Raw genomic sequence first — 450597 nt, 5'->3', positions numbered from 1 at the left:
CCTTCCTGCCCGGCTATGCCGAGGTCGGCGCGGCATCGGCGTTCCTGCTCGCGGCGTTCCGCATCGGCCAGGGGCTGGCGCTGGGCGGCGCGTGGGACGGCCTGGCGTCGCTGCTGGCGCTCAACGCCCCCCCCGAGAAGCGCGGCTGGTATGCGATGGTGCCGCAGCTGGGCGCACCGCTGGGCCTCATCGTGGCAAGCGCGCTTTTCGCCTTCTTCCTCGCCAACATGGACATGGTCGATTTCCTGTCCTGGGGCTGGCGCTATCCCTTTTTCGTCGCCTTCGCGCTGAACGTCGTCGCGCTGTTCGCACGGCTGCGCATCGTGGTGACGCCCGAATATACCGAGCTGTTCAAGAGCCGCGAACTGACCCCGTCACGCGTCACCGCGACGGTCAAGGCGCAGTGGCGCAACATCATCATCGGCGCGTTCGCACCGCTGGCGAGCTTTGCCCTGTTCCACATGATGACGGTGTTCCCGCTGTCGTGGATCGCGCTGTTCACCCGCGAGGACATCGCGCGTTTCCTGGGGATCGAGATCATCGGCGCCTTCTTCGGCTTGGGCGCGGTGGTGATTTCGGGGCTGCTCGCCGACCGGATCGGCCGGCGATCGGTGCTGGGCTATACCGCCGCGGCGATCGCGGTGTTCAGCGGCTTTGCGCCGCAGCTGCTCGCCGGTGGCGATGCGGGTGAACTGGCGTTCATGATCGGCGGCTTCGTGCTGCTGGGGCTTGCGTTCGGCCAGTCGTCCGGCGCGGTGACCAACAACTTCCCGAAGCGGGCGCGGTATACCGGCGCGGCGCTGACGTCGGATCTCGCATGGCTGTTCGGCGCCGGCTTTGCGCCGCTCGCCGCGCTGGTGCTGGCTAGCCAGTTCGGCCTGGTCGCCGCGGGCGGCTATCTGTTGTCGGGCGCGCTGGCGACGCTCGCCGCGCTGGGGCTGAACAAGGAACTGGCGCGCCGGCTGGATTGAGGGCGACGTCGTTCGGCTGGTAGCCGTTCCCCGGCGGAGGCCGGGTCCGGTTGGGAAGGCTTCGGTGGTAGAGCCGGTGCCTCCCCCGACCGGGTTCCGTTCTCCGCAGGGGACGCGTTACTTTGGTGGGTCAGTCGTTGCCCATCCCGCCCATGTTGCCGCCGCCGAAGCCGCCGCCACGGCCATGACCGCCGTGGCCGCCGCCGCGGCCGCGTCCCGGGCCGCCGTGCCGCTTGTCCGGACCCGCGGCGCGGGCGGCGACGTGGGGGAGTTCGTCCCAGGTAAGCTTGCCGTCCTTCCTGGTGTCGAGCGATGCAAAGCGCTTGTCTGCGGCATCGGCAAATTCCCGAGCATCGACGCCGCGATTGAAGTTGCGGTCCGCCGCGGTGATCGGTTCGGGCAGATCGAAATAGCTGAATCGCGCCGCACCCAGCTTGCCGGCGTCATAGGCGGGCGCTTTCGCGGCACCGTCGCCCGAATCGGAACTGCTCGCCATGATCCCCGGACCGCCGTCGCCCGACCGGACTTCCGGTGCGATCGTGTTTTCGTAATAGTCGATGTCGTCGGGATCGATCTCTCCGTCATGCTTGCGATCGAGCGTCGCGAAGAAACGGCTGGCGTCCGCATGGAATTCGGCGAGCGTGACGATGCCGTCGTGGTTCGCGTCGACGGCGGCGAACCAGGCGCGTTCGGGATCGGGCTCCGCCTCCGTCGCGTGATACGGTTCGCCCATCGGGCTGATGAACGTGCGACGATGCCCCTGCGCCGTGACGGCGGCAGCGCTGCCGGCGAGCAGCAGGACGGCGACGAAGGCGACGGTGCGTGGCATGGCGTTTCCCCGAGGTTCCGCACCGATCAACCAGCGATATGTTTCCGGCGGATGTCTGAGTGCAGCTGCCTCTTGCATCCGGCGGATATCCTGCGGAAACAAATGCGCGGCAAGAAAGGCCGATGATGAGCCAACACCAGACGACCAGCGCTCAGGACGATGAACCGGCCGCGATCCTGGTCGTCGACGACGACCGCGAGATCCGCACGCTGCTGACCCAGAGCCTGGGCGCGCGCGGCTATCGCGTCAGCGCCGCCGCCAACACGCGCGAGATGGATGCGGTCCTGGATCGTGAGCGGATCGATGCGGTCCTGCTTGACGTGATGATGCCGGGCGAGGACGGCATCTCCGCCTGTCGCCGGATCACCCGCGACGGCGGACCGGCCGTCATCATGCTGAGCGCGCTGGGCGAGGAACGCGACCGGATCGTCGGGCTGGAGATCGGTGCGAGCCATTACCTGCCCAAGCCGTGCAGCGCGCGCGAAGTGGTCGCCACCGTCCGCGCCGCCCTGCGCAGCCGCCAGCGGGCGGAACCCCGCGATCGGTCGCGGCTGACGTTCGATGGCTGGACGATGGACCTGCTGGCGCATGAGCTGTTCGATGCGCAGGGCGTGCTGGTCGGGCTGACCGACGGCGAATTCGCCCTGCTGCGCGTCTTTGCGGAGCGACCGCGACGGGTGCTGTCGCGCGAATGGTTGCTGGAGGCGGCGCGCGGCCCCAATTCGGATGCGTTCGACCGCGCGATCGACGTGCAGATCAGCCGGTTGCGGCGCAAGCTGCGCAGTGGCGGCGACGAGATCATCCGCACCATCCGCAACGAAGGTTATCTGTTCGTGCCGGCGGTCGGGCGGGCATGACCCAGCCGGACCGGCCCCGGCGCGGGCCATGGGGTTGGGCGCGGCAATCGCTGTTCTGGCGGGTATTCCTCGTCATGCTGTTGAGCGTCGCCGCGGTGCAGGCGCTCAACGTCGCACTGGTCGTGTCGATCACCCCGCCGACGCCGCGGATCTATTCGGTGCCGCAGGTCGTCGCCGCGCTGCGCAGCGGCCGGGACGCAAGCGGCGAGCTGCTGTTGTCGCGTGGGGGCGAGGACCCGGAACCGTTCGACGAGCGTGGCAACCATCTGGCCGGCGTGATCGCGGGACAATTGGGCATCGCGGCGGAGCGGGTCCACGTCCATTTCGGTGGCGGGCCGCCGCCGATGGTGTTCGGCCCGCTGCGCCGCGCCGAAGGCTTCCCCGACCGGCCGCGTTCGCCGGACGCGCGCAACCAGATCATGTTCGGGCATTTCACCGTGTCGGTCCAGCAGCGGGACGGCAGCTGGGTGAGTGCGCGGGGCGCCCGCACGGGGTTCGAAAGCTGGCGGTGGCGGGCGTTGCTGTGGCTGCTCGCGGCGCTGCTGGCGGTCGCACCGTTCGCCTGGCTGCTCGCGCGCCGGCTGACCAAGCCGATTGCCGCATTCGGGGCGGCGGCGGAGCGGCTGGGGCGCGACCCGCGGGCGGCACCGGTGCCGCTCGGCGGCCCCGCCGAGATCGCCGATGCCGCCGCCGCGTTCAATCGGATGCAGGCGCGGCTGAACCGCTATGTCGAGGATCGCACGACGATGATCGCGGCGATCGCGCACGATCTGCGCACGCCGCTGATGCGGCTGGGACTGCGACTGGAGGGGGCGCCGGAGCCGCTGCGCACGACCAGCGAATCGGACATTCGCGACATGCAGGCGATGATCCAGGCGGCGCTCGCCTTCTTCCGCGACGAAAACCAGATCGGCGAGCGGCGCCGGCTCGACCTGCGGTCTTTGGTCGAGAGCGTCACCGACGACCTTGCCGACCGCGGCGAGCCGGTGACGCTGCACGATGGCGATCCGCTGGTCGTCGAGGGCGATACCGCCGGGCTGAAGGCGCTGGTCGCCAACCTGGTCGGCAACGCGCTGAAATATGCAGGCGATGCGGAGGTGACGCTGACCCAGGCGGATGGCCATGCCCTGATCGCGGTGCGCGACCATGGTCCGGGGATCGATCCGGACGATCTCGACCATCTGTTCGAGCCGTTCTTTCGGGGCGAACGGTCGCGCAATCGCGATACGGGTGGGATCGGGCTGGGCCTCAGCAGCGTGCGCGGCGTCGCGCGGGCGCATGGTGGTGATGCGACGATCGCCAACCACCCCGACGGCGGGGCGATCGCGCGGGTGATGCTGCCGCTCTGAGCGGTGGGGAGGGGCGGCGCGATCAGCCGAGCTGGTCGGCGATGATCCAGCGCCGGCTGATGGCCGTGCGCATCAGCCCCAGCCCGCAGTCCAGGCAGCGGGCGCGGCGTACGCCCCCGGCGCTGGTCTGCGATCGGCTGGGGCGGTGATGGCTGCCGCAGTCGGGAACGGCGGCGATCGGCTGTAGGGCGGGCGTGCACGGGCTCCTTCGCCGGCCGGCATGGCGACAGCGGATTGCGCGGCGATGTCCCGGCGGAAATATCGCGGACACATCGGCGCGCTACACCAGCGGTGTCGGCGGCGTTCTCTCCCACTAATGGCCCGCCGGCACTCGGGCGCTCCCCGGTGCCCGACGGTCGAGCTAGGGGACCAGCGATGGTCGCCTAGCTCGGCTCAACGGCGTCGATCGGTTCGACCGCCACCACCTCGATCGCATCGTCGCGCCCGCCGAACGGCAGGATATCGCCCGGCTCCGCGCCGATCAGGGCACGGGCGAGCGGCGCGCCGAATGCCAGGCGGTCGGCCCGCGGATCGGCCTCGTCGTCGCCGACGATGGCGATCGCCCGCTCCCTGCCGCCGATCGTCACTTGCACGCGGGTTCCAAAGCCGGCGCTGCCATCCGCGGGTGCGGCGGTCGGCACCGCGGTCGTGCGCCGCGTCTGCCAATAGCGCAGGTCGCGGCGGATGGCGTCCACCGCCTCCGCCCCGGCCTGCGCCAGCGCCTGCTCCAGCGCCTGCTTCAGCGCGGCGATACGCGTCTCGATCAGCGCCTTGCCGGCCCGTGTCACCAGATTGGGGCCGGTGGGGATCGGTAGCTCGAACTTTGGCTCCAGATGCTCCTCGTCACTTTCGCGACGGAACGCGACACTCATCGTTCGGCCTCTTTCATACTGTCCCATCCGCGGACAGGTCCGGTTTAACCACCTTTGCGGCTGGTCCTAAACGTAAACGCGGCGTTAACGTGTTCATGATGACCAGACGCCTTGTCCTGACCAACGAATCCGCCCGGCACCCGTTTCGGCAGACGCTGCCGCCGCCGGTAACCCCCGATGTGCGCAAGCGCGACGATGAGGACTGGAAGCTGTTCCTGCTCAGCTTCGCCGCCTTCTTTACCTGTTTCTACACGTTGATCTTCTGACCGGAGCGTTCCGGCCGCCCGCCTAATCGCAGGCGGCGTGCAGCTTTTGTGCGATCCATGCCGACACCAGGCACATCGCGGCAACCACGAACAGCATGTCGACCGGTTTCACGCCCAGCATGTTGATGCCGAGGACCGCGATCGACCCGACCGTCATCGCGCCCGAGTTGACCACGTTGTTCGCCGCCACCGTACGCGCGGTCTGGTCCTTTTCCACCGTCGTGGTGAGGAATGCATAGAGTGGCACCACGAACATGCCACCGGTCGTGGCGATCGCGAGCAGGCACAGCATGATCGGGATGGCGCGCGGCTGTGCGACGAATTGGCTCCAGTCGTAGAACGTGCCGGGCGCGGCCGGCACCCAGTTGCGGCACAGGAACGAGAAGATCACGACGAATACGCCCATCGCGACCACTGATACCGGCGAATAGCGTGCGCTGATCCGCCCCTTCAGCATCGTGTTGATGACCACCGAGCCGATCGCCACGCCAACCGAGAAGACGGCGATGGCGCCGCTGGCGACGCGTTCGTCGGCGGTCAGCACGTTCTTCACCAGCGGCGGAAAGACGATGATGAGCACCGAGCCGATCGTCCAGAAGAAGCTGATCGCGCAGATCGCCAGGAACAGCCGCGGGATGTGCATCGTCGTGCGGATCAGCCGCCACGATGCGGTGAACGGATTGTAGTTGAGCTTAAGCCGCGGCCCCTCGCGCGGGGCGGGCGGCACCTGCCGCGCGGTGATCCAGCCGATCAGCGCGACGACGATGACGAGGATCGCGGCACCCTCGATCGGCACATAGCCCGCCATGATCGTGCCGAGCAGGATCGCCAGATACGTCCCCGCCTCGACCAGGCCGGTGCCGCCGAGCACGTCGCACGGTTTCAGGTGCTGGGGCAGGATCGCGTATTTGATCGGGCCGAAGAACGTGGAGTGGACGCCGAGAAACAGTACGGCGCCCAGCATGAGGCCGATGCCCAGCGTCGGATAACCGGCGCGCGCGACCATCAGTCCCGCAGCGCCGAGCAGCATGATGCCGATCTCCGCCGTCTTGACGATACGGATGATTCGCGCCTTGTCATGACTGTCGGCGAGCTGGCCGGCAAGCGCGGACAGCAGGAAGAACGGCAGGATGGCGATACCGGTCGCCAACGCATTGAAATTCGCTTCCATGTGCGGATCGTTGAAGATCGCATAGGTCGCGAACAGCACCATCGACGTCTTGAACAGATTGTCGTTGAAGGCGCCCAGGAACTGTGTGGTGAAAAGGGGCAGGAAGCGGCGCTGCTTCAGCAACCCCATGGCATTCAGCATGCGAAACACGGCCTTCGATCGTGGCGATATTGCGGCAGGCATAGCCCAGCGCGCAGGGCGCGCCAACGGTTAGGTGGCGGACGGGCGCCACGCAACGGTCGCGGGGATTGGGCCAGGGGAGTAGAGTAAGGCGTGGCGGGCGGGGGTTACGTCCGCCCGCATGGCGCGGTAGGAGGGGCGTACGATGCTGACCTTGCCCAACCTCCTGACGCTGTCGCGCATCGTCGCGGTGCCGCTGCTCGTCGCCTTTCTGTGGTGGCCGCGGTGGGAGGCGGGCTTCGGCATCGCCTTTGCCCTGTATTGCCTGATGGGCGTTACCGACTATTTCGATGGCTATCTGGCGCGTGCGCAGGGTGCGGTGTCGAAACTGGGCGCTTTCCTCGACCCGATTGCGGACAAGATCATGGTCGCGGCGGTGATCCTGATGCTGGTTGGCACGCGCCACGACGACATGGCGCTGATCACCGGCGTCCACCTGATCGCGGCGCTCATCATCCTGCTGCGCGAAATCGCGGTGTCGGGATTGCGCGAATTTCTGGCGGGGTTGCAGGTATCGCTGCCGGTGTCGAAGCTCGCCAAGTGGAAGACGACGCTGCAACTCGTCGCGTTCGGTGCGCTGATCCTGGCAGGGGCGCTGCCGGCACAGGCGTGGATCAAGGTGGCCGGGCTCGGTTGCCTATGGGCGGCGGCGGCGCTGACATTGGTGACGGGCTGGGATTACCTGCGCGTCGGCATCCGGCACATGGATTGAGCCATGGCGATCGAAATGCTGTATTTCGCCTGGGTGCGCGAACGGATGGGCGTTGCGCAGGAATCGATCGATCCACCCGCCGCCGTGACCAGCGTCGCCGCGTTGGTCGACTGGCTGGCGGGGCGTGACGACACGAGCGCTGCGGCATTAGAGGATCGCGTCCGGCTGCGGGCGGCGGTCGACCAGAATTTCGTGGCGATGGACGCGAGTATCGTCGGGGCGCGTGAAATCGCGCTGTTTCCACCGGTGACCGGCGGATGATCCGCATCCACGTCTCGCCCGCCGCAATCGATATCGGGGCGGAGATGGCGCTGGTCGAACAGACCGGCGGCGCGGGCGCGGTGGCGACCTTCACCGGGCTGGTGCGTGCCGACGACGACGTGGGAACGCTGGAATTGGAACATTATCCGGGCGCGACCGAATCGGCTCTGCGCCTTGTGGCCGAGGGTGCGACGACCCGCTGGGCGCTGGCTGCGGCAACGATCGTCCACCGCGTTGGGCCGATGGTGCCGGGCGAGCGGATCGTGTTCGTCGCCGCATCGGCACCGCATCGGGCGGCGGCGCTGGAGGCGTGCACCTATCTGATCGACCGGTTGAAGACGGATGCGCCGTTCTGGAAGCGCGAGACGCGCGGCACGGAAGCGACATGGGTCGAGGCGCGCGATACGGACACGGCGGCGGCGGAGCGTTGGAAGGAGGACTGATCCAGCGCATGCGGTGAGGGCGGATCGCCGATCGCTGCGTCCGGCCGGATACCGCCGGCGTCTGCCAAGCCATCGCGCAGAACCCGGATTTTCGCGCCGCGCCGGGGGTGGCGATATGTGGTCGACGTGGACGATGGCGATCGATCCCAGCCAGCCTCGCCTTTAGCGTCTGAAGCGTTACCCTCTTCCGACAAGACGCGCAGCAGCCCGGCGGGATAGGGGAGTTGCGGAGCCCGGACGGCAAGGCCGATATGTCGGCGATCCCTTATGGCAAATTGGGTACCAGCACGCCGTTCACCACATGAATCACACCATTGACCTGCGCGACGTCGGCTGCCTCGACATAGCTGCGGTTGCCGGTGACGCTGGTCAGCGTGATGACATCGCCGGTCATCGTCGCCGTGATCGGCTGGCCGCCGATCGTCGTCAGCACGGCACGACCGCCGCCGGCGCGGATACGGTCGGTCAGCTGTTCGGTGGTCATCGTCCCGGCAACGACATGGTAGCGGAGAATCGCGACCAGCGCGTTCCGGTTTTCCGGTGCGAGCAGATCGCGGGCGATGCCGGGCGCGAGGCGGGTGAAGGCGGCATCGGTCGGTGCGAACAGCGTGTATGGCCCGTCGCCGCCGAGCAACTGGTCGAGTTCGGCGGTGCGCAATTCGGTCGCCACCGTATGCAGGCCCGGCGTCGCGGCGATCGACGCGGCGATCGTCGCCTCCGATTCCATGTGCGACGGGTCGACCGGCACCGGCGCGCTCGCGACCGCCGGCGGTGCGGTGACGGGGGCGGTCGCCGGCGGGACGCAGCCGGCGAGCAGCGCGGCGATGGCAGGCACGGCCAGGTGCCGCGCATGGATCAGGATGGATTGGGTCACTGCGATCCTCTACGTCCCAAGCGTGCCGGAGGTTGCATCAGCGCGCCTGCGCCAGCGCTTCGGCGAGCAGCTGGAAGTCCTTTTCGCGCGGCGAGGCGCGCCGCCAGACGAGGGCGATGTGCCGAACGGCATTTTCGGCCTCCAGCGGTTTGGCGATGATGCCCGTGTGGTCGAGAATACCCGCCTTCAGCGCCATTTCGGGCAGCATCGTCATCCCGAGGCCATTGTCGACCATCTGCACGATCGTGTGCAGCGAAGTGCCCAGCATCGTCGCTTCCGCGCGCAATTCCGGGCGGTTGCATGCCGACAGCGCGTGGTCCTTCAGGCAATGCCCGTCCTCGAGCAGCAGCAGCCGCGTTTCGTCGATCAACGCGGCGGGGATCGTCGGCGGGTCGCTCGGCATGTCCTGCGGCTGGTAGGCGACGAACAGGCGGTCGTCGAACAGCGGGTGGGAGGCAACATCGCCGCAGGCGAAGGGGAGGGCGAGCAGCACGCAGTCGGTGCGGCCGTTGTGCAGTCCTTCGCATGCCGCCCCCGACGGCTCCTCGCGAAGGAACAGCTTCAGATCGGGATAGTCGCGGCGCAGGCGTGGCAGGATGTGAGGCAGCATGAAGGGCGCGATGGTCGGGATGACGCTCATCCGCATCTCGCCCGACAGCGGACGGCCGGCGGCGCGGGCGATATCGCCCAGCTCCTCCGCCTCGCGCAGCACGCGACGGGCCTTATCGGCGATCCGGTCGCCCAGCGGCGTGAAGCGGACGACGCGGCGGGTGCGCTCGACCAGGGTGACGCCGATGAGGGTTTCGAGTTCGCGCAGGCCGGCGGAGAGGGTGGACTGGGTGACGAAACACGCCTCGGCGGCGCGGCCGAAATGGCCGGCATCCTTCAACGCCACAAGATATTGCAGCTGTTTGAGCGTGGGAAGGTAGGTCGCTGCCATGCTGGCCGGATAGAGGGGCGGCGCGGTGGAGGCCAGCCTCTTCACGCCCTCCCCCGCATTTGCGGGGGAGGGGAAGGGGCGTGGGAGCGGTTATTCCGCGGCTTCTTCCCAGTCATGCGTTTCTTCCGCGGGCAGGCGGATGAGGTGGTCGAAGGCGGCCAGCGCCGCCGTCGACCCCTCGCCCATCGCGATGACGATCTGCTTGAATGGCACCGTCGTCACGTCGCCGGCAGCGAACACGCCGGGCTGCGAGGTGTGGCCGCGATCATCGACCTCGATCTCGCCGCGCGGCGACAGCGCGATCGCGCCGGCGAGCCATTCGGTGTTCGGCACGAGGCCGATCTGGACGAAGATGCCCTCCAGATCGACGCGGTGCATCGCATCGGTGTTGCGATCGCGATAAGACAGCGCGTTCACCTTCTCGCCATCGCCGTGCACCTCGGTGGTCGAGGCCGAGGTGATGATGCGAACGTTGGGCAGGCTGGCGAGCTTGCGCTGCAGGACGGCGTCGGCGCGCAGGGTGGAGTCATATTCGATCAGGGTGACGTGCGCGACGATATTGGCCAGATCGATCGCCGCCTCGACCCCCGAATTGCCGCCGCCGATCACCGCGACGCGCTTGCCCTTGTAGAGCGGGCCGTCGCAATGCGGGCAATAGGCCACGCCCTTGTTCCGGTACGCATCCTCGCCCGGCACGTTCATCTGACGCCAGCGCGCGCCGGTCGACAGGATCACGGTACGGGCCTTCAGCGCGGCACCATTCTCCAGCACAACCTCGTGCAGGCCGCCTTCCGCCGTCGCCGCGACCAGCCGTGCGGCGCGCTGCAGGTTCATGATGTCGACGTCATATTCGCGGACGTGGCGATCGAGGTCGGCGACGAGCTTCGGCCCGTCGGTATGCGGCACCGACACGAGGTTCTCGATCGCCATCGTATCGGCGACCTGCCCGCCGAACCGCTCGGCGAGGATGCCGGTACGGATGCCCTTGCGCGCGGTGTAGATCGCCGCCGCCGCGCCGGCCGGGCCGCCGCCGATCACCAGCACGTCGAACGGGTCCTTGGCGGCGATCGTTTCCGCGACGCGGGCGGAGGCGCCGGTGTCGAGCTTTCCGACGATCTGCTCCAGCTCCATGCGTCCCTGGCCGAACACCTCGCCGTTGAGGAACACCGTCGGCACCGCCATCACCTTGCGCGCGGCGACTTCGTCCTGGAACAGCGCGCCGTCGATCGCGGTGTGCGTGACGCGCGGGTTGAGCACTGCCATCAGGTTCAGCGCCTGCACCACGTCGGGGCAGTTGGCGCAGGACAGCGAGAAGAAGGTTTCGAAGTGGAAGTCGCCGTCGAGCGCCTCCACCTGCCGGATCAGGTCCTGCGCCGCCTTCGACGGATGGCCGCCGACCTGGAGGAGGGCGAGCACGAGCGAGGTGAATTCATGGCCCATCGGCAAGCCGGCGAAGCGCACGCCGATATCGGTGCCGACGCGCCGGATCATGAAGCTGGGCTTGCGGCGGTCGTCGGCGGTGACGACCGCGATGCTGTCGGACAGCGCGGCGATCTCGTCGAGCAGTTCGCCCATCTGGCGCGACTTGGCATCATCGCCCAGGCTCGCGACCAACTCGATGGGTTGGCGGATGTTGACCAGATAGGCCTTCAACTGCTGCGTCAGATTGGCGTCGAGCATGGCGGAAACTCCTGGGAAATTCGGATCGTCACAAACAAGCGGCCCGGGGTGGAGGGAGGTCCACCCCGGGCCGCGATCACCCTGACCCTCGGGGAAGGGCGGGGATGGTATCGGCACCGCCGCGTTCCTGCGGGCGCAGGAACGCTGGGGGCCTTAGATCTTGCCGACGAGGTCGAGGCTGGGGGCAAGCGTCTCTTCGCCCTCTTCCCACTTCGCGGGGCAGACTTCGCCCGGATGCGCGGCGATGTACTGCGCGGCCTTGATCTTGCGGAGCAGTTCGGCGGCGTTGCGGCCGACGCCTTCCGACGTCACTTCGATCAACTGGATCACGCCTTCGGGGTCGATCACGAACGTGCCGCGATCGGCCAGGCCCTGGCCTTCGCGCAGGATCTCGAAATTGGTGCTGATCGCGTGGTTCTGGTCGCCCAGCATGTAATAGTTGATCTTGCCGATCGCCGGCGAACTGTCATGCCACGCCTTGTGGCTGAAGTGGGTGTCGGTCGACACGCTGTACACCTCGACGCCCATCTTCTGGAGCGTGGGATATACGTCGGCGAGGTCTTCGAGCTCGGTCGGGCAGACGAACGTGAAGTCCGCCGGGTAGAAGAAGAAGACCGCCCACTTGCCCAGCACGTCTGCGTCGCTGACGCTGACAAACTTGCCTTCCTTGTAGGCCTGGGTGGTGAACGGCTTCAGCTTGCTGCCGATGAGGGCCATGTTGGTCTCCGGTTGAATGGTGTGAACCGGATATAGGGGCTTATACCGCAGTGCAAAATTAATCTGTTTGCGTTGCGTGATCGGATAAGGCGATCAGCAGCGTTTCTGGGCGCTTGCGCGTTCGCCTGCGCAAAAAATTTACTTCGCTAATGCGGCGTAGACCGACCAGGCGCTGGTCAGCGTCAGCAATACGCCGACCAGCGCCATCAGACCGCGGGTCGGCACCCGCTTGGCCAGCAGGCCGCCCAGCGGCGCCGCGATCAGGCCGCCGATCAGGATGCCGAGCGTGTGCAGCGTGAATGCCGACCAGCCGAGTGCGATGAAAAAGGTCACCGATGCGGTCGCGGTCAGGAAGAATTCGGCGGTGTTAACCGTGCCGATCGTATGGCGCGGTGTCGCGCCCTGGATCAGCAGGTTGCTGGTGACGACCGGCCCCCAGCCGCCACCGCCCGCCGCATCAAGAAAACCGCCGACCAGGCCGAGCGGCGCGATGACGCGCGGTTTGCGCGGTTCGATCGTGCCCTTCACCGCGCGGAACAGCAGGTAGAGGCCGATGCAGGCGAGGTAGAGCATCACGAACGGCTTGGCGACGGAGGCATCGATGTTGCTGAGCAAGGTCGCGCCGAGCGCCGCGCCGATGACGCCGGGTATCACCAGCCGGCGAAACAGTTTCCAGTCGACGTTCTTGTGGACGATGTGGCTGACGCCGGAGGCGGCGGTGGTGAAGGTTTCGACCGCATGCACGCTGGCGGACGCGACCGCGGGCGGCACGCCCATGACCGTCACCAGCAGCGTCGAATTGATGACCCCGAACGCCATGCCGAGCGCGCCGTCCACCACCTGGGCGGCGAAACCGATCGCAATGAACGGCAACACCTGGTTCCAGTCGATGGTGGTGAGGAAATCGGGCATCGGCGGCGGTCACTCCGAAGGGAAAGGGTTCGACGGTTACAGGGTTCGACGGGTACGGGCTTCGACGGGTACGGGCAGTGTCTATCTGCCGCATCGTGCACGGCACATGCAATTCCTACAACAAAGCTGGAGTTTGCGTCGGCATAGTTGCGCCGGGGCGGGCATGGAAATCGGTTGGTGGAAGGATTACATGCCCGGTTCCACAAGGGGAACGTGACGGATGTTCGGACGGTTGGCCGCCTATCTCGATTCGATCCGGGCGCGCGATCCGGCACCGCATTCGCGTGCCGAAATCCTGCTGTATCCGGGTGTCTGGGCATTGGGCCTGCACCGGGTCGCGCACGCATTGTACCGGCGGCGGCTGTTTTTCCTGGCACGGCTGGTCAATCACGTCGCCCGCGCCTGGACGGCGATCGACATCCATCCCGGCGCGAAGATCGGTCGCAATTTCTTCATCGATCACGGCTTCGTCGTGATCGGCGAGACGGCGGAGATCGGCGACGACGTCACCATCTACCAATGCGTGACGCTGGGCGGGACCAGTCCCGACAATGGTGTTGCGGGCAAGCGCCACCCGACGCTGGCGGATGGCGTCATCATCGGATCGGGCGCGCAGGTGCTGGGACCGATCCTGGTCGACCGCCGTGCGCGCGTCGGTGCGAATGCGGTAGTGACGCGGGACGTGCCGGCGGGTGCGGTGATGGTCGGCATTCCGGCACGCGCGACGATGGTCGAGGGCGGTGCGGCGGCGACGCCGTCGCGCTTCGTTCCCTATGGCACGCCGTGCAGCGATATGTTCGATCCTGCCACACAGAAGATTGAGATCATGCGCTGCGAACTGGAATCGATGCGCAAGCGGCTGGATGCGCTGCTGGCCGAACAGGCGCCCGAAGCGGAGCGTGACCGCGCCTGATGGGAATCGTCACGCCGTTTCCGCAACCGGGCAAGCCGTCGCAAGTCGGCTTCGAGCGCCTTGAACTGAACCGCATCCTCGACCTGTACGGCCGCATGGTCGCCGCCGGGCATTGGAAGGATTATGCGATGGACCTGGGCAAGGACGCCGCGGTGTTCGCCGCGTTCCGCCGTGCCGCCGAACGACCCGAGTTCCGCATCGAGAAACGCCCGGCATTGCGCGGTAAGCAGGGGATGTGGGCGCTGTTCGGCGAACAGGGCGTGGTGCTGAAGCGGGGCCACGAGCTTGGGCCCGTGCTGGCGCCGGTCGAACGGCGGCTGATGAAGCTGGTGGACTGACCGGGCGCGACCGTGCCTCATGCCTCAGGTACGGCCCGTCAGGCGGGGCGGGCCGCCAGGCGTTCGAGCGTCGGCACCAGTTCGCCATAGCCGTCGATGATCGCGTCGGCGCCGAGCTCCGCGACCGGCTGCATCAGGAACCCGAAGGAACAGGCGATCGTCGGCAATCCCGCGGCCCGTCCGGCGCGAATGTCGAAGATCGAATCGCCGACGAAGGCGGCGGTGCCGCCGCCGCAGCGGGCCAGCATCTCGTAGATCGGCTTGGGACTGGGCTTGGCATTGCCCGGTCCCATCGTGTCGCCGCCGATGATGCAATCGAATCGCGCGGTCAGGTCGAGCGCGCCGAGCAGCTTGCGCGCGAGCCCTTCCAGCTTGTTCGTCACGACCGCCAGTCGCGCGCCGCGGGCAGCGAGGTCGTCGAGCGCGGCGAGGACATGGGGGTAGGGCCGGGTCAATATCGCGATATGTGATTCGTAATAGTCCAGCAGCAGGCGGTGCAGCCGGTCGAGCGTGGCATCGTCGCAGCCGCCCGTCGCCGCCATGCCCTGCGCGAGCATGTGGCGCGCGCCGCCACCGATCATCGGCTTCACCTGATCCACGGTCAGCGCCGGGCGTCCGGCGGATGCCAGCGCATGATTGACTGCCGCCGCCAGATCGCCGCTGGTATCGAGCAGCGTGCCGTCGAGATCGAAGCCGACGATGTCGAATGGCGAAGGTCGCGATGAAATCTGCGTCATGTCTGCGCGCGGTGACGGCTCGCTCTGGAAATGGCAAGACTTCCATGGCAGGCGATGCGGCCATGACCACTCCCCTTGCCGTCATCATCCTTGCCGCAGGCAAGGGCACGCGGATGAAATCCGATCTGCACAAGGTCCTGCACCCGATCGCCGGACGATCGATGCTGCTGCATCTGATCGACAGCCTGAACCAGGCCGGCGCGACGCGGCGGGTGGTCGTCGTCGGGGCGTCGGGCGAGCAGGTCGAGCAGGCGGTGGCATCGACCGGGGTTGAGATCGCCTGGCAGCGCGAGCAGCTCGGCACCGCGCATGCGGCGTTGCAGGCGAAGGCGGCGCTGGCCGATTTCGACGGCGTCGCGATCGTGTGTTTCGGCGATACGCCCCTGCTCGCGACCGATACCGTCGCGCGCCTCGCGGCACGGTTGGAGGCAGAGGATACGCCGACGGTCGCGGTCCTGGGGTTCCGTCCCGCCGATGCCCGCGCTTACGGCCGCATCATCGCCGATGCCGACGGCACGATCCGCAAGATGGTCGAATACAAGGACGCCAGCGCCGACGAACGCGCGGTCGACCTGTGCAATTCGGGCGTCACCGCGGTCCGCACCCGTGACCTGTGGCGGCTGCTGGAATCGGTCGGCAACGACAATGCCGCGGGTGAATATTACCTGCCCGACGTGGTGACGCTGGCGATCGCCGGCGGCGGCCGCGCGGTGTGTATCGAGACCGGCGAGGACGAGGTCGCGGGGATCAACAGCCGCGGCGAACTGGCGGCGGTGGAGGCCGGGTGGCAGGCGGCGCGGCGCGAGCAGGCGATGGCGGATGGTGCGACACTGATCGCGCCGGAGACCGTCTGGTTCAGCCACGACACCAGGATCGGCCGCGACGTGGTGGTCGGACCGAACGTCGTCTTCGGCCCCGGCGTCACCATCGACGACGGCGCGACGATCCATGCGTTCAGCCACATCGAGGGCGCGAACGTCGGTGCGGAGGCGGAGGTCGGCCCCTATGCCCGGCTGCGCCCTGGCGCGGTGCTGGGCACGGGTGCGAAGGTCGGCAATTTCGTCGAGGTGAAGAAGGCGACGCTGGGCGCGGGCGCCAAGGTCAACCACCTGTCCTATATCGGCGATGCCGAGGTGGGGGCGAAGGCCAATGTCGGCGCCGGCACGATCACCTGCAATTACGATGGCTTCTTCAAATACCGGACGACGATCGGTGCCGGCGCGTTCATCGGATCCAATTCGGCACTGGTCGCGCCGGTGTCGGTCGGCGAGGGCGCGATCGTCGCGGCGGGGTCTGTGTTGACGCAGGACATCGAGGCGGGCGCGCTGGCCCTCGTCCGCCCGCCGCAGGTCGCCAAGCCGGGATGGGCGACGCGGTTTCGCGAGCGGATGGCGGCGCGGAAGGCTGGAAAGTGATATCGCGCCATGATATCATGCTCGCATGCGCACGCTGATCGACCTTCCCGAAGACGATATGAAGTGGCTCGACCGTCGCGCCGCCGAGCAGGGCAAGTCGCGTGCGGCGCTGGTGCGCGAGGCGGTGTCGCAATATCGCGCCGAAACCCCTGCCGCGGACGACATGAGCTGGTTGGACAATGCGTTCGGGCTGTGGGCGCGCAACGGCATTGCCAGCGATCCCAAGGACTACGACCGGCAGCAACGTGCCGAATGGACCCGGCCATGGGATGACGATTACGAAGAGGTGCGCGCCGGGTCGCCCGAGTGCTTCACGTCCGAGGACGACAAGGAGCGCGCCCATTATCTCGCGCTGATGGCCAGGGCGGCGGAGCGGAACCCCGCGTCCAGGGCATGAGCGGCTATAGCATCGACACGAACATCCTCATCGACTCGCTGTTGGGTCACGAGCCGGCGCATGTCGAACTCGCCCGGATCGGCAACAGCGGCGCGCGCCTCTGGGTGAGCCGGATGGCGTGGATCGAGGTGCTGTCGAAGGGCAGCGACGCCGTCGTGCGCGAGGCGTTGCGGTTCCTCGGCCGGTTCGCCGTCGACGAGATCGACGAGGCGATCGCGCTGCGCGCGGCGGCGTTGCGGCGCCAGCGGGCCGGGCTGACGTCGCCCGACGCCGTCATCCTGGCGACGGCGCAGATGCGCGGGCGTGTTCTGATTACGCGTAATACGAGGGATTTTCCGACAGATATGCCGGGTATCCATGTTCCCTACACCATTTGAAGGCAGGTTCGGTATGTGTGGCATCGTCGGCATCATCGGCAAGGAGGACGTGGCGGATCGCCTGCTCGACGGCCTGAAGCGCCTCGAATATCGCGGGTACGATTCGGCGGGCATCGCCACCGACCATGACGGGCGAATCGAGCGGCGGCGGGCATCGGGCAAGCTGGTGAACCTCGCCAAGGAGCTCGCCGCCGCGCCGCTGCCCGGGACGACCGGCATCGCGCATACGCGCTGGGCGACGCATGGCGGGCCGACCACCAACAACGCCCATCCACATGCGACCGACGAGGTCGCGGTGGTCCACAACGGCATCATCGAAAACTTCAAACCGCTGCGCGACGAACTGATCGCGCGCGGCCGCGTGTTCACCAGCGAGACGGATACCGAGGTCGTCGCCCACCTCATCAGCGAGAAGGTCGAGGCGGGCCTAGACCCGGTCGGGGCGGTCCGCGAGGCACTGCCGCGACTGCACGGCGCGTTCGCGCTCGCGATCCTGTTCCGCAAGCATCCCGATATGCTCATCGGCGCGCGGCTGGGGTCGCCGCTGGTCGTGGGCCACGGCGAGGGCGAGACGTATCTCGGCTCCGACGCGCTGGCGCTGGCGCCGCTGACGCAGCGCATCGCCTATCTCGACGAAGGCGACTGGGTCGTCTGCACGACCGAGGGCGCGCAGGTCTATGACCGCGACAACAATCCGGTCGAGCGGGCGATCACCATCTCGGGCGTCATCGGCGATCTCGTCAGCAAGGGCAATCATCGCCACTACATGTTGAAGGAGATCTACGAGCAGCCGATCGTCGTCGCGCAGACGCTGCGCTCGTACCTGCAGCGGATGGAAGAGCGGGTGACGCTGCCGATCCCCGAATTCGACCTGGCGGCGATCAAGCGCGTCACCATCGTCGCCTGCGGCACCAGCTATTATGCCGGCATGGTCGCCAAATACTGGTTCGAACAATTCGCGCGCGTGCCGGTCGACATCGATGTCGCGTCCGAATTCCGCTACCGCGCGCCGGTGATGGAGCCGGGCGGGCTGATGATCGTCATCAGCCAGTCGGGCGAGACCGCGGACACGCTCGCCGCCCTGCGCCATGCCAAGTCGGAAGGGCAGACGATCGCGGCGGTGGTCAACGTTCCGACCAGCAGCATGGCGCGCGAGGCGGACCTGTTGCTGCCGACGCATGCCGGGCCGGAGATCGGCGTCGCATCGACGAAGGCGTTCACCTGCCAGCTGGCGGTGCTCGCCGCGCTCGCCGCCAATCTTGCGCGGGCCAAGGGCAAGCTGTCGACCGCGGACGAGCGCGCATTGGTGAAGCATCTGGCCGAGGCGCCGGCGGCGCTGAACGGCGCGCTCGCCTATGACGAGGCGATCGAGGCGATGGCGGGCGTCGTCGCGGTCGCGCGCGACGTGCTGTACCTCGGCCGCGGCACCGATTATCCGCTGGCGCTGGAAGGCGCGCTGAAGCTGAAGGAGATCAGCTACATCCATGCCGAAGGCTATGCCGCCGGCGAGATGAAGCATGGCCCGATCGCGCTGATCGACGAAAACGTGCCGGTCATCGTCATCGCACCGTCCGGGCCGCTGTTCGACAAGACGGTCAGCAACATGCAGGAGGTGCAGGCCCGCGGCGGCAAGGTGGTGCTCATCAGCGACTATGACGGCATCCAGGCGGCGGGCGAGGGGTGTATCGCGACGATCACCATGCCCAAAGTGCATCCGCTGATCGCGCCGCTGGTCTATGCGGTGCCGGTGCAGCTGCTCGCCTATCACGTCGCGGTGATGAAGGGGACGGACGTCGACCAGCCCCGCAACCTCGCCAAATCGGTGACGGTGGAATAATCCGCCCGCTGAACATCGCGGTCGCGGGCTGCGGCCCGGCGGGGCTGGCGGCGGCGTTGCTGCTGGCGCGGGACGGGCATCGCGTCGCCATCTTCGAACGGTTCGACGCGCCGGCACCGATCGGTTCGGGTCTGATGATCCAACCGACCGGGCTCGCCGTGCTCCGCGCGCTGGGCCTCGACGACCCGCTGGTCGGTCGCAGCGCACGGATCGACCGATTGTTCGGAACCGCGAGCGGGCGCGTCGTGCTCGATGTCGGTTACGCCACGCTGGCACAGCGTGGGCTGTGCGGGTTCGGCGTCCACCGCGCCACCTTGTTCGCGGTGTTGCACGATGCGGTCATGGCGGCCGCAATCGCGCTGGAGACCGGGCGCGCGATCGCGGGCAGCGACGAAGCGTCCGGCAATCGCCGGTGCCTGGTGTTCGCGGACGGCACGCGATCCAGCCCATTCGACCTCGTCGTCGATGCCCTGGGCACGCGTACGCCGCTGGCACCGCCCTGTGGCCGCGGGCTCGGCTATGGGGCGCTGTGGGCGAGCCTCGATCGCGTCGACGGTTTCGCGCCTGATGCGCTCGAACAACGCTATCGGCGCGCGAGTACGATGGCGGGCGTGCTGCCGATTGGCCGGCCGCCCGGCGTTGCGGGCGAACAGGCGGCGTTCTTCTGGTCGATCCGTGCCGACCGGGTCGATGCGTGGCGTGCCGCGGGCCTGGATGCGTGGAAAGACGATGTGCGCGCGTTATGGCCGGCGACCGCGCCGTTGCTCGACCAGATCGACGATCCCGACCGGCTGGTCTTCGCCCGCTATGCGCACCGCACGTTGCCGCGCCCCGTCGAAACCGGGATGATCCACATCGGCGATGCGTGGCATTCGGCCAGCCCGCAGCTGGGGCAGGGGGCCAACATGGCCTTGCTCGACGCCTTCGCGCTGGCGCGTGGGCTGCGGATGGGGGCCGACGTCGCTTCCGGCTTAGTCGCGGCGGTGGCGATGCGGCGGCGCCACGTGGGACTCTACCAGGCGCTCACGGCGCTGTTTACGCCGGTCTATCAGTCGGACAGCCGCATTCTGCCGTTCGTCCGCGATCGGCTCGTCGGTCCGTTGTCGGGCTTGTGGCCGGCGAACCGGATCCAGGCCGCGATGGTAAGCGGGCTGATCGGCGGACCGCTGCCGCCGCTCGGCCTGACCGCCTGAATCATGGCGGTGTTAGCGCTCTCGCCTAAGCGTCCGTTGTCGTCTAATCACCGCCGCCGAAGGAGAACATGATCGTGGTGAGCGTCCCCCCATTGGTAGCCGGCATCGAATTGGGCGGGACGAAGATCGTCTGTCTGCTGGCGCGGGGCCCGGACGCCATCGAGGATCGCGTGCAATTGCCGACGACGCGGCCCGACGAGACGCTGGCGGGTATCGAGCGGGTGCTGGACGGCTGGGGTTCGTTCGATGCGCTGGGGATCGCGAGCTTCGGCCCGATCTCGATCGACCGCGACGCTGCCGATTACGGCCACATCACCTCGACCCCCAAACCGCATTGGGCCGGCACCGACGTCGCCAGGCGGCTGGCCGCGCGCTACGACGTGCCGACCGGCTTTCATACCGACGTGGTCGGCGCGGCATTGGCCGAAGCGCGGTGGGGCGCCGCGATGGGACTGAAGGACATCGCCTATGCGACCGTCGGGACCGGCATCGGCGTGGGGCTGATCGCCGGCGGCCTGCCGGTCGATGGCCTGACCCACAGCGAGTTCGGCCATATCCGTCCCGATCGCCTGCCGGGCGACGACTGGATCGGCGTCTGCCCGTTCCACGGCGGCTGTCTGGAGGGGCTCGCCGCCGGTCCCGCGATCGGCGCGCGCGCCGGCAGGAAGGGCGAGGATATCGCCGCCGACGATCCCGTCTGGGACCCGGTCGCCCACGTCCTCGGTCAATTGTGCCATACGCTGGTACTGACCGGCGTACCGCGCCGCATCGTCATGGGCGGCGGGGTGATGGTCGGCAACGACCACCTGTTCCCGCGGGTTCGCGCCGCGATGGTCAAAAGCCTGGCCGGCTATATCGCGCTGCCCGAGATCGCCGAGCCCGGTTTCGTCGTGCCGCCGGCGCTGGGCGGCAATGCCGGACCGCTGGGTGCGATCGTCCTGGGCGCGCAGGCGCTGGAAGGCCAGCTGAAGACGTTTACGACCCTTTAACCGCATCCGCTTACCTCCTCGTCAACCATACGAGGGAAGTTCGCACCCATGACCGCCGTTGCACCGAAGCGCCTGCTCATCGTCGACGACGAACCGGCGATGCACGACAGCTACGCCCGCAGCTTCGCGGTGCAGCGCGGCGCGGAGGAGGATGCGCTGGGTGCGATGGCCGCCGAATTGTTCGGTGACGACGCGCCCGATGCGGTCGACGAGGCGGAGGCGTTCGCGCTGACGCATTGCCACCAGGGTCTGGATGCGGTCGCCGCGGTCGAGGCGGCGCTGGCCGCCGGCACGCCTTTTGCGGTGGCCTTCATCGACGTGCGCATGCCGCCCGGCATCGACGGGCGCGAGACGGCGCGGCGCATCCGTGCGCTCGATCCCGAGATCAACCTGTGCATCGTCACCGGCTTCAGCGACTTCTCGCCGATCGAGATCAGCAAGGTCGCAGGCCCCGCCGACAAGATCTTCTACATCGCCAAGCCGTTCGAGGTCGCAGAGGTCGTCCAGACGGCAACCGCACTGGCACACCGGTGGGAGGTCGATCGTGCCCTTGCCGACGCGCGCGCGCAGCTGGCGGCGCAGATCGTCCAGCTCGAGGAACAGGGTGCCGAGCTTGCCGCGAACGAGAGCCGCGCGATCCACATGGCGACGCATGATTCGCTGACCGATGCGCCCAACCGACTCGCATTCTTGCGCGCGCTTGGCGAGCGCGCCAAGCGATCCGGCCTGTTCGCCACCGCGATGTTCGACCTCGATCGGTTCAAGACCGTCAACGACACGCTCGGCCACCTTGCCGGCGACGCGCTGATCCGCGAGGTCTGCGGTATCCTGCACGCCCATGCCCCCGAGGGCGCGGTGGTCGCGCGGCTGGGCGGCGACGAATTCGGCATCCTGTTCGACACGGCGGGCGAGGATGCGGCGGTGATGGCGTGCGACCGGATCGTCGCCGCATGCGCCGGTACGCATCAGGTGTTCGGCAATTCGGTGCAGAGCGGCGCCTCTGCCGGTGTCGTCGTCGTCGAAGGCACCGGTTGCGATCCGATCGACGCGCTGCGCCGCGCCGATCTGGCGCTCAACGACGCCAAGCGCGCCGGCCGCGGCGTCACCCGGCTGTTCGACGAAGGCATGGATGAGGGCATCCGCTTCCGCCGCCGGGTGGAACAAGGGCTGGCGGAGGCGATCGACAAGGGCGAACTCAGCCTCGTCTACCAGCCGATCGTCAGCCGCGGCGAACTGGAGGTCATCGGGTTTGAGGCGCTGGTCCGGTGGAACACCGAGGAATACGGGCCGATCAGCCCGGCGACCTTCATCCCGATCGCCGAGGAATCGAACGTCATCCACGAACTGGGCGACTGGATCCTCGATTCGGCGCTGGCGATGGTGCAGCGATTCCCCGACCAATATGTCTCGGTCAACTTTTCGCCGCGCCAGTTCCGCCGCAGCAATTTTGTCGGCCACATCATGGAAAGCGTGCAGCGCGCCGGTGTGCTGCCGTCGCGCGTGCAGATCGAGATCACCGAAACCGCCATCTTCGATGATGCAGAGCGCGCCGCCGAGACGCTGTACAAGCTGCGCCAGATGGGTTTCCGCATCGCGCTCGACGATTTCGGCACCGGCTATTCCTCGCTCTACAACATTCGCAAGTTCGCGCTCGACAGCCTGAAGATCGACCGCAGCTTCATCGACGGCATGGGCCGCGAGCGCGAAAGCGCCGCGATCGTGCATTCGATTATCCATCTCGGTCGCGCGCTGGGGCTGGAGGTGATCGCAGAGGGGGTGGAGACCGCCGCGCAGGTGCAGGCGCTACGCCTCGCCGGGGCCAGCCACATGCAGGGCTATTTCTTCTCGCGTCCGGTGACGCCCGAGCTGGCGATCGAGCTGGCCGTGCAGCGTTTCCTGGGGGTGACCTGAACGAAGAGCAGGCGGGCACCGGGACGCACGGCTGATGCGCCGGTCGCGGTTCGGCATGTGGTTCGGGGGCGCCAGACCGAGGGGGCCGGCCTCGCTGGGTGCGAAGCTGGTGCTCATCCTCACCGCGGTCGGGGTGGCCGGGGCGCTCGGCATCACCTTGCTGCTCGCCAGCGTCATCACGCCCAGCTTCAGCGCGCTGGAGACCAAGGCGATCGCCGGCCATGTCGAGCGCACCCGCGCGGCGCTGGCCGAATATGCCGCCAAGGTCGAGAACGCCGTTCGCGACTATGGCGACTGGACGCAGAGCTATGCCTATATGGGGGCGCCTTCCTCCGCCCAGTCGGCGGCGTTCGAGCGCGACAGCTTCTCGCCGCTCGCGATGACCAATCTGGGCGTGCAGGGCATGGCGTATATCCGTCAGGACGGTCGCATCCAGATCGCCCGCTGGCTCGATGCGAAGACGGGCCGCGAACGGGCTGACCTGCGTGCCGCGCTGGTCCGCATCGCCGCGCATGGCGATTTCGCGCGGATCGTCGGCACGAGCAATTCCGGCCATTTCTATGCGCGGCTCGGCACCATCGTTGCGGCGGTCGGCGTGGCACAGGTGCGCCGCTCGGACGGTACCGGCGATCCGCGCGGTTATGTGCTGATGGCGCGGCAGATCACCTCCAGCCAGATTTCCGCGCTGCTGCAGCTCGACGCGCGCATCGATCTGGCGGCGACCGGTGACCGCGAGAGCGTCGTGCCCGGTCGCAACACCATGGCGATCGCGGTGCCGATTCCGGGTGTCGACGGCCATGCGATCGCCGCTGCCCGCTTCCACATCGTCCGCGACGTATCGCTGCTCGGCCGCCGCATGCTGTTGCTCGCCGTGGCGGGATCGACGCTGCTGCTGCTGATCGTGCTCGTCGTCCTTCGCCGGGTGATCGCCCGCCTGGTGCTCGCCCCGCTGCAACGCGTCGAGCGGCATATGCAGCGGGTCCGCGCGTCGGGGTCGATGGCGCTGTTCGACGATGACGGGCGCCGCGACGAATTCGGTTCGCTCGGCCGCAGTCTCAACGCGATGCTGTCCCAGCTGAAGGACCTGCGCGAACAGATCGAGGTGCAGAGCTTTGCGCTCGGGCGCAGCGAAAGTGCCGTCGCGGTCATGCACAACGTCCGCAACGCGCTGAACCCGATCAGCACCATCCTGAGCCAGGGCATCGCGCAGCCGCCGCCGATCGATCGCAGCACCGTCGAGCGGGCGCTCGCCGAACTGGGTCGGGACGACATTCCTGCCGCTCGCCGGGCCAAGCTCTCCACCTTCGTCACCGCCGCGCTCGCCGCCGAGATACAAGGCCGCGAAACCATGCGCGGCGAATTGCAGATCGGTCGCGAAGCGATGGCGCATGTGCTGGAGATCATCGGCCAGCAGCAGAAGCAGGCGCACGAACGCCCGACGCTGGAGGTGTGCGACCTCAGTGCGATCGTCGCCCGCAACGCCGCCATCGCGCGCTATTCGGACGCCGCCTCGATCGCGTTCAGCTTTCCGGCGGGCACCCATTTCGCACTGGCGAACCGGGTGATCCTCAGCCAGGTCATCGGCAACCTGCTCGGCAATGCGGCCGAAGCCATTGCGGCGACCGGCCGCGACAGCGGCTCGATCGGCGTCACGATCCACGAATCCGGCGACAGCGTCATCGTCCACATCCGCGACGATGGCGAAGGCTTCGATGCATCGGCGACCGCGACCCTGTTCCAGCGCGGCTTTTCGACGCGCGAGCACAAATCGGGCGGTCTCGGACTGCATTGGTGCGCGAATTCGATGAACGCGATGGAGGGGAGCCTGCGGCTGGAAAGCGAAGGCCGGGGCAGGGGCGCCGTCGCCGTGCTGACGCTGAAGACGCCCGAGGCCGATCGCCTGGCAAAGGCCGCCTGACACGAGGTTACCGTCGTCGATGGATGCGGCAGTCATCGAACCCGTGGTGGCTGGCGGTGCCGCAGCATTCTTGGCCGGCAATCGACCCGGCGAACGGCGAGAAGCGGCCTCTGGCATGCTTGCCGCGGGCGTTCAGGTGGCCGGGGCCGCATACAGCAAAAAGGCCGCGGCGTTGCCGCCCCGGCCTTTTTTGCGTCGGCATGGCCGATGATTACTTGGAGCGCTCGACCTGCTCGAAATCGAGTTCGACCGGCGTGGCGCGCCCGAAGATCGATACCGACACCTTGACCTTCGACTTGTCGAAATCGAGTTCCTCGACGATGCCGTTGAAGCTTGCGAACGGACCCTCAAGCACCTTGACCGCATCGCCGATCTCATAGTCGACCTTGACCTTGGCCTTGGGAGCGGCTGCCGCCTCTTCCTTGCTGTTGAGCATGCGCGCGGCTTCGGTTTCGCTGATCGCCTGCGGCTTGCCCATGCTGCCGAGGAAGCCCGTCACCTTGGGGGTGTTCTTCACCAGGTGATAGACGTCGTCGTTCATGTTGAGCTTGGCGAGGACGTAGCCGGGCATGAACTTGCGTTCGACCGCGATCTTCTTGCCGCGGCGAGCCTCGGTCACCGTCTCGGTCGGCACCTCGATCTGCTCGACCAGCTGGTCGAGGCCGAGGCGGGTCGCTTCGGACATGATCGCATCGCGGACCTTGCCCTCGAAACCGGAATAGGCGTGAATGATGTACCAGCGCGCCATTATGTACCCTTACTTCGCGAGCTTGAGCAGCGCCTGGACGACCGCGTTGAAGAACGTGTCGACGCCCAGGAAGAACAGCGCGAGGATCGTGGTCATGATGACCACCATGACGCCCGTCATGATCGTTTCGCGCCGGGTCGGCCAGACGACCTTCTTGGTCTCGGCCTGCACCTGGCGGATGAATTCGATGGGGGTCGTCTTCGCCACTGTTTTTTCTCAAAACCCGCTGGAATCACGAAAACCGAATCATCGAGGCATAAGACCGCTGCCGCTTCCCCTGCGTGTGGGGAACCGGCGCTGCCCGTCCTCGCTGTCGGATGGCCTGCGCAGATAGCCGCGTGAGGGCGCAAACGCAAGGCCGCTGGCCGGCGGGGTTCAGTGACCGTAGCGTTTGATCCCGCGACGACGCAGCTTCTCACGCTTGCGCCGCCGGAGATAGACGATCAGCGACGGGATGCCGCACAGCAGCAACACTCCGATAATCGTATAAACAAGGGTCAGTCGGGTTGCCTCATCCATGAACCGCCTATAGCAGTCCGAACGCCCGCGTCATCGCCAGAATGACAAAAAATTCATGTGATCGTGTGGTACCTCCGGCGCCACGCGCAGCGGACGATACTGGCAGGAGTGCACGGACTCGAACCGTGGGCCCTCGGTTTTGGAGACCGATGCTCTACCAACTGAGCTACACTCCTGCAGCGCCGCGCCCTCTACCTGTGCCGGGGCGAAAGGGCAAGACGGTCTTCGACGTCCATGACGAAACATGTCCGCATGGATGACGTACACCCGCGACGCCATTAATGCGGGCAGGGCGTACACGGCGATGGAGAACAGGCAGAGTGAGGAAAACCATGTTGCGAGCGGGGCTTGGGCTTGCGACCCTGACGCTCGTCGCCGCGGCCGATCCGGTCGTCGCGCCGGATTTCGGGCCGAACCTGGAACGGTTCACCTATCCATGGCCAGTCCAGACGATGACGTTCGACGTGGTCGGACAGCCGGCATCGATGAGCTTCATGGATATCGCTCCTGCGCGTCCCAATGGCCGCAGCGTGGTGCTGCTGCACGGCAAGAACTTCTGCGGTGCCACGTGGGAGAGCAGCGCCCGTGCGCTGTCCGATGCGGGATACCGCGTGCTGATCCCCGACCAGATCGGTTTCTGCAAATCCGCGAAGCCGCGGGGGGCGCAATATAGTTTCGAAATGCTGGCGTCGTTCACCCGGCGGTTGATGGAATCGCGCGGGATGTCGCGGGCGACCGTCGTGGGCCATTCGATGGGCGGCATGCTCGCGATGCGGTTCGCGATCATGTACCCCGATGCCGTCGAGCGGCTGGTGCTCGTCAATCCGCTCGGCCTGAAGGACCGGTCGGAGGAGGGGCTGCCCTATGTCGACGTCGATACGCTTTGGGCGGGGGAGAAGAAGACGAGTTACGCCAGTATCAAGGCCTATCAGCAGCAGAACTATTATCACGGTACCTGGAAGCCGGCCTATGACCGTTGGGTATGGATGCTCGCGGGCATGTATCAGGGCGCGGGGCGCGACTCCGTCGCGCTGGCGCAGGCGAAGACCAGCGAGATGATCAAGACACAGCCCGTCGCGCACGAACTCTACCGTATCAAGCCGCCGACGACGTTGCTGATCGGCACGCTCGACCGGACCGCCTTTGGCCGGGCGCAGACGCCGGCCGACCTGCGCCGATTCCTGGAGGCGATCCCGGTCGCTGCGCAGGCGGCGGTGACCCGGATGCCGAACGCGACGCTCGTCAAGCTGGACGGGCTGGGCCATTCCCCGCAGGTCGAGGACGCGCCCCGCTTCGAGAAGGCGCTGCTCGCGATCCTCGCGACGCGGCGCTAGGCCGCCAGCCGCACGGTCCGGCGCAGCACCCTGTTGTCGTTGGCCGCCTGCAGCCGTGGCCGGGCGGGCAGGGGCAATGCCGCCAGCACCACGACGATGCCCAGCACGCCCAACGGTAGTGGCAGCACGCAGGCGAGCAGGACGACCCCCAGTCGCGCCTCGGCGAGCAACGCGCCGGGCATCGGCGTCGATGCGCGCGCACCCAGCCACGCGGCCATGCCGATGCCGATCGCGGCGACGAGGGCCAGCGCATCGGGGCGGACGAGCGCCCATGCGGCGAGGTTCGGCAGGGTGGGGGCGAGCGTCGGCCAGGGCAGCAGCCGGCTGACGACGATCGCGACCGACGCCCCGATCGGCAGGGTGCGGGCGGCGCCCCGGCGGATCGCGATGCCGACGCACAGGGGGGCGAGCAGCAGTCCCGCCGGCGCCAGTCCGACGGCAAGCCCGGTAGCCAGGATCATGTCCTGCGTCCGCCGCTCCTGCGCGGCGCAGAGGGCGGCCACCGATGCGAACAGCGCCAGCGCGTCGCTGCACCGTCCGCCCGGCATCGCCACGGCGAGCGCCGCGGCCGCCACCAGCGCGACAATGGCGGTGACGGGCAGGGCGACGGCAGCGTAGCGTGGGACAGGCGACATGATCGCGTCATGCGCATGCGCCGGTTGCGAGCGGGTTAAAGGCGCGACCGTTGACCGGACGGGCGACTCTGCGTATAGGCCCGCTCCGTTCGCCGGAGTCATCCGGTGGGCAAGCTTGAACATTGCTGGATGCAAAGTTGTGGGGCCGGGGTGGTGCGTGTCGCTGCCTACGTCCCTTTTTGTATTCCGAAGTGCTGTGATGGCTCCAGCAAAGTAACCCACTTACGAGGTGAAGGCTTCATGCCGACGATCAACCAGCTGGTCCGCAAGGGCCGCGACCCGCAGAAGGCCAAGTCCAAGGTCCCTGCGATGGAGCAGAACCCGCAGAAGCGCGGCGTCTGCACCCGCGTCTACACGACGACCCCGAAGAAGCCGAACTCGGCGCTGCGCAAGGTGGCCAAGGTCCGCCTGACCAACAGCCGCGAAGTCATCAGCTACATCCCGGGTGAAGGCCACAACCTGCAGGAGCACTCGGTGGTCCTGATCCGCGGTGGCCGCGTTCGCGATCTTCCCGGCGTTCGCTACCACGTCCTGCGCGGCGTGCTCGATACGCAGGGCGTCAAGGATCGTCGCCAGTCCCGCTCCAAGTACGGCGCCAAGCGTCCGAAGTAAGCCGGTTGGCCCCTGTCGCGGGGGCTCGACCAACAGGCTGAAGTTAGAAAGGTTTATGAAATGGCACGTCGTCGTCGCCCGGAAAAGCGTATCATCCTCCCCGATCCCAAGTTTGGTGATGAGGTTCTCTCGAAGTTCATGAATTCGGTCATGCTCGATGGCAAGAAGTCCGTCGCGGAACTGATCGTCTACGGTGCCCTGGAAACCGTCGAGCAGCGCGCCAAGCGCGAGCCGATCGGCGTGTTCCATGACGCGCTCAACAACATCAAGCCCGGCATCGAAGTGCGTTCGCGCCGAGTCGGCGGCGCGACCTATCAGGTCCCCGTCGAGGTTCGCCCGGAGCGCGCGCAGGCGCTGGCCATTCGCTGGCTCATCGCCGCCGCCCGTGCGCGCAGCGAGAACACGATGGCCGCCCGCCTGTCGGGCGAGCTGATGGACGCCGCCAACAACCGCGGCAACGCGGTGAAGAAGCGCGAAGATACGCACCGGATGGCCGAAGCCAACCGCGCGTTCTCGCACTACCGCTGGTAACCGGTCGCCGGTGACTTTTCACCGGTAGCCTACACACCTATATATTGGGGAGTGGGCCATAGGGCTCGCTCCCCATATCGCTAAGGAAGCACGATCATGGCCCGCAGCCATCCGCTCGACCGTTACCGCAACATCGGCATCATGGCGCACATCGATGCCGGCAAGACGACGACGACCGAGCGCATTCTCTATTACACCGGCAAGTCCTACAAGATCGGCGAAGTGCATGAAGGCACCGCGACGATGGACTGGATGGAGCAGGAGCAGGAGCGCGGGATCACGATCACGTCGGCTGCCACGACCTGTTTCTGGTCGGCCGAAGAGGGCAAGGGCCCCGAGCACCGCATCAACATCATCGACACGCCCGGCCACGTCGATTTCACCATCGAAGTCGAGCGTTCACTGCGCGTCCTCGACGGTGCGGTCGCCTGCTTCGACGGCGTTGCCGGCGTCGAGCCGCAGTCTGAAACCGTGTGGCGCCAGGCCGACAAGTACGGCGTGCCGCGCATGTGCTTCGTCAACAAGCTCGACCGTACTGGCGCCGACTTCTATTTCTGCGTCGATTCGATCATCGAGCGTCTCGGCGCGCGTCCGGCGGTGCTGTATCTGCCGATCGGCATCGAGGGCGGCTTCAAGGGCCTCGTCGACCTGGTCAACAACCGCGCGATCATCTGGCTCGAAGAGTCGCTGGGCGCGAAGTTCGAATATCAGGACATCCCTGCCGACATGGCCGAGAAGGCCGCGAAGTATCGCAGCGAGCTGATCGAAATGGCGGTCGAGCAGGACGATGCGCTGATGGAGGCGTATCTCGAGGGCAACGAGCCGTCGGTCGCCGACCTCAAGAAGCTGATCCGCAAGGGCACGCTCGAAATGGCGTTCGTGCCGATCGTCTGCGGTTCGGCGTTCAAGAACAAGGGCGTCCAGCCGCTGCTCGACGCCGTCGTCGACTATCTGCCGAGCCCGCTCGACGTGCCCGCGATCCAGGGTCTGAAGCTGGACGGCGTGACGCCGGACGAGCGTCCGTCCTCGGACGAGGTGCCGTTCTCGGCGCTCGCGTTCAAGATCATGAACGATCCCTTCGTCGGTACGCTGACCTTCGCCCGCATCTATTCGGGCAAGCTGGAGACCGCATCGCAGGTCACCAACTCGGTCAAGGACAAGAAGGAAAAGGTCGGTCGCATGCTGTTGATGCATGCGAACAGCCGTGAGGACATCCAGGAGGCTTTCGCAGGCGACATCGTCGCTCTCGCCGGCCTGAAGGATACCACGACCGGTGACACGCTCTGCGCGCAGAACGCCCCGATCATCCTCGAGCGGATGGAATTCCCCGAGCCGGTGATCGAGCTGTCGGTGGAGCCGAAGACCAAGGCCGACCAGGAGAAGATGGGCGTCGCGCTCAATCGTCTGGCCCGCGAGGATCCGTCGTTCCGGGTGTCGTCGGACGCCGAATCGGGCCAGACCATCATCAAGGGGATGGGCGAGCTCCACCTCGAAATCCTGGTCGACCGCATGAAGCGCGAGTTCAAGGTCGAGGCGAACGTCGGTGCGCCGCAGGTGGCGTATCGCGAATACCTGAAGAAGCCGGTCGACATCGACTATACGCACAAGAAGCAGTCGGGCGGCACCGGCCAGTTCGGCCGCGTCAAGGTCAAGCTGACGCCGGGCGAGCGCGGTTCGGGCTTCGTCTTCAAGGACGAGATCAAGGGCGGTAACATTCCGAAGGAATATATCCCCGCGATCGAGAAGGGCTTCCGTGAAACCGCGGAAACCGGCTCGCTGGTCGGCTTCCCGATCATCGACTTCGAAGTCCTCGTCTACGACGGCGCGTACCACGACGTCGACTCGTCGGCGCTGGCGTTCGAAATCTGTGCCCGCGGCGCCATGCGCGAAGCGGCCCAGAAGTCGGGCATCACGCTGCTCGAGCCGGTCATGAAGGTCGAGGTCGTCACGCCCGAGGATTATCTGGGCGACGTCATCGGCGACATGAACAGCCGTCGTGGCCAGATCCAGGGCACCGACAGCCGCGGCAATGCGCAGACGGTCGAGGCGATGGTGCCGCTGGCCAACATGTTCGGCTACGTCAACGCGCTGCGTTCGTTCACGCAGGGCCGCGCGCAGTACAGCATGCAGTTCTCGCACTATGACGAAGTGCCGCAGAACGTTGCGGACGAGGTTAAGGCGAAGCTCGCCTGAGGTGCACGGGGCTAAGGCGACTTAGCCCCGAGACACCGAAGGCCGGACGAGGGGCCCCTGCAAAGTAGTACTTTGCGGGGAACCCCGGCGGGGCGACATCGTCGAACCCGTCCGACGACGGATTTACTGCGTCGTCGGCCCCGCCGCACAGGGGCTGGCATTACCCACGAACTACCGCTACAGGGCCGCGTTCGCGTAGCCCGGGCGGCACCGAATTCGAATCAGAAGGTAGGAAAATGGCTAAGGCAAAATTCGAGCGGAACAAGCCGCACCTCAACATCGGCACCATCGGTCACGTCGACCATGGCAAGACGTCGCTGACCGCGGCGATCACCAAGGTGCTGGCAGAGACGACCGGCGGCACCGCGGTCGATTTCGCCAACATCGACAAGGCTCCCGAAGAGCGCGAGCGCGGCATCACCATCTCGACCGCACACGTCGAGTATGAGACGACGAACCGCCACTATGCGCACGTCGATTGCCCCGGCCACGCCGACTATGTGAAGAACATGATCACCGGCGCTGCCCAGATGGACGGCGCGATCCTGGTCGTGTCGGCCACCGACGGCCCGATGCCGCAGACCCGCGAGCACATCCTGCTCGCCCGTCAGGTCGGCGTGCCGGCGATGGTCGTGTTCATGAACAAGGTCGATCTGGTCGACGACGAGGAAATCCTCGAGCTGGTCGAGCTGGAAATCCGCGAGCTGCTCAGCTCGTACGAATTCCCGGGCGACGACATCCCCATCATCAAGGGATCGGCGACCTGCGCGCTGTCGGGTTCGAACGACAAGTTCGGCAAGGATGCCGTCACCGAGCTGATGCAGGCGGTTGACGACTACATCCCGCAGCCCGAGCGTCCGCTCGACAAGCCGTTCATGATGCCGATCGAGGACGTGTTCTCGATCTCGGGTCGCGGTACGGTCGTCACCGGCCGCGTCGAGACCGGCATCGTCAAGGTCGGCGAGGAAGTCGAGATCGTCGGTATCCACCCGACCGTCCGCAAGACCACCGTCACCGGCGTCGAGATGTTCCGCAAGCTGCTCGACCAGGGCCAGGCCGGCGACAACGTCGGCGCGCTGATCCGCGGCGTCGCCCGTGACGAGGTCGAGCGTGGCCAGGTGCTCTGCAAGCCGGGTTCGATCAAGCCGCACACCGACTTCCAGTCGGAAGTGTACGTGCTGTCGAAGGAAGAGGGTGGCCGTCACACGCCGTTTTTCGCCAACTACCGTCCGCAGTTCTACTTCCGCACCACGGACGTGACCGGCACCGTCGAGCTGCCCGAGGGCACCGAGATGGTCATGCCTGGTGACAACATCGCGCTCGGCATCAAGCTGATCGCACCGATCGCCATGGACGTCGGCCAGCGCTTCACCATCCGTGAGGGCGGTCGTACCGTCGGCGCGGGCGTCGTGAGCGGCATCGACAAGTAAGCGACGGATTCGGCGCACCCGCGCCGGTCCAGACGACAGCGGCCCGGCTCTCCAAAAAAGGAGAGTCGGGCCGTTGCCTTTTTATGAAGGCTCCTCTAGGGCGCGCCTTCGAAGTTTTACTGAGTTACGGCTCTTTCTCGTCGCCCCCGCTTCAGCGGGGGTCTCATCCCGCCGGTCCAGCACCAGCGGCACGAGTCCTTCGCTTTAATGCGCAGGAGACGGCCGGGGTCGTGCTCCATCGCATCGGTAGGGATCATGGACAGCAACATCCGCATTCGCCTCAAGGCGTTCGATCATCGCGTGCTCGACCAGGCGACCGGCGACATCGCCGACACCGCGCGTCGTACCGGCGCGCTCATCCGCGGTCCGATTCCGTTGCCCACGCGCATCGAGAAGTTCACCGTCAACCGCGGTCCGCACATCGACAAGAAGTCCCGCGAGCAGTTCGAGGTGCGCACCTACAAGCGCATGCTCGACATCGTGCAGCCGACCCCGCAGACGGTCGACGCGCTGATGAAGCTCGACCTCGCCGCGGGCGTTGACGTCGAGATCAAGCTGGCCTGATGCAGGCCAGCGCGCCTTTAGCCCCGGCGAAGGCCGGGGTCCCTGTTGACGCAGTCAACAGGTTGGCGTAATGCGCCGGCTCCCGCGGTCGACGTCGAGTCCCGCGGGTTTGCCGTATCCGCCTCGGCGGAACGGCCGGTTTGGGAACTCCGCCCTGCGGAGCACCTGACAGGCACGAGATACCGCCGGCCTTTCGGGGCCGGGCCAGCGTCTCCCGTCATGTTCCCGGCAACGGGGGCGCCAGCCCGGGGCGGGGCGACGTACTGAAATTCGGGATGGATGGCCTCTTTCGAGGGGCCGCAAGCACGTTCGGGAATGGTCCCGGGCGTGCCTCTGTAAAAGGAGTGCAGGATCATGCGTACTGGCGTGATCGCGAAGAAAATGGGTATGACCCGCCTGTTCCAGGATGATGGCCGCCACGTGCCGGTCACCGTCCTGCAACTCGAAGGCCTCCAGGTCATTGCCCGTCGCGAACAAGATCGTGATGGCTACACCGCCGTCCAGCTCGGTGCTGGCGTCGCCAAGGCCAAGAATGTCGCCAAGCCGCAGCGCGGCCACTTCGGCAAGGCCGAGGTCGAGCCCAAGGCAGTCGTCGCGGAATTCCGCGTCACCGAGGACAACCTCCTCGACGTCGGCGCAGAGATTTCGGCAGAGCATTTCGTTGCTGGCCAGCTGGTCGATATCCAGGGTCGTACCCAGGGTAAGGGCTTTGCCGGCGGCATGAAGCGCTGGAACTTCGGCGGTCTGCGCGCGACGCACGGCGTCTCGGTCTCGCACCGTTCGCTCGGTTCGACCGGCCAGCGCCAGGATCCGGGTCGCGTCTTCAAGAACAAGAAGATGGCCGGCCACATGGGTGACAAGTATCGCACGCAGCAGAACCTTGAGGTCGTCGGAACCGACGCCGAGCGTGGTCTGATCTTCGTGAAGGGTTCGGTCCCCGGTTCGAAGGGTGGCTGGCTGTTCGTGAAGGACGCGGTCAAGGTCAAGGCGCATGCCGACTCCCCCTATCCCGCCAGCCTGAAGCAGGCTGCCAACAGCAACACCGCAGCCGACACGCCCGTTGAGACGAGCGCGCCGGAAGCTGCCGACGGCCAGGAGGGCTGAACGTGAAGGTCAAGGTTCAATCCTTCGCCGGTACCGCTGGCGCGGACGTCGAGCTCAACGACGAGGTCTTCGGCCTCGATCCGCGCGCCGACATCCTGCACCGCGTGGTCACCTGGCAGCTCGAGAAGCGTCGCGAGACGGCTCGTGGTACCCGCGAGCGTGCAGACGTCGCCCGCACCGGCAAGAAGTTCGGTCGCCAGAAGGGCGGCGGTACGGCACGTCACGGCGATCGCCGTGCTCCCGTCTTCATCGGCGGTGGTAAGGCTCACGGCGCCCGCGTCCGCGACTTCAACCCCGGCCTGAACAAGAAGGTTCGCGCGCTCGGTCTCAAGATGGCCCTGTCGAGCCATGCCAAGGCCGGCTCGCTGATCGTCATGGACAGCATCGCGGTCGAGAACAACAAGACCAAGACGCTGGTCGGCGATCTCGCCAAGCTCGGCTTCGGCAAGACCGCGCTGGTCATCGATGGCGATGCCGTCGAGACGAGCTTCGCGCTGGCTGCCGGCAACCTGCACGGCATCAACGTGCTGCCGTCGGCCGGTGCCAACGTCTATGACATCCTGAAGGCTGACACGCTGGTCCTGACCCGCGCGGCGGTCGAGAAGCTGGAGGCTCGCTTCAATGGCTAAGCAGCAGAAGGCCGTCGACAACCGTCACTATGACGTGATCGTCGCGCCGCACATCACCGAGAAGGCGACGTTGCTCTCCGAGCACAACGCCGTCGTGTTCAAGGTCGCGAACGATGCGACCAAGCCGCAGATCAAGGCTGCCATCGAAGCGATCTTCGATGTCAACGTGACCGGCGTGAACACGATCGTCCAGAAGGGCAAGACCAAGAAGTGGAAGGGCGCTCCCTACCAGCGCTCCGACATGAAGAAGGCCATTGTCACCCTGAAGGACGGCCAGTCGATCGACGTAACCGAGGGGGCCAAGTAAGATGGCACTCAAGCATTATAATCCGACGACCCCCGCACAGCGTGGTCTCGTCCTCGTCGACAAGTCGTCGCTCTGGAAGGGCAAGCCCGTCAAGGCGCTGACCGAGGGCAAGCGCAAGTCGGGCGGCCGCAACAACAAGGGCCATGTGACCAGCCGCGGCATCGCGGGCGGTCACAAGCAGAAGTACCGCTACGTCGACTTCAAGCGTCGCAAGTGGGACGTCGAGGGCACCGTAGAGCGGCTGGAATACGATCCCAACCGCACCGCGTTCATCGCGCTGGTGAAGTATGCCGACGAAGAGCTGGCCTACATCATCGCGCCGCAGCGGCTGGCGCCGGGCGACAAGGTCCTCGCGGCCAAGAAGACCGATACCAAGCCGGGCAACGCGATGGAGATCGGCCAGGTCCCCGTCGGCACCATCGTCCACAACGTGGAGATGAAGCCGGGCAAGGGTGGCCAGATCGCCCGTTCGGCCGGCACCTATGTGCAGGTCGTCGGTCGTGATCGCGGCATGGTCATCGTCCGCCTCAACTCGGGCGAGCAGCGCTACATCCGTGGCGAGTGCATGGCGACGGTCGGTGCGGTGTCGAACCCGGACAACCAGAACCAGAACCTCGGCAAGGCCGGGCGTTCGCGCTGGATGGGCAAGCGTCCGCTGACCCGCGGCGTCGCCAAGAACCCGGTCGACCATCCGCACGGCGGTGGTGAAGGCCGGACCTCGGGCGGCCGTCATCCGGTCACCCCGTGGGGCAAGCCGACGAAGGGTGCGCGCACCCGTCACAATAAGTCGACCGACAAGATGATTATCCGGTCGCGTCATTCGACTAAGAGGAAGGGCTAACCATGGCTCGTTCAGTCTGGAAGGGCCCGTTCGTCGAACTGAGCCTTCTGAAGAAGGCGGAAACCGCGCAGGACGCCGGTGGCCGCGCGCCGATCAAGACCTGGTCGCGTCGTTCCACCATCCTGCCGTCGTTCGTCGGCCTCACGTTCAACGTCTACAACGGCCGCAAGTTCGTGCCGGTGTCGGTCAATGAAGACATGGTCGGCATGAAGCTGGGTGAATTCGCGCCGACGCGCTATTTTCCCGGCCACGCCGCCGACAAGAAGGGCAAGCGCTGATGAGCAAGCCAGTCTCCCCCCGCAAGGTCGGCGAAAAGGAAGCCCTTTCCGTCGGCACGCAGATCCGGGGTTCGGCCCAGAAGCTGAACCTGGTCGCGGCCCTCATCCGCAACAAGCCGGTCGGTGATGCGATGAACATCCTCGCCTTCTCGACGAAGGCGATGGCGGTCGACGCGCGCAAGGTGCTGGCCTCGGCCATCGCCAATGCCGAGAACAACCACAACCTCGACGTCGACGCGCTCGTCGTCGCCGAGGCGTCGGTCGGCAAGTCGATCACCATGAAGCGCTTCGCGACCCGCGGCCGTGGCAAGTCCACCCGCATCCTGAAGCCGTTCAGCCGTCTGCGCATCGTCGTGCGCGAGCAGGAAGAAGCATAATGGGTCACAAGAGCAACCCCATCGGCATGCGGCTCCAGATCAACCGGACCTGGGACAGCCGCTGGTTCGCCGAGGGCCATGATTATGGTCAGCTGCTGCTGGAGGATTTGAAGATCCGCGCCTTCATCATGAAGACGTTGCCGCAGGCCGCCATCTCCAAGGTCGTCATCGAGCGTCCGGCCAAGCTGTGCCGCATCTCGATCTTCGCTGCCCGTCCCGGTGTCATCATCGGCAAGAAGGGCTCGGACATCGAGAAGCTGCGCAAGACGATCGGCGCGATGACCAAGTCCGACGTGTCGCTGAACATCGTCGAGATCCGCAAGCCGGAAATCGATGCCAAGCTCGTCGCGCAGGGCATCGCCGACCAGCTTGAGCGTCGTATCGCCTTCCGCCGCGCCATGAAGCGTGCGGTGCAGTCGGCGATGCGCCTGGGTGCCGACGGCATCCGCGTCGCCTGCGGCGGCCGCCTCGGCGGCGCCGAGATCGCACGTTCGGAAAGCTATCGCGAAGGTCGGGTTCCGCTGCACACGCTGCGCGCGAACATCGACTATGCCGAGGCCCAGGCCCACACGTCCTATGGCGTGTGCGGCGTGAAGGTCTGGGTCTTCAAGGGCGAGATCCTCGGCCATGACCCGATGGCGCAGGACCGGTTGATGATGGAAGCACAGACTTCCGGCGTCCGTCCGGCCCGCGACGACCGTCGTTAAGGGGCAACAGACATGCTGCAACCGAAAAAGACCAAGTTCCGCAAGGCCTTCAAGGGCCGCATCCATGGTGACGCCAAGGGTGGCACCAGCCTCAACTTCGGCTCGTACGGCCTGAAGGCGATGGAGCCGGAGCGGATCACCGCACGGCAGATCGAGGCGGCCCGCCGCGCGATCACGCGTCACATCAAGCGCCAGGGGCGTTTGTGGATCCGCATCTTCCCGGACGTGCCCGTCTCGTCGAAGCCGGCCGAAGTCCGCATGGGCTCGGGCAAGGGTTCGCCGGAATTCTGGGCCGCCCGCGTCAAGCCGGGCCGGATCCTGTTCGAGCTCGACGGCGTCGAAGGCAAGATCGCTGCTGAGGCGTTCGAGCGTGCCGCGATGAAGCTGCCGATCAAGGTCAAGGTCGTTGCCCGCCTTGGCGACACCAGCCACCTCGGAGGCGAATAACATCATGGCAAAGACCGATTTCGTCAGCCAGAGCGACGATCAGCTGTCCGAGAACCTCGGCCAGCTGAAGCGCGAGCAGTTCAACCTCCGCTTCCAGGCGGCGACGAACCAGCTCGAGAAGCCGAGCCGCGTCAAGGAAGTCCGTCGCGACATCGCGCGGATCAAGACCCTCCAGGCGCAGCGCACCAGCGCCGCGGCTGCCAAGTAAGGATAGTAGCACATGCCTAAGCGCGTGCTGACCGGGCTGATCGTCTCCGACAAGGGCGACAAGACGGTGGTTGTGAATGTCGAGCGTAAGGTGAAGCACCCGCTCTACGGCAAGATCATCCGTCGTTCGAAGAAGTACCACGCCCATGACGAGGCGAACGAGTACAAGCAGGGCGAGACCGTGCGCATCGAAGAGACTGCGCCGATCTCGAAGCTGAAGACCTGGAAGGTCGTCGATCGGGTGAATACCCATGCGACGCCCGAACGGGTCGACGTCGACGCATAATCCGTCGCCGGTGGTCTGCCGGCGGAGGAAGAGGGCAGGGCTTGCGTCCTGCCAGCGGAGTGGTTACAGGGCCGCTCCCCCGGTGCAGTCCGCTGCGCCGGGGTCATTATTTTAGGCGGGGTTGGGTCGGTATCCACCCCATAGACGAGAAGGAAATGGATCGATGATCCAGATGCAATCCAATCTCGACGTCGCAGACAACAGCGGCGCGAAGCGGGTGCAGTGCATCAAGGTGCTGGGCGGCTCGAAGCGTCGCACGGCATCGGTCGGCGACATCATCGTCGTCAGCATCAAGGAAGCACAGCCCCGCGGCAAGGTGAAGAAGGGTGACGTGCACCGCGCCGTCATCGTCCGCACCGCCAAGGACATCCACCGTGCCGATGGCTCGACCATCCGCTTCGACGGCAACGCCGCCGTCCTGGTCAACAAGAACGAGGAGCCGATCGGCACCCGTATCTTCGGCCCGGTCGTGCGCGAGCTGCGTGGCAAGAAGCACATGAAGATCATCTCTCTCGCGCCCGAGGTGCTGTAATGGCCGCCGCGAAGATCAAAAAGGGTGACCGCGTCGTCGTTCTGTCCGGCAAGGACAAGGGCAAGACCGGCACCGTGACGCTGGCGATGCCGAAGGACGGCAAGGTCGTGGTCGAGGGCGTGAACATCGCCACCCGCCACAAGAAGCCGACGCAGGCGAACCCGCAGGGCGGCCTCGAGAAGGTCGAGGCGCCGATGCACATCTCGAAGGTTGCGCACGTGACCGCCGACGGCAAGCCCACCCGCGTCCGTTTCGAGACGCAGGACGGCAAGAAGGTCCGCGTGGCCGTCAAGACCGGAGACAAGATCGATGGCTGATGCAGTCTACAAGCCCCGCATGAAGGGCATCTACGAAGAGATCATCATCAAGGCGATGGTCGAGAAGTTCGGCTACAAGAACGTCAACGAGATCCCGCGCATCGACAAGATCGTCCTGAACATGGGCGTCGGCGAGGCGACCCAGGACAAGAAGCGCGTCGACCAGGCTGCTTCCGAAATGGAACTGATCGCGGGCCAGAAGCCGGTGATCACCAAGGCGAAGAAGTCGATCGCGCAGTTCAAGCTGCGCGAGGGTATGCCGATCGGCGTGAAGGTCACCCTTCGCCGCGAGCGCATGTACGAATTCCTCGACCGTTTCATCACGATCGCGCTTCCCCGCGTCCGCGATTTCCGCGGGCTCAACCCGAAGAGCTTCGACGGCCGTGGCAACTATGCCTGCGGCATCAAGGAGCAGATCGTGTTTCCCGAGATCAACTATGACCGCATCGACAAGGTGCGCGGCATGGACGTGATCGTCACCACCACCGCGAAGACCGACGACGAGGCGCGCGAGCTGCTCCGTCTGTTCGGCTTCCCGTTCCCGCAGCCCGAGGCTGACGAGCAGAAGCAGGCTGCGTGAGCAGCCTCGCTTGTCCGAAGTAAGGAAGAGAGCTTAAGTCCATGGCGAAACTGAGTTCGATCAACAAGAATGAGCGTCGCAAGAAGCTTGTGAAGCAATATGCTCCCAAGCTGGCGAAGCTGAAGGCGATGGCCAACGACCAGAGCCTCGACGAGAGCGAGCGTCTGATCGCGCGCCTCAAGATGGCGGAACTGCCGCGCAACTCGAACCCGACCCGTATCCGCAACCGTTGCGAGATCACCGGTCGTCCGCGCGCTTACTACCGCAAGTTCCGTCTCGCTCGCGTGATGCTTCGTGATCTGGCCAACAAGGGCATGATCCCGGGCCTGACGAAGTCGAGCTGGTAAGGATCAGAAGATGGCATTGACCGATCCCCTGGGTGATTTGCTCACCCGCATCCGCAACGGCCAGCGTGCGAAGAAGGACTCCGTCCTCTCGCCGTCGTCGAAGCTCCGCATCCGCGTCCTCGACGTGCTCCAGCGCGAAGGCTACATCCGTGGCTACAGCGACGAGCAGATGGGTCCGGCAGCGGGCGTCCGCATCGAGCTGAAGTATTTCGAGGGCCAGCCGGCGATCAAGCACGTCGCTCGCGTCTCGAAGCCCGGCCGCCGCGTCTATTCCGGTTCGCAGGAACTGCCGCGCGTCCGCAACGGCCTCGGCATCACCATCGTCTCGACGCCTCGCGGTGTTCTGTCCGACGCGGAAGCGCGCGAACAGAACGTCGGCGGCGAAGTCCTTGCGGAGGTCTTCTGATGAGCCGCATCGGTAAGAAGCCGGTTCCCGTACCGGCCGGCGTGACGCCGTCGATCGACAAGGGCATCATCAGCGTGAAGGGTCCCAAGGGCACCCTCACGATGCCGATGCGCGACGAGATCAGCTACACGATCGAGGACGGCGGCATTTCGGTGCAGCCGGCCAACGACACCAAGCGCGCCCGTGCCTTCTGGGGCATGCAGCGTACGATGGTGCAGAACCTGGTGACGGGCGTCACCGACGGCTTCACCAAGAAGCTGCTCATCACCGGCGTCGGCTATCGCGCCGCGGCACAGGGCAAGACGCTCAAGCTGCAGCTCGGCTACAGCCACGACGTCAACATCGCGGTGCCGGAAGGCATCGAGGTGAAGACGCCGGACGCCACGACCGTCGAGATCAGCGGTTCCGACAAGCAGAAGGTCGGCCAGCTGGCCGCCGAGATTCGTCAGTGGCGCAAGCCCGAGCCGTACAAGGGCAAGGGCATCAAGTACGACGGCGAGTTCATCTTCCGCAAGGAAGGGAAGAAGAAGTAATGACCAAGGGTCTCTCTCTTTTCGCGAAGCGCCGTCGGCGCAATCGTACCGCGCTGAAGGCGCGGGCCGGCACCCGTCCGCGGTTGTCGATCCATCGTTCGGGCAAGCACATCTATGCCCAGGTCATCGACGACGTCGCCGGCAAGACCGTCGCGTCGGCATCGACGCTGGAAAAGGACGTGCGCGACCAGTCGGGCGCCAACATCGCGGCAGCGACCGCGGTCGGTACCCGCGTGGCGGAAAAGGCCAAGGAAGCGGGCGTGACGCAGGTCGTGTTCGATCGTGGCGGCTTCCTCTATCACGGTCGTGTCAAGGCGCTGGCCGAGGCCGCGCGTGAAGCCGGATTGGAGTTCTAATAATGGCTGACGAGAACAACGTGCAGCCGGCAGCGGCTGAAGGCGCTCCCCAGGAAGCGCAGACGCAGGCGCCCCAGGGTGGCCAGCAGGGCGGCTACGGCGCACCGGGTGGTGGTCGTGGCGGTCCCCGCGGCGGTCGTGGTGGCGGCGGTGGCGGTCGCGGTCCGGGTGGCCCCGGCGGCAATCGCGGCGGTCGCGATGGCGGTCGCGGTCGTGACGGCCGTGGCGGTCGTCCCGGTCAGGACGACGGCGGCGAAGAGCTGATCGAAAAGCTGGTCCACATCAACCGCGTGTCGAAGACGGTGAAGGGCGGCAAGCGCTTCGGCTTCGCGGCGCTGGTCGTCGTGGGCGACGGCAAGGGTCGCGTCGGCTTCGGCCACGGCAAGGCGCGCGAAGTGCCGGAAGCCATCTCCAAGGCCACTGCGGCTGCGAAGAAGGCGATGGTCCGCGTGCCGCTGAAGGACGGTCGCACGCTGCATCATGACGGCAACGGCCATTTCGGTGCCGGTCGCGTGACGCTCCGTTCGGCGCCGCAGGGCACCGGCATCATCGCGGGTGGCCCGATGCGCGCCATCTTCGAATCGCTCGGCGTGGCCGACGTGGTGACGAAGTCGATCGGCACGTCCAATCCCTACAACATGATCCGCGCCACGTTCGAGGCACTGGGTGAGCAGACTTCGCCGAAGTCGGTCGCACAGCGTCGTGGCAAGAAGATCGCCGACCTGATCGGCCGCGGTGGTTCGCAGACCGCCGAGGCGGATGCTGCGGCCGTCGTGGAGTAATCGACATGGCGACTATCAAGATCAAGCAGACCGGTTCGCCGATCCGCCGGACCAAGGACCAGCGCGCGACGCTGATCGGTCTCGGCCTCAACAAGATGCACAAGGTCTCGGAGCTGGAAGACAGCCCCGAGGTCCGCGGGATGATCCGCAAGGTGCAGCACATGGTCGAGGTGCAGGGCTAACCCCTTCGCGTTCACCTAGTGACAAATACGGGGAAGGGGGCTAACGGGCCCCCTTCCTTTTTCCATATTCTTTAGTCCGCGCGACAAAAGCGAAAGCGAGTGCATATCATGAAGCTCAACGAACTCCGCGACAACCAGGGCGCCCGCAAGTCCAAGATCCGCGTCGGACGCGGTATCGGTTCGGGCAAGGGCAAGACCGGCGGCCGCGGCCAGAAGGGTCAGAAGAGCCGCGAGGGCGTCAGCATCGCCGGCTTCGAGGGCGGTCAGATGCCGCTCCACATGCGTCTGCCGAAGCGTGGCTTTAACAACATCTTCGCCAAGGATTATGCCGAGGTGAACACCGGCGCGATCCAGAAGGCGATCGATGCGGGCAAGCTGTCGGCCGAGGGCACGATCGATCAGGCGGCGCTGAAGGCGGCCGGCCTGGTCCGTGGCGGCAAGGACGGTGTCCGTCTGCTCGCCAAGGGCGAACTGACCACCAGGCTGTCCTTCCACGTTGCCGGCGCGTCGGCCGGTGCGAAGGCGCAGGTCGAGAAGACCGGCGGTTCGCTCGATATCCCGGTCGTCGTTCCTGCCGCGGAAAAGGCCGCCGCCAAGAAGGGCGTGCAGTATAAGGCCCGCCAGGAAAAGAAGGCGTCGTTCAAGGCGTAGGCCTGCTCTCCTCATCTCTCCGTCATGCCGGACTCGTTCCGGCATCCACCGAGCCGCAAGCGCCTTAGCCGGCAGGTACGCGGCTCGGTGGACCCCGGAACAAGTCCGGGGTGACGAAGGAATTGGAAAAGGTCGTCCTCGCACAAAGGACGACCGAACTGCCGGACCGATTAGACAAGGCGCGATCAGCGCCTATATGAGCGGCGGGGCGGTTCAAACGCATCCCGCCGTTTTTGTTTCCAGGATACACGCATGGCATCCGCAGCCGACCAGATGGCGCAAAGCATCAGTCTCGCGAAATTCGCGCAGGCGACCGACCTCAAGAAGCGGCTGTGGTTCACGATCGGCGCGCTGATCGTCTTCCGCCTGCTCAGCTATGTGCCGCTGCCGGGCATCGACCCGACCGCACTCAACCTGTTGAGCGAGCGTACCACGGGCGGCGTGCTCGATTTCTTCAACACCTTCTCGGGCGGTTCGCTCAGCCGCATGTCGCTGATCGCATTGGGCGTGATGCCGTACATCACCGCCTCGATCGTCGTGCAACTCGCCACCTCGCTGTCGCCGCAGCTCGCCGCGATCAAGAAGGAAGGCGAATCGGGCCGCAAGAAGCTCAACCAGTACACGCGTTACGGCACCGTCGCGCTGACCGCGATCCAGGGCTATTTCATCGCCGTCGGACTGGAGGCGCTCAGCGCCACCAACGGCGTCGCCGCGGTGATCGAGCCGGGCATGACCTTTCGCGTCGCGGCGGTCATCAGCCTGATCGGCGGCACGATGTTCCTGATGTGGCTGGGCGAGCAGATCACCAGCCGCGGCATCGGCAACGGCGTCAGCCTCATCATCATGGCCGGCATCGTCGCGCATCTGCCGACGACGCTCGTCAACCTGCTGGAAGGCGGCCGTTCGGGATCGATCGACGCGGTCCGCCTGATCGGCATCGTCATCGCGGTGGTCGCGCTGATCCTGTTCATCTGTTTCATGGAGCGCGCCCAGCGCCGCATCCTGATCCAATATCCCAAGCGTCAGACGCAGCGCGGCATGCAGGCGGATCGCAGCCATCTGCCGCTCAAGATCAACACTGCGGGCGTGATCCCGCCGATCTTCGCCTCGTCGCTGCTGCTGATGCCGCTCACCATCTCGCAGTTCGCCGGCCAGCGCGTCGCGGGCGAATCGAAGTGGGGCGATTTCATCATCACCCTCAACCAGTATCTTGCGCACGGGCAGCCGGTGTACATGGCGCTCTATGCCGCCGGCATCATCTTCTTCTCGTTCTTCTACACCGCCGTGGTGTTCAATCCGGAAGAGACCGCCGACAATCTGAAGCGCTACGGCGGCTTCATTCCCGGCATCCGCCCGGGCAAGAATACCGAGACGTATTTCGATTACGTGCTGACCCGCATCACGGTCATCGGTGCCGCCTATCTGACGATCATCTGCCTGTTGCCGGAATATCTGGTGTCGGCGCTGTCGATACCCTTCTACCTTGGCGGCACTAGCCTGTTGATCGTCGTCAACGTAACGATGGACACCGTGACGCAGATTCAGAGCCACCTGCTGGCGCACCAATATGGTGACCTCATCAAGAAGGCGAAGCTGAAGGGCGGCCGTCTCCGCTGAGGCGGGATGGATTGTGCGGGAACAGGGGAGTGCGGCTGTGAACATCATCCTTCTCGGGCCACCGGGGGCCGGCAAAGGCACCCAGGCGCAGCGGCTGATGGCCGAACGCGGGATGGTACAGCTGTCCACCGGGGACATGTTGCGCGCGGCGGTCAAGGCGGGCTCGCCCGTCGGCCTGCAGGCAAAGGCGGTCATGGAGGCCGGCGAGTTGGTCTCGGACGCTATCGTGTCTGCGCTGATCGGCGAGCGGCTGGACCAGGGCATCGCCGGCGGTGCGATCTTCGACGGCTATCCGCGCACCGCCGCACAGGCCGAGGCGCTCGATGCCTTGCTCGAGGAGCGCGGCCTGACGCTCGACCACGTCATCGAGCTCGAGGTCGACGAAGCCGCGCTGATCGAGCGGGTCGAGGGTCGCTATACCTGCGCCAAATGCGGCGAGGGCTATCACGATCGTTTCAAGCTGCCCAAGGTCGCCGGCGTCTGCGACGTCTGCGGCTCGACCGAGTTCAAGCGCCGGCCGGACGACAATGCGGAGACGGTCCACACGCGGATGACCGAATATCGGGCCAAGACCGCACCGATCTTGCCGATCTATCAGGCGCGCGGATTGGTCGAGCGCGTGAACGGCATGGCCGACATCGATCACGTGTCGCAGGCGATCGCCGGCATCCTCGACGGGTGACCGCATCGCCGGCCTGAGTCTGTGCCGGCGGTCACTACGCCGGCACGATGCTCGCGGCGCATGTCCGCGCGACCGCAATGCATCCATCGCCATCCATCGGAACCCGCCCGTGCCGGCAATCATGACGCTGGCGCGGTGATAACAGACAATCACCATGACGTATTTGTCATGTCCGGGTCATCGCCCCGCTAGGTCCCCCCGCGTAGAAGCGGATCACGGTCGCTAAGGCGGCCGGCAGCTTTGACGAGATCGGTACCCGACACTCCCGGGGGTGCCGTAGGGGCCGGCGGAAGGGATGCTTTCCGCCGGCCTTTCCTGTAGAGGAATGGCGTGAGGAAGCATCCGTGAGCCGCAAGATCCTGATCGTCGAGGATGACAGCTCGACCGCCGCCTACCTCGCCAAGGGCTTGTCCGAAGCCGGTTATTCCGTCGAATCGGCGCGCGACGGCCGCGACGGCCTGTTCCTTGCCAGCGAAGGGATCTTCGACCTCGTCATCGCCGATCGCATGCTGCCGGGCCTCGATGGCCTGTCGATGGTCAGCGCGATCCGGGCCGCGGGCATCGCGACGCCGGTTCTGGTCCTGTCCGCGCTCGCGGCGGTCGACGACCGCGTCGACGGGCTGAAGGCAGGCGCCGACGACTATCTGTGCAAGCCCTTTTCGTTCGCCGAACTGTCCGCCCGGATCGAGGCGCTCGTGCGCCGTTCCGATCGCGCCGCAACCGAGCCGACCAAGACCCGGCTGGCGGTCGGCGATCTGGAAATCGACCTGCTCGCCCGCCACGTTACCCGTGCGGGCCGCAGCATCCCGCTCGGCGCGCGCGAATTCAACCTGCTGGAATTTCTCGCGCGCCACGCTGGACAGGTCGTCACCCGCACGATGATGCTGGAGAAGATCTGGAACTATCATTTCGATCCGGGCAGCAACGTCGTCGACGTTCATATCGGCCGGTTGCGGCGCAAGCTGGAGGACGGCTTCCCCTCGCCGATCCTCCATACCGTGCGCGGTGCCGGATACCGGCTCGCGGCGGATCCAGCGTGACCCTGGGCGGGTCGATCCCGATTCGCGTTCGCCAGTGAAGCGGCTAAGGCAGGCCATGCGCCTGTCCGTCACCGCCCGCATCGCCCTGCTGTCGATCGGGTTGGCGCTCGTGTCGAACCTGGTGCTGGTCGGCTTCGTGTGGAAGCGGACCGACGCGGTGGTCATCGGCACCGTGCGGCGCGAGACGATCGAGCAATCCGATGCGATGCGGTCGATCTTCCACGTCGGCGGCCTGCCGGCGGTGGTCGAGGCGATCGGCCATGCCCGCGCGGCGGGTGACACCTCGCTCCTGATCGCGGTGCTGGATCGTCACGGCGCGCGGATCGCCGGCACGATCCCGGGCGGCCTGGACCTGCCGCTGACCCCCAGCCTGTTCCGCATCGCCGATCTCGATTCGCATCGTGCGACCGGCGACATCGGCTACACCCTGCGACCGATCGGGCATTATTGGCTGCTCACCGGCCGCCGGCTCGATCTGGTCGAGGCGGAACGGCGCGCGATCGAGGGCGCGCTGGTGGTGGCAGTGCTGCTGTCGCTGGTGCTCGGTATCGGCGCGGGCCTCGTGCTCGCCCGCTACGTCGGCATCCGCCTCAACCGCATCGCGGCGGTGATCGAGGCGGCGGGGGAGGGCGACCTGTCGCGCCGCGTCCCGGTTGCGCCGGCGCGCCGCGATGCGTTCGACCGTCTCGCCAACCAGCTCAACCTGATGCTCGGCAAGCTCGAACGGCTGATGGTCGAACTGCGCCTCGTCACCGACAGCCTGGCGCATGACCTGCGCTCGCCGCTGACCCGGCTGCGGACGAAGACCGAACAGGCGGTGCTGATCGCCGATCCCGCCACGCGCGAAGCGGCATTGGGCGGGCTGCTCGCGGAAACCGACCTCGTCATGCGGATGCTGACGATGTTGATCGAGATCAGCCGCTCCGAATCGGTGTCGCGCGACCGCTTCATCCTGGTCGAGCCTGCCGAACTGGTCGAGGAGATCGCCGAGCTCTACGAACCCGTCGCCGAAGAGGCCGGCTTCGTCTTCACCGTCGCCATCGACGCGTCGGCACCGGCGATGCTGCTGCACCGCGAATTGCTCAGCCAGGCGATTACCAACCTGATCGACAATGCGCTGAAGCACGCGTCGAACGGCGGGCGATTGACCCTCCGTCTGGTCGCCTCGCCGCACGAGATCGCGATCCAGGTCGAGGATCGCGGCATCGGCATCGCGGAGGGGGACCGGGCACAGGCGCTCAAGCGGTTCGGCCGCCTCGATGCCGCGCGGACCACGCCGGGGGCAGGGCTGGGCATGGCGCTGATCGAGGCGGTGGCGCGGCTGCACAACGGTCGCTTCGAACTGGCGGACAATGCGCCGGGACTGATCGCGCGGATCGTGCTGCCGGCCTGACGCCGCGACTTCGTCGTATTTCCGCCCCGGTTCCGCGCCGAGGCAGGGTTAACCGCTTGCTAGCCGGCGTCCGATAGTGTGTCGGACGGATGCGGCCGGGGGGCCGCTTTCCATGTGAGGGGCTTTGCGCCGGGTTCGGCAAGAAGGAGCGTTATGCTTGGGGCGATCGTGTTCACCTACGGCATGCTGATGAGCTTCGTGTTGCAGGGGGCATCCCGCAACGCCAGGCTGAAGCGGCCGAATCCGCCGATGCTGCAATATGTCGGCTATGTCCTGTGCGGCCTGTCCGCCGGCTTGTCGGGTATGCTGCTGTTGATGGCGTTCACCGCACGGGCACCGTTCCCGCTGGTGTAGCGGGCGGTGCGGCGCGGCGCGGCGCTTACGATGCGCGCCGGGTGCCCAGCGCCGCGTCGATCCTGGCGACCAGGTCGCTCAGCGCGGGCGGCGACCAGGGCGTGCCGGCGGATGGCGATGGGATCTGCACCTTCTTGGCGATCCGGCTATAGGCGTGCTGCGACAGTGCCACGTTCGTTCCTCAGACTGCGAATCCGTCATGGTCGAAGAGCGCTGCCAAATGGTTAAGGCTGCGGCAGGCGGGTGGCCAAGGCGCCGTAACGCTTGCATCGCCGCACGCGCGGCCCGAACAGGATGACCATGGACCCGCTCAGCCTGTTCGGCCTCTTCGCCATCCTGTTCATGCTGCTCTGCTATCTGATGGAGGAGCGATCGCCATGGTGGACGCTCGGATTCGCCTTCGGGTGCCTGCTCAGTTCCACATATGGCTTCCTGCAGGGGGCATGGCCGTTCGGCTGGGTGGAATTGCTGTGGACCGGTATCGCCGTGCGACGCTGGTGGCTGGCGCTGGCGAAACGACGGCGTGAGGGCCGGGGCACGGAACCGGTCGCTTGACACGGCGTTTGCGCGCGCCTACCTGCCTTTCCCTCCGAAATACCGGTTGCTCCGGCGGCGCTCGTTTGCGCTCGCCGCGTTTTGCGTAGTTGCAAACAGGGGCGGCGGTATTGCTCGGAAGATGCGACGAGATGGGGGTCGTGCGGCCATGCCGAACCCCGTGGAGCTAGGAGAAACATTTCATGGCACGTATCGCGGGTGTCAATATCCCGACCAACAAGCGCGTGGTGATCGCGCTGACCTACATCCACGGCATTGGTCTGACCAAGTCGAAGGAAATCACGGCCAAGCTGAACATCGCTCCCGAGCGTCGCGTTCAGGACCTGACCGACCAGGAAGTCCTGCAGATCCGTGAGACGATCGACGCCGACCACACGGTCGAGGGCGATCTGCGTCGCGAAACCGCGATGAACATCAAGCGCCTGATGGATCTGGCCTGCTATCGCGGCCTGCGTCATCGCAAGGGCCTGCCGGTCCGCGGCCAGCGCACGCATACCAATGCGCGCACCCGCAAGGGCAAGGCGAAGCCGATCGCAGGGAAGAAGAAGTAAGGACGATCTGGAGGATCGTCTTTCCGTCTTCTCCGTCGGAGACAGGGTCGAGGCTGACCGCCTCCCGTTCTCCGTACCACGACCTAGAGTCAGGAATTTCAGTCAATGGCACGTGAACCGCAGCGTATTCGCCGTCGCGAACGCAAGAACATCACCTCTGGCGTCGCGCATGTGAACGCCAGCTTCAACAACACCATGATCACCATCACCGACGCGCAGGGCAATGCCATTTCGTGGTCGTCCGCCGGTGCGATGGGGTTCAAGGGTAGCCGAAAGTCGACCCCGTACGCCGCTCAGGTGGCCGCGGAAGACGCCGGCAAGAAGGCCGCCGAGCACGGCGTCCGCACCATCGAAGTCGAAGTGAAGGGTCCGGGTTCGGGTCGCGAATCGGCGCTGCGCGCGCTGCAGGCGGTCGGTTTCCAGATCACCTCGATCCGTGACGTCACCTCGATCCCGCACAATGGCGTGCGTCCGTCGAAGCGTCGTCGCGTCTGATCTTTCACGTGCCGGCTGACGAGTCGGCGCGTCTTTCTCCCGGCTGGAGCTGCCCCCTGTTCCGGCCCAAATTAGGGGACACCTGTGTCTGTCAATGCAAAGAACTGGCAGGAACTGAAGAAGCCCAACGGCCTTGAGAAGAAGGGCGGCGATGGCAAGCGCAAGGCTACCTTCGTGGCCGAGCCGCTGGAGCGTGGTTTTGGTCTGACGCTCGGCAACGCGCTGCGCCGCGTGCTGCTCTCGTCGCTGCAGGGTGCTGCCGTCACCTCGATCAAGATCGAGAACGTGCTGCATGAATTCTCGTCGCTCGCCGGCGTTCGCGAGGATGTCACGGACATCGTCCTGAACGTCAAGCAGATCGCGATCCGCATGCAGGGCGAGGGGCCGAAGCGCCTCCAGCTCTCGGCGACCGGTCCTGGCGAAGTGAAGGCCGGCGATATCGCCGTGTCGGGCGACATCGAGGTGATGAACCCCGAGCTGGTGCTGTGCCACCTCGACGAAGGCGCGACGCTCAACATGGAGCTGACCGCCGACATCGGTAAGGGCTACGTTCCCGCGACCGCCAACCGTCCGGCCGATGCGCCGATCGGTCTGATTCCGGTCGATGCGCTCTACTCGCCGGTACGTCAGGTATCCTACAAGGTCGACCCGACCCGCGTCGGTCAGGACCTGGATTACGACAAGCTGACGCTGACGATCGAGACCGACGGCACGGTGACCCCGGAAGACGCGGTAGCCTATGCCGGCCGCATCCTCCAGGACCAGCTCGCACTGTTTGTGCACTTCGACGATTCGGCGATCACGCGTTCGTCCGCTCCGATCGGTCAGGCAGCTGCCCCGGCGGCTGGCGGCGAGACGGCGGGCGATACCCAGCAGATCAATCGTTACCTTCTCAAGAAGGTCGACGAGCTCGAACTGTCGGTGCGTTCGGCGAACTGCCTCAAGAACGACAACATCATCTACATCGGTGACCTGGTCGGCAAGACCGAGGCCGAGATGCTCCGGACCCCGAACTTCGGCCGCAAGTCGTTGAACGAGATCAAGGAAGTCCTCTCGTCCATGGGCCTGCGTCTCGGCATGGAAATCCCGGGCTGGCCGCCTGAGAACATCGAAGAGATGGCGAAGAAGCTTGAGCAGGAGATCATGGGCTAAGCCGCACGCGGATAGCCACGCTATCCGCGAGACGGCGAAAGCCCGGCCGACGGGCGGGGAGGCGACGAAGACCCTGACCCGTTCGACGTGACCGGTGCGGCTTCGCCGCACCGGTCACGCGGCCCCCGAAGCCGCACCCTCACAAGTGCGACTTTCGTGACTATCGACGGGTTGAGGGCGGTGGCCCGTTATCGCACCGCCTGGTCTGGGGTTTCCGTCAAACGGCCCCTTAACGAACGAAGGAATTACTCATGCGTCATCGCGTTGGCGGTCGTAAGCTGCAGCGTACCTCGGCCCATCGTACGGCCCTGTTCCGCAACATGTCGGCCGCGCTCATCAAGCATGAGCAGATCACCACGACCCTCGCCAAGGCGAAGGAACTGCGTCCCTACGTCGAAAAGCTCATCACGCTGGCGAAGAAGGGTGGCCTGTCCAACCGTCGTCTGGCGCATGCGCGCCTGCTCGACGATGCGCAGCTGGTGAAGCTGTTCGACGTCCTCGCGTCGCGCTATGCCGACCGTAACGGCGGCTACACCCGCGTCATCAAGGCTGGCATCCGTGCGTCGGACGCCTCGCCGATGGCGATCATCGAATTCGTCGACCGCGACGTTTCGGCCAAGGGTCAGGATTCGGGCCCGGTCCAGACGGACGAGGATTTCGACGAGGCGGCATAAGAGCCAGCGAAGCTGGATCGAGGCTCAGGCCTAATCGGGCCGGCGTCGCTACGTTGACGTCCGCCGACACGGCTTTGCCGGGTCGCTGACACAGAAAGAGGCCGCACCATCGCTGGTGCGGCCTTTTTCGTGCGATTCACATGAGAGACCCGCCGCGGCACAGCCGCGTCGGGGAACGGGTGCTTCGCGCCGCCGGCCGGGCTTGGCCTGCGCGGACATGGCCGCTAAGGCCTGCGCCCATGCAGCACACCGACAGCATCCTCATCGTCGATTTCGGCAGCCAGGTGACGCAGCTCATCGCGCGCCGCGTCCGCGAGGCGGGGGTCTATAGCGAGATCGCCCCCTTCCAGTCCGCCGAAGAGGCGTTCGACCGGATGCAGCCTGCCGGCATCATCCTGTCGGGCGGCCCGGCCTCGGTGACGCTGGCGACGTCACCCCGCGCGCCGCAGCGCTTCTTCGAGGCGGGAATCCCGATCCTCGGCATCTGCTACGGCCAGCAGCTCATGAGCGCGCAGCTCGGCGGTAACGTCGTCATCTCGGGCGATGGCGGCGAATTCGGCAAGGCGTTCGTCGACGTGAAGTCCGACTGTGGCCTGTTCCACGGCCTGTGGGCGGAGGGCGAGCGGCACCAGGTGTGGATGAGCCACGGCGACAAGGTCGACGCGCTGCCGCCCGGCTTCGTACCCGTCGCCACGTCGGAAGGTGCACCGTTTGCCATCGTCGCCGACGAGGCACGCCGCTTCTACGGCGTCCAGTTCCACCCGGAGGTCGTCCACACCCCCGACGGCGGCAAACTGATCGCCAACTTCGCCCGCCACGTCTGCGGCCTCGCCGGTGACTGGACGATGGCTGAGTTTCGCGAGGCGAAGATCGCCGAGATCCGCGCGCAGGTCGGCAAGGGCAAGGTCATCTGCGGCCTGTCGGGCGGCGTGGATTCGTCCGTGGCGGCGCTGCTGATCCACGAGGCGATCGGCGATCAGCTGGCCTGCGTCTTCGTAGATGGCGGCATCCTGCGCGCTGGGGAGGCCGAGCAGGTCGTCGGCCTGTTCCGCGGCCATTACAACATCCCGCTCGTCCATGTGCAGGCACAGACGCTGTTCATGAACGGCCTTGCCGGCGTCACCGATCCCGAGGCCAAGCGCAAGTTCATCGGCAAGACCTTCATCGACGTGTTCGAGGCGGAGGCGAAGAAGATCGGCGGTGCGGAATTCCTGGCGCAGGGGACGCTCTATCCCGACGTCATCGAAAGCGTCAGCTTCACCGGTGGCCCGTCGGTGACGATCAAGAGCCACCACAATGTGGGCGGCCTGCCCGAACGCATGAACATGAAGCTGGTCGAGCCGCTGCGCGAACTGTTCAAGGACGAGGTCCGCGCGCTGGGTCGCGAGTTGGGGCTGCCCGACGTGTTCGTCGGCCGCCACCCGTTCCCCGGGCCCGGTCTGGCCATCCGCATCCCCGGCGAGGTGACGAAGGAACGGTGCGATATCCTGCGCAAGGCGGATGCGGTGTATCTAGAGGAAATCCGCAACGCCGGCCTCTACGATGCGATCTGGCAGGCCTTCGCGGTGCTGCTGCCGGTCCGCACCGTCGGCGTGATGGGCGACGGCCGCACCTACGACCACGTCCTCGCCTTGCGCGCCGTCACCTCGACCGACGGCATGACCGCGGAGGTGTTCGATTTCCCGAGCGACTTCCTGCCGCGCGTCGCCACCCGGATCGTCAACGAGGTGAAGGGCGTCAACCGCGTCGTATACGACTATACGTCGAAGCCGCCCGGCACGATCGAGTGGGAATGACCGCGTCGTCGCGGGATTGATCCAGCGGTCTTGACCTAACCCTCCTGTTGTCTGACAAGACGGTGGTGAGGGGGGTGGGGCAACCATACCGGGACGTCGGGGGAACGCCCGGCGGGCCGGATCGCAACTCCCCACGAACGATCGCGCACGCTCGCCGTGCGCCGTGGAACGGAGACGAAGCGATGAAGACGTGGCTGACCGCGCTGGCCCTGATCCTTGCCGCGCCTGCGGTGGCGCAGGATGCGAGCGCCCCGGCCGAGACGGTCACCGTGCATGGCGACCGGCCCGCCCCCAAATTCGACAAGCGTATTTTCGGTCAGTTCGCCGAACATCTCGGCACCGGCATCTATGGCGGCATCTGGGTCGGCAAGGGCAGCCGCATTCCCAACGTCGACGGCTATCGCCGCGACGTGCTGGAGGCGTTGAAGGCGATCCGGGTTCCCGTCGTGCGCTGGCCGGGTGGATGCTTCGCCGACGAATATCACTGGCGCGAGGGCATTGGCGCCCCGTCGAAGCGCAAGGTCAAGATCAACACCAACTGGGGCGGCGTGACCGAGGACAATGCGGTCGGCACCCACGAGTTCATGAACTATTCCGAGATGCTGGGCGCCGAACCCTATGTTTCGGGCAACGTCGGCAACGGCACGCCGAGCGAGATGGCGGAATGGGTCGAGTACATGACCTCCCCGAGTGGGTCGAGCTTGGCGCGGGAACGTGCCGCCAACGGTCGCAAGACGCCCTGGGCCTTGCCGATGTTCGGCATCGGCAACGAACTGTGGGGCTGCGGCGGCAACATGCGGCCCGAATATGCTGCGGACGTCACCCGTCGCTACAGCACCTTCATCAAGATGCCGGAGGGCCAGAAGGTGATGAAGATCGCCAGCGGCGCCAATTCCGAGGATTATACCTGGACGGACGTGATGATGCGCGAGGCGGCGCGGGCGTTCGAGGGTATCGGCGTGCATTATTACACCATTCCCTATGACTGGAAGCACAAGGGGGCCGCGACCGGGTTCGACGAGGACCAGTGGGCGCGGACGCTGGTCAAGACGACCAAGATGGAAGAGCTGATCGCCCGGCACGCCGCGATCATGGACAAATACGATCCCGGCAAGCGCGTGGCGTTGCTGGTCGACGAATGGGGGACCTGGTACGATCAGGAACCGGGCAGCCATCCTGGCTTCCTGTACCAGCAGAACTCACTGCGCGACGCGCTGGTGGCCAGCCTGAACTTCGACATCTTCGCCCGCCACACCGATCGCCTGCGCGGCGCCAACGTCGCCCAGATGGTCAACGTATTGCAGGCGATGCTGCTGACCGACGGCAACCGCATGGTCAGGACGCCGACCTATTGGGTGTTCGACCTGTACAAGGATTATCAGGACGGCATCGTGCTGCCCGTCGAGGTACAGTCGCGCTGGTATGCCAAGAATCAGTGGGTGTTGAAGGCGGTCAGCGCCAGCGCGGTGCGCGGCACCGATGGCGTCGTCCACATGGGGTTGACCAACGTCGATCCAAACCAGCCCGCGACCGTCTCGGTAAAGCTGGAGGGCGTCACTGGTGGGGCGGTCGGCGGCCGTATCCTGACCGCCGCAGCGATGGATGCGCACAACACGTTCGACACGCCGAACGCGGTGGTGCCCGTCGCCTTCACCGGCGCGGCGCTGGCGGGAGGGACGCTGCGGGTGACGTTGCCACCAAAGTCGGTGGTGATGCTGGATATCCTCTGATCCGGCGGCAAGGGGCGCGGCAATGCCGACGATCAGCCGTCGCCCGCTGGCGGCGGCTGGCCCGTTCGTGGCCCTGACACAGGGGACTGGCGCGCCCGGCAGGATTCGAACCTGCAACTCCAAGCTTAGAAGGCTCGTGCTCTATCCAGTTGAACTACGGGCGCGCGCGTGAGTGCCGGTTAGCGTGGTTTGCGCCGGACTGGAACCGCCATATACACGATCCATGAGCAATGGTGACGGGCGCGCGGTGGATGCCGGCGCGATGGGCGGGCAGTCGTTCCGCTATTACGATTTCGTCATGGCGGCGTTCGTCGCGATCCTGCTGCTGTCGAACGTGATCGGGGCGGGCAAGGTCGCGCAGATCGTGCTGCCGGGCATCGGGCCATGGCCCTTTGGGGCGGGCATCCTGTTCTTTCCGATCAGCTACGTCATCGGCGACGTGCTGACCGAAGTCTATGGCTACGCCCGCGCGCGGCGGGTGATCTGGGCGGGGACCGCCGCGGTGGTGTTCATGGCGTTCATGGCTTATGTCGTCGTCGCGCTGCCGCCGGCGCCGACGTGGACCAACCAGGCGGCCTATGCGACCATCTTCGGGCAGGTGCCGCGGATCGTGCTGGCGAGCGTGTGCGCGTTCTGGGCGGGCGAGTTCGTCAATTCCTACGTCATGGCACGGATGAAATTGTGGAGCGAGGGCAGGCACCTGTGGGCGCGGACCATCGGATCGACGGTGCTGGGCGAGGGGGTGGACAGCCTGATCTTCTATCCGCTCGCCTTCCTGGGTGCGGCGGGCTTCACCCCGGCCCTGGTCGTGACGGTGATGCTGACGCAATGGGCGCTCAAGGTGGCGTGGGAGGTTGTGCTGACCCCGGTCACCTATGTCGTCGTGGCCGCGCTGAAGCGGGCGGAGGGCGTCGACGTGTTCGATCGGGAGACCGATTTTACCCCGTTCGCCACGCGGGTCTGAGCCTGCAAAGCTGAACAACATAAACAAGTGGGGCACTCGTACGGAAACTTACGGAGGTTATCGTTTCCGTTTTGGCGATGATCGGATGCTGAGAAGGCGCGTGCCGGCAGGGATTGCCGCGGGCGACGGCGTAAGGCGGCGCATGGGTGTAGGGCAGCGGCTCGTGATCCGGCTTTCGGATCAGCGGCTTGCGGTCGGGGGCGTCCAACACGGCGGGCGCGGGACGGCGAAGCGGCGCGCCGGCGCCCGATTCGTCGTCCCGTCCGGCATCCCCAAGGAGTTGATGACTGCTGCGCGGCGGGGGCGAAGGAGGGGCGTCCCGGTTGCCCTTACCCTTCCGCCGCTGCGCGGCTCCCTCCCTCTCCCGATGGGAGAGGGATTTATCAGGCGGCAATCGTTTCCAGCACGCCTTCGAACAGGCGGCGGCCGTCGGTGCCGCCGTGGGCGACCTCGATCTTGCGTTCGGGATGGGGCATCATACCGAGCACGTTGCCGCCGGCATTGAGGATACCGGCGATGTTGCGGGCCGAGCCGTTGACCTGCTCGCCATAGCGGAAGGCGACGCGGCCTTCGCCTTCGAGGCGGTCGAGGGTGGCGTCGTCGGCGAAGTAGTTTCCGTCGTGGTGGGCGACCGGCACGCGGATGGTCTCACCCGCGGCATATCGGGCGGTAAAGGCCGAGGCGGCGTTGTCGATCGTCAGCGCGACGTCGCGGCAGACGAAATTGAGACCGGCATTGCGCATCAGCGCACCCGGCAGCAGGCCGGCTTCGGTCAGCACCTGGAAACCGTTGCAGACGCCGAGGACGGGAAGGCCCTTGCCCGCCCGTTCGACGACCGCCTGCATGATCGGCGACCGCGCCGCGATCGCGCCCGAGCGCAGGTAATCGCCATAGGAGAAACCGCCGGGCACGGCGACGAGGCCGATGCCGTCGGGCAGCTCGGTGTCGCCGTGCCAGACCATGGTCGGCGCGACGCCGGTCACCGCTTCGAGCGCGACGGCGAGGTCGCGGTCGCAATTGGAGCCGGGGAAGACGATGACCGCGGTGTTCATGTCAGATCCGCTCCACGCGATAATTCTCGATCACGGTGTTGGCCAGCAGCTGGCGGCACATGCCATCGATCGCATCGTCGGTGGTCGTATCGGCCACTTCCAGTTCGAACACCTTGCCGGCGCGGACGTCGTCGACGCCCGCGAAACCGAGCGATCCCAGCGCGTGATGGATGGCGCGCCCCTGCGGGTCGAGCACGCCGGGCTTGAGGGTCACGAAGATACGCAGCTTCATCCTACTTCCCCCGGCGCTTGCGGTGGCTGTCGAGGTCGAGCACGGCGCTATCCTCGCCCTCCGGCATCAGGCCGAGGCGGCGCGCGACCTCCTGATAGGCCTCCGCCTCGCCGCCCAGGTCGCGGCGGAAGCGGTCCTTGTCCATCTTTTCGTTGGTATCCATGTCCCACAGGCGGCAGCCGTCGGGGCTGATCTCGTCCGCCAGGATGATGCGGCCGTAGTCGTTGTCCCAGATGCGGCCGAATTCCAGCTTGAAGTCGACCAGCTTGATGCCGACGCCGGCGAACAGCCCGGTGAGGAAGTCGTTCACGCGGATCGCGAGGTCGGCGATGTCGTGCATCTCCTCCTGGCTCGCCCAGCCGAACGCGGCGATATGTTCGTCGGAGATCATCGGATCGCCGAGCGCATCGTCCTTGTAATAATATTCGATGATCGTGCGGGGCAGCTTCACGCCCTCTTCGATCCCGAGCCGCTTCGACAGCGAGCCGGCGGCGACGTTGCGCACCACGACCTCGATCGGCACGATCTCGACCTGGCGGATCAGCTGTTCGCGCATGTTGAGGCGGCGGATGAAGTGGGTCGGCACGCCGATGGCGTCGAGCAGCGTGAAGATGTGCTCGGAAATCCGGTTGTTGAGCACGCCCTTGCCGTTGATCGTACCCTTTTTCTGGGCGTTGAACGCGGTGGCGTCGTCCTTGAAATACTGGATCAGCGTGCCGGGTTCGGGACCCTCGTACAGGATCTTGGCCTTGCCTTCGTAGATCTGCCGGCGGCGAGCCATGCGCGGTTCCCCTGAAAAGAGCAGCCCCGGCGGCGCGAGCGATCGCGGGCCGGGGCCGGAATGGCCGGGGCTATAAGGGAAGGGGGGCGGGGGTGCAATCGGTGTGGATCATGCGGGGTCGTAGGGTGTGCCATCGCCGCGTGCAGTGATCGCGAGCAGGCGCCGCCACAGCGGACGAGCGAAGTAGATCCAGAGCAGGATGACCACCAGCAGCGCAAGGAAGGGCGGGCCGAGTGCGGCGACCAGCCAGATCGCAGCGCCGAACGTGGCGGCAGCGGAATTGAGCGCGGTGTCGCCCGAATCGCGCAACTGGTTGGCGAAGCCCGAGCCGCGTCCGGTGGCATAGTTGAAGCTGACCGGGGCGGTGACGATGCTGTCCCGCGCGCCCGATCGCGCGGCGGCGGCGGTGCGCTGGTCGGCGAGGCGGCCGGCACGCTGCGCCTGAAGCTCGGTTCGTTCCGCCGCGGGCAGGTCCGACCGGGCGAGTTCGCGATCGATCCGGGCGAGGTCGGTCTGCGCATCGACCGACTGACCGGCGGCGGCGCTTTCCTCCAGCGCGGCCTCCGTCCCGCCGATATGCGCGCCGGTCAGCGTCGCGCCGGCGCGTTCGGCTGCGGTCACCGCATCGCGGCCGAAGCGACGGGCGAGCGGCGCGGCGACGTTGGCGGACAGGCTGGCAGAGACATCCCCTGCGCGGTCGACATCGTAGGTGATGCCGGTGATCCGGCAGCGCTGAGGACCCAGCGCCTCGCAAGCGGCGGCGTGCGCTTCCTGTAATTCGTCGATCGCGCGGGCGGGGAGCGTCAGATTGTAAGCGTAGGTGAAGGCGAGGCCGGCGGTGCTGGCGTTGCCAAGTGTCGGGCCGGGATCGGCCTCTTCGGGGGCCTTGCTGCACCCGGCCAGCGTCAGGGTTGCGATGCCGACCGAGGTGACGAACGTGCGCATGCTGTTCCCTCCCGAAGTGTTCATACACTATCGATCGAGTAGGATATGCAGTCAAGGCGTGTATTTCGAGCGATCGGCGGTGACATTTGGATTGTCGCGGCGTACCTGATGCGCGTGTTCGGCCGTGCTAACCTTTATTCCGTTCTTTCCAATGCCGTGCGTCTGTACGGTTTGGGTTTTGCCTGTTGGTCCATGCCGGCACGCGCGCAGCAGGAAGACGCGCAGCTGTGGACGCAGATCAACACCAATGTGCCGTTGACCGACGACGTGCGGGTAACGCTGGAGCAGATCGCGCGGTTCAGCGATCGGCAGGACGGGCTGTACCAGACCGAATTCGGTGCGTTGCTGGGCGTGAAGGCGGCCAGGGGGATCGAGCTGGGCTTCGGGTATCGCAAGGTCGGTGCGCACAACGGCAACACCGGCGCGGACGAGGACCGGTTCCGCCAGCAAATGGTCGGCACGTTCGGGCCGGTGACGACGCGGTTCCGGGTGGACGAGCGCTTCAACCCCCGCGGCGACGAGGTCGGCTTTCGCATCCGGCCGCTGGTCCGCTACAATCACCGGCTGGGGAGGGGGAAGACGGCGCTGTTCGTCAGCCACGAAAGCTTTTTCCTGCCCAATTCGACACGCTGGGGACAGCGCAGCGGCTATGAGCGGATGCGCAACATCGTCGGGCTGATGCTGCCGGTCGGACCGCGGATGATGGCGGATATCGGCTATCTCAACCAATTCCGTCCGGGGCGGACGGGCGCGCGGGCGCAGATGGACCATGCGCTGAACCTGCAACTGACGATCAACATCAAGGGCATGCTGTTCCCGCATCTGCACGATTGACCCGCGCGTTTTCGAGCAGCGCGGCCGTCATCGGCGGGACTATCGTGCGGCCGGCAGGCGCGGCATAGGCCGGCGATGGTCGGCCCGGTCCTCTACAGCTTTCGTCGGTGTCCCTATGCGATGCGCGCGCGGCTGGCGCTGGCGGTCGGCGGGGTGGAGCATCAGCTGCGTGAGGTCAGGCTGTCGGACAAGCCGGCGGCGATGATGGCGGCATCCCCCAAGGGCACCGTGCCGGTCCTGCAGATGGCGGACGGATCGGTGATCGACGAAAGCCTGGAGATCATGCGCTGGGCGCTGGACGCGCGGGACCCGGAGGGGTGGCTGGCCCGCGACGATCCGGCGCTGGTCGCCCGCAACGACGGCATGTTCAAGCATCACCTCGACCGCTACAAATATCCCGAGCGGCATGACGCCGAACCGGAGCGTCACCGCGGCGAGGGGCTGGGCTTCCTGCGCATCCTGGACGATCGACTCGCCGCCGCCGGCCAGCTTTGCGGGGCGACGCGTGGGCTGGCGGATGCGGCGATCATGCCGTTCGTCCGGCAGTTCGCGGCGGTCGACCGATCGTGGTTCGACGCGCAACCGCTGCCGCATTTGCAGCGCTGGCTGGCGCAGCACCTGGCATCCGACCTGTTCGCCGGCATCATGCAGCGGGTCGCGCCCTGGTCGCCGGCGGATGGCGCCGCCGGTCAGCCGGCGGCGGCGAGTTCGTCGACGAACTGACGGTCGGACACGATCCTGATGGCGAGGCCCGCGCGGCGAAGCTCCTCCGCCTTGCGGAACCCGGCATCGTAGCGGACGTAGCCGAACGGTTCGTCACCGACGACGACGAGGATCGTGGTCGTGCTGCCCACGCCCGACATGACGCGGCCGCCGGCGGCCGCGATCCGGTGCGCGAGGGGGCCGTCGCGGGGCTGGCCGAGGATCGCGATCCGCTGTCCTTGCAACGGTCCGCCGCCCGCGGGCGGCGGGGCGGGCGCGCGTTGCCGCGACGGCGGCGGCGCCGACCATTCCGCCAGGGTGATGCCGGTGTGTTCGATCGCCCGGACGACGATCATGCCCGCGGCCCGGGCGTCGCTGAGGGCATCGTGGTGCCTCAGCGGGATGCCGAGATGGCGGGACACGACGTTGAGCTTGTGGCTCGGCAATTCGGGCCACGCCCGCTTTGCCACCCGCACGCTGTCAAGCCAGGTCGTGTCGATCGCCGCCCGATCGTGCACGCGGCAGGCGGCGGCCAGCGCGCCCTTGTCGAAATAGGAATGGGCGACGGTGAGACGTCCGGCGAGATGGCGGTCGACGACGGCGTGGACGTCGGCGAATGAGGGCTGGCCGATGACATGCTCTGCGGCGATGCCGTGGATGCGGGTGTTGAAGCTGCTGAAACGATCGCGCGGATCGATCAGGCTTTCATATTCGAACGCGATCCGACCATCGCGAAAGCCGACGATGCCGATCTGGCAGATGCTGCTGACCCGTGAACAGGCGGTTTCGACATCGATCACGACGAAGTCGGGGATCGTATCGGCATCGCGGGTATCGTCGGCGTACTGCGGCGGTTCGGACCGGAACATAGCGGGCCCATACCGGTATGGCCGGCGATTGTCCAAACGGGTCGCCGGGCCTGACGGTGTGGCCCGGCGACCCCGACGCCGCCGTCAGCGCGCGGTGGTGGATTGCGAGAACGGGCGGCTGCCCCTGGCTTTGCCCCAGGCCGGATCGGGGCGCGGCCCCATCGTGACGTGCAATTCGCCACCCTGCCGGATCTCGTCATCGCGCAGGTAGCTGCGCGTGAGCGGTTTGCCGTTGAGGGTGATCGCCTGGATATAGGGATTGGCATCGGAGAGGTTGTCGGTGCGGATGGCGAAGCGCTTGCCGCCCGGCAGCGCGATCGTCGCGCGCGACAGGAAGGGGCGGCCGATGACATATTCGTTCGACCCCGGCGCGACCGGGTAGAAGCCGAGCGCGGTGAACACCAGCCAGGCGGACATCTGGCCGAGATCGTCGTTGCCGCTGAGGCCCGCGGGCGTCGCGCCATATTGGCTGGCGACGATCTGCCGCAAGCGTTCCTGCGTCCGCCATGGCGCCCCGGCGTAGGAATAGAGATAGGCGACGTGGTGGCTGGGTTCGTTGCCGTGGATATACTGGCCGATCAGCCCGGCGATATCCTCTGCGTGGCTGTAGTCGAGCTTGGAATTGTCGTAGTTGAACATCGCGTCGAGCTTCGCGATCGCTTTGGCGTCGCCGCCGAGCAGGCGGAACAGGCCGGCCTGGTCCTGCGGCACGAACCAGCTGTACTGCCAGGCATTGCCCTCGGTATAATCCGATCCGTAGTTGATCGCGGTCGGATCGAACGGGGTGCGGAATGCGCCGTTCGAAAGCCGTGCGCGCAGCCATCCGGATTTCGCATCGAAGCTGTTGCGCCAGTTGCCGGCGCGCTTTTCGAAACGGGCGGCAATATCTGTCTTGCCCAGGCGGCGGGCCATCTGCGCGATCGCCCAGTCGTCATAGGCATATTCGACCGTCTTCGATGCCGCCTCCGGCTCCTTGTCGATCGGCACGTAGCCGCGGCGCATATATTCGCCGAGGCCGCCATAGGCGGCGTGATCGGCGCTTGCGACCATCGCCTGTAACGCCGCCTCGGCATCGAAGCCGCCAATGCCCTTCATGTAGGCGTCGGCGATAACCGGGACGGCATGATAGCCGATCATCGTCCACGTCTCTCGCCCGGCGAACTGCCACACCGGCAGGATGCCGTCGGGGCTATGCTGCTGGCTGGCGACCAGCGAGCGGACGATGTCGGTGGTCGTCCGTTCGGGCTGGATCAGCGTCAGCAGCGGATGTTCGGCGCGGAAGGTGTCCCAGAGCGAAAAGGTCGAGCGCATGGTGAAGCCGCTCGCCTGGTGTACCTGGTCGTCGGGGCCGCGATAGCGCCCGTCGTCGTCGCTCCACACGCTGGGCGCAATCAGGCTGTGATAGAGGGCGGTGGCGAAGATGCGGCGCATCGGCCCCTCCGCCTCGAAGTCGATCGCGCCCAGTGCCGTATTCCAGCCGGCCTGCGTGCGCTGCATCACCGCATCGAAGTTGCCCGGCTCTGCGTCGAGGTTGGCGAGCGCGCCGGCCTCATCGACGCCCGACAGGCCGACCTTCACTTCCAGCGGGGCGTCGAGCGTGCCGAAGTCGAGCCGTGCCTCCATCGCGCGGCCGAGCTTTTCGGCCAGCGCATCGCTGCCGCGGCCGGGGCCCTGGAAGCCCTTGTACGGCACGTCGGTTTCCCGGTTGACCAGGGCATGGCCGACCAGCGGTGCGGAAAAGCGCATGGCGAAGAACAGCTTGCGGCCGGGCGCCCAGCCGCGGGTCTCACGGAAGCCGGTGAGGACGCCATCGGCGCGCAGGTGCAGCCCCGACCAGAGGATCTTGCCGGGGTAATTGTAGAGGGACGATCGCAGGTCGACGACCAGATGCGCCGCCTTGCCCCTGGGGAAACGATAGCGGTGGACGCCGATCCGGGTGCCGGCGGTCATTTCGGCGCGCACCTGCGGCCCGTCGAGCGTCACGGCGTAATAGCCGGGCCTCGCAACCTCCGTCGCGTGGCGGAAGCGCGAGCGATAGCCCGGAGCGGCAGGGGTGCCGGGGTCCATCGCCACGGTATCGCCGGCGACCGGCATGACGAGGACGTCGCCGAGATCGGAATGGCCTGCGCCCGAAAAATGGGTGTGGCTGAACCCCTCGATCGTCGGATCGTCGTAGCGATAGCCGGCGGCGTGGCCGTAGCAGGTGCGGATGACGCACGAGGTGTCGGTGTCCGGCGACAATTGCACCATGCCGAACGGCGCCACCGCACCGGGAAAGGTGTGGCCTTCACCGCCGGTGCCGATGAAGGGATCGACCGCGTCGCCGGGTGTCGATGATGCCGGCGCGACCTGCCCGGCGGCGGCACCGCCGGTCAGGATGGTGCCGAGGAGGGCGGCGGCGAGGCCGGAGCGCAGGAACGACATCGGGATCATCCGTTCTGGTGCAGGAGGATTGGTGCGTCGGTGCGCGCCGTATCGGGCGCGTCGGCCACCGCCCACGCCGTCTCGGCGAGTGCGATCGAACCGAGCGGCCCGGTCAATTGCCCCAGCGCAGGCGCGGTGACGAACGGGCGATCGGTGGGAATGTCGATATAGCCGGCCAGGCTGGCGATCAGCGCGGCCTGCACCCGGGCATGCAGATGCGGCTGGCGTTCGAACACGCCGCCGCCGATCGCGATCCGCCACGGCCCCGTGGTGGCGACGAGCGCATGGCACATTGCGGCAAGGGCGGCGATCATCGGGTCCCAGACCGGATCGTCGGCGGACAGGCCGGCGGCATCGCGCCCGCCGAGCCGCACGACCAGCGCGCTGCCCGATGCCAGCCCCTCGACGCAATCGTCATGGTAGCGGCACGCGCTGGCGACGTGGTCGCCGGGCAGGCGTGGCACGCGGATGTGGCCGATCTCGCTATGGCCGATGCCGCGGGTGGGCTGGCCGTGGACGATCAGGCCGACGCCGATCCCGGTGCCGACGGTGACATAGGCGAAATCGCGCAGGCCCCGGCCCGAGCCCCAGCGGATTTCCGCCAGCGCGGCGGCGTTGACGTCGGTGTCGAAGCCGACGGGCACGCCGAATTCCGTCGCCACCCCGATGACGTCGGTATCGCGCCAGCCCGGTTTGTTGGTGGCAAGGATGCTGCCGTAGCGTGGATCGGCAGGGTCGAGGCAGACCGGACCGAAGGATGCGATGCCGATGCCGCGCAGACCGTGGTCGCCATGCCACTGGCGCAAGACCGCGCGGATGGCATCGCGCGTCTCGTCCGGCCCGGTGGTGTGAATCGTGCACTGGTCGACGATGCGATCGGGTCCGTAGGCCAACGTGCAGACGCATTTGGTGCCGCCCAGCTCGACCCCGGCGAACGGCGGCGGCGCTGCATCCGATGTTTGATGACCCACGATGCGCACGCTCCTCTTGCCTGTTCCGTCAGGGTCTCCGGCCGATTGGACGCCAGCTCTTGCAAGACCGCGGAAGCGGATTAGAACATCAAATTGCATAATTCAAACAGGCAGATGGGAGAGGGCGGAGTGGGGACAGGCGGCATGGCCATCTTGCGTGCGTCCGGTCCGTTCGACCATGCTGCCGGCCCGACCCCGTTTCGCGCCGGCCCGGACATTCCGGATTGCGACCATGCGGGGTGGACGAGGATGCCCCGATATGCCGCCTGAACAGCCGACCATGACCCCGCAGCGCCTGTTGCGCCTGCCGCGCACCGCCCGTGATTGCCGCAGCGCATGACGCGCAGCACGCCGCCCCGGCTGTCGGGGACCAATCTGGAACGGGTCGCCGACCACAACCAGCGCGTGACGCTGCACGCCATCCGCCTCGGCGGTTCGCTGACCCGGGTCGACCTGGCACGGATCACCGGGCTGACCGGCCCCGCCATCGCCAACATCACCCGCCGGCTGTTGCAGGAGGGCATGATCGAGGAGGCGGGCCAGCGGCGCGGCGGCCGCGGCCAGCCGCCGACCAACCTCGTCGTGCGGCGCGATGCCTGCTATTCGATCGGCGTCAACATCGACCGCGACCACATCACGATCGTGCTGGTCGATTTTTCCGCGCAGATCATGGCGCGAAAATCGATCGAGATCGATTTCGCGCTGCCCGACGATGTCCGCACGCTGTACCGCCGCTCGATCCGGACGTTGCTGCAAAGCGCCAAGGTCGACCCCGCCAAGCTGGTGGGCATCGGCGTCGCGCGCCCGGACGACCTCGGCCGGGTGGCGCTGCCGGGGCGTCCGGCGGCCTATGCCGCCTGGGACGGCATCGACATGGCCACGCTGTTCGACGAGCCGTTGCGCCTGCCGGTCTTCGTCGAGAACGACGCCGCCGCCGCCGCCACCGGCGAGATGCAGCTGGGGCTGGGGCAAAGCTACAACAGCTTCTTCTATATCCTGGTGTCGTCGGGGCTGGGCGGCGGCTTCGTCGCCGATGGCGCCTATGTCCGCGGCGTGCATGGCCGCAGCGGCGAACTGGGATTCATGACCGTCGGCGGGGCGTCCGGTGGTCGCGAGACGGTGCAGACGCTGGTGTCGCTGTCCGGGCTGGCAGCGCACCTGTCGCGCGGCGGCTTCGGCATCGACCGGGTGCTGCACCAGGCGGACTGGGACCCGGCGGTCGATGCCTGCGTGGAGGCCTGGGTCGAGCAGGCGGCGGTGACGCTGTGCACGCCGCTGGATGCGATCAACTGCCTGATCGACCCGGCGGTCGTGCTGATCGGCGGGCGACTGCCCAGCCGGCTGGTGGAGCGACTGGCGGACCGGGTGAATACGCTGATCGGCGGCGCCACCGATGCGCCGCAGACCGCGCCGGTGCGGCGGGCGGCGCTGTCGGAAGACGCGCCGGCGGTGGGTGCGGCGGTGCTGCCGTTCAGCCATTTCCTGCTGCCCAAGGCCGGCGCGCTCTGGAAGGATTCGGACGAGGGAGCGGGGGTGCGGACGGACTGACACCGCTGCCGCCCCGTTCCCGTCGCGATTTTACGGGAGAGAATGCATGCAGACAGTGGCCCGGAAAACGGGGACCCGGCAGACAGGGACCCGGCAGGCGGTCATCGGACGGATCGTATGCCTGTGGCTGGCGATCGCGTCGACCGCGGCCGTCGCGCAAACCACGCCGCCGGCGCAGGTCTACAGCAATCTCGTCACGCGGTGGGGGCGCGAGGTCACCGCGGACAATGCCTGGCGCAGCTATCCCCGGCCGCAGTTGAAGCGGGCCGCATGGCAGAACCTCAACGGGCTGTGGCGCTATGCCATCACCCCGGCCGCCGCCCCGCAACCGGCCAGGATGGACGGCACGATCCTGGTCCCGTTCCCGGTCGAATCGCGCCTGTCGGGTGTCATGCGCAAGGTCGGTCCGGACGACCGCATCTGGTATCGGCGCAGCTTCACCGTCCCGGCCGACTGGGCCGGGCAGAACGTCATCCTTCATTTCGGCGCGGTCGATTTCGAGGCGACGGTGTGGGTGAACGGCGCGCCCGTCGGCGCGCACCGCGGTGGATCCGATGCGTTCGGATTCGACATCACCCGGCAATTGCGCGCGGGCGAGAACGAATTGGTGGTACAGGTCGCCGACCCGACCTCCGCCGGTAGCCAGCCGCGCGGCAAGCAGTCGCTCGACCCCAACGGCATCTGGTACACCGCGTCGAGCGGCATCTGGCAGACCGTCTGGCTGGAGCCGGTCCCCAAGCTGCACGTCGCCGACGTCCGCGCCACGCCCGACATCGACCGCGGCGTCGTGGATGTCGATGTCGCGCTGAGCGGCTGGGCGGAGGATCGCGATGCCGTGCGGCTGACGGTCGCGGCGGGTGGCAAGCCGATCGCATCGACGGTGATCCGCGCCAACCGGCGTACAAGCCTGACCATCCCGAGCCCGCATCTGTGGTCGCCGGGCGATCCATTCCTGTACGACCTGACCGCGGAACTGGTCACGGTGCGCGATCCCTATGCGGGAATGACCGAGCGCGACCGGCAGGCCTATGACGCGCGTTTCACCCGCGCCGAGGAACGCCGTTACGCCGCGGCAGCGGTCGAGGGGCCTGCACGCGACCGGGTCGACAGCTATTTCGGCATGCGCAAGATTTCGGTGGGGCAGGGTGCCGTCGCCGGGCAACCGGTGCTGCTGCTCAACAACCGGCCGCTGTTCCAGCACGGAACGCTCGACCAGGGCTGGTGGCCGGACGGACTGCTGACGCCGCCGTCCGAGGAGGCGATGCGCAGCGACCTCGTCTTCCTGAAGCAGGCAGGGTTCAACATGGTGCGCAAGCACATCAAGGTGGAGCCGGCACGCTATTATTACGATGCGGATCGATTGGGCATGCTCGTCTGGCAGGACATGCCGTCGGGCGGCGGCGAAGACCAGTTCGTCACCGGATCGAGCCAGAGCCAGGCGGTGCTGTCGGGCGAGGTGATGGCGCAGAACCAGCTGGAGCTGACCCGCATGGTCGGCCAGCTGCGCGCCTTTCCCTCGATCGTCATGTGGGTGGTGAACAACGAGGGCTGGGGCCAGTATGATTCGGCGACGCTCGCCCGCCTGGTGAAGGGCATGGACCCGGGGCGGCTGGTCAATGCCGACAGCGGCTGGCTGGATGTCGCCCCCGGCGCATCCGACGTCTTCGACATCCACACCTATGAAGACGTGCCGAACGTGCCGACCCGGCAGGCGACGCGCGCGATCGTCATCGGCGAATATGGCGGCATCGGCCTGCCCGTGGCGGGGCGCGTATGGCGTCCCGGCAAGCGCAACTGGGGCTATCAGACGGCGGCGGGCGAGCAGGACTATCTGGCCCGGTTCAAGCGCAAGATGGACGAGGTGATCCGCCAGGCGGCGACCCGCGGGCTCAGCGCATCGGTCTATACGCAGACGACGGACGTCGAGGACGAAATCAACGGATTGCTGACCTATGACCGGGCGCAAGCCAAGGCGCCGGCGGCGGCGCTCGCGCGCATGGCGGCGCCGTTATGGGGCCAGACAGCCGCGCCCTGACGCCAGACATCGGAAAACGCGGGAATATCCTCGGTCCACCGGCAGTGCGGCGAGCATGTGAGCATTGCTGTCACAATCTATTTGACAATTTGCTTTTACAATTGGCAGATAGCGGCATCGAGACTGTGCGCCGCCACGATCCGGTCAAACGGACGTTCCCATCGAACGGGAGCCGGCGCGCTATTCGCAGGGGCAAGTGAGGAATGCCGACGGCATCCTCGCGAGGAAGAGGATAGTCTGATGACCGTAAGCAACGCCGCGCATCCGTTCATGTCGCAACGCCGCCGTGCGCTGCCATTGCTGCTGGCGACCGTCAGCCTGACCGCGGCGCTGGCCGGGACCGCGCAGGCGCAGCAGGCGCCCGCCGCCGGCGTTCCCGCACAGCCGACCGCGAACGATCCGGTGACGCCGGCATCGACGCCGACCGCCGAATCGGGTCAGGTGGACGCCACCGCCCCGGCCGCCGGGCAGAGCGACGAGGCCGGGCAGGACATCGTCGTCACCGGCTATCGCCGTTCGATCGAGCAGAGCCTCAACCAGAAGCGCGAAGCCAACGCCTTCGTCGACGTCATCACCGCCGAGGACATCGGCAAGTTCCCCGACAAGAACGTCGCGGACGCGTTGCAGCGCGTGCCGGGCGTCGTCATCACCCGCGATGGCGGCGAGGGTAGCCGGGTCAGCATCCGCGGCCTGCAGCCGGGCCTGACGCTGACGCTGCTGAACGGCAACTTCCTCGCCGGTGCCGACAGCGGCGATCCCCAGCGCTCGTTCAACTACGTGCTGCTGCCATCCAACTTCATCGCGAGCACCGAGGTGTACAAGTCGCCCGAGGCGCGGCTGGAAGAGGGCGGCGTCGGCGGTACGATCATCCTCAACACCCGCCGCCCGTTCGACGTCCCCGCCTGGTCGGGCTTCGTCTCGGCGGAAGGGACCTATGCCGACACCACCGAGAAGTTCGAGCCGCAGCTGGGCGGCCAGCTGTCGTGGAAGAACAAGGAAGAGACGTTCGGCCTGCTGCTCGGCGGCGTCTGGCAGAAGCGGACCAACCGCGAATTGCGCAGTTCGACCGAGAGCTGGCGCTGGTGGAGCGATCGCGATGCCAGGGGCAACATCATCACGCCCGCGACCGATGTGAACGGCAAGCCGCTCGCCAACGACGATGCCGTATCCTATTGGCCGGGCCAGGGCGTCACTGCGCAGGACGGCAAGCATTATTCGGGTTATTGGGCGCCGCAATCGGTCAACGCCGAGGTGTTCAACCAGGAGCGCGAACGCTACGGCATCCAGGCGACGGCACAGTTCCGGCCGTTCGACAACGTCACCGTGACGTCGAACTATTTCCGCTTCGGCTATACCAGCAACTTCACCTCGAACGTGCTGAAGATCCCCGAATGGGGCTATGACAATTTCTTCACCGGCGCGACGTTCGACAAGAGCGGCACGATCTTCCAGTCCGCCGGGTTCGCGGTGCCGCGCGCCGGCACCGGTTGCCTGACGCGTTCGCCGCCGTGCACGATGGAAACGCCGCAGATCGCGGGCACCTACAGCCGGGAAAAGCAGACCTCGAACACCTTCGAGACCGAGGTGCGCTATAGCCAGGACCGGTTCGACGCGGTCCTGAAGCTCGGCAAGACCAAGGCGAGCGGCGGTCCGTCGGTGCGCTTCGGCGTCGCCGCCAAGCCGCGCCTGACCGTCACCGGCCAGGAGAAGAACGGCAATTTCATCAGCAACTGGGATATCTCGAACGGCGGCGCGAGCTTCGAATTCTCGCCCGAAGTGCAGCAGAACATCCGCAGCGGCATCGCCCAGATCGACGTCGGGTCGACCGGATCGAGCTTCGTCAACAGCGACATCGGCCAGCGTTACGTCCAGCTGGACCTGACGCGGCGGTTCGACGGCTTCCTGAAATCGGTGCAGGTCGGTGGCAAGTGGCGCGACCTCAGCATCCATCGCGAGACCGGGCGCAACGACTGGTATGCCGATCCGGCGACGCAGCTGCGCTATCAGGATACCGCGGCGGGCGCCGTCGCGCGGCCGGAATTCTTCTATGAGAACCCGATCGGCAACATCAACGGCGGCTTCAACGCCAACGTCGTGCCGGGCATCGATTTCCAGCGTTATCTCAGCTACCTGAACACCACCTATGGTCCGGCGGTGCGGGTGTACGAGCCCGACTTCGTCTATGACCTGGGCGAGCGGGTGTTCGCGGGCTATGCCCAGCTCAACTTCGAGACCGGCGGCTTCCGCGGCAACGTCGGCCTGCGCATGGCCAACACCAAACAGTCGGGCAACACCTCCGACCGGCTGCAATATCTGAACGATTATTGCGTCAACGGCCCCAACGGCCCGGCCGATCCCAACCGGCCGCTCGGCCCCGACGGCAATTGCCAGGTGCTGCCGCTCAGCGTGCGCGAGACGATCGTCAATACGCGCGCGGACCAGTCCAAGACGTACACCGACTGGCTGCCGAGCTTCAACGCCTCGTACGAGGTGACGCCGAACCTGCTGGTGCGCGGCGCGGTGGCGAAGGTCATCGCAAGGCCATCCTTCGCCGACCTCGGCTCGCAGCGGTCGCTGACGTTCCGGTCGGACGCCTATGCCTTCGATCGCGGCCAGTTCGGTGAATTCGCCGGTTGGTCGGGCAGCGGCGGCAACGCCGAGCTTAACCCGTTCTCCGCCTGGCAATACGACTTGGGCATCGAATGGTATTTCAAGCGCGGTTCGGTGATCGGCGCGACGCTGTTCCGCAAGGACGTGTCGGACTTCGTCGTGCCGCTGGTGCTCGACGTGACGCGCGAGGTCGCGGGGCAGCAGGTGCTGATCCAGCCCTATTCCACCGTCGCGAACGGTTCCAACGCGCGTTCGCAGGGCGTCGAATTGTACGCGCAGCACACGTTGCCGTTCGGCCTCGGCGCGCAGGTGAACTTCACCTATAACGACACCTCCGTCGCCGATGTGTCGCTGGACGGGCAGACGGTGGGGTCGTCGGCACTGGTCGGCAGCGCCAAGACGCAGGTCAACGCCTCGGTCTTCTACGAACATGGTCCGATCCTGCTGCGGGCTTCGTACAACCGTCGCGGCGAAGTGGTCGGCGGGCTGCAATCGGGCCTGAACGAATATACCGATCCGTACGAACAGGTCGACCTGAACGCCGCCTTCGCGCTGACCGACCGGCTCAATCTCACCGCGTCGGTCATCAACCTGACCAAGTCGGAAGAGAGCCGTCACCTCGGCAACGATACCAAGGATCGCTTCACCTACCGCAACTATTTCGGACGCCGCGCCTATGTGGGCGTCTCGTTCAACTTCTGATGGCCCGGCACACACCGTTCCTCCCCCTGGTGGCTCCTTCGCGGAGCCACCATTTTTCCACCCACCTGATGCGCCGGATGCGGCGCGGGGCGATGCTCGCCGCGGCGCTGATGACCTGCGGCCTGGCGAGCGCGTCCAACCCGATCGTGCCGGGCTGGTATGCCGACCCCGAGATCCGCGTCTTCGCGGGGCGATACTGGATTTATCCGACCTATTCCGACCATGCCGGCAAGCCCGATGTGACGCCGCGCTTCTCGGCCGCACAGAAGAAGGCACGCCAGCGCAAGACGGTGCGGCCATCCTATGGCATGCAGACGTTCTTCAACGCCTTTTCCTCGCCCGACCTGGTGCACTGGACCAAGCACGAACACGTGTTCGACGTACGTAACGCCGACTGGGCGGCCTATGCGATCTGGGCGCCATCCGTGATCGCGGCGAACGGGCGCTATTACATGTTCTTCAGCGCCAACGACATTCAGAGCGACGCGGAACTCGGCGGGATCGGGCTGGCGGTCAGCGACCGGCCCGGCGGCCCGTTCAAGGATGCGATCGGCAGGCCGCTGATCGATGCGTTCCACAATGGCGCGCAACCGATCGACCCGTTCGCCTTTCGCGATCGCGATGGTCAGGTGTACCTGTTCTACGGCGGCTGGAAGCATTGCAACGTCGTCCGGCTCAGCGCCGACCTGAAGCGGATCGTGCCGTTTGCCGACGGGACGACGTACAAGGAGGTGACGCCGCCCGGCTACGTCGAGGGTTCGTTCATGATCGAACGCGGCGGTACCTATTACCTCATGTGGTCCGAGGGTGGCTGGACCGGCCCGGACTATAGCGTCGCCTATGCGACCGCGCCGAGCCCGATCGGGCCGTTCAAGCCGATGGGCAAGATCCTGTCGCAGGATTTGCGCATCGCGCGCGGGGCGGGGCATCATTCCGTGGTCAACGTGCCGGGGACCGATGATTGGTATATCGCCTATCACCGCCGCCCGCTGGACACCGATCGCGGCGAACACCGCCAGATCGCGATCGACCGGATGCGGTTTGCCGCCGACGGCAGCATCGAACCGGTGGTGATGACCAACGAAGGTGTGACGCCGCGGCCGATCGGCGCCGCGACGCCACGCAGACGATGACCGCCGGCATGCGGCGGACGCAACGGGCAGGGGAAACGATGTGAGAAGGAAGTGGGTCGCCGCGCTGCGCGGAACGGTGGCGATGGCCACGTCGATCGCGCTGGTGGCACCGGCGCCGCTGCTCGCCCAGTCGGCGTCGGCGCGGGACCAGGCGACGCCGTCGGTCGACCTGGTCAATCCGCTGATGGGGACCGATTCCGACTACACCCTGTCCTATGGCAACACTTATCCCGCGGTGGCGGTGCCGTGGGGCATGAACTTCTGGACGCCGGTGACGGGCAAGGCGGGCAGTGGCTGGGGCTACACCTACGACGCCAACAAGATCAACGGCATCAAGCAGACGCACCAGCCGAGCCCCTGGATGAACGATTACGCCGCCTTTTCGCTGATGGCGACGACCGGCGCGCTGAAGGTGAAGGAGGACGAGCGCGCATCGTGGTACAGCCACAAGGCCGAGGAGAGCCGGCCATACAGCTACAAGGTGTATCTGGCCGACTATGACGTGACTGCGGAGGTCGCGCCGACCGAGCGCGCCGCGCAGTTCCGCTTCACGTTCCCCGAGAGCGACGATGCGCACATCATCCTCGACGGCTATGCCGGGGGATCGATGGTCTCGATCGATCCCGTGCGGCGGCGGATCACCGGCTATGTCCGCAACAACCACGGCGGCGTGCCCGACAATTTCCACAATTTCTTCGTCGCGGAATTCGACCACGACTTTACGGTCAGCCGCACCTGGGACGACAATGGCCAACTCGCCGCGACGCCGGTGCGCGAGGGCGATCACGTCGGCGCGGTGGTCAGCTTCCGCACCCGGAAGGGCGAGCAGGTCGGCGTGAAGGTCGCCTCGTCGTTCATCAGCCTCGACCAGGCGGAGCGCAACCTGCGCAGCGAGATCGGCGGCGACGGTTTCGATGCGACGCGGGCGAAGGCGAAGGCGGTCTGGCAGCGCGAGTTCGACCGCGTGCAGGTGAGCGACCCCGACGTCGACAACCGGCGCATCTTCTATTCGGCGCTGTATCGCATGCTGCAGTTTCCGCGCATGTTCCACGAGGTGGATGCGCAGCGGCAGACGGTCCATTACAGCCCGTATGACGGCAAGGTCCACCCGGGCGTCCTCTATACCGACAACGGCTTCTGGGACACGTGGCGCGCGGTCTTCCCCTTCTTCGCGCTGATGTATCCGGAGCGCGACGGCGAGATCATGCAGGGGCTGGTCAACACCTATAAGGAATCGGGCTGGCTGCCCGAATGGGCCAGCCCGGGCCATCGCAACGTGATGATCGGGTCCAATTCGGCGAACCTCATCGCCGATGCCTATCTGAACGGCGTGCGCGGGTTCGACGTCGAAACGCTGTACGAGGCGATGGTCAAGAACGCGACCACCTCGCAAGGACGCCCCGTCGACAAGAAGGGCAATGTGGTCAACGCCGTAGGGCGCGAGGGCGTCGAATTCTACAACCGCCTGGGCTATGTGCCCTACGACGTCGGCATCAACGAAAACGCCGCCCGAACGCTGGAATATGCGACCGCCGATTTTTCCCTGTCGCGGCTGGCGGCGGCGTTGGGCAAGACCGAGGATGCGAAGCTGTACGCGACGCGCGCGCAGAATTATCGCAAGCTATACGATGCCCAGAGCGGCTGGATGCGGGGCCGCAACAAGGATGGCAGCTGGTCGACGCCGTTCAATCCGTACAAATGGGGCGATGCCTTCACCGAAGGCAATGCGCTGCATTACAGCTGGTCGGTGATGCAGGACGTGCAGGGCCTCGCCGACCTGATGGGCGGGGATGCTGCATTCGTGAAGCGGCTCGATTCGATCTTCACGACGCCGCCGATCTTCGACGACAGCTATTATGGTCAGACCATCCACGAGATCCGCGAGATGCAGATCGTCGACATGGGGCAATATGCGCACGGCAACCAGCCGATCCAGCACATGACCTATCTGTACGATTGGGCGGGAGCGCCGTGGAAAACGCAATATCACGTCCGCGACGTGATGAAGAAGCTCTACTCGCCCGCTCCCGACGGCTATCCGGGCGACGAGGACAATGGACAGACGTCGGCGTGGTACGTGTTTTCGGCGCTGGGCTTCTATCCGGTGACGCCGGCGGTCGGGCAATATGCCATCGGCAGCCCGCTGTTTCGCAACGTCCGCCTGACGATGCCGGGCGGCAAGGTGCTGCAGATCGAAGCGGCGAACAACGGCCCCGGCAATGTCTACATCCAGTCGGCGACGTTCAACGGCAAGGCCTATGACAAGCCGTGGCTGTCGCGCGCGGCGTTGCAGCAGGGCGGGACGCTTCGCTTCGTGATGGGCGCGACGCCCAACCGCAGCTGGGGGACGGCGAAAGCGAACGCACCGTTTTCGATGAGCGCGCCGACGGCAGCGCGTTGAGCATGGAGCATGACACGATGAATCTCGGCCGACGCGACGTGATGGTGGGCGCCGCCGCGCTGGCCCTGGCCACCACCCTGCCGCATGCCGCCGGCGCAGCGCGCGCGGTGCGGCCGAGCAAGCGCCCCGCGCCGGGCGCGCGGCGCTTCACCAGCCCCGCGGTCGAGGCGGAGATCAAGCGCGTGAAGGCGAAGATGGGCGATCCCGAACTCGCCTGGCTGTTCGAGAATTGTTACCCGAACACGCTCGATACGACGGTCAAGGTCGGGATCGTCGACGGCAAGCCCGACGCGTTCGTCATCACCGGCGATATCGAGGCCCTGTGGCTGCGCGACAGTTCGGCGCAGTTACAGACCTATGTCCATCTCGCCCCAAAGGACCCGGCGTTGCGCCGGCTGTTTGCCGGGCTGATCGCGCGACAGGCGCGGTGCATCCTGATCGACCCTTATGCCAACGCGTTCATGGAAGAGCCGACGGCGTTGTCGAACCTGGGCGCGAGAACCGACCAGACCGAGATGAAGCCCGGCGTCGCGGAGCGGAAGTGGGAGATCGATTCGCTTTGCTATCCGATGCGGCTGGCGCACGGATACTGGACGGCGACCCGCGACAAGACGCCCTTCGACGCGCTGTGGGCGAAGGCCATGGCGCGCGCCGTCGCGACGTTCCGCGAGCAGCAGCGCAAGACGGACAAGGGGCCGTATCACTTCCAGCGGCTCAACGTCTCGCCGACTGAGACGCTGATGTTCGAAGGCTATGGCGCCCCGACGCGCAAGGTCGGGCTGATCCATTCGATGTTCCGGCCGTCCGACGATGCCTGCCTCTACCCGTTCCTGATCCCGTCGAACCTGTTCGCGGTCGCGGCGCTGCGGATGCTGGCCACGGTGCAGCGCGAGGCGCGGGGCGACACCGCCGCGGCCGCCGACAGCGAGGCGCTGGCGGCGGAGGTCGAGGCGGCGCTGAACGCTCACGGCCGGATGGCGGACGGGCAGGGCAATACGGTCTGGGCCTATGAGGTCGACGGGTTCGGCAACGCCATTTTCATGGACGACGCCAACGTGCCGAGCCTGTCCGGCCTGCCGCTGCTGGGCGCCGCCGACCGCCGCGACCCGATGTTCCGGCGCACCGCCGCGCTGGCGTGGAGCGAACGCAACCCGTATTTCTTCAGCGGCCAGGCAGCGCGCGGCATCGGTGGCCCGCACATCGGGCTGGACATGATCTGGCCGATGTCGATCATCACGCATGCGATGAACAGCGATGACGATGCCGAGATCCGGCAGTGCCTGGCATGGCTGAAGGCCACGCATGGCGGCACTGGCTTCATGCACGAATCCTTCCACAAGGACGATCCGGCGAAATTCACGCGCAGCTGGTTCGCCTGGGCCAACGGCCTGTTCGGCGAACTGATCCTCGACCTCGAACGGCGCAAACCGGCGCTGCTCGCGGCGCGGATCTGAGCGGCGACAACGGGAGATACGACATGACCACCGCCAACCGCCGTCAGGTGCTCGCCGGCACCGGGCTAGCCGGGCTTTCCGCCGCGTTGCCAGCCGCGACGTCTGCGCAGGGGCCGGTCGCGGGCAAGCCCGACCTGTTCGTCGGCACCGGTGGCCACGGTCATACCTACCCTGGCCCGACGCTGCCGTTCGGCATGGTCCAGCTTGGCCCCGACACCGACAACAGCCGCTGGGATGCCTGTTCGGGGTATCACCAGGATGACGGGTCGATCATGGGCTTCAGCCACACCCATCTGTCCGGCACCGGCATCGGCGACATGCTCGACGTGCTGGTCGTGCCGACACGCGGTCCGCTGCAGCTGACGCCGGGTGCGCTGGGGAAACCGGACGAGGGCTATCGCCAGCGGTTTTCCGACGAGCTGGCCGAGCCGGGCTATTATCGCGTGCGGCTGGAATCGGGCGTGCTCGCCGAACTGACGGTGACCGAGCGGACCGGCCACCATCGCTACACCTTTCCGCAAGGGCCGGGGCATATCCTGGTCGACTTCGCCCACATGATCCTCGACGTCTGGGACAAGGGGACGCTGATCGACGAGGCCTCGCTGGCGTTGGCGCCGGACGGGACGCTGACAGGCAGCCGCCGCGTGCATCGCTGGGCGAAGGGGCGGCGTATCCACTTCGCCATGCAGCTGTCGCGCCGTCCCGATCGGGTCCAGTTCTTCGGCGACGACGATGCTCCCGCTGCGGCGGGGGCGACCGGGGTCACCGGCAATCGTCTGAAGGTCGCGTTCTTCTTCGACAAGGCGGGGGGAAGCCCGATCCTCATCAAGACCGGCATATCGGCGGTCGATGTCGAGGGGGCCAAGGCGGCGTTGGCGAGCGAGGCCAGGGGCTGGCAGTTCGATACGGTCCGCCGGTCGGCGGCGCGCACCTGGACGAACGAGCTGGACCGTATCCGCGTTACCGGCGGGACGGCCGACCAGCGCACGATCATGGCGAGCGCGCTCTACCACGCCTTCCTGTCGCCGACGCTGTTCACCGATCGCGACGGCCGCTACGTCGGGCTCGATCGCAAGGTCCACACCGTGCCGGCCGGCGAGACCGCGTTCAGCACCTATTCGCTGTGGGATACCTATCGCGCGCTGCATCCGCTGCTGAACCTAGTCCAGCCCGAAAAGGCGGCGCTGCTCACCCGCGACCTGGTACGGCAAACGGTGGAAAGCCCGGCGGGGCCGCCGGTCTGGCCGCTGCAAGGGGTGGAAACCGCCTGCATGATCGGTTGGCACGGCGTGTCCGTGCTGGCCGAAGCGTGCGTGAAGGGCGTCAAGGCGGACTATGCCGCCGCATGGCCGCAGATCCGCCGCCGCGCGTTCGATCGCGACTTCCTCGACATGGACAGCACGCTCGGCCGGGGTTTCTACTACGACCTCGGCTTCGTACCGGCCGACAAGACCTGGGAGTCGGTCAGCCGGACGCAGGAATATGCGTACGACGACTGGGCGATGGCGGTGCTGGCCGATGCGGCGGGCGCGCGCGACGATGCGGCCGCATTGCGCAAGCGCAGCCTCAATTATCGCAACGTCATCGATCCCGCGATCGGCTTTGCCCGTCCCCGGTTCGCCGACGGCAGCTGGTGGAAGGATTACGACCCGATCCAGCTGGGCCACGCCCCCGAAAAGCAGCGCGACTATACCGAGGCGAACGGCTGGCAGGCGACGTTCCTGAACCAGCACGACGTCTATGGCCTGATCGCGCTGTTCGGCGGGGACGCCGGATTCGTGCGGAAGCTGGACGCCCTGTTCACCGCGCCGTCGACCCTGCCCAAGAATGCGCCGCCGGACATTTCCGGGCTGGTCGGGCAATATGCGCATGGCAACGAACCCGATCAGCATGCCGCCTATCTGTATGCCTATGCGGGTGCGCCGTGGAAGACACAGGCGATGGTACGACGGTTGCTGACCGAGATGTACAAGGCCGATCCCGACGGGGTGATCGGCAACGACGATTGCGGGCAGATGAGCGCGTGGTTCATCCTGTCGGCGCTGGGTTTCTATCCCGTCGATCCGGTCAGCGCCGTCTACGTCTTCGGATCGCCGTTGTTCGACGCTGCCGAAGTGGACCTGGGGCGCGGACGGAAACTGCGCGTCGTGGCGAAGGGCAACGCACCGGCCAGCCCCTATGTCCAGTCGGTGCGATGGAACGGGAAGCCTTGGACAAGGAACTGGATCGCCCATGCGGACCTGATCCGCGGCGGCGAGGTGGAATTCACGATGGGGCCGAACCCGTCGACGTTCGGCAGCGCCAAGGCGGATCGTCCCCCGTCCTACGGACGGACGGCCTGAACCGCCCGCTTGCTCAGTGCGCGGGCGGGGACATGGCGGGCGGTGCGTCGGCGGGCGCACTTCCCCAGGCGACGTTAGGCTTCGGCCCCATGGTCAGCTCGAGTCGCGCCCCGTCCTTGATATCGGCATGGCTGAACCACGGCTTCGTCCACGGCCTGCCGTTCAGTCGTGCCGACTGGATATAGACGTTGGTCGGCGAGTTGCCGCGCGCGACGATCTCAAGCGTGCGGCCGTTGCCGAGCTGCAGCGCCATCCGGTCGAACACCGGACTGCCGATCACGTAGACGTCGCTCGACGGATCGACCGGATAGAAACCCATCGCCGTCAGCGCGTACCACGACGAGGTCGCGCCCTGATCGTCCATGCCCGGATAACCATAGCCCGACGCGTCGCTGCCGTAGAGGGTGTCGAGGATGCGCCGGGTCAACGCCTGCGTCTTCCACGGCTGGCCGCTCCACGCGTACAAGTAAGGGGCGTGCTGGTCGGGCTGGTTGCCTTGCACATATTGCCCGATCATGCCCGTGCAGTCGCGGCAGATGCCGGTCGGGTGATAGGGCGTGGCGAAGAACCGGTCGAGCTTGGCGTTGAACCGGGCGCGGCCGCCCAATGCGGTCGCCAGGCCCTGCACGTCCTGCGGCACCAGCCACAGGGTCGACCAGCCCGACGCTTCCTTCATCATGAAGTTGTAATAGGGCTCCTGCGGGTCGAACGGCGCGATCCATTTGCCGTCGGCGGTGCGGCCGCGGACGAACCCGGTCGACGGGTCGAAGACGTTGCGCCAATTGGCGGCACGGGTGCGGAACAGCCGGGCATCGTCCGGCTTGCCGAGCCGTTCGGCGAGGTCGGCCATGGCGTGGTCGTCCCAGGCATATTCGAGGGTCGTCGCAGCACCCGCCTTGCCGCCGGCGTAGGGCGGGCTGGGATTGCCGGACGGAATCTCGTCGGCGATCCAGCCGTTGCGCTGGTATTCCGCCAAATAGCCGCGCGGTCCCTTGGAATCGGTCGCGTTCCTGCGCAGATAGTCATAGGCGGCGGCGTAGTCGAAGGGGATGCCGCGCTTCATCGCGCCGAGGTACAGGAACACGGCATTGTCGCCGTGGAACGAGGTGTTCATGTAGCCCCGCTCGCGCGCCATATCGAGTTCGGACTGCATGACGTTGCGGATCAGTTCCGGCTCCATCAATTCCAGCAGCACGATCTGGTTGCGGCCGGTATCCCAGAACGGCACCGGACCGTAGCGGTCGTAGGTCGCAGTCCGGATCGTGCCATTGGTATCGGTAAACCGTTCGCCCTTGCGGGCGAGGAGGCGTGGACTGGCGAAGGACTGGAACAGCGTCGAATAGAACAGCTTGCGCTGTTTGGCCGTGCCGCCCGACACCTGCACCCGATCCAGCAGCGCGGCCCAGGTGTCGCGCGCTGCGTTGCGCACGCCATCGAAGTCCCAGCGCGGCTGTTCGGCGCGCAGCCGCTGTTCCGCCTCCGCAAAGCTCTGCCCGTGCGCCATCCTGACCAGCACCGGTTCATCCTGCCGGGTGGTGAGATCCAGATAGGCGCCGGCGAAGCTGCCGCTCATCCGCCGCGCATCCGGCGCCACGTCCTTGTCGCCGATGCCATAGCCGCGGGCGTCGCCGGGCGATTTGCGGAACGTCCCATACGCGCGGAACGGCCGGGAGAATTCGGCGACGAAATAGCGGCCGTCGCGTGCGTCGTCCCGCCCGCGCTCGGCGGCAATCCCGCGCACCACCCGGTCGCCGACGACCTCCACCTCGCCGCCCCGGCCGGGCAGGTTGACGAGGACGTGCGAGCGATCGCCGGTGGGAAAGGTGAACCGCATCAGGCTGGTCCATTGCGTTGCCGTCAGTTCCACCCGCGTCGAAAACGTGTCGAGATAGACCGAGTAATAGCCCGGCCGCGCTACTTCCTTCGCCTTGTCGTAATAGGCCTGCGTGTAGACCGGCGGCACCGTCCAGTCGCCGACGACCGGCATGATGACGGGTTGCGCGCGGGCACCATAAGCGGGGCCGCCGCCGCCGGTGAAACCGATCATCGTCGGGCTGGGATAGTGATAGGGCGTCGCGACCCCGGTCGGGTAGGTCAGCTCGACATTGACGTTGACCGGTGCCGCCTCGACCGAGCTGTTGGGCAGCCGTGCGCCGGGCGAGGTGATGCCGGAATAGGTCGGTTCCCCGGGAGGCGGTGCATTGCCGATCAGCTCGGGGCGATCGAGCGGCGCGGTACCGACAAGCGGGTCGGCTTCCTCGACCGGCGGTTTGACCGCGGCGGGCGACCGCTGCGCGCTGATCGGGGCGAGGGGGATCAACGCCATCATCGCCGCCATCGCGCCAAGGGCGGTGACGGACGGAGCGGGGCGGCGGCGGTGTATCGGCATGGACGATCCTCTTCCGCAGCCGGCCCTATCGCTGGGCTATGCTGCAAGCGGATGATTTATTAAACTAATTTGATTGTCAATGAACCAAGCGTCGATCATGATGGCGGGTAAGCACGATAAGAGAGAGGCTGCGACGATGCGGAAGGTGACCGGGCCGATGGACGGGATGACGCGCCGCGACTGGCTCGGCGGCGCGGCGATCGGTGCCGGCATGCTGGCGATGCCCGGTTCCGCCGTGGCCCGGCGGATCGGTCGCGGCGACCGCGTCAATGTCGCGGTCATCGGCGCGGGCGGCATGGGCGCGCAGAATATGGCGAAGCTCACCGACCAGAATATCGTCGCCGCCGCGGACGTCGATTTCGATCACGTCGCCAAATCGCTGACCGATGCGAAGGGTGCCGTCAGGGCCGATCGTCTGGCACTGAAATCCGCTTATGACCGTGCCGCCCGTTTTGCCGATTATCGCCGGATGTTCGACAGCCGCAAGGACATCGATGCGGTCGTGATCGCGACGCCGGATCACCATCACGCGATCGCCGCCAAGACCGCGATGGAGCGTGGACTGCACGTCTATGTCCAGAAGCCGCTGACCTACACGGTGCGTGAAGGGCGCACGCTGCTGGACCTCGCGCGCCGTAACCCCAAGCTCGTCACCCAGATGGGCAACCAGGGTCATTCCGGGGACGATGGGCGGCGCGTGGTCGAATTGATCCGCGGCGGCGCGATCGGCAGGGTGCGCGAGGTGCATGCCTGGACCAACCGACCGTTGTGGCCGCAAGGCGAGCCGCGGCCGGCGGCGGTGACCAAGCCCGCCGGTCTGGATTGGGAGCTATGGCTCGGGCCGGCGGCGGTCGACTGGGGCTACAACCCCGATTATGCGCATTTCAACTGGCGTGGCTGGGTGCCGTTCGGCGTCGGATCGCTGGGCGACATGGGCGCGCACCTGATCGATTTTCCGGTCTGGGCGCTCGATCCCGGCCTGCCGACGCGGGTGGAGACCCGGCATAGCCGCTGGGGCGGCGACGACGACATCTGGGACGGCAAGCCGCCGGCCGACCTCGGCAGCTATCCGCTGGCCAACGTCACCACCTATCGCTTCGGCAACGCCAAGGGCGGGCCGGTGACGATGACCTGGTACGACGGCGGCCTGATGCCGCCGACGCCGGATGCGATGCTGGCGGATGCGCGGATGAACCCCGATGGCGGCGTCCTGTACGTCGGCGATCGCGGCATGCTGATGCACGACACCTATGGCGAAAAGCCGGTGCTGGTCGGCGACGGCGTTGCGGCGCGCGCGGCGGCGGTGCCGGTGTCGTTGTCGCGTATCCGGGGCGGGCGTGAGGGCCATGAGATGAACTGGATCCGCGCGATCCGCGGCGAGGAGGCGATCTCGTCGCCGTTCTCGGTCGCGGTGCCGCTCAACGAAACGATGATCCTCGGCATGGTGGCGCTTCGCGCGGATCAGCCGATCGAGTATGACGGGGTGTCCGGCCGGATCACCAACGTCGCCGACGCCAACCGCTTCCTTGACCGGGAGTATCGCAAAGGATGGTCGCTATGATCGCCGCATATATCGTCAGTCCCGCCCTCGCCCTCGCGGCCGTGCAGCCCCAGGCGGGTGCGAAACCCGAGGATACGGAGGTCTGGCAACCGGTGCCACCGGTCGTCGCCGTTCCCGCAGCGCCCCCGGCCGCAGCGCCATCGGACGCGATCGTGCTGTTCGACGGCGGTTCGCTGGACCAATGGACCAGCACGAAAGACAAGGGGCCGGCCCGCTGGACGGTGAAGGACGGCATGCTGACGGTGCGCAAGGGTACCGGCAACATCCAGACCAAGCGAGCCTTCCGCAATTATCAGCTGCATCTCGAATGGCGCATTCCGGCGGGGATCGTCGGCGAAGGTCAGGCGCGGGGCAACAGCGGGCTGTTCCTGGCATCCACCGGCGACGGCGATGCCGGATACGAGTTGCAGATCCTCGATAGCTATCGGAACAAGACCTACGTCAACGGTCAGGCGGGCAGCATCTACAAACAGTCCGCGCCGCTCGCCAATCCGACCCGGGCGCCGGGAGAATGGCAGAGTTACGACGTGATCTGGACCGCGCCGGTCTTCGCCGCCGATGGTAGGCTGACCAGCCCGGCCTATGTGACGGTGCTGTTCAACGGTGTGTTGGTCCAGGATCATTACGCGCTGAAGGGCGAGACCGCCTATATCGGCGCGCCGCGCTATAGCGCGCATGGCGCCGCCCCGATCAAGTTGCAGGATCATGGCGATCCGAGCGCGCCGATCAGCTTTCGTTCGATCTGGGTGCGCGAGTTGAAATGATCGCGCGGTCTGGTAGGCGGCATGCGCAATAGCCACGCGAACCGGCAATACAGCGTTCGCCGACCGGAGCGAGAGACAGCATGACAGCCACCGCCTTCATCACCGGCGCGACGTCGGGCATCGGCGCCGCCGCGGTCGAGGAATTCGTCGGTGCCGGATGGCGCGTGATCGCGACGGGTCGCCGCGCGGACCGGCTGGCGGCGTTGCAGCAGCGGCTGGGCGCGGATGCGGTCCACACGCTCGCGTTCGATGTCGCCGACGAAGCGGCGGTCGACGCCGCGCTGGCCGGGCTGCCGACGCAATGGCAGGATATCGACCTGCTCATCAACAACGCCGGCCTGGCCCTCGGCACCAAGCCGGCGCAGGAGGCAAGCCTGGACGATTGGCGGACGATGATCGCGACCAACGTCACGGCGCTGGTGGCGCTGACCCACCGCCTGTTGCCGGGGTTGGTCGCGCGCCGCGGGGCGATCATCAACCTGTCGTCGGTCGCGGCGACCTATCCGTACACGGGCGGCAACGTCTATGGCGGCACCAAGGCGTTCGTCGAGCAATTCTCGCTCGGCCTGCGGTCCGACCTGCACGGCAAGGGCGTCCGCGTCACCTCGATCGAGCCGGGCATGGTCGAGACGGAGTTCACCAAGGTGCGCACCGGTGGCAGCCAGGAGGCGTCCGACGCGCTCTACAAGGGCGCAGATCCGATGACGGCGGAGGATATCGCGGCGACGATGTTGTGGGTGGCGACGCTGCCGCCGCACCTCAACATCAACCGTCTGGAACTGATGCCGGTCAGCCAGTCGTTCGCCGGGTTTCAGGTGGCGCGCGACGGTCAGGCCTGAACGACGACCGGATGGCCGGCGCAGGGGTCGCGCAGGGTCGCCGACAGGAAGGCGATCAGCGCCTCGACCCGCGCCGGGCGTAACGCGCTCGGCGGGGTCAGGATATGGAGGCCGATCGGGGCTGGCGCCCATGCCTCCAGAATCGGGACCACCGCACCGCTCACCAGGTGCGGGCCGATGATGAATCCGGGCAGACGGGCGATGCCCAATCCCGCGATCAGCGCAGGCAGCAGCGCCTCGCCGCTGTTGGCGCTCAACGGCCCCTCCGGCTTGATCGAGACCTCGCTGCCATCGGGATGCTGGAAGCGCCATGGCCCCAGCACGTTCGAATAACCGAGCACGCGATGGCGCGAGAGATCGGATGGATGCTGCGGCGTGCCGTGCTCGGCCAGGTAGGCGGGGGCGGCGACGAGGTGCGTGGCGATGTCGCCCAAGCGGCGCGCGCGCAGGCTGCTGTCGGGCAGGTCGCCGATCCTGAGCGCGACGTCGAACCCCTCCGCGACAATGTCGACGCGGGCGTCCGAACAATGCAGGTCGATCTCCACGCCGGGATGCGCCGACAGGAACGTGGCGAGCAGGGGCGCGACGTTGCTGATCCCGAAGCTCATCGGTGCCGCCAGGCGGACCCGGCCGGTCGGGGCGCTGGCGGCGTCCCGCGCCGCTTCCTCCGCCGCGCGCGCCTGTGCCAGGATGCGCGCGGCGTGCTCCGCCAGCGGCTTGCCGGCTTCGGTCAGTGCCAGACGGCGCGAGGTGCGGTTGAACAGCGACTGGCCGATATGCGCCTCAAGCCGGGTGATCGCCTTCGACACGGTCGCCTTGCTGAGCCCGATCGAATCCGCCGCGCCGCTGAACGAACGCTGTTCGACCACGGCGGCGAAGATCGCCCAGGCTTCCAGGTCGGGTAGTCGCATCGTCGTCCTCCACGCTCGCGGCGGGAACCTAGCGCAGAAACGATCGGTTTCCATCGTTTCCGTTTACGCGATGATCGGCCACGCCCATCTTGCCCGCAACACGATCTGGAGACGTTCGCATGACCAAGGTTCTGGTGCTGTATTATTCCTCGTACGGCCACATCGAGAAAATGGCGGACGCCGTCGCCGAGGGCGCGCGCGCCGGCGGTGCCGAGGTCGACATCCGCCGTGTCGCCGAAACCGCGCCGGACGAGGTAGTCAAGGCGGCGCACTTCAAGACCGACACCGCGCACCCGCTGATCGAGGGGCCGGACGCCCTGGCCGGTTACGATGCGATCGTCGTCGGCGCGCCGACCCGATACGGCCGCATGCCTGCCCAGATGGCGAGCTTCTGGGACACCACCGGCGGTCTGTGGATGCGCGGCGGTCTGGTCGGCAAGGTCGGCGGTGCCTTCACCTCCACCGCCAGCCAGCATGGCGGCCAGGAAACGACCCTGTTCTCGATCATCACCAACCTGCTGCACCATGGCATGACGATCGTCGGTCTGGACTACGGTTTTCAGGGCCAGATGGGCGTCGAGGAGGTCCGCGGCGGTTCGCCGTATGGCGCGACGACGATCGCGGGCGGGGATGGTTCGCGCCAGCCGCATGACGAGGAACTGGCGGGCGCCCGCTATCAGGGCAAGCGCATCGCAGAGACGGCGGCGAAGCTGAAGTAGGCTTTCCTGCCCTCGGTCTCCGGCGGAGGCAGGGGTCCAGTAGGGCCGGTGATCGTAACGAAGCGTAACGACATCGGCCTGCCGGACCCGGCTCTTCGCCGGGGAATCGTATGGCTTCGCGGGAAACGTACCTGCGTCTCGCGCTCCCCGGCGATCGCGCCTACAGTCCGTGGCGATGGCCAGTACCACACCCCGCCTGCCGCCGCCCGCACCCGAAGATGCCGCGGCGCGCAACATGCGCCAGCTGGTGCTGCTGCGCTGGCTGGCGGTCGGTGGCCAGCTGGCGACGATCCTGACCGTCCATTACGGGTTCGGCATCCACCTGCCGATCGCGCCAATGGGGGTGGTGCTGGCGGCGCTGGTCATGCTCAACGTCATGACCTGGCTGGGGCATCCGCATTGGCCGGTCACCAATTTCCAGCTGTTCGGCGCGCTCGCCTGCGATGTCGTCGCGCTGACGGTGCAGCTGCACCTGAGCGGCGGGGCGGCCAATCCGTTCGTCTCGCTCTACCTGTTGCAGGTGGTGATGGGTGCGGTGCTGCTGCATGCCTGGTCGAGCTGGGCGCTGGTCGGGTTGACCGCCACCGCCTTTGCCCTGGTCGCGCTGATCAGTCCGCCGCTCAATCTGCCGGCATGGCTCGCGACCAGCCTGTCGCCCGCCTATGTGCTGGGCCTGTGGTGCAATTTCGTGCTGGCGGCGGTGCTGATCGTGCTGTTCGTCACGCGCATCGCCGCCAATTTGCGCAGCCGCGATGCGCACCTCGCCGGGATGCGCCAGCGCGCCGCGGAGGAGGATCATATCGTCCGCATGGGGTTGCTGGCGAGCGGGGCTGCACACGAACTGGGGACGCCGCTGTCGTCGATCTCGGTCCTGCTCGGCGACTGGAAGGGCGAACCGGCAATCCGGCGCGAACCGCGGCTGGCGGCGGAGGTGGACGAGATGCAGGCCGAGGTGATGCGCTGCAAGGCGATCGTGTCCGGCATCCTGTTCGCGGCGGGCGAAGTGACGGGCGAGGCGCCGGAGCGGACGACGCTGCGCCGGTTCCTGGCGGGTATTGTCGCGGCGTGGCCGGGCAGCCTGACGTTCGCGGATCGGCTGGGCGAGGATCGACCGATCGTGGCGGATCGGGCGTTGGGGCAGGCGCTGACCAACCTGCTCGACAATGCGGCGGAGGCGGGGGCTTCCGCTATCGTGCTGACCGCCGAGATTGCGGAGGCGACGCTGGTGCTGACGGTGCGGGACGATGGCAGCGGGTTTCCGGCCGAGGTGCTCGCCGCGCTGGGGCGGCCCTATAACAGCAGCAAGGACCGGCGCGGTGCCGGGTTGGGGCTGTTCCTGGCCACCAACGTGCTGCGGACGCTGGGCGGGACATTGCAGGCGCGCAATCCGGCATCGGGCGGGGCGGAGACGATGCTGCGGCTGCCGCTTGCCAGCCTGGCGCTGGGGGAGCGGGCATGAGCACGCCGCGACGACTGTTGATCATCGAGGACGATGCCAGTTTCGCCCGCACGCTGGGCCGTTCGTTCGAGCGGCGCGGCTATGCGGTGACGACGCTGTCGGGACCCGATGGGCTGGAGGCGCGGGTGGCGGCCTTTCGTCCGGACCATGCGGTCGTCGACCTGCGGCTGGGCGGCGCATCGGGCCTGACCTGCGTCGCGGCATTGCACGGGCTGGACGCGGCAATGAAGATCGTCGTGCTGACGGGGTTCGCCAGCATCGCCACTGCGGTCGAGGCGATCAAGCTGGGTGCGACCAACTATCTGACCAAGCCCGCCAACACCGACGATATCGAGGCGGCCTTCGCACGGGTCGACGGCGATGCCGGCGCGACGATCGTGCCGGCGCCGCCGACATCGATAAAGACGCTGGAATGGGAGCATATCCACCAGACGCTGGCGGACGTCGACTTCAACATCTCGGAGGCCGCGCGGCGGCTGGGCATGCACCGGCGGACGCTCGCGCGGAAACTCGACAAACGCCATATGGGGTGATCGGGCGGACACCGTGACCATGCCCCCTGCAGGCCGAAAGTCACAAAAGTCCTACTTACCCCAACCCCCTGCTAAAAGCCATAATGCCGTTATTTCAACAGCTTGGGCGCCTCCTGCTGGATCACGTCGCGGATCTTGCCGGCGAACAGGCCGAGGAAGCCGGGGAGGTCGACGATCGCATGGACGTTGGTGTCCGATACCGTCGCACGGCAACCGATCGACTGACCCATCGCCTGCACGGTGAAATGCATCGTGTCCGCGTCCCAGCGATGATCGACCTGCGCGCCGCCGGGGATCATCCGGCCGATCTTGCCGATGCCGCCATCGAGGCGGTCGCGCACGGCCTGCTTGCCGAGCTGGTGGGGAATGTTGATTTCGATCGGGGCGCTCATGCGGGGTCCTTTGTCGTCGCAAACAGCATGGCATCGTCGGCGAATGCCTTGAATTCCAGCGCGTTGCCCGAGGGGTCGTAGAAAAACATCGTCGCCTGTTCGCCGGCCTGACCCTGAAACCGGATGTGCGGCGCGATGCCGAAGCGGACGCCTGCGGCCGCCACACGTCCGCTGAGGGCCTGCCAGTCGGCCATGGTGAGGACGACGCCGAAATGCGGCACGGGTACGTCATGGCCATCCACCGCATTCTCCACCGCGACCACGCGGGCGGCGGGATCGAGGTGCGCGACGATCTGATGGCCGAACAGGTCGAAATCGATCCAGTGATCGCTCGACCGGCCTTCGCGGCAGCCCAGCGTGCCGCCGTAGAACGCGCGCGCCGCGGCGAGGTCATGGACCGGGAAGGCAAGGTGGAAGGGGCGAAGCGTCATGGCCGCAGAGATAGGATGGGGGAGCGGCGCGCGCCAGTCATCCGGGGCACACGCCGCGCGGCGTTGCCGGGAGGACATTCGCGGCGAAGCGCAGTAAGGCCGGCAGCGATGCCTGCTATCCTTTCCCGTCGTCCCGCGCTGATCGCGCTGCTGCTCGGTGCGCTGGCCGCGACCGGTTTCGCGCCGTTGCAATTCTGGCCGCTGACCCTCGTGGGGCTCGCCGGCCTCGCCGCGCTGGTCCATGCCGCCCCGACCGGACGCCGTGCCGCATGGATCGGCTGGAGCTGGGGCGTCGGCCATTTCACGGTCAACAACAACTGGTTCCAGCACGCCTTCGACTTCCAGGACAAGATGCCGCCGGTCCTCGGCTATTTCGCCGCGATCGGACTGGCGTTGTACCTGGCGGTGTTCCCGATGCTGGCGGCGGGGATCGGATGGCGGTTCGGACGGACCCGGCGGCCCGACCCTGGCTTTGCGCTGATCTTTGCAGCGGCGTGGATCGGCAGCGAATACCTGCGCGCGACCGTGTTCACCGGTTATGCCTGGGACCCGATCGGCGTCGTCTGGCTGCCGGTGATCGGCATCGCACGACTGTCGGCATGGATCGGCACCTATGCGCTGTCCGGCGTGACCGTGCTGATGGCGGCATCGTCGCTGATGCTGCTCCAGCGGCGCTGGCGGATGCCCGCGGCGCTTGCCGCGCTGCTGGTGGCGGCGGCCGTGTCCGCGCTGTGGACGCACGCGCCCGCCGCCGCCCCGGATGCGCCGCTGGTACGCGTGGTGCAGCCGAACATCGGGCAGGATGCCCGCGGCCTGGACGATCAGGAGCGGATGCTCGCGGCGCTGGCGCGCTGGTCCGGCACGCCGGGGCCGCGCCCGCGACTGGTGCTGTGGCCCGAGGGGGTGATGCGCGATTATTTGGAGAGCGGGTATCCGCGCTGGATCTACGACGGGCAGAGCCCGCTGTTCAACCGGTGGCGGCTGGCGCAACGGCTTGGCCCGCGCGACATCCTGCTGACCGGGCATACGCCGCTGCGCTTCGATGCCGCCGGCGATGTCGTCGGCGCCTCCAATTCCGTCTTCGCGATCGACGCGCGGGCGCGGATCGTCGGTCGTTACGACAAGGCCCATCTGGTCCCCTATGGCGAATATCTGCCGATGCCGTGGCTGATGAAGCCGCTGGGCCTTGCGCGGCTGGTGCCGGGGGACATCGACTTCGACGACGGTCCCGGCCCGCGGACGCTGGCGATCCCCGGGTTCGGCGCGATCGGTTTCCAGACCTGCTACGAGATCATCTTTTCGGGGCAGGTGGTGGACGAGGCGCATCGGCCGCAGATGATCTTCAACCCGTCGACCGATGCCTGGTTCGGGCGCTGGGGGCCGCCGCAGCACCTGGCGCAGGCACGGATGCGCGCGATCGAGGAGGGGTTGCCGATCGTCCGTTCGACGCCGACCGGCATTTCCGCGGTCATCACCGCCGACGGTACCCTGCTCGCCACGGTCCCGCACGAAACGGCGGGCGCGATCGAGATGGCCATGCCGCCCGCCCTGCCGCCGACGCTGTTCAGCCGGCTGGGCAACCGGGCGGCACTGATCGTCGCAATCGCCTTCATGGCCGCTGCGATTGCCATCCGCCGTCGTGCGCGTTAGGGCCGATATAAAGGCATCTTTATATCGTTATGAGGCAGTGATGCGCAGCAGCTACATCTTCACGTCCGAGTCCGTTTCCGAAGGTCATCCCGATAAGGTCGCCGACCAGATCAGCGACACCATCGTCGACCTGTTCCTGTCGAAAGACCCCGAGGCGCGAATCGCGTGCGAAACCATGACGACCACTAACCTGGTCGTCCTGGCGGGCGAGATCCGCTGCAAGGGCGTGTACGAGAACGGCGCCTGGGCCGATGGCGCGCTCGCCGAGATCGAGGCCGCGGTGCGCGCGACGGTGAAGCGCATCGGCTACGAACAGTCGGGCTTCCACTGGGAAACCTTCACCTTCGAAAACAATCTGCACGGCCAGTCGGCGGAAATCGCGATGGGCGTCGACGAAGGCTCGAACAAGGACGAGGGCGCGGGCGACCAGGGCATCATGTTCGGTTACGCGACCGACGAGACGCCCGGCCTGATGCCGGCGACGCTCTATTACAGCCACAAGATCCTCGAGACGATGGCGGCCGACCGTCATTCGGGCAAGGCGCCGTTCCTGGAGCCGGATGCCAAGAGCCAGGTGACGCTGCATTACGAAAATGGCGTGCCGACCCGGGCGGTCGCGCTGGTCGTATCGACCCAGCACAAGGCGGGGTACTGCCTGCAGGGCGAGAATGCCGATCCCGCCAAGTATGACGTGCTGAAGGATTACGTCACCGGCGTGCTGAAGAGCGTCCTGCCCGAGGGCTTCGTCACCGACCAGACCAAGCTGTACATCAATCCCACCGGCGCGTTCGAGATCGGCGGCCCCGACGGGGACGCCGGCCTGACCGGCCGCAAGATCATCGTCGACACCTACGGCGGCGCAGCCCCGCACGGCGGCGGCGCGTTCAGCGGCAAGGATCCGACCAAGGTCGATCGTTCCGCCGCCTATGTCGCGCGCTATCTCGCCAAGAACGTCGTTGCAGCCGGCCTGGCCAAGCGGTGCACGATCCAGCTGAGCTATGCGATCGGTATCGCCGAGCCGCTGTCGGTCTATGTCGATACGCATGGCACCGGCACCGTCGACGAGGCGAAGCTGGAGCAGGTGCTGCCCCAGCTCGTCCGCCTGACGCCCAAGGGCATTCGCCAGCACCTGAAGCTGAATGCGCCGATCTATGTGAAGTCCGCCGCCTACGGCCATTTCGGCCGCGAGCCTGAGGGCGACCTGTTCACCTGGGAACGGACCGATCTGGTCGACGAACTGAAGGCGGCGATCGCCTGACCCATGGCGGGCCGCATCGCGGCGACGTGATTTGATATCGCACCCTCCTCCGCATCCTGGCGGGGGAGGGTGTTTTCGTATCAGCGACGATAGGCGTCGTTGATCTCTGCGATCCATCCCGCCTTTGGCCTGACCCCGACCCCGCGCGGCTTGCGTGCTTCATCCAGATCGATCGGCGCGGCGAAGCGCAGCCCGGCGAGGCGGCCCGTCACCCACATCACCTGCGCGGACAGGTCGCTGAGCGATCCCATCTGGAGGTGGACGATGGCCCCGACCTGCAATTCGCCGTCATGTTCGACGCAGGCGCCCGATGGCGACAGATTGCGCACGCGGCGTTCCACCGGCGTTGCCCCGGGGAACGACACGGCGGCGCGGACGATGACGCTGTTGCGCTTCTCGCGATCGGGATCGGGATCGGGATCGGGTGTATCTGGCATCGGTATCTCTACCTCGATCATTGCCACAGGTTGTTAAGCCATTGGTAAACGAACGCCGATCGCCACCGGAAACATCGCTGGACATCATTTTTCCATGAGATGCGGGACGTGTTCCAGCATGGCATCGACGATCGCTTCCGCGATCCAGCCGATCGCGCCGCCGACGATGACGTCGGACAGGTAATGGTTGCCCGCCACCGGCTGGATCGCCGCGATGGCACCGGCGCCGAGCGCGGCGGGCACGGCGGCGCTGTCGATCTCGCGCGCCGCCGCCCGGGCCACCGCCACCACGCCGGCGGTATGGCCGGACGGGAATGAATTCAGCTGGTGATCGTCACTGTCGCCCCGTTCGAAGCGGGTATGCCCGTCGCTCAGCGCCTTGCCCGGGCGCGATCGGTCGAACCGATGCTTGATTGCGGACTTCGCCGCCGTGGCGAGCAGGTGCGCGGCGAGCATCCGCGCGCCGCCGCGGACGAGGTCGCGGCGGCGGCCGATCAGGCCGGCCGCGATGGTCGCCGCGGATATCGCGATCAGCTGCGGCTGGTCGGCGATCTCGGCCAGCAAGCCGGCGGCCTTGACCGGCGTGGCGTCGCGGTGGCGGGCGGCGTCGTGGGTCGCCTTGCGGTCGGCCGCGGCCACCGTCTTCGCCGCCTTCTTTGCCTTGCTCAACTGTCGTCTCCCTGCGGCATCTCGCCGCGGACCTGCGCGTGGGCGAGGAGTGCGAACACACCGGCACCGCCCACCAGATTGCCGGATACCGCCGGCGCGATCAGTCCGGCGAGCGTCTGCCACACGCCGGTATGGCCGGTGAACATGAGCAGGAACGCCTCGCCCGAGCCGACGATCGAATGACTGAAGCCGGCGATAGCGAGGACATAGGTGAAGATGACGATGACCAGCACGCTCTGGTCGCGGGCATTGGGCAGCGCCCAGGCGAGGATGGCGATCATGAAGCCGGCGGGGATCGCGTTGACGAACGTGCGGCCGGCGGACAATTCGGTAATCCCGACCGATATGCTCACCGCCGCCTCCCGGATCGCGTCGCTGCCCAGTGCGCCGCTCGCCAGCGCGAGTGCGGCTATCGCGGTCCCCGTCAGGTTCGCAGTCAGCACGATCCCCCACAGCCGCAGCGTCCTGGCCAGCGCCCATCCGGAAGGCCGGGTCACCAGCGGCAGCATCGCGGTAATGGTGCTTTCGGTGAACAGCTGCATCCGCCCGAGGATGACGACCAGGAACCCGACCGGATAGCCGAGCCCGACGACCAGTTCCCGCCATGGCGTTTCGGGAAGGGCGGCATGCAGCGCCGCTTCGGTCACCAGCGACACGGTGATCGCGATGCCGGCGGCGATGCCGGACCAGAACAGCGACATGGCGGGCCGGCGCAGTTCCTCCTCGCCCTCCTCGCGCACCGTGCGGTGCAGATCCTTGGCGTCGGCCGCCTTCAGATCGTCATCGTCGTCGTGATCGTCGGGCGAAGCGGAATTGGAGGTGACCATTACGCCCATGCAACGGACGCGGGGGCGCTTTGCTCCGCCGGTCATCCGCGATTGTGGCGTTTCCCTGTCAGGCCAAGTGTTCTAGGGCGCGCCACCATGAACGATCCCGCCACCATCCGTCGCCTGTACGGCCGTCGCCAGGGCCATAAGCTGCGCATCGGCCAAGCCGCGCTGGTCGAGGAGACGCTGGCCGCGCTGAGCGTGCCCGAGAGCGGCCCGCTGGACGCCGGCATCCTGTTCGGGGATCCCGAGGGGCAGGAGCGTCCGCTGGAGCTAGAGATCGGCTTTGGCGCCGGCGAGCATCTGGCGGGGCAGGCGGCAATGCGGCCCGACACCGGCTTCATCGGCTGCGAGCCGTTCCTCAACGGCGTCGTCGGCGCGTTGGGTCACATCCGCGACGGCGGCCTGACCAACGTGCGCCTGCATATGGGCGATGCACTGGAGGTGGTGGAGCGGCTGCCCGACGCCAGCCTTTCGCGCGTCTACCTGCTGCATCCCGATCCTTGGCCCAAGGCGCGCCACGCCAAGCGCCGGATGATGAACCACGGGCCGCTCGATGCGATCGCCGCCAAGCTGAAACCGGGCGCGGAATTCCGGCTGGGGACCGACGATCCGACCTATTGCCGCTGGTCGATGATGATCATGGACCAGCGCCGCGATTTCGTGTGGACGGCCCGCGAGCCCGCCGATTTCCTGACCCGCCCCGCCGACTGGCCGGAAACCCGGTATGAACGCAAGGCGCGCCGGCACGGGCATGAGGTCTGGTATTTCCGGTATATCCGACAGTAATCAGCGGAAGAGCGCGGGGATCGCCTGGAACAGCGTCGCTCCGGCGAGCGGGCCGCAGACCAGCATGACGAGGTTGAAGATCGCGATCGTCCCGACGACGTTGCGCTGGCGGGCGGTCAGCGGCGGGCGGCGGCGCTTCGGTTCCCAGCGCGGCGGCGGCGGCTGATCGCGGAAATCGACGAACATCGTGCGTCTCCCTGTTAGCGGCGGCGCTTTTTGGGCGGCTTGGGGGCCACCCATGGCGGCACCGTCACATAGGTTATAGGCGTGATTGAGGGAATCGTCACGACGCGATCCACGGCGGGATCGGCGGGGAACTGGTCGCGCGCCTTGGCGAAGAGGAAGCGGGCGCGGGCAGCGCCGGGCGCCGCGGCGCTCGTACCGACCCAGCGCCAGTGCCACGGTTCCCACTTCACGTTCTGGCGGTTGCCGCCGGGGAACGACAGCTCGAACCCGAAACGCGGCGCGTTCGCCACCAGCCAGCGGGCGGCGGGGGTGGCGGCCATGCACGCCTCCGCATCGGGGCAGCCGTTCGCCGGTCGCACGGCGAAGTCGATCGCATAGCCGGTGGAATGTTCGCTGTGACCGGGCGGTGCGACCGAGATCGCGCGCGTCGCATCGGGATCGGCGCTGGCATCGGGATGGTCGCGACAGAACACGCTGGCCTGCCGGATGATCGAGCGGTGGCAGGACAGGCCGCGGAGTTGGCCCATGACCGCAGGATCGCCCTGCGCGGCGGCGAGCAGGCGTTCCAGATCGGGGATCATGTCGCGCCGGACGAGGCAGGCGTTGAGGGCGAACCCGGCCGGTGCGGGCACCAGTTCGGACGGGGCGGCATCGCCATAGGGCAGATGGCCGTAGACCCGGCCGTCGCTCGCCATGCTTGCCGCCGCACCGGCGCACACCTGCGCCTGGGCGGGAACCGCGATGGAGGCGGCGATGAACAGGGTGACGCGGCGCATGGCGGCAGGCTCTGGCGCGAAGGGGCAGGGAGTGGCAAGGCGTTTCACATGCATGGCGACCGCGTATTGTTCATCGACGGCGAGGCTCTGGTCATCGACAAGCCCGCCGGCTTGCCGGTCGACAAGCCGCGCGACGGCTCCCTCAGCCTGGAGAATCATCTCGATTCGCTGAAGTTCGGGTTCCAGCGCTGGCCGACCGCGGTCCATCGGCTGGATCGGGACACCAGTGGCTGCCTGCTGCTGTCGAGGAATCCCAAGGCGCATGCGCGGTTCCAGCAGGCATTCGAACGCGGCGAGGTGGAGAAGCGCTATCTCGCGATCCTCGCCGGCATTCCGGCCGAGGCGGAGGGGGTGATCGACCTGGCGCTGGGCAAGGTCAGCACGCGCGAGGAGGGCTGGCGGATCGTCGCCGACGCGCAGGGCAAGTCGGCGAGCACCGCATGGCGGGTGGTCGCCACGCGCGACGGCCGGGCGCTGGTCGAGTTCCGGCCGGCGACGGGGCGGACGCACCAGATCCGCGTCCATGCCGCCACCGGGCTGGGGCTGCCGGTGCTCGGCGATCCGCACTACGGGGCGGGGGAACCGGGCGGCATGATGCTGCACGCCGCGGCGCTGACCGTGCCGCGTGCCGGCAAGGACCCGATCGTCGCGGAAGCGCCGCTGCCGGAACGGTTCGGCGTGTGGCCCGGGATCGCATCGGCGCCCGAGCCGGCGTGAGCGAGGCGGCGCACGCATGCCGCTGATCCAGGTGACGCGATCGATCGCGATCGACGATCGCGAAATCGAGGAGAGTTTCACCCGCGCCTCCGGGCCGGGCGGGCAGCACGTCAACACCACCGACAGCGCGGTCATGCTGCGCTTCGACGTGTGGGGATCGCCCAACCTGCCCGACATGGTGAAGCAGCGGATGTCGGTGCTGGCCGGATCGCGGTTGAGCAAGGAAGGTGTGCTGACTCTGCGCGGCGACGGGTCGCGGTCGCAAGAGATGAACCGGCGCGAGGTGCGCGAGCGGCTGGTCGCGCTGATCCAGGAATCGACGATCGTCCCCAAGAAGCGGCGCCCGACCAAGCCGAGCCGATCGGCCAAGGCGCGCCGCGTCGACGAGAAGAAGGGGCGCAGCACCGTGAAGGCCGGACGCGGCAAGGTGCGGCTGGACTGAGGGCGCGGGCCGGCCCGGTCCGTTTCGTCGGCGCGTCGACAGTGCACCGCGGACCCGGTTCAGGGTGACACGGTGGTGACGCGGCGGTTCTTCGCCCCTACATCCCGCGCCATGTACCAGTTCGATATCTCCGCCGGCTCGAAGGCCGACCTGTACCGCGACCTGCTGTCCGCGCTCGATGCGCTGACCGCGGACGAGCCCGATGCCATCGCCAATATGGCGAATGCCTCGGCATTGATCTGGCAATATCTGCCCGACCTCAACTGGGCGGGTTTCTACCGCCTGGTCGGCGGCGAGTTGGTGCTGGGGCCGTTTCAGGGGAAGGCGGCGTGCATCCGCATCCCGATCGGTAAGGGGGTGTGCGGCGCGGCGGCGGCCACCCGCGAGACGCAACTGGTCGACGACGTCCATGCCTTTCCCGGGCACATCGCCTGCGATGCCGCCAGTCGATCGGAACTGGTCGTGCCGATCGTGCGCGACGGGGTGGTGACAGGGGTGCTCGACCTCGACAGTCCCGCACCGGCGCGCTTCGATGCGGAGGATGCGACGGGGTGCGAGGCGCTGGCGGCGCTGCTTGCCACGCGGCTCGGCTGATCCAAAAGGGGACAGCGTCAAAAGGGGACAGGCGCTCGGCTGGCGAGTCCCGGAACCAAGTGTTAAATCGATCGTCAACGTGATGTTAATCGATGACGCTAGGGGGCGCCGTCGGAACAGGGAGACGACATGCGTATCTGGTTGATCGCCACTGCGGGGATGGCTCTTGTGGCCGCCGGCGGCGCCGATGCGCAGCAGCGCGTCGTCGCGCACGGGCCAGGCGGCATGCGCCCCGGCGCCAGCTTCCCCGTCCCGAACCAGGGCATGGCGCCGGCACCCGCGATTCAGCCGCGGGGCCAGTGGCGGGCGCAGAACTGGCGGCGCGGCGGATATCCGGGCCAACGTCCGACGATGGCGCCGGGCCAGCTGCCCGTGCAGCCCCACATGCAGCCGGGTCAGCCGCACATCCAGCCGGGGCGTCCGGCGGGCTGGAACGGCGCGGGTCGTCCGCCAATGGTCCATGCCGGTCAGCCGCGCTGGGGCAGCAAGGTCGGCGGCCGCTGGTGGGGCGGTGCAAACGCCCCCGGCGGCTGGGCCGCCTATCGCCGTCCCTATCGTGGCTATGCCCTGCCGAGCTATTGGGTCGCCCCGCGCTTCTATATCGGCGACTGGCAGGCCTATGGCCTGACCCAGCCGACCTACGGCTATAACTGGGTGCGCTATTACGACGATGCCGTGCTCGTCGATGGCCGCGGTTCGGTCTACGACACGCGCGCCGGGATCGACTGGGACCGCTATGATGCGGGTTATGGCGACGAAGACCGCGTCTATGCCGGTGGCTATGACGATCGTGGGCACGACGATCGCGGGTACGACGACCGGGGCTATGATGATCGTGGCTATGATGGTCGTGGTTATGCGCGTCGCGACGATGGTGTCGGCGGCGCGGTGGCCGGTGCCGCGATCGGCGGCGTCGCGGGGAATCTGATCGCAGGGCGCGGCAATCGCCTGGGCGGTACATTGATCGGTGCCGGTGTCGGCGCCGCTGCCGGCTATGCGATCGACAAGGCGGAGGATCGTCGCAATCCGCCGCCGCCGCCGGTCTATGGCCGCGGCTATGCACCGCCGGTCGCGCCGGATCGCGCGCCGCCACCGCCGCCACCCGTCGGTTATGGGGCAGGCGGCCCGAACTGGCGCTCCGCGGACGGCACGACGACGGTGACCACCACCAGCGGCGCGGGCGGTTATTACCAAGGCGGCTATTATTATCCCGGCGCGTCGACCACGACGGTCGTGGTCCAGACCGCACCGGTCATCACCACGACGACGACCGAAGTCTATGAAGATGCGGTGACCTATACGCGCAAGCCGGCGGTCCGGCGGACCAAGACGAAGCGGGTCTGGCGCCCGGCGCCGACCTGCCGCTGCGGCTGATGGAGATCAGGCCCTGACGGCCTCAGCAGGGGCCGTCAGGGCCGGGTCGGTTCACGGCGTCCGGGGCCGATGGCGCGGTGCTATTCGGTTGCCTGATCCGGCGCCGGGTCGTTGCGAGCGCTGCGAAAGGCGAACGGTTGCCGCATGCCTCGCCGCAACCACAGGCGTGGCGCACTCGGGATTTCCTGCTTCGCGGCGTTTGATCGATGGCAGGCCTTGCGGGGTCGGATAGCCGTGGGACTGACTCGTCAGCGCGGCTGAGTTCCGGGGGCACTTTTCCGCCGGAACCTGCCCGCATTCATGTCCATGTCTGCGTGGCACGATGAATCCTGGTCCGGATGCGAGATCACGGGGATGTTCAAGTGACTTCCACCCGTGCCTCGTGTGTCCGGCCATACGGCTGCGCGCGCCGCTTAGCAGGATTCAGCCGATCCCCAAGTCCGCCGGGCCAAACGCGTGTGGCAAGAGCTCCGACAGGCGGTAGCGCGCGACCGCATCGCCCTCGGCCGCGCCGCAATAGACCGCAAGGTCGCGTCCACCGAGCTGCGCGGCCTCGTTCAGCACCTGACGACAGCGTCCGCACGGGCTTACCGGGGTATCGCCGGTGGCACGACCGTCCGCATCCATCGCGCCGCCGATCACCCCGACCGCGACGACATCGCGCAGCCGGCCCGCGGCGCTGGCGGTCGCAATCGCCACAGTTTCGGCGCAGAGCGACAGGCCGTAGCTGGCATTTTCGACATTGGCGCCGGTGATGAGGCTGCCGTCGGTCATCAGCAACGCTGCGCCGACCGCAAAGCGCGAATAGGGCGCGTGGGCCCGTGTCGCCGCTTCCCGCGCGGCGTGGATCAGGCGGATGCTGTCATCGGTCATGGTGCTACGACGTTCCAGTTCACGGGGCCTTCGATGCCGTCGATGCGGCGGATGTCGCTGGCGCGCCATATCCGCCACGGCCGCGCGGCATAACTTGGGGGAAACACATTGCTGATCGCCCAGACCGGGCGGTCGATGGCGGCGGACAGCTGATAATCCTTGTCCACCGCCTTGCTCAGTCGCAGCAGCACGGGCTTGCGGGTATGCGCCTCGACCATCGCGATGAACGTTCGCATTTCGCCGACCAGCACATCCTGATCGGGACGCGCGGTGCAATCGTCCCGATAGCCGACGTCGACCGCGACCGGCAGCGCGTCCGCGGTGCGGGGGACGAAGGCGTTGAAGGCGTTGGCCTGGTCCGCCGCCAGCTGGCAGAGCGAGAACAGGTGGACCGCGCCGCGACGCAGGCCGGCATCGGGCAGGGCGGCCCAATTCGCCTCGAACCCCGGATCGCGGCGATCGGCGCCCGACGTCGCGACCAGATAGGCGAAATCCGCCCCCCGCGCCCGCACCGTACCCCATTCGATCGCACCGGGGTTCTCGCCCAGGTCGACCCCCTGCAACGGATACTGGCCCTGCGCCGGGTGCCAGCCGGTCGCGAAGCTCCACCCGCCGATGCCGAGCAGGCCGGCCGCAATGAGCGCTCCCGCCGCCTTGAACACCCCGTATGCCATCAGCCGCGCAAATGCAGGACGCAGATCAGCGTGAACAGCCGGCGCGCGGTGTCGAAATCGACATCGATCTTGCCCGCCAGGCGTTCGCGCAGCAATTCGGCGGCATCATTGTGGACGGCACGGCGTGCCATATCGACGGTCTCGATCTGTTGCGGAGTAGAGGCGCGTATCGCCTGATAATAGCTGTCGCAAATCGCGAAATAGTCCTTGATCGACCGGCGGAAGCGGCCGAGCGCCAGGACCAGCGTCTCCAGGTGATTGTCGTCCTCGCGGTGGATGTGGATGCCGAGCCGCCCCTCCGCCGATTCGAGCTTGATGCGGTATGGCCCGGCATAGCCGTCGGCGTGGACGCGCTGCGGCGCGAAGTGATTACCCTCCAGCAGGTCGAAGATCGCGATCCGCCGTTCCTGCTCGACGTCCGCCGAGCGCCAGCCGATGCTGTGCTCGTCCAGGGTGATGTCGATGATCCGCGGGTCGGCCATCGTCGTCCGATATAGGGCTAACCCGTCCACGACAATTCCGAGTTTGTTCGACGGGGGCTGGAGCGGTATAGCGATGGTCATGGCCACTCTCGCATTCCCGACTCCGGCGGTCCCCGCCGAACCCATGCAATTGCCACGCAACGTCGAGGCCGAAGCGGCGATGCTCGGCGCGATGATGATCGACAACCGACTGGCCGACGATCTGGTCGACCGGCTGGAGCCGGCGCATTTCTACGAACCGGTCCATGCCCGCATCTTTGCCGCGATCAAGACGCTGCGCGCCAACGACATGTTGGCGACGCCGGTGACGCTGCGGCCGATGTTCGATGCGGACGAAGGCATGCGCGAACTGGGCGGACCATCGTACCTCGCCAGCCTGACCGGATCGGGCGCCGGCCTGATCGGTGCGCGCCAGTTCGCGACGCAGATCTACGACCTTGCCATGCTGCGCGCGCTGGTCAGCGTCGGTCGGACGCTGGTCGAACGCGCGATGGACACGTCGGAAGAGGTCAATCCGCGTGCGCAGATCGAGGCGGCGGAAGAGGAATTGTACAAGGTCGCCGGCGATGGCGGCGCCGAGAATGCCACCAAGAGCTTCGCGCAGGCGACGACGATGGCGGTCAAGATGGCCGAGCGCGCGCTGAATTCCGGCGGCAACCTGTCGGGCGTCACCACCGGTCTCGACAGCGTCAACGCCAAGATCGGCGGCATGCACCACAGCGATCTCATGATCCTCGCCGGCCGTCCCGGCATGGGCAAGACGTCGCTCGCCACCAACATCGCCTTCAACGCGGCGCGGCGCTGGATGCGCGACATGGCCGACGGCATTCCGCCCAGCGAATCGGTGGGGGCAAAGGTCGTGTTCTTCAGCCTGGAAATGAGCGCCGACCAGCTGGCGACGCGCATCCTGGCCGAGCAATCGCAGATCAGTTCGGAATCGCTGCGCATGGGCAAGATCAGCAAGGCCGAATTCGGCCAGTTGGCCGCTGCCGCGGCGGAACTGGAGAACCTGCCGCTGTTCATCGACGATACCGGCGGCCTCAGCATCAGTGCGCTGCACACCCGCGTCCGTCGCCTGCAACGCCGCCACAACAACCAGATCGGGCTGGTCGTGGTCGATTACCTCCAGCTGCTGACCAGCGGCGGCAAGGGCGGCAAGGAAAATCGCGTGCAGGAAATCTCGGAAATCTCGCGCGGGTTGAAGACGCTGGCCAAGGATATGAACGTGCCGGTGCTGGCGCTGTCGCAGCTGAGCCGTGCGGTCGAAAGCCGCGAGGACAAGCGGCCGATGCTGTCCGACCTGCGCGAATCGGGATCGATCGAGCAGGACGCGGACATGGTCTGGTTCGTGTTCCGCGAGGATTATTACACCGCCCAGCGCGAACCGAAGCGACCGATGGAGGGCGATGAGGCCAAGGTGTTCGAAGACCACGCGAAATGGGCAAGCGACATGGAGCGGGTCTATGGCCTTGCCGAGATGATCGTGGCGAAGCAGCGCCACGGCGCGACCGGCAAGGTGGTGCTGAAGTTCGATCCGACCATCACCAAGTTCAGCGACTATGCAGGGTATTGAGGCGGTTCGATCGTCCCCGCATCGATTGTCCTGAGGCACGTTGCGACCGATCGCTGCCGTGGTCGCGGCATCGGCCGGGACGACGATGGGCAGGCACGGGCAAAACCCAAATTTTCCGGTCATAATCAGTAGTCAGCACCCGCCCGTTCAGCCTAGAGCGAGGTGCATGGTGCGATGGCCCGGCGCTTCGAGCGGGGCCGCCCAGGGGAATGGCATGACACGATTTACAGCGACCGCGGCGATGGCTGCCATGCTTCTGCCGGTGCTGCCGGCGTCGGCGCAGGTGGTATCGGTGCCGGTGCCACCATCGGCGCAGGTTGCACCGATAGTGGCGGTGCCGACGATCCCGTTGCCGCAGCTGACCGACGCGCAGGCGATGCAGCTTGCCGCGCTGTTGTTGCGCGACACGCTGGCGCAGGGGCTCAGCCTCGCGGTGCCGCAACCGATGGACGCCGCCGCGCGCGATCAGCTGGTGCGCGATGCACTCGACCACGCCCGCGCGGTGCACGCCGGGCGGCTGGCCGAGGCGGACTTTCAACGCGACTGGGGCCTGCGCCCGCCGGTATTCGACCCGCTGCCCGGCTTTGCCGATGCGGTGCGCCGCGACCGGATCGCCGCCTGGTTCGCGGCGCTGCCGCCGCCCTATTCGGGCTATGACGGGCTGAAGGCGGGGTTGCAGCGGTATCGCGGAATCGTCGCCGCAGGCGGCTGGTCGGCGCTTCCCGCCGGTCCGGACCTGGGCATGGGGGCGACGGGGCCGCGCGTGTTCGCGCTGCGCAACCGGTTGGCGGTCGAGGACACCGACGTTGCCGCAACCGGCGCGTTCGATGCGAAGCTGGTCGAGGCGGTGCGCCGGGCGCAGCGCCGCTACGGCCTCAACCCGACCGGCATCGTCTCGACACAGACGCTGGCGGCGCTGAACGTCCCCGCGACGGCGCGGGTGCGGCAGATCATGGCGAACATGGAACGGTGGCGCTGGCTGCCGCAGGACCTGCCGCGCGATCGCATCCAGGTGAATATCGCGGCTGCGGTGCTGACCGTGTTCGACGGCGACCAGCCCGTCATGTCGATGCGGGCCGTCACCGGCCGGCCGGGGGACGAGACGCCGATGCTGTCGTCGACGATCCACAGCGTCGTCCTTAACCCGCCGTGGAACGTGCCGACCTCGATCGCGACCAAGGAGCTGTGGCCGAAGGAAAAGAAGAGCCCCGGCTATTTCAAGCGCAACGGCTTTCGCGTGATCGACGGCACCCGCCTGCAGCAGAAGGCCGGCGACCAGAGTGCGCTGGGGCGGTACAAGTTCGACTTCGACAACGCATTCTCGGTGTATCTGCACGATACCCCGTCGCGCGCGAAGTTCGCCAGCTTCAGCCGGCTGGCCAGCCATGGCTGCGTGCGGCTGGAAAAGCCCGCCGATCTCGCACAGCTGTTGCTGAAGGGCGATCCGGCGTGGACGCCGGAGGCGATCGCCGCGACCATCGACAAGGGCGAGACCGTGCGGGCGCGGCTGGCGAAGCCGGTATCGGTCTATCTGCTGTACTGGACGGCGTTCGCCAGCGGTAACGGCCAGATGAACTTTCGTGACGACCCCTATGGCTGGGATGCGACGCTGGCGGCGAAGATCGAAGCGCGCTCGGCGAGCCAGCTGGTCGCGGCACGGTGAAGGGACAGGTAATGCGTAATCGAACCATGAAGACCGGCGTGGCACTGGCCGCGGGTTTGCTGATGCTGTCGGCATGCTCGCGCTCGGAACCCGAGCAGCCGCTCGAGGAGAACATGACCGAGCAGGCGCCGGTGGAGGAATCGACGCCCGACGCGACGCCGACCGCCGAACCATCGGCAACGCCGACCGCCGCCGTCGAAACCAACGCCATGGCGATCGACACGCCGCCGGAAGCGCCCGTCGCTTCCGATGCGCAGATGATCGACGACGCCGATGCGACCGGCATGACCGCGCGCGTGTCGCGGGACGAAGCGCCGGCCGGAAACGATCAGGCGAATCCGTAACCGGACGTATCGGTCATGACGATACTGACGCGCCGCGCCCTCAGCGCCCTGTGCGGCCGACTATTGCTCACCGGATTGCTGGCGGGATCGGTCACGGGGCTGGCCGGGCCGGTCGCGCCGGCGGCTGCGGTGACGCGGCCGGTGTCGGCGATTCTGATGGACGCGCGCGACGGCCGCATCCTGTATGCCGAGAATGCCGGTATCGTCCGCCGGCCGGCGTCGCTGACCAAGATGATGACGCTGTTCCTGACCTTCGACGCGCTCGACGAGGGGACGTTGCGGCTTGGCGATCCGGTGCGCATCTCCCGCTACGCGTCCAGCCAGAAGCCGTCGCGCGTCGGCCTGCGACCGGGTGCGACGATGACGGTCGACCAGGCGATCCGCGCGGTCGCGGTCGTGTCCGCCAATGACGTCGCGGTCGCGCTGGCGGAAACCGTGGGCGGCACGGAGGACCGGTTCGCCCGGATGATGACGGCGAAGGCGCGCGCGCTCGGTTTGGAGGACACGTCGTTCACCAACTCTACCGGCCTGCCGGGCGCGAACCTGACGACGGCGCAGGACATGGCGCGATTGTCGCTGGCGCTCCTGCGCGATCACCCGCGCCGCTATGCGGTGTTCGCGACGCGATCGTTCAGCTGGGGCGGGCGGACGGTGCAGAACCACAACCACCTGCTAGGTGCCTATCCCGGCGCCGACGGCCTCAAGACCGGCTATACCGCAGAGGCAGGCTTCGCGCTGGCAGCATCGGCGAAGCGCGGCAATCGTCGGCTGATCGCGGTGGTGATCGGCGAACGTTCGATCCAGTTGCGCGACCGCCGCGTCGCCCGGATGTTGACAGAAGGATTTGCGCAAGGCGGCGCGCCGACGAAGGCGATCCCCGATACGCTGGAGGAATGGTTGGGCAGCCCGGTTACGGCAGAATCCGACGACTGATCGTGCGCGCTGGCCAAGGCAGGGCCGGCGTAGATGGTGACGGACTGATGCGGGGCGAGGTGACATCCCGTCGCCCCGACATCGTTAGCGGATCGTAACGCCGTGCAGGGCCTCCGGATCCGGCTATTCCCCAATCCCCACGCAAATGCCGCGACGACGGTCGAATGCCACGGTGGCACACGGCCTCTCCGCGTCGATCGCCTGTCTGTTGGTCCGCCGGAGGCGCGGCCCGCTCACCGCCGCGGGGCGCGTCCTCCAAAGGTCGGCAGGCTCTCGCTGCCGTCCGCCGCCAGCGCGGCGACGGCGATGAAATTGTCGTCCACCGGCACCTGCTGCAATGTCGCATCGCTACCCTGCACGTCGCGCGATTTCGTCCAGGTCGCGGTGTCGTTGGCGCGCCAGCGGATGCGATAGCCGGCGGCCCCCGGCACCGGTGTCCAGCTGACCTTGGTATCGCGCGACAGGTCGCCGACCAGCACCACGGTTGCCGGTGCGGCCGGAGCCGCCGCCAGCCGGGCGATCGTCGCGGCGTTGATCGCCGTCACCCTGGCGAGATAGGCGAAGTCCATGCCCTCGATCGTGTCGCCATAGACGGTGCCGTTTTCCGTGCGCAGGTCCTGATGCTGGCGATCCCAATTCTCCGCACCGACCGAGAAGCGCACGGCGGGATAGCCACGTTTCAGGAACGGTTCGTGGTCGCCGCCGCGGCCGAACCGGTCGGGGCGCCGATCGATCACGACGTCGAAGCCGCCGGGAATCGCATCGGCGATGCCGTCGATGGTCTTGGCGAGCGCGCGGCTGGGGCCATCGTCCTCGCCGCCCTCGCCGCGGCGGCGCTGCTGTTGCGGCAGGTCCTCCACCGCGCGGATGCCTTCGGAAAAGACGCGGACGCGACCGGCATCGCGCACACCGCCCTGGCCGATCGAATTGCCGACGATGTCGTTGTTGAGCATCGCGGTAACGTTCCATCCGCGGGTCGCGGCGGTATCGGCGAGCAATTCGGCGCCCCAGAGCCCCTGTTCCTCGGCGGAAAAGGCGACGTACACGATGGTCGCATCGAACGTCCGCTTCGACAGCAGCCGTGCCGTTTCCAGCACCAGCGCCACGCCGGAGGCATCGTCGTTTGCGCCCGGCGCATCGCTGGTGGCGTCCATCACATCGGTGACGCGGCTGTCGATGTGGCCGCCGATGATGACGACCCGATTCGGATCGCGGCCGCGCTGGATGCCCAGCACGTCCTCGACCACGACGCCGTTCGGCGCGCGCGGGCCGGTGAAGCTGCGACTGATCCGTTCGACCTTGATGCACCCGCCACAGTCGCGCCCGATCGCCTCGAACTGCTTCGCCGCCCAGTTGCGCGCGGCCCCGATGCCGCGCTTGGGATCGGTGGTCGAGGACAGCGTGTGGCGCGTACCGAAACCGACGAGGGCCGTGACGCTGGCCTTCAGCCGCGCGGGATCGGGGGAGGGGGCGGCGACCTGAGCAGCGGCGGCGAGGAGTGGGAGGATCAGCATGATACGCGGGTGTGGCCTGCCCGGTCCGTCCGCTCAAGCCCTTGTTTCACCGGCCGATGTCTGTCCGGTCGATGTCTGTCCGGTCGATGTCTGTCCGGTCGATGTCTCGCTGCCCGATCAGTGCATGCAGCGGCTCTGTTCGGTGATCCGCGCTGCGACGAGGTCGATGACGCCGCTCAATTGTGCGGCAGCGACGCCTTCGTCGAGATCGTCCAGAGTGCCGAGCGCACGCATCAACAGGTCAAGAGCCCGCACATAGGGGGCCGACACTAGGAAATCCGCGCGCATGATTTGTTATACGATATGCGCCGGTGCTCCACAAACGTTTTCATAGGCGTGCACATCCCGCATCAGCTCAGCCGGTCGATCGCCTCGCGCGTGAGCGATCCCGGAATGATCATTACCGGCACGGGCAGGCCCCCGGCGTCCGAACCGGCGAAATGGCTGACGAGCTGGCCCGGCGATCCGGACGGCGCCGCGCCCAATACGAGGGCGGCGATATCCGGGTTGCTGGCGATGATTTCGCGGATGATCCTGGGGCCATCGCCCTGGCGCACGGTGATCGACGGCTTCAGGCCCGATTCGTCCACCAGCGTGCCGGCGGCGGCGGTGACCAGGCCTTCGGCATGGAGCAATGCCTCTTCCTCGATGGTCGCCTGCACGCCGCCGAACGCAATGAATTCCTGCGGCGGGATCAACGTCAGAATCTCGACCCCGCCGCCGGTCTTGACGGCGCGGCGCGCGGCGAAACGCAACGCGATCTCCGCTTCCGGGCTCTCGTCGACCACCACCAGATAGATGCGCATGTTTTGCCCCTTTTCCGTTACGTGGCCTGCGGCTTCTCCCCGTGCAAGGGTTGACCCCCCGCGTCAGGAGCGCGAAGGGAGCGGCCTGCTCCCCAGGCAAGAGGACCTGCATGTCGATCGAGATCAAGATGCCCGCGCTGTCGCCGACGATGGAAGAGGGTACGCTCGCCAAATGGCTCGTCAAGGAAGGCGACACCGTCAAGAGCGGTGACATCATGGCCGAAATCGAGACCGACAAGGCGACGATGGAATTCGAGGCGGTGGATGAAGGCGTGATCGCCAAGATCCTGATCGCCGAGGGCACGGACAATGTAAAGGTCGGCGCGGTGATCGCGATCCTGGCCGAAGACGGCGAGGACGCCGCATCGGTGAGCGCTCCATCGAAGAGCGACACCCCCGCCCCCGCAGCGAAGGAATCGGAAGCCAAGCCCGACGCCGCCGATCCCAACAAGACCGGCAGCGAGGCGCAGCCCGCCGACCGCACCGTCACCCAGGCTGAGGATCACGGCAAGCCGGCCGATGCCGGCGCGGCGCCGTCCGCCGCGGCTGCACCGTCGGGCACGTCGTCGGGCGGGCGCGTGAAGGCGAGCCCGCTGGCACGCCGTATCGCCGCCGAAAAGGGCATCGAACTGGCCGGTGTCAGCGGCTCCGGCCCCAACGGGCGGATCGTCAAGGCCGACGTCGACAACGCCAAGCCGGCCGCCGCCTCGGCCGCCGCAAAGGGCGATCCGGCGCCTGCCGCCGCGGCCGCTCCTGCACCAGCCGCCAAGCCCGCCGCCGTGCCGGACATCCCGCATGAGGCGGTAAAGCTCAGCAACATGCGCAAGACGATCGCGCGTCGCCTGACCGAATCGAAGCAGACGGTGCCGCACATCTACCTGACGGTGGATATCCAGCTGGACGCGCTGCTCAAGCTGCGCGGCGAGCTGAACGCGAGCCTCGAGAGCCGCGGCGTCAAGCTGTCGGTCAACGACATGCTGGTAAAGGCGCTGGGCGTCGCGCTGATCGCGGTGCCGAAGTGCAACGTGATGTTCACGCCCGACCAGCTCATCAGCTTCAAGCGCGCCGACGTGTCGGTCGCGGTGTCGACGCCGTCGGGCCTCATCACGCCGATCGTGGTGGGCGCAGACACCAAGAGCCTGTCGGCGATTTCGACCGAGGTGAAGGACCTCGCCGCGCGGGCAAAGGACAATAAGCTGAAGCCGGAGGAATTCCAGGGCGGCACCGCGTCGATCAGCAACATGGGCATGTTCGGCATCAAGCAGTTCGAGGCGGTCATCAATCCGCCGCAGGGCATGATCATGGCGATCGGCGCGGGTGAGAAGCGGCCCTATATCGTCGATGGCGAGCTGGCTGTCGCGACGGTGATGACCGCCACCGGCAGCTTCGATCATCGCGCGATCGACGGCGCGGACGGCGCCCAGCTGATGAAGGCGTTCAAGGAGCTGGTCGAGCGTCCGCTCGGCATGCTCGCCTGAGCGGACCGTGGCTCGCACGACCGTGGAAATGCTGCACATCGCCGCCGGGCTGGTCGCGGCAACGGCGATGACCTGGGCCGCCGCCTGGGCCTATCCGCTCGGCTATGAGGTGATCTGGTGGTGCGGCGCTGCGGCGATGGTCGCGACGGTGCTGATGGGCGTCGGGCCGCTGCGCCGCGCCCGCGCCATCGACCGGAGGCGCGGATGAGCGGTCTGCCCGAAGGCGCGCCGACGATCCGCGTCACCGCCATGCCCGCCGATGCCAACCCCTATGGCGACATTTTCGGTGGCTGGCTGATGGGCCAGATGGATCTTGCCGCCGGCTCGGTCGCTTCCCGCCACGCCCGTGGCCGGGCGGTGACGATCGCCTGCGACGCGATGAAGTTCCACGCGCCCGTGCTCGTCGGTGACGAAGTGTCGGTCTATGCACGGCTGACCGCGGTCGGCAACACGTCGATGACGATCGAGGTCGAGGCGTGGCGCCGCGCCCGCCACGTCGATGACGCCTGCAAGGTGACGCAGGCCCGCTTCATCTTCGTCGCCACCGACGAAAACCGCGCACCCCGGCGGGTCGCGCCGCTCGCCTGATCCCGTCTTCTTTCTTCCCCGGTAAGGATTGCACACGTGGCTGATACCTTCGACCTCCTCATCCTCGGTTCGGGACCCGGCGGCTATGTCGCGGCAATCCGCGCGAGCCAGCTCGGCCTGAAGGTCGGCATCGTCGAGCGCGAGCGGCTGGGCGGCATCTGCCTCAACTGGGGCTGTATCCCGACCAAGGCGCTGCTGCGCACGTCGGAGGTCTATCATTACATGACCCACGCCGACAGCTACGGGCTGAAGGCGGACAACGTATCGTTCGACCTCGGCAAGATCGTCGATCGCAGCCGCAAGGTGGCGGGACAGCTGAACGCCGGCGTCAAGGGCCTGATGAAGAAGAACAAGGTCCAGGTGTTCGAGGGAGTCGGCACGCTGACGGGGAAGGGCAAGCTGTCCGTCAAGCAGGGCGACAAGACGGTCGATCTCGAAGCCAAGCACATCATGGTCGCGACCGGCGCGCGCGCGCGCGACCTGCCGTTCGCCAAGGCCGACGGCAAGACGATCTGGACCTATCGCCACGCGATGGTCCCCGAGGTGATGCCGACCAAGCTGCTGGTCATCGGATCGGGCGCGATCGGCGTCGAATTCGCCAGCTTCTACAACGACATGGGCGCCGACGTGACGATCGTCGAGATGCTCGACCGGATCCTGCCCGTCGAGGATGCCGAGGTCAGCGAGTTCATGACCAAGGCGCTGACCAAGCAGGGGATCAACATCCTCACCAAGTCCGGCCTCGAGAAGCTGGAACCTGGCGCGAACGGCGTCACCGCGGCGATCAAGGGCGCGGACGGCAAGGCCACGAGCACCGAGTTCAGCCATGCCATCGTCGCGATCGGCATCGTGCCCAACACCGAGAATATCGGGCTGGAAGCGCTGGGCGTCGAGACCGAGCGCGGCCACATCAAGGTCGATGGCTACGGCCGCACCAACGTCGAGGGCATCTACGCGATCGGTGACGTTACCGGTGCGCCCTGGCTGGCGCACAAGGCAAGCCACGAGGGCATCGTCTGCGTCGAGAAGATCGCCGGCGGCTCGCCGCATCCGTTCGAGACGTGGAACATCCCGGGCTGCACCTACAGCCGTCCGCAAGTGGCGTCGGTCGGCTTCACCGAGGCCAAGGCGAAAGAGGCCGGCTATGAGGTGAAGGCGGGCAAATTCCCCTTCATCGGCAATGGCAAGGCGATCGCGCTGGGCGAGGCGGAAGGCTTCGTGAAGACGGTGTTCGACGCCAAGACCGGCGAATTGCTCGGCGCCCACATGGTCGGGGCGGAAGTCACCGAACTGATCCAGGGCTATGTCATTGCGCGTCAGCTCGAAACGACGGAAGCCGAACTGATGGAGACCGTGTTCGCGCATCCGACGCTGAGCGAAATGATGCACGAGAGCACGCTCAGTGCGTACGGACGCGCCATTCACTTCTAGGGTTGCTCCGAATCGGTTGCATTGCGGTGCAACCGGTTCAATCGGTCGATTGTCAACGCCGACATCGTGGCCCACCCTCGGTTCGACTGCAGCGGGTCGAGGGGCGGGGGCTCTATGTCGGGAAATGTCAGCAGACCGGGACCGAGGCTGATGCCCCTGGCGGCAGGCCTGCTGCCGTTGCTTGCCGGTTGTGCCTCCTTCGCCGGAACGCCGGAACCGGTGATCGCCACCGATCAGGTGGTCGCCATCGCCCGCGAGGCGCCGTATCGCATTCAGGATGCCGCGGCGCTCATCGCAGCGTCCGGCAACACGACGCTCGGCTATCGCAACGCCTTCATCGCCGTGCAGCTCGCCGCGATCGACGCGCGCTATCTCCAGTTTCGTCGTAAGCTGGCGATCCAGTCCAAAAGCGCCAATTTCGGGTTGGAGATCGGAACGCTCGCCCTGACCGGGGGTGGCGCGGTCGCCGGCGAACGGCTCGCCAATATTCTGTCCGCCGGCGGCGCCGGATTGACCGGGACGAAGGCGGCGCTGAGCAAGGAGGTGTATTTCGAAAAGGCGCTGCCGGCGTTGATCGCCAGCATGGAGGCCCAGCGGCTGGCGGCGCGGGCGCCGTTGATCGCGGGCTTGCGACAGACGATCATCGCATATCCGACCGCGCAGGCGATCGCCGACCTGTTCGCCCTGCAGAACAGCGCCAGCCTGGATGCCGCGATCGGCAGCCTGACGGCGGCGGCAACGCAGCAGCAAGGCGAAGCGGAGGCGCGTTATACGCAGGTCGTCGCCACCTGTGCCCAGCCTGAGGACGGCGTCGACGCCGATTGGCGGCGGTTGCGGCAGGGATTAAGGACCCTCGATGCGGCGGCTGACGAGGCGACGCTCGATATCGTCAGCGGCCTGATCGGCTCCGATACCGCACCGCCATATGCGGAACAGAAGCGATTGGTCGTCGCCAAGGTGGCGAGCGCCTATTGCACGCGCGTCGCCGTGCAGGATCTGATGCGGCGGATTACCGCCAGCGCCGGAGTGCCCTTCCCATGAAGCAGGCATTGAGCTTTCGTGCCGAACTGTCGTTGTCGACCCTCGCCAAGGCACTCGGCCAATTCGAGGGACTATGCGGTGCGCTGGTCGGGCTCGACAATCAGGATGGGGTGACGATCGGCGAATATGACGACGATCGGGAAGGGGACGGCGTCCTGCAATTGCGGGTCGGCGCGCCCATGCCCGCACCCCCCGGCCTGTTCATCGCCACCGGCACGGTGTTCGTCCTCGGGCAGCGGCAGGTCGTGACGGCGTATCGCGGTGACGCCGGATAATACGGCACCGGCAGCGCTCTGCCACGTTGAACCTCCCGGCAATGGAGAGCGCATGATGGCCGACAAGGATCACGACGAGATTTACAAGGAATTCAATGAGGCGGTGAATATGGCACCGGCCGAACTCGAACGCTTCCTCGACACCGACGACAGCAAGCGTGTCGGATGGAAAGGCGAGGATGGCGAGGGATCAGGCGAAAGCGTCGGTCACAAATCCGGCAAGCGGATCGTGGAGATCAAGCGCAGCAAGAAGGCCGACCTGACCGACGACGATTATGCGCATATGAAGAAGGTGAACAGCTACATTTCTCGCCATCTGGCGCAAGGCGGCCCCGCCAAGGACAAGAAGCATAGCGACTGGCGCTATTCCCTGATGAACTGGGGCCACGATCCGGAGAAATAACGACAGGCGCCGGTCCAGCCGGCACGGTCCGCCGCCCCGTCACCCCAAGATATTCCGGGTCGGCGGGGCGACCCGGACGGAACGTCACCCCAGGACGGCGTTACGGCCGGCGGCCCGAGCGGGACCGATTCCGTTCGGACGTCAGGCCACGGCGCTGTTGCCCCACTGGCGTATCGCCAGCGACCGCGCCTCCTCGACCGGCAGCGGTCGCCCGAAATAATAGCCCTGCACCTTGGTACAGCCCAGGTCCTGCACCATCCGGTGCTCCGCTTCCGTCTCGACGCCTTCCGCCGTGGTCGCCATACCCAGGCTCTGCGCCAGCGCGACGACGGCGCGGATGATCGCAATGGCTTCTTTCACCCCCTTCGAGGCGCCCTGAACGAAGCTGCGGTCGATCTTGATCGAGGAAAAACGGGTGCGCGACAGATAGCCGAGCGACGAATAGCCGGTGCCGAAGTCGTCGAGGCTCAGCCGGACGCCGAGATCGAGAATACGCTCCAGCACCTTGGTCGCGCCCAGGCCCTCGTGCATGAAGACGCTTTCGGTAACTTCCAACTCAAGCCGCTCTGCCGACAAACCGGAATTGGCGAGGGCCGAGGTCACGATCGTGACGAAGGCCGGGTTCTGCAACTGATCGGGAGAGACGTTGACCGCGACCCGCACGTCGGACGGCCAGCCTGCCGCCTCGTTGCAGGCGGTGCGCAACACCCACTCGCCGATCGGCTGGATCAGCCGTGCTTCCTCGGCCAGCGGTATGAACTTGGCGGGCGACACGTTGCCGAACTGCGGGCTCGACCAGCGCAGCAACGCCTCGAAGCCCTTGAGGGTGCCGGACCCTGCATCGACGACGGGCTGGTAATGCAGGTGCATCTCGCCCTTTTCCAAGGCTTGGCGCAGCGCCATCTCCAGCACGCGACGCTCTTCGGCCTGGACGTGCAATTCGGGCTCATAGGCGTGGTAGACGCCCCGGCCGGCATCCTTGGCGCGGTACAGCGCCAGATCGGCCGAGCGGATCAGCATCTCCGCCGTCCGCCCGTCGCGGGGGCCGATCGCCAGACCCACCGAGGCGCCGATGTAGAGCGTGTGAGCGTCGACCTCATACGGGCGCGACAGCGTGTCGATGATCCGCTGCGCCAGCGCCTCCACCGCGGCGGTGTTGGTGGCATCGCGCACCACCACCGCGAATTCGTCACCGCCCAGTCGCCCGCATGTGGCGTGATCGCCCATCAACTGGCCCAACCGTTCGGCCACGCGGCTGAGCAGGCGGTCGCCGATCGGATGGCCCAGCGTGTCATTGACCGCCTTGAACCGGTCCAGGTCGATCATCATGAACGCGCAGCGGCCGCTCCACGATTCGGCGTCGGCCATGGCCAGGGCCAGCGTTTCGTTGATCATCAGTCGATTGGGCAGGCCGGTCAGCGTGTCGAACCGTGCCATCCGATTGATCTTGTCTGCCGAGGCACGTTGTTCGGTGACATCGGATCCGACGCCGCGAAATCCGCAGAACGTCCCCGATTCGTCGAACCGGGGGCTGGCGGCGAGTTCCCACCAGCGTTCCTGCCCGTCGACCTCGACCGGCAGCCGCAGGTCGCGAAAGCTCTCGCGTGTCTTCAATTTGTCGGCGAGATTGCGCAACCCGTTGGAAAACTTGCCGGTGTCCCACGACGGACCCGCCAGCACCTGCAGGAACGGCCGCCCCTCGATGCTCACCGGGTCCAGCCCACAGGCATAGGCGAAGCGCGGCGACACCTTGACGATCCGCCGTGCCGCATCGGTTTCCCATAGCCAGTCGGCGTTGCTCGCTTCGAATTCGCGCAGCAACAGGCTGACCGTCTCGTCGCGTTCGCCGAGCGCCATCTGGCTGGCCCGTATCACCACCAGCGACCGGGCGCGGTTGAGACAGATGAACACGAGCATCACGGTGAACAGCGACGTGGCGACAGCGGCGGTATAGCTGCCGATCACGAGCAGCTTGACCGTGACGCTCAACCCCAGGCCGCCCAGAAACGCGATCGTCGCCAAGGCCAGCGGTGCCATCGCCACCGCGCCCGCGGTCATCAGCACCGACAGGATCATCCACAGGACATACGCGGTGTTGGAACCGGGATGCGGTTCGAAGATCAGGCAGGGAACCGACCAGGCGATCGCGAGCGCCAGCCCTTCGAACGCGGTCGCGCGCAGATCGGCCTGCGTCGCATAGCCCCCGTCGCGATGCCGGGTCGAAAGCCGCCGTACCGCCACCCCGACCGAGACAATGCCGACCAGCGCCGCCCAGCCCGCGAGCACCGCATGCGGTACCTGCACGGCGAACAGCGACACGGTCGCCGCGGCGCCGATCAGATTGGCGCTGAGCAGGAACAACGCCAGCTGCCGCCCGGCATCCAGCTGCGTCGACCGGATCCGTGCCCATTGCGCTGCATCCTTACCGTCGCGCAGGCCGAGCAATTGCGAAAAACGAATCGCCTGTGGATCCGATGCGGGCGCTGTCGTCTGGGTCACGCAGCCGACGTAGCGGCGCTAGGTTGATGGATGGTTAGCCGTCGGGCCTGAAAGTCCGATCGGGTCGGCGCGGCCGATCGGCCGCGCCGACCCGGCTCAGGCGGCGATGGCGTACGGCTTGATATCGCCGTTGAGGTACAGGTTGCGCGCCTTGGCCCGGCTCAACTTGCCCGAACTGGTGCGCGGCAGCGTCCGCGGCGGGATCAGTTCGATCACGCAGTTCATGCCCGTCACCGACCGCACGCGCTCGCGGATTTCCTCGCGCAGCCGTTGGCGCTCGGCATCGTCGCTGCTGCGGCACTGGACCAGCACCGCCGGCGTTTCCTCGCCGCCCGGCGTCGTGATCGCAAAGGCGGCGATGTCGCCCGCCTTGAACCCGGGCAGCTGTTCCACCGCCCATTCGATGTCCTGCGGCCAATGATTCTTGCCGTTGACGATGATCATGTCCTTGGCACGGCCGACGATATAGATGTAGCCGTCCGACATGTACGCCATGTCGCCGGTGTCGAGCCAGCCGTCGGTCATGCACGCTTCGGTCGCCGCGGGATCGCGGAAATATCCGACCATCACGCTTGGCCCCTTGCACCACAATTTGCCGATCGCGCCGTCGGGCAGGGGGGTGCCATCCTCCTCGCGGATCTCCACCGCCATGTCGCGCACGGGTTTGCCGCAATTGACGATGGCGCGGAACCGTTGCGGGCGGGGGCCGTCGTTGGCGGCGAGCGAATCGCCACCGCCCGACAGCTGCGTCTCCTCGACCAGCTCCACGCGGATTCCCTCGCCGGGCGGCATCAGCGACACTGCCAGCGTCGCCTCGGCCAGGCCATAACTGGGCAGGAATGCGCTGGCCTTGAAACCCGCATCGGCGAAGGCATCGACGAATGCCTGCATCACATCGGGGCGGATCATATCGGCACCGTTGCCCGCGACCCGCCAGCGCGACAGGTCGAACCGGTCGCTCGCCCGCGTCTGCGACGACATGCGGCGCGCGCAGATGTCATAGCCGAAGGTCGGCGAATAGCTGAGCGTCGTGCCGTCGTGCCGGCTGATGAGGTCGAGCCACGCCAGCGGGCGCCGCGCGAAATCCTCGGTCTTCAGGTAATCCGTCGAAACCTGGTTCGCGATCGGCGACAGGAAGCAGCCGACGAGACCCATGTCGTGATACCACGGCAGCCAGCTGATGCAGCGGTCGGTGCCGTCGATCTCCATGCCGTGGCTGTGCGCGGCCAGGTTGTTGAGCAGCGCATGGTGCGTGATCGCGACGCCGTGCGGAAAGCGGGTCGATCCGCTGGAATATTGCAGATAGGCGATCGCCTGCCCGTCCGTCTGCGGCAGGACCGAAACCGGGGAGGCACGGGTCGCGAATTCCGACCAGTCGATCCCCTCGGTACCGGCAAGACGCGCCGCCTCCGCCGCCATCGCCGCGAGTTCCGGCGGGAAGATCAGCATCTTGGGGTCGCAGCTCGCCAGCTGGACGCGCAATTGCTCGATGTACGAATCGCGCCCGCCGAACGACGTGGGCAGCGGCAGCGGCACCGGCCACGCGCCGGCGTAGATGGTGCCGAAGAACAGCGCCGCGAATTCGGGCCCGGTTTCGGCGACCAGCGCTATGCGATCCTCAGGATTCACTCCCGCGGCGATCAGCCGATGCGCCATCGCGATCGCATCGGTACGCAATTCGGCGAAGGGATAGGCGCGGGCAAGCGTGCCACGCGCATCGTGGAAATTGAGGCCGCGCACACCGCTGGCCGCGTAATCCAGCGCCTCGCCGAGCGTCGCGAAATCGGCGAACCGACGCGGCAGGTCGTCCAGCGTTGGCGTAGGCGTCGGCGAAGTCGCGGACTGCTCGGTCATCGGTTGATCCTGTTCACTCGCCGCAGACCCGCGGCTATCGTAATCCTCACGCTATAACGCGCGATAATCGTTCTCAATCCGTCGCCACTGTGGCAACAACATGGCCATGAGGCAGGAACGCCGCCCGCCACCACCGCTGGATGCCGCCGCACTCGATCGGCTGGCGCTGCGCTACGTCGAGCGGTTCGCGACCACGCGTGGCAAACTGGCGGATTATCTCGGGCGCAAGATCCGCGAACGCGGATGGAATGGCGATGCCGCCGACCCGCATGCGCTGGCGCAGCGGATGGCCGATCTGGGCTATGTCGACGATCGCCTGTATGCCGAGAGCAAGGCCGCGGCGCTGGGCCGAAAGGGACTGGGCGCGCGGCGGGTGACGATGGCGCTGCGCCAGGCGCGAGTCTCCGAATCCGATACCGAAGCGCTCGTCCCTGCGATCGCCGAGCGCGCCGGTGATGCCGCGCTGGCGTTCGCCCGCCGCAAACGGATCGGGCCATTCGGCATGCCGACGGAGGATCGCGCGGTTCGCGACAAGCAACTTGCCGCGATGTTGCGTGCCGGCCATAGTTTCGAGCTGTCACGGCGCATCGTGATGGCACGCGATGAAGAAGAACTGGACGTTTCGGAGTAAACTGTCCTTTCGCAATTGCAGCAGCGACGAACCGTGCTAGCGTAGCGCTAACAGGGGTAGAGTCATGCGTAGCGAGCCGCAACGGGAGGGCGACGAGCGGAACGACGGGGTGATGCCCGGCGAGGGTGTCGTCACGCAGGCGCCGGCTGGCGATGCGCAAGATACGATCGCGGTCGCGGGCGTGATCAAATGGTTCGACGTGACGCGTGGTTTCGGCTTTGCGGTGGCGGACGATGCCGCGCTGGGCGACGTGCTCATCCATTTTTCCGTGCTCCAGCCACATGGCCGCCGCAGCCTGCCCGAGGGCGCGCGGGTCGAAACCCTCTCCGTGCAGCGGGGGCGCGGCTATCAGGCGCGCGAAGTGACCGGGATCGACCTCAGCAACGCGGTCGAGGAGCCGGTGCGACCGCCACGCAACGCCGACCGTATCGATCCGGTGACGCTGATCGACGCCGCGGGAGATTACGAAGAGGTTGCGGTCAAGTGGTTCAACCGCTTGAAAGGCTATGGCTTTCTGGTCCGATCCAGCGACGGCAGCGACGTGTTCGTGCATATGGAGACATTGCGCCGCGCCGGGATCGCCGCCATCGAACCCGAACAGCGGATGCGCGCCCGCATCGTGGACGGGCGCAAAGGTCCGCTCGCGGTGAGTGTCGAACAGGATTGATCGGGTGACGGCGGTGCGAGTGAGGCGTGTGGCGCGGGTGTCGACGACGGTGTTCGCGATGGCGATGACGGCGGCGCTGCTGCTGGCGACCGGCGCCTGTTCGGGCGGGACCACCGGCAACGATGCCACCTCGACCGCGAATGCCACCACCCGCCTGCCGGTGACGATCACCAGCGCCGATGGTCGCCATGTCTTTCTGGTCGAACGCGCGGTGACGCCCGCGCAGCAGGCGGAGGGCCTGATGTACCGCACCGACCTGAAGCCGGACGGTGGCATGCTGTTCCATCCCTATCCCGCGGAAGGCGGCGCCCCGCGCGAGGCGAGCTTCTGGATGAAGAACACGCCGACCCCGCTCGACATCCTCTTCATCCGTGCCGATGGCACCATCGCGACGATCGCGGAAAACACCGTCCCCTATTCCACCGCGGAGGTGAAATCCCGCGAACCCGTTGCCGCCGTCCTGGAACTGGTCGGCGGTCGAACCGCCGAACTTGGCATCGCCGAGGGCGACAAGGTGACGTGGCGCTGACCGGCAGGCCACACGGTTCGATCAGGCCGCGGTAGGGGCAGGCGCGCCCTGGATCGGTGAGGTTAAGGCCCATCGTCCATCGCGTGAACCACGTTTCGGCGGAAGTCAGGCCGAGTGGTTGCGCCGGCGATCCCGCACCACGACGGCGTTCATGCCGGTCGTTCCGTTACGCGCTCGCCGGTATGGCGCATCGCCTCGGCATTGAGCCGCGCACCGAGCAGCAATGCCCAGGCTGACACCATCAGCCACAGCATCAGCACGACCACCGCCGACAGCGAACCATAGGTGTCATCGAACCGCGCGAACCGGGCGACATAGGCGCGAAACACTGCCGTCGCCGCCAGCCACATCAACACTGCGGCGATCGTGCCCGGTATCGCACAGCGCCAGGCGATCGGTTCCGCAGCCGGGGCGTAGCGATAGACGAGGATCAGCCCGCCGCCGGCGCCGAGCGTCAGCGACCCGAACAGGATGACCACCGACACCAGCCGCGCGCCGGGCAGCCCGTCGGGAACATAGCTTTGCAGGAACGCCAGCACCGACAGCGACACCAATGCCGTCAACACCAGCGCGGCGCAGCTCATGACCAGTACGGTCGACACCACCTGGCGCCGCAACCCGCGCCGTTCGTGCTCGATGCGATAGGCGAGATTGATACCGTGGAGCAGCGATCGCCCCGCCCGCCGCGCGCTGAACACGGCGATGCCGAGTGACACGATGAGGGTGACGCTGCCGGTCTGGTACACGGCGCGGTTGTGATCGAGGCCATCGACGACGATCCGCTGTGCATCAGGCGGCAGGATCGCGACCACCTTGCCCAGATTGTCGGCCACGACCGCCGGCGGGACGACCATGCCATAGGCGCCGGCGACGAGCGCGATCAGCGGGATCAGCGCCAGAAACGCGGCAAATGCGATCGAGCTTGCGGCAATGCCGAAATCATCGCGCAGGGCGCTGCGGATCGTACGGGCAAACAAGAGGATCCAGAGCAGTACCGGACGCGAGATCGATGCCCATGTCATCGCAAGGCCACCAGCCCCGTCGACCGGCAACCGGTACAGGCCCCGCATCGCGCCGTTTGCGCCCGGCGGGGCGTCCGACCATCGCATCTGCCGAACCGCTGGCGCATCCGCCGTCATCCCAGCACGATGCGGGCGCCGAGCGCGGCGGCCAGCGCCAGCGGCATCGCCACCGCGCCGATCTTCAGGAACCGCCAGAAGCCGACATCCTCGCCCTCGCGCCGGATCGCCTGCAGCCAGAGGATCGTCGCCAGGCTGCCGGTGATCGACAGATTGGGGCCGAGGTCGACGCCGATCAGCAAGCCATCGACCACCAGTTGCGGCGGCTGGGCCTGCGTGACGGCGGTGCTGGCGACGAGGCCGGCGGGCAGGTTGTTCATCAGGTTGGATGCGAACGCCAGGACGGTACCCGCCACCGCCGACGCCTGCGCAGGATCGGCGGAGGCGGTGCGGATGGCGTCGGCGACGTGGCCGATGACCCCGGTCAGGTTCAGCGCCTCGACCAGCACGAACAGGCCGGCGACGAGCGGCAGCACGCTCCAAGAGATATCCTTGAGGAGCGCGACCGGCGACGATCGGGCGATGGCGCAGACGATCAGTGTCGTGGCGATGCCAGCGATGGCGGTCGGCAGCCCCAATTCGATGTCCAGCGCCGACACGACCAGCAACACGCCGGCGGTGGCGACGATGCCGGCGAACGCCGCCTTGCCGCCCTTGGTCAGGGGCGGCCGTTCGACCGTACTGACGCAAGTGCCCGCCAGCCGCTTGCGCTCCAGCCAGCGCAGCACGAGGAAGGTGACGACGATCGACGCCAGCGACGGCAGCGCGAACGAGGCAAACCATTGGCCGAGCGGCGGCATCTTGCCGCCGTAGAGCACGAGATTGGCCGGGTTGGAGATCGGCAGAACGAAGCTTGCCGCATTGGCGATCAGCGCGCAGGCGAACAGCAAGGGCAACGGATCGGCCTTCGCCTTCTTCGCCGCGGCATAGACGGCGGGCGTCAGCACCACCGCGGTGGCGTCGTTCGACAGGAAGGTGGTGGTGACGATGCCGGTGACGTAGACGAGCGCGAACAGCCGCGCCGTCGATCCCCGTGCATGGATCGCCGCCGTCGCCGCGATCCAGTCGAACAGCCCCTCTGCCCGCGCCACCTCGCTTAGCAGCATCATGCCGATGAGGAACAGATAGACGTCGAGCCCCTTGGCCACCGCGCCCACCGCGCTGGGCAGGGGCATCAGCCCGAACAGCAGCAGCAGTACGGCGCCGGTGACCGCCCAGATCGCCTCCGGCAATCTGAACGGCCGGCCGATCACCGCCGCGGTTGAGGCGGCGCAGATGCCCCAGGTCGCACCCGTCGCGAGGATCACCAATGCCGCCCGTTCTTGTTGGGGCCAAGCTGCGTGCCGTGGATGCCGTGTTCGGGCCAGGCGCCGATGCTGTGGATGTCGCGGCCCGGTGCGATCGGCATGCCGCGCCGCGGGATGTCCCGCTCGCCGCGCACGAGCATGTCGATGGTGTCGCGGTCGCTGCCGACCCCGACGACGATCCGGTGCAGGCCGGCATCGAGTGTGACGGCGGCGGTCCACAGGGCGGTGCCGGCGGTGGGCGTCATCTGCCGCGCGGGGCCGCCGTCTACCGACAGCGTGACGGGGTCGGCGGTGCGGCCGAACAGCTTGGCGACGATCGCGATCTCGCCGGGGCGCGGGACCTGCGCCGGATCGGCGGGGCGCGTCACCAGGCGCACGTCTGCGGGTGCGACGATCTGGGCGAAGGGCCAATCGCCGCCGGTCTCCTTGAACCGCCAGCTGGCAACGCGGTCGTGGATGGTGACAAGCGAGAATCCGGGCCGGCCATCGCCTTCTTCGATCTCTCCGGTCGAGCGCGTGGCGCCGTAGACGACCCGGCCATCGTTGAGCAGTTCGTTATAATGGGTGTGGCCGGTGTCGACGAAGGCGACCCGGGCGTCGGCCAGGATGCGGGCGATGTCCTCGCCATCGGCGACGAGGTCGCCGGGATAGGCGTGCATGAACACGACCGGTGGCTGGCCCTCCGCCTCGGCTCGGGCCAGTTCTTCCAGCAGGCGGTTGCGGTGATGCATCGTCAGTCGGAAATCGGGACCGCCCGCACCCGCCGACACGACGTCGAGGAAGATGCAGCGGTGGCCGGCGATCACCTCCACCTCCGGCCGGTGCGCGGCGGGGAAGGCCGCATCGTACTGCGCCAGGTCGCCGAGTTCGAAATCATGGTCGCCGGGGATGACCCGATAGGGCAGGCGCAACGGCGCGAGCGTATCGGTGATGACGCGATATTGTTCGACCGTCGCATGATTGGCGTTGTCGCCGGGCAGGTAGACGAAATCGGCCGCGTCGCCGACATGGTCGTTGACCTCCGCGACGATCGCGGCGAGCCGATCGCGGCTCTGCCAGCCGTTCGCCTCGTCCATGTGGAGGTCGCCGACATGGACCCAGGTCAGGGTATTGCGGGCGCTCACTTGTGAGTCTCCGGCATGGCGGTGAGATAAAGGACGAAACCGGCGACGGCGATGCCCGCAAGGGTCAGGAACCCGGCGCTGTACCCGGCCCACACGATGATCGACCCGGCCAGCGTCGCGGAGAGCGCGGCGCCCAGCCCGAACACGCTCGACACCACGCCCTGACTGACGTTGAACCGCCCCGAACCCTTGGTAAGGTCCGCGACGATCACCGGGAACAGCGCGCCGAAGATGCCGGCACCGATGCCGTCGAGCGCCTGCACGCCAACCAGCCACCACGGATCGGTGGACATGGTGTAAAGCGCGCCACGCGCGGCGAGGAACCCGAATGCGACCAGGAACATCGGCTTGGTCCCCCAGCGTTCCGTATTGCGCCCGACGACGATCGCGACGGGTACCATCACCAGCTGCGCCGCGACGATGCAGGCCGCGGTCAGCTACGTCGCCTTGTCGGTGCCGACGGTCCGGCCGAGCAGCTGGCTGACCGAGGTGAGCATGGCGGCATTGGCCAGGTGGAAGGTGAAGGCGGCGGCGGCGAAGATCATCAGCGGGCGGTTCGCGACCAAAGTCTTCCACCCGCTCGGTTCCTCGCACCCATCGTCCGGTTCGCAGTCGAGGCCGCGTGCCACCGCATTGTCGATGTCGTCGTTGTTCAACCGGGCGGAGACGATGACGCTGGCGACGGTGAGCGCGGCCATCAGCCAGAACACGACGACCGGGCCGAACGACCAGGCAAGGACGCCGGCGAGCGCGGCCGACACGGCGTTCCCCGCATGGTTGAACGCTTCGTTACGGCCGACGCGCTTGGCGAACAGCTTCGGCCCGACCAGCCCCAGCGTGATTGCGGAGATGGCGGGGGCGAAGATGGCGCCGGCGGCGGCGGCGATCGACTGGGTGATCGTCACCATGGTGAAGCCCGATACTACCGGCAGCGACAGGCTGCTGAGCGTCACCAGCAGCGCCGCGCCGATGACGATCCGCGGCTTGTTCTTCGCCCGGTCGATCAGCCCGCCCGCCGGCGTCTGCGACAGCAGACCGACGATGCCGGCGATGGTCAGCACCAGCCCGACGGTCGCCTCGTTCCAGCCGTGCGAGGGGCCGCGCACCACGAGCAGGTAGATGGCGAGGTACGGACCCAAGCCGTCGCGGACGTCGGCCAGGAAGAAATTGAGCGCGTCCAGCGTCCCGGTGGGCGCGCGCCTGCCATGTTTCTTGCCGTGCGACGGCCGGGTCGTATCGGGCGGAAGCGCCGCAGATGCCATCACGTCTCTCCAGGTCGAAAGGCTGCACGATCAGGTGCTCGGCCGGCGGTAGGGGAAGCCGGGCGAGGCAGGCTGAACGGGGTCGTTCAGGTTCGGTTTACAATCGAAATACGGTCGCGTTGGATGCCGGCATTATCGCGCAATGCCACGCATCAGTTCCGAAACGGACCGGAAATAAAATCGATTGCTTTGACGGACGGACATCCGGGCGTGCACCGCGGCCGTGCGACGGCATCAGTCGTCCCGCCGACCTGGTATCGATGCGATCGGCAGATCCGGTGCAAACGATGGCGTCGATGCCCGGTTGAAGGGGGCGGCAGACACGGGTAAGCGCAGGACCATCATGGGCATCAACCTCAATCCCTTCACCTGGTGGAACGGCGCATCGTGGGGCACCATGCTCTATGGCCTGCGCGGCATGAAGCAGATGGGCACCGACGACCTCGGCAACGTCTATTACGAAGGCGGCAAGGACGGCAGTGGCCGGGTGCGCCGCTGGGTGATCTACGAGGGTGCGAACGATGCCAGCCGCGTGCCGCCGGTCTGGTTCAGCTGGCTGCACCATCATATCGACGACATCCCCGACCGCGCGCTGCCGCCGGTCCGGGCCTGGCAAAAGCCGGCGGTGCCGAACATGACCGGTACCCCGCTCGCCTATCGCCCCTCGGGCTCGCTGGAAAAGGGCGGCAAGCGTGCCGCCGCGACCGGCGATTACGAGGCGTGGACGCCCGAAGGGTGACGAGACGCTGGCTTGCCGCCGGCGTGCTGCTGGTGGCGCTGGTGGCGCTGGTGGTGGCGGGGGTGCTCGGCTACCGCGCGCTGCACCGTGCCGACACGATCGGGCAAGGCGTGGTCGCGCAGGATCTGGCACCCGGTGTCGGCGCCGCCGCCGACACCATCGAGACGGTGGCAGCCAGCGACGTGGCGCTGCCGACCGGCGGCACGCCGATGGCGGAGCGGGTCGCGGTCGTCGGCCTGCTCAACAAGCGCAACGGTGTCAGTCGCGATGTGACGCTGAAACCGGGTCAGGCAGTGCGGGTCGGCGATGCGATCATCCGTCTGCGGGCCTGCGAACATACCGCACCATGGGAACAGGACCAGCTGACCGGCGCCTTCGTGCAGCTCGACGTGCGCGGCAGCGACCGGCATTGGCGACGCGCGTTCTCGGGCTGGCTGTTCAAGGAGCGGCCGGGCCTCAACGTCGTCCAGCACCCGGTCTACGACGTCTGGACCAAGAGCTGCACGATGTCCTGGCCCGCGACGGGGCCCGACACCACCTCGCTCGGCGGGGGTGAGGGAACGAGCCGTTCGAGCGCGAAGAAGTCGCCGGCGGCGGTCGACGACGCAGCCAGCGACGATACGGACGAGCCGGTTCCGCCGTCGAGCGCCCCGGCCAGCAACGCGCAATAATCCGCCCGGTCGATCTCCACCGCGCCCAGCGAGGCGAGGTGGGGCGTCTGGAACTGGCAATCGAGCAGCTCGAACCCGCCCGCCTTCAACCGCGCGACCAGCCAGGCGAGTGCGACCTTTGACGCATCGGTGCGACGGCTGACCATCGATTCCCCAAAGAACGCCCGGCCGAGCGCCAGGCCGTACAGCCCGCCGACCAGCTCCTCGCCTTCCCAGCATTCGATCGAATGCGCGAATCCCAGCCGGTGAAGTGTGGTGAACACCCGCTCGATATCGCTGTTGATCCAGGTTTCGGGCCGGTCCTCGGCGCTTTCCGCGCACAGCTGGATCATCCGCTCGAACGCGGTATCGGCGGTGACGCGGAAGCGGTCGCGGGTGATCGTCTTGCGCAACGATTTCGACAGCCGAAAGCCGTCGATCGGCAGGATCGCGCGGGTGCGCGGTTCCACCCAATAGACGCTGCCCGCGTCGCGGTGGTCGGCCATCGGGAACACGCCCACCGCATAGGCCCCAAGCACGAGTTGCGGGTCGAGCATCGCCATCGTCCGGTGAACGTGGCGTCGCCATGCGATATTGGCAAGCGCAGCGGACCGCGCATGCCGTCGCTTGACGGCGGACGGCCAGCGAATCGGGTGATGTAGGGAGTCTCCGCCGGGGACCTTCAGGCGACCCGTCGCTCGATCGCCCTCCACAGGTCCGCGAACGCACCCGCTGCGGCCGATCGCGGCGCGAAGGTAGCTACCGGCGCGCGATGATCGGCCATCGATTCGACAGTGCTCGCCATCGGGATCGTCGGCCAATCGGGTCGCGCGGCCACCGCATCGGCGTGCAGGCGGCGACGACGGTCGACCATCGTGTACACCGGCAGCACCGGCACCTTGCCGCCCAGGTGGCGCAGCACCTCGTCCGCCGCGCGCTGTGCCAGCGGCGACGGGATCACGGGCAGGACGATGAGGTCGGCGGCGCGGATCACCTGTTCGCTGGTCTCGGTCAGGCCGGGGGGGCAGTCGAGCAGGACATGGTCGTAATCGCCGATCCGCTCGATCAGCCGGCCGAGCCGGCGGCGCTTGCCGATGTCGTGCAGCAGCAGGTCGAGGTCGCGCAGCGAGGTATCGGCGGGGATCAGGTCGAGACCCGCGACGGTGGTCGGCTGCGCATGTGCCGATACCTTGCTGTCCTTGGTGAACATCGCGCGGGCCTGGTCGCCCGCCGGCGTCCGGCCCAGCATCCAGCTGCTCGCCGCCTGCGGGTCGAGGTCCCACAAGGCGGTGCGCCGCCGCGACAGCGTGGCCGCGCACCAGGCCAGGTTGACCGCCAGCGTCGTCTTGCCGACGCCGCCCTTCGAACTGTAGATCGCGATCGTTGCCATGCGCGCGATCGTACCGGTCCGGTCGCGATGCGGCAATGCGGCGGCGGGCCGACTAGGCCTGGTCAGCAAAAAGGCCGGCGGATCGCTCCACCGGCCATCGTCATGCTGGGAAAGTATCCGTTACGACTTGCAGGTCTGCGACGGCTTGCCGGGCTGGGTGACGGTGATGTTCGACGCGTTGCCGGTCAGCTTCCAGCCTTCCGCGGTGAGCGGGTCGCCGGCCTTTTCGGCGGTCAGGCGGTTGACGGTGCCGGTCGGGCTGGTCTTCACGAACGCCTGCTTGTCGCCGTTGAACAGCGTGACGTAGAGCAGGCTATTGTCCTTGCAGCGGAACGTCTTGTCGGCCTTGATCGACGGCGGCAGTTCGACCGGCGCGCGATTGGCAAGCTCGGTCGCCATCGGATCTGGGTTCGAATCCAGAACGTCGGGCTGTGCCGGTTTGGAGTTGCAGGCAGCCAGCGCGAACAGCGCGGCGGTGGCGGAGAGGAGGAAGGGGCTCTTCATAGCGGCGCGACGCTTCGCGCATGCGGCACGGAGCGTCAAGGCGAATGGCCCATTGATTTGAGACTGCGTCGCAAAATGCGGTGAATGGCGATGCGAACTTTGCCGCCACGAAGCGCAGCTTCGCTTGCCGCTGGCGGTAGCGCGCGCCATCTAGCGCTTATGCATACGATTCCCGACACGCTGGCCCTCATCGGCAACACGCCCCTCGTCCGCCTCAAGGGGCCGAGCGAGGCGACCGGATGCGACATCTTCGGCAAATGCGAATTCGCCAATCCCGGTGCCTCTGTAAAGGACCGGGCGGCGCTGTCGATCGTCGAGGATGCGGAGGCGCGGGGCGTGCTCCATCCCGGCGGCACGATCGTCGAGGGCACGGCGGGCAACACCGGCATCGGCCTGGCGCTGGTCGCCAACGCCAAGGGGTACCGGACGATCATCGTCATGCCGGAAACGCAGAGCCGGGAAAAGATGGACACGCTGCGCGCGCTCGGCGCCGAACTGGTGCTGGTGCCGGCCGCGCCTTATGCCAGCCCCTGCCACTTCGTGCACACCAGCCGCCGCATCGCCGAAGAGCGCGACAACGCGATCTGGGCAAACCAGTTCGACAACGTCGCCAATCGCCGTGCGCATATCGTCGGCACCGCCGAGGAGATCTGGCAGCAGATGGACGGGCGGATCGACGGTTTCACCTGCGCGGCCGGCACCGGCGGCACGATCGCGGGTGTCGGGCTGGGGCTGAAGGCCAAGGACGAGGGCGTGTGCATCGCGCTCAGCGATCCGCACGGCGCCGCCCTCTACGAATATTACGCTCATGGTGAATTGCGGTCCGAGGGCTCGTCGGTAGCGGAGGGCATCGGGCAGGGGCGCATCACCGCCAATCTGGAAGGGGCGCCGATCGATACCCAGTTCCGCATCTCGGATCAGGAGGGGTATCGATGGGTGCGACGACTGCTCGACGAAGAGGGGCTGTGCCTGGGCCTGTCGTCCGGCATCAACGTCGCCGGCGCGGTGCAGCTGGCGCGGCACCTGGGGCCGAGGAAGCGGATCGCGACGATCCTGTGCGATACCGGCTTCCGCTATCTCTCGTCGCTGTACGATCCCGAGTGGCGGGCGGCGAAGGGACTGTCCTGATTCGTTCTGTTGGGGTGCATTCGACAAACGGATGACGAAGCGTTACAGCCGTGCGGCAAGATGAGAGCCGTGCGAGACACTCACCAGACGATGCAACGGATCAAGGTCGGCGTGATCGGCCTAGTCGCCGTCGTGCTGCTGATCGCGGTCGCCAGCGCCATCCTCGGATCCGCTACCCGTGAACGACCGATCGCCACCGCCGGATCGGCCAAGGCGGACGTCGTCGCCGACATCGCAATGACCAACGCCAGCGCGGCGGCCGCGTCCGACAGTTCGGGCGAGCCGCTCGCCGAACTGGGCGTCGCGCCCTCCACCAGCAATACGCAGGCAGCGAAATGAGTCCCGTCCGGGGAAATCCGGGGATCGCCTCGTACGCGGGCTGCGAAACCGCGCATCGCCGCCGTCTTGCCGATGGCGCATCACTTCCGAAACAAGGACAATCTCCGCCCGGTTAGCCTGACTTTGGGTGTGATTTCCCCGGCTGTCCCCAAATATCCCGTTGCGTCCCTAAGTCGCTGTTGATACCAAAGGGTAACAACGGGGCAGGCATCACCGTTTGCGTTTTGCAAAGGGCCGGAAGGGTGGCGAAAAGCCGCTTTTTCGAACGGTGGGCCGTGCGCGTCAGGGTGCGAGACGGGCGTGTCGGAAAGGGGCGATTATCAGGGAAGCGGACTTGCTCTTGTCGATGACAAGGGGCGGGTCGCCATCCCCAACGCGTTGCGCCACACGCTTGCCGAGAATGCGCCGCGTGCCGACGGCAAGGACGGCGGCACCGTCATCATCGCCGCGCACGAGGACCAGCCCTGCCTTATCGCCTATGACCCTGCCTATATCGCCGAACTGAAGCGTGAATTGAACGAGCGGGTCGCGCTGTCGCGTGGCGCCGACGGCAAGGTCGATCACAACATCAAGCGGGGCGGCGCCAATGGCGAAGCGGTGCCGTTCGATGGCTCCGGCCGCTTCATCATGCCTGGCTTTCCGCGCTTCTACGCCAATATCGGCGCGCACGCCTTCTTCTGGGGCACGCTCGACTATATCGAGATCTGGGACCCCGCGACGCTGCTCGCCACGCCCGGCATCGCGCCGCAGATGGTCGCTGCCTGCCGCTATTATTGCCAGGACAAGGGTATCGCGCTGTGACCGGTAGCGGCGCCGCGGCACCTCATATCCCCGTGCTGCTCGACGAGGTGATCGCCGCGCTCGCCCCCGCCCCGGGCGAGCGGATCGTCGATGCGACCTTCGGCGCCGGCGGCTACACGCGTGCGATCCTCGCGACCGGTGCGCAGGTGATCGCGTTCGATCGCGATCCCGATGCGATCCGGGCCGGCCGCGATGCGCACATCGCCGGCCTGACGCTGGTGCACAGCGACTTTTCGGCATTGGAGGCGGCGCTCGATGGTCCTGTCGACGGGCTGACGATGGATATCGGCGTCTCCTCGATGCAACTCGACCAGGCGGAGCGCGGCTTTTCGTTCCAGTTCGATGGTCCGCTCGACATGCGAATGGCGCAGGAAGGGCCGAGCGCCGCCGACTTCGTCAACGAAGCGGATGAGGAGGCGATCGCCGACGTCCTCTATCATTATGGTGACGAGCCCAAGTCGCGCCGCGTCGCGCGCGCGATCGTCGCCGCACGCCCACTGACCCGCACGGCGGAACTGGCGCATGTCGTTCGCAAGGCTCTTGGCCACCGCCCGCACGACAAGAAGGACCCGGCGACGCGGACCTTCCAGGCGATCCGCATCCACGTGAATCGCGAACTTGGCGAACTGGCCGACGGCCTGGCCGCGGCCGAACGTGCGCTGAAGCCCGGCGGCCGTCTTGCCATCGTCACCTTCCACAGTCTCGAAGACCGGCTGGTCAAGCGCTTCCTGCGCGACCGGTCGGGCAACGCCCCGGGCGGTTCGCGGCACGTGCCGCAGGCGGGGGTGGGGCGTCCACCGAGTTTCCAGAAGGTCGGTCGCGGCGTGCGCGCCGGCGAGGCCGAGGTGGCGCGCAACCCGCGTGCCCGATCGGCGACCCTGCGAACGGCAGTGAGAACGGCGGCCCCCGCTTGGGGCGACAACGACTTGGCGGAGGTGACATCATGACGGCGGCGTATCGGTTGAAGGGGATCGGGTGGTTCGGTGGCTGCGTCGCCATCGTCCTCGGTTTCTACCTGGTTTCGCTGCAGGTCGCTGCCGAGCGCAAGAAGCTGGAGGGCATGGATCGCAAGATCGATGCCGCCCAGCGCGATATCCGCGCGCTGGAGACGGAGTTCGAGACGCGCGCCAACCTCGCCCAGCTCGAAAAGTGGAACGGCGAGACGCTGGCGCTGGCGGCGCCGGTCGCCGGCCAGTTCGTCACCGACGAAACCGCGCTCGCCAGCCTCGACGTGACGCAGGTCGGGATCGGGCAACCGGGCGTGCAGACCGCCGCGCTGGTCGTGCCGTCGCTGGCCACGGCGGCAATTCCGGCGCCCACCGCCGCGCCGGCGGCGACGCCCGCCGTGGTCCAGGTCGCGGCCGCCATGCCCACCGCCAAGCGCGCCGTCATCAAGGTCGCCGCGATCGAGAAGAGCGCGCCGATGCTCGCCAAGCTGAACGAGGCGGCGCGCGCGACCGCCGCGGTCGCCAAGGTCCGCCCGCAGGCGGTGGCGATGCTCGACAGGAAGCTCCTGTCTGACACCACGCTCGGCGACATCCTCAGCAGCGCGCGCGCGGAGGCCCGCAAGCGTTGACCGTCATCGTCGCCCGTCCGGTTCCGCAGCGGCGCAACGCCACCCAGCGGCATGCGCTGGTGGCGACGTCGCATATGCGCCTGATGATGCTGATGCTGCTGTTCGCGGCGGCGGTGACGTTGGTGATCGGCCGGCTGGCGATGCTGGGTGTCATGTCGGGCGGCGAGGCGGAAGCGCGCGTGGCGGCGCTCGCCGCGCGCGGCGATATCGTCGATCGCAACGGCGCGCCGCTCGCGCGGACGATCGATGCCTGGACGATCGCGGTTCACCCCCGCAAAATCATCGGTGACAAGATGGAGATCGCCAGCCGCCTCGCCGCGCTGATGCCCGACCGCGGCGACCAGGCGTGGTTCTACGGGCAGCTGACGCGCAACGTCAGCTTCGTCTACCTGCAGCGTCGCGCGAGCCCCGCGCTGGTTGAGCAGGTCAATGCGATCGGTGAACCCGCGCTCGTCTTCGCCCGCGAAACGCAGCGCCTGTACCCGCAATCGACGATGGCGAGCCACGCGCTCGGCTTTCTGTCGACCGACGGCCACGGCATGAGCGGTATGGAGCGCGTGCTCGACGAGCGGCTGCTCGATCCGACCAAGGCGGGACAACCGGTCGCCCTGTCGCTCGACACCCGCGTGCAGGCGGCGCTGGAGAGCGAACTCGGCCGTGCGATGGGAACGTTTTCCGCGCGCGGTGCGGGCGGGATCGTGCTCGACGTCGATACCGGCGAGGTGATCGCGATGGTCTCGCTGCCGACGTTCAACCCCAATCGCGTCGGCATGGCGGGCAGCGAGGAACTGCGCAACATCACCACGCAGAGCGTGTTCGAACTGGGTTCGACGTTCAAGCCGATCACGATGGCGACCGCGATGGACACCGGCGTGGTGACGTCGATGGCGCGCCGGTTCGATGCGACGCATCCGCTGAAGGTCGGCGGCTATACCATCCATGACGAACGCGGCGATCCCAAGCGCTGGCTCAACATGGCCGAAACGCTGATCTATTCGTCCAACATCGCGACCGCGCGCGTCGCCGACGAAATCGGACCGCAGCGCATGCAGGCGATGTTCCGCAAGCTCGGCTTCGATACCAAGCCCGACATCGAACTGCGCGAGAAGGGGCGGCCGCTGATGCCGACCTATTGGGCGCGGACGACGACGATGACGACCGCCTACGGCCACGGCATCGCGGTGACGCCGCTGCATCTCGCCAGCGCCTATGCCGCATTGGTCAACGGCGGCGTCTGGCGGCCGGCGACGCTGCTGAAGGTTGCGCCCGGTCACGCGCCCGTTGGCCGGCGGGTCATCCGCGAGGAGACGAGCGCGCGGATGCGTCAGATGCTGCGGCTGATCGTGATGCGCGGCACCGGGCGCAAGGGCGACGCGCCGGGCTATCGCGTCGGCGGCAAGACGGGTACGGCAGAGGCTGCGGTGGCGGGCGGGTACGATCGGTCGCGCAACGTCGCCACCTTCGCCGCGGCCTTCCCGATGGACCGGCCGCGTTATGTCGTGCTGGCGATGCTCGATTCGCCGCTGGGAACGAAGGAGACTGGCGGGTGGAAAACCGCTGCGTGGAACGCCGCACCGGTCGTTGGGCGGACGATCAGCCGGGTCGGTGCGATGCTGGGCGTCGTGCCCGACGCGACGCGCGACATCGACGTGTCCGACATCCTGCCGACCCTGTGGCAGGACCCGAGCCGTACGCAGCCGACCGGTCAGTGAGCGTGGCGCCATGAAGCTGGGGACGTTGACCGGCGGCGGCGAAGACGCCGGCGTCACCGGGTTCGCGATCGATCATCGCAAGGTCGCGCCGGGAACGGTGTTCGGCGCCTTTCAGGGCGTGCGCGTGAACGGCGAGGATTATATTGCCGAGGCGGTGCGGTCCGGCGCGGTGGCCGTCGTGGTCCGGCCCGGTATCGCGGTGGACGGCGCGGTGGCGATCCATGCCGAAAACCCGCGCGAACGGTTCGCGCAGCTGGCGGCACGGTTCTTCGCGCCATTTCCGGCGACGGCGGTGGCGGTGACCGGCACCAACGGCAAGACCTCCACCGTCGAGATGACGCGGCAATTGTGGCGGATGGCGGGCCAGCATGCCGCATCGATCGGCACGCTGGGCGTCACCACCGCCGATGAACGCGTGACGACCGGCCTGACCACGCCCGATGTCGTCACCTTCCTGTCCAACGTCGCCGGCCTCGCACGCGAAGGGGTCACCCACCTCGCGTTCGAAGCGTCGAGCCACGGCCTGGTCCAATACCGGACGGAGGGGCTGAACGTGGTCGCCGCGGCGTTCACCAACCTGTCACGCGACCATCTCGACTATCATGGCGACATGGGCGCCTATCTGACCGCCAAGCTGCGCCTGTTTTCCGAGGTGCTGAGCCCGGAGGGGACCGCCGTCGTCTGGGCGGACGATGTCGAAAGCGCACGCGTGATCGACCTTGCGCAGGCGCGGGGCAACCGGCTGGTGACGGTCGGCGAACGGGGACAGACGTTGCGTCTGGTGGGGCGCGACCCCACCCTGCTCGGTCAGGGTCTGACGATCAAGGCCGACGGGCAGACGCATCGTGTGACGCTGCCGTTGATCGGCGGCTATCAGGCGGCGAACGCGCTGGTCGCGGCGGGGCTGGTCATCGCCACGGGCGGCGATGTCGGCCGGACGATCGCCGATCTTGCCAGGCTGCAACCGGTGCGCGGGCGGCTGGAACGTGCGGCGATCACCGCTTCGGGGGCGCCGGTCTACGTCGATTACGCGCATACGCCCGACGCGCTGGAGGCGGCCATCGCCGCCCTGAAGCCGCATGCCGGCGGCCGGCTGATCGTTGTCTTCGGCGCCGGCGGCGACCGCGATGTCGGCAAGCGTGAGACCATGGGGCAGGTCGCGCAGATGCAGGCCGACCTCGCCATCGTCACCGACGACAATCCCCGCACCGAAGATCCCGCGACGATCCGCGCCGCCATCCTGAAGGGCGCACCCCATGCCCGCGAGATCGGCGATCGCCGCGAAGCGATCGGCGTCGCGGTGCGCGAAGCGGGGCCGCAGGATATCGTCCTCATCGCCGGCAAGGGCCACGAACAGGGCCAGATCGTGGGCGACATGGAACTGCCGTTCGATGACGTGAGCGTCGCGCGGGAATGCGCGGCATGAGCCCCGGTCGGCAATTCTCCCTTGTGCCGGGGAGGCATTGATGCCGCTCTGGACCGCTGCGGAGATCGCCGCGGCCACCAACGGTACCGCCTCGGCGGATTTCGCCGTCGACGGCGTCGCGTTCGACAGCCGCGAAGTCGGCGCGAGCGACCTTTTCATCGCGCTGACCGGCGACAGCACCGATGGCCATCGCTTCCTGCCGCAGGCGTTCGAACAGGGCGCGGCCGGCGCCATCGTCTCCGCCGACACGCCGCACCCGCACGTCGGTGTCGCCGACACGTTCGCCGCTCTCAACGACCTTGGCCGGGCGGCGCGTGCGCGTATGGCGGGCACCGTCATCGGTGTCACCGGCTCGGTCGGCAAGACCAGCGCCAAGGAAGCGCTGTTCGCCGCGCTCGATCGTTCGCTGCCCGATCGGGTGCATCGCTCGGTCAAGAGCTACAACAACCATACCGGCGTGCCGCTCAGCCTTGCCCGCATGCCGCGGGATACGACGATCGGCGTGTTCGAAATGGGGATGAACCATGCCGGCGAGCTCAGCGAACTGACCCGGCTCGTCCGCCCGCACATTGCGATCGTCACCGCGATCGCCCCCGCCCATACTGCGTTCTTCCCCGACGAAAGCGCCATCGCCGATGCCAAGGGCGAAATCTTCCGCGGCTTGGAACCCGGCGGCACGGCCATCGTCCCCTATGACAGCCCGCACCGTGACCGCCTGATCGCCGCCGCCGCGCCTCATGCGGCGCGCACCGTCACCTTCGGCCTCGACAAGAACGCCGACGTCCGTGCGATCGAGGCGATGCGCCTGCCCTCGGGGGCGTCGTTCGTCACCGCAAAGCTCGGTGACCGCGAATTGTCCTTCACGCTGTCGCAGCCTGGCATGCACTGGGTGTCGAACGCCCTCGCCGTGCTCGCCGCAGTCGATGCTGCGGGTGCGGACCTCGTCCGCGCCGGCCTTGCACTTGCCGAAATGGGTGGGCTCGCGGGGCGGGGCGCACGCTTCGTCGCGACCGCCGGCGGCGGTGACATGCTGGTCATCGACGAAAGCTATAATGCCAACCCCGCATCGATGCGGGCGACGCTGGCGGTGCTGGCCGAGGAGCCGGGCCGCCATGTCGCCGTGTTGGGCGAAATGCGCGAACTCGGCGATGCCTCCGCGGATTATCACGCCGGCCTTGCCGGCCCCATCCTCGCCGCGCGCGTCGAAACGGCGCTGCTGGTCGGTGAAGCGATGGCGCCGCTGGTGCAGGCCCTTGAGGGGCGGGTCGAAGTCATGCATGTGGCCGACGCTGCGACCGCGCTCGGCCGGCTGAAGGATCTGGCGCGCGCCGGTGACGCGGTACTTGTCAAAGGATCCAACGGAGTCGGGTTGTCGCGGGTTGTCGCGGGACTTGTCGATTCCAGTGCTGGCGATCGCTGATCGCATGGGGGGCGAAACGTAATGCTGTATTGGATCGCCGAGCACCTGGGCTTCACCGGGTTGCTGAACCTCATCCGCTACCAGTCGTTCCGGACCGGTGCGGCGGTGGCGACCGCGCTGCTCATCGGCCTCATCATCGGTCCGCGCTTCATCGGCTGGTTGCGTGTCCGTCAGGGCAAGGGACAGCCGATCCGCGCCGATGGACCGCAGACCCATCTCGCCAAGCGCGGCACGCCGACCATGGGCGGACTGATGATCCTGACCAGCATGGCGCTGGCGATTCTGATCTGGATGGACCTGTCGAACCCCTATGTGTGGTCGTGCCTGTTTGTGACTCTGGGCTTCGGTGCGATCGGCTTCATGGATGATTACGACAAGGTGCGCAAAGCGAGCACCGCCGGCGTCTCCGGCCGGACCCGGCTGCTGCTGGAATTCGCCATCGCCGGCATCGCATCGTGGATCATCATGGGGCAGAACGGGCCGCATCTGTATCTGCCGTTCACCGACCGCATGTACCTCGATCTCGGCTATTTCTTCCCGATCTTCGCGGCGTTCACGATCGTCGCGTTCGGCAATGCGGTGAACCTGACCGATGGCCTCGACGGCCTTGCGACGATGCCGGTCATCATCGCCAGCGTCGCGTTCATGCTGATCGTGTATCTCGCCGGCAACGTGAAGTTTGCGACCTATCTCGGCATCCCCCATGTGCCCGGTGCGGGCGAACTGGCGATCTTCTGCGGTGCCGTCGTCGGTGCCGGCCTCGCCTTCCTGTGGTTCAACGCGCCCCCGGCCGCCGTGTTCATGGGCGACACCGGCAGCCTCGCGCTGGGCGGTGCGCTCGGCACGATCGCGGTCGTGGCGCATCACGAGATCGTGCTCGGCATCGTCGGCGGCCTGTTCGTTGCCGAGGCGATGTCGGTTATTATTCAGGTGTTCTTCTACAAGCGCACCGGCAAGCGCGTGTTCCGCATGGCGCCGATCCACCATCATTTCGAACAATTGGGCTGGAGCGAGCCGACCGTCGTCATCCGTTTCTGGATCATCAGCCTCGTGCTGGCGCTCGCCGGCCTGTCGACGTTGAAGTTGCGGTGATCGGCTCGACCGCCTTTGCGGGCCGGCGCTATGCGGTCCTCGGCCTCGCCCGCTCCGGCCTCGCGACGGTGCGTGCCTTGGCGAAGAGCGGGGCGCACGTCGTGGCATGGGACAGCGATCCGGCTGCGCGCGCGCGGGCGGCAGGCATCGACGGCGTCATCGTTCATGACATCGCCAAACTGAACCTGGATGGGGCCGCGGCGCTGGTCGTGTCTCCCGGCGTGCCGCTCAACACGCATCCGCTGGTCGCACGGGCGCGGACTGCGGGCATCGCGATCATCGGCGATATCGAACTGTTCGCCCAGGCACGCTCCGAACTGCCGCCGCACAAGGTCGTGGGCATCACCGGTACCAACGGCAAGTCGACCACAACCGCACTCGTCCATCACATCCTGAGGACTGCGGGCGTCCCGACGCTGATGGGGGGCAACATCGGCCTGCCGATCCTGGAACAGGCCCCGCTCGCGGCGGGCGGCGTCTATGTCCTCGAACTGTCCAGTTACCAGCTCGATCTGACCCGGACCCTCGATTGCGAGGTTGCTGTGTTGCTTAACCTCACCCCCGACCATCTCGATCGCTATGACGGGTTCGAAGGTTATGCCGCGTCCAAGGCGCGGCTGTTTGCAATGCAGTCGCCCACCCACGACGCCGTCGTCGGTATCGGCGATACACCGTCCGCGCAGATCGCCCGCAGCCTGTCGGCCCGCGGCGAACACCTGACCAAGATCGCGCCCGGCGTGTGCATGGACCAGTCGCGCTGGCCGGCGCTGCAAGGCCCGCACAACGCCCAGAACGCGCTCGCCGCCATCGCCGCGGTAAAGGCGCTGGGCGTGTCGGAGGCCGATATCGACCGCGGCCTCGCCAGCTTCACCGGCCTGCCGCACCGGATGGAGACGGTTGCCGTCCGCAACGGCGTCACCTTCGTCGACGACAGCAAGGCGACCAATCCCGAAAGCGCCGCGCCCGCACTCGGTGCGTTCGACCGGGTCCACTGGATCGTCGGCGGCAAACGCAAGGGCGACGACCTCGACGCCTGTGCGCCCTATTTCGGGTCCGTGGTCGCCGCCTATACGATCGGCGAGGCGGGTCCGCTGTTCCGCGACCTGCTAACCGGCCGCGTCCCTGTCGTGCAGGAAGCGGGCGACCTCGTCACCGCGCTCGCCCATGCCGCCGCCGCGGCGCGCGACGGAGATGTGGTGCTGTTGTCGCCGGCCTGTGCTAGCTTCGACCAGTTCCGCGATTACGAGGATCGCGGAGCCGCATTCCGGGCTGCGGTGGAGGCCCTGCCATGACGGGCGCGAGCATGACCGATACCCCGCGCGATACGCTGACCGCCGCCCAGCGCGATACGCTGATCGCGAAGGTGAAGCGGCGCGGCGGACGCGGCGACAGCTCGCCGCTCGGCACGTGGTTCTGGGACATCGACCGGATGCTCCTGCTGCTCACGCTGTTCCTTATCGCGATCGGTCTGATCGCGGTGGCGGCGGCGAGTCCGGCGACGGCGGTCCGCTATTCGGGCGAGCATCACAAATTCACCGCGCTCTATTATTTCTGGCGCCAGCTGATCTGGGTTGGGGTGTCGCTGCCGGTGTTGTTTGGCGTCTCAATGCTGCCGGTGCCGCTCGCGCGGCGGCTGGCGCTGGTGGGCGCGGGCGTGCTGATCGTCTGCCTCGCGCTGACGCCGTTCGTAGGCAACAGCATCAACGGCGCGCGGCGCTGGATCGGCTATGGCTTCGCCTCGTTCCAGCCGTCCGAGTTCCTGAAGCCGCTGTTCATCGTCACCGTCGCCTGGCTGCTGTCGCTGAAGGCAAAGGACCCGGAACTGCCGACGGTGCTCATTACCGGCGCGATGACCGGGATGATCGCGGTGCTGCTGATGCTCCAGCCGGACTTCGGCCAGACCGTTATCTTCTGCACCGTATGGATGGCGCTGCTGATGATCGCTGGTACGCCGATGCGCGTGCTCGGTGCGATCGTCGGCATGGTCCCGGTCGGCCTCGTCGCGGCGTACATGTTCTACGGCACCGCTCGCAACCGCATCGACGCCTTCCTGTTCCCGGGCGTGGAGGGAGAGGGGGCCAGCGACCATTTCCAGACCAACGCGGCGCATGCGACGATCACCAGCGGCGGCTGGACCGGCACCGGCCCCGGCGGCGGCACCGCCAAGTTCGGCCTGCCCGAGGCGCATACCGACTATATCTATTCGGTGATCGGCGAGGAATTCGGCCTGATCGCCTGTGCCATCATCGCACTGGTGTTCCTCGCGATCGTCGTGCGCGTGTTCGTCAAGCTGCTGGACGAACAGGATGAATTCAAGCTGCTCGCCGCCTCTGGCCTGGCGGTGCAGTTCGGCGCGCAGGCCTTGGTGTCGATGGCGGTCAACACCGGCCTTGCACCGTCCAAGGGGATGACGCTGCCGTTCATCAGCTATGGCGGATCGTCGATGATCGCGCTGTCGATCGGGATGGGATTGCTGCTGGCGTTCACGCGCCGCAACCCGTTCCTGACGCGCAGTCCGTATGTCGTGAGATGGGGTTCGAATTGAGCAAGCATTACGTCCTCGCCGCCGGCGGCACGGGCGGACACATGGTGCCCGCGGCGGCGCTGGCGGAGGAGCTGACCCGGCGCGGCCATCGCGTCGCGCTGGTCAGCGACGCTCGCGGCGTGCGTTTCCCCGGCCTGTTCGCTGAAGGGCCGGGCGGCATCCAGACCCACGTGTTGCCCGCCGGCCGCTTCCAGGTGAAAAAGCCGCTGGGATGGGCCTCGGCGGTGCGCGAGATGGTGCGCGGCCGCGCGATGGCGCGCGAATTGTACCGCACGTTCAAGCCCGCCGCGGTCATCGGCTTCGGCGGCTATCCGGCGATGCCGGCGCTGCTCGCGGCCTTCGCCGACAAGATCCCGACCGCGGTGCACGAACAGAATGCCGTCCTCGGCCGGGTGAACCGACTGGTCGCCGGCCGCGTCGGCGCGATCGCCACCTCGTACAAGGCCACCGAACGGCTGGCCGCGAAGCATGAAGGCAAGGTCCACCTCGTCGGCAATCCGGTGCGCGATGCGGTGCTCGCCCTGCGCGCGAAGCCCTATCCGCTGCTGGAGGAGGACGGCATCTTCCGCGTCCTCGTCACCGGCGGTAGCCAGGGCGCGAGCATCCTCAGCCAGGTCGTCCCCGACGGCCTCGCCATGCTGCCCGTCACCTTCCGCCGCCGGCTGCAGGTGACGCACCAGGCACGGATCGAGGATATCGACGCGGTCCGCGCCAAATATGCGGAACATCAGATCCCGGCCGAACTCGCCACCTATCTGCCCGACATGCCCGAACAGCTCGCCTGGGCGCATCTGGTGATCGCCCGCGCCGGCGCCTCGACCATCGCCGAACTGACCGCCGCGGGCCGCCCCGCGATCCTCGTGCCGCTGCCCGGCGCGACCGACGATCACCAGACCGTCAACGCGCGCGAGATCACCAAAGCGGGCGGCGCACGCACGATCCCGCAGCCCGAATTCACCGCCGTGGAGCTGGCCAAGCAGATGCAGAAACTGGGCCTCGACCCTGCCGCCCTCGAAAATGCCGCCAGCCGCGCCATGAGCGTCGGCCGCCCGAATGCGGTCAGCGATCTTGCCGACCTGGTCGAAAGCCTCGATTCTCCGGTATCGCGCCTGCCGGTCGGCAAGTCGGTGCAGAAGGCGGCCTACGCATGAGGGCGCCGACATCCCTACGTTCCGTATCGTGGAGCGACGGCCAGTGATCCGGGGCATCGGCGTCGCGACCGATATCGGCCCGATCCACTTCGTGGGCATCGGCGGCATCGGCATGTCGGGCATCGCCGAGGTGATGAAGAACCTCGGCTACACCGTGCAGGGCTCCGACGTCGCCGAAGGCTATGTCGTGCAGGGCCTGCGCGACAAGGGGATCGCGGTGACGATCGGCCATGCCGCCGCCAACGTCGCCGATGCGGCCGTGGTGGTCACCTCCACCGCGATCACCCGCACCAATCCGGAGGTGGAGGCGGCGCTGGAACGGCGCATTCCCGTCGTCCGCCGGGCCGAGATGCTCGCCGAGCTGATGCGCCTCAAATCCACCGTCGCGGTGGCCGGCACCCACGGCAAGACCACGACGACGTCGATGGTGGCGGCGCTGCTCGATGCGGGCGGCGTCGACCCGACCGTGATCAACGGCGGCATCATCAACAGCTACGGCAGCAACGCGCGCCTCGGCGCCAGCGACTGGATGGTGGTCGAGGCGGACGAGAGCGACGGCAGCTTCCTGCGCCTCGACGGCACGATCGCGGTCGTCACCAACATCGATCCCGAACACCTCGACCATTACGGTTCGTTCGATGCCGTGAAGGACGCGTTCGTCGAATTCGTCGAAAACGTCCCCTTCTACGGCGCGGCGCTGCTTTGCCTCGACCATCCGGAGGTGCAGAACATCCTGCCGCGGGTCCGCGACCGGCGCGTCGTCACCTACGGCTTTTCGGCGCAGGCCGATATCCGCGGCGTGAACGTCACGCCGGTGCCGGGCGGCAACCGCTTCGAATGTATCGTGCGGGAACGCGACGGCACCAGCCGCTCGATCGAGGGGATCGAACTGCCGATGCCCGGCCGTCACAACGTGCAGAACGCGCTCGCCGCGATCGGCGTGGCGCTCGAACTCGGCATTCCCGATGCGACGATCCAGCAGGGCTTTTCCGCGTTCGGAGGGGTCAAGCGGCGCTTCACCAGGGTCGGCGAGGTGGCGTTCGACACCGGCACGGCGACGATCATCGACGATTACGGCCATCATCCGGTCGAGATCCGCGCCGTCCTCGCCGCTGCCCGCGAAGGCGCGCGGGGCAGGGTGATCGCAGTCGTACAGCCGCACCGCTTCACCCGGCTCGGCAATCTGATGGAGGACTTCCAGACCGCGTTCAACGACGCCGACCGCGTGCTCGTCACCCCGGTCTATGCGGCGGGCGAAGCACCGATCGAGGGCGTCGATGCACAGGCGCTGGTCGACGGGCTCAAGCGTCGCGGCCATCGTTCCGCCGCGACCGTCGCCGATGCCGACGCGCTCGCGAACGAACTCGCCGCGACGATCCAGTCCGACGACATGATCGTGTGCCTGGGCGCGGGCGATATCACGAAATGGGCGGCGGGCCTCGCCGTAGCGATCGGAGAGCGGCGATGAACGACTGGTTCGATGCGAGCGTGAAACTGCAGAAGCAGATGCTCGATGCGCAGCGCAAGGCACTCGACGCCGGCGGCCATGCTGTCGGCGCGGGCGAGGCGATGGTGCAGGCGCAGGAGGCGATGGCACATGCGCAGGACGCGACGCGCAAGGCGGCCGAAGCGAACCTTGCCGCATTCCAGGCGTGGACGCGACTATGGGGCGTCGGCCCTTGGTAGACGCCGGGATCATGGCGCTGCCCGACGTTCGCGGTCGCCTGACGAAGGGTGCGCCGCTGGCGCCGCTCGTCTGGTTCAAGGCGGGCGGCGCGGCGCAATGGCTGTTCGAACCGAAGGATGCCGACGACCTGTCCGCTTTCCTGCGTGGCCTCGATCCTGAGATGCCGGTGATGGCACTCGGCCTGGGGTCCAACCTGATCGTCCGCGACGGCGGCGTACCCGGCATCGTGGTCCGACTGGGCAAGGCGTTCGCGCAGGTCGACCGGGTCGATGCGACGACGCTGCGCTGCGGCGGCGGGGCGAGCGGTATCCTCGTATCCTCGACCGCGCGCGACGCCGGTATCGGTGGTGTCGAATTCCTGCGCTCCATTCCCGGTACCGTCGGCGGCTTCGTGCGGATGAATGGCGGCGCTTATGGTCGCGAGGTGCGGGACGTGCTGGTCGCCTGCGACGTCGTGCTGCGCTCGGGCGAGCGGCGCACGCTGGACGTGGCCGACCTAGGCTATACCTATCGCCATAGCGCGTTGCCGCCGGGCGCGGTGGTGATCGCGGCCACATTCCGCGGCCACGCCGCCGATCCCGCGGCGATCGGCGCGGAGATGGACCGAATCGCCGCCGAGCGCGAGGCGTCGCAACCGCTGCGTTCTAAGACGGGCGGATCGACCTTCAAGAACCCCGACGGGCACAAGGCATGGGCGTTGATCGACGCCGCCGGCTGTCGCGGCCTGACCCGCGGTGATGCGCAGGTGTCCGAAAAACATTGCAATTTCCTGCTCAACCTCGGCACCGCCACCGCTGCGGATATCGAAGCGCTGGGTGAAGAGGTACGCGACAAGGTGAAGGCGCAGTCTGGCGTGACATTGGAATGGGAAATCCAGCGCGTGGGCGTGCCGGCATGAGCGGGCTGCACATCGTCGTCCTGATGGGCGGCTGGTCGGCGGAGCGTCCCGTCTCGCTCCTGTCGGGCAACGGCTGCGCCGATGCGCTCGAAAGCCTCGGCCATCGCGTGACGCGCATCGACATGGGTCGCGACGTCGCCGCACGCCTTGCCTCCGCGCAGCCCGATCTCGTCTTCAACGCCCTGCACGGCTCGCCGGGCGAGGATGGCAGCGTGCAGGGCATGCTCGACCTGATGGGCATCCCTTATACCCATTCCGGTCTCGCCACCTCGGTGATCGCGATCGACAAGGTGCTGACCAAGCAGGTGCTCGTCCCCGCCGGCATTCCCATGCCCGGTGGCCGCATCGTCAGGTCGGCGGACATCCACGACCGCGATCCGCTCCAGCGGCCCTATGTGCTGAAGCCGATCAACGAAGGATCGTCGGTCGGTGTCGCGATCGTCACCGACGACGGCAATTACGGCAACCCGATCGGCCGCGACGTGAAGGGCCCGTGGCAGGAATTCGACGAACTGCTCGCCGAACCCTATGTCCGCGGCCGTGAACTCACCACCGCCGTGCTCGGCGATTGTGCGCTCGGTGTTACCGAACTGAAGCCCAGGAACGGCTGGTACGATTTCGACGCGAAATATACCGATGGACTGACCGAGCACGTCTGCCCGGCCGATATTCCCGATCGCATCGCCGATGCCTGCAAATCGCTCGCGCTCGAAGCGCATCGTCTGCTGGGTTGCAAGGGCGCGAGCCGTTCCGACTTCCGCTGGGATGACGAACGCGACGTCGACGGCCTGTTCCTGCTCGAGGTCAACACCCAGCCGGGCATGACCCCCTTGAGCCTCGTGCCCGAACAGGCGAAGCATATCGGCATGAGCTATGCCGAACTGGTCCAGGCGATCGTGGACGAGGCGCTCGCCGACGCGAAGGCGAGGGCGGGATGAGCCGCACGATCAAGCGCGGGCCGCCGCCCAAGCGCCCCGGCGCACGGCGCAAGCAACCCGTGCGCAAGGTCGGCCTGTTCGAACGTGCGATCGGCGCGATGCCGGTCAGCGAGGACACGATCCGCAAGGCGGCGACCTGGACGATCACCGGCGGCGGCATTGCGCTGGCGCTGGCGGCGGTGACCTGGATCGGCATTCCCGGCATGATCGGCAGCGCCATCGCCGAAGGGGCGGGGCAGGCGGGCTTCCGCGTCGAGCAGATCGAGGTCACCGGCCTCAAGCGGATGGACCGGATGAGCGTCTACGCCGTCGCGCTCGATCAGCAGAGCCGGGCGATGCCGCTCGTCGATCTGGAGGCGGTGCGTCAGAAGCTGCTGCGCTATGGCTGGATCGCCGATGCGCATGTATCGCGCCGGCTGCCCGATACGTTGCTGGTCGACATCGTCGAACGGACGCCGGCGGCGGTATGGCAGGACAATGGCCAGCTGACGCTGATCGACAAGGACGGGATCCTGCTGGAACCGGTGCGTGCCGACGCCATCCCCGATCTGCCGCTGGTGATCGGACCGGGCGCGGACCGGCAGGAACCGGGCTATCAGGCGCTGCTCGCCGCCGCACCGGCGCTGAAGCCGCGGGTGAAGGCCGCGACCTGGATCGGCAATCGCCGCTGGGACCTTACCTTCGACAGCGGCGAGACGCTGGCGCTGCCCGAGGATGGCGCGCCCGGTGCGCTGCTCAAATTCGCGGAACTGGATGGTGCCCGGCCGTTGCTGGGGCGCGGCTGGATCCGCTTCGACATGCGCGATCCGAGCAAGTTGGTCGCGCGCAAGCCGGGGGCGAGCATGGCGCATAACGTGCCGGACCCGAGCGAGGTGGCGACGCCGCCGTCGTCCAGTGACGGCGCGGGCACGCAAACGGGGGCAGAGGGCTGATGGCGAAGGTTGCACCGGAAGGGCTGATCACGGCGCTCGATATCGGGTCGTCGAAGGTGTCGGCGATGATCGCGCAAAAGGGTGACGGGGGCGAGTTGATCGTGCTCGGCACCGGCCAGCGCGAAAGCCGCGGGGTGAAACGCGGCTATATCGCCGACATGGCGGCGACCGAGGCGGCGGTGCGCGAGGCGGTGGAGCAGGCGGAACGGATCGCGGGCATCAACATCGAGAACGTCTGGGTCGGCTTTTCCGCCGGTGGCCTTGTCAGCGACGTCGCGGAGGTGGAGTTCGAGCTGGGCGGTCATCGCGTCGAGCAGCAGGATATCGACGCACTGCTCGCGGCGGGCCGCAATTCGATCGATCCGCAGGGGCGGATGGTGCTGCATGCGCAACCGGCGCTGTATACTTTGGATGGGCTGACCGGCGTCAAGAAGCCGCTCGGCCTGCATGCCGATCGCCTCGGCGTTCACATCCACGTCGTTGCCGCGGACGGATCGCCGGTGCGCAACCTCGATCTGTGCGTGCGCTCGGCGCATCTGGAGGTGAAGTCGATCATCGCCTCGCCGGTCGCGACGGGTCTTGCCTGCCTGTCGGACGAAGAGCGCGAACTGGGCGTCGCGCTGGTCGAGATCGGCGCGGGGATCACCAACGTATCGCTGTTCGCCGGCGGCATGCTGGTCGGCCTGTGCTCGATCCCGATGGGCGGGCAGGACATCACCGACGACATCGCCTCCGCCTTCGGCACCCGCCGGGCGCAGGCGGAGCGGATGAAATGCTTCCACGGCTCGGCCAATGCATCGCCGCGCGACAATCACGAGATGATCCCGGTGATGCCGATCGCCGCCGAGGACGACGTGCACGGCGGCATGCAGATCACCAAGGCGCAGCTGATCGGTATCGTCCGGCAGCGGCTGGAACATCAGATGGACGAGGTCCGCAAGGCGCTGGCACATCTGAAGTTCGAAGGGCCGGTCGGCCGCCAGGTCGTGCTGACCGGCGGCGGTGCCGAGCTGAAGGGGATCGCCGATTACGCGCAGCAGGCGCTCGGCCGTTCGGTGCGGATCGGCCGGCCCCGGGGCCTGACCGCCCTGCCGGAGGCGCATGGTGGGCCGGCGTTCGCCACCCTGGCGGGCCTCGCCTTCTACGCGGCGACCGATCCGATCGATCTGCGCGGCGTGGCGCCGCAGCAAACCACCGTTCATCGCCAGAAGGGTATGGGCATGGTGCGCAAGCTGATCCAGGCGGCGCGCGCGAATTATTGAGCTTTGGTGACGGCCCGCACCGTTTTCTGTGGAACGTTGCGAGTCGTTGAGGCAAAAGGTTAATCAGGGTCCCGGCGCGTACATCCGGACAGGGGCGGAGAAAGTCAGGTCATGAGCATCGAATTCATCACTCCCGAGGTCGACGAGCTGACCCCGCGCATCGCCGTGATCGGCGTCGGCGGCGCCGGCGGCAACGCCATCGCCAACATGATGCGCGCCGACGTGCAGGGCGTCGACTTCCTCGTCGCGAATACCGACGCGCAGGCGCTGAAGTCGTCGATCGCGCCGCACCGCATCCAGCTCGGCGCGAAGATCACGCAAGGGCTCGGCGCCGGTTCGCGGCCCGAGATCGGCCGTGCCGCGGCGGAAGAGACGATCGACGATCTCGCCAAGCGCCTTGAGGGCGCGCACATGTGCTTCATCGCCGCCGGCATGGGCGGCGGCACCGGCACCGGTGCGGCGCCGGTGATCGCCAAGGCGGCGCGCGACATGGGCATCCTGACCGTCGGCGTCGTCACCAAGCCGTTCAGCTTCGAGGGCAATCGCCGCGCCAAGAGCGCCGATGGCGGCATCGAGGAGCTGCAGAAATACGTCGACACGCTCATCGTCATCCCCAACCAGAACCTGTTCCTGATCGCCAACGCCAACACGACGTTCAAGGAAGCGTTCGAGATGGCGGACGAGGTGCTGCAGCAGGGCGTGCGCGGCATCACCGACCTGATGGTCATGCCCGGCCTCATCAACCTCGACTTCGCCGACGTCCGCTCGGTGATGCAGGAGATGGGCAAGGCGATGATGGGCACCGGCGAGGCGTCGGGCGACAATCGCGCGCTGGAAGCGGCGCAGAAGGCGATCGCCAACCCGTTGCTCGACGGCGTCAGCATGCAGGGCGCCAAGGGCGTCATCATCTCGATCACCGGCGGCGACGACATGCGCCTGCTCGAGGTCGACGAGGCCGCGAATCACATCCGCGACCTGGTCGATCCGGACGCCAACATCATCTGGGGCTCGGCCTTCAACCCCGAGCTGGAGGGGCGCATCCGCGTCTCGGTCGTCGCCACCGGTATCGATTCAGACGCCAAGCCCGGCACCGCCGCGCCAGCGCCGGAAGCGGCCAAGTCGTTCAGCTTCGGCATGGGCCGCAAGACCGACGACACCACCTCGTTCCGCCCCAACACCGCGACCGGTGCGGCGCCCGCCGCCGATCCGGCTGCCGCTACGCCGCCGTCGGTGTCGTTCACCGCGCCCTCCGCGCCGCTCGACCGTCAGGCGGACAGCGCGATGCCGACGGAATCGCAGCCGCAGGCCGCGGCCGCATCCGACGACGAACTGGTACTCGGCGCCGACACGATCGTGCCGTCGCCGGCCCCGGCCGACGAGCCGTCCGGCGTCGCGCCTCCCGCCGCGACCCCGCGGGCGCCGACGGCCGAGGCCGGTCGCCGTCCGTGGATCGCGCCCGGCAGCGAAGCGGCGGCGCCCGACGCGGCACCGCAACCGCGCGTGAAGCTTGGCGGAACCCTGTTCGAACGCATGTCGAACGCGGCACGCGGCCCGGCGCGCGAGGATGCCGATGGTGACGGCAAGGAGCCGATCGACATCCCGCGTTTCCTGCACCGCCAGAACAACCAGTAAACCGCGCCCGCCCCGCGCCGTCCGGCGCGGGGTTCCGGCCGCCCGGTAACGCGAAGGCTTGCCGCCTGCGACGGACGGTGCGCATTCCCGCCGCCATCGCGCCGCAACCCGTTCGCCCCGCATCGGTCAGCCAGCATGATCTCGTCATCCGCCGCGATCGCGGTTCCATCGGCTTTCGTCGCCGCCCAGCCCCGCTTCACCGCGCGTCCCGCCATCGGACATTGCCGGTTCAGCCGCCCTCGGCTCTAGTCGCCGCGATCCCATGCGTTTCTTGACCTCCGCTTTTCTGGCGCCCGCCGCTCTCCTGGCGGCGACCGCGCCTGCCGCCCTCCTGGCGCAGGAGGTGGTGCAGGCGTTGCCCGGCACCACCGATGCCGATCGGCTGGCCGAACAGATGCGCGCGCTCGCCGCCAACCCGCGCGATCTCAACGCGTTGATCGCCGCGGCCGACCTGTCGCTGTCGCTTGGCGACCTCAGCGGCGCCGCCTCGCTGTTCGCCCGCGCCGAAAAGGTGTCGGCCTCCGATCCCCGGATCAAGGCGGGGGAGGGGTCGATCCTGGTTCGCTCCGAACGTCCCGGCGAAGCGCTGCGGTATTTCGCGCAGGCCGAATCGGCGGGCTATGACGTCCGCAGTTTCGCCGCCGATCGCGGCCTTGCCTATGATCTGATCGGCCAGCAGGAACGCGCCCAGCGTGACTATCGCCTCGCGCTCAAGTCGCGGCCGGACGATGAGATCGTCAAGCGTTATGCCCTGTCGCTCGGCATTTCCGGCAAGCGCGATGCGGCCTTGGAACAGCTCGATCCGCTGCTGCGCAAATCCGATCGCAGCGCCTGGCGCATCCGTGCCTTCGTGCTGGCGATGGGTGGCGATCAGGCGGGCGCCGAAAAGATCGCGACGACGATGCTGCCGACCGGCATGGCGCAGGGGTTGCAGCCGTTCTTCCAGCGGCTTCCCGCGCTGCCCGTCGCCGATCGTGCCTTTGCGGTGCATTTCGGCGAGGTGCACGCGACGCCCGAACGGATCGCGGACGCCCGGCTGGCCCCCAACCTGCCGCTGCTCGCACCCGATCCGCAGCCGGTCGCGCTCGCCGCGGTGCAGCCCGCCGACCTGCCGGGCAAGAAGGATCGCAAGCGCCGCGGCGGCCGGGATCGCGACACGTCGCCCGTCGCCCTGGCATCGACCTCGCAGCCGGCGGCAGCGATACGGCCGTCGCCATCGACCCCTGCGGCATCCAGCTACCAGACCGCGACCGCGGCGCTCGCCCGCGTCCAGCCGCTGCCGCAGCGGCCCGCTGTGACGTTGACGAGCGCGACGCCCAACACGCTGCCCGCCTCGATCGCGCCGGCCACCGGATCGACGCCGACGAACGCGCCGCTCCGCCCGTCGGTGCCGACCACGGCGGAGGCGGCGAATCTGGCCGCATTGACGAAGACCATGCCGGCCCCGACGGCCGGCGCCGCGGCGACGCCGGCGCCGCCGTCCTTCACCGCAGAGGCGGCGAACCTTGCCGTGCTGGCCAAGACCACGGCCGCCCCGGCTACCGGCGCCGTCGCGACGCTGGCGCAACCGTCGATCGGCACGGCGCGCGGCGCGGCCGTCACGACGCCGCCGCGCACCACCTTGCCGCCGACGCAGCTCGCGTCCGCCGCGCCGGTGTCCGTGACCCCGGCGTCGTCCGCACCGGTGCAATCGCAGCCGCTGCCTCAGGCGCAGTCGCTTCCATCCCCCGGCTTCACCACAGCGACCACCCGGCCGATCGTCGCCACCACGCCGCCGACCCGCCCCGCGGTCGAACCGGTGCGCGTGGCCGCGGCGCCGCCCGCCCCCGAACCCGTCAGCAGCTTCACCGCGCCGCCGTCCCGCAGCGAGGCGGATTCGGTGCTCGCCCGCATCGTCGCGGGCCTGTCGATCCCCGCCGCCGAACTGGGCGTCGCCGAACCGGTGAAGGCCGCACCGGTCGCCGCAGTGCCGCCGGCGGATACCGCCGCCCGCGTGATCGCCGAGGCGAAGGCCAAGGAAGAGCGCGACGCTGCCGCCGAAAAGGCGCTCGCCGCCAAGACCGCTGCCGACAAGCGCGCCGCCGACCGCAAGGCCGCAGCGGACAAAAAGGCGCTTGCCGCCAAGAAGCTGGCCGACGAACAGAAGCTTGCCGATGCCAAGGCTGCCGCCGAGGAAAAGAAGGCGGCACGTGCCAATCCCGCCCGCATCTGGGTGCAGGTCGCGGGCGGCGCCTATGCCGGCGACCTGCCCAAGGCCTATGCCGCGGTGAAGGCCAAGGCGCCGGCGGTCTTCGGCAGCCGCGGCGGCTGGTCGACGCCGCTTCGTGCGACCAATCGCGTCCTCACCGGCCCGTTCAAGACGGATGCCGAGGCGCGCACTTTCGTCAACCAGCTGGCCAAGCAGGGCGTCTCCGCCTTCACCTTCAGCAGCGATGCCGGGCAGGTCATCACGAAATTGCCAGCGAAATGAGCGTGCGCGCGCCCTGGGCTTCGCACCCGGCGCGCAGCAAAGGTCGCCTTCACGAGGAACAGACAGGGACCGCGGTGCGTGGTCCGCGTGATGATTTCCAGCGCGATCGTGATCGCATCATCCATTCGATCAGCTTCCGCCGCCTGCGCCACAAGACGCAGGTGTTCATGGCGCCCGATGGCGATCATTTCCGCGTCCGCCTGACTCACAGCCTCGAAGTCGCGCAGATCGGCCGCACGATCGCCCGCGTTCTCGGCCTCAACGAAGACCTTACCGAGGCGCTGTGCCTTGCCCACGACATCGGTCATCCGCCGTTCGGCCACGCCGGGGAGGATGCGCTGAAGACGGCGCTGGCCGACGCCGGCGGCTTCGATCACAACGGCCACACGTTGCGGGCGCTCACCCATATCGAACGGCCCTATCCGCGCTGGGACGGCCTCAACCTGACCTGGGAAACGCTGGAGGGGCTTGCCAAGCACAACGGCCCGGTTCGCCATCCCGGCTGGGCGCTGCGCGAAGCCGATGCGGCATTCCCGCTCGACCTGGCGACGCATGCCAGTCTCGAGGCGCAGGTGGCGGCGATCGCCGACGACATCGCCTACGACAACCACGACATCGACGATGGCCTGCGCGCCGGACTGCTGACGCTCGACCAGATGCTTGCCGTACCGATCGTCGCGCGCGGCTGGGACGCTGCCTGCGCCCGCTTCCCCGACGTCGCGCCCAAGCGGCTGGCGAGCGAACTCGTCCGCAGCCAGATCGGCACGATGGTCAACGACCTGATCGAGGAAACGCGCCGCCGTATCGCGGCCTCAGGGGTCGGCAGCGCCGACGACGTGCGTCACGCGGGTCGGGCGCTATGCGGCTTCTCGCCCGCGATGCGGGAGGAGGAACGCGACCTCAAGCGCTTCATGTACGCCAATCTCTACCACCATCCGCGCCAGCTGGAGGCGGCGGACGCGGCGCACGGCATCGTCAGCGGCCTGTTCGCCGCCTATCGTGCCGACCCGTCGACGTTGGGCGCCGACTGGTGCGTCGACGTGCCGACCGAAGAACCACATCGCAGCCGCCACATCGCAGACTTCATCGCCGGCATGACGGACCGCTACGCCATCGCCCGCTACCGCGAGCTTGTCGGGCACATCGACCTTCCCGACGGGTTCTAGGGCAGGGATGGCATTCGAATTTTTGGCGTGATGCAGGCCGCATGAATGCCGTCACCCCGGACTGGTTCCGGGGTCCACGGTGCCGCCCGGTCGTCGCAAGAGGCCCCTGCCTGAAACATAGCCGCTGGGTGGACCCCGGAACCAGTCCGGGGTGACGGGCATCGACCTTCAATCCCCGAACGTCGCCCCCTCGGCCGATCGATCGCCCGGAGCATGGCGACGCCACGCCACCGCGTCACTGCGCCGCCGGCAACCGCCTCAGCGCGATGCCAGCTCCGTTCCGCGCGTCGCGCCCTTCGCGTCGGCGGTACGGAACGACACCGGCACGCCGCCTGCGGTTCCGGTCACGCGATTGCCGCGAACGACCAGGCGGAACGGCGCGCCGGAGGGATAGCGGCGGCCGCTGATGACCTGCCGGTCGTTGGCGACCGTGGTGGTGTAGACATAGGTCTGACCCTCGTGCTCGAACGTCCGCTCGGCGCCACGCGCCATGCCGATGGTCGAGGTGAGGGCCGCCGCCGCGGCGGCCAGGATAGCAAAGGTCTTGCGCATGATCGTCTCTCGCCCTTGAGTGCGTCGAGCCAGATCAGGTCCTTCCCAACTTTCGGTTTCAGTAAATATTGCACTGCAGCATGGCGATCAAATGCAAGCTTTGGGCGCATGGCTGCAAATGACGCAATCGTCCCGGTTGGCATAGTTCTGCGACATCTCGGTCCTACGCCATGCGTCAAGGATGAGGAGCATGTCGTGTCGGAAGCTGCCATCGCATTGAACAGATTCGGTCTCGGCGCCCGCCCGGACCAGGCGTCGCCGGACGATCCGCGTCGCTGGCTGACCGCGCAGATCGATCGTTATCGACCCGCCAGCGCACCGATCGCCGCCGCCCCGACCAGTGCGGCCGTGTCTCTCGACCTCGTCGCCTATCAGGCCGAACAGCGCAACATCCGCCAGACGATGGGGCCGCGCCAGTCTGCCCAGGCGTCCGCGATGGCATCCGGCGCCAATGCTGCCCCGGTGATGGCGGACTCGCCGGCGCCCGGCCCCGTCCAGCCCCAGGCCATGGCGCCTGGGCGCTCGCCGGAAATGCCGCTGGCGATGCCGGCGGTGCGCGATGCCCGGATGGCCGCGCGGCAGGAAGCACGCCGCGCGGCGCAGGACCGCTACGTCGCTCTGGTCGGCGCCCGCACCAACGCCGCGCTCATCACCGATACGCCCTTTGCCGAACGGCTGGTCCATTTCTGGTCCAACCATTTTGCCGTCTCCGCCGACAAGCTCGAACTCGTCGGGCTCGCCGGGACGCTGGAGATGGAGGCGATCCGGCCGCATGTCATGGGCCGTTTCGCCGACATGCTGTTCGCGGTGGAGCGGCATCCGGCGATGCTCCTCTATCTCGATCAGGCGGTATCGGTCGGTCCCGACAGCCCGCTCGGGATTCGCATCGCCGGACGCGGCCGGCGCAAGGTCGGCCTCAACGAAAATCTCGCGCGTGAGATCATGGAACTGCACACGCTCGGCGTGCGCACCGGCTACACCCAGGCCGACGTCACCGAATTCGCCCGCGCGATGACCGGCTGGACCGTCGGGGGGATCGGCGGCGGCCCCGGCGCGCGCCTCGCCGGACAGGCAACGCCCGGCAGCTTCGTCTTCGCCGCCGCCATCCACCAGCCCGGCGCCCGCACGATCGTCGGCAAGAGCTATCCCGAAGGGGGCGAGGCGCAGGCACAGGCGGTGCTCGCAAACCTCGCCGTGCACCCCGCCACGGCGCACCATATCGCGACCAAGCTCGCCCGCCACTTCGCCGCCGACACGCCGCCACCGGCGATGGTCGCACGGCTGGAACAGGCGTTCCTGTCCTCGGGCGGTGACTTGCCCACCGTCTACCGCGCGCTCATCGCCTCGCCCGAGGCGTGGACGCCGGCGCCGGCGAAGTTCCGCACGCCGTGGGAATGGACGATCGCCGCCTATCGCGCGCTCGGCACCAGCGAAGTGCGGCCGCAGACGATGCTCGGCCTGATGAACCAGCTCGGCCAGCCGGTGTGGAAGCCGGGTCAGCCGATCGGCTATGACGACACCGCGCCCAGCTGGGCCGGTCCCGATGCGATCATGCGCCGGGTCGAGGCGGCGGAGCGTTTCGCCGCACGGTCGGGCGCCACCGTCGATGCGCGCGCGCTGGCGCCCCGGCTGTTCCCCGCCGCGGTGTCGCCCGCCACCACGCAGGCGCTCTCCCGCGCCGAAAGCCCGGCGCAGGCGCTCGCACTGCTGCTGATATCCCCTGAGATGATGCGGAGGTAACATCATGGATCGTCGCGCTTTTCTCACTGCCGGCCTGCTCGGCACCTTCGCCCCCCGCATCGCCTTCGCCAGGGCGGCGACGGCCAAGCGCTTCGTGTTCGTCATCCAGCGCGGTGCCGCGGACGGGCTCGGCACGATCGGCGCGGTCGGCGATCCTGCCTTTATCGGCGCGCGCGGCGATCTCGCCGCCGACCTTGCCGCCGGTACGAAGCTCGACGCCATGTTCGCGCTGCATCCCGCCATGACCAGCGCCGCCGCGCTATACGGCAAGGGGCAGGCGCTGTTCGCCCATGCCATCGCCTCGCCCTACCGCGACCGCTCGCATTTCGACGGCCAGAACGTGCTCGAGACGGGCGGCACCGGGGCCTATCAGCTGAAGGACGGCTGGATGAACCGCCTGCTCGGCGTCGTCCCCACCGACGATGCCCGGGCCATCGCCATCGCCGCCACCGTCCCCATGGCGCTGCGCGGGCAGCGCGAGGTGGCGAGCTACGCGCCCTCGTCGCTGCCCGACGCCTCCGACGACCTGCTCGCCCGCGTCACCCAACTCTATGCCGGCGACCAGCAGCTCCACGCCTTGTGGGGAGAGGCGCTCGCCACCCGCCAGCTCACCAGCGACCTGTCGCAGGACAATGGCCGCAACGCCGCCGCCACCGGTGCGCTTGCCGCGCGGCTGCTCGCCCCCGCCAACGGCGCACGCATCGCGATGATCGAGACCGGCGGCTGGGACACGCACGCCGGCCAGCGCGGCCGGCTGGCGGCGCAGCTGAAGGGGCTCGACGCGATGATCGCGGCGCTGCAGGCGGGCCTCGGTCCTGTGTGGGACGATACGCTCGTGCTGGTCGCGACCGAATTCGGCCGCACCGTCGCGGTCAACGGCACCGGCGGAACCGATCACGGCACCGGCACCGCCGCGATGCTGTTCGGCGGCGGGGTGAAGGGCGGCCGCGTGGTCGCCGACTGGCCCGGCCTCGCGACCGCCAACCTCTACGACGCGCGCGACCTCAAGCCGACCACCCCGCTCGATGCCTTCATCGGCGGCGCGGTCGCGGACCATTTCGGCGTCGATCCCGCCCGAGCGATGGCGGCGCTGTTCCCCGCCAGCGCCCGCACCGCCGCGATCGAGGGCCTGTTGCGCACCTGATTTGAACCTGCCCCCGTTGTGGGGTAGAGCGCGGCGCTTTTGCCGAACGGACGCTCATGACGCTTTACACCCGCTTCGCCGCGCATGTCGCGACGGCTCTCGACACGCTGACCGCCGCCGGCACGCTGCCCGCCGGCCTCGACCGCAGACACGTCACCGTCGAGCCGCCGCGCGACGTCACCCATGGCGATCTGGCGACCAACGCCGCGATGGTGCTCGCCAAACCCGCCTGCATGAACCCGCGCGCCTTGGGCGAAGCCCTCGCCGCCGAGCTGGCGAAGCTGGACGATGTCGCCGGGGCGAGCGTCGCGGGGCCCGGCTTCATCAACCTGCGCCTCACCGATGCCGCCTGGCGCGACGAGCTGACCCAGATCGAGCGCGCCGGCGACGATTACGGTCGTTCGACGGCGGGGCAGGGCGTCACCGTCAACATCGAATATGTCTCCGCCAACCCGACCGGGCCGATGCACATGGGCCATTGCCGCGGCGCCGTCGTCGGCGATGCGCTTGCCAGCCTGCTCGAATTCGCCGGCCACACCGTGATCCGCGAATATTACGTCAACGACGCCGGCGGCCAGGTCGACGTGCTCGCCCGCTCCGCGCACCTGCGCTATCGCGAGGCGCTCGGCGAGACGATTGCGATCCCCGAGGGGCTGTACCCCGGCGACTATCTCGTCGCCATCGGGCAGGACCTCGCCGCCGAATTCGGCGACCGCTACGTCGCCGCGCCGGAGGCGGAATGGCTCGCGCTGTTCCGCACCCGCGCCGTCGCCGCGATGCTCGTCCTCATCAAGGACGACCTCGCGCTCCTCGGCATCCACCACGACCTGTTCTCGTCCGAGGCGGAGTTGCAGGCCGCCGGCAAGCCCGAGGCGGCGGAGGCGGAGCTGCGTGCCCGCGGCCTCGTCTACGACGGCGTGCTCGAAGCCCCCAAGGGCGAGACCCCCGATGATTGGGAGCCCGTCGAACTGCCGCTGTTCCGCTCGTCGCAGTTCGGCGACGATCAGGATCGCCCGATCCGGAAATCGAACGGGCAATGGACCTATTTCGGTGCCGACCTCGCCTATCATTTCCAGAAGAGCCAGTCCGCCGACCAGCTGATCGACATCTGGGGCGCCGACCATGCCGGCACCGTCAAGCGGATCGTCGCGGCGGTCGCGGCGCTGACCGGCGGCAAGACGCGCTTCGACGTCAAGCTCGTCCAGATGGTCCGCCTGCTGCGCGGCGGTGAGCCGGTGAAGATGTCGAAGCGCGCCGGCAATTTCGTGACGCTTGCCGACGTCGTGCGCGAAGTCGGCAAGGACGTCGTCCGCTTCACCATGCTGACCCGCCGTTCGGACGCGCAGATGGACTTCGATTTCGCCAAGGTGGTGGAGGCGTCGAAGGACAATCCGGTGTTCTACGTCCAATATGCCCATGCCCGCATCGCCTCGCTTCATCGCCGCGCGGCGGAGGCGGGCATCGCCGGGGGCGCCGCCGACCTGTCCCGGCTTGATACGGAGGAACTCGCGCTGGTGAAGCTCGCCGCGCAATTTCCCCGCATCGTCGACACCGCCGCCACGGCCCGCGAACCGCATAGAATAGCGTTTTATCTGTATGACTTGGCAGCTGCCTTTCATGCGCTGTGGAATGTCGGTAACGACCGTCCCGACCGCCGCTTCCTGGTGATCGAGGATCATGATGCGACGCGCGCACGTCTCTTCTTGGCGACGGCCGTCGCACAGATTATTCGTAACGGGCTCAGCATCATGGGTGTGGTCGCGGTTTCGGAGATGAAGTGATGGCGGACGACATGGACCTGCGCGAGGAGGACCGACTGCCGTGGCTCGAAACCGTCGAGCCCGACGAGGACCGCGGCGCGCCGATCGGCAAGGTGATCGCCATGGTCGTCCTCGGCCTCGCCGTGCTGGCAGCGATCATCTACGGCATCTACGCGTTGCAGACGCGTCAGAGCGCCGATGGACAGCTGATCGCGGCGCAGGAGGGGGACTATAAGGTCAAGCCGGACGATCCCGGCGGCCTGAAGGTGAAGGGCGAGGGCGATGCCGCCATCGCGACCAGCGCCGGCAAGGCGGGCAATGGTTCGATCGACCTCAACGCCGTGCCCGAGAAGCCGGTCGAGGGCCGCCGTGTCGCCCCGAACGCGAAGCCGTCGCCGACCGGCGGCAGCAACGCGGTCGCGCAGGTCCCCGCCTCGGGCGGGCGCCTCGTCGCCGCGCGGCCGGTGACCGTCCAGCGCAACGCCGCCGCCAACACCGGCAGCAGCGGTTCGCTGGTCCAGCTCGGCGCCTATCCGAGCCAGGTTGCGGCCGACACCGCGTGGAACGGCTTCTCCAAGCGGTTCAGCTACCTCGCCCCGCTCGGCAAGTCGGTCCAGTCGGTCGCCACCGGCGGCCGCACCCTGTACCGCCTGCGCGTTAACGCCGGCAGCGCCAACCAGGCCGCCGACATCTGCGGCCGCCTCCGCGTCGCCGGCGAAAGCTGCTTCGTCGCAAGCTGAACCGCGCTTCCCCTCCCCGGTACGGGAGGGGAAGCGCGTCACGAGCCGGCGCGACAGAGGAACGATCCCAAACACCGTCGCCACCGCCACCGCCTCTATTCCCCCGTCATCCCGACGAACGTCGGGACCCATGGACGCGCTGACGGCGATGATGGTCTGCAACCCTCGCCCAAACCGAAACCATGGGTCCCGACGTCCGTCGGGATGACGAAGGACAGGGTGAAGGGGGTAATCGAAGCGGGGCCACCAGCCCCGACCACATAACCCCCGCGCTTCCTCGCAAACCCATTCTCCCCGTCATCCCGAAGAACGTCGGGACCCATGGACGCGCTGACGGCGATGATGGTCTGCAACCCTCGGACAAGCCGAAACCATGGGTCCCGACGTCCGTCGGGATGACGAAGGTTAGGGGGGGAAGGGGGTAATCGAAGCGGGGCCACCAGTCCCGGCCACATAACCCCCGCGCCTCCGCGCGAACCCATTCTCCCGTCATCCCGACGAACGTCGGGACCCATGGACACGCTGACGGCGATATGGTCCGCAACCCCTGTGCAAACCGAAATCATGGGTCCCGACGTCCGTCGGGATGACGAAGGACAGGGGGGAAGAGGGTAATCGAAGCGGGGTCACCAGTCCCAGCCACATCACCTCCGCGCCTCCGCGCCTCCGCGCCTCCGCGCGAACCCATTCTTCCATTCTTCCAGTCTTCGCGTCTTCGCGTGAACCAATCCATCGCGCCGCCACACCGCGCTACCCGACGCCGCCGCGCCGCAACTCCCCGCCAAGCCCGCAGCGACGCCCGCCCACCGCATGCCCCCCCAAACCCAGGACGCTCGCATCTTGCGCCCAGCCGCGCTAACCACCCGGCCATGAAGCCCGTCATCTTCGGCATCGCCGGCCTCGCACTCACCCCCGACGAACGCGCCTTCTTCGCCAAGGCGGATCCCGCCGGCTACATCCTGTTCAAGCGCAACATCGATACCCGCGCACAGGTCCGTGCCCTCACCGACTCGCTGCGCGACCTGTCCGGCCGCACCGACCTGCCGATCCTGATCGATCAGGAAGGGGGGCGCGTCGCCCGCATGGGGCCACCGGAATGGCCGGCCTTCCCCGCCGGTCCCGCCTTCGATGCCCTCTACCGACGCGCGCCGATGTCGGCGATCCAGGCGATGCGCGCCAACGGACAGGCGCTGGGACTGATGCTGGCTGAGGTGGGTATCACCGTCGATTGCGCGCCGCTCCTCGACGTCGCGCAACCCGACACCACCGAAGCGATCAGCTGCCGCACCTATGGCGCGGAACCGATGCAGGTCGCCGCGCTCGGTCGCGCCATGCTGGAGGGGCTGGCTGCGGGCGGCATCGTCGGCGTCGTCAAGCATATGCCCGGCCATGGCCGCGCCGCGGTGGACAGCCACCATCTGTTGCCCACCGTCACCGCCGACGCTGCCGCGCTGGAGGTCGATCTGCGGCCGTTCCGCACGCTGGCGCATGCGCCGATGGCGATGACCTCTCACATCGTCTACCAGGCGTGGGACCGCGACCGCCCGGCAACCCTGTCGCCGATCGTCATCGATCAGGTGATCCGCGGTGCGATCGGTTTCGACGGGCTGCTGATGACCGACGATATCGACATGAAGGCCTTGTCGGGCAGCGCCGGCGACAAGGCGGCGGGCGCGATCGCCGCCGGTTGCGACCTCGTTCTCGATTGCTGGGCGCGTATGGACGAGATGGTGGAGATCGCCGGCCGCCTCGGCCCGATCGGCGATGCCGCGCGGGCACGGCTCACCCGGGCGATGGCCAGCGTCGGCGAGGCACAGGGCGATTTCGACGAACTCATCGCCCGCCGCGACGCCTTTCTCGCCGTGGCGTGACGGCCGTGGCCTTCGCCACGCCCCGCACCGGCGTGCCGGGCGCGGTCCGCCAGCTGCTGGCCTTCAGATGCGCGGGGGGCAAACGGCCGGGGGGCAGGCGCCCGCATCGGCTGATCCCGACGGCGCCGCACGGCCACGTCCCGAGGATGGCCGGAACGGCGATTCCAGCCGCGACGGACGGGCCGGGCAGGGGCGCATCCCGCCATGGCTGAACAGCTTACCCTCGATCTCGAAGGGTGGGAGGGGCCGCTCGACCTGCTGCTGACGCTCGCCCGCTCGCAAAAGGTCGATCTGCGCAAGGTGTCGATCCTCGCGCTGGTCGAGCAATATCTGCGCTACATCCACCAGCGCCAGACCGTGCAGCTCGAGGTCGCGGCCGACTATCTCGTGATGGCCGCGTGGCTGGCCTACCTCAAATCCGCGCTGCTGTTGCCGCGCGATCCGGCTGTCGAGCCGGATCCTGAGGATATGGCCCTCCGCCTGCAATTGCGGTTGGAGCGGTTGAACGCCATGCGCGAAGCGGGCACCCGGCTGATGGCCCGCGATCGCATCGGTCGCGACGTCTTCCTCCGCCGTGCGCCGGAGGGCCTGCGCACCGTCCGCCACGCCCGCTGGCAGGCGGAGATCTTCGATCTCATCGCCGCTTATGGCCGGGTCAGCGCGCGGACGCGGCCGGTGATGCACGTCGTCGCGGATCGCGAGGTGATGACGCTGGAGGCGGCGCTGGCGCGCGTGTCGCGGCTGGTCGGCAGCCGCATCGACTGGGCGACGCTGGACAGTTTCCTGCCGGACGGGTCGGGCCGGCTGCGCCGCTCGGCGCTCGCCTCGTCGTTCCTGGCGGCGCTCGAACTCGCCAAGCAGGGGCGGGTCGAACTCCGCCAGCAGGCGCCGTTCGCGCCATTGTACGTGCGGGCGCTGCCATGACGCCGCCCGACGAGACCGTGCGCAGGGTCGAGGCGGTGCTGTTCGCCGCGGCCGAACCGATGGGGATCGATGCGATCCGCGCCCATGTCGGTCGCGATGTCCGCGACAGCGATATCCGCGCGGCGCTGGACCGGCTGGCGCAGGATTATGCCGGCCGCGGTGTCGCGCTCGTCCGCCGCGGCGAGCGCTGGCATTTCGAAACCGCGCCCGACCTAGCGCATCTGCTCCGACGCGACTCGGACGAGGTGCGCCGCCTCAGCCGGGCCGGGACGGAGACGTTGGCGATCATCGCCTATCACGAACCCGTCACCCGCGCCGAGATCGAGGCGATCCGCGGCGTGCAGACGGGCAGGGGAACGCTGGACGTGTTGATGGAGGCCGGCTGGGTCCGCCCCGCGGGGCGCCGCGAGGTGCCCGGACGGCCGTTGATGTTCGCCACCACGCCGGGCTTCCTCGCCCATTTCGGGCTCGCCAGCCGCCGCGACCTGCCGGGGATCGACGATCTGCGCGCGGCGGGTCTGCTCGATCCGGTCGACACCGCTTTGGAGGTGGCAAAGGACGACGATAGCGATTAGATGGAAGGGCATTCTAGGAGATACGCCATGGGCAGCTTCAGCCCGATCCATCTGCTCGTTCTTGCCGTCGTTGCGATCCTGTTGCTCGGTGGCGGGCGATTTTCCAACCTGATGGGCGACGTTGCCAAGGGCGTGAAGAATTTCAAGAAGGGCATGGCGGAGCAGGATGACGACGTTCCGGCAAAGCCCGCGCCGCGTATCGAAGCGCAAAAGGCTGCCGAGCCTGCCTTCGACCGTGACGGCGAGCGCGTTCGCGACGACCGTTAATTCAGTCCCTATCCAGAACCGCTGCGCCCGATGTTCGGTGTAGATTCGTCCGAATTCCTGCTCATCGCCATCGTGGCGCTGGTGGTGATCGGACCCAAGGACCTGCCCAAGGCGATGCGGGTCGTGGGCTATTGGGTTGGCAAGGCGCGCGGTATCAGCCGCTCGTTCCGCCAGGGCTTCGACAATATGGTCCGCGAGGCCGAGCTTGAAGAGATGGAGAAGCGCTGGGCCGCCGAAAACGCGCGGATCATGGCAGAACACCCGGCCTCGTCCGAAGCGGAATCGCTGGCCGCTGCAGAACCGCTAGCGCCTGCGGACCCGGAGCCCCTGGACGCACCGGTGGCTGCTACGGAGAACGACGCGCCGGTGATGGTCGAAAAACCGGTGGTCGCACCGGCGCCGATTGCCGCGACGGCGAACGACGCGCCGGTCATGGCCGAGAAACCGACGGCCACATCCGCTTCGGTTGCCGCTGTCGTGAACGATACGCCGGCGATCGCCCAGAACCCCGCGATCGATCCTGCTCCGGGCGCCGCTGCGCACAGCGATGCGACGACGGCGGTCGAAAAGCCGGCATCCACTCCCGCGCCGGTTGTCGCAGCGACGATCGATGCGCCGGCGATGGTGGAAAAACCCGTCGTCACGCCTGCGGCCGCCCATCAGCCGGCACCGCGCCCCGATAGCACCCCGTCATGAGCGAACCCGAGATCGAAAACGAGATTGATGCCAGCCGCGCGCCGTTGCTGGATCACCTGATCGAACTGCGCCGACGCCTGCTCTATTGCATGCTCGCGCTCGTGCTGGCCTTCGGCGCCAGCTATTTCTTTGCAGAGAATATCTTCGCGTTCCTGGTGCAGCCGCTGCTGTCCGCGGGACAGAAGACGGTCATCTACACCCAGATTTTCGAGGCGTTCTTCGTCAAGGTGAAGGTCGCGTTCTTCGCGGCGATGATGATCTCGTTCCCGGTGATCGCGAACCAGCTGTGGCAGTTCGTCGCCCCCGGCCTCTACCGCCAGGAAAAGCGGGCCCTGCTCCCCTTCATCCTCGCCACGCCGGTGCTCTTCGTCGGCGGCGCCGCGCTGGCCTATTACATGGCCATCCCCATGGCGCTTCACTTCCTTTTGAGCTTCCAGGGCAACGTGGGCGGCGTTCAACAGGAAGCGCTGCCCGCAATCGGAAACTACCTCTCCTTCGTAATGCAATTCCTCTTCGCATTCGGTCTTGCGTTTTTACTTCCTGTGCTTCTCATGTTACTTGAGCGCGCCGGTATTGTTACTAGACAACAACTTATCAGCGCGCGACGATATGCAATAGTCGGTGCTACGGCCGTTGCAGCTGTGTTGACGCCTCCAGATCTAATGAGTCAAGTACTGCTGGCGGTGCCGCTGATCCTTCTGTACGAAGTGGCGATTATCGGGATTTGGTTTACCGAACGGAAGCGTACTAAACAAAGCCAGTCCAATATCATCGAAGCTTAAACGTTATGCCCGTTCAGCCCAATGTATATTGAAAATACCCCCGCACTTGCGTGCAGGGGTAGTCCAAATCGGCGGGAACATGAGTGATTATTTTGCGTGGTCGGCGGTCTTTGCGACGGTGCTGCCTGCCGAACTCACGTCCTTACCGACGCCTTCGACGGTATTGCAGGCGCTGACCATGAGCGCGCCAGCCACGATGATCATGCCGAAAACCTTACGCATAGAACCTCCTTTAGCGTGAACGTCCGGAATGTAATGTCTCGGCTCTATATTCGTTCCGGGTGCGGAACTCGTTGCCGCTGATCTCGCAGGCTAGGCCTGTCGATTTACAGCAAAAGGCCCGAAAACACTGCCGGGGGGAATGCTTTCGGGCCTATGTCGTGGATCGCGAGAGCGGGGGGGGCATAAGACCGCGATCCAAAGCAAGAACTCGGCAATGCGAAGTGAGTTCCCACTGTTGCGGACTTCACCGACTTTTATTCGCCTCAGTCGCGCCCGAGGACGGTGACCGCGATCTCATATGCTCCCGTCATCGGATCGTGATGCAATGGCGCGCGAAGCTGTCGAGACAGCCCTTCGATCACACGCCGATAGCGCGTCGAAAGCAGCTGCTCCAGTGTTTCGCTCTCGACGAAAGCCCGTGAGACGACACGGAACTTGGCTTTCCTATCATCGACTCCCGGCTTCACGGCTACCCGGATTTGCGCAGCGGAGTCGCTGTTCATCGCTAGCTCGATGAGTTCGGTTACAAGAAACGCAACCGCAACCGCCACATCCTGGTTCACCATATAAGGATCGATGTCGAGGGCGATCGACAGGCTTGTCGAGCCATCGGGAGCCGTCGCTCGGATGTTGGAGGATAGCTCTCCGATGACCGAGCGTAAATTGAGGCCGCGATTGTCTTCCATCTCGGCAAAATGATTTCGATGAACGACAGCGAGAGCGTCTACGCGGCGCTGGATCGAGGCATAAGCGGCCGTTGCATCGGGACTGGGCGCGCCGCGTGCGTGAAAGTTGATGAGGCTGGAGATGACCTGGAGGTTGTTCTTGACGCGGTGGTGAACTTCGCGAGTAAGCTTGGTTTGACGCACTACCGCTTCGGCCAGACCGGCTTCGTGCAATGCCACCGTGCGGCTGATCGCACGGAAGGTATCCCCCAGTTCGCGGATTTCCTGCGCCGGCAACGGGCCAAGTTTGCCCGGATCGATGACCTCGCCCGGCGTGTATGACGCCACGCTGGCCCGCAAAAGGCGCAGGGGGCGGATCAGCAGCCGATCGACGATAAACCACGACAGCCCCGCCGCGGCCGCCCACATCAACAGCGGCAACATCAGGGCGACCAGGAACGACGAGGTGATCGGCGCGCTGCGGATACTGGTGCGCAGCGCCAACCCGCCAAGGCCAAGGTCCGTTTCGACGGTTTCGATACGGTCCAAGGGCCCAAGATCCGGGATCGTGGCGAGCTGCAGCGCCTCGTCGTCATGGACCAGCGCACTGGCGAGCGGCATGGCGCGGCTAGCGGGCGCGGCGAGGCGGGCTAGGAACATCTGTGGAAAGAAAACGCGAGCACTTGGGCCGCGGCGGGGGCCGGCCACGGTCAGCACAAGCCCCTTGTCCGGTAACACCGCTGCCGCCACTGCCGTGCCGGAATCGACCGGGGGATTGGCATCGAACGCATCGCCGCACAGCAACCGCCCGTTTCGATCCACGATGGAGAAGCGCGTGCCGGTCGTCGCTTGCTGTGCAAATACGCCCTGAGCGCGGGCACAACTGGGCGCATCGGCAGGGTCCTGCCGCAAGGCGTTCACCGCCACGCGCAACGCCGTCATGTCGCCGATCAATTCGATCGCGATACTCCTGGCGCTTTCATTCGCGGCAATCCGCAAACGGGCACGCGCTTCGGCATCTGCCGTGCGTCCGGTCTGCAGCGTCGCACCGATCGCGATCAGCGCCAGCAGCAGCAGCGCGACGCTCAAGATGATGAATAACTTGGCGCCGGTGGGCAGGCGCGACAGCGCTGACACGGGAGCCATGGCTGCGCGTCGGGTGGAGGAAGAGGCGGCGTCGAGCGTGGAGGCCATGCCCCCTGCTAAGCGAGCTTGTTCAGCAGGTCGAGCAAATCATCCGGAACGTTCTCGTCCACCGTCCGCTGATAAGCAGAGCGCAACGCCGCGCCCATGTCGCGATCCTTGCTCTGAACCTTGGCAGGAGATTTCTTGGAAGACGTTTTCGTGACCTTATCGCTGGGCAATTCCAACATGTCCCCCTGGTGGCCCGGCATGTTCGGGCATCAACGCAACGCTTATGGGACCGCTTTCGTGAAAGCGGTTTGCCCATTCAATCGCCGATGAAACCAAAGTCGCGTTCGTTGGTTCCATCGACGCGCGAAAATTCCGCATGTCCCCGGGGGGCGGGTGGGTTCTTCGACAAACACCGTTGCAAAGCCGCGGACGTAGGCACAGATCAGGCGTCCGCTCAGTATCTCAGGGAGTGAACACCACCCATGTCGCTTGGACAGCAACTCGCACCGCATCTACCTTTCTTGCGGCGCTACGGCCGGGCCCTGACCGGCAGCCAGCATCAGGGCGACAAATATGTTCGCGCCACGCTGGAGGCGATCGTCGCGGCCCCCGATCAGTTTCCGCGCGACGTCGACCCCCGCCTGGGTCTGTATCGCATGTTCCAGGGCATCTGGTCGTCGGCGAACATGGACGGTGAGGAGCAGACGTCGCAAAGCGATGCCGAGGGTACGGAAGCCGTTGCCCGCGCCCGCCTGGCACGGATGACGCCCCTGTCGCGGCAGGCGTTGTTGCTGACCGCGATGGAAGGGTTCACGCCTGAGGACGCGGCGTATCTGATCGAGGTCGATACCAGCGAGGTCGAAACGCTGGTCGGCGAAGCGCTGGCGGAGATCGAGAAGCAGACCCGCGCCCGCGTGCTCATCATCGAGGACGAGCCGATCATCGCGATGGATATCGAGACGATCGTTCGCGACCTGGGTCATGAAGTCACCGGCGTAGCCGTCACGCGCGATGAAGCCGTCGCGCTTGCGATGGAAGATCGTCCGGGTCTGGTACTGGCAGACATCCAACTGGCCGACGACAGTTCGGGCATCGATGCGGTCAAGGACATCCTGGCCGAATTCGAAGTGCCGGTGATCTTCATCACCGCATTCCCGGAGCGCCTGCTGACCGGCGAGCGTCCCGAGCCGACGTTCCTCATTACCAAGCCGTTCCAGCGATCGACGGTCAAGGCGGCGATCAGCCAGGCACTGTTCTTCGACGAGGCGACCATTCCGGCCGCGGTGGCATGACCGGACGCCAATAAAGTTACGGACCCAAAACGGACTTCGGGGGTTTGACGATCATGGCTGATCCAAACGAAACAGTGCATGTGACCACCACCGAAGCCCGTGCGGGCGCGACGCCAGGGATGACGCGTTACATTCTGGGGATCTCGCTTGTGCTCATCATCGCGATCTTCGCGTTCCTCATTCTGCGATAACGCAGCGTCTTTGACGCTCCACTGGCTTTCGCCGGCGAGGACCCTTATCTTGACGCCTCAGGCGGCAACGATGTCCCCGGCTTCGAACGGATTTGCATGACCCAGCCCGCTTCGCGTGACGATGATTACGAAGACGACGACGCGCCGATCGAGCCCGTCGAACACGTCGCGCTATCCGATCCCGAATTCAAGAAACAGCTTGCGCAAGTTATCCCCCATCTGCGCGCGTTCGGCAGGTCGCTGTCCGGCAGCCGCGATCTGGCGGACGATCTGGTGCAGGAGACGTTGCTGAAGGCGTGGGCGGCGCGTCAGCGATTCCAGGCTGGCACGAACATGCGGGCGTGGACCTTCATCATTCTGCGCAACCTTTATTTGTCGCAGATGCGTCGCGCGCGCTTCAAGGGCGAATGGGACGATCTGGTCGCCGATCGGATATTGGCAGCCCCCGCGAGTCAGGATCGCCACGTCGAGCTTGGGGACATGCAGCGTGCGCTGCTGCATCTGCCGCAGCCGCAGCGCGAAGCGCTCATCCTGGTGGGCGCCGGCGGTTTCGCGTACGAGGAAGCTGCGGAAATCTGTCAGGTGGCGGTCGGCACGATCAAGAGCCGGGTAGCCCGTGGCCGTGTCGCGCTCGAGAATATCTTGAGTGACGGATCGCTGCCGTCGCGGCGCGAACACGAGACCGACGTCAACAAGACCGCCCTCGATACGATCATGGGCGAGGTCGACGAACTGAGCCGCGGCCGATAACGCCGCGGCGGTCGTTAGTGGGTAATCCGATCCAGGCGCCGCAACAGCATCAGCAAATCGTCCGGCAATGGCGAGTCATGGAACACACCGCGCAACGACAGCCCGAGAGCATCGGCGGGACGTGGCGTGCGCACGACATAGTCGCCGTGCTTTGCCTTTCCCAAATGATGCTCGTCGGTGACCATGTTGTGTCCAACGACCGGTTACCCAAAATGTTGCGCCCGTCCCGTCGCAGGGCGCGGGAATGTTGCCGGATGTGACCGGCGCGCTGGCGCGGGCGCGAACCGAGGCTCCCTTTCTGGCGCTGCTGCTGGACCGGGAACCGGTGCTCGCGGAGCGGCTGGCGACGGGCAATTTCGATACGAGCTTTACCAGCGCCACCGCCGACATGCCGATTGCCCGGCGTTTGCGGATGGACCGAAGGGCGCTCGCGCTGACCGTGGCGATCGGCGACCTCGCCGGTGCGATGGACCTGACCGCAGTGACCCATGCGCTGAGCGATTTCGCGGATCGTGCGCTGGATCGGGCGATCCGGGCTGCGATCGAGGAGCGTACGCCGGGGGCAGAGCCGCGGGGCTTTGCGGCGATCGCGCTGGGCAAGCAAGGTAGCCGCGAACTCAACTATTCCTCGGACATCGACCCGATCCTGATCTTCGACCCTAAGACGCTGCCGCATCGCAGCCGCGAGGAGCCGGAGGAAGCCGCGGTCCGGATCGGCAAGCGCGTGGTCGAGTTGCTGCAGGCCAGGGATGGCGATGGCTATGTCCTGCGCGTCGACCTGAGACTGCGGCCATCGCCGGAGGTGACGCCGATCGCGCTGCCGGTGGAGGGCGCGATCGCTTATTACGAATCGCAGGCGCTGGCATGGGAACGGGCGGCGTTCATCCGGGCGCGGGCAGCGGCGGGCGATGTGACGTTAGGCCGCTATTTCCTCGATTCCATCCGACCATTCGTGTGGCGTCGTGGCCTGGATTTCGGTGCGATCGGCGAGATCCGCGACCTATCCCGGCGAATTCGCGACCATTATGCGAGCGGGCAGGCATTCGGCCCCGGTTTCGATCTGAAGCGTGGGCGGGGAGGCATTCGCGAGGCTGAGTTCTTCGCCCAAATCCATCAATTGATCCACGGTGGGCGCGACCCTGCTCTGCGGGCGCCGGCGACCCGTGATGCGTTGGCCCAGTTATCGGCCGCCGGGTGGATCGAGGAAGACCATGCGGCGGCCCTCACCGATTCCTATACGTTGCTGCGCACGATCGAGCATCGCGTTCAGATGATCGATGATCGCCAGACGCACACGCTACCTGTGGGCGATGCCCTGGACCGCGTCGCACGGCTGCATGGGGTTTCGGATGGCGAGGCGTTGGTGGCGATGTTGCGAACGCCGGTCGAGCGGGCAGGGGCCATTTACGATGCGCTGGACGAGGGACGACCGGCTGGCCTGCCGCACGATGCACGCGCACTGGGCCGATGGCTGACCGAAGCCGGGTTCGGCGATGGCGATGTGGCCGCCGCGCGGATCGCGGATTGGCGAACCGGCCGGTACAATGCCTTGCGAAGCCCGGCCGCACGCGCGGCGCTGGAAGCGGTGCTGCCGGTGCTGATGCCCGCCCTGGCCGGCGCGCCCGATCCGGCGGCAGCGTTGCTGCGCCTCGACCATCTGCTGGAGCGGTTGTCGAGCGCGATCAATATCCTGCGGCTGCTGGAGGCGCGGCCGGGGCTGGCGTCCTTGTTGGCGACGATCCTCAGCCACGCCGCACCGCTCGCCGATGCGTTGGCGGTGCGGCCGGAACTGATCGACTGGCTCATCGATGCGAGCGCGTTCGAGCCACTGGGCAGCGTCGGTGATCTGGCGACAGAGATGCGCGGCGGCGACCCGCGCGATTACCAGGCGCTGCTCGACCATGTCCGTCGATTGGTCGGGGAGAAACGGTTCGCACTTGGATCGCAGGTGGTCGCCGGGGTTGCCGATCCCCTGGCTGCGGCAGCCGGCTATTCGCGTCTTGCGGAGGCAGCGATCGAGGTACTTGCCGAAGCGACGATCGCAGGTTTCGTCGAGACGCATGGTCGCTTGGCGGACAGCGAGCTGGTCATCCTCGCCTTCGGCCGCCTTGGTGGTGGCGCGCTGACCCATGCCAGCGATCTCGACCTGGTCTATCTGTTCACCGGCAGCTTTGCCGCGGAATCGGATGGCGCCAAGCCGTTGGGGGCGACGCTCTATTACAACCGGCTGGCGCAGCGGATCACCGCGGCGCTGTCGGTGGCGACGGCTGCCGGTCCGCTATATGCGGTCGATACGCGCCTGCGCCCCTCGGGCACGCAGGGGCCGCTGGTGGTGTCGCTGGATTCGTTTGCGCGCTATCAGCGGGAGGAGGCATGGACATGGGAACATATGGCGCTGACGCGCGCCCGGCCCGTGTTCGGTTCCGCCAACGCGCGGGCGGCGGCGGCGGCGGTCATCGCGGACGTGCTGGGCGGTACCCGGCCGGATCGCGACCTGGTCGTCGAGGCGGCGGGCATGCGCAGCGACATGGCGCGGCATAAGCCGCCCGCCGGGCCGCTGGATGCCAAATTGCTGCCGGGCGGCCTGGTCGATCTGGAGTTCGCGGTCCACCTGACGCAGTTGCGGCATCGCACCGGCTTTACGCCTCAGCTGGACACGGCGATCGCCACGTTGATCGCGGCCGGGTTGCTGCCGCCGGCGTTGGCGTCCGCGCATGATCTGCTGACCCGCCTGCTGGTGACGCTGCGGCTCGTCGCGCCCGATGCGGCGGAGCCGCCGCCAGCGACCCGCGCGCTGATCGCGCAGGTGCTGCGGCGCGACGATTGGGACGCCGTGCTTGCCGCCTTTGCAAGCACCCGGCAGGAGGTGCAGGCCGCCTGGGCCGCGATGACAGGAGAGACGAATGGATGACGGTGCGACGATTCCCGCGGTGACGGTCACGCTGCCTGACGGCACGCCGGTTTGGCTTTCCGACCTGCCTCTGCCGGCGGTAATCTATTTCTATCCCAAGGACGATACGTCCGGCTGCACCCGCGAGGCGCAGGACTTTTCGGCGCTCGCCGAGCAATTCGCCGCGGCCGGTGCCAGCCTGATGGGGATCAGCAAGGATACCCCCGCGAGCCACGGCAAGTTCATCGCCAAGCATGACCTGACCGTCAGCCTGGCGAGCGACGCGGACGGCAGCGCCTGCGATGCGTTCGGGGTTTGGGGCGAAAAGCAGATGTACGGCAAGACGTACATGGGGATCGAGCGGGCGACGTTCCTGTTCGGCGCCGATGGACGGCTGGCGAAGGCGTGGCGCAAGGTCCGCGTGCCGGGTCATGCCGCCGCCGTGCTGGAAGCGGTGCACGGCCTGTAGCGCTGCGATCAGCTGCCGAGCACGATCGTCCCCTTCGCCTTCGTGCTGCCATCGCCGGTCAGTTCGAGCCGGAAGGGCTTGTCGTCCTCGGTCGTGCCGGTCAGCCCCTGGCCATCCTGCCGGATGGTGAAGCCCGCCTTGCCGAGCCGTTCCTGGAACCAGGTGCGAACCTGATCCGCGCTGCCCGGACTGGTGAAGGCGAGGCGCAGGCCGCCGTCCTTGCCGGCCGTCGCCATGTTGACGGTATCGATCGTCGATCCCGGATATAGCCGGACGCCGTTCAGGTCGAAATCGGTGGCGTCGAGCTGGATCTTGGGCAGCTTGAACTGTCCCGAGAAGCCGGGAACGTCGACCTTCACCTCGCCCGACTTGCCGTCGATCGAGCCGACCGTGTTGCCGCCATCGGCATTGATCGAGACGGACGTACCGTCCCCGGCGCGGTCGCAGGCGGCGAGCGGCAGCGCCAGGGCTGCGGCGAGAAGGATGGCGCGCGTCATCGGGGCATCTCCTTGCATAGCGGTGTGTATTGATGTGCCAACACACGTAGGCGCGGCAGCGGGATCGTTCAAGCGGGGTTCCGGACGCCGCCGGAAATCGGTAGGGGAGGCCATCGTGAAAACCCTGAACACACCTGCTGCGCCGGTCGACACCGGCGCCGATCCGCTCGCTGCTGCCGGTCCTGCCGGCGCACCGATCGGGTTCGTCGAATTCGTCGCGCTGGTCGCAGCGCTGATGTCGCTCGCGGCGCTCGGCATCGATTCGATGTTGCCGGCGCTGCCCGCGATCGGGACGGCATTGGGGGTCGCGACCGAAAACCAGCGGCAGTTCATCATCACCGCCTTCGTTCTCGGCTTCGGCATCGCGCAGCTGGTCCACGGGCCGCTGGCCGATCGCTTCGGGCGACGGACGGTGCTGCTGTGGGCGATCGGCGGCTATGCCGTCGCCAACGTCGCCTGCGCCATCGCGGGCAGCTTTACCCTTTTGCTCGCCGCACGGGTGTTCGGCGGCGCGATGGTGGCGGCGACCCGCGTCGCGACGGTGGCGATGGTGCGCGACTGTTACCATGGCCGGCCGATGGCGCGAGTGATGTCGATCGCGTTCATGGTGTTCATGATCGTGCCGGTGCTGGCGCCGGCATTCGGACAGACGGTGCTGCTGTTCGCGAACTGGCGCGGCATCTTCTGGGTGGTGGGTGCGCTGAGCATCGGTATCTGGACGTGGTTCTTCATCCGCATGCCGGAGACGCTGCGTGCCGAGGCGCAGCAGCCGCTGTCGATCGCGCGCATCGCGGCGGGGTGGAAGCAGACGCTGAGCGATCGGTGGTCGCTGGGCTACACGCTCGCCTCGACGTCGCTGATGGGCGCGCTGTACGGCTATCTGAATTCGGTGCAGCAGATCATGTTCGACACGTTCGAACGGCCCAAATTGCTGGCGGTGATGTTCGCGCTGACGGCGATGCTGATGGCGGCGGCGAACCTGACCAACGCGCGGCTGGTGATGCGGCTGGGGACGCGCCTCATCAGCCATAGCGCGGTGACCGCACTGGTGGTGCTGAGCGCGATCCACCTGGGCATCGCGCTGTCGGGATACGAGACGTTGGCCGGCTTCGTCGTCCTGCAGGCGCTGACGATGGGCTGCTTCGGCCTTGCGACATCGAACTTCTCGTCGATGGCGATGGAGAACATGGGCGGGATCGCCGGCACCGCATCGAGCGTGCAGGGCTTCACCAGCGTCACCTTCGGCGCGGTCGTCGGCGTGATCATCGGGCAGGCGTTCGACGGGAGTACCGCACCGCTGGCGGCGGGGTTCCTGATCTGCGGCGCGGTCGCGCTGACTGTCGTGCTGGTGACCGAGCGCGGTCGCCTGTTCCGGTCGGCCTGACGCAGCGGCGGGGAACCGCCATCCCGGTCCCGCCGTTCGCACCTCACACATATGGAGGTTGCAATGGGTGGACATCAGGTCATGGGCCATGGCTCGGGCGACGACGGGTATGACGAAGAGGGCTATGACGAGAGCCAGCGCGCCGAGATCCTGGAGGCGACGCGCAACGGCCCCAGCGACGGCACGGTGCTGACCGACCTCAACCCCGACCTCGGCGACGACGATATCGAGGATGAATCGATCGACGACGTCGACATGGATTCGGAAGAGGTCGGCGAAAGCGACGCCAGTGTCACCATGGACGAAGACGACATGGACGAGGACGACGCCCAGGACGATTTCGACGCCGGCACGACCGACGACGAAGAGATCAAGGACACCGACGACACCGCCCTGCGGCCGTGAACGAACCCCGCGGATACGGGCATTCCCCCGTGTCCGCGGACGGAACGATGCGGGAGGGGCGGCGTTCGTGCTGCCTTCCTGTGTATCGGAACAACACCATGCGCCTTCCCAGATCCTCGATCCTGCCGGTCCTTGGCCTTGGCATAGCGCTGGCGGCGAGCGGGTGTTCCAGAGCAGGCACTGCCGAAAACAGCGTGGACGTCGCCGCCGCTGCATCGCGCGCGCAGTCCGACATCGCCAATTATGCAGCCGGGCCGGAGCGTCATGACGCGGCGCCGACACCATCGGCCACCGCCACGCGGGGGCCGACCGGAATGCCGATGGCAGCGCCCATATCCGACGATGCGACGCCGGCGCATGTGGTCCAGCGCTATACCGATGCGCTGGCCGCAAGACGCTATGCCGAGGCGTGGGCGTTGTGGGACGAGAACGGCAAGGCGTCGGGCATGACGGAGGCGGCCTTCGCCGGGAGTTTCGGCAAATATGCCACGTACAAGGCGACCATCGGCACGCCCTTCGACGAGGATGCCGGGGCGGGCCAGCGGTACATCACGGTGCCGGTCGTCGTCACCGGTACGCTGGCATCCGGCGGGCCGTTCCGACTGGAAGGATCGGTGATCCTGCACAAGGCCGCCGACGGGATCGAGAGCGACGATCCGCACGCCCATGCCTGGCGCATTCGCAGCAGCGAGATGAAGCCGCGCCCCGCCACATCCGTGACCGCGGGTCGCTGACCCAGCAATTCCGCCGTTTCGTTCATCTTGGTGACAGGAAGTGTGGCGTGTATGCCACACCTTGGTCGGTTCCTGACGAAAGCTACGGCGCGGCGCAACAAAGCCGTAATCCCGGGGTTTGGACGGACCTGGGTCGATCGACGATGCGTCGTCGCGACCCGAGTTGAGGCAACACAAGGTACTTTCACATGCGTAAGCTCGCCCTCGCGGCCGCCGTTGCGGCCGCGTCCTTTGCCGTCCCCGCCTTCGCGCAGGACATGTCGACCACCGGCACGACCGACACCACCGTCGCCACCGATGCGCAGGTCGACACCGCCCCCAAGGCACCGGATGGCACCCGCGCGTTCGGCATCGAGCCGTACGTCGCCGTGATGGGCGGCTGGGAGCAGTTCGACCGCGAGGCCGTCGCCGGCATCCCCGCACAGCCGCGCGGCTACAAGCTGGACGGCGCGCTGGTCGAGGGCATCGTCGGCGTCAACGTGCCGCTGGGGCCGGTGTTCGTCGGTGCCGAGGGCTCCGTCGCCAAGGGCGTGTCGGGCGATATCGACTGGCAGTACGGCGCCTATGGCCGGTTCGGCTTCCGCGCCGGTGACAGCGGCCTGTTCTACGGCAAGGTCGGTTACCGCTGGAACAACTTCGACAAGTTCGCACCCGGCGTCACCGGCGACCTGAACCGCGACTATCACGCCACGGTGTATGGCATCGGCGCCGAGATCGGCCCGAAGGACATCGGCCTGGGCGGCATCACCGGCAATTCCGGCCTGCGCCTGCGCATGGAAGTGTCGACGTTCGACGATGCGAACAGCTTCCGCCCGATGGCGGGTGTGGTCGCGCACTTCTAAACCATTGCCCGTCAGGGTGACCGAGAGGGCGGGTCTGCTTCGGCAGGCCCGCCCTTTTCGCGTTTAAGCGCCGCTGGGGGCACCTATATTCCCGGTGATGGTCGGACGGGTGAAGCGCAAGGCGGGACTGGCGGAGGCGGCGGCGCGGGCGGCGCGCGATGCCACGGCGCCGCCGTCATGCCCGGTTTGCGGCCGCGCGCTGGGGTCGAAGATGGAGTGGCACCACCTGGTCCCCAAGTCGGAGGGCGGGCGGGTGACCGCCGCCGTCCATCCGATCTGCCACCGCACCGTCCATGCGCTGATCCCCAACGCCGACCTGGCGCGCAGCTATGCCGATCCGGCGGCGTTGCGGGCGCATCCGGGCATCGCCCGCTTCGCCGCCTGGATCGCCGACAAGCCGCCCGATTTCCACGCGCCGACGCGGCGGGGCCGCTGACCCGCCATTACCCTTCGCAGGCGAGGGATGGCGATGGCGGGTCGGGGCCGGGCCCGTGGGGGCGGGCCGGGCCGAAAGTCACGAAAGTCTCACTTGTGAGAGGGGGCGCCGTCAGGCCCGCTCCGGCAGCGGCGGCGTGGGGGCATAGTCCGACCCGCCGAGCAGTTCGGCCGGGCAATCCGCCTGCGCGATATCCTCGAGCGCATCGAGGCTCACGGGCAATTCATGGCGCGCATGATATTGGCGCAGATCGGACCGGCGAGCGCTGACCGCCATGCCGCCGAACGTGCGCGGCATCAGATGGGTGAGCAGATACATCAGCAGGCGATCCGAGGGCACCCGCGTTTCCGAGATCAGCACGTCGTCCTTCCACACGCTGCGCGGTACGCCGTTGATGGCGCGTTCGTAGGCGATCGTCATCAACCGCGGTGCCGCCATCATGAGCGCCTGTTCCCACGCGATGGCAAAGGCGCGGCCGCGGGGATGCGCGCGCAACCGGTAGGCGGAACGCGGCGTCATGCCGACCGCATCGCAGGCCGCGCCGATCGATCCGGTTTCGGCCAGGACGGTGAGGAATTCCCGCTGGCGTTTCGCGGTCCAGCCGTCGTGGCGGCGGGCGAGGGCGACCGGCTGGAAGTCGTGCAGCGGGTCGGTGACAGCGTCGGTGGCGTCGTCGGCGGAAGCGGGGGAATGCGTGTCGGTCATGGCTTGTCTCCTGTCAGGAGCCGCACGACCTAACCATATGGGTTCGTGTAGGACAGGGCGGCGGCGCAGTCCGTCGGTTAGGGCTGACGGATCAGGCTGTTGCGCGCATCTTCGATTGCGATCGGCGGGCTTCGATCCAACACCGGCCCGCACCTTCGCGAATCTAGCCGCCGATCAGGTTGGCGACGGCGGCGAGATCGTCGGCATTCGCGGCCTCTCCCGCAGCATCGGTGATCGTGGCGGCGTTGCCATGCGCGGCATCGCCGCCGCTGGCGGAGCCGGCGATATCCACCGCCGCCCAGAGAATGCCGCCGGCCCAGAGCAGCGCCGCCCAGCGGCTGCGAAAGATGCGGGGCGAGGGCAGCATGGCCGTGGAGGATAGCGGGTCATGGTTGTCGGGCGGTGTCGGAACACGGTTAAGCGATGGGGTGGCGTGCGGCACCGGCGGGGTTGACAGTGTGCCGCAAAAGGTGATGCCATATCATTACATCGTCAGGAGACGTTCGATGCCACGCAAGCGTGCCTTCTCTCCCGCGACCGGCCCGGCCTTCGATGCGCCGCTGTCGGACCTCAACATCACGCCGCTGATCGATGTCATGCTGGTGTTGCTGGTGATGATGATCCTGACGCTGCCGACGGTGCTGCACGAGGTGCCGGTCGACCTGCCGCAGGGCTATGCCCCGCCGAGCGAAACGGTGACGCACCCGCTGGTGCTGGCGCGCGACGGCGGGGTGACGCGGGACGGCGTGGTGTTGAGCGACGCGGCGATGCCGGCGCGGTTCAAGGCGCTGGACGCTGACCGCAAGGCGCTGCTGGTGATGCGCACCGACCCTGAGGCGCGCTACGAGCGCTTCGATCAGGTGCTCAGCGAGGTGAAGCGCGCGGGGATCACGCGGCTGGGGTTCGCGGAGAATGAGGCGTTGGTGGAGTGAGGGCAGGCGGTCGCCAGTGAAGAAGAACGATGCGCCTCATTACATCCGCAATAAGGTTGCCTCTGCCGCTATCGGCGGCCCACTTTAGCGTCTGTCCATTATTAGATTTTAGGACAGGGCGCAAATTTAGACGCTATCTCAACAATTAGGGCGATGGTGGCGAGCAAGTTAGAAACTCCGCCATTCGGTTGCACTGAACAAGCGGTCCAGAAGCCGTCCCTATTTGCGAAAGCCGGAAAGCCATATATGAAGGCGAGGCCGGGTGGTGGAAGCCCGGCCTCTTTAGCGAGATGGTGGTCCGAATTCGCGCGCTTGTGGACAGCGGCATTCGGGCCCCACGCTTTTATCTCACCACATAACGACGAACGCAAGCGGTATTTGCGCTCTACACGCTTGTCCTCGCGGGCTTATTCCAGCTTGATTGGACCAGAAGGTGAACGTTGTGGTTTGGGGGGCGGGGTGGTATAAGCCGGTACAAGCTTCATCGCATCTTCGATACGAAGCTTGGTGGCAGGGGTAGGTATTATGAAGCGGAGCCCGCGGTATCCTAGGCATAGCTTGGCAAAGGCCATTGATATGACAAGGAAACTTTTTTCCGGCGCTCATCAATCTAGAGTGGATGTAGACACCGCCGCGAAGGTTATTGGCTACGCAGGTAGCGGTGGCGGGGCGGCGGCGAGCGCAATAGGCGCGCTGCGGCAATACGGTCTGGTGGACGGTTTGCGTGGCGATCTAGCAGTTAGTGACCTAGCTATGCGCATACTTCAGCCAATGAACGATCAGGAGAGATCAGACGCGATTCGTGAGGCGGCATTAAAACCTGAGCTATTTGCAAAAATATCCAACCAATTCGGTGGGAAATTGCCTAGTTCTGATGAGCCTATTCGGTCTTTCCTCATTCGGGCTGAGGGCTTTTCAACTGGAGGAGCAGACGAATTCATCGGGTCAATCCGAGATACTCTCGGAAGCCTTCCCGAAACCAGCCAGGAGATGAACCTGCTAGGGGATATTTCAGTACCTCCAGCAGCTAACTTGCCGCATGATGAGCCGATGTCCTCTCCGACGCACTCCCAAGTTGAGGCTGTCGGAGAGGTTATGACACTGCCGCTCGGTCAAAATTGCAAAGCCGAGCTAAGGCTGATCGGGGACATTACAGCGGCGTCTTATGGTCGGTTAATCAGGCACTTAGAGCTTCTTCGGGAGATTGCTCTTGAGGAAGAAGTGTAGGATCACTCCGCCGCCACGCCAGCGCGCGAGAACATGTCGCCGCTCTCCAGCAGCCCCAGGTCCTGCTCCGTCGGCCGCACGATCTTCGCCTTCTGGCGCTTGTCGAACGAATCCCAGACGTCGTTCCACTGGCCCTTGGTCGCGGCCTTCGAATATTCGGTGGCGCGCTGTTCGAAGAAGTTGGCGTGCTCGACGCCGTTCAGCATCGGGGCGAGCCAGGGCAGGGGGTGTTCGTCGATCATGTAGATCGGCTTCAGGCCCAATTGCCCCATCCGCCAGTCGGCGATGTAGCGGATGTACTTCTTGATCTCCTTGGGCGTCATGCCGTTGACCGGGCCCATCTCGAACGCGAGGTCGATGAAATTGTCCTCGAGCCGGATCGTCGTCTGGCAGACGTCGGCGATGTCGTCCTTCACCGCCTTGGTCAGGCACTGGCGCTCCTGACAGAAGGTGTGGAACATCTTGATGATGCCCTCGCAATGCAGGCTCTCGTCGCGGATCGACCAGGTGACGATCTGGCCCATGCCCTTCATCTTGTTGAAGCGCGGGAAGTTCATCAGCATCGCAAAGCTGGCGAACAGCTGCACGCCCTCGGTGAAGCCGCCGAACATGGCGAGCGTGCGGGCGATGTCCTCGTCGCTGTCGACGCCGAAGTTCTGCATGTAGTCATGCTTTTCCTTCATCTCGGCATATTCGAGGAAGGCGCCGTATTCGCTCTCGGGCATGCCGATCGTGTCGAGCAGGTGGCTGTAGGCGGCGATGTGCACCGTCTCCATGTTGCTGAACGCGGTCAGCATCATCTTGATCTCGGTCGGCTTAAACACGCGGCCGTATTTCTCGTGGTAGCAATCCTGCACCTCGACGTCCGCCTGCGTGAAGAAGCGGAAGATCTGGGTGAGGAGGTTGCGTTCGTGGTCGCTGAGCTTCTGTGCCCAGTCGCGGCAATCCTCGCCCAGCGGCACCTCTTCGGGGAGCCAGTGGAGCTGCTGCTGACGCTTCCAGAATTCGAACGCCCAGGGGTATTCGAACGGCTTGTACTGCTTGGAGGCTTGGAGGAGGGACATGGGGTTTCGTCCTTGATTAAAACCAGCGGGTATAAAAACTGACGAGCAATGTCGTCGAGGCGATAAGCATTGGTATGGCGATCCAGCGAACGATCCGGCGATCGTCCAGGAAGCCGTGCGCCAACAGATCGGGAAACAGCGTCCCAAACAGCGATAGGCTGGATACAATCCAGTATAAACCGGGGCCGCGGCTCACGGTTGCACGCTCCAGCGCCACATGGCGTGGGCCGAAAAGGCGAGGACGATGGCGAGGCTGACCGCCATGATGCCGACCATGCGATAGACGTAGACGCGTGCCGGCGGTTGCGGACGGCGCAGCGCGAGCAGCAGGCCGGTGCCGACGACGCCGAACACCGCGGCGACGATGAACATGATGAGGCTTTGCAGCGGCATCAGTGGTGCGCCCCGCGCGGCGATGCATCCAATTCAGGGTCGGCTCGTTTCACCCCCGAACCCATCACAGGAGACGTAGCATGCACGATCATAGCAACATCAAGGAGCATATGAAGGTCATCGGCGCCGATGGCGTCCATGTCGGCACCGTCGACCATGTCGATGGCGAGCGCATCAAGCTGACCAAGAACGATTCGCCCAGCACGCAGGACGGGCAGGGCGGCAAGCACCATTACCTGCCCGCCGGCCTGGTCGCGGAAATCGAGGGCGACACGGTTCGGCTGAGCGCGACCGCGCAGAACGCCGTCGACATGTTCGACGAGGCGGAGTGATCCGTTCTTTCCCTCTCCCGACGGGAGAGGGAGGGAGCGCCCGTCAGGGCGCGGGGTGAGGGTGAGTTGGTTCATGCCAGCTCGCCCTTTTTCTGTTCATGGTCACCCTCATCCTTCCCACACGGCTTTGCCGTGCGGGCCCCTTCCTTCTCCCCAAGGGAGAAGGAGATTTGTGCGATGACGCCTTCCAGATTCGTCATCACGTCATTGTTGGCGAAGCGGATCACTCGGTAGCCTTGGCGTTCGATGGAGCGGGTGCGGATGCCGTCGTGTTCGATGGCGGTGGCGTGGGTGTCGCCGTCAACCTCGATGACGAGGCGTTCGGCGAAGCAGAGGATGTCGGCGCGATATGGGCCGACTGGGGCCTGGTGGCGCCATTTCAGGGTCGGGAAGGATTCGCGGAGGGCGCGGAGCAGGCGGCGTTCTGGTTCCGGGGCGTTCTTGCGAAGCGTGCGCGCATGCTGGACGGTGCCCGAAGGCTGGTCCTGATACAGACGCATGTCACCCTCACCCTTCCGCCGCTGCGCGGCTCCCTCCCTCTCCCGGAGGGAGAGGGATTGGTGGTCACCTTACCCCTCTCCCTCCGGGAGAGGGAGGGGCCCGCCCGCGTTAGCGGGTGGGAGGGTGAGGGTGACCTATCCCGTTACTGGCACGCCAGACATTCGTCATAGTCCGTCGTCTCGCCAATCTCGAACTTCGGCGCGCTGATCGTGTTGTCCGCCTCGACCCCGCCGGACCCTGCGAAGCCCGCGCGCTGCACCGACTTGGAGCGCAGGTAATAAAGCGACTTGATGCCGAGCTCCCACGCGCGGAAGTGGAGCATCAGCAGGTCCCATTTCTCGACGTCCGCCGGGATGAACAGGTTCAGCGACTGCGCCTGGTCGATATAGGGCGTGCGGTCGCCGGCGAGTTCGAGCAGCCAGCGCTGGTCGATTTCGAAGCTGGTCTTGTAGCAGTCCTTTTCCTCCGTCGAGAGGAAGTCGAGGTGCTGGACCGATCCGCCATGTTCCAGGATCGAGCTCCACACCGCCTCGCTGTTCTTCGATTTCTCGTTGAGCAGCTTTTCGAGATAGGGGTTCTTGACCGAGAAGCTGCCCGACAGCGTCTTGTGCGTGTAGATGTTGGCCGGGATCGGTTCGATGCACGCGCTGGTGCCGCCGCAGATGATGCTGATCGACGCGGTCGGCGCGATCGCCATCTTGCAGCTGAACCGCTCCATCGCGCCGGTGTCGGCGGCATCGGGGCAGGGGCCGCGCTCGATCGCGAGTTGCATCGAGGCTTCGTCGGCTTGGCCCTTGATGTGCTTGAACATGCGCAGGTTCCACGACTTGGCCATCGCGCCCTCGAACGGCAGCCCGCGCGCCTGGAGGAACGAGTGGAAGCCCATCACGCCCAAGCCGACCGAGCGTTCGCGGCCCGCGCTATAGGCGGCACGCTCCATCCCCGGCTCGTGGCGGTCGATGTAATCCTGGAGGACGTTGTCGAGGAAACGCATCACGTCCTCGATGAAGCCCTTTTCGTCCTTCCACTGGTCCCACGTCTCGAGGTTGAGGCTCGACAGGCAGCACACCGCGGTGCGGTCGTTGCCGAGGTGGTCGACGCCGGTCGGCAGCGTGATCTCGCTGCACAGGTTCGAGGTCGAAACCTTCAGCCCCAGCTCGCGGTGATGCTTGGGCATGTTCGAATTTACGTGGTCGGCGAAGACGATATAGGGCTCGCCGGTCTGCAGCCGGGTCTCGACCAGCTTCTGGAACAGCGAGCGTGCATCGACCGTCGCGCGGATCGCCTGGTCCTTGGGGCTGCGCAGGTGCCATTCCTGTCCGTTGCGGACAGCTTCCATGAAGGCGTCGGTGACGAGCACGCCGTGGTGGAGGTTCAAGGCCTTGCGGTTGAAATCGCCCGAGGGTTTGCGGATTTCGAGGAACTCCTCGATCTCCGGGTGGCTGATGTCGAGATAGCAGGCGGCCGAACCGCGGCGCAGGGAACCCTGGCTGATCGCGAGGGTCAGGCTGTCCATGACGCGGACGAAGGGGATGATGCCGCTGGTCTTGCCATTGAGGCCGACCGGTTCGCCGATACCGCGCACATTGCCCCAATAGGTGCCGATGCCGCCGCCACGGCTGGCCAGCCAGACGTTCTCGTTCCAGGTGTCGACGATGCCGTTGAGGCTGTCGGGCACCGAATTGAGGTAGCAGCTGATCGGCAGGCCGCGGCCCGTGCCGCCGTTCGACAGCACCGGCGTCGCCGGCATGAACCACAGGCGCGAGATATAGTCGTACAGGCGCTGGGCGTGCGCGGCATCGTCGGCATAGGCCGACGCGACCCGGACGAAGAGGTCCTGATAGCCTTCGCCGGGCAGCAGATAGCGATCGTTCAGCGTTTCCTTGCCGAAGTCGGTGAGCAGTGCATCGCGGCTGTGGTCGACCTCGACCGGGTAGGGGCGAGCACGCACGGCCTTGCTGCCGGTGCCGACGGCCTGCGTGGCGGCGCTGGTGGTGGTCGCTTCGATCGTGTCGCTCATCGTATCACCCTGCGTGTCCCTGAAGTCCATCGAAACCGCTCCTTCGTTCTCTAAGTGTTCGAATCGGCGGCGCATTTCCATGATACCACCGTGGCGGCCCAGCGGAGAGAACAAAATGAGCACATCGCGTCGCCGCGGCGTGTCCCGTACCGACGTCCGATATGGGTGCCCGTTCCGTTCACTACCAGCAATTGGGTCCGCCCCCGAACTCAACCCCCACAAATTGTGGCAAAGCGGCCCGGCAGGCAAGGGTGTTAATGATGCGGGGGCGATGCCGTTCCCTCGCCGGCATGGTAACCGCGGCGATGCTGCGCGCACGACGCGTGGACTTCCGCGGGTTTCGTAAAGCGCAAGGGAACAGCGCGGGAACGAAAATTTTTTGACGGCTCCGGCCGCCCCGTCCGGTGGGTGCGGAACGGACGTTTCCGGCGCGCCCGAACCGCCGCCGATCAGTGAAGGACCGGTTGCCCCCGGTCGATGATGCCGCGGCGCAGCGCCTCGGCATAGAGCAGCTCGTTTTCGTGACGTACCTGATCGGACAGGCGGGACATCATGGTTTCCGCCTCTCCGGCAAACCTCGACCAATGTCCCAGCACCGCCGCCGGGGTCCAGCGGACGATGAAGTCGGTCCAGTCCGCCTTCAGCACGTCGAGCGCTTCCGACATGGTCGCGGCATCGTCGGGCGACACGCCGGTGCGGACCGCGGTGACGGTGAGGTCGATCACCTGATCCTCGATACCGAGATGATCGGCCACGCAGACGGCGAGTTCGAGCAACAGCACCGCGGCGGCCTCTGCCGGCCGATCCGGCCGACGGGCGAGCACGACGAGGGCGGCGCATTGCTGCGCGATGCGATCGTGATCGCCGACCAGTCGCGCCCAGGACGTACGGCGGGGGTCCACCAGATCGTTGCCGCGGTATTCGACCATGAGGTGTCAGTCCTGAAGATGCCGGAACGCGCGCATGCTGGTGGCGTCAATGGACGGCGTTGGCAACCCGGACGCGACCGCGCGCACGGTGCGCGCGCCGTGGCGGCGGGTCGATCACACCACGCGGCGCTGGACCCGTGAGGGCTGCAACTGGTTGAGCCGGTCGAGGTTGAACGATTCGGCGAAGGCGAGTCCCGCCTTGCCGTCCTTTGCCCAGGCGACGCGCGCGGCGAACATCTGGTCCTCGATCAGCTCGATCAGGACATCGAGGCCGACCGCCTGGCCGTCGATATCGACGCCATCGATCATCGCGCCGCTCGCCGAGATATTGCGGATGCGCACGTCGCCCTCGTTGCGGCCGATCGCGATGCGGGCGGATCGCAGCATCTTGGTGCGGGGTGCGCGGCTGACCTTGTGACCGACGGCGGCGACCTGTACGACGCCGCCGAGCTGTTCGACGACCTGATCGGCCGGCACGCTGCGGCCGTAGACATAGCCCTGGATGTGGCTGCACCCCAGCCTGCGGATCAGTTCGATCTCGTCCTGTACCTCGACACCCTCCGCGGTGGTTTCCATGCCGAGCGTATCGGCGAGCGTCACGATCGCGCGAATGATCGCGGCGTTGCGGTTGCCGGGCTGCGCGGCGCCGCGCACGAAGCTCTGGTCGATCTTGATCTTGTCGAACGGCGCGTTGCGCAGATAGCCGAGACTGGAATAGCCGGTGCCGAAATCGTCGAGCGCCAGGCGGACGCCGATGCCCTTCAGCGCCTTGAACATCGCATCGGTCGCGCCGGATTCGTCGAGGAAGACGCCCTCGGTAATCTCCAGTTCGAGCCGGTCGGCAGCCAGGCCGCTATGCGCGAGCGCCGAGGTGACGAGGGCGGGGAAGGCCGGATTGGCGAACTGGATCGGCGAGACGTTGACCGCGACGCGCACGGCGCGCGGCCAGCGCGCGGCCTGGACACAGGCGGTGCGCAACACCCATTCGCCCAACGCCTCGATCAACCCGCATTCCTCGGCGACCGGAATGAAATCGGCGGGCGAGATCGGGCCGCGAACCGGGTGGTTCCAGCGCAGCAGCGCCTCGTAGCCCGCGATCTGCGTCGTCGCGGTCGACACCACCGGCTGGTAGCCGAGTTCGAAGCCGCCTTCGCCAAGCGCGGTGCGCATGTCGTCCTCGAGCGCCTTGCGGCTCCTCGCGCCGGCCAGCATGTCCTCGGAATAGAAGCGGTGGACGCCGCGCCCGTCGGCCTTCGCGGCGTAGAGTGCGAGGTCGGCGTTGCGGATCAGCTCCTCGGCATCCTCGCCATGCTGGGGTGCGATGGCGACCCCGATCGAACAGCCGATCGTCACCGATGCGCCGGCAATGAAATAGGATTGCGACAACGCGGCGATCAGCGCCCGCGCCAGCGTCGCCAGCGTGTCGCGATTGTCGATGCCGGGGAGCAGCACCTGGAATTCGTCGCCACCGAGCCGCCCGACCAGGCCGGCATCGCCGACGCCGCGCTGCAATCGTTGCGCGACCTGCTTGAGCAGCGCGTCACCTGCCTGATGTCCCAGCGTGTCGTTGACGGCCTTGAACCGGTCGAGGTCCATCAGGAACAGCGAGGCGGGGCGATAGGGCCCGACCTGCTGCTGCAACGTCTTGTCAAGGCTGGCGCGCATCCGCTGGCGGTTGGCGAGGCCGGTGAGCCCGTCGAACAGGGCGAGGCGGGTGATCTCCGCATCCGAGCGGCGCTTTTCGGTGAGGTCGCTGCCCGAGCCGATGAAGCCCTGGAAACGGTCGAGTTCGTCCACCACCGGGCGGCCGGAGATCGACCACCACCGTTCCGTCTCGTCCGCTCCGTCCATCTCCTCCGCCCCGTCGACGGCGCCGGCTGCGCAGACGGTATAGTCCGAGAACGAGGTGCGCGAGGAAAGGTGGAAGGCCAGCGTGCGTTCGGTGCCGGGGGCGGCGCTGTCCATCCGGAACACGTCGGTCAGCAACCGGCCGACGGGATTGCGATGGGCGGCGGCGAGTTCGGTGGCGACCTTGGCCGACAGATAGGTGAGGCGGCCATGCCGGTCCGCTTCCCAGAACCAGCCGGTGCCATGGCCTTCGAATTCGGCGATCATCTTTGCCGCGAGGCGACCATCGCGCGATTCCGCGGCGCGATCGTGGGCGCGGGCGGCGTCGATCCGTGCGAGACGCAGCGTCGCGACGACGACGCAGGTGAGGAAGGCACCGGCGACGATCGAGGGCAGGACGCTGGCCGACAGGATCGGGATCATCAATACCAGACCGCCGCCGAAGCCCAGGATCGCCGCGCGGACCGGATGGAGGGTGATGACGGTCATGCCGATCGCGCCGGCGACGGCGACGGAGCAGCCGAGCTGGATCGCGCCATGCGGCAGTCCCGATGCGGCCCAGAGCAGCGACGCCAACGCGGCGGCGATCCCGGCCGCCGCGATCATGAGGCCGCGCGTGCGCAGGTGCGATGCCCATTCGCGCGAGCGTCGCGCCGCCAGCATGGCGTAGACGCTCAGCGAGGACATGAGCAGCAGCAGGGCGGTCGTACCGACTTCGATCAGGGTACGGGTGGGGCCGGCAAGCGTCGCGCCGATCAGCACCGCGCAGGTGATGCCCTGCGCGATCAATGCGAACGGCCAGATCGCGAGGACGGCGGTAAGGCGCGTGGCGTGCAGCCGGACCTGATCGTCGGACGCATCGCCATGCAGGCCCAGCAATTGCCATATGGACGCCGTGAAGCGCCCCGTATCCGACTGCGAACGTGAAACCAGATACGGCATGCACCGATGATTACGCGACGATAGTTGAGAAAGTGCTGCGATGACTGGGAATTTCGTCGGTGCGCGGCGCATGCTTGGCGGGCGCACGGGCTCGTCCTAAAGGCGGACGCAAAGGAGCATCGCCCGTGACCACGACTATCCGCGCCGCCGACCTGATCGAGAGCGTCGCCGACGCGTTGCAGTTCATCAGTTACTATCACCCGATGGATTACATCCGCGCGCTGGGCGAGGCGTATGAGGCGGAGCAGAGTCCGGCGGCCAAGGATGCGATCGCGCAGATCCTGACCAACAGCCGGATGTGCGCCGAGGGGCATCGGCCGATCTGCCAGGATACCGGCATCGTCACCGTCTTCGTCAAATGGGGGCAGGATTGCCGCCTGGACGGCGACCAATCGTTGCAGGCGGTGATCGACGAGGGGGTGCGCCGCGCCTATCTGCACCCCGAAAACAAGCTGCGCGCGTCGATCCTGGCCGATCCCGCCTTCACCCGGCGCAACACCAAAGACAACACGCCGAGCGTCCTGCACGTCGAGATGGTGCCGGGGGCGAAGGTGTCGGTCGACGTCGCGGCCAAGGGGGGCGGGTCGGAGAACAAGTCGAAGTTCAAGATGATGAACCCCAGCGATTCGATCGTCGACTGGGTGCTGGAGATGCTGCCGCAGATGGGCGCGGGGTGGTGCCCGCCCGGCATGCTGGGCATCGGCATCGGCGGCACCGCGGAAAAGGCGATGCTGCTCGCCAAGCAATCGCTGATGGGCGCGATCGACATGGGTCAGCTGAAGGCGCGCGGCCCCCGGAACGACATCGAGGCGCTGCGCATCGAGCTGATGGACAAGGTCAATGCGCTCGGCATCGGTGCGCAGGGGCTGGGCGGGCTGTCGACGATCCTCGACGTCAAGATCCTCGACTGGCCGACGCATGCGGCATCGAAGCCGGTGGCGATGATCCCCAATTGCGCCGCGACGCGCCACGCCCATTTCACACTCGACGGCAGTGGGCCGGTGTATCTGGAGGCGCCGAAGCTCAGCGATTGGCCGCAGGTGAACTGGACGCCCGACACGGCGGCGATCCGCGTCGATCTCGATACGCTGACGCCCGAGGTGGTGGCGACGTGGAAGCATGGCGACCGGTTGCTGCTCAACGGCAAGATGCTGACCGGGCGCGATGCGGCGCACAAGCGGATCGCCGACATGCTGGCGAAGGGCGAGGCCCTGCCGGTCGATTTCGCGGGTCGCGTGATCTATTACGTCGGGCCGGTCGATCCGGTCGGCGAAGAGGTGGTTGGGCCGGCGGGGCCGACGACGGCGACGCGGATGGACAAGTTCACCCGCATGATGCTCGACCAGGGGCTGCTCGCGATGGTCGGCAAGGCCGAGCGCGGCCCGGCGGCGACCGAGGCGATTCGGGAGGCGAAGAGCGCCTATCTGATGGCGGTCGGCGGGGCGGCCTATCTGGTCGCGCGTGCGATCAAGGGCAGCAAGGTGGTCGGCTTCGAGGATCTGGGCATGGAGGCGATCTACGAATTCGAGGTCAGCGATTTTCCCGTGACGGTCGCCGTCGATAGCGAAGGGCAGAACGTGCACCAGCTGGCACCGCTGGTCTGGCGCGAGAAGATCGCGCGGGAAGGGCTGCTGACGCCGGCGTGATCGGGGCGGCGCCCGACCGGCGCCAGACCGGCAGGGCGTCGCGCGGCGGAACGGCCACGGCGGCGGGCGGTTGGTGCAGATGATCCATCCACTACCGGGACGAGCCATCATGAAAGTCATCCTTGCCGCCGCGCTGCTGCTGCCGACCGCGGCGCTGGCGCAAACGGCCACCACGGCGCCCCTGCCCGCGCCGGCACCCGCCACGTCGCAAGCCGGCGGCCTGCTGGGCCGGGCCGGCGGTTTGTTGGGCGGCGGCCTGCCGCAGGTCGGATCGATCGGGGCGGGCAATGCCGCGGGTTTGCTGGGCTATTGCGTCAAGAACAAGCTGCTCGGCGTGGTGGACAGCGCCGGTGGCGCGACCGCGACCAATGGCACCAACAGCGGAGCGGCGGGTATCCTTGGCCGGCTGACCGGCAAGCCAGGGGTTGCGACGTCGCCCGGTTATGCCGCCGGCCAGTCCGGGCGGGTATTGGGTGGCGGCGGCCAGTCCCTGTCGCTCGACAGCCTGCGCGGGCAGGTGAAGTCGCAGGTCTGCAACGTGGTGCTGAAACGGGCGCAATCGTTCCTGTAGCGCTGGCCTGTAGGCGCCGGATGCGCGCGGGTAGGGCAAAGGACCGTGCCGGCGCGTCCCGGAAATGAGAAGAGGGCGCCGGACGCCTCCCGGCAGCCCGACACCCCCTAAACATGGTCAGCGGCCGGAGAGCTCCAGCCCGGGAGACCATGAAGCCTCTGCAACCCTCGTCATGCCGTTGACTGGGGGAGGATACCCCCCGGCACGATTTAAACGGGTCCTAGAAGCGAGTCCCCCGAACGAACTGAACCGACCCCCTTGCTGAACCATGAGACATCGGATCACCTCCTTTCGCTTGTGTTAGCCAAGTGACCGGTAGCCCGGCCACACCCGCAATGTGCGCATCGGCGGGGGGACATGCAAGACTTGAATTACACGCGTTCCGGCGCGAGGATCGTCGCCCGCCGTTGCCGCGAATCAGCCGCGGCAATCCTCGGTAACGCGTTCGATTTCCGCCCATGTCGGGATCACTAGCGTCCCGCCGCCGGCCTGTTGAATCACGAACCGTCCGCGGCTGAAGCCCATCGCATCGAGCAGGCCGTCGTTGGGCGCCAAAACGGCGGCGACATAGGCCGGGGCGCCCCCGGTCGGTTGCACCGGCACCGCCCGCGTCAGGCTGGTGGTGCGGACGGTCAGGGGGGCGGCGATGCTGCCGGCGACGGACAGGAACATCTGGCGACGATCGGCGTCGCACCGCAACGTCAGGCGGGCATCGCTGCCGGCCGGCCCGAACAAGGCGATACTGCCACGGCCGTCCTGCCGGTAACTCCACGTACCGGGCGTCAGCGGCCAGTCGCGCCAGTCGCTGGATGCAGCGATGACGGGCGGTGGTGCAGGCCGGGCGACCGGCGCTGGCGACGGAGCCGGCGGCGGCGCGACGGGCTGGGGAACGCAGGCGGTCAGCAGCGCGCCCGACGTGGCGATGGTCATGATGAGGCGGTGGGTAGCACGCATGCCGCGGCTTATGCGGGAAGGGGACCGGCGTCTCAACCCGTCGCGGCAGGGAACCGGCGTGGCCATCGGTCGGTTCACCCGCGTATCAATCAGGAGTATCCGATGTCGACCGAACCGCAGACCACTGCCACCCAGTTGCTCGTCCAGGCAAACGTCGCCCATTCGCTGAAGGTGGAGAGCCGTGACGGCGACCAGGTCGGCTCGGTCTATGCGCTGATGGTGCACAAGGGGTCGGGGCGGTCGACCCACGCGGTGCTGAGCCTCGGCGGGTTTCTGGGCATGGGCAAGAGCTTCTACCCACTGCCGTTCGAGCTGCTGCAGTTCGATCCGGTGCGCGACCTGTACGTCGTCACTATCGATCGCCGCATGCTGGAAGGCGGGCCGAGCTGGGCCAACAACGCGCCGGTTTTCGACCAGGCCTATGCGGATCGGGTCGCGAGCTATTACGGCGTGAGCGCGACGAACCTGACCACCGGCTGAGCGGGCTGGAACGACCCCGCCGGGTGCGTCGCCCTGACGCATCGGGCGTGCTCATCGCACGGCGGGGCCAAAAGGGTGAAGGAATAGGCGCCCTATACCCTCAGCGGCCGCGCCGGCCGCCCATGCGTATCTTCGATGCCTTGCCGTAACGCGTCTTGCGGGTGCCGGGCTTGCCTTCGTTGCTGCGTCCCATGATCGGCGCCTTTTGCTCGTCCACGGGCAGTCCGAGTTCCTCGTTTTCCAGCTGCCGGATTTCGTCGCGGAGCCGACCGGCGGTTTCGAATTCCAGGTCCGATGCCGCCTTGCGCATCTGCTTTTCGAGGTCCTCGATATAGGCGCGCAGATTGTGGCCGACCATGTGCGGACGGTCCTCGTCGATCGGGATGGTGACCTGATCGCCCTGGCTGACATGCGCGATGATGTCGCCGATGTTGCGCTTGATCGTCGTCGGGGTGATGCCGTGAAGGGCGTTATATTCCTCCTGCTTCTCACGCCGGCGCGCGGTTTCGTTCATCGCGCGCTCCATCGAGCCGGTAATCCTGTCGGCATACAGAATGACACGCCCATCGACATTCCGCGCGGCCCGCCCGATCGTCTGGATCAGCGACGTTTCGGAACGCAGGAAACCTTCCTTGTCTGCATCGAGGATCGCGACCAGCCCGCATTCGGGAATGTCCAATCCCTCGCGCAGCAGGTTGATGCCGATGAGGACGTCGTAGACGCCGAGCCGCAGGTCGCGGATCAGCTCGATGCGCTCCAGCGTCTCGACGTCGCTATGCATGTAGCGGACCTTGATGCCCGCCTCGTGCATATATTCGGTGAGGTCTTCGGACATTCGCTTGGTGAGCGTCGTCACCAGCGTGCGATAGCCCAGAGCGGTGGTCGCCTTGCATTCCTGGATCAGGTCCTGGACCTGTTCCTCCACGGGCCTGATCTCGACCGGTGGGTCGATCAGCCCGGTGGGGCGGATCACCTGTTCGGCGAAGACGCCGCCCGTCTGCTCCATTTCCCAATTGCCGGGCGTCGCCGAGACGCTGACGGTCTGCGGCCGCATGGCGTCCCATTCATTGAAGCGCAGCGGGCGGTTGTCGATGCACGAAGGCAGGCGAAAGCCATATTCGGCAAGCGTGATCTTGCGACGATGATCGCCCCGCGCCATCGCGCCGATCTGCGGCACGGTCTGGTGGCTTTCGTCGACGAACAGCACAGCGTTTTCGGGAAGGTATTCAAACAACGTAGGGGGCGGCTCGCCGGGCAGGCGGCCGGTGAGGAACCGACTGTAATTTTCGATGCCGGCGCAGCTGCCCGTGGCGGCGATCATTTCGAGATCGAAATTGGTGCGCTGTTCGAGCCGTTGCGCTTCGAGCAGCTTGCCCTCGGCGACGAGTTCCTTGAGGCGTTCGGCGAGTTCGTGTCGGATCGCGTCGCCCGCCTGCTTGAGCGTCGGGCCGGGCGTCACGTAATGGCTGTTGGCGTAGACGCGGACGCTGTTGAGCGAGGCGACCTTCTTGCCGGTCAGCGGATCGAATTCGGTGATATCCTCGATATCGTCGCCGAAGAAGCTGATCCGCCACGCGCTGTCTTCGTAATGCGACGGGAAAATCTCGAGCGTATCGCCCTTCACGCGGAAGTTGCCACGCTGGAAGGCGGCGTCGTTGCGCTTGTATTGCAGCGCGACCAGCTTGCGTACGATCTCGCGCTGGTCGACGGCATTGCCCTTCTTGAGGTCGAAGATCATTGCCGAATAGGTTTCGACCGACCCGATACCGTACAGGCACGACACCGAGGCTACGATGATGCAATCGTCGCGTTCGAGGAGGGACCGGGTGGCCGAATGGCGCATCCGGTCGATCGATTCGTTGGTCGACGATTCCTTTTCGATATAGGTGTCCGACCGCGGCACGTAGGCCTCGGGCTGATAATAGTCATAGTAACTGACGAAATATTCGACGGCATTGTCGGGAAAGAAGCTCTTGAACTCGCCGTAGAGCTGCGCGGCGAGAATCTTGTTGGGGGCGAGGATGAGCGCGGGGCGCTGCAATTCCTCGATCACCTTGGCCATGGTGAAGGTCTTGCCCGATCCGGTGACGCCCAGGAGGACCTGATCCTTTTCGCCGGCGCGCGCGGTGGCGGTCAGTTCGGCGATCGCCGTCGGCTGGTCGCCGCTGGGTGCGTATTCGCTGACCAGCTTGAACGGGCGCCCGCCCTCCACCTTGTCGGGACGGGCAGGGCGGTGGGGGACGAAATTCTCGCCGGTTTCGGGCTCGGCAAGGCTGGTGCGGATCTGGATGGCCATATCGGGAACGAATATGGGGCCGTCGGCAAGCGACGGCAATGCGCCGCCAAAGCTTTGCTTTGGTTGACCGAGCCGCGCCGGGTTCATAATGCGATCCCTTCGCAAACAACCCGAAGCCCCCGATCGATGACCGACGCCGTTCAAAACATGGGGCGTAGCCCCGTCACCCTGCCCGAGACCAAGGCGTTCGCCAACGTCAAGGTGTTGTGGGTGCGCCACTGGAACGACCGGCTGTTCAGTTTCGCGGTCGAGCGGCCGGCGAGCTTCCGCTTCCGGTCGGGCGAATTCGTGATGATCGGGCTGCCGGGCGATGGTGACGGCGCGAAGCCGATCATGCGCGCCTATTCGATCGCGTCGCCGCATTACGCCGAGGAACTGGAGTTCCTGTCGATCAAGGTCGAGGACGGCCCGCTGACGTCGAAGCTGCAGCTGATCGAGCCGGGCGACGAGGTCTATATGGGCAGGAAGCCGACCGGCACGCTGGTCACCGACGCCCTGGTCGGCGGCAAGCGGCTGTTCTTCTTTTCGACGGGCACCGGGCTGGCGCCGTTCCTCAGCCTGGCGCGCGATCCCGACGTCTACAGCATGTTCGATCAGGTGATCCTGGTCCATTCGGTGCGGCAGGTCAGCGACCTTGCCTATCATGACGAATTGCAGGCGCGGCTGGCGGAGGATCCGCTGGTATCGGACGAGGCGCAGCAGCAGTTCCACTATATTCCGACGGTGACGCGCGAGCCGTTCCGCACGACGGGGCGGATCGGCGACCTGATCGAAAGCGCCGCGCTGTTCGGCGATCCGGTGCAGGGGGCCAAGAAGCTCGATCCCGAAACGGACCGGATCATGCTGTGCGGGAGCATGGCGATGATCCGCGAGACGGCGGCGATGCTGGATTCGATCGGATTCGAGGAAGGGTCGAACGCCAAGGCCGGGACCTATGTGATCGAGCGCGCCTTCGTCGACTGACGCCACGAACAGGGGGTGCGGGGCGCGGGTTCGGGTTCGGGTTCCGCTCCGCACCCCCTTCCGCTAGGGCATCGCCATGCCAGACCAACGCATCCGCCGGTGGACGCCCCATCGATTCCGCGCCTTGCTGCGATCGCGCGGACCGACCAGCGTGCGGTTCCGGCGGCGGATCGCGGTCATCACCGGCGCGATCGCGATCGGGATCGTCGCGGTGCTGTTCGCCGAGGCGTCGGACGAGATGGGGCTGCTGTTCAGTGGCTATGCGCGGCGCTGGCATTGGCTGCCGCTGGTCACCACGCCCCTGGGGTTCATGGCGCTGGTCTGGGTGACGCGGCGGGTCGTGCCGCTGGCCCGCGGATCGGGCATCCCGCAGGTGATGGCGGCGCGCGCCGACCCGCAGGCGGCGATCGGCGGCCTGATCGCGGTGAAGACGGTGGTCGGCAAGGTCGTGCTGACCATGGGTGCGGTGCTGTGCGGTGCCAGCGTCGGGCGCGAAGGGCCGACGGTGCAGATCGCCGCGGCGGTGATGGGCGTCAGCCACCGCCTGTTGCGCGTGCCGTTGCAGGGCGCGGTGGTGATCGCCGGCGGGGCGGCAGGTGTCGCGGCGGCGTTCAACACGCCGCTGGCGGGGGTGCTGTTCGCGATCGAGGAACTGGCCGCCGCCTACGAACAGAAGGTGACGCTGCTGGTGCTGTCGTCGATCGTCATCGCCGGCATGGTCGCGCAGACATTGTCGGGGGACTACATCTATTTCGGTGCCATCGGCGCGCATATGCCGCTGGCGAGCGCCTTGCTGGTGGTGCCGGTCGCGGGGCTGGCGGGCGGTGCGTTCGGCGGGCTGTTTTCGCGCATCGTCCTTGGGCTGGCGAGCGGGCGGCATGCGGTGACGCGGTGGAGCAAGGCGCATCCGGTCGCGTTCGCAGGGCTGTGCGGCGTGGCGGTCGCCGTGCTGGGCGTGTTCACCGCCGGATTGACCTGGGGCACCGGCTATTCCGCGGCGCGGGCGATGATCGTCGGCGTCGATGCACCCTTGTGGTTCGGGCCGGCGAAGGCGCTGGCGACGCTGGCGACCGCGGTGGCGGGATTGCCGGGCGGCATCTTCGCGCCCAGCCTGGCGGTGGGCGCCGGCGTCGGCAACCTGTTGCACGCGGTGTTCCCGAACGACCCGGCGGGGCGGTGGTGATCCTGGGCATGGTCGCCTATTTCGCCGGCGTGGTGCGGGCGCCGCTGACGGCGGTCATCATCCTGTCGGAGACGACGGCGAGCCGCGGCCTGCTGCTGCCGATGTTCGCGACGGCATTCCTGGCGGATTGGGCGAGCCAGCTGGCGTGCCGCGAGAAGCTGTACCATGGGCTGGCGCAGACGTTTCGGTAGCCTGTCCGTCATTCCCGCCTGAGCGGGGATGACGGTTGGGGATCAGCGCAGCGCCTTTACCGCGGGCGTGTCGAGACAGCGAAGGATCGCATCGCGGGTGGGGACCGGCGGCAATTGGACGAAACCCACCGGGGGGACGACCGGCGGCACATATCGCGGCACCTCGAACGGCACGCCGATCCGCTCGGCGGTAAAACCCGTGCCGCCGGTGCAGCGCATCGCCGCCGCCAGCATACGCGGCGGCGTGTCGTAGCCTTCGTACGACAGGCGGAACGTACCCCAGTGGATCGCCATCGATCGCGCGGCACCGAGGCGCTGATGGATGAGCGCAGCTTCCGCCGGGCCGACATGGCTGCCCGAACTCATCTGGCCGGGGGCGAAGCGGAACGCGCCGATCGGGATCATCGCGAAGCGGATCGGACCATAGGCGGCGGCTTCGGCGGGCCACAGGCCATCGCCGAAGCCGGTGTCGCCGGCGAAGAAGATGTTGCCGCCGCCCGGCAGCGCGACGACGAAGCTGGACCAGAGTGCGCGGTTGCGGTCGGTGAACCAGCGGCTGCCCCAGTGATGATTGCGGGTGATGAAGATGCGCGCCCGGTCGCCGGGACACCAGCTGTCGGGATCGCAGCGGATGTCGGTGCTGGTGTCCTGGAGTCCCGCCGCGGTCAGTGTCGCATTGCCACCCCAGTCGAGTGCCATCGCCCTGGCGCCGGTCTGGCCGATGACGCTGTCGTTGCCGAGGCTGGTGACGATCTGCGGATGGTCGCGCAGCCACAACCGCTTCAGCGTCGCCTGATCGAGGTGGTCGTAATGATTGTGGCTGACCAGCACGAGGTCGATGCGCGGCAGGTCGTCGAAGGCGATGCCGGGGGCGGCCACACGTTTCGGCCCGAACCCGAGCGGACCGGCGCGATCCGCGTAGACGGGATCAGTGAGGATGTTGAGGCCTTGCGTCTGGATCAGCACGCTGGCGTGGCCGATCCAGGTGACCACCATGCGGTCGCCGTCGATCCGGGCGGCGGGTTTCGATGCGGCGACCGGCACAGCGGTCGGCCAGACCGGGCGACCATCGCTGCCGGTCAGCTGTCGCCAGAGGAAGCCGGCGCGGCCGCCGCCGCCCGGCGTGCGCGTCGTATCGGCATCGCCATCGGGGTTGAAGAAGCGCGCGCCATCATAATGGTCGGTCTCGCCGCCGCGATAATAGATGCGATCGAGGAACCGCGGGACGATCGTCATGACAAGGCCGGCGGCCACGACCAGCGCCACCAGGATACCGCCGATGATCTTCAGAACGACTGACACGGACATCCTTCGGTATTGACACAGATCAAGGCGATCGAGTGCCGCGTGATCGGCGCCGGGTCAATCCGGCACGCTGCCCTTGCGCGAACCTTCGGTCCGGGTAGCATCGCTTCGCTACGACAGGGGGTTCCATGCGCCGCATAATTCAAGGCTTTTTGTTGGCCGCCACCGCGCTGGCGATCGTACCGGCCGCGGCCAGGACGGTGCGGGTCGAGGAGGTGTCGCTGGAACAGGCACAGGCGGCGATGACGGCGGGCAAGACGACCGCCGCCGACCTGACCCGCGCCTATCTCGACCGGATCGCGGCGATGGATCGCAAGGGGCCGACCCTGCGCAGCATCATCACGATCAACCCGGATGCGCTGCGCCAGGCAAAGGCGCTGGACGACGAGCGCCGGGCGGGGCGGGTGCGCGGCCCGCTGCACGGCGTGCCGGTGCTCATCAAGGACAATATCGAGACCGCGGACCGGATGGCGACGACGGCGGGCAGTCTGGCGCTGAAGGACAATGTCACCGGCCGCGACGCGCCGGTGGTGGCCGCGCTGCGCCGCGCCGGCGCTGTGATCCTGGGCAAGACCAACCTGTCGGAATGGGCGAACATCCGTTCCACGCATGCGATGAGCGGCTGGAGCGCAATCGGCGGGCTGGTCCGCAATCCCTATGCGCTGGATCGCACTGCCTGCGGATCGTCATCCGGATCGGGTGCGGCGGTGGCGGCGAGCTTCGCGGCGGCGGCGGTGGGGACGGAAACCGACGGTTCGGTGGTCTGCCCGTCGTCGATCAACGGGCTGGTGGGGCTGAAGCCGACCTTGGGCCTGATCAGCGGCGTGCATGTGGTGCCGATCAGCCATTCGCAGGACACGCCGGGGCCGATGGCGCGCAGCGTACGCGATGCCGCGCTGCTGTTGCAGGGCATGGTGACGCGCGCGGATGCACCCGACTATGCCGCCGGCCTGTCGGTCAGCGCGCTGTCCGGCGTGCGGGTTGCGGTGCGGCGGCCGGAGGGCCTGCCGGCCGAGGTGGCGGCGCGCTTTGACGCGGCACTGGATGTGATGCGGGGTGCCGGCGCGATATTGGTTGAGGTGAAGGCGCCCAAGCTCGACGGGATCGGCGATGCCGAGTTCACGGTGCTCAAGACCGAGTTGAAGGCGGACCTCGACGCCTATCTGGCGACGACGCCGCCGGTGGTGACCACGCGGACGCTGGACCAGCTGATCGCGTTCAATCGTGCGCATGCAGCGGACGAAATGCCGTTTTTCCAGCAGGAGATCTTCGAGGCGGCGGCAAAGACCCGGGGCCTCGACGATCCGGCGTACAAGGCGGCGCGGGCGAAATCGCTGCGCCAGGCGAGCGAGGCGATCGACGGCATGCTCCGCAGCGCCGGCGCGGCCGTGCTGGTGGAGCCGACCTATGCCGGGGCGTGGCTCAGCGACCCGGTCTATGGCGATCAATATAACGGACCGTCTTCGTCGGAACTGCCGGCGATCGCCGGCTATCCCAACCTGACCGTGCCGATGGGACTGGTGAAGGGATTGCCGGTCGGCCTGTCGTTCATCGCGACGCGGAACGGCGAGGCGAGCGTGCTGGGCGCGGGCTATGCCTACGAACAGCGGGCGCGGGCGCGGGTGGCACCGCGGTATCTGCCGCAGGCGGATGTGGGGGAGGGGCTGGCCGGGCGGTAGGACGCCATGTCCCTAAACGGGGAGGGGGCCGTTTGCGTGGCGACGCGTGGTGGAGCCGCCGCGAACGATGGCTCTGCCGGGCGACGTCTTCGTCAACGCGCTGCGGCGGGACCGTCCCGGCCGGAGGGGGAATGCGTGCTCGCCCACCGCCGGGCGAAGCGTGCCTGCCACAGCATCAGTAGCGGGACCGCGCCAAGTTCCATGCCGAAGCCGAAGACATGCCCCGCGGAGGGCGCGCCGACGCCGAGCAGCGACACGACACGGGCAAGGCCGCCGCACACGACCAGCGCGCCGAGCAGCCGGAAACGCGGCCCGCTGCTTTCGATGTGCGGTACGCAGGTCGCGAACGCGATGCCGACCGCGAAGAAGATCCCAGAAATATACCGGAAATGGCTGTCGAGATCGACCGGGATCACCGGCGGATGGCCGAGGAAGCCCGGGCCGTGGAGGACGCTCTGCCCGCCGACGAGGAGGGGCACGAGGCAGGCGAGCGCGACCACCGCCTGCAGGATGCGGCGTTCGAAGGCGACGGTCACGACAGAATCTCCTTGCGGACATGGATCGCGCGCAGGCTGACCCGCACCTCCCACATGAAGGCGGTGAGGCAGCAGATCAGCAGCGCCACCGCGACGATGAACACCAGCGCGATCCACGTGCCGATGTGGAAGCTTGCGATGTTGGCGATGAACAGCAGGGCGATCACGATGCACGCCATGACGGCGCTCGAGACGGCGAGGAACAGCGCGGCGTTGATGATCGACATGCGTTCGTCGAGCAGCTTCAGTTCCCATACGTACCGTTGCCGGTCGGCGCCCTCGCTGCTCAGCACGCGATCCTCCAGCGCCCGCGCCCGGTCGATGACCCGTGCCAGCCGCCCGGCGAGGACGTTGAGAATCTGGCCGATGGCCGCCAGCATGAATACGGGTGCCAGCGACAGCTGGATCGTCTGGGCGATCGTCGAAACCTGGAAGAACGTCGGCATGGCGCGCATCATAGGTCGGTTCGCGCAGTGCGATAGGGTGCACGGGTGGCCGCATTCTGCACCGGTTGGTAACGCATCATCGCTAGTCGAGGCCGCGTGACCAAGCCGATGTTCCTTGCCGATTTTCAGCGTCTGCCCCCGGTGGCCCGCGGCAGCATCGCCGATGGTCTGGCGGGGGCGATCGACACCGTGGCTGCGGCGGCGGCCCCCGGCCATGCGTTCCTGCGCTATGGCTGGTATGCGGCGGCGCTGGCGGCCTATGGCGGCCATGCCCGCACGTTGCTGGTCGAGGAGGATGGCGAGCCGACGCTGGCACTGCCGCTGGTCGGCGTCGGCCCGGCGATCCTGAAGCTGGCGGCGGTGCCGGGGTCCTACTGGCCGTTCCGCAGCTTTCCGCTGGCACGGCACGCGGGCGAAGCGACGATCCGTGCCGGATTGTCCACGCTTGCGGGGGCGGTCAACGGGCTGCGGATCGGACCGGTATACGACGACGATGCCGCGGCGATGCCGCTGATCGCGACGGCGCGCGCATCGGGATGGACGGTGCTCGACCGGTTCGTCGCCGACAGCTGGCTGCTCGACATGGCGGGGTTGCAGCGCGATGGCGCGTGGCCGCGCGGATCGACGTTGCGCAAGAACCGGTTCCACGAAAAGCATCTGGCGACCCATGGCGTACCCGATTGGCGCTTCATCAGCGGTGCGGACTGGCCCGGCGCCTTCGATGCGCTCGCGGACATCGAGCAGACGAGCTGGATCGCGGCACGCACCGACGGGTCGGATGCGAAGTTCACCGCCACCGGCCATGGCGCGTTCTGGCGCGCGGCGGCGGCCGATCCCGTGATCGCCGCCATGCTGCGTGCCGCGCTGCTGACCATCGACGGCAAGCCGGCGGCGTTTTCGTTCGATCTGGATGCCGGCGATCTGAAATACGCGATCGCCAACAGCTATGACCCGGCCTACGGCAAGCATTCGCCGGGAAAGCTCCTCTATTATCGTAACCTGGTCGAGGCGCTGGGGCGCGGGATCGCGCGCGTCGATTGGGGTGCCGGCGACAGCGGTTACAAGCAGGTGATCGGCGCGGACAAGGGACCGGCGATCCGCGATTGGCTGTTGTTGAAGCCCGGTCTGCCGGCGCTTGCCGGGCGATTGGGTCGCGGCGCCTGGCGGCGATCGGGCCATTAGGAGGCTGGACGGCACCCATTCGCGCCGCGTACGCGTTCCACCATCATGCTGGTGTTTCTCGACTTCGAAGCCTCGTCGCTCGCCAAAAAGAGTTACCCGATCGAGGTCGCCTGGGTGTTCGAAGACGGACGCGACGAGAGCCACCTGATCCGTCCGCCGCTGCAATGGGACGATTGGGACGATGCGGCGGAGGCGATCCATCACATTCCGCGCGCCCGTCTGGATACGGAGGGAACGCCGCATGATGTCGTCGCGCGACGGATGATCGAGGTTCTGAGCGGACACGCCCTGTTCGCCAGCGCACCGTCGTGGGACGGCAAATGGCTGAGCGCCTTGCTCCGCGCGGCCAAGTTGCCGCGCCACGCGCTGCGGCTGCGCGATACCGAGGAGGCGCAGCGCGACACCGCGACGGCGATCCTGCGCGATGCGGTGCCGGCGGCGGCGCTGGGCGTCGCGGTCGCCGACGTGATCGCGCTGGGTGAGGTGCGCGACCGCGACGTGCCGACGCATCGCGCACTGGCGGACGCACGCGACGAATGGGAACGCTGGTGCGCGGTGAAGCGCGCGGCCGAGGCTCATGCCGCGACCGCGCGGCAGGACGAGGCGCCGTCCGGTGGGTGAGATCGTCAACCTTCGCCGGGCGCGCAAGGCGCGGGGTCGTGCGGAAGAGGCGCGGATTGCGGACGCGAACCGCGCGAAGTTCGGCCGGACCAAGGCGCAGCGGAATGCCGATGCCGCTGCGCAGGCGCGGATCGACCGGACCCTTGATGGGGCCAAGCTAGAGGAGTAAGCGCGTACCTCCGCGCTCACCCTCGCTTTATCGATGTCCCGCCGCCTGCTCCGTCTCGATAGGAGAGGGAAGGGGCGTTAGCGGTTGGGACCGAAGTCGAACCAGCCGGGGCGACGATCGGCCGGATAGGCCGGGCGGGCGGCGCGGGCGGCGCTCGGGCGACCGGTGACGCGCTCGGTCAGCGTCGGTGCGGCGGCGACCGGTACGACGGCGGCGGCCTTGGTCAAGCGGGCGTTCTCGTGTTCCAGTTCGGCGATGCGGCGGTTGGCGTCTGCCAGGCTGGTATCGTTCTGCTTGCGATAGCCGGCATGCGCCTCTCGCTCGGCGGCATAGCGCGTTTTCCACTTGCGACCGCCGCTGTGGCTGGCGAGCCCGAGGAACCAGCCGGCGACGAGGCACAAGGCGAGCGCGGCGAACTGCGTGGTGGTGGTGAACAGCATCTCGTGGGGCCTTCCCTGTTACGGGAGCATAACGAGGTGCGGCCCGCTTGGTTCACCGCGGGTCATGCGGGTCCGTCACCGATCGTCAGAACGCGTCGCTGATCGAACAGGCGGCCGGTCCGAGGATGACGATGAACAAGGTCGGCAGGATGAACAGGATCAACGGCACCGTCATGATCGCGGGCAGGCGCGCGGCCTTTTCCTCGGCGCGCATCATGCGCTCGTTGCGGAATTCGCCCGACAGCACGCGCAGGGCGGATGCGAGCGGGGTGCCGTATTTCTCCGTCTGCACCATCGTCGTCACCACGCCCTTGATGGCGTCCAGGTCGACTCGGGTGGCGAGATTCTCGAAGGCCTGACGGCGTTCGGTGAGAAAGCCCAGTTCGATCGCGGTCAGCGTGAATTCGTCGCCGAGCTCGGGATAGGCGCGCCCCAGTTCCTTGGCGACGCGGTGGAAGGCCGCATCGACGGTCAGGCCGGCTTCGGCGCAGATCACCAGCAGGTCGAGCGCATCCGGCAGCCCCTTGCGGATCGCGTCGCTGCGCTTGGTGATCTTGTTCTTGAGATAGATGTCGGGCGCCTTGTAGGCGAGGATGAAGGTCACCGCGACCAGGCCGTAGCGCTTCAGCGGTGTCCAGTCGGCGAAGGAATCGGTGCCGTACACGACGAACAGCATGACCCCGCCGAACACGATCGGCAGCGCCAGCCGGCCGAAGATCACCGCGACCGCCCAGTCCTTCGACCGGATGCCGGCTCGCATCAGCTTGACCTGCGCATCCTTGACCTGGCTGTCCTGCAACACCTTCAGCGACGACAGGAAGCTGCGCATCCGATCGGTGGTGTCGTTGCGCTGGACCAGCTTGGCGCGGCGCTTGGTCGAGGCGGTGATGCCCGCCTTCAGCTGTTCGCGACGATCGTTGAGCGCCTTCACCCGCTTGGTCATCGGATCGCCGACCGTGGTCGCGGCATAGATGGCGACGATCACCGCGAGCGCGGCGACGCCCGACAGGATCGTCGCGACCCACAATACGTCGATGCCCATCAGCGTCGGTCCGGAAGCCTGCATGTCGCTAACCAGTTCTTTCCGTTAGATTTCGAAGCTGACCATCTTGGCCATGATGAAGACGCCGATACCCATCCACAGCAGGCCGCCGAGGCCGGCGATGATCAGCCGCGGTTCGACGAAGAACCCCTGCATATAGGTGGCGTTGATCATGTAGATCATGCCGAAGACGATGAACGGCAGCGATCCGACGATATACGCCGACGCCTTCGATTCCGACGACATCGCCTTGATCTTCAGCTTCATCTGCCCGCGCTGGCGCAGCACGTTGGCCAGGTTTGCCAGCGTTTCGGCCAGGTTGCCGCCGGTTTCGCGCTGGATCGCGATGGTGATGACGAAAAACTGGAATTCGGGGGTGCCGAGGCGATCGGCGGTATCCTGCAAGGCGGCATCCATGGACTTGCCGATCTTCATCTTGTCGGACACCATCCGGAATTCCGCGCCGACCGGTCCTTCGACCTCGTTGCCGATGACGCTGATCGTCTCGGTCACCGGCAGGCCGGACCGCAGGCCGCGCACGAGCAACTCGATCGCGTCGGGGAATTTGGCGGTGAATTTCGCCACGCGGCGCTTGATGAAGAACCCGACCAGCCAATGCGGCAGGCCGGCACCGACCGCGAGGCCGACCAGCAGCGCGAGCATGACCGGCGCACCCTTCAGCCACAGCAGGGCGGCGACGACCACGATCAGGCCGGCGCTGACCATGCCGTATTTACCGACGGTCCAGTCCTTGCCGGTCATCGCCAGCCGCTTGGCGAGCTGCGCCGGGTTGGGCAGCAGGCGGCCGAAGGCGACGTCCGTCTTGGTCTGGACGCGGCCGGCGGTGATCTTGCGCATCTGCGCCTCGGCCACCGTGGCGCCATCGCCATGGCGATCGCGCAGCGCGGCGATCCGCCGGGTCTGCGCACGCTGCGGCGATGGTCCGGCAAAGGCGAAGACCACCATGGCCAAAGCGACCACGGCGCCGATGGTCATCATCAGGAGCGAAAACAGGTCCATCGCGGTGCTTCCGGCCTCCGGTCGGTCAGGCTGCGCAACCGGCCGACGGGCCGGGGTGGCAGGGAAGGGTAAACGTCACTTCTTGGCGCGCTTCGACATCAGCGATGAAAAGCCGCCGATCAGCGATTTGCCCTTGGCCGGCTTGCCGACCTTGTCGGTGGCGACCAGTTCCTCGCCCGCGCTGAGCACGTGGCGGGTCAGGTCGACGATCGGCGCGATCGTCTTCGACGTCTTGCCCGCCTCGGCGAGCGGCTTGCCGAGCTTGGCCGCCTGCGCCGCCAGCTTCTGATCGAAGGAGACCAGGAAATCGAGCTTGCGCTCGATCGATCCCTCGAAGTCCTTGCGGCTGATTTCCAGCTGGCCCGATGCGTGGACGCGATTGGCGACCAGGGTGACATGCGTCTGCGGCGCATGCGTCTTGAGCCAGGACAGGATGCGGATCGTGTCGCGGGCCGAGGCGAGCGTCAGTTCGGTCACCACCACCGCGGCCTGGATGTCGCTGATGAGGTGCGGATACTGGACCAGCATCGCCCGCGGCAGATCGACCACGGTCGCCTCGAACGCCGCGCGCATTTCCTCCTGCAACTGGAAGAAGGCGGTCCCATCGGTCATCAGCGGCTGGTTGATCGGCGCTTCGGCGGACAGCACGGCGAGGTTCTCGCTCGCCTTCACCATCGCGCGTTCGATGAACAGGCCATCGATACGGCTGGGATTTTCGATGGCGTCGGTCAGGCCACGACCCGGCTCGAGGTCGAGCGTCAGCGCACCGGTGCCGAAGTGGACGTCCAGATCGAGCAGCGCGGTCGAGCGCTTTTCCTTCTCGCTCGTCAACCACGCGATCGACGTGGCGATGGTCGATGCCCCGACGCCGCCGCGCGTGCCGATCACCGCGATCGCGCAATGCGGTCGATCGGCACTGACCTCGGCGAGCTTGGGAGCGTTGAGCATCGTCTGCGCGTGGACGAACGCCTCGCGCATCGCGTCGGGATGCAGCGGTTTCAGCAGATAGTCCTGGATGCCGCTGGCGATGAGGTCGCGGTACAGGCGGACGTCGTTGACCTGGCCGGCGGCGATCACCACGGTGCCGGGTTCGCACACCTCGGCAAGGGCGTTGATGTCGTTCAGCGGATCGCCCGATTCGGCGAGGTCGACGAACAGGATCTGCGGGCTGGCCGAGACCGAGAGCGACTGGACGGCGTTGCGCAGGCCGCCCTTGTGGACCTTGTCGACCGACCAGCCGAGTTCGGCCGCGAGCGGACGCAGGGTTTCGACCGTGGTGTCGTCGCAGACATAGGCTGCGAAGGGTTCGCGGGTGCCGAGGCCGGCGGGCTTCCATGGGGCATTCATATCAATTGCCTCCCTTGGCGCTGACCGTTTCGAGGGCGCCGGCGCCGGTCGCCGGCTTCTTGCGATAGGCCTCGATCGCCTTGGTGTTGACCGCCGTGTCGGTCACCCGGTCGGGATCGGCACCGCGGACGAGGTCGCCCGGATTGGCGACCATCGCCGCCAAATTGGTGTTGATGGCGCACCCGAAGTTCGAGGACGTATTGGCCTCAAGCTCGCTGCTCGCGTTGCGCGACCAGTCCGGACATCCGGGCACGGTGGCGTGCATGCGGCTGATGACGACGCGGAGCGTACCGGCCGTCACCGGCGCGTTGGTGACGGGGGCATCGTCCGACAGCAGCAGGCCGTAGCTGGCGACGACGCGGGCGACATCGTCGCGCGCCGCGCCGGTGGCATAGCCGCCGTCGGCGCCGGCATCGACGGCGACGCGGTCGCCGAAGCCCAGGTGCATCGTGTTCATCCAGCCGGCGAGCCGGCGATTTTCACCCGGGGCCAGTCCGCCCGCCGTCGTCGTCAGGTCGAGCGCGTAATCCTGTCGCGCCACCACCGGCTGATGGACGGATTCCAGTCCGTGGTTTTCCGTCCCCATGCAGCCGCCGAGCAGCAGCGCCGGGGCGGCAAGCGCGGCGAGGAGGATCGAATGCTTGGTCATCGCAGCCATGTCCTTCGCAGACATCAGTTGGAGAAGCCGGGCGCGGGAGCTGCACCCTTCTTCTTCGAAGAGGAACGGGGATCCGCCGCGGCGACCGGAACGTCGCGGCGGGGCAGGGCGGGCACGGCCGCGACCGCGCCGAACGCCGGCGGTGGCCCCGAATTGCCAGGAACCATCGTCGGCACCGGGCGGGGACCGTTGCCGCCGCTGCCCAATTCGCCCAGCAGGATGCGCGAGGCATCGTCGGGCGCGCGATAGCCATCGTGCGGCAGCGCGATCTGCGACGAACTGTTCACCGGCTTCACGAGGTAGGGCGTGATGATGATGACGAGTTCGGTTTCGTTGCGCTGAAAGCCGTTGGAACGGAACAATGCGCCAAGGATCGGCAGATCGCCGAGGAACGGCGTCTTCTGGATCGTGTTGTTGTGGCTGTTCTGCAGCAGGCCGCCAATCATCATGCTCTGCCCGGAGCCGAGCTCCAGCGTGGTTTCGGCGCGCCGGCTGCTGATGCCCGGAACACGGGTGCCGTTGAGTGAAACGGCATTGGTGTAATCGAGCTGCGACACTTCCGGCCGAACGCGCAGCGAGATGCGGCCATCGGCCAGTACGGTCGGCGTGTAGGCCAGGCTGATGCCATATTGCTTGTATTCCACCGACACGGCGCCAAGGCCCTGCGACAGCGGGATCGGTATTTCGCCGCCGGCCAGGAAGGTCGCGGTTTCCCCCGACAGCGCGGTCAGATTGGGATTGGCGAGCGTCGTCACCTGACCGGTGGTTTCGCCGAGATCCAGCGCACCGATAAGGTCGAGGCCAAGCAGCTTGCCGGCGAGGCCGAGGGTCGTACCGTTCGCCACCTGGGTAACGCCGCTGGCCGCGGGCGAGGTAAAGCCCGTCGACAACGCGCCACCGGGAAGGAATTGCCCGCTGGCACCGCGCCCCTGCGCGATACCGAATTTGAAGCCGCCCGTGCTGTCGCGGCTTTGCAGGTTCACTCCGACGTTCTTGGCAAAGCTGCGGTTCACTTCGGCGATGCGGACCTGCAGGTTGACCTGCAGCGGCGTCGCGGTGCGCAGGCGCGATACCACCTTGCTGCTTTCGCCGACATAGGCTTGGACCAGGCGTTCCGCCTCGGCCGCGTCGCCCGGACCGGCGACGGTGCCGGTGAGCAGCACCAGGCCGTTCATCGGCGTCGCGGTCAATTGGGCATCCGGCATCGCGAGCTGGAGCATCGCATCGATCGAGTCGAGATTCTGGCCGACCCGGACGGTGGTCGCATAGACGACGGCGCCGTTCTTGCTGGTGGCCGAGATCGTCGTCTCGCCGGTCTTCTTGCCGTAGATGTACAGCTGGGTCGGCGAGCGGACCTGGACATCGGCGATGACGTCGTCGGCGACGAACACGTCGCTCATCGGCCGCGCCAGCGTGATGAGCCGGCCGCGGCCGGTGTTGATCTGGACGACCGACGTGCTGCCGGCCGCGGTGCTGCGCCCGGCGGGCGGGCTCGCATTCGCCATGCCGGCGACCGTTGCCGCGGCGAGCGCGGCGGCAAGCGGCAGGACGCCGAGAGACGCTAGGTTGGTGCGCATCTTAATTCTTCCCCCCGACCGGAACCACGGTCACGCTGTTGCCGCGCGCGACGCGCACGACCGGCCCCTGGATGACGGCGGGTGCCGCCGTTCCGGGGGTGCCAGCGGTGGCTGGCATCGACATGTTGGGCACCGGCGTGGCGCTCTTGGCCGGCACGGTGCTGCGTTGAAAGCGCGAAACGTCGCCGCCGGTGGCGAAGCTGGCGCTGCCGACCTGCGGCTGCGTCGCGACCCGGAGCATCGTCGCCTTTTCGGATTTCGGATCGCGGTTCGCCATCGAGACGGCGCCGCTGGCGATCGCCTCTTCCAGTTCGGTCGAATTGTCGGCGAGCGCGCGCAGCGACAGCGACAGTTCGCCGAGCGTGCGGGCGACCGCGAGCTGCTCGGCCATCTTGGGCGTCGCTTCCAGCGTCACTGTCGAAAAGGTGCTGACCCGGCTCTTGCCGTCCTCGCCGACCAGATTGTCGGTACGCTGATCGGTCGCGAGCACGCGGACGTTGCGCATGATCGTCTCGGACACCTTCAGCGGCTGGCCATCGCCGCCGCCGGTGACGGTCTGCGTCAGGACGAGGTCGATGCGATCGCCCGGAAAGACGAAGCCGGCGACCGCCGCCTGGTTGGACACGCTGACGGTGACCGCGCGCATGCCCGGCCCGAGCGCCGCCGCCAGGAAGCCGCGATCACCGGGCGAGACGAGCGCACCCTTGGTGACCGGCTGGCCGGCGGTGACCGCGTTGCGGACGACCGTGCCGAGCAGCTTGCTGAGATCGGTGCCGGCCTTGATGTAATAGGCGCCGTCGACCAATTCCTGCGGCCATGGCTGGAACTTCAGCGCGGTGGCATCCAGGATTGTGCCGACCGGCAGGGCGCGGGTGGCGACCAGCACTTCGGGGCCGGTGACCGGCGGCGGCGCGGCGGGCCGCCCCATCGCGGCGGCTTGCGGTGCCGACGACCCTGCGATGAGGGTGCGGGCAAAGAATGCCGTGATGCCGGCGACGAACAACGCGCCCACCAGCAAAACGATCTTGCGACTATCCATGTCTCATCGGGCCTTTCAGCACACCGGCAATTGAACCGGCGGTAATCATCGGGTCGGAGTGGTTAAAATCCGGTTCGTATCATTGCGGTGACAGCGTCGCGGGCAGCGCGAGCAGTGCCGCCGCGGCGATCGCGACCCCGTACGGGACCTCGATCGCACCGATTCGGCGCTGCCAGCGCCGCTCCAGCATCATCGCGACGGTGATCGCACCGCCCAGGATCGACATCAGCATCAGCATCTGCACGAGCCCGCCGAGCGGCAGCCACAGCGCGAGGGCGGCGATCATCTTGACATCGCCGCCACCCATCCATCCGCAGGCGAATGCGGCGACGAACACCGCGAAGACAATGCCGGCGACCAGCAGCTGCATTCCGACATCGCCCCAGCCGAGGCCGTTCGCCCACCACCACACCGGTGCCAGCAACGCGATCGCCATGTTCTTGGCATTCGCGATCTCGCGCGTGCGTGCATCCTCGATCCCCGCCGCCAGCAGCAGCACGGCAAGGATGACGACCAGCGCCACCATGAAAAGATTGTCCCACCCCATCGGACGGAACAGGTAGACGCGATGGCTTGCGAAAACGTAACCACGTTGGAATATGACCGATACCGTCGCCCTGCGCCGTGACATGGCGGTCGAATCACGCGTGTCCGCCTGGGTCGCGCCCGATGGCTGGCCGCATCGCCGGTTCGACTGGACGCACCCCGATTCGCGTGGCCGCATCCTGGTTCAGGGCGGGCGCGCCGACATCATCGAAAAATACCTCGAAACGATCGCGCATCTCCACGCGCAACGCTGGTCGGTGACTGCGTTCGACTGGCGCGGGCAGGGTGGGTCCGGGCGGTTGAGCGATGACCCGCATGTCGGCCACGCCGCCAGCTTCGATCCCTGGGTCGACGATCTCACGGCGTTCTGGCGCGAATGGCGGGCGGACGCGGACGGGCCCGCGATGCTGCTGGCGCATTCGATGGGCGGGCATCTCGCCTTGCGTGCGATGCTGGATGGCGGGGTCGATCCCGATGCGGCGGTGCTGGTCGCGCCGATGGTGGGCGTGCGGTCGCCCGTCGGAGCCGGGGCCGGGCTGCGCGTAGCCCGGCTGATGACGCGGCTCGGCGATCCGGCCCGCGCGGCATGGACGGTCCGCGGCGACGCGAAGTCCGCGGGGCATCGCGAGCGGCTGCTGACCCATTCGCACGATCGCTACGCCGACGAGGCGGTCTGGTATGCGCGCGACCCTTCGCTGCTGCTCGGACCGCCGAGCTGGGCGTGGGTACTCGAAGCGTTCGTGTCGGGTGCGCGGTTGCAGGCTGATCCCCGGCTGTCGACGCTGGCGACGCCGATCCTGATGCTGGTCGCCGATGCCGACGGGCTGGTCGACAGCCCCGCCGCGGTGCGGCTCGCGGGCAAATTGCCGCATGCCGAACTGGTGCGCTTCGGCCCCGAATCGGCGCATGAGATCCTGCGTGAGGGCGATGCGGTGCGGCTGCGCGCCTATGCCCTCATCGATGCGTTCCTGGAACGCCACGCATGACCTACGACATCGCCATCGTCGGTGCCGGTATCGCCGGCGCCAGCCTTGCCGCGGCGCTCGCGCCGGACGCGCGGGTGCTGCTGCTCGAGGCGGAGGATCAGGCCGGATATCATGCGACTGGGCGATCGGCGGCGTTCTGGTCGGAAACCTACGGCGGCCCGGATATCCAGCCGCTGACCAGCGCGTCCGGGCCGGCATTGCGGGACGGTGGTTTCCTCGATCCGCTGGGATCCCTGCACATCGGGCGGGCGGAGGATGCGGCGAATATCGACGCCTTCCTCGCGGCGTTCGAGGGGACGGCCGTGCCGCTGTCGCACGTCGATCCGGCAGCGTTCGTGCCCGGCCTGCGCCCGCAATGGACTCTCGGCGTGCATGAGCCGAGCTGCGCCTATATCGACGTCGCGGCGCTGCACGCATCGTATCTGGCGGCGTTCCGACGCGCCGGCGGCACGATCGCGACGCGCGCGGGGCTGGAGGCCGCGCACCGCGCGGACGGCGTGTGGACGATCGCGACGCCATCCGGGATCTATCGGGCGACGGTGCTGGTCGATGCGGCGGGTGCCTGGGCCGATCCCGTCGCGGTCCGCGCCGGCGCGGCGCCGTTGGGCATCCAGCCGTACCGGCGGACGATGGCGCAATTGCGCACCCATCCCGCGCCCACCGATGCACTGCCGCATGTCGCCGACATTTCCGGACGATTCTATTTCAAGCCCGAAGCGGGCGGGCGGCTGTGGTTGAGCCCGCATGACGAGACACCGGTCGATCCGTGCGATGCGGCGCCCGAGGAACTGGACGTGGCGATGGCGGTCGACCGGTTCGAGCAGGTCGTCGACTGGCAGGTCGCGGCCGTCGAGCGCAGCTGGGCAGGCCTGCGCAGCTTCGCGCCCGACCGGCTGCCGGTCTACGGGTTCGATTCCGTCGTGCCTGCATTCTTCTGGTGCGCGGGGCAGGGCGGTTTCGGCATCCAGACCGCCCCCGCCGGCGCCGCGCTGGCCGCGAGCCTGTTGCTCGGCCGATCGCTGCCGGACGGATTGGAACGGGTGGACGCGGACCGCTACGCCCCGGCACGCTTCTGACGATTGCATCGCCGGATCAGGATGTTAACCTGCGTCAATCGCACGAGAGGACCGTGACATGGCGCACAAGTTCGTGATCGAAAAGAACAAGGCCGGCGAATATGTCGCCAAGTTCAAGCACAACAGCGAATTGATCTGGTGGACCGAGGGCTATGAAAGCCGTGCTTCGGCCCGCAACGCCATCGCGTCGATCCTGAAGAACGGACCCGAGGCGCCGGTCGAGGAAGCGTGATCCCGGGGCGCGGGCAAGAGGTCTGCGATTCTCCCCGCGCCTGATCGGCTTCGCGCGGCGACGCCAGCCATGGACCGACAGCACGTTCGGGACGATGCATGCAGCGGGCCGCGCGCCCGGATCGATCGTCGATCCGATCCGGCCCGCCACCCGCTCAGGCGGCGGCGCGGCCGGCCATCACCGCGGCATCGCTCGCCAGCTTGTCGACGCGTTCGTTGTCGGCGTTGCCGGCGTGGCCCTTGACCCAGATCCACTCGATGTCGTGCTTCTGCGTTTCGGCGAACAGCGCCTGCCACAATTCGACGTTCTTCACCGGCTTCTTGTCGGCGGTGCGCCAGCCGTTCTTGCGCCAGCCGTGGATCCAGCGGGTCAGGCCGTCCATCACATATTTGCTGTCGGTCGACAGCTTCACCTTGCACGGCCGGGTCAGGATGCGCAGCGCCTCGATCGCCGCGGTCAGCTCCATCCGGTTGTTGGTCGTCAGCACCTCGCTGCCCGACAATTCCTTTTCATGGCTGCCGAAGCGCAGCAGGGCGCCCCAGCCGCCGGGGCCGGGATTGCCCTTGCACGCGCCGTCGGTGGCGATTTCCACCAGCTGCGGGGCGGGGTCGGTCATGCGAAAGCCTCCGGATGTGCGTCGTACCAGTCGAGTCGGCGAAGATAGGCAAGGGGATCCTTGCGTGTCACCAGCGCATCGGCGGGCGTGTTGAGCCAGTCCCACGCGCGGGTCAGCAGGAAACGGATGCACGCCCCCTTCGCCAGCACCGGCAGCGCGGTGCGTTCCGCCCCGGACAGGCCGAACGCGTCGGTGTAGCCCGCCAGCAACGCCGGACCTACGCCCGCCAGCGGCGCGCCGAGCGGATCGAAGGCCCAGGACGTGTGCATCACCGCGACGTCATAGGCGCGCACGTCCCGGCAGGCGAAGTAGAAATCGATGAGCCCTGTGACCCGTGCGCCGAGCATCAGCACATTGTCGGGAAACAGGTCGGCGTGGATGACACTGACGGGCAGGGTGTGCGGCCAAGCGGCCTCGACCGCGGCGAGCGCGGCGTCGATACGGGAGAACAGGCCGGGGGTGATGCGGTCGAGATCGGTGCCGCAGCGCTCCAGCAGCGGCCGCCAGTCGCCGACGCCCAGGCAGTTCGCGCGATCGCCATCGAATCCGGCGACGGCGGTGTGCAGGTTTCCCAGCGCGGCACCGGCGGTGGCCGCCTGCGCGGGCGTCGGCTGGGTCAGCGACACGCCGTTGAGGAAGCGGATCAGGCAGGCGGGGCGCCCTTCCAGCTGCTGGATCGCGATGCCGGCGCGGTCCCGGATCGCGGGCGGCACCGGCAGGCCGCGCGCCGCCAGATGGTCGAGGAGGTCGAGAAAGAATGGCAAATCGCCCGCATCGACGCGCTTTTCGTACAGGGTCAGGATGAACCGATCGGTGGTGGTGTCGACCAGATAGTTGCTGTTCTCCACCCCCTCGGCGATGCCCTTGGCGGAAACCAGATCGCCGACGCCGTCATAGCGGCGCAGGAAGCCGGCGAGCGCTTCGGCGGACACCTGCGTGTAGACGGCCATGCTTTCCCCTCACTTCCAAATGATCGTCACCCCGGACGTGTTCGAGGTCCCCTCCGCCCGCACAATCGGCAGGAGGCGGGTGTGTCGCCTACCGCCGGACGGATGCCGGAACGGGGCCGGGGCGACGACGCCTCGCCTAAGCCGCCGCTTCGAGTCCGCGCGGCAGCTTGAAGGCGATCGTCTCGCGCGTCGTCTCTTCCTCGCGCTCGGTCACCGCAAAGCGGGTGGCGAGCAGGTCGACCAGTTCGCGCACCAGCAATTCGGGGGCCGATGCACCCGCCGTGATGCCGAGCGTGCCGACGCCGTCGAGGAACGACCAGTCGAGATCGGCGGCACGCTGGATCAGGCGGGCGGGAATGCCCTCGCGCTCCGCCACCTCGACCAGCCGCACCGAGTTGGACGAATTGGGCGCGCCGATCACCAGCATCGCATCGCAGGCGGCGGCAATCGCCTTCACCGCGGCCTGGCGGTTGGAGGTGGCGTAGCAGATGTCTTCGCCGCGCGGCGGCTGCATGTTGGGGAAGCGGCGCTGCAACACCGCGACGACCGCGGCGGTATCGTCCACCGACAGCGTCGTCTGGGTGAGGAAGGCGAGATTGTCCGGGTCGGGCGGGGTGAAGCCTTCGGCATCTGCGGTCGTCTCGATCAGCGACATCGCCCCCTCGGGCACCTGGCCGAATGTCCCGACGACCTCCGGATGGCCGGCGTGGCCGATGAAGACGATGTGGCGGCCGGCATCGACCAGCCTTTCGGCCTGGCGGTGCACCTTCGACACCAGCGGGCAGGTCGCATCGAGATAGTCGAGGCCGCGATTCTGTGCCGCAGCCGGTACCGATTTCGGCACGCCATGCGCGGAAAAGACGACGGGCGCGCCGTCGGGAACCTGATCGAGCTCCTCGACGAATACGGCGCCCTGCGCCTTCAGCGTATCGACGACGAACTTGTTGTGGACGATTTCGTGCCGGACATACACGGGCGCGCCGTGCTTCTCGATCGCGAGTTCGACGATGCGGATCGCGCGATCGACGCCAGCGCAAAAACCACGGGGTGCTGCGATCAGCAGATCGAGGACGGGCTTCGCGCCGTCCGCCTGGGGAAGAGAGGCCATGATGCGGCCGTTCCTACGCGATTGGGCGACCGCGCGGAAGTACGCGATTGCTTGCACCCGCGACGGGCGGTTCCTATGGTGCGCGCCGCACCGCCGGCGCCGTCCGGCGACGCAATCTGCCCGTTCGACAAAGGTACGCGTCTCCGTGAAAACTCCGCTTCTCGGCCTCACCGCCCTCGGCCTGATCCTCTCCGGGTGCGCCGGCAAGGGCGAGATCGTGGAAGGCGGCATCACCGCCGTACGCTCGGCCTGCCCGACGGTGGGCGTCGCCGCCAACACCGGCGACCTGACGCTGTTCGATCCGGTCACCAGCCGTGATGCGGGCGCGATCGACGTCGTCGCGAACATGACCAACGTGCGCGGGACATGCAACGATGCCGGCGACCAGATCGTCAGCGCGGTGACGTTCGACGTGCTCGCCCGCCGCACCCGCACCGATGGGCCGCGCGACGTGACGCTGCCCTATTATATCGCGATTGTCCGGGGCGGCACCGCGGTGACGGCGAAGCGCAAGGGCCAGATCGCGATCCATTTCGACGCCGGCCAGGCCCGTGCGCAGGCGAGCGGCTCCGCCTCGGCGCAGATCGCGCGGGCGGCGGCGACGTTGCCCGACGACGTGCGCGAACAGCTGACCCGCAAGCGCAAGGCGGGCGACGAGGATGCCGCGACCGATCCGCTGTCGCGGCCCGAGGTGCGCAGCGCGGTGCTGCGCGCCAGCTTTGAAGCGCTGGTGGGGTTCCAGCTGACCGACGATCAGCTGAAGTACAACGTACAGCGGTAGTTTCGCGGCGTAAGCCAGGGCTCTGTTCGTCATCCCGGCGGCGGCGGGGATCCGGACACGCCAGCGGTTCGGCCCAAGCGGGGGCGGAAGGTGATGGATCTCCGCCTGCACGGGGATGACGACGCTTATGGGGTGGGTGTCTGGCCGGCTGGTGACGTCCGGGTATACGGCGCTGGGCGTTCGATGGCGTCCGTATCGCGTATCGCGGACACGCGACCCGCCCCTGACTCCCATTGGCGCGGGAGGGGAGGATCGGCGTCTTTCCCGATTGACTAAGCCATGCTGCACCGCCACAGCTTGGCATGTCGATGCCGGGCAACCGGCATGGGCGCACGCGGGAGAGAGCCTCTGCACAAAGAGGCCGCCGAAGGAGCAACCACCCCGGAATCTCTCAGGCACAACGGACCGCGCGCAGCCTCATCGACACTCTGGAAAGCGCCCCTTACAGGGGCCACCGAAGGGGTAAGCCCGGTGTCGCTCGACGCAGGGTCAAAGCTCTCAGGTTCCCGTGACAGAGGGGGTTCGCAAGATTGGGATGCAGCCGTGCCTGCGACCCGGTCGCGTGCCTTTTTTGGAGACGGTTGATGAGCGACACGCTGCCAGACACCCTGCCCGACCCGCTCGACGACCTGAACGAGGGCGACGAGCCTGCGATCCTGCAATTGCCGCTCGACGCCTGGCATCGCGCCCGCGGCGGCCGCATGGTGCCGTTCGCCGGTTACGAGATGCCCGTTCAATATGACGGCATCATGGCCGAACATCTGTGGACGCGCGAATCGGCCGGGTTGTTCGACGTCAGCCACATGGGGCAGGTCGGCTTCACCGGCGACGGGATCGACGCGGCGGGTGTCGCAAAGGCACTCGAAGCGGTGTTGCCTGGCGATATCGCCGGACTCGCTCCGACCAAAATTCGCTATTCGCTGCTGCTCAACGACGAGGGCGGCATCCTCGACGACCTGATGGCGACCCGGCTGCCGGAAGAGGGCGCGCATCCGTTCGGCGAGGCGAGCCACTATGTCGTGGTCAACGGCGCGACCAAATACGACGATCTGTCCTACCTGCTCGACGTGTTGCCCGACGACATCACGATGAACCTGATGGAGGATCAGGCGCTGCTCGCGGTGCAGGGGCCAAAGGCGGTCGCCGCGGTCGCTCGCCTGATCCCCGGTGTCGACGCTCTGGTGTTCATGACCGCGGGGGCGTTCGAATGGAACGGCCATCCGCTGTGGATCAGCCGTTCGGGCTATACCGGTGAGGACGGCGTCGAGATTTCGATTCCCGCCGAAGCCGCCGCCGATTTCGCAGATGCGATCTGCGCCGAACCCGAGGTGAAGCCGATCGGCCTCGGCGCGCGCGATTCGCTGCGCCTGGAAGCGGGCCTGCCGCTGTATGGCCACGACCTCGATCCCGAAACGACGCCGGTGATGGCCGACCTCGGCTTCGCCCTGTCGAAGCGTCGCCGCGAGGCGGCCGATTTCGCCGGTGCGCAGCGCATTCTCGCCGAGCGCGAGGATGGCCCGGCGGTGAAGCGCGTCGGCCTGTCGGTCGCCGGACGCCAGCCGGTGCGCGAGGGCGCGAGCGTCGTCGATGCGGATGGCGCGGTGATCGGCCGCGTCACCAGCGGCGGTTTCGCGCCCAGCGTCGGCGCGCCGATCGCCATGGCCTATGTCCCGGCCGCGCTCGCCGCCGCCGGCACGCCCGTGCGGCTGGTCCAGCGCGGCAAGATCCACGAGGCGGCGGTCGTCCCGATGCCGTTCGTTCCCCACCGCTACGTCCGTGCAGGAGGCAAGTGAGATGAGCCGTTACTTTACCGAAGATCATGAATGGGTCGACGTCGATGGCGACGTCGGCACGGTTGGCATTTCCGAATATGCGCAGAGCCAGCTCGGCGACATCGTGTTCGTCGACGTGCCGGAAGACGGCAAGCAGCTGGACAAGGGCGACGAGGCCGCGGTGGTCGAATCGGTCAAGGCGGCATCGGATGTCTATTCGCCGGTGTCGGGCAACGTGCTGGAGGGCAATTCGGCGCTGGGCGACGATCCGAGCCTCGTGAATTCGGATGCCGAGGGCGAGGGCTGGTTCTTCAAGATCACGCTCAGCGACGCCAGCGAGCTCGAAACGCTGATGGACGAGACGGCTTACGCGGCGTTCGTCTCGAAGCTGTAAGTCTTAGCAAAGCCCCTTTCCGTTTTCGGGGAGGGGCGGGGTGGGGCCTGCCCGCGGGCGGGATTTTCCCCACCCCCAGCCGCTCTCGCGATCGAGAGGGGTCTAGGGAGTAATCAATGCGCTACCTGCCGCTTACCCAGCCTGACCGCGACGCGATGCTCGACGTCATCGGTGCCGCGACGATCGACGACCTGTTCGTCGACGTGCCGGAATCCGCCCGCCTCGACGGCCCCGTCCGCGGGCTTCCGGATCACGCGTCCGAACTGGCGGTCGAGCGGCATATGACGGCGCTCGCTCGCAAGAACGTGGTCGCGGGCGAGGTGCCGTTCTTCCTGGGGGCGGGCGCGTACCGCCATCACGTGCCGGCCAGCGTCGATCACCTGATCCAGCGCGGCGAATTCCTGACCGCCTATACGCCGTACCAGCCGGAAATCGCGCAGGGTACGCTGCAGATGCTGTTCGAATTCCAGACGCAGGTCGCGCGGCTGCTCGGCACCGACGTGGCGAATGCATCGATGTACGACGGCTCCACCGCGTGCTGGGAGGCGATCGGCATGGCGCGGCGGATCACCCGGCGCGGCAAGGCGATCCTGTCGGGCGGGCTGCATCCGCATTACGTCAGCGTCGCGAAGACGATGGCGAAATACACCGGCGACGCGCTGGAAACGTCGATCCCGACGCTGGGCGCGCAGACCGATATCGATGCGCTGATCGGGAGAATCGACGGCGATACGTCGTGCGTCGTCGTGCAATATCCCGACATCCTCGGCCGGATCGCCGATCTGACGCCGCTCGCCGATGCGTGCCACGCAAACAAGGCGCTGCTGATCGCGGTCGTCACCGAACCGGTGGCGCTGGGTGCGATCCGGTCGCCGGGCGAGATGGATGCGGACATCGTCGTCGGCGAAGGCCAGTCGCTCGGCGTAGGCCTGCAGTTCGGCGGACCCTATGTCGGCCTGTTCGGCTGCAAGGACAAATATGTCCGCCAGATGCCGGGCCGGCTGTGCGGCGAGACGGTGGATGCCGATGGCAAGCGCGGCTTCGTCCTGACGCTGTCGACGCGCGAACAGCATATCCGCCGCGAGAAGGCGACGTCCAACATCTGCACCAATTCCGGCCTGTGCGCGCTGGCCTTCTCGGTCCACATGACGTTGCTGGGCGAGAAAGGGCTGCGGCAACTCGCCGCGATCAACCATGCCGGCGCGGCGGCGGCGGCGGAGCGGCTGGCGCGAGTGCCGGGCGTCGAACTGGTGACCGACACGTTCTTCAACGAATTCACGCTCCGGCTCCCGCAAGAGGCGCGCCCCGTCGTCCGTACGCTGGCGGATCGCGGCATCCTGGCGGGCGTGTCGCTCGGCCGGCTGTATCCGGACGAGGCGGGTCTGGCGAACGGACTGGTCGTCGCGGTCACCGAAACCACCACCGCGGAAGACGTCGAGACGTTTGCCGCCGCGCTTCAGGAGGTATTGGCATGAGCATCAACCAGAGCGGCTGGCGGCCCGAGATGACGGCGTCGTCGGGGACGGCTGCGCCGACCTTCACCGGCAACAAGGCGCTGATGCTGGACGAAGCGCTGATCTTCGAGATCGGCTCGACCGAGACGACCGGCGTCGACTTTGCCGACGCGGTCGAACTCGGCGCGTCGAACCGGCTCGGCGGCCTGTTCCGCGAGGCGGCGATCGGCCTGCCCGGCCTGGCGGAGCCGGAGGCGGTGCGCCATTACACCCGCCTCAGCCGCCAGAATTACGCGATCGACCTCGGCCTGTTCCCGCTCGGGTCGTGCACGATGAAGCACAATCCGCGGCTGAACGAGAAGATGGCGCGGCTGCCCGGCTTCAGCGACGTCCATCCGCTCGCGCCCGTCGACACCGTGCAGGGCGCGCTGGAGGTCATCCACCAGCTCAGCCACTGGCTGGTGACGCTGACCGGCATGACCAGCGTCGCGATGAGCCCGAAGGCGGGCGCGCATGGCGAGCTCTGCGGCATCCTGGCGATCAGGGCGGCGCTGGAAAAGCGCGGCGAAGGGACGCGCAAGGTCATCCTGGTCCCCGAATCGGCGCACGGCACCAACCCCGCCACCGCCGCCTTCGCCGGCTTCAAGGTAGAGGATATCCCCGCCACCGCCGACGGCCGCGTCGACACCGCGGCGCTGATCGCGCGGCTGGGGCCGGACGTCGCCGGCGTGATGATCACCAACCCCAACACCTGCGGCCTGTTCGAGCGCGATCTCAGGACGATCAGCGATGCGGTGCATGCCGCGGGCGGCTACGTCTATTGCGACGGCGCGAACTTCAACGCGATCGTCGGCCGGGTGCGTCCTGGCGACCTCGGCGTCGATGCGATGCACATCAACCTGCACAAGACCTTCTCCACCCCGCATGGCGGCGGCGGACCCGGGTCGGGGCCGGTGGTGTTCTCGGACGCGCTCACCCCGTTCGCGCCGCTGCCCTTCGTCGAGAAGCAGGGTGATCAGTTCGTGCTGGTCGAGGAAGAGACGGCGGGCGAGCATCATGCCGGCAGCTTCGGCCGGATGGTCGCGTTCCACGGCCAGATGGGCATGTTCACGCGCGCCCTCACCTATATCCTCAGCCACGGCGCCGATGGCCTGCGTCAGGTCGCCGAGGATGCGGTGCTCAACGCCAATTACGTGCTGCGCTCGCTCGCAGACACGCTCGATGCGCCGTTCGCGGGATCGGGACCGTGCATGCACGAGGCGATCTTCTCGGATGCGAACCTCGCCGACGGCTTCTCGACGCTGGACGTCGCCAAGGGGCTGATCGACGAGGGGTTCCACCCCATGACGGTCTATTTTCCGCTCGTCGTGCACGGCGCGATGCTCGTCGAGCCGACCGAGACCGAATCGAAGGCGGCGCTGGACCAGTTCATCGGTGCGCTGCGGTCCGTGGCGGAACGGGCGAAGGCAGGCGATGCGTCCCTCAAGTCGGCACCGCATTTCGCCCCGCGCAGCCGGCTGGACGAAACGCTCGCCGCCCGCAAGCCGGTGCTGGTGTGGAAGGACGCGCCGCTCGCCGAGGCGGCGGAATAAACGAACCGCCATGGCCTGCGGGAAGCTTCGGCATCCCGCGGGGCGGCTTTCCCTCGACCGCCCGTCCGGCTAGCCTTCTTGGCAAAAGGGGATCGGCAGATGCAGGTACAGCAAGCGGGCGGGTGGATCAGTTATGCGATCCCGCTGGTCGTCATCGCGGTGGTGATGGCGGTCCGGTGGAAGCGGATGAGCCGGGTGCGGCCGCTGAAGCTCGAACGCTTGTGGGTGCTGCCGGCATTCTATGCGGTGGTGATCGGCTTTACCTTCTCGCGCTTTCCGCCGCAGGGTTGGGGCTGGGCGTTCTGCCTCGCCGCTTTGGCCTTGGGTGGCGCGCTCGGCTGGCAGCGCGGCAAGATGATGCGCATCACGCTCGATCCCGAAACGCACACGCTGGGGCAGACCTCGTCGCCGGCCGCGCTGCTGTTCATCGTGCTGCTGATCGTGGCGCGATCGGGTGCCAGGGGGGCGATGAGCTATGCGGGGCCGGTCGGGCTCGATCCGATGGCGATCACCGACGTGCTGATGGCGCTGGCATTGGGCTTGTTCACCGCACAGCGGCTCGAGATGTACTTGCGCGGCAAGCGCATGCTCGCTGCTGCCTAGGCGATCTCGCCCGCGCCGGCCGCCAGCGTATCCTGTCGGCGACGCACGGTTTCGCGCCAGACGATGACCAGGCCGCTGGCGATGATGACCGGCGCGCCGATCCACGTCGCGGCGGCGGGCAGCGTGTCGAACAGCAGCCAGCCGAGCAAGGTCGCCCACAGCAGACTGGAATAATCCATCGGCACCACCACCGACACCGGGCCGAGGCGCAGCGAATTGGTCATCGCGATCTGCGCGCACCCGCCGAGCGTGCCGACCGCGGCCAGTGCGGCCCAACCCATCGGCCCATGCGCCTGTGCGATCGGTACGTAGACCACGGACAGCGGCACCAGCGACAAGAGCGAGAACCAGAACACCGTCGTCAATGCCGCCTCGGTCTTGCCGATCTGGCGCAGCAGGATGGTGACGCAGGCGGTGCCGAACGCCCCCGCCAGCGCAAAGCCCGCGCCGCGCAGGGGAAAGTGGTCGCCGCCCGGTTGCGCGACGATCAGCACGCCGACGAAGCCGACGATCACCGCGCCCCAGCGCCACCAGCCGGTCGGTTCGCGCAACACCGCCGCGCCCAGAATCGTGGCGAAGATCGGCACGGTGAAACCGATCGTCGTCGCCTCCGCCAGCGGCAGCGCGACGATGCCGTTGAAGGTCATCGCCATGGCGCTGAGGCCGACGATCGCGCGGACGACATGCGCGGGAAGGCGCCGCGTCGCGACGGACGGCAGGCCGGGACCGCCCAGGATCACCGCGGACACCAGCAGCGCCGCACCGAACTGTCGAAAGAACAGGATCTCGACGACGCTGGCGCCGGCCTGTTCGGCAAGTTTGATCGCGGCGTTCATCAGAGCGAAGAACACCACCGACAGCAGGCGCAACGCGATGGCCGGTAGGATGCGGTCGGTCATCACGGGAGCGGTGGGTATCGGGGCAGGGGCGATCGGGCAGGGAGTCACGGCCCGGCCTTAGCGCGATCGGGCGAAGGGGGTGACGAATATTCGCGACACGGATAAAGCGCCAGGATGAAGCATGCACTCTCCGTCACGCGCGAAGCCGATTTCGCCGCCTGGTATCAGTCCGTCATCGCCGAGGCCGACCTCGCCGAGGAATCCGGCGTGCGCGGCTGCATGGTCATCCGGCCATGGGGCTATGGCATCTGGGAGCGTATCCAGCGTCTGCTCGACGACCGGATCAAGGCGACGGGGCATGAAAATTGCTATTTCCCGCTGTTCATCCCGCTGTCCTATTTCGAAAAGGAGGCGGAGCACGTCGAAGGGTTCGCCAAGGAGATGGCGGTCGTCACGCACCACCGGCTGGTGAGCGACGGCAAGGGCGGGCTGATGCCCGATCCCGCCGCGAAGCTGGAGGAGCCGCTGGTCGTGCGCCCGACGTCGGAAACCGTGATCGGCACCGCGTTCGCGCGCTGGGTCCAGTCGTGGCGCGACCTGCCGGTGCTCATCAACCAATGGGCCAACGTGGTGCGGTGGGAGATGCGGACGCGGATGTTCCTGCGGACCAGCGAATTCCTGTGGCAGGAGGGGCATACCGCCCACGCCACCGCCGACGAGGCGCGCGAGGAAACGCTGAAGATGCTCGAGGTGTACCGCTCGTTCGCCGAGGATTGCCTGGCGCTGCCGGTGGTCGCGGGCGAAAAGCCGGAGAACGAGCGCTTCCCCGGCGCGGTCGCGACGTACAGCATCGAGGCGATGATGCAGGACGGCAAGGCGCTGCAGGCCGGGACCAGCCATTTCCTCGGTACCAATTTCGCGCGGGCGCAGAACATCAAATTCCAGAATGCCGGCGGCGAACTGGAACTGGCCAATACCACCAGCTGGGGCGTCAGCACGCGGATGGTCGGCGGCGTCATCATGGTGCATGGTGACGACGACGGCCTGCGCGTGCCGCCGCGCATCGCGCCGTGGCAGATCGTGATCGTGCCGATGCTGCGCGACACGCCCGAGGACGAGGCGCTGGTCGCCTACGCGAAAACCATTCAGTCGAACCTCGCCGGCCTGTCCGCGCTGGGCGAGCCGGTGCGTGCGCTGCTCGACCTCAAGCCCGCCAAGGCGGCGACCAAGCGCTGGGGCTGGGTGAAGAAGGGCGCGCCGATCATCGTCGAGATCGGCGGCCGCGACATGGCGGGCGGCAACGTGTCGGTGATCCGCCGCGACCGGCTGTACCGCGAGGACGGCAAGCTCGACTCGCAGGTCATACCACGCGGCGATTTCGAGGCGGATGCGCCGGAATTGCTGCACGCGATCCAGACCGCTTTGCACGCGCAGGCGCGCGAGCGGCTGACGGCGAACATCGTGCCCGCCGCGGATTGGGTCGCGGTCGAGGCGCATTTCGCCGAGGGCGTGAAGAACCCCGGCTGGGTCGAGGTATCGTGGTCGAAGCCGACGGGCGCCGCGCTCGATGCGGTGGTCGAACGGTTGAAGGCGCTCAAACTGACGATCCGCAATGCGCCGTCGGATGCCGGTGCCGCGGAGGGCGCGTGCGTATTCACCGGCGACGCGTCGGTGGAGCGGGTACTGCTGGCGCGAGCCTATTGACGGGGGCTGGATGTCGCCCGTCGAGGGAAGGGGCGGCGGGAGCGGCCGGTAGGACGTCGTAGGTCTCCTGTCACGTCATCCAAGGCGCGCCCCTCCCGCATCCTCAAAGGCGGCGCAGCGCCCCCCCTCACGTCATACAGGGCGTCGTAGCGTCGCCCTCTCACGTCGCCTAAAGCGTCGCAGCGTCACCCCACCCACGTCACCGAAGGCCTCCTTGCCTCCCCCCCCCACACACGTCATCCCCGCGAAGGCGGGGATCCATACACGCTATCGTCGCGGCTCAAGCCATACCTGCGCGTCTGGATCCCCGCCTCCGCGGGGATGACGGCTGTGGTCGGGATGCCGGTTGTAATTGAAAGTCCAGTTATGCTTTGCGATGCCGGTTATGGCGGGATGCAGGTTGTGCCTGTCCTGCCCGTCCACCGCGCGCCAACGCCATCCCGCCGTCAAACGCCATCCCCCCAGCCATCGTCATCCCGGCGAACGCCGGGACCCATGGCCACGGCGTCGTCGGCCGTCGCGCGAAACCGCCAGCCCCTGCAACCAGGTCCCGCCACCCGCCGCGATGGCAGAGCAACGCATCGCGCACGTCAGCGCAACCCACGACGCCCCCTTTACGATCCGCACCGCCAGACGGTCAGTCGCGCGCATCCTCATACCGCCGCCCGACATGCGCCTCGCCGCGCGTTTGCGCCAGCAATGCCTGCCGGTGCCGCTCGGCATAGCGGGCGCGATCCTCGTCGCCGCGCGATGTCGCGCAGCGGGGGCAGCGCACGCCCTCCTCGTACAACGGTGAGTTGCGGTCCGCCGGCGACACCGGCATCCGGCACGCCCGGCACAGGCCGTGCGTTCCCTGTGCAAGGCCGTGGCCCACGGCGACCCGTTCGTCGAAGACGAAGCATTCGCCGGCCCATGTGCTGTCCTCGGCCGGCACCTCCTCCAGATATTTGAGGATGCCGCCTTTGAGGTGGAAGACGTCCGCCACCCCTTCGGCCTTCAGGAACGCCGTCGCCTTTTCGCAGCGGATGCCGCCGGTGCAGAACATCGCGACCTGCGCCTTGCCCGACAGCAGATCGTCGCGATGGTCGCGAAACCACGCCGGAAATTCGCGGAATGTCCGGGTTTCGGGATCGACCGCACCCGCAAACGTGCCGATCGCGACCTCGTAATCGTTGCGGGTATCGATCAGTACCGTCCGCGGATCGGCGATCAGTGCGTTCCAGTCCTGCGGTTCGACGTAGTGGCCGGCGTCGAGCGGATCGATCGCCGGTTCGCCCATCGTCACGATCTCGGCCTTCACCCGCACCTTGGTCCGGTGGAACGGCATCGCGTCGGCCTGCGAGTCCTTGACGTCCAGCGTCGCGCAGCCCGGCAGCCCGCGGATATGGCTCAGCACCGCCTCCACCCCGGCGTGCGGCCCCGCGATCGTGCCGTTGATCCCCTCGCGCGCCAGCAGCAACGTGCCGCGCACGCCAGCCGCCTCGCACGCCTGCAACAGCGGTTCGCGAAGGCCGGCGGGGTCGTCGAACGGGGTGAAGCGGTACAGCGCACTAACGCGGGTCATCGCGCGGCCATAGCCGCAGCCACGCGTCCACGCAAAGTTCGCACATGACGCATGGCCGCGCAGTCCCTATCTCTGCCGCGTGTCAAAAAAACCAAGAACCGGCCTGCCGACGCAGGCGCAGATCCTCGACTTCATCGAACACTCCGATGTCCCTGCCGGCAAGCGCGAGATCGCCAAGGCGTTCGGTCTGACCGCGCAGGAAAAGATCGGGCTGAAGGCGTTGCTGAAGGACATGGCGGACGAGGGGCTGATCGACTCCGCGCCCGGCCGCGCCTTTCACAAGATGGGCGGCCTGCCCAGGGTGACGGTGCTGCGCATCGCCGATGTCGACGATGGCGGCAACGTCTGGGCGGTGCCTGAGCGGTGGGAAGCCGAGACGCCGCCGCCGCGCCTGCGGGTGCGCGAGCGCAAGCGCGGTGCGCTGGGTATCGGCGAACGCATCCTGGCGCGCACCGAAGAGGCCGGCGCCGGCTGGGTCGCGCATCCCATGAAGGTGCTCGCCAAGGCGTCCGAACAGGTGCTGGGTGTGCTGCGCCGCGATGGCGACCGCTTCTGGCTGACCGGGGTCGAGAAGAAGGACCGGCGCGAATTCCCGGTGTCGGACATCGGCGACGCCGAAGCGGGCGATCTGGTGATGACCGAGATGACCGGACGGCCGCCGCGTATCTCCGTGCGGGTGGTGCAGCGGCTGGGCGATCCGTTCGCGCCGCGCAGCTTTTCGCTGATCGCTATTCACAAGCTCGGTATCCGCGACGTCTTCAGCGGCGAGGCGCTGGACGAGGCGGAGCGGGTGTCGCGCCTGCCCCTTGGCGACGATCGCGAGGATCTGACGCATCTGCCCATCGTCGCGATCGATCCCGTCGATGCGCGCGATCATGACGATGCCGTTTGGGCGGCGCCTGACGACGATCCGGGTAACGCGGGGGGTGGCAGGCGGTGGTCGCGATCGCCGATGTCAGCTTCTACGTCCGTCCGGGTTCGGAGATCGACCGCGAGGCGCGGCGTCGCGGCAATTCGGTGTATTTCCCGGATCGCGTCGTGCCGATGCTGCCGGAGGTGCTGTCGGCGGAGGTCTGTTCGCTGAAGGAGGGCGAGGATCGCGCGGCGCTGGCTTGCCATTTGCGCATCGGCAAGTCGGGCAAGCTGGAAAGCTGGCGTTTTTCGCGCGCGCGGGTGCGGATCGCGGCGAACCTCGCATATGAGGATGCGCAGGCGATGATCGATGCCGATGCGGGCCCGATGATCGCGGTGCTGAGGCCGCTCTGGGACTGCTGGCGCGCGCTCGCCAGCGCGCGCGACGCGCGCGAACCGCTCGACCTCGACCTCCCCGAACGGCGCGTGGTGCTCGACGAGATGGGCCGGATCATGTCGATCGCGCCGCGCGAACGGCTGGATGCTCACCGCTTGATCGAGGATTACATGATCGCCGCCAACGTCGCCGCGGCAAAGGCGCTGGAGGGAAAGAAGGCGCCGGTGATGTACCGCGTGCACGAACCGCCGAGCCGCGAAAAGCTGGTGGCGCTGAAGGATTACCTGGAAACCTTCGATGTGCCGTTCGCACTCGGGCAGGTGATCCGCCCGGCAACCTTCAACCATGTCCTGACCCGCGTCGGCGATGCCGAGTTTCGGCCGCAGGTGATGGAGCAGGTGCTGCGCACGCAGACGCAGGCCTATTACGCGCCGGCCAATCAGGGGCATTTCGGTTTGTCGCTGGGGTCATATGCGCATTTCACCTCACCGATCCGACGGTACGCCGACCTCGTCGTCCACCGTTCGCTGGTGGCGGCCTACACGCTGGGGCCGGGCGAACTGACGAAGGCGGATGCCGAGGCCATGGAACAGATCGGCACGACGATCAGTGGCCTTGAGCGCCGCGCGATGGAGGCGGAGCGCGATACGATCGATCGCTACGTTGCGGCATTCCTGTCGGAGAAGGTTGGGGAAACCGTCTCGGCGCGGATCACCGGCGTGCAGAATTACGGCTTCTTCGCCACGGTCGAGGGGATCGGCGGCGACGGGTTGATGCCGGTTCGGGATCTCGGCGGTGAATATTTCCGGTTCGACGAAGCGGCGCGCAAACTGATCGGCGAACAGACCGGCGAGGAATATACGCTCGGCCAACGGATCGACCTGCGGTTGGCAGAGGCGAATCCGGTGTCGGGAGCGCTCCGGTTCGAACTGCCGGAGGGCAAAGGCGCGGCGCCAGGGCCACGGCATGTCGGGTCCGGACGGAAGGATCGCGTCATCAAGCATCGCGGTCGGCCGCACAACATCCGTCATCAGGGCAAAAGGCGTTGAGCCGATTGGTTCGCGAACACGCGCGCGGTACGGTCCGCGACCGCTATCTGGTGAAGGGCAGCATCGCGCCACGTTTCGTCGAAGCGCGGGCGGTGACGGCGGACGATGCGATCCCCTTCGCACCGGCCGATGCACGCGAGGCGAGGGCGTTCGCATCGATGATCGCCGATGGATCGATCCGGATGCCGGCCAAGGGGCGGTTTTATTTCGATATGGACGCCTATGAAGCCGCGGCCGCAGCACGGCGCGCAAAGAGCGTGCCGGTAATGCTGATCGTGGCGTTGTTGGTGGCTGTGGTCGCCGTGTTGTTCTACCGGATATGACCATATCCTGTGCATGGCGGCGGATCTGGCGTGGTGGAATGCCGATCAGGCCGCACGGCCGCTGAAGTTCGTCAGCCGGCCGTGAAGGTCAGCCCGGCCTTGTCCTGCAACCGGTCGCGCAATCCTGTTCCCAGCAGCGCGCCCGGCGTCCAAATGCCACCGGCGCCCTCCGTCTCGAGCAGGCAGCGCGCCGTTTCGGCGATCATCTTGCTGGTCGATCCGTAGCCCGGGTCCCGATCGCCGGTCACGACCGCGTCGAATCGCGCGCCATCCGGCATCAGCCCGACGAACAGCAGGTCATAATGCCCGCTGTCCCGCTCTTCCTTGCTGGGACCCTCGCCAGGTTTCGGCCCCTTGTCGCTCGCCAGCGGATTGAGCTTGGCGATCGCTTCCGCCGCGGCCTTGCCCATCTCGCCGAGGCCCGCGACCATCATTTCGTCATAGACGAAATCCTTGCCGTATCGATGGTCGAGCAGGAAGTTGGTGCGATGCACGTTCTTGGTGTTGATGGCCGCCATGATGAACGGCGCCACCCACGTGTTCAACGTCGCGTCGAATTCCGGGATCAGCCCCGTGGGCTGGTGTGGACCGCTGAACCCTGGCGTCAGCGCGAACGGGCTGGCAAGCAAACCGAGAATCGACGGATCGCGCGCCGCGGCGGCCAGCGTCGCCTTCAGGCTGGCCGCGGTGCCGCCTGAAAAGCCCCCCTTCATCGCACGCACGCGGCCCTTTACGCGCGGAGCAGGGTGTCCGTATTTGGCGCGGGCGCATTCCTGCAAGGTCAGCACGCCGAGATCGAACGGGATCGAATCGAAACCGCAGGAGAAGACGATGCGCGCGCCGCTCGCCTGTGCGGCGGTGTGGTGCGCGTCGATCATGTGTCGCATCCACGCCGGCTCACCGCACAGGTCGACATAGGCGGTGCCGGCCGCGACGCAGGCGGCGATCAACGGCTCGCCGTACAGTTGATAGGGACCCACGGTGGTGACGACGACCTGCGTCGAAGCCGCCATCGCATTCAGGCTGGCGGGATCGTCGGCATCGGCCACGATGAGCGGCGTATCGGCCGGCGCGCCGATCAGGTCGCGGACCTCCTCCAGCTTGGCGCGGCTGCGGCCAGCCATCGCCCAACGGGCGACGCCTTGCTGGGTCAGATATTCGGCGACGAGGCGCCCGGTGAAGCCGGTCGCGCCATAGACGACGATGTCGAAGTCGCGCATTGCTCTCTCCCTTGCTTTACGCGAACGTCATGCGCCTTGCGGCAAGGGGGATCAAGGGGCGCATACCTGGGTGAGCCTAGGCTGCCTCGCTGAATTGCAGGCTCGCCAGCCGCGCATACAGGCCGCGATGGTCGATCAGGCTGGCGTGCGTGCCTTCCTCGACGATCCGGCCCTGGTCCATCACGATGATCCGCCCGGCCGCACGCACGGTCGCCAGCCGATGGGCGATGACCAGCGTCGTGCGGTTCTGCATCAGCCGTTCCAGCGCCTGCTGCACCAGTCGTTCGCTCTCCGCATCCAGCGCGCTGGTCGCCTCGTCCAGCAACAGGATCGGCGCATCGCGCAGCAGCGCCCGCGCGATCGTCACCCGCTGGCGTTGACCGCCGGACAGCCGTGCGCCGCCTTCGCCCAGATTGGTGTCCAGTCCGTCGGGCAGCGCGCGCAGGAAGTCGGCAGCGTTGGCGGCCTCTGCCGCCGCCCACAATTCCTCGTCGCTCGCCTGCCAATGACCATAGCGGAGATTGTCGCGGGCGGAGGCGCCGAAGATTACCGTATCTTGGGGAACCATCGCGATCTGCGCGCGCACCGCAGCGGGATCCGCCTCACGCAGGTCGACGCCGTCGAGCAGCACGCGGCCATCGGCAGGATCGTAAAAGCGTTCGGCAAGCTGGAACAGCGTCGACTTGCCCGCCCCGGATGGCCCGACCACCGCCACGGTCTCGCCGGTGCGTACCGCCAGCGAGAAGCCGTCGAGCGCCGCTACCTCTGGTCGGGTCGGATAGTGGAAGCGGACGTGGTCGAACGTCAATGCGCCGCTCACCGGCACCGGCAACGGGATAGGCGCGGCGGGGCGCGTGATCTCGGGCTGTTCGGCGAGCAGTTCGGCAAGGCGGCTGGCGGCACCGGCCCCGCGCAGCAGATCGCCGTAGACCTCGGTCAACGCGCCGAACGCCCCCGCCACGATACCACCGGTCAACACGAATGCGGCAATCGCGCCGCCGGTGATCCGGCCGGCGGCGACGTCGGTCGCACCCTCCCACAACACCAGCGTGATCGATCCGAATATCAGGAAGATCATGATTGCGGTCATGAACGCCCGCAGGGCGATGCGCGTCTTGGCAGCGGCGAACGTGGCATCGACGGCGGCGTGGAAGCGCTGGGCTTCGCGGGGTTCCTGGCCGAACGCCTGCACGATCTTCATCGCACCCAGCGTCTCTGTAATGAGGGATCCGACGTCGGCGACCCGATCCTGAGAGGTGCGCGACAGGTTGCGGATGCGACGACCGAGGATGGTGACCGGCAGGATGATGAGCGGAATGCCGAGCAGCAGCATACCGGCCAGTTTCGGCGACAGCGCGAACAGATAGATCATGCCGCCGACGCCGGTGAACGTGTTGCGCAGCGCGATGCTGACGGTGCTGCCGACGACACTCTCGATCAGCGCGGTATCCGAAGTCAGGCGCGATGCGATCTCGGATGGGCGGTTCTCTTCGAAGAACCGCGGGGTCAGGCCGAGCAGGTGTCCCTGCACCTTCGTACGGATGTCGGCGACGACACGTTCGCCGAGCCATGAGACGAAATAGAAACGGATCGCGGTCGCGACCGCGAGCACGGCGACGATCATCAGCAGATAATGGAACGACGACGCCACCGTGTCGCCACCGCCCGGCGCAAAACCGCGGTCGATGACCCGCTTGAAACCGTACGGGATACCGATCGTCGCGGCCGATGTGGTCGCGAGCGCGGCGAGCGCGATGGCGAGGTGCCGCGGGTAGGCGAGCACACGCTCCACCACGAGGCGAAGGTCGCCGAGGCGACGATTGCTGGGAACGGGAGGTTTGGCCATCGCCGTGTGCCTAGCAGTCGGGGGAGGGCGGCTCAACGGCCGGCGACGTCGCCATGTGGGTCCGGTCGGACGTCTCGGGCGTTCAGTCCGATTGGACCCGAACGTGTTTTGCGTTACGACCCTTGCAACCTGTCTTATGTAAAGATGCCAATCATGCTCTACGACGCTTACGAAATGCAGCGTTCCATGCTCGCCGGCGCGAGCGCGATGGCCACGTTCGGGGCCGACTGGATGCGCAATCCCGCCAATCCCTGGTCCTATGTCGGCGGAGGCCAGCTGGTCAGTTCCGCGCTGGAGGTGTTCGCGCACGCATCTGCGACGCGCGGCAAGCCGGCCTTCGGTCTCACCCATACGACGATCGACGGGCGAGAGGTGGCGGTGACCGAGGAAATCGTTCTCCAGAAGCCGTTCGGCCAATTGAAGCGTTTCCGCCGCGAGGGCATCGAGGGCAGTCCCAAGCTGTTGATCGTCGCGCCGATGTCCGGGCATTTCGCCACGCTGCTGCGTGGCACCGTCGAACGGATGCTGCCGAGCGCCGAGGTGTACATCACCGACTGGCGCGATGCGAAGCTGGTGCCGCTGAGCGATGGTCGCTTCGACCTGGACGATTATATCGATTATCTCATCGAGTTCATGGAGGCGATCGGGCCGGGTGCGCACATGCTGGCGGTGTGCCAACCGTCGGTACCCTGCTATGCGGCGACCGCGCTGATGAGCGCCGACCAGAATCCCTGCCGGCCGCGCACGCTGACGATGATGGGCGGGCCGGTCGATACGCGCGAGGCGCCGACCGCGGTGAACACGCTGGCGACAGAGCGGCCGCATGCATGGTTCGAGCAGAACGTCGTCGTGACGGTACCGATGATGTATCCGGGCGCCGGACGAAAGGTTTATCCCGGGTTCCTGCAACTCGCCGGTTTCATGTCGATGAACCTCGGCAACCACATGGTTTCGCACTGGGAAATGTTCAAACATCTGGTTCAGGGAGACGGCGAAAGCGCCGATGCCACCAAGGGATTCTACGAGGAATATCGCTCGGTCTGCGACATGACCGCGGAATTCTATTTGCAGACCGTGGATCTGGTGTTCCAGACGCATGCCTTGCCCAAGGGCGAGATGATGCATCGCGGCCGGCGTGTCGATCCGGGTGCCATCACCGATGTCGCCGTGCTGGCGATCGAGGGGGAGCGCGATGATATTTCGGGGCTGGGGCAAACCAGGGCGGCGTTGACGCTGGCCACCAACCTCCCCACGGACAAAAAGCGGTACCTAATGGCGGAGGGTGCCGGTCACTACGGCATCTTCAACGGGTCGAAATGGCGCAATCATGTTGCGCCGGTGGTCGAGGAATGGATGGCGGCGAACGCCTGACGCAAAAAGAGCGGCCCCTTACGGAGTCGCTCTTGGGTGATGACCGAAGGGGAGACATCGACCTCCCCTCCTCCGTATCATGCGACGGAGTCGACCACCGCGTGGCTGCTTGATTCGTCACCACGGATCGTGCCGCCGAACAGCATCTTCACGCGTCCCGAGATCGAAATGTCGGTTTCCCACAGTTCCGCGCTGTCGATGTCGAAGCGCAACAGCGTGACATTGGGGTCATCCTTGCCGTTCGGGAACCAGGCGTCGACCTGGTTATTCCAGAGTTTGTCGATCTGGCCGCGGTCGTTGTCCTGGCTTACGGTGCCGGCGAGGCAGGCGAAGAAATCATGCCCCTTGCCGACGAATTGCGCCATCGCATCGCCACCGCCGGCGATCCTGTTGTCCTTGCCGGCGAAGAAGAACAGCGTGTTCGGCTGATCGTCATCGATCTGCGCGGTCATCGGCTCGGCGTGCTCGCCATCGACCAAACCGATCATCACGAACGGGCTGTCCTTCAGCTTCTCAAGGAATTTGGCGGCAATTTCCTGTGGGCTGTCGTGGTCGGCCATGGATCGTCTCCTGTGCTGGGGTCGGCGGGAGAACGAGCGCGATGAGGGTTGGTTGCGCGGTGGCGCCGTATCGGCGCTGACGGACGCGACTGGAGTATTGCCGGCGCATATTGAGGCGCGCCAATGACGGTGTGATCGACATGTGTGGCTTCTTCGGCGTCATCACCGGCCTCGCGGCCCAAACTGTACCCGCGATCGATGGATACAGTCGTCAAGCACACAGGAAGGACTTGGGTAGCACCCCTGGCATCAAACGATCTGGGTCCTGACCGTGGCAGCGGTCAGGACCCAGACGAGTACGATACCGATAACCGATCCGGCTCTATGCGGTTCGGAGCAACGAATTGACTTACAGCACTTCGAACAGGCCGGCCGCGCCCATTCCGCCGCCGACGCACATAGTCACCACGACATACTTCGCCCCGCGACGCTTGCCCTCGATCAGCGCGTGACCGGTCATGCGCGCGCCCGACATGCCGTAGGGGTGGCCGATCGAGATGGCGCCGCCGTTGACGTTGAGCAGGTCGTCCGGGATGCCGAGCGTGTCGCGGCAATACAGGACCTGTACCGCAAAGGCCTCGTTCAGCTCCCACAGGCCGATATCGCTCATCTTCAGGCCGTTCTTCTCGAGCAATTTGGGAATCGCGAAAACCGGCCCGATGCCCATCTCGTCGGGCTTGGTGCCCGCCACCGCCATGCCGACGTAGCGGCCGAGCGGGGTCAGGCCGCGCGCCGAAGCGACGCTTTCCTCCATCAGCACCGATGCCGAGGCGCCGTCCGACAGCTGGCTGGCGTTGCCCGCGGTGATGACCCCATCCGGGCCGACCACCGGCTGGAGAGCCTGCAGTCCTTCCAACGTGGTGTCGGCACGATTGCCCTCGTCCTTCGACAGGGTGATATCCTTGGTGCTGACTTCCTTGGTTGCCTTGTCGACGACGTTCATGGTCGCCGGCATCGCCACGATCTCGTCATCGAATTTGCCTGCGGCCTGTGCCGCGGCGGTGCGCTGCTGGGACTGCAAGCCGTAAGCGTCCTGCACCTCGCGGCTGATGCCGTAGCGCTTGGCGACGGTCTCGGCAGTCTGGAGCATCGGCATGTAGATGTCGCCGTGCATGGCGATCAGCTGCTGATCGGCGGCGACCCGCATCTGCGGGGTCTGCACCATGCTGATGCTCTCCACGCCGCCACCGATCGCGATGTCCATGCCGTCGACGATGATCTGCTTGGCCGCAGTGGCGATCGCCATCAGGCCGCTGGCACACTGGCGATCCAGCGACATGCCCGACACACTGATCGGCAGGCCGCCGCGCAACGCCGCCTGGCGCGCGATGTTGCCGGCCTGATGCCCCTGCTGAAGCGCCGCGCCGAACACCACGTCCTCGACCTCTGCACCGTCGATTCCGGCGCGCTTGACCGCATGCTCGATGGCATGGCCGGCGAGTGCCTGCGGCGTCGTGTTGTTGAAGGCCCCGCGATAGGCGCGACCGATGGGGGTACGGGCGGTGGAGACGATGACGGCGGAACGCATGACGGTTTCTCTCGACTGATGGAGGGATGGTTAGACGAAGATCTGGCTGATCCATTCGGCGACCAGCGCCGGCTTTTCGGATCCTTCGATCTCGACGGTGAAGGCATTGGTCTGCTGGAACTGGCCGGGACGTTTTTCATCGAAGGACAACAACGTGAATCGACCGCGGACGCGGCTGCCCGAGCGCACGGGCGTGAGGAACCGCACGGTGTTGCCGCCGTAATTGACCCCCATCCTCGCGCCTTCCAGCCGCGGCATGTCGGGAACCTTGGACGACAACAAAGGCATCAGTGACAGCGTCAGAAAGCCGTGCGCGATCGTACCGCCGAACGGGGTGGCGGCGGCGGCGATCGGATCGACGTGGATGAACTGGTGATCGCCGGTCGCCTCGGCGAATTTGTCGATCATGTCCTGCGTCACCTCGACCCAGTCGGAGACGCTTTCGGTCCCGATCCTGGCCTTCATCTCGTCGACGCTGATCGTCGTCACGGGATTCCCCTTCGCTGCGGTTTGGCGCTAGACGCGGCCTATCCTCTAGGCGTGTGAGGGTGTCCCTCGCAAGTCTCGACCGACCGAAAGCTTTAACATGTCCTCTGCCGTAACGTCCGCTGCCCGTAAATCCATGGCGCAACTGTACCGCGCCAGCGAACCCGATGTTCTAAAATCCTTGCTCGGCCGGGCGTCCACGTCGCCTGATTCGCGTCAGCGGATCATGGGACATGCGTCGGGTCTGCTGGCGGATCTGCGGGCCGCGCAGAATCGCGGATGGGTGAACCAGTTCCTGCAGGAATATCGGCTGAATTCATCGGAGGGCGTCGCGCTGCTGAGCCTTGCCGAGGCGTTCCTGCGCGTGCCCGACCCTGAAACGGCGGATCTCCTGATCGCCGACAAGCTGGGCGATGCTGATTGGCGCGCGCATGCCGGGCGGTCCAATAGCAAACTGGTCAACAGCGCCACCTGGGGCCTGGTGGTCGGGCGCGTATTGGTCGGCGAGGGCCCCTCGGGGCCGCTGCGTCGCCTCATCAGCCGTGCCGGCGAGCCGTTCGTCCGGCAGGCGGTGGGTGCGGCGATGAAGATGATGGGTGAAATCTTCGTCATGGGCCGCACCATCGACGAGGCGATGCGTCGGATGAAGCGCGGGGAGAACAAGGGCTTCACCGCCAGCTTTGACATGTTGGGCGAGGCGGCGCGGACGTTCGACGATGCCGGGCGGTATTTCCAGGCGTATGTCGGCGCGATCGATGCGGTGGGCAGTGACCCGGCGGCGGGCCATTCGGTTTCGGTGAAGCTGTCGGCGCTCCATCCCCGCTATGAGGTCGCGCGGTGGAATGAGTGCGTGCCGGCGCTGACGGAGATGCTGGAGGCGCTGGCGGTGCAGGCGGCGGCGAAGAACATCGCGCTGACGGTCGATGCGGAGGAATCCGAGCGGCTGGAGATGAGCCTCGACATCATCGGCACGGTCGCGGCGCTGCCGAGCCTCAAGGGCTGGGACGGGTTCGGGATGGCTGTGCAGGCCTATGGCAAGCGTGCGCGGCCGGTGGTGGCATGGGCGAACGGGCTGGACCGCGTGATGAACGTGCGGCTGGTCAAGGGCGCCTATTGGGACAGCGAGATCAAGCGGACGCAGGTCGAGGGGCTGGCCGACTATCCGTTGTTCACGCGCAAGGCGGCGACCGACGTATCGTACCTGGCGGTGGCCAAGGACATGCTGGCGGCGGAAAACATCCGGCCGGCGTTCGCGAGCCATAATGCGCTTACGGTCGCGACGATCCTGGAATGGGCCGGCAATTCCCGCGATTTCGAATTCCAGCGGCTGCATGGCATGGGCGACGGACTGTACGAGCGGCTGGTGCGCGAGAACGGCTATCATTGCCGCATCTATGCGCCGGTCGGTGGCCACCGCGATCTGCTCGCCTATCTGGTGCGCCGGTTGCTGGAGAATGGCGCGAATTCCAGTTTCGTCCATCAGCTCGCCGATGCGAGGCTCAGTGAAGATGATATCCTGGCCGACCCGGTCGCGAAGGTCACCCTGGTCGGCGGTACGCGCCACCCGAGCATCCCGTTGCCCAAGGACCTGTTCGCGCCCGGGCATCGCAATTCGAGCGGTCTCGACCTGAGCGACGTCGCGACGCTGAAGGCGGCGGTGGCTGCCGTCAAACAGCCTGTTCGCGTCGGGTCTGGGACGGCGTCGCCCATTCAGAACGCCGCGTCGGGAGGGGAGGGGCTCGTACAGGCCGCCGTCGCTCGCGCGCATGGGGCGTTCCCCGCATGGTCCGCGACGCCGGTCGACGATCGCGCCGCGTGTCTCGAACGGCTCGCCGACTTGCTGGAGGAAAACCGCGACCGGCTGATGGCGATTTGCGTGCAGGAGGCGTTCAAGACGATTCCGGATGCGATCGGCGAAGTGCGCGAGGCGGCGGATTTCTGCCGCTATTACGCCGGGGAGGCACGCGCGCGGTTGCAGCCTGTCGAACTGCCCGGGCCGACCGGCGAGCGCAACATGCTCCATATCGAGGGACGCGGTGTCTGGGCGACGATCGCGCCGTGGAACTTTCCGTTGGCGATTTTCCTCGGTCAGACGGTCGCGGCGCTGGTCGCGGGCAACACGGTGGTCGCCAAGCCGGCGCCGCAGACGCCCGAGATCGCACGGTTCGCGGTCGAACTGGCGCACCGTGCGGGTGTGCCGGCGGATGCGCTGGTGCTGGTGACCGGCGGGCCGGATATCGGCGCCGCGCTGACCGCGGACGTGCGGGTCATGGGCGTGGCCTTCACCGGATCGACTGCCACCGCCAAGCGCATCGCGCGGACACTGGTGGAGAACGACGATCGGCCGATCGTACCGCTGATCGCAGAGACCGGCGGCATCAACGCGATGATCGTCGACAGCACCGCGCTGCCCGAACAGGTGGTGGCGGACGTCCTGACTTCATCGTTCCGCTCGGCCGGTCAACGCTGTTCGGCGCTGCGGCTGTTGCTGGTGCAGGAGGATGTCGCCGACACGGTGATCCACATGCTGCAGGGTGCGATGGACACGCTGCGGCTGGGCGATCCCGCCGATCCCGCGACCGATGTCGGCCCGGTGATCGACCGCGCGTCGTACGACAAGCTGATGGCATATCGGGCGCAGGTCACGGATCGCACGGTGAAGACGCTCGAGGCGCCGGCGGAGGGACTGTTCGTGCCGCCCACCCTGGTGCGGCTGGACCGGATCGAGGATCTCGACCAGGAATGGTTCGGCCCGATATTGCATGTCGCGACGTGGGAAGCGGGGAAAATCGGCGAGACGATCGCGCGGGTCAACGCCAAGGGCTATGGCCTGACGATGGGCTTGCACAGCCGTATCGCGCGTGCGGCGGAGGTGGCCGAGGCGGCGGCCGCGGTCGGCAACCTCTACATCAACCGTTCGATGATCGGCGCAGTCGTGGGGAGCCAACCATTCGGGGGCGAGGGTCTGTCGGGCACCGGGCCGAAGGCGGGTGGCCCGCACTATCTGTACCGTTTCTGCGCGGAGCGGGCGGTTTCGATCGATACGACATCCGCCGGCGGCAACGCGACGTTGCTTTCGCTGGATGAAGGCGGGATCTGAAAGCCGCGATCGCGTCGTCGGTTCAGGCCGGCGACGCGGTATCCCGCGTCGGTACCGCATATGGCATCACCAGTGATCCGTCAGGCGCAGCGGTAAACGTCGTCTGCGTCGGGTAGGGGATGGTGATGCCTTCGGCCGCGAAGCGCGTCATGATCGCAACCATCACGCGGTCGCGCATCGGATGGGCGGTCGCCCAATCGTCCCCCGGAATGTCGAACTGCAAGGCGAAGTCGAGGCTGGAGGTGCCGAAGCTCTCGAACCCGCTTCGCGCGACCTTGCCGCCTTCGGCTTCGACGATCTCCTTCAGCATTGCCGGGATCGCAGCGAGCGTCTCCGGCGGCGTTTCATAGGCGGCGCCGATCACAAAGCCGATGCGGATGTGGTCACGAACGCTGGTGTTCTGGATTTCCTTGTCGAGCAACTGCTTGTTGCTGATGACGCGCAGTTCGCCGGTGAACGCCCGGATACGGGTGCTTTTCAGGCCGATCGATTCGATGACGCCGCTGGTGGTGCCGTAACTGATCTTGTCGCCACGCCGGAACGGACGGTCGAAGATGATCGCGAGCGCGGCGAAGAGGTCTCCGAAGATACCCTGCGCCGCCAGGCCGATGGCGATGCCGCCGACGCCGAGGCCGGCGATCAGGCCGGTGACGTTGACGCCCAGATTGTCCAGGACGACGACGAGCGCGACGGCGAACAGCGCGACGGTGACGAGCAGGCGGATGAGGCCCATCGCCGATAACAATGCCTCGCCGCTATAATGTTCGCTGCTGGTGCGATGTTCGATCGCGCCGAGGATCAGTTCGCGCGCCCAGATCGCGGCCTGGAACACGGAGGCAACGGTCCAGAGGAAATTGACGGTGGTCGCAAGCTGGCTGGGGGCGCCCGCATAGCCGACGACCAGTTTGGCGGCGAGCATGACGATGAAGAAATTGTTGGTGCGGGTGATCGCCCGTCCGACGATCGTCCCCCAGCCACGACGGGCAAGTTCCCCGGTGCCCAGCGGCTTGCCGCACAGGCGCTCGCCCAGCTTGCGCAGGCCGTGGAGCGCAACGACGATGACCGCACCGATCGCGAAGGCGATGAGAATCTGCAGCCAATGGGTATGCAGCCAGACCTCGCTCGCGACGTAAAGGTCGCCGACCTGGTCCTGAACATTGTCCGCGTTGAAGATCGGCGCCTTTGCGGCGGTCGTATTGCTGGTGGCCATGGATAACCTTTTCAGGCGGCCGCTTTGAGGTCTGGCAGGCGCGCGGGCGTTCCGGCTTCCAGGAACGCGATGAGGCCGCGTTCTTCGCGGCTGAGATAACGGGCGGAGCGGGGCAGGCGTAACGCTTTGCGAAAACTACTCTGTCCCTGTTTCACAAGCGCGATGAGCGCGGGATGAACGTAGCTCTTGCGGGCGGTCGCAGGCGTGTTGCCCAGCCGCGCAACCACGGGTTCCAGCAGTGCCTTCAGGCTGAGGTCGGCCTCGGCCTTGGCCAACGCCTCGAACGCAGTGACGCTCGCACCCCATGTGCGGAAATGCTTGGCGGTGAAATCGGCGCCGGTCGCGCGTTTCATGTAATCGTTGACGTCCGACGACGTGACGGGTCGCGCCTCGCCATCGGCATCCACCCAGGCGAACAGATGCTGTTCGTCGAGATCCTGCATCTTGCGGACCGTCGCGGCGAGGCGTTTGTCGGTGACCTTCATGTCCCGCTCCTTGCCCGACTTGCCTTTATAGCGCAGCTTGAGCGTATCGCCGCGAACCCTGCCGTGTTCCTTGCGCAGGGTGGTGGCGCCATAACTCGCATTGGCCTCGGCATAGGCCTCGTTGCCGACGCGGATGTGACCGATGTCGAGCAGACGGACGATCGCGGCGATGGCACGATCCTTGTGAAGGCCGCGGCTGGCCAGATCCTCCTCGACACGCTTGCGGATTTTGGGAAGGCAATGGCCGAAATCGGCGCATTTTTCGTATTTCGCCGCCTCCTGCGCCTCGCGAAAGTCGGTGTGATAGCGGTATTGTTTGCGACCCTTCTCGTCCCAGCCGATCGCCTGGATATGACCGTTGGGCTTCGGGCAATACCATGCATCCCGATAGGCGGGCGGCAAGCCGACGGCGTTCAGGCGATCGATCTCGTCGCGATCCGTGATCCGGTCACCGTTAGCGGCATAATAGGCCCAGCCATTGCGTACCTTCTTGCGGGTGATGCCCGGTTTGGAATCGTCGCAATAGGTGATCCGCGTTGCCACTCGGCGCTTCCTTTCAGCAGGTTGTCGGAAATGCGCGAGTGTGGCGGTGTGTTCCGGGAACGGGTGGGGCGCGGCGGGGGTTAACAGTGCCAATCCCCCCAATCACAGGAGTTACCCGTCATGGCCGACCTCGCCCAAGCCCGCGTGCTGATGATCGCGACCGACGGTTTCGAACAGGACGAATTGTTCAAGCCGCGCCAGGCCCTGCTGGACGCGGGCGCGAAGGTGACGTTGGCGTCGATCAAGACCGATCCGATCCAGGGTGTCATCAACGACAGCGAAAAGGGTCAGAGCATCACCCCCGACCTGACGCTCGACGATGTCGATACGGACGACTTCGATGCACTGGTGCTTCCGGGCGGCGTCGGCAATCCCGACAAGATGCGCCTTCAGGAGAGGGCGGTCGAGATCGTCACCGAATTCATGGGGGACGACAAGATCGTCGCGGCGATCTGCCATGCACCATGGTTGCTGGTCGAGGCGGATGTGGTCGACGGCCGGCGGATGACGAGCTGGCCGTCGGTGCGCACCGACCTCGAGAATGCCGGTGCGGATGTGGTGGACGAGGAAGTCGTCGTCGACGGCAACCTCATCACTAGCCGCAAGCCGGATGACATCCCGGCGTTCAACACGGCGATCATCGAGGCGTTGGAAGAAGAACTCGCGGACGAAAGCGAAGACGCCTGAACGTCACACGGCAGCGTGGCGTCGGATCGATAGCGCATTGATCCGGCGCTGCGCCGGTCGCTCGACCGTATGATACAGCGCGATCGACGCGACGAACACCAGGACGAGGTAGCAGGCGATTTGCCAGGGCGGGACCGATGCGCTGGCCAACGGTAGCTTGAACGCCTTCCACAGCAGGAAATGGGACAGGTAGGTCGCGTAGCTTATCTGCCCAAGATAATGGAGCATGCGACCCTCGAACGGATTGGCACGGTCGCCAGATGTCAGGGCGATCGTGAGCAGCAATCCGGAGAAGGCGGCAGGCACAGCGAGCGTTTCGGGCGCGCCCATTACCCATGCGGTGACGGCTGCGGCGGCGCACAGTGTGGCGGCGGTCACGGTCCGGCGTTCGGGCGCAAGCCATGGTCCTTGACGGCCGATGCTGGTGTTGCAGCTGTTCCGCGTACGGAGGAATATGGCGGAGAGGACCGTTCCGGCGGTGAATTCCGTGAGGCAGCGGACCAGACCATGGCGCGGGATGTCGTCCCCCAGCGATGCCGCGCCCTCCATCGCGAAATGCAATGCCGCGAGCACCGCGGCAGCAATGGCGACCAACACGATCGTGGGGAGCGTGCGCCAGTCGATTGCGCGCATCAGCAACGGAAACAGCAAATAGGCGGCAAGCTCGCAGCTGATGGACCAGGCCGGATCGTTCCAGCGCAGCGTGTCCGTGAAGCCCCAATTCTGGATCAGCAGCAGGTGGAGCGGCAGTTCCGCGAATGGAAACGCCGGATCGTTGCGGCCGGTAGCGTTGAGGATCAGCGCCAGTGCGACTGCGAAGGCGAGCATGGCCGCATGCAATGGCCAAATCCGGGCGACGCGCTTTTGCAGAAAATGCGGGATGGCGCCGGGTTCTCGCATCCGATCGTGCCAGGTCAGCCAGATGACGAAGCCCGACAAAAGGAAGAAGAAATCGACCGCCAAGTAACCCTTGGCGAACACGGCTTCCATCGCTGCGGGCAGTCCCGCGATCGATCCTCGGATATGGTACAATACGACCAGCCAGGCCGCGATACCGCGCAGGCTGGTAAGGGCGCGAAGCTCGCTCATCGCAATCAGATCGCCGGTGCAGGATCGACCCGCGGCTTGCGCATCGGGGGCCGCGCGGTTTCCGCACGTCGGCGCGCCAGATACGAATCGAGCCCGATCTGCGCGCCGATCAGCATGTAGACGAACGGCTGGAAAGCGATGGCGATGAACGCGGCACCGAGCAGGTAGACGAGATGCGCGGTCTGCAATGCCGCCGCCAGTGGTCCGGCCCAGCCGAACGCCCCTGCCGGATCGCGGTAGCGGCGGCGCAGGATCTCCATCCGCAACAGGCCGATCAGGCTGATGCTCAGCCAGATCGCCAGCCCCGGATAGCCCTGTTCGCCCAGCATTTCGAAATAGGCACTGTGATAGCCGCGCGCCTTGTCGGTCACGGCTTGGTCGGCGGTCGCGGCGGCGGGGCCGGCACCGTCCGTCTTCTTGATCTCGTAACGGATGTGGTTGCCGCGATACGCCTCGAACCCGCCGCCGAACGGATGCTGCCGGGCATAGTCCATCGTCCACTGCCATACGGCGAGGCGCGTAGAGGCGGATTCGTCCGCGTCATGGCTTTTGATCGTGCTCATCCGGTCGGTGAAGCTGGCTGGCAGGAACGGGACCGCGATCACCGCCGCCGCCCCGATCATGGTCAGGTACAGGATCTTGCGCTTGGCATTGCGCAGCGACAACAGCGCGACGAGCACGATGCAGAGCAGGCCGGTGCGCGTCGACGTGCCGATCGGGATCAGCACGCAGGCAAAAATGAGGCACAGGCAAAAGCCCTTCACCTTCCAGTCAGGCCGGAAGATGGTGCCGTAGCGCATGAACCAGCCGATCAGCGGCACGATCGCGATGGCGACCGTCGAGATGGTACTGCCTTCGTACAGGCCCGAATTGTTGTTCACCATCAGGTCGAGCTGGCCATAGCCGCCGCCGCCCGCCGCGGTCTTGATCCCGCCGACGATGATGATCGATGCGGCGGACAGGATCATGAACAGCAATAAGGCTTCGATCCGAAGCCGTGTTCGCAGGGTGAGCGGCAGGAACGCGGCGAACGCCAGGCATTTCCACACCCAGTCCCATTTGTCCTTGGCGTCCAGCGGGAAATCCGCGCCGATCGTCGTGCCCCAGCAGTACAGCAACAGCAGGACGATCAGCCCCTGTCGCGGGGTAAAGCGGCTGTCCGACTTGTCGTCCATCAACAGCCAGCCGCCGACCGCCAGCGCGACGGCGATCAACGAGATCGGCACGGTGTTGAGCAGGATATAGGTCAATCGCTGCGGCGAGACGATGTCGATATAGACATAGGCAAGCACCAGGATGAACGGCCGACGCAGCCCCATCCCGAAGATCGCGGCGAGAAATGCGACGAAGACGAGGTCACGCACCGGCGGGCGGATCCTGCGGCGTGTCCCGGCTGCGCCAGTGACGGGGCGGCGGCGCCTCCGAATCGAGATCGGGGCGTTTGAGCAGCAGCCATGCGGCGAGCAGCATCAATCCGTGGGTAAGGCCCAGCGACAGATTGTCGATCATGGTGTCGCCGCGTTCCTTTCCGCTTCGGTATAGGCGGGCAGGGGTTGATGCGGCGTTAAGTGACCGGCCCGCCGTTACTTGCGCTTGCGTGGGGAACGCGCGCAGGGGAATGCGGATTTCAGGGCGTCCCGGACGACGAACGCCGGCGCTGCGGTCGCCTTTTCGCCGCGCTTGCGCAGGTATTTGCGGACGGTGGCGACCATGTCGTTGGTCGAAGCGTGGCTTGGCGCCGGGCAGATCTGCTGTGTCTGCGACAATGTGTCGAACACGCCGATGATATAGCCGCTGCAGAAGCTGGGCAGCGGATCGTCGTCCTTGCCCCGGCATTGCTCGACGAGCTGCGCGGTGGTGAGCGAACTGACGACGACCGGCCGCTCCACCGTCACAAGCAGGGCTAGCATCAGCAGCATGGGCGGGGTCCTTTGCGCGCGCGCGTCATTCGCTGGTCGCCGCGGTCAGGTAAGGCAGTAGCCGAACGCGCGGAAACACGTCGTCCAGCGGCCGGATGTCGGGCAAGATGTAAACGATGCCGCCCTTCCGGAACAGGGGGGCGAGCGTGCCGGTGTAGAATCGGCTACCGACGTTGATGCAACCAAAGGTGATCCGGTTGTCCTCCGGGGTCGGCGACGACAGCCGTTCGATCCGACGTTCCTTCCTGTGCGTCGTAATGACGGCATGCAGCGCGACCGAATTGGCGTAATCCACCCATAGCACGCGCTGGTGTCCGAAGGCGCGGCCGAACCTCGCGACGAAACGCCCCGCCGGCGTCGTCCGTTCGGCGGGGCCGATATCGGCAAGCTCCTTGGCGCCGACGCCGGGCGATGAATCATCGCCGACGCCGACGCCCAGCAGAACGGGGACTTGCCCCCGCGGCGCCCCGGCCGCATCGAACAGGAACAGCGTCGCTGCCTGCTTGTCGATCACCGCATAGGGCAGGCCCGCATTGTCCTTCGCCGTGGCGATCCAGGCGATCATGCGCCCGGCCTGTGCCGAAGGCGGCAGCAGGACGGGCGGCGGCGTGGGCTTCGCCGCGACCGGACGTTTTCGCGACGCCGTGCCTGCCGCTGAGGCGGGGGGTGCGAGCGGGCCAAAAACGAGGCCTGCCGCAACCGCCGTGCCGATCAGGGCACGGACCAGTCCTGTCGACACGATCATGCGATCCAGCGGACCCGTCCGTCCACGCCGCCGCGGTTAGCCGCGCGGCCGGCGCTGGCGCTGCTGTGCCTGTTGCTGCATCCGCTGTTCCAGGCCATCGACGCGACCGTTGATCTGGTCGATCCGCTGGCCGTTCTGTTGCGCCTGCCCGGCGGCAGCCTGCGCCTGGGTGAGCGCCTGGCCCGAGGTACCTTCGACGGTGCGCAGGCGACCGTCCATGCCGTCGATGCGCGAATTCACCGTGGCGATCTGGTCCCGCACGAACCCCTTGGTCGCGCAACCGCCCAAGGCGGTCGATCCGGCCAGGATCATGGCGACGGCGGCGAATTTCGGAAGAGTGGAACGCATGTACAAACCTTTCGAACTTGGGTGGCGCCAGACAGCGCACGGTTGGAACGCCTGACAATCGATATAAGTCGAAACGTGTGCGCAACGCGGCAGGGGCGGCGCGCTTCGCGCGTTCGACGGCCGACCTCCGGCGACGCGACCGAATGCGGTTGACGGCCTATTAAGCGCCGGCATGACAAGGTGGACGCATGCGTATTCTCCACGTCCTCGACCACGGGCTGCCGCTGCAGAGCGGCTATACCTTTCGCACCCGCGCGATCCTGAAGGCGCAGGAACAGCGCGGCTGGGCGGTGGCGGCGGTGACCGGACCGCGCCATCACGAGGATCGCGGCGATGCCGTCGAATCGATCGACGGCCTGACCTTTCACCGGACGCGCGCGCCGCGCCGCCATGGCGCGTGGGGTGAGGTGGCCGGGATCGCCGCATTCGCGCGCCGCATCGATGCGGCGGTCGAATCCTTCCGGCCCGATATCCTTCACGCGCATTCGCCGGTGCTGGATGCGCTGGCGGCGTTGCGGGTCGCGCGGGCGCGCCGGCTGCCGCTGGTGTATGAAATCCGCGCCTTTTGGGAGGATGCCGCGGTCGGCAACGGCACGGGCGTCGAGGGTTCGGCGAAATATCGCGCGACACGGGCGCTCGAAACCTGGGCGGTTCGCCGCGCCGACGCCATCGCGGTCATCTGCGAGGGGTTGCGCGGCGACCTGATCGCGCGCGGCATCCCCGCCGACAAGATCGTGGTGTCTCCCAACGGCGTCGATCTGACGCTGTTCGGCGCACCCGCGGCGCGCGATCCGGCACTGGCGCGGGATCTGGGGCTGGAGGATGCGGAGACGGTGGGGTTCATCGGCAGCTTCTACGATTACGAAGGGCTCGACGATCTGGTCGCGAGCATGCCCGCGCTGGTCGCCGCCCGTCCCAGGGCACGGCTGCTGCTGGTCGGTGGCGGACCGATGGACGCGGCGTTGCGGGCGCAGGCGGCGGCATCGCCGGTCGCTTCGGCGATCCGTTTCGTCGGTCGCGTACCGCATACCGAGGTCGAGCGATATTATGCGCTGGTCGACGTGCTCGCCTATCCGCGCAAGGCGATGCGCCTTACCGATCTGGTGACGCCGCTGAAGCCGCTGGAGGCGATGGCGCAGGGCAAGCTGGTCGCGGCGTCGGACGTCGGCGGCCATCGCGAACTGATCCGCCACGGCGATACGGGTACGCTGTTCCGTCCGGACGATCCCGCCGCGATCGCTGCGGCGCTGGCGGCGCTGTTCGCGGATCGGGGCGATTGGGACGGGCGCCGGGCACGAGCCCGGGCGTTCGTCGAGGCGGAGCGTAACTGGTCGTCAAACATTTGTCGTTATGAGCCAATTTACCAACGGCTGATGACGGCCGCGACAGTGGATGGATCATGGCAGCGTTCTTCAGCCGACAATTGACTCTCTCCCGGTCCCCCGCCTGGATCGCGCCGGCCGGTGCCGCCCTCGCCGGGGTCGGCGCCGCAGCGCTGTTCCTGCTGCTGCCGCAAACCACGCTGGAGGATTGGGTATGGCAGAGCGGCCTGCCGGGCCTGATCGCGGTGGCGGAACCGCCGCTCGGCACGACGGCGCGGGCGGTGCTTGCGCTGGGGCTGGGGCGCTCGCCGCCGCGGTGACGTGGTCGGCGCTGTTCCTGCTGGTCGGTCCCGAGGGCCTGTTCGCGCCGAAACCTGTCGTGGACGAGGGCGTGCCGGTGTTGCGCCGCGCCGATGCCCATCCGGACGCGCCCGCTCGCAAGCCGCTGTCGGCGACCGAACTGGGCGCGCCGATGCCGCCGGAGCTGGACGATGCCGATGCTGCGACGTCGGGTGCGGTCGCGCCGCCACCACCTCCGGTCATGCAGCCGATCCCGGCCGATCTCGACATGCCGCTGGCGGCCTTTCATCCCGGCGCAGTGCCGGCTGTCCCACGTGAGCCGGTCCGCCCGGTGGCGTCGCTGCGCCCCGTCGCGCTCGCGGAGGGCGAGCGGATCGAGACGGTCGAACTTCCACGTACGCCGGCCGCATCGCCGGACGCGCCGTCGATCGAATCGCTCCTGCGCCGGTTGGAGCAGAGCACGCGACGGCCGCTCCGGGGGCCGCTCCGTGCGTGATCGGATGCATCGCTGTCCGGCAACACTTTAGAATATTGGGTATCGCTTTCGGGCTTACCGCCACTGCTTCCGTCTGTTAGCCTTCGGCGAAACAGCACGGAGAGGTTATGGCTCAGCCTGCCCCGCAAGGGCCAGCCGCGGAAACCCAGCAGGCGTCGCGCTACGCCTGGTATGTGCTGGGCATCCTGTTCGTCGTCTATGTCCTCAACTTCATCGACCGACAGGTGATCTCGATCCTGGCGGAGGACATCAAGCGTGACCTCGGCCTGAAGGACGAGGATCTCGGCTTTCTGTACGGCACCGCCTTTGGCGTATTCTACGCGTTGTTCGGCATCCCGCTCGGGCGGCTGGCGGATAGCTGGCACCGGGTGCGGCTGATGACGGTGGGGTTGGCCCTGTGGTCGACGATGACCGCCTTGTCCGGGTTCTCGCGCACGGGCGGGCAGTTGGCGGCGGCGCGGATCGGTGTTGGCGTCGGCGAAGCGACGGCGAGCCCTGCGGCCTATTCGCTGATCTCGGATTATTTCCCCAAGCGGCTGCGGGCGACGGCATTGTCGATCTATTCGGCCGGACTGTTCGTCGGCGGCGGCTGTTCGCTGTTCATCGGCGGCCTGATCGTCCAGGGCTGGAACCGTGCCTATCCGGGTGGCGGACCCTTGGGATTGGTCGGCTGGCAGGCGGCGTTCCTGGCGGTCGGTCTGCCCGGCCTGATCGTGGCGGTGTGGATCGCAACGTTGAAGGAGCCGATCCGCGGTTTGGTCGAAGGACTGCCGGAACCGGAGAAGCATCCGGCCCCGTTCCGTGCATTCTTCCAGGAATTGCTGACGATCATTCCGCCGCTGACGCTGATCGGCGCCGCCCGCGGGGGTACGCGCGCGCTCATGGTCAATTTGACCGGTCTCGCCGCGGTCGTCGCGATCGTCGCCTTGCTGATCGGACTGGGCGAGCCGAAGCCGCAATGGTTCGCCATCGGCATCGGCGTCTATGCCGTCTTTTCCTGGGCCTGTGCGCTGAAGCGCCGCGATCCCGCCACCTTCGCCCTGATCGTCGGTACGCCGGCCTTCCTCTGTACGGTCGTCGCTTATGGCCTGAACTCGTTCCTGAGCTATGCGGCGAGTTTCTGGGGAGCGCCCTACGTCCTGCGCGAACTGGGCGAAACGCCGGCGCGGGCCGGGTTGCTGCTGGGCGCCAGCGGCGCACTGGCCGGCTTTCTCGGGCTGACGATCGGCGGCATCGTCGCGGACCGGCTGCGGCGCACCGATCCGGCAGGACGACTGATCGTCGTGATCTTTGGCGCGACGGTGCCGGTGCCGTTCCTGATCGGTGCGTTCACCGCAAGCAGCGTATGGGTGTTCTACCCGTGCCTGTTCCTGTCCGGCCTGACGGCGAGCGGCGCATTGGGATCGGCGGCGGCGACGACGCAGGATCTGGTCTTGCCGCGAATGCGGGGAACGGCAACGGCGACCTTCTTCATCGGCACCACGTTGATGGGGCTGGCCATGGGGCCATATCTCGCCGGTCGTATCTCGACGCTGTCGGGCAGTCTGTCGATCGGGATGTTGTCGCTGCTAGCGGTGATGCCGATCACGCTAGGCTGCGCGATCGCTGCCTACCGGCTGGTGCCGGACGCGGAGGCGTCGCGAGAGGCCCGCGCCCGCGCTGCCGGGGAGCCGATCTGACTTTCCGGGCGGGGCGCTTGCCCGGCTTGGTCCGGTGCTCCCGCCCATGCAGGAGCACCGGCGGGTTCAGGCGGCGGTAAAGACGCCGCAGGCGATCCGGCCGCCACTGTTGCCCGACGGATCCGTCATCAGGTCGTCCGCGCCGGTGTGGACGACGATCGCGGCACCATCGGCATCGAGCAGCCCGGCCATGGTCGCGCCCGGCACGGTCACGCCCAGGGTTCCGCGACCGTCCGACCCGACCGTCAGGTTCGGCAGGTCGCCTTCATGCGGACCCTGGGGGTTCATGCTGCCATGCTTCATCGTCGTCGGGTTCCAGTGACCGCCCGCGGTGGTGAAATCGGGCGCGTCACAGCGTCCAGTCGTGTGAATGTGCGCGCCGTGCATGCCGGCCGGCAGACCCTTCACGTCGAGCGTGTAGCGGATGCCGCCGGCGACTTCGGTCGCCGTGGCCCGGCCGGCATCGATGCCGGTGCCGGTCTTCAGCATCGCCGTGGCACGCGCGCCGCCGGCGGTCGGCGAACCCACCGCCACGTCCTCGGACTGGGTGCAGGCGGCGAGTGACAAAGCGGACAGGCCGGCGAGGACGAAGATGGCACGCATGAAGTTTCTCCCTGTAATAGCTTACGAACCCGGCATGGCCGCCGCAGGTTCCAGCGACCACCGGGCGACCGGTTCGTAGGTGGCGCCCGAACGGCCGAGATGGCTTTGATAGAGCAGGATATGCGGCATCGTGAAGACGGCGCTGGACAGCCCGGCGTGTACCGCCAGCCAGCTTGCGATCTCGGGCGCCATGCCGGCGGCACGGGGCAGGCGGGCGAGTGTGATGTGGGGCAGATAGGCCCTGCGTTCCGGAGGCAGCCCGGCGCGGATACAGGCCTGGTCGACCTTGCGGGCGAGGTGGCGCAACATGTCATGCGGCGCCAGTGCAGCCCACAACGTGTCCGTGCGCCCCTTGTGGTCGAAGCGGCCCACGCCGGCGATCCGCACCGTCGGCGCTTCCGCGCGGATGGCGGCGAGGGCGGCCGCGATATCCTCCGCCTGCGGGCGATCGACCTCGCCGATGAACCGTAACGTGCAATGCAATTGCTCGTCGTCCTGCCAGCGTGCTGACGGCACGCCGCCCATCGCATCCATCAGAATTTGGCGGATCATCGGTAGTGGACGCAGGGCAACGAAAAGGCGCATGATGCTGGAAACCATCCTTTGTAATGTTCTGTTGCCTGGGACGGAAGCACGCGCCGGTTTCGCTTGAAAACGATGGGGCGCAGGCCGATATTTCGATCATCCGACATCTGGTCGGCAAAGGAGTTTTGGATACCATGGCTAACTGGTCTGACCCCCGGCCGAGCGCCGCGCCGTTCGGGGCCACGCGCACCGACGCAGCGCGCAGCAGCGCGTACGATGCGGGTCTGCGCTCGTACATGCTGTCGGTCTACAATTACATGGGCTCCGGCGTGCTTCTCACGGGCATCGTCGCGCTGCTGTTCGCATGGGGCGGGGCGTCGTCGCCGGCTGCCCAGGTATTCATGGGCGGCGGCATCCTGCGCTATGTCCTGATGTTCGCGCCCCTTGGCGTGGTGTTCGCGATGAGCTTCGGCCAGGGTCGGATGAAGACGTCGACCCTGCAGATGCTCTTCTGGGCCTTTGCGGTGCTGATGGGCCTGTCGCTGTCGACCATCTTCCTGGTCTACAGCGGAACCTCGATCGCCGGCGCCTTCTTTGCGACCGCGGCGGGCTTCGCCGGGTTGAGCCTGTACGGCTACACCACGAAGAAGGATCTGTCGGCACTCGGCACGTTCCTCATCATCGGCCTCGTCGGTCTGATCGTCGCAAGCCTGATCAATATGTTCCTGCAGTCGGGGATCATGCAGCTGGTGATCAGTGCGGTCGGCGTGCTGATCTTCGCCGGCCTCACCGCGTATGACACGCAGCGTACCAAGAGCCTCTACTTCGAGGTTGCGGGTACGGACATGGTCGGCAAGGCCGTCATCATGTCGGCGCTGGCCCTGTACCTCGACTTCATCAACATGTTCCTGTTCATCCTGCGTTTGTTCGGCGCCCAGCGCGACTAAGTTCGACCGACGTACGTTAATGCTGGGAGCCCGGTGGCCGATGCCGCCGGGCTCTTTTTTGCTTGCTCCCATCGCTCCCGAAGCCAGGAACACACGCTCATGCGGCTCTCGATCGCCGTCGATCTGGACTATGCCATCATCGGCCCGCCGGCCGACGTGCTGATGCAAATCGAGGTTGCGGCGATGCCGGACCAGCGCATCGTCTCCGAAGTGCTGAATATCTGGAGCGACAATCCGATCGCCGCGGTGCGTGGCGAGGACGGGATCGGCCAGCGCTGCTGGATCCGCGCCGACAATTGGCTGAAGGCGGAATATCGCGCGACCGTCGATGTCGTGCGTGAGGCGGTCGATCTGGGGTCGCTGCGACCGACGCCGGCGCGCGCGCTGGACGGTGCGCTGGTCCCCTACCTGCTGCCGAGCCGTTATTGTCAGTCGGACCGTCTGGAAGGGTTCGTCCAACGCCAGTTCGGCACGCTGCGGGGTGGGGCCCTCGCCGCCGCGATGGCGGACTGGGTCGCGGAATCGCTCGATTATCGCTCCAATACCAGCAGTGGCGAGACGACTGCGCTCGATACGTTCGCAAGCCGATCGGGCGTCTGCCGCGATTATTCCCATCTGCTGGTCGCATTGGCACGTGCAGGGGAAATTCCGGCGCGCTGCGTCGCTGCCTACGCACCGGGGGTCGACCCGCCTGATTTCCACGCCGTGGCGGAACTGTGGCTGGACGGCGCCTGGCGACTGGTCGACGCGACCCGCATGGCCCCGGCGGAATCGATCGCTCGGGTATGCGTCGGTCGTGATGCGACGGACATCGCGTTCATGACCGTGTTCGGTACCGCGCAGTTTGTCCGCCAGACCGTACGGGTCACACGGGTGTGATGGTGATGGCGTGGCCACAGGAACGGAAACGATCCAGCAATCGTTCTGTCCCTGTAACCATAGGAGGGTGTCACCATGACCAGTATCGACGAGAAGGCACTGGACAGCCTGTCGGTCGCGCCGAACGCCAGCAACCAGGAGCGTAACCCGCGCCAGGATGCCGGCCAGGACAAGTCGATCAACAAGCGTTTGGAAAAGAACCCGGAAAGCTCCGATGCGCGGCTGGATGCAGGGTTGGACGAATCGATGGACGCAAGCGATCCGCCGTCGTCCACCCAGCCGGTGCATAATCATGGCCCGGCGCCGTCATCCGGATATGACGAGGAGGCCGAGCGAAATCGGCAGCAATAGGTCCGGTTGAACGGCATGAACGGCGGTCCCTGACGGGGCCGCCGTTGTCATATGCTACGAAGATGAATGTTGCGGCAAAGCCGCAGGCGCTGGTGTTTGCGACCAAATGAGTGCGGTCCCTCGTATTGGTTGTTGCGGTGCAGCAGCTTTCATGATGCTTTGATGACTATCGGGCGATGGCGTTAAGGCGGCTGTTAACCATCTTGTGCCATGGTCCCGACAGTGTTCACTGGCGGGCGGGGTGACGGACATGGGTTCCAGGATGAAACCGGCAGAAGGCGCGATGACGCTCGCCGAGATGAAGGAATTCGCGAGCTTTCCGGCCGCGACGCAGCGCTATATCCGGCGCAGCCTGGACATCGGTCTGGACCGCGACGATGCGATGATGCGCTGGTCCCGCGATGTCGTCGAAGCGGCGAGTATCCGCGCGCAGGCGCGGCTCTATCGTGCCTTGCCGGACCTGCGGCTGCTCGTCCCGGACGATGCCGACCTTGCTGCGGTCGAACCGTTCCTTGCGCCGTTGGTGACGTTGGTCGGGTTCGACCTGGGGCAGGGGCGCCTGACCAGCTTTTCCGCCTTTCGCTTCCTGTACGAACGTCTGATCGGCGCGGAAGCCCGGCCGTGGTTGCCGAGCGCTTTTTGCGCCGCTGCGGCATTGCCCCACCTGCATCCAGAACTACGTCGCCAGCTCCTCCAATCCATCAGCGAAGCTGCGGCGACCGCATCGGGCTGGTCAAATCGGCGTCCGGCGTTTTTCCCTCATTGGGTAGAAAAGGTGGACAACGGGTCCGCGGCTCTGCCGCATTGACCCTTCAAAGCACAGCTGCGCGAAATTACCGGCATGCGCGCCAGCCCGCGCTACCTCGGTTCGCCTGATCCAAGTGCAAGTGATCGCGATGAGCGGCGTTGTAATCCGGCGATAGTGTCGTTGCGAACAGCTTGCAGGCGCCATCGCGCACGTCGCGCAAGAACGCCGCCTTGGCGCCCTGCCCGTTCCAATCGCCCATCACTGTAATGCGCGTTCCGTCCGCCAGACGGAAACCAGCGATGTCGATTGCGTCGGCGGTGGAATGCTCGCTCCAGGTTCCAGCATCCCGTCCGTAAATCCTTCGGCAGGCATAGCTACCGAAATGGTCGATGCTCGTCACCCTGCTGCCAAAATGCTTCTGCGCGGCCGGTTGCGCCACGTTCCATTCCCAGGATGCGAGCGCCGCCGCGACGGGGCAGGCGACGCCAAGGTTTGCCGGTCGAAAGTCGATCCGCCGGGCCCCGCCCTGGACGAACCGCACGCCATCGGCATAGCCGCAACGTTCTCCGTCATCGCGGGGGGGCAATATGAGGTAGTTTACGCCCGCCGAGGTGAGCAGCGCCCGACATTGCGGAAAATTCGCGGTTAGTGCGCCAAGCTTGCGGCCGGTGAACAGGCCGATCGGCTCGCCGAGATCCAACGGCGTCCATGGCAGGTCCTGCGGTCTGTCCTTTGCCAACGCCCACAGCAGAAATGCCGCCGCGCCAGTCGCCAGCACGGCGGTGATCCAGCCGATCATGCGACGCAGCATCTTCACGGCACCGCCCCGATCACCCGCGCATCGCTGCGCTCATCGGCTCTGCGGTCACCGGATAACCCAGATCGTCCGGGATGCAGAGATACGGCACCCCGTCGCGATCCTCGGTAAAAGGCGTGATGACGCGCACGGGATGGCCACAGGCTTGCGCGACCGCCTCGTCATAACTCGCGAACAGCGCCAGTCGTTCGAGGTTGCGGCGCGTGGGATAGATGATCGTCGCCAGACCCGCGTCCGCATCGACGAGCAGGTCGGCAGCGGTCGTCCACGTCAGCCGAACGTTCTCGGTCGCGTCGACGGTGGCATGGGCCTGTACCGGCGCGCGCGCGAGGAAGAACAGCGTATCGAAGATGCGCATGTTCGGGTGATCGGGCAACCAGCGCGCGAACGGCACGAGCTGGTCGAGCGCGAGCGTAATCCCCTCATCCGCCAGAATTGCGCCAAACGGCCTGCCATCGTGCAAGTGGTCGCGGATGACGGCGAGGCGATCCGCCGATGGCTCGGGAAACAGGCCGACCGCAACACCGGCTTCCTCGATCGTTTCGCGGATCGCCGCGACCTTGGCGGCCACGTCATCACCGGCGTCGACCTGCTCGGCCAGCGCGTGGTCACCAGGGTCGATCCGCCCGCCCGGAAACACCATCGCGCCACCGGCGAAGGCCATGGCCTTCGCACGTTCGACCATCAACAATTCGGGCGGTCCGTCGGCGCGATCGCGAATCAGGACGAGGGTTGCGGCAGGGATCGGTTCATGAAGCATGATCCGCTGTAACGCGCTGCCGCCGTGTTGGTCGCGCTAATGATGACGGGAAGCGGGGTGGTGGTGGAGCTGAGGGGAATCGAACCCCTGACCTCTGCAGTGCGATTGCAGCGCTCTCCCATCTGAGCTACAGCCCCGCACCCCGACCGGGCTGTGCCCGAGAGGGCCGCCATTAGCGGCCTCGTGATACGGATGCAACAGGGTGCGATCGGCACCGCGACAAAATCTCTGCGACGAACCGTCCGCCTTCCGGCACGCAATGTCGTTGCGATCGCCCAACAATCGGAACGAAGCGGCGTTTTGTCCTTTGATAGCCACGGAGCAGGGACGTGCGAAACGACACGCCCCGCACCCGCAGGACGATCATGCAGGAGACGATCATGGGCTACGAACGCTATCCACGCGGTACCAACCCTCAGGGCGACTATTACGGGCGCACCGATCCGCAGGATTACGGCCGCGACTACGGTTCCGGTCGCGACTACAGCTATTCCAGCGCGCGCGACTATCAGGCCGCCGGCCAAGGCGGCGACCATGATCGGCAGGCTTATGGCGGCCGCGATTACGGCAACCAGCGCTATGGACAGCGCGACCAGCAGCGCAATGACAGCGGGCGCGACTATTATGGTGGACGCAGCGCCAGCTACGACCGGGACGACCAGAGCCGCGGTTACGCCGATCGCGGTCGCTACGGTGCCGATGCGGGCCGCGGACAGGAGCGCGAATATCACGGCAGCTACGGTTCGGGCAGCCGTCGTTTCGAAGACCATGGTCGTTACGCGCACGCTGACGACGACAATTATCGCGGCGGCAGTCAGGGCTCGCAACAGGATTATGGCCGTCAGCGGCAGCAGGGCTATGGCCGGCAACCGCAGGGTTACGATTACGACGATCGCGGTTTCTTCGCGCGCGCGGGTGATGAAGTCCGTTCCTGGTTCGGGGATGAGGACGCCGAACGCCGCCGCGAATATGATTCGCGGATGGACGATCGCTACGACAACGATCGGGACGACGATTATCACAGCTGGCGTCGGGGTCAGATCCAGTCGCTGGATCGGGATTACGACGAATACCGGCGCGAGAACCGGTCGAAGTTCCACAACGAATTCGGTGCATGGCGTTCGACGCGCCAGACCCAGCGTGACGCGCTGAATGCTGTCGAAGAGCATATGGATGTCGTCGGATCCGACGGCGAGCATGTCGGAACGGTCGACAAGGTCCGTGGCGATCGCATCCTGCTCACCAAGAACGATGCCGACGCCGGCGGCCGCCATCACTCGATTCCGTCAAGCTGGCTGCAAACCGTCGACAGCAAGGTTACGCTGAGCAAGTCGGCGGCGGACGCCAAGAAGGCATGGCGCGATGAGGAGCGCAACCAGGCCATGTTCGGTGACGAGAGCAGCGATCGCACGCGTTATGGACAGGCAAACAGCCAATCGTCGGCATCTGCGACCGGCAGTCAATCGACTGCGAGCAGCGCCACCACCGGAGACAAGACGCTCAACAAGAGCTTCTCCGGAACATATTGAATTCGGCTGAAACGCCGGATCACGAAAGGCTCGGGAGCACTCCCGGGCCTTTTTCGTTGCGACATGCAACTGATATGGCCAAGTTGCGACCACATCAGCAGGAGAAGTGACAATGGCACGTGCGTGGACCCTCACATCCAGGCCGCAGGGCATGCCGACGATGGACAATTTCGCGCTGGTCGATCTCGGCGCGCGCGACCTGAAGGACGGCGAGGTTCGCATCGCCAACAGCTGGTTGTCGGTCGACCCGTACATGCGCGGGCGTATGAACGACGTGAAGAGCTATACGCCGCCATTCGAGCTCGGCGCGCCGATGCAGGGCGGAGCGATCGGCGAGGTGATCGAGAGCCGTTCGGACAAGTTCAAGCAAGGAGATACGGTTCAGCATTTCGCCGGCTGGCGCGACGAAGCGGTTCTGCCTGCCGACCAGGTCCAGCCGTTACCGCAGATCGACGTCGACCCGCAGGCCTTTCTGGGCCAGCTCGGTATGCCGGGAATGACCGCCTATTTCGGCCTGCTGGAAGTCGCCGGTGCCAAGGAAGGTGATACCGTGTTCGTATCCGCTGCGGCTGGTGCGGTTGGGTCGACGGTGGTGCAGATCGCCAAGGCGAAGGGCTGCCGCGTGATCGGATCGGCCGGTGGCCCGGAAAAGTGCGCCTGGGTGGAATCGCTGGGCGCCGATGCGGTGATCGATTACAAGGGTGGTACCCCTGTGGTGAAGGCATTGGGCGAGGTCGCGCGTAACGGAATCGACGTGTATTTCGACAACGTGGGGGGCGAGCATCTCGACGCAGCGCTGGCGCACGGTAATCAGGGTGCGCGCTTTGCGATCTGCGGAATGATCGACGTCTACAACAGCGGCAAGGCGACCGAGCTACGCTACCTTGCGCGTCTGATCGGCATGCGGATGCGTGTGCAGGGCTTCATCGTCAGCGACTATATGGACCGGGCTGCGGAGTTCTACCGCGACATGGGCGGTTGGCTGAAGGATGGCAGATTGCAGCGCAACGAGACGGTGTTCGACGGGATCGATGCGATGCCGGATGCGTTCCTGGGCCTATTCACGGGCGGTAACACGGGCAAGATGTTGGTCCGGGTCTAAGTCCTTCGTCCGCATGTATCCGCCTCCACGGATGCATGCGGACCCGATGTCCGCGGTGGTGACGGCGAGGCAGAAGGGGTGGCCGGTTCCGATCGAACCCTGCGGCCTAAAGATGATCGCCGATAGGTCGAACTTTGTGATCGTTTAGATGCTGGCCGGGATCCGGCAGCAGATATGCCGATACGAAGTAGGGCGATGACCCGGCGCTTCGTCGCCAAGCCGTACGTCAGACCTAAACACTGAATACTGGGCATTCAATAAAAACCCCTCCCGCTCAGATGAGCGGGAGGGGTTCGTCATATGCATCAGGCGCCGAAGGTGCGTTGCCACCATCCCCGGCGAGGCGCGTCGCCATCGCCTGGCTGCGCGTCGTCGGCCGAAGCGCTATCGTCCTGTGCCACCATCCCCGAAGCTTGCGGCTCGGCAGCGGGCTCTTCGGCCGGCGTCGTTACCTCTGCGGGAGCAGTGTCGGCCGCGGCAGGTTTGCGGGTCCGGCGGCGTTTCGGCTTGTCCTCGGCTACCGGAGCATCGGCAACCGGCACGTCCACGACCGCTTCCTCGGCGGCAGGAGCCGGGGCTGCCTTCTTGCGGGTACGCTTCGGCTTGGCTGCCGGCGCATCTGCTCCGGGGGCGGGCGCCTGTTCCTCGACCGGCGCCGAAACCGCCGCCGACGCTTCTACGGCCGGAGCCGCAGCGCGGGCGCGGGGACGACGGCGGGTCTTGGGCGCTTCGACCGGCGCATCTTCCTGCGTCGTGGCGGGGGCAGGGGCATCGAGACCAGTGGTCACCGGGCCCGCATCGCCGGCCTCGGCGATCGGCTCGCGTTCGGCATCGTCGCCCTGATCGTCTGCCGCACCCTGATCTTCCGCCGGGAATTGCGGATCGTTGGCGCCTTCGGCCTCCATGCCCTCCGGCTGACGGCGGCCACCACGGCGACCGCGACGGCCACGGCGGCGGCGGCCCTCACCCTGCGGCTGCTCGCCGACGAACTCGGTGCTCCCGCCTTCGCCGACTTCGGGGGCGTCGACGTCGCTACCGGCGTCCGCGTCGGTGCCGTCGCCCTCGACGGTGTCGCCCTCGGCCTCGTCCTGGACGTCGCCGTTTTCGTCCTTGCGACCGCGCCGACCACGACGGCGGCGACGACGGCCACGACCACGCCCTTCGCCCTCGTCGTCGCCACGCTCTTCGCGTCCTTCGGGACGGCGACCGCCTTCGCGACCTTCGCGCTGCGGCTGTTCCTCGGCCTCCTCGACGATCTCGTCCTCTTCCTCGTCCTCGATCTCCTCGGGGACATCGTCGTAATCCTCCTCGATCAGCGCTTCGATGCGCGGCGCATAAGCCGGCGGCGGACCGCTGGCCTCCACCGACATGCGTGCGCCCTCTTCCTCGCGATCGGGGATGATCTCGACCTGGACGCCGTAGCGTTCCTCGATCTCGGCGATGTCCGCGCGCTTGCGGTTGAGGACGTAGATCGTCGCTTCCTGGCTGGCACGCAGCGTGAGGAGCGAGCCGCGACCGCGAGCCGCTTCGTCCTCGATCATGCGCAGCGCCGACAATCCTGCCGACGACGCGGTGCGGACGAGGCCGGTACCCTCGCAATGCGGGCAGGCGCGGGTGGACGCTTCGAGCACGCCGGTGCGCAGGCGCTGGCGGCTCATCTCCATCAGGCCGAACGACGAGATGCGACCGACCTGAATGCGGGCGCGATCGTCCTTCAGCGCTTCCTTCATCGCCTTCTCGACCTTCCGGACATTGGAATTGTTATCCATGTCGATGAAGTCGATGACGACGAGACCGGCCATGTCGCGCAGGCGCAACTGGCGGGCGATTTCCTTGGCCGCTTCCAGATTGGTCGCGGTGGCGGTCTGTTCGATATTGTGTTCGCGGGTCGAACGGCCGGAGTTGATGTCGATCGACACCAGCGCTTCGGTCGGGTTGATGACCAGGTAGCCGCCCGACTTCAGCTGCACCACGGGGTGGTACATCGCGGCGAGCTGATCCTCGACGTGCGCGCGCTGGAACAGCGGCACCGCATCGGCATATTGCTTGATGCGCCGGCCGTGGCTGGGCATCAGCAGCTTCATGAATTCCTTGGCGTGGAGGTAGCCTTCCTCGCCCTCGACGATCACCTCGTCGATGTCCTTGTTGTAGATGTCGCGGATCGCGCGCTTGATGAGGTCGCTGTCGCCATAGATCAGCGCCGGCGCGGCGGAGCCAAGGGTCGCTTCGCGGATCCCGTCCCACAGGCGGGCGAGGTAATCGAAATCGCGCTTGATCTCGACCTTCGTACGCTGAAGCCCGGCAGTGCGGACGATGCAGCCCATCGACGGCGGCAGCTGCATGTCGGCCATGATCGACTTCAGGCGCTTGCGATCGGCGGCGTTGCTGATCTTGCGGCTGATCCCGCCGCCATGCGACGTGTTGGGCATCAGCACGCAGTAACGGCCGGCGAGGCTGAGGTAGGTGGTCAGCGCCGCACCCTTGTTGCCGCGCTCTTCCTTGACGACCTGCACCAGCAGCACCTGACGGCGGCGGATGACATCCTGAATCTTGTAGCGGCGGCGCAGGTTCATGCGGCGCTGGCGCAGCGCCTCCACCTGATCGTCATTCGCCGTGCGCGGCTTCTTCGACGTGCCGTCCGAGGTACCAGCGTCGCTGCCGGCATCGTCATGCTCCGCATCGTCGTCGCCGTGATCGGCGTCGTCGTAATCGTCGTGGTCGTCGCCGTCATGTTCGGCATGATCGTCGTCGTCGCTGTCGTGTTCGGCGCGCAGCGCGGCTTCCTCGGCGGCATGCTCCGCTTCCTCGCGGAGCAGCGCATCGCGGTCTTCCTTGGGGATCTGATAGTAATCCGGGTGGATTTCACTGAACGCCAGGAAGCCGTGGCGATTGCCACCGTAGTCTACGAACGCCGCCTGGAGCGACGGCTCGACGCGCGTCACCTTGGCGAGGTAGATATTTCCCTTGAGCTGCTTGCGCTCGGCACTCTCGAAATCGAACTCTTCGATCCGGTTATTCTTGACGACGGCGACCCGGGTCTCTTCCCGGTGGCGTGCGTCGATCAGCATACGCGTGGTCATTGGATAGTCTCCGCGCGCGTGGCGCTCCTGCGGGAGGCCCTGACAGGGCTGGTCCGGAGGGCGCGCATGCGCGTTGATAGATGGCGCCGGGCGAACCGGCGCGGGTGTGTGGCAAAGATGCGTCTGCTCGCCCGGCACATCGGGGGGCTCGGCCCTCCCACACGTTCGACACGCCGCCGGCCGAGGCCGGGCGGTGTCGAACGTTGGAAAAGTGCGTCATGCGAGCGTCAACCTGGTTAAACCCGACCCAGGAAGGGGCGGGGACCTGTGCTTCGCGTCTTACGGAGCGCGCGACGCACGGGTGCAGTCCGTTGGTAGCATCGGACCCCGCGTACCGCAACTGGCAGCAATTTGCCGGTCGGCCCGGCAAAATAATGCCGAAGACCGGATTAACCTTGCCGGGCAACCTCGCGTTCGCACCCCCGCCGGTAGAACAAACCCCGGCGATCGCAGGAGAATCGCCAAAAGGGGTTAGCAATGGCTTTTCGCTGGACCCGCGCACCCTCCGCGCGGCAAGGACGCCGTGTGTTCGCGGTAATCGCCCTGTTCGCCGGATGGTTGACGAGCGCGCCCGCCTGGGCCGCGACGGCGATCCGCAGCGTGGCGGTGCAGGATGGCCGGATTGTCATCCGTTTCGACGGGCGGGTCGGCGATGCCACCGGCCTCATGCTGGACGGCACCCGCCAGATCGCGGTGGACGTGGCGGGCGCGCTGCCCGGCATGCTGGCGGTGGCGGGCGGGCCGGTGAGCGGCGTGCGCCAGATGCGACAGGACGGCGGGACCCGGCTGCTGTTCGATCTCTCACGCCCCGCGATCATCGGCGATGGCGGGTTCGATGCGGAGGGGCGCAGCCTCACCCTGTCGCTGCAGCCGGTCAGCGCCGCACGCTTTACCGCGGCGAGTGCCGCAGGGCCGCTCAGTTTCATGGCGTTCGATTTCGGCGATTGGGCGGCGCGGCCGAAGTACAAGGTTTCGATCCCCGTTCCGCCGCCCGCGCGCGGCGTCGCGCTGCCACGCGTCCGCGGCGACGACAGCCGCCCGCTGGTGGTCATCGATGCCGGCCATGGCGGTGTCGATCCCGGCGCGATCAATCCGGAATCCGGGTTGCGCGAAAAGGACGTGACGCTGCGGATCGCCAAGGCGATCCGTGACGAGCTGCTGGCGAGCGGCCGGGTGCGGGTGGCACTGACCCGCGACGACGACCGCTATCTGGTCCTGCGCGAACGCTATGGCATCGCGCGGCGGCTGAAGGCCAACCTGTTCATCTCGATCCATTGCGACAGCGTCGGCAGCGGCGATGCCTCGGGCGCGTCGGTCTATACCCTGTCGGAAGTCGCTTCGGACAAGGAGGCGGCGCGGCTGGCAAGCCGGGAGAACAAGGCGGACGTGATATCCGGCGTAAACCTGGGGGAGGCGGGGGCGGACGTATCCTCGATCCTGATCGACCTGACCCAGCGCGAAACGATGAACACCTCCGCCAGCTTTGCCCGATTATTGGGGCGTGAGGCCAAGCCGCTGATACCGACGAAGCCCGTCTTTCATCGCATGGCGTCGCTGATGGTGCTGAAGGCGCCCGACATGCCGTCGATCCTGTTCGAGACCGGGTATATCTCGAACCCCGGCGATGCGGCGTTCCTCGACAGCCGCGACGGGCGTGAGCGCATTGCGGAAAGCGTGACCAAGGCGGTCGAGGTGCATTTCGCGCGCCAGATGGCGAGCCGGTAACCGCTCCCCTCCCGCGACGGGAGGAGAGCGGGCATTCTCAGATCGCGCCGGAGAAGGTGTCGCATTGCGCCGGGTCGCCGCTCTGCAGGCCGCGTTGCAGCCAAGCCTTGCGTTGCGCCGAAGTGCCGTGGGTGAAGCTGTCCGGGACGACGCGACCCTGGCTTTCCTTTTGCAAGGTGTCGTCGCCGATCGCCTGCGCGGCGGTCAGCCCTTCTTCCAGATCGCCCGGTTCCATGCGGCTGCGGTTCTGGGCGGCCCATACGCCGGCATAGCAATCCGCCTGCAGTTCGAGCCGCACCGATGCGGCATTGCCCTCCGCCTCGCTGCTGCTGCGCTGGACGCGCTGAACCTGGTCGGACGTGCCGAGCAGGTTCTGGATGTGATGCCCGAATTCATGGGCGATCACGTAATCCTGCGCAAAATCGCCCTTGGCGCCGAAGCGGTTGGCGAGTTCGTCGAAGAAGCTGGTGTCGAGGTAGATGCGCTGGTCGGTCGGGCAGTAGAATGGACCCATCGCCGACTGCGCCGCGCCGCAGCCGGACTGGCCGTTCTGCGAGAAGAAGCGCAAGCCCGGTGGCTGGAACCGCTGGCCGGTTTGCGCGAAGACCGCCGACCATGTCTTTTGCGCGGAACTGAACGCGTCGCACGCCGCCTTCTTCGCGGGGTCCGACCGGCAGATTTGGGTCGCCGACCCGGCGTCGGCAGGTGCGCTGCGGGTGACCTGCGTCCCGCCGCCGCCACCACCGATCATGCTGCCGAGGTTGCCCAGCCCGCCGAAGACCGCAAACAGCAGCAGCACGACCACGATGCCGCCACATCCGAAACGACTGCCGATCAGCGGCAGCAGACCGAACAGCAACCCGCCGCCACCGCCCCCGCCGCCAAATCCGCCGCCGCGATTGCCCTGGTCGCCCACGTCAATATTAGGATCGAAATCGTCGAGACGCATGGCAGGCTCCGTTTAGCTTGCGTTACGAATGCGCGAACCTCCCACCGGTTGCAACGTTGTGCGGGGAGACGCAGGACGACGGCGTCATCAGGAGAAGAGATGCATGTTCCTCAAGGGCAAGACCGCGATCGTCACCGGTTCCACATCGGGCATCGGCCTCGCCTATGCGCGGGCATTCGCGGCAGAGGGCGCGGCGGTGGTCCTCAACGGCTTTGGCGATGCGGAACAGATCGAGCGCCTGCGCGCCGAACTGGCGGCGACCAGCGGGGCGGCGGCGCTGTACGACGCCGCCGACATGACCCGCCCCGATGACATCGCCGCCCTGGTCGATCGCGCCGTTCGCGAAACCGGCAGCGTCGACATCGCGGTCAACAACGCCGGTATCCAGCACGTCGCGCCGATCGAGGATTTCCCGCCCGACAGGATGGAGGCGATCATCCGCATCAACCTGCTGTCGGCCTGGTATGTCGCCCGGGCCGCGGTGCCGCATATGAAGGCGGCGGGATGGGGCCGGATCATCACCACCGCTTCGGCCCACAGTCTGGTGGCGAGCCCCAACAAGTCGGCCTATGTGATGGCCAAGCACGGCATCGCCGGCCTGACCAAGACGCTGGCGCTGGAAACCGCGCAGCACGGCGTCACCGTCAATTGCATCTCGCCCGGCTATGTCTGGACGCCGCTGGTCGAGGCGCAGATTCCCGACACGATGACAGCGCGCGGCCTTACCCGCGACCAGGTGATGAACGACGTGCTGCTCGCCGCCCAGCCGACCAAGGAATTCGTCACGCCAGAGCAGGTGGCGGCGCTGGCGCTGTTCCTGTGCCGCGACGAGGCCAAGGCGATCACCGGCGCCAACCTGTCGGTCGACGGCGGCTGGACCGCGGCATGACGGCAAAGCGGATCGCGGCCGTCGCGCTGGCCGGCGCGATGCTGGCCACCGTCGCGGTTCGCGCGCAGAATGCCGGCGACGTCGATTGGCGCAAGGTCGCGACGCGTCAGGATCGCGAGCGGTTGCGAAACTGGCGTGACGCCTGGGTGCAGGCGCTCGCCCGCGTGCGTGCCACGGCGGAGGGCGCGGCGGGGCTGTCCGCCGATCCTGCCCTGTTCGATCCGGACCGCGTCCTTCAGGGCGCGGCGCTGAAGCCGGGTACCTACCGCTGCCGGATGCACCGGCTCGGCGGTGTCGGGCCGCACAGCCGACCGTTGCTGAGCGGAACCTGGACGGGATGCCGGGTCGATGAGGACGGCATCGTGCGCCATTTCGTCACCGACGGCGACCAGCGCACCAGCGGCAATCTGTTCGACAGCACCGATTCGCGGACCGTATTCCTGGGCACGCTGGCACTCGGCGACGAGGATCGACCGATGCGTTACGGGCGCGATGCCAGGCGCGACATGGCGGGGCTGGTCGAGCGGATCGGGCCGACGCGCTGGCGACTGGTATTGCCGTATCCCGGTTTCCAGTCGACCCTGGACGTGATGGAGATCGTGTCGGGTTGACGGACCGGGCGCGTCGTCAATGCGCCGGCGCCAGCTCTCCTGCCGCTCCGACCGGTGCCACCGGCACCGTCGCCGGCGATACCACGACGACCGGCGCCGCGGTGAGTGGCGGCAGCGAGGCGAGATAGGCCTTGCCATGCATGTTCACCACCGTGACCCGTCCCGGGTTCGCCGCCGCCACCGCCTTCAGATACGATCGTGGTTTCTTCATCAGCGTCGGCTGGTCGAGCCCGGAAAGGCCGGCGATGCGCGCCGCTTCCTTGACGAAATGGACGCAATTGCGAGCGTTCAGATTGTAGTGGCCGTCACCGGTCTTTTCGTCCCAGGCAGCGATCAGCGTCAGCACCTGCGCATATTGGGCGTCGCTCAACACCATCGCGAACTGAGCGTCGCTGCCCGCGATGTAACCGGGCTTTGAGATGTCCAGCCGGCCGGCGACTGTTCCCATCAGCAGCTTCGGCGAGATCGCCTTGGCCGTGAACCCGTAGTTGACGTCGACCGGCGCGCCGCCCGCGTCCGGGGTCCCGCGCAGCGTGAAGAACGCGTGCGGAAAGCTGTTGCCGAGTTCGTGGCTCCAGAAGGTGATCGTCACCGCAGCCCAGGCGGGCACCGCCGCGACCATGGAACAGGCGAGCAGCGTGGCGGCGAGCAACGGGCGCAGGATCAGGCGGTGCATGGCGCAGGATGGTACCTGCATCGGTCGCGATTCGAAAGCCCGTCGTAGGGGGCTTCACGGCGTGTCGATGGTCGCCAACGTCGCTGCATTCTCCCGCTTTTCCGGGCGGATGTAGATCGAGCTCAAGGTCGGAACCGCCGCGCGCAGGCTGTCTTCCATTTGCTCGATCATCGTCTCCGCATCGCCCATCGTGATGGCATCGTCGAAATCCGCGCTGACCGCCACGAAGATTGCATCGGGCGCGGTGTGGATCGTCCGGACGTGGTTGACGTGGGTGATCGCCGGATGGGCGGCGACGATGCCGCGGACCGTCTCGACCACCTGCGGATTCGCGCGCTCGCCGATCAGCAGCCCCTTCGCTTCACGCGCGAGGAGGACGGCCACCAGCCCGAGGATCAGGCCGATCGCCATAGAGGCGACGCCGTCGATGCGCGGATCGGCGAAGGCATGGCTTGCCCACACGCCGATGCCGGCGATGACGAGCCCGGCAAGCGCTGCCGAATCCTCGAACAGGACGATGAAGCCGGCAGGGTCCTTGCTCTGCCGGATCGCGCGCCACCAGCCGGTATCGCCCTTGGCCTTGCGAAATTCCCGCATGGCGATGAACCACGAGCTTCCTTCCAGGGCGAAGGCGATGGCCAGCACGATATAGTTGACCAGCGGATCCGCCAGCTCTTCCGGCTCGATGATGTGGACATAGCCTTCGTACATCGACACGCCGGCGCCGACCGCGAAGATGAGGATGGCGACTACGAACGCCCAGAAATACAGTTCGCGGCCATAGCCGAAGGGGTGGACGACATCCGGCTGGCGCTTCGCCCGGTGCTGGCCGTACAGCAGCAGGATCTGGTTGCCGCTGTCGACGCAGCTGTGCACGCCCTCGGTCAGCATCGACGATGACCCGGTGATACCCGCCGCCACGAACTTGGCGACGCCGATGCCAAGGTTGGCGGCGAGCGCGCCGTACAGGACGATGTTCTCGCGAATGCGGGCGGTCAGTCCCTGGCTCATGCATACTCCCCGGCGCGCCGGTCGCGCGTCCGCGTGCTACGCGCGAGGAGGCGGTCTGGCTCCCTCGACCACGTCGGCGGGCAGCAAGAGCGGCCGGACGGCAGGCGTCGCGGGCGGACCCTTCGGGTGCAGAAACGGAATGACCGCCGGAGCACGAAGCGCCGGCGGTCACCTTTCCTCCCCAGGAAACTCTCGAGAAATCGGGTAGCTAGAGAGTCGGGGGCGGGGCAGTGGGGCATGGCTGCGGTGCAAGGTCACCGTGTATACGACGCTGACAATACGATCGGTCATCATGTAACGAATTGACAGGTCGCGCTTCGTACCCGATCCTCGAAGCAACGGAGGTGAGGATGGCGGACCGAAAGTTGTTTGCCGGGCATGCGGTGCGCAGGCTGCGTCGGCAGGCCGGGTTGACCCAGGCGGCGATGGCGGAGGCGTTGGCGATTTCGTCGAGCTATCTGAACCTGGTCGAGCGCAACCAGCGGCCGTTGTCGGCGGCGCTGCTGGTGAAGCTGGCGGAATCCTACGACTTCGATCCGCGGGCGTTGACTGCGGGCGAGCCGGGTGGCGGCGATGCGGCGATGCGGCGGCGGCTGGCGGACCCGATGTTCGCCGATCTGGAGATCGACCGCAACGAGGTGGGGGAATGGCTGGCCGGCGCCCCCGGCGGCGCCGAGGCGTTTGCCCGTGTCTATGACCGTTTGGGCGCGGGCGGCGGCAGCGGCGTGGCGGGCGACGTCGACCCGGTGGCCGAGGTTCGCCGCGAGATCGAGCGTTGGCGGGGGCATTTCGCCGATCTGGACAGCGCGGCGGAGGCGCTGGCGGACGAGCTGCGGCTGGGTGCGGGCGACCTGTACGGCGCGATCGCCGAGCGGTTGCGGGTGAAGCACCAGCTGACGATCCGCATCCTGCCCGTCGACGTCATGCCCGACCTGTTGCGGCGGCTGGACCTGCATGCCCGCCAGTTGCAGCTGAGCGAGGTGCTGGATTCCGCGTCGCGCACCTTTGCGGCCGCGTATCAACTGGCGCAGATCGAAGCGCGGGCCGAGATCGAGGCGCTGGCCAAGGGGGCGGGGTTCGCCGATCGGTCGTCCGAGCGGCTGTTCCGCCGCCACCTCGCCAGTTATTTCGCGGCGGCGGTCATGATGCCCTATGCCCGTTTCCTGCGGGCGTGCGAGACGACCGGCTATGACCTGGAATTGTTGCAGCGGCGGTTCGGGGCGGGGTTCGAGCAGGTCGCGCACCGGTTGACAACCCTGCACCGGGTCGGCGCGCGGGGCCTGCCGTTCTTTCTGATCCGCATCGATCGGGCCGGGCAATGTTCGAAGCGGTTTTCGGGCGCGAGCGCATCGCCGCTGGCGGAGGCGGAGGGGCGATGCCCGCTGTGGCGGCTGCATCAGGCGTTCGACCGGCCGGGCAGCCTGGCGGTCCAGCTGGTCGAGCTGGAGGACAAGGCGCGGTGGCTGACGATCGCGCGGACGGTGACGCCGCAGCGTCGCCGTTATGGCGGGGTGCTTGCCGAATTCGCGGTGGGCATCGGCGTCGCGGCCGAACTCGGCGGCGCGCTGGCGGTGGCGCGGGGGGTGGACCTGAAGGGCGATGCCACGCCGATCGGGCTGGGGTGCCGTGCCTGCCATCGCACCGACTGTCCGCAGCGATCGGCGCCGCCGGCCGGCCGGGCGCTGCTGATCAACGAGCGGGACCGCGGGGTGTCGGGATTCACCTTCGCCGGCGATTGATGTAAGAATGCATACATCATGACATCGTCGATGATCGTTCTGTGACAGGTTGACCGCTAGCCGTTGCGATATTCAGCGATCCGTTGTGTCAACTTCAATACAGATCCTCGCATTCGAGACGAAGCGAGGACGCGACATGACCTATCAGCAGCAGATCGGCACAGCCAGCCAGCTCATCGGCGGCCAGGCCACCTGGGGCGGCATCGATGCGGAGGCGGTCGCCCGCATGCGGCTGCAGAACCGTTTCCAGACCGGCCTGGACATCGCGCGCTACACCGCCGCGATTATGCGTCGCGACATGGCGGCCTATGACGCGGACCCGGCGGCGTATACCCAGTCGCTGGGTTGCTGGCACGGGTTCATCGGCCAGCAGAAGATGATCGCGATCAAGAAGCATTTCGGCACCACGAACCGCCGCTACCTCTATCTGTCGGGCTGGATGGTCGCGGCGTTGCGCAGCGAATTCGGTCCGCTGCCGGATCAGTCGATGCACGAGAAGACGAGCGTGCCGGCATTGATCGAGGAACTGTACACCTTTCTTCGCCAGGCCGATGCGCGTGAACTCAGCCTGTTGTTCCGCGATCTCGACCATGCGCGCGATGCGGGCAACGAGGTCGAGGCGCAGCGGCTGGTGCAGGCCATCGATCATCATCAGACGCATGTCGTGCCGATCATCGCCGATATCGACGCGGGCTTCGGCAACGCCGAGGCGACCTACCTGCTCGCCAAGAAGATGATCGAGGCGGGCGCCTGTGCGCTGCAGATCGAGAATCAGGTCAGCGACGAAAAGCAGTGCGGGCATCAGGACGGCAAGGTCACCGTGCCGCACGAGGACTTCCTGGCGAAGGTGCGCGCCTGCCGCTACGCCTTCCTGGAACTGGGCGTCGAGGACGGCATCATCGTCACCCGTACCGATTCGCTCGGCGCAGGCCTGACCAAGCAGATCGCGGTCAGCAAGGAACCCGGCGACCTGGGGGACCAGTACAACAGCTTCCTCGATTGCGAGGAGGTCACCGATCTGTCGACGATCAACGGCGATGTCGTCATTAACCGCGACGGCAGGCTGATGAAGCCGAAGCGGCTGCCGTCGAACCTGTTCCAGTTCCGCGAGGGGACCGGTGCCGACCGCTGCGTGATGGATTGTATCGCCAGCCTGCAGAATGGCGCCGACCTGCTGTGGATCGAGACGGAGAAGCCGCATATCGAACAGATCGCATCGATGGTCGACCGCATCCGCGAGGTCGTGCCAAACGCCAAGCTGGTCTACAACAACAGCCCGAGTTTCAACTGGACGCTGAATTTCCGCCAGCAGGTGTATGACGCCTGGACAGAGGCGGGTCGCGACGTGTCGGCGTATGACCGGTCGCGGCTGATGTCGGTGGATTATGACGGTACCGAGCTGGGCGCGGAGGCGGACGAGCGCATCCGGACGTTCCAGAAGGATGCAGCGGCGCGGGCCGGCATCTTCCACCACCTCATCACGCTGCCGACCTATCATACGGCGGCGCTGTCGACCGACAATCTAGCCCGGGAGTATTTCGGCGAGGCGGGCATGCTGGGCTATGTGAAGGGCGTGCAGCGCAAGGAAATCCGCGAGGGGATCGCCTGCGTGAAGCATCAGAACATGTCCGGATCGGACATCGGTGACGATCATAAGGAATATTTCGCGGGCGAGGCGGCACTGAAGGCCGGTGGCGCACACAATACGATGAACCAGTTCGCGGCGTGATCGTCCGGGGCGACCGCAACACGAAAGGTGTGTTGCGGTCGCTTGCCTGCCGGGATCCGCGGCGTCGCCGCGTGGGCGATATTCGCGGATGCTGACGTTTCGGGCGATCCGCAGGGGTGGCGGGTCTGGATTCCCGCCTTCGCGGGAATGACGGTGGGGCGGGGTGATGTTGCGCCCAAGCATGCGGGGAAGGGGTTTGGGCCCAGACGCAGGGGATGCAACTATCGCATCCATCGGTGCGGCTTGTAGTCGGTCAGGCATGAGCGGGTGTCGATCCGCGCCATGATGCTGATGTCCTCAACCCCGCGAGAATCCGTCGAAGGTCACGAAAGTCTCACTTGTGCAGCAGCTGCGGTTGCGGGATCGCGATGAGAAAGAGCGTCATAGCGGAGTAACCGCGAATCGACGCTCTCACGACTTTTCCAAATAGGACAGCGAAAAGTTCGCGTGGTGACGAACCTCAATTCCCGGGGTGGCCGGTGTGCCGACGCCCGGTACCCGCCGCGTCAGGCGCCCGCGGCGTCCAGTCGGCCGATCTGGTCCTTGGTCAGTGCGAGTTCCATCGCCGGCAACAGGTCTTCCACCTGTTCGACGCGGGTGGCGCTGGCGATCGGGGCGGTGACGCCTTCCTGCGCGATCAGCCAGGCGAGCGCGATCTGGGCGAGGGTGGCGCCGGTTTCCTCGGCGACCTGATCCATGGCGGCGAGGACGTCCGCGCCCTTGCCGTCGAGCAGGTCACCCATCCGACCACCGCGAACGCTTTGGCCAAGGTCATCCTTCGTACGGTATTTGCCGGTCAGGAACCCGGAGGCGAGGCCGTAATAGGGCAGCACGCCGATATTCTCGGTGATGCAATAATCCCGCAGCTCGCCCTCGAACTTGTGGCGGCTGACGAGGTTATATTCGGGCTGGAGGACGTGGTAGCGCGGCAGGCCGTCGTCCTTGGCCGCATCCACCGCCGATTTCAGCCGGCCTGCATGAAAGTTGGACGCGCCGAGCACGCGCACCTTGCCGGCGTCGATCAGCCGGCCGAACACCTCCAGTACCGCATCCTGCGGCACATTGTCGTCGTCCTGATGCGCATAATACAGGTCGATGCGATCGGTGCCGAGCCGTTTCAGCGATGCTTCCGCGGCGGCAGTGATGCGGGCGGGTGCCAGTTTCTCGCCACCGTCACCGGGCAGCATGCCGACCTTGGTCGCGATCAACACCGAATCCCGCTTGCCGCTCGCCTTCAGCCATTCGCCGATCATCGATTCCGATTCGCCGCCGCTGTGGCCATCGACCCAGGCGGAATAGACGTCGGCGGTGTCGATCATCGTACCGCCGCCCGCGACGAATGCATCGAGGACGGCGAAGCTGGCGGCGCGATCGGCCGTCCAGCCGAACACGTTGCCACCCAGCACCAGTGGCGCGATGCGAAGGTCGGTGGAGCCCAGGCGGCGCAGCGTGGTCATGGCGTTTGATCCGTGTCGTTGGCGGTGGCGGCGTTCAGGTCGATGCTGTTGGCGTCCAGCATCGCGGCGGCATCGTTGAGTTGGGCCGCTTCGTCGGCCGTGACGCCGCCCGGATCGCCGCCGTCGCCGCGCGAGCAACCGGCGGCGAACAGGGCGAGGGGGAGTACGGCCGACAGGACGATGCGAGACATGCGGACGAACTCCCCCTGAAGACGGATCAATCCTTCAACGAACGACCGGCGCGTTCAAGCGCGTTTCCGGTCGCATCGGCGGCACGATCGGCACCGTTGCTGATCGCGGCACCGGCACGGTCCGCGCCGGCGTCGAGGCGATCGCCGGTACGGTCGGCGGCGGCATCAATGCGCTCGCCGGCATTGTCGAGGCTGCGTTCGGCCGAGCCGAAGGCCTGGTCGGTCGCCGCATCGACGTCGCTGACCGCGTTGCGGGTCGTCGCCTCCGTATCGGCGGCGATCGCGTTGCCGGCTTCTGCGGTCTCGTTCTGCGCATTCTGGCTGCAGGCGGCGGCGCCGAGGGCGAGCGGAACGGCGGCGAGGAACAGCAAGCGCTTCATGATAATCTCCCAGTCGATGAACCCGGAGCAAACGCGACAGGTTCGTTTCGGGTCCACGTTGACCGCATATAAAGATATCTTTATATGTTGAAGCGACATGACCCTCGCGCTCGATATCTTCCGTGCCCTGGCCGATGCGACGCGGCTGCGCATCTTTTCGCTGCTCCGCTCGATGGAGCTGTCGGTCGGCGAGCTGGCGCAGGTGCTGGGGCAGAGCCAGCCGCGGGTCAGCCGGCACGTGAAGATCCTGTGCGATGCCGGTCTGGCGGAGCGCCGCAAGGAGGGCAGCTGGGTGTTCGTGGCGCTGGGGCGGCAGGCGGCGACGCAGCCGGTGGCGGCAGCGATCGACCTGTGGACCAAGGCGGAACCGGATCATTGGGCGGTCGCGGACGCCGCGCGTCTTGCCGCGGTGCGCGCCGACCGCGCGGCGAGCGCGGCGCAATGGTTCGAGGGGCATGCCGACGAATGGGATGCGATCCGGTCGCTCCATGTCGCCGAAGAGCAGGTGGAGGCGGCGATGGCCGGCGTGCTGGGCGACGGGCCGCTCGGCAGCCTGATCGACATCGGCACCGGGACGGGGCGGATGCTGGAGGTGTTCGGGGAACAGGCGGACAGCGCGCTGGGCATCGACCGATCATCGGAGATGCTTCGGCTGGCGCGGGCCAAGCTGCACGACCGGCCCAACACCGAATTGCGGCAGGCGGACCTGTATGCGCTGCCGATGGCGGACGGCGCCGCGGACGTCGCGATCCTGCACCACGTGCTCCATTTCGCGCAGCAGCCCGGTGCGGCGATCGCGGAGGCGGCGCGGGTGCTGGGACCGGGCGGGCGGCTGCTGATCGCGGATTTCGCGCCGCACGATCGCGAGGACCTGCGGACGCGCGACGCGCACACCCGGCTGGGGTTCGCGGACGAACAGATCGCGGGCTGGTTCGGCAATGCCGGGCTGGCACCGGCACGGACCGAGACGCTGAAGGGCGGCGAATTGACGGTGACATTGTGGCTGGGCGTCAAACCGGGCGCGAACCTGCGTCAGGTTCCGGTGACAGGGGTCGGGACAAAAATCGGTAAAAGGGTTGGGGCGGCATGACGATTTCGGTGAACCAGCTCGAAGAGGCGCAGATCGCGCTGAAGGCGCCGCTGTATGCGGATGTCGCCGGCGATCTGGACGTGTCGTTCGAATTCTTCCCGCCGAAGAGCGAGAAGATGGAGGAACAGCTGTGGGAGGCGGTGCGCACGCTGGAGCCGCTCGGCCCCAGCTTCGTATCGGTGACCTATGGTGCGGGCGGATCGACGCGCGAACGGACGCATGCGACGGTGGCGCGCATCCAGCGCGAGACGTCGCTGGCCGCCGCCGCGCACCTGACCTGCGTCGAGGCGACGAAGGCGGAGATCGACGAGGTCGCGCAAGGTTATTGGGCGGCGGGCGTACGGCATATCGTCGCGCTGCGTGGCGATTCGCCCAATGCGGGGGCGTTCGTCAGCCATCCCGGCGGCTATGAGAATGCCGCGGCGCTGGTCGCGGGGTTGAAGCGGCTGCACCCGTTCGAGATTTCGGTCGCCGCCTATCCCGAATGCCACCCGGATTCGGTCAGCGTCGAGGCGGATATCGACAATCTGAAGGCGAAGATCGATGCCGGGGCGACGCGTGCGATCACCCAGTTCTTCCATGAGCCCGAGACGTTCTTCCGCTATCGCGACAAGGTGGCGGCGGCAGGGATCACCGCGGAGATCGTACCGGGCATCATGCCGGTCACCAATTTCGCCAGCGTCGTGCGGATGAGCAAGATGTGCGGGACCGAGGTGCCGGCGTGGATGGCGCGGTTGTTCGACGGGCTGGAGGATCATCCCGCCGCGCGCCAGCTGATCGCGGCGACGCTGGCGGCGGAACTCAGCCGCAAGCTGTATGCGGGGGGCGTGAAGGCGCTGCACTTCTACACGCTCAACAAGGCGGAGCTGTCGTTTGCAATCTGTCACCTGCTCGGCGTGCGCTCGAAGCCGGTAGCGAACGCGGCGGCGGCGTGATGGTGTGACGGGCGGCGTTTATCCCGTACGTCCCGGGCGACCGCCGGGGGAGTCGTGGACCTTCGCAACGGCGTTGCTCTGCTTGTCACGACAACCTTGCCAGCCGGGCGCCGGCCTTCGCCGGGGAAGGGGCCTTTTTCCGATGGAATTTCAACCATGACCATTCGCGACACATTCCTGGCCGAGGCGGCCAAGCGCATCCTCATCACCGACGGCGCGTTCGGGACCGAGATCCAGAACTGGAAGCTGTCCGAGGCGGATTACGCGGGCACGCTGGGGCTGACCCACGACCAGAAGGGCAACAACGACATCCTGGCGCTGACCAAGCCCGAGGTGCCGGCGTCGATCCATCGCGCCTATTTCGAGGCGGGGGCGGATATCGCGGAGACGAACACGTTCTCGGCGAACCGGATCAGCCAGGCGGATTACGGCGCCGAGCATCTGGTGCGCGAGATCAACGTCGAGAGCGCGGGGATGGCGCGGCGGATCGCGGACGAGTTCCAGGCGCGCGACGGACGGCCGCGCTTCGTCGCCGGCGCGATCGGGCCGACCAACAAGACGCTGTCGCTGTCGCCGGACGTCAACGATCCCGGCTATCGCGAGATCGACTTCGACCACCTGAAGGGCGTGTACCGCGAGCAGATCGACGCGCTGGTCGAGGGCGGCGCCGACTTCATCCTGATCGAGACGGTGTTCGATACGCTGAACGCCAAGGCGGGGATCATGGCGACGCTGGATGCCGCCGAGGACCTCGGCCGCGACCTGCCGCTGATGCTGTCGATGACGCTGACCGACCTGTCGGGGCGCAACCTGTCTGGGCACACGGTCGAGGCGTTCTGGCACGCGGTGCGGCATGCCAGGCCGGTGACGATCGGGCTGAACTGTTCGTTCGGGGCGGAGCAGCTGCGGCCGCACGTCAAGACGCTGTCGGACATCTGCGATACGCTGATCATGGTGTACCCGAACGCCGGGCTGCCCAACGAGCTGGGCGCGTATGACGAGGCGCCGGCGACGACCGCCGGGCTGGTCGGCGAATGGGCGCAGGCGGGGCAGGTCAACGTGCTTGGCGGCTGCTGCGGATCGACGCCGGCGCATATAAAGGCGATCACCGACATGGCGCGCGGGGTGAGCCCACGGGTCGTCCCGGTGCCGCCGGTGCGGACGCGGCTTGCGGGACTCGAGCCGTTCACGATGGCGGCATGATCGTAACCTACGCCGAACCGCGCTGCCCTTTGCCGTCATTGCGAGCGCAGCGAAGCAATCCAGAGCCGCGTCAGGACGCCCTGGCTTGCTTCGCTGCGCTCGCAATGACGAACACGAAAAGACCGATATGACCACCAATTCCTCTGCCCAGTTCGTCAATATCGGCGAGCGCACCAACGTCACAGGCTCCGCGGCGTTCAAGAAGATGATCATGGCGGGGGATTACACCCGCGCGGTCGAGGTCGCGCGCAGCCAGGTGGAGAATGGCGCGCAGGTGGTCGACGTCAACATGGACGAAGGGCTGCTCGACGCCGAATTCGCCATGACGACCTTCCTCAAGCTGATCGCCGCCGAGCCCGACATCGCGCGCGTGCCGATCATGATCGACAGTTCCAAATGGAGCGTGATCGAGGCGGGGCTGAAGTGCGTCAGCGGCAAGCCGATCGTCAATTCGATCAGTATGAAGGAGGGTGAGGAGGCCTTTCTGTACCATGCGCGCAAGTGCATGGCGTACGGCGCGGCGGTGGTCGTCATGGCGTTCGACGAGGTCGGGCAGGCGGACACGCAGGAGCGCAAGGTCGCGATCTGCGCGCGCGCCTATGACCTGCTGATGGGTATCGGCTTTCCGCCCGAGGACATCATCTTCGACCCCAATGTGTTCGCGGTGGCGACGGGGATCGAGGAACACAACAATTACGGCGTCGATTTCATCGAGGCGTGTCGCGCGATCAAGGCGCGCTGTCCGCACGTCCATATCTCGGGCGGGCTGTCGAACCTGTCGTTCAGCTTCCGCGGCAACGAGCCGGTGCGGCGCGCGATGCATTCGGTGTTCCTGTATTATGCCATCCCGGCGGGGATGGACATGGCGATCGTCAACGCCGGGCAGCTCGACGTGTACGACACGATCGATCCGGAATTGCGCACCGCGTGCGAGGACGTGGTGCTCAACCGCGATCCCGAGGCGGGCGACCGGCTGGTCGCGCTGGCGGAAAAGTATCGCGGCACCGATGCGGTGGCGGAAAAGGCGGCGGCGGAATGGCGTTCGCTGCCCGTCACCAAGCGGCTGGAATATGCGCTGGTGAAGGGCATTGACGCGCACGTCGTCGACGATACCGAGGAATGCCGCCAACAGTTCGCGCGGCCGATCGAGGTGATCGAGGGGCCGTTGATGGACGGCATGAACGTCGTCGGCGACCTGTTCGGATCGGGCAAGATGTTCCTGCCGCAGGTGGTGAAATCGGCGCGCGTGATGAAGAAGGCGGTGGCGCACCTGCTGCCCTTCATCGAGGCGGCGAAGGAACCGGGCGCCAAGGGCAAGGGCAAGATCGTGATGGCGACCGTGAAGGGCGACGTCCACGATATCGGCAAGAACATCGTCGGCGTCGTGCTGCAGTGCAACGGCTTCGACGTGGTCGATCTGGGCGTGATGGTGCCGTGGTCGAAGATCCTCGCCGCGGCGAACGAGAACGATGCCGACATGATCGGGCTGTCGGGCCTCATCACGCCGTCGCTGGACGAGATGGTGACCGTGGCGGAAGAGATGAAGCGGGCGGGCATGACGATGCCGCTGCTGATCGGCGGGGCGACGACGTCGAAGGTTCACACCGCTCTCCGTATCTCGCCCGCCTATGACGGTCCGATCGTGCATGTGCTCGACGCGTCGCGGGCTGTCGGCGTGGCGACGACGCTGGTCAGCGACACGCAGCGCGACGCCTATGTGCTGGGCATTGCCGAGGATTACGAGAAGGTGCGGGTCGCGCGCGCCAGCAAGGGGCAGAACGACCTGTTGCCGCTGGCCGAGGCGCGCGCCCGCGGGCTGAGCGTCGACATGGCGCTGAAGGCGCCGCCGGCCGCGCAGCCGGGCGTGCATGTGTTCGACGACTGGGACCTTGCCGACTTGCGCGGCTATATCGACTGGACGCCGTTCTTCCGCGCGTGGGAGCTGGCCGGCAATTTTCCGGCGATCCTGACCGACGAGGTGGTCGGCGAGAGCGCGAGCGGGCTGTACGAGGACGCGCAGGCGATGCTCGACCGGATCGTCGCGGAGAAGTGGCTGACCGCGCGCGGCGTCTGCGGTCTGTGGGCGTGCCACCGCCACGACGACGACGTCTGGGTCTATACCGAGCATCGCGAATCGCACCGCAGCCCGGATGGCGCGAGCATCCCTGAGGGGTTCCACATCCCGAACCTGGACCGCACGCAGGAGGCGACCGTGCGGCTGCCGTTCCTGCGCCAGCAGATCGCCAAGCGCGAGGGGCGGGCGAACATGTGCCTGGCCGATTTCATCGATCCGGCGGGCGACTGGATGGGCGGCTTCGCGGTGGGCATCCACGGCATCGAGCCGCATCTGGCGCGCTACAAGGCGGACAACGACGATTACAACGACATCCTGCTGAAGGCGCTGGCGGACCGGCTGGCCGAGGCGTTCGCGGAGCGGCTGCATGCGCATGTCCGCACCGACCTGTGGGGCTATGCGCCGGGCGAGCAGCTGACCAACGACGCGCTGGTCCGCGAGCAGTATCGCGGCATCCGCCCGGCGCCGGGCTATCCGGCGTGTCCCGAGCATTCGCTGAAGACGACGCTGTTCGCGATGCTGGATGCCGAGGCGAATACCGGGCTGGAGCTGACCGAAAGCTTCGCGATGTTGCCGACGGCGGCGGTGAGCGGTTTCTACTTCGGCCATGCGCAGGCGGAATATTTCGGTGTCGCGCGGATCGGGCAGGATCAGGTCGCGGACTATGCGGCGCGGCGGGGCGTGGACGTCAAGCAGGCGGAGCGGTGGCTGCGGCCCAATCTCGACTGATCGGGCCCGGGGGGCGTCCCTGAATCCGTCATTGCGAGCGTAGTGCAGCAATCCAGGGCGTCTTGGTCCGGCTCTGGATTGCCGCGCTGCGCTCGCAATGACGGGCTGGGGACGGAAGCGAAATCAGAACCCCCGCGTCCGCAGCCCCGGATTGCGCTTCAGCATCGGCGCGACGATCGGGATGGTCAGCATCGTGCTTGCCACCGCCATCAGCAGCAAAGCGGTGAAGGTTTCGTTGGTGATGATCGCCTTGTCGAGCAGGATGTTGGCGAAGATGATCATGATGAGCGCCTTCGTCTGGAGCAGCCAGCCGATCGCCTTCGCATCGCCCTTCGGCCATTTCAGGATGCGGCCGGCAAGGTGGATGCCCGCCAGCTTGCCGCCGACCGATGCGACCAGCAGTAACGCCGCGGCCGCGAAGACGGCGGTGCCGCCCACGCCCCATTGCGTCTTGAGGCCGGTCGAGAGGAAATAGACCGGCATGATCGCGAGCAGGATCGTCGCGCGGAAGCGGTCCATCCGCTCCTCGCCGAACCAATGCGCGTCGAGCACCGCGCCCGCGAGGAACGCGCCGACCATGAAGTGCAGCCCGGCCCAATCCGCCGCGAACCCGCACGCCGCCAGCCAGATCAATCCGACATACCAGCGGTCGTTTTCCGCGATCGCACGCAGCAGCTTGCGGATCGCCCATGTCGCGATCGTGAAACCGATCAGGAACCCGGCCTGTCGCCCGACGCGCTGCCAGTCGAGCAGGATCAGCGCGAGCACGCCCCAGATCGCGATATCGTCGAGGCTGGCGTAGCGCAGCACGCGCTGGCCGAGCGGCGCGCGCAGGATGTCGAGCTTTTCCATCAGCAGCACCAGGATCGGCAATGCGGTGACTGCGCAGGCCATGCCGATGCCGAGTACGACCTGCCAGTCCGCGCCATCGGCGCCGCGCCAGCCGGGGAAACGGAGCATGACCAGCGCGGCCAGCGCCCCCGCGACCAGCGGCACGCCTAGCGCCAGGCCGGCGGTGATCCCGGTTTCGCGGCGGCGTTTCCACGCTTCACCCACGTCGAGTTCGAGACCCGCGACCCAGACGAACAGCATGACCGACCACCAAGCGATGCCGTTGAGCGCCCCCAGCGTCGGTGCAGCGAAGACGAAGGCATAATAATCGGGAAAGATCGCGCCGAGCACGCCCGGCCCGAGCAGGATGCCGCCGATGATCTGCACCACCACCAGCGGCGCCCAATAATCGGTGCGCCCGACCCGCCAGACGAGCCACGGCAACGTGAAGATGATGAGGATGGCGAGGAGGAACACCTCGGTCGGTGACATGGCGTGCATCGGTTTCGGCATCCCCCGCCCGGGGCTCCCCGCCCGGTGTCGTTAAGGGGTCGTCTATGCGAACGTGCCGGGATCGGCAACGGCGATGGCCAGGTTCGGGACAGCGGCGCGGCATGGTAACGCATCGCTGGGCCGCACGATGGCGTTAACCGCGATTAGGGCTGGCGCGGGGCGCAAGGGACGGCGCAAGCCCATGCGCATGACCCGCGCCATCCTCGCCCTCGCCCTGATCGCCGCCCCTGCCGTTGCGCAGAGCGGCAAGCCCTTCACGATCGCGGAGACGGGGCAGGGGTTCTCCGACCTGCAGGAGGCGGTGTCGTCGGTCCGGATGGGAACCGCGACGATCCTGATCGCGCCGGGCGTCTATCGGCAATGTGCCGTGCAGCAGGGCGGCCGCATCACCTTCAAGGCGGTGCAGCCCGGCACCGCGATCTTCGAGAAGGAGGCATGCGAGGACAAGGCGGCGCTGGTGCTGCGCGGCCAGGGATCGGCGGTCGATGGCCTCGTGTTCCGTGGCTATAGCGTGTCGGATGGCAATGGTGCGGGCATCCGTACCGAAATGGGCGACCTGACCGTCACCAATTCGATGTTCCTCGACAGCCAAGAAGGCATCCTGGGCGGGGAGCCGACCGGGCAGAAGATCGTGATCGACCGGTCGACCTTTTCCGGGCTGGGCCAGTGCGATCAGACGGTGAATTGCTCGCATGCCATCTACATCGGCAGCAATGGCAGCGTGACGGTGACCAATTCGCGGTTCGAGCGCGGCACCGGCGGCCATTACGTCAAGTTGCGCGTGCCGAACGTGACGATCACCGACAACAGTTTCGACGATACCGCGGGCCGCAAGACCAATTACATGATTGACCTGCCCGATGGTGCGCGCGGTTCGATCGCACGCAACACCTTCGTACAGGGCAAGGGCAAGGAAAATTCTAGCGGCCTGATCGTGGTCGCGGCGGAAAACCGCACCTTTCCCTCGGCCGGCCTGCGCATCGCGGACAATGACGCGCGCATGGCGCCGGGTGCGCCGGGCAACCCGGCGTTCGTCGCGGACCTGAGCCACGAGCGGCTCAACCTCGGCGCCAACCGGCTGGGACCTGGCATCCGCCCGTTCGAAACGCGCTGACGCTGCGCCGACGGATCGCCGTGGGTCAGATGCCGTAGAGGATGCGGAAGGTCTTGCGGCGGATATAGGCCTTGTCCGCCGGCGTCAGCGTACCGTTGTTCCTGTGCAGCCGTTCGGCCACGTCTTCGCGCAACGCGATCGCCATCCTGAGTTTCTGCTGGCGCATCGTCGGCGTGTCGCCATCGTCGAACAAATAAACCGGTGCCCGCTGAAAGGAATTGGGCGAGGGCGAGACTCCGGCATCGATGGTCGACGGCTTGAAGGCCTGCGCCGAGGCCATGCCGGAGAGCGACATTAAAGCGAGCATCAACAAGGGTTTCATGGTCGATCTCCGATAACGCATTGCCGGTCGACACCGTCGGACGCACGACCCGGGCAGGGTTGGCGGACGATCGATGTCGATGGCATGTACACCCGATCGGGACCGGCGTCTGCTATTTAACGCAGGTGTCCGCGGCCCCCGGGTCGAGATCGAGGCAGCGACCGTCCAGCCCCTTCACCGGCAGCCCGATCGTGGCGGCGAGCGTCGGGACGATGTCCACGGTTTCGACCGACAGGGGCTGTTCGAAGCCGGCCATGCCCTTGCGCCAGAACAGGATCGGCACCCGGCGATCGTAATCCCACGGACTGCCGTGCGTTTCGACATAACCGGGGGTGGGCGTTTCGATCGTCGTCACCCGCGGCTTGAGCAGGACGAGCAGGTCGCCCGACACGTCGGGGTTGAACGAGGCGCGGGCGCGTTCGAGCAACGTCCAGGTTTCCGGCGGCGTGGTCGCGATCGGCTGCGCGGCGATCTGCGCCTTGGTAAAGGTTGCGGCGACCTGCGGCTGTGCGGCAAAACGTTTTTGTGCCGCCGCCAGTACGCGGGCGCGATCGGCGGGCTTCACGGTCGCCGCGAGATAGACGTCGCCTTCAGCACCGATCAGCACCGGCCCCTTCAGGCCCAGTTCGGCGCTGATCGCCGCATCGACCACCTTGATCGAGGCGTCTGCCGACACGTGGCTTTCCATCGGCATGGCATGCTGCTGCTGGCGTTCGGTCATGTCGTGCGCGCCGTGATCGGCGGTCAGCACCACTTCGTAATCGAGGCCCCAGCCGTCGAGCGCAGCAAAGAAGCTGCCGAGCGTGCTGTCGAGCTGATCCATCTGAATGCACATCTCGGTGCCCTGGGTGCCGAGCGAATGGCCGATATAGTCGGTGGCGGAGGCGCCGATGTCGATGATGTCGATGGCCTTGCCCTGGCCCAGCTTCATGTCCTGGATCAGTCCCGCAGCGATCGCGAACACGGCGGCGTCGCTGGCGGGCGAGGCGCGGAACGCCTTGAGGTCGCCGGCGGCGCGTTCGAACCGACCCTGGCCGAAGACCTTGCCCGCCACCGTGATCGGCCGGTCGAGCGGTTGACAGAAGCCGGGCAGCGGCAGCGCGGCCTGCGGTTGCGCGACCAGCGCGGCGACGGCGTCGCGGCCGCGCTGCACGGCGCGCGGCACCGGCCGGCCGGCGTAGCTGGTGTAGGTCTTGCCGTCCCACCACCACAGTTCGTCGACCTTATGCCCGCCCATCATCACGGCGGCGCGGTCCTTGCCGGCGACGGAGACGACGCGCGTCGCCGGGTGTGCCGCCTTCATCATCTCGCCCAGCGTCGGCACCTTCAGATGCTTGTCGCTGACGGTGTAATGTTCGTGATCGCTGCCGGGAACCGTCTCGTCCTCGGTGCAATAGACGGTCTTGTCGGCACGGGCGATCGACTGGTCGATCCAGTTGTTGGCGACGATGCCGGTGTGCGTCGGGCGCATGCCGGTGAGGATGGTCGAATGGCCCGGACACGTCTCGGTCGCGGCATGGCCCTGATAGCCCGACGGGAACACCGCGCCGTTCAGGAGCCGGGTGAACCCCCCGGTGAAGCGGTTGCGATATTGCTGGAACAGGTCGGCGGAGAACTGATCGACCGAGATCACGACGAGGAGGCGTGGCGGCTTGCCGGGGCCGGGCGCCAGCGCCGGCGCCGCGACCGGAGTCGGGGCCGGCGGCATCGGTGCGGGCGCCTGTTGCGCGGCGATCGGCGCGGCGGAAGCGAACAGGGCGGCGGCGATCAGCGCTTTCATCGGGACACTCGTGTTAATGGGCCGCGACCGCTATGGCGGGCGGCGATGGACGGGGCAAGAATGGCAAATCGATTGATCGCGGCGATGCGCGCGCTGTGTTTCGCGGTGATGACGCTGGTGGCGGCGACGACGGTCGCGCACGCCGATCTGGCGCCGGCGAACGGCCCGCCGCACCTGGCGATGACGCTGGTACCGGACAGCGTCGCGCCGCGCGCCGGCCAGACGGTGACGATCGCACTGGACACCCGGCCGGAAAAGGGCTGGCACGGCTATTGGCGCAACCCCGGCGATGCGGGCTTCGCGCCGTCGCTGGCGTGGACCCTGCCGAAGGGCGCGACCGCCGATCCCGACCTGCAATGGCCGGTACCATCGACGCTGTTGATCGCGGGGTTGATGAACTATGTCTACGAGGCGCCCTACGCCCCGCTGGCGACGCTGCACGTGCCGGCGGGGCTGGCGGCGGGGACGCGGTTGCCGATGCGGCTGGCGATCAACTATCTGGTCTGCACCGACACGATCTGCGTGCCGGAGGCGCAGCAGTTGAGCCTCGACCTGACGATCGGCGATGGCGCCGCGGCACATGCCACCGATTTCGATCGATGGCGCGCGGCGATCCCCAAGCCGCTGGACGCCGCTGGCACCTATCAGCTGAAGGACGGCAAGCTGGTGCTCGCAATACCGCTGCCGGCGGCGGCGAAGGTGCAGGACGCGGCCTTCTTTCCCTATGGCCCGGACATGGTCGCCTATGCCGCGCCGCAGGCCGTGACGCGCGATGGCGACCGGTTGCTGATCGCGACCGCGGGCGCGCCGAAGGGGCGGATCGCGGGCGTGCTTCGCATCGGGCCGGACCTGGGGCTGAGCGTGCATGCCGATGCCGGGACGGTGGCCATGCCGACCGATCGCAGCGGCTGGTCGGCGGCGCTGCTGGCATTCGCGGGGGCGGTGCTGGGCGGCCTGATCCTCAACGTCATGCCGTGCGTGTTCCCGATCCTGAGCCTGAAGGCGCTGCACCTGGCGCGCGGCGGTGAGGACGAACGGGCGGCGCGGGTCGATGCCATCGGCTACCTGGTGGGCGCGGTGCTGATGTGCGTGGCGCTGGGCGGGCTGATCCTGGGCCTGCGCGCCGGCGGTTCGGCGGTCGGCTGGGCATTCCAGTTGCAGGACCCGCGCATCGTCGTGCTGCTGATCGCGTTGACCTTCGCGATCACGCTCAACCTCGCCGGCCGGTTCGAGGTGCCGGTACCGCAATTCGCCAGCCATGGCGGCGCGGCGGGATCGGTGGCGACGGGCGCGCTGGCGGCGTTCGTGGCGACGCCGTGCAGCGGGCCGTTCATGGGTGCCGCGCTGGGTGCCGCCCTGGTGCTGCCGTGGCCGGCGGCGCTGGCGGTGTTCGCAGGGCTGGGGCTGGGGCTGGCGCTGCCGTTCCTGGCGATCGGTTTCGTACCGTCGCTGCGGCGGGGGTTGCCGAAGCCGGGATTGTGGATGGAGCGGTTCCGCCGGGTGCTGGCGGTGCCGATGGCGCTGACGGTGCTGGCGCTCGTGTGGCTGGCGTGGCGGCAGGCGGGCATGGCCGGGCTGTTGCTGGGCATCGCGACGATCGTGGCGACGGGCGTGGTGCTAAGCCTGGGCGGCCGGCGCCAGAAGCGGGGGCTGGGCTTCGGCCGGGCGCTGGCGCTGGCGGCGCTGATCGTGCCGGCGGGTCTGGCGGCGGCGCTGACGGGTGGCGCGGCGCGGCCGGCGAAGGTGGGCGGCGATACGTTCAGCGAGGCGCGCCTGGCAACGTTGCGCGCCGAGGGGCGGCCGGTGTTCGCCTATTTCACCGCCGATTGGTGCCTGTCGTGCAAGGTCAATGAAGCCTCGTCGATCGACACCGCGGCGACGCATGCGGCATTCGCCAAGAACAAGGTGGCGGTGCTGGTCGGCGACTGGACCGACGGCGATCCGGCGCTGGGCCGCTTCATCCAGGCGCACAATCGTGCCGGCGTACCGCTGTACCTGTATTACGCACCCGGCGCGACCGAACCCCGCGTATTGCCGCAAGTCTTGACGCCCGGGATGCTGGCGGCGTTGCGGTAACACGCCCGGCGGCGTCGCCATGTCCCACGCCGATACAAAACGCCTCTTGTGCGATGCAGCGAATGCCCGCAGCATGGAACTTGCATCACGCGGAGGGCTTTACCGTTCCGATGGGGAAACGACCGGCGTTCGACGAGATCATGGGGATGACGGGCGACGTGCCGCCGCGTCCCGCTCTGGCGGCTTTGGGCAAGTGGCTGGAGGATACGCCGGACGACGAACTGCGCCGGCGGCAGGAGGCGGCGGAGAACACGTTCCGTCAACTCGGCATCACCTTCGCGGTCTATGGCGATGCCGACACGCGCGAGCGGATCATTCCGTTCGACATCGTACCACGGGTGTTCCTGGCGGATGAATGGGCGCGGCTGTCCGAAGGGCTGGTGCAGCGTGTCGAGGCGATCAACGCGTTCCTCGACGACATTTATGGCGAACGCCGCATCCTGACGGAGGGGGTGCTGCCCGCGGACCTGATCCTCGGCAACCCGCAGTTCCGGCCGGAGATCGCCGGCATGCGGCCGCCGCACGGGATCTGGGCGCATATCTGCGGCATCGACCTGGTGCGCACCGGTCCCGACGAATTCTTCGTGCTCGAAGACAATGCCAGGACCCCCTCCGGCGTCAGCTACATGCTGGAAAATCGCGAGGCGATGGTCCGGCTGTGCCCCGAATTGTTCCGCGAATATCGTGTCGAGCCGGTCGACAGCTATCCCGATCGCCTGCTCGAAACGATGAAGTCGGTGGCGCCGCGCGGGCGTGGCGGCCAGCCGGTGTGCGTCGTGCTGACGCCGGGCCATTTCAATTCGGCCTATTACGAACACAGCTTCCTGGCCGATTCGATGGGGATCGAACTGGTCGAGGCCGCCGACCTGGTGGTGGACGACGACAAGGTATGGATGCGCACCATCGCCGGACGGGTGCAGGTGGACGTCATCTATCGCCGGGTCGACGACGATTACCTCGATCCGCTGGTGTTCCGCCCGGATTCGATGCTGGGTGTTCCCGGCCTGATCGCCGCTTATGCCGCCGGCAACGTCGCGATCATCAATGCGCCCGGCAACGGCATCGCCGACGACAAGGCGATCTATAGCTACATGCCCGAGATCGTCCGTTTCTATTCGGGGGGCGAGGCGAAGCTGCCGAACGTCGAGACGTGGCGTTGCCGCGAGCCGCAGGCGTTGCAATACGTGCTCGACAACCTCGATCAGGTCGTCGTCAAGCTGGTCGACGGATCGGGTGGCTATGGCATGCTGGTCGGGCCGACCGCGTCGCGGCAGGAGATCGAGGATTTCCGTCGCGCGCTGATCGCCGAGCCGCATCGCTATATCGCGCAACCGACGCTGGCGCTGTCCACCGTGCCGACGCTGGCCGACACGGGCCTCAGCCCGCGCCACGTCGATTTCCGCCCCTTCGTGCTGACCGGATCGAAGGGCGTGCAGGTCGTGCCGGGGGGGCTGACCCGCGTGGCGTTGAAGGAGGGTTCGCTCGTCGTCAATTCCAGCCAGGGCGGCGGAACCAAGGACAGTTTCGTGCTGATGGCCGATGGCCAGCGCCAGACCCAGACGCAGAGCATAGGCGGGATGACGCAGAGCCAGGGGTTCGGCGTATGATGCTGTCGCGCACCGGGTCCTCGCTATACTGGCTGGGACGCTACATCGAACGGGCGGATTTCTTCGCGCGGCTGATCGAGGCGACCGTCCGCCTCGACGTCATGTCGTCGCGGCCGGCGGGTGAGGTCGCGTGGTCCTCCGCGCTGGCGGTGACCGACACCGAAGCCGACTACGTCGCGCACGGCGGCGCGCTGACGCAATCGGAGGTGGTGCATTTCCTCACCCTCGACACCGGCCATCCCGGGTCGGTGATCCGCTGCCTGGACCGTGCCCGCAACAACGCCAAGGCGGTCCGCACCGCGCTGAGCCGTGAGGCGTGGACCGCGATCAACCGCGCCTGGCTGGTGTTCGAACGGCGCAATCAGGTCGGCGACACGACGCAGACGCTGAATCTGGTCGAGGCGGTGAAGAACGAGACGCGCGGATTCGAGGGCGCGGTGCACCAGATGCTGCGCAACCAGTCGCACTGGTTCATCCGGCTCGGCCAGGCGGTGGAGCGGGCGGACAACACCGCGCGGCTGCTGGATGTCAAATATCACATCCTGCTGCCGGCCGGCGAGACGGTCGGCGGTATCGTCGATCGTGATCAGTGGACGACGATCCTGCAGACGGTGTCGGCGGTGACTGCCTATCGCTGGCTGTATTCGGATGGGTTGACCCCGGCCAACGTCATCGACCTGCTGATCGCCAGTCGTGAATTGCCGCGCAGCCTGGTCGCGTCGGCCGAGATCACCGTCGATATCCTGGGGCTGCTGGCCGAACGTACCGGCAGCCATGGCGAGGCGGATCGGATGGCGCGGATGCGGGCCGCGCGGCTGGGCAAGACGCGATCGGGCGAGGTGATCGCCAGCGGGCTGCACCAATATCTGCAAGCGTTCATCCGCGAGAACGGCCAGTTGCACGAGGCGATCGGCCGTCAGTTCCGGTTTGGCGTCTGATGCGCCTGTCGATCGACCACCGCACCGTCTATCGGTTTAGCGAGCCGCAGAGCCGTCTGGTGCAGATGCTGCGGATGACGCCCGAAAACAGTCACGACCAGACCGTGGCGCGTTGGCGGATCGACGTGGACTGCGATGCGAAGATGCGACGCGGCCGCGATGGTTTCGGCAATGCGATCACGATGCTGTATTGCGAGGGGCCGATCGCCGATATCGAGATCGCGGTGCGGGGCGAAGTGCTGACCAGTCATTCCGATGGCGTCGTGCGCGGGGTGACCGAGGTGCTGCCGCCGGCGGTATACCTGCGCGCGACCGATGCCACGCCGCGCGATCCGGCGATCGCAGCCTTCGCCGCCGAGGTCGCGGCGGGCGCGAACGGCCCGATCGGTACGCTGCACCGGATGAATCGCGCATTCAACGCACGGTTCGGGGTGGATCGCGCTCGTCCGGAACCGGGCCTGAGCGCGGCCGACGCATTCGGACGACCCGTCGCGACGTCGCGCGACCTGGCGCAGATGTTCGTCGTCGCGGCGCGATCGCTGGACATCCCGGCGCGCTACGTATCCGGCTATAGCATCGTCGAGGGCTCGCTGCGGCCCACGCCGCATGGCTGGGCGGAGGCTCATGTCGACGGGCTCGGCTGGGTCGGCTTCGACCCGTGCACCGGTCGCTCGCCGCAGGAGGAGAGCGTGCGCGTTTCGGCGGCGCTGGATGCATCGGGGGCGGCGCCGGTCGCAGGATCGCGATTGGGCGAAGGCGAGGAGGAACTCGACGTGGCGGTGAAGGTGTCGGCGGCGCAATAGCCGCCAAACTAAACTTGCTTTCACAAGGCACCGCCATCGCGTCGGATCGTTGAGCGGGGGAAGCATCCTCCGACGCGAGTACCCCCATGACCGATATCAAAGCCCTTAATCCCGGCAACGGCGGCGAGACGCATCAGGCGACCGATGCCGACCATCCCGTCCTCACCACCAATCACGGCACGCCGATCGCGGACAATCAGAACCAGTTGAAGGCGGGGGCCCGCGGGCCCGTACTGATCGAGGATGAAATCTTCCGCGAGAAGATCAATCATTTCGATCATGAGCGTATTCCCGAGCGCATCGTCCACGCGCGCGGTTCTGCGGCACATGGCTATTTCGAATGCACCGAGAGCCTTGCCGACATCACGATCGCCGACCTGTTCCAGAAGAAGGGGCAGCGGACCGAAGTGTTCACGCGCTTTTCGACCGTGGCGGGTGGTGCCGGTTCGGTCGACACGCCGCGCGACGTACGCGGCTTTGCGGTGAAGTTCTATACGCGGCAGGGCAATTGGGATCTCGTCGGCAACAACATTCCGGTGTTCTTTATTCAGGATGCGATCAAGTTCCCCGACCTGATCCACGCGGCCAAGATGGAGGCGGACCGCGGTTATCCGCAGGCGGCAACGGCGCACGACACGTTCTGGGATTTCATCAGTCTGATGCCCGAATCGACCCACATGATCATGTGGGCGATGTCGGACCGCACGCTGCCGCGCACGTTCGCCAACATGGAGGGGTTCGGCGTCCACACGTTCCGGCTCATCAACAAGGAAGGCAAGAGCACCTTCGTCAAGTTCCACTGGAAGCCGAAAGCGGGCCTCGCCTCGACGATCTGGGACGAAACGGTGAAGATCGCCGGTGCCGATCCCGACTTCCAGCGTCGCAACCTGTTCGAGAGCATCGATCGCGGCGATTTCCCGACGTGGGAACTGGGCGTGCAGCTGTTCGACGAGGAGTTCGCCAACAGCCAGCCGTACGACGTGCTGGATGCGACCAAGATCATTCCGGAAGAAGTGTTGCCGGTGAAGATCGTCGGCCGGATGGTGCTCGACCGCTATCCCGACAATTTCTTCGCGGAAACTGAACAGGCAGCGTTCGTGCCGAGCCATGTCGTGCCGGGTATCGGCTTTTCCAACGATCCGCTGCTGCAGGGGCGCTTGTTCAGCTATACCGACACGCAGCTGTCGCGGCTGGGGTCGGTCAACTTCCACCAGCTCCCGATCAACAGCGCCAAGGGTCGCGCCGCCGCGGCGGGTTGTCCGTTCATGAACCAGCAGCGCGATGGCCACATGCAGATGGCGGTGCCCAAGGGACGCGCCAACTACGAGCCCAACAGCCTTGCCCAGACAGGCGAGGAAGCCGGCGCCCGCGAGGATCCGGAGGGCGGGTACAAGACGTTTCCGTCCGAGGAGCAGGGCCAGAAGCTGCGCATCCGGCCGGAAAGCTTTGCCGATCACTACAGCCAGGCGCGGTTGTTCTTCCGCTCGATGGACCCGGCGGAACAGGCGCATATCGCCTCGGCGCTGGTGTTCGAACTGTCCAAGGTCAGCCTCGAGCATATCCGTGTTGCGGTGATGGCGAACCTGCGCAACGTCGATGAATCGCTGGCGCAGCGGGTCGCCGACGGGCTGGCGATGGACTTGCCCGAAGCGTCGCCGACTGCCGCACCGGTGCTCGACATGGATGCCTCGCCGGCGCTGCGGATCATCCGCGGTCCGCTGGAGAAGCACACGCTCGAAGGCCGCACCGTCGGCATCCTGTTCGCCGACGGCACCGATGCGGGCGAGTTGAATGCGGTGAAGGAGGCGGTGAAGGCCGCCGGCGGTACCCCGCTGACGATCGCACCCAAGGTCGGCAAGGTACCGTTGTCGGACGGGTCATCGGTGGCCGCCGATGCGCAGTTGTTCGGCCAGCCGTCGGTGACGGTGGATGCCTGCGCGGTCATCCTGAGCGAAGCGGCGACTGCCAAGCTGGTGAAGGAGGGCGCGGCCGTCCAATGGGTGATGGACGCCTTCGGTCACCTGAAGGCCATCGGTGCCAACGCCGCAGCCAAGCCGTTGCTGGACAAGGCCGGGGTCGAGCCGGACGAGGGCGTGACCGACCTGAACGGGTTCGTCGAGGCGGCGAAGCGGCGCTATTGGGATCGCGAGCCGAAGGTACGAACGCTGGCATGATCGGGAGCGTCGTCCGGTTGCCGGCCGGATGACGCATCGCCGCCAGGGTTAACCGGATCATAAGCCGCCCCCGCTACCATCGGCAGCGTGGGGCGGTTTCGTATATCCTGTCTGGGCCATGGCCTGTTGGCGGCGGCATTGCTCGCCGCCTCGTCATGCGTGCCGCCCAACGGGGGCGCATCTCGCGTCGCCCAGGCGGTACCGGCGCCGACGCCGCGGCAGTTGCTGCGCGACTTGGCGCTCGACGTTCCGGGCGACCTGCCGGGACTATCCGGCCTGCCGGCGACGTTGCGGGCATCCGTCAGCGACTACGCGGCACCGGCATTTGCCAGCGCCGCGCCGCCATTCCTGGCGCAGATGCAGAGCCAGACCGATTCGGACCGCGCCACCGAATGTCTGACCGCGGCGGTGTATTACGAGGCACGGTCCGAAGCGGTCGACGGGCAGCGTGCGGTGGCACAGGTCGTGCTCAACCGGGTACGCGACCGCGCCTTTCCCCACAGCGTCTGCGGTGTGGTGTATCAGGGATCGAACCGCCGGACGGGTTGCCAATTCTCGTTCACCTGTGACGGATCGATGGCGCATCGTCGCGATCCCGGCGCATGGGATCGTGCCCGCGCCGTGGCGGCGGCAGCCCTGGCAGGAAGCGTCTATGCGCCCGTCGGTGGGGCGACCTTCTATCACACGAATGCGATCCTGCCGTGGTGGGCCTCCAGCCTGGCGCGGATAGGGTCGGTCGGTGCGCACATCTTCTATCGGTGGCGCGGTGCGATGGAGGGCGCATTGAGCTTCCGCGCGGCGTACGCGGGTGTCGAGCCGGGTGTCGTCGGGACGACGGGCGGCGATGCCGCCGCGCAGATCGCGGCGCTATATCGCGACAGCGGCACGGACAGCGGCGTCAACGTGCATCGCGGCAAGACATCGGCGATCGTGGCGAGCGCTGACGCTGCGCCAGCGACCGTGGTGCGTGCGGCACGGGTGACGATCGCGGGCGGCGTACGTGTCCATCTGGGCAGCGAAGCGCCGCGGATGATCGTCACCGACGGGGCGACGGTCGGCGAGGAAACCGATCCGATCTGATCGAGGGGCAGGATCAGGCGGCGGTGAGTGCGGCCTGCCGGATCGCCGATGCGGGCTTGGCATCGTCATCGTCGAACAATCGCCATCCGCTCGGCCCGAGCACTTCGAGCGGACGATAGCGGATCTTGTATGCCATCCGTGCCGACCCCTTCACCCAATAACCGAGATAGACGTAGCCGAGTCCGGCATCGCGCGCGCGGGCGATGTGATCCATGATGATGTAATTTCCCAGACCGGGCCGTCCGCCCGCCTCGTCGTCGTCCGGCGCGAAAAAGCTGTAGATCATCGACAGGCCGTCCGCCTGGCGATCGGTCAGACATGCGCCGACGAGTCGGCCGCGCTCGCCATTGGTCGATCGCGTGCGATATTCGAGGATCAGGGAATTGACGGGGGAATGTTCGACCATGTCGGCATAATCGTCCTCGTCCATGCCGGCCATGCCGCCGCCGGGGTGGCGTGCCGCGAGGTAGCGGCGGAGCAGCTGGAACTGCTCGTCCGTCGCCCATGGGCGACAGGCGGTGACGTCCAGATCGTCGTTGCGGCGCAGGAGCTTGCGCTGCGTGGCGTTGGGCGTGAATTCATGCGTCACGACGCGGACCGAGACGCAGGCCGTGCACCCGGCGCAGGAGGGGCGATACGCCACGCCCTGCGAGCGGCGGAAGCCGATGCGGCCGAGCGCATCGTTGAGCTCGGTCGCGTGCGGGCCGCTGAGTTCGGTGAACACCTTGCGTTCCTGGCGCCCGGGCAAATAGGGGCAGGGGGCGGGGGTGGTGACGAAGAAGCGCGGGAAACGAAAGGGCGCGGTCACCGCCAGCAAACCTCCGACAACAGGAACAGGGACATCCGCGACGCGGTATCTGCGACTTATGGATAAGCGGACGCGGTCTGAAAAGCGGGTTTCGGAGCAAAGAGCGTTAATGGGAACCGGATTGTGTTTCCCGGCGCGGTTTTGGCACCGAAAAGAGACAATGCTGCGCTGCGGGAACAACGTGGTGGAACGATCGTTTCGGCAGTCCAGTTAGAACGGAGCCGTGTATGTCCATGAAATTCGCAGGAACCTTTGCCGCACTCGCGATGACCGTCGCACCGATCGCGGCGACGCCGGCCTTCGCAGCGCCGGTTAATCCGGCAGCATCGCTGTCGGTTGCCAAGTCGGTGCGCGCCAGCACGCCATCGGCAAAGAAGAATAACCTCGCCGGTGGTGGCCTGCTGGCGGCGCTGATCGTTGCCGGTGTGGTCGCGGTCGGTGTGGTCGCGATCGTGCAGGACGACGATGCAGACAGCAATTAAGCTGTATTGATGTCGTATTCGACGGGGACCGCGCGGATGTGCGGTCCCCGTTTCGATTCACGCCTGTTCGACCATGCTGGTTTCGTAGCCACCATCGCGTAGCGCAGCGATCAGCCGGTTGAGATGATCGCGATCCCGCGCCTCGCATTCGATATCCGTCACCAGTCCCTTGGCGGGGAGGGAGGTGAAGATGCGTTGGTGGTAGATTTCGATGATGTTGACGCGTTGCTGGTCGAAGATGCGCGCGACGTTGAATAACGCGCCGGGTTGATCCTGCAGCCGCACGCGCAAGCGTGCCAGGCGCCCCGAACGGGCGAGATCGCGAAGCAGCACGTTGGCGAGCAGCCGCGTGTCGATATTGCCGCCGCACAAGACGATGCCGACGGTGCGCCCCCTGAATCGTTCGGGATAGGCCATCAACGCGGCGAGACCGGCGGCACCCGCACCCTCGACCACCGTCTTCTCGATCTGAAGCAGCAGGCTGACCGCTTCTTCGAGGTTGCGTTCGCCGACCAGCACGATGTCGTCGACCAGTTCGGCGACCATGCCGCTGGTGATGCCGCCCGGTTCCTTCACCGCGATGCCCTCGGCCAGCGTATCGCCGGCGCAGGGCAGGCTGGTGCCGCGAATGCGGTTGTACATCGAGGGGAACAGTTCGGCCTGCACGCCGATGATCTCGATCGGGTGATCCGCCGCGCGCGCAACAACGGCGGTACCGGAGATCAGGCCCCCGCCGCCGATCGGGATCAACAGCGTGTCGAGGTGCGGCACGTCCTCCAGCATCTCCACCGCCGCCGTGCCCTGTCCGGCGATGACGCGGGGATCGTCGAACGGGTGGACGAACGTATAGCCACATTCCGCCTCCAGCACGCGGGCGTGGGCGTAGGCGGCGTCGAACGTCTCGCCCTCGAGCACGACATTGGCCTTGTGCCCTTCGGTCTGCGTCACCTTCACCGTCGGCGTGGTGCGGGGCATGACGATCGTCGCCGGGATACCCAGGCGGTTGGCATGATAGGCCAGGCCCTGGGCATGGTTGCCCGCCGACGCCGCGATCACGCCCTTGGCGCGCGCCTCCGCCGACAATTGCAGCAAGGTGTTGAGCGCGCCGCGTTCCTTATAGGCCGCGGTGAACTGCAGATTCTCGAACTTGAGATACACCGTGGCGCCGGTCATATCGCTCAGCGTCTTGCTGATGAGCGTCGGCGTGCGCACGATCGCATCGCGAATGCGGGCATGGGCGGCGCGGACGTCGTCGATCGAGACGGGAAGGGCGGATGCCGAGGCGAGTTTGGTAGCCATCCGGAGCCGCTAGACCATCTGGTGCGACGGGGGAACACCGCTTATGCGGGTCATCATGGCAAGAACCGTTTCCACCACCGCCGGCCTCCTGTTGATGGCCGCGACGACGATGCTATCCGGCGCCGCATCGGCGGATGGGATCGTCGACAACGTCAACGGCATGACGCTGGACAAGGATGGCAGGGTTGCACGCTTTCAGGCGCTGCTGGTAACGCCGGACGGCAAGGTGTCCAAGCTGCTGTCCGCGAAGGACAAGCGTCCGGACAAGCTCGACTGGCGCGTGGACCTGAAGGGCAAGACGCTGCTGCCCGGCATGATCGATGCGCATGGCCATGTGATGGAACTCGGATTCCGTGCGCTTGAACTCGACCTGTCCGATACGAAGAGCCTGGCAGAAGCGCAGGCCAGGATCGCAGACTATGCCCGGGCGAACCCCGACAAATCGTGGATCATCGGCGGCGGCTGGAACCAGGAAGCCTGGGATTTGGGCCGTTTCCCGACCACGGCGGACCTTGATTCGGCGGTCGCCGATCGCCCGGTCTGGCTGGCGCGGGCGGACGGCCATGCGAGTTGGGGCAACAGCGCCGCCCTGAAAGCGGCAGCCGTCACCGCAAAGAGCGTATCACCCCCCGGCGGACGTATCGAAAAGGGTGCGGGCGGCCAGCCGGCGGGCGTCTTCGTCGATGCGGCGCAGGGACTGGTTGGCAAGGTCGTGCCACAGCCGTTGGGCAAGGATCGCAACGCCGCCTTCCTCAAGGCGCAGTCTATCCTGTTGAGCTATGGCGTCACCGCAACGGCCGACATGGGCACGAGCATCGACGACTGGCTCACCTATCGCCGCATCGGCGATGCGGGCGGGCTGCGCATGCGGATCATGAGCTATGGTGCGGGCGTCGATACCACGGTGCAGATCGGCGCGGTCGGGCCAAGCCCATGGCTGTACGGCGACCGGCTGAAACTGGTCGGCGTCAAGCTGTACGCGGATGGAGCGCTGGGGTCGCGCGGTGCCTGGTTGAAGGCGCCTTATGCCGATGCGCCGGGTCAATCGGGTGCGGGCTTCATGAACGACACCGTGATGCGCAACCTGATGAGCCGGGCGGCGATGGATGGTTATCAGGTCGCCGTGCATGCGATCGGCGACCGGGCCAATGCGGAAGCGCTCGATTCGATCGAGGAAATGGCGCAGACCTACAAGGGCGACCGACGCTGGCGGATCGAACATGCGCAGATCGTCGATCCCATCGACCTGCCGCGGTTCGGCAGATATGGCACGATCGCATCGATGCAGCCGACGCATGAGACGAGCGACCGGACGATGGCCGAGGCACGGCTGGGACCGCAGCGGCTGACCGGGGCATACGCCTGGGCATCGATGCTGAAGAACGGCTCGAAGCTCGCGTTCGGATCGGATTATCCGGTCGAGCGTCCCGATCCCTGGGCCGGGTGGGCGGCGGCGTTCACCCGCCAGGATGCGGAAGGGCAGCCGTTCGGCGGCTGGCATCCGGAAGAGGCGATCACCCGCGAACAGGCGTGGTGGGCGTTTACCGGCGGCGCGGCCTATGCCGGGTTTGCCGAGGACCGGATCGGCCGGCTGGCGCCGGGGCTGCGCGCAGACTTCATCGTCGTCGATCGCGATCCGCTGCTCGCGTCGCCGACCGAACTGCGGGCGACGAAGGTTCAGGAGACGTGGGTCGGCGGCGAGAAGGTGTGGGAGCGGAAATAACCGTCCACTGGTGACAGATGGCCGGCGGATATCCTTGGCTTCAGCGCCGTGGCGGGGCAGCTTCGTCGCGGCGCAGCGTCAGGACCTCGACGCCGTCGCTGGTGACCGCCACCGTGTGTTCGAACTGCGCGGACAGCTTGCCGTCATCGGTGACGACCGTCCAGCCGTCGTCCTCGGTCGAAACCTTGCGCGTGCCCTGGTTGATCATCGGTTCGATGGTGAAAACCATGCCTTCGCGCAAACGGCCGCCGGAGCCCGGCTTGCCGAAGTGCAGGACCTGCGGCTCCTCGTGCATGTCGCGGCCGATGCCGTGGCCGCAATAGTCCCGTACGACGGAATAGCCGTTCTTCCTGGCGTGGCGCTCGATCGCCGCGCCGATGTCGCCAAGGTGCGCACCCGGCCGCACCTGACGAATGCCGTGCCACATCGCTTCCTGTGCGACGCGGACGAGGCGGCGGGCGGCGGCGGGCGCGTCGCCGACGACGTAGGTCTTGCTGGAATCGGCGATGAAGCCGTTCTTTTCGAGCGTGATGTCGAGGTTGACGATATCGCCGTCGCGGATCACCTGCGCGGCGTCCGGCACGCCATGGCAGACGACGTGGTTGATCGAGCAGTTGAGGACATAGGCAAAGCCGTATTGGCCCTTGCTGGCTGGGCGCGCGACGAGATCGACGGTGATGAACCGGTCGACGAGATCGTTGACCTGCAGGGTCGACATGCCGGCGAGCGGCTGTTCGTCGAGCATTTCGAATACGGATGCGAGCAGGCGTCCGGATTGCCGCATGAGCGCCAGTTCTTCGGCGGTCTTCACCATGTCAGGCCGCGGCCTGCTGCGGATCGCGGTGCTGCGCCGCGGCCAGCCGCATCTGGACGATCTGGTTGAAGGAGAGCGTCGGGTTGGCTTCGGCGAGCATGCCGACGGTCATCCAGAATTCGGCCTGCGCGTTGATCGAACGGCACATGACGGCGCTGGCGCGACGGGCTTCCCCGTGCAGCAAGTCGTCGATCTTCACCAAGCCCATGCCGTATCCGCTCCTTAAGGTCGATACGGAGTGTATACGTTTCGTATCGCCTGCCCGTCAACGTCCAGTGACCGAACGAGAAGGGCCGCGACACCCCCCGGATGCCGCGGCCCTTATTTTCGGGAAAAATCCGGTCGGATCAGGCGACTGCGGTTACTTCCTCAGGTTCCCTCAGCACATAGCCGCGGCCCCATACGGTTTCGATATAGTTTTCACCTTCGCAGGCGAGACTGAGTTTCTTGCGCAATTTGCAGATGAACACGTCGATGATCTTCAGTTCGGGCTCGTCCATCCCGCCGTAGAGATGGTTGAGGAACATCTCCTTGGTGAGCGTGGTGCCCTTGCGGAGCGAGAGCAGCTCCAGCATCGCATATTCCTTGCCGGTCAGATGGACGCGGCTGCCGTCGACCTCGACCGTCTTGGCATCGAGATTGACCGCCAGCTTGCCGGTGCGGATGACCGACTGGCTATGCCCCTTCGACCGGCGGACGACGGCGTGGATGCGCGCGATCAGTTCTTCGCGATGGAACGGCTTGGTGACATAGTCGTCGGCGCCGAAGCCGAAGCTGCGCACCTTCGAATCCATTTCGTTGACGCCCGACAGGATCAATACCGGCGTCGAGACGCGGGCGACGCGCAGCTTTTTCAGCACGTCGTAGCCATGCATGTCCGGCAGATTGAGATCGAGTAGGATGATGTCGTAATCGTAGAGCTTGCCGAGATCGAGGCCCTCTTCGCCAAGGTCGGTGGTGTAGCAATTGAATCCTTCGGTGCCGAGCATCAGCTCGATCGCCTTGGCCGTGGTCGGCTCGTCCTCGATCAACAACACCCGCATCGCGCAGTCCCCTGTTGGCGAGACCGTCAGCACCCCTGCTCCGGCCGGCCCAGATTCATTAACCAAAGAACATCTGAAGGCAAAAGGTTAATTTGCATTTAATCGAGCGTTTCCGGCGGGTCGGTGCCGTCGAATCGGGCATCGGGATCGTGCGGGGTCAGATCGGGGCCGAGCAGCGTCTGGTGGCGGCTGCGCGGGATATCCTCGCCCAGCACCTCGCGCAGGTAGAGGCTGCGCACCAGTGTGAAGATCACCACGAGCAGCGCGGCGGAGAAGAACAGGCCGAAGATGCCGAAGATCACGCCGATGCCGATGATCGCGAACACGGTGATCGCGGGCGGGATCGAGATGACGCGCGCCTGCACGTAGGGCGTGATGAAGTTGGTCTGGATCAACCGTACGACTGCATAGGTGACGAGCGAGCCGATCAGCGGCCCGGTCCCTTGCGTGGCGGCGAGGCCGAGCGCCGGGATCATCGCGGCGGTCGGACCGATATAGGGGATGAATTCCGACAGGCCGGCAAGCAGGCCAAGCGCGGCGGCGGACGGTACGCCCGATATCCACAGGCCGATGCCGATCAGCACGCCCATGCTGGTCATCAGGATCAGCGACGAGCGCAGCCACAGGCGCAGCGTCGAGCCGACGTCGAACAGCGCATCTTCGATCGCGGGTCGCTTGGTCGGCGGGATCAGGAACAGGAAGCCGCGCTGGTAGATGCCCGGATCGGCGGCGAAGAAGGCGGCGCCGACGAGCAGCAGCAACGTGTTGAGCAGCAATTCGCCCGCACCGGTGACGAGGCCGCCGACGTCCTGCGCCACCTTGGACCCGGCATAGGCCTGTTGAACCGCATCGACGATCTTCGCACCGACCGGGCTTTGCGAGGCCCAGGCGGCGAGCTGGTCGAGCAGCGTAGGCAGCTGGGTGACGAGAACGTTGACCTGTTCGCGGAACTGCACGCCGAACAGCCAGACGAGGAAGCCGACGACGCCGAAGGCGGTCGCCATGCCGCAACCGAGCGATGCCTTTTCCGGCACGCGCAGATGATCGCGATACACATCGGCGAGCGCGTGAATGGCGATGGCGCCGAGCATCGAGCCGAAGGCGAGGATGAGGAGATCGCCCGCCCGCAGCAGCGCCGCAGCCACCGCGGCGATGACGAGGATGTAGAGGATGCGGCGGATGAAGCGCGCATCGTCGGCGTCGGGGGACAGGCGGTTCATCGCGTGACCGTCGGCTGGATCGGGAGGCGCTTCGTTTCCTTCCCACCGTCACCCCGGACCCGTTCCGGAGTCCAGTGCGCGGCCGGGCGTGCGGATAGAGCCTCTTGCCGTTTCCCTTGCGGCACGGCGGACCCCGGAACCGATACGGGGTGACGGTGTAGGCCTGGCGAGGAGGGTCTGCCCGAATAGCTCAACCCGTTGCGCCTTCGCGACCCAGCGCGGCGCCGATCTCGGCAGCGGCGGTGCGGAGCAGCGGAACGAGCTGCTGCATGCGCTCCGCATCGAGATAGGGGGCGGCGGCGGCGACGTTGATCGCCGCGACAATACCGCCCGACGCGTCGCGAACCGGGGCCGCGACCGAGTGGATGTGATCGGGGGCGGGGCCGCACTGCAGCACGGCTCCGCGGGCGACGGCGGCCTTCATTTCGGCAAGCCAGTCGGGGCGGCGGTGAGCCGGATCGACCCGGCCGAACAGGCGACGCCACGAACCTTCGCTGTCGTCGAGCAGCAACGCCTTGCCCAGGCCGGTTTCCCCCAAGCGACGGCGGGTGCCGGGCTGGGTGGTGACGGCGACGCGTTCGCGACCGGGGACGCGGAGCATGTGGACCGATTCGTCGCCTTCGCGCCGGCCCATGAACGCGCTCATGCCGCTTTCCTGCGCCAGCCATTCGAGCTGGGGGCGGGCGAGCGCGACGAGGTCGGTCTGGTCCTGCACCAGATGGCGGAGGCGGAGCAGCTGGCGACCACCGCGCACCTGGTTGTTCGGGCCCATCGCCAGGAAGCCGCGGGCTGCCAGCGAGCCGACGAGACGATAGGCGATGGCGCGCGACAGGCCGCTGCGTTCGGCGAGCTGGATGACGGTCGCGGGGTCCTGCACGGCGAGTTCGAGCAGGTCGAGCCCGCGATCGAGCGTCTGCGTGCCGGCCTTGGCAGCGCGGCCCTCCTCGGGCGCATCGTCGGCGGCGGCCCGCGCGGTGGCGGTGGTGGTCACTTCACGGTCTCTCCCAGACGGCCGCTCCGCGTTGCCCGAATCGGCCGCCGCTGCAACCGATATCGTAGATCGAGGCGGAACGGCAGACGTCAGGCGACGCGGATCACGTGAAGGAAGCGGGGGCCGTGCGCACCGCGGACGTAGGTGCCCTCGATATCCGTGGTGCCCGATACGCCGGTGACCCAGTAATGCGCGCGCGGGTGGGTGCCGGCGAGCATCGCATCCTCTAGGTACGGCACGACCACCGGCACGACCACGATATGGTGGAGCGCCAGGAAGTTGGGCAGCATCGGCGCCGTTGCCGCGGTTTCGAAGACGAGGCTGCCGGTTTCGGCGACGCCGCAGCGGGCGAAGGCGAGTGCGACCGGTTCGTCGGGGGCGGCGGTGTCGTGCAGGGAAAAACCGGTCCAGTCGCACGTTGCCAGACGCGGATCGGGCGGCACGCAGAGCGTCTTGGCCAGGCCGTGATCGACGCAGTAGCGGGCGATGGCGGCGGGCAGGTCGGCGAGTGTCGCGATCCGGTCGGCGGTGGCGGCGACGCTGGGCAGCGTGAGGCGGGCGAGGAACGTATCCTCCAGCGCGGCGGGGTCGACCGGCGGACGTTCGGGGGCGATCAGCAGCGCGCCCGCGTCGCGGTCGATCGCGGCGGGCAGGGCGGTGCCGGTCAGGCGGGCGAGGATCGCGGCGCGGGCGGTCATGGGCGGGGACCCTTGCCAAGCTTCTTCTTGTACTGCGCCATGAAGCTATCCGCCGGGGGGCGTGGCATGTCGCGATAGCGGGTCCAGCCGCCCGCCAGCGGCAGCGTCGACAGCCAGCCGCTACGCCCCATCAGGCGCATTGATGCAAGCGCCGTGGCGGTGGCGGCGCGGTACAGGCGGGGGCGGCGGGCGAACCATGCCCACAGCGCGAGGCCGGAGCGGAGCGAGGCGGGCTCCAGCCCCTCACGCCAGCTTTTTTCGCGCCAGCCGCGCAGCAGCGTCGGCAGCGGAATGCGAACCGGACACACCTCCTGACATTTACCGTTCAAGGTGCAGGCGTTGGGCAGGTCGCGCGACTGTTTCAGACCGTCGAACGCGGGGGTGAGCACCGCGCCCATCGGACCGGGATAGGTACCGCCATAGGCGTGGCCGCCGATCTGCCGGAACACGACGCAATGGTTCATGCACGCGCCGCAGCGGATGCAGCGGAGCATTTCGGCAAGCCCCTCCTCACGCATCGTCGTGCGGCCGTTGTCGACGAGGACGATGTGCATCTCTTCGGGACCATCGCGGTCGCCGGGCCGCTTCGGGCCGGTGTAGAACGTCGTGTACTGGCTGAGCGGCGCGCCGGTCGCCGAGCGCGAGAGCATGCGCAGCATGTGAACGGCATGGCCGGTCGAGGGAACGATCTTTTCGATGCCGGCGGTGACGATGTGCATCCGCGGCGGCACCAGCGACAGTTCGGCATTGCCTTCGTTGGTGACGGTGCACACCGCGCCGGTGTCGGCGACGAGGAAGTTCGCGCCGGAGATGCCGACATCGGCGGCGAGCATCCCTTCGCGCAGATGGCGACGGGCGCTTTCCGCCATCGCCGCGATCGTTTCCTCTTCGTGCGGGTTGCGGTGGCTGGTCCGGAACAGCGCCGACACCTGTTCGCGCGTCTTGTGCATCGCCGGCCAGATGATGTGCGACGGACGTTCGCCGCTCAACTGGATGATGTGTTCGGCAAGATCGGTTTCGATACGGGTGATGCCGGCCTCGGCAAGGGCATGGGGCAGGCCGATTTCTTCGCCGAGCATCGATTTGGAGCGGGCGACGCTTTTCGCATCCGCCTGTTTGCAGAGGCGGATGACGATGTCGCAGGCCTCCTGCGCGGTGCGCGCCCAATGGACGTGCGCGCCGGCGGCGGTGGCGTTCGCCTCGAACCGTTCGAGGTAGAAGCCGAGGTTGGCGACGACGTGATCCTTGATCGCGGCGGCGCGATCGCGGGCGGCGTCGAAATCCGGAAAGGCGTCGACCGCGAGCGTGCGCTTCGCCTCGGCGGTGCCGGCAGTGCGTTCGACCGCAAGCTTGAGGTTGCGATCGGCGAGCGCGGCATCGACGCGGGCGCCGAAGCTGTCGGATACGGTGGGGTTCACGCGTCTTCCCCGATCGCGGGGCCGTCACCCATGCCGGCGACCAGCTCGATCGCGTGGAAGGCGCGGACGGGCGAGCCGTCGCGGTGCAATTTGCCCGCCATGTTCATCAGGCAGCCGAGGTCACCGGCGAGCAGCAGGTCGGCGCCGGTGGCATCGATCGCCGCCGCCTTTTCACCGACGATGGCGTTGGAGATGGCGGGATATTTGACGCAGAAGGTGCCGCCGAACCCGCAGCAGGTTTCGGCGCCGTCGAGCGGCCGCAGGGCAAGGCCATCGACCGCGGCGAGCAGGCGGCGCGGCTGGCGCTTGATCCCGAGTTCGCGCAGCCCCGAACAACTATCGTGATAGGTGGCGGTGGCGGGCAGGGCGACGCCATCGGGTTTCCAGCCGCGCACCTCGTCGAGATAGGCCATGATCTCATACGTCCTGGCCGCCAGCGCCGCCGCGCGGGGACCCCAGCTGGCATCGTGTTCGAGGATTTCGGGATAATGGACGCGGATCGTCGCGGCGCAGCTGCCCGACGGGATCACGACATGGTCATAGGGTTCGAGCGCGGCGATGGTGCGGCGGGCGAGATCTTCGGCGGTCTTGCGATCGCCGGAATTGAGCGCCGGTTGGCCGCAGCAGGTCTGCGCCTCCGGCACGATCACCTCGCACCCGGCGGCTTCGAGTGCGGCGATCGAGGCGAAGCCGATCCGCGGGCGGATCAGGTCGACGAGGCAGGTGACGAACAGGGCGACGCGGGGTCTGGTCATGGTGTCACGGACTTCGTCATCCTCAAGCACGTCCTGTTTCCCGGCCGTCGCCGGGCAACGGATGTGCCGGCATGATGGCGGGGGGATGCGGGGTTGCCGAAGCCCGGTTCGACGGCGCGGAAGTTGGCGAAGTTGACACTACGTCGCGGTCGGAACGCTCCCTCGCACCGGTCCGCCGGCGAAGGCGCGGCGAGGGGGCTGGGGTGGGTCATCGGTGCATCATGCACATCGGCGACCGTGTAGGACAGCGCGTTCTGCAAACCCCAAATCCTCACCTGCCAAGAGTCTCCGTTTGACGCGGCTTTTCTCATCACGTAACGAGCTATCCCATAAAGTGAAATAAACAACAAGCTTGGGGGGATGCCATGCCGCGATCGACGGCGCCGTCCGGCCCGAGCCGCTGACGAACATGGGAGCTCCGCCGATGGCCATCGTGTCCTTGCCCAAGATCAAGCATGTGCGGGCGTTTACCGTCCGCGGTGGCGGGGCCGACTACCACGACCAGGGCGAAGGCCATTGGATCGACAACCACATCGCGACGCCGATGTCGCGCTATCCGGAATACCGCCAGTCGCGGCAGAGCTTCGGCATCAACGTGCTCGGCACGCTGGTGGTCGAGATCGAGGCGGAGGACGGCACGATCGGCTTTGCGGTGACGACCGGCGGCGAGCCGGCGTGCTTCATCGTCGAGAAGCACCTGGCGCGCTTCCTTGAGGGTCGCAGCCCCACCGAATATGAGAAGATCTGGGATCAGATGTACTTCTCGACCCAATATTACGGGCGCAAGGGGCTGGTCATCAATGCGATTTCCGGCGTCGACCTGGCGCTGTGGGACCTGCTCGGCAAGCTGCGGCAGGAGCCGGTGTACCATATGCTGGGCGGTGCGGTGCGCGACGAGCTGCAATTCTACGCGACCGGCGCGCGGCCCGACAAGGCGAAGGAATTCGGCTTCATCGGCGGCAAGATGCCGCTGCATCACGGCCCCGCCGAGGGGATCGAGGGGCTGCACAAGAACATCGCCGAACTGGCCGACATGCGGGCGAAGTGCGGCGACGATTTCTGGCTGATGTGGGATTGCTGGATGGCGTTGGACGTCGATTATGCGACGCGCCTTGCCATCGCCGCGCAGGAATACGGCCTGAAGTGGATCGAGGAGGCGATCAGCCCCGACGATTACTGGGGCTATGCGCAGCTGAAGAAGAACGTGCCCAAGGGCATGCTGGTCACCACCGGCGAGCATGAGGCGACGCGCTGGGGCTTTCGCATGCTGATGGAAATGGACTGCTGCGACATCATCCAGCCCGATGTCGGCTGGTGCGGCGGCGTCACCGAATTGCTGAAGATCAGCGCGCTGGCGGATGCGCACGGCAAGATGGTCGTGCCGCACGGATCGTCGGTCTACAGCTACCACTTCGTGATCACGCGCCACAATTCGCCGTTCGCGGAATATCTGATGATGCACCCCGGCCCGACCGAGGTGGTGCCGATGTTCCACCCCCAGCTGATCGGCGAGCCGGTACCACAGAACGGGCGGCTGAAGGCGAGCGCGCTCGACGCGCCCGGCTTCGGCGTCGAGCTCAATCGCGAGATCGCGATGCACCGTCCCTATACCCACTGATCTTCGTAGAAAGACCCCTCCCATGAAGCTTTGCCGTTTTGGCCAGCCCGGCCAGGAAAAGCCCGGTATCGTCGACGACGCCGGCACGATCCGCGACCTGTCGGGCGTGGTGGACGACATCACCGTCGATGCGATTCCGACGGTGCGGGGTGTCGACGTCGCGTCGCTGCCCGCCGTCGAGGGGACGCCCCGCTATGGCGTGCCGGTGAAGGGCATCGGCAAGATCGTCGCGATCGGCCTCAACTATCGCGATCATGCGATCGAATCGAACCTGCCGATCCCGACCGAACCGATGATGTTCATGAAGGCGCTCTCCAGCCTGTCCGGGCCGAACGACGACGTCGTGCTGCCGAAGGATGCGACGCACGGCGACTGGGAAGTCGAGCTGGGCGTCATCATCGGCAAGACCTGCCGCTACGTCAGCGAGGACGAGGCGCTGGACAAGGTCGCGGGCTATGTGCTCGCCAACGACGTGTCGGAGCGGTTCAACCAGAAGCAGCGCGGCACGCAATGGTCGAAGGGCAAGGGCCACGATACCTTCTGCCCGGTCGGCCCGTGGCTGGTGACGCCGGACGAGGTCGGCGATGCGCAGGCGCTCGACATGCATCTCGACGTCAACGGCACGCGGATGCAGACCGGCAACACGCGCACGATGATCTTCGACCTGAAGCAGCTCATCAGCTACGTCAGCGAATATGTGACGCTGCAGCCGGGTGACCTGCTGATCACCGGCACGCCGCCGGGCGTGGGCGAGGGCAAGAAGCCCGACGCGATCTACCTGAAGGCGGGCGACGTGATGGAGCTGTCGATCGACAAGCTCGGCACGCAGCGGCAGCAGGTCGTCGCCTGGCGTCACCTGGGCGAGGGCGTGCTGGCATGACCTATGCGGGACGGTTCGAGGGGCGCTGCGCGGTGATTACCGGCGGCGCGTCCGGTCTGGGCAAGGACGTCGCCACGCGTATCGTCGCCGAGGGCGGCACGGTGGCGTTGTGGGACCTCAACGCCGATGCGCTGGCGGCGGCGAAGGACGAGATCGGCGCGGCGCATGTCGTGGCACTCGACGTGTCCGACGCGGATGCGGTCGCCCGGGCGGCGGAGAGCACGCTGGCGGCGCTGGGCAAGATCGACGTGCTGGTCTGTTCGGCGGGGATTACCGGGGCGACGGTGCCGGTGCACGAATTCCCGATCGACAGCTGGTTGCAGGTGGTCGGCGTCAATCTCAACGGCCTGTTCTATTGCAACCGCGCGATCGTGCCGGCGATGCTGGCCAATGGTTATGGCCGGATCGTCAACGTCGCATCGGTCGCGGGCAAGGAGGGCAACCCCAACGCATCCGCCTATTCGGCGACGAAGGCGGGGGTGATCGGCTTCACCAAGAGCCTGGGCAAGGAACTGGCGGGCAAGGGCGTGATCGCCAACGCGCTGACCCCGGCGACGTTCGAGAGCCCGATCCTCGCGCAGCTGCCGCAGAGCCAGGTCGATTACATGCGCTCCAAGATCCCGATGGGGCGGCTGGGCGAGGTGCACGAATCGACCGCGATGGTGTGCTTCATGGCCAGCGAGGAATGCAGCTTCACGACGGCGTCGGTGTTCGACACGTCGGGGGGACGGACGACGTATTGAGGTTCGTCGCTGTCCTCACCCTTCCGCCGCTGTGCGGCTCCCTCCCTCTCCCGATGGGAGAGGGAAAGACGGCGACGGGTGAGGGCGCGCTGATTGATGAAACACTCCGCAGCCGTCCGCTTTGAGACGGCACGGGTTCAAACCGGAGAGGCGGATGACCACGATCCCGTTCGTCGATGCCCATGTCCACCTGTGGGACCTCGACCATATCCGCTATCCGTGGCTGACCGGACCGTTCGACGGCACCGGCCCCAATGGCAGTGCCGAGGGGATCGCGCGCGATTATGGCGTCGCTGACTATCGGGCCGAGCTGGCACGCTGGAACGTCGTCGGCGCGGTGCATATCGATGCCGGGGCGGATGCCACGCAGGCATTGCGCGAAACCGAATGGCTCGAGGCGCAGGCGGGCACGCACGGGCTGCCGACGGCGATCGTCGCCTTTGCCGCGCTGGACGCCCGCGACGTCGATGCGGCGCTGGCCGCGCAGGCGGCGCACGACCGGGTGCGGGGCATCCGCCAGATCGTCAACTGGCATGCCGATGCGCAGCGGACCTATACCGCGCGCGACCTCACCATCGATGCCGCATGGCAGGCGGGGTTCGCGCGGCTGGCGGATCATGGCCTGTCGTTCGACCTGCAATGCTATCCGGGGCAGATGCCGGGGCTGGTGCCGCTGTTCGAACGGCATCCCGCAGTGCCGGTGATCGTCAACCACCTGGGCATGCCGGTGATGAGCGATCCGGATGGCCTGGCCGACTGGCGGCGCGGGATGGCGGCGCTGGCGGCGTTGCCGCACGTCGCGGTCAAGCTGTCGGGACTGGGGTTCGTGTGGCGCGACTGGACGGTCGAGCGGGTGCGGCCGTTGCTGCTGGAGACGATCGACCTGTTCGGCACGGACCGCTGCCTGTTCGCGAGCGATGCGCCGACCGACCGATTGTTCGCGCCGATCGATCGTTACATGGAGGCCTATCACGCGGTGACCGCGGATGTTGCGGAGGACGAGCGCCGGGCGCTGTTCGGGCGCAATGCCGACCGGATCTACCGGCTGGGGCTGGGCGTGTGAGCGTGCCGCTCTTGTTCCGTCGCCCCGGACTGGTTCCGGGGTCCACTCTGCGGCGAGGCACAGCGTTTTTGAATCCTGCCGTTCTCCTCGCCGCGCGGTGGACCCCGGAACGGGTACGGGGTGGGTGGGGCTGTTCGGGCGCGATGCCGGTCGGGCGTACCGGGTGGGGTTGGAGTGGACGTCGATGACTAGCCCGTCCGTCATCCCCGCGCAGGCGGGGATCCAGACGCGCCGACGTCGCGCAGGAGCCGGCACACCTGCGCGTATGGATCCCCGCCTGCGCGGGGATGACGAAAACAACAGGGAACAGACCGCATGACCCCCAATCCGCTGCTCGGCGTGTTCTATCACTGGCTCGGCGGCCTCGCGTCGGCGAGCTTCTATGTGCCGTATCGGGGCGTGAAGCGCTGGTCGTGGGAAATCTACTGGCTGACGGGGGGCATCTTTTCCTGGGTGTTCGCGCCGTGGTTCTTCGCATCGCTACAGACCAACGACCTGCTCGGCGTGCTCGGCAACGCGCCGGCCCCGGCGTTCTGGTGGCCGATCCTGTTCGGGCTGCTGTGGGGGTTCGGCGGATTGGGCTATGGCCTGGTCATGCGGTATCTGGGGCTCAGCCTCGGCATGGCGGTGGTGCTGGGGCTGTGCACCGTGTTCGGGACGCTGATCCCGCCGCTGTTCACCGGCGAATTCCATGAAAAGCTGCTGGCGACGACGTCGGGCAACATCGTGCTCGGCGGGATCGGCCTGACCGTGCTGGGCATCGTCGTGGTGGCGATCGCGGGCGCGCAGAAGGATGCCTTGCTGAGCCCCGAACAAAAGGCGGCGGTGGTCGCCGAATTCGATTTCAGGAAGGGCATCGCGGTCGCGATCTTCGCCGGCATCATGTCCGCCTGCTTCGCCTTCGGCCTCGCCGCGGGGGAGCCGATCAAGGGCCTGTCCGCCGCCGCCGGCACCGGACCGCTGTGGACCGGACTGCCGGTGCTGTGCCTCGTCATGTTCGGCGGGCTGATCACCAACCTCGTCTGGTGTTCGATCCTCGTCGTGCGCAACCGCAGCGGCGCGGAATGGGCGGGGCGGACGAAGCCCGGCGTGGAGCGGCCGCCATTGCTGCGCAATTACGTGCTGAGCGCGCTGGCCGGCGTGACGTGGTATTTCCAGTTCTTCTTCTACACGATGGGCGAGAGCCAGATGGGGCGGCTGGGCTTTTCCAGCTGGACGCTGCACATGGCGTCGATCATCATCTTCGGCACGTTGTGGGGCTTTGCCTTCCGTGAGTGGAAGGATGTCGGCGTCCGGATCAAGGGCATCGTGTGGGGCGGCGTCGCGCTGCTGCTGATCGCGACGGTCGTGATCGGCTATGGCAACAGCATCGCATGATGCGGACGCTTGCCATCGCCGCTGTGCTGCTGGCGTCGACCGGGGCAGCGCCGGTCCGGTCGACGCCCGAGGCGCCGGTGGTGGCGCGGCCGGCGGCGGAGGCGCCGCTGGTGCTGACCGCGATGCACCTGCACGATCCCTGGATCGTCGCGGACCGGGCGAGCCGGACCTATTACCTGTTCACCCGCAACGAAGCGGCGATGAGCGGCGACCCGCGGCTCGGCACGATGATGTATGCCAGCCGCGACCTGAAGCATTGGACACGGCCGAAGCTGGTCTTCACGCTGCCGGCCGGAAGCTGGGCGAAGGCGGGCAGCTGGGCGCCGGAGGTGCATGCGTGGAAGGGGAAATATTACCTCTTCACCACCTTTCACGATCCCGCCGCGACGTTGGGGCGCAGCGGCAAGCGCACGACCTATCGCCGCGGTACGGTGCTGGCGGTGGCGGACCGGATCGACGGGCCGTACCGGCTGGTGCGCGGCGGCGAGCCGATCGTCGCCAGGGACCGGATGACGCTCGATGGATCGCTGTACGTCGATCCGAAGGGCAAGCCGTGGCTCGTCTATGCACATGAATGGTGGCAGACCGGCAACGGCACGATGGAGGCGGTGCCGCTGACCGATGACCTTGCCGCCGCCGGCGCGCCGCGGGTGCTGTTCAGGGCCGGCGATGCGCCCTGGGCGGTGGGGCAGGTGCAGCCCGATGGCGACACGGTGTATGTGACGGACGGGCCGGAGCTGTACCGCAGCAAGACGGGCACGCTGCTGATGCTGTGGTCGAGCTATGGCAGGAAGGGCTATGTCGAGGCGCAGGCGCGGTCGCGATCCGGCGGGATCGAGGGGCCATGGGAGCAGCTGGGGACGCTGGTGGAACGCGACAGCGGCCATGGCATGCTGTTCCGGGCCTTCGACGGGCGGCTGATGATGATCCTGCACCGGCCGTTTAACTATGCGCTCGGCAAGCTGTACGAGATGCGCGACGACGGCGACCGATTGTCGGTGGTGCGAGAGGCGACCGAGCTGGACGGCGAGGCCTATCCGACCCATCCGTGCGTGGCGGGTCATTCTTCCTTCGACGGGGCGACACCGGGATGCTGATGCTGGGCGCGGATGCAATATGGCCGCTGCGGGGCGAGGCCGTCGCCGATGGCGGCGTGACGTTCGAGGCGGATCGTGCCGACGACCAGGCGGTAGTGACCGCGGTCGCGCAGCCGGTGCTGCTGGAGTTCCGGCCGGCGAACCCGAACGGCCGTGCGATGCTGGTGCTGGGCGGCGGCGGCTATGTCGCGCTGATGGCGGGGCGTGAAGGTGTGCAGGTGGCGCGCTGGCTCAACGGGCTGGGCTTTGCCGCCTATGTGCTGATCCATCGCTTTCCGACCGCGGCGCATGGTCCCGCCGCGTCGCTGGACGATGCCGATGCGGCGATGCGGCTGATCCGGACGCGCGCGCACAAGGCGGTCGGCGTCGTCGGCCTGTCGTCTGGCGGGCACCTTGCCGCATGCCTTGCCGCGGCGCGGCCGGCGGCGTGGCCCGGTGACGCGCCCGAGCGGCCCGACGTGATGGTGATCGGCTATGCGCCGATTTCGACCAATGCCGCCGGTCGCACGATCGTGACGGACAAGCCGCCGTTGCCGCCGGTGGAGAAGCAGGCGCTGTACGATGCGTTGCAACCCGATGTGCAGCTGCGATCCGGACCGCCGCCGGCATTCATCGTCTATGCCGGCAACGACCCTGTCGTGCCGGTCGCGAACGCGCATCGCCTGCACGCGGCGTGGCTGGCGGCGGGCGGTGCGGCGGAACTGCACGTGTTCGCCGATGCGCCGCATGGCTTCGCACTCGACACGGTCGGCCTGCCGGTGTCGGCATGGCCGCGACTGTGCGCGGCGTGGTTGCGGCAGGTCGGCTTTCTATAGGCCACCGACGCGGCGACCGGTCCCGGTGCGCGGAGAACGCCGGACCGGGATGCGATTGCCTCAGCCGGGCATGGGGGGATGCAGCGTCGGGCGATCCGCGGGCTGCGCCTCTGCGATCATGCGGGCGTAGCAATTGGCCAACTCCAGGTGGATGCGCCGCCCCTCCGCATTGGGCGCGCGGTCGGCGAGGCTGCGTTCCTGCTGTTCGCGACGATAATAGAATTCGAGGTCCGCTGCTGTCGCCATGATCGTTGTCCGCCAGGAGGCCAGCTTGTCGCCAACGGGCTAACTCATCACAAGCAGCTGCCTTATAACGCAATTTTCGACCGGCGTCGTTCATTTGAATCAACCCGCCCCCGATCGGCGGGTCAGCCGAGCGGCAGGGCGATCGAGCAGGTCATGCCGCTGGGGGTGAAGCCCAGCACCACCTTCGCATCCACCTCGTGTCGCAGGCTGCGCGTCAGCAGGTCGAGGCCGAAGCCTTCGGTGTCGGGGGACAGGATGCCGCCATCGGCCAGTTCCTCGCACCAGTCGAGGTGGAGGGTCGGGGCGGGGACCGTCCCGGCCGTCCACCAGCGGATATCGAGATGGCCGTCTTTGCGGCTCAACGCGCCATGTTGCATGGCGTTGTCGGTCAACTCGTGCAGCGCGAGGCCCAGCTTGTCGGCCAGCCGCGCCGACAACCGCACCTCCGGACCGCTGTATCGTGCCCGCCCGCCGACCTGATTGGCGAACAGTTCGTCGGCCAGCAGCGCTTCGAAATCGACGCCGTGGACGCCGGTGCGCATGATGTGGGTTTGGGCGCGGGCGAATGCGGCGAGGCGACCGTCGAAACGGTGGCGATAGTCCTCCACTGTGGTGCTGTTCTCTGCGGTACGCCGTGACACGGAGCGGATCGTGGCGAGCGTGTTGCGGATGCGGTGGTGCAGCAACGCGCGGAGCGCTTCGGTTTCGGTCAGCCGGGTCAGGAGGTCGGATACGTCGACGGCGGTGCCGCTCCATTCGGGCGGGTCCTCCTGCGTCAGCGACGCCCGCATCCGCCACCGGCCATAATTGCCGTCGGGTTGCATCAGGATGCGCAGGTCGGCGCCGAACACACCGGTCGCCCGCGCGCGGTGCAGCCCGTGCAGCAGGCCGTCGCGATCCTCCGGGTGGATGCAGGCCATCCATCCCGTGCCGGCGCTGTCGTTCGCCGATTGACCGGTCAGCGCCGCCCATTCGGACGAGAACCAGAACCGGTCGCCACCGACGTCCGCGCCCCAGCGGATCGATGGATGGACGGGGCCATCCGAGTCGGCGGGGCGGGCGGCGCGGGGGGACGACGCATCATCACGTGGCATCAAGGTGCCGTCCTTCGCGATCGAGGTGCAGATAGGCGGGATTGAACATCGCGACGTTGCACAACCGATCGAGATCGAGCGCTTCGAAGGCGCGCCCCTTCCAGCGAATGAGGCCGCGTGCGCGCAATTCCTGCACCATGCGGTTGACGTGGACGGGGGTCATGCCGGTCGCCTCGGCCAGGTCGGTCTGGGTGAGCGGAATATCACAGCGGTTGTCGTCCGCCAATCCGACCGCGCGCAGGCGATGGACCAGTTCGCAGAGCAGGTGGGACAATCGTTCCAGCGCATCGCGCTGCCCCAGGTTGACGGTCCATTCGCGCTGGATCGATGCCGACACGGAGGCATCCCACCACAGCGCCTGGGCGACGCGCGGGCCGAGCGCCACGAGCGCTTCGATCCGTTCGCGGGGAATCTCGACGTAGCGGACCGGGGTGACCGCGCCGGTCGAATGATCGAGTTCCCTGTGGATGTAACCGTGGACGTCGCACAGGTCGCCGGGCAGCAGGAAGGCGATGATCTGGCGCCGGCCGTCCTCCAGCGTCTTGTAGCGGAACGCCCAGCCGTCGAGGATCAGGTTGACGCCGCGGGCCTTGTCGCCCTCGCGGGCGAGGTCGCGGCGCTGGCGGACGGTGATGACCGGCCCGGCGGCGAGCGCCTCCAGCGATGCGCGCTCGTCATCGGCGAACTGGACGTAATGTTGCAGCCGGGCGAGCAGGGGATGGGTGGGCGGCGCTGAAGACATGGCGCTTTGTGACAGCATGTGACCGTTATGCTCGCTCACCCATGTTAGCGCCATCGCGATGAGTGGTTGTTCCCTGTTTACAGGGATCAAGCCGATTGGTGCCCGGTGCCGGGGGGTAACGGGCAGCGCTGTTTCCGCGCTCTTCTAACGATCGGGGCCGTGTGGACGGCGATGGTGAGCGGCAGGCAACACCGGATGCCGCCGGCGGTGGGCGGTTAGGACCCCAGCCGCCGTGCGACCCCATGCAAAAAGGGGCCCGGCATCGCTGCCGGACCCCTGTTCGTATTCAGCCCCGGGCCGAGGATCAGTCGCGGGTTTCCGTGAGGAACGCCGGTGCGAATTCGGGCGCGGGGCCGTCATCGTTGCCGCCGCGCGATCCGCGATCGCCACCCTCGCTGCGCGGGCCACGACCTTCGCCGCCGCCATCGCGGCGCGGGCCACGATCGCCACGACCGCCGCCGTCACGGCCACCGCCGTCGCGACGCGGACCACGATCGCCGCGGCCGCCGCCGTCACGATCGCCGCCGCCGCTGCGCGGACCGCGGGGACCACGGTCGCCGCCCTCACGCGGTTCGCGTGCCGGACGGGTGTCCTCCAGCTCGGCACCGGTCTCCTGGTCGACGACGCGCATCGACAGGCGCACCTTGCCGCGCGGATCGATCTCGAGGACCTTGACCTTCACGGCCTGGCCTTCCGAGAGGACGTCCGACACCTTCTCGACGCGCTCGTTCTTGATCTCGGAGACGTGGACGAGGCCGTCCTTGCCACCCATGAAGTTCACGAACGCACCGAAGTCCACCAGGTTGACGACCTTGCCGTCATAGACCTTGCCGACTTCGGCTTCCTCGACGAGGCCCTTGATCCACTTGATCGCGGCCTCGATCTGCGACGGGTCGGACGAGGAGACCTTGATGACGCCCTCGTCGTCGATGTCGACCTTGGCGCCGGTCTGCGCGACGATCTCGCGGATCACCTTGCCGCCGGTGCCGATGACTTCGCGGATCTTCGACTTGTCGATCGTGAAGGTCTCGATGCGCGGTGCGTGCGCCGACAGTTCCGAACGCGTCTCGCCCAGCGCCTTCGCCATCTCATTGAGGATGTGCGCGCGGCCTTCATGGGCCTGCTTGAGGGCGACCTTCATGATCTCTTCGGTGATGCCGGAGATCTTGATGTCCATCTGGAGCGCGGTGATGCCCTCGCTGGTGCCGGCGACCTTGAAGTCCATGTCGCCGAGGTGATCCTCGTCGCCCAGGATGTCCGACAGGACGGCGAAGTCCTTGCCTTCGAGGATCAGGCCCATCGCGATGCCCGAGACGGGGCGCTTCAGCGGCACGCCGGCGTCCATCATCGACAGCGAACCGCCGCACACCGTCGCCATCGACGACGAGCCGTTGCTCTCCGTGATGTCGCTGGTGACGCGGATCGTGTAGGGGAATTCCTCCTTGGTCGGCAGTACCGGATGCAGCGCGCGCCAGGCGAGCTTGCCGTGACCGACTTCGCGACGACCCGGCGCACCGAAGCGGCCGACTTCACCGACCGAATAGGGCGGGAAGTTATAGTGGAGCATGAAGTTCTGGTACGACAGGCCGTTGAGGCCGTCGATCATCTGCTCCGCGTCGCGGGTGCCGAGCGTGGTGGTCGCGATCGTCTGCGTCTCGCCGCGGGTGAACAGGGCGGAGCCATGCGCGCGCGGCAGGAAGTGGACCTCCGATTCGATCGGACGGACGGTCGTGGTGTCGCGACCGTCGATGCGGCGACCGGTCTTGAGGATGGCGGTGCGGACGATGTCCGCCTCCAGCTTCTTCACCAGCTTCAGGCTGGCGAGATAGGCCTGGGGATCGCTCTCCTTCAGGTCGGCCATGCCGTCGCGGGCCTTGGTGCGCGCGTCGTTGATCGCGGTCTGGCGCTGCTGCTTGTCGGTCAGCTTGTAGGCTGCCTCCAGATCCTTGCCGATCAGCTTCTTGAGCTTGGCCTTCACCGCGCTGCTGTCGGCCTGCACCTTCAGCTCCCACGGGTCCTTCGCGGCCTGTTCGGCGAGGTCGATGATCGCGTCGATGACCTGCTGCGAGGCCTTGTGCGCGAACATGACGGCGCCGAGCATGACGTCCTCGGACAGCTCCTTGGCTTCCGATTCCACCATCATCACCGCATCGTGCGTCGCGGCGACCATCAGGTCGAGCTCGCCGGTGGCGACTTCGGTGTCGGAGGGGTTGAGGACGTATTCGCCGTCCTTGTAACCGACGCGCGCCGCGCCGATCGGGCCCATGAACGGCACGCCCGACAGCGTCATCGCGGCCGATGCGGCGATCATCGCCAGCAGATCGGGCTCGTTCTCGCCATCATACGACATCACCTGCGCGATGCAGTTGATCTCGTTGTAGAAGCCTTCCGGGAACAGCGGGCGGATCGGGCGATCGATCAGGCGGCTGACCAGCGTCTCACGCTCGGTCGCGCCACGTTCGCGCTTGAAGAAGCCGCCGGGAATGCGGCCGCTGGAGGAGAACTTTTCCTGATAGTGAACGGTCAGCGGGAAGAAATCCTGACCTTCCTTCACCGACTTGGCGGCGGTGACGGCGCAGAGCACGACCGTCTCGCCGAGCGTCGCGATCACCGCGCCGTCGGCCTGGCGGGCGACCTTGCCCGTTTCGAGGGTCAGCGTCTGGCCGCCCCACTCGATCTCTACCTTCTTGGCATTGAACATGTATTTTCCTTACACTCCCCGGGCCAGATGCCGCGGGGGCCTGTCTCGCAAGCTAAACCGGCTTGCGGCGGTGTGGAGCGTCTTGTCGCTCCGGGGGATCGGGGCCGGATTGCCCGTTTCCGCTAACCCGGCTGGTGCCGGTATTCGATGAAACTGGTGGCGTGCCTATAGCACGGCCATACGAAAAGGGCGACCCGAGGGCCGCCCTTCTGGCTTACTTGCGAAGGCCGAGCTTCGCGATCAGGTCCAGATACCGCTGGCCATCGGTCTTGCGCAGATAGTCGAGCAGCGAGCGCCGCTTGTTGACCATCATCAGCAGCCCGCGGCGCGAATGGTTGTCCTTCTTGTGACCCTTGAAATGCTCGGTCAGGTTGCGGATGCGCTCGGTCAGGATCGCGACCTGCACTTCGGAGGAACCCGTGTCGCCTTCCTGGCGGGCGTGTTCCTTGACGACTTCTGCCTTGCGCTCTGCGGTAATGGTCATCTGTATATCCTCGACATCACAGGTTGAAACCGCGGACGACGCGGGCCTCTTCGGCCTCGACCCGTACCAGCGCGACCGGCATGTCGCCGTCACACGCAAAATACTGGCCATCGTCCTTGGCGATCCCGGTCAGCACGCGCCCCTGACGGAGCGCCCCTGCCTGATCCGGGGAGAGGGGGAGAGCCGGGATGCCGTCCAGCCCCGCCCTCAACGGCAGGAGTAAGTGTTCAAGGGTGCGCGCATTAGCGGCCTCAGCCAATTTGTCCAGCGATATCGCCGGGGCGAGGGTAAAGGGCCCCGCCTTCAGACGGCGCAGCATGGTGACGTGGCCGACCGTGCCGAGCCCGAGCGCGATGTCGCGCGCGAGGCTGCGGATGTAGGTGCCCTTGGAGACATGGGCGGTGAGGGTGACCTCGTGCAGTTCGTCCCCGTCGCGGGAAGGGGAGGATTGCAGCGAATGGATGGTGACGTCGCGGCTGGCCAGCACGACGTCCTCTCCGGCGCGGGCGCGGTCGTAGGCGCGTTCGCCGTCGACCTTCAGCGCGCTATACGCCGGCGGTATCTGCGCGATCGGACCGGTGAAGCGGGGCAGCACCGCCGCCAGCGCCGCCGGCGTCGGTCGCACGCCCGACGTGGCGATCACGGGTCCTTCGGCGTCCAGCGTGTCGGTCTGTTCGCCGAAGCGGATCGTGAAGGCATAGACCTTGTCGCTGTCGAGCATGCGGCCCGCCAGCTTGGTCGCCTCGCCCACCGCCACCGGCAAAACGCCGGTGGCGAGCGGATCGAGCGTGCCGCCGTGTCCGACCTTGAACTTGCCGTAGCCGCCCTGACGCAGTGCGCGCTTCACCGCGGAGACGACCTGCGTACTGCCGGTTCCCAGCGGCTTGTCGACGATGATCCAGCCGTGCACGGATCAGGCGATCGCGCCGGCGAGGGCGATGAAGACGTTCAGCACCGCCTGCGCCGGCGGACCGACGATCCGCCCGACGACGTCGGCGGACGGGACGATCATCGGCAGCACGACCAGCACGAACAGCAGCAGCAGGAAACCGAACTGGCCGATCTTTGCCCATTGCGCGGCGAGCGGCCGCGGCAGCAGGCCCTCGACGACATGGCCGCCGTCGAAGGGGGGCATGGGCAGCAGGTTGAAGATCGCGAGGAAGACGTTGACCTGCAGGAAGTTGACCAGATTCTGGAAGACGAACGCCGCCATGCCGGTCGGCGGGGTGCCGCCGGACAGCGCCAGCGCGGCGCCGATCGCGATCGCCGTCAGCGTCGCCAGCGCAAGGTTCATGCCCGGCCCGGCGAGCGCCACCGCCACCATGCCCCAGCGCGGGTTGCGCAGCCGCTGCGCGATCACCGGCACCGGTTTCGCCCAGCCGAACACCGGCGCGCCGGCGATGGCGAGGCCGAGCGGCAGGATGACCGTGCCGATCGGATCGACGTGGCGGATCGGGTTGAAACTGAGCCGCCGCCGTTCCTGTGCGGTCGGATCGCCGAGCCATTTCGCCATCCAGCCATGCGCGACTTCATGGAAGACGATCGCGATGACCAGCGGAATGATCCAGACCGCGGTGCGATAGACGATGTTCTCGGGGTTCATACGCGCGATATGGCGCCGGGGAGGGGGGAGCGCCAGAGATTCCATATCCGGCGTTTTCCGCGAACGCCGCGACGCGAGGCGCGGGGACCGCTTTTCCGCTCCGCATCGTCGCACTGCGCGGAAGGACGGGGGCTACGCCCCCAGCGCCTCGGTGAAATGCCGGCGGCACAGCGCGATGTAGCGGTCGTTGCCGCCGATTTCGGTCTGCGCGCCCTCGGCGATAGCGCGCCCCTCGCCATCGACCCGCAGGTTCATGATCGCCTTGCGCCCGCACACGCACACCGACTTGATCTCGATGAGCGCATCGGCGGTGGCGAGCAGGCGCGCGGACCCTTCGAACAGCCGCCCCTGGAAATCGGTACGCAGGCCATAGGCGAGGACGGGTATGTTGAGGACGTCGCAGATGTGCGCCAGCTGCGCGACCTGACCGGCGGACAGGAATTGCGCCTCGTCGACCAGCACGCAGGCGATCGGTTCGCCGGCGTGTCGATGCGCCACGCAGGCGGCAAGGTCCGTCGCGGCATCGAACGGCGTCGCGGCCGCTTCCAGCCCGATCCGGCTGGTGATCGTGCCCGCCGTGAAACGGTCGTCCACCGCGGCGGTGAACAGCATCGTGTTCATGCCCCGCTCGCGATAGTTGAAGTCCGCCTGCAGCAGCGTCGTCGACTTGCCGGCGTTCATGCTGGCGTAATAGAAATAGAGCTTGGCCATCAGGCGGGACGTGCGATGGGAAGGGGCGTGTCGGGACCGGCAAGCGCAACCAGCCGATCCTCGAACGATACGAATCCATCCGCGTGGCGACCGGAAATCAGATGCATCATATCAGCAAAGTCCGCACCGGCGGCAAATCGCCCGATCGCCCATCGGATGAGCGCCGGATCGCTGACGGTGACACTGGGCAGGTCGATCAGGTCATTCAACGTATCGGCGAGCAGTGCCCGCCCATAGCCGTAGCGCGAGGACAGCAGCCACGCGCTTTCCAGCAGGACGGTATCCGCAATGTAGCTGGGCTGCGCCAGAACCGCGGTCGCGATCGGGCTCTGTATGGGATCGTCGTTGGTGATGTAACGGGCAACGATATTGGTATCGACGGCCTTCATCGATCCCAACGCGGTCCACCCTGCGCCCACATTTCGGCCAGCGTGTCGTCCATGTCGGCGATCGATGTCGTACGGTCGGTGGCGCCGGCCCGTGCGCGGATACGGACCGTGATCGCATCGAAGCTTTCCCCGGACCGCTCGAACGCCTTCCGCAACAGGACGCCATCTGAGCGTTCGACCACTTCGAGCCGATCGCCCGATTCGAGTCGCAGCCGATCACGGACGTCCTTGGGGATGACCACCTGGCCCTTGTCCGAAAGTTTCGTGAAGGCGTTCATGCGGGTAAGATGCGTCTTACCGCGCAGGTCGTCAATCCTCGGTCGGATCGCCCAGATCCCGCGCCACCTCCGGCTTGCGCAGCAGCTGGTCGATGTGGCTGCCCTCATCGAAGCTTTCGTCGGCGAGGAATTTCAGCTTCGCGGCATATTTGTTCTGGATGCGGTGCGCGACCTCGCGTTGCAGATAGGCGGTGTTGGTGCGCAGCGCCTTCAGCACCTCGTCCTCGTCCTTGCCGAGCAGCGGCTTCACGAACACGGTGGCGTGGCGCAGGTCGGGGGACATGCGCACTTCGGTGACCGACACCATGTGCCTGGCCAGCGTTTCGTCATGGACGTCGCCGCGAGCGAGGATTTCGGACAGGACGTGGCGCACCTGTTCGCCGACGCGCAGCGTGCGGACCGATTTTTCCTGGGGTTCTTTGTTCATCTCATCCCTCTCCCGACGGGAGTATCAGGCCGTCTATGCTCCCAGCATAGACTAAACAGCGCGGGGCGCTGTCTATCTGATACTGGAGGGACCCGCCCGGCGCAGCCGAGTGGGAGGTGAGGGCAGCGCCTGCCCATCACCCGCCCTCACCCTTCCGCCGGCTTTGCCGGCTCCCTCCCTCTCCCGCGGGGAGAGGGACAGGCAGTTACAACGTGCGCTCGCGCATCTCGACTTCGAACGTCTCGAGGAAGTCGCCCGCCTTGATGTCGACGAAGTTCGACGTGAACGTCACGCCGCATTCCAGACCGGCGCGCACTTCGGGGACATCGTCCTTGAAGCGGCGCAGCGACGCGATCTCACCCTGGTAGATGATGACGTCGTTGCGCGTGATGCGCGCCTTGAGCGCCTTGCGGATGATGCCCTCGACGACCAGCAGACCGGCGGCCTTGCCGTGCTTGCCCGCCGAGAAGACGTCGCGGATTTCCGCGCGGCCCACGACCGTCTCGAACGCTTCCGGCCCGAGCTGCCCGGCCATGCCGGCGCGGATCTCGTCGGTCAGGTCGTAGATGACGTCGTAATATTTGAGCGCCACCTTCTGCCGGTCGGCGATCTCGCGTGCCTTGGCATTGGCGCGGACGTTGAAGCCGATGATCGGCGCGCCCGATGCCCCGGCCAGCGTCACGTCGCTCTCGGTGATGCCACCCACGCCCGCGTGCAGCACGCGCGCCTTGATGAGATCGGTCGAGATCTTGTTGATCGACGCGACGATCGCCTCGACCGTCCCCTGCGTATCGGCCTTTACCACCAGCGGATATTCGATCGCGGCATTCGCCTTCAGCGCCGAGAACATGCTCTCGAGGCTGGCAGGCGCCGTGGTCGTGCGCTTCTGGGTCAGGACGCTCTGGCGGTATTCCGCGACCTCGCGGGCGCGGGCCTCGCTCTCGACCACCTGCAACGGATCGCCTGCCGAAGGGACGCCGGTCATGCCGAGCACCTCCACAGGCATCGCCGGGCCGGCTTCCTTCACCTGACGGCCCTTGTCGTCGATCAGCGCACGGACCTTGCCGCTTTCCGCGCCGATGACGAAGACGTCGCCGACCTTCAGCGTGCCGCGGTTGACCAGGATCGTCGCGACGGGACCCCGGCCCTTGTCGAGCTTCGCCTCGATCACCGTGCCCTCTGCGGCGCGATCGGGGTTGGCGCGCAGTTCGAGCAGTTCGGCCTGCAGCTGGATCTTCTCGATCAGCGTATCGAGGCCGGTCTTCTGGAGCGCGGAAACCTCGACGTCCTGGACGTCGCCGCCCATTTCCTCGACCACCACCTCTTCGCTCAGCAGGCGCTCGCGCACGCGCTGGGCATTGGCCTCGTACTTGTCGATCTTGTTGATCGCCACGATCATCGGCACGCCGGCCGCCTTGGTGTGGTTGATCGCCTCGATCGTCTGCGGCATCAGCCCGTCGTCGGCCGCGACCACCAGCACCACGATATCGGTGACGTCCGCACCGCGCGCGCGCATCTGCGTGAACGCCTCGTGGCCCGGCGTGTCGAGGAACGTCACCTTCGACTTGTCCTTCAGCGTGACCTGATAGGCGCCGATATGCTGGGTGATGCCACCGGCCTCGCCGCGCACCACGTCGGTGCCGCGAAGGGCATCGAGCAGCGACGTCTTGCCGTGATCGACGTGGCCCATGATCGTGACGACCGGGGGACGCGGGCGCAGCTGATCGTCCGAATCCTCGACCGTGTCGAGCGCCAGATCGATGTCGCTGTCGCTGACGCGGACGATGTTATGGCCGAATTCGGTCACCAGCAGTTCGGCGGTGTCCTGATCGATCGTCTGCGTCATCGTGACGGGCATGCCCATCTTGAACAGCGTCTTGACGAGGTCCGCGCCCTTTTCCGCCATGCGGTTGGCGAGTTCCTGGACGGTGATCGCCTCGGGCACCTGGACGTCGCGGATCTGCTTCGCCTGCTGTTCGCGCGGACCGCCGAAGTGGCGCTTTTCCTTTTCGCGCGCACGCTTCAGCGCGGCGAGGCTGCGGCTGCGCGCACCATCGTCGCCGAGCGCGCGGTTGACGGTCAGCTTGCCGCCGCGACGCTCGTCGCCCTTGCGGTCGCGCTGCGTCGGCCGGCTCGGCGGTGCGTTGCGCGGCGTCGCCTGACCCGAAGGCAGGCTGCGCGATGCGGCGCCACCGGTCGACGACGCGGTGGCCGCGGCCGGTGCCGCTGCGGGAGCGGGCGCCGGTTCGGGCTTCGGCTGCGGTTTGGGAATCTCGGGCCGGGCGACCGGCGAGAAGCGGCGCGGGGCCGGCATCGACGGATCACGGCCCAGCTGCAGCGTCGGCGCCGGAGCGGGGGCCGGTGCGGCGGGCGCGGGAGCGGGCGTCGGAGCCGGGGCGGGCGCAGCGGCCTCGACCGGTGCCGGCGCGGGCGCCGCGGCGACAGGTTCGGTGGTCGCTTCCGGCGTAGCGGCCTCGATCTGTGCGGGGACCGGTGCGGGCGGCGGTACCGCGCGTTCGACCGGGCGGAAGCCACGGCCGGCCGGCGTCGGCACGACGACCGGCGCCGCCTGCGGTGCAGCGGGGGCCGCCGCTACCGGAGCGGGCGCGGGGGTCGGTTCGGGGGTCGGAGCGGGCGCCGGCGCAGGCGCCGCAGCGGCGGCGGCCTTTTCGGCGGCGCGCACACGGGCGTCCTCGGCGGCCTGCACGCGTGCGGCCTCCTCGCGACGGCGTGCGTCCTCCAGCGCGTGCATGCGCTGGTCCTCGGCCTCGCGCAGCATGCGGGCCTGCCGCTCCTGCGCCGTCTCGTTCGACGGGGCGGGGCGGGGGGCAGGAGCGGGCGCGGCCACCGGCTCCGGCGCGGCGACGGGCGCCTGCACCTGAGGCTCGGGTGCGGCCTGCGCCTCACCCGGACGGCCGAGCACGCGGCGCTTCTTCGTTTCGACGATCACCGTGTTGGACCGGCCATGGCTGAAGCTCTGCTTCACCTGGCCGGTCTCGACCGTGCGCTTCACCCCCAAAGGCGTGCGCATGCCAAGTTTCGGCTTCTCGTTGTCGGTGTCGCTCACTCAAATTCCTCGTTTGCGTCTACGGCCGGTCGATGCCCGGTGGATGCGGCCCCAGATTGTCCGGGGGAAAGTCCGGGCGCCGATGCGCCCTGCGAGGCCGTTTCGCAAGGCACGGGAGTGGGTTCAGGTCCGATAAAATGCAGCCAGCGGTCGAGCGCGTCGCTCACCCGCGCGGCAGCAGCGCGGTCGGTCAGGCCGATATGTACCACATTCTCGCGGCCCAGCGCCAACGACAATATGGTGCGCGGTACAGGTAATACCAAGCCCCTGAGCGTCGAGCCTTCGCGATCGGAGCCCATCCGCCACGCCTGATCGAGCTTGCGGTTGCCGTCGATCGACGCATCCGCGGCATGGTACAGCGTCTGCAGCTGGCCCGCGCGCGCGGCGGTGATGATCTTTTCCGATCCGGTCAGCAGCCCGCCGGAGCGCGATTCGAGGCCGAGCCGGTCGAGCGCGTTGCGTTGCAGCGCATCCTCGATTCGCTGCGGCAGATCGTCGGGGATCGTCAGCACCTCGCCCTTGAACGCCCGGGCGAGGGCGCCGCGCAGGCGCTTCCTGGCGATCGCCTGTTCCAGTTCGGCGCGCGAGACGCCGATCCACGCACCACGACCGGGGGCCTTGGCACGCACGTCGGGCATGATCGTGCCGTCCGGCCCGAGCGCGAGGCGGACGAGGTTGTCGCTGCTGTCGCGATCCTGCGTGAGGATGCACTTGCGGACCGGGTCGGTCATGCGGCCTCTCCCGACGACGAGGCATCGGGACGCCGGGTCGATCGCGCCGCTTTCGCGTGCGGTGCCGTGGACCCCGGAACAAGTCCGGGGTGACGGAAGGGGTGGGGCACGGGGTTCGCCGACAATATGTCGTCACCCCGGACTTGTTCCGGGGTCCACCGGGCGGCACACCGGTCGGTATGAGAGAGCGGCAACCCTGCGTCTACATGCTGGCCAGCGGCGTTAACGGGACGATCTACACGGGCGTCACGTCCAACCTGATCGGTCGCATCGTGCAACACCGCGACGGCACGTTCGAGGGATTCACCAGCCGCTACGGCGTCGTGACCCTGGTGTGGTTCGACATGGCCGACACGATGGAGGTAGCCATCGCCAGCGAAAAGCGGATCAAGGCATGGCGTCGCGATTGGAAGAAAAATCTGATCGAGCGCGATAATCCTGGTTGGGCGGATCTCGCGGTGGCGCTTGGCCTGCCGCCGTTGGACTGATCGCGCGGCTTTCCCCCGCCGCGCCGTGGACCCCGGAACAAGTCCGGGGTGACGGTCGGATTTGGGGTGGGCGCACGTTGTCGTTCCCGCGGTCACCCGCGGGGTCGATCGCATGGCGCGAACCTGATGGAGCGCTAGCGGCTCATTGTGAGGGAACCGCATGCGCGTCCTCCCTCGGTTCGGGCCGCGGTTCGGGCTTCGGGGCATCGCGGTCGGCGAGCAATTGCCCGCCGGCGCCGTAATTTTCCGTCGACACTTCCTGGATCACGATCTGCACCGCGGCGGGGTTCTTGCCGAGGCGCGACACCAGCGAGGACGTCACGTCGGCGACGATCCCCGCCTTCTGGTCGCGGGTCGCGCTGCCGGAGATGCGGATCGAGACGAATGGCATCAGGCGTCCTCACCGTCCGCGACATCCGCGGACGCATCGGCGGCAGGCGCCTCGTCGTCGGCGAACCAATGCTGGCGGGCGGCCATGATGATCTCGTTGCCCTGTTCGTCGCTCAGGCCGTATTCGCTGAGGATGCCGCCCTTCGGCTCGGGGCGCTTCGGTGCATCCTCGTTGCGGCGGCGCGGTTCGACGCGCTTCTTCTCGACCAGTTCGTCGGTGGCGAGGTCGGCAAGGTCGTCGAGCGTCTTGATGCCCGCCTTGCCCAGCGTGACCAGCATCGCCTCGGTCAAATACGGCATGTCGACCAGCGCGTCCTCAACGCCCAACGCGCGGCGTTCCTCGCGGTTCGCGGCCTCGCGGCGGTCGAGCGCTTCCTGCGCGCGGCTCTGGAGTTCCTGGCCGAGGTCCTCGTCGAAGCCCTCGATGCCCGCGATCTCATCCAGCTCGACATAGGCGACCTCTTCCAGCGCGCCGAAGCCTTCGGCGACCAGCAGCTGTGCCAACGTCTCGTCGACATCCAGTTCGTTCTGGAACATCTCGGTACGCTCGGTGAATTCCTTCTGGCGCTTCTCGCTCGCGTCCTGCTCGGTCAGGATGTCGATCGCCTTGCCGGTCAGCTGGCTGGCGAGGCGGACGTTCTGGCCGCGACGACCGATGGCAAGGCTGAGCTGGTCGTCGGGGACCACGACCTCGATCCGCTCTTCCTCCTCGTCGATCACGACGCGGCTGACGCTGGCGGGTTGCAACGCGTTGACAACGAAGGTCGCGATGTCGGGCGACCAGGGGATGATGTCGATCTTCTCGCCCTGCATCTCCTGCACGACCGCCTGCACGCGGCTACCCTTCATGCCGACGCAGGCGCCGACCGGGTCGATGCTCGAATCGCGGCTGATGACGCCGATCTTGGCGCGGCTGCCGGGATCGCGCGCCGCCGCCTGGATGGTGATGATGCCGTCGTAGATCTCCGGCACTTCCTGCGCGAACAGCTTCTTCATGAAGTCGGGGTGCGCGCGGCTGAGGAAGATCTGCGGCCCGCGGTTCTCGCGGCGGACGTTGAGGATCAGCGACCGGATGCGGTCGTTGACGCGCACCACCTCGCGCGGGATCTGCGCGTCGCGGCGGATGACGCCCTCGGCCCGGCCCAGGTCGACGACGACATGGCCGAACTCGACACGCTTGACGACGCCGGTGATGATCTCGCCCTGGCGATCCTTGAACTCTTCATACTGGCGCTCGCGCTCGGCGTCGCGGACCTTCTGGAAGATGATCTGCTTGGATGCCTGCGCCTGGATGCGACCGAATTCGATCGGGGGCAGGGGATCGACGATATAGTCGCCGACCACGGCGCCCTTCTGCAGCTTCTGTGCCTGGGTGACGTCGACCTGCTTGAAATAATCGTCGACCGCCTCGACCACCTCGACGACACGCCACAGGCGCAGGTCGCCGCTGGTGGGGTCGAGCTTGGCGCGGATATCGTTCTCGATGCCGTAGCGCGTCTTGGCGGCGCGCTGGATCGCCTCTTCCAGAGCCTCGATCACGATGCTCTTGTCGATCATCTTTTCCGATGCGACCGAATTGGCGATCGCGATCAGTTCCGCGCGGTTGGCGGTGGCGACGGTGGCCATCTTACTTCTGTCCTTCGCTAAGGGCGTCGTTGTCGTTCGTGTCGGTGTCGTGTGGGTGGTCGGCATCCGCCTCGGGCGATACCTCTTCGAATTCGTCCGCGCCGTCGCTCGACAGCGGCGCGGTGGCGGCGAGCAGCCGGTCGGTGATCGTCAGCTTGGCATCGTGGATCGCCGCGAGGCCGACGGTCATGCGGGTGTGGCCGCGCACGTCGATCGAAACCTGATCCCCGTCGATCCCGACGAGATCGCCGGTCAGGATCTTGCGGTTGTCGATCTTCTCGACCAGCGTGATCCGCGCCTCGTGCCCCGCCCAGGTCGCATAATCCTTCGGTCGGGTCAGCGGACGGTCGATGCCGGGCGACGACACTTCGAGGCGATAGGCATCGGGCATCGGATCGCGGCCGTCCGCTTCCAGCGCATCGAACGATTCGGAGACGCGGCGCGACAGTTCGGCGCAATCGTCGATCGTCAGCTGACCGGTATCGGGGCGTTCCGCCATGATCTGCAACGTGGGATCGGATTTGCCGCCGGTCATCTTCACGCGCACGAGGTCGAAGCCCAGCGCGGTGGCTTCGGGTTCGATCAACTGCGTGAGTAGGGCGATGTCCGCCATGCAAGCTCCAGATATGCGGCGTGACCCCGCCGTGGGGATATGCGTGTTCGCCGCCGCGGGAGGGGTCCCCCGCAGCCTCTTTCACCTGACGATGTAAGAGAAGGCATCAGCCATATACGCCCACGGCGGGTTGGAAACAAGCATCCATCGCGGCTAGTCAGGCGTTCGCGTCGACAAACCGGGAGATATCCATGCGCCTAAGCCTGCTCGCCACCCTGCCGATCGCCCTTATCGCCTGTTCGGGCAACGCCGCCGCCCCGGTATCGGCGGATGGTCAGGCCGGAGAGACGCCGCCGTCGGCCAAGCCGTTTCGCGAGACGGTGATCGCCGATTTCGTGTCGCCGTGGTCCTTCGCATTCCTGCCCGACGACCGCATCGTCGTCACCGAAAAGGCGGGGCAGATGATCCTGCTGTCCGCGGACGGCAAGCGTCGGCAGACGATCGCGACCATCACGGTCGATTCGGCGGGGCAGGGCGGGTTGATGGACGTGGTGCCGGCGCCCGATTTCGCGACCAGCAAGCGCATCTACTTTAGCTATTCCGCGGCCGATGCGGGCGGCAAGGGCGTGATCCTGGCGCGCGGCCGGCTGCGTCCCGACGGCGGCGGGCAGGGCGGCGAACGGCTCGGCGAGATCGAGGCGCTGTTCCGCGCGCGTCCGTTCGTCGAGGGCAACGGGCATTATTCCGGGCGGATCGCATTTTCGCCGGACGGCAGCTCGCTGTTCTTCACCAATGGCGAGCGGCAGAAGTTCACGCCGGCGCAGGATCCGCAGGCGACGCTGGGCAAGGTGTTGCGGCTGACCCTCGACGGCAAGCCGGCGCCCGGCAACCCGCTGGTCGCCAAGGGATTCGCTCCGGAGGTCTGGAGCTATGGCCATCGCAACCTGCTCGGCATCGCGTTCGATGCGCAGGGCCGGTTGTGGGAACAGGAAATGGGGCCGAAGGGCGGCGACGAATTGAACCTAATCATGCCGGGTCGCAATTATGGCTGGCCTAACGCGTCGAACGGCAGCAACTACGACGGCAGCGATATCCCCGATCACGCGCCGGGCGACGGCTACGAACCGCCGAAGGTGTGGTGGAACCCGGTGATCTCTCCGGGTGGGCTGATGATCTATTCGGGGTCGATGTTCCCGGCGTGGAAGGGCGATGCCTTCATCGGCGGGCTCTCTTCACAATCGCTCGTGCGGGTCGACCTGGACGGACAGACGGCGAGGAAGGCCGACCAATGGCCGATGGGTGCGCGCATCCGCGACGTGAAGCAGGGGCCGGACGGGGCGATCTGGGTGATCGAGGACGGTGGCAAGTCGCAGGGGCGGATGATCCGGCTGACGGCGAAGTAACGATGTGAGGGGGAAGGCGAGGCGGACGACCTGTCTTCCCCCCGTCATCCCGACGACCGCCGGGTCGACGGATGCGAGGGCGTGCGACGCCCTCCACAGTGAATGAAGGACCTTCATGACCAAACCCCTCATCGGCCGGGACACGTTGCTCTGCATGTCGCTGTCGGCGCGGCCGAGCAATTTCGGGACGCGGTTCCACAACCGGCTCTATGAGCTGACCGGCCTCGACTATGTCTACAAGGCGTTCACGACGCAGGACCTGCCCGCGGCGATCGGCGGTATCCGTGCGCTCGGCATTCGTGGATGCGCGGTGTCGATGCCGTTCAAGGAGGCGGTGATCCCGTTGCTCGACGGGCTGAAGGGATCGGCCGCCGCGATCGACAGCGTCAACACGATCGTCAACGACGGCGGGCGGCTGACCGGATACAATACCGATTATTCGGCGGTGCGGACGCTGGTCGAGCGGGCGAGGCTGCCTGCGGGCACGCGGGTACTGCTGCGCGGGTCCGGCGGCATGGGCAAGGCGGTGGCGACCGCGTTGCGCGATGCCGGATTGACGCAGGGCACGGTGATCGCACGGAACGAGGCGACCGGGCGGGCGCTGGCCGGGTCGGTCGGCTGGGACTGGGCGCCGGAGGTGGGGACGCGGACCGCGGGGCTGCTCGCCAACGTGACGCCGCTGGGCATGGAGGGCGCGGATGCCGGCGTGCTGGCGTTCGATCGCGATACGATCGCGGCGGCCGACATGGTGCTCGACGCGGTCGCGCTGCCGCCGGAAACGCCGTTGCTGCGTGCGGCACAGGACGCAGGCAAGCGCACGATCACCGGCGCGGCGATCGGCGTGTTGCAGGCGGTGGAGCAGTTCGTGCTCTATACCGGCGTGACGCCGACCGACGCACAGATCACCGATGCCGCGGCGGTGGCGCGAGGCTGACTCCCGCTTTCGTCACCCCGGATCCGTTCCGGGGTCCACCAGTCGGCAAGGGCAAGGCGAGATGCTTGAGCGGATCGTCCCGCCGCGGAGTGGATTCCAGAACGACTCGGCGGTGACGAAGAGGATGGCGCCGCCTTGTTCGCTAAACCAATCCAGTTCGACGTCGTTGGATTGCCTGGGCGTCTGCCCGATGCACCGTTCGTGCATCCGCCGCCCCTACCTTTGACCGAAGGGAAGGCGCTTCAGTCCCGCGCGATCAAATAGTTCATGCGGGCATGGGCGATCGGTCTGGTGCGATCGTCCTGCCAGGCGATCGCCTCGACATTGGCGACGCGGGTGCCGAGGCGGGTGACGATCCCTTCCGCATGGGTCGGCTTGTCGCGACCGCCGCGCATGAAGTCGACGGTGACGTTGACCGGCTTGATACGTGCAGGCGGGCCTTTGGCGCCGCCTTCTTCCGCCAGCGCGTGTTGCAGCGAGACGATCGCCGCGACTTCCAGCAACCCCGCGATCGCGCCGCCGTGCAGGAAGCCGGGACGGCCGAGCACGTCGTCGCGGAACGGCATCTCCAGCACCGGTGCCTCGCCGTCGCGCGGCGCGAGCGTGATGCCGAGCAGGTCGGCATAGGGGGGCAGGCTCATGCCGCCGCCCCCATCGCCTGCGCATCCATCAGCATGAAGGTGCCGGCGACATGCGCCAGCGGATCGTCGGGCGTCTCGTCATAGGCGATGCCGCGGACGAAGGCGATCGAGCGGGTGACTTTCAGGCATTCGCCGCGGCCGATCACGGTGCGGCCCGGCACCGCGGGGCGCAGGTAATCGACGCGCAGGTCCAGCGTCGCCTGGGGCGCGAACCTGCCCCGCTTCACCCACACCGCGACGCTGGTCGCCATGTCCATCAGCGCGATGATCGGGCCGGATGCCAGCACCCCCGTATCGGTGTCGCCGATCAGCGCCCCGGCATAGGGCAAAGCGAGTTCGACCCACGTATCGCCGGGCGCATCGCTCCGCGCGTGATAGACGATGCCCAGCGCGCCGCCGTGGCCGCCGAACCGGTGGTTCATGAATGCATCGATGTTGAAGCCGCTCATGCGCGTTCCTCTACACGGTGACGATGGCAGCGCAACGCAGGCGTCCGGCGCGCGCGCGAAATCCGCGATGGCGCATTGCCGAACGGCCCCCTAGCGTAGCGGGCAAAAGGAGAGAGACATGAACGACCGCGTCACGCTCAGCGTCCAGGAGGGGATCGCCGACGTCCGCCTCGCCCGGCCTGACAAGATGAACGCGATCGACCCGGCGATGTTCGAGGGGATCGGTGCGACGATCGATGCGCTGGCCGACCGCACCGACATTCGCTGCGTCGTGCTGTCCGGCGAGGGGCGCGGCTTTTGCGCCGGGCTCGACATGGAGAGCATGGCGCGCGGCGGATCGGGCACCTCGCACGAACGCAACGCCCAGGGCAGCATATTGCCGCAGCACGTCACCTGGGGCTGGCGGCAATTGCCGATGCCGGTGATCGCCGCGGTGCATGGCGTCGCGTTCGGCGGCGGGTTCCAGATCATGTCGGGCGCCGACATCCGCATCGCCGCGCCGGCCACCCGCTTTGCGATCCGCGAGACGCACTGGGGGCTGGTGCCGGACATGGCGGGCTTTCCGATCTGGCGCGGGCTGGTGCGCGACGATGTGCTGCGCGAGCTGGTCTATACCGCGCGCGAATTCGACGCGGCGGAGGCGCTGGCGCAGGGGTTCGTGACGCGGCTGGCGGACGATCCGCTGGCCGAGGCGCTGGCGCTGGCGCGGACCATCGCGGCGCGGTCGCCGCACGCGATCCGCGGCGCGAAGCGGTTGCTCAACATGGCGCACGACGCCGATCCGCTCACGATGCTGAAGGCGGAAACCGAGGAACAGCTGAAGGTGATCGGCAAGCCCAACATGATGGAGGCGGTCGCCGCGAACATGGCGAAGCGGCCGGCGGTGTTCGTGGATTGATTGCCGGGGGCGTCGCATGACGATGGGGAAGACCAACCTTCGTCATTCCCGCGAAGGCGGGAATCCATAGGCGCTACCGTCGACGAGGGATCGCCAATGTCGGCGTTTATGGATTCCCGCCTGCGCGGGAATGACGAAGGGATGTCGGAAAGGGCTGTCCTGCAGATCCTACCGCGGCGCCATGCGAATGCCGCCGTCGAGGCGGATGTCCTCGCCGTTGAAATAGCCGTTTTCGATCAGCGTCAGCGCCAGCTGGGCATATTCGGCCGGGTCGCCGAGCCGCTTGGGAAACGGTACGCTGGCGGCGAGCGCGTCCTTCACCGGTTGCGGCGCGCCCTGCAGCAGCGGCGTGTCGAAGATGCCGGGCAGGATCGTGTTCACCCGGATACCCTCGCCCATCAGGTCGCGTGCGATCGGCAGGGTCATGCCGACCACGCCGCCCTTCGATGCGGCATAGGCGGCCTGGCCGATCTGGCCGTCCTCCGCGGCGACGCTGGCGGTCATCACGATCGCGCCGCGCTCGCCGTGTTCGCCCGGCGTCAGCGTCAGCATGCCGGCGGCGGATTTGGCGACGCAGCGGAAGGTGCCGACGAGGTTGATCTGGAGGAGCCAGTCGAACGCGGCGAGCGGGAAATGCTTGATGCTGCCGTCTTCCTTCGACCGGCTGGCGGTCTTCACCGCATTGCCGGTGCCGGCGCAGCACACCAGCATCGATTCCTGGCCGTGCGCGGCGCGGGCCTTCGCAAAGCCGGCATCGACGCTGTCGTCGCTGGTGACGTTCACCTCGCAGAACACGCCGCCGATCTCGGTCGCCAGCGCCTCGCCCTTCTCGCGTTGCAGGTCGAAGATCGCGACCTTCGCACCCTTCGCGGCGAGCGCACGTGCGGTGGCGGCGCCGAGGCCCGATGCGCCGCCGGTGACGACGGCGGCGGTGGTGTCGGTGATGTGCATGGTCGTGTCCCCTATAGCCGTTCGACGATCGTGACGTTGGCGATGCCACCGCCCTCGCACATCGTCTGGAGGCCGTAGCGGCCGCCGCGCGCGTGCAGCGCATGGATCAATGTCGCCATCAGCTTCGTCCCGCTTGCGCCCAGCGGATGGCCGAGCGCGATCGCACCGCCGTTGACGTTGAGCCGCGCGGGATCGCCGCCGACATGGCGCAGCCAGGCGAGCGGCACCGGCGCGAACGCCTCGTTCACCTCGTACAGGTCGATGTCCTCGATCCGCATTCCCGCACGGCGCAGCGCCTTGTCGGTGGCGAACAGCGGTTCTTCGAGCATGATGACGGGATCGCCACCGGTGACCGTCAGATTGTGGACTCGCGCCAGCGGCGTGAGGCCATGCGCCTTCAGCGCCGCCTCGCTCACCACCAGCACCGCGCTCGACCCGTCGCAGATCTGGCTGGCGTTGGCGGCGGTGATCGTGCCGCCCTCCTGCAACAGCTTCACCGCGCCGATCGTCTCGGCGCTGGCGTCGTAGCGGATGCCCTCGTCGCGGTCGTGACGGATCGTGCCGTCGGGCGTCTCGACCTCCAGCGGCACGATCTCGTCGGCGAAGTCGCCGCGCTCCGTCGCGGCGGCGGCGCGGCGGTGGCTTTCCAGCGCATAGGCGTCCAGCGCCGCGCGATCGAAGCCGTATTTGCGCGCGATCATCTCGGCACCCATGAACTGGCTGAACTGCACGTCGGGAAAGCGCGCCTCCTGCCGCGGGCTCTTCGCCTTGCCGAGGCCGGCCTTGGCGAACAGCGCGCCGGTCGATCCCATCGGCACGCGGCTCATGCTCTCGACGCCGGCGGCGATGACGACGTCCTGCGTGCCGCTCATCACCGCCTGCGCGGCGAACTGGATCGCCTGTTGCGAAGAACCGCACTGGCGGTCAATGGTGACCGCGGGAACGCTGGTCGGCAGCGTCGATGCGAGGACGGCGCCGCGCCCGACCTGAAAGCCCTGTTCGCCGCCTTGGCTGACGCAGCCCATGATGACATCCTCGACCGCGGCGGGATCGATGCCGCTGCGCGTCACGATCGCGTCGAGCACCTCGCCCGCCATGTCTGCCGGGTGCCAGCCGGCAAGCCGCCCGCCGCGCCGCCCGCCGGCGGTGCGCACCGCCTCGACGATATAGGCTTCCGCCATCCTGCGCTCTCCATAACTCTTGTTATTGTCGCGACGGTGTCGCTTAATCCGGGGCGAAGCGCAAGGGGATGGGCATGCAGGTAGCAGAAGCGGTGGCGGCGCGGCGATCGGTGCGCGGGTTCGTTGATACGCCGGTGGCGGTGGACATGCTCCGCGAGCTTGCAAGGGCGGCGGCACGGGCGCCGTCGGGTGGCAACCTCCAGCCGTGGCACGTGCATATCGTCGCGGGCGGGGCGATGGTGCGGCTGAAGGCGGCAATGGCGGGCAAGCTGCTGCGTGGCGACGTCGAAATCGCCGAATATGCCGTCTATCCGGACGGGCTGGGGGAGCCGTATAGTGCCCGGCGGTCCGACGTCGGGGAGGCGCTCTACGCACGGCTCGGCATCCCGCGTGCGGATCGACAGGCGCGGCGGCGGTGGTTCGCGGAGAATTTCCGCTTCTTCGGCGCGCCGGCGGCCTATTTCTGTTCGGTCGACCGGGGGATGGGGCCGCCGCAATGGTCGGACCTCGGCATGTACCTGCAAACGTTGATGCTGCTGGCGGTGGATGCCGGGCTGGCGACGTGTCCGCAGGAATGCTGGGCGCTGTATCCGGATACGATCGGCCGGCTCCTCGAACTGCCGGAAGGGCGGATGCTGTTCTGCGGCGTGGCGATCGGGGTGGAGGATACGCAAGCGCCGGCGAATGCCCTGCGAAGCGAGCGTGCGCCGGTGGAGGAGTGGTTGAGCGTGGTCGCGGACGGCGAGGGGTAGGCCGCACACTCTGCGATCCTTCCGTCACCCCGGACCAGGGTGTTTCGACATTCAGCCTTATCCCTCCCCGGCGGAGGCCGGGGCCCAGTTGGGGCGGGCTGGTGGTAGGGCGCATTCCAGCGTTACAGCTGCTTTCCCAACTGGGCCCCCGGCCTCCGCCGGGGAAGCAAGCTGGTCCAAATGCCGCCTTCGCAGTTGAATGTCGATACGACCTGTTCCGGGAGCACTCGGCGGCGAGGCAGACGGTGCGAGGCGCTGACACTCGCCTGCGGTTCGGTCGACCCCGGACCACGTCCGGCGTGACGGGATGTGCCGCGGCCTCGCGAACCCCTCCAGCCGTTACAGCACCACGCGTTCCGGCTTGGATTCCTCGATCGCGGCCAGCACCATGCGTTCCCAGATCGCGGGGTCGCCGGCGGCCGCCATCCTGCGATCGGGTTCGCGAAGCGTGCGCAGGACCGCAAGCGCGTCGGGCAGATAGTCGCGCCAGGCGCTGTCCACCTGATCGCCGGCGCTTTCGGTGTCGCCGCCCGCGTTCGCGCTGATCCGCTGACCGGCGAGCACCCGGGCGATCCGTTCGGCGACGGGAGTGGTGGACACGTCCATGTTGTCTCTCCTTCGGGCAAACAATGCGTCAGCACCGGGGGAGTTGCCAGCCACAATGCAAACGGCCCGGCGAGGAATGCTCGCCGGGCCGTTGCTGTCGATCGTCGCCGACGGGTTTAGCGCGAGGCGCCGGCACCCTGGCCGCGACCACCGCCGCCGCCCGAGCGGCCGCGACCGCCGCCGCCGCCGCCGCCACCGCCGCGCTGGCCGCCACGGCTGGCATTGGCGTAGTTGCGCGTGGCGGTCGGCGCGTGCGTGGCACGGGGGCGTGCCGGCTGGCGCTGGCCGCGCGGCAGATCGGCACGCGGTGCGGGATCGGCACCGATCGCCTTGACGCGGGTCGCCTTGATCTCGTTCGACAGGCCCTGGAAATTGTCGGGCAACGGCTGCACCGCGACCTTCTGGCGGGTCAGCTTCTCGATATCCTTCAGGTACGGACGCTCGTCGTCCGCGCAGAAGGCGACGGCGATGCCGCTTGCGCCCGCGCGTGCCGTCCGTCCGATACGGTGGACGTATTGCTCGGCGACATTGGGCAGTTCGAAGTTGATGACGTGGCTGACGCCCGACACGTCGATGCCACGCGCCGCGATGTCGGTCGCGACCAGCACCTTGGTCTTGCCGTCCTTGAATTCGCCCAGCGCGCGCTCGCGCTGGCCCTGGCTCTTGTTGCCGTGGATCGCGTTCGCCGCGATGCCGTTGCCCGCCAGCAGCTTCACGACGCGGTCGGCGCCGTGCTTGGTGCGGGTGAACACGAGTGCGCGATTGATCGTCGGATCCTGTAGCACGATCGTCAGCAGCGCCTGCTTTTCGGACTGGTTGACGAAGGTGACGTACTGGTCGACGCGTTCTGCGGTGGTGGATGCGGGAACGACCGACACCGTCTTGGGCTCATGCAGGAACTGATTGGCCAGTTCGCGGATCGCGGTCGGCATGGTCGCCGAGAAGAACAGGGTCTGGCGCTTGCGCGGGATCATCCGCACGATCTTCTTGAGCGCGTGGATGAAGCCCAGGTCCATCATCTGGTCGGCTTCGTCGAGCACCAGGATCTCGATCATCGACAGGTTGCACATGCCCTGTTCGACGAGGTCGATCAGGCGGCCCGGCGTGGCGACGAGGATGTCGACGCCGCGGCTGAGGTCCTGGCGGTTCTTGTTGATGCTGGTGCCGCCGAACACGGTCGCGACCGACAGCTTGCTGAACTGGCCATAGCCGCGCGCATTGTCGGCGATCTGGCTGGCGAGTTCGCGCGTCGGGGCAAGGACGAGCATGCGGCAATGCGTCGGCAGGACGCGCTTCTGCGCGGCGGTCAGGCGCTGGATCGACGGCAGCACGAATGCGGCGGTCTTGCCGGTGCCGGTCTGCGCGATGCCCAGCAGGTCGCCGCCTTCGAGCAGGATCGGGATCGACTGCGCCTGGATCGGGGTGGGATTGGTGTAGCCCTTGGCTTCGAGCGCACGGACGAGGGGCTCGGCGAGGCCGAGGTTGGCGAATGACATGACAGTGTAAACCTTGAAAAACGGCCTTGCCCGCGCGCCGGACCAAACAGGAACGGCACGCCGGTGCGGCGGGGGAAACCGACACCCCGCGTGAAAAGGGAAGCCTTGCGCTAACGACCGAGGCGGAGCCGCGGGCGGCCGAAAGCCAACCCGTTCACGCTGCATGACGCCTCGATTGCCCGGCATGTGCGCTGCGCTGCGGCAAAAGTCAAGGGCGTCGCTCGTTGCGCTGCCGTTCCGATGTGTTGCATTCCCTCAACACACGTGGCGGTTTCCGGGGTGTTCGGGTTGCCCCGACCTTCTTCACTTGACTCGGATCATCGCCCCGATACGCTCCCGACCGTCCGATAAGCCGCTTGGGAGAAGCGGCGGATTAACAGGGGTTGAAGACACAGATGGCCGATACCGTAATCCGTGGCGCCGCGCGCCGCGCGCTTCTCGCATCCACCGCACTTATCGCATTGCCGACGCTCGCGCAGGCGCAAAGCAGGCCGGCCGACGTTGAGAATATCGCGCAGAGCGGCCCGCGCCTCTCGATCTCCGGCCTCGACACGATCTCTCAGTCCGAGCGTCCCGTGTTCGCCGACAACATCGCGCAGGGCGTGACGCTGGGATCGCTGGCCGATATCGATGCGAAGATCGCGCAGAACCGCGCGCTGCCGCTGTCGTCGCTGGAGAACGAGCCGAACATCGTGATCCGCCAGCCGGGCACGTCGACGACCTCGCTCGACCTCGGCACCAGCGTCAACGGCGTCGGCAACATGACGATCGCCTATGGCAACGGCCTCGGCATCTGCACCGGCACGCTCATCAACCCGCGCACGGTGATCTTCGCCGCGCATTGCGTGAACGAGAATGCGGCGGGCGACGGCGCGCAGGACCCATGGCAATATGGTTCGGCGGGCGGCGGCATCCCGATCGCCTTCGGTTTCCAGGCGAACAACCTTCCCGCGGTGCGCGACTGGTTCCTGCCGACCACCTCGACCGGCGCGGTAAACGCCAACCAGTTCAAGACCAGCACCGCCAACTTCCTGTATAACGTCAACCAGGTCGTCTATAACGCGGACTCGCTGAAGCTCGGTCTGTCGCAGAACTTCATCCAGGCCGACATCGCGATCGCGACGCTCGACACGCCGGCGGCCAACGTGCCGACCTGGGCGCTGCTGTTCTCGGCCTTGCCCGCGCCTGCGTCGATCAGCGACACGACCGGCACCGGCTATCACGTCACGATCACCGGCTACGGCCGCAGCGGCACCGCGACGACGACCACCGGCGACACGCTGGCGGTGGATTACCGCCGCCGCATCGCCGAAAACACGATCGGCATCCTCGGTTCGTTCAACGACCGCGATGCCTTCATCTTCGGCACGAACGGCACGCTGCCGCAGAACCTGTACCAGCTCGACATGGACGATCCGCGTCGCGGCACCGCGACGAAGAGCCCCTACGATTTCAACCTGTTCAAGGACGACGCGCTGCCCAACGAGGGCACGACCGCCGGCGGCGATTCGGGTGGTCCGCTGATCCTCGACCGCGCGTTCGCCAAGCAGGTGGTGATCGGCGTGCTGTCGGGCGGCAGCCGCTTCTACGCGGCGCAACCGTTCGGTTCGTACGGGACCGAGAGCTTCTATCAGCCGCTCTATCTGTTCTGGGACTATGTCGTCGCCAACAACCCCTATCGCTATGCGCAGACCAAGGCCGGTGACGGCCTGTGGACCGATGCGTCGCGCTGGGTGACGGCGCTCGATCCCAATTACCAGGTGATCGTCAACGGCCAGCTGGCCAACGGCGTGCCGACCCAGACCGGCGCGGGCATCGCGGGCGATGCCAACAAGTTCGGCAAGGTCTGCTTCGACACCGCGACGCTGAGCGACTGCGTCGACATCAAGACGGGCATCGAATACGTCAACGGCCGGCCGGTGCCGGGCACCGGCACGACGCCGGCGGACGCCACCGACGATGCGGCGTTCGCGGGCAGCGGCATCGGCGTGCAGAACGCCAGCCAGCCGACGCGCACGGACGCATCGCTGCTGGTCGGCGGCGAGAATGCGGCGCAGGCAGGCGATGCGATCGCGGCGGTGACGCCGACCCCGGCCGCAACCCCGACGAACGGCCTGCCGGGCGCGACCAACTTCGTCCCCAACAACGTCGATCCCAACCGCGTCACCAAGACCAACGGGCGCTATTACGACGTCTCGCTGACGGCGGCTGGCACCACCACGCTGAACAGCGCGGTGACGATCGACCGCTTCACCGTCGCGGGCAGCACGGCGAAGCTGGCGGTGACCAGCGGCGGATCGCTGACCAGCCTGATGGGCGTCACGCAGGTGACCGGCGTCGTCGACAACAACGGCGTCATCAACAGCCGCGGCGACTATATGAACCTCGGCGGCATGATCACCGGTTCGGGCCGCATCAACGCGCCGTTCCTGACCAACGTGTCGGGCATGATCGCACCGGGGACGACCGGCACGATCGGCACGCTGACGGTGGGCGGCAACCTCATCCTCGCCTCGGCGAGCACGGTCCTGGTGGACGTCGGCCCGAACGGCACGTCGGACAGCATCGCCGTGGTGCGCAACACCACGACGGACGGGATCGCCAACATCGGTGGCCGCGTCGGCTTCGCGCCGGTGGCCGGCCACACGATCCGCTATAACGACGTCTATACGATCCTGACCGCCGCGGGCGGCGTCACCGGCACGTTCCAGTCGGCGGCCCCGCTGTCGGCGATCCTGACCCCGCAGTTCGTCTATTCGGCCAATGCGGTGCAGGCGCGCATCGCCGCGGGCACCTATGCCAGCGTAGTCGCGAACACGCCGATCCAGACCGCGTTCGCCGGGTTGCTCGATCGCAACCGCGCCAGCAACTACAACAACCTGTCGGGCCTGTACGGCATCCTCGATCTCCAGAACGCGGCGACGATCCAGTCGACGCTGGAAGGGCTGGCGCCGCGCACCACGCCGCTGAAATACGGCATGGGAACCGTCGCGACCGAGAACATGTCGCGCTTCTACCGCCAGCACCTCGCCGGCATCGATGCCAGCGCGCCGCTATCGGGGACGCTGACGATGACGGGCCAGCCGTTGCAGTTCGCCTCGCTGATGGCGAGCGACCTGCCGATGGGGCAGCAGACGGCGAGCGACACGACCTCGACGACGGTACGCGAGGGCGTGCTGCCGGAGAATGTCGCGGTGTTCATCGCCGGCGGCTATGTCGATGGCGACAGCCGCAGCCTGCGCGATGCGCGTCCGTTCGGCGGCCGCGACAATTTCGACGGCTTCTACGTCGTCAGCGGGATCGAGGCGAAGGTCGGCGACAATGGCGTGATCGGCTTCGGCTTCGGGTACACCAAGCTCGACGGCACCACCGGCGGCGTGTCGCAGAGCGTCCGCGGCGAGCTGTTCCAGGGAACGCTGTTCGCCAAGGCGCAGAGCCCGACCGGACAGGTGCTCGATGCGCAGGTCGGTGGCGGCGTCTTCCAGGCGAACACCCGCCGCACGGTGGCGATCGCCAACACCAGCTCGACCTTGCGCAGCCGCGACAATGCGCTGGCCGTGTCGGCGGAAGTCGGCGTGGCGCAGATGTTCGATGTCGGTGGTTTCCAGGTTGGGCCGCGCGTCGCCGGCCGGGTCAACCACATCGGCTTCACGCCGACGCTGGAAACCGGCGGCAACGGCGCGCTGCGCTTCGACAAATACGACCTGAACAGCGTGCAGGGGCGTGCCGGCCTGCAGATCGCCGGCGGCCAGACGCTCAAGCCGTTCGCCTCGGCCTATTTCGTGCACGACTTCAAGGACCAGCCGGGCGTCTTCACCGCCAACTTCTTCGGCGGCACGGCACCGGCGGGTTTCCGGTTGAGCAGCCAGGACCAGAACTGGGGCGAAATCGCCGCCGGCCTGTCCTACTCCACCGGGATGCTCGAACTGTCGGTCAGCGCCGACACGACGGTCGAGCGCAAGGACGTGCGCAACCAGGCCTATCGCGGGGCGATCAAGTTCAAGTTCTGATCGGCTGATCGACCGCTGCGCAAAGGCCGCCCCTCCAATCGGAAGGGCGGCCTTTCGTACGTCCGGGGCATGGCGCTCGCCACGACCGGTCCTGCGGGTGCGCGGCGGCGTGAAGCGCCGCGGGCCGCACGGCCTTGCAGAGCCGCACGGTAACGGCCGGTTCGCCGGACGCGATGCCGCCCGCACGCCGGCAAGGCCGGGTCAGAGCTTGCGGCCGATCACCTCCTTCATGATTTCGTTGGTGCCGCCATAGATGCGGCTGACGCGCGCGGATCGCCATGCGCGGGCGATCGGATATTCGTTCATGTAACCCGCGCCGCCGTGCAGCTGAAGGCAGGCGTCCATCACCTCCCATTGCAGGTCGGTGTGCCACAGCTTGGCCGCCGCGCCCTCCTCGTTGGTCAATTGCCCGGCAAGATGGCGGCGGATCGCCCAGTCCAGGTGCGCCCAGCCGACCTGTAATTTGGCCTTCAGCCCGGCGAGGACGAAGCGGGTGTTCTGGAAATCGAACACCACGCCCGCGAACGCCTTGCGATCCTTGGTGAAGGCGACCGTCTCGTCGAACGCCTTCTGTGCGGAGGCCTGCGCGCCAATTGCGATCGACAGCCGTTCCTGCGGCAATTGGCTCATGAGATAGACGAAGCCCTTGCCCTCTTCGCCCAGGCAGTTGGTGATCGGGACGCGGACGTCGTCGAAGAACAGCTCGGACGTGTCCGCCGCCTCCTGCCCGATCTTGTCGAGCTTGCGTCCGCGGCGAAAGCCGTCGCGCGACCCTTCGACGAGGATGATCGACATCCCCTTATAGGCGGGCTGCGCATCGGGATCGGTCTTGGCGACGACCAGGATCAGGTCGGCGTTCTGGCCGTTGGTGATATAGGTCTTGCTGCCGTTGACGACATAATGGTTGCCGTCGCGCCGGGCGGTGGTGCGGATCGCCTGCAGGTCGCTGCCGGTGCCGGGTTCGGTCATCGCGATCGCGCTGATCGTCTCGCCCGACACCATGCGCGGCAGCCAGTGCCGCTTCTGCTCCTCCGATCCGTAATGTTCGATATAGCCGACGACGATGTCGGATTGCAGCGTGAAGCCCGCGGGGACGCCGTTGTAGGTCAGCTCCTCGTTGACGATCGCGTTATAGCCGAAATCCAGGCCGAGCCCGCCATAGGCCTCCGGCACGGTCGGGCAGAGCATGCCGACCGCGCCCGCCTGTTGCCAGAAGGCCGGCGGGACCAGCCGGTTCGCCTCCCAGTCGGCGACATGCGGCACGCCGTCCTTGCGCAGGAAGCTCCGCACCGTCTGGCGGAACGCCTCATGATCCTCGTCATAGGCGAACCGCCCCGCGACATCGTCGAGCGTCATCTCTCTCTCCCGATTTTGCCGGCAGGCTGCGATCGGCTGCCGCGGGCGTCAAGCCTAAAATAACAAATGTTATGGCGGCTTCGTATCGAGGGATACTTTTCCGGTGCGCGATCGCGCGGCAGCCGATACACAGTGGGTCCAACGACAAGAGGATGCGCCCATGAAACTCGCCAGCCTGAAGCACGGCCGTGACGGCAAGCTCGTCGTCGTGTCCAACGATCTGGCCTGGTATGCCGATGCGGGGCATATCGTGCCGACGCTGCAGGCCGCGCTGGACGATTGGGACCGGTGGCTGCCGGATCTGCAGAATCTCGCGACCGACCTGGACCATGCGGTGATCCCGCGCGAACGGTTCCACGAACATGACGCCGCCTCGCCGCTGCCGCGCGCCTATCAATGGGCGGACGGGTCCGCGTACGTGAACCATGTCGCGCTGGTGCGGCAGGCGCGGGCGGCCGAGATGCCGGAAACGTTCTGGCACGATCCGCTGATGTATCAGGGTGGTTCGGACGGCTTCCTCGGGCCGCGCGATGCGATCCCGCTGGGCGACGAGGCCTGGGGCTGCGACCTCGAGGCGGAGGTCGTGGTGGTGACCGGCGACGTGCCGCTAGGGGCAAGCCGCGACGAGGCGCTGGCGGCTATCCGCCTGATCGGCCTGACCAACGACGTCAGCCTGCGCAACCTGATCCCGGGCGAACTCGCCAAGGGGTTCGGCTTCTTCCAGTCGAAGCCGGCGAGCGCGTTTTCGCCGGTGTTCGTGACCCCCGATGCGCTGGGCGACTGGTGGCAGGGCGGCAAGCTGCACCGCAAGCTGATGGTCGACCTGAACGGCCAGCCGTTCGGCCGTGCCGAGGCGGGCGAGGACATGACGTTCGACTTCGGCACGCTGGTGGCGCACGCCGCCAAAACGCGAAAGCTGGGGGCGGGCACGATCGTCGGATCGGGCACCGTGTCGAACCGCGGGCCGGACGGCGGACCGGGCCAGACGATCGCGGCCGGCGGCGTCGGCTATTCCTGCCTGGCCGAATTGCGCACGATCGAGACGATCGCCGGCGGCAAGCCGGTGACGCCGTTCCTGAAGAAGGGCGATACCGTCCGCATCTGGGCGGAGGACGACAGGCATCACCCGATCTTCGGGGTGATCGAACAGACGGTGGAATAAGCGCCGCCCGGTCCCGCAGGGGGAGGGGGCCGGTTCGGCGGTGCCGGACGATGACGTGGAGGTTTCGCGACGCATGCCGTCGTCGGCGAAACCCCAGCGGTCATCGGGGCGCCGCCACGCGTGTATCGCGGACTCGGAATGGAGCATCGCGGCACATCCTGCGTTCCGATCGGTATGTCGCTGGCGCGCTGAAATGCGCTTGAAATTTAATTACAACGGCGCAACAGGATCAAACAAGGCTGTCGGCGAATCTCGCCGGACGTACAGGAGAGAAGAGTGGCCAGCGAGCATCCTCGCGCCAATTTGCAGCCGCTGACGCTGCATGTGCCGGAACCCAGGTTCCGGCCCGGCGACGCCGTCGATTTCGCCACGGTGGACGTGCCGCCCGCCGGGTCTGCGCGGCGGCCGGACACGGCGGAACCCGCGCGCGACTTCACCGAACTCGCCTATACGATGGTGCGCGTCCTTGACGAGGACGGGCAGGCGGTCGGGCCGTGGGACCCGAAGCTGTCGCCCGATGCGCTGCGCAAGATGCTGCGCAACATGGCGCTGCTCCGCGCCTTCGACGAACGGATGTTCCGCGCGCAGCGTCAGGGCAAGACCAGCTTCTACATGAAGGCGACGGGCGAGGAGGCGGTCGCCGTGGCGGCGGCGCAGGCGCTCGATTTCGAGGACATGTGCTTCCCGTCCTATCGCCAGCAGGGGCTGCTCATCTCGCGCGGCTATCCGCTGGTCGAGATGATGAACCAGATCTATTCGAACCGCGGCGACAAGCTGCAGGGCAAGCAGCTGCCGATCATGTATTCGGCGCGGGACTACGGGTTCTTCTCGATCTCGGGCAACCTCACCACCCAATATCCGCAGGCGGTGGGCTGGGCGATGGCCTCGGCGGCGAAGGGCGACACCCGCATCGCCGCGGTGTGGTGCGGCGAGGGGTCGACGGCGGAAGGCGATTTCCATTCGGCCTGCACCTTCGCCTCGGTCTACCGCGCGCCGGTGATCTTCAACGTCGTCAACAACCAATGGGCGATCAGCAGCTTTTCGGGGTTCGCGGGTGCCGAGGCGACGACCTTTGCGGCGCGCGCGATCGGTTATGGCATCGCCGGCCTGCGGGTCGACGGCAACGATGCGCTGGCGGTCTATGCGGCGACCCTGTGGGCGGCGGAACGGGCGCGGACGAACGCGGGGCCGACGCTGATCGAGCATTTCACCTATCGCGCGGAAGGGCATTCGACCTCCGACGATCCCTCGCAATATCGCAGCGCGGGCGAGCCGACGGCGTGGCCGCTGGGCGATCCAATCGCGCGGCTGAAGCAGCATCTGATCGCGATCGGCGAATGGGACGACGAACGCCACGCCGCGCAGGACCGCGAGCTGGCCGAATATGTGAAGGCCGAACAGAAGGAGGCCGAGAAGAACGGCATTCTCGGCCACGGCCTGCACCAGCCGCTCGACACTTTGTTCGACGGCGTGTTCGAGGAAATGCCGTGGCACCTGCGCGAACAGCAGGCGCAGATGATGGCCGAAGAGGAGGCATCGGGGCGGCCATGGGCGCGGAAATCGTGATGCCGCCCCAAGGGTCCGTCATCCCCGCGAAGGCGGGGATCCATAGCCGCAACGCCAGCGGCTCCTTCCATGACCTGCACGTCTGGATCCCCGCCTGCGCGGGGATGACGAGGATGTCTGTATGACCGACACCGCAATCCAAACTGAAGCGGACGCCGACACCGGCACCACCCGCATGAACATGATCCAAGCGATCAACTCCGCGCTCGACGTCTGCATGGGCCGCGACCCGGACGTGCTGGTGATGGGCGAGGACGTCGGCTATTTCGGCGGCGTGTTCCGCGCCACCGCCGGGCTTCAGGCGAAATACGGCAAGACCCGCGTGTTCGATACGCCGATCACCGAGACGGGGATCATGGGCGTCGCGATCGGCATGGGTGCCTACGGCCTGCGCCCGGTGCCCGAGATCCAGTTCGCCGACTACATCTACCCCGCGCTCGACCAGCTGGTCAGCGAGGCGGCGCGGCTGCGCTACCGTTCGGCAGGCGAGTTCATCGCCCCGATCACGATCCGTTCCCCCTATGGCGGCGGCATCTTCGGCGGCCAGACGCATTCGCAGTCGCCAGAGGGCATCTTCACCCACGTGTCGGGCATGAAGACGGTGATCCCGTCGACGCCCTACGATGCCAAGGGCCTGCTGATCGCCGCGATCGAGGACAACGACCCCGTCCTCTTCCTCGAACCCAAGCGCATCTACAACGGCCCGTTCAACGGCTATTGGGACCGCCCCGCGGAAAACTGGTCGAAGCATGCCGCCGGCGATGTGCCGACCGGCTATTATCGCGTCGACCTCGGCAAGGCGGCGATCGTGCGCCCGGGCGAGGCGCTGACGATCCTCGCCTATGGCACGATGGTGCACGTCTGCGCCGCGGTGATCGCCGAGCACGGCATCGATGCGGAAATCGTCGACCTGCGCACGCTGGTGCCGCTCGATATCGAGACGATCGAGGCGTCGGTGAAGAAGACCGGCCGCTGCATGATCGTGCATGAGGCGACGCGCACCTCGGGCTTCGGCGCGGAACTGTCGGCGCTGGTGCAGGAACGCTGCTTCTACCACCTCGAAGCGCCGATCGAGCGCGTCACCGGCTTCGACACGCCCTATCCGCACAGCCTGGAATGGGCCTATTTCCCGGGACCGGTCCGCATCGGCCAGGCCCTCAAGAAGATCATGAAGGACGCATAAGTCATGGCTCGCTTCACCTTCAAGCTGCCCGACATCGGCGAAGGCATCGCCGAGGCCGAGATCGTCGCCTGGCACGTCAAGGTCGGCGACCGGGTCGAGGAAGACCAGAACATCGCCGACATGATGACCGACAAGGCCACCGTCGAGATGGAATCGCCGGTATCCGGCGTCGTCGTCGAACTGGCGGGCGAGGTCGGCGACCAGGTTGCGATCGGCGCCGGTCTGGTGGTGATCGAAACCGACGCCGCCGCGGGCGATGGCGACGTCGCCGCCGCACCGGCTTCGGCCGAACAGGCCGAGGTCGCCGAACAATATGAGGCGGAGAATCCGGGGGTTGAGGAGGCGCAGGCGGCAGGTATGACGACGCCGGCGCGTTCGGGCGACACCCCGACCCCCGTGCGGGCGGAGCCTGTCGAGGCACAGGCCGCAAGTGTCGCGCCTGCGGTGAGCAGCCCTTCGACAGGCTCGGGGCGAACGGAGGAGAAGGCGCCTCCGCAACCCCACGTCCTCGCATCGCCCGCGGTCCGCGCACGCGCGAAGGACCTCGGCATCGATCTCGCCCAGGTGAAGACCGACGCCGACCGCGTCCGCCACGCCGACCTCGACGCCTTCCTGCGCTACAACGCCGGGCAGGGCTATCAGTCCCCCGGCGCATCGCGCGCGCGGCCTGACGAACAGGTCCGCGTCATCGGCATGCGCCGCCGCATCGCGGAGAACATGGCCGCCGCGAAGCGCAACATCCCGCACTTCACCTATGTCGACGAGATCGACGTGACGGCGCTGGAAGCGATGCGCGCCGACCTCAACGACCACCGCGGCGCCCGCCCCAAGCTGACCATGCTGCCGCTGCTGATCGTCGCGATCTGCCGCACGCTGCCTGAATTCCCCATGCTAAACGCGCGCTACGACGACGAGGCGGGGGTGGTGACGCGGTCGGGCCGCGTGCATCTGGGCATGGCGGCGCAGACCGACGCCGGGCTGACGGTGCCGGTGATCCGCGATGCGCAGGACCGCAACGTCTGGCAGCTTGCGACCGAGATCACGCGCCTGGCGGAAGCGGCACGCGCGAACAGGCTGAAGCCCAAGGAACTTGGCAACGGCACGATCACGGTGACGTCGCTGGGGCCGCTCGGCGGGATCGCGACGACGCCGGTCATCAACCGGCCCGAGGTGGCGATCATCGGCCCCAACAAGATCGTCGAGCGTCCCGTGTTCACCGGGCGCGGCGACGAAATCCGGCGTGCCAAGCTGATGAACCTGTCGATCAGCTGCGACCATCGCGTCGTCGATGGCTGGGACGCGGCAAGCTATGTGCAGGCGCTGAAGAAGCAGCTGGAGACGCCCGTCCTGCTGTTCGCCGACTGAGCGACGGGACGGGGCGGCACGGCATGATCGGTACCGCCGCCCGGTATCGCCGTCACCTCGCCGCCGTCCTGACGCTGCTCGTCGCCGCGTGTTCGAACGACGATACGCAGGCGCGGCGCGACGCCGCCGGTCCACGGCCCGACCTTGCGGCATGGCTTCGTATCGCCAGCCCCGCGGCAGGGGCGCGACGCTTTGCGATCTGCGCGCAATGCCACGCCATTCGTGCCGGTGCGCCCGATCGCAACGGTCCCAATCTGTACGGCGTCATGGGCGGCGGCGTCGCGCAGGCGAGTCCGCGCTTCGGCTACACTGCCGCGCTCCGGCAGGTCGGCGGACGCTGGACGCCGGAGCGGATGGACGCATGGCTTGCCGCGCCGCGCCGGTTCGCGCCCGGCACGTCGATGGGCTTTCCGGGGCTGGCCGATCCGCTCGCCCGCGCCGACCTCATCGCCTACCTCCAGTCACGGCGGTAATACCGGCGGCATGAGGTCAGCATCACGGGGACTGGTCTCGGTCGCCTCTACCGGGCAGACAGCGTCGATGACCCATTACGCCGATCCCGTAGCCGTCGCCCGCGACGGTCATGTCGCCATCGTCACCTTTTCGCGCCCGCCGCACAATTTCGCCGATCTGGCGCTGATCCAGGCGATCGGTGACGCGTTCGCCGCCGCCGATGGCGATCCGGATGTGCGGGCGATCGTCCTGCAATCGGACGGGCGCATCTTCTGCGCCGGCGCCGACCTGGCGCGCGACAATCCGATTGCGACGGACCAGCCGGCCGGCACGCGCAACCCCTTCTACGTCGCCGCGGCGCAGCTGTTCGCGGTGCAGACCCCGGTGGTCGCCGCGATCCAGGGTTCGGCGGTGGGGGCGGGGCTGGGTCTGGCGCTGGTCGCCGATTTCCGCGTCGCTGCACCGGAAGCGCGCTTCGTCGCCAATTTCGTGGCGCTCGGCTTTCATCCCGGTTTCGGCATTTCGGCGGTACTGGAGCGGGTGATCGGCCGCCAGCGCGCCTTGCTGATGAACCTCACCGCGCGGCGGATCAAGGCGGAGCAGGCGGCCGAATGGGGCCTGGTCGACGCACTGGTCCCAGCGGATCGGCTGCGCGCCGAGGCGCTGGCACTGGCGCAGGAGATTGCGGCCGGTGCACCGCTGGCGGTGCGCTCGACGCGGGCGACGATGCGCGGCGACCTGTTCGCGCTGGTGCAACGCCAGACCGATCACGAACTGGCAGAGCAGGCATGGCTGCTGAAGACCGCCGATTTCGCCGAGGGGGTGAGGGCGGTGAACGAGCGCCGTCCGGGCCGTTTCACCGGGCGGTGAACCGGCGCCCTTCCGGCCGGGAGGGCGCCGTTCGGCTCACTTCATCAATACCAGTTCTTCTGCCATCGTCGGGTGGAGCGCGACGGTGTCGTCGAATTGCGCCTTGGTCAGCCCGGCCTTCACCGCGATCGCCGCGGCTTGCAGGATTTCGGGTACGTCGGGACCGATCATGTGCAGACCGACGATGCGGCCCGTCTCGCCGTCGCACACCATCTTGTAGAGCGCACGTTCGTTGCGGCCGGCCAGCACGTTCTTCATCGGGCGGAAGTCCGACGAATAGACGCTGACCGAACCCAGCTTCTGCTTCGCCTCGCTCTCGGTCATGCCGACGCCGGCAAGGGGGGATGGCTGAACACCGCCGACGGGATGTTGGCGTAATCGACCGTCGTCGGCTTGTCGCCGTAGAAGGTGTCGGCGAACGCCTGGCCTTCGCGGATGGCGACCGGGGTCAGCTGGATACGGTTGGTGACGTCGCCGATCGCGAAGATGCTGTCGACGCTCGACTGGTTGCAGGCGTCGACGACGACCGCGCCTTTGTCCAGCGTGACGCCGGCCTCTTCCAGCCCCAGTCCCTCGGTGTTCGGCACGCGGCCGGTGGCGAACATCACCATGTCGACCGTGACCGGTTCGTGGTTGGACATGTGGACCGTAAGGCAGCCGTCCTCGCCCTTGTCGATGCCTTCGAAATTGGCGTCGAACTTGAATTCCAGCCCCTTCATCATGCTGATCTGGAGCAGCCGGTCGCGGATCGACAGATCGTAGCCGCGCAGGATGTCCTGCGTCCGGTTCATGATCGTGACGTGCGCGCCGAACTGGTGGAAGATGCCCGCGAATTCGTTGGCGATATAGCCCGCGCCGGCGATCAGCACCCGGCGGGGAATGGCGTCCAGGTGGAACGCCTCATTGCTGGTGATGCCATGTTCCGCGCCGGGGCAATCGGGTACCATCGGGCGGGCGCCGACCGCGATGAGGATGCGCCCCGCCGTCTTTTCGGTGCCGTCGGCCAGGCGGACGCTGTGCGGGCCGGTGACGACCGCACGCTGGTGGATGATCTCCACCCCGTGGTTCTCCAGCGTCTGGGTGTAGGCGCCGTTGATCCGGTCGACCTCCTCGAGCACATTGTCGCGCAACGTCGTCCAGTGAAAGTCGCACTGGTCGGGCACCTGCCAGCCGAAGCGTTTGGCATCCTTCAGATCCTCGGCGAAATGCGCGCCATAGATCAGCAGCTTCTTCGGCACGCACCCGCGGATCACGCAGGTGCCACCGACGCGATATTCCTCGGCCACCGCAACGCGCGCGCCATGCGCCGCTGCGACCCGGCTGGCGCGCGTTCCGCCCGACCCTGCGCCGATGACGAAAAGGTCGTAATCGTAGTCGGACATGGTGTTCTTACTCCGGGGTCACGAGCGCCGACCGGAGGCCGAGATGCTGGACGAAAGGGTCGAAATCGCGATCGCTGTATAACAGCGGAAGGCGATCAAGGATGCACCGCGTGGCGATCAGCGTGTCGATCGTCTTGCGGATGGTGATGCCCAGGGCGCGTAAATGGCGATAGTGGCGGGCGGCCTCTACCGCGACGCGATGGTCGGCGATCGGTATCGCGTCGAATTCCATCATCCACGCCAGCGTCCGCTGGAAATTGCGCGCACTGCGCGTCCCCTGCAAGACTTCGGTCAGTATCAGGTCGCCGACCCGAAGACGTCCGCCTTGTGCGGTGATATCGCGCAGCGCCAGGGTTTGACGCGTTGTCCGATCGGCGGACAGATCGATCCACACGCTGGAATCGACGAGGACGACCACCCGGCAGGGATGTATTTGCTGGTGCGCATGTCATCCAGGTCGCCGTCCCAGCCGATGCCGCGCAAGCCATCCAGCGCTTGCAGCTGCCGCTTGATGCGAACGGCTTCGCGCATGGCACGCTCGACGGCCTCGCGCTTCGTCTTGACGCCAAAGGTCTCCATCACCTCTGCCATCAGGGCGTCGTCGATCTCGATGTTGGTGCGCATGTGTAGCCTCCGACGCGTCTGTACACATAGGCGATCGGTGGCATCACCGCAATCGGCGCCGCCCCGCGCGACGCATCGGCATCGCGTCCATGGTCCGCGCGACGTCGAATTGCGCAGCCCGCCGTTTCGAGCAAAGACGGTCAGCGAGGTTCGGGTAGAGGCGGGGCACTCGAGGCACCTCACGGCCTGCCAGGGTGTATCGACATGCAGCCTCCTACCTCCCCGGCGGAGGCCGGGGCCCAGTTGGGAAAGCAGCTGTAACGCTTGCATGCGCCTCATCACCAGCCCGCCCCAACCGGGCCCCGGCCTCCGCCGGGGAAGCAAGCGTCTCCAAATGCCGCCTTCGGTGTTGAACGTCGATCCGGCCTGGGTGTCAGGACGATTACGGATATGGTCGCATTGCCGCCGGCCGTAGCGCGCGACAAGGACACCATAGTTCTGGAACGTATCGTCCGCGAGTCGGGAGGCATCGGATAAGAAGACCGCAAGCTCACGTTCGACCTTTCTGGCACTCGCAAGGGACGTCGCTGTCGATGAACTATGATAGGGCGTGCCGCAAACATCGACGGATGTCAGTCGGCGGAGACAGTAACGATGATTTCGCAACTCGCCATTTCCGGGTATCGCTCCCTGCGGGACATCACACTGCCGCTGGCCCCCTGACGATCATAACCGGTGCCAACGGAACTGGAAAATCCAGCATCTACCGCGCCTTGCGCCTGCTCGCCGATGTGGCGCAGGGGCGATTGGTCAACTCGCTGGCCCGCGAGGGTGGCTTGCCCTCGACGCTATGGGCCGGCCCGGAGCGGATCAGCCAGGGCATGCGGAGCGGCACGGTGCCCATTCAGGGGACCGTCCGGTCCGGCCCGGTCAGCCTGCGCCTTGGCTTTTCGGGGGACGATCTGGGCTACGCTATCGATCTGGGCCTGCCGACGCCGGGCTCAGCCTTCGCCTTCGATCCCGAAATCAAGGTCGAGGCCATGTGGACGGGCGGCGTGCTTGGCCGATCGAACCTGTTCGCGGAACGCCGCGGACAAATGGTCCGTGTCCGACGGGCGGCGACCGGCGAATGGCGGACCGGGATGGCGAACCTTCACCCTTTCGACAGCATGGTCACGCACGCGTCCGATCGCGAGGATGGGCTGGAAATGCTGCTCATGCGCGAGCGGATGCGCAACTGGCGCTTCTACGACAATTTGCGCACCGATATCGACGCTCCGGCACGCAAGACTCCGATCCTCACCTACACGCCGGCACTGGCCAATGACGGGGCCGATCTGGCTGCGGCTGTCGCGACGATCCACGCGGTCGGCGATGCGGAGGCCTTCGATAGTGCGATCGAGGATGCGTTTCCGGGATCGACCATCGACGGCGACGGGGATGGCAGCGTCGCGATGCGGCAAAGAGGTCTGCTCCGCGCGATGCGTGCCAGCGAACTGTCGGACGGCACCCTGCGCTACATCATGCTGTGCGCCGCGCTGCTCGCGCCGAACAAGCCGGAAATCCTGATACTCAACGAACCGGAATCCAGCCTGCACCCATCCTTGCTGGACCCGCTCGCACGGCTCCTGACGACGGCGGCCAAAGCATGTCAGATCGTCGTGGTATCGCACAGCGACCGGCTGCTCACCGGCTTGGCAGGCGATCCCGACACCAGGACATATCGGCTGGAGAAAGACTGCGGCGAGACATTCCTGCACAGCGACGAAGACCATTATTCCAAATGGGTCTGGCCTTCACGCTGACCCTGCCCGCATCCGGGACTGGTATACCAGGCTATATGTTTGGCGCGTTCTACGCCGATCTTCCAAGTCGATGAGGGGCCGATTGCCCGGCTGAACGGGGTAATGGAAAATGCATCCCTCTCAAGGAACCCGCCACACCCCTTTGTTTTCCCGGATGTTGGCTCCAGTCGATATGACTCGCCATTCCATGCGCGAGTGACTCCTTATTCCGGCGTAATGACCTCAACCAGCATTCTCGAAAACGATGGTGAAACGGGAATGTTCGCTATTGGTGGAGAGCGGCCTGTCCGCTTTCGGGCGACCAATCGTAATAAGCTGCCGTTCGTTAAGAGGGGGGCGGGGGGCGTGACCTAGTCGTCCCTCGAAGTATGAGCGGCCTTTTGACGCGCCCTTTTGACGCCCTGAAACGGGCACGGGTCCGTGCGCTAACGAGCGGCTCATAACCGTCCGAGGCTGTTGAAAAACGGCTGCTTGCGACGGTGACGAGGGCGTGATTCACTCCGGCAAGGCGGTGGGGGATCACGGACATGATGGGTCGGCAGGTGGCGCAGGGGCGCTGTTCTATGGTTTCCGGCGCAATGAGCATGTGCCGGTCGACCACCTGCTCCGACGCATCGACGGCGTGTTGGACTTCGGCTTCGTGCGCGAGGCGCTGGCGTCGAGCTACAGCACGAGTGGGCGACCCTCGATCGACCCGGAGCTGATGCTCAGGATGCTGCTGGTTGGATATCTGTTCGGCGTCCGCTCGGAGCGCCGCCTCTGCGAGGAGGTGCACCTCAACCTCGCATATCGTTGGTTCTGCCGTCTCGATCTGAGCGACCGAGTGCCCGACCATTCCACCTTCTCCAAGAACCGGCACGGCCGCTTCCGCGCCTGCGACCTACATCGTCTGCTATTCGAGCAGGTAGTCGCGCGGTGCGCCGCGGCTGGGCTGGTAACGGGGCGTGACTTGGCGGTGGACGGCAGCACGATCATAGCCGACGCCAGCCGCGAGAAGAAGCTGAAGGGGGCCGACGCTGCAGACGAGCTTCGTGCCGGGGAAAGCATATCGCGACCCGTCGCCGAATATCTGGCGGCGCTCGATGCCGCGTTGCCGCCGGACCCCGACGAACCAGCGCCCGTCGATCCGACCAGCATCTCGCCGACCGACCCGCAGGCGGCGCTCACCTGCAAGCACGGACCGGCGCGCTACGCATACGCCATTAACCCCCTGCTCGACCTCGACACCGGCTGCATCCTCGACGTGGAGGCGACGCCCGCCCGCTTCGCAGCCGAGGTGGCGGCCACTCGGACGCTGGTGTCACGCGCCGGCACCAGGCTGGGCATCGAACCCGCCAGTCTCTCGGCCGACAAGGCTTATGGTAGCGGTCCGCTGCTCGGTTGGCTGATCGACCGGAACATCACGCCATACATCCCGGTCATCGACCGGACCCGCCAGCGGGACGCCTTCTTCACCCGGGATGCCTTCCGCTACGACCGGGAAGTGGATGCCTATCGCTGTCCGGCGGACAAGCTGCTCGGCTATTGCGGCACCAACCGGACCAAGCAGGTGCCGCTATTGCGGCACCAACCGGACCAAGCAGGTGCGCGTCTACCGAAGCCGGCCGGCCGATTGCACCGCCTGCGAGCCGAAGCCGCAATGCACCATCGGTCCGAAGCGGGGTGTCACCCGGCTTGTCAGCGAGGAAGCCCGCGATACCGTGCGCGCCCTTGCCGGCACCGACGCCTATGTGCACGCACGGCGTCGAAGACAGCGGATCGAGCGCGTGTTCGGCCACCTGAAACGCAACCTGGGGCTACGAACGCTCAAGCTGCGAGGCCTGTCAGGAGCCGCCGAAAAGTTCACCATGGCCGCCGCGGCATACAACCTTCAGCTGCTCGCCCGGCAGGCTGCGCCGGCCTGACACGCGGCGTATCCTACCGTGCCGGCGTCACCAGCCATCCGCCACGCCGATTTCGCGCAGGCCTTTTTCAACAGTCTCGAGCGGTTGTGACACCAGGGAAATCGTACCAAACGCGAAAAGAGCGAACGGCAGAAACGGTTCCTGTAAAATGGGGTTGCTTACGTCTGCATCGTGGTCACGAGGACAGATAGGAAAAGCGGCGGCTCCTGACTATAGCCAGTCTATCGTCGTAGCGTTAACGAATGTCTTATCCACCAATAGCAGCCGATCATCTAAGCATCCTCCAACCAAAAATTTTAGAACTAGTACATGGCTGAGCAACAGGTTCGGCCAGGCTGAACCGTCGTGCGGCACCCACGCTTGAAAAACAAAGTCGCTCCGATTTGCTCCGCATGGCCGGGTGTATCGACGAACAGATCCAAATTGCTGCATTGTTGCGCTGGACAAATTAGCTACGACAAAGCACGTTGACTCCGACAAGGGGGAAGTTTGTGAAGGCTGGTGGGTCGTCAATCCGGTTGTTCCGGAGCCGAGCGCATTTGTTCGGCATGTTGCTTTGCGCGACGGCGGCGTCATGTCTGGTTCCATCTCTCGCATCGGCTCAGGCGATGACGCAGGTGCGTTCCGTGCCGGTCGACTGCCGTGATCTGAAGGCGCCTTCGACTGCGGGTGTCATGCAGCCCTGGCAGGCGTTCGTCAGAATGGAGCATTGCGACCGGATCAAGCGGCTGGCCCGCCTCTCTGCGGCTCTTCCACCAAACCGCCAGCCTGTCTTTTTCGAAGGTGTGGTGCCGGCAGATCGATTGCCGAGTGAGTTCGGCGTGGACGTGCCCGTGCTGCGGGTCGTCTTCCCGGACCACGTCTTCTTCGATACAGCGCAGAGCCGACTGAGACCCGAAGCCGATCCGCTGGTGACGATCATCGCGGAAAGTCTCCGACGCGAACCGCCCGATGTCGCGCTGTTCGTCGCCGGTCACGCTGACAAGCGGGGTGACGCTAAATATAACGAGGCGCTCTCGATTGATCGCGCGAATGCTTTAGCAGAGGCCATTTACGAGCAGGGTGTCGCTTACAGTTCGATCTGGCGGATAGGCTTCGGCGAGGACATGCCTCTTGTGATTGGCGACGACGAGGCCGCGCTAGACCAGAACCGGCGAATTGAATTTTTGTTCGCCTCTAAGCCCGAAGCGGTCGGCGTCTGGATGGCCGACCAGCAACTCTCCGAACTTTGCCAGGCGCGGTCAAGGATCGAAGCTGAACGGTGCAAGGCGCAACTAGTTCTGAAACGAAACTACGAGGCCGTCGAGATCGTGCGGCGCCTGCCGACACGGGTCGATCCCGAACACGGCCAGAGGAGCGGCCTCAAGCCGAACGGGGGTCATCGCGACGCCATCGCGCCTTTGGGAACTAGCCTAGCCGCAGTAAAGCCAACGCCGGGAGGGCCGGTGAGCGTGATGCCGACCGGATCCAGGAGGATCAGGATCGACCCCGTGCTGCGCCGTGCCACGCCGGTGCGGATCGATTTGTGACGGACGGGACCAACGAAGTTAGTGGAATGGGGGAAATTGTGCCGCTCAAGACGTATCTCGACATGGATCTTTCGCCGACTGGCGCGCTGGCGACCGACCTCTTCGCGCGTGCTGATCGCGAGAGTGGTGGAAGAGGCATAAGCCTGACGGGCGATGGTCAATCCGGTGCCATGAGCGCGAATCTCACGCCCGAGATGAACGCCTGGCTTTCCACGCATGTCGCGCGGCCGCGGGCCAACGCCCTGAACTACGTTGTCGGTGCGGCCAAGCGCGTGCGCCTCCAGGGCGGAGTCGAAGGATTCGTCGAGGACTTTGAGCGGGACGTCATCGGACGTGAACGTGCCGTCCGTAAGGCGCAGGAGACGACGACGTTCTACGAGAAGCAGCGTGGCCGATTGGACCGACTAGAAGTCGCGGAGACGGAATACGCCCGCCTTCGCACCGAACTGGGTGGTAGGGATGCGCAGGTGCCGGCGAAGCTGCTAGTATATGGCATTCCGGCGGTCATAATGATCCCCGAGTTCTTCATGAACTACAGTAGCTTCTTCAAGCTCGCCGGCGTGCCGGCGATCGCCGCCGGCCTCTCACTCGTTGTGGCGCTAGCCGTGGCGGTATCGTCCTACATGACAGGTATCTTCCTCAAGGCCTATCAATACTACATGCGGCCCGACGACGATGAGCAGCGCGCCAAGGGCATCAGGCTGATGGCGATCGCGGTGGCCCTGCTCGTCATCTCGATGACGGCGGTCGGCTACGCCCGTTACTCGACCGTGCTCGCACAAGTGGAAGCCGCAGTCGTTCTCGGGCTCACCCCCCCTAACGTGATCGCGCAGACGGCGGGTCTGCTGGCTGGCAACCTCATCGTGTTCGCGGTGGGTGCGGCCTTCACTTACCTGCAGCACGACGAGAACCCGGAGTATGCACACAAAGCGGAAAAGTACCTGCGTCTGAAGGCGGAGATGGAGGGAATATACGGTAAGCAGCTCTCCGCGAAACTCGCCGACATCGACCGGAACCACAAGCGGCGCATCGACGATCTGGGACGCAAGTCCAATCAGATGCGCTCGCAGCCCGACAACGTGGACATCTCGCACGACGCTGGACAAATCACGAGTAAGGATGCCGAAGTGGTGGGGCTTCTCCGCGCCTATCAGAACCGGCTGGTCGACCTGATCTGCGATCGGGATCCCGACTTTCGATTCACCGGTCCGGCGGTCGACAGGCACGCCGGCGCGGCGGTCGAGACGATTACGCCAAACGACTTCGCCGCCCGCTCCATCCACCTCTACCGGAGCGTGCAGCTGTGAGCGGAGCGTCTTCGTGCCGCGCGCTGCTCGTCGGCGCTGCATCGGTCCTCCCGCTTCTCCTCGCCGGCTGCAACAGCGGGTCCGGCGGCACACCGACGAAAGTGGGAGGCTCCACCATCAGGGCGGAGGGTGCCTGCGATCTCAAAGGAGTGCAGGCGCCGCTTCGTCGAACGCTGATCTTCGTCGACGCGAAAGCGCTGAGGAAGGCGGCCGATGCGGTAACGTTCGCCGAGCAGAACAAAGCTTTTCGCGACCTGGTCCTCTCCATCTCGGATCCGGCAGTCGCGCTGCCGGCCGGGACGAGCGCCGCTCGCGAGCAGATCACCATCGCCGTCGTGCCTGCCGACGGGTCCGCCGCGCAGACGACGTTCGTCGGATGCATTCCCGGCCTCTCCTCACAGGAAATGGCGGCGGCTCAACAGAAAGAGGGCGGCGTCGGGAGCATGTTCTCCTCAGGCACCGCGCGAGAGCTTGAGGACCAGGCGTCCAATTTCCGGACGCAGCTAATCGGCGGCATGGTGGCGGCGGGAGCGCTAGCCGCCGACAAGCCAGGTGCGCAAAGCGGCAGCGTCGATGCCGCCCCGTTCCTTGCAGGGCTCAAGGCCTCGAAGGGCATGTTCGAGGGAGACGACCGCGTCCAACGCCTTGTTCTAGTGTCGGATCTCAGCGGCCTTGACCTGCCGAGCGGCGATGCAGAAGCCGTTCGCAGGAGCGGCGTGGAGGCTGGGCGGAAGGCTGCGACCGATTTACCGCAGGTCGACCTGCACGTGGTATTGCCGGCCGGCCGGAGCGCCGCAGGAAAGGACTTCTTCGAGAGCTATTGGCTGGCCCAGGGCGGCAGACTTCTGTCCTACGGTCCGGACAAGATCGGCAATGCTTCGCCAGCGCCCGAGCGGCTGTGGCACTTTTCGGCTAAGGCCGCCTACCCTTCTGGAGACGAGCTTGCCGATGTGCGCATCGGCGACGACGGCAAGGGGAAGCTGACGGCATCCTGGCTGACGTTGCTCGGCACGCCGTCCTACCCGATTCCGATGACCGGTAGCATTTCCTGCTCGGGCGACGATTGTGAGATTAGATCGGACCGCGGCGGTTTCGCGCAGGCATGGAGTCCGCAGCCGGGCGGTGAGCCTGAGTTCGGAAACGAGATGCCGTTCGGCGGCATGCGGAACTTCGCATTCAGGATCACGGGCGACAAACTGTCAGGCGAAGCAACGGACGAGGGTGTCTACATTGGTGCCGACAAGGGGCGTCAAGGAATAGCCGTCAACGGCAGGGCGAAGTGAAGACTGACCAGCTGAACAAAAATGGGGGAAGACGATGAAGAGAAGATCACTGACGCTGCTCCTTGCGGTGACCTTGCCGTTTTGCGACGTGGTTGCGGGCGTCGCCCAAGCCGAGAAGATCAAGTATGCCAAGACGGAGGTCGAGAAAGCTCGGGGCAAGTGCGTCGGCTCAGTGCTCGGCGGCGCTCTGCTCGGCGCCCTCGTAGGCAGGGCAACCGGCAAAAGCGGCTTGGCGGCAGGAGCGGCGATCGGCGCCGCTGCGGGAGCCGGCGTTTGCGCACTCATTTTGGCCAACGCGAAAAGGGCTGATAGGATCATCGCGGCTCAGATCGCCTCTGCGAACTATCAGAACGCGACCTACCGGACGACGTTCGCAGCCGACGACGGTACTAGCGAGACTACGTTCGAGGGGCGTGCCGGCGCGAGCGAAAGCATTGATGCGGTCCGTCTGCAGCCTGTCCGCTATATGTTGCTAGACGGAGCCAAGATGGAGTCGCCGGTCCTTGCGGGTGCCGGGCAGGACTGCCGCCCGATCAGCGGAACGCTTGGGGGGCGAACGACGTTCGTGCGGCGCTGCCTACCCAGTACGTCTGCCGCACGCCTGATGGCGACTACAAGCCGTATGGCCTGCAGGTGGCTGACAGCGGCAAGGGCAAGAAGGCTTCTTGAAGAAGAGGCCGAAGATCTCGCTTGATCTTCGGCCTCTGCGTGTCAGATAGGCCATAGTTTATAATGATGTCGTAGCCAAATAAAATGAGGCTAATGAATTTGTTATGATTACAGATTGTAGATCGTAATTTATTACGCCTACTAATAAGCAAACGCTCACTTGTTTGAGGAACGGAAACGAAAAATGCGTTTTCATCGTCAAAAAAGGCATTTCTGACTGCAAGATATTCAAATTCGGGGCTGTCTGCCTTTTTGGAAATATAAGTTTGGCGACTTCGATAGGAACGGCAGCAAACCCCCGCTGTTCGCTGATCTGCGTCCCTAGACACGTCGCTTCCGGCGAGCGGCTCAGTCTACATGGATTAATGATCGAAGTCCGGGAGCGAGCAGGGCGGCCTGAACAGCCACCTATGGGTCATCCCGCCCAACGCCCAATGAAAGGAATGGGGCCGTCCCGGCAGGCCGAACGCCCGGTATAGCTCATGTCGACCGGGTGCCTCGACAGGTCGGATACCGCGCACACCCCATGAAGGGCCTGCCGGTGCGCGCGCCCCGATGCGCCGCCCGGCGAATCATGGGACCTCCGCAACTTGGGCAGGCCGGAGTGCCGGCGACTGGCTTGGGAGGCCTAGTCGGCTTCCAAGCCGCTCCACCCACACCGCCGCTTAACGTGGTCGGAGCAGGGCTCGGCGCAATCGTGGGAGCGGCTGTGCCGAGGGCTTCCAGATCGATGCGTGCCTGCTCCAGGTCGTGATAAGCCCGGTTGACCACCGGATCGGACACGGTCATGCGCTGCTCGACCGCCGCTGCGGTCGCACGCAGGTCGGCGGCTCCCGAGGAGAGCTCGCCGCGCAGCCTGCCGGCTTCGTTCGCGATCTCCCGACGGACCCGGTCCTCGTCCTGACGGTCCTGCTGCGTAGGGGAGGGATTGTAGACGAAGCGGCTCTCCACCGAAGCGCGCCAAGCGATCAGCTCCTGCGAGTTGACCGGACCGAAGCCCGGAATTGCCAGCACCCGATCGCGCCTGACCTGCGCGGCGGTGTCGATGCCGTATGACGCCAGCGTGGCGAGCTTGCCGGCGCCGATCCCTCGGATCTTCGCGCGTCTGAGCGGAAAGCTCTCCATGTGCCGCCGCAGCTGGTTCTCCCTCCGCTTGGTCGTCAGTTCACCCAGCCGCCGCTTCTCCTCGCCGGGCAGGCCATCGTAGGTACTCTTGGCCTTCTCCAGCGTCCGGCGGCGTGCGACAGCCTCCTCGATGCCGATGCGCTTCCGCCAATCCACGACAGCGGCCTCGTATGCCGATCGCGCTCGCCCATGGCGCTCGACGAAGCGCCGCAGATCAGAGCCGCCCTGCCAGGTGAGATGGTAGCCCCACCAAGCGAGCGGCAGGCAGAGCAGCCACAGGTCGCCCGACCACCCGAGCAGCGCCGCCGCGACGAGGAGCAGGGCGAGACCCGAGCGGCGTCGGGTCCGTATCGCGCCTGCGAAGGCTGCAACCTCGCTGCTGGATTGCGGTGCGGTCTGCGTCAGAGGGGGCAGCAGCCCGTCGACCGCCGGGAGCCTTACCGCCTGTATGCTCCTCCAGACGCCGGCAAGATCGAAGCCGGCTGCGCCCGGATCGGATCGCGCCGCCCCCTTCGGAAGAGGTGCGACGAACAGCACGATCCCCGACTCGCGCTCCATCCTGCACCACGAGCAGCCGCCCGCCGCACTGGGGAAGTAGTGGATGTCGTTCCTGGAGCACCGCGACAGCCCGCCTTCCAGCCGGCGTAAGGCCTCGGCCCACTGCGGAGGGCGGGGCCGGGCGCTCGGGGCACCGCCGAACGCCGCCTCGAACATGGCGCCGATCTCATCCGGGAACTCCTGCAGACGGGCGGCCCCGGGCGGCGGCGACATGTCGCTCCGCCCCCTGGCCGAATAGGCGAAGCGATGCTCCGCGATCGCCCGCTCGATGGGCATATCTCCGCTGCCCCGATAGCGGCCGACGAACGGATGTCGTCCCATGAAGAGGAGCTGGAAGATCACGATGGCGAGCCCGAACGCGTCGTGCTCCGGCGTCCTTACGATGCCGTCCAGCCGCCGCGACTGCAGTTCGGGAGGCGTGTATTCCGGTACGCCGACGCGGCAGAGGTGACGCTCGCCGAACTGGAAGCTGTCGGCGTCTATGAGCGCCGCCGTCGCCCTGTCCGAGACGAGGATGCCCGAATGGTTGATGTCCCCCACGACCACGCCGGCCTCGTGCACCTTGGCCACTGCCACGGCCACGTTTGCCGCCGACCGCACGAGGAAGCGGTAGTCCGCTTCGGGGAAGGCGACCTTGCGGGCGCCCGGCGCGTAGAGCTCGAAGAGAGGCTTGTGTCCTCGCACCAGACGCATCGCGAAGCCCGCGAACGCGCCACCCGGCCCCTGGACCATCGCAACTGGGAAGGCGACCAGGTCGGAGCGGGCGGCCAGCCCCGCCGCGACCATCGCCTCGATCTTCTCGCGCCTGCGGTCGTCGGGACTGCCGTAGAGCTTGATCGCTTGATCCGGCCGATCCGCCAGGACGAAGACCTCGCCCTCGCCGCCCCGGCCGACCCGTTCGCCGAGCCTCACCGGCCGCCCGCCGATGTAGAGCGGCGTCACGTTCCGCGCCTGCTCGCGACGATCAGGGTCTTGTCGTCGTCCGTGCGGGCGTTGATCGCGTCCGAAGAGAGATACTGCGCCAGCTTGCGGGACAGTGCGCCATCGCGTCCCGCGACCGCGCTCTTCGCCACGGGTTCGCTAATCCCTTGAAAGAAGGGGCGGTGCGGTGCGCCGCCGGCCAGATCGAGCGCGAGACGTTCGATCCCGTCGGTCATCACCGCTATCCGGTCGAGATCGCGATCGGTCCGCTCGATGCGCAGCCGAACCTCGACGTCGTCCGTGACGAAGAAGGTCGTCGACGCGAACTCCCCGTTCTCCGGCCAGCTCAGTGACACCCAGCGGCCGTCGTCGGTCAGCCGTCCGACCGCGGCCCCGTCGCCGACATGGACCGTCAGGGTTCGACCCGGCATCGCGACGACCATGACCAGCGTGGTCGCGAAGTCGCGCGGGCGCAGCCCTCGCCGCTCCGCCGCCGCGGCGATCAGGTCGCGGACGGAGTCGACCCAATCGCCGACGAGCTCGTCAGACGGGAGATCAGTCGAGGTTCGCAGATGCGCTTCCGCCGCGAGGGACAGCCGACGCGCGACGAGCGAGGCTCCCTCGCCCCCACGGCTGGCGCTGCCGGCACCGTCGCAGGCCACGGCGACCAGCGTTCCACCGTTCCCGACGGAGAAGCAGCGAAACGCATCCTGTCTGCGCGTGCCGGTCCTCTCGTGCGATGTTCCGCGGACTGATGCCGCGACCCAGGTCCACATGCGCTCTTCAGTCGGCCACCGCCCAGCCGTTCGGGGCGGCGGGGTTGGCGAGCGGGACCGGCTCCCCCGGATTGGAACGCGACACCGAGCCGAGTGAGCTGGACAGCCAGGCGAACAGCTCGCGGAAGGCCAGGCCCTTCAGCTTCAACGGCGCACGTACCGCAATCTGGCCCAGGGTCGCCATGTCGGCACCTTCGACGCCCGCGGCATAAAACATGAACTCCTTGCGCTCTTCCCCCTGGCGGACGAGATCCGCCGCGCCCGACCATGCGTCGGTCGGTGCGCCATCGGTCATCAGGAAGATCCAGGGACGATAGTAGGCCACGCCATTGGCGCGGTATTCGTCCTTGCGGGCGCGCAGCAGTTCGATGCCGCGCCGTATTGCCTCACCCATCGGGGTGACGCCGCTGGCCTCGAAATGCGGAGGGTAGAAGTTCGAGGCGGACGTGAACTCGGTGGCCACCTGGACCGGACCGAAGGTCACGATCCCCACCTCGACCCTCTTGGCGGCGAGCGCGTCCGCGTTCAGCTCGTCCCGGAAGGCGGTGAGGCCAGCGTTCAGTTCGCCGATCGGTCGACCACCCATCGAACTCGATGTGTCGAGCAGCAGCAGGCAGGGGCATCTCGGCTCCGGATTCTCCGCGAACTCGGCTCCGCCGAACGGCATCTGTTCCAGGTCGGCCATATCATTCCCCCATCGCGGACGGGACGCTTGTCCTCGGCCATGTGGAAGAATAGCCTCTGCTGATGAAATACGGAATGCGGAAACCGAGCCTGCGGAAGAGCATCGCCGCGAGAACCTCGACCAAGAGGATGGTCAGGAACGCTCTCGGCCTGAAGGCACCGCGCGGATACGGCTGGCTGACCAATCCGAAGCGAGCCGCGTACAACCGGGCCTACAATCGGACGACATTCTCGTTCTGGTCCATCCTTCGCAAGCTGCTCCGCTGATCATGCGGACGAACACTCCGAGTGTCCAGCAAGCGAGGGTCCGCTGATGGCCGCGGGCTCGAACGCCGGTCCCGTGACACGTCCCCCCGGCAAGGTGGGCGTAGCGATCGCGCTCGTCGCCGTCTTCCTGCTCGTGCGTGCGCTACGCCCCGACGCGGAGGAGCCTCCGGCTACCGTTGCTCCGCAGCAGGCCGTTGCCGCGCGGCCGATGGCCGCATCGCCGCCGCCCGCCACGAAGGCGACACCTGCGGAGCCCAGCCTGCAGACGATCGTCGGAACGGCAGCCGCCGACGCACGACGATCCGTCGAGGCGCTCGGGTCCTCCGGCGCCAGGCTATACAGCGAGAACTGCTACGCGGCGCTCGCCCCCAGATCCTCCGACAGCGTCCGCGACCGATGCTTCGCCTTCGACCGGATCGCGGGACGCCTGCTCGACGAGGCGGGCGATCAGGCGGAGGCGTTCTGGTTCTCCGAACAGTCCGCGGTCAATAGGTATCGACAGTCGTTCGGCTCCGGCGAAACGGGCGTCGACGCTCGGATTGCGCGAGTCAGCGCCGCCATCGCGGGTCTCGGTCCGACCGCCGCACCGACCGTCTCGAGCTCCGAGGCGGCCCTGATGACTGGCTCCGAAACCATCACGACCGACGGCGAGGAGGCCCCGCAGGCGGTCGAACCGGAAGCGGACGGGACGGATAGGGAGATGACCGCCCCGCCCGAAGCAGACGGCGCGGATCCCGCCCCTAGAAGCTGAGCGTCCGGAGGAAGGCGGCGAGCTGGCGGACCTCCTCGTCCGTGAGAGCCGACGGCAGCGTCTCGCGGGAGGCGGTGCCCAGCCTGGCGTAGAGATCCGACCGCTCGCGCACCGTCATCTCGCGGGTGTCGACGAGGCGCAATGGATCGAAGTGCGCGACGATCGCGTCCTCGAGCCGCACGACCGAACCGGAGTGAGAGTAGGGCGCAGTCTTGGCCACGTTGTAGAGGGGCGGCGTCCTGAAGAGGAAGCGGTCCTTCGGATTCAGAGTGGTGTTGTAGCGGCCCTCGTCGACGCCGAAGCCGTTCTTGCCGAAGCCGGCCTGGGGGAAGGCAACGGAGTGGAACTTCATGTCGCTGAAGTATGGTCCCCCGTGGCAGGCGGCGCAGCGGCCGCGTCCGTAGAACAGCACGCCTCCCGCCATTTCACGCCGCGACAGGGACCCGCCGTCGTGGACGAAGCGCTCGAACCTTGTCGGCCTAATGCGGAAGTTGAAGCGGATGAACGACGCGAGCGCATCCGTGACCTCGCGGAAGGACACCCGGTCGCGCGGCAGGCCGTAGGCGGCGGCCAGCTTCGGACCGATCGCCGGATCGGCGGCGAAGCGGCTGGCGAGCGTCGACTGGATCGAGGCGGCCGCACCCACGTCCTCGGACATGAGCCCGTCGCGGATCTGGGGCGTGTCCGTGACCATCTCGCGCACCTCCACGGATGGGAGATGGGCGGCCACGATCATCGGATCGGTCGAGGGTGCATGAACGCCGAACTGGCTCACGACGCGGCCGTCGACCTTCTGCACCCGTCCGTCCCAGAAGAACGTGTCGAAGCCGCGGCTTCCGCGGCCCCAGAACGGAAGGACGTTGCGGGGCAGGATGCGTCCGCCGCTGTGGAGGCGGGCGGCGCCCGCTCCCTCTCCACCGACGCCGATCGCGTTCGGCAGACCGTCCGCGGAGCCGAACTGGTCCAGATGGCAGTCCTGGCAGCTGATGCGCCCGTTAAGGCTCATGATGGGCGAGGCGAAGATGAGGCGACCGACGTCGTGGCGGGCGGGCACGACCGGGACCGCCAGCTCGCTCGCCCGCACGAAGCCGTTTGCGAGCGCCGCCTTCCGAAGCGCTCCGAGCCGCATGGCATCGGTCGCGGGCGGATCCGTGAAGGTCGACGCCGCCGATCCACTCTCGTCGCTCCGACCGCAGGCGACCAGGACGGCGACAGCGAACAGGGCCGAGCTGACGGCGAGAGTCAGGTTAGAAGCGTATCTCATGGGTCCCCACCACCTCGTCCAGATCGCCCGCCCGCGCCTCGATCGCCTTCAGCCGCATCTGCGCGAGCTCGTCCTCCCGCAGCCCCCATTGGACCAGCCGCTTCTGGTAGAGGTCGTAGTCCTGGCAGACGATGAGCCCCACCTCGCCGGCCTGCAGCGCGAGCCCCGTGTCCCTCGACGGCTCGTCGGCGGCCCGCATCTTGGCTTGGTAGTGATCTCGCATGGCACCGTCGCACTGCTCGACCAGAAGACCATAGTCCTTCTGGTTCCAGCGCATCACCGCCTCGCGCCACACCGGCAGCGCCTGCCACGCGAGCAGCACCCCGGCGACGAGCGCGACCGCATGGGTGACGACCCTATTGCGCGCGAATGCGAAGCGCATCCAGCACCTCGGGCGTGATCGTGCCGGTCACGGTCAGGCTCTTGTCCGTCTGGAACCTGACAAGCGCCGCTCTGGTCTCCTTGCCGACGACGCCGTCGAACGCGCCATGGTAGTAGCCCTGCGCCTGTAGTCCGATCTGCACGCGGCGCACGACCGACTCGATCGTCGCCGTGCTGGGTGGAGTGTAGGTGGAGAACGGGTTGTCGGTGATGGCCGGCGAGGACGGTAGGACCGACGAGTCCGGCGTGCTCCGAGTGTTGCGCGAGCGGGAGCGCGTCGAGGATGAAGAAGACGAGGATGACGGAGCCGTGACGCGAGGTCGGCTCGGCGCCCTCGGCGTGTAGACGGGAGCCCGATAGGTGCCGCTCGAGCCGGACCGATGGCTGCTGTGCGAGGCGTGGCTGGAATGAGAACGGTGCTGCGCCAGGAGGAACCCATGATCCTGCGCGAATCGCTGCACCCACTGGCCGTCGTCCGGATCGGGCCCGCCCGCGGGCGGCGCCGTTCCGGCGTCCTGCGCGTGCAGGGGCGGCAGCGGCGCGATGCCGGCCATCAGGAGGCTGGAGATCATGAACCTGCGCTTCTTCATAGGGGTGTCACCTCTTCGAGGAGGGCTGGAGGATGCCATTCGAAAAATCCCGAGCAGGCGGATCTTGCTCGGCAGGCGGAGCAGGCCTCGCCGAACCGCTGCTTCCAGTCGGATATGGAGGCCACGGCCGCGTGACGAAACGGTTCCGGTACGTGGCACAGCGGCACGTTGAAGAGCCTGGCGCGAACACCGCGGAGCGTCGCCACGTCGAGGGCGTGCCCGACCGGCGCGAAGTCGGCGCGAAGATCGACGTGGAGTTCGCTCCACCGGTTGCGGGCGAAGCCGATGTTCTCCAGTCCCATGAGCGACCACTGCTCGACATGGGCGAGATCGCGCACCACCATGTCCGCGAGATCGACGATGCCGTCGACGGTCGTGCGCGTCAGCACCGTCCGGAGTTCGATCCGCGCTCCGGCGAGCATGAGGTGAGCGAAGCCGTCGATCAGCCGCTCGTAGGCGCCTACCTTGCCGACGATGCGGTCGTGGGTGAGCGGATCGGCCGAGTAGAGCGGGATGCCCCAAACGACCTTCGAGTACTCCGGTCGCCTCAGGCGGAAGACGTCCTCGCGTCGGAAGTGCTGGGCGTTGGTGAGGACGTGGAAGGACAGGTCAGGCCGGGCCGCCAGCACGTCCTCGATCATGCCGAGCAGCCTCTCGCGATGCAGCGTCGGCTCCCCGCCGGTAATGCCGATGGTCATGCCCGCATCGGCCAGCAGACACGCGTCACGCAGCAGGTCGAAGCGGTCGTCGTGCGTCTTCTTCGGCGGTTGCGAGCACATCACGCACAGCTGGTCGCACTGCTCGGTGACCAGCAGCGAATTGTGCCGCGATCCTGATCGAAGGAGCCGGTCGAGCCGACCCTCGGCGGGACGCACCAGCACGACGTCGCCGGAGACCGCCTCGCGCGAATGCTCGATCCTCAGTAGTCCGTGAGGCCCGCTCCACAGACTGTCCTCGGCGGACGAGGCGATGCACCGGCTGCCGCCGGCATCGTTTCCTTCCAAGCCGGCCAGCCGCGTCACGAACGGCGCCTCGGCATCGCTGGAGGCGGCGAGCGCGAGCGGGATCATCGCCGCATCGCCAAGCGGGCGTCGTCTCCCGCCAGGCCGAGCCAGCGCCGCAGGGAGAAGAGCACGGCCTCGTCATCCGAGTGGATCAGCTCGAAGGCGAGATCGAAGAGGTGCAGATGCCGACGGCAGAACTCAGTCTCCGGTCGCGGCAGGTCGATCCTGCCGTAGCGGGCGACGTCGTCGACCAAGTCCCGACCGCAGAACGGCTTGTAGGCACACGCCTCGCAGTGCGGATCGCCGTCGTTGGTGGAGGCGGCGTCCAACGCGGCGCGCTCTGGCGTGTCCCATCCGCGTTCCACGTCCCCGATGGCGAGGTCGATCACGCCCGACCTGGTCAGCATGCGCGCCTCGTCGGTAGGGTAGACCTGCCCGTCGTGATCGATCACGACGTAGTCGCGACCGACCGGGTTCGGATTGCGCAGATCGACGTGTCGGTCCTGTCCCGGCCGGAAGATGCGCCGGAGCAACAGGCTGAAGTAGCTCTCCTCAAGCACGACGGTGCGATCGGCCCAGTTACGCGCGATCAGCGTCCTGACGAACTCCTCGTGGTAGCGCCGCCAATCCGCGTTCAAATCGCGGGCGTGAGGATGCCGCTTGCGGGCGAACCCCTGGTAGTTGATTGGCCTTAGATAGATCGAATGGAGACCCCGCGAGGAGAACGCCCCGATCAGCTCGGAGGCGGGAGGAGGCGAGACGGGATCGATGGTCGGCAGTGCGGAGATCTTTCCGGGTCCGTAGCGATCGAGCAGGAAGTCCAGGTTGCTGAGGAAGATGTCGGTACGATCGACCGCGCCGGTGCGCTGGCGTCCATGCGTGGCGGCTGCACCGTCAAGCGACGTGCTGATCTGGACGTCCTCCCGGTCGAACACGGACAGCACCTCCGGTCCGATTTCCTGAAGGTTCGTGCAGACGACGAAGGTAGCGTCGACGCCGGGAGGAACCGCGTCGATTACCCTGCGGATCAGGTCCGGCCGAAGGGTCGGCTCGCCACCCTGAAACTCGATCTTGACTGCACGCGCCTCCAGACCGCTAATGATGGCCAGCACGGCGGCGAGCCTCTCTTCGGACCAGTCGTGCCTTCGCGAGCCGACATCCGCCCTCGACACCTGACAGTAGGAACAGGCGAGATTGCAGCGGAGCGTCGGAACGAGGATCAGGTAGTCCAACGGACCGGCCGTGCAGCGTCTGCGGGCGGCGGTGAACGTTGCGACGTGCGTCTGCAGACCCGGTCGACGCAGGAGACCAGTCCGTGCCAGGAAAGCGGCGTCACCACTGTCAAGCTCGTCAGCGTCGAGGCGAGCCTGCATCCCGTCATCGGCCAGGAAAAACCTGCCGCCATCGTCGACATGCAGCATTCCCCCTGCCACGCTCCTTCGCCTCGTCCCGAACTGAGAACGGGCGAACGGGCGCCATCGGTCTTTGCTACTCACCGCCCCCAGGGCAGATGCCATCCCTTATCCCCCGGTCAGCCGACATCGAGTTCCGGCCACAACCCGGAAAGGCTAGAACAGCGATGACGATAAGGGAAGATCAATCAGCGATCTTAATTCCAGGTTTTACATGAAGGGATTGTCGATCGTTCCGGCATCTTTGCTCTTGCTCTCGGCGTTATCAAGCAAATGGGTTAGCCACAGCCTGCGTTGTCGCTGCCGCGACCGCAACATGATCCGGTAAATCGTCGGCCTCCAGTTCCTGGCAGATCGCATCGGCGAGCGTCTTCAGCGCCTGCGCCCGCTTCAGCCCCGCCTTGTCGCGGGTGATCTCTAGCGATCCAGACAGCGTGACTGCACCGGTGCCGTTCTCGACGGCCAGCTCGCCGATCGTGGTTGAAGCGGAGTCATCGTCAAAGGGCTTCATCGTCATCAGTTCACCTCTCACGTTCGGCGCGATCGCGCCCGAAATTAGGGAATGCGGGGACCTTGGCCTTAGTTGCAGCCGCCAGCCGCGGAAACGGATCGATCCCGATCCGGCGCGCCAACTCCGCGATTGAAATAACCTGCCAGCGTGGGTTCACGGTGTTGGTGGCGATCCAGGCACCAGCACCCTGACCCGGCACGTACATCGCCTTCCAAGTCGACGTCGGCACCAGCACGCGCCCGTTCAGCGCCTTGATCGTCTTGCCCTCATAGGCCGGTCCCGTGACGACATAGGCGTCACCCAGCTTTGTCGTCAGGGTGCGAACATAGTTCTCCATGTCCGCCCAGCTGTTGCGGTTCAGCGCCCCAATTTGGGGGACGATGTTGGCGAGGCTGAAACTTTCATAGTCCGATTCCTCATCGTTCATGTTGCCCGAGGGTGCCATGTGGCCACGGTCGAACCCTGACCGCACATAGTCCCCCAACTCCGCCCGGTCGGCAGGAGGCAGCCGGGGATCGGCATGAAAGCGGTTATCACGCTGATCGTAGTCGCGCGCAGCCGCGATCCCGGCACGCGTCAGATGCTCCGCGACGTAAAGTGGAGTCCGGGTGATCGCAGAATGCAGGACGACGAAGCGCTGATTGCATAGCTCGGTCGCACTGCGGGACAGCTTCGGATTGACCAGCGCCGGCTCCACTCCACCAGCAAAATGGGTCGGGCATTTGGTCGCCGCCGCTGCCGGCTGGATAGCGACAAGGGCAATGGCGACGCCGATGATCGACGACATGCACCGTGGGAAGCTTAACATTGTCTCTCCATGACCGAACCCGGCGCTCGTGGACAGTGCTGGCTGAACGCTCAGTGTCTGGCTCACTACGCCTTGGCGTAATCGCCCTATCCGTCGATACCGACGCCGAAAGCGAGTTAGACCAGCTTGGAAAGGCGTAACAGCCGCGCTTCTCATCCTCCTCGAAGAGGATGCTACTATCGTTCAAAAATGGGTGAACCGCCAATAGTGAACGGCAGCTGACCACGGAAGAACAGTCCCAATTTATGCCGTTCCAAGCTGCTGGCTGGGTCCGCCCAAGCTGTTGGTCCGCTCACATGAATGAGGGGCAGGTTTGGGGCAGCGGAAGGGGGCGCATGAATGGCCGGGATTGGGTCGTCAGCATGGGTCGTGGCTGCGGCGGGTGTCGACCAAGATGCGTCGTTGGTCGCTCCAAATTTAACGACAGCTTCATGCCAAAACTGCCACTCGGTCGACCTGAAGCCGTCTGGCAGCAACGCGACCAATTAAGGGGCCGTCCCGGGGATGCTTAAGGTTGTAGAGAGCCGCCATTCAGCGTGGCTGAGCGACGTCCGCTATCCTTATCAATCCAGGTCAGGCTGGCGCAGATGCTTCCGTAGCCCTCGTAGCCGCATCGACCCGGCGCTTGAGATACGGCAGGGGTTATCGGTCGACACCGAGCGATTCGCCGTATCTCTTTAACACTACGTCCGGCAGCTTCGTTCTAAGGCTCCATCCTGCTAACAGCCGTCGTTGGCCGATGCCGACGGTGATAGAACGACATGTGCGAGGAACAACGAATGCACTTCCGCAAGGACCGATCGCTCGACGAACTCGCACGCGTCGGCAACGTCGCGCAGTTTGTGAGCTTCGCTCCCGAAGCGGACGTGCCCCCTTCGCAGACATATTCCCGCGTCGCCGGGTACGACGAGAACCACAAGTTCGCGAGCGTATCGGACGCAGCCGTAGCGCTCCTCGAGGCCGCTCCGGACCGCAAGGTGAACGTCAGGAGCTACGCGCCCGAGAGCCCTCGCAGCAGGGAGTTCGTGTACGGGCTAGAGCGAGTGGAAGATGTCCTCGCCAACGTCAAACGGCTGACTCGCGAAGGGCTTCACGTGATCGTCAACGAGACGGTCGATATCGAGGATGGCGGCGTGTCCGGCGTGGTGCAGTCGGGGGTGATCGAATTCGCTCCCGACGATACGCCACGCTGCGTTGAGAAGCCTGGCGTTGCATCACTGCCGCTGGATCTGGGACTACGGCTTCTCGAGACCGTGTATGGCTTCCGGCCGGAACTGGGGACGGGTTCCGGAAGGACGGAGTTCAGCCTGCATCCCAAGCCGCGCGGGTGGAAACAGTCGCGAACCCTGCTGTGGGAGTACGAGGAAGGCGAGAAGGATGAGGCCATGCCTACGATGGTCTGGCCGAACCGTTTCAGCAGACATGTCGGAGACAAGACGTACGGTCTTCTGATGGCCCATCTCATGGGGCTGCCGGTGCCGGACACACTCGCCATCTGCCGCAGGCTTGCCCCTTTCCGCTTCGGCAAAAAAACCGGCGGCAGGGAGACCTGGATCAGAACCTGTCCTAAGGAACCGGAGCCCGGGCTCTTCACTACGCACAAGGGTTGGCTCGATCCCTTTCGGCTTATGATGGAGGAGGATCCTACGGGCGAGAGGATATCTGCAGTGCTGGCGCAGCAGGCGGTCGATGCGCAGTTTTCGGGAGCTGCTGTCGCGGGCGCGGACGGAACTCTGTTCATCGAGGGAATCGCAGGGGAGGGGGACGTCTTCATGCTCGGCCGTCGCGCGCAAGAGCATCTGCCCGACGTGATCAGACGTGACGTCGTAGCCCGCAACAATCAGGCCGTTTCCTTGTTCGGTCCTGTTCGGCTCGAGTGGGTACATGACGGATCGACGGCGTGGATCGTGCAGATGCATCGAGGCAATACCGTCAGCGAGGCGACCGCGATCGTGCCCGGCGAACGGGACACGTGGGTCGAATTTGAGATCTCCTCGGGGCTGGAGGCGCTAAGGGCGTTTCTGCCGACGATCGACGCGGCGACTGGACTGATCATCGTAGGGGAGGTCGGTATGACCAGCCATGTCGCCGACCTAGTCCGGAAGGCGGGAGTGCCGACAAGGGTCAGGTCCGCCCGCGCCATGGACTAGAGGCGGTCGAAGACCGACCCCATGCGGGGGCTGAAGAGCCGTTCGTAGGTCTTGAGCAGGGATCCGTCCGTCATCGACGCGACATAGTCGCAGATGACGCGCTTACTGCGCCCGGCTTTCTCGTAGTCTATGTGTACGGAGGTCGGGAGGAGGCGCCTCGGGTCCGATGCCATCGCCTCGAAGACGGCGACGACCATCCTTTGCCCCTTGAACTCGAGGTGCTGGACGCCCGGACTCTCGATCACCTCGGTGACGACGAGAGACTGGAGGTCGTCGAGCAGTGCCCGATCGTCGGGGCGCAGCAAGGCGCGCAGGGACAGCAGGGGGGTCTCGAAGCTATCCTCTACCTTGAGCGACACAGCGCGCAGGAAGTGGTGCACCAGCCTCCCGATCGCGCGCTTGCGTGCTCCCGGATCGCCGAAGAGGGCGTCGAGGAAGCCATCATAGCCGCCGGTGCCGAGCGGACGGTCGCGCAGGGCGGAGACGAGCGTCTCGCAGCGAGTGGGATCCAGCCTCTCCTGGAAGCAGTCGCGGCCGACGAGACCGAGCGCGATCGCGTCCTCGAGATCGTGTACGCCGTAGGCGATATCATCGGCGACATCCATGATGCTGCAGTCGAAGGACTTGTGCCGTGTTCTGCCGTGACCGCTTTCACCGGCGCGTAGTTCCTCGAACCGCGTCCGGTCAGCTGCGGGGAGGGGCGCGAGAATCCACGAGACGACGTCAGCCTCCTCCTCGTAGTAGGCCTTCACTGGCTTGCAGGAGGCGCGATCCAAAGGGGCGAAGGTCGTCGGACCCGGATCGAGGGCCGGGACAAGTACTGCGTTCAGCGCGGCATTGCGCACGACGGGGTATTTCAGCGTACCGAGCAGTGTCCGACGGGTAAGATCGGCGCCATGGTCGGCGTCATATCCTTCAAGCCGCGCGAGTATCCGAAGTGTCTGGGCATTACCTTCGAAGCCGCCAGCATCCCGCATGCAGTAGTTGAGCGCGAGTTCGCCCCCGTGACCAAATGGCGGGTGCCCGATGTCATGGGCAAGCCCGATCGCCGAGATCAGCGATGTGCTGGGAAGAAGGTCGTCGCTACCAGCCATCGCACCCGAGTGACGCAGCTGCTGCACGACGCCTTCGGCGACTTGCGCTACCTCCATCGAGTGGGTCAGGCGTGTCCGATAGAAATCGTCGTCGCCGAGCGCCAGGATCTGCGTCTTGCCCTGGAGCCGCCGGAAGGATCCCGAGTGGACCACGCGGGCATAGTCTATCCCGTACTCGGATCGGGCGTCGTCGAGATGCCTGAGCCGTCCGCTGCGTCGTTCAGTCCAGAACATCGGCCGGTCTTCCTGTGGCTGGAACGGTGGCGTCAAGCGCCGAGGCTGGTGGTCAGCACCACGAGGCAGCCGATCGCGCCTGCAAGCGCGAGCAACGCGGCGACCACGTGCATTCCCCAGTCGATCGCTACCTGCTTGCGGGAGCTGCGAGCCAGACTGATCGACGTCGCTCGAGACAGCTGGGATATAACCCGTTGCAGCGAGTTGAACAGTCCGGCCTCGCCGTCGGCGAGCGTGGCGCTGAGAACGCCCAGGAGAACGATTGCGATGGTACCGCCGGTCAGGAACGGGTTCCACGCCAGGATCGCTATGGCGCCGTCGCCATGGGCGAAGCTGACACCGTCCTTTGGTGAGCCGGCAGGGTCTCGCGTCTGAACGCCGTTGTGGGCGCTGGTGAGCGAAGCGACCAGCGATATCGCCGATATCGCCGTGGCGACGAAGGCGATCGTCAGCTGGACGAACTGGGCCTTCGCCGCGCTGGCGACGTCGATGCTCGACCGTATCGATTCCTTGAGGTGTGCGAAGTCATAGTCGTAGACGGCAGGTGCCGCTCTGAATCCGCTGGCCTTATCCGGATCGCGGAGGTGCCCCATCATCCCCTGCTGGAATGCCTGCGCGTAGGCGACGATACCGAGCGAGCGGCGCCTGTCGACCAGACCGCCGTCGCGGTTCAGTCGCTCGATCTCCCGGGAGAGACTCCAGAGCGTCTCCCGACGCCAGGCGACCTCCCCGAGGTGACTCGCGTCGGCCTTGTCCGAATTGATCTGAACCAGAGGCGTGATCTGATCGGATGACGGATCGTGGTGGGTGTGATCGTGGACCACGTCCTTGATGAAGAAGTACGCCTGCTCCGCGAACTTGCGCAGGTCGTCTTCGGGATCATCGCTGGCGGGGTCGAGCGTGGGCGTCCCCTTTTCCGCATACCACAGACGGAGCTCCCCTGTGCGGAGCAGCGCGAACTGCACCTCGATACGGTTGAGCGAGCCGTTCATGGCGCGGGAGACGATCTCCTGGTGCAGCGCGTCGAGCTCCGCATCGTCCGGGTTCGCGGGCGCGAGAAGCAGCTCCTCGCGGATCGCCTTGATCGCCACGTCCTGATTGTCTTTCGGGACGGGCTCTTCCTGGTACGGGAAAACGTGCACGCGTCCGACGAGCATGCCCTGCCGGTCGCGCGTCAGGTCGGGATCGACGGGCACGGAGTTGGCAGGCTCGGGGTAGAAGACGCGAGCCGGCCGGGTCTTCCCCTCCATTAGCCAGTGCTGGGTCAGATCCGGCCAGAGGCGACGAACCAGCCACTGCGGCCAGGGATAGTCGTGCGAAGTCCTGCGTTCGATCGCTACGACGAGCCTGGAGGTGCCGTCATGATAGGATCGCGAATAGGCCTCGGCACGTCTGGAGGCTCCGATCACGCTGAAGGAAAGATGGCTGCGCACGTTCGGGACCCAGCCCGCGTAGCTTCTCGTCGCGCCGGCCCAAGGGACCGTCCAATCCTCCTCCTCCATGGAATCTGTCAGCGCGCCCTAGAAGACGTCCTTGGCGATCGTCCGCGTCTCGCCGACGACGAGTCCGCTTGACGTCGATCGGATGCGTATGCCGGCTCTAGTAGAAATCAGCGAGCCGCTGTCCTGCCGTCGAACCTTTGCGCCGATGAAGGGCTTCAGCCTGACGCCCGCACGCGCGAACTCACGAGACTGGGCCGGTCCGCCACGCCGCACGCGTGCAGCCGCGGCCATGAGCGACATGAAAAGGTAGACAAAGAGGGGCAGAAGGATCAGCGCGACAACAACGGCTACCACCCCTAGTGGATTTGGCGTTAACCAATACAAGCAGTAGATCCCTACTGCGGCTGCAATGACTATGATCGTCTTCATTTCTATTTCGAACCTATGCGGTGCGCGTCCGGATGGCAAGACGTTTGAAGAAGGGGAATGTGTCCGACCCTGAGGCACTCTTCTGTCTCTCTCCCCACGGAGGCGTCACAGAACTCCCGGAAAGACCGCCAAGAGTTCGGCGCTTTTTGAACTGGCGGTCCTCCCCGTCGGGCTCAGCACGCTTCATGCCCTTCACCTCCTATCAGGAAAGGTGGCAGAGCGAACTGCGGCTATGGCTGTTGGCGATCCCGTGAGCGGACGAACCACATCCCCCGATGCCATGCGCCTCGTTCAACTTGGGCGGCTCCTCCAGGCCCGCCGCCTCCATGATGAACGAACGGCAAAAGTTGGGATGTGGGCAGGCGGCCTCGAATGTCTGCTTCTGGGTCAAGCTAGCCACCGTCATCACCTTGAACGGCCCAGCTACATCGGCGGCGTCAGGCCATCCTTGCCGATCGCGACGAACTGCGCGTTCTTCTGATCGTCGGCCAGCTTGATGAACAGCTTCTGGCCTTTCGCGAGCGATGTCTTCTCGGTCGGTACGAAACGTACGACCGGCGTTCCTTCCGGGACGCTCACCTGCGCGGTTCCGCCCTTGTAGCCGACGGTCAGTTTCGTCGTTGCCGAGCCATTCTCGGCCGCAGTGACAGTGCCATTGGTCATACCGCTCTGCTGCACGGTTCCGTTGGTCATGGCGCTCTGCTCGACCGTGCCGTTCGTCTTCGTGCTCTGCGTTACGGTGCCATTAGTCATTCCGCTGGCGGCCCCACTCGCTTGCCCGGCTGCCTGCTTCACTCCGGGTGTATCCCAGCCGTAATGGCCCTCACCGGCTCCGCGCATGTCCTCAGGAAAGATCAAGATTTCGACCGCTTTCAGGTCGCTGTCCGGGCCGGTCGTCGCGGTGCCGATGAAGTCGCCGTTCTTGAGCGTGGCGAGGCTGGATTTGACGACCCAAGCGTATTTCGTCTGGCCGTTAAGCAGCACCGGCATCGACGCGCCGTCGTAGGTGGTAACCGTCATGGTATTCGAATCGATGGTGGCGAGCGTGCCGCGCAGTCGGCCGGGGCCGTTGGCGGGCATCGCCGCTCCGTCGGCCGAACCGTTCGACGCGGTCCGCGCAGTCGAACCCGTGGGCGTTTGATCGCAGGCTGCCAAGCCAGTCAGCGCCAGTCCGATTAGCCCCAGAGTCGCCGTTTTTGCCATCGTCGAGTTCCTCGCAAAGCTGTTTTAGCCACCGCACCCAACGACCTAAACATCTCGCGGCCGACATCGTGCCCTGCGCACGGAACAGGGTGACTTCGCATCAGGACGATGGAGATTCGAATATTCAATCCCGGCAGAGCAGGCTTCCTGCATCGTGAAGGGGATTTTGCCACTTAGGTCGGCGATGGCGGAGACGAACAAACAACCGAAATCGGGGAGCCGCAAACAGTCCGCGAACGTCTGCAAATGGGTCAAATTGCTGCGACGTGAATCAATCGGCTTGAGCAATTTGCCCTTTAATGAATCTGGCATCAGGGGCATGCTCACATCCCGAATAGTGGGCGGGCGCTAGGGCCCACCTCACATCCATCAAGACAGCGGCGGTTGCCCGTTTGAGGCAGTAAGGCCGCCATCGACTGGCAGGTTCACGCCCGTCACGAAATGCGCATCCTCACTCGCGAGGAACGCGATTACCCCCGCAATGTCGGCGGGCTCGGCACCGCGGCCCAATGGGATGCGTTCTTCGAACTTGGTGATCAACTCGGGCTGCTCCTTCATGCCCGCGGTCAGCGCGGTGTAGGTGAGCGACGGGTTGACCGCGTTGACGCGGACGCCGTGCTTCGCCTCGTCCATCGCCAGCGCACGGGTGAAGTTGCTCACTGCGCCCTTTGCCGCGCAGTAGAAGCTATGGTTCCAGTCGCCGCCCAGCCCGGACACCGACGACACATTGACGATGCAGCCTTTCGATTGGCGCAGATGGGGGATCGCCGCGCGGCTCATGTGAACGACGCCGTAGAGGTCGGTCTCAATCACCTTGGTGAATTCGGCGAAGTCGCCTTCATCGACTTTGCCGAGATGATCGACGCCCGCGTCGTTAACCAGCACGTCTATCCGACCGAAGCGATCGATCGCAGCCTGGACGAGCGTCTCGCATGCAGCGTGATCGGACACGTCGGTCTCGCGGGTTTCGACTGTGCCGTGCAGTTCGCCCGCCAGCTTGTCGAGCGCGGCCTTGTCGATGTCGCTCAATACCAGCGTTGCGCCTTCCTCAGCGAAGCGACGCGCGACCCCTTCACCGATCCCCGAGGCGGCACCCGTGATGACGATGACCTTGTTGGAAAAGCGCGCCATTATGCATTCCCCGCCTGAGCGTCGTGGTTGCCTTGCAGCTTCATGATTGTCCTCTCACTGTCGTCAGGACTGGTGTTCAGCTCAGGCTGGAATGTCCTGGATGGTAACGGTGTTGGCGGCGGCGATGCCGTTCTCACGGTGACGGAAGTCGCTGAGCGCCTGGTAGACCTGCATGCGCGCGCGCATTACGCCGCCCAGCGGGCGATGGACCTCAAGGCTATGGGCCGGGCGGAACGTCATCACCTCGTCGAAGTAGCGGACGCGGTCGGGACCATAGGCCGACTGCCGCGGCAGTCGGATCGTGGCGACGGTACAATATGGGCTTTCGCTTGTCGGCCAATCGACGGAGGTGTCCTCGATCGGCTGCGTCCCGGCATCGGTCCACAGCTGCGCCCGAAGCTCGAACACTGCGTCGTTGCCTTCGAAGTAATCGACCGCGGCATGGCGGAAGCCATCCTCATCCTGATGCGGGTCGAGCTGCCAATCGGCGAGCGCATGTTGCTCGGCTGAAACGGGAAAGGCCCCGATCTTCGCGACATGGTCGCCGTAGCGCACCGGGCACTGGCTGAAATATTCCTCGACCAGCGGGTGGCTGAAGGGGTGGCCATAGAAGTCCAGCTTCGCGCTTGGACCCGCACCAACGGCGTTCAGCACCTTGTTGATGTTGCGAGCGACAGAGGCGGCCGCGCTCTTCACTCCCTCAGGCATGGGAACCGTCAAGCCTATCTTCTTGGCTTGCGAGAGGAAGCCCCCGGCGGTCCCCGCCGGAAAGGTTGTCCCGCTGGCGAGAACGAAGTCCTGCGTCGGTGCGTCATGGCCAGGCAGCTTGGCGCCCTCGACGCCGAACACCTTGATCGACATGCCGCGATGGGTCGAGACACGGTCGCCAAGCTTTTCACCGGGTCCTTGCGCGAAGCGGACGGCGACATCGAACGTGCCCGGCTCCGCGAACAGGCCCTGTGCGAGTTCGGGCGGCAGCCCGGGCGCGACAGTGAGCTGGCCGATCACACAGGCCGTGCTCTTGGCATGGCTTGCCCGTACCGCGTGCCCGTCCCGCTTCTCCACCGTCTGGCTTTCCTGGGTCATACCCTGGATGATGCCGTCGATGCTCTCCTGTTCATCGGGCTCGCGTGTCTCGATGTCGGCCGAATAGCGGAGATAAGTCATGGGATGTCCGATCACTTGGCGGGCGTAAAGGAGAACAGCTGCGTCTTGATCGACGGCGGTGCGCCGGGCGTGAACCAGTTGGTGTCCTGGATATGGCTGGCGGTGACGTACATCGTCCCGTCACGCCCTTCGGAGAAGGTGTCGGGCCAGCGCAGCCGGCGGTCGGTCAGCACCGTCTCGACGGACGCACCGTTGAGCCGCTTGATCGCATAGTCGGTCGGTGAGGTCAGGTAGAGCACGCCTGCCTTGCTCATCCACAGGCCGTCAGCGACGTGGGTCTGCGCGACCGTCTTCACAGCAGCTGACCTGTCGGTCTCGCTGACGTCCGACCGCAGCTTGGCGGTGTCGATCGAATAGAGCGTCTTGCCGGTCAGCGCCTGATAGTAGAGCGTCTTGCCGTCCTTGGAGATCGCGATGCCATCGGCGGCGAAGGCGGGCTGGCGGCCATCGGGACGGACGAGCGGCTTGCCGTCCAGCGTGACCTTCACCGTCTTGTCGATCTGCGTCGAGGCGTGCCCGTCGAGCGCACGGTGGCTTTTGCCGCTTTCCAGATCGACGACGATGATCGCGCCGCGCGTGCCGCTGTCGGTGATGTAGCCGGTCTTGCCATCGGGCGAGAAGCGGATGTCGTTGAGATAGGTACCCTGCAGCGCGACGTCGCCGGGAACCAGAATCGTCTTCGTCACGGTGTTCGATGACAGATCGATGCGGACGAGCTTGGGCGCGCCTTCGAGGATCTTCTCGTTTCCGGGCGCGCCAGGATCCAGCACCCAGAGGTTGCCATGGCCATCGGGTACGATCGACTGCACGCAGACGAAATAATCACCGACCGGCAGTTCGTTGGCGCGGGCGTTGCGCCAGCTGTTCCACTTGGCGTCGGGATAGGGACGCAAGGATCCGTCCTTCATCACCTCGGCAACCGAGATGGGCGCGTCGTCGGTCCAGCGGGGAAAGTTGACGAAGCGACGGCCATCCTCGGTCACGGCGACGCCGGTCGCCTGATGATCGAACTGCGCCACCTGGGTCAGCTGTGCGCTGCGTCCCTGGGCATGGGCGACGCCGGCTGCGGCAGCGGCGACTAGGCCGATGGCGGCGATCCCGGCGGCATAGGGGGCGGCTTTCTTCATGGTCAGGCTCCTGTCGGTCGTATCGGTGAGCGCGGCGGGGTCGCCGGTAAAGAGGGTGAGAAGGTGGCGGACGACCGCCTCCGGGTTCTCGCGCTGCGGGAAGTGACCCACGCTTGCCAGCGTGACGGGCGCGAACGGGCCGGCGAACTTCGAGGGGACGTCCTCAGCTGTAGAGGGCGGGTTTACACCATCCGCATCTCCATGGAGGTAAAGCGTTGGCAGCGACAGGGTCTGAGCCGCTTTCACCTTCTCCTCCAGCCATGCACTGCCCGGGTCGGGCGCCGCTTCATCCCACCGGGAACGATAGCTATGGAGCGTCACGTCGACCCAGTCGGGATTGTCGAACGACCGCGCGACACGAGCGAACGTTGCTTCGTCAAACCAGCCAGGCGGCGACCAATTGACCCAGTGGAGATGGGCGAAGCCGCGGCGGTCTGCACGGACCGCCTCCGCCCCGCGCGCGGTCGCCATAAACCAGTGATACCATTGCCGCTGGGTCTGCTCGAAGGGCGGATTCGCCATGCCGCCGAGCCGGGGCGGGGTCGACAGCATCGCCAGCCGTTCCACCCGCTCTGGCCAGCCTACCGCAAGCGCTTCAGCGATGTTCGATCCCCAATCGTGACCGGCCACCATGAACCGGTCGATCTCCAAGCCGTCAAGCAGCGCGACCACGTCCATTGCATGGATCGCGCTATTACCGGTCCGGGGCGATGCATCGTCCCGAAACCGCGTCGCCCCAAAGCCACGAAGCGTCGGCACGATCGTACGCAGGCCAGCCTCGTTCAGGCGTCCTGCGACATGCTCCCATGTCGAGGCATCGTCCGGCCAGCCATGGAGCAACACGACTACCGTGCCGTCCCGCGGGCCCTGGTCGCGATAAACGATGTCGAGTGTGTCGGTCGCAAAGTATGCCAAACCTTGGTCGCCGCTCACGATCGGTCCCCGGCCGCTTCCTCTCGGGCATCGTTGGGCAAGCCCTCCTCGCGGCCGGGCACGGACATGTCGTATGCGTTGAGCAGCAGCGACACGAGGCAATAACCTCCGACGAGGTAGATCAGCTCTGCGGTCTGATCTTCGCCGAACGCGCGAACGGCGCGACCATAAGTAGAGGCGGGTAACTGGCATCCACCGGCCAAGGTCGCCGCCACGTCATAGGCGGCCTGTTCTTCTTCGGTGAGATCGGTGGGCCGCTGGCCTGCTGCGATCGTGGCAATCTTCTCGTTCGACAGCCCGGCGGCCTCGCCGACCCGTTCGTGCGCGTAAAGTTCATAACGGGAATTCATAGCCGCGCCGGTGGCGAGGATCGCTACCTCGTGCGCTGCCTTGGGAAGGCTCGCATTGTCGATCAGCGCCTTTGTGTAGACCCAGGCGGCGCGACCGAATGCCGGGAAGCGGAGCATCGGTGCGAATGGTCCGATGAGCGCGCCATCGGTCCGACGGGACACGAATCCCTTGAGGTGCTCGGCGATATATCCGCTCATCTCATCGTGCAGCGAGCGGAGATCCTCCGGCATGTCTGCCGGAGGAAATGGAGGCGCGCGCATCAGGCGGCCTCGTCCATCTCGCGCTTCAGACTGGCCATGTCGATGACATAGCGGAACCGCACGTCCTCGTTTTTGACCTTCTTGTAGGCCGCATTGACGTCCTGGATGTCGATCACCTGGACGTCGGGCGCGACGCCCTTCTCGGCGCAGAAGTCGAGCACCTCCTGCGTCTCGGCGATCGACCCGATCAGCGAGCCCGCCAGCGTCCGGCGGTGCATGATGAGTTCCTGGTTATTGTAGCCGGGGATCTGATCGAGCGCACCGACCGCGCAATAGGTCGCATTGCGCTTCAGGAGCGTGATGAACGGGTCGACTTTGTGCTTTTCCGGGATGGTCGAAAGGATGAAGTCGAAGCTGAGCTCAAGTTCCTTGTAGGCGTCCTTGTCGCCCTCGATCACGACTCGGCTGGCGCCCAGCGCCTTGCCCGGCTCGACCTTGTCCTTGTCGGTCGTGAACACCGTGACGTCGGCGCCCATCGCGATCGCGAGCTTCACCGCCATGTGGCCCAGCCCGCCGAGACCGACGATGCCGACCTTGTCGCCCGCCTTCACGCCCCAGTGCTTGAGCGGCGAATAGGTGGTGACGCCGGCGCACAGGATCGGCGCCGCCGCTTCGATCGGCAGGCTTTCGGGCACCTTCAGGACGAAATCCTCCGGAATCACGATGACGTTCGAATAGCCGCCATAGGTGTTGTCCTCGGCGTAGGTATTGACCCCATCCTCGGTCTGCGCGGCGGGCTTCATCGGGCCGTTGTAGGTCGCCAGCCAGCTGTTATGCCCCTCGCAATGATGCTCGTCGCCCTCGCGGCAGGGCTCGCACTGCCGGCAGCTGTCGATCATGCAGCCGACCCCGACGAGGTCGCCGACCTTGTGCCGCGAAACGCTTGCACCGGCAGCCGAGACGCGGCCAATGATCTCATGGCCCGGCATGCAGGGATAGACCGTATTGCCCCAGTCGTTCTCGACCTGGTGAATGTCGGAATGGCAGACGCCGCAATAGAGGACGTCTATCTGCACCTCGTTGGCCTTCGGCTCGGGGCGATCGAACTCGAGGGGCTTCAGGCGGCTGAACGAATGCTTGGCGGCGTAGCCGAGGGCCTTGGTCATCCTGTGTATTCCTTGTTTCGATTAATCAGGCGTTTGCGCTGGTCGGCTCGTGATAGGGGCAGCCGTTCACGCTCGCCCTGAAGTCCGCGGAGTGACGGTAGGTCTCGTTGCGCGCACGGTTGACGTTGCCGAGCGGCCGATGTGCCGCGAGCCCGGTCCAGATGCTGAAGCGTGTTTCCTCATCGATCTTGCGCACCTGGGCCGGATTCCAGCTATCCTGCGCCGGTACGCGCAACACGGCGACGCGCTGGAACGGCGAGACCTCCTCGTCCCATTCGACCGTGGGGTCTTCGATCGGCTGCTTTTCGAGGTCGCGGCAAAGCTGGACCTGGAATTCCCATTCCGCATCGAGCCGTTCCATCTCAACCCGCACATCCTCGCGGATCGCATCGGGTCGGTCGGCCGCCTCTACGATGCGGCCGGTCAGCGCGACCTGATCGGGCGCAATCGGCACGAGGCGATATTTGGCGATGTAGTCGCCCCACCGATACGGCGTGACCGAATTGTAGGTTTCGCCCAACGGATCGACGTTGGGCGTGCCGCCCAGCGTGTCGACCTTCGGACTGGAGAGCCCGACCGCCTCCAGGGCGTTGTGCACGCCACGCAATGCCGTTGAGAGCACCTCCTTGGTCCCCTCCATTCGGTCGGTCGTCTTCGCCAGTATCTTGACGTTGCCGAGGAAGGTCTTGGCGTCCTTCGCCACGAACACCTTGCCGTTGTTGGTGACGAAATCCTGTGCCGTTCCATCCGCACCAGGAAGGCGCTCACCCTTCACGTCGAAAACCTTGATCGCGAGGCCCCGTGGCAGGCTGATGCCATCGCGTAGGATGTCGCCGGCATTGGTCGAGATGCGGATGAGTGCCTCATGCGTGCCGGGAGAGGCGAACGCTCCCTGCGCAAGTTCCGGCGGCAGGGCATCGTCGATGACGAGTTCGCCCTTCAAGACGCCATGCGCCTTGGCATGGACGGAGCGGACCGCATGGCCGTAATCCTCCGCCGTCCGTTCTAGGATGACGTCGAACGCCTCGTTGAGCTGCTGGATGGTATCAGCTTCATCGGGCTGCTTCTGCTCGACGTCGGGTGCATAGCGGACAGGGGAACCGGTCATGGCACGGCCTCGTGATTAGAAAGGGGAGAAGGGCGGCAGTCGCCGCCCTTCCATATCGATCAACGCGCCAGCGCTGCTTTGAGCCGCGCTACAGCGAGGTCGTTCGCCTGCTTGGCGCCGTTCACGACCTTGGCCATGCCGAAGAACTCATGGGTGACGCCCGGGAAGGTCTTCTGCTCGACCTTGTCGCCGGCCGCCCGCATCGCGGCCGCCAGCGTTTCGCCATCCGAGCGGAGCGGATCGATCTGCGCGTTGATGATCGTCGTCGGCGGCAGACCACGCAGGTTCGAGGCGACCAGGTTGAGACGCGGATCCTGCGCATCGGCCTTGCTCGTCTGATAATAATAGCCGAACCACGGCAGCATCGCAGTGTTGAGCGGCTTGGCGTTCGCCGAGTCCCGCCGCGAGGGAAGCGTCATACTGCTGTTCGCGATCGGATAGACCGACACGATGTGCCGCGGCACCGTCAGGCCGTTGTCCCGCGCGTAGATCGCGGTCGCGACCGCAAGATTGCCGCCGGCACTCTCGCCGACCGTCGCGATCCGTGCAGGGTCGCCACCCCAGCTTGCCGCATTCTGGAGCGTCCAGCGATAGGCAGCGGCCGCATCGTCATGCTGCGCCGGGAACTTGAACTCGGGCGCATGGCGGTATTCGACCGAGACGACGATGGCGCTCAGCGCCTTCGCCATGGCCCGCGGCGCAGCATCGTAGGTGTCGACGTCGGCGATGACCCAGCCGCCGCCATGGTAGTAGACGATGACCGGCATGGCCTTGCCACCGGCGGGTGCACCGGCCGGCTTGTAGATGCGCGCGAATTGCTTGGGGTCGCTGCCGTACGGCAGGTCCTTCGTCGTTACCGACGGATCAGGCGCCGTCGACATACCCTTCTTCTGCATCGCCGCTTTGGCGCCGTCCGCAGCCGAGGGCTGCATCCGGGCTTCGGCCGGCGTGAGCGTCTCGATCGGCTTGCCGCCGAGCGACGCAAGCGCGTCTAGGACCGACTGCATGTCGGGTGCGGCTTTCGGGGGCTGCACGGATGTCGGGGGCGGAGGTGGCGGAGGAGGGGCCGTGACCGAGCGGGCTGACTGGGCGAGAGCCGGAACGCCTGCGATCGCCGTCGACGCGGCGATCAGCATGGAAATGGTTTTGCGCAAAAATCCCTCCTGTAACTATCCGTTTCTCAACCATCGGGCGCGCTTCGGCGTTTCGGTACGAAAGTAGACGCAAGCGTTTGGGCAGCGAAATTCGGGAGTATGGGGGGCGGCATGGATAATCAGGCTTCGATCGTGGATGGGACGCGCAGGTCTAACGCGTTGCCCTGTGAGGCGAATGGGCTGCTGCGTCTCTTGAATGACGCTGACCGCGCCGCCCTTGCGCCGCATCTGGAACCGGTACCGTTTCGCAATGGCGACATGATCGCACGCGCTGGCGATGCGGCCAACAGCATCTGCTTCCCGTTGACCGGTATCGCTGCAATACTTGACTCGCTCGAGGGTGACCGCCGCTACGCAGTCGCGCTGGTCGGCAGCGAAGGGTTCATCGGTTGGCAGTTGCTGCTTGGCAACGAGCGTTGGTCGCATGACGTGGTGATGAGGGCCGAACACGGCACGGCGATGCGGCTGTCGGCTGCGGCGTTGAACGAGATACTGGCCGACCGTCCGGCGATCCGAACCGTTCTGCTCCGTTTCGTCGACGTGGTCATGATTCAAATGTCTAGGACGATCGTCTCGTCGCTCGCGCATTCGATCGAGCGGCGGATGGCGCGATGGATCCTGCTCTACCACGATCGTGTGCAGGGGGACGACATCTGCATGACGCACGAGGAGTTCAGGCTCATGCTCGGCGTCCGCCGTAGCAGCGTGACCGACGCACTGCACAAGCTCGAAGAGGATGAGGCTGTCCGGTCCGTGCGCGGGCGCGTGATCGTGCGTGATCGCGAGCGGCTGCTGAGGCTCGCCGGCGACACCTACGGGTTCGCCGAGGCGGAACATCGGCGCCTACTCGGCCTCTGATCAAATTGAATCTGCCGACTGCCGCCCCCGGATGACCCCATGAGTGGCTTGAAATACCCATATCTCGCCGACTTGCCCTCACCGGTGAGATTGGACGCTTACTCGAGATGAACCAATGGCCGAAGTTGGGGCGGGGCAAATACTTCGCCAATGACCGGATATGGGCGAGAGCCGACATTCACGCAAACGAACGGCCAGTAAGACGACCATGTCGACGGCTCAGCCGATCCGCTCCCCGTAAGCCTGTTTTTCCAAAATCCGTTCCCGAAACCGTTCAACCCAAAATGGCCTGGTCGACATGGCGTTACGGGAAGGGAGGAATGCCCGATCGAAGTCGGGCACCCAGGAGGAACTGGCGGTCAGTTGCCGGAAGTCACGGGCAAGGAGCGGTCCTCCGAGTCACTCGCGCATGGAATGGCGAGTCGTATCGACTGGAGCCGACACCCGGACCGGTCGATCTCGTTACGCACAAAAGCCAAAGCGGGAATTTCAGCGGTCAGACCAGAAGGCGCGTCGGTAGGCAGCTTAGCCCTTGTCCCCGAGCAGGCGGCGCACGCGCCCGGCGCGTTTACGCAGAGCGGGCGCCGCCTTCGCATCGCTGACGTTGCCGGGCGTCGGCATCAGCGCATCGGGATCATCGCGCCACACCGCGCGACGATCCCGTTCCGCAGCGTCAGTCGAGGCCGGCGCGCTTGATGAGGTCTTCGGTCGAGGGATCGAACGACTGCCCGCCCTGATCCGCCGCCTTGGCCATTTCCTTGCCCAGCTCCACGCCGAACTGGTCGAACGAATTGATGCCCAGCAGCACGCCGTTCACGAACACGCGATGTTCGTAGAAGGCGATCAGCGCGCCCAGCGTCCGCGGGTCGAGCACGTCGAGCAGCAGCGTCGACGACGGCCGGTCACCGCTGTACGAGCGCGCCGGGTCCTCGACCTGCTTGCCCTTCATCAGTGCCGCGCCCTGGGCAAAGGCGTTGAGCAGCAGGTCGCGATGATGGTCCGGGGCCAGCGTATCGCCCGCCTCGATCACCGCGATGAATTCGACCGGCACCAGATGCGTGCCCTGGTGGAGCAGCTGGAACACCGCATGCTGGGCATCGGTGCCCACGCCGCCCCAGGTGATCGCCGCGGTAGGGCGCCCGACCGGCGTGCCGTCGGTCTTCACGCCCTTGCCGTTCGATTCCATCTCCAGCTGCTGGAGGTAGCTCGGCAGCAGGCGCAGCCGCTCGTCATAGGCGAAGGGCGCGCGGGTCTCGGCGTGGCGGACCTGCGTGTAATAGAGGTCGGCGAACGCGGCGAGCGCCGGTGCGTTCTCGTGCAGCGCGGTCAGGCGGAAATGGCGGTCCATTTCGGCCGCGCCTTCCAGCAGTTCCTCGAACGCGCCCCAGCCGAGCCCGATCGCGGCGGGAAACCCGATCGACGACCATAAGGAATAGCGCCCGCCGACGCCTTCGCTGAACGGCAGGATGCGGGTTTCGTCGACGCCCCATTCCATCGCCTTGTCGGGGGCCGCGGTCAGCGCGATCACCTTGCCATACGGGTCCTCGACGCCGTGCTCCTTCATCCATTGCAGCGCCGATTCGGCGTTGAGCATCGTTTCCTTGGTGGTGAAGGTCTTGGATGCCAGCACCAGCAGCGTCGCGGCGGGATCGAAATCCTTGATGGCATCCTCCAGCGCCACACCGTCGACATTGGACACGATCGCGACGTCGTAGCGCGCATCCTCGCGGCCGAGCGCGTCGACCAGCAGGTGCGGTCCCAGCGCCGATCCGCCGATGCCGATATGCAGCACGTGGCGGATGTCGCCCAGCGCACCGCCCTCGATCGCATCGATCAGCGAGCGCATGCGTTCGTGGAACCTGCGGGCGCGGGCGACGCTGTCGGCATTGCCCTCATAGCGTTCGGCGGTGTGCTCGACCGGGCGATCCTCGGTGACGTTGACGTGCTCGCCGCCGAACATGGCGTCGCGCTTGCCCGTCAGGTCCTGCGCCTGCGCCAGGGCGATGAAGGCATCCACCGCCTGCGTGGTCAGGTGGGTCTTCGACCAGTCGAAATGGATGCCCGCGACATCCAGGCTGAACTTCGACAATCGCTCGCCATCGGCCTCGAACAGGTCGACCAGTCGGGGGGAGGGGAGGGCTTCGATCGCGGTCCAGTCGCTCATGGGTGTCCGTCCTTCAGGGGAGGGGGTGTTCGTGACAGCTCCGTAATCAACCTGTGTGACAGGACAAGTCCTGTCGGTTGTGCGGAACGACTACTCAGGACGCTCGGGGAGCGCTAAGGCTCCCCACCTATGCCAGACACTTCCGCGACACCGGCCAGGCCCGCACGGGCGCCGCGCTCCGAACTCAACGAGACGATCCGTTTTCTCGTGAAGCTCGCGATCGCGGTGCTGATCCTGCGCAGTTTTATCTTCGCGCCCTTCTCGATTCCGTCCGAATCCATGCTGCCCCGCCTCCTGATCGGAGATTACCTCTTCGTCACCAAATGGAACTACGGCTATTCGCGGTGGTCGCTGCCGTATGGCGTACCGCCGATCCCGGGCCGAATTCTGGGGCGCGATCCGGCTCGTGGCGACGTGGTTGTCTTCCGCTCGCCGGGACCGGACGATCATGACGTCATCAAGCGCGTCATCGGCCTGCCGGGCGATACGATCCAGGTGGTTCACGGTCAGGTGATCCTCAACGGCAAACCGATTCCGAAGCAGCGCGTCGCCGATTTCGTGCTGCCGCTGACGGCCAATTTCGACGCGCAGAAATGCGGAGCGACGTTCCAGGACGTGGATGCGGCGGGCGCGCCGATCTGCCGCTATCCCCGCTTCCGCGAGACGCTGCCGGGCGGCAAGAGCTACATGGTACTGGATCAGGCGGAAATCCCGCAGGCCGACGATACGGGCCTGTACACGGTGCCCGCAGGCAATGTTTTTCTGATGGGCGACAATCGCGACGACAGCGCCGACAGTCGTTTCCCCGCGCCGATCGGCATGGGCTACATTCCGATGGAACGGATCGAGGGGAAGGCCGTCGTCACCTTCTTCTCCACCAACGGTAACGCGTCCTGGATCAACCCGGTCAGCTGGTTTTCCGCTGCCCGGTGGAGCCGCGTGGGAGAGGGCTTCTGAACGCCGATCTGTCCGGCTGGCTGACGCAGACATTCGGCCGCCGGCCCGCCGACCTCAAGCCCTACGAACGCGCGCTGACCCATGGCAGCCAGGCCGCCGAGAATTACGAGCGGCTCGAGTTCCTTGGCGACCGGGTGCTGGGGCTCGTCATGGCGGAATGGCTATGGGAACTGTTTCCGAACGAACCGGAGGGCCAGCTGTCGAAGCGGCTGAACGCGCTGGTGACGGGCGTGGTCTGCGCCGACGTGGCGCGCAATCTTGGCGTGCGCGCGCACCTGCGGCTCGGCAAGCAGGCGCGGGATGATGGCGCGTATGAAAGCGACAACATTCTTGGTGACGTGATGGAGGCGTTGATCGGGGCCTGGTATCGCGAATGCGGGCTCGACGCGGCGCGGGCATTCGTGCGGAGCGCGTGGGGCGCTCGGGTACAGAGCGGTCACAAGGCGCCGCAGCATCCCAAGTCGGCGTTGCAGGAATGGGCCGCCGCGGCGGGCCGCCGCACGCCCGAATATGTAGTGATCGACCGTTCCGGGCCGCACCACGCGCCGCGGTTCAAGGTGCAGGTCAAGATCGGGACCTATGCCGATGCCATTGCCGACGGCGCGAACAAGCAGGAAGCCGAGACGGCGGCGGCAAAGGCGTTGCTGGCGAAGCTGACGACCTGATCCTCCCGAGCGATGACGGACGGCGCCGCCTTGCCCTCGCCGCTCATTCCCCCCAAAGGAGCAGTCATGATCCAAACCCAACATTGCGGCCTCGTCGCCGTCGTCGGCGCGCCCAATGCCGGCAAGTCCACCCTGGTCAACGCCCTCGTCGGGCAGAAGGTCGCTATCGTCAGCCCCAAAGCGCAGACGACCCGCACCAAGCTGCTCGGCGTCGCGATCCAGGACGACGCTCAGATCCTTCTCGTCGACACCCCCGGCATCTTCGAACCGCAGCGCCGGCTCGATCGCGCGATGGTATCCGCGGCATGGAGCGGCACCGAAGGCGCGGACATGATCGCGCTGGTGGTGGACGGAAAGGGCGGGATCGGGAGCAAGGTCACCGCCATCGCCGAAGCGCTGAAGGATCGGCCCGAGCCGAAGATCCTGATCCTCAACAAGGTCGATGTCGCGGACAAGCCGAAGCTGCTGCTGCATGCTGAAAAGCTGAATGCCCTGATGCATTTCGCCGACACCTGGTTCGTGAGCGCGCAGACGGGTGACGGCCTGCCCGAATTGAAGTCTGCGCTCGCTGCGGCGATGCCGGCGGGGCCGTGGCATTACCCGGAGGATCAGGTGTCCGACGCCACCGAACGGGCGCTCGCATCGGAGGTGACGCGCGAACAGCTCTACCTCCAGTTGCACGCCGAACTTCCCTACGCCAGCACCGTCGAGACGGAGAAATACAGCGAGCGCGAAGACGGGTCGGTCGAAATTCACCAGCAGATCCTCGTCGAACGCCCCACCCAGCGCGCGATCGTGCTGGGCAAGGGCGGCCAACGGATCAAGGAGATCGGCGCCCGCGCCCGAACCGAACTCGCCGGGATCATGGATCGTCCGGTGCACCTGTACCTGCACGTCAAGGTCAAGCCCGGCTGGGACGAGGATCGCGACGTTTACAAGGACCTCGGATTGGACTGGGTCGAATAGGGCGGTCTAGCGCGGCAACGCCGCACTATCGCCCAGCAGGGCGTCCACCCATGCCGGCACCAACGTGCCGGCCGTACCCAGGCGCGTCTCGTCGAAAAATCCGCTTCCCGCCGATCGCTCGAGATTGAGTTCCAGCGTCGCGGCGCCACTGGCCGCAGCAAGCTGCACGAATCCGGCCGCCGGGTAAACGGCGCCCGACGTGCCGATCGAGACGAACAAATCGGCCTGTGCCAGCGCTGTCTCGATGCCCTCCATCTCGTACGGCATCTCGCCAAAGAACACGATGTCGGGCCGTAATGCAGCGGCACCGCATGCCTCGCATACAGCGCCCATCGGCAACGACGCTGCCCAGGTCTGCCGTTGCCCACAATCTGCACACAGGGCGGAGCGCAACTCGCCGTGCATATGCAGCATGCGTCGTGCGCCGGCGCGCTCGTGCAGGTCGTCGACGTTCTGCGTCACGATCAACAGATCGCCCGGCCACTCTCGATCAAGCCGCGCGAGCGCGACATGCGCCACATTCGGTACGACATCGGCCAGCGCCGCGCGTCGCATGTCATAGAAACGGTGCACCAACTGCGGGTCGATCACGAGTGCCTGCGGCGTGCAGACATCCTCGATCCGATGTCCCTCCCACAGCCCGCCTGGACCGCGAAAGGTGGCGATGCCGGACTCGGCGGAGATGCCGGCCCCGGTCAGGACGACGATGTTGCGGATGTGCGTCATCGTCGCAGCCTTAGCGTCGATCCCGCGCTCGCAGAAGCCGCTCGCGGCGGTTCGCTTCACCGTTATGTTAGCGGCACCGCCTGTCCTAAGCAGCCGGCCTGTGCCAAAGGGGCGCCATGACCTTCGCGCCCATGAACCCGACGCCTCGCATGGCCATCGCCCATGATCGTGGAGCGCGCGCATGACCGCGATCGGCATCTACGGCAGTAGCGGGCGCATGGGGCGCGCGATTGCCGAGCAAATTGCGGTCGCGGGAGCCACGTTCGCGGGCGGCGTCGATGCGGGCGGCGATCCGTCGGCGTTGGCGGGGGTGGCGGATGTGCTGGTGGATTTCTCGACGCCCTCGGCACTCGACGCGCATCTTGCCATTTCGCGCGCGGCCGGCACGCCGCTGGTGATCGGCACCACCGGCCTTACCCAGGCCCAGCATGCCGCGATCGATGCCGCGGCGGCCGACATCGCGGTACTGCAAACCGGCAACACCTCGCTCGGCGTCACCCTGCTCGCCCGGCTGGTGCGCGAGACTGCGGCGAAGCTGGGCACCGACTGGGACATCGAGATCGTCGAGAGCCACCATCGCCACAAGGTCGACGCGCCGTCCGGTACCGCTATCCTGCTCGGCGAGGCCGCGGCGGCGGGGCGGGGGACGACGCTGTCCGAATTGCGGGTCGATGGCCGTGCCGGGCTGACCGGCGCACGGACCGAGGGGACGATCGGCATGGCCTCGCTGCGCGGGGGGTCGGTGATCGGCGATCACAACGTCGTCTTCGCCAGCGAGGGGGAGCGGATCGAGCTGGCGCATCTGGCGCAGGACCGCAGCATCTTCGCCAAGGGTGCGGTTCGCGCCGCCCTGTGGATCGCCAGCCAGCCGCCGGGCCGCTATCGCATGGGCGACGTGCTGGGCCTGTGAAGAAGGCGGACGTCTTCGAATTCTACCGCCGGCTGGCGGAGGCCAACCCGCATCCGGAAACGGAGCTGGAATCAGGCAACGCCTACCAGCTGCTGGTCGCGGTGGTGCTGTCGGCGCAGGCCACCGACGCCGGCGTCAACACGGCGACGCGCGCGCTGTTCGACCGAGTGAAGACCCCGGAACAGATGGTCGCATTGGGCCTCGACGCGCTGAAGCAGCATATCCGGACGATCGGCCTGTTCAACACCAAGGCCAAGAACGTCATCGCCCTGTCCGAGGCGCTGGTCGCCGACCATGGCAGCGCGGTGCCGGACGATCGTGCCGCACTGGAGCGACTGCCCGGCGTCGGCCGCAAGACCGCCAATGTCGTCCTCAACGTCGCGTTCGGCGCGGAGACGTTCGCGGTCGACACCCATATATTCCGCGTCGGCAACCGCACCGGCCTTGCCCGCGGCAAGACGCCGCTGGCGGTCGAGAATGCACTCGACAAGGCGACACCGCAGCCGTTTCGCGTCCATGCCCATCATTGGCTGATCCTGCATGGCCGCTACGTCTGCAAGGCGCGCAAGCCCGAATGCTGGCGCTGCATCGTCGCCGACCTGTGCGCATTCAAGCCCAAGACGCCGGCGCCCCGAACCCCGCCGCCCGCAACGCCATAAATCCACTGGCGCAGCCCGCGGGGCTTTGCTAGGCGCAGCCCACAGGCACCCGTAGCTCAGCTGGATAGAGCGCTGCCCTCCGAAGGCAGAGGCCACTGGTTCGAATCCAGTCGGGTGCACCATAACCGCCGACACTGGAATGCTCCGCATCGATCGCCCATCGATCGTATCCCAGATTCGCGCACGATCCGGCAGATCGCCGCTCAGAAGGCGTTGCGGTGGGTCAGGACGCGGAGGGTGGCGACGAGGATGTGCAGGTCGCGCCAGATCGTCCAGCCCTGCATATAGGCGATGTCCGACCGCAGGCGGTTGGCGAGGTCTTCCTCGATCAGTGTCGCACCGCGAAAGCCGTGGATCTGCGCCAGCCCGGTGATGCCGGGCTTGATCGCGTGGCGCAGCCAATATTGCCGGTCGACGTTCCAGAACAGCTTGTCGCCGGCGAGGCTGCCGAGCGCGTGCGGGCGGGGGCCGACGATGCTCATTTCGCCGCGCAGCACGTTGAAGATCTGCGGCAGCTCGTCGATGCTGGTGGCGCGGATGAAGCGGCCGACGCGGGTCACCCGGTCATCGTCGCGCGCCGTCGAGCGATCGCCCCTGGCATCGCACAGGTCGCTCCGCATGCTGCGGAACTTCAGCATCGAGAACAAGGTGTTGCCGCGCCCCATGCGCGGCTGGCGGAACAGCACCGGTCCCGGACTGTCGAGCCGGATCAGCAGGGCGGTGACCAGCAGCACCGGCCACAGGATGGCGAGCGCCAGCGTGGCGACGAGCGTGTCGAACCCGCGCTTCACCAGCCGATTGACCGTGCCGAGGGGACGGAGCGACACGACGGCGGTCGGCTGGTCGGCGAACCGCGCGGCGCGCAGCATGCCCAGCGCAGCCATCTCGCCCAGCACCACTTCGCCCTGCACGTTGGCGCTTTTCAACACGGTCGCCCATGCCTCGCGCCGCTCGGGACTGCACGCGACGACCACCCGTTCGGAGGCGGCGAAGGCGGAGCCGAGCCGGTCCAGCGCCACGGGGTCGTCCATCCTGGGTTCCAGCCCCTGCGCCGCCGCCATCAGCACGGGCATGCCGGGTGGCGGGACGACCGGGACATCGTCGATGACGAGCAGTTCCGCGATCGGGTTGCCGCCCAGCACCCGCATGGCGATCCGGTGCAGCAGCCACCGGTTGGCGCCGAGCAGCGCCATGCCGATGCCGCCGCCGATCACGACGACGCTGCGCGACAGGGGTATCGCCGCATGCAGGTAGACAGCGACCAGACCCGCCACGAGGATCGCGGTGGCGAGCGCGGTCGCGGCATCGCGTGCGGTGCGCCGCCAGTCATGGAAGAACCGCGCGCCATAGGGTTGCCGCTGCGCCACGATACCGAGGTAGATCGGCACCATCAGCACGCAGCTGATCAAGCCGGCCGGATCGAACAGGGTACCGAAGCGAACGAGGTTGCCGATCAGGAACGCGGTGACGATCGCAAGGCAATCGCCGACAGCAAGCGCCCCATAGGTGCCGATCCGCAACAGCCGCCGGGACATGATCGGTGCGCGCGATGCGGTGCCGGATACCCCTGCGGGGTACATCGGGCCGCGCTGGATGTTCATGCGACGGCCCGGGTCCGCGCCCGGGACGGACCGGCAACCGGCGGCTCGATGGAGGGGGCGAAGGGGGCAACGGGCGGCAGGTCGCTGCCATGGGCCTCGTTCGCCTGGCGCAGGGTCGCAGCGGCGATGTCGATGAAGCGACGCCGTGCGGCGGTGCCGTTGAAATGATGGTCGGCCTGATCCAGCATCACCACCCGCGCCGGGGCGTAGCCGGCGATCCGGCGCCCCCTGGCACCGAACTGCATCGTCAGGTCGGCAAGGCCCGGATCCTCGTCGCTGAAGACCAATGTGGTGTGGACGCGCCGGTCGGTCAGGACGCGCATCTGTTCGCGCGCGCGGGCGGTGTCCGATCCGGGCGCCGGCGGCAGCAGGCTGCGCGCGGCGTGCCTGGCACGCGTCCAGCTGCGCTTGGCGAGGACGCGGGCGATGCCCGGCAGATCGGCCTCGCCGGCGAACATCCGGCGCCATTCGCCCGGATTGCGCATCGCGCGCAGATATCCCTTCAGCGATCGCTTGTTGTCGCGCACCGCGACGCGGATATCGTCGCCGTAATGCCAGATGAATTTCTGCAGATTGAGGACGACGTTGCCGACGACGCGCGGATCGGCCAACGTCACCTGCAAGGCGGTGTGCGCGCCCGAACACAGGCCAAAGGCGACCACCCGTGCAAATCCCGCCTCGGCCAGCCGGTCGATGCCCGCCACGCCTTCCGCAATGCGTTCCGGGTCGTAATGCGGGTGCCGGGTGTTTTCGCCTGCGGGGCTGTCGCCCATGCCGGTGAGGTCCATGCGCAGCGAGGCATGGCCCTCTGCCGCCAGCCGTCGGGCGAGCCGAACGTAGGCGCGGCCGTTGCCGATATGATGCGTGCTGCCTTCGTGCAGCAACAGGGCGGCGACCGGTGCCGCGGCGATGCTGCGGGGGCGGCACAGGATGCCGAACAGGACCTGACCGGGACCGAAGCGCACCGGTTCCTCGACCCAGTCGTGATCGGCCAGCGTCAGCGCGATCGGGACCGACGTCGCCATCGGACGCGTGGGTACGGAGGCGGGGGACGGGGTAAGCCCGGCCACCCAGGCGGTGATGGCGGCGAAGGTTGCGGCCGGCGACTGGTTGGTCGTCGGATCCTGCATCCAGCCTTCGTAATCGGGGAAGGGAAGTTCGGTGACGGCCGCGCCCGCATCGCGCCACGTAGCGGCGAGTTTGCCCGGACGGCGATCACCCCGCGCCGGAATCAGCAACGCCGGACAGGCGGGGGCGGGAGCGCCGGTCAGGTCGATGCCGGCGACCTGCCGCTGGAACGCGGCGGGCCAATGAAAGCCGTTGGTGTTGAGCGGCAGGTCGCTGTCCGCCGGCGGAACCGGATCGAGGCCGGACAGGCTGGCGACACTGGCCGACGCCCGCGTTTCGCGCAGGAAGGCATGGCCGGACAACACCGGCGCGATCAGGGCGAGCGCGCCGACATCGTCGACGCCATCGGCGGCGAGCAGCGCGACCGCGGCCCCCAGCCGGACGCCGGCCATGACGATCGCACCGACGCCGCATTGGTCGCGCAGCACGGCCGCGGCGCTGCGCGCGTCGGCGACCAGACGGTCGAGTGCGACGCCGTCGCCGTCGCCGATGCCGTCACCGGTGTCGCGATAGTCGAAACGGATCGCCGGCACGCCGGCCGCGGCGAGCCGATCGGCGAGCGCCATCATGCCGTGATGCGTGCACACCTCCTCCTGCGCGAAGGCCGGGCACAGCACGACACCGGCAGGCGTTGCGCCCGCGGCCGCACCGGATCGCGCATGGATCCAGCCGAAGCAGCCGTCGAAATAGACCGGCGTCATTCCCACACGTTCTGTCACGATGTCTCCCCCCATCGGTCGTGCCGTGCTCAGCCGAGGCCGAGTGTGTCGCGGACCTCGGCGGGCCAGTCGGCCAAGTCGAAGCCGTGGTGACGCAACAGCGCCAACACCAGCCGTTCCATGCCGAAGGCGCAGCACGCGGTCTGGGCCGGTTCGCCATCGGGCGTGCGGATGTCCCACGTGTCGCCGAAATAGCTCATGTGATAGTTGAAGCTGAGGCAGGCGGTCGGCCCGGCGCCGTCGTTGACCGGGATCAGCAGCTCGAACTTCAGGTTCTGCATGCGCTGGCTGTCGGCCATCAGCTTGCCGGCGCGACCGAAGAACGGATCGTTCGCCACCTCCACCTCGAACGGCAGGCCGAGCGAGCGCGCGAACGCCTGCCCACGCTCCATCCAGTCCTCGCGGAAGGCGAGCACCTGCGCGGGCGTGCCGATGCGGACATATTCGCGCATCCGGAACAGCTGCAGCCGGGTCGGCTCCAGCGAGGGTTCGTGGCGGAAACAATAGGATGCGACGTCGACCAGATGGCCATCGTCCGCCAGCACGCCGCGCTGCGCGACGATCGGATAGACCGAATAACAAGCGGCGGGCGTCAGCACGAGGTCGGCGGGCTGCTGGTTCTCCATCCAATCCTCGCCGCGTTCCATCTGGCCCATCAGCTTGTGGTGGGCGCGATCGTCGCCGCAGAAACAGTGCACCGTCCCCGCGAAATGCGGGAAGTTCTTCATGTAGCCGCTCTTCTCGAACGTCTTCTGCGCCATCGCCGGCGGGAAGCGCATCACCTCGGCCTTGTCGTCCAGCCCGGCGCGCGTGATCGCGCGCTCCAGTCCGTCGTAGATCGCCTCGAACGTGCCGTTTCGACCCCACAGGCCGTCGACGCCGGTCGGGAACAGGATACCGGCGGCGACGAGCCGGCTGCGGAAGCTGGTGTGCATGTCCATGTCAGATCGTTCCCAGATCGGTGCGTTGCGCGAGGAGCAATTGCCCGGTGGTCGCTGCAATGCGGTCGTTGTTGATCATCAGCTGCGCCGAGATGATGTCGCGCAGGTGCCGGCCGATGCTGAATTCGCTGCCGTTCTTGTACCCGGCCATGCCGCAGATGCGCATCGCCTCCATCACGACATCGTAACAGGTCTCGGACACGTCGAGCTTGAGCATGTTGAGCGCGGCGCCGCAGGCCATGCCGGTCGGCCAGTGCGCCTCTTCCGCAGACATCGCCGGCGCGCCGTCGACCAGCGGCGAGCAGGCGTCGAATTGCGCGATCAATGGCGCCAGGCGCGCGCGCAGGCCATCGATCTCACCCGATGCGCGGACCAGCCGCGCCGCGCCCGGCGGCACGACGCCGCGGCTGCGACGCGCCTGCGCGCGCAGGAACTGGCGGGCGCGCGACAGGGCCTCGACCGCGATGCCCGTCCAGGCGGCGCTCCAGAGCAGATGCGACACTGGCACCATCACCTCGGCCGAAATCTCTGCGAACGAGGCGGGCAGGACCTGTTCGGGAACGCCTTCCGCCCTGAAGGTGAAGCCGATGCTGCAGGTGCCGCGCATGCCCAGCGCGTCCCAGCTGCCGGTCGGCTCCATCTCGGCCTGTTCGCGCGGGATCGTCACCATCACCTGTTCCGACGCGACCGCATCGGCGTGCGCGCGGGCGGTGACCAGGAAGGCGTCGGCATAGGCGCCGTAGGATACGGTCGGCGCCTGCTTGACCAGCGTCAGGCGGCCATCCGCCACTTCCACCGCGCACAGGCTGGACCGGGTGTCCCCGCCGATGCCGACTTCGGACGTGATCGAGGCGAGAAGCAACTGTTCGCTAGCGATGCGTTCCGCGAACGCCCGGTGCCATGGCTGGTCCAGGCCGTGGCCGACGATGCAGGCGAGCTGGCTGTGGTGCATCGCATAGACCATTGCGGTCGATGCACAGACCCGGGCGAGCTGCTGCGTCTGGCCGGCGAGTTCGGCGAGCGTCGCGCCATGGCCGCCCAGCGAGACGGGGACCATCGCGCCGAACAATCCTTCCTCGCGCAATGCCTGAACGGCCTCGTGCGGGAAGCGACCCTCGCGATCGACCGCGTCGGCGTATTCCGCCGCGACGGCGACGACGCGGGCGATCCCGGCCGCCAGCGGATCGCCGCCGGTCACCGGATCATGCAGCACGCGCTTCATCCCGGATCGACGTGATTGCGGCGCTGAGCGCATCGATGCTGACGAAGGTCGAGCGGACCAGCAGCGCATCGGGAAAGGCGACGTCGAATTCGTCCTCGATCGCCAGCATCACGCCGACGGTCGCAAACGACGTCAGGCCAGCGACGAACAGGTCGTCACGGGTCGACAGGCTGTCGGCCGGGCGGGCAAGTCCGCCGACGTCGTCGAGAATGGCGCGAAGGGTACGTTCCAAGATGATATCCTCGGGTAGCGGCCGGAGGGGACGGCGGCGTTGGGCAGGATGATGCGCGATCGCGATTAAGATCAGGTAAGTGAGCCGGGCCGGCTCAACGCCGCGTGAGGTCGGCGCGGGCGGCGCGCAGGAAGCCGATGGTGCTGGGCCCGTAGCGGCGCAGCATCCGCCGCGGCTCCAGCATGATGCGCCACAGCCATTCGAGGTTCAGCCGGACCATCAGCGCCGGGGGCGGGGTGGTGGTGCCGAGCATGAGCCGGAACGACTGACCGACGCACAATGCCCAGCACGGCGGCAGCAACGCGCGGTGGCGATGGACGAACACCTCGCTCTTGGGTGCGCCGATGCACAGGAACAGCAAGGTCGTGTCGAACCGCGTCACCTCGTCCGCCAGCGCGGCGCATTGTGCGACATCGCGGTCGAAGCCGAATGGCGGTACGTGCGTGCGGCAGGCGAAACCGGGGATGTCCCGCGCGACCCATGCCTCGATCAGCGAGGCGGTTTCGTCCGTATCGACGACGAAATAGCCGCGATGGCCGGCGAGGGGGGCGGGGTCCTCGAACATGCGCTCGATGACTTCGCGACCGGCGACGCGGCCGGGCAGCGACAGGCCGCGAAGCCGGGCGAAGCGAAAGACCGGGAATCCGTCGGCGACGATGATCTGCGCGCTTTCCACCGCCGTGCGGAATTCGCCATCCTCGCGCGCCAGCGCGACGTGCTGGATGTTGGGTGTGACGAACAGGCCGACCCCTTCTGCGGCAGACCGTCTGGTCCCGAGCATGTAGCGGGCGCTCTGTCCGGAATCGAAGTCGCGTATGCGCATGCCGAGGACGGGCTTGCGGACGCGCCGTTCGACGCCGGTATAGGGTGCCTTGGGCCGGGTCGCCTGCGTCGGAAGGTGCTCGATGTCCTGTACTCCGTCCGGCAGGGCGATCAACGAAGGCCGCGGTGTACATCGGGAGGCTTAATAAATTGTGGGGGCGCACCCGGCGACGATGCGGCGCATTAACCCTCGTGCAGCGCTTTGCTGCTAATCGCGGCGCGTGATCATCGATAGCAAAGAGCTGGACGACGGCGCTACGCTGCGCGCCGATATCTGCATCGTGGGCGGCGGCGCGGTGGGGATCGCCATGGCACTCGCGCTTGCGGGCAAGGGCCGCGACGTGCTGCTGGTCGAGGCGGGCGGCACCGTGCGCGAGGATGCGATCCAGAAGGCGTATCGCGGCACCGTCGTCGACCCGGCGCTGCACAGCCCGCTGATCGATTATCGCGAACGCCGGCTCGGCGGCACGACCACGATCTGGGGCGGGCGCTGCATGCCGCTGGACCCGATCGACTTCACACGGCGCGCATGGATTCCCGCGAGCGGCTGGCCGATCGATGCCGACACGCTGGCACCATATTACCCCGCGGCCAACCGCCTCTGCGAGGCGGGAGCATTCGACTATCGCGCCGACAGCGCCCTTCGCGCCGGCGCGCGGGCGATGATCGGCGGTTTTGCCGGCACCGCGTACACGACCGATCGCCTTGAGCGATTCAGCTGCCCGACCGACTTCGGCACGCGGTATCGTGAGCGGCTGGCGGCGGCACGCGACGTCCGCGTCGTGCTGAAGGCGGCAGTACAGGCGATCGGGCTCGATCCCGCCGGGCAGCGCGTCGCGACACTGACGCTGCGGGACCCGGCGGGCCGGACCTTCACGGTGACCGCGGGCGATGTGGTGCTGGGCGCTGGCGGGCTGGAGACGACGCGGCTGTTGCTGGCGAGCCGCGACGTGCATCCACACGGCATCGGCAATCATCACGACGTGCTCGGCCGCTATTATATGAGCCATCTCGCCGGGACGATCGGGACGGTGCACTTCGCCGATCCGGACCGCGTCTGGCATGGTTACGATGTCGCCGAAGACGGCACCTATTGCCGCCGGCGACTGGCGCTGGGCGAGGACGCGCAGCGCGACCATCGCATCGGCAATTTCGTGGCGCGGCTGCACCACCCGCGCATCGCCGATCCCGGACATCGCACGGGCGTGTTGTCGGCGCTGTTCCTCGGGCGAATGCTGGTGCCGCGGCTGTATCGCCAGCGGCTGGCGGGCAGCGGCGGTAATGGCCTGCGCGACACGGTGGAGCATGCGATCAACGTCGCCCGCCAGCCGTCGGCGGTCGCCCGGTTCGCCTGGCAGGCGCTGGTCGATCGCCGGCTTGCCGAGCGTAAATTCCCGTCGATCGTCGTCGTGCCGCGCAGTGGGCGATACAGCCTGGATTTCCACGCCGAGCAGGAACCGCAGCACGCGAGCCGCGTGTATCTGGGGACCGAGCGCGATGCGTGGGGCATGCCGCGGCTGGTGGCGGACTGGCGCTATTCCGCGGGCGACGTCACCACGGTGAAGACCGCGCTCGCCCTGCTCGCCGAGGATCTGGCGCGGGGGGGCTGTGGCCGGTTCGACTATGATCCCGATGAGGTCGAGCGCGAGATGACGCGCTACGGCGCCTATCCCGGACATCACATCGGCTTGGTCCGGATGGGGGACGATCCGCGCCATAGCATGGTCGATCCGGATTGCCGGATTCACGGCATCGCCAACCTGTACATCGCGGGGGCTGCGGTATTCCCGACGTCCAGTCAGGCCAATCCGACGCTGACCGCGGTCGCACTGGCGCTGCGCCTTGCCGACCGGCTGCTGGCGAAACCCTGTCGTGAAGCGGGAGCCGTGACATGATGCGCGTTCTGGTATTGGGCGCCGACGGGTTCGTCGGACGCCGGGCGATCGCGGCGCTGGCGGCGAGCGATTGGGCGACGCCGATCGCCGGCAGCCGCCGCGTCCGCGAGGGCACCGGGGTCGCTCGCATCGCGGTCGACGCCACCGACCGGCAAGCGCTGGCATCGGCGCTCGACGGCATCGACGCGGTCGTCAATTGCGTCGGCGGCAACGCGTCGGTGATCCGCCGCAATGCCGAGGCGCTGTTCGCCGCAGCGGGATCGCGACGGATCGTCCACCTCAGTTCGATGGCGGTCTATGGCAGCGCCACCGGCACGATCACCGAAAGCGCGCCATTGCTCGCGGACACCGGCAGTTACGCCACGGCGAAGGCGGCGGCGGAACGCTTGGCGGCGGATACCGATACGGTCCTGCTGCGCCCCGGCTGCATCTATGGCGCGGGCAGCGTCCAATGGTCCTGCGCGATCACGGCGCTGCTCGCCCGTCGTCGCATCGGTGACCTTGGCCGGCGGGGCGATGGCTACAGCAACCTCGTCCATGTCGACGATGTCGCGCGCGCCATCGTCGCCGCGTTGCGTAGCGATAGTGCCGGCGCGGCCTATAATTTGGCGATGGCGGATGCGCCCGACTGGAACGCCTATTTCCTGGCGGTCGCGCGGGCAAACGGACTGGTCCCGGTGCGGCGCGTGCCGGCGTGGCAATTGCGCGGCGAAACGACGATGCTCGCCATCCCGCTCGGACTCGCCCGGCGGGCGACGCGGCAGGCGCCGCCGCCGATCCCGGCGTGGCTGGCGACCCTGTGGCAGCGCGACATCCGGCTCGACCCGACGCGGGCCGAGCGCGAATTGGGCATGCGCTGGACCCCGCTCGCCGCCGGCGTCGCCGAGGCGGCTCAGGCGGTCAGCGTCCGCCGCCCCGTCAGCGAAGCGTAGAGCGCGCCGAGCGGCACGAAGCCGAGCTGCCGCTGCGCCACGATCGTCCCGCCGATCGCATTGACCAGCATCGTCGCCGCCGTGGCAATGGCGGCTCCATCCGCGCCCAGGCCCGGCACGAAGCAGACCAGCCCGGCGATCAGCGTGACGAACGCCAGTGCGTTGATCCGCAGCAACGACCGCGCATAGCCGGTCATGCCGAGCAGTTCGGGGGTCGTCGTCGTCAGCGTCGCCGCCAGCTGGCCGACCAGCAGGATGCGCAACGTCGATGCGGCCGGCGCAAAATGTGCCCCGAACAGCTTCAGGATGCGCGCCGGCTCCAGCGTCACCAGCAGGATCGGCAAGATCGCCAGCGCGAGCGCGAAACCGATCGCGCGGCTCGCCTCGCGACGCAGTCCGGCGTGGTCGCCGAGCATGTAGAGCCGGGCGAAGCGCGGCGAGACCATCGATGCGACGCCGCTGACGAACATGTAGATTACCAGCACGACCCGCCATGCGATCGCATACAGGCCGACTGCGTCGGTCGACGACAAGGCGCCGATAACGAAGGGCGGCGCGGCGCTGATGAGCAATTGCACCAGTTCCATGCTGAACAGCGAGAGGCCGGTGGTCAGCAGCGGTCCGTGGGCAGGCGCGGCGGCGCCACCCTGCGCCGGTGCGGCCGGCAAATGGCGGAACAGCAGCATGCCGCCGATCAGCATCGCCATCGTCATGCCGAATCCGACTGCGAGCAGCGCCAGATGGACGTCCAGCGGCAGGAAGAATGCGGCGATGCAGAACATCCCCGGCCATAGCCAGGTGTAGACGATCTGGCTTTCGGTGACGCGGTGCAACCCGGCAAGGGCGCCCGCGACCACGCTCGACAGGTTGAGCGGGACGATCGTCAGCGCGCCGAGCAGGAACAGCGGCGTCATCGCCGGCTTGTGCATGACCAGCGCGGCGATCGGCCATGCCGCCGCCGCGGTCAGGGCCGACAGAGCCAGCGACAGCGCGAGCACGATCAGCGTCGCCCGCTTCAGCGCCGCGCGCGCGGTCGCGACGTCGCCATGCGCCAGTGCCCGCGCCATTTCGCGGGTGAGGGCGCGATCGACGCCCAGCCGCCCCAGCCCGGAGGCGAGCGACATCGTGCCGAACACGATGTAGAAGGCGCCGACCTGATCCAGCGGCAGCCGCAGCGCGATCATCAGGTGCATGCCGTATCGGCACGGGATGTCGATCAGCCGTGTCGCGGTGGTGACCATCGATCCGCCGTGACGGGAGCGCAGGCGGCCGAGGGCATCAGCGATCATCGGGGTGCATTTCGAACAGGGTGATGCTTTGCGCGGGCAGTTGCACGTCGAGCGTGCCGCCGGCAAAGCGGGAAGGGGGCAGGGGGACGAGGCGCCCGTCGATGACGCGCATGCCGGTGACCCGGCCGTGCGCGGCGAAGCGGGCGAGTGTCAGCGATACCGCCTTCGCATCCGCCATCGTCTTGTTGATCGCCACGACGGTGAGTGCGCCGTCGCTGGCGCGCAACGCGCCGAATGCGGCGACGGTATCCGGATCGGGCGCGCGGGTCGCGACACTGGTTTCGCCGAAACCGGCGCCCCGCCCGTCGGCGTTGCGGAACAGCTTCATCGCCAGATAGGCGGGGCTGCCGGTCGGCGGTGTCATCCACCGCGCCGCCATCGCCAGCCCTTCGCGGCCGAAGATGCCGAGTACGTCGGCCTGCGCCGTCGCGCCGTTCATGTGCTGTGCCGCGCCCCAGTCATATTCGGTGATCGCGACCGGTGTGCCGGCACGATAATAGGTCGACACCCAGTCGCGCAGCCGCGGGATCAGCGCGACGGTGTCGGCGATCCAGTTGGTGTCGCGATAGCTGCGATCCCACAGCAGCCGTGTCGAACGGTTGCGGAGCGCCTGCATCGCCGACGAGACGTCGTCATGGCCATCGCCGCGAAATTCGCCGCCCTGAGGATAGAAATGGACGCTGACGACATCGACCGGAAACCCGGCCGCGCGCCAGCCGGTCAGCAGCCATGGCAGCAGGTCCATGCCACCGGTCTGGCTGGTGCGATCGGGCAGCGCGTCATAGCCCTTCGCATCGCCCCATTGCTGGTCGAAACCGCTGTAGCGATATTCCCCCCAGCCCCACGCCTCCGGCGCCATGATCCGGGCGGTGGGATCGACCGACTTGACCATGCGCGCATAAGCGATCGTCCGTTGCAGCTGCTCGCGCGCATGCAAGCCAACGGGGAGGACGTCGCGGTGGATGTCGTGCCACCGCGTGGTCTCGTTATCCATCGCGTAATAGCGGATGCCGCCCTGCGCGGCCGGGCCGAAACGGGCGACGAGGCCCCGGATCCAGGCGCGGGTGTCGGTGATCGGCACCGGATGGGCGGCGTCGTGTGGGTCGTTGCCGGTGATCGGCCGGCCGTCGGGTCGCACGCCGTTGCCCGCATCGGGCAGGCCGGCGCGGTCGACCGCGGCCTGCGGACCGTAGCGCGCGACGGAAAACGCCGCCCGCTTGCCGCCATCGGCAGCCAGCGTAGCGGCCCAGCCGGTCATTGGCACGGTGACGATCGGTTCGGCGCCCCCGGCCTTTGCCTCGACCACGAAGCGTGCGCCATATTGCGCGGCATCGTCCGCGGCGATCGGCAGGCTTTCGAAAAACCAGTCGCGGCCCGCGCCCCGCGCCTCGGTACGCCAGTCGTATAGCGATGCGCTGTTGCCGCCGGACCGGTCGAGCGCGAGCTTCAGGTCGCGCGCGGCTTCGGGGCTGGCGAAGCTGGAGCCGTAGATCAGCGGGCTGATCGCATGCCGGTCGGCGCCCGCGTCGATGGCGATCCGCACCGGTCCGTTCGCCGAGGCCTTGCCGCCGATCCACGCCCCGACCGACAGCGGTAGCGCGGCGAACAGTATCGCAATTGCGACGCGACGCTGCCGGGTCATGCCGCCACCTGTCGGGTCGCTGATGGTGCGCGCAATTGTTCGAGCCGATAGACGCCGATGGCGATCAGCATGGTCAATTCGCCGGGGGCCATCGTCATCGGGAACATCTCCGAAATCAGGATGGCATAGACCAGATAGTCCTGCAGCGCTGCCATGAACGGATCGTCGCGCCATTGCCGCACGGCCCGGAATATCCACACGCCGCGGACCGGGATCGCCAGGATCAGTACCGCGCCGATGATGCCGAATTCGAACAGCACGCCCATCCAGGTGATGTCGGCGAGAAAGAAGAAGTGGTTGAAATAGGTCATCATGCCCGCTGGATCGATCGGGCTGATCGTGCCGACACCGAAGATCCAGCGCAGCGGATTTGTCCCCAGGAACGCGATCGCCTTCACCGTGGATATCCAGCGCACGTCGAAGGCGAAGGCTTTGTCGGTGCTGAAGATCGATGCCATGTACGGGACCGAGAACAGCGCGCCGAGCGCGAAGGGGATCAGCGCGATCAGTACCATCTTCATCCGCGGGCTCGCGGCGATGAAGATGTTGATCGCCGCCATCAGCGCCATGCCGAGGACGAAGGTCCGCATCCGCACCAGCGAGAACACCAGCATGAATCCCGCCGCCCAGGCGAGCAGCCAACCCGGCTTCCAGCCATCGAGAAAGCGGCGATAGGCATAGAGGATGCCGATCAGCCCGAAGAACATTGGCAGGCGGATGCGGTTGCCGCGGCTGTCGGCGGCGAGCAGCGGCGAATCGCCGGCGACGTAATGTTCGCTGTAGGCGGATTGCGGTGCCAGCGCCCAGATCGCGATCAGCAGGACGAAGGTGATGAGCGCGCAGATGACGAAGCTGGTTGTCAGTTCCTCGAGCGTCGGGCGTGTCCAGCGGAGCAGCGCCAAGAAGGAAAAGGCGTAGAGGATCGGCAGCAGCTTCACCTGAGCGGCGATGGCCACGAAAAAGGTCTGCTGGAACGTCACCAGCGAGATGAAGGTCGGGACCAGCAGCAGCCAGACGAACGTCACCAGCAGCTGTCGTCCGCCAAGCGGTCGTTCGCCCGCGAACAGTAGCAGGCACAGCGGCAACGACAGGATCGGAAAGGCTTTCGACAATGCCCATAGCGGCGGCAGCATCTTCACATAGTGAAAGCTCTGGCCGAACAGCGGCAGCACCGCGACGAGCAATGCGACCCGCGTCCAGCGCACGTCGATCGCCCGCAGCCGCGCGAACAGGCCGCCGCGCAGGAAACCGCCGCCGCCCGTGCGTGCGCGCGACCCGGAAGCGGCGACGCTGGCCATGCTAGCGCGTGACCACCGCGTTGTTGCCAAGACTGTAGTTCAGGCTGCGGCTGAACGGCAGCAGCTTGTTGATATGCTGGTCTATCCAAAGGTCCGCCTCGGCGATCGACGAGCGCGGTACGAAGACGATGTCCTGTGGGTGCAAAGCGATGCCGGTCGCCTCGCCATGTTTGGTGTAGCGCCGCAGGTCGGCGTGGCGCTGGACGATCGTCCCCTCCGGCGTGCGGTGGATCACCACGATCTGCCGCGTCTTCGCCGTGTCGAGCATGCCGCCGGCGGTGATGACCGCCTGCATCGGGTCCATCGCCTGGGTCAGCTTGATCGCGCCGGGCTGGCGCACTTCGCCGCCGACGTAGATCACCGCGCCATATTGGCGGATCGCCACCGTCGGCCGGGCATCCTCGACGACGCCCTGACGGCGCAGGTCGGTCGAGATGAGGGCCGCGACCTCGTCGATCGTGCGGCCTTCCAGCGGGATGTTGCCGACCAGCGGCATCGCGAAGCGACCGTCCGGGCCGACCGGGCCGGCATGGTCGAGTTCGGCGTTGTAGGGGAAGGTGACCGCGATCTCGTCGCCCGGCGCGATGCGATAGGCATCGTTCGCCGGCTGCGGCACCGCGGCGGCCTGCGGCGGTGCCATGGCGGCGGTGACCGGCGATTCCGCGCAGCCCTGCGCCAGCCAGGCCGCCGCCAACAGCGCCGCCGCCGCCCTGCCTCGCATCCGACCGATCCGTCCCGGTAACGCCATCGCCGCCTCGTTCCTGTTCGCCGACCCATGCGATCGGCGCTGCGGCAGTTGGTAGCGGGCAAGCCTTAATGGAACGGTAAGTGCGCCGCGCCATAAGACGGGACGACATCATATCCCATCCACCTTCCAGATCGGCAGTGCATGCTCGACTTCACCACGTCCGCACAGGCTCTGGAGCCGCCGCCCGCACGGGCGCAGTTCGCCCTGCGCGACCTGCTGAACGGGTTGTTCTATTATCGCCGGGTGGCGCTGATCGTCGCGGGCGTGATCGTGGCGCTCGGCGTCCTCGCGGCCGTGCTGATGCCCGCCAATTATAGTGCGGAGGCGCGGCTGCTGCCGCTCAGCACCGGCATCTACGACATGCAGGATGCCGGCGGCGCGCCGCAGCCGGGACAGGTGCTCGACCCTGCCGCCGTCGCCAATGTCGAATTGCAGATGCTCGGCAGCCTCGAACTGCATCGCTCCGTCGTTCGCGCGCAGCTGCCGCAAAACGCCTCGACGGCCGACGTCAACGCCGCGTTGGAGCGATTCGAATCGCATCTGCACGTCACCAAGGCGAACGATGCCAACGTGATCGAGCTGACCTATACGGCGCGCGATCCGCGGCAGGCGGCGGACACGTTGCACCAGCTCATCACCCGCTATTTCGAAACCCGCGCCAACGTCCTTACCTCGGGCCGCGTGGCATTCCTCGAACAGCAGCGCGATGCGATCCGCCGCCAGCTCGACGCGGCCAATGCCAAGATCGTCACCTATCAACGCGACAACGGCATCGTCGACATCGCCGCGCAGGTCGCCGGTGCGGTCGCGCAGGACGATCTGTTGCGGAAGAACAAGCTGGATGCGGATGCATCGCTCGCCGATGCCAGCCGCAGCCTAACCTCGCTGCGCGCCGATACCCGCGGCATCCCCGCCAACGTCGAACTCTACAGCGACAATACCGAAGCCGCGCGGGCGCTCGGCGAGATGCAGGCATCGCTGCTGACGCTTCAGGCGAAGCGCGCCGACCTCGCCTCGCGCTTCATGAAGGGGTCGCCGCAGGTTACCCAGATCGACCGCCAGATCGCCAACGTGCAGACGACGATCGACCAGCAGAAGCGGACGCTGGTGCAGACGCGCCGGACCGGGCGCAACCAGTTGTTCGATACGACGCGCGACCGGATGGTGCAGACGCAGGCGAGCGTCGCCGGTACGCAGGCGCGGGGCGCGGCGCTCGCGGCGCAACTGGCGGCATCCAAGGCGCGGCTCGACCAGCTGAACGGGATCAGCGACCAGCTGACCGCGATGAAGCTGGAGCGCGACGTGCTGTCCGACAGCTACAAGTCGCTGGCGGGACAGGTCGGCCAGGCGCGCGTGCAGCTCAATCAGGCATCCGATGCTGGCAGTCCCAGCGTCCGTATCATCGAGGCGCCGACGCCGCCGGCCAAGCGCAACAATCCGCCGCTGCTGCTGATCGCGGGCAGCATCGTCGCAGCGATCCTGATCGCCGGTACCACCGTGTTCGTGCTCGGCAGCATGCGCGAAGTGTTCCTGTCGCCGATCGAGGTCGAACGCGCGCTGGACGTCACCGTCCTGTCGGCGCCGTTGCCGCCGGTCGACGGCATGCCGTCGCTGGAGCACCGGGACTATAGCCGGATGATCGGGGTGCTCGATGCCATCGGCGGGAACGCGGGACGTGCCGTGCTGCTGGTCGCTCCCACATCGAAGATGAGCCTGCAGGACGCGGCGCTCGGCCTGGGGCGGGCGATCGGTCGGCGCAGTCGCGGCAGCGTCATCCTGATCCGCTTTGCCGACAACGGCGACCTGCCGCCCGACGCGGGGCAATTGCACATCCAGCAGTTCGAAGGGATGGCGACCGGCGTCATCAGCACGGCGGCGTGTTCCGGACAGCGGCTGGATACCCGGCTGATCGCGGAACTCAAGACGCGCTACGCCTATGTGATCGTCACTGCGCCGCCGGTTGCCGAAGGGTTCGAAGGGATCGAACTCGCCCTGTCGGTCGATGCCGTCGTGCCGGTGATCGAGGCGGAAGCGACACGTCGCCCGGTGGCGCGCAACATGCTGACCCAGTTGCGCGATGCCGGCGCTCACGTGCTGGGCGCGGTGCTGCTCGGTCGCAAATCGCATATCCCGCAATGGGTGTATCGCCTGGTGATCGAGCGCAATCTGCGACCGATCCGCGCGTAGCCGGACCGCGGGCACGATGCTCGGCCCCGCCCGCGTCCGGCGACGGCGCGTTGCCCGGACGCAAGCCGTCGACGATGCATCGTCGCGCGTGGCGCTCCGGTTCGTCACCCCCGTCCTGCTGCTGACTTTGCCATTGTTGCTGTTCGTGTCGCTGTTTCATCCGGCGACGCTGGATATCGGCAACGCCGGTTGGCTGCTGGACGGAAGCGATGCGGGCGAGAATGCACTGGGCGCGCATGCCTATTGGCACGATCACGCAGCGGGCGCGTCACTGAGGACCACCCTGCTGAACGCACCCGAAGGGGTGCCGGTGCTGTTTACCGACAGCAATCCGCTGGTGACGCTGGTCGCCAAGCCGTTCGCCGCTTGGCTGCCGGCTGATGCGCAGCTGGTCGGACCGTTCATCCTGTTGAGCCTGATCCTGCAGACGCTGTTCACATGGCTGCTGCTGCGGCGGCATGCGCCCGGCCGGATCGCGCTGTGGGCAGGCGTGGTGCTGCTCGCCTTCCCGCCGACGCTGATGAACCGGGCCGGCCATGTCAACCTGATGGCGCATTGGACGATCCTGGCGGCGCTGTACCTGTTCCTCGACACACGGCGTCATGCGCGATGGCCTTGGTGGGCGGCGTTGATCGCCGTGTCCGCATTGACCCACAGCTATTTGCTGATCCTGGTCGGTGCCATCTGGGCCTCGGCGATCCTGTCGCAATGGGTCGACGGGCGGCCCGGTCGGCGCCCGGCGATACTGGCGCAGGTCGCGGGGATGCTGGCGCTTGGGGGTATGCTCGCGTGGTGGCTGGGGGTCGGAGGGCAGGCGGCCACCGGCTATTTCGGCCGCTTTTCGATGCCGCTCGATGCACTGTGGAATCCGGGTGCCGAAGCGTCGACGCGCCTGATCCGCGGGCATGAAGCGAGCCCCGGCCGCGGTTTCGAGGGATTCCAGTATCTGGGAGCGGGCGGCTTGTTGTTGGTCGCCGCGGCGCTGGGCGTCGCGCGATATCGGCCGTCGCGGGAGGGTGAAAGGGTTGCGGGTGAACGGTTGCGGGTGCTCGTGCCGGCGCTGGTCGCGCTGGCGGTGCTGGCCATCGCCCGGTTGCCGTTGCCGCCGGCGCTGCTGACCTGGCTGGACCCGGTTCGCGCATCGGGCAGATTGTTCTGGCCGGTCGGCTATGTGCTGATCCTGATGGCGGTGCTCGCCGTGTTCCGCCTGTCCGCGCACCGGGCGGCGGCCATGCTGCTCGCGGTCGTCGCGATACAGGCGATCGACCTGTCCGGCATGGTCGCCGCGATCCGGGCGCGTAGCCAGGCGGCATCCGCATACCGGTTGTATACGCGTACGACCGATCCACGCTGGGACCAGCTTATCGCACGATCGCGCGCGGTCGTGTTCCTGCCCGGCGACGTCACCCGCGATCTGGAACTGTTCCAGGAGGTTGCGTGGCGCGCCATCGATGCCGGTCGACCGGTCGCCAACGTCTATGCTGCCCGCAACAGTCGCGTATCGCTGCACCGGCTGGCGGCGGAGGAAGCCGCGCTGGCGCGCGCCAGCATCGATCGGAATCGCCTTTACATCCTGCTGCCCGGCGCGCGCATACCGGCCAGCCTGGTATCGCGGATCGAGCGGGTCGACGGCGTGGACCTCATCGCTCCGGGGCTGGCCGCGGCGCGCGCGCAAAACGCTGGCGCCGTCGTGCGCTAGACCATAAGACCCGGCTATCGCGCATCCCGCAGGGGGCGCCAAACCATGCAGGTCCGGCTCCGGCACGCTGCGCGGCAGAGGGGAGAGGCCATGACCTACCAGCACATTCTCGAAGAGCCGGTGGGCGATGTCCTCGTGCTGACGCTGAACCGCCCGGACCGGCTCAATGCGGCACCGCCGGCGCTGTTCGACGAACTGCGCGCCGCCCTTGGCGATCTGAACGGCGCGCGGGCGGTGCTGATCGCAGGATCCGGTCGCGCATTCTGTTCGGGGGCGGATGTCGCGGGCGGCGCGCTTGGCAGCGACAATCCCGGTGATACCACCTATGCGGCGCTCACCGAACACTACAACCCGGCGATGCGCGCGATCGCCGAACTGGACGTGCCGGTGGTCAGTGCGGTGCGTGGTCCGGCCGCGGGCATCGGTTGCAGCCTCGCGCTGGCGGCCGATTTCTGCGTGGCGAGCGACACCGCCTATTTCCTGCAGGCGTTCGTCAACATCGGGCTGGTGCCCGACGGCGGCGCATCGTGGATGCTGCCACGGCTGATCGGGCGGGCGCGGGCTGCCGAAATGATGATGCTCGGCGAGCGCGTGGCGGCCGCCAGGGCGCTGGACTGGGGCATGATCCACAAGGTCGTCCCCGACGAGGCGCTGGACGGGGAGGCGCTGGCGCTGGCAGCGCGGCTTGCCGCAGGACCGACCATGGCATTGGGTCTGATGCGCCGGGCGCTCGGACAAGCATTGGAAACCGACTATGCCACCGCGATGACGGCGGAGGCGCAGGCGCAGCGCGCCGCGCGCGGATCGGCGGATTCGATGGAGGGCGGCATGGCGTTCCTGCAGAAGCGCAAGCCGAACTTCACCGGTCGGTAGGGAGCGGATATGGCCCTGCCGTTATGTCGGGAAGACAAATTGCGACAGAAAATCGCTGGACGTCGCCGGGTGTGTTGACCACACACCACGCCATGCGTGTTCCTGCACTCCTGCTGTTCACCGCGGCGCTCGCCGGCTGCACCGTCGGACCCGATTATCGCCCCAAGGGGGCAGCGGAGCTGGGCGTGCCGACGGGCTTCTCGGTTCCCGCGCAGCAGACGCCCGAGGATATCACCCGCTGGTGGTCGAACTTCGACGATCCGGTGCTGGGCCAGCTGGTCGAGCAGGCGCGGGTGGCCAACACCGACGTCGCGCAGGCGGTGGCGCGGTTGCGCCAGGCGCGCGAGGCGCTGGTGCAGAGCAGGGCGACGCTGTTGCCGACGCTGTCCGGTTCGGCGGGCTATCAGCGCAACGAGAATTTGCGTGGCGGCGGCCGGTCCTTCACGCTGCCCGATGGCACGGTCGTGGATACCGGCGGCGGCGGGACCAACAACTTTTCCGCAGGTCTGTCCGCCAGCTATCAGGTCGGCCTGTTCGGCGAGATCCGCCGCACCGTCGAAGCCAGCCGCGCGCAATATGAGGCGAGCGGGTTCGACTATGCCACCGTGCTGCTGACCGTGGAGAGCGAGGTCGCGCGCAATTACGTGCTCGCCCGCGCCTATCAGGCGCAGCTGGCCAATGCGCGCGCCAGCCTGGGTATCCAGGACGACAATCTGGAGATCGCCGGATTCCGGGTGCAGGCGGGACTGGTGTCGTCGGTCGATGCCGAACAGGCACGCGCCCAGCGTGCGCAGACCGCCGCGACGGTGCCGCAGATCGAGCAGCAATATGCCGCATCGGTCGCGCGGCTGGGCGTGCTGACCGGTCAGGCGCCGGGGGCGCTGCGCACCGCGCTGGCGATCGCGAAACCGATCCCCAGGGGGCCGGCGACGGTCGGCGTCGGCATCCCCGCGGACACGCTGCGCCGCCGTCCCGACGTGCGGGCGGCGGAACGGACGCTGGCAGCCGCGACGGCGCAGATCGGCGTCGCCAAGGCGCAATTGTATCCGGCGCTGGCGATCACCGGCAACATCAACACCAACGCGACCAGCATCGGCGATATCGGCAACGCGATCACCGGCGGCCTGTTCGCCGGGTTGACGCAGGCGATCTTCAACGGCGGCCGGTTGCGCAGCCAGGTACGATCGAACGAGGCTGCCGCCGATGCCGCGCTCGCCAGCTATCGCGGCACGGTGTTGACCGCGCTGGAGGATGTCGAAAACGCCATCGTGGCGCTGGATACCGCGCGCCAGCGCGAGACGCAGTTCGCCATCGCCTTCGACGCCGCCAACGCTTCCGCGATCCTCAGCCGCAGCCAGTATCGCAGCGGGCTGACCGACTTCACGACGCTGAACCAGCAGGAGGCGGCGCTGCTCTCCGCCCGCAACGGCCTGGTCCAGGCGCGATCGGATCAGGCGACGGCGCTGATCGCACTCTACGACGCGCTCGGCGGCGGCTGGGACGCGAGCGTCATCCCCCAGGCGCCGGACCGCGGCGCGACCCAACCTTCCGAGGGCGAGACCCGCTGATGGCCGACGAACAGATCGACGATTTCCTGGGCGTGAAGCCGGTGCCGGCATGGCGCCGCTATCTGAAATGGGTGTTCGTCGCGATCGGCGTGGTGCTGCTCGCGCTGCTGCTGAAGAGCTGTTTCGGGCCGCAGGCGGAGGCGGGTTTCTCGACGCAGGCGGCAGAACGCGGCAATCTGACGGTGACGGTGTCGGCGACCGGCAAGCTGGCGCCGACCAATCAGGTGACGGTGGGTTCGCAGCTGTCGGGGCTCGTCACCAAGGTGGTGGTCGACGTCAACGACCGCGTCACGGCGGGCCAGCCGCTGGCACTGATCGATCCCGAACAGATCGAGGACCAGATCCGCCAGCAACAGGCGCAGATCGCCGCCAATCGTGCCCAGGTGAACCAGGCGCAGGCGACCGTCGCGGAAAGCCGCGCGCAGCTGTCGCGGCTGGAAGAGGTGTACAAGCTGTCCAACGGCCGGGTGCCGTCGGGGACCGAGTTGCAGGCCGGGCGTGCCGATTACCAGCGGAGCGTCGCCGCGCTGAAGGTCGCGCAGGCGAACGTCACCGCGGCGCAGGCGGCGCTGGCGCAGAGCCAGACGCAGCGCGCGCGTGCGATCATCCGCTCGCCGGTCAACGGCGTGGTGCTGGCCCGACAGATCGATCCGGGCGCAACCGTTGCGGCCTCGTTCAACACCCCGACGCTGTTCGTGATCGCCGAGGATCTCAGCAAGATGAAGCTGGAGGTGGCGATCGACGAGGCCGACGTCGGCGAGGTGAAGGTCGGCCAGAAGGCGAACTTCACCGTCGATGCCTTTCCGGGGCGGACGTTCCCGGCGGAGATCACGCGCGTCGATCTGGGGTCGAACCTGACCGTCAGTTCGGCGAGTTCCACCACGACGACGACCACGACGGCGACGACCGGTCAGGTGGTGAGCTATGCCGCCGACCTGACGGTCGCCAATCCCTCGCTGCAATTGCGTCCGGGCATGACCGCGACCGCCGACATCGTGACGTCGGACCGACAGAACGTGTTGCTGGTGCCCAATGCGGCACTGCGCTTCAAACCGACCGCGGCGGGGGCGTCGGGCGGGTCGAGCGGGGGCATCGCCGGATCGCTGACCTTCCGCCCCCGGCGCGACCGGCCGGAGCGGACCGCCAAGCTGGCGCGCGGCGCGAACCAGACGGTCTACATCAAGGATGCCGAGGGCAAGCCGCAGCCGGTGCAGGTGACGACCGGCGACAGCAACGGCACGATGACCGAGGTGCTGGCTGGCGATCTGAAGCCGGGGCAGCAGGTGATCACCGGCCAGTTGGCGACGGGCAGCGACGGCGCGGCGGGCGGCGGGCGGCGGAGCGGTGGCGGTGCCGGCGGCGCGCGGCGGCAGGGTGCGGCCGGTGGCCAGTAAGGCCGGTCATGCCTGACCCCCTCATCACCATGCGCGGCGTCACCAAGGTGTACGGCATGGGCGCGACGCAATTCCAAGCGCTGAAGGGCGTCGACCTCGACATCCAGGCCGGCGATTTCGTCGCCGTCATGGGGCCGTCGGGGTCGGGCAAGTCGACGACGATGAATATCCTCGGCTGCCTCGACGTGCCATCGGGCGGAACCTTCCTGTTCCGCGGGCATCACGTCGAGACGCTGGATCGCGACCAGCGTGCGTTGCTGCGGCGCCGCTATCTCGGTTTCGTGTTCCAGGGGTTCAACCTGCTCAGCCGGACGAGCGCGCTGGAGAACGTCGAGCTGCCTCTGCTGTATCGCGGCGAGGACAAGAAGGCTCGGCGTGAGCTGGGCATGGCGGCGCTGGCCAAGGTCGGGCTGGATCGCTGGTGGGATCATACCCCGGCGGAATTGTCGGGCGGGCAGCAGCAGCGCGTCGCGATCGCGCGCGCGATCGTCACGCAGCCCGATGTGCTGCTGGCCGACGAGCCGACCGGCAACCTCGATTCCGAACGGTCGGTGGAGATCATGGAATTGCTGACGAACCTCAATCGGAACAGCAACATCACCGTGCTGATGGTGACGCACGAACCGGACATGGCGGCGTTCGCGCGCACGTTGATCCATTTCAAGGACGGGCTGGTCGAACGGATCGAGGCGCAGCATCGGCAGGGCGAGATGCCGGCGGCGGACGCGGCGACGGGGCCGCGCGAGACGCGCGCCATACCCGATTCCGCATCCGATGCCGGGGGGATCGCCTGATGCTCGGCACCACCCTCATCCTCGCGCTGCGGTCGATCCGGCGGCATCTGTTGCGCTCGTTCCTGACCATCCTCGGCATCGTCATCGGCGTCGGCGCGGTGGTCACCATGGTGACGCTGGGCAAGGCGACGACGGCTGCGGTGCAGCAGCAGATTTCGGCGCTGGGCAGCAACATCCTGCAGATCCGCCCCGGCCAGGGGTTCGGGCGGGGCGGCGGCGGGCCGCCGCCGCCGCCGTTCAAGACGGCCGATGCCGACGCGGTCGCAACGCAGATCGCCGGCGTCACCGCAGTGGCGCCGCAGACGAGTTCCAGCGCCACCGCGATCTACGAGGGGGCGAATTGGTCGACGACGATCAACGGTACGACCAGCGCCTTCCTGACCGTCCAGCCATGGCCGCTGACCGCGGGCCGGTATTGGACGGCGGCGGAGCAGGAGGCGGGCAAATCGGTGTGCCTGGTCGGCAATACCGTGCGGCAGAACCTGTTCCGCGGCGACGATCCGATCGGCAAGCGCATCCGGCTGGGCAACGTCAGCTGCGACGTGATCGGCGCGCTGAGCACGCGCGGGCAGGGCGGCTTCGGCGATCAGGACGATGTGGTGGTGATGCCGATCAAGACGGTGCAGCGGCGCTTCGTCGGCAACGACGACGTGCGGGTGATGCTGGTCGGGGTCGACAGCGACTATCAGAGCAGCGCGGTACAGGCGTCGATCAGCGCGCTGTTACGCGAACGCCGGCATCTGACCGGCGGGCGCGACGACGATTTCAACATCTTCGATACCAAGCAGATTTCCGACACGCTGACCGGCACGACGACGCTGCTGACCCGCATCGTCGCCGCGGTGGCGGCGATCAGCCTGGTCGTCGGCGGCATCGGCATCATGAACATCATGCTGGTGTCGGTGACCGAGCGGACGCGGGAGATCGGCATCCGGCTGGCGATCGGCGCGGTGGCGCGCGAGGTGCTGCTGCAGTTCCTGGTCGAGGCGGTCGCACTGTCGTGCCTGGGGGGCGTGATCGGCCTGATCCTGGCGCAGGGCGTCATTCTGGCGCTATCGCCGCTGATGCAGGTGCAGTGGACGTTCGACCTGCAGATCAACCTGATCGCGTTTGCGATATCGGCGGTGATCGGAGTGGTGTTCGGCTATTTCCCCGCGCGGCGCGCGGCGGCGCTAAATCCGATCGATGCGCTGCGGCATGAGTAACGCGGCAACATGAACAACATGAACAACATGGGCACCCTGACGGAAACGATCGCCTGCCGATCGTTTCCGATTTGGTGTCGATGAAAGCGCACCGGACTGCTTCCGAGCCCGTCGACGCCACGTATGCCGCGCGCCGGACATCTTTATATACCAGCCCTTCGATGCGTTCAGGGCGAACGGCAGGTCGGACGGGTGCCATGCCGGCGCGGCGTAGCGGCGTGGGACGATGTAGGACAGACCCGGCCGTTTCCACTCGTGTTATGAACGGGTAACGGCGAATCCCGTCCAACGCCGCCCCGCGACGGGGCGCGATCGCATCGCGGCGGCGTCAGCCATGGCGCCGCCGGGTGTAGGCTTCCGGAGCGTTCACCAGCTCGCGCAGCCGCTCCAGTTCCTCCGGCGTATCCACGTCGATCAGCTCGGCGGGCGTCGTCACCACGTGCTTGCCGGCGCGAACCAGGTCGCGGGCGCCGGCGTCGCCCTCCAGCTGTACGAGCGTGTCGAACCGGGCGCGGCCGAAGACGGCCGGGGGCCTGGGCGAGCGGCCATCGCTGGAGGCGACCACGGCGTCGTCACCATCCACCGCATCGAGCAGCGTGTAGATATGGGTCGCGGTGACACGGGGCATGTCGGCGAGCGCGACGACGACGGCTTTCGCATCGCGTGCGCGGGCGCAGTCCACGCCGAGCGCGACCGATCGGCCCATGCCGAGCTGCGGGTCGTCGTTGCGGACGATGACGAAGCCGTGCGCGGCATAGTCGCAATCCGCCTGGCCGACGACGGCAACGCGCTCCATGAACGGCATGTCCTCCAGCGCAACGGCGACGTGCAGGCCGAGCGGACGGCCGAGGAACGGTTCGTCGAGCTTGCTGCCGATGTCACCCATACGCAGCGAACGGCCGGCGGCGAGCAGGACGAGAACGCAATCCTCAGCCGCGATCATGGCCGAACCCATGGAATGCCCCGACCATGGCGGCGGCGATCGACAGCGCGATCTCCGACGGGCCGATCGCGCCGATGTCGATACCGACGGGGGCGTCGATGCGGTCGATCTGCTCTACCGACAGGCCGGCGGCGGCGAGACGGTCGCGGCGCGCGGCATGGCTGCGACGGCTGCCGAGCGCCCCGACGTAGGGCGCGTTGCTGGCGAGCGCCGCGATCAGCGCGGGATCGTCGATCTTGATGTCGTGGCTGAGCGTCACCACCGCGGTCGACGGGCCCGGCTTCAGCGCCTCGATCGCTTCATCGGGCCAGCGATCGTCGAGGGTGACGCCGGGAAAGCGTTCCTCGGTCAGGAAACGCGCGCGCGGATCGATGACGGTCGTATCGATGCCCAGCGTCGTGGCGAGCGCGGCGAGTGCCTGCGCGATCTGCACCGCACCGACGATCAGCAGCCGGCGGGGCGGATCGTAGCGGTTGACGAACACCTCGCCGGTTTCCGCGGGCTTGAGGTCGCTGTGACCGGTGGCGAGGTCGGTGGTTACGGTCACCGCCTGGCCGTGGTCGCGCGCCTCTGCGATCCGGTCGAACAATTCGGGATCGAAACCGGTCGCCGACACCGGCTGGACCATCACCGCGATCTCGCCGCCGCAGGGCAGGCCGACTTCCCACGCGGCATCGTCGGCGACGCCATAGGTCCTCAGCTGAAACGGTGCGCCGGCGATGACGTCGGCGGCGGTCTGGAGGATATCGCTTTCCACGCAACCGCCGGACACGGAGCCTTCGAAGCGGCCGTCGGCGTGGACCAGCATGTGGCTGCCCTTGGGGCGCGGCGCGCTGCCCCAGGTGGAGACGACCGTCGCGAGGGCGAGCGGTTCACCCTGCCAATTGCGCGCGGCGGTAAGGACGGAATCGTTTTCGGCCATGATATGTCTTTCCTGATTCCCGCGCGGAACGGGGAGGGGGACCGCGCTTGCGGCGCGGGGTGGTGGGGCAGCGTCCGGCGCCGGTACTGTCTGGTGTGCCGCCACCAGCCGCGCCGGTCCCCCGTCCCCCGTCCCGCGCCGGGGAGATTTTAGAGGTTTGGCAATCCTGCCAACAATTTGTCCAGCGTTACCGGAAAGTCGCGTACCCTGACGCCGGTCGCATCGTGGATCGCGTTCGCCACCGCCGCGCCGGCGCCGGAAATGCCGAGTTCGCCTACGCCCTTTGCCCCCACCGGGTTGGCGTGATCGTCGATCTCCTCGATGAAATGCACCTCGATCGGCGGCACGTCGGCGTGGACCGCGACATGATATTCGCCGAAGTCCGGGTTGACGAAATGGCCGTTGCGGGTGTCGACCTCCGCCGCTTCGCCCAAGGCGTAGGACAGGCCCCAAATCATGCCGCCGATCAGCTGGCTGGCGGCGGTTTTGGCGTTGAGAACGCGGCCGATGTCGAACACGCCCAGCATGCGGCGGACGCGCACCTCGCCGGTGACGGCATGGACCGCGACCTCGACGAAATGCGCGCCGTGGCTCGCCTGGCTGGTGCGTTTCGTTTCCGCACCGGGGCCGGTCTTGCCGGTCGCGACGATCGATTCGCCCCGGATCAGGTCGGCGAGCGCGACGCTGCGGCCACCGGCCGTGACGCAGCCGTCCTGCAAAACCAGATCCTCCGGCGCGGCGTTCATGCGGCGGGCCAGTTCGGTGATGATGTCCTCGCACGCCAGCACCGTCGCCGAACACGCGCTGCCGGCACCGAACGATCCGCCCGAACCGGCGCTGGCGGGCAGGTCGCTGTCGCCGATGCGCACCTCGACCCGGTCGATCGGCAGGCCCAGCATCTCGCCCGCGGTCTGCGCGAGGATGGTGTAGGTGCCGGTGCCGATGTCGGTCATGTCGCATTCGACGATCGCCCGGCCATCGGTGTCGAGGCGGACGCGCGCCTCCGCCTTGACGGTGAAGTTGCCACGCAGGGCCGCCGCCATGCCGTGGCCGATCAGCCAGTTGCCCTCGCGGCGCTTCTGCCGGGCATCCCAGCCGAACCGGCGGGCGCCCTCGTCATAGCAGTCGACCAGGCGGCGGGTGGAAAAGGGCTTGCCGTTGACCGGATCGACCCGGGGTTCGTTGATGCGGCGCAACGCGATCGGATCGAGCCCCAGCTGCACGGCCAGTTCGTCCATTGCGCATTCGACCGCGAAACTGCCGATCGCCTCCCCCGGTGCGCGTACCGCGCCGGTGGCGGGCAGGTCGACCCGGACGAGGTCGGTGCGGAAGCGGCGGTTCTCACCCGCATACAGGGGCAGCGAGCCGAACGGGATCGGTTCGAGGAAACTCGCATCGTCGTTCTGCGCGGCCACTCCTTCGTGCGCGAAGGCGGTGATGCGACCATCGCGGTCGGCGCCGATGCGGACGCGCTGCGTGGTCGCGGAACGGTGATGGACCAGATAGGCGGTCTGCGCACGGGGCAGCGCGACCTTGACCGGGCGGCCGATCCGCTCGGCGGCGATGGCGGCCAGGATCACCTCCGGCCCGACGCCGGTCTTGCCGCCGAAGCCGCCGCCGACGAACGGTGCGAGCACGCGGACGTCGCCCTTGTCGATGCCGAGCGCCGTGGCGATGGTCGCGCTCGCCGATCCGATCACCTGGTTGCTGGTCCGCACCGTCAGCTTGCCGTCATCCCAGCGGACGGTGCTGGCATGCGGTTCGAGCGCGGCGGGGAAGTGGACGGGCGTCGTATAGTGGCGATCGAGTGTCACCTCCGCCCGTTCGAGCGCGGCGTCGAGGTCGCCGATGTCGATCGCGGGAAGGAAGCCGATGCCGTGGTCGCGCTGTACCGGTTGCGCGCCGGCATCGAACCGGTCCGCGCCGGGTTCGGCGTGCACCACGACACGCTTCGCCGCATCGCGGGCGACCGCCTGATCCTCGGCGACGACGATCGCGACGGGCTGGCCGTAGTGGAAGATGGTGTCGGTATCGCTGTGCGCCTGCGCCTGCGAATTGCTGCCGCCTGTCACGATGCGCGGATCGTCGTGGATCACGGCGATGACGCCGGGCAGCGCCTCGGCAGTCGCCGTGTCGATCGCGGTGACCCGGCCGCTGCCGATGGGGGCGCCGACGATCACGGCATAGGCGATGCCGTCCGGCGCGCCTTCGTAGGCATAGGTGGCGGTGCCGGTGACCTTCGCCGGGCCTTCGATGCGGGGGATCGGCTGGCCGAGGAGGTTCTGACGCGCGCGGGCGAGGGCGTCGGGGCGGTGTGCCCGGTCCATCGTAATATCGGTCATGCCGGTCTGATCCTTGCCCGGAGCGGTGTCGGGCTGATGTAGGATGGGGGCGGTCCGGGGCAAAGGGTCGGCGCACGTTCCGTCCCGGACCGGCCGTCACCCCGGAACAGGTCCGGGGTGACGAGGGGGTCAGACCGCCGGCAATCCCTCCAGCAGCTTGTCGAGGGTCAGCGGATAATCGCGCACCCGCACGCCGGTGGCGTTGTAGATCGCGTTGCCGATCGCCGCCGCCGCGCCGCAGATGCCGACCTCGCCCAGCCCCTTGGCGTGCAGCGGGTTCGCCTCGACGTCCCGTTCGTAGAGGAAGTCGACGTCTAGCTGCGGCACGTCGGCGTTCACCGGCACGTGATATTCGCCAAGGTCGCGATTGACGATCTTGCCATTGCGCGGATCGTGAACCAGCTCTTCCGACAGTGCACAGCCGATACCGAAGGTCATGCCGCCAAGGCATTGCGAACGCGCGGTTTTTTCATTGAGGATGCGACCCGCGGCGAACACGCCGAGCATCCGCTTCACCCGCACTTCGCCGGTGATCACGTTCACCGCGACCTCGGCGAAATGCGCGCCGTAGCTGGCCTGGTTGAACGTCTTTTCCTGGCTGCCGGGGCTGACTTCGCCGGTCGCCGCCATGCCTTCGCCGACCAGCTGGGCGAGCGGCACGCTGCGGTTGTCGGCGATCGCGCGTCCATCCTTCAGCGTCAGTTCGCCCGCATCGACCTTCATCGCCTTGGCGATCTTGTCGCGCAACGCCTCGCAGGCGAGGTAGACCGAAGTGCCCGACGATGCGGCACCCCAGGAGCCGCCCGATCCCGCACCCGGAGGCGCATCGGTGTCGCCCAGATGGACGGTCACGTCCTCGATCGGCAGGCCCAGGATCTCCGCGGTGATCTGCCCCAGGATCGTGTAGGTGCCGGTGCCGATATCGGTCATGTCGGTTTCGACGATCGCCTTGCCCTGACCATCGATCGACACCTTGGCCGCCGATTTGATGAGCATGTTCGACCGCGCCCCGGACGCGACGCCGATGCCGTACAACCAGTCGCCGCGTCGGTCGGTGCCGGCGGGCTTGCGGCGCGACCAGCCGAACGTCTCGGCACCGCGATCGAGGCAGGGGATGAGCGCCCGCGACGAATAGGGGACCTTCTTTTCCGGGTCCTGTTCCGGCTCGTTGCGCCGGCGCAGTTCGATCGGGTCGATCCCGGTCTTCTCCGCCAGTTCGTCCATCGCGCCCTCCAGCGCGATCAGCCCGACCGCCTCGCCCGGTGCGCGCATCGATCCTGCCAGCATCCAGTCGAGCCGGACGATGTCATGGGTGATGAGGCGGTTCTCACCGGCATAGAGGAAATGCGTCGAAACGCCCGCAGGCTCGAAATAATCCTCGCCCGGCAGGTTCGACACCAGCGTCTCGTGGCCGATCGCCGACAGCCTGCCCTCGGCATCGGCGGCAAGCCGCAGACGCTGTTCGGTGTTGGAGCGGCGGACGGTCGCGTCGAACACCTGCTGGCGCGCCATCACCGCCTTGACCGGCCGGCCGAGACGCTTCGCCGCGATCGCCGCCGCGACGCTTTCGGGGGCGATGCCCAGCTTCGATCCGAAGCCACCACCGACGAAGGCCGCGACGATGCGCACCTTGTCCGCCGACACACCCAGCGCCTTGGCGAGCTGGAGCTTGTCCGAAGAGGGCATCTGATAGGCGCCGTACAGGGTCAGCTTGCCCTCTTCCCACACGGCGAGGCTGGCGTGCGGTTCCATCGCGGCGGAATTCTGGCTGGGCGTCGTATAGGTGACGTCGATCGTGTGCGTCGCGTCCGCCATCGCCTTGTCGACGTCGCCCTGGCTGTGGTGCGGCGGGATCTGCTGCGGCGCGGGCTTTTCCGCTTCCTCGCGGTGGGCGAGGAAGCTGTAGCGACCTTCGGCCGGTTCGTAATCGACGCTGACCTGCAGCGCGGCATCGCGTGCGACTTCATAGCTTTCGGCGACGACGATCGCGATGATCTCACCGTGATAGGCGACGTCCTCGACCCCCTGCGCCGGTGCGCTCGTCTCGCCGCCCTGTTGGGGATTGCGGATGAAGCTGGCGTAATCGGTGATGACGTCGACGACGCCCGGCATCGCCTTGGCGCGGGTGGCGTCCAGCGACCTGATCTTGCCGGCGCCGACGGTGGCACGGACGAGATAGCCGTAGGCGACGTTGTCCAGCTGGTATTCCGCGGCGTAGGTCGCCGTTCCCGACACTTTCCGCGGGCCGTCGATACGGTCGATCGGCTTTCCGATGATGTCCTGCACCGACGAATCGAGCAGGCTGTCGGGATGCGACTTGTTCATGGTGAGCGCATTGGTGTCGCTGCCGAATCCGAACATACTCATTCTCCCGTCAGGTCGCGCAGCGTGGCGATCAGGACCCGACGCGCCAGCGGGATCTTGAAGTCGTTCGAGCCATAGCCTCTGGCATCGGCCAGCAAGGCGTCGGCGGCGGCGTTGAACACCGCATCGGACGGCGCCTGTCCGACCAGCGCCGCCTCGACCGCCGGGTTGCGCCACGGCATCGGGCCAAGGCCGCCAAAGGCGAGGGCGGCGCTGGCGATCCTGCCATCCTCGACGCTGACGACGCCGGCGATCGACACGAGCGCGAAGGCGTAGGAGGCGCGGTCGCGGACCTTGCGGTAGACCTGCTTTCCGCTCGGCGGGGCAGGCAGTTCGACGTGCGTGATAAGCTCGCCCGGCTGCAATACCGTTTCGATGTTGGGCGTCTCGCCGGGCAGGCGGTAGAAATCGTGGATCGATATCCGCCGCTTGTCGCCATCCGACGTCTGCGTGATGATCGTCGCGTCGAGCGCGCGCATCGCCACCGCCATATCGCTGGGGTGCGTCGCGATGCACTGGTCCGACGTGCCGAGCACGGCGAGCACGCGGTTGAAGCCGCCGACCGCCGAACAGCCGGTTCCGGGCTCGCGCTTGTTGCAGGCCGTCGCGGTGTCGTAGAAATAATAGCAGCGGGTACGCTGGAGCAGATTGCCCCCGGTCGACGCCTTGTTGCGCAACTGGCCGGAGGCTCCGGCAAGAAGCGCGCGGCTCAGCACTTCGTACTTTTCGATGACCCGCGGGTCGGCGGCGAGGTCGGAGTTCGGTACCAGCGCGCCGATGGTCAGACCGCCATCCTCGCGCTCCTCGATCTCGCCGAGCGGCAGGCGACTGATGTCGACCAGCTTGTCCGGCGTCTCGACCTGCAATTTCATCAGGTCGAGCAGGTTGGTGCCGCCGGCGATATATTTGGCGCCCGATGCGTGGGCGTCGCGCACCGCGGTGTCGGTGCTGTCCGCCTTGGCGTAGGTAAAGGTCTTCATGCGCCCGTCTCCACCTTGTGCCGAAGGGCAATGTCGACGGTGCCATCCGCCTCGGCGACCTCGCGGATCGCATCGACGATGTTGGGATAGGCGGCGCAACGGCACAGGTTGCCGCTCATCCGCTCGCTGATCTCCTCGTCGTCGAACCGGGGGGCATCGAGGTCGTCGGTGACGTGGCTCGCCCACCCCTTGCGCACCTCGTCCAGCATGCCGACCGCGGAGCAGATCTGGCCGGGGGTGCAATAGCCGCATTGATAGCCGTCGTGCCGGACGAAGGCAGATTGCAGCGCGTGGAGGTTGTCGGGCGTGCCCAGCCCCTCGATCGTCGTGATCTCGTCATCCTGATGCATCACCGCCAGGCTGAGGCAGCTGTTGATGCGGCGGCCGTTGACCAGCATCGTGCACGCGCCGCACTGACCGTGATCGCACCCCTTCTTGCTGCCGGTCAGGCCGAGATGTTCGCGGCACAGGTCGAGCAGCGACGTGCGAATGTCCGGTTCTGCCTGATACGACTGGCCGTTGATCGTGAAATGCATGCGCTGCCTCGCAGAATGCGGGTGTCTCACCCGTGTAGGATTGATGGCCTAACGCCTGTCGGCATGATGGTTTCCGCTTTGCGAATCGCTCTCACTGCCGCCGTGCTGGTATCGGCTCCCGGACGGGGGCAGGATGCGCCGATGACCCGATCGCCCTCCGCCTCGTCCGCCTCGAAACCCCTGTCGGCGCCGATCGTCATCGCGCACCGCGGCGCCAGCGGGTCGCGGCCGGAACATACGCTCGCCGCCTATGAACTGGCGATCGACCAGGGCGCGGACTTCATCGAGCCCGATCTGGTGCCGACCAGGGACGACGTGCTGGTCGCCCGGCACGAAAATGCGATCGGCGGCACGACCGACGTCGCCGCCCATCCGGAATTCGCCGACCGGCGCACCACCAAGACGATCGACGGCACGACGCTGACCGACTGGTTCGTCGAGGATTTCACGCTCGCCGAACTGAAGACGCTGCGCGCGAAGGAGCGCTTGCCGCAGCTGCGGCCCGGCAATACGGCGTATGATGGTTGGTTCGAGGTGCCGACGCTGGCGGAGATCATCGCGTTGGCGAAGCGGCGGCACGTCGGCATCTATCCCGAAACCAAGCACCCGACCTATTTCGCCGGCATCGGCCACCCCACCGACGTGCGCCTGGTCGAACAGCTGCGGGCGGCGGGATGGGACAGCGCCGATGCGCCGGTGTTCATCCAGTCGTTCGAGGTGAAGAACCTGCAACGCATCCACGCGCTGACGACGGTGCGGCTGATCCAGCTGGTGGCCGGGCAGGGCGGTCCGGCGGACGGCTCCGCGCCGTCCTATGCGGCGATGCTGACCCCGGCCGGGCTGCGGCAGGTGGCGACCTACGCCTATGGGCTGGGGCCGGACAAGGCGCAAACATGGTCGGGCTCCACCCCGACGACACTGGTCGCGGACGCCCATGCCGCGGGGCTGCGCGTCCATCCCTGGACCTATCGTGCCGAAAACGCCTTCCTGCCGGAACGCTTCCGACGCGGCGCAGACCCTGCCGCACACGGCGATGTCGCGGGGGAGATCGCCGCGGCACTGGGCCTTGGTATCGACGGATTTTTCACGGATTATCCGCTAATCGGCTTCGACACCCGCCGTGCGGCCAAGGATCATCGGTAAATGCGTATCGCTCCCCTCGTTTGTCTTCCCCTGCTGTTCGCCACCGCAGGTTGCATCAACACCGCCGCATCGATCGTGAAGGCGCCGTTCCAGGTCGCCGGCAAGGCGGTCGACTGGACCACGACCAGCCAGGAGGAGGCGGACCGCAACTATGGCCGCAAGATGCGCAAGCAGGAGGCCAGGGAAGGCCGCGAGCGCAAGGAGGCGGCGAAGCAATGCCGCAAGCACCCCGATGACCGCCGGGCGTGCGACTATTCGGGCTATCGCGCGGGCTATTGAGCGCGTGCAACCGCGACTGTCGGCAGCCTGAGGAGGCGTCGTTCCTTCCGTTGTCGTACACGCGCACGCAGGAACCAATATCTGCCCCGCCATGGCGCCTCACCTGAGCCGGAGCGTGTCGTACTCCGTTTGCACGGAACCGATGCCGGTGCGGTGATGCCATGTCGGTCCGCCGCCAGACCCCTCATTCCGGTATCCGTCGGCATGATGGACTAGGGGTGCACGATGGCGCCCGGCACTGCCGTGGCGCCGCATGGGCAGGATCGCCGCCGATCCGCGTCGACCTACCGGTCCTGCACCACGCTGTCGCCCGCGAGCGCCCGGGCGACGGCGATCAGCACCTCCGGGTGGATGTGGACGCCAAGATGGCCGCTGTTGACCTCGACCGATTCGGCGCTGGGATCGTGGCAGATGAAGCCGTTGACGAAGCCGTCGCGCGGGCTCCAGATCGCGGTGCAGGGGACGGGCAGGGGCGCGGCGATGGCCTCGCTACGGGCGATGACGGCGGGATCGTCGACCCGCTCGCCGGTCGCCCATTCGAACGCGCGCCAGACGTTGGTGGCGCGGCCGCTGCCCGCATAGGGCGAACTGACCGTCACCACCCGCGCGACCAGTTCCGGGCGGCGATGCGCGACCAGGCGCGCCATGATGCCGCCCAAGCTGACGCCGACCAGCGTCACCGGCCCCGCCTCGGCATGCAGCGCCTCGACGCGGGCGATCAGCCGCTCCGCCTCGGCGCCGACGCTCTTGACGCCCAGGTTGCGGCCGAGGCCCCAGCCTTCGGCGCGATAGCCGATGCCGCCCAGGAACCGGCGCAGCACCACGCTGGATCCGTCGGCATCGAACAGGCCGGGCAGGATCATCACTGCGCCGCCTCGCCCCTGCGGCACCGCCGCCAGCGCCGCGGCATGGCGCCAGCGGGTCGCGAGCATCCAGGCCACGCGCGGCACCTCGCTCGCCGCCAGCGCCTTCGGCGGCGGTGGCGGGGCGAGGAAGCCGTTGCCGATGCGCGCATGCGACGGCACCCGGTCGTGCCAGCGGGCGAGCCCGGCCTGCAGGCGGTCTAGAACCATGCCAGCACCGTCACCGGAAACGGCGTCCACCGGCCGACGCGCACACCGGCATGACGCAGCGCGGCGCCCGCCCAGGCATTGCAGGTCCGCATCGCATCGTAATGCCCGCGCGCGGCATAGAATGCGTCGTTGGCGTCATAGCCGCGGTAGCGCTGGCGCGGATCGGCCAGGCTCGCGCGGATATAGCCGGCAAGACGCCGGTATTCCTCCGGCCGCAGCACCACGCTACGCACATCCACGCCGGGATGCGGCGCGGGAACGTGTTCGACGTGCATCAACGTCGCGTCGCTGCCACGCGCGGCGGACAGGACAGTGCGCAGCTTGAGGTCGGCCCAGGTCGCGGTGTCGAGGAAGAAGGCGCGCTCACCCCAGCCGATTGCCAGATGGTCATAGCCTGCATAACGCGGGTCGGCGAGGTCGGCTCCGGGTGCCAGCCCCCGCCAGTCGACGCCGCCCGCCACCTTCGGCACGACGATACCGACGTGGATGCCGTTCGATTCCACATAGATGCGGACTCCCTGCGCCGGCGGGCGCCATTGCGCATTGGCCGGGATCGCGCCGCCGATCAGCCCCGCGGTCGCGTAGCTGCCGAACAGCAGCGCCAGCAGCAGCGCGCCACGGCCCAGCCATTGGCCGAGCCATCGGGCCAGCAGGGTAACGTGAACGCGGTTTGGTATCATTAGAAACCTTATGCTACGCCGTCGTCATGGCTGATGAATCGCACGCTCTCGATACGCCCCCCGCCGGTGCCGCGACCGACTGGACGATCGATCAGGACTGGCAGCATTACACCGCGGAGGAGCATGCGACTTGGGATACCCTGTTCGCGCGCCAATCCCAACTGCTTCCCGGCCGCGCATCGGAAGCGTATCTGCGCGGGCTGGACGTGCTGAAGCTGTCGAAGCCCGGGATTCCCGATTTCGCCGAACTGTCCGAACGGCTGATGAAGCTGACCGGGTGGCAGGTGGTCGCGGTGCCGGGGCTGGTGCCGGACGACGTGTTCTTCGATCATATGGCCAACCGGCGCTTCGTCGCCGGCAATTTCATCCGCCGGCCGGACCAGCTCGATTACCTGCAGGAACCCGACGTCTTCCACGACGTGTTCGGCCACGTGCCGATGCTCGCCGACCCGGTGTTCGCGGATTATCTGGCGGCCTACGGTCGCGGTGGGCAGCGGGCGTTGGGGCTGGATGCGCTGAAGTATCTGGGGCGCCTGTACTGGTATACGGTGGAATTCGGTTTGATCCGCGAAGGCGACGGGCTGAAGATCTATGGATCCGGCATCGTGTCGAGCTATACCGAAAGCCAGTTCGCGCTGGACGACCCGAGCCCCAACCGCATCGGTTTCGACATCGCGCGGGTCATGCGGACCGACTATCGGATCGACGATTTCCAGCAGAATTACTTCGTCATCCCCAGCTTCGACGAATTGCTGCGGGTGACGGTCGAAACCGATTTCGCACCGCTGTACGAACAGCTGAAGTTGCAGGACGATATCCCGGTCGCGGCGATCGTCGCAGGCGACGACGTCATGACGCAGGGGACCCAGCGTTACGCGCGGATGAAGGCGCGGGGCTGATCGTCATCGATCCGTCCGGGACGCGACGCGCACCGCGCGCCCGATCGCCGGCTACAGGTCCAGCGCCCAGCCGTCGCGGCCGTTGGGATCGAACGGTGCGGTCGGAACGTAGCGCGTCGCGCCGGCGGTGAGGCGCAGGACGGTCCAGTCGCCGCGACGGTCGATCGCCTCCAGCGTGCACCCGCAGGCGGCATAGGCGGCGACCACCGTCTCGCGCTGCGTTTCCAGCAGGCCGGCGAGAACGATCGTCGCGCCGACGTCGGCGATCGCCGCGAGTTCGGGCGCCATCGACACCAGCGGGCCCGCAAGGATGTTGGCGATGACGAGGTCGAACGGCGCCTGCGCATCGATATCGGCATGACGCGCGCCGTCGGCGACGAACAGGTCGACCCCCTCGACGGCGTTGAGCGCGGCATTCTCCCGCGTCACCTCGACCGCGACGGGATCGATGTCGGTGGCGACCACCCGCGCGTCCGGCCACAGATCGACCGCGGCGAAGGCGAGCAGGCCGGTGCCGGTGCCGACGTCGATGACCTTGGCGAAATCCTTGCCCGCCACCGCCAGCCCGTCGAGCATCGCCAGGCAGCCGCTGGTCGTGCCGTGGTGGCCGGTGCCGAACGCCTGCCCGGCCTCGATCAGGAAGGCACGCCCGCCGCTCGGAACGTCGACGGCATGCGCGCCGGTGTGGACGACGAACCGGCCCTCGCGGATCGGTTCCAGGCCGGACTGGCTCATCGTGATCCAGTCCTCGTCGCCCAGGCGGACGACGACGGGGTCGTTCGCCGATGCACTCGGCGCCAGCGCGTGCAACTGCGCCAGCATCGCCGCGTCGGGCTCATGCTCCATATAGGCATCGAGCCGCCAGCGTTCGACGTCGTCCTCGACCTCTTCGCTGGTTATCAGCACGGCATCGATCGTCAGGTCGGATGCGCTGTCGATCGCCTCCGCCTCGGCGCGGGTGCAGGGCAGGGTGACCTTCCACGATTCCGCGGTTCCTAGTGCCCCGGCTGACAGGTCAGCGGCGCTCCGGTCAGCGGACATAGCTGGCTCCGTTGACGTCCAGCACCGCGCCGGTCATCGATGCGGGCGCGTCGAGCGCACAGAACTTGGCGATCGCGGCGACTTCCGCCGGGTCGGCGACCTTGCCGAGCGGAATGTCGGCGAGCAGCGCGTCGCCGCCGCGGCTGGCGAGATAATCGTCGGCCATGCCGGTCATCGTGAAGCCCGGACAGATGGCGAAGGCGAGAATATTCTCTCTCGCATAACCGCGGGCGATCGTCTTGGTCATCGCCACCATGCCCGCCTTGGCGGCGGCGTAATGCCAATGCGCCGGGCTGTCGCCGCGATAGGCGGCGCGGCTGGCGATGTTGACGATCCGGCCAGCCCCCGTCCATCCGTCGGCGCGGCGGTCCTGCCAGTGGCGGACGGCGAGGCGGCAGAGTTCGGCGGAGGCGGTCAGGTTGATCCGCAGCGTCCGTTCCCACCCGGCGACCCAATCGTCGTGGCGGCAGTCAAGCCGATTGGCCTCGAACACGCCGGCATTGTTGACGAGCACGTCGATCGTGCCGCCGGCCTGGTCGAGCGCGGCGTCCCACAGCGCCTGCGGGGCGGCGGGGTCGGCGAAATCGGCGGCGATGCCGCTGCGGGTGCCGTGGCCGATGACGGGTGCGCCGGCGGTGGTGAGCGCATCGAAGATCGCCGCGCCGATGCCGCGGCTCGATCCGGTGAGGAGAATGGACATGGCCGTGGCTTTAGGGCCGGGGCGGGGGCGCGACAACCGCGCCGGTACGGCCTTGCGGTCGCCCTCCACCACCCGGCATCGCCGCGGAGTCATTAACCCCGCACCGGACCGACACCAGGACGCGACCGACCGACCGGGCCGGCGGCCGGCCGTGACCTGGCGGTGAGCATTCTAGCGCGGATCGACATGCAGCCTTCTACCTCGCCGACGGAGACCGGGGCCCGGTTGTGGCAGGCTGGTGATGAGGCGCATTCCAGCGTCACACTTCTTTTCCAACTGGACCCCGGCCTTCGCCGGAAAAGCAAGCTGGTCCAAATGCCGTCTCGCGGTTGAATGTCGATCGGGCCTTAGCCGACGCTCGCCGAAAAGCTGTCCGCCGATGCGCGCAATTGCCTCAACCGATCGCCGACATCGGCGACGTCGGCGCCAAGGCTGTCGATCTCGCCCGCGACGGCCTGCGTGTTGGCTAGGTCGGATCGACATTCAGCCTGCTACCTCCCCGGCGAAGGGCGGGGCTCAGTTGGGCCAGTCAAATAATCAGGCGCATACCAGCGTCACAGCGGCTTTCCCAACCGGGCCCCGCCCTTCGCCGGGGAAGCAAGCTGGTCCAAATGCCGTCGCGCCTTTTGACTGTCGATCGGGCCTAGCCGACGCTCGCCGAAAAGCTGTCCGCCGATGCGCGCAATTGCCCCAGGCGGTCGCCGACATCGGCGACGTCGGCGCCAAGGCTGTCGATCTCGCCCGCGACGGCCTGCGTGTCGGCGCGGATCGCGTCGATCGTGTGGGACATCGAATCCGCCGCCAGCGCGGTCTCGTCGACCGCGGCGGTGATGGCGGTCACGGTATGCGCCTGTGCCTCCATCGCAAAGCGGATGCGGTCGGCGGACACCTGCACCTCGGCAACGGTATCCTTGATGCTGGCGTTGGTCGCCACGGTGGTGCGGGTCGCATGCTGGATCGCGGCGATCTTGGCGGCGATGTCGTCGGTCGCACGCGCGGTCTGGTTGGCGAGGCTCTTCACCTCCTGCGCCACCACGGCGAACCCGCGGCCGGCATCGCCTGCGCGCGCCGCCTCGATCGTGGCGTTGAGGGCGAGCAGGTTGGTCTGCCCGGCGATCGCGCGGATCAGGCCCAGGATCGATTCGATCGATTGCGCATGGTCGCTGAGCAATTCGCTCGCCCGCACGGCATCGCCGGCATGGTCCCTGGCACGCGATGCGATGGTGGCGGCTGAATCGACCTCGGTGCGGGCATCCTCGATCGCGCGGATCAGGCCGGCGGCGGTCTGTGCCGCTTCGCGCATCGCGACCGCGGATTGCTCGGCAGCGGCGGCGACCTCGCTCGCCTTGCCCAGCACGTCCCGCGTCGAGGCGGAGGCGATGTTGGCCTGCACGCGGATGCGCGCGCCCACCGTCGCAGCCCCTTCGATCGATGCTGCGATGCTTTCCCGGAACGCTGCCGATCGCGCCGCGCGTTCCTGCTGCGCGGCGTTCGCCTGCAAGGTCGCGAGGTGTCCGGTCATCAGATCCGATTCGACCAGTGCGATGCGCTGGACGGCATCGCACAGGCGCATCAGCCTGCGGGTGTCGCCGGCACAGCGCTGTTCCAGCGTCGCGACGGTGAAGCTGTGCGACTGCGCCAGCGCCGCCTGCAGGCTCTGCACCGACACGCCCGAACGGGTCGACTGTTCGGCATGCACGATCGCCACGCTGACCCATGCCTCGTCGAACGGCGCATTGTATTTGAGGAAGGCGTAGCGGGCACTGTCGCGCACGCGGCGCTGCAGCCGTTCGGTGTCGAACAGGTGGCGGATATGCCGCGCGCCGGGCAGTGCCAGATAATGCTGCCAGAACCGCGCCGCGATCTCGCGATAGTCATCCTCCCCGAGCAGCGAGCCGATATCCCGACAGGCATCGGCGATCAGCCTGTCCCAGTCGTAATCCCCCAGGTGCTCGACGATCGAGCGCCGGGCGGGCGTCATCGCGTGCAACAGCGTCGCGTCGGCCATGCGGTCATCCTCCAGGTCCTCACGCAGCAACCTTTGCGACGAATTCGCCGGCGCTGTTCTTGAGGGTGTTCAACCGTCCGTCCAGCCGGTCGAAGCCGCGGCCGACGCTGTCGATCTCGGCCGCCACCGTCTCGGTATCCTCGCGGATCGCGGCGATGGTGCTCGACATCGAATCGGCGGCGAGCGCGGTCTCGTCGACCGCGGCCGTGATCGCGGTGACCGTCTGCGCCTGTGCCTCCATCGCATAACGGATGCGGTCGGCGCTTTCCTGCACCTCGGTCACCGTCGTCTTGATGCTGGCGTTGGTGTCGACGGTCGACCGCGTGGCCGACTGGATGGAGGCGATCTTGGCGGCGATGTCGTCGGTCGCACGCGCGGTCTGGTTGGCGAGGCTCTTCACCTCCTGCGCCACCACGGCGAAACCGCGGCCGGCATCGCCCGCGCGCGCCGCCTCGATCGTGGCGTTGAGGGCGAGCAGGTTGGTCTGCCCGGCGATGTCGCGGATCAGGCCCAGGATCGATTCGATCGACTTGGCGTGATCGGACAGGGTTTCGGACATGCCGACCGCATTGGTCGCCTGCACGCTGGCGCGGCTGGCGATCTCGGCGGCGGCCTCCACCTCGGTGCGGGCATCCTCGATCGCGCGGATCAGGCCGGCGGCGGTCTGTGCCGCTTCGCGCATGGCGACTGCGGATTGCTCGGCGGCGGCGGCGACCTCGCTCGCCTTGCCCAGCATGCCGCGTGCCGAACCCGAACTGCGCTCCGCCTGGCCTCGCAGGGCATGGCCCTCGTCGGTCGCGGTCTCCACCGCGGTCGCGATGCGTTCACGAAATTCGGTCGCCAGGCGTTCGCGGTCGATGCGCGCATTGTGATCGACGAAGCCGGCGAACAGTTCGACGGTCAGTTCGGTTTCCATGCCGAACAATCGCATCAGCGCATCGACCAGCCCGGCGTGGCGCGGATCGTCGGCCGGCACGCGCGCCATCAGCGCCTTCAGCGCGGCGCGGTCGCTGGCGCAGGACATCGCCAGCACCTCCATGGTCGATACGCCGGCGGCATAAGCGGCGGACACCGATCGTTCGAGCGATTCCACCCACGCCCGCCCGTCCAGATGGCAGCAGCGGTTGCGCAGATAGGTGATGCCGGCGCCGATCCGCCGCTCGTTCTCCAACGGCGTCCATTCGGCCGCGCCCGGATTGGCCCGGCGCCAGTGCGCCCAATAGGCCTCGACGATCTCGGGCGCATCGGGTTCGATGATCGCCCACAGATCGGCCGCCTGCGCGAGCAGCGTGTTCTCGCCGCCGTCGAACGCGGCGATGCGGCTCTTGAGGTCCACGGCGGCCGCGATGCTGGTCGGCGTGGGCAGGACGATATCGGACAAGTGCGTCTCCGGCGGTCAACAGGCGTAAGCGTCTGCGTGGTGGTAACCGTCACTGGTTAATGGGGGGTTAGAAGCGGATGCCACGGGTTGCATCGCAGCACGGTCGGCCTAATAGGCAATGCATTCGATCTTGCCCGAGGACCGTTCATGGCATCCCGTAACCCGGCGCGTCCGCGCAGCCCGCATCTCTTTTCGGGCTTCCTGAAGCTCCACTACAGCTGGGGGCCGCACATGCTGGTCTCCATCCTCCACCGCGCGACCGGTTCGGGCATGGCGACCGTCGGCACCGTCCTGCTGGTCTGGTGGCTCGCCGCGATCGCCGCGGGGGCAGAGGCATATGCGACCTTCCTGAACGTGTTCACCACCTCTGCCGGCAATCTCAACGTGATCGGCTGGATCGTCGGCCTCGGCATCACCTATGCATTCTTCACGCACATGCTGAACGGCGTCCGCCACCTCGTCATGGACGCAGGCGCGGCATTCGAATTGAAGCGCAACAAGATGTTCAGCCTGATCGTGATCGCCGGCGGCTTCGTGCTGACCGCGGCGTTCTGGCTCTACCTGGGGATGAAGTAATGGGATCGGGCACCAGCATCGGCCGCGTCCGCGGCCTCGGCAGCGCCAAGGAGGGCGCGCATCATTGGTGGCGCCAGCGCGTCACCGCCGGCTCCAACCTGTTCCTGACGCTCTGGTTCGTCTTCGCGATCCTGCGCATGCCGGGCTATGACTATGGCAGCGTCCACAGCTGGCTGCAGAACAGCTGGGCGGCGGTGCCGATGATCCTGCTGATCGTCTCGGTCTTCTATCACTTCCGCCTCGGGCTGCAGGTGGTGATCGAGGATTACCAGCATGGCGAAAAGCGGGTCGCCTACATGCTGCTGCTCAACTTCTTCACCGTCGCCACCGCCGCGACCGCCATCTTCGCGATCCTCAAGGTCGCCTTCGGAGCCGCCGCATAATGTCGGACGCTTACAAGATCATCGATCACACCTATGACGCCGTCGTCGTCGGCGCCGGCGGCTCGGGCCTGCGCGCCGTCATGGAATGCGCGCAGAACGGCCTGAAGACCGCCTGCATCACCAAGGTGTTCCCGACCCGCAGCCACACCGTCGCGGCGCAGGGCGGCATCGCCGCATCGCTCGGCAACATGGGTCCGGACCATTGGACCTGGCACATGTTCGACACCGTCAAGGGCTCCGACTGGCTCGGCGACCAGGACGCGATCGAGTACATGGTCCGCGAGGCGCCGGCCGCGGTGTACGAGCTGGAACATGCCGGCATGCCGTTCAGCCGCACGGACGAAGGGCGCATCTACCAGCGCCCGTTCGGCGGCATGATGCAGAACATGGGCGAAGGCCCGCCCGCGCAGCGCACCTGCGCCGCCGCCGACCGTACCGGTCATGCGATGCTGCACACCTTGTACCAGCAGAGCCTGCGCTACGACGCCGACTTCTATGTCGAATATTTCGCACTCGATCTCATCATGGAGAACGGCCAGTGCCGCGGCGTCGTGGCGCTGTGCATGGAGGATGGCTCGATTCATCGCTTCCGCAGCCACAATACCGTGCTGGCGACCGGCGGCTACGGCCGCTGCTATTTCTCCGCGACCTCGGCGCACACCTGCACCGGTGACGGCGGCGGCATGGTGCTGCGCGCTGGCCTGCCGCTGCAGGACATGGAATTCGTCCAGTTCCACCCGACCGGCATCTACGGTGCGGGCGTGCTCATCACCGAGGGTGCGCGCGGCGAGGGCGGCTATCTGACCAATTCCGAGGGCGAGCGCTTCATGGAGCGCTACGCCCCGTCGGCGAAGGACCTTGCCAGCCGCGACGTCGTGTCGCGGTCGATGGCGATGGAGATGCGCGAAGGACGCGGCGTCGGCAAGAACGGCGACCACATCTTCCTGCACCTCGACCATATCGATCCCAAGGTGCTGCACGAGCGGCTGCCGGGCATCACCGAGACGGGCAAGATCTTCGCCGGCGTCGACCTGACGCGCCAGCCGCTGCCGGTGACGCCGACCGTCCATTACAACATGGGCGGCATCCCGACCAACTTCCACGGCGAGGTCGTCAATCTCGTCGATGGCAACCCCGACACGGTCGTCCCCGGCCTGTTCGCGGTGGGCGAGGCAGCGTGCGTCTCGGTGCACGGCGCCAACCGCCTCGGCTCCAACTCGCTGATCGACCTCGTCGTGTTCGGCCGCGCGACCGGCAAGCGCATCGCCGACATCTGCAAGCCCAACGGCACGCACAATCCGCTGCCCAAGGGGTCGGAGGAGCTGTCGCTGACCCGTCTAGACAAGTTCCGCAACGCCGCCGGCGGCACCCCCACCGCAGAGATCCGCGGCGAGATGCAGCGCACGATGCAGAAGCATTGCGCGGTGTTCCGCGACAATGCGCTGCTGACCGAGGGCCAGTCGCTGATGAACGGCATCTACAAGAAGATGGCGGACGTGCAGGTCAACGATCGCAGCCTGATCTGGAACACGGACCTGATCGAGACGCTGGAGCTCGACAATCTGGTCGCGCAGGCGGTGGTGACGATCGATTCGGCGGCAAACCGCAAGGAATCGCGCGGCGCCCACGTCAACGAGGATCATCCCGATCGCGACGATGCGAACTGGATGAAGCACACGATCACGACCTTCACCGGCTGGGGCGGCGTCGGCGGCGCGACCGCGATCGATTACCGTCCGGTCCACGACTATACGCTCACCGACGACGTCGAGTACATCAAGCCGAAGAAGCGGGTGTATTGAGATCGTTCCGCCCCTCTCCCGCCTCGGCAGGAGAGGGGCTGCGCGCCCGGAAAGACGGCGCCGCTGCGCAGTAGCATGGGCGCCGCACGCCCAAAGCCGTCATGCCCGCGCAGGCGGGCATCCAGACTGGCGAACCTCACGGCTCCATCGCGAACGTGCGCACGTATGGGTTCCCGCCTGCGCGGGAATGACGAGTCCGCGGCTGAGGCTGGAATGTATCGACATTCAGCCTTCTACCCCTCGGCGGAGGCCGGGGCCCAGGTGGGACAGGCTGGTGATGAGGCGCATTCCACCGTCACGGTCGCTTTCCCGATTGGGCCCTGGCCTCCGCCGGGGAAGCTCGCCGGTCCAAATGCCGTCGCGCTGTTGAATGTCGATCCGACCTAGGCCCCATCACCCCATCACCAACGGCGCATGCCGGTCGACCAGCACGCTGCTCGCCGCGTTCAGGCCCACCACCTCCGCCGCGATGCCGTGGCTGCGCAGCTTGGCCACCACGTCCTCCAGCGCCGCCACGGCGGTGATGTCCCACAGATGCGCCGCGGTCAGGTCGATCCGCACCCGTGCCGCCTCGTCGCGCAGGTCGAATCGGTCGGCGAAGATTTCGGCACTCGCGAAGAACACCTGCCCGGACACGTCGTACGTCCGCGTGTCGTTGTCCGCGTCATAGCCGACCGCCACGTGCATCAGCCGCGTCACCTTGAACGCGAAGAACACGCCGCTCATCAGCACGCCGACGGCGACGCCCATCGACAGGTCGTGCGTTGCCACCGTCACCGCGACGGTCGCCAGCATCACCAGCCCCGATACCTTGGGGTGCCGCCCGAGATCGCGCAGCGATCCCCAGGCGAAGGTGCTGGCGGATACCATCACCATGATCGCGACCAGCGCCGCGACCGGCACCTGCGCCACCCACGGACGCAGCGGCACCATCACGACCAGCAGGAACACACCCGCCACCAGCGTCGACAGCCGCCCGCGCCCGCCATAGCGGACGTTGCCGACGGTCTGCCCGATCATGCCGCACCCCGCGATCCCGCCGAACATCCCTGCGGCGACGTTGGCGAGGCCCAGCCCGGTGCATTCACGTGGCCCGTCGCTGTTGCTCTCGGTCAGTTCGTCGACCACCCTTGCCGTCATCATCGATTCGAGCAGGCCCACCGCCGCCATCGCCAGCGCATAGGGCGCGATGATGCTCAGCGTCCGCCATTCCAGCGGCAGCGACGGCCATGCGAGATGGGGTAGCGACGCCGGTAGCCGGCCGAGGTCGGCGACGGTGCGCAACGGCATCGGAAACGCGATGCTGATCGCGGTCAGCACGACGATGCAGATCAATGGCGACGGGATGGCGGTGGTCAGCCGCGGCACCAGATAGATGATCGCGAGGCCCAGCGCGATCATCGCATAGGTGTGCCAGTCGACACCGACCAGCTGCGGCACCTGCGCGGAAAAGATCAGGATCGCCAATGCGTTGACGAAGCCTGTTCGCACCGACTTCGATACGAAGCGCATCAGCACGTCGAGCCTTAGCAACCCGAAGACGATCTGGAACACGCCCGCCAGCATCGTCGCACCCAGCAGATAGGACAGGCCGTGGCTGTGGACCAGCGCCGCGGCGACCAGCGCCACCGATCCTGCCGCGCCGGAGATCATCGCCGGCCGCCCGCCGAAGATCGCGATGACGATACCGATGACGAACGAGGCGAACAGGCCGACTTGCGGATCGATGCCGGCGACGAAGGAAAAGGCGATGACCTCGGGGATCAGCGCAAAGGTGCCGACCATGCCGGCAAGCACGTCGCGCCGCGCCGCGGCGGCACCGCCATACCATTCGGCCCGATAGCGGGAGAGGGAGGATGTCATGAAAGGGGGTCCGCATTGACCGCCGCGACGGGCATCGCGCGATCGGGCGCGACGGAGGGATGTCGGGGTCGGTTTACGTTGTCCGGCGGATCGGCGGCCGGAATAGCCACCCGGATTTGCACCGGGTCCATGCGATTGCCCGCGCAATACCGATAAACATGCTGCGGTGCAACGGGGAGGGGAGGGCGGCAGTATACGAGGGTAAGCGAGGGCTAGGCGGCCGGCAGGCGCTGGCCTGAACCGCGCCTCATCCGCGTCATTGCGAGCGCAGCGAAGCAATCCAGGGTCGGACCAGGGCGCACTGGATTGCTTCGCTGCGCTCGCAATGACGGATGGTGGGCTGGCCGCGCCGCGACCAGCCAATATCCCCCCGTCGCCCCTCACCGGCTCCGAAGCGCACCGCGTCGCACCACCTACCTTCGCCGACTCGCGACGCAACGGCGGATCGAACGCGTGCCCGTTGGACGCCGCCGCCCCTCACACTCCGGCAAATCGCTCTCAAACCACCACGAACCCGCCGCCGAAAAATCGCGCTGTCCTATCGGGATCGGCCGTGATCCTTCGCGACGCTAACCGCAGGGGGACACGATCATGCCCATCACCACGCTCATCGACCAGCTCATCGCGCGCGAGGGGGGCTTCGTCGAGCATCCTGCCGATCGCGGGGGCGCCACCTGCTGGGGCATCACCACCGCGGTCGCCCGCGCCAACGGCTATCATGGCCCGATCCGCGACATGCCGCGCACCGTCGCGGCGACGATCTATGCCGCGGTATACTGGCGCGCGCCGGGGTTCGACCGGGTCGCGGCACGCGCGCCCGGCCTGGCGGCGGAATTGTTCGACACCGGCGTCAACATGGGGACGGGCGTCGCCATCGGTTTCCTGCAACGCGCGCTCAATGCCCTCAATCGCGGCGCCAGCGACTATGCCGACCTGCCGCTCGACGGCGCGATCGGGCCACGCACGCTCGGCGCGCTGGACGCGTTCCTCGCCCGGCGCGGCAGGGCGGGGGAGGCGGTGCTGGTCAAGGCGGTCGACGCCCTTCAGGGCGAACGCTACCTCAGCCTCGCCGAGCGCCGCCCCGCCAACGAAGCCTTCCTGTACGGCTGGCTGGCGGGGCGGATCGCATGACGCCCGATCCCTGGGTACGGCGCGCCCGACCGGCGTTCCTCTACGTCATGTACCTGCTGCTGCTCTGGTCGATCCCGATGAGCCTGATCGCCGCGATCAGCCCCGCGACCGCCACCGCGATGGCGCGTGGCATGGGCGCCTATCTGTCGGCGATCCCCGAACCGCTCTACGCTTTGTTCGGCACCGGATACCTCGGCTACACCGCGGCGCGGGCATGGGGGAAGGTGCGCGGGGTGGAATGAGGATGCGCGAGGAGGGTGCGATCGCGCGAAGCCGCGAAGCCGCAAAGAGAAGATGTGTGCACGCGGAGGCGCGGAGGCGCGGAGAAGAAGAGGCACAGGGGGGGCATAGCGCCGCAGGCTGGCTTCCGATCCCTCCCGGACGCGTGAATAAGGGACGGCGGCTGCGCCGCGCATGACACCTCCACGTCCTCTGCACCGTATCGCTTCTCTTTGCGGCTTCGCGTCGTCGCGCGAAAACCCCTTCTTCTCCGCGCCTCCGCGCCTCCGCGTGAACCCAACCTGCTCCCGCCGCACCCACCTCCGCACGGCGACCCTTTGCACCGGCCCCACCGCCACCCTACATCGCGCGTCATGAGCGGGAACGATCCACATTCCATGCCGGTCTGGCATGGCACCACCATTCTGTCGGTCAGGCGCAACGGCAAGGTCGTCGTCATCGGCGACGGCCAGGTCTCGATGGGCCAGACGGTCATGAAACCCAATGCGAAGAAGGTCCGCCGTCTCGGCGCCGACGGGCAGGTGATCGGCGGTTTCGCCGGCGCTACCGCCGATGCCTTCACGCTGTTCGAACGGCTGGAGGCGAAGCTGGAACGCCATCAGGGTAAGCTAATGCGCGCCGCGGTCGAACTGGCGAAGGACTGGCGCACCGACAAGTTCCTCCGCAATCTGGAAGCGATGATGATCGTCGCCGACAAGGACGTGACGCTGATCCTCACCGGCAACGGCGACGTGCTGGAGCCGGAGAACGGCGTCGCCGCGATCGGTTCGGGCGGCAATTACGCGCTCGCCGCCGCCCGCGCGCTGGTCGATTACGAAGCGGACGCCGAAACGGTGTGCCGCAAGGCGATGGCGATCGCGGCGGAGGTGTGCGTCTACACCAACGATCGCACCACGATCGAGGTCATGGACAGCACCGGCTGATCCTCTCCACAACCAAGACTTTCGTGACTTTCCAACCTTTCCCGGCACCACGTCACGGTCGGTGCGCAAGGACGATATGAACCAGAACCTGACCCCCAAGGCGATCGTCGCCGCGCTCGATGCGCACATCATCGGACAGGCCGATGCGAAGCGCGCCGTCGCCGTCGCGATGCGCAACCGCTGGCGCCGGCAGCAGCTGTCCGCCGACCTACGCGACGAGGTGACGCCCAAGAACATCCTGATGATCGGGCCGACGGGGTGCGGCAAGACCGAGATCAGCCGCCGCCTCGCCAAGCTGGCCGACGCGCCGTTCGTGAAGGTCGAGGCGACCAAGTTCACCGAGGTCGGCTATGTCGGGCGTGACGTCGAACAGATCGCCCGCGACCTGGTCGAGGAAGCGATCCGGCTGGAAAAGGAACGCCGCCGCGTCGCGGTGAAGGACAAGGCCGAGGAGGCGGCGATGAAGCGCCTGCTCGACGCGCTCGTCGGCAAGGACAGCAGCCAGGCGACGCGCGAAAGCTTCAAGCAGCGCTTCGCCGACGGTCATCTCGATGCGACCGAGATCGAGATCGAGCTGGAACAGGCCCCCGCCATGCCGTTCGAGGTGCCGGGCGCCGGCCCGCAGATGATCAACCTCGGCGAGATGATGAAGTCGTTCGGCGGCGGCCAGCAGTTGAAGCGCCGCAAGCTGACCGTCCGCGCCGCCTGGGACAAGCTGGTCGAGGAAGAGGCCGACAAGCGCCTCGACCAGGACGAGGTCAGCCGCACCGCGCTGGCCGATGCCGAGGCGAACGGCATCGTCTTCCTCGACGAGATCGACAAGATCGCGGTCAGCGACGTGCGCGGCGGTTCGGTCAGCCGCGAGGGCGTGCAGCGCGACCTGCTGCCGCTGATCGAGGGGACCACCGTCTCGACCAAATACGGGCCGATGAAGACCGACCACATCCTCTTCATCGCCAGCGGCGCGTTCCACGTCGCCAAGCCGTCCGACCTGCTGCCCGAACTCCAGGGCCGTCTGCCGATCCGTGTCGAGCTGAAGGGGCTGACCGAGGAGGACTTCATCGCGATCCTGTCGGACACCAAGGCCTCGCTGCCCGCGCAATACAAGGCGCTGCTGGCGACCGAGGGTGCGCAGGTGGAATTCACCGAAGACGGCATCGCCGCCATCGCGCGCATTGCCGCCGAGGTGAACGGACAGGTCGAGAATATCGGCGCCCGCCGTCTCCAGACGGTGATGGAAAAGCTGCTGGAGGAGGTGAGCTTCGACGCCGAGGATCGCACCGAGAGCGTCACCGTCGATGCCGCCTACGTCGACCGGCAGCTCGCCGGCATCGCCCGCGACACCGACCTCAGCCGCTTCGTGCTGTAGGGCGGCGCAATCGCGCGCGCGGCGAAGCAATCCCAAGCGTCCTGACCGGACGCCGCCTCGCCCGGCAGCGTTCATCACCAAGGCCCGCAGCCAGCCTCAAGCCCGCCACGCCCGCCACCGCTACGCCCGCCGCCACTTCGTCCACAGGTGCCGCGCAAGCATCGCCGGCGGCATCCGCAGCCAATGCGACCGGATGTAGAAGGCAAGGCGGGTGAACGGCCGGATCGGCCGCCCCCAATCGTCGCGGGCCAGCACGCGGCGCAGGTAGAGGACGTCCGCCCACCGTGCCGGCATCTCGGGCACCGGCGTTCCGAACAGGCGGCGGACCAGGCGCAACGCACGATCGACCTCCCGCGACAGGCCATGGTGGCGCGCCCGCGCGGCGAGGCCGTCGATGCCATGATCCTCGATCAGGCAATGGATGTCCCACAGGTTGCGCAAGGCCCCGGCAAGGTCGCCGTCGGCCAGCAGATGCGCGGCGGCATGGACCAGCATGTCGTTCGGCGACGGCACCGACAGGGCGTTGCCCAGCGGTTGCGCATCGGCGATCAGCGCGGCGGCATCGGGGGTGATGCGCGCGGTCGGCGGCAGGATGGTGTGATGGACGTCGATCATCCGGTCGCGCTCGCGGTGGATCAGCGGCGGCAGCTCGTGCATCCAGCGCCGGTAATAGGCATCGTCATACGGGTCCGGCTTCACCCATTCCCATCCCGCCGCCAGCAGCGCCGCCTCGACGGCATCCAGCGACCCGCGTGGCACCAGGATGTCGAGGTCGCCGATCGACCGGCCGCGCCCCGCCGTCAGCCCCGCCGCGACGAAGGCGGTGCCCTTCAGCAGCAGCACCGGACAATCGAGCGGCGCCAGCGCCCGTCGCGCCATCTCCGCCTCCCACAATGCGGCACGGCGCCCGTTCTCCGCCGCGGCGCGCGCATCCGCCAGCAGCAGCGCCACGTCCTCGGGCAGCGGCAGCCCGTCGAGCCGATAGGCGAGGGTGCCGAGCAGCAGCTCAGCCCTGGCGGTGGTGATCAGCCCCACCCAATCGGTGTCGAGCGTCAGCGACTGCGGGTCGGCCAGCGCGCGGGCGAGGATCAGAGCGTCCGCCACAGCGCCTCCACCTGCGCCACCGCCGCGGCACCGTCGGGATAGTCGATCGCATGCGCCGGCGTCGATCGCACCAGTTGGCAGAGTGCGCCGAACCCGGCCTCGCCCATCGCGACGTAATTGGTCGATGCCTGCGTCAGCCGCACGAACGATTCGCTGGCGCGCACCGGCGTGGTGGCGGCGGCGAAGCCGAAGCGCGGGTAGAGCAGCAGGGCGGGGCGGGCGGGTTCGTCCATCGCGCCCACCGCCAGCCCGTCGGGCACCATGTGGCGGATGTCGCCCTTGGGCGTACCGGCAAGCAGCGGCCCGAACCGCGCATCCGGCCGCGCCGCCATCGCCGCGGCGATCCCGGCATTCTTCAGGCTGATGAGCCGGGGAAAGGCGTGGACCAGCCCGGTGTCGGGGTCGACCAGCGCGAACTCGTCGCCCATGAATCGCCACCCTCGCGCCGCCAGCAGCGTGGCGAGCGTCGACTTGCCCGCGCCCGATTCGCCGGTCATCAGCACCGCGCGCCCGTCACGCTCGACGCACGAGGCGTGGAGCAACAGATAGCGCCGCCCGCCCAGCGCCAGTTGCAGGTTCATCGCCATCTCGGCGGCGAGCAGCCCCTGCGCCAGCGGCAACGGTGCCGCCTCCGGCAGCATATTGTCCCCGGCGAGGCGGATCGACGGGCGGACCCAGCGCCGCCACGGCCGCGTCGCTTCCAGCCGCACGGTGAAATCGGGCAGGTTGGGCGAGGGGTAGTAACGGTACAACTCGCGCAGCTGGTCGATCGGCGCGCGCCAGTCGCTGCCGATGCGAAACCCGATCGGCCCGATCCGTACCGAAAAGGCGTGCCTCATGCCGCCTCGATCAGGCCCGCGACGACCAGCTCGTCGAGGCGGGCGGCCAGCGCTTCGTCATCGGCATCGGCCAGGTCGAACGTCGCGGCCAGGGTGGCGAGCAGCGCCGGCCTGTCGAGCGGCCCATCCGCCAGCGCCGCCAGGATCTCCGGCGCCGGACTGGCGAGCAGATGGGTGATGCCGGAAGGGCGGTGGAACACGGCGGTGAACGCATCGAGGTCCGCGGTCAGCAACGCCTCGGCCGGCGGGGCGCGATAGCGCACCGGCTCAGGCGCGCGGCATCTGCAACGAGGCGAAGCAGGTGAAGCCGCCCTGGCCGCGTTGCAGGCGGCGGATGTAGCTGACGTAGGCGCGGTTGCTCTCGTACGTCGTGCCGGGCAACTGGCTGCCGGCGAGCGCCCGTTTCACCTCTTCGCCCTTGAACGGGCGCGATGCCGGCGGGAATGCGCCCTTGGTGCCGGCCGCGACGACGTTGCCGGCCGGATCGATGAACTGCCCGGCACGCGCTATGTCCGGCACCGGGATCTCGCACGTCATCACCGACCCCGCGGTCTGCGCCAGGGCCGGGCGGATCGACACGACCGCACCCGCCGTCACCGCGCCGAGTATCAGTACACGCCGCCGGGTCGGGATGGTCCCGTCCCTGGTCTGCGCTTCGTCGTGGCCGTCGGTCGGCGTCGCGTCGTTCATAAAACCCCTGCTAGCGCATGCTGAGTTTCACATTCGCTAACCACTGGCAAGCGCGACGCACGTGTCGTTGCGGGACGACCCCCGCCGGCCGGTCCCGACCGCTCAGGCGGCGACCGGCAGGCTGCGGCGCCACGATGGCGCCAGGGCGTTGACGACGGCCCGGCGCATCGGCTGCCAGAAGGCGGACAGGCACAGCAATGCCGATCCGATGACGAAGGCGGTGAGCGCGGCGCCAAGCTCGATCGCCCCGGCGCTGCGGAACAGCGCGTACAGGGCGGCCAGGACATAGGCGAGGCCGCTGACCAGCAAGGCGCGCCGGTCGACCGCCAGCGCGATGCCGGCGAAACAGACGTAGAGCGCCAGCACCACCGCCGCCATGCCGGCGCCGATCTCGCCCCGGAACACGCCCAGCATCTGGAAGATCGAATGCGCGATCATCGGTGCGGCGACGAGGTGCAGCCAGAATGCGACGTCCGATCGGCGCGTCTGGCGCCGCGTGTCGCTCATGTCCCATCGCATCGCGGTGGCGAACACGCCCAGGCCGCCGACCAGCAGCAGCGGCCACACCGTCTGCCCGACCGTCGGAAACGCCGCGACGACCAGTCCGATGGCGGTCCCGACCAGCGCCGCCGCGCCCGCAGCGACGGTGATCGGCACCATGAACCGTCGCCAATGCACCCACGCCGCCGCCGCCGAGCAAAAGGCGACGCCCGCCGCTGCCAGCGCCCCGGCGCGTCCGTCGATATGCGGGGCCACCGTTTCGACCAGCGCGTACAGCGCGCCGGCAATGCCGCCGACGAAGGCGATCAGTAGCAGGATACTGGGCAGCGCCATCCGGCGGCGCGCGGTGAAATATTCGGCAAGGCCCCACGCCGCCGCCGCGACCAGCACGCCGCCCGCGGCATAGGTGATCGACAGGCCGATCTGCCCCACCGCGACCAGCAGCAGCACCAGCGCGATCGATACGAAGATGTCGTTGAACCCGGTCAGCAGGCGGAAATGTTCTTCGTCCACCGCCGGACTTGCATGGCTGGACGCGACGTGCGCGCGCAACGCCGCCGCCGCATCGGCCGACAGCACCCCCGCGGTCACCGCGCCGTCGATGTCACTCTCGCTGTACATGGCGATCCTCCCCGTTTGAGTGGGGAGGTTACCATTCGTGTATTACGTAATCAATACACCTTCCGGCGCCACGCCCCTGCAGCGCGGCGGGGGACTCACCGTCAGCCGCCTTGCAGCAGCGTGCCGATGGTCATCGCCTGTTCGGCGCCCGTCTTGGGCACGATCTCTCCGGCACGATCGGTGATCGCGTCCCAATGCGCGGCGACGCCTTCCGGAGTCAGGTCGTCGCCGGTCAGCAACGCACCGCGGGTCAGCGTGACGTACGCGGCCTGGAACGCGCCCGCGCCGGCCCCGAGGATGACGTTGGTCGGCGCATTCTCGCTGACGAGGTACAGTGCCCCCGGTGCGACCTTCTCGGGCGCGAACGCCTCGAACGCCGCGGCGGGAAACAGGTCCTCGGTCATCCGCGTGCCCGCGGTCGGCGCGATCGTGTTGACGCGAATGTCGTTCCTAGCCCCCTCGATCGCCAGCGTCTTGGTGAGGCCGGCAAGCCCCATTTTGGCCGCGCCGTAATTCGCCTGGCCGAAATTGCCGAACAGGCCGGTGGACGATGCGGTCATCAGCACGCGGCCGTAATTCTGCTCGCGGAACGTCTCCCAGCACGCCTTGGTCGCGAACGCCGATCCCAGCAGGTGGACGCGGATAACGAATTCGAAATCCGCCGGGTCCATCTTGGCAAAGGTCTTGTCGCGCAGCACCCCGGCGTTGTTGATGAGGATGTGGACGCCGCCCCAGGCATCCCTGGCTCGTGCGACCATCTCGGTCATCTGGTCATAGTCGGCGACGCTGCCGCCGTTGGACATCGCCTCGCCGCCGGCGGCGCGAATCTCCTCGACGACCGCCAGCGCAGCGTCGGAATGGCCCGTCCCGTCGCGCGATCCGCCCAGATCGTTGACGACGACCTTCGCCCCGCGCCGCGCGAGTTCGAGCGCATAGTGACGGCCCAGGCCGCCGCCGGCGCCGGTGACGATCGCGACCTTGCCGTCGAAGCGGATAGCAGACATGAAAAAGGCGCTCCTGTTGCCATGGAGCGCCTTTTCCTAAACGGTCGGTAGCATCTGGCAACCGGTCATCCCGATTGCCGACGCGCGAGGGCTTACTTGCCGCCGCGCTGGATGCACTGGTCGTACTGACCCTTCTTGCAGACCGGATACTTGGCCAGCGGCGCCGGCGCCGGATAGGCTTGGTCGGGCGACGGAGCCGGACGGAACACCGGGGGCAGCGTCGCGCCGGGGGTGCCGCCGCTCAACGCCGAACCGGTCGGGGCATAGCCGCCGGCGGGCGTGCCCGATCCGGTCGTCATCGGTGCTGGCGTGGCGGCCTGCGGCATCGGTGCGGCGGCGGGGTCGGCCGGCATCGGTGCGGCGGCGGGATCGGCCGGTGCGGCGGCGGCGGGATCGGCGGGGGCCGGAGCGGCCGGGTCCTGCGCCGGTGCCGTCTGGGCATCGGCGGGGGCCGGCGGGGTCGTCTGTGCCATCACCGGGGCAGCGATCAGGGCCGTGGCGGCCAGCAGAATGAGCTTCATCGCGGATTCTCCTTTGAAATCTCATGCGTCGAATAACGACAACGCTCCGGCCCAACGCCCGATGCTGACTTTTTCTCCTTCGTTTCGCGAACGATTCTATTACGCGCCCGAATCGAGCGAATATCCGGCCGACCGGACGGTGCGGATCAGGTCCGGGCGGTCGCCGACGTTGATCGCCTTGCGCAGCCGCCGGATGTGGACATCGACCGTGCGGCTTTCGATGTCGCTGTCATGCCCCCACACCGCATCCAGCAGTCGTTCGCGGCTGAACACCCAGCCGGGATGTTCGAGGAAATGCTTCAGCAGCCGGAATTCCGTCGGGCCGAGCGGCACGACCTCGCCCGAGCGGCGGACCTTGTGGCCGACGGTATCCATCTCGATGTCGTCATAGGTCAACGCCTCGCCCGCCAGCGCCGGCCGGACGCGACGCAGCACCGCACTGACGCGGGCGACCAGCTCGCGGGGGCTGAAGGGCTTGGTGACGTAATCGTCCGCGCCCGTCTCCAGCCCGCGGATGCGATCCTCTTCCTCGCCGCGCGCGGTCAGCATGATGATCGGCACGTTCTGCGTCTCGGTCATCCGGCGCAGGCGGCGGCAGACCTCGATCCCGGACAGGCCCTCGACCATCCAGTCGAGCAGCACGATGTCGGGCGCCTTTTCCTTGGCGAGCAGCAACGCCTCCTCGCCGTCCGGTGTGTGCGCGACCTCGAAATCCTCGCGCTTGAAATGATAGATCAGCAATTCGGCGAGGGCGGCGTCGTCCTCGACCAGCAGCATGGATGCACGTGCCATCAGCGTTTGTCCTCGAAGCTGGCGCCGCCGCGGTCGCGGTCGGCCATCTGGGTTCCGGTCGCCGCGAAATAGACCATCTCGGCGACGTTGGTGGCGTGGTCGCCGATACGTTCGAGGTTCTTGGCGACGAACAGCAGGTGCGCGACCTGGCTGATCGTGCGCGGATTCTCGACCATGTAGGTGACCAGGGTACGAAAGATGCTGTCGTAGAAATCGTCGAGCGCCGCGTCGCTTTCCACGACGCGGATCGCTGCCTCGGCATCGCGCGCGGCAAAGGCGTCGAGCGCGCGGCGGACCATGTCGCTCGCCATCCGCGCCATCGACGGCAGCAGCGATATCGGCTCGATCCGATACTCTCCCCCTCATTCGAATTGGCGATCAGCGGCACGCGCTTGGCGATGTTCTTGGCATAGTCGCCGATCCGCTCGACGACGGCGGCGATCTTCAGCGCCGCCACCACTTCGCGCAGGTCGACCGCCATCGGCGCGCGCAGCGCGATGATGCGCACCGCGAGCCGCTCCACCTCCGCCTCGATCGCGTCGATCGCCTTGTCGTCGGCGCGCACCCTTGCGGCGAGCTCGGGATCGGGGCGGGCGAGCGCCTGCATCGCCAGCCCGATCGCATCCTCCGCCAGCCCGCCCATCTGCGAGATCATTCCACGCAGCTGGCCGATATCGGCGTCGAACGCCTTGACCGTATGATCCACCATCAACCGTACCTGCCCGTGATATAGTCGCGGGTGCGTTCTTCCCGCGGGTTGGTGAAGATGTCGCCCGTCCGCCCGAACTCGACCAGCTGGCCGAGGTGGAAGAACGCGGTCTGCTGCGACACGCGTGCCGCCTGCTGCATGTTATGGGTGACGATCACGATCGCGTAGCGGCCCTTCAGCTCGTGGATCAGCTCCTCGATCTTGGCGGTCGCGATCGGGTCCAGGGCGCTGCACGGCTCGTCCATCAGGATCACTTCGGGATCGACCGCGATGGCGCGGGCGATGCACAGCCGCTGCTGCTGGCCGCCCGACAGGGCGGTGCCGCTGTCGGTCAGGCGATCCTTCACCTCGTCCCACAGGCCGGCGCGGCGCAGCGACTGTTCGACCAGCCCATCCAGGTCGGCACGCGCCGTGGCAAGGCCGTGGATGCGCGGGCCATAGGCGACGTTCTCGTAGATCGACTTCGGGAACGGATTGGGCTTCTGGAACACCATGCCGACCCGTGCGCGCAGCTGCACCACGTCCATGCCCGACGCATAGATATCTTCGCCGTCCAGCAGGATCTCGCCCGACACGCGCGCCGAGGGCACGGTATCGTTCATCCGGTTCAGCGTCCGCAGGAACGTCGATTTGCCGCAGCCCGAGGGGCCGATGAAGGCGACGACATTGTCCTGGTCGACGTCGATCGAGACATGGTCGATCGCCTGTTTGTCGCCATAGAAGACGCTGACGTCGTGGGCGGAGATCTTGTGGGTCACCAGCGGGTCTCGAAACGGTTGCGAAGGTAGATGGCGAGCCCGTTCATCGCGAGCAGGAAGACGAGCAGCACGATGATCGCTGCCGACGTCTTTTCGACGAAGCCGCGATTGACGTCGTCGGACCATAGGAAGATCTGCACCGGCAGCACCGTGGCGGGGTCGGTCAGCCGCGATGGCGGCGCGGCGATGAAGGCGCGCATGCCGATCATCAGCAGCGGCGCCGTCTCGCCCAGTGCGCGCGCCATGCCGATGATCGTGCCGGTCAGGATACCGGGCAGCGCCAGCGGCAGGACGTGATCGAACACCACCTGCACCGGCGATGCGCCGACCGCCAGCGCGGCGTCGCGGATCGACGGCGGCACCGCCTTGATCGCGTTGCGCCCGGCGATGACGATCACCGGCATCGTCATCAGCGCCAGCGTCAGGCCCCCGACCAGCGGTGCCGAGCGCGGCAGGTGGAACGTGCCGAGGAACACCGCCAGCCCGAGCAGGCCGAAGATGATCGAGGGCACGGCGGCCAGATTGTTGATCGACACCTCGATCAGGTCGGTCCAGCGGTTCCGCGGCGCATATTCCTCGAGGTACAGCGCCGCCAGCACGCCGATCGGGAATGCGATGCCGATCGTCACCAGCATCGTCAGCAGCGATCCCTTGAACGCGCCCCAGATGCCGACCCGGGTCGGATCGGTCGAATCCGCGGTGGTGAGGAAACCCGTCGCCCAGCCGGTGGACAGCACGCCACGCGCCTGCAATCGCGCGACGATCGCCTCCGCCCGCGGGGCGCCGTCATGCTTGGCGGCGACGTCGATCGCGCTGGCGACCGGCACCGCCAGCGTCGTCGATCGGCGCAGCAGGGCGGGATCGCGCTTGATCGCATCGCGCACCACCAGCCAGGCGCCGTCCGACAGCAGGTCGGCACCGTGCTGGCCATAGGCGCGGACCGCGGCGCGATCGACGACGCCTTCCAGGCCGGCGCCGGCCAGCGCCAGGTTCGCGCCGCGCTCCCGCAGCTGTGCCGGGGTCACTGCCAGCCGGGCCGCGGCGAGGTCGATCGGCAGCGCGATCCGCGTCTGGCGGAACCCGCTCGCCCCCTGCCACAGCATGGTCGCGAGCAGCAGTGCGAGGAAGCCCGCCGACAGCCACACCGCGGCAAGGCCGATCAGCCGGAACCGGCGCTCGGCGGCATAGCGGCGGCGGGTACGGCGCTGGACCGACGCGGCCTTCCAGTCGGTCGGGCGACGGGCTGCCGGCTCGTGGCCCTGCGCGGGCACGCCGGGGACGAGGGGGCTATTCATAGGCTTCCCGATACCGCTTCACGACGGTCAGCGCGACGACGTTGAGCGCCAGCGTGATGACGAACAGGGTGAGGCCGAGCGCGAAGGCGGCGAGCGTCTTGGCGCTGTCGAATTCCGCCTCGCCGGTCAGCAGGTCGACGATCTGCTTGGTGACCGTGGTGGTGCTGGCGAACGGGTTGGCGGTCAGCGTCGCCACGCCGGATGCGGCCATGACGACGATCATCGTCTCGCCGATCGCGCGGCTGACCGCCAGCAGGATGCCGCCGACGACACCGGGCAGCGCCGCGGGCAGGATCACCTTGCGGATCGTTTCCGAACTGGTCGCGCCCATCGCCAGGCTGCCGTCGCGCATCGATGCCGGCACCGCGGCGATCGAATCGTCGGCCATCGACGAGACGAAGGGGATGATCATGATCCCCATCACCGCGCCCGCCGCCAGCGCGCTTTCCGACGAGGCGTTGTCGATGCCGATCGCCAGCGCCAGCTCGCGCACCGCCGGCGCGACGGTCAGCGCCGCGAAATAGCCGTAGACGACGGTCGGCACGCCGGCGAGCATCTCCAGCACCGGCTTCATCCAGCGGCGGGTACGGGCATGCGCATATTGCGTCAGATAGATCGCGCTCATCAGGCCGAACGGAATCGCCACCGCCATCGCGATCACCGCGCCGATGAAGAACGTCCCCCAGAACAGCGGCACCGCGCCCAGGCTGGCGCCCGGATCGCGCGGGTCGATCACCTGCGGGCTCCAGTGCGTGCCGAACAGGAATTCGCCGATCGGCACGATGCTGAAGAAGCGGCCCGATTCGTACAGCAGCGACGCGACGATGCCGATCGTGGTGAGGATCGCGATCAGCGATGCGGCGAGCAGCAGCAGCATGACGCCGCGTTCGACCTGGGTACGCGCCGCGAAATCGGGCCGGACGCGCGTGAAGGCCATCCCGCCGCCGACGAACGCCAGCAACAGCGCCACGGCCGTCGCGATCCAGTCGTATCGCGCCTGCGCCGCCGCATAGGCCGGCGCCAGTCGCCCGGACAGCGCATGGAACACGCCATGGCTCCGTCCGGCGGCAAGCGCGCGCGCTTCCGACAGGATCGATGCGCGCTCGAACCCCGGCGACGGCAGCGCCGCCGCGGCCGGCGTGGCGATCACCGCATCGGTGACCAGCGCGGGCGAGGTCAGGCTCCACACCGCCAGGAACAGCAGCGGCGGGATCGCCGCGCACATCGCGACGAAATAGCCGTAGTGGACGGGCAAAGCGGTGAAGCGCGCCACGCCCGGCTTGCGGAACGTCGCCGCCCGCATCCGTGCGGCGAGCCAGCCGATCAGCGCCAGCCCGATGACGACGAAGACGATGGCAAGGCCGCTCATGCCGCCCGGCCTTGGTGGATCGGGCGACCCCGCCCGACGCCCCGATCACCCGCTTCCCCGGCGAAGGCCGGGGCCCAGTTGGGCAGCCCTTGGTCGCTGCTCGCCAGCGCACCCCGATCGTGCCCCGTCCTCTGCCGGAGAACGATCGGGAAAATAGCGGCGGATCCCCCCGACCGCCGCCCGCATGACGAAACGAACCGCCTCACGACGCCAGCTCCGCCGGATCCAGCGGCGTCTCGTTCGCGATGATCGCCGCCGCCCGCGCCCGCACGTCGGCCGGCGCCGCGATTAGGCCGCGGCGGACCAGCGGCCCGTCCGGACCCCAGGCACCCGCATACAGCGTCAGGAACGTCGCCAGGCCCGGGATCGCCCGCAGATGCGCTGCCTTCACGTAGACGTACAGCGGTCGCGATCCCGGATAGGCGCCGGAGGCGATCGCAGTATAGGTCGGCTTGACGCCGTCGATCGCGACGCCGTTCACTGTCCCGGCATTCTGTTCGAGATAGCTGTAGCCGAACACCCCGATCGCATCGGAATTGGCGGACAGCTTCTGGACGATCAGATTGTCGTTCTCGCCCGCATCGACATAGGCGCCGTCCTCGCGCACCCGCGTGCACAGCGCCTTGTGCGCCGCCGGGTTCGTCGTCGCCAGCGCCTTGGCGCGCGGATCGACCGCCTCGCACCCCCGCGTCAGGATCAGTTCGGCAAGCGCGTCGCGGGTGCCGCTGGTCGCCGGCGGGCCATAGACCTGGATCGGCGTCGCGGGCAGTGCCGGATCGACGTCGCGCCACACCCTTGCGGCGTTGCGCCGGCCGAGCGGGTTCGCGGCCAGCGCCCGGTACAGGATTGCCGGCGTCAGCGTCATTTCCGGCCCGTTCTTCGCTTCGGCAAAGGCGATGCCGTCGATGCCGATCTGCACCTCCATCACCGGGCCGACGCCATGGGCCGCGCATGCGGCATATTCGCTGCGCTTCATCCGTCGCGAGGCATCCTCGATATCGGGATGCCCGGCGCCGACGCCGGCGCAGAACAGCTTCATGCCGGCGCCGGTGCCGGTCGATTCGATCACCGGTGCCCTGGCGTCGGGATTGTTGGCGACGAACGTCTCGGCGACCAGCGTTGTGAACGGATAGACGGTGGACGATCCGACCACGGCGATCTGATCGCGCGCGCCGCCGCCACCGCCATTTGCCTGGTCCTGACAGCCCGCGAGGCAAAGCCCCATCAGGCCGGTGATTAGAACGCGCATCGGATCCCCGCGGGCGACTCCGCGTCGCCACGCCCCGCCTGTGTGACGGTTCGGTTACCCTTTGATGACAGCGGCTCCGGTGGATGTTCCGGCCACCGCGTCCGCCGCCGGGATCGCGACCGATACGGTGGTCCCGATCCCCACCTTGCTGGCGATATCCAGCCGGCCGCGATGCCGTTCGACGATATGCTTGACGATGGCGAGGCCCAGCCCGGTGCCGCCGACGCTGCGGCTGCGGCCGGCATCGACGCGATAGAATCGCTCGGTCAGGCGCGGGATATGCTGGGGCGCGATGCCTTCGCCTTCGTCCACCACAGTCAAGCGCAGCAGCCCGGATCGATCGAGGCCGAGCGTGACGGTCACCGGCGTGCCGGGGCGGCCGTATTTCATCGCATTGCCGATCAGGTTGTGGAACAGCTGCGACAGCTGCGCTTCGTCGCCGACCACTTCGGGCAGGCCGGGTTCGACGGTGACCGCGACGTTCTCCGCCCGCGGGCTGCGCGCCGCCTCGATCTCCGCGGCGACATCCTCCAGCAATTCGCCGAGGTCGAGCCGATCGCCGGGCAGCCGGTATTTCTCCGCCTCGATGCGGGACAGGGATATCAGGTCCTCGACCAGCCGCTGCATCCGCTGCGCCTCGGCGAACATCACGTCCAGGAACCGCTTGCGCAGCGCCGGCTCTTCGCCCGCCTCCTCGTTCAGCGTCTCGATGAACCCCAGGATCGAGGCGAGCGGCGTGCGCAGTTCGTGGCTGGCGTTGGCG

General features: G+C 67.0%; 439 protein-coding genes, 4 tRNA genes, 7 pseudogenes, 2 riboswitches and 1 other annotated feature (2 of these 453 cut by a window edge). Of the genes and pseudogenes, 243 read left to right on the top strand and 207 right to left on the bottom strand.

What is annotated here, in order from left to right:
* A protein-coding gene (locus tag GTH33_RS17560; protein ID WP_163959513.1) for an MFS transporter crosses the window boundary here: on the top strand, positions 1–971 show its 3' portion. The gene continues 355 nt to the left of window position 1, outside the view; only the last 971 of its 1326 coding nucleotides appear in the window; the start codon falls outside the window, past its left edge; its stop codon occupies positions 969–971.
* Between the two features lie 130 nt (positions 972–1101).
* Here GTH33_RS17560 and GTH33_RS17555 read toward each other — a convergent pair whose 3' ends face one another.
* Complete coding sequence (locus GTH33_RS17555) at positions 1102–1800, bottom strand: EF-hand domain-containing protein (RefSeq protein WP_163959512.1); 699 nt, start codon at positions 1798–1800, stop codon at positions 1102–1104.
* 122 nt (positions 1801–1922) lie between these two features.
* Here GTH33_RS17555 and GTH33_RS17550 point away from each other — a divergent pair, with 122 nt between their 5' ends.
* Together GTH33_RS17550 and GTH33_RS17545 are read left to right on the top strand one after the other, a co-directional pair.
* On the top strand, positions 1923–2657 hold the full coding sequence (locus GTH33_RS17550) for a response regulator (protein ID WP_163959511.1): 735 nt from the start codon (positions 1923–1925) through the stop codon (positions 2655–2657).
* Positions 2654–4006, top strand: coding sequence for a sensor histidine kinase (locus GTH33_RS17545; protein ID WP_163959510.1), 1353 nt, complete (start codon positions 2654–2656; stop codon positions 4004–4006). The genes GTH33_RS17550 and GTH33_RS17545 overlap by 4 nt, the downstream gene beginning before the upstream one ends.
* A 383-nt stretch (positions 4007–4389) precedes the next feature.
* Here GTH33_RS17545 and GTH33_RS17540 read toward each other — a convergent pair whose 3' ends face one another.
* Positions 4390–4878, bottom strand: coding sequence for a GreA/GreB family elongation factor (locus tag GTH33_RS17540; protein ID WP_163959509.1), 489 nt, complete (start codon positions 4876–4878; stop codon positions 4390–4392).
* Between the two features lie 95 nt (positions 4879–4973).
* Between GTH33_RS17540 and GTH33_RS17535 the strand changes: the two genes are divergently transcribed.
* Entirely contained in the window at positions 4974–5144 is a 171-nt protein-coding gene (locus GTH33_RS17535; protein ID WP_163956802.1) for a hypothetical protein, read from the top strand.
* A 22-nt stretch (positions 5145–5166) separates the two neighbouring features.
* On the opposite strand, the gene GTH33_RS17530 is transcribed toward GTH33_RS17535, so the two are convergent.
* Entirely contained in the window at positions 5167–6456 is a 1290-nt protein-coding gene (locus tag GTH33_RS17530; protein ID WP_166753075.1) for an MFS transporter, read from the bottom strand.
* A gap of 184 nt (positions 6457–6640) precedes the next feature.
* On the opposite strand from GTH33_RS17530, the gene pgsA reads away from it, so the two are divergent.
* From pgsA to GTH33_RS17515, 3 genes are read left to right on the top strand one after another with little or no spacing between them, the layout of a single operon-like run.
* Positions 6641–7207 carry a CDP-diacylglycerol--glycerol-3-phosphate 3-phosphatidyltransferase gene (gene pgsA, locus GTH33_RS17525; RefSeq protein WP_163959507.1) on the top strand — a complete coding sequence of 189 codons (567 nt, stop codon included), beginning with the start codon at positions 6641–6643 and terminating at the stop codon, positions 7205–7207.
* Positions 7208–7210: 3 nt separating this feature from the next.
* The gene (moaD, locus tag GTH33_RS17520) at positions 7211–7468 is read left to right on the top strand and encodes a molybdopterin converting factor subunit 1 (RefSeq protein WP_163959506.1); all 258 of its coding nucleotides are present in this window, start codon (positions 7211–7213) and stop codon (positions 7466–7468) included.
* Complete coding sequence (locus tag GTH33_RS17515) at positions 7465–7911, top strand: molybdenum cofactor biosynthesis protein MoaE (RefSeq protein WP_163959505.1); 447 nt, start codon at positions 7465–7467, stop codon at positions 7909–7911. Before moaD ends, GTH33_RS17515 begins: the two co-directional genes overlap by 4 nt.
* 265 nt (positions 7912–8176) lie before the next feature.
* On the opposite strand, the gene GTH33_RS17510 is transcribed toward GTH33_RS17515, so the two are convergent.
* The 5 genes from GTH33_RS17510 to GTH33_RS17490 form a co-directional block, all read right to left on the bottom strand.
* Entirely contained in the window at positions 8177–8785 is a 609-nt protein-coding gene (locus tag GTH33_RS17510; protein WP_163959504.1) for a fasciclin domain-containing protein, read from the bottom strand.
* A 37-nt stretch (positions 8786–8822) separates the two neighbouring features.
* Positions 8823–9725: a hydrogen peroxide-inducible genes activator gene (locus GTH33_RS17505; RefSeq protein ID WP_163959503.1), complete on the bottom strand. Its 903-nt coding sequence runs from the start codon at positions 9723–9725 to the stop codon at positions 8823–8825.
* A 90-nt stretch (positions 9726–9815) separates the two neighbouring features.
* Positions 9816–11405 carry an alkyl hydroperoxide reductase subunit F gene (ahpF, locus tag GTH33_RS17500; RefSeq protein ID WP_163959502.1) on the bottom strand — a complete coding sequence of 530 codons (1590 nt, stop codon included), beginning with the start codon at positions 11403–11405 and terminating at the stop codon, positions 9816–9818.
* A 153-nt stretch (positions 11406–11558) separates the two neighbouring features.
* Positions 11559–12122 (bottom strand): alkyl hydroperoxide reductase subunit C, encoded by a 564-nt coding sequence (ahpC, locus tag GTH33_RS17495; RefSeq protein WP_163959501.1) that lies wholly within the window; start codon positions 12120–12122, stop codon positions 11559–11561.
* 138 nt (positions 12123–12260) lie between these two features.
* Positions 12261–13034 carry a sulfite exporter TauE/SafE family protein gene (locus GTH33_RS17490; protein WP_163959500.1) on the bottom strand — a complete coding sequence of 258 codons (774 nt, stop codon included), beginning with the start codon at positions 13032–13034 and terminating at the stop codon, positions 12261–12263.
* A gap of 220 nt (positions 13035–13254) precedes the next feature.
* On the opposite strand from GTH33_RS17490, the gene epsC reads away from it, so the two are divergent.
* Together epsC and GTH33_RS17480 are read left to right on the top strand one after the other, a co-directional pair.
* Entirely contained in the window at positions 13255–13947 is a 693-nt protein-coding gene (gene epsC / locus GTH33_RS17485; RefSeq protein ID WP_163959499.1) for a serine O-acetyltransferase EpsC, read from the top strand.
* Positions 13947–14285, top strand: a complete 339-nt coding sequence (locus tag GTH33_RS17480) for a DUF2794 domain-containing protein (RefSeq protein ID WP_163959498.1) — start codon at positions 13947–13949, stop codon at positions 14283–14285. Before epsC ends, GTH33_RS17480 begins: the two co-directional genes overlap by 1 nt.
* Before the next feature lie 38 nt (positions 14286–14323).
* Here the strand turns inward: GTH33_RS17480 and GTH33_RS17475 are convergent, their stop codons facing one another.
* Positions 14324–15022, bottom strand: a complete 699-nt coding sequence (locus GTH33_RS17475) for an HAD-IA family hydrolase (protein WP_163959497.1) — start codon at positions 15020–15022, stop codon at positions 14324–14326.
* A 62-nt stretch (positions 15023–15084) separates the two neighbouring features.
* On the opposite strand from GTH33_RS17475, the gene glmU reads away from it, so the two are divergent.
* The 8 genes from glmU to GTH33_RS17435 all read left to right on the top strand — a co-directional run bounded on the left by glmU (position 15085) and on the right by GTH33_RS17435 (position 25059).
* Positions 15085–16437 carry a bifunctional UDP-N-acetylglucosamine diphosphorylase/glucosamine-1-phosphate N-acetyltransferase GlmU gene (gene glmU / locus GTH33_RS17470; RefSeq protein ID WP_166753074.1) on the top strand — a complete coding sequence of 451 codons (1353 nt, stop codon included), beginning with the start codon at positions 15085–15087 and terminating at the stop codon, positions 16435–16437.
* 25 nt (positions 16438–16462) lie between these two features.
* Positions 16463–16834, top strand: a complete 372-nt coding sequence (locus GTH33_RS17465) for a ribbon-helix-helix domain-containing protein (protein ID WP_163959495.1) — start codon at positions 16463–16465, stop codon at positions 16832–16834.
* Positions 16831–17211: a PIN domain-containing protein gene (locus tag GTH33_RS17460; RefSeq protein ID WP_163959494.1), complete on the top strand. Its 381-nt coding sequence runs from the start codon at positions 16831–16833 to the stop codon at positions 17209–17211. Before GTH33_RS17465 ends, GTH33_RS17460 begins: the two co-directional genes overlap by 4 nt.
* Before the next feature lie 13 nt (positions 17212–17224).
* The gene (glmS, locus tag GTH33_RS17455; RefSeq protein WP_163959493.1) at positions 17225–19048 is read left to right on the top strand and encodes a glutamine--fructose-6-phosphate transaminase (isomerizing); all 1824 of its coding nucleotides are present in this window, start codon (positions 17225–17227) and stop codon (positions 19046–19048) included.
* A gap of 56 nt (positions 19049–19104) precedes the next feature.
* Positions 19105–20241, top strand: coding sequence for an FAD-dependent monooxygenase (locus GTH33_RS17450; RefSeq protein ID WP_243848151.1), 1137 nt, complete (start codon positions 19105–19107; stop codon positions 20239–20241).
* A 77-nt stretch (positions 20242–20318) separates the two neighbouring features.
* Positions 20319–21230: an ROK family protein gene (locus GTH33_RS17445; RefSeq protein ID WP_420853530.1), complete on the top strand. Its 912-nt coding sequence runs from the start codon at positions 20319–20321 to the stop codon at positions 21228–21230.
* A gap of 48 nt (positions 21231–21278) precedes the next feature.
* A complete protein-coding gene (locus GTH33_RS17440) occupies positions 21279–23141 on the top strand; it encodes a putative bifunctional diguanylate cyclase/phosphodiesterase (protein ID WP_249054947.1) in 1863 nt (620 codons plus the stop codon).
* 34 nt (positions 23142–23175) lie between these two features.
* Entirely contained in the window at positions 23176–25059 is a 1884-nt protein-coding gene (locus tag GTH33_RS17435) for an ATP-binding protein (protein ID WP_163959491.1), read from the top strand.
* A gap of 211 nt (positions 25060–25270) precedes the next feature.
* Here GTH33_RS17435 and nusG read toward each other — a convergent pair whose 3' ends face one another.
* The 4 genes from nusG to GTH33_RS17420 all read right to left on the bottom strand — a co-directional run bounded on the left by nusG (position 25271) and on the right by GTH33_RS17420 (position 26502).
* On the bottom strand, positions 25271–25807 hold the full coding sequence (gene nusG, locus GTH33_RS17430; protein WP_163959490.1) for a transcription termination/antitermination protein NusG: 537 nt from the start codon (positions 25805–25807) through the stop codon (positions 25271–25273).
* 9 nt (positions 25808–25816) lie between these two features.
* Complete coding sequence (secE, locus tag GTH33_RS17425) at positions 25817–26014, bottom strand: preprotein translocase subunit SecE (protein WP_017979500.1); 198 nt, start codon at positions 26012–26014, stop codon at positions 25817–25819.
* 168 nt (positions 26015–26182) lie between these two features.
* Entirely contained in the window at positions 26183–26326 is a 144-nt protein-coding gene (locus GTH33_RS17960; RefSeq protein ID WP_166753072.1) for a hypothetical protein, read from the bottom strand.
* Positions 26327–26426: 100 nt separating this feature from the next.
* Positions 26427–26502 (bottom strand) — tRNA-Trp (locus tag GTH33_RS17420).
* Positions 26503–26658: 156 nt separating this feature from the next.
* On the opposite strand from GTH33_RS17420, the gene GTH33_RS17415 reads away from it, so the two are divergent.
* Positions 26659–27660, top strand: coding sequence for an alpha/beta fold hydrolase (locus GTH33_RS17415; protein WP_163959489.1), 1002 nt, complete (start codon positions 26659–26661; stop codon positions 27658–27660).
* On the opposite strand, the gene GTH33_RS17410 is transcribed toward GTH33_RS17415, so the two are convergent.
* Positions 27657–28295: a hypothetical protein gene (locus GTH33_RS17410; protein ID WP_163959488.1), complete on the bottom strand. Its 639-nt coding sequence runs from the start codon at positions 28293–28295 to the stop codon at positions 27657–27659. The genes GTH33_RS17415 and GTH33_RS17410 overlap by 4 nt on opposite strands.
* Before the next feature lie 240 nt (positions 28296–28535).
* Between GTH33_RS17410 and rpsL the strand changes: the two genes are divergently transcribed.
* The 30 genes from rpsL to GTH33_RS17260 all read left to right on the top strand — a co-directional run bounded on the left by rpsL (position 28536) and on the right by GTH33_RS17260 (position 48580).
* Positions 28536–28907, top strand: coding sequence for a 30S ribosomal protein S12 (gene rpsL, locus GTH33_RS17405; RefSeq protein ID WP_010185487.1), 372 nt, complete (start codon positions 28536–28538; stop codon positions 28905–28907).
* Between the two features lie 60 nt (positions 28908–28967).
* Positions 28968–29438, top strand: coding sequence for a 30S ribosomal protein S7 (gene rpsG / locus GTH33_RS17400; RefSeq protein ID WP_163959487.1), 471 nt, complete (start codon positions 28968–28970; stop codon positions 29436–29438).
* A 96-nt stretch (positions 29439–29534) separates the two neighbouring features.
* Positions 29535–31631, top strand: coding sequence for an elongation factor G (gene fusA / locus GTH33_RS17395; protein WP_163959486.1), 2097 nt, complete (start codon positions 29535–29537; stop codon positions 31629–31631).
* Positions 31632–31867: 236 nt separating this feature from the next.
* Positions 31868–33061, top strand: coding sequence for an elongation factor Tu (gene tuf / locus GTH33_RS17390; protein ID WP_037534177.1), 1194 nt, complete (start codon positions 31868–31870; stop codon positions 33059–33061).
* Between the two features lie 255 nt (positions 33062–33316).
* A complete protein-coding gene (rpsJ, locus tag GTH33_RS17385; protein WP_007406109.1) occupies positions 33317–33625 on the top strand; it encodes a 30S ribosomal protein S10 in 309 nt (102 codons plus the stop codon).
* 354 nt (positions 33626–33979) lie between these two features.
* A complete protein-coding gene (rplC, locus tag GTH33_RS17380) occupies positions 33980–34729 on the top strand; it encodes a 50S ribosomal protein L3 (protein ID WP_163959485.1) in 750 nt (249 codons plus the stop codon).
* A gap of 2 nt (positions 34730–34731) precedes the next feature.
* Positions 34732–35358, top strand: a complete 627-nt coding sequence (gene rplD, locus GTH33_RS17375; protein WP_163959484.1) for a 50S ribosomal protein L4 — start codon at positions 34732–34734, stop codon at positions 35356–35358.
* Positions 35351–35665, top strand: coding sequence for a 50S ribosomal protein L23 (locus GTH33_RS17370; RefSeq protein WP_163959483.1), 315 nt, complete (start codon positions 35351–35353; stop codon positions 35663–35665). Before rplD ends, GTH33_RS17370 begins: the two co-directional genes overlap by 8 nt.
* Position 35666: 1 nt before the next feature.
* Positions 35667–36506, top strand: coding sequence for a 50S ribosomal protein L2 (rplB, locus tag GTH33_RS17365; RefSeq protein ID WP_163959482.1), 840 nt, complete (start codon positions 35667–35669; stop codon positions 36504–36506).
* A 2-nt stretch (positions 36507–36508) separates the two neighbouring features.
* Complete coding sequence (gene rpsS, locus GTH33_RS17360) at positions 36509–36784, top strand: 30S ribosomal protein S19 (RefSeq protein WP_017979490.1); 276 nt, start codon at positions 36509–36511, stop codon at positions 36782–36784.
* Positions 36784–37161 carry a 50S ribosomal protein L22 gene (rplV, locus tag GTH33_RS17355; protein WP_163959481.1) on the top strand — a complete coding sequence of 126 codons (378 nt, stop codon included), beginning with the start codon at positions 36784–36786 and terminating at the stop codon, positions 37159–37161. Before rpsS ends, rplV begins: the two co-directional genes overlap by 1 nt.
* On the top strand, positions 37161–37868 hold the full coding sequence (gene rpsC, locus GTH33_RS17350; RefSeq protein ID WP_037534164.1) for a 30S ribosomal protein S3: 708 nt from the start codon (positions 37161–37163) through the stop codon (positions 37866–37868). Before rplV ends, rpsC begins: the two co-directional genes overlap by 1 nt.
* Before the next feature lie 12 nt (positions 37869–37880).
* Positions 37881–38315 (top strand): 50S ribosomal protein L16, encoded by a 435-nt coding sequence (rplP, locus tag GTH33_RS17345; protein WP_163959480.1) that lies wholly within the window; start codon positions 37881–37883, stop codon positions 38313–38315.
* Positions 38316–38319: 4 nt separating this feature from the next.
* Positions 38320–38523: a 50S ribosomal protein L29 gene (rpmC, locus tag GTH33_RS17340; RefSeq protein WP_163959479.1), complete on the top strand. Its 204-nt coding sequence runs from the start codon at positions 38320–38322 to the stop codon at positions 38521–38523.
* A gap of 12 nt (positions 38524–38535) precedes the next feature.
* A complete protein-coding gene (gene rpsQ / locus GTH33_RS17335; protein WP_037534161.1) occupies positions 38536–38808 on the top strand; it encodes a 30S ribosomal protein S17 in 273 nt (90 codons plus the stop codon).
* A 163-nt stretch (positions 38809–38971) separates the two neighbouring features.
* Positions 38972–39340, top strand: a complete 369-nt coding sequence (gene rplN / locus GTH33_RS17330; protein WP_017979484.1) for a 50S ribosomal protein L14 — start codon at positions 38972–38974, stop codon at positions 39338–39340.
* Positions 39340–39657 carry a 50S ribosomal protein L24 gene (gene rplX / locus GTH33_RS17325; protein ID WP_163959478.1) on the top strand — a complete coding sequence of 106 codons (318 nt, stop codon included), beginning with the start codon at positions 39340–39342 and terminating at the stop codon, positions 39655–39657. The genes rplN and rplX overlap by 1 nt, the downstream gene beginning before the upstream one ends.
* Positions 39650–40237 carry a 50S ribosomal protein L5 gene (gene rplE / locus GTH33_RS17320; RefSeq protein WP_163959477.1) on the top strand — a complete coding sequence of 196 codons (588 nt, stop codon included), beginning with the start codon at positions 39650–39652 and terminating at the stop codon, positions 40235–40237. Before rplX ends, rplE begins: the two co-directional genes overlap by 8 nt.
* Positions 40238–40278: 41 nt before the next feature.
* Positions 40279–40584 (top strand): 30S ribosomal protein S14, encoded by a 306-nt coding sequence (gene rpsN / locus GTH33_RS17315; protein ID WP_163959476.1) that lies wholly within the window; start codon positions 40279–40281, stop codon positions 40582–40584.
* A gap of 10 nt (positions 40585–40594) precedes the next feature.
* Positions 40595–40990: a 30S ribosomal protein S8 gene (gene rpsH, locus GTH33_RS17310; RefSeq protein ID WP_163959475.1), complete on the top strand. Its 396-nt coding sequence runs from the start codon at positions 40595–40597 to the stop codon at positions 40988–40990.
* Entirely contained in the window at positions 40990–41523 is a 534-nt protein-coding gene (gene rplF, locus GTH33_RS17305) for a 50S ribosomal protein L6 (RefSeq protein WP_163959474.1), read from the top strand. Before rpsH ends, rplF begins: the two co-directional genes overlap by 1 nt.
* Positions 41523–41879: a 50S ribosomal protein L18 gene (gene rplR, locus GTH33_RS17300; protein WP_163959473.1), complete on the top strand. Its 357-nt coding sequence runs from the start codon at positions 41523–41525 to the stop codon at positions 41877–41879. Before rplF ends, rplR begins: the two co-directional genes overlap by 1 nt.
* Before the next feature lie 2 nt (positions 41880–41881).
* Positions 41882–42661 carry a 30S ribosomal protein S5 gene (rpsE, locus tag GTH33_RS17295; protein WP_163959472.1) on the top strand — a complete coding sequence of 260 codons (780 nt, stop codon included), beginning with the start codon at positions 41882–41884 and terminating at the stop codon, positions 42659–42661.
* A 5-nt stretch (positions 42662–42666) separates the two neighbouring features.
* Positions 42667–42843 (top strand): 50S ribosomal protein L30, encoded by a 177-nt coding sequence (gene rpmD / locus GTH33_RS17290; RefSeq protein ID WP_017979476.1) that lies wholly within the window; start codon positions 42667–42669, stop codon positions 42841–42843.
* A gap of 108 nt (positions 42844–42951) precedes the next feature.
* Positions 42952–43494: a 50S ribosomal protein L15 gene (gene rplO, locus GTH33_RS17285; protein ID WP_163959471.1), complete on the top strand. Its 543-nt coding sequence runs from the start codon at positions 42952–42954 to the stop codon at positions 43492–43494.
* Between the two features lie 252 nt (positions 43495–43746).
* On the top strand, positions 43747–45111 hold the full coding sequence (gene secY / locus GTH33_RS17280; RefSeq protein WP_163959470.1) for a preprotein translocase subunit SecY: 1365 nt from the start codon (positions 43747–43749) through the stop codon (positions 45109–45111).
* A gap of 37 nt (positions 45112–45148) precedes the next feature.
* Positions 45149–45793 (top strand): adenylate kinase, encoded by a 645-nt coding sequence (locus GTH33_RS17275; protein ID WP_163959469.1) that lies wholly within the window; start codon positions 45149–45151, stop codon positions 45791–45793.
* 344 nt (positions 45794–46137) lie between these two features.
* Positions 46138–46833, top strand: coding sequence for a winged helix-turn-helix domain-containing protein (locus GTH33_RS17270; RefSeq protein WP_163959468.1), 696 nt, complete (start codon positions 46138–46140; stop codon positions 46831–46833).
* Between the two features lie 55 nt (positions 46834–46888).
* Positions 46889–48226 carry a sensor histidine kinase gene (locus GTH33_RS17265; protein ID WP_163959467.1) on the top strand — a complete coding sequence of 446 codons (1338 nt, stop codon included), beginning with the start codon at positions 46889–46891 and terminating at the stop codon, positions 48224–48226.
* Between the two features lie 153 nt (positions 48227–48379).
* Entirely contained in the window at positions 48380–48580 is a 201-nt protein-coding gene (locus tag GTH33_RS17260; RefSeq protein ID WP_163959466.1) for a hypothetical protein, read from the top strand.
* A 25-nt stretch (positions 48581–48605) separates the two neighbouring features.
* Here the strand turns inward: GTH33_RS17260 and GTH33_RS17955 are convergent, their stop codons facing one another.
* A complete protein-coding gene (locus GTH33_RS17955; protein WP_166753071.1) occupies positions 48606–48752 on the bottom strand; it encodes a hypothetical protein in 147 nt (48 codons plus the stop codon).
* A gap of 128 nt (positions 48753–48880) precedes the next feature.
* On the opposite strand from GTH33_RS17955, the gene GTH33_RS17255 reads away from it, so the two are divergent.
* The 7 genes from GTH33_RS17255 (at position 48881) to GTH33_RS17225 (ending at position 55533) form a co-directional block, all read left to right on the top strand.
* A complete protein-coding gene (locus GTH33_RS17255; RefSeq protein WP_163959465.1) occupies positions 48881–49135 on the top strand; it encodes a hypothetical protein in 255 nt (84 codons plus the stop codon).
* Positions 49136–49317: 182 nt separating this feature from the next.
* Positions 49318–49686 carry a 30S ribosomal protein S13 gene (gene rpsM, locus GTH33_RS17250; protein WP_037534131.1) on the top strand — a complete coding sequence of 123 codons (369 nt, stop codon included), beginning with the start codon at positions 49318–49320 and terminating at the stop codon, positions 49684–49686.
* 105 nt (positions 49687–49791) lie between these two features.
* On the top strand, positions 49792–50181 hold the full coding sequence (gene rpsK, locus GTH33_RS17245) for a 30S ribosomal protein S11 (protein ID WP_163959464.1): 390 nt from the start codon (positions 49792–49794) through the stop codon (positions 50179–50181).
* A gap of 84 nt (positions 50182–50265) precedes the next feature.
* Entirely contained in the window at positions 50266–51333 is a 1068-nt protein-coding gene (locus tag GTH33_RS17240; RefSeq protein WP_163959463.1) for a DNA-directed RNA polymerase subunit alpha, read from the top strand.
* 251 nt (positions 51334–51584) lie between these two features.
* Positions 51585–52007, top strand: coding sequence for a 50S ribosomal protein L17 (gene rplQ / locus GTH33_RS17235; RefSeq protein ID WP_163959462.1), 423 nt, complete (start codon positions 51585–51587; stop codon positions 52005–52007).
* 239 nt (positions 52008–52246) lie between these two features.
* Positions 52247–53803, top strand: a complete 1557-nt coding sequence (guaA, locus tag GTH33_RS17230) for a glutamine-hydrolyzing GMP synthase (protein ID WP_163959461.1) — start codon at positions 52247–52249, stop codon at positions 53801–53803.
* 182 nt (positions 53804–53985) lie between these two features.
* On the top strand, positions 53986–55533 hold the full coding sequence (locus GTH33_RS17225) for an alpha-N-arabinofuranosidase (protein ID WP_163959460.1): 1548 nt from the start codon (positions 53986–53988) through the stop codon (positions 55531–55533).
* Positions 55534–55620: 87 nt separating this feature from the next.
* Here GTH33_RS17225 and GTH33_RS17220 read toward each other — a convergent pair.
* Positions 55621–55697 (bottom strand) — tRNA-Arg (locus GTH33_RS17220).
* Positions 55698–55756: 59 nt separating this feature from the next.
* Between GTH33_RS17220 and GTH33_RS17215 the strand changes: the two genes are divergently transcribed.
* Complete coding sequence (locus GTH33_RS17215; RefSeq protein ID WP_163959459.1) at positions 55757–56497, top strand: queuosine precursor transporter; 741 nt, start codon at positions 55757–55759, stop codon at positions 56495–56497.
* A gap of 383 nt (positions 56498–56880) precedes the next feature.
* Here the strand turns inward: GTH33_RS17215 and purQ are convergent, their stop codons facing one another.
* The 4 genes from purQ to GTH33_RS17195 all read right to left on the bottom strand — a co-directional run bounded on the left by purQ (position 56881) and on the right by GTH33_RS17195 (position 59507).
* Entirely contained in the window at positions 56881–57549 is a 669-nt protein-coding gene (purQ, locus tag GTH33_RS17210; protein WP_163959458.1) for a phosphoribosylformylglycinamidine synthase subunit PurQ, read from the bottom strand.
* A 1-nt stretch (position 57550) separates the two neighbouring features.
* Positions 57551–57781: a phosphoribosylformylglycinamidine synthase subunit PurS gene (purS, locus tag GTH33_RS17205; protein WP_163959457.1), complete on the bottom strand. Its 231-nt coding sequence runs from the start codon at positions 57779–57781 to the stop codon at positions 57551–57553.
* A gap of 1 nt (position 57782) precedes the next feature.
* A complete protein-coding gene (gene purC, locus GTH33_RS17200) occupies positions 57783–58562 on the bottom strand; it encodes a phosphoribosylaminoimidazolesuccinocarboxamide synthase (protein WP_163959456.1) in 780 nt (259 codons plus the stop codon).
* Between the two features lie 108 nt (positions 58563–58670).
* Positions 58671–59507, bottom strand: a complete 837-nt coding sequence (locus tag GTH33_RS17195; protein WP_163959455.1) for a hypothetical protein — start codon at positions 59505–59507, stop codon at positions 58671–58673.
* A gap of 192 nt (positions 59508–59699) precedes the next feature.
* Between GTH33_RS17195 and GTH33_RS17190 the strand changes: the two genes are divergently transcribed.
* Positions 59700–60341, top strand: coding sequence for a DUF2490 domain-containing protein (locus tag GTH33_RS17190; RefSeq protein WP_163959454.1), 642 nt, complete (start codon positions 59700–59702; stop codon positions 60339–60341).
* Positions 60342–60416: 75 nt separating this feature from the next.
* Complete coding sequence (locus GTH33_RS17185; RefSeq protein ID WP_163959453.1) at positions 60417–61064, top strand: glutathione S-transferase; 648 nt, start codon at positions 60417–60419, stop codon at positions 61062–61064.
* On the opposite strand, the gene GTH33_RS17180 is transcribed toward GTH33_RS17185, so the two are convergent.
* The 3 genes from GTH33_RS17180 to GTH33_RS17170 all read right to left on the bottom strand — a co-directional run bounded on the left by GTH33_RS17180 (position 61031) and on the right by GTH33_RS17170 (position 65307).
* Positions 61031–61912 carry an exonuclease domain-containing protein gene (locus GTH33_RS17180; protein ID WP_163959452.1) on the bottom strand — a complete coding sequence of 294 codons (882 nt, stop codon included), beginning with the start codon at positions 61910–61912 and terminating at the stop codon, positions 61031–61033. The two genes, GTH33_RS17185 and GTH33_RS17180, sit on opposite strands and share 34 nt — an antisense overlap.
* Positions 61913–61996: 84 nt before the next feature.
* Positions 61997–64336, bottom strand: coding sequence for a GH92 family glycosyl hydrolase (locus tag GTH33_RS17175; protein ID WP_163959451.1), 2340 nt, complete (start codon positions 64334–64336; stop codon positions 61997–61999).
* 5 nt (positions 64337–64341) lie between these two features.
* Positions 64342–65307 (bottom strand): ROK family protein, encoded by a 966-nt coding sequence (locus GTH33_RS17170; RefSeq protein WP_249054944.1) that lies wholly within the window; start codon positions 65305–65307, stop codon positions 64342–64344.
* A 336-nt stretch (positions 65308–65643) separates the two neighbouring features.
* Between GTH33_RS17170 and GTH33_RS17165 the strand changes: the two genes are divergently transcribed.
* The 7 genes from GTH33_RS17165 to GTH33_RS17135 all read left to right on the top strand — a co-directional run bounded on the left by GTH33_RS17165 (position 65644) and on the right by GTH33_RS17135 (position 79532).
* Positions 65644–66855: an ROK family transcriptional regulator gene (locus GTH33_RS17165; RefSeq protein WP_163959449.1), complete on the top strand. Its 1212-nt coding sequence runs from the start codon at positions 65644–65646 to the stop codon at positions 66853–66855.
* Positions 66856–66901: 46 nt separating this feature from the next.
* A complete protein-coding gene (locus tag GTH33_RS17160; RefSeq protein ID WP_163959448.1) occupies positions 66902–68890 on the top strand; it encodes a glycoside hydrolase family 2 protein in 1989 nt (662 codons plus the stop codon).
* 240 nt (positions 68891–69130) lie between these two features.
* Positions 69131–72202 (top strand): TonB-dependent receptor, encoded by a 3072-nt coding sequence (locus GTH33_RS17155; RefSeq protein WP_243848150.1) that lies wholly within the window; start codon positions 69131–69133, stop codon positions 72200–72202.
* Positions 72203–72231: 29 nt separating this feature from the next.
* Positions 72232–73335 carry a glycoside hydrolase family 43 protein gene (locus GTH33_RS17150; RefSeq protein ID WP_249054942.1) on the top strand — a complete coding sequence of 368 codons (1104 nt, stop codon included), beginning with the start codon at positions 72232–72234 and terminating at the stop codon, positions 73333–73335.
* A gap of 82 nt (positions 73336–73417) precedes the next feature.
* Positions 73418–75736 (top strand): GH92 family glycosyl hydrolase, encoded by a 2319-nt coding sequence (locus GTH33_RS17145; RefSeq protein ID WP_208403936.1) that lies wholly within the window; start codon positions 73418–73420, stop codon positions 75734–75736.
* Between the two features lie 17 nt (positions 75737–75753).
* Complete coding sequence (locus GTH33_RS17140; RefSeq protein ID WP_163959446.1) at positions 75754–77190, top strand: glycoside hydrolase family 125 protein; 1437 nt, start codon at positions 75754–75756, stop codon at positions 77188–77190.
* Positions 77191–77213: 23 nt separating this feature from the next.
* Complete coding sequence (locus GTH33_RS17135) at positions 77214–79532, top strand: GH92 family glycosyl hydrolase (protein ID WP_163959444.1); 2319 nt, start codon at positions 77214–77216, stop codon at positions 79530–79532.
* A 13-nt stretch (positions 79533–79545) separates the two neighbouring features.
* Here the strand turns inward: GTH33_RS17135 and GTH33_RS17130 are convergent, their stop codons facing one another.
* Positions 79546–81921, bottom strand: coding sequence for a GH92 family glycosyl hydrolase (locus tag GTH33_RS17130; RefSeq protein ID WP_243848148.1), 2376 nt, complete (start codon positions 81919–81921; stop codon positions 79546–79548).
* Between the two features lie 136 nt (positions 81922–82057).
* On the opposite strand from GTH33_RS17130, the gene GTH33_RS17125 reads away from it, so the two are divergent.
* The 3 genes from GTH33_RS17125 (at position 82058) to GTH33_RS17115 (ending at position 85085) form a co-directional block, all read left to right on the top strand.
* Positions 82058–83482: a Gfo/Idh/MocA family protein gene (locus GTH33_RS17125; protein WP_163959443.1), complete on the top strand. Its 1425-nt coding sequence runs from the start codon at positions 82058–82060 to the stop codon at positions 83480–83482.
* Positions 83479–84246: a 3-keto-disaccharide hydrolase gene (locus GTH33_RS17120; RefSeq protein WP_163959442.1), complete on the top strand. Its 768-nt coding sequence runs from the start codon at positions 83479–83481 to the stop codon at positions 84244–84246. The genes GTH33_RS17125 and GTH33_RS17120 overlap by 4 nt, the downstream gene beginning before the upstream one ends.
* Before the next feature lie 80 nt (positions 84247–84326).
* Positions 84327–85085, top strand: coding sequence for an SDR family NAD(P)-dependent oxidoreductase (locus tag GTH33_RS17115; protein ID WP_163959441.1), 759 nt, complete (start codon positions 84327–84329; stop codon positions 85083–85085).
* On the opposite strand, the gene GTH33_RS17110 is transcribed toward GTH33_RS17115, so the two are convergent.
* A complete protein-coding gene (locus tag GTH33_RS17110; RefSeq protein WP_163959440.1) occupies positions 85076–85996 on the bottom strand; it encodes a LysR family transcriptional regulator in 921 nt (306 codons plus the stop codon). The two genes, GTH33_RS17115 and GTH33_RS17110, sit on opposite strands and share 10 nt — an antisense overlap.
* Positions 85997–86115: 119 nt before the next feature.
* Here GTH33_RS17110 and wrbA point away from each other — a divergent pair, with 119 nt between their 5' ends.
* From wrbA to GTH33_RS17095, 3 genes are all read left to right on the top strand, one after another.
* Positions 86116–86715: an NAD(P)H:quinone oxidoreductase gene (wrbA, locus tag GTH33_RS17105; RefSeq protein WP_163959439.1), complete on the top strand. Its 600-nt coding sequence runs from the start codon at positions 86116–86118 to the stop codon at positions 86713–86715.
* A gap of 175 nt (positions 86716–86890) precedes the next feature.
* Positions 86891–88174, top strand: a complete 1284-nt coding sequence (locus GTH33_RS17100; RefSeq protein ID WP_163959438.1) for an ATP-binding protein — start codon at positions 86891–86893, stop codon at positions 88172–88174.
* The gene (locus GTH33_RS17095; RefSeq protein WP_163959437.1) at positions 88171–88707 is read left to right on the top strand and encodes a response regulator transcription factor; all 537 of its coding nucleotides are present in this window, start codon (positions 88171–88173) and stop codon (positions 88705–88707) included. Before GTH33_RS17100 ends, GTH33_RS17095 begins: the two co-directional genes overlap by 4 nt.
* A gap of 89 nt (positions 88708–88796) precedes the next feature.
* Here the strand turns inward: GTH33_RS17095 and GTH33_RS17090 are convergent, their stop codons facing one another.
* Together GTH33_RS17090 and GTH33_RS17085 are read right to left on the bottom strand one after the other, a co-directional pair.
* Positions 88797–89099, bottom strand: a complete 303-nt coding sequence (locus GTH33_RS17090) for a polyhydroxyalkanoic acid system family protein (protein WP_163959436.1) — start codon at positions 89097–89099, stop codon at positions 88797–88799.
* The gene (locus GTH33_RS17085) at positions 89096–89530 is read right to left on the bottom strand and encodes a VOC family protein (RefSeq protein WP_163959435.1); all 435 of its coding nucleotides are present in this window, start codon (positions 89528–89530) and stop codon (positions 89096–89098) included. The genes GTH33_RS17090 and GTH33_RS17085 overlap by 4 nt, the downstream gene beginning before the upstream one ends.
* Positions 89531–89638: 108 nt before the next feature.
* Here GTH33_RS17085 and lnt point away from each other — a divergent pair, with 108 nt between their 5' ends.
* Together lnt and metK are read left to right on the top strand one after the other, a co-directional pair.
* On the top strand, positions 89639–91180 hold the full coding sequence (gene lnt / locus GTH33_RS17080; RefSeq protein WP_163959434.1) for an apolipoprotein N-acyltransferase: 1542 nt from the start codon (positions 89639–89641) through the stop codon (positions 91178–91180).
* Between the two features lie 40 nt (positions 91181–91220).
* On the top strand, positions 91221–92438 hold the full coding sequence (gene metK / locus GTH33_RS17075; protein WP_163959433.1) for a methionine adenosyltransferase: 1218 nt from the start codon (positions 91221–91223) through the stop codon (positions 92436–92438).
* A gap of 80 nt (positions 92439–92518) precedes the next feature.
* Here metK and GTH33_RS17070 read toward each other — a convergent pair whose 3' ends face one another.
* The 3 genes from GTH33_RS17070 to GTH33_RS17060 form a co-directional block, all read right to left on the bottom strand.
* Positions 92519–92875 carry a PilZ domain-containing protein gene (locus GTH33_RS17070; RefSeq protein ID WP_163959432.1) on the bottom strand — a complete coding sequence of 119 codons (357 nt, stop codon included), beginning with the start codon at positions 92873–92875 and terminating at the stop codon, positions 92519–92521.
* 84 nt (positions 92876–92959) lie between these two features.
* Entirely contained in the window at positions 92960–93544 is a 585-nt protein-coding gene (locus GTH33_RS17065; RefSeq protein ID WP_163959431.1) for a phosphatase PAP2 family protein, read from the bottom strand.
* Entirely contained in the window at positions 93541–94371 is an 831-nt protein-coding gene (locus tag GTH33_RS17060) for a formate/nitrite transporter family protein (protein WP_163959430.1), read from the bottom strand. The genes GTH33_RS17065 and GTH33_RS17060 overlap by 4 nt, the downstream gene beginning before the upstream one ends.
* 96 nt (positions 94372–94467) lie before the next feature.
* On the opposite strand from GTH33_RS17060, the gene trmB reads away from it, so the two are divergent.
* Positions 94468–95160: a tRNA (guanine(46)-N(7))-methyltransferase TrmB gene (gene trmB, locus GTH33_RS17055; RefSeq protein ID WP_163959429.1), complete on the top strand. Its 693-nt coding sequence runs from the start codon at positions 94468–94470 to the stop codon at positions 95158–95160.
* Here the strand turns inward: trmB and GTH33_RS17050 are convergent, their stop codons facing one another.
* The gene (locus GTH33_RS17050) at positions 95161–95346 is read right to left on the bottom strand and encodes a hypothetical protein (RefSeq protein ID WP_163959428.1); all 186 of its coding nucleotides are present in this window, start codon (positions 95344–95346) and stop codon (positions 95161–95163) included. It lies immediately after the preceding gene.
* Between the two features lie 14 nt (positions 95347–95360).
* Positions 95361–96122, bottom strand: coding sequence for a M15 family metallopeptidase (locus GTH33_RS17045; protein WP_166753070.1), 762 nt, complete (start codon positions 96120–96122; stop codon positions 95361–95363).
* Between the two features lie 48 nt (positions 96123–96170).
* On the opposite strand from GTH33_RS17045, the gene GTH33_RS17040 reads away from it, so the two are divergent.
* The 4 genes from GTH33_RS17040 (at position 96171) to GTH33_RS17025 (ending at position 99249) form a co-directional block, all read left to right on the top strand.
* Positions 96171–96839, top strand: coding sequence for an RluA family pseudouridine synthase (locus tag GTH33_RS17040; RefSeq protein ID WP_163959426.1), 669 nt, complete (start codon positions 96171–96173; stop codon positions 96837–96839).
* Positions 96840–96855: 16 nt separating this feature from the next.
* Positions 96856–97281: an alternative ribosome rescue aminoacyl-tRNA hydrolase ArfB gene (gene arfB, locus GTH33_RS17035; RefSeq protein WP_163959425.1), complete on the top strand. Its 426-nt coding sequence runs from the start codon at positions 96856–96858 to the stop codon at positions 97279–97281.
* Between the two features lie 111 nt (positions 97282–97392).
* Complete coding sequence (locus tag GTH33_RS17030) at positions 97393–97875, top strand: GAF domain-containing protein (RefSeq protein ID WP_163959424.1); 483 nt, start codon at positions 97393–97395, stop codon at positions 97873–97875.
* A 129-nt stretch (positions 97876–98004) separates the two neighbouring features.
* Positions 98005–99249 carry an RcnB family protein gene (locus GTH33_RS17025; RefSeq protein ID WP_163959423.1) on the top strand — a complete coding sequence of 415 codons (1245 nt, stop codon included), beginning with the start codon at positions 98005–98007 and terminating at the stop codon, positions 99247–99249.
* Positions 99250–99672: 423 nt separating this feature from the next.
* On the opposite strand, the gene GTH33_RS17020 is transcribed toward GTH33_RS17025, so the two are convergent.
* The 3 genes from GTH33_RS17020 to GTH33_RS17010 are packed head-to-tail and all read right to left on the bottom strand — an operon-like array spanning position 99673 to position 101278.
* Positions 99673–100122 carry a cytidine deaminase gene (locus tag GTH33_RS17020; protein WP_243848147.1) on the bottom strand — a complete coding sequence of 150 codons (450 nt, stop codon included), beginning with the start codon at positions 100120–100122 and terminating at the stop codon, positions 99673–99675.
* Positions 100119–100796 (bottom strand): GH25 family lysozyme, encoded by a 678-nt coding sequence (locus tag GTH33_RS17015; RefSeq protein ID WP_163959421.1) that lies wholly within the window; start codon positions 100794–100796, stop codon positions 100119–100121. Before GTH33_RS17015 ends, GTH33_RS17020 begins: the two co-directional genes overlap by 4 nt.
* The gene (locus GTH33_RS17010) at positions 100796–101278 is read right to left on the bottom strand and encodes a UPF0262 family protein (RefSeq protein WP_163959420.1); all 483 of its coding nucleotides are present in this window, start codon (positions 101276–101278) and stop codon (positions 100796–100798) included. Before GTH33_RS17010 ends, GTH33_RS17015 begins: the two co-directional genes overlap by 1 nt.
* Positions 101279–101357: 79 nt before the next feature.
* On the opposite strand from GTH33_RS17010, the gene GTH33_RS17005 reads away from it, so the two are divergent.
* The 4 genes from GTH33_RS17005 to GTH33_RS16990 all read left to right on the top strand — a co-directional run bounded on the left by GTH33_RS17005 (position 101358) and on the right by GTH33_RS16990 (position 105791).
* Entirely contained in the window at positions 101358–102851 is a 1494-nt protein-coding gene (locus GTH33_RS17005) for a replicative DNA helicase (protein ID WP_163959419.1), read from the top strand.
* Positions 102852–103092: 241 nt separating this feature from the next.
* A complete protein-coding gene (locus GTH33_RS17000; RefSeq protein WP_163959418.1) occupies positions 103093–104514 on the top strand; it encodes a L,D-transpeptidase family protein in 1422 nt (473 codons plus the stop codon).
* A gap of 11 nt (positions 104515–104525) precedes the next feature.
* On the top strand, positions 104526–104858 hold the full coding sequence (locus GTH33_RS16995) for a hypothetical protein (protein WP_166753069.1): 333 nt from the start codon (positions 104526–104528) through the stop codon (positions 104856–104858).
* A gap of 15 nt (positions 104859–104873) precedes the next feature.
* Positions 104874–105791 (top strand): D-alanyl-D-alanine carboxypeptidase family protein, encoded by a 918-nt coding sequence (locus tag GTH33_RS16990; RefSeq protein WP_163959417.1) that lies wholly within the window; start codon positions 104874–104876, stop codon positions 105789–105791.
* A gap of 233 nt (positions 105792–106024) precedes the next feature.
* On the opposite strand, the gene GTH33_RS16985 is transcribed toward GTH33_RS16990, so the two are convergent.
* The 3 genes from GTH33_RS16985 to GTH33_RS16980 form a co-directional block, all read right to left on the bottom strand.
* Entirely contained in the window at positions 106025–107305 is a 1281-nt protein-coding gene (locus GTH33_RS16985; RefSeq protein ID WP_163959416.1) for a M20/M25/M40 family metallo-hydrolase, read from the bottom strand.
* A 117-nt stretch (positions 107306–107422) separates the two neighbouring features.
* Positions 107423–107593: a hypothetical protein gene (locus GTH33_RS17950; RefSeq protein WP_170296506.1), complete on the bottom strand. Its 171-nt coding sequence runs from the start codon at positions 107591–107593 to the stop codon at positions 107423–107425.
* A gap of 62 nt (positions 107594–107655) precedes the next feature.
* Positions 107656–108111, bottom strand: coding sequence for a universal stress protein (locus tag GTH33_RS16980; protein ID WP_163959415.1), 456 nt, complete (start codon positions 108109–108111; stop codon positions 107656–107658).
* A gap of 110 nt (positions 108112–108221) precedes the next feature.
* On the opposite strand from GTH33_RS16980, the gene GTH33_RS16975 reads away from it, so the two are divergent.
* The 7 genes from GTH33_RS16975 to GTH33_RS16945 all read left to right on the top strand — a co-directional run bounded on the left by GTH33_RS16975 (position 108222) and on the right by GTH33_RS16945 (position 113327).
* Entirely contained in the window at positions 108222–109589 is a 1368-nt protein-coding gene (locus GTH33_RS16975; protein ID WP_163959414.1) for a pyruvate dehydrogenase complex dihydrolipoamide acetyltransferase, read from the top strand.
* Between the two features lie 7 nt (positions 109590–109596).
* Positions 109597–109797, top strand: a complete 201-nt coding sequence (locus GTH33_RS16970; RefSeq protein ID WP_249054940.1) for a hypothetical protein — start codon at positions 109597–109599, stop codon at positions 109795–109797.
* Positions 109794–110177 carry an acyl-CoA thioesterase gene (locus tag GTH33_RS16965; protein ID WP_163959413.1) on the top strand — a complete coding sequence of 128 codons (384 nt, stop codon included), beginning with the start codon at positions 109794–109796 and terminating at the stop codon, positions 110175–110177. Before GTH33_RS16970 ends, GTH33_RS16965 begins: the two co-directional genes overlap by 4 nt.
* 36 nt (positions 110178–110213) lie before the next feature.
* The gene (lpdA, locus tag GTH33_RS16960; RefSeq protein ID WP_163959412.1) at positions 110214–111608 is read left to right on the top strand and encodes a dihydrolipoyl dehydrogenase; all 1395 of its coding nucleotides are present in this window, start codon (positions 110214–110216) and stop codon (positions 111606–111608) included.
* A 150-nt stretch (positions 111609–111758) separates the two neighbouring features.
* Positions 111759–112649, top strand: a complete 891-nt coding sequence (locus GTH33_RS16955) for a hypothetical protein (RefSeq protein WP_163959411.1) — start codon at positions 111759–111761, stop codon at positions 112647–112649.
* The gene (locus GTH33_RS16950) at positions 112646–112924 is read left to right on the top strand and encodes a hypothetical protein (RefSeq protein ID WP_163959410.1); all 279 of its coding nucleotides are present in this window, start codon (positions 112646–112648) and stop codon (positions 112922–112924) included. The genes GTH33_RS16955 and GTH33_RS16950 overlap by 4 nt, the downstream gene beginning before the upstream one ends.
* Positions 112925–112976: 52 nt before the next feature.
* Positions 112977–113327: a DUF3140 domain-containing protein gene (locus tag GTH33_RS16945; protein ID WP_163959409.1), complete on the top strand. Its 351-nt coding sequence runs from the start codon at positions 112977–112979 to the stop codon at positions 113325–113327.
* Positions 113328–113468: 141 nt separating this feature from the next.
* Here the strand turns inward: GTH33_RS16945 and GTH33_RS16940 are convergent, their stop codons facing one another.
* On the bottom strand, positions 113469–115826 hold the full coding sequence (locus tag GTH33_RS16940) for a putative bifunctional diguanylate cyclase/phosphodiesterase (RefSeq protein WP_163959408.1): 2358 nt from the start codon (positions 115824–115826) through the stop codon (positions 113469–113471).
* A gap of 96 nt (positions 115827–115922) precedes the next feature.
* The gene (locus GTH33_RS16935; RefSeq protein ID WP_163959407.1) at positions 115923–117680 is read right to left on the bottom strand and encodes a fatty acyl-AMP ligase; all 1758 of its coding nucleotides are present in this window, start codon (positions 117678–117680) and stop codon (positions 115923–115925) included.
* A gap of 100 nt (positions 117681–117780) precedes the next feature.
* Between GTH33_RS16935 and GTH33_RS16930 the strand changes: the two genes are divergently transcribed.
* From GTH33_RS16930 to GTH33_RS16920, 3 genes are all read left to right on the top strand, one after another.
* A complete protein-coding gene (locus GTH33_RS16930) occupies positions 117781–118311 on the top strand; it encodes a regulatory protein RecX (RefSeq protein ID WP_163959406.1) in 531 nt (176 codons plus the stop codon).
* A gap of 64 nt (positions 118312–118375) precedes the next feature.
* Positions 118376–118978: a cold-shock protein gene (locus GTH33_RS16925; RefSeq protein ID WP_163959405.1), complete on the top strand. Its 603-nt coding sequence runs from the start codon at positions 118376–118378 to the stop codon at positions 118976–118978.
* 58 nt (positions 118979–119036) lie between these two features.
* The gene (locus GTH33_RS16920; protein WP_163960207.1) at positions 119037–119507 is read left to right on the top strand and encodes a DUF192 domain-containing protein; all 471 of its coding nucleotides are present in this window, start codon (positions 119037–119039) and stop codon (positions 119505–119507) included.
* A 149-nt stretch (positions 119508–119656) separates the two neighbouring features.
* Here GTH33_RS16920 and GTH33_RS16915 read toward each other — a convergent pair whose 3' ends face one another.
* Genes GTH33_RS16915 through GTH33_RS16900 form a run of 5 tightly spaced genes read right to left on the bottom strand, consistent with a single transcriptional unit; the run spans position 119657 to position 124279 of the window.
* Complete coding sequence (locus GTH33_RS16915) at positions 119657–120616, bottom strand: YihY/virulence factor BrkB family protein (protein WP_163959404.1); 960 nt, start codon at positions 120614–120616, stop codon at positions 119657–119659.
* Positions 120617–120642: 26 nt separating this feature from the next.
* Complete coding sequence (locus tag GTH33_RS16910) at positions 120643–121893, bottom strand: arsenic transporter (protein WP_163959403.1); 1251 nt, start codon at positions 121891–121893, stop codon at positions 120643–120645.
* The gene (locus GTH33_RS16905) at positions 121890–123017 is read right to left on the bottom strand and encodes a metallophosphoesterase family protein (protein ID WP_249054937.1); all 1128 of its coding nucleotides are present in this window, start codon (positions 123015–123017) and stop codon (positions 121890–121892) included. Before GTH33_RS16905 ends, GTH33_RS16910 begins: the two co-directional genes overlap by 4 nt.
* The gene (locus GTH33_RS18470; protein WP_243848193.1) at positions 123014–123418 is read right to left on the bottom strand and encodes an MFS transporter; all 405 of its coding nucleotides are present in this window, start codon (positions 123416–123418) and stop codon (positions 123014–123016) included. Before GTH33_RS18470 ends, GTH33_RS16905 begins: the two co-directional genes overlap by 4 nt.
* A gap of 36 nt (positions 123419–123454) precedes the next feature.
* Positions 123455–124279, bottom strand: a complete 825-nt coding sequence (locus GTH33_RS16900) for an MFS transporter (protein ID WP_243848145.1) — start codon at positions 124277–124279, stop codon at positions 123455–123457.
* Positions 124280–124622: 343 nt separating this feature from the next.
* Here GTH33_RS16900 and GTH33_RS16895 point away from each other — a divergent pair, with 343 nt between their 5' ends.
* Together GTH33_RS16895 and GTH33_RS16890 are read left to right on the top strand one after the other, a co-directional pair.
* Positions 124623–125018 carry an NADH:ubiquinone oxidoreductase subunit NDUFA12 gene (locus GTH33_RS16895; protein WP_163959402.1) on the top strand — a complete coding sequence of 132 codons (396 nt, stop codon included), beginning with the start codon at positions 124623–124625 and terminating at the stop codon, positions 125016–125018.
* A 209-nt stretch (positions 125019–125227) separates the two neighbouring features.
* Positions 125228–125461, top strand: a pseudogene (locus tag GTH33_RS16890) (DUF2155 domain-containing protein); the annotation flags it as partial.
* Positions 125462–125496: 35 nt separating this feature from the next.
* Here the strand turns inward: GTH33_RS16890 and aat are convergent.
* The 3 genes from aat to GTH33_RS16875 form a co-directional block, all read right to left on the bottom strand.
* Positions 125497–126231, bottom strand: coding sequence for a leucyl/phenylalanyl-tRNA--protein transferase (gene aat, locus GTH33_RS16885; RefSeq protein WP_163959401.1), 735 nt, complete (start codon positions 126229–126231; stop codon positions 125497–125499).
* A 119-nt stretch (positions 126232–126350) separates the two neighbouring features.
* A complete protein-coding gene (locus GTH33_RS16880; RefSeq protein WP_163959400.1) occupies positions 126351–127058 on the bottom strand; it encodes a ParA family protein in 708 nt (235 codons plus the stop codon).
* A 120-nt stretch (positions 127059–127178) separates the two neighbouring features.
* Positions 127179–127562, bottom strand: coding sequence for a hypothetical protein (locus GTH33_RS16875; protein WP_163959399.1), 384 nt, complete (start codon positions 127560–127562; stop codon positions 127179–127181).
* A 159-nt stretch (positions 127563–127721) separates the two neighbouring features.
* Between GTH33_RS16875 and GTH33_RS16870 the strand changes: the two genes are divergently transcribed.
* The 21 genes from GTH33_RS16870 to GTH33_RS16770 all read left to right on the top strand — a co-directional run bounded on the left by GTH33_RS16870 (position 127722) and on the right by GTH33_RS16770 (position 151737).
* Positions 127722–128690, top strand: a complete 969-nt coding sequence (locus tag GTH33_RS16870) for a cysteine synthase A (protein WP_163959398.1) — start codon at positions 127722–127724, stop codon at positions 128688–128690.
* 69 nt (positions 128691–128759) lie between these two features.
* The gene (locus tag GTH33_RS16865; protein ID WP_420853526.1) at positions 128760–129029 is read left to right on the top strand and encodes a hypothetical protein; all 270 of its coding nucleotides are present in this window, start codon (positions 128760–128762) and stop codon (positions 129027–129029) included.
* 300 nt (positions 129030–129329) lie between these two features.
* Positions 129330–129830 (top strand): division/cell wall cluster transcriptional repressor MraZ, encoded by a 501-nt coding sequence (locus tag GTH33_RS16860; protein ID WP_163959397.1) that lies wholly within the window; start codon positions 129330–129332, stop codon positions 129828–129830.
* Positions 129827–130777 carry a 16S rRNA (cytosine(1402)-N(4))-methyltransferase RsmH gene (gene rsmH, locus GTH33_RS16855; RefSeq protein WP_166753067.1) on the top strand — a complete coding sequence of 317 codons (951 nt, stop codon included), beginning with the start codon at positions 129827–129829 and terminating at the stop codon, positions 130775–130777. The genes GTH33_RS16860 and rsmH overlap by 4 nt, the downstream gene beginning before the upstream one ends.
* Positions 130774–131406: a hypothetical protein gene (locus GTH33_RS16850; RefSeq protein WP_163959396.1), complete on the top strand. Its 633-nt coding sequence runs from the start codon at positions 130774–130776 to the stop codon at positions 131404–131406. Before rsmH ends, GTH33_RS16850 begins: the two co-directional genes overlap by 4 nt.
* On the top strand, positions 131403–133118 hold the full coding sequence (locus GTH33_RS16845) for a peptidoglycan D,D-transpeptidase FtsI family protein (protein WP_163959395.1): 1716 nt from the start codon (positions 131403–131405) through the stop codon (positions 133116–133118). Before GTH33_RS16850 ends, GTH33_RS16845 begins: the two co-directional genes overlap by 4 nt.
* A gap of 10 nt (positions 133119–133128) precedes the next feature.
* A complete protein-coding gene (locus GTH33_RS16840; RefSeq protein ID WP_163959394.1) occupies positions 133129–134544 on the top strand; it encodes a UDP-N-acetylmuramoyl-L-alanyl-D-glutamate--2,6-diaminopimelate ligase in 1416 nt (471 codons plus the stop codon).
* Positions 134545–134584: 40 nt separating this feature from the next.
* Positions 134585–135964, top strand: coding sequence for a UDP-N-acetylmuramoyl-tripeptide--D-alanyl-D-alanine ligase (locus tag GTH33_RS16835; RefSeq protein WP_163959393.1), 1380 nt, complete (start codon positions 134585–134587; stop codon positions 135962–135964).
* A gap of 21 nt (positions 135965–135985) precedes the next feature.
* A complete protein-coding gene (gene mraY / locus GTH33_RS16830) occupies positions 135986–137056 on the top strand; it encodes a phospho-N-acetylmuramoyl-pentapeptide-transferase (protein WP_163959392.1) in 1071 nt (356 codons plus the stop codon).
* Positions 137053–138348, top strand: coding sequence for a UDP-N-acetylmuramoyl-L-alanine--D-glutamate ligase (gene murD / locus GTH33_RS16825; protein WP_163959391.1), 1296 nt, complete (start codon positions 137053–137055; stop codon positions 138346–138348). The genes mraY and murD overlap by 4 nt, the downstream gene beginning before the upstream one ends.
* A gap of 11 nt (positions 138349–138359) precedes the next feature.
* The gene (locus tag GTH33_RS16820) at positions 138360–139601 is read left to right on the top strand and encodes an FtsW/RodA/SpoVE family cell cycle protein (protein WP_163959390.1); all 1242 of its coding nucleotides are present in this window, start codon (positions 138360–138362) and stop codon (positions 139599–139601) included.
* Positions 139586–140752, top strand: a complete 1167-nt coding sequence (gene murG, locus GTH33_RS16815; RefSeq protein ID WP_163959389.1) for an undecaprenyldiphospho-muramoylpentapeptide beta-N-acetylglucosaminyltransferase — start codon at positions 139586–139588, stop codon at positions 140750–140752. The genes GTH33_RS16820 and murG overlap by 16 nt, the downstream gene beginning before the upstream one ends.
* A 112-nt stretch (positions 140753–140864) precedes the next feature.
* The gene (murC, locus tag GTH33_RS16810) at positions 140865–142220 is read left to right on the top strand and encodes a UDP-N-acetylmuramate--L-alanine ligase (protein ID WP_243848191.1); all 1356 of its coding nucleotides are present in this window, start codon (positions 140865–140867) and stop codon (positions 142218–142220) included.
* On the top strand, positions 142217–142438 hold the full coding sequence (locus tag GTH33_RS16805; protein ID WP_243848143.1) for a hypothetical protein: 222 nt from the start codon (positions 142217–142219) through the stop codon (positions 142436–142438). Before murC ends, GTH33_RS16805 begins: the two co-directional genes overlap by 4 nt.
* The gene (gene murB / locus GTH33_RS16800) at positions 142417–143337 is read left to right on the top strand and encodes a UDP-N-acetylmuramate dehydrogenase (protein WP_208403896.1); all 921 of its coding nucleotides are present in this window, start codon (positions 142417–142419) and stop codon (positions 143335–143337) included. Before GTH33_RS16805 ends, murB begins: the two co-directional genes overlap by 22 nt.
* Positions 143334–144275 (top strand): D-alanine--D-alanine ligase, encoded by a 942-nt coding sequence (locus GTH33_RS16795; RefSeq protein ID WP_208403895.1) that lies wholly within the window; start codon positions 143334–143336, stop codon positions 144273–144275. Before murB ends, GTH33_RS16795 begins: the two co-directional genes overlap by 4 nt.
* Positions 144272–145207: a cell division protein FtsQ/DivIB gene (locus GTH33_RS16790; protein WP_163959386.1), complete on the top strand. Its 936-nt coding sequence runs from the start codon at positions 144272–144274 to the stop codon at positions 145205–145207. The genes GTH33_RS16795 and GTH33_RS16790 overlap by 4 nt, the downstream gene beginning before the upstream one ends.
* Positions 145207–146469 carry a cell division protein FtsA gene (gene ftsA, locus GTH33_RS16785; protein WP_163959385.1) on the top strand — a complete coding sequence of 421 codons (1263 nt, stop codon included), beginning with the start codon at positions 145207–145209 and terminating at the stop codon, positions 146467–146469. The genes GTH33_RS16790 and ftsA overlap by 1 nt, the downstream gene beginning before the upstream one ends.
* Before the next feature lie 111 nt (positions 146470–146580).
* On the top strand, positions 146581–148101 hold the full coding sequence (gene ftsZ / locus GTH33_RS16780) for a cell division protein FtsZ (RefSeq protein ID WP_163959384.1): 1521 nt from the start codon (positions 146581–146583) through the stop codon (positions 148099–148101).
* A gap of 262 nt (positions 148102–148363) precedes the next feature.
* Positions 148364–150571 carry a tetratricopeptide repeat protein gene (locus GTH33_RS16775; protein ID WP_163959383.1) on the top strand — a complete coding sequence of 736 codons (2208 nt, stop codon included), beginning with the start codon at positions 148364–148366 and terminating at the stop codon, positions 150569–150571.
* Positions 150568–151737: a deoxyguanosinetriphosphate triphosphohydrolase gene (locus tag GTH33_RS16770; protein ID WP_163959382.1), complete on the top strand. Its 1170-nt coding sequence runs from the start codon at positions 150568–150570 to the stop codon at positions 151735–151737. Before GTH33_RS16775 ends, GTH33_RS16770 begins: the two co-directional genes overlap by 4 nt.
* 258 nt (positions 151738–151995) lie before the next feature.
* Here the strand turns inward: GTH33_RS16770 and GTH33_RS16765 are convergent, their stop codons facing one another.
* The gene (locus GTH33_RS16765; RefSeq protein WP_163959381.1) at positions 151996–152289 is read right to left on the bottom strand and encodes a hypothetical protein; all 294 of its coding nucleotides are present in this window, start codon (positions 152287–152289) and stop codon (positions 151996–151998) included.
* A 195-nt stretch (positions 152290–152484) separates the two neighbouring features.
* On the opposite strand from GTH33_RS16765, the gene GTH33_RS16760 reads away from it, so the two are divergent.
* The 10 genes from GTH33_RS16760 (at position 152485) to tatC (ending at position 162788) form a co-directional block, all read left to right on the top strand.
* Complete coding sequence (locus tag GTH33_RS16760; protein ID WP_249054935.1) at positions 152485–154029, top strand: DUF1800 domain-containing protein; 1545 nt, start codon at positions 152485–152487, stop codon at positions 154027–154029.
* A gap of 4 nt (positions 154030–154033) precedes the next feature.
* Positions 154034–155173, top strand: a complete 1140-nt coding sequence (locus tag GTH33_RS16755) for a DUF1501 domain-containing protein (RefSeq protein WP_163959380.1) — start codon at positions 154034–154036, stop codon at positions 155171–155173.
* Between the two features lie 56 nt (positions 155174–155229).
* Entirely contained in the window at positions 155230–156954 is a 1725-nt protein-coding gene (gene argS / locus GTH33_RS16750) for an arginine--tRNA ligase (RefSeq protein ID WP_163959379.1), read from the top strand.
* Positions 156954–157673, top strand: a complete 720-nt coding sequence (locus GTH33_RS16745; RefSeq protein ID WP_163959378.1) for an SPOR domain-containing protein — start codon at positions 156954–156956, stop codon at positions 157671–157673. The genes argS and GTH33_RS16745 overlap by 1 nt, the downstream gene beginning before the upstream one ends.
* A gap of 869 nt (positions 157674–158542) precedes the next feature.
* A complete protein-coding gene (locus tag GTH33_RS16740) occupies positions 158543–159544 on the top strand; it encodes a glycoside hydrolase family 3 protein (protein WP_163959377.1) in 1002 nt (333 codons plus the stop codon).
* Positions 159545–159748: 204 nt separating this feature from the next.
* Positions 159749–160468, top strand: a complete 720-nt coding sequence (locus GTH33_RS16735) for a segregation and condensation protein A (protein WP_163959376.1) — start codon at positions 159749–159751, stop codon at positions 160466–160468.
* Positions 160465–161043, top strand: coding sequence for an SMC-Scp complex subunit ScpB (scpB, locus tag GTH33_RS16730; protein WP_163959375.1), 579 nt, complete (start codon positions 160465–160467; stop codon positions 161041–161043). The genes GTH33_RS16735 and scpB overlap by 4 nt, the downstream gene beginning before the upstream one ends.
* 27 nt (positions 161044–161070) lie before the next feature.
* Positions 161071–161310, top strand: a complete 240-nt coding sequence (locus tag GTH33_RS16725) for a twin-arginine translocase TatA/TatE family subunit (RefSeq protein WP_163959374.1) — start codon at positions 161071–161073, stop codon at positions 161308–161310.
* 30 nt (positions 161311–161340) lie between these two features.
* Positions 161341–162006: a Sec-independent protein translocase protein TatB gene (tatB, locus tag GTH33_RS18450; protein ID WP_163959373.1), complete on the top strand. Its 666-nt coding sequence runs from the start codon at positions 161341–161343 to the stop codon at positions 162004–162006.
* The gene (gene tatC, locus GTH33_RS16715) at positions 162003–162788 is read left to right on the top strand and encodes a twin-arginine translocase subunit TatC (RefSeq protein ID WP_163959372.1); all 786 of its coding nucleotides are present in this window, start codon (positions 162003–162005) and stop codon (positions 162786–162788) included. The genes tatB and tatC overlap by 4 nt, the downstream gene beginning before the upstream one ends.
* Positions 162789–162875: 87 nt before the next feature.
* Here the strand turns inward: tatC and GTH33_RS16710 are convergent, their stop codons facing one another.
* The 3 genes from GTH33_RS16710 to GTH33_RS16700 all read right to left on the bottom strand — a co-directional run bounded on the left by GTH33_RS16710 (position 162876) and on the right by GTH33_RS16700 (position 165048).
* Positions 162876–163010 carry an entericidin A/B family lipoprotein gene (locus GTH33_RS16710; RefSeq protein WP_163959371.1) on the bottom strand — a complete coding sequence of 45 codons (135 nt, stop codon included), beginning with the start codon at positions 163008–163010 and terminating at the stop codon, positions 162876–162878.
* A gap of 263 nt (positions 163011–163273) precedes the next feature.
* On the bottom strand, positions 163274–164869 hold the full coding sequence (locus tag GTH33_RS16705; protein ID WP_420877064.1) for a sensor histidine kinase: 1596 nt from the start codon (positions 164867–164869) through the stop codon (positions 163274–163276).
* Positions 164870–164877: 8 nt separating this feature from the next.
* On the bottom strand, positions 164878–165048 hold the full coding sequence (locus GTH33_RS16700; protein WP_163959370.1) for a NepR family anti-sigma factor: 171 nt from the start codon (positions 165046–165048) through the stop codon (positions 164878–164880).
* 243 nt (positions 165049–165291) lie between these two features.
* Between GTH33_RS16700 and GTH33_RS16695 the strand changes: the two genes are divergently transcribed.
* Both GTH33_RS16695 and GTH33_RS16690 read left to right on the top strand, forming a co-directional pair.
* Complete coding sequence (locus GTH33_RS16695; protein ID WP_163959369.1) at positions 165292–166101, top strand: response regulator; 810 nt, start codon at positions 165292–165294, stop codon at positions 166099–166101.
* Positions 166102–166388: 287 nt separating this feature from the next.
* The gene (locus GTH33_RS16690; RefSeq protein WP_163959368.1) at positions 166389–167042 is read left to right on the top strand and encodes a sigma-70 family RNA polymerase sigma factor; all 654 of its coding nucleotides are present in this window, start codon (positions 166389–166391) and stop codon (positions 167040–167042) included.
* Between the two features lie 14 nt (positions 167043–167056).
* On the opposite strand, the gene GTH33_RS17945 is transcribed toward GTH33_RS16690, so the two are convergent.
* On the bottom strand, positions 167057–167227 hold the full coding sequence (locus GTH33_RS17945) for a hypothetical protein (RefSeq protein ID WP_166753066.1): 171 nt from the start codon (positions 167225–167227) through the stop codon (positions 167057–167059).
* A gap of 59 nt (positions 167228–167286) precedes the next feature.
* Here GTH33_RS17945 and glnE point away from each other — a divergent pair, with 59 nt between their 5' ends.
* Together glnE and GTH33_RS16680 are read left to right on the top strand one after the other, a co-directional pair.
* On the top strand, positions 167287–169953 hold the full coding sequence (gene glnE / locus GTH33_RS16685) for a bifunctional [glutamate--ammonia ligase]-adenylyl-L-tyrosine phosphorylase/[glutamate--ammonia-ligase] adenylyltransferase (protein ID WP_163959367.1): 2667 nt from the start codon (positions 167287–167289) through the stop codon (positions 169951–169953).
* Positions 169946–170401, top strand: coding sequence for a peroxiredoxin (locus tag GTH33_RS16680; RefSeq protein WP_163959366.1), 456 nt, complete (start codon positions 169946–169948; stop codon positions 170399–170401). Before glnE ends, GTH33_RS16680 begins: the two co-directional genes overlap by 8 nt.
* Before the next feature lie 8 nt (positions 170402–170409).
* On the opposite strand, the gene GTH33_RS16675 is transcribed toward GTH33_RS16680, so the two are convergent.
* Positions 170410–170898, bottom strand: a complete 489-nt coding sequence (locus tag GTH33_RS16675) for a hypothetical protein (protein WP_163959365.1) — start codon at positions 170896–170898, stop codon at positions 170410–170412.
* Between the two features lie 115 nt (positions 170899–171013).
* Between GTH33_RS16675 and GTH33_RS16670 the strand changes: the two genes are divergently transcribed.
* The 5 genes from GTH33_RS16670 (at position 171014) to GTH33_RS16650 (ending at position 174699) form a co-directional block, all read left to right on the top strand.
* On the top strand, positions 171014–172282 hold the full coding sequence (locus GTH33_RS16670) for a multidrug effflux MFS transporter (protein WP_249054933.1): 1269 nt from the start codon (positions 171014–171016) through the stop codon (positions 172280–172282).
* Positions 172283–172345: 63 nt separating this feature from the next.
* The gene (locus GTH33_RS16665; protein ID WP_163959363.1) at positions 172346–172687 is read left to right on the top strand and encodes a DNA primase; all 342 of its coding nucleotides are present in this window, start codon (positions 172346–172348) and stop codon (positions 172685–172687) included.
* 98 nt (positions 172688–172785) lie between these two features.
* Positions 172786–173421: a hypothetical protein gene (locus tag GTH33_RS16660; RefSeq protein ID WP_163959362.1), complete on the top strand. Its 636-nt coding sequence runs from the start codon at positions 172786–172788 to the stop codon at positions 173419–173421.
* A 188-nt stretch (positions 173422–173609) separates the two neighbouring features.
* On the top strand, positions 173610–174263 hold the full coding sequence (locus GTH33_RS16655) for an opacity protein (protein ID WP_163959361.1): 654 nt from the start codon (positions 173610–173612) through the stop codon (positions 174261–174263).
* 97 nt (positions 174264–174360) lie between these two features.
* On the top strand, positions 174361–174699 hold the full coding sequence (locus GTH33_RS16650; protein WP_208403892.1) for an HNH endonuclease family protein: 339 nt from the start codon (positions 174361–174363) through the stop codon (positions 174697–174699).
* Positions 174700–174810: 111 nt separating this feature from the next.
* On the opposite strand, the gene GTH33_RS16645 is transcribed toward GTH33_RS16650, so the two are convergent.
* A complete protein-coding gene (locus GTH33_RS16645; RefSeq protein ID WP_163959360.1) occupies positions 174811–175404 on the bottom strand; it encodes a hypothetical protein in 594 nt (197 codons plus the stop codon).
* Positions 175405–175567: 163 nt separating this feature from the next.
* Positions 175568–175771, bottom strand: coding sequence for a hypothetical protein (locus GTH33_RS16640; RefSeq protein WP_163959359.1), 204 nt, complete (start codon positions 175769–175771; stop codon positions 175568–175570).
* Between the two features lie 139 nt (positions 175772–175910).
* On the opposite strand from GTH33_RS16640, the gene GTH33_RS16635 reads away from it, so the two are divergent.
* Together GTH33_RS16635 and GTH33_RS16630 are read left to right on the top strand one after the other, a co-directional pair.
* Positions 175911–176336, top strand: coding sequence for an ExbD/TolR family protein (locus GTH33_RS16635; RefSeq protein ID WP_163959358.1), 426 nt, complete (start codon positions 175911–175913; stop codon positions 176334–176336).
* Positions 176337–176894: 558 nt separating this feature from the next.
* Positions 176895–177563 carry a hypothetical protein gene (locus GTH33_RS16630; protein ID WP_163959357.1) on the top strand — a complete coding sequence of 223 codons (669 nt, stop codon included), beginning with the start codon at positions 176895–176897 and terminating at the stop codon, positions 177561–177563.
* Positions 177564–177565: 2 nt separating this feature from the next.
* Here GTH33_RS16630 and GTH33_RS16625 read toward each other — a convergent pair whose 3' ends face one another.
* From GTH33_RS16625 to GTH33_RS16615, 3 genes are read right to left on the bottom strand one after another with little or no spacing between them, the layout of a single operon-like run.
* Complete coding sequence (locus tag GTH33_RS16625; protein ID WP_163959356.1) at positions 177566–178627, bottom strand: ribonucleotide-diphosphate reductase subunit beta; 1062 nt, start codon at positions 178625–178627, stop codon at positions 177566–177568.
* 16 nt (positions 178628–178643) lie between these two features.
* The gene (locus GTH33_RS16620; protein WP_163959355.1) at positions 178644–178823 is read right to left on the bottom strand and encodes a hypothetical protein; all 180 of its coding nucleotides are present in this window, start codon (positions 178821–178823) and stop codon (positions 178644–178646) included.
* A complete protein-coding gene (locus GTH33_RS16615; protein WP_163959354.1) occupies positions 178820–179020 on the bottom strand; it encodes a hypothetical protein in 201 nt (66 codons plus the stop codon). The genes GTH33_RS16620 and GTH33_RS16615 overlap by 4 nt, the downstream gene beginning before the upstream one ends.
* A gap of 80 nt (positions 179021–179100) precedes the next feature.
* On the opposite strand from GTH33_RS16615, the gene GTH33_RS16610 reads away from it, so the two are divergent.
* Positions 179101–179352, top strand: coding sequence for a DUF2171 domain-containing protein (locus GTH33_RS16610; protein ID WP_163959353.1), 252 nt, complete (start codon positions 179101–179103; stop codon positions 179350–179352).
* A 71-nt stretch (positions 179353–179423) separates the two neighbouring features.
* Here the strand turns inward: GTH33_RS16610 and GTH33_RS16605 are convergent, their stop codons facing one another.
* The 4 genes from GTH33_RS16605 to GTH33_RS16590 form a co-directional block, all read right to left on the bottom strand.
* Positions 179424–179852, bottom strand: a complete 429-nt coding sequence (locus GTH33_RS16605; protein ID WP_163959352.1) for an endonuclease domain-containing protein — start codon at positions 179850–179852, stop codon at positions 179424–179426.
* 143 nt (positions 179853–179995) lie between these two features.
* On the bottom strand, positions 179996–181903 hold the full coding sequence (locus GTH33_RS16600) for a ribonucleoside-diphosphate reductase subunit alpha (protein WP_163959351.1): 1908 nt from the start codon (positions 181901–181903) through the stop codon (positions 179996–179998).
* Between the two features lie 419 nt (positions 181904–182322).
* Complete coding sequence (locus GTH33_RS16595) at positions 182323–182802, bottom strand: hemerythrin domain-containing protein (RefSeq protein ID WP_163959350.1); 480 nt, start codon at positions 182800–182802, stop codon at positions 182323–182325.
* Positions 182803–182916: 114 nt separating this feature from the next.
* Positions 182917–185592, bottom strand: coding sequence for an EAL domain-containing protein (locus tag GTH33_RS16590; RefSeq protein WP_243848140.1), 2676 nt, complete (start codon positions 185590–185592; stop codon positions 182917–182919).
* A 125-nt stretch (positions 185593–185717) separates the two neighbouring features.
* On the opposite strand from GTH33_RS16590, the gene GTH33_RS16585 reads away from it, so the two are divergent.
* Both GTH33_RS16585 and GTH33_RS16580 read left to right on the top strand, forming a co-directional pair.
* Entirely contained in the window at positions 185718–187238 is a 1521-nt protein-coding gene (locus GTH33_RS16585; protein ID WP_163959349.1) for a fumarate hydratase, read from the top strand.
* A gap of 109 nt (positions 187239–187347) precedes the next feature.
* The gene (locus GTH33_RS16580; RefSeq protein ID WP_163959348.1) at positions 187348–187809 is read left to right on the top strand and encodes a DUF2501 domain-containing protein; all 462 of its coding nucleotides are present in this window, start codon (positions 187348–187350) and stop codon (positions 187807–187809) included.
* A gap of 417 nt (positions 187810–188226) precedes the next feature.
* Here the strand turns inward: GTH33_RS16580 and GTH33_RS16575 are convergent, their stop codons facing one another.
* The gene (locus GTH33_RS16575; RefSeq protein ID WP_208403933.1) at positions 188227–188739 is read right to left on the bottom strand and encodes a hypothetical protein; all 513 of its coding nucleotides are present in this window, start codon (positions 188737–188739) and stop codon (positions 188227–188229) included.
* A 126-nt stretch (positions 188740–188865) separates the two neighbouring features.
* On the opposite strand from GTH33_RS16575, the gene GTH33_RS16570 reads away from it, so the two are divergent.
* A complete protein-coding gene (locus tag GTH33_RS16570; RefSeq protein WP_163959346.1) occupies positions 188866–189243 on the top strand; it encodes a PRC-barrel domain-containing protein in 378 nt (125 codons plus the stop codon).
* A 100-nt stretch (positions 189244–189343) separates the two neighbouring features.
* Here GTH33_RS16570 and uvrB read toward each other — a convergent pair whose 3' ends face one another.
* Entirely contained in the window at positions 189344–191539 is a 2196-nt protein-coding gene (gene uvrB / locus GTH33_RS16565; protein ID WP_163959345.1) for an excinuclease ABC subunit UvrB, read from the bottom strand.
* Between the two features lie 126 nt (positions 191540–191665).
* Here uvrB and GTH33_RS16560 point away from each other — a divergent pair, with 126 nt between their 5' ends.
* Positions 191666–192502: a ferredoxin--NADP reductase gene (locus tag GTH33_RS16560; protein WP_420853525.1), complete on the top strand. Its 837-nt coding sequence runs from the start codon at positions 191666–191668 to the stop codon at positions 192500–192502.
* Positions 192503–192578: 76 nt separating this feature from the next.
* Positions 192579–193876, top strand: a pseudogene (locus GTH33_RS16555) (chloride channel protein).
* Positions 193877–193918: 42 nt separating this feature from the next.
* Here GTH33_RS16555 and GTH33_RS16550 read toward each other — a convergent pair.
* Complete coding sequence (locus GTH33_RS16550; protein WP_208403890.1) at positions 193919–195184, bottom strand: MBL fold metallo-hydrolase; 1266 nt, start codon at positions 195182–195184, stop codon at positions 193919–193921.
* Between the two features lie 125 nt (positions 195185–195309).
* Here GTH33_RS16550 and GTH33_RS16545 point away from each other — a divergent pair, with 125 nt between their 5' ends.
* Positions 195310–196860 carry an amidase gene (locus tag GTH33_RS16545; RefSeq protein WP_163959343.1) on the top strand — a complete coding sequence of 517 codons (1551 nt, stop codon included), beginning with the start codon at positions 195310–195312 and terminating at the stop codon, positions 196858–196860.
* 92 nt (positions 196861–196952) lie between these two features.
* On the opposite strand, the gene GTH33_RS16540 is transcribed toward GTH33_RS16545, so the two are convergent.
* Both GTH33_RS16540 and GTH33_RS16535 read right to left on the bottom strand, forming a co-directional pair.
* Positions 196953–197396, bottom strand: a complete 444-nt coding sequence (locus tag GTH33_RS16540) for a DUF4345 domain-containing protein (protein WP_163959342.1) — start codon at positions 197394–197396, stop codon at positions 196953–196955.
* Positions 197393–197842, bottom strand: coding sequence for a DUF2721 domain-containing protein (locus tag GTH33_RS16535; protein WP_163959341.1), 450 nt, complete (start codon positions 197840–197842; stop codon positions 197393–197395). Before GTH33_RS16535 ends, GTH33_RS16540 begins: the two co-directional genes overlap by 4 nt.
* A 96-nt stretch (positions 197843–197938) precedes the next feature.
* Between GTH33_RS16535 and GTH33_RS16530 the strand changes: the two genes are divergently transcribed.
* The 3 genes from GTH33_RS16530 to GTH33_RS16520 are packed head-to-tail and all read left to right on the top strand — an operon-like array spanning position 197939 to position 199814.
* Complete coding sequence (locus tag GTH33_RS16530) at positions 197939–199024, top strand: GNAT family N-acetyltransferase (RefSeq protein WP_249054931.1); 1086 nt, start codon at positions 197939–197941, stop codon at positions 199022–199024.
* Between the two features lie 45 nt (positions 199025–199069).
* A complete protein-coding gene (locus GTH33_RS16525; protein WP_163959340.1) occupies positions 199070–199645 on the top strand; it encodes a 3'-5' exonuclease in 576 nt (191 codons plus the stop codon).
* Entirely contained in the window at positions 199638–199814 is a 177-nt protein-coding gene (locus GTH33_RS16520) for a DUF4169 family protein (RefSeq protein WP_163959339.1), read from the top strand. The genes GTH33_RS16525 and GTH33_RS16520 overlap by 8 nt, the downstream gene beginning before the upstream one ends.
* 77 nt (positions 199815–199891) lie before the next feature.
* On the opposite strand, the gene GTH33_RS16515 is transcribed toward GTH33_RS16520, so the two are convergent.
* The 8 genes from GTH33_RS16515 to GTH33_RS16480 all read right to left on the bottom strand — a co-directional run bounded on the left by GTH33_RS16515 (position 199892) and on the right by GTH33_RS16480 (position 207484).
* The gene (locus GTH33_RS16515) at positions 199892–200254 is read right to left on the bottom strand and encodes a hypothetical protein (protein WP_163959338.1); all 363 of its coding nucleotides are present in this window, start codon (positions 200252–200254) and stop codon (positions 199892–199894) included.
* 85 nt (positions 200255–200339) lie between these two features.
* A complete protein-coding gene (locus GTH33_RS16510) occupies positions 200340–201320 on the bottom strand; it encodes a type II secretion system F family protein (RefSeq protein ID WP_166753064.1) in 981 nt (326 codons plus the stop codon).
* 21 nt (positions 201321–201341) lie between these two features.
* Positions 201342–202316, bottom strand: coding sequence for a type II secretion system F family protein (locus GTH33_RS16505; RefSeq protein ID WP_163959337.1), 975 nt, complete (start codon positions 202314–202316; stop codon positions 201342–201344).
* A gap of 75 nt (positions 202317–202391) precedes the next feature.
* A complete protein-coding gene (locus GTH33_RS16500) occupies positions 202392–203663 on the bottom strand; it encodes a CpaE/TadZ family protein (RefSeq protein WP_163959336.1) in 1272 nt (423 codons plus the stop codon).
* A gap of 1 nt (position 203664) precedes the next feature.
* Complete coding sequence (locus GTH33_RS16495) at positions 203665–204321, bottom strand: CpaD family pilus assembly protein (RefSeq protein WP_163959335.1); 657 nt, start codon at positions 204319–204321, stop codon at positions 203665–203667.
* Positions 204322–204335: 14 nt separating this feature from the next.
* Complete coding sequence (locus tag GTH33_RS16490; RefSeq protein ID WP_163959334.1) at positions 204336–205898, bottom strand: type II and III secretion system protein family protein; 1563 nt, start codon at positions 205896–205898, stop codon at positions 204336–204338.
* 1 nt (position 205899) lies between these two features.
* Complete coding sequence (gene cpaB, locus GTH33_RS16485; protein ID WP_163959333.1) at positions 205900–206937, bottom strand: Flp pilus assembly protein CpaB; 1038 nt, start codon at positions 206935–206937, stop codon at positions 205900–205902.
* Positions 206938–207016: 79 nt separating this feature from the next.
* Positions 207017–207484: an A24 family peptidase gene (locus GTH33_RS16480; RefSeq protein ID WP_163959332.1), complete on the bottom strand. Its 468-nt coding sequence runs from the start codon at positions 207482–207484 to the stop codon at positions 207017–207019.
* A 52-nt stretch (positions 207485–207536) separates the two neighbouring features.
* On the opposite strand from GTH33_RS16480, the gene GTH33_RS16475 reads away from it, so the two are divergent.
* Genes GTH33_RS16475 through GTH33_RS16465 form a run of 3 tightly spaced genes read left to right on the top strand, consistent with a single transcriptional unit; the run spans position 207537 to position 209777 of the window.
* On the top strand, positions 207537–208469 hold the full coding sequence (locus GTH33_RS16475) for an alpha/beta fold hydrolase (protein ID WP_163959331.1): 933 nt from the start codon (positions 207537–207539) through the stop codon (positions 208467–208469).
* Entirely contained in the window at positions 208466–209545 is a 1080-nt protein-coding gene (locus GTH33_RS16470; RefSeq protein ID WP_163959330.1) for an NAD(P)/FAD-dependent oxidoreductase, read from the top strand. The genes GTH33_RS16475 and GTH33_RS16470 overlap by 4 nt, the downstream gene beginning before the upstream one ends.
* A gap of 58 nt (positions 209546–209603) precedes the next feature.
* Entirely contained in the window at positions 209604–209777 is a 174-nt protein-coding gene (locus GTH33_RS16465; RefSeq protein WP_163959329.1) for a YegP family protein, read from the top strand.
* A 154-nt stretch (positions 209778–209931) separates the two neighbouring features.
* Here the strand turns inward: GTH33_RS16465 and rnhA are convergent, their stop codons facing one another.
* From rnhA to ispH, 3 genes are all read right to left on the bottom strand, one after another.
* Positions 209932–210393: a ribonuclease HI gene (rnhA, locus tag GTH33_RS16460; protein WP_163959328.1), complete on the bottom strand. Its 462-nt coding sequence runs from the start codon at positions 210391–210393 to the stop codon at positions 209932–209934.
* Positions 210390–211343: a homoserine kinase gene (thrB, locus tag GTH33_RS16455; protein ID WP_163959327.1), complete on the bottom strand. Its 954-nt coding sequence runs from the start codon at positions 211341–211343 to the stop codon at positions 210390–210392. Before thrB ends, rnhA begins: the two co-directional genes overlap by 4 nt.
* A gap of 136 nt (positions 211344–211479) precedes the next feature.
* A complete protein-coding gene (ispH, locus tag GTH33_RS16450) occupies positions 211480–212451 on the bottom strand; it encodes a 4-hydroxy-3-methylbut-2-enyl diphosphate reductase (RefSeq protein ID WP_163959326.1) in 972 nt (323 codons plus the stop codon).
* A 145-nt stretch (positions 212452–212596) separates the two neighbouring features.
* On the opposite strand from ispH, the gene GTH33_RS16445 reads away from it, so the two are divergent.
* From GTH33_RS16445 to GTH33_RS16420, 6 genes are all read left to right on the top strand, one after another.
* The gene (locus GTH33_RS16445; protein ID WP_249054930.1) at positions 212597–213232 is read left to right on the top strand and encodes a hypothetical protein; all 636 of its coding nucleotides are present in this window, start codon (positions 212597–212599) and stop codon (positions 213230–213232) included.
* A gap of 325 nt (positions 213233–213557) precedes the next feature.
* Positions 213558–213650: riboswitch (glycine riboswitch) on the top strand.
* A riboswitch (glycine riboswitch) is annotated at positions 213651–213757 on the top strand.
* Between the two features lie 59 nt (positions 213758–213816).
* Positions 213817–215025 (top strand): glycine cleavage system aminomethyltransferase GcvT, encoded by a 1209-nt coding sequence (gcvT, locus tag GTH33_RS16440; RefSeq protein ID WP_163959325.1) that lies wholly within the window; start codon positions 213817–213819, stop codon positions 215023–215025.
* Between the two features lies 1 nt (position 215026).
* Positions 215027–215398: a glycine cleavage system protein GcvH gene (gcvH, locus tag GTH33_RS16435; RefSeq protein ID WP_163959324.1), complete on the top strand. Its 372-nt coding sequence runs from the start codon at positions 215027–215029 to the stop codon at positions 215396–215398.
* A 116-nt stretch (positions 215399–215514) separates the two neighbouring features.
* Positions 215515–216873, top strand: coding sequence for an aminomethyl-transferring glycine dehydrogenase subunit GcvPA (gene gcvPA, locus GTH33_RS16430; protein ID WP_163959323.1), 1359 nt, complete (start codon positions 215515–215517; stop codon positions 216871–216873).
* On the top strand, positions 216870–218444 hold the full coding sequence (gene gcvPB / locus GTH33_RS16425) for an aminomethyl-transferring glycine dehydrogenase subunit GcvPB (protein ID WP_163959322.1): 1575 nt from the start codon (positions 216870–216872) through the stop codon (positions 218442–218444). Before gcvPA ends, gcvPB begins: the two co-directional genes overlap by 4 nt.
* A 99-nt stretch (positions 218445–218543) precedes the next feature.
* Positions 218544–219047, top strand: a complete 504-nt coding sequence (locus GTH33_RS16420; RefSeq protein ID WP_163959321.1) for a CcdC protein domain-containing protein — start codon at positions 218544–218546, stop codon at positions 219045–219047.
* Here GTH33_RS16420 and GTH33_RS16415 read toward each other — a convergent pair.
* Positions 219044–219946 carry a DMT family transporter gene (locus GTH33_RS16415; protein ID WP_163959320.1) on the bottom strand — a complete coding sequence of 301 codons (903 nt, stop codon included), beginning with the start codon at positions 219944–219946 and terminating at the stop codon, positions 219044–219046. The two genes, GTH33_RS16420 and GTH33_RS16415, sit on opposite strands and share 4 nt — an antisense overlap.
* A 114-nt stretch (positions 219947–220060) precedes the next feature.
* Here GTH33_RS16415 and proS point away from each other — a divergent pair, with 114 nt between their 5' ends.
* Positions 220061–221590 carry a proline--tRNA ligase gene (gene proS / locus GTH33_RS16410; RefSeq protein ID WP_163959319.1) on the top strand — a complete coding sequence of 510 codons (1530 nt, stop codon included), beginning with the start codon at positions 220061–220063 and terminating at the stop codon, positions 221588–221590.
* 637 nt (positions 221591–222227) lie between these two features.
* On the opposite strand, the gene trhO is transcribed toward proS, so the two are convergent.
* On the bottom strand, positions 222228–223154 hold the full coding sequence (gene trhO, locus GTH33_RS16405; protein ID WP_163959318.1) for an oxygen-dependent tRNA uridine(34) hydroxylase TrhO: 927 nt from the start codon (positions 223152–223154) through the stop codon (positions 222228–222230).
* 79 nt (positions 223155–223233) lie between these two features.
* Between trhO and GTH33_RS16400 the strand changes: the two are divergent.
* Both GTH33_RS16400 and GTH33_RS16395 read left to right on the top strand, forming a co-directional pair.
* A pseudogene (locus GTH33_RS16400) lies at positions 223234–225452 on the top strand (ribonuclease R family protein).
* Positions 225449–225775 (top strand): hypothetical protein, encoded by a 327-nt coding sequence (locus GTH33_RS16395; RefSeq protein WP_163959317.1) that lies wholly within the window; start codon positions 225449–225451, stop codon positions 225773–225775. Before GTH33_RS16400 ends, GTH33_RS16395 begins: the two are co-directional and overlap by 4 nt.
* Before the next feature lie 71 nt (positions 225776–225846).
* Here the strand turns inward: GTH33_RS16395 and GTH33_RS16390 are convergent, their stop codons facing one another.
* Together GTH33_RS16390 and GTH33_RS16385 are read right to left on the bottom strand one after the other, a co-directional pair.
* Complete coding sequence (locus GTH33_RS16390; protein WP_163959316.1) at positions 225847–226995, bottom strand: saccharopine dehydrogenase family protein; 1149 nt, start codon at positions 226993–226995, stop codon at positions 225847–225849.
* A 76-nt stretch (positions 226996–227071) separates the two neighbouring features.
* Positions 227072–228841 carry an ABC transporter transmembrane domain-containing protein gene (locus GTH33_RS16385; RefSeq protein ID WP_163959315.1) on the bottom strand — a complete coding sequence of 590 codons (1770 nt, stop codon included), beginning with the start codon at positions 228839–228841 and terminating at the stop codon, positions 227072–227074.
* Between the two features lie 153 nt (positions 228842–228994).
* Between GTH33_RS16385 and GTH33_RS16380 the strand changes: the two genes are divergently transcribed.
* Positions 228995–230212 carry a polyhydroxyalkanoate depolymerase gene (locus GTH33_RS16380; protein WP_163959314.1) on the top strand — a complete coding sequence of 406 codons (1218 nt, stop codon included), beginning with the start codon at positions 228995–228997 and terminating at the stop codon, positions 230210–230212.
* A gap of 77 nt (positions 230213–230289) precedes the next feature.
* Here the strand turns inward: GTH33_RS16380 and GTH33_RS16375 are convergent, their stop codons facing one another.
* The 3 genes from GTH33_RS16375 to GTH33_RS16365 form a co-directional block, all read right to left on the bottom strand.
* Positions 230290–230772, bottom strand: a complete 483-nt coding sequence (locus tag GTH33_RS16375; protein WP_163959313.1) for a pyridoxamine 5'-phosphate oxidase family protein — start codon at positions 230770–230772, stop codon at positions 230290–230292.
* 349 nt (positions 230773–231121) lie between these two features.
* The gene (locus GTH33_RS16370; RefSeq protein WP_163959312.1) at positions 231122–232300 is read right to left on the bottom strand and encodes an acetyl-CoA C-acyltransferase; all 1179 of its coding nucleotides are present in this window, start codon (positions 232298–232300) and stop codon (positions 231122–231124) included.
* 30 nt (positions 232301–232330) lie between these two features.
* Positions 232331–232765: a MaoC family dehydratase gene (locus tag GTH33_RS16365; RefSeq protein ID WP_166753090.1), complete on the bottom strand. Its 435-nt coding sequence runs from the start codon at positions 232763–232765 to the stop codon at positions 232331–232333.
* 157 nt (positions 232766–232922) lie between these two features.
* Here GTH33_RS16365 and putA point away from each other — a divergent pair, with 157 nt between their 5' ends.
* Positions 232923–235886 (top strand): bifunctional proline dehydrogenase/L-glutamate gamma-semialdehyde dehydrogenase PutA, encoded by a 2964-nt coding sequence (putA, locus tag GTH33_RS16360; RefSeq protein ID WP_243848139.1) that lies wholly within the window; start codon positions 232923–232925, stop codon positions 235884–235886.
* A 22-nt stretch (positions 235887–235908) separates the two neighbouring features.
* Here putA and GTH33_RS16355 read toward each other — a convergent pair whose 3' ends face one another.
* A complete protein-coding gene (locus GTH33_RS16355; RefSeq protein ID WP_163959309.1) occupies positions 235909–237096 on the bottom strand; it encodes a mechanosensitive ion channel family protein in 1188 nt (395 codons plus the stop codon).
* 11 nt (positions 237097–237107) lie between these two features.
* On the bottom strand, positions 237108–238124 hold the full coding sequence (locus tag GTH33_RS16350; RefSeq protein ID WP_163959308.1) for a DNA topoisomerase IB: 1017 nt from the start codon (positions 238122–238124) through the stop codon (positions 237108–237110).
* 120 nt (positions 238125–238244) lie between these two features.
* Here GTH33_RS16350 and GTH33_RS16345 point away from each other — a divergent pair, with 120 nt between their 5' ends.
* On the top strand, positions 238245–238811 hold the full coding sequence (locus GTH33_RS16345; RefSeq protein WP_163959307.1) for a type 1 glutamine amidotransferase domain-containing protein: 567 nt from the start codon (positions 238245–238247) through the stop codon (positions 238809–238811).
* Positions 238812–238814: 3 nt separating this feature from the next.
* Here the strand turns inward: GTH33_RS16345 and GTH33_RS16340 are convergent, their stop codons facing one another.
* From GTH33_RS16340 to GTH33_RS16320, 6 genes are all read right to left on the bottom strand, one after another.
* Positions 238815–239900, bottom strand: a complete 1086-nt coding sequence (locus GTH33_RS16340) for an acyltransferase family protein (protein WP_163959306.1) — start codon at positions 239898–239900, stop codon at positions 238815–238817.
* 5 nt (positions 239901–239905) lie between these two features.
* Positions 239906–241264: a putative O-glycosylation ligase, exosortase A system-associated gene (locus tag GTH33_RS16335; RefSeq protein ID WP_163959305.1), complete on the bottom strand. Its 1359-nt coding sequence runs from the start codon at positions 241262–241264 to the stop codon at positions 239906–239908.
* A complete protein-coding gene (locus GTH33_RS17940) occupies positions 241257–241409 on the bottom strand; it encodes a hypothetical protein (RefSeq protein WP_166753062.1) in 153 nt (50 codons plus the stop codon). The genes GTH33_RS16335 and GTH33_RS17940 overlap by 8 nt, the downstream gene beginning before the upstream one ends.
* Positions 241410–241483: 74 nt before the next feature.
* On the bottom strand, positions 241484–241819 hold the full coding sequence (locus GTH33_RS16330) for a Rap1a/Tai family immunity protein (RefSeq protein ID WP_163959304.1): 336 nt from the start codon (positions 241817–241819) through the stop codon (positions 241484–241486).
* Positions 241820–241844: 25 nt separating this feature from the next.
* A complete protein-coding gene (locus tag GTH33_RS16325; protein ID WP_163959303.1) occupies positions 241845–242564 on the bottom strand; it encodes a hypothetical protein in 720 nt (239 codons plus the stop codon).
* A 36-nt stretch (positions 242565–242600) separates the two neighbouring features.
* A complete protein-coding gene (locus tag GTH33_RS16320; RefSeq protein WP_243848138.1) occupies positions 242601–242912 on the bottom strand; it encodes a hypothetical protein in 312 nt (103 codons plus the stop codon).
* A 188-nt stretch (positions 242913–243100) separates the two neighbouring features.
* On the opposite strand from GTH33_RS16320, the gene GTH33_RS16315 reads away from it, so the two are divergent.
* The 4 genes from GTH33_RS16315 to GTH33_RS16305 all read left to right on the top strand — a co-directional run bounded on the left by GTH33_RS16315 (position 243101) and on the right by GTH33_RS16305 (position 246709).
* A complete protein-coding gene (locus GTH33_RS16315) occupies positions 243101–244339 on the top strand; it encodes a TIGR04063 family PEP-CTERM/XrtA system glycosyltransferase (RefSeq protein WP_163959302.1) in 1239 nt (412 codons plus the stop codon).
* Positions 244312–244554 (top strand): hypothetical protein, encoded by a 243-nt coding sequence (locus GTH33_RS18230; RefSeq protein WP_249054928.1) that lies wholly within the window; start codon positions 244312–244314, stop codon positions 244552–244554. The genes GTH33_RS16315 and GTH33_RS18230 overlap by 28 nt, the downstream gene beginning before the upstream one ends.
* Positions 244551–245030, top strand: coding sequence for a hypothetical protein (locus tag GTH33_RS16310; protein ID WP_249054927.1), 480 nt, complete (start codon positions 244551–244553; stop codon positions 245028–245030). The genes GTH33_RS18230 and GTH33_RS16310 overlap by 4 nt, the downstream gene beginning before the upstream one ends.
* Before the next feature lie 107 nt (positions 245031–245137).
* Complete coding sequence (locus tag GTH33_RS16305) at positions 245138–246709, top strand: spinster family MFS transporter (protein ID WP_163959301.1); 1572 nt, start codon at positions 245138–245140, stop codon at positions 246707–246709.
* A 66-nt stretch (positions 246710–246775) separates the two neighbouring features.
* Here GTH33_RS16305 and GTH33_RS16300 read toward each other — a convergent pair whose 3' ends face one another.
* On the bottom strand, positions 246776–247312 hold the full coding sequence (locus GTH33_RS16300; protein WP_163959300.1) for a superoxide dismutase family protein: 537 nt from the start codon (positions 247310–247312) through the stop codon (positions 246776–246778).
* A 21-nt stretch (positions 247313–247333) separates the two neighbouring features.
* Positions 247334–247900 (bottom strand): RNA 2',3'-cyclic phosphodiesterase, encoded by a 567-nt coding sequence (thpR, locus tag GTH33_RS16295; protein ID WP_163960186.1) that lies wholly within the window; start codon positions 247898–247900, stop codon positions 247334–247336.
* Between the two features lie 131 nt (positions 247901–248031).
* On the opposite strand from thpR, the gene GTH33_RS16290 reads away from it, so the two are divergent.
* The 4 genes from GTH33_RS16290 to GTH33_RS16275 all read left to right on the top strand — a co-directional run bounded on the left by GTH33_RS16290 (position 248032) and on the right by GTH33_RS16275 (position 250822).
* Complete coding sequence (locus GTH33_RS16290; protein ID WP_163959299.1) at positions 248032–248784, top strand: Bax inhibitor-1/YccA family protein; 753 nt, start codon at positions 248032–248034, stop codon at positions 248782–248784.
* Between the two features lie 99 nt (positions 248785–248883).
* Positions 248884–249663, top strand: coding sequence for a transglutaminase-like domain-containing protein (locus GTH33_RS16285; protein WP_163959298.1), 780 nt, complete (start codon positions 248884–248886; stop codon positions 249661–249663).
* A 75-nt stretch (positions 249664–249738) separates the two neighbouring features.
* Positions 249739–250014 (top strand): hypothetical protein, encoded by a 276-nt coding sequence (locus GTH33_RS16280; protein WP_163959297.1) that lies wholly within the window; start codon positions 249739–249741, stop codon positions 250012–250014.
* 250 nt (positions 250015–250264) lie between these two features.
* Positions 250265–250822 (top strand): hypothetical protein, encoded by a 558-nt coding sequence (locus GTH33_RS16275; protein WP_163959296.1) that lies wholly within the window; start codon positions 250265–250267, stop codon positions 250820–250822.
* A 25-nt stretch (positions 250823–250847) separates the two neighbouring features.
* Here GTH33_RS16275 and GTH33_RS16270 read toward each other — a convergent pair whose 3' ends face one another.
* The 3 genes from GTH33_RS16270 to GTH33_RS16260 all read right to left on the bottom strand — a co-directional run bounded on the left by GTH33_RS16270 (position 250848) and on the right by GTH33_RS16260 (position 252476).
* Positions 250848–251561, bottom strand: a complete 714-nt coding sequence (locus GTH33_RS16270) for an extensin-like domain-containing protein (protein WP_163959295.1) — start codon at positions 251559–251561, stop codon at positions 250848–250850.
* Positions 251562–251592: 31 nt separating this feature from the next.
* A complete protein-coding gene (locus GTH33_RS16265) occupies positions 251593–252339 on the bottom strand; it encodes an NUDIX hydrolase (RefSeq protein WP_163959294.1) in 747 nt (248 codons plus the stop codon).
* Positions 252340–252400: 61 nt separating this feature from the next.
* Positions 252401–252476 (bottom strand) — tRNA-Ala (locus tag GTH33_RS16260).
* 192 nt (positions 252477–252668) lie between these two features.
* Between GTH33_RS16260 and GTH33_RS16255 the strand changes: the two genes are divergently transcribed.
* Positions 252669–253868: a DUF2171 domain-containing protein gene (locus tag GTH33_RS16255; protein ID WP_249054924.1), complete on the top strand. Its 1200-nt coding sequence runs from the start codon at positions 252669–252671 to the stop codon at positions 253866–253868.
* A gap of 112 nt (positions 253869–253980) precedes the next feature.
* Positions 253981–254970, top strand: a complete 990-nt coding sequence (locus GTH33_RS16250) for an NADP-dependent oxidoreductase (protein WP_163959293.1) — start codon at positions 253981–253983, stop codon at positions 254968–254970.
* Between the two features lie 305 nt (positions 254971–255275).
* Here the strand turns inward: GTH33_RS16250 and GTH33_RS16245 are convergent, their stop codons facing one another.
* Positions 255276–258038, bottom strand: a complete 2763-nt coding sequence (locus GTH33_RS16245; RefSeq protein ID WP_163960182.1) for an Rne/Rng family ribonuclease — start codon at positions 258036–258038, stop codon at positions 255276–255278.
* 489 nt (positions 258039–258527) lie between these two features.
* Between GTH33_RS16245 and GTH33_RS16240 the strand changes: the two genes are divergently transcribed.
* Positions 258528–259775: an N-acetylmuramoyl-L-alanine amidase family protein gene (locus GTH33_RS16240; RefSeq protein WP_163959292.1), complete on the top strand. Its 1248-nt coding sequence runs from the start codon at positions 258528–258530 to the stop codon at positions 259773–259775.
* Between the two features lie 37 nt (positions 259776–259812).
* Here the strand turns inward: GTH33_RS16240 and ypfJ are convergent, their stop codons facing one another.
* Positions 259813–260724 (bottom strand): KPN_02809 family neutral zinc metallopeptidase, encoded by a 912-nt coding sequence (gene ypfJ, locus GTH33_RS16235; RefSeq protein ID WP_163959291.1) that lies wholly within the window; start codon positions 260722–260724, stop codon positions 259813–259815.
* A 103-nt stretch (positions 260725–260827) separates the two neighbouring features.
* Between ypfJ and GTH33_RS16230 the strand changes: the two genes are divergently transcribed.
* Together GTH33_RS16230 and GTH33_RS16225 are read left to right on the top strand one after the other, a co-directional pair.
* Positions 260828–261613, top strand: coding sequence for a 3-hydroxybutyrate dehydrogenase (locus GTH33_RS16230; RefSeq protein WP_163959290.1), 786 nt, complete (start codon positions 260828–260830; stop codon positions 261611–261613).
* Positions 261610–262224 carry a DUF4893 domain-containing protein gene (locus GTH33_RS16225; RefSeq protein WP_163959289.1) on the top strand — a complete coding sequence of 205 codons (615 nt, stop codon included), beginning with the start codon at positions 261610–261612 and terminating at the stop codon, positions 262222–262224. The genes GTH33_RS16230 and GTH33_RS16225 overlap by 4 nt, the downstream gene beginning before the upstream one ends.
* 16 nt (positions 262225–262240) lie before the next feature.
* On the opposite strand, the gene GTH33_RS16220 is transcribed toward GTH33_RS16225, so the two are convergent.
* Both GTH33_RS16220 and GTH33_RS16215 read right to left on the bottom strand, forming a co-directional pair.
* Complete coding sequence (locus GTH33_RS16220) at positions 262241–262900, bottom strand: hypothetical protein (RefSeq protein WP_243848135.1); 660 nt, start codon at positions 262898–262900, stop codon at positions 262241–262243.
* Positions 262901–262954: 54 nt separating this feature from the next.
* Entirely contained in the window at positions 262955–263911 is a 957-nt protein-coding gene (locus GTH33_RS16215; protein ID WP_163959288.1) for a cation diffusion facilitator family transporter, read from the bottom strand.
* A 350-nt stretch (positions 263912–264261) separates the two neighbouring features.
* Between GTH33_RS16215 and GTH33_RS16210 the strand changes: the two genes are divergently transcribed.
* Together GTH33_RS16210 and GTH33_RS16205 are read left to right on the top strand one after the other, a co-directional pair.
* Complete coding sequence (locus tag GTH33_RS16210) at positions 264262–265650, top strand: helix-turn-helix domain-containing protein (protein ID WP_163959287.1); 1389 nt, start codon at positions 264262–264264, stop codon at positions 265648–265650.
* Positions 265651–265786: 136 nt separating this feature from the next.
* Positions 265787–267379, top strand: coding sequence for an isocitrate lyase (locus tag GTH33_RS16205; protein WP_163959286.1), 1593 nt, complete (start codon positions 265787–265789; stop codon positions 267377–267379).
* Between the two features lie 506 nt (positions 267380–267885).
* On the opposite strand, the gene GTH33_RS16200 is transcribed toward GTH33_RS16205, so the two are convergent.
* The 3 genes from GTH33_RS16200 to GTH33_RS16190 are packed head-to-tail and all read right to left on the bottom strand — an operon-like array spanning position 267886 to position 269407.
* Complete coding sequence (locus GTH33_RS16200) at positions 267886–268836, bottom strand: aldo/keto reductase (RefSeq protein WP_163959285.1); 951 nt, start codon at positions 268834–268836, stop codon at positions 267886–267888.
* Complete coding sequence (locus GTH33_RS16195; RefSeq protein WP_163959284.1) at positions 268833–269027, bottom strand: hypothetical protein; 195 nt, start codon at positions 269025–269027, stop codon at positions 268833–268835. The genes GTH33_RS16200 and GTH33_RS16195 overlap by 4 nt, the downstream gene beginning before the upstream one ends.
* Before the next feature lie 26 nt (positions 269028–269053).
* On the bottom strand, positions 269054–269407 hold the full coding sequence (locus tag GTH33_RS16190) for a hypothetical protein (RefSeq protein ID WP_163959283.1): 354 nt from the start codon (positions 269405–269407) through the stop codon (positions 269054–269056).
* Positions 269408–269504: 97 nt separating this feature from the next.
* Here GTH33_RS16190 and GTH33_RS16185 point away from each other — a divergent pair, with 97 nt between their 5' ends.
* The 4 genes from GTH33_RS16185 to metH all read left to right on the top strand — a co-directional run bounded on the left by GTH33_RS16185 (position 269505) and on the right by metH (position 275438).
* Complete coding sequence (locus GTH33_RS16185) at positions 269505–270497, top strand: ArsR/SmtB family transcription factor (protein WP_163959282.1); 993 nt, start codon at positions 269505–269507, stop codon at positions 270495–270497.
* The gene (gene metF, locus GTH33_RS16180) at positions 270494–271432 is read left to right on the top strand and encodes a methylenetetrahydrofolate reductase [NAD(P)H] (RefSeq protein WP_163959281.1); all 939 of its coding nucleotides are present in this window, start codon (positions 270494–270496) and stop codon (positions 271430–271432) included. Before GTH33_RS16185 ends, metF begins: the two co-directional genes overlap by 4 nt.
* 156 nt (positions 271433–271588) lie before the next feature.
* On the top strand, positions 271589–272635 hold the full coding sequence (locus GTH33_RS16175; RefSeq protein WP_163959280.1) for a homocysteine S-methyltransferase family protein: 1047 nt from the start codon (positions 271589–271591) through the stop codon (positions 272633–272635).
* A gap of 127 nt (positions 272636–272762) precedes the next feature.
* Positions 272763–275438 (top strand): methionine synthase, encoded by a 2676-nt coding sequence (metH, locus tag GTH33_RS16170; RefSeq protein WP_163959279.1) that lies wholly within the window; start codon positions 272763–272765, stop codon positions 275436–275438.
* A 123-nt stretch (positions 275439–275561) separates the two neighbouring features.
* Here metH and GTH33_RS16165 read toward each other — a convergent pair whose 3' ends face one another.
* On the bottom strand, positions 275562–276770 hold the full coding sequence (locus tag GTH33_RS16165) for a cation:proton antiporter (protein ID WP_163959278.1): 1209 nt from the start codon (positions 276768–276770) through the stop codon (positions 275562–275564).
* 199 nt (positions 276771–276969) lie between these two features.
* Here GTH33_RS16165 and GTH33_RS16160 point away from each other — a divergent pair, with 199 nt between their 5' ends.
* Positions 276970–277896, top strand: a complete 927-nt coding sequence (locus tag GTH33_RS16160; RefSeq protein ID WP_163959277.1) for a right-handed parallel beta-helix repeat-containing protein — start codon at positions 276970–276972, stop codon at positions 277894–277896.
* A 25-nt stretch (positions 277897–277921) separates the two neighbouring features.
* On the opposite strand, the gene GTH33_RS16155 is transcribed toward GTH33_RS16160, so the two are convergent.
* Both GTH33_RS16155 and GTH33_RS16150 read right to left on the bottom strand, forming a co-directional pair.
* Complete coding sequence (locus GTH33_RS16155) at positions 277922–278218, bottom strand: hypothetical protein (protein ID WP_163959276.1); 297 nt, start codon at positions 278216–278218, stop codon at positions 277922–277924.
* A gap of 112 nt (positions 278219–278330) precedes the next feature.
* Complete coding sequence (locus GTH33_RS16150) at positions 278331–279998, bottom strand: alkaline phosphatase family protein (protein ID WP_163959275.1); 1668 nt, start codon at positions 279996–279998, stop codon at positions 278331–278333.
* A gap of 84 nt (positions 279999–280082) precedes the next feature.
* Between GTH33_RS16150 and GTH33_RS16145 the strand changes: the two genes are divergently transcribed.
* The 6 genes from GTH33_RS16145 to GTH33_RS16120 all read left to right on the top strand — a co-directional run bounded on the left by GTH33_RS16145 (position 280083) and on the right by GTH33_RS16120 (position 288676).
* Positions 280083–282074 (top strand): protein-disulfide reductase DsbD family protein, encoded by a 1992-nt coding sequence (locus tag GTH33_RS16145; RefSeq protein WP_208403928.1) that lies wholly within the window; start codon positions 280083–280085, stop codon positions 282072–282074.
* Between the two features lie 110 nt (positions 282075–282184).
* On the top strand, positions 282185–283681 hold the full coding sequence (locus GTH33_RS16140; protein ID WP_163959273.1) for a circularly permuted type 2 ATP-grasp protein: 1497 nt from the start codon (positions 282185–282187) through the stop codon (positions 283679–283681).
* Positions 283681–284619 carry an alpha-E domain-containing protein gene (locus GTH33_RS16135; RefSeq protein WP_208403927.1) on the top strand — a complete coding sequence of 313 codons (939 nt, stop codon included), beginning with the start codon at positions 283681–283683 and terminating at the stop codon, positions 284617–284619. The genes GTH33_RS16140 and GTH33_RS16135 overlap by 1 nt, the downstream gene beginning before the upstream one ends.
* Positions 284619–285422 carry a transglutaminase family protein gene (locus GTH33_RS16130; protein WP_163959271.1) on the top strand — a complete coding sequence of 268 codons (804 nt, stop codon included), beginning with the start codon at positions 284619–284621 and terminating at the stop codon, positions 285420–285422. Before GTH33_RS16135 ends, GTH33_RS16130 begins: the two co-directional genes overlap by 1 nt.
* An 86-nt stretch (positions 285423–285508) precedes the next feature.
* Entirely contained in the window at positions 285509–287596 is a 2088-nt protein-coding gene (locus GTH33_RS16125) for a catalase (RefSeq protein ID WP_163959270.1), read from the top strand.
* Between the two features lie 87 nt (positions 287597–287683).
* Positions 287684–288676, top strand: coding sequence for a cell wall hydrolase (locus tag GTH33_RS16120; protein WP_249054921.1), 993 nt, complete (start codon positions 287684–287686; stop codon positions 288674–288676).
* Positions 288677–288689: 13 nt separating this feature from the next.
* On the opposite strand, the gene GTH33_RS16115 is transcribed toward GTH33_RS16120, so the two are convergent.
* Entirely contained in the window at positions 288690–289484 is a 795-nt protein-coding gene (locus GTH33_RS16115; protein WP_163959269.1) for an arginyltransferase, read from the bottom strand.
* 233 nt (positions 289485–289717) lie between these two features.
* Between GTH33_RS16115 and GTH33_RS16110 the strand changes: the two genes are divergently transcribed.
* On the top strand, positions 289718–289966 hold the full coding sequence (locus GTH33_RS16110) for a hypothetical protein (protein WP_163959268.1): 249 nt from the start codon (positions 289718–289720) through the stop codon (positions 289964–289966).
* Between the two features lie 57 nt (positions 289967–290023).
* Here the strand turns inward: GTH33_RS16110 and GTH33_RS16105 are convergent, their stop codons facing one another.
* Complete coding sequence (locus GTH33_RS16105; protein ID WP_163959267.1) at positions 290024–291265, bottom strand: threonine ammonia-lyase; 1242 nt, start codon at positions 291263–291265, stop codon at positions 290024–290026.
* Positions 291266–291320: 55 nt separating this feature from the next.
* Between GTH33_RS16105 and GTH33_RS16100 the strand changes: the two genes are divergently transcribed.
* Positions 291321–292988: an amidohydrolase gene (locus GTH33_RS16100; RefSeq protein ID WP_163959266.1), complete on the top strand. Its 1668-nt coding sequence runs from the start codon at positions 291321–291323 to the stop codon at positions 292986–292988.
* 40 nt (positions 292989–293028) lie between these two features.
* Here GTH33_RS16100 and map read toward each other — a convergent pair whose 3' ends face one another.
* From map to GTH33_RS16060, 8 genes are all read right to left on the bottom strand, one after another.
* A complete protein-coding gene (gene map / locus GTH33_RS16095; RefSeq protein ID WP_163959265.1) occupies positions 293029–293802 on the bottom strand; it encodes a type I methionyl aminopeptidase in 774 nt (257 codons plus the stop codon).
* A gap of 1 nt (position 293803) precedes the next feature.
* Entirely contained in the window at positions 293804–294010 is a 207-nt protein-coding gene (locus GTH33_RS16090) for a ParD-like family protein (protein ID WP_163959264.1), read from the bottom strand.
* A 139-nt stretch (positions 294011–294149) separates the two neighbouring features.
* The gene (gene ctrA / locus GTH33_RS16085; protein ID WP_163959263.1) at positions 294150–294845 is read right to left on the bottom strand and encodes a response regulator transcription factor CtrA; all 696 of its coding nucleotides are present in this window, start codon (positions 294843–294845) and stop codon (positions 294150–294152) included.
* Between the two features lie 98 nt (positions 294846–294943).
* Positions 294944–296065 (bottom strand): AI-2E family transporter, encoded by a 1122-nt coding sequence (locus tag GTH33_RS16080; protein WP_163959262.1) that lies wholly within the window; start codon positions 296063–296065, stop codon positions 294944–294946.
* A 190-nt stretch (positions 296066–296255) separates the two neighbouring features.
* A complete protein-coding gene (locus tag GTH33_RS16075; RefSeq protein ID WP_163959261.1) occupies positions 296256–297056 on the bottom strand; it encodes an IclR family transcriptional regulator in 801 nt (266 codons plus the stop codon).
* Between the two features lie 89 nt (positions 297057–297145).
* On the bottom strand, positions 297146–297754 hold the full coding sequence (locus GTH33_RS16070) for a LutC/YkgG family protein (protein ID WP_163959260.1): 609 nt from the start codon (positions 297752–297754) through the stop codon (positions 297146–297148).
* Positions 297751–299172 carry a lactate utilization protein B gene (locus GTH33_RS16065; protein WP_163959259.1) on the bottom strand — a complete coding sequence of 474 codons (1422 nt, stop codon included), beginning with the start codon at positions 299170–299172 and terminating at the stop codon, positions 297751–297753. Before GTH33_RS16065 ends, GTH33_RS16070 begins: the two co-directional genes overlap by 4 nt.
* Positions 299169–299927, bottom strand: a complete 759-nt coding sequence (locus GTH33_RS16060) for a (Fe-S)-binding protein (protein ID WP_163959258.1) — start codon at positions 299925–299927, stop codon at positions 299169–299171. The genes GTH33_RS16065 and GTH33_RS16060 overlap by 4 nt, the downstream gene beginning before the upstream one ends.
* 424 nt (positions 299928–300351) lie before the next feature.
* On the opposite strand from GTH33_RS16060, the gene rhmD reads away from it, so the two are divergent.
* From rhmD to GTH33_RS16025, 7 genes are all read left to right on the top strand, one after another.
* Positions 300352–301545 carry an L-rhamnonate dehydratase gene (gene rhmD / locus GTH33_RS16055; RefSeq protein ID WP_163959257.1) on the top strand — a complete coding sequence of 398 codons (1194 nt, stop codon included), beginning with the start codon at positions 300352–300354 and terminating at the stop codon, positions 301543–301545.
* 22 nt (positions 301546–301567) lie between these two features.
* Complete coding sequence (locus GTH33_RS16050; RefSeq protein ID WP_163959256.1) at positions 301568–302425, top strand: 2,4-didehydro-3-deoxy-L-rhamnonate hydrolase; 858 nt, start codon at positions 301568–301570, stop codon at positions 302423–302425.
* Complete coding sequence (locus GTH33_RS16045; RefSeq protein WP_163959255.1) at positions 302422–303168, top strand: SDR family NAD(P)-dependent oxidoreductase; 747 nt, start codon at positions 302422–302424, stop codon at positions 303166–303168. The genes GTH33_RS16050 and GTH33_RS16045 overlap by 4 nt, the downstream gene beginning before the upstream one ends.
* Before the next feature lie 154 nt (positions 303169–303322).
* Positions 303323–304231, top strand: a complete 909-nt coding sequence (locus tag GTH33_RS16040) for an amidohydrolase family protein (RefSeq protein WP_163959254.1) — start codon at positions 303323–303325, stop codon at positions 304229–304231.
* 315 nt (positions 304232–304546) lie between these two features.
* On the top strand, positions 304547–305608 hold the full coding sequence (rhaT, locus tag GTH33_RS16035; RefSeq protein WP_163959253.1) for an L-rhamnose/proton symporter RhaT: 1062 nt from the start codon (positions 304547–304549) through the stop codon (positions 305606–305608).
* Entirely contained in the window at positions 305605–306705 is a 1101-nt protein-coding gene (locus GTH33_RS16030) for a glycoside hydrolase family 43 protein (protein WP_163959252.1), read from the top strand. The genes rhaT and GTH33_RS16030 overlap by 4 nt, the downstream gene beginning before the upstream one ends.
* Positions 306699–307520 carry an alpha/beta hydrolase gene (locus GTH33_RS16025; RefSeq protein ID WP_243848134.1) on the top strand — a complete coding sequence of 274 codons (822 nt, stop codon included), beginning with the start codon at positions 306699–306701 and terminating at the stop codon, positions 307518–307520. Before GTH33_RS16030 ends, GTH33_RS16025 begins: the two co-directional genes overlap by 7 nt.
* 60 nt (positions 307521–307580) lie before the next feature.
* Here the strand turns inward: GTH33_RS16025 and GTH33_RS16020 are convergent, their stop codons facing one another.
* The 13 genes from GTH33_RS16020 to GTH33_RS15960 all read right to left on the bottom strand — a co-directional run bounded on the left by GTH33_RS16020 (position 307581) and on the right by GTH33_RS15960 (position 319993).
* Complete coding sequence (locus tag GTH33_RS16020) at positions 307581–307766, bottom strand: hypothetical protein (protein ID WP_163959251.1); 186 nt, start codon at positions 307764–307766, stop codon at positions 307581–307583.
* A gap of 122 nt (positions 307767–307888) precedes the next feature.
* Positions 307889–308860 (bottom strand): sensor histidine kinase, encoded by a 972-nt coding sequence (locus tag GTH33_RS16015; protein WP_163959250.1) that lies wholly within the window; start codon positions 308858–308860, stop codon positions 307889–307891.
* Entirely contained in the window at positions 308850–309620 is a 771-nt protein-coding gene (locus GTH33_RS16010) for a Crp/Fnr family transcriptional regulator (RefSeq protein WP_208403886.1), read from the bottom strand. Before GTH33_RS16010 ends, GTH33_RS16015 begins: the two co-directional genes overlap by 11 nt.
* Positions 309621–309906: 286 nt before the next feature.
* Positions 309907–312303, bottom strand: coding sequence for a polyribonucleotide nucleotidyltransferase (pnp, locus tag GTH33_RS16005; protein ID WP_163959249.1), 2397 nt, complete (start codon positions 312301–312303; stop codon positions 309907–309909).
* Between the two features lie 214 nt (positions 312304–312517).
* Positions 312518–312787, bottom strand: coding sequence for a 30S ribosomal protein S15 (gene rpsO, locus GTH33_RS16000; protein WP_163959248.1), 270 nt, complete (start codon positions 312785–312787; stop codon positions 312518–312520).
* A gap of 16 nt (positions 312788–312803) precedes the next feature.
* On the bottom strand, positions 312804–313697 hold the full coding sequence (gene truB / locus GTH33_RS15995; protein ID WP_163959247.1) for a tRNA pseudouridine(55) synthase TruB: 894 nt from the start codon (positions 313695–313697) through the stop codon (positions 312804–312806).
* Positions 313698–313700: 3 nt separating this feature from the next.
* Positions 313701–314390 (bottom strand): site-2 protease family protein, encoded by a 690-nt coding sequence (locus tag GTH33_RS15990; protein WP_163959246.1) that lies wholly within the window; start codon positions 314388–314390, stop codon positions 313701–313703.
* Positions 314391–314522: 132 nt separating this feature from the next.
* Positions 314523–315101, bottom strand: a complete 579-nt coding sequence (locus tag GTH33_RS15985; RefSeq protein ID WP_163959245.1) for a thymidine kinase — start codon at positions 315099–315101, stop codon at positions 314523–314525.
* A complete protein-coding gene (locus GTH33_RS15980; protein WP_163959244.1) occupies positions 315101–315490 on the bottom strand; it encodes a type II toxin-antitoxin system VapC family toxin in 390 nt (129 codons plus the stop codon). The genes GTH33_RS15985 and GTH33_RS15980 overlap by 1 nt, the downstream gene beginning before the upstream one ends.
* Positions 315487–315768, bottom strand: a complete 282-nt coding sequence (locus GTH33_RS15975) for an AbrB/MazE/SpoVT family DNA-binding domain-containing protein (protein WP_163959243.1) — start codon at positions 315766–315768, stop codon at positions 315487–315489. Before GTH33_RS15975 ends, GTH33_RS15980 begins: the two co-directional genes overlap by 4 nt.
* A 31-nt stretch (positions 315769–315799) precedes the next feature.
* Positions 315800–316195 (bottom strand): 30S ribosome-binding factor RbfA, encoded by a 396-nt coding sequence (rbfA, locus tag GTH33_RS15970; RefSeq protein ID WP_163959242.1) that lies wholly within the window; start codon positions 316193–316195, stop codon positions 315800–315802.
* Positions 316196–316400: 205 nt separating this feature from the next.
* Positions 316401–319262, bottom strand: coding sequence for a translation initiation factor IF-2 (infB, locus tag GTH33_RS15965; protein WP_163959241.1), 2862 nt, complete (start codon positions 319260–319262; stop codon positions 316401–316403).
* A complete protein-coding gene (locus GTH33_RS15960) occupies positions 319259–319993 on the bottom strand; it encodes a DUF448 domain-containing protein (protein WP_163959240.1) in 735 nt (244 codons plus the stop codon). Before GTH33_RS15960 ends, infB begins: the two co-directional genes overlap by 4 nt.
* A gap of 206 nt (positions 319994–320199) precedes the next feature.
* On the opposite strand from GTH33_RS15960, the gene GTH33_RS15955 reads away from it, so the two are divergent.
* Positions 320200–320481 (top strand): GIY-YIG nuclease family protein, encoded by a 282-nt coding sequence (locus GTH33_RS15955; RefSeq protein WP_163959239.1) that lies wholly within the window; start codon positions 320200–320202, stop codon positions 320479–320481.
* Positions 320482–320623: 142 nt separating this feature from the next.
* On the opposite strand, the gene GTH33_RS15950 is transcribed toward GTH33_RS15955, so the two are convergent.
* Genes GTH33_RS15950 through rimP form a run of 3 tightly spaced genes read right to left on the bottom strand, consistent with a single transcriptional unit; the run spans position 320624 to position 323110 of the window.
* Positions 320624–320872 (bottom strand): tautomerase family protein, encoded by a 249-nt coding sequence (locus GTH33_RS15950; RefSeq protein ID WP_163959238.1) that lies wholly within the window; start codon positions 320870–320872, stop codon positions 320624–320626.
* The gene (nusA, locus tag GTH33_RS15945; protein ID WP_163959237.1) at positions 320872–322497 is read right to left on the bottom strand and encodes a transcription termination factor NusA; all 1626 of its coding nucleotides are present in this window, start codon (positions 322495–322497) and stop codon (positions 320872–320874) included. The genes GTH33_RS15950 and nusA overlap by 1 nt, the downstream gene beginning before the upstream one ends.
* Position 322498: 1 nt before the next feature.
* Positions 322499–323110 (bottom strand): ribosome maturation protein RimP, encoded by a 612-nt coding sequence (rimP, locus tag GTH33_RS15940; protein ID WP_163959236.1) that lies wholly within the window; start codon positions 323108–323110, stop codon positions 322499–322501.
* 191 nt (positions 323111–323301) lie between these two features.
* Between rimP and GTH33_RS15935 the strand changes: the two genes are divergently transcribed.
* Together GTH33_RS15935 and GTH33_RS15930 are read left to right on the top strand one after the other, a co-directional pair.
* Positions 323302–324453, top strand: a complete 1152-nt coding sequence (locus tag GTH33_RS15935) for a PQQ-dependent sugar dehydrogenase (RefSeq protein WP_163959235.1) — start codon at positions 323302–323304, stop codon at positions 324451–324453.
* A 115-nt stretch (positions 324454–324568) separates the two neighbouring features.
* Entirely contained in the window at positions 324569–325387 is an 819-nt protein-coding gene (locus GTH33_RS15930; protein WP_163959234.1) for a shikimate 5-dehydrogenase, read from the top strand.
* A gap of 242 nt (positions 325388–325629) precedes the next feature.
* Here GTH33_RS15930 and GTH33_RS15925 read toward each other — a convergent pair whose 3' ends face one another.
* A complete protein-coding gene (locus tag GTH33_RS15925) occupies positions 325630–326028 on the bottom strand; it encodes a PaaI family thioesterase (protein WP_163959233.1) in 399 nt (132 codons plus the stop codon).
* Complete coding sequence (locus GTH33_RS15920; RefSeq protein ID WP_163959232.1) at positions 326025–326477, bottom strand: PaaI family thioesterase; 453 nt, start codon at positions 326475–326477, stop codon at positions 326025–326027. The genes GTH33_RS15925 and GTH33_RS15920 overlap by 4 nt, the downstream gene beginning before the upstream one ends.
* 118 nt (positions 326478–326595) lie before the next feature.
* Between GTH33_RS15920 and GTH33_RS15915 the strand changes: the two genes are divergently transcribed.
* Positions 326596–327375: a crotonase/enoyl-CoA hydratase family protein gene (locus GTH33_RS15915; RefSeq protein ID WP_163959231.1), complete on the top strand. Its 780-nt coding sequence runs from the start codon at positions 326596–326598 to the stop codon at positions 327373–327375.
* A 168-nt stretch (positions 327376–327543) separates the two neighbouring features.
* Here GTH33_RS15915 and GTH33_RS15910 read toward each other — a convergent pair whose 3' ends face one another.
* Together GTH33_RS15910 and GTH33_RS15905 are read right to left on the bottom strand one after the other, a co-directional pair.
* Positions 327544–328326 (bottom strand): SDR family oxidoreductase, encoded by a 783-nt coding sequence (locus GTH33_RS15910; protein WP_163959230.1) that lies wholly within the window; start codon positions 328324–328326, stop codon positions 327544–327546.
* Between the two features lie 11 nt (positions 328327–328337).
* Positions 328338–329507, bottom strand: coding sequence for an acetyl-CoA C-acetyltransferase (locus GTH33_RS15905; protein WP_163959229.1), 1170 nt, complete (start codon positions 329505–329507; stop codon positions 328338–328340).
* Between the two features lie 74 nt (positions 329508–329581).
* Between GTH33_RS15905 and GTH33_RS15900 the strand changes: the two genes are divergently transcribed.
* A complete protein-coding gene (locus GTH33_RS15900) occupies positions 329582–330259 on the top strand; it encodes a nitroreductase (protein WP_163959228.1) in 678 nt (225 codons plus the stop codon).
* Positions 330260–330598: 339 nt separating this feature from the next.
* On the opposite strand, the gene GTH33_RS15895 is transcribed toward GTH33_RS15900, so the two are convergent.
* Positions 330599–330865 carry a hypothetical protein gene (locus GTH33_RS15895; protein ID WP_163959227.1) on the bottom strand — a complete coding sequence of 89 codons (267 nt, stop codon included), beginning with the start codon at positions 330863–330865 and terminating at the stop codon, positions 330599–330601.
* Between the two features lie 116 nt (positions 330866–330981).
* Positions 330982–332361, bottom strand: coding sequence for a DEAD/DEAH box helicase (locus tag GTH33_RS15890; RefSeq protein ID WP_163959226.1), 1380 nt, complete (start codon positions 332359–332361; stop codon positions 330982–330984).
* A 395-nt stretch (positions 332362–332756) separates the two neighbouring features.
* On the opposite strand from GTH33_RS15890, the gene GTH33_RS15885 reads away from it, so the two are divergent.
* Positions 332757–336371: an autotransporter domain-containing protein gene (locus GTH33_RS15885; RefSeq protein ID WP_163959225.1), complete on the top strand. Its 3615-nt coding sequence runs from the start codon at positions 332757–332759 to the stop codon at positions 336369–336371.
* A 201-nt stretch (positions 336372–336572) separates the two neighbouring features.
* Here GTH33_RS15885 and GTH33_RS15880 read toward each other — a convergent pair whose 3' ends face one another.
* On the bottom strand, positions 336573–337727 hold the full coding sequence (locus GTH33_RS15880; protein WP_163959224.1) for an acyl-CoA dehydrogenase family protein: 1155 nt from the start codon (positions 337725–337727) through the stop codon (positions 336573–336575).
* A gap of 160 nt (positions 337728–337887) precedes the next feature.
* Here GTH33_RS15880 and GTH33_RS15875 point away from each other — a divergent pair, with 160 nt between their 5' ends.
* From GTH33_RS15875 to GTH33_RS15850, 6 genes are all read left to right on the top strand, one after another.
* On the top strand, positions 337888–338889 hold the full coding sequence (locus GTH33_RS15875; protein WP_163959223.1) for a fumarylacetoacetate hydrolase family protein: 1002 nt from the start codon (positions 337888–337890) through the stop codon (positions 338887–338889).
* Positions 338890–339165: 276 nt separating this feature from the next.
* Entirely contained in the window at positions 339166–340455 is a 1290-nt protein-coding gene (locus GTH33_RS15870) for a 3-methyl-2-oxobutanoate dehydrogenase (2-methylpropanoyl-transferring) subunit alpha (protein WP_163959222.1), read from the top strand.
* A 175-nt stretch (positions 340456–340630) separates the two neighbouring features.
* A complete protein-coding gene (locus GTH33_RS15865) occupies positions 340631–341638 on the top strand; it encodes an alpha-ketoacid dehydrogenase subunit beta (RefSeq protein ID WP_163960172.1) in 1008 nt (335 codons plus the stop codon).
* A gap of 3 nt (positions 341639–341641) precedes the next feature.
* Entirely contained in the window at positions 341642–343003 is a 1362-nt protein-coding gene (locus GTH33_RS15860; RefSeq protein WP_163959221.1) for a dihydrolipoamide acetyltransferase family protein, read from the top strand.
* Positions 343004–343026: 23 nt separating this feature from the next.
* Entirely contained in the window at positions 343027–343476 is a 450-nt protein-coding gene (locus GTH33_RS15855) for a c-type cytochrome (RefSeq protein ID WP_163959220.1), read from the top strand.
* A gap of 10 nt (positions 343477–343486) precedes the next feature.
* Entirely contained in the window at positions 343487–344326 is an 840-nt protein-coding gene (locus tag GTH33_RS15850; RefSeq protein WP_243848133.1) for an enoyl-CoA hydratase/isomerase family protein, read from the top strand.
* Between the two features lie 36 nt (positions 344327–344362).
* Here GTH33_RS15850 and gorA read toward each other — a convergent pair.
* The 3 genes and pseudogenes from gorA to GTH33_RS15835 form a co-directional block, all read right to left on the bottom strand.
* Positions 344363–345708: pseudogene (gene gorA / locus GTH33_RS15845) on the bottom strand (glutathione-disulfide reductase).
* Between the two features lie 7 nt (positions 345709–345715).
* Positions 345716–346102: a type II toxin-antitoxin system VapC family toxin gene (vapC, locus tag GTH33_RS15840; RefSeq protein ID WP_249054919.1), complete on the bottom strand. Its 387-nt coding sequence runs from the start codon at positions 346100–346102 to the stop codon at positions 345716–345718.
* Positions 346006–346332 carry a type II toxin-antitoxin system VapB family antitoxin gene (locus GTH33_RS15835; protein ID WP_163959218.1) on the bottom strand — a complete coding sequence of 109 codons (327 nt, stop codon included), beginning with the start codon at positions 346330–346332 and terminating at the stop codon, positions 346006–346008. The genes vapC and GTH33_RS15835 overlap by 97 nt, the downstream gene beginning before the upstream one ends.
* 713 nt (positions 346333–347045) lie before the next feature.
* Here GTH33_RS15835 and GTH33_RS15830 point away from each other — a divergent pair.
* From GTH33_RS15830 to GTH33_RS15805, 6 genes and pseudogenes are all read left to right on the top strand, one after another.
* The gene (locus tag GTH33_RS15830) at positions 347046–348077 is read left to right on the top strand and encodes an AAA family ATPase (RefSeq protein ID WP_243848132.1); all 1032 of its coding nucleotides are present in this window, start codon (positions 347046–347048) and stop codon (positions 348075–348077) included.
* A 527-nt stretch (positions 348078–348604) separates the two neighbouring features.
* A pseudogene (locus GTH33_RS15825) lies at positions 348605–349981 on the top strand (transposase).
* A 608-nt stretch (positions 349982–350589) separates the two neighbouring features.
* A complete protein-coding gene (locus GTH33_RS15820) occupies positions 350590–351510 on the top strand; it encodes an OmpA family protein (protein WP_163959217.1) in 921 nt (306 codons plus the stop codon).
* A 26-nt stretch (positions 351511–351536) separates the two neighbouring features.
* On the top strand, positions 351537–352817 hold the full coding sequence (locus GTH33_RS15815; protein ID WP_163959216.1) for a hypothetical protein: 1281 nt from the start codon (positions 351537–351539) through the stop codon (positions 352815–352817).
* 149 nt (positions 352818–352966) lie between these two features.
* Positions 352967–354100: a hypothetical protein gene (locus tag GTH33_RS15810; protein ID WP_163959215.1), complete on the top strand. Its 1134-nt coding sequence runs from the start codon at positions 352967–352969 to the stop codon at positions 354098–354100.
* A 34-nt stretch (positions 354101–354134) separates the two neighbouring features.
* The gene (locus tag GTH33_RS15805) at positions 354135–354794 is read left to right on the top strand and encodes a hypothetical protein (protein WP_163959214.1); all 660 of its coding nucleotides are present in this window, start codon (positions 354135–354137) and stop codon (positions 354792–354794) included.
* Positions 354795–355249: 455 nt separating this feature from the next.
* On the opposite strand, the gene GTH33_RS18040 is transcribed toward GTH33_RS15805, so the two are convergent.
* Genes GTH33_RS18040 through GTH33_RS15790 form a run of 3 tightly spaced genes read right to left on the bottom strand, consistent with a single transcriptional unit; the run spans position 355250 to position 358834 of the window.
* Positions 355250–357394 carry a topoisomerase DNA-binding C4 zinc finger domain-containing protein gene (locus tag GTH33_RS18040; RefSeq protein WP_163959213.1) on the bottom strand — a complete coding sequence of 715 codons (2145 nt, stop codon included), beginning with the start codon at positions 357392–357394 and terminating at the stop codon, positions 355250–355252.
* On the bottom strand, positions 357391–358149 hold the full coding sequence (locus tag GTH33_RS15795; RefSeq protein WP_163959212.1) for a PP2C family serine/threonine-protein phosphatase: 759 nt from the start codon (positions 358147–358149) through the stop codon (positions 357391–357393). Before GTH33_RS15795 ends, GTH33_RS18040 begins: the two co-directional genes overlap by 4 nt.
* Before the next feature lie 7 nt (positions 358150–358156).
* The gene (locus tag GTH33_RS15790) at positions 358157–358834 is read right to left on the bottom strand and encodes a vWA domain-containing protein (RefSeq protein ID WP_163959211.1); all 678 of its coding nucleotides are present in this window, start codon (positions 358832–358834) and stop codon (positions 358157–358159) included.
* Positions 358835–359146: 312 nt separating this feature from the next.
* On the opposite strand from GTH33_RS15790, the gene GTH33_RS15780 reads away from it, so the two are divergent.
* Positions 359147–359851, top strand: coding sequence for a hypothetical protein (locus tag GTH33_RS15780; protein WP_163959209.1), 705 nt, complete (start codon positions 359147–359149; stop codon positions 359849–359851).
* On the opposite strand, the gene GTH33_RS15775 is transcribed toward GTH33_RS15780, so the two are convergent.
* The 7 genes from GTH33_RS15775 to GTH33_RS15745 form a co-directional block, all read right to left on the bottom strand.
* Positions 359841–361115, bottom strand: a complete 1275-nt coding sequence (locus GTH33_RS15775; RefSeq protein ID WP_208403885.1) for a His-Xaa-Ser system-associated MauG-like protein — start codon at positions 361113–361115, stop codon at positions 359841–359843. The genes GTH33_RS15780 and GTH33_RS15775 overlap by 11 nt on opposite strands.
* A complete protein-coding gene (locus GTH33_RS15770) occupies positions 361099–361497 on the bottom strand; it encodes a TIGR03982 family His-Xaa-Ser system protein (RefSeq protein ID WP_163959208.1) in 399 nt (132 codons plus the stop codon). The genes GTH33_RS15775 and GTH33_RS15770 overlap by 17 nt, the downstream gene beginning before the upstream one ends.
* Complete coding sequence (hxsA, locus tag GTH33_RS15765) at positions 361472–362086, bottom strand: His-Xaa-Ser repeat protein HxsA (RefSeq protein ID WP_163959207.1); 615 nt, start codon at positions 362084–362086, stop codon at positions 361472–361474. The genes GTH33_RS15770 and hxsA overlap by 26 nt, the downstream gene beginning before the upstream one ends.
* On the bottom strand, positions 362083–363156 hold the full coding sequence (hxsC, locus tag GTH33_RS15760; RefSeq protein ID WP_163959206.1) for a His-Xaa-Ser system radical SAM maturase HxsC: 1074 nt from the start codon (positions 363154–363156) through the stop codon (positions 362083–362085). Before hxsC ends, hxsA begins: the two co-directional genes overlap by 4 nt.
* Positions 363153–364511 carry a radical SAM protein gene (locus GTH33_RS15755; protein ID WP_243848131.1) on the bottom strand — a complete coding sequence of 453 codons (1359 nt, stop codon included), beginning with the start codon at positions 364509–364511 and terminating at the stop codon, positions 363153–363155. Before GTH33_RS15755 ends, hxsC begins: the two co-directional genes overlap by 4 nt.
* Before the next feature lie 256 nt (positions 364512–364767).
* Complete coding sequence (locus GTH33_RS15750) at positions 364768–365019, bottom strand: hypothetical protein (RefSeq protein ID WP_163959204.1); 252 nt, start codon at positions 365017–365019, stop codon at positions 364768–364770.
* A gap of 4 nt (positions 365020–365023) precedes the next feature.
* Positions 365024–365887, bottom strand: a complete 864-nt coding sequence (locus GTH33_RS15745) for a DNA/RNA non-specific endonuclease (RefSeq protein WP_163959203.1) — start codon at positions 365885–365887, stop codon at positions 365024–365026.
* A gap of 713 nt (positions 365888–366600) precedes the next feature.
* On the opposite strand from GTH33_RS15745, the gene GTH33_RS15740 reads away from it, so the two are divergent.
* A complete protein-coding gene (locus GTH33_RS15740) occupies positions 366601–367971 on the top strand; it encodes a hypothetical protein (RefSeq protein ID WP_163959202.1) in 1371 nt (456 codons plus the stop codon).
* Here GTH33_RS15740 and GTH33_RS15735 read toward each other — a convergent pair.
* From GTH33_RS15735 to GTH33_RS15680, 12 genes are all read right to left on the bottom strand, one after another.
* The gene (locus GTH33_RS15735) at positions 367968–369335 is read right to left on the bottom strand and encodes an anti-phage deoxyguanosine triphosphatase (protein WP_249054917.1); all 1368 of its coding nucleotides are present in this window, start codon (positions 369333–369335) and stop codon (positions 367968–367970) included. The genes GTH33_RS15740 and GTH33_RS15735 overlap by 4 nt on opposite strands.
* Positions 369332–370732 carry a hypothetical protein gene (locus tag GTH33_RS15730; RefSeq protein ID WP_163959201.1) on the bottom strand — a complete coding sequence of 467 codons (1401 nt, stop codon included), beginning with the start codon at positions 370730–370732 and terminating at the stop codon, positions 369332–369334. Before GTH33_RS15730 ends, GTH33_RS15735 begins: the two co-directional genes overlap by 4 nt.
* Before the next feature lie 87 nt (positions 370733–370819).
* Entirely contained in the window at positions 370820–371170 is a 351-nt protein-coding gene (locus tag GTH33_RS15725; protein ID WP_163959200.1) for a hypothetical protein, read from the bottom strand.
* 202 nt (positions 371171–371372) lie between these two features.
* Positions 371373–371561, bottom strand: coding sequence for a hypothetical protein (locus tag GTH33_RS15720; RefSeq protein ID WP_163959199.1), 189 nt, complete (start codon positions 371559–371561; stop codon positions 371373–371375).
* 32 nt (positions 371562–371593) lie between these two features.
* A complete protein-coding gene (locus GTH33_RS15715) occupies positions 371594–372373 on the bottom strand; it encodes a hypothetical protein (RefSeq protein ID WP_163959198.1) in 780 nt (259 codons plus the stop codon).
* Between the two features lie 369 nt (positions 372374–372742).
* Positions 372743–373504: a meso-2,3-butanediol dehydrogenase gene (gene budC / locus GTH33_RS15710; RefSeq protein ID WP_163959197.1), complete on the bottom strand. Its 762-nt coding sequence runs from the start codon at positions 373502–373504 to the stop codon at positions 372743–372745.
* Between the two features lie 81 nt (positions 373505–373585).
* The gene (locus GTH33_RS15705; protein WP_163959196.1) at positions 373586–374671 is read right to left on the bottom strand and encodes a catalase family protein; all 1086 of its coding nucleotides are present in this window, start codon (positions 374669–374671) and stop codon (positions 373586–373588) included.
* Positions 374672–374682: 11 nt separating this feature from the next.
* On the bottom strand, positions 374683–376731 hold the full coding sequence (locus GTH33_RS15700) for an L-dopachrome tautomerase-related protein (RefSeq protein ID WP_249054916.1): 2049 nt from the start codon (positions 376729–376731) through the stop codon (positions 374683–374685).
* Positions 376728–377342 carry a carboxymuconolactone decarboxylase family protein gene (locus GTH33_RS15695; RefSeq protein ID WP_163959195.1) on the bottom strand — a complete coding sequence of 205 codons (615 nt, stop codon included), beginning with the start codon at positions 377340–377342 and terminating at the stop codon, positions 376728–376730. Before GTH33_RS15695 ends, GTH33_RS15700 begins: the two co-directional genes overlap by 4 nt.
* Entirely contained in the window at positions 377342–378448 is a 1107-nt protein-coding gene (locus GTH33_RS15690) for an NAD(P)-dependent alcohol dehydrogenase (RefSeq protein ID WP_163959194.1), read from the bottom strand. The genes GTH33_RS15695 and GTH33_RS15690 overlap by 1 nt, the downstream gene beginning before the upstream one ends.
* A gap of 25 nt (positions 378449–378473) precedes the next feature.
* Positions 378474–379556 (bottom strand): catalase family protein, encoded by a 1083-nt coding sequence (locus tag GTH33_RS15685; RefSeq protein WP_163959193.1) that lies wholly within the window; start codon positions 379554–379556, stop codon positions 378474–378476.
* A 59-nt stretch (positions 379557–379615) separates the two neighbouring features.
* On the bottom strand, positions 379616–380563 hold the full coding sequence (locus tag GTH33_RS15680) for an alpha/beta hydrolase (protein ID WP_243848130.1): 948 nt from the start codon (positions 380561–380563) through the stop codon (positions 379616–379618).
* Positions 380564–380624: 61 nt separating this feature from the next.
* Between GTH33_RS15680 and GTH33_RS15675 the strand changes: the two genes are divergently transcribed.
* Both GTH33_RS15675 and GTH33_RS15670 read left to right on the top strand, forming a co-directional pair.
* Positions 380625–380777 (top strand): hypothetical protein, encoded by a 153-nt coding sequence (locus GTH33_RS15675; protein WP_163956801.1) that lies wholly within the window; start codon positions 380625–380627, stop codon positions 380775–380777.
* A 44-nt stretch (positions 380778–380821) separates the two neighbouring features.
* Positions 380822–381568 carry a Crp/Fnr family transcriptional regulator gene (locus GTH33_RS15670; protein ID WP_163959191.1) on the top strand — a complete coding sequence of 249 codons (747 nt, stop codon included), beginning with the start codon at positions 380822–380824 and terminating at the stop codon, positions 381566–381568.
* A 525-nt stretch (positions 381569–382093) separates the two neighbouring features.
* Here GTH33_RS15670 and GTH33_RS18335 read toward each other — a convergent pair.
* A complete protein-coding gene (locus GTH33_RS18335; protein WP_276508856.1) occupies positions 382094–382216 on the bottom strand; it encodes a hypothetical protein in 123 nt (40 codons plus the stop codon).
* 25 nt (positions 382217–382241) lie between these two features.
* The gene (gene pgi, locus GTH33_RS15665; protein ID WP_163959190.1) at positions 382242–383732 is read right to left on the bottom strand and encodes a glucose-6-phosphate isomerase; all 1491 of its coding nucleotides are present in this window, start codon (positions 383730–383732) and stop codon (positions 382242–382244) included.
* A 129-nt stretch (positions 383733–383861) separates the two neighbouring features.
* On the opposite strand from pgi, the gene lepB reads away from it, so the two are divergent.
* From lepB to era, 3 genes are all read left to right on the top strand, one after another.
* Positions 383862–384689 carry a signal peptidase I gene (gene lepB, locus GTH33_RS15660; RefSeq protein ID WP_163959189.1) on the top strand — a complete coding sequence of 276 codons (828 nt, stop codon included), beginning with the start codon at positions 383862–383864 and terminating at the stop codon, positions 384687–384689.
* Positions 384662–385354: a ribonuclease III gene (rnc, locus tag GTH33_RS15655; protein WP_420853520.1), complete on the top strand. Its 693-nt coding sequence runs from the start codon at positions 384662–384664 to the stop codon at positions 385352–385354. Before lepB ends, rnc begins: the two co-directional genes overlap by 28 nt.
* A gap of 66 nt (positions 385355–385420) precedes the next feature.
* Complete coding sequence (gene era / locus GTH33_RS15650; protein ID WP_163959188.1) at positions 385421–386320, top strand: GTPase Era; 900 nt, start codon at positions 385421–385423, stop codon at positions 386318–386320.
* A 6-nt stretch (positions 386321–386326) separates the two neighbouring features.
* On the opposite strand, the gene GTH33_RS15645 is transcribed toward era, so the two are convergent.
* Complete coding sequence (locus GTH33_RS15645) at positions 386327–387046, bottom strand: NAD-dependent deacylase (RefSeq protein WP_163959187.1); 720 nt, start codon at positions 387044–387046, stop codon at positions 386327–386329.
* A gap of 181 nt (positions 387047–387227) precedes the next feature.
* Between GTH33_RS15645 and dapB the strand changes: the two genes are divergently transcribed.
* The 3 genes from dapB (at position 387228) to GTH33_RS15630 (ending at position 388737) form a co-directional block, all read left to right on the top strand.
* Positions 387228–387956, top strand: a complete 729-nt coding sequence (gene dapB / locus GTH33_RS15640; protein ID WP_163959186.1) for a 4-hydroxy-tetrahydrodipicolinate reductase — start codon at positions 387228–387230, stop codon at positions 387954–387956.
* Positions 387953–388615 carry an endonuclease III gene (gene nth / locus GTH33_RS15635; RefSeq protein ID WP_163959185.1) on the top strand — a complete coding sequence of 221 codons (663 nt, stop codon included), beginning with the start codon at positions 387953–387955 and terminating at the stop codon, positions 388613–388615. The genes dapB and nth overlap by 4 nt, the downstream gene beginning before the upstream one ends.
* Before the next feature lie 45 nt (positions 388616–388660).
* Positions 388661–388737 (top strand) — tRNA-Arg (locus GTH33_RS15630).
* Positions 388738–388818: 81 nt separating this feature from the next.
* Here GTH33_RS15630 and GTH33_RS15625 read toward each other — a convergent pair.
* The 6 genes from GTH33_RS15625 to GTH33_RS15600 all read right to left on the bottom strand — a co-directional run bounded on the left by GTH33_RS15625 (position 388819) and on the right by GTH33_RS15600 (position 395395).
* On the bottom strand, positions 388819–390216 hold the full coding sequence (locus tag GTH33_RS15625) for a sugar transferase (RefSeq protein WP_243848129.1): 1398 nt from the start codon (positions 390214–390216) through the stop codon (positions 388819–388821).
* Positions 390213–392063, bottom strand: a complete 1851-nt coding sequence (locus tag GTH33_RS15620) for an alpha/beta hydrolase (protein WP_208403884.1) — start codon at positions 392061–392063, stop codon at positions 390213–390215. Before GTH33_RS15620 ends, GTH33_RS15625 begins: the two co-directional genes overlap by 4 nt.
* Positions 392064–392092: 29 nt before the next feature.
* Complete coding sequence (locus GTH33_RS15615) at positions 392093–392998, bottom strand: amino acid--[acyl-carrier-protein] ligase (RefSeq protein ID WP_163959184.1); 906 nt, start codon at positions 392996–392998, stop codon at positions 392093–392095.
* A 7-nt stretch (positions 392999–393005) separates the two neighbouring features.
* Positions 393006–394226 carry an acyl-CoA dehydrogenase family protein gene (locus tag GTH33_RS15610; RefSeq protein WP_163959183.1) on the bottom strand — a complete coding sequence of 407 codons (1221 nt, stop codon included), beginning with the start codon at positions 394224–394226 and terminating at the stop codon, positions 393006–393008.
* A complete protein-coding gene (locus GTH33_RS15605; RefSeq protein ID WP_163959182.1) occupies positions 394207–394458 on the bottom strand; it encodes an acyl carrier protein in 252 nt (83 codons plus the stop codon). Before GTH33_RS15605 ends, GTH33_RS15610 begins: the two co-directional genes overlap by 20 nt.
* Positions 394459–394552: 94 nt before the next feature.
* Positions 394553–395395, bottom strand: a complete 843-nt coding sequence (locus GTH33_RS15600) for a WecB/TagA/CpsF family glycosyltransferase (protein WP_243848128.1) — start codon at positions 395393–395395, stop codon at positions 394553–394555.
* A 106-nt stretch (positions 395396–395501) separates the two neighbouring features.
* Between GTH33_RS15600 and GTH33_RS15595 the strand changes: the two genes are divergently transcribed.
* Both GTH33_RS15595 and GTH33_RS15590 read left to right on the top strand, forming a co-directional pair.
* Complete coding sequence (locus tag GTH33_RS15595; RefSeq protein ID WP_163959181.1) at positions 395502–397175, top strand: FAD-dependent oxidoreductase; 1674 nt, start codon at positions 395502–395504, stop codon at positions 397173–397175.
* Entirely contained in the window at positions 397172–398107 is a 936-nt protein-coding gene (locus tag GTH33_RS15590; RefSeq protein WP_163959180.1) for an NAD-dependent epimerase/dehydratase family protein, read from the top strand. Before GTH33_RS15595 ends, GTH33_RS15590 begins: the two co-directional genes overlap by 4 nt.
* Here the strand turns inward: GTH33_RS15590 and GTH33_RS15585 are convergent.
* Genes GTH33_RS15585 through GTH33_RS15570 form a run of 4 tightly spaced genes read right to left on the bottom strand, consistent with a single transcriptional unit; the run spans position 398068 to position 403084 of the window.
* Entirely contained in the window at positions 398068–399396 is a 1329-nt protein-coding gene (locus GTH33_RS15585) for a lipopolysaccharide biosynthesis protein (RefSeq protein ID WP_163959179.1), read from the bottom strand. The genes GTH33_RS15590 and GTH33_RS15585 overlap by 40 nt on opposite strands.
* Positions 399386–401038 (bottom strand): glycoside hydrolase family 44 protein, encoded by a 1653-nt coding sequence (locus GTH33_RS15580; RefSeq protein ID WP_163959178.1) that lies wholly within the window; start codon positions 401036–401038, stop codon positions 399386–399388. Before GTH33_RS15580 ends, GTH33_RS15585 begins: the two co-directional genes overlap by 11 nt.
* Complete coding sequence (locus GTH33_RS15575) at positions 401035–402336, bottom strand: hypothetical protein (RefSeq protein ID WP_243848127.1); 1302 nt, start codon at positions 402334–402336, stop codon at positions 401035–401037. The genes GTH33_RS15580 and GTH33_RS15575 overlap by 4 nt, the downstream gene beginning before the upstream one ends.
* A 1-nt stretch (position 402337) precedes the next feature.
* A complete protein-coding gene (locus tag GTH33_RS15570) occupies positions 402338–403084 on the bottom strand; it encodes a polysaccharide biosynthesis/export family protein (RefSeq protein ID WP_243848126.1) in 747 nt (248 codons plus the stop codon).
* 141 nt (positions 403085–403225) lie between these two features.
* Here GTH33_RS15570 and GTH33_RS15565 point away from each other — a divergent pair, with 141 nt between their 5' ends.
* The 7 genes and pseudogenes from GTH33_RS15565 (at position 403226) to GTH33_RS15535 (ending at position 412804) form a co-directional block, all read left to right on the top strand.
* A complete protein-coding gene (locus GTH33_RS15565) occupies positions 403226–405271 on the top strand; it encodes a GumC family protein (protein WP_163959177.1) in 2046 nt (681 codons plus the stop codon).
* 16 nt (positions 405272–405287) lie between these two features.
* Positions 405288–406970 carry a DUF6311 domain-containing protein gene (locus GTH33_RS15560; RefSeq protein ID WP_212592673.1) on the top strand — a complete coding sequence of 561 codons (1683 nt, stop codon included), beginning with the start codon at positions 405288–405290 and terminating at the stop codon, positions 406968–406970.
* Positions 406971–407060: 90 nt separating this feature from the next.
* Positions 407061–407843, top strand: a complete 783-nt coding sequence (locus GTH33_RS15555; protein WP_163959175.1) for an enoyl-CoA hydratase-related protein — start codon at positions 407061–407063, stop codon at positions 407841–407843.
* Between the two features lie 92 nt (positions 407844–407935).
* Positions 407936–409411 (top strand): efflux transporter outer membrane subunit, encoded by a 1476-nt coding sequence (locus GTH33_RS15550; protein WP_163959174.1) that lies wholly within the window; start codon positions 407936–407938, stop codon positions 409409–409411.
* Positions 409411–410805, top strand: coding sequence for an efflux RND transporter periplasmic adaptor subunit (locus GTH33_RS15545; protein ID WP_163959173.1), 1395 nt, complete (start codon positions 409411–409413; stop codon positions 410803–410805). The genes GTH33_RS15550 and GTH33_RS15545 overlap by 1 nt, the downstream gene beginning before the upstream one ends.
* 8 nt (positions 410806–410813) lie before the next feature.
* A pseudogene (locus tag GTH33_RS15540) lies at positions 410814–411494 on the top strand (ABC transporter ATP-binding protein); the annotation flags it as partial.
* A 104-nt stretch (positions 411495–411598) separates the two neighbouring features.
* Positions 411599–412804: an ABC transporter permease gene (locus GTH33_RS15535; protein ID WP_163959172.1), complete on the top strand. Its 1206-nt coding sequence runs from the start codon at positions 411599–411601 to the stop codon at positions 412802–412804.
* A 328-nt stretch (positions 412805–413132) separates the two neighbouring features.
* Here the strand turns inward: GTH33_RS15535 and GTH33_RS15530 are convergent, their stop codons facing one another.
* From GTH33_RS15530 to GTH33_RS15505, 6 genes are all read right to left on the bottom strand, one after another.
* Positions 413133–413747, bottom strand: coding sequence for a nucleotidyltransferase family protein (locus tag GTH33_RS15530; protein ID WP_163959171.1), 615 nt, complete (start codon positions 413745–413747; stop codon positions 413133–413135).
* Positions 413734–414669, bottom strand: a complete 936-nt coding sequence (locus GTH33_RS15525; protein WP_163959170.1) for an XdhC family protein — start codon at positions 414667–414669, stop codon at positions 413734–413736. The genes GTH33_RS15530 and GTH33_RS15525 overlap by 14 nt, the downstream gene beginning before the upstream one ends.
* 149 nt (positions 414670–414818) lie before the next feature.
* Positions 414819–417011: a xanthine dehydrogenase family protein molybdopterin-binding subunit gene (locus GTH33_RS15520; RefSeq protein ID WP_163959169.1), complete on the bottom strand. Its 2193-nt coding sequence runs from the start codon at positions 417009–417011 to the stop codon at positions 414819–414821.
* Between the two features lie 129 nt (positions 417012–417140).
* The gene (locus GTH33_RS15515) at positions 417141–419372 is read right to left on the bottom strand and encodes a xanthine dehydrogenase family protein molybdopterin-binding subunit (RefSeq protein WP_163960142.1); all 2232 of its coding nucleotides are present in this window, start codon (positions 419370–419372) and stop codon (positions 417141–417143) included.
* A gap of 2 nt (positions 419373–419374) precedes the next feature.
* The gene (locus GTH33_RS15510; RefSeq protein ID WP_163959168.1) at positions 419375–420355 is read right to left on the bottom strand and encodes an FAD binding domain-containing protein; all 981 of its coding nucleotides are present in this window, start codon (positions 420353–420355) and stop codon (positions 419375–419377) included.
* A complete protein-coding gene (locus GTH33_RS15505; protein WP_163959167.1) occupies positions 420352–420891 on the bottom strand; it encodes a 2Fe-2S iron-sulfur cluster-binding protein in 540 nt (179 codons plus the stop codon). Before GTH33_RS15505 ends, GTH33_RS15510 begins: the two co-directional genes overlap by 4 nt.
* A 141-nt stretch (positions 420892–421032) precedes the next feature.
* On the opposite strand from GTH33_RS15505, the gene GTH33_RS15500 reads away from it, so the two are divergent.
* Both GTH33_RS15500 and GTH33_RS15495 read left to right on the top strand, forming a co-directional pair.
* On the top strand, positions 421033–422034 hold the full coding sequence (locus GTH33_RS15500) for a glycerophosphodiester phosphodiesterase (RefSeq protein ID WP_163959166.1): 1002 nt from the start codon (positions 421033–421035) through the stop codon (positions 422032–422034).
* Entirely contained in the window at positions 422035–422313 is a 279-nt protein-coding gene (locus GTH33_RS15495) for a hypothetical protein (RefSeq protein ID WP_163959165.1), read from the top strand. It begins immediately after the preceding gene.
* A 284-nt stretch (positions 422314–422597) separates the two neighbouring features.
* On the opposite strand, the gene GTH33_RS15490 is transcribed toward GTH33_RS15495, so the two are convergent.
* The gene (locus GTH33_RS15490; RefSeq protein WP_163959164.1) at positions 422598–423386 is read right to left on the bottom strand and encodes an alpha/beta fold hydrolase; all 789 of its coding nucleotides are present in this window, start codon (positions 423384–423386) and stop codon (positions 422598–422600) included.
* Positions 423377–424066: a TIGR02117 family protein gene (locus GTH33_RS15485; protein WP_208403882.1), complete on the bottom strand. Its 690-nt coding sequence runs from the start codon at positions 424064–424066 to the stop codon at positions 423377–423379. The genes GTH33_RS15490 and GTH33_RS15485 overlap by 10 nt, the downstream gene beginning before the upstream one ends.
* Positions 424067–424092: 26 nt before the next feature.
* On the opposite strand from GTH33_RS15485, the gene phhA reads away from it, so the two are divergent.
* On the top strand, positions 424093–424965 hold the full coding sequence (phhA, locus tag GTH33_RS15480) for a phenylalanine 4-monooxygenase (protein ID WP_163959163.1): 873 nt from the start codon (positions 424093–424095) through the stop codon (positions 424963–424965).
* Between the two features lie 51 nt (positions 424966–425016).
* Here phhA and GTH33_RS15475 read toward each other — a convergent pair whose 3' ends face one another.
* The 4 genes from GTH33_RS15475 to GTH33_RS15460 form a co-directional block, all read right to left on the bottom strand.
* Positions 425017–426006 (bottom strand): 50S ribosomal protein L11 methyltransferase, encoded by a 990-nt coding sequence (locus tag GTH33_RS15475; protein WP_163959162.1) that lies wholly within the window; start codon positions 426004–426006, stop codon positions 425017–425019.
* A complete protein-coding gene (locus tag GTH33_RS15470) occupies positions 425996–426706 on the bottom strand; it encodes an SDR family NAD(P)-dependent oxidoreductase (protein ID WP_163959161.1) in 711 nt (236 codons plus the stop codon). The genes GTH33_RS15475 and GTH33_RS15470 overlap by 11 nt, the downstream gene beginning before the upstream one ends.
* Before the next feature lie 643 nt (positions 426707–427349).
* The gene (locus tag GTH33_RS15465) at positions 427350–428714 is read right to left on the bottom strand and encodes a methyl-accepting chemotaxis protein (protein ID WP_163959160.1); all 1365 of its coding nucleotides are present in this window, start codon (positions 428712–428714) and stop codon (positions 427350–427352) included.
* A 19-nt stretch (positions 428715–428733) separates the two neighbouring features.
* Positions 428734–430095 carry a methyl-accepting chemotaxis protein gene (locus GTH33_RS15460; RefSeq protein WP_243848124.1) on the bottom strand — a complete coding sequence of 454 codons (1362 nt, stop codon included), beginning with the start codon at positions 430093–430095 and terminating at the stop codon, positions 428734–428736.
* Positions 430096–430242: 147 nt separating this feature from the next.
* On the opposite strand from GTH33_RS15460, the gene sdhC reads away from it, so the two are divergent.
* From sdhC to sdhA, 3 genes are read left to right on the top strand one after another with little or no spacing between them, the layout of a single operon-like run.
* Complete coding sequence (sdhC, locus tag GTH33_RS15455) at positions 430243–430671, top strand: succinate dehydrogenase, cytochrome b556 subunit (RefSeq protein ID WP_163959159.1); 429 nt, start codon at positions 430243–430245, stop codon at positions 430669–430671.
* Positions 430671–431054: a succinate dehydrogenase, hydrophobic membrane anchor protein gene (gene sdhD, locus GTH33_RS15450; RefSeq protein WP_163959158.1), complete on the top strand. Its 384-nt coding sequence runs from the start codon at positions 430671–430673 to the stop codon at positions 431052–431054. Before sdhC ends, sdhD begins: the two co-directional genes overlap by 1 nt.
* Positions 431054–432856 (top strand): succinate dehydrogenase flavoprotein subunit, encoded by a 1803-nt coding sequence (sdhA, locus tag GTH33_RS15445; protein WP_163959157.1) that lies wholly within the window; start codon positions 431054–431056, stop codon positions 432854–432856. The genes sdhD and sdhA overlap by 1 nt, the downstream gene beginning before the upstream one ends.
* A 393-nt stretch (positions 432857–433249) precedes the next feature.
* Here sdhA and GTH33_RS15440 read toward each other — a convergent pair whose 3' ends face one another.
* Complete coding sequence (locus tag GTH33_RS15440; RefSeq protein WP_163959156.1) at positions 433250–434719, bottom strand: SulP family inorganic anion transporter; 1470 nt, start codon at positions 434717–434719, stop codon at positions 433250–433252.
* 76 nt (positions 434720–434795) lie between these two features.
* Positions 434796–434851 (bottom strand) — a sequence feature (sul1 is cis-regulatory element that is thought to sense ions involved in sulfur or methionine metabolism; They are found in Alphaproteobacteria).
* 459 nt (positions 434852–435310) lie between these two features.
* Between GTH33_RS15440 and GTH33_RS15435 the strand changes: the two genes are divergently transcribed.
* The 4 genes from GTH33_RS15435 to hslU all read left to right on the top strand — a co-directional run bounded on the left by GTH33_RS15435 (position 435311) and on the right by hslU (position 438382).
* Complete coding sequence (locus tag GTH33_RS15435) at positions 435311–435850, top strand: glycoside hydrolase family 108 protein (RefSeq protein ID WP_163959155.1); 540 nt, start codon at positions 435311–435313, stop codon at positions 435848–435850.
* The gene (locus GTH33_RS15430) at positions 435847–436092 is read left to right on the top strand and encodes a 3TM-type holin (protein WP_163959154.1); all 246 of its coding nucleotides are present in this window, start codon (positions 435847–435849) and stop codon (positions 436090–436092) included. The genes GTH33_RS15435 and GTH33_RS15430 overlap by 4 nt, the downstream gene beginning before the upstream one ends.
* Positions 436093–436467: 375 nt before the next feature.
* Positions 436468–437013, top strand: coding sequence for an ATP-dependent protease subunit HslV (gene hslV, locus GTH33_RS15425; protein ID WP_163959153.1), 546 nt, complete (start codon positions 436468–436470; stop codon positions 437011–437013).
* A gap of 76 nt (positions 437014–437089) precedes the next feature.
* Positions 437090–438382, top strand: coding sequence for an ATP-dependent protease ATPase subunit HslU (gene hslU, locus GTH33_RS15420; protein WP_163960136.1), 1293 nt, complete (start codon positions 437090–437092; stop codon positions 438380–438382).
* A 120-nt stretch (positions 438383–438502) separates the two neighbouring features.
* On the opposite strand, the gene GTH33_RS15415 is transcribed toward hslU, so the two are convergent.
* The 14 genes and pseudogenes from GTH33_RS15415 to GTH33_RS15350 all read right to left on the bottom strand — a co-directional run.
* Entirely contained in the window at positions 438503–439486 is a 984-nt protein-coding gene (locus GTH33_RS15415; protein WP_163959152.1) for a nucleotidyltransferase domain-containing protein, read from the bottom strand.
* The gene (locus GTH33_RS15410) at positions 439471–440325 is read right to left on the bottom strand and encodes an HprK-related kinase A (RefSeq protein ID WP_163959151.1); all 855 of its coding nucleotides are present in this window, start codon (positions 440323–440325) and stop codon (positions 439471–439473) included. Before GTH33_RS15410 ends, GTH33_RS15415 begins: the two co-directional genes overlap by 16 nt.
* The gene (locus GTH33_RS15405; protein WP_163959150.1) at positions 440322–440588 is read right to left on the bottom strand and encodes an HPr-rel-A system PqqD family peptide chaperone; all 267 of its coding nucleotides are present in this window, start codon (positions 440586–440588) and stop codon (positions 440322–440324) included. The genes GTH33_RS15410 and GTH33_RS15405 overlap by 4 nt, the downstream gene beginning before the upstream one ends.
* A gap of 4 nt (positions 440589–440592) precedes the next feature.
* Positions 440593–441015, bottom strand: a complete 423-nt coding sequence (locus tag GTH33_RS15400) for a hypothetical protein (RefSeq protein ID WP_163959149.1) — start codon at positions 441013–441015, stop codon at positions 440593–440595.
* Positions 441016–441117: 102 nt separating this feature from the next.
* On the bottom strand, positions 441118–442137 hold the full coding sequence (locus tag GTH33_RS15395; RefSeq protein ID WP_163959148.1) for a hypothetical protein: 1020 nt from the start codon (positions 442135–442137) through the stop codon (positions 441118–441120).
* Between the two features lie 101 nt (positions 442138–442238).
* Positions 442239–443141, bottom strand: coding sequence for an SDR family NAD(P)-dependent oxidoreductase (locus GTH33_RS15390; protein WP_163959147.1), 903 nt, complete (start codon positions 443139–443141; stop codon positions 442239–442241).
* Between the two features lie 92 nt (positions 443142–443233).
* Positions 443234–443662, bottom strand: coding sequence for a hypothetical protein (locus GTH33_RS15385; protein WP_163959146.1), 429 nt, complete (start codon positions 443660–443662; stop codon positions 443234–443236).
* A 99-nt stretch (positions 443663–443761) separates the two neighbouring features.
* Positions 443762–444454 carry a phosphate regulon transcriptional regulator PhoB gene (gene phoB, locus GTH33_RS15380; RefSeq protein WP_163959145.1) on the bottom strand — a complete coding sequence of 231 codons (693 nt, stop codon included), beginning with the start codon at positions 444452–444454 and terminating at the stop codon, positions 443762–443764.
* Positions 444454–445163 (bottom strand): annotated as a pseudogene (phoU, locus tag GTH33_RS15375) (phosphate signaling complex protein PhoU). Before phoU ends, phoB begins: the two are co-directional and overlap by 1 nt.
* Positions 445163–445921 (bottom strand): phosphate ABC transporter ATP-binding protein PstB, encoded by a 759-nt coding sequence (gene pstB / locus GTH33_RS15370; RefSeq protein ID WP_163959144.1) that lies wholly within the window; start codon positions 445919–445921, stop codon positions 445163–445165. Before pstB ends, phoU begins: the two are co-directional and overlap by 1 nt.
* Positions 445918–447216 (bottom strand): phosphate ABC transporter permease PstA, encoded by a 1299-nt coding sequence (gene pstA, locus GTH33_RS15365; protein ID WP_163959143.1) that lies wholly within the window; start codon positions 447214–447216, stop codon positions 445918–445920. Before pstA ends, pstB begins: the two co-directional genes overlap by 4 nt.
* Positions 447209–448585 (bottom strand): phosphate ABC transporter permease subunit PstC, encoded by a 1377-nt coding sequence (gene pstC, locus GTH33_RS15360; protein WP_163959142.1) that lies wholly within the window; start codon positions 448583–448585, stop codon positions 447209–447211. Before pstC ends, pstA begins: the two co-directional genes overlap by 8 nt.
* Positions 448586–448787: 202 nt before the next feature.
* Positions 448788–449834: a substrate-binding domain-containing protein gene (locus GTH33_RS15355; protein ID WP_163959141.1), complete on the bottom strand. Its 1047-nt coding sequence runs from the start codon at positions 449832–449834 to the stop codon at positions 448788–448790.
* 54 nt (positions 449835–449888) lie between these two features.
* Positions 449889–450597 carry the 3' portion of an ATP-binding protein gene (locus GTH33_RS15350; protein ID WP_163959140.1) on the bottom strand. It continues 530 nt past the right edge of the window, so only the last 709 of its 1239 coding nucleotides appear in the window; the start codon falls outside the window, past its right edge; the stop codon is at positions 449889–449891.

Origin of the sequence: Sphingomonas insulae (assembly GCF_010450875.1) — a bacterium.
GTDB classification, from domain to species: Bacteria; Pseudomonadota; Alphaproteobacteria; order Sphingomonadales; family Sphingomonadaceae; genus Sphingomonas; species Sphingomonas insulae.
This window is presented reverse-complemented; position numbering and strand designations above follow the sequence as displayed.

Coding starts and splice junctions, on each gene's coding strand:
- GTH33_RS16270 (WP_163959295.1), bottom strand. CDS start 251,561: ATGATCGGCTGGATCACCGCCGTGCTGGCGACTGGCGCGGCGGCATTT.
- GTH33_RS15850 (WP_243848133.1), top strand. CDS start 343,487: ATGAGGTCAGCATCACGGGGACTGGTCTCGGTCGCCTCTACCGGGCAG.
- GTH33_RS15920 (WP_163959232.1), bottom strand. CDS start 326,477: ATGAGCGGCTTCAACATCGATGCATTCATGAACCACCGGTTCGGCGGC.
- hxsA (WP_163959207.1), bottom strand. CDS start 362,086: ATGAAGAAGCGCAGGTTCATGATCTCCAGCCTCCTGATGGCCGGCATC.
- GTH33_RS17530 (WP_166753075.1), bottom strand. CDS start 6,456: ATGCTGAATGCCATGGGGTTGCTGAAGCAGCGCCGCTTCCTGCCCCTT.
- glmU (WP_166753074.1), top strand. CDS start 15,085: ATGACCACTCCCCTTGCCGTCATCATCCTTGCCGCAGGCAAGGGCACG.
- GTH33_RS17115 (WP_163959441.1), top strand. CDS start 84,327: ATGACAGCCACCGCCTTCATCACCGGCGCGACGTCGGGCATCGGCGCC.
- GTH33_RS16925 (WP_163959405.1), top strand. CDS start 118,376: ATGCGTAGCGAGCCGCAACGGGAGGGCGACGAGCGGAACGACGGGGTG.
- GTH33_RS18230 (WP_249054928.1), top strand. CDS start 244,312: ATGGCAGCGTTCTTCAGCCGACAATTGACTCTCTCCCGGTCCCCCGCC.
- rplX (WP_163959478.1), top strand. CDS start 39,340: ATGGCCGCCGCGAAGATCAAAAAGGGTGACCGCGTCGTCGTTCTGTCC.
- GTH33_RS15670 (WP_163959191.1), top strand. CDS start 380,822: ATGGATAATCAGGCTTCGATCGTGGATGGGACGCGCAGGTCTAACGCG.
- ispH (WP_163959326.1), bottom strand. CDS start 212,451: ATGGCCTCTCTTCCCCAGGCGGACGGCGCGAAGCCCGTCCTCGATCTG.
- GTH33_RS17015 (WP_163959421.1), bottom strand. CDS start 100,796: ATGGCATACGGGGTGTTCAAGGCGGCGGGAGCGCTCATTGCGGCCGGC.
- GTH33_RS16465 (WP_163959329.1), top strand. CDS start 209,604: ATGGCGCACAAGTTCGTGATCGAAAAGAACAAGGCCGGCGAATATGTC.
- GTH33_RS17535 (WP_163956802.1), top strand. CDS start 4,974: ATGATGACCAGACGCCTTGTCCTGACCAACGAATCCGCCCGGCACCCG.
- glnE (WP_163959367.1), top strand. CDS start 167,287: ATGTTGCCGGATGTGACCGGCGCGCTGGCGCGGGCGCGAACCGAGGCT.
- GTH33_RS17490 (WP_163959500.1), bottom strand. CDS start 13,034: ATGCCCGATTTCCTCACCACCATCGACTGGAACCAGGTGTTGCCGTTC.
- GTH33_RS15485 (WP_208403882.1), bottom strand. CDS start 424,066: ATGATACCAAACCGCGTTCACGTTACCCTGCTGGCCCGATGGCTCGGC.
- GTH33_RS15535 (WP_163959172.1), top strand. CDS start 411,599: ATGCTCGGCACCACCCTCATCCTCGCGCTGCGGTCGATCCGGCGGCAT.
- GTH33_RS15715 (WP_163959198.1), bottom strand. CDS start 372,373: ATGGCAAAAACGGCGACTCTGGGGCTAATCGGACTGGCGCTGACTGGC.
- GTH33_RS15695 (WP_163959195.1), bottom strand. CDS start 377,342: ATGCGCGCGCCTCCATTTCCTCCGGCAGACATGCCGGAGGATCTCCGC.
- GTH33_RS17435 (WP_163959491.1), top strand. CDS start 23,176: ATGCGCCGGTCGCGGTTCGGCATGTGGTTCGGGGGCGCCAGACCGAGG.
- GTH33_RS16930 (WP_163959406.1), top strand. CDS start 117,781: ATGGCCATGAGGCAGGAACGCCGCCCGCCACCACCGCTGGATGCCGCC.
- GTH33_RS15470 (WP_163959161.1), bottom strand. CDS start 426,706: ATGTCCATTCTCCTCACCGGATCGAGCCGCGGCATCGGCGCGGCGATC.
- rpsN (WP_163959476.1), top strand. CDS start 40,279: ATGGCGAAACTGAGTTCGATCAACAAGAATGAGCGTCGCAAGAAGCTT.
- GTH33_RS16675 (WP_163959365.1), bottom strand. CDS start 170,898: ATGACGCGCGCCATCCTTCTCGCCGCAGCCCTGGCGCTGCCGCTCGCC.
- GTH33_RS15550 (WP_163959174.1), top strand. CDS start 407,936: ATGCGTGTTCCTGCACTCCTGCTGTTCACCGCGGCGCTCGCCGGCTGC.
- GTH33_RS16250 (WP_163959293.1), top strand. CDS start 253,981: ATGGCACGTGCGTGGACCCTCACATCCAGGCCGCAGGGCATGCCGACG.
- GTH33_RS16575 (WP_208403933.1), bottom strand. CDS start 188,739: ATGACCATCGCCACGTCGGGCGCGCTGCTGACCGCCTGCGTTCCCCAG.
- GTH33_RS17000 (WP_163959418.1), top strand. CDS start 103,093: ATGGCTGCCATGCTTCTGCCGGTGCTGCCGGCGTCGGCGCAGGTGGTA.
- GTH33_RS15990 (WP_163959246.1), bottom strand. CDS start 314,390: ATGAACCCCGAGAACATCGTCTATCGCACCGCGGTCTGGATCATTCCG.
- GTH33_RS17155 (WP_243848150.1), top strand. CDS start 69,131: ATGACCGTAAGCAACGCCGCGCATCCGTTCATGTCGCAACGCCGCCGT.
- GTH33_RS17225 (WP_163959460.1), top strand. CDS start 53,986: ATGAAGACGTGGCTGACCGCGCTGGCCCTGATCCTTGCCGCGCCTGCG.
- GTH33_RS15435 (WP_163959155.1), top strand. CDS start 435,311: ATGCCCATCACCACGCTCATCGACCAGCTCATCGCGCGCGAGGGGGGC.
- GTH33_RS15390 (WP_163959147.1), bottom strand. CDS start 443,141: ATGTCTGCTATCCGCTTCGACGGCAAGGTCGCGATCGTCACCGGCGCC.
- GTH33_RS16230 (WP_163959290.1), top strand. CDS start 260,828: ATGTTCCTCAAGGGCAAGACCGCGATCGTCACCGGTTCCACATCGGGC.
- GTH33_RS15820 (WP_163959217.1), top strand. CDS start 350,590: ATGACGCAGGTGCGTTCCGTGCCGGTCGACTGCCGTGATCTGAAGGCG.
- GTH33_RS15835 (WP_163959218.1), bottom strand. CDS start 346,332: ATGCGCACCAACATCGAGATCGACGACGCCCTGATGGCAGAGGTGATG.
- GTH33_RS16495 (WP_163959335.1), bottom strand. CDS start 204,321: ATGGCTGCGATGACCAAGCATTCGATCCTCCTCGCCGCGCTTGCCGCC.
- purS (WP_163959457.1), bottom strand. CDS start 57,781: ATGAAGCTGCGTATCTTCGTGACCCTCAAGCCCGGCGTGCTCGACCCG.
- GTH33_RS16020 (WP_163959251.1), bottom strand. CDS start 307,766: ATGGCGACAGCAGCGGACCTCGAATTCTATTATCGTCGCGAACAGCAG.
- GTH33_RS16950 (WP_163959410.1), top strand. CDS start 112,646: ATGAAGCAGGCATTGAGCTTTCGTGCCGAACTGTCGTTGTCGACCCTC.
- GTH33_RS17040 (WP_163959426.1), top strand. CDS start 96,171: ATGCATGGCGACCGCGTATTGTTCATCGACGGCGAGGCTCTGGTCATC.
- GTH33_RS17025 (WP_163959423.1), top strand. CDS start 98,005: ATGCGTATCTGGTTGATCGCCACTGCGGGGATGGCTCTTGTGGCCGCC.
- rpsK (WP_163959464.1), top strand. CDS start 49,792: ATGGCACGTGAACCGCAGCGTATTCGCCGTCGCGAACGCAAGAACATC.
- GTH33_RS17465 (WP_163959495.1), top strand. CDS start 16,463: ATGCGCACGCTGATCGACCTTCCCGAAGACGATATGAAGTGGCTCGAC.
- rpsM (WP_037534131.1), top strand. CDS start 49,318: ATGGCACGTATCGCGGGTGTCAATATCCCGACCAACAAGCGCGTGGTG.
- rplP (WP_163959480.1), top strand. CDS start 37,881: ATGCTGCAACCGAAAAAGACCAAGTTCCGCAAGGCCTTCAAGGGCCGC.
- purQ (WP_163959458.1), bottom strand. CDS start 57,549: ATGAACACCGCGGTCATCGTCTTCCCCGGCTCCAATTGCGACCGCGAC.
- phhA (WP_163959163.1), top strand. CDS start 424,093: ATGGCTGATGAATCGCACGCTCTCGATACGCCCCCCGCCGGTGCCGCG.
- GTH33_RS15475 (WP_163959162.1), bottom strand. CDS start 426,006: ATGTCCGCTGACCGGAGCGCCGCTGACCTGTCAGCCGGGGCACTAGGA.
- GTH33_RS17255 (WP_163959465.1), top strand. CDS start 48,881: ATGGACCCGCTCAGCCTGTTCGGCCTCTTCGCCATCCTGTTCATGCTG.
- lnt (WP_163959434.1), top strand. CDS start 89,639: ATGCCTGCTATCCTTTCCCGTCGTCCCGCGCTGATCGCGCTGCTGCTC.
- GTH33_RS15615 (WP_163959184.1), bottom strand. CDS start 392,998: ATGCACACCAGCTTCCGCAGCCGGCTCGTCGCCGCCGGTATCCTGTTC.
- secY (WP_163959470.1), top strand. CDS start 43,747: ATGGCATCCGCAGCCGACCAGATGGCGCAAAGCATCAGTCTCGCGAAA.
- GTH33_RS15575 (WP_243848127.1), bottom strand. CDS start 402,336: ATGGCCAGCGTCGCCGCTTCCGGGTCGCGCGCACGCACGGGCGGCGGC.
- GTH33_RS17120 (WP_163959442.1), top strand. CDS start 83,479: ATGATCGCCGCATATATCGTCAGTCCCGCCCTCGCCCTCGCGGCCGTG.
- GTH33_RS16045 (WP_163959255.1), top strand. CDS start 302,422: ATGACCTATGCGGGACGGTTCGAGGGGCGCTGCGCGGTGATTACCGGC.
- rimP (WP_163959236.1), bottom strand. CDS start 323,110: ATGGCGGACATCGCCCTACTCACGCAGTTGATCGAACCCGAAGCCACC.
- GTH33_RS16710 (WP_163959371.1), bottom strand. CDS start 163,010: ATGCGTAAGGTTTTCGGCATGATCATCGTGGCTGGCGCGCTCATGGTC.
- rnhA (WP_163959328.1), bottom strand. CDS start 210,393: ATGACCGACCCCGCCCCGCAGCTGGTGGAAATCGCCACCGACGGCGCG.
- ftsA (WP_163959385.1), top strand. CDS start 145,207: ATGGCGAAGGTTGCACCGGAAGGGCTGATCACGGCGCTCGATATCGGG.
- GTH33_RS16805 (WP_243848143.1), top strand. CDS start 142,217: ATGAACGACTGGTTCGATGCGAGCGTGAAACTGCAGAAGCAGATGCTC.
- GTH33_RS16190 (WP_163959283.1), bottom strand. CDS start 269,407: ATGAAGCGCTTGCTGTTCCTCGCCGCCGTTCCGCTCGCCCTCGGCGCC.
- GTH33_RS17950 (WP_170296506.1), bottom strand. CDS start 107,593: ATGCGCGCGGATTTCCTAGTGTCGGCCCCCTATGTGCGGGCTCTTGAC.
- pstA (WP_163959143.1), bottom strand. CDS start 447,216: ATGAATAGCCCCCTCGTCCCCGGCGTGCCCGCGCAGGGCCACGAGCCG.
- GTH33_RS15490 (WP_163959164.1), bottom strand. CDS start 423,386: ATGGTTCTAGACCGCCTGCAGGCCGGGCTCGCCCGCTGGCACGACCGG.
- GTH33_RS17265 (WP_163959467.1), top strand. CDS start 46,889: ATGCGCCTGTCCGTCACCGCCCGCATCGCCCTGCTGTCGATCGGGTTG.
- GTH33_RS15790 (WP_163959211.1), bottom strand. CDS start 358,834: ATGGCCGACCTGGAACAGATGCCGTTCGGCGGAGCCGAGTTCGCGGAG.
- GTH33_RS16210 (WP_163959287.1), top strand. CDS start 264,262: ATGGCGGACCGAAAGTTGTTTGCCGGGCATGCGGTGCGCAGGCTGCGT.
- GTH33_RS16010 (WP_208403886.1), bottom strand. CDS start 309,620: ATGCTGTCACAAAGCGCCATGTCTTCAGCGCCGCCCACCCATCCCCTG.
- GTH33_RS16875 (WP_163959399.1), bottom strand. CDS start 127,562: ATGAAGAGCCCCTTCCTCCTCTCCGCCACCGCCGCGCTGTTCGCGCTG.
- GTH33_RS17555 (WP_163959512.1), bottom strand. CDS start 1,800: ATGCCACGCACCGTCGCCTTCGTCGCCGTCCTGCTGCTCGCCGGCAGC.
- GTH33_RS16215 (WP_163959288.1), bottom strand. CDS start 263,911: ATGAGCCAGGGACTGACCGCCCGCATTCGCGAGAACATCGTCCTGTAC.
- metH (WP_163959279.1), top strand. CDS start 272,763: ATGACCACCAATTCCTCTGCCCAGTTCGTCAATATCGGCGAGCGCACC.
- GTH33_RS15955 (WP_163959239.1), top strand. CDS start 320,200: ATGCTGGCCAGCGGCGTTAACGGGACGATCTACACGGGCGTCACGTCC.
- dapB (WP_163959186.1), top strand. CDS start 387,228: ATGACCGCGATCGGCATCTACGGCAGTAGCGGGCGCATGGGGCGCGCG.
- GTH33_RS16355 (WP_163959309.1), bottom strand. CDS start 237,096: ATGGCCACCAGCAATACGACCGCCGCAAAGGCGCCGATCTTCAACGCG.
- gcvH (WP_163959324.1), top strand. CDS start 215,027: ATGAGCCGTTACTTTACCGAAGATCATGAATGGGTCGACGTCGATGGC.
- GTH33_RS16680 (WP_163959366.1), top strand. CDS start 169,946: ATGGATGACGGTGCGACGATTCCCGCGGTGACGGTCACGCTGCCTGAC.
- GTH33_RS15495 (WP_163959165.1), top strand. CDS start 422,035: ATGCGTATCGCTCCCCTCGTTTGTCTTCCCCTGCTGTTCGCCACCGCA.
- rpsH (WP_163959475.1), top strand. CDS start 40,595: ATGGCATTGACCGATCCCCTGGGTGATTTGCTCACCCGCATCCGCAAC.
- rpmC (WP_163959479.1), top strand. CDS start 38,320: ATGGCAAAGACCGATTTCGTCAGCCAGAGCGACGATCAGCTGTCCGAG.
- GTH33_RS16150 (WP_163959275.1), bottom strand. CDS start 279,998: ATGAAAGCGCTGATCGCCGCCGCCCTGTTCGCTTCCGCCGCGCCGATC.
- GTH33_RS17215 (WP_163959459.1), top strand. CDS start 55,757: ATGAGCAATGGTGACGGGCGCGCGGTGGATGCCGGCGCGATGGGCGGG.
- murB (WP_208403896.1), top strand. CDS start 142,417: ATGGGGCGTCGGCCCTTGGTAGACGCCGGGATCATGGCGCTGCCCGAC.
- GTH33_RS16625 (WP_163959356.1), bottom strand. CDS start 178,627: ATGTCCCTCCTCCAAGCCTCCAAGCAGTACAAGCCGTTCGAATACCCC.
- GTH33_RS15770 (WP_163959208.1), bottom strand. CDS start 361,497: ATGCGCTTCGCATTCGCGCGCAATAGGGTCGTCACCCATGCGGTCGCG.
- GTH33_RS15705 (WP_163959196.1), bottom strand. CDS start 374,671: ATGACTTATCTCCGCTATTCGGCCGACATCGAGACACGCGAGCCCGAT.
- rpsS (WP_017979490.1), top strand. CDS start 36,509: ATGGCTCGTTCAGTCTGGAAGGGCCCGTTCGTCGAACTGAGCCTTCTG.
- GTH33_RS15580 (WP_163959178.1), bottom strand. CDS start 401,038: ATGACCCGGCAGCGTCGCGTCGCAATTGCGATACTGTTCGCCGCGCTA.
- GTH33_RS16835 (WP_163959393.1), top strand. CDS start 134,585: ATGCCGCTCTGGACCGCTGCGGAGATCGCCGCGGCCACCAACGGTACC.
- GTH33_RS15880 (WP_163959224.1), bottom strand. CDS start 337,727: ATGACGCTCGACGATGTCGCGGGGCGGTTCGCCTATGACGAGGATCAT.
- GTH33_RS15895 (WP_163959227.1), bottom strand. CDS start 330,865: ATGGACGTGTCCACCACTCCCGTCGCCGAACGGATCGCCCGGGTGCTC.
- tuf (WP_037534177.1), top strand. CDS start 31,868: ATGGCTAAGGCAAAATTCGAGCGGAACAAGCCGCACCTCAACATCGGC.
- murC (WP_243848191.1), top strand. CDS start 140,865: ATGTCGGGCATCGCCGAGGTGATGAAGAACCTCGGCTACACCGTGCAG.
- GTH33_RS16290 (WP_163959299.1), top strand. CDS start 248,032: ATGGCTAACTGGTCTGACCCCCGGCCGAGCGCCGCGCCGTTCGGGGCC.
- GTH33_RS16655 (WP_163959361.1), top strand. CDS start 173,610: ATGCGTAAGCTCGCCCTCGCGGCCGCCGTTGCGGCCGCGTCCTTTGCC.
- GTH33_RS17130 (WP_243848148.1), bottom strand. CDS start 81,921: ATGCCGATACACCGCCGCCGCCCCGCTCCGTCCGTCACCGCCCTTGGC.
- GTH33_RS16345 (WP_163959307.1), top strand. CDS start 238,245: ATGGCCGACCTCGCCCAAGCCCGCGTGCTGATGATCGCGACCGACGGT.
- GTH33_RS16600 (WP_163959351.1), bottom strand. CDS start 181,903: ATGGACTTCAGGGACACGCAGGGTGATACGATGAGCGACACGATCGAA.
- GTH33_RS16980 (WP_163959415.1), bottom strand. CDS start 108,111: ATGCGCATCTATCTGGTGGTGGTCGACGAGAGCCCGGAAGCGGAGATC.
- GTH33_RS16525 (WP_163959340.1), top strand. CDS start 199,070: ATGCTGGTGTTTCTCGACTTCGAAGCCTCGTCGCTCGCCAAAAAGAGT.
- ctrA (WP_163959263.1), bottom strand. CDS start 294,845: ATGCGGGTGTTGTTGATCGAGGACGAGCCGACCACGGCCAAGGCGATC.
- GTH33_RS16895 (WP_163959402.1), top strand. CDS start 124,623: ATGGGCATCAACCTCAATCCCTTCACCTGGTGGAACGGCGCATCGTGG.
- GTH33_RS16955 (WP_163959411.1), top strand. CDS start 111,759: ATGCCCCTGGCGGCAGGCCTGCTGCCGTTGCTTGCCGGTTGTGCCTCC.
- rpsC (WP_037534164.1), top strand. CDS start 37,161: ATGGGTCACAAGAGCAACCCCATCGGCATGCGGCTCCAGATCAACCGG.
- GTH33_RS15610 (WP_163959183.1), bottom strand. CDS start 394,226: ATGAAGCGCGTGCTGCATGATCCGGTGACCGGCGGCGATCCGCTGGCG.
- GTH33_RS16070 (WP_163959260.1), bottom strand. CDS start 297,754: ATGACCGCCCGCGCCGCGATCCTCGCCCGCCTGACCGGCACCGCCCTG.
- GTH33_RS16935 (WP_163959407.1), bottom strand. CDS start 117,680: ATGACCGAGCAGTCCGCGACTTCGCCGACGCCTACGCCAACGCTGGAC.
- GTH33_RS16605 (WP_163959352.1), bottom strand. CDS start 179,852: ATGCGTCTGTATCAGGACCAGCCTTCGGGCACCGTCCAGCATGCGCGC.
- GTH33_RS17410 (WP_163959488.1), bottom strand. CDS start 28,295: ATGTCGCCTGTCCCACGCTACGCTGCCGTCGCCCTGCCCGTCACCGCC.
- GTH33_RS16240 (WP_163959292.1), top strand. CDS start 258,528: ATGGCTTTTCGCTGGACCCGCGCACCCTCCGCGCGGCAAGGACGCCGT.
- GTH33_RS16535 (WP_163959341.1), bottom strand. CDS start 197,842: ATGCCGACGTTCTTCCAGGTTTCGACGATCGCCCAGACGATCCAGCTG.
- mraY (WP_163959392.1), top strand. CDS start 135,986: ATGCTGTATTGGATCGCCGAGCACCTGGGCTTCACCGGGTTGCTGAAC.
- GTH33_RS15910 (WP_163959230.1), bottom strand. CDS start 328,326: ATGCACATCACCGACACCACCGCCGCCGTCGTCACCGGCGGCGCATCG.
- GTH33_RS16645 (WP_163959360.1), bottom strand. CDS start 175,404: ATGACCGACACGCATTCCCCCGCTTCCGCCGACGACGCCACCGACGCT.
- GTH33_RS16725 (WP_163959374.1), top strand. CDS start 161,071: ATGGGCAGCTTCAGCCCGATCCATCTGCTCGTTCTTGCCGTCGTTGCG.
- proS (WP_163959319.1), top strand. CDS start 220,061: ATGAAGCATGCACTCTCCGTCACGCGCGAAGCCGATTTCGCCGCCTGG.
- guaA (WP_163959461.1), top strand. CDS start 52,247: ATGCAGCACACCGACAGCATCCTCATCGTCGATTTCGGCAGCCAGGTG.
- GTH33_RS16690 (WP_163959368.1), top strand. CDS start 166,389: ATGACCCAGCCCGCTTCGCGTGACGATGATTACGAAGACGACGACGCG.
- GTH33_RS16225 (WP_163959289.1), top strand. CDS start 261,610: ATGACGGCAAAGCGGATCGCGGCCGTCGCGCTGGCCGGCGCGATGCTG.
- GTH33_RS15565 (WP_163959177.1), top strand. CDS start 403,226: ATGCTCGACTTCACCACGTCCGCACAGGCTCTGGAGCCGCCGCCCGCA.
- ahpF (WP_163959502.1), bottom strand. CDS start 11,405: ATGCTCGACGCCAATCTGACGCAGCAGTTGAAGGCCTATCTGGTCAAC.
- GTH33_RS17190 (WP_163959454.1), top strand. CDS start 59,700: ATGCCGGCACGCGCGCAGCAGGAAGACGCGCAGCTGTGGACGCAGATC.
- GTH33_RS16545 (WP_163959343.1), top strand. CDS start 195,310: ATGCGCCGCATAATTCAAGGCTTTTTGTTGGCCGCCACCGCGCTGGCG.
- GTH33_RS15690 (WP_163959194.1), bottom strand. CDS start 378,448: ATGACCAAGGCCCTCGGCTACGCCGCCAAGCATTCGTTCAGCCGCCTG.
- GTH33_RS16280 (WP_163959297.1), top strand. CDS start 249,739: ATGACCAGTATCGACGAGAAGGCACTGGACAGCCTGTCGGTCGCGCCG.
- GTH33_RS16775 (WP_163959383.1), top strand. CDS start 148,364: ATGCGTTTCTTGACCTCCGCTTTTCTGGCGCCCGCCGCTCTCCTGGCG.
- GTH33_RS17090 (WP_163959436.1), bottom strand. CDS start 89,099: ATGAGCGCCCCGATCGAAATCAACATTCCCCACCAGCTCGGCAAGCAG.
- GTH33_RS15520 (WP_163959169.1), bottom strand. CDS start 417,011: ATGACCGATATTACGATGGACCGGGCACACCGCCCCGACGCCCTCGCC.
- cpaB (WP_163959333.1), bottom strand. CDS start 206,937: ATGGATAGTCGCAAGATCGTTTTGCTGGTGGGCGCGTTGTTCGTCGCC.
- GTH33_RS15510 (WP_163959168.1), bottom strand. CDS start 420,355: ATGAAGACCTTTACCTACGCCAAGGCGGACAGCACCGACACCGCGGTG.
- GTH33_RS15585 (WP_163959179.1), bottom strand. CDS start 399,396: ATGATCGCTGATGCCCTCGGCCGCCTGCGCTCCCGTCACGGCGGATCG.
- sdhD (WP_163959158.1), top strand. CDS start 430,671: ATGGGATCGGGCACCAGCATCGGCCGCGTCCGCGGCCTCGGCAGCGCC.
- GTH33_RS18470 (WP_243848193.1), bottom strand. CDS start 123,418: ATGGTACCCGTCGCGATCGTCGTCGGGCGCAATACGGAACGCTGGGGG.
- GTH33_RS16840 (WP_163959394.1), top strand. CDS start 133,129: ATGAAGCTGGGGACGTTGACCGGCGGCGGCGAAGACGCCGGCGTCACC.
- trhO (WP_163959318.1), bottom strand. CDS start 223,154: ATGACCCGCGTTAGTGCGCTGTACCGCTTCACCCCGTTCGACGACCCC.
- GTH33_RS16220 (WP_243848135.1), bottom strand. CDS start 262,900: ATGCACCGCCTGATCCTGCGCCCGTTGCTCGCCGCCACGCTGCTCGCC.
- GTH33_RS15905 (WP_163959229.1), bottom strand. CDS start 329,507: ATGGCGGAAGCCTATATCGTCGAGGCGGTGCGCACCGCCGGCGGGCGG.
- GTH33_RS15960 (WP_163959240.1), bottom strand. CDS start 319,993: ATGACCGACCCGGTCCGCAAGTGCATCCTCACGCAGGATCGCGACAGC.
- GTH33_RS16915 (WP_163959404.1), bottom strand. CDS start 120,616: ATGCGATGGTCGGACGCCCCGCCGGGCGCAAACGGCGCGATGCGGGGC.
- GTH33_RS15355 (WP_163959141.1), bottom strand. CDS start 449,834: ATGCGCGTTCTAATCACCGGCCTGATGGGGCTTTGCCTCGCGGGCTGT.
- GTH33_RS16090 (WP_163959264.1), bottom strand. CDS start 294,010: ATGGGCTTGGTGAAGATCGACGACTTGCTGCACGGGGAAGCCCGTCGC.
- purC (WP_163959456.1), bottom strand. CDS start 58,562: ATGGCTCGCCGCCGGCAGATCTACGAAGGCAAGGCCAAGATCCTGTAC.
- GTH33_RS17370 (WP_163959483.1), top strand. CDS start 35,351: ATGGCTAAGCAGCAGAAGGCCGTCGACAACCGTCACTATGACGTGATC.
- GTH33_RS15395 (WP_163959148.1), bottom strand. CDS start 442,137: ATGTACAGCGAGAGTGACATCGACGGCGCGGTGACCGCGGGGGTGCTG.
- metF (WP_163959281.1), top strand. CDS start 270,494: ATGACGATTTCGGTGAACCAGCTCGAAGAGGCGCAGATCGCGCTGAAG.
- GTH33_RS16135 (WP_208403927.1), top strand. CDS start 283,681: ATGCTGTCGCGCACCGGGTCCTCGCTATACTGGCTGGGACGCTACATC.
- GTH33_RS17070 (WP_163959432.1), bottom strand. CDS start 92,875: ATGCCAGATACACCCGATCCCGATCCCGATCCCGATCGCGAGAAGCGC.
- GTH33_RS16185 (WP_163959282.1), top strand. CDS start 269,505: ATGACCCTCGCGCTCGATATCTTCCGTGCCCTGGCCGATGCGACGCGG.
- GTH33_RS15680 (WP_243848130.1), bottom strand. CDS start 380,563: ATGCAGTCGGTCCTAGACGCGCTTGCGTCGCTCGGCGGCAAGCCGATC.
- budC (WP_163959197.1), bottom strand. CDS start 373,504: ATGGCGCGCTTTTCCAACAAGGTCATCGTCATCACGGGTGCCGCCTCG.
- fusA (WP_163959486.1), top strand. CDS start 29,535: ATGGCCCGCAGCCATCCGCTCGACCGTTACCGCAACATCGGCATCATG.
- rplQ (WP_163959462.1), top strand. CDS start 51,585: ATGCGTCATCGCGTTGGCGGTCGTAAGCTGCAGCGTACCTCGGCCCAT.
- GTH33_RS16475 (WP_163959331.1), top strand. CDS start 207,537: ATGACCGATACCGTCGCCCTGCGCCGTGACATGGCGGTCGAATCACGC.
- GTH33_RS17185 (WP_163959453.1), top strand. CDS start 60,417: ATGGTCGGCCCGGTCCTCTACAGCTTTCGTCGGTGTCCCTATGCGATG.
- GTH33_RS16965 (WP_163959413.1), top strand. CDS start 109,794: ATGAGCGGTCTGCCCGAAGGCGCGCCGACGATCCGCGTCACCGCCATG.
- GTH33_RS17475 (WP_163959497.1), bottom strand. CDS start 15,022: ATGACGCAGATTTCATCGCGACCTTCGCCATTCGACATCGTCGGCTTC.
- GTH33_RS16060 (WP_163959258.1), bottom strand. CDS start 299,927: ATGACCAGACCCCGCGTCGCCCTGTTCGTCACCTGCCTCGTCGACCTG.
- GTH33_RS15440 (WP_163959156.1), bottom strand. CDS start 434,719: ATGACATCCTCCCTCTCCCGCTATCGGGCCGAATGGTATGGCGGTGCC.
- GTH33_RS16275 (WP_163959296.1), top strand. CDS start 250,265: ATGGGTTCCAGGATGAAACCGGCAGAAGGCGCGATGACGCTCGCCGAG.
- gcvPB (WP_163959322.1), top strand. CDS start 216,870: ATGAGCATCAACCAGAGCGGCTGGCGGCCCGAGATGACGGCGTCGTCG.
- GTH33_RS16515 (WP_163959338.1), bottom strand. CDS start 200,254: ATGCTGTTCACCACCACCACGCAGTTCGCCGCGCTCGCCTTGTGCCTC.
- GTH33_RS17145 (WP_208403936.1), top strand. CDS start 73,418: ATGGCCACGTCGATCGCGCTGGTGGCACCGGCGCCGCTGCTCGCCCAG.
- GTH33_RS16380 (WP_163959314.1), top strand. CDS start 228,995: ATGCTCTACGACGCTTACGAAATGCAGCGTTCCATGCTCGCCGGCGCG.
- GTH33_RS15750 (WP_163959204.1), bottom strand. CDS start 365,019: ATGACGATGAAGCCCTTTGACGATGACTCCGCTTCAACCACGATCGGC.
- scpB (WP_163959375.1), top strand. CDS start 160,465: ATGACGCCGCCCGACGAGACCGTGCGCAGGGTCGAGGCGGTGCTGTTC.
- nusA (WP_163959237.1), bottom strand. CDS start 322,497: ATGGCCACCGTCGCCACCGCCAACCGCGCGGAACTGATCGCGATCGCC.
- GTH33_RS17020 (WP_243848147.1), bottom strand. CDS start 100,122: ATGACCGATGACAGCATCCGCCTGATCCACGCCGCGCGGGAAGCGGCG.
- GTH33_RS17165 (WP_163959449.1), top strand. CDS start 65,644: ATGACGCGCAGCACGCCGCCCCGGCTGTCGGGGACCAATCTGGAACGG.
- GTH33_RS15775 (WP_208403885.1), bottom strand. CDS start 361,115: ATGAGATACGCTTCTAACCTGACTCTCGCCGTCAGCTCGGCCCTGTTC.
- GTH33_RS16580 (WP_163959348.1), top strand. CDS start 187,348: ATGAAAGTCATCCTTGCCGCCGCGCTGCTGCTGCCGACCGCGGCGCTG.
- pgi (WP_163959190.1), bottom strand. CDS start 383,732: ATGAGCGACTGGACCGCGATCGAAGCCCTCCCCTCCCCCCGACTGGTC.
- GTH33_RS17550 (WP_163959511.1), top strand. CDS start 1,923: ATGATGAGCCAACACCAGACGACCAGCGCTCAGGACGATGAACCGGCC.
- GTH33_RS15515 (WP_163960142.1), bottom strand. CDS start 419,372: ATGTTCGGATTCGGCAGCGACACCAATGCGCTCACCATGAACAAGTCG.
- GTH33_RS15900 (WP_163959228.1), top strand. CDS start 329,582: ATGCAGGTAGCAGAAGCGGTGGCGGCGCGGCGATCGGTGCGCGGGTTC.
- GTH33_RS16305 (WP_163959301.1), top strand. CDS start 245,138: ATGGCTCAGCCTGCCCCGCAAGGGCCAGCCGCGGAAACCCAGCAGGCG.
- rplB (WP_163959482.1), top strand. CDS start 35,667: ATGGCACTCAAGCATTATAATCCGACGACCCCCGCACAGCGTGGTCTC.
- GTH33_RS15935 (WP_163959235.1), top strand. CDS start 323,302: ATGCGCCTAAGCCTGCTCGCCACCCTGCCGATCGCCCTTATCGCCTGT.
- pnp (WP_163959249.1), bottom strand. CDS start 312,303: ATGTTCAATGCCAAGAAGGTAGAGATCGAGTGGGGCGGCCAGACGCTG.
- GTH33_RS16285 (WP_163959298.1), top strand. CDS start 248,884: ATGCGGCTCTCGATCGCCGTCGATCTGGACTATGCCATCATCGGCCCG.
- GTH33_RS15430 (WP_163959154.1), top strand. CDS start 435,847: ATGACGCCCGATCCCTGGGTACGGCGCGCCCGACCGGCGTTCCTCTAC.
- rplC (WP_163959485.1), top strand. CDS start 33,980: ATGCGTACTGGCGTGATCGCGAAGAAAATGGGTATGACCCGCCTGTTC.
- GTH33_RS15530 (WP_163959171.1), bottom strand. CDS start 413,747: ATGATCGCGGCTGAGGATTGCGTTCTCGTCCTGCTCGCCGCCGGCCGT.
- GTH33_RS15805 (WP_163959214.1), top strand. CDS start 354,135: ATGAAGAGAAGATCACTGACGCTGCTCCTTGCGGTGACCTTGCCGTTT.
- GTH33_RS16100 (WP_163959266.1), top strand. CDS start 291,321: ATGGCAAGAACCGTTTCCACCACCGCCGGCCTCCTGTTGATGGCCGCG.
- glmS (WP_163959493.1), top strand. CDS start 17,225: ATGTGTGGCATCGTCGGCATCATCGGCAAGGAGGACGTGGCGGATCGC.
- GTH33_RS15505 (WP_163959167.1), bottom strand. CDS start 420,891: ATGCATTTCACGATCAACGGCCAGTCGTATCAGGCAGAACCGGACATT.
- GTH33_RS16975 (WP_163959414.1), top strand. CDS start 108,222: ATGTCGATCGAGATCAAGATGCCCGCGCTGTCGCCGACGATGGAAGAG.
- GTH33_RS16650 (WP_208403892.1), top strand. CDS start 174,361: ATGGTCGGACGGGTGAAGCGCAAGGCGGGACTGGCGGAGGCGGCGGCG.
- GTH33_RS16505 (WP_163959337.1), bottom strand. CDS start 202,316: ATGGACCTGTTTTCGCTCCTGATGATGACCATCGGCGCCGTGGTCGCT.
- tatC (WP_163959372.1), top strand. CDS start 162,003: ATGAGCGAACCCGAGATCGAAAACGAGATTGATGCCAGCCGCGCGCCG.
- GTH33_RS15815 (WP_163959216.1), top strand. CDS start 351,537: ATGGGGGAAATTGTGCCGCTCAAGACGTATCTCGACATGGATCTTTCG.
- GTH33_RS16370 (WP_163959312.1), bottom strand. CDS start 232,300: ATGCGTTCCGCCGTCATCGTCTCCACCGCCCGTACCCCCATCGGTCGC.
- GTH33_RS17260 (WP_163959466.1), top strand. CDS start 48,380: ATGCTTGGGGCGATCGTGTTCACCTACGGCATGCTGATGAGCTTCGTG.
- GTH33_RS16705 (WP_420877064.1), bottom strand. CDS start 164,869: ATGGCCTCCACGCTCGACGCCGCCTCTTCCTCCACCCGACGCGCAGCC.
- GTH33_RS17045 (WP_166753070.1), bottom strand. CDS start 96,122: ATGCGCCGCGTCACCCTGTTCATCGCCGCCTCCATCGCGGTTCCCGCC.
- GTH33_RS15560 (WP_212592673.1), top strand. CDS start 405,288: ATGCTCGGCCCCGCCCGCGTCCGGCGACGGCGCGTTGCCCGGACGCAA.
- GTH33_RS17110 (WP_163959440.1), bottom strand. CDS start 85,996: ATGCGACTACCCGACCTGGAAGCCTGGGCGATCTTCGCCGCCGTGGTC.
- GTH33_RS15875 (WP_163959223.1), top strand. CDS start 337,888: ATGAAACTCGCCAGCCTGAAGCACGGCCGTGACGGCAAGCTCGTCGTC.
- lepB (WP_163959189.1), top strand. CDS start 383,862: ATGCCAGACACTTCCGCGACACCGGCCAGGCCCGCACGGGCGCCGCGC.
- GTH33_RS15860 (WP_163959221.1), top strand. CDS start 341,642: ATGGCTCGCTTCACCTTCAAGCTGCCCGACATCGGCGAAGGCATCGCC.
- rpsL (WP_010185487.1), top strand. CDS start 28,536: ATGCCGACGATCAACCAGCTGGTCCGCAAGGGCCGCGACCCGCAGAAG.
- GTH33_RS15975 (WP_163959243.1), bottom strand. CDS start 315,768: ATGAACGCCTTCACGAAACTTTCGGACAAGGGCCAGGTGGTCATCCCC.
- rplN (WP_017979484.1), top strand. CDS start 38,972: ATGATCCAGATGCAATCCAATCTCGACGTCGCAGACAACAGCGGCGCG.
- GTH33_RS16615 (WP_163959354.1), bottom strand. CDS start 179,020: ATGCCGCTGCAAAGCCTCATCATGTTCATCGTCGCCGCGGTGTTCGGC.
- GTH33_RS16110 (WP_163959268.1), top strand. CDS start 289,718: ATGAAATTCGCAGGAACCTTTGCCGCACTCGCGATGACCGTCGCACCG.
- nusG (WP_163959490.1), bottom strand. CDS start 25,807: ATGGCGCGCTGGTACATCATTCACGCCTATTCCGGTTTCGAGGGCAAG.
- GTH33_RS16040 (WP_163959254.1), top strand. CDS start 303,323: ATGACCACGATCCCGTTCGTCGATGCCCATGTCCACCTGTGGGACCTC.
- GTH33_RS16105 (WP_163959267.1), bottom strand. CDS start 291,265: ATGGCTACCAAACTCGCCTCGGCATCCGCCCTTCCCGTCTCGATCGAC.
- GTH33_RS15400 (WP_163959149.1), bottom strand. CDS start 441,015: ATGAACGACGCGACGCCGACCGACGGCCACGACGAAGCGCAGACCAGG.
- GTH33_RS15725 (WP_163959200.1), bottom strand. CDS start 371,170: ATGAAGACGATCATAGTCATTGCAGCCGCAGTAGGGATCTACTGCTTG.
- GTH33_RS15465 (WP_163959160.1), bottom strand. CDS start 428,714: ATGGCCGACGCGACGCTGTTGCACGCGATGACGCCCGCCCGGCGCTCG.
- rpsO (WP_163959248.1), bottom strand. CDS start 312,787: ATGACCATTACCGCAGAGCGCAAGGCAGAAGTCGTCAAGGAACACGCC.
- GTH33_RS15570 (WP_243848126.1), bottom strand. CDS start 403,084: ATGGCGTTACCGGGACGGATCGGTCGGATGCGAGGCAGGGCGGCGGCG.
- ypfJ (WP_163959291.1), bottom strand. CDS start 260,724: ATGCGTCTCGACGATTTCGATCCTAATATTGACGTGGGCGACCAGGGC.
- GTH33_RS16870 (WP_163959398.1), top strand. CDS start 127,722: ATGCATACGATTCCCGACACGCTGGCCCTCATCGGCAACACGCCCCTC.
- hslU (WP_163960136.1), top strand. CDS start 437,090: ATGAACCAGAACCTGACCCCCAAGGCGATCGTCGCCGCGCTCGATGCG.
- GTH33_RS16770 (WP_163959382.1), top strand. CDS start 150,568: ATGAGCGTGCGCGCGCCCTGGGCTTCGCACCCGGCGCGCAGCAAAGGT.
- argS (WP_163959379.1), top strand. CDS start 155,230: ATGACGCTTTACACCCGCTTCGCCGCGCATGTCGCGACGGCTCTCGAC.
- pstC (WP_163959142.1), bottom strand. CDS start 448,585: ATGAGCGGCCTTGCCATCGTCTTCGTCGTCATCGGGCTGGCGCTGATC.
- GTH33_RS16015 (WP_163959250.1), bottom strand. CDS start 308,860: ATGCCACGTGATGATGCGTCGTCCCCCCGCGCCGCCCGCCCCGCCGAC.
- GTH33_RS16560 (WP_420853525.1), top strand. CDS start 191,666: ATGACCGACGCCGTTCAAAACATGGGGCGTAGCCCCGTCACCCTGCCC.
- arfB (WP_163959425.1), top strand. CDS start 96,856: ATGCCGCTGATCCAGGTGACGCGATCGATCGCGATCGACGATCGCGAA.
- GTH33_RS16390 (WP_163959316.1), bottom strand. CDS start 226,995: ATGCGCGACTTCGACATCGTCGTCTATGGCGCGACCGGCTTCACCGGG.
- GTH33_RS15755 (WP_243848131.1), bottom strand. CDS start 364,511: ATGCTGCATGTCGACGATGGCGGCAGGTTTTTCCTGGCCGATGACGGG.
- GTH33_RS16300 (WP_163959300.1), bottom strand. CDS start 247,312: ATGCGTGCCATCTTCGTCCTCGCCGGCCTGTCCGCTTTGTCACTCGCC.
- GTH33_RS16640 (WP_163959359.1), bottom strand. CDS start 175,771: ATGCTGCCCTCGCCCCGCATCTTTCGCAGCCGCTGGGCGGCGCTGCTC.
- GTH33_RS16160 (WP_163959277.1), top strand. CDS start 276,970: ATGACCCGCGCCATCCTCGCCCTCGCCCTGATCGCCGCCCCTGCCGTT.
- tatB (WP_163959373.1), top strand. CDS start 161,341: ATGTTCGGTGTAGATTCGTCCGAATTCCTGCTCATCGCCATCGTGGCG.
- rhmD (WP_163959257.1), top strand. CDS start 300,352: ATGGCCATCGTGTCCTTGCCCAAGATCAAGCATGTGCGGGCGTTTACC.
- GTH33_RS16795 (WP_208403895.1), top strand. CDS start 143,334: ATGAGCGGGCTGCACATCGTCGTCCTGATGGGCGGCTGGTCGGCGGAG.
- rpsG (WP_163959487.1), top strand. CDS start 28,968: ATGGCACGTCGTCGTCGCCCGGAAAAGCGTATCATCCTCCCCGATCCC.
- GTH33_RS16570 (WP_163959346.1), top strand. CDS start 188,866: ATGTCGACCGAACCGCAGACCACTGCCACCCAGTTGCTCGTCCAGGCA.
- GTH33_RS16745 (WP_163959378.1), top strand. CDS start 156,954: ATGGCGGACGACATGGACCTGCGCGAGGAGGACCGACTGCCGTGGCTC.
- GTH33_RS16740 (WP_163959377.1), top strand. CDS start 158,543: ATGAAGCCCGTCATCTTCGGCATCGCCGGCCTCGCACTCACCCCCGAC.
- thrB (WP_163959327.1), bottom strand. CDS start 211,343: ATGGCCGTCTACACGCAGGTGTCCGCCGAAGCGCTCGCCGGCTTCCTG.
- GTH33_RS16325 (WP_163959303.1), bottom strand. CDS start 242,564: ATGATCGTGTCGACAGGACTGGTCCGTGCCCTGATCGGCACGGCGGTT.
- GTH33_RS16510 (WP_166753064.1), bottom strand. CDS start 201,320: ATGCAGGCTTCCGGACCGACGCTGATGGGCATCGACGTATTGTGGGTC.
- GTH33_RS17175 (WP_163959451.1), bottom strand. CDS start 64,336: ATGTCGTTCCTGCGCTCCGGCCTCGCCGCCGCCCTCCTCGGCACCATC.
- GTH33_RS15500 (WP_163959166.1), top strand. CDS start 421,033: ATGACCCGATCGCCCTCCGCCTCGTCCGCCTCGAAACCCCTGTCGGCG.
- rplV (WP_163959481.1), top strand. CDS start 36,784: ATGAGCAAGCCAGTCTCCCCCCGCAAGGTCGGCGAAAAGGAAGCCCTT.
- GTH33_RS15925 (WP_163959233.1), bottom strand. CDS start 326,028: ATGAGCCTGCCCCCCTATGCCGACCTGCTCGGCATCACGCTCGCGCCG.
- GTH33_RS17100 (WP_163959438.1), top strand. CDS start 86,891: ATGGCCAGTACCACACCCCGCCTGCCGCCGCCCGCACCCGAAGATGCC.
- GTH33_RS16990 (WP_163959417.1), top strand. CDS start 104,874: ATGACGATACTGACGCGCCGCGCCCTCAGCGCCCTGTGCGGCCGACTA.
- GTH33_RS17085 (WP_163959435.1), bottom strand. CDS start 89,530: ATGACGCTTCGCCCCTTCCACCTTGCCTTCCCGGTCCATGACCTCGCC.
- uvrB (WP_163959345.1), bottom strand. CDS start 191,539: ATGGCCATCCAGATCCGCACCAGCCTTGCCGAGCCCGAAACCGGCGAG.
- GTH33_RS15950 (WP_163959238.1), bottom strand. CDS start 320,872: ATGCCATTCGTCTCGATCCGCATCTCCGGCAGCGCGACCCGCGACCAG.
- GTH33_RS16595 (WP_163959350.1), bottom strand. CDS start 182,802: ATGGTCGAATACCGCGGCAACGATCTGGTGGACCCCCGCCGTACGTCC.
- GTH33_RS17030 (WP_163959424.1), top strand. CDS start 97,393: ATGTACCAGTTCGATATCTCCGCCGGCTCGAAGGCCGACCTGTACCGC.
- GTH33_RS17945 (WP_166753066.1), bottom strand. CDS start 167,227: ATGGTCACCGACGAGCATCATTTGGGAAAGGCAAAGCACGGCGACTAT.
- GTH33_RS16140 (WP_163959273.1), top strand. CDS start 282,185: ATGGGGAAACGACCGGCGTTCGACGAGATCATGGGGATGACGGGCGAC.
- GTH33_RS16470 (WP_163959330.1), top strand. CDS start 208,466: ATGACCTACGACATCGCCATCGTCGGTGCCGGTATCGCCGGCGCCAGC.
- rbfA (WP_163959242.1), bottom strand. CDS start 316,195: ATGAACAAAGAACCCCAGGAAAAATCGGTCCGCACGCTGCGCGTCGGC.
- wrbA (WP_163959439.1), top strand. CDS start 86,116: ATGACCAAGGTTCTGGTGCTGTATTATTCCTCGTACGGCCACATCGAG.
- GTH33_RS16265 (WP_163959294.1), bottom strand. CDS start 252,339: ATGCTTCATGAACCGATCCCTGCCGCAACCCTCGTCCTGATTCGCGAT.
- GTH33_RS17505 (WP_163959503.1), bottom strand. CDS start 9,725: ATGGCAGCGACCTACCTTCCCACGCTCAAACAGCTGCAATATCTTGTG.
- pgsA (WP_163959507.1), top strand. CDS start 6,641: ATGCTGACCTTGCCCAACCTCCTGACGCTGTCGCGCATCGTCGCGGTG.
- trmB (WP_163959429.1), top strand. CDS start 94,468: ATGAACGATCCCGCCACCATCCGTCGCCTGTACGGCCGTCGCCAGGGC.
- GTH33_RS15885 (WP_163959225.1), top strand. CDS start 332,757: ATGGCCGATACCGTAATCCGTGGCGCCGCGCGCCGCGCGCTTCTCGCA.
- GTH33_RS16365 (WP_166753090.1), bottom strand. CDS start 232,765: ATGAAGGCCAGGATCGGGACCGAAAGCGTCTCCGACTGGGTCGAGGTG.
- GTH33_RS17095 (WP_163959437.1), top strand. CDS start 88,171: ATGAGCACGCCGCGACGACTGTTGATCATCGAGGACGATGCCAGTTTC.
- GTH33_RS17540 (WP_163959509.1), bottom strand. CDS start 4,878: ATGAGTGTCGCGTTCCGTCGCGAAAGTGACGAGGAGCATCTGGAGCCA.
- GTH33_RS15985 (WP_163959245.1), bottom strand. CDS start 315,101: ATGGCCAAGCTCTATTTCTATTACGCCAGCATGAACGCCGGCAAGTCG.
- GTH33_RS16550 (WP_208403890.1), bottom strand. CDS start 195,184: ATGTCCGTGTCAGTCGTTCTGAAGATCATCGGCGGTATCCTGGTGGCG.
- gcvT (WP_163959325.1), top strand. CDS start 213,817: ATGAGCGACACGCTGCCAGACACCCTGCCCGACCCGCTCGACGACCTG.
- GTH33_RS15890 (WP_163959226.1), bottom strand. CDS start 332,361: ATGTCATTCGCCAACCTCGGCCTCGCCGAGCCCCTCGTCCGTGCGCTC.
- GTH33_RS17480 (WP_163959498.1), top strand. CDS start 13,947: ATGGGAATCGTCACGCCGTTTCCGCAACCGGGCAAGCCGTCGCAAGTC.
- GTH33_RS17515 (WP_163959505.1), top strand. CDS start 7,465: ATGATCCGCATCCACGTCTCGCCCGCCGCAATCGATATCGGGGCGGAG.
- rhaT (WP_163959253.1), top strand. CDS start 304,547: ATGACCCCCAATCCGCTGCTCGGCGTGTTCTATCACTGGCTCGGCGGC.
- GTH33_RS15385 (WP_163959146.1), bottom strand. CDS start 443,662: ATGAAGCTCATTCTGCTGGCCGCCACGGCCCTGATCGCTGCCCCGGTG.
- moaD (WP_163959506.1), top strand. CDS start 7,211: ATGGCGATCGAAATGCTGTATTTCGCCTGGGTGCGCGAACGGATGGGC.
- GTH33_RS16590 (WP_243848140.1), bottom strand. CDS start 185,592: ATGCCGTATCTGGTTTCACGTTCGCAGTCGGATACGGGGCGCTTCACG.
- rplE (WP_163959477.1), top strand. CDS start 39,650: ATGGCTGATGCAGTCTACAAGCCCCGCATGAAGGGCATCTACGAAGAG.
- GTH33_RS16995 (WP_166753069.1), top strand. CDS start 104,526: ATGCGTAATCGAACCATGAAGACCGGCGTGGCACTGGCCGCGGGTTTG.
- GTH33_RS16320 (WP_243848138.1), bottom strand. CDS start 242,912: ATGCGTTCCACTCTTCCGAAATTCGCCGCCGTCGCCATGATCCTGGCC.
- GTH33_RS16420 (WP_163959321.1), top strand. CDS start 218,544: ATGCAGGTACAGCAAGCGGGCGGGTGGATCAGTTATGCGATCCCGCTG.
- GTH33_RS16130 (WP_163959271.1), top strand. CDS start 284,619: ATGCGCCTGTCGATCGACCACCGCACCGTCTATCGGTTTAGCGAGCCG.
- rplO (WP_163959471.1), top strand. CDS start 42,952: ATGAAGCTCAACGAACTCCGCGACAACCAGGGCGCCCGCAAGTCCAAG.
- GTH33_RS17545 (WP_163959510.1), top strand. CDS start 2,654: ATGACCCAGCCGGACCGGCCCCGGCGCGGGCCATGGGGTTGGGCGCGG.
- GTH33_RS16375 (WP_163959313.1), bottom strand. CDS start 230,772: ATGGCCGACCACGACAGCCCACAGGAAATTGCCGCCAAATTCCTTGAG.
- rplR (WP_163959473.1), top strand. CDS start 41,523: ATGACCAAGGGTCTCTCTCTTTTCGCGAAGCGCCGTCGGCGCAATCGT.
- GTH33_RS15780 (WP_163959209.1), top strand. CDS start 359,147: ATGGCCGCGGGCTCGAACGCCGGTCCCGTGACACGTCCCCCCGGCAAG.
- GTH33_RS16195 (WP_163959284.1), bottom strand. CDS start 269,027: ATGTCTCGCATCGTCCTGTCGGCCGTACTCCCCCTCGCCCTGTTCGCC.
- GTH33_RS16315 (WP_163959302.1), top strand. CDS start 243,101: ATGCGTATTCTCCACGTCCTCGACCACGGGCTGCCGCTGCAGAGCGGC.
- GTH33_RS16700 (WP_163959370.1), bottom strand. CDS start 165,048: ATGTTGGAATTGCCCAGCGATAAGGTCACGAAAACGTCTTCCAAGAAA.
- metK (WP_163959433.1), top strand. CDS start 91,221: ATGCGCAGCAGCTACATCTTCACGTCCGAGTCCGTTTCCGAAGGTCAT.
- GTH33_RS17005 (WP_163959419.1), top strand. CDS start 101,358: ATGGCCACTCTCGCATTCCCGACTCCGGCGGTCCCCGCCGAACCCATG.
- GTH33_RS16175 (WP_163959280.1), top strand. CDS start 271,589: ATGACCATTCGCGACACATTCCTGGCCGAGGCGGCCAAGCGCATCCTC.
- GTH33_RS16125 (WP_163959270.1), top strand. CDS start 285,509: ATGACCGATATCAAAGCCCTTAATCCCGGCAACGGCGGCGAGACGCAT.
- sdhC (WP_163959159.1), top strand. CDS start 430,243: ATGGCATCCCGTAACCCGGCGCGTCCGCGCAGCCCGCATCTCTTTTCG.
- GTH33_RS16165 (WP_163959278.1), bottom strand. CDS start 276,770: ATGCACGCCATGTCACCGACCGAGGTGTTCCTCCTCGCCATCCTCATC.
- GTH33_RS16500 (WP_163959336.1), bottom strand. CDS start 203,663: ATGAATGCCCCATGGAAGCCCGCCGGCCTCGGCACCCGCGAACCCTTC.
- rpsJ (WP_007406109.1), top strand. CDS start 33,317: ATGGACAGCAACATCCGCATTCGCCTCAAGGCGTTCGATCATCGCGTG.
- GTH33_RS16330 (WP_163959304.1), bottom strand. CDS start 241,819: ATGCTGCTGATGCTAGCCCTGCTTGTGACGGTGGAGCGGCCGGTCGTC.
- gcvPA (WP_163959323.1), top strand. CDS start 215,515: ATGCGCTACCTGCCGCTTACCCAGCCTGACCGCGACGCGATGCTCGAC.
- GTH33_RS16490 (WP_163959334.1), bottom strand. CDS start 205,898: ATGCGCACCAACCTAGCGTCTCTCGGCGTCCTGCCGCTTGCCGCCGCG.
- GTH33_RS16665 (WP_163959363.1), top strand. CDS start 172,346: ATGGGTGGACATCAGGTCATGGGCCATGGCTCGGGCGACGACGGGTAT.
- GTH33_RS17195 (WP_163959455.1), bottom strand. CDS start 59,507: ATGCGCACGTTCGTCACCTCGGTCGGCATCGCAACCCTGACGCTGGCC.
- GTH33_RS15590 (WP_163959180.1), top strand. CDS start 397,172: ATGATGCGCGTTCTGGTATTGGGCGCCGACGGGTTCGTCGGACGCCGG.
- GTH33_RS16205 (WP_163959286.1), top strand. CDS start 265,787: ATGACCTATCAGCAGCAGATCGGCACAGCCAGCCAGCTCATCGGCGGC.
- map (WP_163959265.1), bottom strand. CDS start 293,802: ATGGTGAAGACCGCCGAAGAACTGGCGCTCATGCGGCAATCCGGACGC.
- ahpC (WP_163959501.1), bottom strand. CDS start 12,122: ATGGCCCTCATCGGCAGCAAGCTGAAGCCGTTCACCACCCAGGCCTAC.
- rpsE (WP_163959472.1), top strand. CDS start 41,882: ATGGCTGACGAGAACAACGTGCAGCCGGCAGCGGCTGAAGGCGCTCCC.
- GTH33_RS16030 (WP_163959252.1), top strand. CDS start 305,605: ATGATGCGGACGCTTGCCATCGCCGCTGTGCTGCTGGCGTCGACCGGG.
- GTH33_RS17140 (WP_163959446.1), top strand. CDS start 75,754: ATGAATCTCGGCCGACGCGACGTGATGGTGGGCGCCGCCGCGCTGGCC.
- GTH33_RS16820 (WP_163959390.1), top strand. CDS start 138,360: ATGACCGATACCCCGCGCGATACGCTGACCGCCGCCCAGCGCGATACG.
- GTH33_RS16245 (WP_163960182.1), bottom strand. CDS start 258,038: ATGCTGATCGACGCACGCCACCGGGAAGAGACCCGGGTCGCCGTCGTC.
- GTH33_RS16025 (WP_243848134.1), top strand. CDS start 306,699: ATGCTGATGCTGGGCGCGGATGCAATATGGCCGCTGCGGGGCGAGGCC.
- sdhA (WP_163959157.1), top strand. CDS start 431,054: ATGTCGGACGCTTACAAGATCATCGATCACACCTATGACGCCGTCGTC.
- hxsC (WP_163959206.1), bottom strand. CDS start 363,156: ATGATCCCGCTCGCGCTCGCCGCCTCCAGCGATGCCGAGGCGCCGTTC.
- GTH33_RS16635 (WP_163959358.1), top strand. CDS start 175,911: ATGCCACGCAAGCGTGCCTTCTCTCCCGCGACCGGCCCGGCCTTCGAT.
- GTH33_RS16985 (WP_163959416.1), bottom strand. CDS start 107,305: ATGCTGATCCTCCCACTCCTCGCCGCCGCTGCTCAGGTCGCCGCCCCC.
- GTH33_RS16610 (WP_163959353.1), top strand. CDS start 179,101: ATGCACGATCATAGCAACATCAAGGAGCATATGAAGGTCATCGGCGCC.
- GTH33_RS15930 (WP_163959234.1), top strand. CDS start 324,569: ATGACCAAACCCCTCATCGGCCGGGACACGTTGCTCTGCATGTCGCTG.
- ftsZ (WP_163959384.1), top strand. CDS start 146,581: ATGAGCATCGAATTCATCACTCCCGAGGTCGACGAGCTGACCCCGCGC.
- GTH33_RS16755 (WP_163959380.1), top strand. CDS start 154,034: ATGGATCGTCGCGCTTTTCTCACTGCCGGCCTGCTCGGCACCTTCGCC.
- hslV (WP_163959153.1), top strand. CDS start 436,468: ATGCCGGTCTGGCATGGCACCACCATTCTGTCGGTCAGGCGCAACGGC.
- GTH33_RS15855 (WP_163959220.1), top strand. CDS start 343,027: ATGATCGGTACCGCCGCCCGGTATCGCCGTCACCTCGCCGCCGTCCTG.
- GTH33_RS15525 (WP_163959170.1), bottom strand. CDS start 414,669: ATGGCCGAAAACGATTCCGTCCTTACCGCCGCGCGCAATTGGCAGGGT.
- GTH33_RS16415 (WP_163959320.1), bottom strand. CDS start 219,946: ATGACCGACCGCATCCTACCGGCCATCGCGTTGCGCCTGCTGTCGGTG.
- GTH33_RS17050 (WP_163959428.1), bottom strand. CDS start 95,346: ATGTTCGTCGATTTCCGCGATCAGCCGCCGCCGCCGCGCTGGGAACCG.
- rpsQ (WP_037534161.1), top strand. CDS start 38,536: ATGCCTAAGCGCGTGCTGACCGGGCTGATCGTCTCCGACAAGGGCGAC.
- GTH33_RS17940 (WP_166753062.1), bottom strand. CDS start 241,409: ATGATCGACAATCTGTCGCTGGGCCTTACCCACGGATTGATGCTGCTC.
- GTH33_RS16660 (WP_163959362.1), top strand. CDS start 172,786: ATGCGCCTTCCCAGATCCTCGATCCTGCCGGTCCTTGGCCTTGGCATA.
- GTH33_RS16790 (WP_163959386.1), top strand. CDS start 144,272: ATGAGCCGCACGATCAAGCGCGGGCCGCCGCCCAAGCGCCCCGGCGCA.
- GTH33_RS15410 (WP_163959151.1), bottom strand. CDS start 440,325: ATGAGGCACGCCTTTTCGGTACGGATCGGGCCGATCGGGTTTCGCATC.
- GTH33_RS17180 (WP_163959452.1), bottom strand. CDS start 61,912: ATGTTCCGGTCCGAACCGCCGCAGTACGCCGACGATACCCGCGATGCC.
- GTH33_RS15865 (WP_163960172.1), top strand. CDS start 340,631: ATGAACATGATCCAAGCGATCAACTCCGCGCTCGACGTCTGCATGGGC.
- GTH33_RS15555 (WP_163959175.1), top strand. CDS start 407,061: ATGACCTACCAGCACATTCTCGAAGAGCCGGTGGGCGATGTCCTCGTG.
- GTH33_RS17960 (WP_166753072.1), bottom strand. CDS start 26,326: ATGGATGAGGCAACCCGACTGACCCTTGTTTATACGATTATCGGAGTG.
- GTH33_RS17415 (WP_163959489.1), top strand. CDS start 26,659: ATGTTGCGAGCGGGGCTTGGGCTTGCGACCCTGACGCTCGTCGCCGCG.
- GTH33_RS16155 (WP_163959276.1), bottom strand. CDS start 278,218: ATGAAACCCTTGTTGATGCTCGCTTTAATGTCGCTCTCCGGCATGGCC.
- rplF (WP_163959474.1), top strand. CDS start 40,990: ATGAGCCGCATCGGTAAGAAGCCGGTTCCCGTACCGGCCGGCGTGACG.
- GTH33_RS15795 (WP_163959212.1), bottom strand. CDS start 358,149: ATGTGGACCTGGGTCGCGGCATCAGTCCGCGGAACATCGCACGAGAGG.
- GTH33_RS16080 (WP_163959262.1), bottom strand. CDS start 296,065: ATGAACCGCCTGTCCCCCGACGCCGACGATGCGCGCTTCATCCGCCGC.
- GTH33_RS17135 (WP_163959444.1), top strand. CDS start 77,214: ATGACCACCGCCAACCGCCGTCAGGTGCTCGCCGGCACCGGGCTAGCC.
- GTH33_RS17125 (WP_163959443.1), top strand. CDS start 82,058: ATGCGGAAGGTGACCGGGCCGATGGACGGGATGACGCGCCGCGACTGG.
- GTH33_RS16920 (WP_163960207.1), top strand. CDS start 119,037: ATGGCGATGACGGCGGCGCTGCTGCTGGCGACCGGCGCCTGTTCGGGC.
- GTH33_RS16900 (WP_243848145.1), bottom strand. CDS start 124,279: ATGGCATCTGCGGCGCTTCCGCCCGATACGACCCGGCCGTCGCACGGC.
- GTH33_RS16695 (WP_163959369.1), top strand. CDS start 165,292: ATGTCGCTTGGACAGCAACTCGCACCGCATCTACCTTTCTTGCGGCGC.
- GTH33_RS17060 (WP_163959430.1), bottom strand. CDS start 94,371: ATGGTCACCTCCAATTCCGCTTCGCCCGACGATCACGACGACGATGAC.
- epsC (WP_163959499.1), top strand. CDS start 13,255: ATGTTCGGACGGTTGGCCGCCTATCTCGATTCGATCCGGGCGCGCGAT.
- putA (WP_243848139.1), top strand. CDS start 232,923: ATGGCGCAACTGTACCGCGCCAGCGAACCCGATGTTCTAAAATCCTTG.
- GTH33_RS16340 (WP_163959306.1), bottom strand. CDS start 239,900: ATGAGCGAGCTTCGCGCCCTTACCAGCCTGCGCGGTATCGCGGCCTGG.
- GTH33_RS16735 (WP_163959376.1), top strand. CDS start 159,749: ATGGCTGAACAGCTTACCCTCGATCTCGAAGGGTGGGAGGGGCCGCTC.
- GTH33_RS15740 (WP_163959202.1), top strand. CDS start 366,601: ATGCACTTCCGCAAGGACCGATCGCTCGACGAACTCGCACGCGTCGGC.
- GTH33_RS17160 (WP_163959448.1), top strand. CDS start 66,902: ATGCAGACAGTGGCCCGGAAAACGGGGACCCGGCAGACAGGGACCCGG.
- GTH33_RS15685 (WP_163959193.1), bottom strand. CDS start 379,556: ATGACCGGTTCCCCTGTCCGCTATGCACCCGACGTCGAGCAGAAGCAG.
- GTH33_RS16765 (WP_163959381.1), bottom strand. CDS start 152,289: ATGCGCAAGACCTTTGCTATCCTGGCCGCCGCGGCGGCGGCCCTCACC.
- GTH33_RS17010 (WP_163959420.1), bottom strand. CDS start 101,278: ATGGCCGACCCGCGGATCATCGACATCACCCTGGACGAGCACAGCATC.
- GTH33_RS16480 (WP_163959332.1), bottom strand. CDS start 207,484: ATGGGGTGGGACAATCTTTTCATGGTGGCGCTGGTCGTCATCCTTGCC.
- GTH33_RS16945 (WP_163959409.1), top strand. CDS start 112,977: ATGATGGCCGACAAGGATCACGACGAGATTTACAAGGAATTCAATGAG.
- murG (WP_163959389.1), top strand. CDS start 139,586: ATGGGGTTCGAATTGAGCAAGCATTACGTCCTCGCCGCCGGCGGCACG.
- GTH33_RS17460 (WP_163959494.1), top strand. CDS start 16,831: ATGAGCGGCTATAGCATCGACACGAACATCCTCATCGACTCGCTGTTG.
- GTH33_RS16880 (WP_163959400.1), bottom strand. CDS start 127,058: ATGGCAACGATCGCGATCTACAGTTCGAAGGGCGGCGTCGGCAAGACG.
- rpmD (WP_017979476.1), top strand. CDS start 42,667: ATGGCGACTATCAAGATCAAGCAGACCGGTTCGCCGATCCGCCGGACC.
- GTH33_RS16050 (WP_163959256.1), top strand. CDS start 301,568: ATGAAGCTTTGCCGTTTTGGCCAGCCCGGCCAGGAAAAGCCCGGTATC.
- GTH33_RS15915 (WP_163959231.1), top strand. CDS start 326,596: ATGAACGACCGCGTCACGCTCAGCGTCCAGGAGGGGATCGCCGACGTC.
- phoB (WP_163959145.1), bottom strand. CDS start 444,454: ATGGCACGTGCATCCATGCTGCTGGTCGAGGACGACGCCGCCCTCGCC.
- GTH33_RS15645 (WP_163959187.1), bottom strand. CDS start 387,046: ATGACGCACATCCGCAACATCGTCGTCCTGACCGGGGCCGGCATCTCC.
- GTH33_RS16850 (WP_163959396.1), top strand. CDS start 130,774: ATGACGGCGGCGTATCGGTTGAAGGGGATCGGGTGGTTCGGTGGCTGC.
- GTH33_RS16385 (WP_163959315.1), bottom strand. CDS start 228,841: ATGGCCAAACCTCCCGTTCCCAGCAATCGTCGCCTCGGCGACCTTCGC.
- GTH33_RS17440 (WP_249054947.1), top strand. CDS start 21,279: ATGACCGCCGTTGCACCGAAGCGCCTGCTCATCGTCGACGACGAACCG.
- aat (WP_163959401.1), bottom strand. CDS start 126,231: ATGGCGATGCTCGACCCGCAACTCGTGCTTGGGGCCTATGCGGTGGGC.
- GTH33_RS15545 (WP_163959173.1), top strand. CDS start 409,411: ATGGCCGACGAACAGATCGACGATTTCCTGGGCGTGAAGCCGGTGCCG.
- GTH33_RS16200 (WP_163959285.1), bottom strand. CDS start 268,836: ATGACCACGCTGCGCCGCCTGGGCTCCACCGACCTTCGCATCGCGCCA.
- GTH33_RS16145 (WP_208403928.1), top strand. CDS start 280,083: ATGCGCGCGCTGTGTTTCGCGGTGATGACGCTGGTGGCGGCGACGACG.
- era (WP_163959188.1), top strand. CDS start 385,421: ATGATCCAAACCCAACATTGCGGCCTCGTCGCCGTCGTCGGCGCGCCC.
- GTH33_RS15625 (WP_243848129.1), bottom strand. CDS start 390,216: ATGAACATCCAGCGCGGCCCGATGTACCCCGCAGGGGTATCCGGCACC.
- GTH33_RS15980 (WP_163959244.1), bottom strand. CDS start 315,490: ATGAAGGCCGTCGATACCAATATCGTTGCCCGTTACATCACCAACGAC.